Consider the following 406,767-nt stretch of genomic DNA (forward strand, 5'->3'; position numbering starts at 1 on the left):
TACTTTCCTTAAGTCCGTTTTAATTAGCAGCGGCGTAACAAGTCTTGGATATAATTCTTTCGATGGAGTAGATATCCCCATCATTATTTCGCTTATAGAGAATCCATTTGGAATATATGGTAAAGGATCAAGTAAAAGAGTCTTTACATTTGGCACATTCGATTATGCTACGCTGTATGTACCCAATGGTACTATTGATAAATATAAGGCAACAGAGGGTTGGATGGACTTTGTTCATATTGAGGAAGGTAATCCCACTGGAATCAATGATGTTGAGAATGCCCAAAACAGTAACACCACTATTTACGACATGAATGGTGTTCACCTGCCAGAGACCAGAAAAGGTATTAATATCGTAAATGGCAAGAAGGTGATAGTTAAATAGTACGTACTTAGAGGTGAGTGACATTACGATATTTGAAGAGAGTTTCAAGAAGGAAGAAAAGGAGTAAACAAATCAATTAAAAATAATTTAGTTATGAAACATGTACGTTTTGAACCATGGAAAGGTGAAAATTACCTGACGAGTGGTTTTAATGGGAAAAAGGTTCTGGTTATTGGAGAAAGTTTTTACTGCTCAGAGGAAGAAGCAGTCCCCACTTTGACTAAAAAAGTAATAACTGACTATCTTGCAATCAGGAATGGTGAGTTTTGCGAAAATAAAGGTGAATGGACTAACACATATTTGAAATTCGAACGTTCCCTTGAAGGTAAAGAGACTTACCCAGAAGATAGTCAGAGGATATGGAATTCCATAGCTTTCTATAATTATCTTCAAGTTCCAATGTCTGGAGCCAGAGAATCAGGTTCTGCAATCGACTACAAAAATGCAGAGAATGCATTTTTTGAAGTAATTAATGATTTGCAGCCAGACTTAATCATCGTATGGGGAGTTGGTAAGTTATTTAACAATTTGCCAGAGGACAGATGGACATGGGGTGATCTGTTGAAAGTAGATGGATGGGAAATTAAAAACGGTTATTATCAATTGGAAAATGATAAACAAGTTCGCTGTATTGCCGTATATCATCCATCTACTGGTTATCAATGGGATTGGTGGCATAAAGTGATAAAGGGTGAATTATAATAAAAGAAATCAAGAATGTCTTTTATTGATTGATACGAAGAAGCATAGAATCGGGATTGGAGAATCACAGGGACAGGTTTTGAAGTGAACCCAGAAAGTTGGACACAACTGAAAGGTTCAAATGAAAAAGGAATTTAGTTTAGAAGAAAAGATGTCCGCAATTGGGTTAGTATTCCTGGTGACACGGTGCCTGTCCCTGATGACAACTGTCAGGAATGCCACAATAAAAATTTGAAAGAATTGACGCATCATCAATTCTTTCAAATAATAAGTCTATATGTTCTTCGTTATTTCCAGACTGCATTGTACTTTCGTGACACTTTTTCTGAACGAAGAACACTTTCTTTTTCCGACTGATTCAAATTGCCTGTACGAGCACGAACCAGCGCTTCACGAAGTTCTTTCGCAAATTGACCCGTGATGGGCTTTCTGGGTGACTCAATTCCTAACATAATTGTATCAGTATTTATTTCTCGATGCAAAGATATGAACTATCCTGATTATTTCCAAATATTTTTCGAAAAATCTTGCCGTTCACTCGTAATCGTCGATGACCGAATTGATGAAGTCCATCATGGGCTTGGCGGTTTTGAACATGGATTCAATCTCGTCAAGCCATTTATCGCCTTGGTAGAAGTCATCAGACACCTGATGCCAACAGCAGTAGTCCTTCATTCGCAGATACTCGATATGCACCCAGTCGCGAGGGAATCCCGATGGACAGCTCTTCAGTTTTTCCAGTCCAAAACCTTGTGGCTGATCCCACGAGGAGACATCAGTAGGTGTCTTGAAGCTACTGGCTTGCGGACTTCCGAAATACTTCTGGAACATCTTGTTCTCCACGCATTTAAGCCACTCGTCGGTATTGGCCATAATCTCATTTCGGCATGAGGTAAGGATATTTGTGGGCAACCAATAGTTGCCACAGGCCACCATGCAATGGCCTGGTTCCAGGTGCAGATAATAGCCCCCATGTAGTGCCTTCTTGCCGTGAGCAGCGATATAAGCCCCCAAGTGGTTCTTATAGGGCGACTTGTCGTTCGAGAATCGCGTGTCGCGATTGAAGCGGTAGGTGCAGTCCTTCACTCTCAGATGAGCAATCGACGGGTCGAAGCCGGCAATTCTTCCAATAGCCAGTTTCACCCCCTCCTCGAAGTCGGCCCTAATGGTGTCATACTCTGCCTTATTGGCCAAGTACCAGTCGCGGTTGTTGTTGGTCATCAACTGTTTCAGGTAATTCAATATTCGTTTTGCATCCATAATTAAAAATACTGAAGTGATAACTATCTCAATGACTACTGCTTTTTAAAGTGTTTGAAAACAAAACGTACCATGATGAAATTGGCTGGTACGGCGATGGCTAAAACAGCCAATGGGGCTACCGCACGGCTGAATCCCATCCACAGGAAGAAATTAAACAGCACGATATGTAGCAGGTAGTTAACAGCATGGGCGCCGCCAAAACCAATACCGTTGCAGACAGAGGCTTTTTCGCGGAAGGTGAAGTGGGCCGACAGATAGTAGTTAACTAAGAAACCAACGATATAGCCTACGGTATAAGCGATGTTTACCTCGATAAAGATCTGCAGCAACCAGTACACACCGTAGTGGATAGCGGCGGCAATGGTGCCCACGATACCAAAGCGAACAAGCTGGCCAAATGTTTCCTTTTTATCCATGAACCTGAAATTATGTTGCAAAGATACAAAAATTCGGTATAATTGTGTAACTTCGCACACAAATTTGTAGAGAAACTAAGTAAGATGACTGGTCGCCACTTCCGTCTGCCCACCGAAACGGAATGGGAATATGCTGCCCGAGGAGGACAGAAGTCGAAAGGCTACATGTACGCAGGTGCAAACGACACAGCATTGGTAGCTTGGCAATATACCGACAGTTTGTCGTCCCATCATATGCCTGTAGCCACCAAACGCCCTAATGAATTAGGGCTATACGCCATGAGCGGTAACGTGTGGGAGTGGTGCGATACGCCTTATGCACCCTGTGCCAACGACCAAGGAACCTGATTCACACGGTTTATTCGTAGCCGTTTTAAAGTTGTTCGTGGTAGCGGATTCAGAGGCTATGCCCGCTATGCCAGAGTTTCAAATCGCTATGCCATTGCCGCTTGGCATAATGACCATACGGTAGGACTGAGGCTTGTGATGCAAAAATAAAATGACGGTTAAACGAATTGGCCAATCAAAGTGTCATCTTTTTAATTCTTTTCCGTCATGTATTTCCAATAGCGACGAGGCATGTCCTGCAACTGCTTGCGGGGATTCATGCGCTCCTTGATGCAGATAGCCTTAAAATAGGTGCGCCAAAGTTCCTGGAACAACTGGTCGTTGTCGCTGAGCATGTTTGCATCAAGTTTTCCATTCGATAAATCAAACGGCACAGTAGCCTCGTCCTCGAAGGTGACGCGGACGGGCGCATTACTCCCCTCTCCCTCTGGAGAGGGGCCGGGGGTGAGGCTATAATAGTACCCATAATGCCGCTTCGCATCGTATATCAGCCACGGCTGGTCGTTGAAGCGGTCCTGGAAATGGTCGATGATGATGGGCAGCACGTTATGGTCGGGCGATACGACAGCCAGATAAGTGCCATCCTTCGCCTTCTGAAAACGAATAAACTGCTTCATCCTCAGTTGTTCATGCAGCACGCGTCGGGCGATATTTGTCACAGCCAACACATCAGTATCAGCGAAATTCCGTGATATATCGCCCTGACGAAAGACCTTACATATATATTGGAACAACGGCGTGTTCAGTTTCCTCAGCTCTGACAGCCAACTGACAGAGATCAGTCGCAGGGCCTCGCGACTGAGTTTCTTCTCCAACCCTGCCCACACCCGTCGTGCCTTTTCCTCGTCAGTCGTCACATGATAGGTCCGTTCACAGAACAGCGGCAACGCATCGCCCTCAGCCAGCAGTTGCTCTGGTTGTTCCTTCATATAGAAAGCATCGAACACCGCCGTCAGCAGTCCGTCCATCGTTCCATCAAACACATATACCGTCATCGCATCAATTCGTGTAATCCGTGAAATTCGTTGTCTTAAACATCTCCGAAGTCCAGTTTCAGTTGTTGTTCCTCTGCAGCCCGTTTCTGCTGGGCTTTCGAGACAAGCAATGGTCTTAGCCGTTCTGGTCGCAGTTCGTTGATGCCGACGATAGGCTGTGAGAACTGTGAGGTCAACTCGTTGCATGTAATAAAATACTTTGCCTTCTTCATGACGACACCCATCTTCTTAAGGTCGTAAGAAGTAAGACAGTTAAAGCGACGCGAGTTCACGATGAGCCAAGCCGACTTGGTACCGAGTCCAGGGACTCTCAATAGCTGCTCGTAATCTGCCGTATTGATATCCACAGGGAAATATTCAGGATGCCTGAGTGCCCACGCCAGTTTCGGATCCACCTCCAAATCAAGGTTCACGTGCATCTCGTCGACGATCTCGTCGACGCTAAAGTGATAGAATCGCAACAGCCAGTCAGCTTGATACAAACGGTTCTCGCGCACCAATGGCGGCTGCTTGAGTACAGGCAGTCGTGGGTCGTAGGTGTTCACACTCACATAGCCAGAATAATACACGCGACGCATGGTGGGCTGCTGATACAATGCGCTGGACATTTTCAGGATGTCCAAATCACTCTCTTTCGTAGCCCCCACAATCATCTGCGTCGATTGACCTGCTGGCACGAATCGTGGCGCATAGCGATACTTCTTACGGTCTTCCTTATTTTCCAGCACACCCTGCTGAATCATCTTCATCGGTTGGAACACGCTCTTGTGGTCTTTCTCAGGCGCAAGGAGCTTCAGCGATTCCTCCTTGGGTATCTCGATGTTCACACTCATGCGATCAGCATAGCGGCCAGCCTCGTTGAGCAGTTCTTGCGAACAGCCTGGGATGCTCTTCAGGTGGATATAGCCGTTAAAACGATGAACGGTTCTGAGGTCGCGAGCAATGGCAGTCAACCGCTCCATCGTATAGTCAGGATTGCGTACCACACCACTCGACAGGAAGAGCCCCTCAATGTAGTTCCTGCGATAGAACTCCATCGTGATTTCCTCCAGTTCGCTCACGGAGAGCGTTGCCCGCTTGATATCGTTGCTTCGACGGTTGATGCAATATGCACAGTCATACATACAGTAGTTCGTCAGCATCACCTTCAGCAACGAGATACACCTTCCATCATCGGCAAACGAGTGACAGATGCCCACGCCACCAACGGTTGAGCCCACCATGCCCTGCTTACCTTTGCGTACGGTGCCACTCGACGAGCACGACACATCGTATTTCGCCGACTCTGCGAGTATCCGCAGCTTCTCCATTGTCTTTTCTGTCAGCATGACTGCAAAGATATGAAGTCAAAGAAACAACGGTAGGCATCCACCTTTTTGTCGAACGACAAGGGGTAGGCACGAGAAGAGGAAGGAAGGCGATAGAGGATGATGGAAGATGTATGAGGGATTAGGGAAGATGTATTCACCTTGGGAATCTCTGAAATCCCCATTGTCTTACAGATAGTCTCTGTGGCCTTCTCGCCTGTAGTGACGATGGCGCGAAGATGAGGGAGCTGCCGGAGTAAGGCAGGGATGTCGGTTGGCTCCACCACCTCAAGAAACTTATCAGAGGCATTATCCTGGAGGCGACGGATGGCCGTAGAGGTATCAAAGAAGGCAAGCCCCTTCTCTTCGCAGAATGCCACGATTTCGTCAATCTTGAAACGCTTGTTTGGCACATCCACGAAATGGTTCTTATCGCCAAAGAATATCTGTCCCTCAATGCGCCAGTGGTCGTTGATAAAGTTCGGGTAATAGAAGTCCATGCACCACCGCTTGCGCTGGGGCGGAAAACTACCCAAGAACAGCAGCTTCGCGTTCTCCGGCAGGAAAGGCCGCAACGGGTGGTACTCTACCCCACCCCTGCTACGCTCAATATTCTCCGTGTTCAGATAGGAAGTCATTTGTTGAGAATCTGCTCTGCGTGCTCTTTGGTCTTCACCTGTTTGCCAGCGAAGATCTGCTCAATGATACCCTCCTCATTGATGATAAAGGTGGTGCGGATGGTGCCCATGGTCTTCTTGCCGTACATCACTTTCTCGCCCCAGGCACCCATGGCCTCCATCAATGTCTTGTCCACATCGGCAATCAGCGGGAAGGGCAGTTCGTGCTTCTCCTTGAACTTCACGTGCGAGGCAGCACTGTCCTTGCTCACACCTACCACCTCATAGCCCTTGCCTTGCAGTTCGCTATAGTGGTCGCGCAAGCTGCAAGCCTCAGCCGTACAGCCACTCGTATTGTCCTTAGGATAGAAATACAACACCAGTTTACGACCCTTATAATCACTCAGACGGATATCCCGTCCCTGTTCGTCTTTGCCCAGAATCTCGGGCGCCTTGTCTCCAATATTCATAGTTGTTAGGGGTTAATTATTTGTTTTTATTTCAATTATTCTGCTCACTTGATTAGCTTCGTAATCTGCTTATCGGTGGCCTCGGGCAACAGTCTGCGAAGGTGCTCAAACATCCGTTCGAATGACTCCTGTGGCGTGTGCTCGCATCGGCACATCTCACGTCCTAACAGCCGCTCTGGCGTTGTCAACAGCGACCAGCCCCAGCCGTATTCACGCCCATGCTTGTCAGTAGGATACACAAAGTCCTCGGTTATGATGCGACAGGCCATCTGCAGGCGTGTCACATAACCGTCAAACTTGCTCCGCATCTTGGGACCATCAAAGCCGCAGGCAGCACGCAATTCACGTGTAATCAGACTTCCATGCTCTGCCAATGTCAGCAAGATTGCCTCCTCGATACTGCCCTCCACAGGCGCTGGCCTCAAAGCGCGACGATAGTTGCATAGGTCAGGCCACCAGTCTTTGCTCACGAACCCAGCCTTGCCCGCAAAGAACTTGCCATACACGCAGTGTCCTTCGGTGACGATGGGCCCTTTCCATTTCCACAGCGGCCAGTCCCATCCGCCGTCATCGAACACCACATATCGATTGTCCTCATCCACCAGTTCCTCTGCCGAGTAGCCCCTGATGCCACTATCCAACAATGGCAGGAAGCCTACCTCCTGAATCAGGTCCATCAGTTCCGGACAGCTATGTATCTCCATGTCTCTCATATCAACAAGAGGTTATCGTTTCATCCAATATTGTCGTTCCTGTTCCGACATCTTTTCAATGGCATAGCGTAACATGGTGCGAGGCATTTCATGGGCATGTTGATGCAGGAATTCACGAAGAAGATCCATGCTTACGCGCTTACCCATCTCCCTTAGCATCCAACCCACCGCCTTGTGCATCAAGTCATGCGGATGATGCAGGTGTACCTCTGCATACCTCAGACACCACGACGGGTCCCCCATCTGTGAGGTCTTCCACGAACACACTATGCTCATTCTCTGCTTCCAAAGATTTTCGCTTTGTGCAAGTTCATCCAGCACTTGCCGCTTATATGCGATTTGAAGGGAATCCCATCCCCCTTGGGGGGCGACTGGGGTCTTTAGAGCAGCCACCGGATGTGGCTGCGGCCCCACAAAGGGGAGCGAATTCCCATTCGCGACGGTGGGAATCGGGAAGGGGCTTAGGTTCGTCGGTAGTAGCAGCCAATGCCCCAGAATCTTATGCACAGACAAATCCACAAGATCCCAGTTGTTCGCCCGCTCAGCATACTGCAGATACATCGTCAGAATCTCGTCGCGACCACAGATGGTCTTCTCGTCATTCTCCAGTCGTTTGGTAGCCAGTTTCTCAAATTTCGCGACCAAAATCAGCAGACCGCAAAGCCTCACCTCATGCCATTTACTCATCAGCAGTTCTGGCACCTCGTCCAAGGGAAAGTCCTTCCATGCATTTTTTACCACCTCGCGTGTCTGCGGAACCTTCAGCCCCAGGAACTCATCGCCCTCGCCATATTCCCCAGGCCCCGTCTTAAAGAACCCCATGAGTATCCGTCGCTGTTCCTCATTCTGCAGCGATTCCATATACGATATTATCTCCTTGGCCGTCATTTTCAATTCTCAATTTCTGTACTTCTCCGTCATCTTCCGATAAAAGTCCTGCTGTTCAGCATCGGTCGTGGGCTGGATGCCAGCGACTTGCTGCAGCATCAGCTCGATGTCACGAGTATTGTGATAGCCTAATGCTTTACGGGTGGCAACGCACTTCTGTAGCTCATGGGCGGCACGGGGCTTATCGCGCTCAATAAGCAGTTGGGCCAGCTCAAGACGGTAGCCCGTGCGAAACTTCTCCTGCCGTTGGTTCTGGATGGCCTGACAATAGAGCGCGGCTTTCTGTCCTGGGTCATCGGTCAACTCGGCCAGTTCGGCATAGAGATAACTGTCATGAGAACGCTTGAGCAAGTGATGATAGATGTCCACGGCCTTATCGCGTTCGCCCATAATGGTATAGACCACAGCAATATAGCGCTGGTTGTGCTTGTCGCGCGGATTGCGGCGCATGGCCTCCTGCAGCAATGGCATCACCTTCAGACTGCTGGCCATGACTTCGTCGTGCGACAACGGGGCCTTTTTTGTCATAAAGTCGCCATACATCTGCTCCTGCAATTCATGGAAGGCGCAGGTAAGCATCTGCTGGGCAACAGAGGGGATGGTGTATTTACTCCCCTCGCCATTCGGAGAGGGGCAAGGGGTGAGGTCTTTCCAATCCTCATCGCTCAACTTCTCGACCTTCAGCTGTTCCACAAAGTCAAGCATACAAAACGACTTACTCTCCTTATCGAGCGTCACGGCATCGTATAGGATGCTGCTGAGTGCCTTGCCATCTTTGTCTTCGATATTGAGCAGCACACGCAACAGCGCCTTAAAAATCTTCTCAGCCTCGTCCAGCCGTCGCTCCTTGATGCGTTTCTTCAGGATATCGTTCGCTGTCCAGAACATACACAACGTCGTATATTTACCCTGATGCACGGCGTACATCGGACGTATAGCTTCGTATGCCTCCTCTATTCTTCCCTGCTTCCGCAGTTCAAAAATCTCTTTTACGGTCATAGTAATAAACTCTTAGCCTCAACGATGGCAAAGTTACAAAGAATTTCGCAATATTCGCGAATTCCTGGCAGAAAAAGACACCGCTCGCCTGATATTTTCATTCGCTGTTGCGGGTTGCATCGCGATTTCGAGGGGTATTCCAGGAGGATTGATGCAGGCGACATGGGAGAAGCCTGCATCAAGAAGGAATTGTTCGTCAGCTATGCGGCCGGCTATAAGCATTACAGGAACATTTTGTTTTCTTGCTCGCTGCAAGATGCCAAAGGGCAACTTACCCATGAGCGTTTGGCGGTCTGCAGAGCCTTCACCTGTAATGACGAGGTCGGCATCTTGTAGCAGGTCGTCAAAATGGATGGTATCTAACAGGAGGTCGATGCCTGAACGACATTCGGCATTCATGTATTGCAGGAAGGCATAACCCAAGCCTCCTGCTGCACCTGCGCCAGGCGCGTTTTGGCAGTCACGGCCCAGATGCTTGGCAGATGCCTCCGCAAAACGTTTGGCACGAGCATCAAGGGCCTCGACCATTTCCGGTGTAGCTCCCTTTTGAGGAGCGAAAACAAAAGCCGCACCATTCTCACCACAAAGCGGATTGGTGACATCCGTTGCTATCGTGAAGCGGACATTATCCAGTTCACGCACATCATCCCAGGACTTCCCTTTGGCAAAACTATCGATAATCGCTCGCAGCATGCCAATGCCACAGTCGCTGGTGGCACTTCCGCCAAGACCTACGATAATGTGCTTGCAGCCTCTTCTAACAGCATCTACTATCAACTGACCAGTACCGTAACTCGTGGCCACCATTGGATTGCGCTCTTCGGGCTTGAGCAGCGTCAGTCCGCTGGCCTTGGCAATCTCTATTACCGCTGTATCGCCTTGAATGAGATACTGTGCCACGATAGGGCGCATCAGCGGGTCCTTCACGTTGACCTCTACGATTGAGCCACCCATCGCAGCCTTAAAAGCTCCCAGCCATCCCTCACCACCATCGCTCACAGGCACCTGCACAACCTTTGCCTCAGGCATCTTTGCAAGAATACCCTCACTCGCTGCTTGATTAGCCTCAGTCGATGTCAGGCAGCCCTTGAACGAATCTATCGCAACGATGATTTTCTTCATTCTTCCGTTGGCACCTTTACGCTTTTACGATAACCCATTCCCGTCACATGACAGATGAGTCGTCCGTCCTGATTGGTCACGCGCACCTCTACGGCAGGAATCTTGTGATGGTCGCAAATGCCGACAGCCTCAGCCCGCAGCACATCGCCCTCACGTGCACTCGATACAAACATGATGCTATTGTTGATGCCGAATGTCAGCTGACCGTTGTAGTTCATCCATGCCGCTATCGCCAAGTCGGCCAACGTAAACAGCGCCCCACCCTGACACACATTGCCGCCATTCAGGTGCATCTCCTTGACGGTCATCTCCGTCACAGCATGCCGCTCGTCCACCTCCGTAATCCTGCAACCCGCATTGGCCGCAAACCTATCCGTCCGATTCAATAGTTCCTTTATATCCATTGTTGTCATTTGTTTATTATCGTTTCTTCTGCCGCCATCGGCATCTGCATATCCTCTTCTTCCACCTTCGGATAAGAATTAGTCTTCGCCCCATGATCCTGCAACCAGATATGGTTCAGGGTGAATGCTATCGATTCCAGCGTCTCTTCTCGCTTTGACGGCTTCAGCTCGCACTCCCAAACGGTGATGCAATGCCAGCCCATCTCCGCCAGCCTCCGCTGTTCCTCCTTATCCCGTTCCTTATTTCTTCTAATCTTCGCCACCCAGAACTCCCTGTTCGTCTTCGGAATCTTGCAGCACCCCGAATTAGAAATCGTAAATTGTAAATCGTCAAATTGTAAATTGATATGGTGTCCATGCCAAAAGCACCCATTCACAAAGATGCACGTCCGATACTTTCTCAGCACCAAGTCTGGATGTCCAGGCAACCGCTTATGATTCAACCTATACCGGAACCCTCTCTTCCACAACCCACGACGCACAATCATCTCCGGCTTAGTATCCTTCGACCGAATCGCCGCCATATTGGCGTGTCTTTGTTGTGCTGAGAGTTTATCCATAAGTGTTCAAATAGCTATTACTTCACTAAAGTTTCCCACCTTTTCGGAGTGGCCTAAATATTTGATTTTCAATTTGTCTCATACTACGCGGCCTCCTCGTACTCTTCCAACGCTTCAGCCATGACGATGTACTTGTCGAGCATTTTCTCATTGCAGACGATGTTTGCAGACAGTTCTTTATAGGTGACTCCCAGCATATCCGCCAGTACATCGAGCAACCGTTTGATGACGGCCAGCAGCCGTTGCCAGAGCGTGAGTGCCATCAGGTCAGCCCTTTGCTCTTCGAACAAGGCTCCCATGGTCTCATAGTCGTTGAGCCGTTTGTCAAGGGCCAGTACGATGTAGGTCATGTGGCAGAGCGTGCAGTCGGCAATCTGTCCGTCGAAGTCCCTTCCCTGATAGCGTCCGAGGCCGAGATACTGCTTGCTCTCTTTCGCCAGCACCTCTATGCTCCACCTGATCTGGTAGGTCTCGAAACACTTGGTGATTCCCATTGTCAGGTCGGTGGTGACGATGATGTTCCAGTTCTGGTTGTGGCCGTACTTGATGAAGAAGATACGTACAATCTCCTTACCCATGAATCCGTTGACGATGAAGTAGCGGCTGTTGTACTTGGGCATCTTCTTTGCCTCAGTGCGCTCGTAGCGCGAGATCATCTCATATACGTTCTGATGGAATCCACGCACATAGTATCTCCTATTATCCATTTTACCCATACCGAGGAAATGCACGCTTCCGTCGCCTATGGCACGAACGGCATGTATGAATTCCTCGCAGGTGAACCAACTGTCGCAAAGGGCGTATGCGGCACGGAGCCCAGCCTTCCACGCGCGTTGCATCATGGCTACTGCGCAGTCGGTCTTCTTCATGTCCAGTTCCTTATGCCTTGCATGGTCGGGGTTCTTTTCATCACGCTTCTTGGAGAACTGCCCCTTACGTTCATCCCCGCTCAGGCCGTAGTTGCTCTCCTTGCCCTTCTCGCGGTGCAGGGAGAAGTCAACGGGTATCGTGGTACGCCCGTCGAAGTAGGCCAGTATCAGTTCCTTGAAGCCCAGCACGCACTTGTGTCTCACATGGTCGAACACGCGGCTGACACCCTCGATTGAAACGCCAGTCTTTTCCAATGTCGTGTCATCGATGATGTAGCAGCGGGGCTGCTCCGTCTCCTCAGCATGCTCCTTGCGCAGGATGGCGAAGAAGCGCACACACATGCGAAGCAGCAGGCAGCGCCAGTCCATAGTCTCACGATTAAGCATGCGGTAGTAGCAGTTCTTGCCAGTCTCGACCAAGGCATGGAAGTCCTTGCGGTACATACCGAAGACACTCTCGCCGTTGAAGCGGAACAGGCACAAAGAGATGATCAGCTGCAAGGCAGACACGCCCTGCTGCTTCTCCAAACCGAGTCGACGGAGGGCCTGAGAGAGGCCAAAACGACCAAAGGTCGATAAAATATCGTGGTTCACACGCTCTTTTTCGTTCAAAAGTTTGTACATCTCGTGGATTTTCTCTAATTTTGCAGTCATAACAGAAGTCTTGAAGCGTTTCGCATTTGTTTTGTTTAGCGACTACAAATTTACGAAATTTTTCTCGATTTCTGTTTTGTTTTGCTGATTATTTCATACTCAATTCGCTATGTCTTTATCACCTGTCAAAGGGTGGGAAACTTCAGTTACTTCATTTTCTTTCGCAATTCCTCAATTTGCCTATTGATGTCCGCTTGCATCTCAATAAGCCTTTCCATTTCCTGCTTATATCCATCGCTTTTTTTCTCACTTGAATCTACATCTGTGCTTGCTGACTCATCATCTCTGAGCCCAAGTTTTTTGATGCGCGATGATATACCTCCTGTATTTCGATTCATCAGAGATGCAATCTCAGACGCGCTAAGCCCTTGCCTATAGTATTCTGTGAGTTTCTTGTCTTCTTCATCATCCCAATGTGCATAAGCGCTTGCATGAAGTTGTTTCTGCTGTTCCATATAGGAAGCGGGCTCTGGCGATATCAAAATCGAAGGCACATCTGCAAATTCCACAACATCAGGAAACGGCAAATCCACGTTATCACTTGCATACTGCTTGATAGCCTCAATGAATGGCTTTCCGTAAGCTTTGGCCTTATACTCGCCAAAGCCATACACATCCGCCATCGCCTCCAATGTCGTAGGCCGTTTCAGCACAAGGTCCTGCAGCGATTTGTCGGACATGACAATAAAGGCAGGCTTACCTATCTCTGCTGCCACTTGACGTCGCACTTCACGCAGCCGACTGAACAAACCGCCCGATTGTCCTTGTCCAACTGTAGCCCATTCCATCTCCCGCTCCTCACGTTGCTTCTTCCTGCGAGATTTCACGGTAAATTCCTCGCGGTTGATGATGGCGAGCTGCACATTTTTCCTCCCATATAGCACCTCTTGCCCCAATTGCGTGATATGCAGATGCCGGTCTTCGTTATAAGCTATCTCGAAAAATCCCATCTGTAGCATCTGCAGCAGATAGTCGTGCCAGTCGCGAGCAGAAATATCGCGTCCTGCCCCAAAGGTCTTAATCTCGTTATACTTGTTGCTCACCACATCAGGCGACAGTGTGCCTCGCAGAATATCTACCATCAGCGTGAATCCGATTTTCTCCTCCGTACGGACAATGGCCGATAGGGCTTTCTGTACGATGGTCGTTCCGTCAAACATCTGAGGTGGCGTATGACACACATCGCAGTTGCCGCAACCTTTATCGCTTGTCTCACCAAAATAGTTCAGCAATATCCGTCGCCTACATACCTGTGCCTCGGCATACTCCTGCATACGCTTCAGTTTGTCGAAATTGATTTCCCGCTGACCACTCTCATCCGCAAACTTCCGCAGGGTGATAATGTCCTGCAGGTTGTAGAACAGAATCGTCTCGCAAGGCAGACCGTCGCGCCCACCACGCCCTATTTCCTGATAGAAACTCTCAATGCTCTTGGGCAGATTGTAATGAACCACAAAACGCACATTGCTCTTGTCGATACCCATGCCAAAGGCGATGGTGGCACAGATGACCAGCACACGGTCGTTCTGGAAATCATCCTGCACTTGGTTACGCTCAGAGTTAGGCATTCCAGCATGATACACACCTACGGAGAAACCATCCTGCTTCAACTTCGCAGCAAGCGCTTCCGTCGTTTTTCGAGCCAGACAGTAGATGATACCGCTCTCACCAGGATGTCTGCGGATAAGCTCCTCGATAGAGCGCAGCTTGTCCTTCGCAGAATAGCCACGTTTCACGTCAAGGCTCAGGTTCGGACGGTCAAAACTGCTGATGTAAGTCTTGGCATCCTTGATGTTCAGTTGCACCAGAATATCCTCCTTCGTAATTTTATCGGCAGTAGCCGTCAGGGCCATAATCGGCACGTGGGGGAACAACTGCTTCAACTGCCCCAGTTGCGTGTATTCAGGTCGAAAATCGTGGCCCCAGCCCGATATGCAATGCGCCTCATCGATAGCAAAGAGCGACACCTTTACATTCTGTAGTATCGTCAGCACACCGCCCACCAATCGTTCGGGCGAGATATAGAGCATCTTCACCTTTCCGTCCACGCAACGATTAATAATGTCGCGGTTATAGCCCTCGTCGTTACTGCTGTTCAATGCCTCCGCCGCAATACCGTTCATCCGCAAACCCTCCACCTGATCTTTCATCAACGAAATAAGTGGAGACACGATAACAGCCATTCCGTCCATCATCAGCGCCGCCATCTGAAAGCACAACGACTTGCCGCCACCCGTAGGCATCAGCACCAGCGAGTCGCCACCGCCAATGGTGTGCATGATGATGTCCTTCTGCAAAGGCCGGAACTCATCATACCCGTAATAGGTCTTTAACACCTGTTCTATATTATTCATCCTTATCTCGCTCATTTATCGTATTCTTGTTTTAATCGTTTGAACAACAATCACATCTGCTGGTAACCAGTCAACGCTATCCAGCTCATTCTTCGCCAGCCACTTCGCCGCTTCGTGCTCATTCAGATGCAGCGCCTCCGTCACCAGCGAGCATAGATAGCAATGCATGGTTAAATGGAACTTTGGATAATCATACTCCACCGTACAAAGAAACTCATCCACGCTGATTTCCGCAGACAGTTCTTCGCGAATCTCCCTCACGAGTGCCTCCTCCGGCGTCTCCCCTGTTTCCATCTTTCCGCCAGGGAACTCCCACCAGTCCTTCCACTCGCCATATCCCCGCTGGGTGGCGAATATCTTATCTCCCTTGCGGATTATTGCTGCTACGACTTCTATCTGCTTCATTATCCTACTGCCATTTTCTGAGCCTTATCCAAGATAAAGCCGGGTATATGATTCTGCATGGCCCAAGTAATAGTCATGGGTTTGTCGCCATGCGATTTGACATAGTCCACCAATCCTAAACAATAATAAGGTGAGGTAAAACCATATTCATCCACTTTGTGCTCTCTAACAAACAACAAGAACTTGCGACCATTCGTCCTTTGCTCTACATAACGACGGCCAGAATTCTGATGACTTGCGCTGTTTTGTGACTGCCAATTAAACAATGCCTCGTTGATGGCATAGTCTTCGTATTGCGTACTTGGCGAGAAGTCTTTGTCACTTTTATTCAGTGTCACCCAAAGCAGCTCTGTATTAATATCATCCAAATTCAAACAGCCACTTTGAGGAATGGCACCAGCTTTTTCTGCTGTACGCCTATTGAAAATAGCGAGTTGTTCCTCACGGGTATAACAACCAAACAATTCGAGTACGTTATCAGCTCCCAATTCTGCGATAGGCTTCGTGGATATCATCAGATGTTCTGACAAGTACTGCATAATCTGACGCAACTCGTCTACGAACAACGGATAAGTCCCAAACTTCTTCAGGCCTTCATCAACGCTGGCTAGTCCAAAATTGTCTATCGACTTCGCAAACAAATCATAGTAAAGCATCAGCGCAAAGGTGTTGTTTCTTGCATTATGCTCATATTCAAATCCGTTATCTATAAGTTTTGTGATAAAACCAAGATACCTGACTGAGTTAACATGAATGAGGCGAGACATATTCTTCTCGAAAACTTTTGTGAACTCGTCTACAGGATAGGTTAACATGCCTGCTTCACGCATCAATGCACTCCAGCATCTTGTTTTATAGATGACGCGAATATCCAAATCGTATTGCGCTAAGAATGTTGGCAGATTTAGAGGTTTCTCATTATTGACTCTGAATTGGCGTACTTCCAGAACAAGGCGTCGCAGATTAAAGATGGCCGACTTGATATTGCTGATGATGTACTCACGAGCCAGTTTATCCATCGTGATGGTGCATCCACGAGGTAGCATCGTGAAACTCTCTGCCACAGCACCCTTAATGGCTGTTGTTGTGACATTCTTCGCTTTGGGAATCAATGCCCTGAAACGGCTTTCATAGCTGTAGTTTACATGAGCCTGAGCCACGAAATCAAGTACCGTCAAACACTCTTTGTCAGGAGCGAGGCGCAGACCGCGACCCAACTGCTGAAGGAATATCGTCAGGCTCTTAGTTGGACGCAGGAAAAGCACCGTGTCAATCTCAGGAATATCAACACCCTCGTTATAGATGTCAACCACACAGATGTAATTGATTTTTCTGGCTCTGAACTGGCTCACTATTTCTTCACGACGTTCCAAACTGTCCTCACCAGATAACATGGCTGCACGATAGCCTGTCAGACACAATCCCGCTGCTACATCGCGCGCATGATCAAGCCTCGCGCAAAAACATAGTGCACGGCAATTGTGCTCATCTGACAAATAACGAGGTAACGACTCTGTAATAAGCCTCAATCTATCTGTGGTATTCAGTTTTCTCACAAGTTCGTTTTCATCGTAACCACCTTGCGTCCAAGCGACATGACTCAGGTCTGTAGTTCTGTCGCCTACGCAGAAATATTGGAAAGGCGACAGCAGCATATTGTCGATAGCTTCAGGCAAACGTAGCTCGGCAGCGATACGCTGATTGAAGTTCGAAAGGTTCACGCCATCGGCACGCTCAGGAGTTGCAGTCAGACCTATCAGTATCTTGGGCGTAAATAAATCGAATACCTTCTGATAGCTGATAGCTTCACTATGATGAGCCTCGTCCACAACGATGTAGTCATAATAGTCGGCTCCACATCTACGGAACGTGTCGAGATTGGAGTTAAACGACTGTATGGAGATAAACAAATGACTCAGGTCGCCTGATGCAGAAGGTCTGTGGTCACCTACCCAGAGTTCACCAAATTCGTGGAAGCCCAAAACGGAGCAGAACGTCTTGACAGACTGTTCCAATATTTCCTTTCGATGAGCCACAAAAAGCAGTCGATGGCGCTGATTGGCATCATAGAAACGCTTGTAGTCAAAAGCCGCTATCACGGTCTTACCTGTACCTGTTGCAGCTACTATCAGGTTCTTATAGCTTTGATGTATCTCACGTTCTACCGTCAATTTGTCGAGGATAGCCTTTTGGTGAGGCAATACATGATATTTTTGCAGAACACGACCTACGCTTCTGTTTACTTCATTTCGCTCTGCTATGGCAGCCACGAAACGGTCATAGTCATAATCCTCGAAATTGTCGCTGTTCCAGTATGTGTCAAACGTGGCAAGGGCTTTCTGAATGATGTGCGGATTCTCCTGATTGGTAATACGCATGTTCCACTCCAAGCCCTTTGTCAAAGCGGAACGTGACATATTCGAAGAACCAATATAAGCAGTATTCATGCCACTCTCCCTGACAAAGATATAGGACTTAGCGTGCAAGCGGTCTAAGTCGCAATTATAAGATACCTTTATCTCAACCTTGTTGGGAGCCAGCTGTTTTAGAAAGTCAACAGCCTTGGGCTCACTGGCACCCATGTAAGTTGTGGTGATGAGCCTCAATTTTGCATTAGGCTTAGCAAGGAACTCGCGCAGAGCATTCTCGAAAATTCTGACACCAGAAAACCTCACAAAAGCAACTATCCAATAGATCTCATCTGCTGTATGAATATCGCGTTCTATCTCACCATCAATCGAAAGATCTGTGTTACTACCTGTAAAAAGGTTGCTGACCGTGAAGCCAGAAAGAGGACGCATTGTAACACGCTGTTTTGCCTGTTCCTTCGTAAGTCCGGCCATATCAACAATACCACTCAGCAGTTCTTCTTGATTCGTCAGTAAACTATCATCAATGTCACATTGCCAGTTCTTATCGATGTAGTTCAGGATGTCATTAACGAATTTGAATCTGCCATCAAGCGTCTCAAACAGCGAATCATCAGAAAGCAGACTATTGATAATCTTAGCCACGTAATTGGTAAGCAATTTAGGTGCCTCCCCTGAATCAATACTGTCAGTAAAGACATACTTATCAGATAGAGTCTCCAACTTTTTCTTCAGAGCCTCATATATCAACGATTCGTATATACCCGACTTTAGTTCCATATTTATTCTTTATTATTTTCAATCTTAGATAAAACCATATTTGCCAAACAAACGGCATATTCCATATCTGCATCTTTGGGTTTCCAAGCCAAAGTATAGCTTACCTTTGCGTTTGTCACTTCGTAACCTTTATGCGTCCATACCTTCAGTTTGTCTTTACCAGAGGCAGACAAAGCAGCAATATTGATTTCTTGTTCATTTAGCAGGTATCCGTCTTTGTATTGCAGGTTGTCACCACTTCTGAGACGAAGCACAATATCCTTGCGTCCCTTAAAGAAATCAAGCCAGACATCACGCATATTCAAAGCGATCGATATCGAAGAATACTCGGTAGGAGGATTTGTAACCAGATACAGGTTACGCTTTGCCCGAGTGAGTCCCACGTAATAAGCTCGCACATCATTAACATCCCTCCCGTCTGGAATTGGCGACAAAAGATAAACGGTATTAAATTCACGCCCCTTTGCTTTGTGGATAGTGCTCACAAACACTGACTTATCATCAGCTGCTATAAAATCTTCAATATTCGACTCGAAGATGTATTCACGTAAGTCGCTGCGATAGTAGAATTGATGAGTAATCTCAAAGTCTGAGAAGAAATGCTGCATGACACTTAGACAAGAACTTGACGCATAGGTTTCCAGTGTACGCTGTTTGGCCTCATTCCACTTTTCTTTTGAAATGGTCACTTCATTTTTCCCACCAAGCTGTTTAAGGAAATAGCGGACTTCCGCAAGATTCCCAAAACGGAATCCTCCCATTGATTGCGCAATTGTAGCATGTAAGCCGCGTTGCTCTAACTCATAAGCTACTTGCATTGTTTCCTCATTTGTGCGAGTCAATATAGCGGTACTTCCCTCCACTTTAATTTCAGCATCCAGAAGCGATTTCAAAGTCATCACCTTGCCATCTTCCCGTGTCGCAGACTTGATGGAAGTATGTTTCAAACGACCAGGAATCCGCTGCACATATCGGTTGGCACAGTCAACTACTGCTTTCGCAGAGCGATAGTTGTCTGTCATCTCGTATAACTTAGCACCCTCTTGCTCAACGAGTGACTGCATATATCGTGAGTCGGAACCACGGAAGCCATAAATATTCTGGTCGTCATCACCCACAGCAATGACACGCATTTCTTCATTCTGTCGCATCAAAGCCTGAACCAAACGGAAATCATCCTGGCCCATATCCTGAGCCTCATCAATAACCAGCACACTCTTTGCTATCTTCGATGCCTCCACCTCGCTATTTTCAATCATCTCTGCTGCAAGGCGTACCACATCTTTGGCCTCGTCCAAACTTCCCTGTTTGCCAACAAGGTCAAAGCTATAGGAATGGAATGTTTTGATGTCCACATAGTGCGCAGCATTACCCACCAAATCTATGAGTCGTTTCTTGAACTCTGTTGCTGCTGCTCTCGAAAACGTAAGCATCAGCAGCTGTTCGTGTTTTACATCCTCCAGTAACAACAATGACGCCAACTTATGCACTAATACGCGCGTTTTACCACTTCCCGGTCCTGCTGCCACCACGATATATTTCGACTCCTTGTCATCAATAATCTCACATTGACGATTGGAGAGCTCACCAAAGAGTTTATTGTATTTAGCGGGAGTGATATTCTGGTCAATCTGCGCCCGACGTTCTTCTTTGAAATACTGGTTGATGAATTTGCGGAAATCAAGTGTAAAGTAGTCGTTCACAAAACGCAATGCAGCATTGTAGTCACGCACCATCAAGTTTGCATATTCACCCACGATATGGATCTGGCGGATTCGTTGTTTATAGAATTCATCCAACAAGCGATATTGTTCCTTGCCATATCGTGTTCGTGTTGCAACGAGGCGGCCTATCTGCATGGTATTATAGAGAACGATAAAACCACCCTCTATCTTCATCAACTCTGTCTTGGTGAGATACAGCAAAGCTTCCTCGATGTCAGCAATTGTGGGCTTTTCATTTTCGGCAAACATCGTTTTTTGTCGACTGGCAATGAATTGCTGTAGTAGTTCTACAACGGAAAAGTTAACAAGCGTAGTGTCCTTGCCATCGTCCTTCTGAACACTCAAACTGTCGACAATAAACCTACTAATATCCATCCGTCGTTCAAATCGAGTATTTGTTGCTTCTTTGGACGACTGAAATCTTACATTGACGTATCCCGTAATACTATGCTCTTGTTTGTAGATATATCCTTTCAGCGTCATGAAGTGCAGCAACATCCTTAGGCGTTTGACATTAGAATAATTCATGCCTGCCTTTTGAGCTTCCTCATTCAGTTCCTTATAACTGAACCGACGTGACTCTTCTGAGAACTGCTGCAACATAAACTGTTCCAGTCGCAACATGGCATCAAGGTTCCTCACTGTCGTACTCTTGGTAATCCATGCTTGCATGTCGCGACTATCGGCCAGCAAGCCATCCTGCCGCATCAAATTGATGTTGCGTATGACAGTCGCTTTATTCATGCCAAGGATATCAGCGAGATAATCCACCCGACTTTCAGCTTCAGCACCTCGTCCTTCTGCAGTCGCACGTGCACTGATGAGTGATTTGATGATGCGGGCAGCTTCTTCACGTGACTGTTCGTCAAAGAGAGGTGAAATCATCAGCTTACGCCGTGCCTCGTCCATATTCTTCACGGCAATACCCGTAGCAAATACGTGCGGCGAGTTACTGCCACGTTGTATGAATCCTGCATCTTCGAGAGCTGCTATTGCAGCTTTAACTCGAGTCTCAATGTCATCTATTTCATCTCCCCATCCAGCCTGACGTGCTATATCCAATGGCGAACAACTTACCTTATCTCGCTTAGCCGTAAGATCCTTAATGGCTTTCCAAACCTGCTGAATTTCACTGATACTGAGCTTCGTCTGGTTGAGAAGTATAAAGTGCTTATCAAGGTCGCTGTCAGCATACAGTACAAAGCATTCTGCCTGCATTTGTGGATCACGTCCTGCACGGCCAGCCTCTTGCACGTAGTTCTCCAGTGAGTCGCTGATGTTATAGTGTACTACCAATCCCACATCTTTTTTGTCAACGCCCATACCGAATGCAGAAGTGGCGACAATCACCTGTGCTTCACCACTCATAAACGCATTCTGGTTTTTCACCTTCTCGGCTGCCTCCATTTTTCCATTGAATGGCAAAGCTCGAATGCCGTCATTGACCAAATGCTGTGCCAATTCGCGAGTTCTTCGGGTTCGTGATACATATACTATCGAAGGGCAATTGTGCCCTAGAATCAATGAGCGAAGTAAGTTATATTTCTCATCAGCAGTATCAGCATGAAGCACAGAGTAACGCAAATTCTTACGCTCTGCATTGGCTGCAAACACTTTCAGTTCCAAGCCCAACTTGGCTCTGAAGTAGTCACAGATATCGCTGATAACCTTTTGTTTGGCTGTCGCTGTAAAACACGAAACCGCAATTGGTTGGTCTAACTGTTTCTTTTCCTGCAACTGGCGAATGAAATCACCGATATATAGATAATCCACACGGAAATCGTGACCCCATGCTGAGAAGCAGTGTGCCTCATCTATTACAAAACGAACAACATTGCGCCCCATCAACAATCGCTCTATGGTCTTGCTACGCAACATTTCTGGAGCGATATATAACAAATTGGCAGTTCCATCAGCTACCTGCTCAATAGCAGTAGCACGTTCGATAGGATCTAATAGTCCATTGATGGTCACTGCATCACTAATACCACGAGCAGCAAGGTTGTCCACCTGGTCTTTCATCAACGACTGTAAAGGCGAAATAACCACTGTTAGCCCATGCGTATTCCGCCCAGCCATCAAAGCAGGCAATTGGAACGTAAGACTCTTACCACCTCCTGTCGGGAATATCGTCAGCAAGGATTCTCCTTGAATAGCAGATTCCACTGCCTGCTGTTGCATAGGAACACCATCGAAGATACGGAACTCATCATAACCAAAGAATTCCTTCAGCCCGTAATGAGCATCTAACCGCTGATGACAAAACTCGCAATCGCCACAAGATGTGTTGCACAGCATGTTCATCACATTCACCACCTGCGGGTAGTTTCGTATTACCCATGCCGGAGTGATAGAAAAGATGTCGTCAGCACCAATAACAGCTAAACAATAAGCCAACTCTATGGGATACTGTTTGGCCAAGATTTCGAAGTCAGCATTACTGCATATCTTCCCCTCATACTCCTTTAGAATCAATTGCTTCCAATCTAGTCTGAATGCAAATATGGATGATATCCAACTGACATTTGGCGAATATCCTATATACTTGAAAAAGCCTCCAAACTCCTGTGTTTCATTCAGCAAGTAATAATAGATTTCCCTTCTATTCTCCGTCAACTGATTCCAAGCTGCAACCTCGTCATTTAGCAAGTCACGAGCCTTCATCGAATCATTCACAGGATTGTTCAGTTCGTCCACCTGTAACTTATCATCCTTTACCAGATGATGATATGGTCGCTTAGGGAAAAGTAGAGGTGATAAAAACAGCGTATCAACAATCATAGGATTACCCCTCAATGAAGTATACATCAGGTCGAAATTGATGATGTTATGCCCACACACCGTATCGCATTTTGACACAAAGGCATCGAAGTCAGCCTTGAAGCTAGAGTGCAATACTGCACCATCCTCCCTAACTGCTCCGTAATCCGCCACCTTTTTCGTCTGCGGATTCACCTCCGTATCAATAAATGCAATCATATCTTCATTTTTGTTTTTATTCTCTTGGATAGCCTCGACTTGGCTTCTCGAAGATCTCTCGAACCTCTCCCGCGCTCGACCTTGGTCGCTTGGCTAGCCCAAGAATGTCTCGGCTTGCTCTCGGCCACCTTTATCCTCGGCCTCGCTACGATATACCAACGACGGCCGAATGACCTTCCAACGACCTTGTTGCGATAGTTCTGCGTTATTCATTTTGATTCCTGAGAAAGGAGATATTGTTTGTACTCTCTCACAAGTAGTTCCTTGATATCCACTTCGAGCAAGTCTGCAATCTTCAGCAGACAAGCCAAATCTGGCTGCGAAGTGTTAGTACACCATTTACTGACCGTTGACGGAGTAACCCCCAACTGTCCTGCAAGCCAACGTGCAGTTCGTTTCTTCTCGAACAAGACCATTTTTATTCGGTTAATATCTTCCATATTCAATAGTTTATTGCACAAAGGTAGTGATTTATTCTCAATTTCTTCACGAAATAATGAAATAATCGAAAATATCAGCCACTTTTTATGCTTTTTTATGCAAAATAGTGCCTTTTCCCGCTCAACCTATGTTCATTGCCTCACGAACATAGGTTCTCACCTCTTATGAACATATCTGGAAAGTCCCACGAACATATGTTCATGAAAACAACGTTCTCCAACTGCCCATCTTTTTCAAGAAAATGAGGCTTTACCCATACTGTAGCCATACTCTAGCCTGCTTCTAGCCATACTCTAAGCATACTCTAGGCATACTCAAACAGTATGAGTAGAGTATGGATATAGCCTGCCATCTCCGACGCAACCGTCCGTCTGAACTATGGCTACGCTTTCACAAAGACTTTATTCACATGAAAGTTCGATTTTGTGTAAATATGATACACTTTTTCTAACGCCACAGACGAGCAAGTCGATGCAGCCTGGGAACTATTTCTGTATCACATGGAAAGGCAGGGAAATGCAACGAAAATGAAAAAAGAGGAGGAATTAGCACATAAGGAAGACTAAAGGAACACCATAGGAGGAGTCTTCTTTCCCTCTTCTACCCCTCTTCTTGGTGTATTATATTTCCTTTTTTTATTACAAAAACCTAGTCCCTTCCTTCCCCCTACCAACGACCTTGCTACGACCTTCCAACGACCTTGCTACAAAATCGGCAAATACGCCCTATTATCAAGTAAAAATTCTTGTCAAATTATCTAAATTTTGCGCCCGTACATACAAAAAAATACTGGTACACGTAGGAAAAAGTGCGGCTACGTGTACCAGAAAAAAAGCATTCGAATAGCGATTTTATTCCATTGGCGGTTCCCACAGATGCCGCGCCATATCCACATGGCCGTTGGTCTTGAAACGGACACCCTCTTCCTCAAGCAGGGTGCGCTGGCGGCTCCAGCCAGGGGCTGTGCGGCCTTCCTTGTTGACCACACGATGACAGGGCAATGACTCTGCTCCAGGCGTATAACGAAGCGTGCGGCCCACCATCCTCGAATGGCTGGGCCAGCCTGCCAAGGCGGCAATATGGCCGTAGGTGGTCACCCGTCCGCAAGGTATCTGGCTGACGATATTCAGCACGGCATCACGAAACGCCCGAGCCTGTTTTGGCGACATCCTGTCTGGGTAGTCGTGCATCAATGATTATCTTCGATGACTTCAATTATCAATAGTTCTCTGCCTTGATCTGGAAGTAGCTCTGCGGATGGTCACACACTGGACACACCTCGGGAGCCTTCTTGCCGATAACGATATGGCCGCAGTTGCTGCATTGCCAGATGACATCACCCTCGCGAGAGAAGACCACAGCATCCTCAATGTTCTTCAGCAACTTGCGATAACGCTCCTCGTGATGTTTCTCGATAGCCCCAACGAGTTCAAACTTTGCAGCAATCTCGTTAAAACCCTCCTCGCGAGCCTCCTTGGCCATACGCGCATACATATCTGTCCACTCGAAGTTCTCGCCATTGGCAGCATCCGCCAGGTTTGTTTTTGTATCGCTCACGCTACCGCCATTCAAGTACTTATACCACATCTTCGCGTGCTCCTTCTCGTTGGCAGCGGTCTCCTCAAAGATAGCGGCTATCTGCACGAATCCATCCTTCTTGGCCTTAGAAGCAAAATACGTGTACTTGTTGCGTGCCATACTCTCGCCTGCAAAAGCCTCCTTGAGGTTCTGCTCGGTCTTTGTTCCTTTCAGTTCTTTCATAAGTCTCTTTTTTGTTGGTTAAAAAAATATATTATCTGTTTTGATAGCGCTGTTCGATGACGTTCCAATCGATAATCTGCCAGAGGGCGGCCAGATGGTCAGGACGACGGTTCTGATAGTCCAGATAGTACGCATGCTCCCACACGTCAAAGGTCAGCAGCGGCTTCAGGCCCTTCTGAATGGGATTCGCAGCATTTGCCTCCTGAGTAATCACCAGTTTGCCATCCTTATCAGCCGACAGCCACACCCATCCAGAACCAAAGAGCGTTGCCCCACCCTTCTGGAATGCCTCCTTGAACGCCTCAAACGACCCGAAGTCTCGCTCGATTGCTTCAGCGAGTTTTCCCGTAGGAGCCGATTTCGTCGGCTCACCCGAGAACTGCCCAAAATACAACTCATGGTTCAGTATCTGCCCCGCGTTATTCAGCATTCCGCCTGTAGCCTTCAGCACGATATCTTCTAACGAAGCATTCTCAAAGCCACTTCCTGGCAGCAACCCGTTCAGGTTATTCACATACCCCGTCAAATGCTTCCCATGATGAAACTCCAGCGTCTGCTTGCTGATCACCGGCTCCAATGCGTCGATCGCATACGGTAGCGCCATCAATTCAAACTTTCCCATACGTCTATTTGTTTTAGATTCACGCTGTAAAGATAGTCATTTTTCTTCATATCTCATCAAAAACATGAAAATATCTTCATTTTCCATGTAACATTTCCTATTTTTCCCTACTTAAAGGCAGAAAGTCGAACGAAAACATCACGTTTATGACCTACATCATCCAAAATCGCATTGTGCGGATACTTTACAATGATAGGGATTTCAGTGAGCAACTGAAACGCCTTCTCTTTCCAAGCCAGAGGAACGAACATCAAAAATCTATCACGGTAATACGATTATGAATGGATTGTATGAAGCATATGATACAGCATATTGAAAGTAATCTGCCTCTGGCTATCGTCTTTAACAAGGTCATCTCGAAGATTACCACTCTTTGGATTATGACTCGGCCACGAATATTCGATGACACCAAAGGCGAAGAAGCTGCCTTCAAAATGATTACCTACTATCAGATCCTCCTCTGGGAGAAATGGCTGCATGAGGTTGTGAAACGTCTGCAAGAATGGATTACTACCATCGATGAATATTTCGATGAGTTCAATGGCAGTTGGGAGTATTATGCTCTCTCTAAACGCCTTGATTTCCTGAATGAGTATGGAGGCGATGATGAGGATTACAATCCTGATGGCAGCATCAAAACCACAGGTATTACTCACGAACAACTAAAATACCACACGGTGTTTTATGACCTCTATCACGAGTGTGTCGACATCGTTCAAGATACTCATCCCCAGAATCTTTACCCACTCCTCAATGCCATCGAAGCCAATTCGCGTGTTTCCGTCATTGATATACTACAAAAGGTCAGTGGCAAGGAAATAACTGCCTACACTATGGGTGATGACGGCCAATTTCGCCCTGTCACTTTCGCAGATAGAGAATTGCACAAGGTCTTAGAAATGGTAGAGGCCCACGATTACGGTCAGATAATCATCATTGTCGCTATGCTAATGGAACAACTGACCCAATGCATCGAAACCGCTGCAAAATCAGAAACAGCCTTTCTTGATAATCACGACTTGCTTCGGGCTATTCAGACCGATGCCAAGGCTATTCTCTCACTCAACTTCAAAGACACCAGACATTTCAGATCAAGTAAGACAATTTGCTATGACAAATTTTGATAATAGTTAGAGCTTAACCTACTCTGTCTCCCACTGCATTTTTACGAACTGTTGTTGTAACTCCTGAATCTGTGTATCCACTGATACTGCAGGTTTCAGATGGGCCACCTTGAGCGTAAAATCTGCGTTAATCCCTTCCATCGTAAAACCATCTTTCGTAGTGAGCAGACGTTTGAGATACCGTTTCCGCTCTTCTATCATTTTCTGGACATCATCATCGGTCAGACTCTTTAGTGGAGCATATTTGTCATAAAGTCGGGTCCCTTTATGCTTGGCAAGAAACGCATTCACAAATAAAGCATACAACTGCACATCGGTCTCCACTGCCCACGGAGACAGTTCAATGGACAGGGTCTGCAGATGTGGAGTGTGAGTCACGAATATCCCTGTGGCCGACTCATCATATTTGAACAACACACAAGCCTCCTCCCCTTTTTCCTCGTCACATTCCAACGAATAAAAATCATACTGCACATCATCAGGACTTGCATCTTCCTGAAGGGGTTGAACATAGTCCACTACGTCCCAAATTTCAAAAGACTTTGGAACACCAGCAATAGTCAATTTTGAATATTTCATAAGGCAAATGCTTTTCTCATCTTATATCAACGTCTTAGCCCATTCGGGAATATCGTCAGTGTACTGCTTGAATAGCTGGCCATCAGTAGTACGAAATAACAAACGTGGAAGCTGATTATCAATAGAGTTGTCATAAATGTAGGCACGGTCAACAAAGGTGATGGCCTTGCTAGCATTAACGAGCGACTTGTAGTAGCGGGAGATAATCTTGGAGATGGGAACCTCATGACCACCGTTCAGATAACGCTGTGTGATGCGGGCAACGTTGATGGTAGGATCAGATGTGCAAAAGCAGCCCACTCGTTGTTGAGCAACTGAATGGTAGTTGTCGTCTTGCCCGAACCATTGGGGCCGGCAACAACGCAGAGTGTAGGCCTTCTTCCTGTCATAGTCCTGCCGTATATTTCCACTCTTCAATTTCCTTGGCTACAGCCTGAAGCCTGCGTTTCTTTTCTGCCTCAGCTTTCGCGCTTGACTCGCGAGCAGCCTGAGCCACATCCTCCATCAGAGCCTGTAGCATTTCGTCGGTAGGCTCCTCGTTAGAAGTCAGACGATATCGTTTATGAATTTCAGTCATACGCTACTTTCTTTTGTCTTCGACTGTCATTTACGACTGACAAAGCTGCTGTTAAGCGAGGGGCATGATACTTCTCTGACCTGAAGGTACAGAGTGTGGCGTTGCAATGCATCGATGGCCGAGCGTGAGCAGCTTCGCGGCCTTTGGCCGCAAAGTTACGAATTCTTTTTCAAATTTTGTTCAAAATTACAGTTAAAGATGCAAAAAGCAAACATTTTGCATTTTTTATGCTCCAAAGCCGTAACATTTCCCCTTTTCCCCTACTTATAGGTAGAAAGTCGAACGAAATAAAATAATATAGGCAATGAGAATACAATACATGAGTGACCTCCATATGGAATTGTGGGATAATTCGCGGTATATTCGTGCGAATGAGTTTGAGGTCGTGGGTGACGTTTTGGTGCTCGCTGGTGACACGTTCTACCTGCGGGATACCGTCGCACCACAAAAGAAATTTTGGAACTGGGCTTCAAAGAACTTCCGGCAGGTGTTGCTAGTGCCTGGCAATCATGAATTTTATAGTGATGGCGATGTAACTGCACGAGGTGATAGTTGGCAATGGATGTTTCGTGAGAATGTAGGTTATTACTACAACAAGGTGGTTCGGATAAATGATACTGACTTTATCCTCACCACCCTTTGGTCCAAAATACCAGAGCCCGACATGTATCTCGTTCAGAGGGGTATGAATGATTTCCGGCAGATTATGTATGATGGCAGACGGTTCACACCTGATGATTTCAATTTGGAGCATGAGAAATGCCTGAAGTTCTTGAAGCAGGCATTAGAAGAAAGTTCTGCCAAGCATATCATTGTGGTCACCCATCATCTGCCGACATTGAAGGTAGTCGCTGCCCAGCACAAATCATCTGGAATTGGATCCTTCCTCATCTCTTCAACCTCCCGGAAATCACCTTCCTTCAAGCCTGGGGATTAGAACTCCTTTGCGGCATGCTGCTTGGAGGGCGAATAACATATAACAAGCAAACAACAAAAAAAAGTAGAACAATAAATCTAACAACAAATAATTATGGGACAACGAACCAACCTTCTCCTCTCGATGGAGAACAAAGCTGGCGCCCGCCTCAACAAAGTCTATCACCTCCAGTGGGGCTACGGAAAAGTAATGCCTGTTATGCTGCTCAACATCCTCTCAGGGCAGTACATCGGTGTTAGCAAAGAGAAACAGAATTTCAACTTCTGCATCCCTCACTATATGGAAGAGACCCACAGCCCAATGGACCTGTTCCTCACCTTCATCACCGAGAGCGACATCGACACCGTGGAAAAACTACTGCAGTACAAGCGCATCGAAGTTGTCATCAACAACGATGGCCATATCGAATACGCCACATCATTGAGAGACGATGACGATAAGAAGGACACCCATTTCTGGCCCATGATGAGCATCGATGACTACTTGGGCTGGGATGCCCTCGCCTCCTTCTTCTACCCGCCTTGTCACAAGGTCTGTCGCACTCTCTTCAATGATCAAGAGGAGCTCATCCCCTACTTCGATGCTTGGCAATACGATTACTCTGGCGAAGGCACACTAAAATACAAAAAAGTCAAGCGTCCCCTCGACAAATTCCGTATCGAGCCATGGGCAGCCTGGTCCATCAATGAGAAGTATATTGTTGAGGATAATATTAACGAATCAAACAGAAAGAAATAAACTATGGGCGTATATGCACACCGTTTTATAGAAGTCCTCGACAAGGACAACCATTGGCACTTGCTACCACTATGGAGCAAGTACAAAGAAAGTAGTTACAGCCAGCCCGATCTGGTTACCGATGATCTGAAACTCACCAAGCATCATTACTTTTTGCGTCGTTCATCCTCTGGTTTTTATTCCCCCGGATCATTGTATTCGGTCGACGATATCAGTCACCCGATAGTCCAAAGCGAGCTAAACGATGAGACCAGAGCCTATATCGAGCACTACGACTGACCCGTCCGTACCGAATGCTTCCTGCTGTCCGAACTCGAAGCGTTTGCCGACAAATGTCAGGAGCAAGTCTATTCCCATCTTGCCGATGCCTTTCACGACCGCAACATGCAGTTAATCATCAAGATGTTGGCCAATGCCACCAACGCTTCCAAACCGACCGAGGTCGAGGAAGACGATTATTACCGTTCCCCAAGAGCTACCTTTGATGACTATCTCGAAGATTACATAAGCGTCATGGCCGAAGTATTCAAGATCCACTTCCTTATTAGCGAAGTCGATTTCTACTACGATCCCGCCAAAGTCCGAGTGGTGTTCTTTTATGCATAAAAAATCAACAAGCAAGTAGAGCTTTTAAAAAACATAAACAATGAGAAAAACCAAAGACATAGTCTGTTACGACTTTCAAGGCTTTAAAAACAAATAATAAGAATATCAAAAAACTATGCAAAATCTCAAAACTCAAAACAAGTCCAAAAACCTACGGACGGGCTGCCACTTCTACAACGAGAAAATGGAGTTCGGCGTGTATAACGGTGAGGCATCTGACGATGACACAATCCGATCACCTTACCAAACAGCAGCAGAATCTCCGTCTGTCCATACGTCAGCGTATTACCCTCTATATGGTTGCTGTTGTAGTTAAAGTCCACGGTAAACCTGCGGCTCAACCTCTCCCTATCCTTCTCCGATAGAGGTTGCAACTCCTGCCAAGCAGCCAGTGCTTTTTTGATATTCAGATACTTCATACGATACAAATCAATCTTATTTCGGGTGCTAAGATACAAAATATTTTCTAAATGGTTGTAATCATACAACCTTTTTAACGTTATTCTCATGGAAAAAGGCCGATTTCGATCAGAAATCAGCCCTATTTTTACATTTTTTACCGTTTTAGACACAGTTGGCTTTCACCCCAAAAGCCTTCGCAATCATTCATATTGATTCTTCCGTTTATATAGTTCCGTCAATTCCAGAAGTATTCCAAACTTCTCCACCCTCTCTTCTTTCAGCTTCCCAGCATTAAGAGCTTTCCTATTCGCCTTCACCCAATTCAGCATGTCATGCTCTTCTATTCTATGCCGCGAAGGATTTCGATGGTTGCTCTCTATAAACTCAACCACTTCATTGTATTTTGCCAACCACCTCTCATCCTGCGTCATACCCATTGCTTTATCTCGCCAACTTCCCAACTAAATTACTTCTCCTGATCACAGCCTTTGGCGCATACTTATCTCTCAGCGCCTCCACTATCGCCCATTGCGCGCTATCACTCAGCGGACTCATGGTTATCACAAGATTCTCCATCGCCTGGTCACTTAGGCACATGTCATAATACGAGAATCCCAGATCCTTGTTCTGAATGATACTTGTAATCATCTTGTTCTGCTCCATATCAAACGCAGCAGTATTGAAAGTTGCAAGAGAATTACCTGGCATAAAGTATAGCACAAAACGCAACTCTTCTTGGAAGTACCACCTTTTGTTCTTATAACTCCCAACCTTGTCAAACCTTATACAAATAGAACCTTTCCCATTGGGATGTCTTACAATATCGACTGAATCTCCAGCATACTGCTGCACATCATCCACATACTCTATTTTTCTGTAGAAGCCGCATCCGTCATAGTCCGTTGTCAGAAACGGGGGCGTATATTTCGTTTGACTATATCTCACCTCTGCAGAGAACAGAAATTGTATTGGTGCCCCCAAGTTCGTAGCCACCAACCCATTATGCCTAAATCCATCCTTTTCTGTATAGGTTTTAAACAATCCTTCCTTCACTACCGACAACCGTACGCCCCAGTTCTCCTTCGTGTACATTTTCCACATCGGTATACTCTCCTCCTTCGCCTCCGTCCAGCAAGACACAAACGTATATGGTCCTAGATTTACCCCATTGGAAATGAAATTGCTTTCCTCTGGGTCATCCACACGATTCAGCCTGTTAAACCTTAGCGTTCTATTCTTTAGTATCAAAGACAGAACTTCGATATTTGTATAATGATGGATAATGGTTCCCATTTCTTTTAATTCCTTAATCTGTTTTTGTTTGCTCAAAGTGTCCGGGATACATCTTTCGAAACAAGTCGTTGATATACACAATTTCCCTCTCTGTATAAGCAAACGGCAACTTTTTCACGAAGGTACATCCCATCCGTTCCAACTTCTGGCGAGCCTCGTCAAACCCCATCTCGACAGATATCCTATCAAGAGCCAATCTCAACCCTTCTTCACTATAGATTCTATATTTACGCATATTTCGCACCTTTTCAGCCATAGGGTCATACGGAAACAATGCGACACTCCCCTGTGTCCTCTGCCATATCTCAATCGAAGCTTGCGGCGTATGCCAGAAACGGAATATGTGCGCGCCAGAATAATGGTTTAGGTCTCGATGCCTTCCATCCATCTCCACACCATAGCCTCTCTGTTCGCCAGGCCTTCGCAATGCCTCCATACCTATCGGCCATATCGGTGCATCAGAACCAAAGTTCATAAAAGGTCCTGTCGGAAAGAAATATATTACACCAGACGATACTGTGTGCAATATAGGACGGTACACATCCATCAATGGATCATAGGTCGTTGTGGCAAAGAATGCTGCGACCAGAAAACTATTTGTCAAATCCAGGATATTCGTCTCAATACCATAGTGCTGTGCCAGCCCGTTATAGTTTACTTCCAGTCCCCCCTCTTCCATCTCCTTGATTACAGGGTTCACTTGCAGTATTAGCCTAAAATCTTCCAGTTGTATCTGCCTTTCTAACTTCTGTAAAGGTGTCCACTCTCTTCTGTACAGTGACGGCAGGCATCTCTCATGAAACTCACTCTCGCCACGAAACAATGGGGACATCGGCATGGGTGCCGCTGCCAATCTATTATCGTATAGCGTCATGACCTCAAACTGCGGTGCCGTATGAAATCCAAAACTCCATCCTTGTTCTCTGGTCAAATAATCAAACACTGCAAAAACATCGGGAAAAATGCACTGATTCACTATCATTCCTTTGATTCTTTCTGTTTCAACGATACAGGTGACATATACACTATGGCTTATCTACCAATTTTTGTTGTAGCTATTACTGATGGCATTGACATACCACAAACCACATTACGACATATCCCTTTTCAACTTATCAAAGCATCTATGGTTGTCCTTCGAGAAGTGAAGTCCAAAGATATCCTCCTTCACTTCGTCGGCTGTTTTGTGCATCAATCGGGCTATCTGACGGATGTTCGACATTGGGTATTTCCTTTTCAGGTCAAGCAACGAAGGCTGGCCTTCTGACCGATAGTAGTCCCTCACCTTTTCCATCAGTTCACGACCATATTTTAACTCTTTCGCATCATTCTTGTTCTTGTTGTTCTTTAGCCAGAAACACACGCTCTTACTACCAACATCCAACATGTTAAAAACATTTTTCAGCTTGGTATAATGATACAATTGGTGCGGTGTGTCCGGTTGTCTTGCCTGTACAAACTTTGCCTTATTATTCGCAGTTTCTTTTCCTACCAATGCCATCTCTTCATATAATATTTTCAGTCAAACATTCCAACTTCATAATCAGCCAAAGCCTCCCTTGTGCATAACAATGCTTTGTGAGCTTCCTCATGGGTTGGTGTATCTCCTTTATGTATTACATTATTCCTCACATCCATTACATGCGCTTTCACGTCGTTCATATCCTTCAAAGGTATAGATAGTTTCTTTAGCACTTCTACCACTTTCGCAAATCCATCTGCCTTCTTTAATACAAACTTGTTTAATTTATCTGGCACATTATTACCTTCCAGATAGTCTATAAGTTTCTTTTTCAACGCAACCTCTACTGCGGTAGCGCAGTTCAGCACCGCAGCCCTTGTATCATGATTAACTAAATTAACACGGGCATTGTCTAACATCTCGTATGGCACCGACACTGTCTTATCGTAACTTCTTATTGCTCGTTTTATGTCTGTAAAAGTTAGTCTCGGTGCCCTGTCATCCATGAGCATCGGCGACATTCTTATCTCACCTAGCCACTTCCCATTTTCCTTTATTGCAGCCGATAAGTTTATCTCACACAAGTCGTTGGGCACTGTATCTGCATTAACTCTAATTACGTGTGGGTTGAAAACATGTAAGGCATGCAATACTTTCCTCGCCATATTCTGGATGACACCCGAATATAATCCATCTGCGCCATCCTTTGTATAGCATATAACTAATACTGCCGAGACAGAGGCATTAATGGTAGTCACGTCATTGATGGTCACATAATTATCAATCTTACCCCATTTCTCAATATCTAGACCATATTTGGGGAGCATTTCAGGCATACCGATATCATCGAAATAATCTTTTCTGTAAACTGTTGGTATAACCACTTCCAGAGCACAGTTTTCGGATACACGTATGGTAAAATGCTTCCCAAGCAGAAATTCTTCAACTGCATACCTATTTTCCAATTCAACGATGTACACGCTCTTTTGCTTATACTCGGATAAATCCATAATTATCTCTTTTTAATTTATACAGCGGTTCCCCATTTGCCATAGTCCCCTATACTGCAACACAGCCGCAGCCTTTTCACCACAAATATACAACTTATTCTCCAATATTCTAACCTTACCACCCAAAATCTTCACTTTTTTCTTCGAACCCATTGCAAATAAACCAAGAAAAGCCAGCCCACGGCTGACTTTTCTCATTCTATTCGTATTGATTCTTTCTCTTATATGATTCACATAATGCAAGCAATTCTTTGAACGCGACAGTTCTTTCCGGTTTCATCTCTCCGGCATTTAATCGCTTCCTATTGGCCTTTAGCCAATTGAGCATATCATGTTCTTCTATTCGATGACGTGACGGGTTTCGGTGGTTGGTATTTATAAATTCAACCACCTCATTGTACTTTGCCATCCAACGTTCTTCTTGCGTCATAAGATCTATCATTCATTGCTACTTTCAGTCTTTTCTTCCTCATACTTTACAATGCTTCGTATATACTCAGCGAAAGCGCCCTCACCATTAACAATCATTTTCAATTTATCATGTAGAGAAGATGCAGATACTACCGTATTCACAATAATAGGCTTGTAATAATCCTTATTGGCAATTATTATATTCTGACATTCTGCATTATCAACTACCTTGCTCAACACATTATTTGCAGCATCAGTACAACGCTCCGCCGTATTCATTTCTGCATTTTCAAGCCAAGTATGTAACCGTTTAAACTTATCCGGTGTCATCGCATAACCGCTTTGGCCATTTAGCACCTTGCTGCGTATTTCATTAACAGCGGTAGATATTGAAGCAAACTTCACCTTTTCTAAAAGCGCCCTCCAAGTCTCATCATTAAACGCCGTATTTCGAGCCACAAAGTCCAGCAATGCCTCCGCTAGTTTATTCAGAGTTCCCAAGTTTGTTGCCTTCAGATACTTGGTTCCTATCAATTTCTGGCATGCCTTGTCCCAATTAGTATTTGTATGATTAGCTGTATTGGTTTGTACAAACTGACCAATATTCTGATCTATCATTTCGTTTACACACTTTTCAAGAAGCGCTTTTGCCAATGGTGTTTCTGAAGCCAGCAACGCATCAATCCAACTCACGTCATTCAACAGAGTAAAAAAGCCTTTAGTCTTCTCTTGTTCGGGTATTTCTATAACACCCCAAGAATCCGCAAAAGCTATCATCGTTTCTTTCGACACTGTAAGAATGCTCACAAGATTAGTCCAGTTCTCTATAAACTCTGGATACTCCGCCTTGCCGTCATGCACCTTTTTCTCTACCATGCGTTTCACCGCAAACTTCCAGCAGTTCAAATTTCTATTCGCCACAACATCTTTCATAAGCTGAGCTGTACTCGTGTAGAAAAGAGCCTTCTTCGTAAACAATTCAACATGACTATCGTCTTCGGGGAGCTGTTCCAACGAAGTGGCAGCCTTCAACACAAATATCTCGTCATACTGTGGCTTATTCTTATCTCCCTGTACTTCCTGCCACAACTTTTGTATATAAGTGGCATCCACTTTGCTTTGCAGCTTGTCATGGAATATATCCTGTATGCATATCAGCTGATAGGCTAATGCCGCATTAGCTTGTTGTTCGCTCAATGTTTTAATGGCATAGTCATCTACCTCCTTTACGGTATAGTTCTCATCATCTTTCAGATAGATTAATGTCGAAAAATAAGGGAATTCATCTCCTATGTTATCCTTCAACACTTTGTTAACATCAGACGCTTTAGCCTTTATGGGATACTTCTGATACCCATCGCCAGCCATCTCTACATAGTCAATGAATCTCTTGGGGTCAATCTCTGTTGCTGGGCATATCTTACTTATCTCAAACTTCGAAGCAAAATCACAGATAAACAGTTTCTCCAATTGATTGAACAATGAGCCACCATCCACTTCGTTATTTTCAATAATACTATTGCAGAATGTTGCTGAACAACTTTCTGCCAGTTCCTGCGGCAAATGGCTGAAGATGGTTTGTTCATAATCAGCAAACTCCGAAGTCTTCTGCTTCCGGGTAATATATCGAGTACCAAAATAATTCCATATCTTAGCAAGCACCAGCTTACCATCTGCCGTCAGTTTGCTTTCATCTATCTGTCCTATCAGTTTTACCGCCGTAACATAACTATTAACCTCAGCATCATGCACCTCCTCTTCGAGCATGGTCATAAACTGACCGTTGTCTACATACTTATTGATGGCAGGGTTCTTATCTGCCCCTGTAAAGCAGTTACGAATATAACGTCTGATAACTATTTGTAGCGCATCGTCAGGTTTAACACCATATACCAATGCCGAAATCTCCTTGGGTAAAAGCTTCATTACATCACTTCCAAGAAGAATCTGACTATAGCCAGTTAAATATTCCTGGTTAAGAATAAACTCCTCTGTACTAACCTTTTGTCTTCCTGTTCCTTTGGAATCATTTTTCTCTATTTGGGGATTGCGCAGTATATCATCCTCTTTCAGCGTATAAATGGCTATTGATACGGGATGTATTTCCTCGCCCCATTGAAATGTCAACGCCACCATCTCATTTAAGAATGCAATTATCTCTCTAACATTGGGCAATGGACGTTCGTGACGATAGCACCTACTTATCAATTCCTTATCCTCCCCACTTATTGTATCATCAAAAGCTTTGTTTATCAATATACCAAACACCGCCTTATAATCAGATACTATAGGCTCTGACACCCGATATACTACAGGGAATGTCTTATCCAAGTATCCACGGAGTAAATCAATTTTTACATCAGGATATTCTGCCTCGGAAAAAGCCGCTGCAAGATGTTCCTCATCATAAGGAATAATGCACCAAATGTTTGGATATCCATCATCTGCAAAAAAAGTCTGTATGAGCGACTAGAACTGCTGAACTTTCCTTGCTGGCAATCTGTCCATGTTATCAAAAACCAAAACCAGTTTCTCATCAGCGGGGATTCCTTTCGAAATTTCATCCATCCAATCCTTGAACTCCCTTACTGATGGTTCTTGTTCACTGATAACAAAAGACGTAGTGTCGCTTTTACTGTCAGTATTATACATCGCCCACATGTCTCTTAGCTTTCCACAACAGCAAGCGATTATCAGGAAAAACAGAATCGGGCCAAAAATAATTAGAAGATCAGCCCACCAGCAAAGGCATTTACCCACGAGGTCAAGTAACGGTATCAGTAGACCTGTCACTAATAGAAGCAGAACAAACACCTTTGTCCAATTATTAACTGATGGCACCGTGATATTTTTAGAATATGACTTCCGCGACAACAGCGATTCCAACTTTTCTGGCCAAGTGCATTCTTTCTCTATTATCTGACCGGCAATGTTTGAATTCAGCACACGCATCGTTGTCATACCAGTCAGTTTTTCTTTAGCAATCAGTTCCTTAGTGAGCAATTCCAAAATTGAACGACGTTGCAAATCCTCTTGATTACCCCATGCATCAAAACAGAAGAAATAATATTTTTCCTTCAGTTCCTTATGTAACAGACCTATTACGTTAGACTTACCGCTTCCCCACTTTCCTTCAAGCCCAATCAGACGAGATACAATAGGTTCTCTCATGATATCAATCGCATGAATATGCTTAGCTATTGCACATGCCAACCGCTCTTGCGACTTTCCGCCAAACAGGTCTACTCCTTCTGGCTTATTACTGAGATACTGTGGATAAATTGTTTTATCCTCTGTAATCTCTTGATGATTGTTCTTATCCATAAGTTTTTTCTCCTTTCGATTTTTCCTATAATCCGTATTTCCTTACAGACCTATGGTCTTCTTTAAAACCACAAAGAGGCATGTGCTCATCGCACATACCTCTTCATCCTTGTCTCTCTCTTCTCCTCCTTCATTGTATCAACTTTATTTTTATAATTCTATATTGCTTTCAGCGAGAAGGCCATTTCAAAACTGATAAGCCTGTCGCTATTCAGGTATTTCTTCCAAGCATCCTCATGATGGCTTGTTTCCGAAATTTGCGTCGGTGTTTCCTTCTTGAATCTCTGGTAAACATATTCCAGCATCTCCTTTTCATCCTCACTGAAATAAGTCATGTCTGGAGATAGATTTGAAACCAACTTAGTACCTGCCCTTCCATCAGAGTATTGCACGATCTCCTGGCTAATATCGTTATAGAAGCTGTATACGCGATCCCAATGCAAGGGCACAGGACCGTGAGCAATAGCTTTGTAGCACAGGCCGGTCATTCCTTTGCCCGTCAAGCGGTATGCCAAAAAGTCCGTATAGAAAAGGAGCTTGTTCATTTTGGTAAAGAAAACGCCATCACCCCTCTCTATAAAATATAAAAGGATGTTCTTCAGCTTATCTATCGACTGTGTTGCAAAACCATTATAAATGGTTCTACGACAGATGTTAAACACATGTTCCACCTCAAACTCAGAATGCTTCGCGCTCTTCCACGACCTGGTCTTCTCCATCAACTTTGCAAAATCGTCTTCAGAGAACTGTTCACGCGAATTAAGCACAAAAGCAAGGAAGAAGTCTGGATTCATAATCGACATCAGCACCTTGCCGTTTGCTTCGCTGGGCATGTCCCCATTCTCATACAAGCGATATTGGTTCTCGCCAAAACCTAGGATTGTCGACATTTTAGTGGCCGAAAGTCCATAGTGCTGGCGTATGCGCTTGATCTCTTCTGGGAACGGGATGCCATATTTAGCCCGATACTGATTATACACCTGAGCAATGTTCGCTTCATCCAGTTCCGTTGTTGTGAATCGCTCATGGGTATCCTCACATTCATAAAACTGATGGATATAACAGAACTCCTCCTTGCGAAACGTCAAGGTTGACGGTTCACAACGAAGCACAGCATTACCACTGCTAAACGGACTTTTCATTACCTGCTTAATCATATTCATCAGTTTTTAAATGGATAATTCATCGGATGTTAATCCTCTGGTTCAATATTCATTACGACCAGCTTTCGATAGGTTGGTGCTATTTCCAATGCAGCAAGGGTTTGAAGGTTCTTGCCTCTATCATCCCGGAATATGATGTCGAACACCTTGATTTTCTCCTTTAGCCGCTTTAGGAATTCTTCTACTTGTTCTTTTGTTGCCACTGCATTTGTTTAAAAGTCGCTGCAAATATACACCTTTTTATCGAAAAAAACAAGTAATCATGTCATTTTTCAACGGAAAAGTTATATATTTAACATTTTCAATACAACTTATCCACTAAAAAGTCGAAACCATCTCTCTTCCTGCGTCATATTCCCACTTTTACAATATTCCCGCCTATTCAGCGTTAAACGGATCAAAGAACCCCTGATCTTCGCCCCCCCTACCGATTCTCTGCAATGGCACTTAATCTAATGAGGTCATTTCTCAAACCACCTGTTAACATATTATCAACCATTCTGCCATATTTTGTCTGCAATAAGGCATTATTTGATTTCTTTTCTATTGCCTCTAAATAATCCATGAAAAGTTGAACGACATCAATTCTGACCCTCATATCCTTCTTACCATTACTCTTCTCTGGAATAGGGAATTTTTGAACTAGACTTTCATAAACTTCTTTCTCGAATAAAGGCGTGTCTTGCAATATTAGTTCAACATAATAAAACCTATTTATCAGTTCAGTCACATAATAATGTCCCTTAGCTGTTATTGTTATTGAGAATGTTTCTTGTGGCAAATTATTCCAGCTAATATCAGATAGTACTTTATCTGTCTCTATAAAATTATCCGTCAATAGTGACTCCAGCTCTTTATTAATAACATCTTCCCTATAGCCATAATCCAAGAATTCTTTTAGTAGATCGCTATAATTTATGAATTTATTTATATTGCCTTCAAAAGACAGTTGTTCATCGAGTACTTTTAACAGGTAGTATTTAATAAAATAATCAGAATTAGGACTTGATGGGTAGAGTATATTTTGTATCTTACTAGATCTATGATTATAATACAACTTATTTTCCAATGCTATTGTTTTTACAAACTCATGAATAGGTATAGTAATGATATGATCACCTTTGTTAAACAATACTCTCAATACATATTCAGACACATCTGTATAACCCGAAATCAGAAATGTCTTAAACAAATTAAGCCCTTCTCTGATATTAGGGAAACTCATATGTCTTAAAAAGTCTAATATGGGAGCATTCTTTTCGCCAAACAATGAGCTTTCTATTCCAGTAAAGAATTCTTCAATTTTATCTTCGTTAAGCATATATTGTTTGTCCCTAATGGGTCCTGTAAACGAATGGTTTTTACTGAATTGAATATTCTTCACCAAGTAGTTAAGCCTTTTCTGTAACACTTGTCCATAATCTGGCGCTGCAATATGATACGCATTACTTATGAAAGCATTAAAAGGAGGTCTGTTCCTCCAGTTATAGTAATACCCTTCTCGTAATGAAATAATTACGCCAAATCTAGCTTGTGTATTCAATGAGCATGCGTTCAAATATACTTGTTCTTGAATCTTGTCGCTTAATTGATCGGCATTATCAAAAATCACCACTATTCTTTTATGAATTTCTCTAGTAAGATACTTGTTAATCGCCATGAAATGTTCTTGACTATTACGCATTTTATCTTTAAAAAACAATGCCAACTCTTTTTGATACTCATCTTGATTGTTTTCAAAACTATATCTCCATACCCCCTTCTTGTTTTGATTAATTTCTCTTATATAAATACGTTCTAAAACCTCTAACGAGTTGATATTGAGTTGTGGGTATTTATCGCTAAATTGAATTAGTAAATCTTCATAGATATTCTCAAAATGAACACAATCCGCTCCTGTGTAGTATTTCATTAGGTTGACAAATAAGTACGGATTGTCTTTCAAATTTTTCCCGTCTGATTCATTCTTGAATAAAAAGTTCAGAAAAGTCGTCTTGCCAGCTCCTCGAGAACCAATAATTATAATTGGTTTGGGGGTTGCAGAGTTTGAGGATTGCGACGGGAAGTTTTCAATCTCATCCGTAATCTGGTGACTTATACTATCGGAGTTAACAGCTTTTACCACTTCATTTAATTTGGGCGGAGTGTCACGAAACAATCCTCTCAATTCTCTTTTGTTTTTTATTACCTCTTTGTTTTCGACATAACACTCTTTTATGAACTCGATATCATCATCCTCTTCATTGGAATTAAAAATATCTCCAAACACCTTGTCTATAATTGGTGCGAGTTTCGCCGAAAGGTCATTTCTTACTATTTCATTATCTTTATTCAATATAGATGATAGTACTGTTTTTGAGAATGATATCTCTACATCGAACAACTGTTTTATGCCACAATTCCTAATAACAGACTCTTTAGAAAGCGTATTCCAGAATTCAACATAATTATTGAGAATGTCTTCAACTCCGTTATAAACTATACAGTTATTCTCTTTCCAAGGAATACCGTTTGTATTAATGAATTTGGCTATGATATATTGTTTTCCATTTGTAACTACACCAATATCACATCCACAGTCATCTAAATAATGGCGAATTTGATCTATTACATCTTTATTGGAAGAATAAATTGCATTAAGCTTGCATCTTCTCTTGCTTTGATTTGGCAAAATAAGGTCATTAAACTGTCTTTTGGCTTCAATAATCAGAGAAAAGCCAGCTATCGATATTTTGTAGTCAAAATAACCGCTGTCAACGTGACCTTCTCTTCTTATGTCTGCTTCATCCCATCCTAGCACATCAATCAAAACAGTATCAATAAGCTTTGATCTTGTGTCAGACTCCGACATATTAATAGATTTATATGTCTCGAAATTATTCACGAACTTGTCGAAATGTTCTTTTGACTCGTCAAACGTTATTGTATTCATATTTGTATCCATTATGATTATCTACCTTTTGTTTTGACCTCAAATATAAGTCGTCCTTCTACTCATTTTCGCAAGTACATGCGGAGTGTCAATGTATGCTCCAGTGAAGCCGTATGGTCCATCATATACCTCAGCCGGTCCAGCTCCGCATTCACCTTCATCTCCCGCTGATACGTCACCCTCATCGGAAACCACACCTTGGGGTCACCACACATACTTGTGTCGCGTCCCAATTCACTTCCCGTTTCTTTCGTCGTCATCATATCACTCTGGTCTTCAGTCGCTTTATGACTTCAACATTTCAATATCGATGCAATGTCGGTGCCTCCCGACTTCTTGCCTTTCAAGGCACAAAGATAGTGAAATATTTCTATTTTTCTACAATCTTATGCATTTTTTAACATAATCTCTCATGCCATCCTTTTCCGCCCTCGTCAAACATCGTAAAAACCGTTATAAACAATTCGCCCCTGCAACTCCTTCCAGAGTCACAAGGGCTGATAAGACATCGGGCAACTATCAAGCATCTGGCAGTAGTTTATGCCATGTACTTCAATCACAAATACTCACGTGCTGGTCATCTCTTCCAAGACCGTTTCAAGTCTGAACCCGTCCGCTCGAGCTCTGCCTTGCTTGCCTAAGCAAGAACTTTGATTGCCATAGTAAATACATTTTTGATACACAGGCCGATAAGAGAGTTTCATGTTCCATGTTTCAGAATCCAAGTATCTCTCGAATCACAGTGCAAAATTAAGGATTAATTTTCATATATCAGCGGCTTGTCCGCTGAGTCGAAACCCCGTTGTCCCAGATTCCGTGCGAGCACAAAAAAAAGGCCGATGCGTTAGCACCGACCTTAATATAGTATATTCAAATTTTCAGGATATATCACATTTGTGAGCCCCCGATTATCACAGCAGCTGCAGCAGATCGTAGTACATCGGAATCGTATCCCCTTTGTTCTCCTTGCGCATCAGTTTAAAGCCGTTACGCTCGTAGAAAGGCACTGCCGACGGCAAAGCATCCACCGTCACAAAGCAGCAGCCCGTGCGGTTGTTGGTGATAAACGTATGCTTCACAAAGTCCAGAATGTCCGTTCCGATGTGCCGATGTTGGGCATTCACGTTCACACCCAAACGAGCAATCTTCACGGCAGGATAGTCGCTGCGATGCTTGCGGTGAGGGAAACTGTTGCGGATTCGTCGCCAAGTAGCCTTGTCAGATTCAGAAAGCGAGATGCGGTCGTTGGATAGCGAGAAGAATGCTACCGTCATATCCTCATCCTCTACGATGTAGGTCACGGCCACAAGTCCCTGCGCATAAAACTTCGCATCCTTCAAAAGGAAAGCATTCAGGTCTTCCTCTCCGCAGTCAAACGGCTTGAAGACATGCTCATCTGTCAGGCGTACAATCTTCATCTTCCCTCAGCCAACTATCAGAAAGCAAAAGTAAGCATAGACTGGATGAATGACGCACCCTTAGCCACACGAGCCTTCTCCTCAGCAGAAGCCTTCTCGTGCTTCTCCATCTCGGCCACGAACTCGTAAGCATCGTCGCCTTTCAGTACCGGTGTCGGTTCAATAGGTTTTGCCATAATCTCTAATCTTTAACGTTTTACGTGGACGACTAATCATCCCTTTCTGGCTGCAAAGATAGTTATTTTTCCGATATTATTGCAATCTTTATGCCAAAATCTGCACTTTTCGCATGTTTTTGAGCAATTATGACTGAAATTTCGTACCTTTGTCCTCCGAAAAACAAATTAAACATGCCCAGACAGCCAAGAGTAACATCAGGAACCGACATCTACCACGTCATGCTACGCGGTATCAACCGGCAGGACATCTTCGAAGACAAGGAAGACTATGTCCGCTTCCTCCTGTGCATGCAACAGATGCTTGAACCCTATGACGACCTGGGCAACCGCCTCCCTCCACTCTGCACCTTCTATGCCTACTGCCTCATGTCAAACCATGTGCATCTGCTCATCAAGACCCATCATGAAGACATCGGTGCCACCATTAAGCACTTGGCTGTCATGTACGCCTTCTATTTCAATCGCAAGTACTCACGTGCTGGCCATCTCTTCCAAGACCGTTTCAAGTCCGAGCCAGTGAATGATATGGCTTACTTCACTACCCTATTGCGCTACATCCATCAGAATCCCTTGAAGGCAGGCATCGTCCAGCATGTAAGCGACTACCCTTGGAGCAGCTGGCAAGAATACACCGGCGAAACTCCCGCAGCCCTTTCCCTCAGCGCTACCAATGCCGTCTTGAAACGAATATCTATTGACAACCTTCGGGAACTTGTTGACACCCCGCTCTCCGACGATGTGATGATTCTTGATATCGACGATAGTCCCCGCATCACCATTGGTGACCAAGAAGTCCGCCAATACCTGCTTGACCATTTCCAGATTTCTATGCCTTTGGAGGTTCAGGCCCTCGACAAGGAACAGCGCAACCAGATTCTCCTTTCCCTTTTAGACCTCGGAGCAGGCTTACGCCAGTTGTCCCGTCTAACAGGCGTAACCTACGGAGTTATCAACAAGCTGAACAAGAGAAGATAAAGTGATCAGAGTCCCCTGATCCAGAGGATAGTGCTACACTTAGTCTGAAACCTGGTAGAGGATCTCAGCTTAAAAGTCATAAAGTAGAAATTGTTAAAGGATCTCCGTTTCTTAAGACTGCTGCAATCTTTGGTGCTAATGCTGGTGGTAAAAGTAATTTCATTAAGGCCATAGAATTAGGTAAATACTTGGTTCTACATGGTACAAGAGCCGATGAACTGATTGATTACACCCCGTTCCGCTTATCAGCAGAAAACAAGAAAAAAGACACAACGCTCATATACCATATTTTATGTAATAACAAGAAATACGAATATGGTTTCAGCTATAATGATGAAAGGATAAGCCACGAGTGGTTACACTATATTACTAGGAAAACTACATATATTGTATTTTCACGCAATCAGGAGCAGTCCATCAGCATGCCATACCTGCAGAAGCTCAATCCCAAAGACGATGAATTTCAGTTCCTGCAGTTCATTGCAAAGGCCACGACGCCAAAGCAATTATTCCTTCACGAACTGTTTACACACAACATTCACGACAACACAACCGATGTGTCTGACGTTGAAGCCGTTTTATCTTGGTTTACCGACACGCTGAAAATCATCTTTCCGGAAACACCATATAAACAAGGTGTAGTGCTAAAGGCTGCTGATGACGAAGATCTTAAATTAGTCATTAATGCTTTGCTTTCTTTTTTTGATACTGGTATCGATGACGTATATCTGAAAGATGTAGAATTCGAGAAGCTCAACATTCCACTTAATCTGCAACGAAGCATCAAGGCAGACCTGTCGAAATCCGAAAAAGGAGAAACATTTGGTGCGTTAAATCTTGACGGAGATCTATACCTGATTAGGCTTTTTGACGGAGATATATCCGCCAAGATGCTTATGACAATCCACCATCAAAACGAAAGTGGAGCAGCAGAATACTTCTCACTTAGAGAAGAAAGCGATGGTACCAAACGACTTTTCGATTACATTCCGCTTATTCTAGACTTTATCTATGGCGACAACGTATTTGTCGTCGACGAAATGGAGCGCAGCTTGCACCCTACCCTCATAAGGAAGATTCTAGAGATTTTCTATCTGTATTCTAACGACACCCCAAGTCAGCTAATTTTCAGCACCCACGAAAGTTTCTTGATGACCCAGCATCTCTTGCGTAGCGACGAGATTTGGCTGATGGAGAAGAATGAGGGTATCAGCAGTCTATATAATATCGATGAGAAGTTCAATCCTCGTTACGACAAAAAACTACGCCAAAGTTATTTGGATGGTTCTTATGGTGCAATACCCAAACTTGCAGATAATAAGGAACTTGTTGAGTTCTTGAATAAAGTCAAGTTAGATCACAAATAAAAAACGAACCCGCCCCTGCAACTCCTTCTAGAGTCACAGGGGCGGATTCTTTACTCCCTATTTTTCACCTTTTCCAACCGTTCTCGGCAGTGCTCTTTAGTTATCCTCTATCCAGCGACACCGCCGCTGCCCTAATCTTTCTCCTTTTTCCCTAAATAGAAACCATTTCTGCCTTCTATCGAGAACTCTATATAGTTAATATTAGTAAGGTTGGCTCTATAGTTTGGTTCTGGCGACTTATTGTCAATGATAATTAACTGATAGTCTTTAATATTGTCATTACAGTATTTGAAGAAACGTGTCTGCGTAGTCTGCTCCGCAAACTGTTTTCCATCACTAAAATGAGCTGTAATCGGTGAATCCAGAACTAACACATTACTGAATGGAATGTCCTTAAGTAGGCTGTACTCCAATAACGACATCAATATGGCTGCACATGTAACGCCTCTTGCACCCTTTCCACACGTAATGCGCTCTTTTCCTCCAAGCACGAAATCAAAACCATTCTCATCAAAAACGACAGGCTCGTTCTCCTTCAGCACGTTCCAATATACAAGTTTCTCCTTAACCAAGTTGCAGAACTCTTCATTAATAGACGTCTCTCTTTTATATTCTGGAGCAGCTGGTCTTTTAGTCTTCTCTTTCTCTAACTCTGCTAATTTCTTATAGAGTCGCTGTGATTCCTCCTGTAGAAATCTTGCTTCTGTTTTCTTTTCGATGTTTTCTTGATAACGCGCCAAAAGATTCTTAATCGATAATAATTGGTTACTAAAATTATTCACCTCGGTTGCAATACCATCCAATTCATGAGTGATGACGTTTATTTTATTTAGCAAGCGAAGTTTCTCCTTTCCCTTCTTCTCTATCACATCTTTTATATCCTTTAGTTTTGCTTTCACCTGGTCATACTCATTCTGAATAGAGGCTAGGAACTCATCATTAATCTGTGTTTTGTCTTTGATCTCAGAATTGCAAACCGGACAAACATGAGTCTCTGTGAGGATGCTAAACAGATTGGCACCATCAAATAAATACTCGTAGCGTCCCAAATCGGTTATATAGTGATTCTCCAACATTTCCATCCTTTTGATGAACTCATTGGCAAACATTTGTTTAGACATTAACTGGCGTTTCTCATCTTCCAGTTTCGCCCTTCTGTCATACAATGATCTCAGTTTATTTTCATCCTCGGAGATTTTGCTTCGGAGAGCTTTCATGGCTGTTTCATCTTTGAAGTCTGCAAAGCTCACATCGCCTAATGCTTGTATTTTCCTATTTATCTCTTCAATACTATCCTTCGTAATCTCAATCATTCCTGTATATCTCAGATTACGATGCTCAGCCTTTTCTTGACTTATAAAATTACTGTCATCTTCACCCGTTGTAAGATAGTAAATCACGCTCTTTTCTTGCGTCGCACTAACTTTCTCATCCGATGGATTGAATATCGGTGTTTCAGAAACGATTCTATTTTCATCGGCCAGTATCAGGTGTCTTATCCAAGTATATGTAAACGATGCTTTGTCTGTGGTACTCTTTCGCAACTGCAAATCGCCCTCAAACCCATTCAATTCCATGAGGTATTGTGAGTATGTTTTCCTTTTATTAGTTGCAGAAATTGGGTAGGCAGTTCCGTTAATGGTATTATTTTCAAACAGCTCATAGGTACAGTCTTTCACCGTTACGGATTTATCTTTGAGCAGTCGTCTGACGGTATGAGTCGCGGCATCCTCTTTAGTGACAATTTCCATGTAAAAGGTATCATACCCTTGTCCTTCAGGCGGTAGCTTAGGGGCATCTTTCTTACCCAACATGAAATCAATCAGAGAAAACACAGACGATTTTCCCATCTCTGATGGACCAAACAGAAGGTTGCAACCATCGTTGAAGTCCACCCTTGAAATAATCATCCATTCTCCTACGGCTATGACAGACTTGATATAGAAACCTTTATTCTTCATAAGCGATTTCATTTAAAACCGATTCATAACTAAACTCACTTCCCCATTCAGCCATTTTGGCATATACCAGACTATTCAGGCTGCTGTCACTCTTTCGTCCCATCAGTTCATGGGCTTTCATAATGTTCTCTACCAGCTTATGCTTATAATCGCCTTCTATTTGCTCATAAAGGGCTGCTCCAAGTTCTGTTGCAGAAAACCTGACTACACGGTTAGAAAAATCACATTTTACCACTCCTTTTGAAAGCAACAAATCCAAAGCTGGCAATATCGCATCACGGCTATTGATATAACTTGAGCTCCTATATGGTATCTCAGGATGAAGACTCTCCTCATCTTTGCTCAAATCAGAAAGATAAAGAGCAAAGTATGAATAGATTGCCAAGCGTTCCACAGTCATGGCCTTTTTACAAGTGGTCATGATTGCGAGCAATCTTAGCGCTACCTCAAATGTACCATTTAATATCTTCACTTCTTTTTCCATACCAGTTTATCCTCATTAGATAGTTGGAAGCATACCCCTTTTAACTCCCCAGAACTTAATTCACCACTAATAATGCGGTTCTCTTTCTTGGGCATAGTGGTTGCGTGTTTGGTCACTTGCTTCACGCGTTCATAAGCATCTTTATAATGTTCATCATGCGTGTCCGCTACATGATGCATCATATCATTCTCCAATTCTCTAAACTCATCGGTATCGCCTGGGCAATTCTCTTCACTCATCTTCTTGACTGATTCTGCCATCCAGAATTCATCCCTCGCAAACTCGAAATGGCGTGCAAAATCGGTCTCTTCGATATTTTCTGGTGTCACATCGCTAACGCCCTCCACGTCATTGTATGCATCCATAAGATGGTGTATATACTTGGCCTCGTAGTCTTGGTGTTCCGCCGGTGTGTCTATTTTTATTCGCTTTATATCATCCTTTCTCACCCCAAAATATTGAAAGTACACATGTCGGTTCTCGCGTCGATGAACATCACTTATCAGTTTGTCTGGAGATATAAGCTTAAATTTTTTGTAATCAAAAGCATCTATGAATTTCTCCAAGTCACTTTCCAGTTTAATGCTCTTCTTCGACTCTATCTTTCCTGCAATATCCTTATCCCAGGCATCCTTGATTTCCTTTTTCAAGTTATCTGGATTGGAGTATATCTTATTGAATGGTCCACTTAACCCTTGCGGCGACATTAAAAAGTATTCCCGTGGCATTAGGATTTCCCCAGTATAAACATGATACAAGAACTTACCCAATTCAGCTATCACGTCACTTCGATTAACCGGATGGTCATAATGCTTGCACTGATAAATATCGCAATCACGTTTTGCAATATCATAATAGGCTATCACATCGACACCTCCATCACCGGCTCCTCCTAATCTGAAAACATCCTCGTATTTCTTCTCCTTTCCTTCTTTCAGGCACCAATAAGCCCATGAGGCCACCAATTCTTCATAGGTGTCCTCATCCATCGTCTTCAGGATATCCTTATCTATCCTATGCTCATTAAAAAGAGCTGCGCCTTTTAGTCCGTGCTTGCTTTCCGGCTTTTTCAGTATCTCTTTTGTTATTGGCATATATACTATCCGTAGCACCTATATTCAACCAAAAAGGGGTATTCATTATTTCATGAACACCCCTATTATGTATAAATATTTTAAGATTCTGTTGCAACAGGCTGACTGTTTTTTGCATCAATTACAACATATTGCATAATGCTGGCGGCATCCATATGCGGTGGCAACACACTATTCAATACTGTACCAGTTACATGACGATAAATCATACCTCCGACAAATGCCAATCCATAGTCCACTAGTGAAATCACAATATCATTGCTCCTCAGCGACTTTTCATCCTTAGCCATTCCTTTCCAACCGGCTATTTTGGCTACCAATGTTGCACCCTCTTGAAGCAATACGGCACCATCTGGGACCTGATATCGAAGACTCACATGAAGAGCTACTGCTTCATTTCCTTCTTGATGCTGGAAAACAATCAAGAAACTCAAGCGGCTCTTCGCTACTTCTTCCTTTGTCACTTCATCATCGCGTACGATAGATGACGGCAACTCTCTAATCTGCAATATTTCAAATTGATTCATCTTCATAACTATCTGATTTTTAAACAATCATTTTTCTTATATACTGCTTTAGCGGCACACTTCGATAAGCTAACTGCATATCAAACATATCATCTAACCCATCGCTACTCAGTTTCTTACGAGCATTTGCTTTCGTAAGCGGTGTAAAATTCGATGCATCTAACGACACATACACCTCTTCGTAATAGTATGCTTTGTTCTTATTAAATATGCCACTCAATCCAAGGCGACCTTCCATATAGTCCATCACCTGCACTGGGGTAACCTCAGTTAATACGAAAGTGCTAACAGGTGTTTCCTCAAACAGACGCACGAACAAGTACAACACACCGCGCGTGCGGTCTGTATAAAGTGAGGACAGCGGTTCGTCTAGAACCTGCAAGTGTCCCAGCAAACTAATTGTCTCATTCTGTTTCATTCCTGTAATCCGTTAAAGGTTGTAATCCAAATTCCTTATCTCTGAAATCATCTAAATTGATGCCTGCATATTCGGCAACAACAAGATGCCCATTAGAATCAGCTTCGCGCTGCATAACGCCAACCTCGGGGACCATATTGTATTTGGCAACAGCAGTTCCCATCCTGGTTACGAACCTTGCTTTTGCTGTCGTGTTCTTTCTTCTATCATGATTATTCCAATACCATTCAGCAAGCTTTTCAATGTCCAAAAAGAACGAAAGTGAGTTTTCTTTTAAATGCTCATACTGATCTTCCAATGGACTGTTCGGCGCTATCGTCATTGGCAACTCCGATTGTGTGTTGGCTATTCCCTCAAACTCTTGTTCGTTTTGTACCAACTCGTCGTTTTTCTGCAAGGGATCATGTACAGCACGATACATCACACCATCTGCAGGTATAAAATATTGGTCCAACGCTTCTTGACATCCAACGAACTTGTCCGCACGTTTAAATCTTGCGACATCAATACTTGTTGGAGCTGCATTCTTTACACCTCCGTTAAGCTTCCGAAGCTTATCTTTACGCTTCTTATTCTTCTTAATCAAGAATTTCCGTCGCTTCTTATCCATATATTGGTTTATCCATTTTTATACATCAAAGATTGTGCAAAAACGATTCCGTTCAGCACACTCCACCTTGCAAATTTAGCGAATATACTCTAAACTTATCTTGTTTATTGACACATTTTTTGTATTTTTAACCAAAACGCATTCCATGGTTCCTATTTCCATTCCATAATTCCGCCACAAGCTGTCATTTTGTCATTCCACGCCCAGCACCCTCCTTCCACTCCCCTATGGTTCTCCTCAGGTTCTTTACTTGTCCCCTCACATCAATTCCGGGCCCTTATTTAAACCACAAAGAGGCATAGCCTCATCAGCCATACCCCTTCAACAATCTATCATCCTTCTTTTATCCTCTCTACGCTACAGAGTTTATTCTCATAATCACCCATCACGTTCTTGAACTTCGTTGTAACCTCATGTCCAAAAACGAACCCGAACACCGGGACAGATACTGTTTCATCACATGCGATAAATCATGCTTTTACTGATTCCTGTCAATCTCTCCAATTGACGCAATGATGCTCTTTTACCCTTCAATTCTATTAACAGAGACTTCTTTATATCTGCAGGCAATTGCTGAAAAGCGCTGCTATTCGTTGCGCCAGTCTTTTCTTTGATCAGCATCATAACATGATCATCCGAAGGACGTCCTTTCGAAGCATCCTCTATATCAAGGCAAACAATATCATCAGACAAAGGCTCATTTACAAGTTCATTCAACTCCTCAAAGAATATTCGGTTCAAAACAGTGCGAGTGTCACATAAAGGGAATAGCGTACTATTCTTGTCTTCATATTCATGCCAACTGCTGAACTCGTAATCATTTACTTTATTCACGATCCCAGCCTTAACAGGATTTTGGTGAATATATCTCAGAAGCGTCACGAAATAAGCCATATCATTCACTGGCTCACTTTTATAACGCTGGCGGAATAGATGGCCGTCTCTTGAATACTTGTGATTATAATAGTATACATAGGAGGAAGCAATCCTTTTTATAGCCATTCCAATTGTGTCCTCGCGTTCACGAATGAGAAGATGAATATGATTAGACATCAGACAATAAGCATACAGAATATAGTTCCTTCCTGCAGGTGTACCATCAAATTCGTACGACTGAGCCATCAAATCTAATGTATTGAGAAACTGGTAATAGTCCTCCTGCTCCTCAAAAATGTTCTGGTGATTTATACCACGCATCATCACATGATATATACCAGTTCCTGATGCTTGTCTCGCCTGCCTTGGCATTGCTCAACTATTGATTATTACTGACTTAGTTTTTCTGTGAAACAGGTACCCGTTCCCCCGTTCCTCTTGGAAGGGTTACGATGATTTGTGGAGATAAACTCCATCACCTCATTATAGCGAATCGTCCAACGTTCATCTTGAGTCATAACGATTACAGGTTGTAGTAATCCTTTGGTCTTCTTTGTGGCCAAAATAGGTATGAGCAGAATAACCAGACCGCTTTTAAAACGACCTTAACCATGACATTAACCTTAACTTTTACGGATGGAGTTTATTAATCCATTCAACTGACGTTCGATACTATGAATCCTATCCATTAACTCCTGGAAGTTAACGTCAAGGTTATCGTTAAGGTTATCAAAGTACCCCACATTCTTTGCTATCGTCAACTGTGTTTCAACCTCAAACGCTGAACCTAAGGCGAAGTCTAGGAAGTGAGCAAAGTCTGCGTCCGAAGGACGTGCTGCTCCTTCTGCAATGTTCGAGCTGATGGAAACAGCAGCTCTTTGCAGCTGGTCGCACAGACCTTTCTTTTCAAACCAAAGCATTTGACCTGTCACCTCATATACATAGGTGGCATAGTCCACCGCCTCATTCCATACATGGTATTCCCTAAAGTTTCTCGCGCCAGCCATAGTTACCGTTAAGGTTATCGTTAACGTTGAATACTTAAGATTCCGTCAACGTCAGGGTTGAATTATCTTTTCGTTACACAATCGCCTCCTTAATACTCTCCACGATATACCTCACATCATCATCCGTCACATACGGCCCCGCAGGCAGGCAGAAGCCAACTTTGAACAGCTCTTCCTCGATGCCGTTGGTATATACAGGAGCACCAGCATACACAGGCTGCTTGTGCATGGGTTTCCACGTGGGGCGAGCCTCAATCTTCTTGCCCAACATAAAAACACGCAGAGCCTCCACGTTCTCATTGGGCTGGCAGTCGGTCGTAGCACTATCCACCTGATGAATCACACCAGCTGCACCGCCCACAGCGGTCTTCACCACCTCTTTGTAGGCATTCTCCTGCCCCTGAATCTTCACCTCTGGATCCAGCGTTGCAGCACACAGCCAGAAGTTGGCATCATAGCGAGGATCAGCAGGCTGCTTGTGGATATGAACCCCAGGAACGTCCTTCAGCAGCTCCTCATACAGCTTCTGCACATGCTTGTGGTGCGCGATATGCGCATCCAGCACCGTCATCTGGCCGCGACCGATACCCGCACACACGTTACTCATACGGTAGTTGTAACCGATGGCCGTATGCTGATAGTAAGGATACGCATCGCGCGCCTGCGTGGCATACCACATAATCTCGTTGGCATCCTTCTCGTTGCGGCAAATCAGTGCTCCGCCACCGCTGGTGGTAATCATCTTGTTGCCGTTAAACGAAAGCACGCCATACTGACCGAAAGTGCCCAGTACCTGACCATTGAAGCGCGAACCCATTCCTTCAGCTGCATCTTCTACCACAGGAATACCATACTTATCAGCGATAGCCATAATCTTATCAATCTGATATGGCATGCCATAGAGTGCTACAGGCACAATAGCCTTCGGGTACTTACCAGTTTTCTCCTTACGGTCGATAATAGCTTTCTCCAGCAATTCCGGATCCATGTTCCATGTGTCCTTTTCGCTACCGATAAATACAGGCTTTGCCCCACAATAGGTAATAGGGTGCGAACTGGCACAGAACGTGTAACTCTGCACGCACACCTCGTCGCCAGGGCCTACGCCACACGCCAGCAGCGCCAGGTGCACTGCCGCCGTACCCGCACTCAGGCACACCACCTTGGTATCCTTCAGTGCCTCGTTCAGATGCCACGAGGCGGGATTAGCCTCTGGCCAACGTGAATCACCATATACTGCACTCTCATTATTGCTTGTTACAAACCTACGAAGATCCTCCTCGAAAGCATTCACGTTCGGTCCCATCGGCACCACCCAGTTCGTATCGAATGCTTCCTTTACATACTTCTGTTCCCAACCCTCTTCCGACATATGCGCCAGACAGAGGTAGATCGTTTTTCTTTCTGCCATAATAATTATGTTTTTATTATTTATTTGATTCTTGAATTATTTTCTTTTTTATTTTGCCATCCAACGCTCGTCTTGTGTCACTTGAACAATTTTGAATCAGATTTTTGATTAATTTTGAGGAACCGAGTAAGCAGCGAGAGCCATGATGCTTGCATCAATGGCCGAGTCGCGTTCGAGGTCGACGATTGTCAACGGAGTGACGACCATTCCTCCCCCACTGCGGCACAAACAAGTATGAGCAAAACAACCAAATCGCCTTCAGGTATTTCATTTCTTAATGAGGCTCCACATCAGTATTAAGAGCCTGGCGCAGCTCATGTTGCAGTGCCAGTTCCCATCGCTGTAACTCTGTTTTGTTGTTCCTTAGCTTTGCGCGGATGTCCTGATTAATCATCAGCAGTTGCCACAATTGCAGGTGGTCACCCGGCAAAAGATTGCGTTTTTAGACTCTGCTAAATGCCCCGTTACCTAAGCTATAACGGGAGCACATCGCCTGACGGCTATTGGCGTAGAGAGAGTCCACTTTCTCCAACACCAATATTGACAAACCCTCCGAGAGGGTTGTCATTGCAGTCTTCAATGTTTTGAGTTCTAAAAACTCCTTTTTCATGTTACTTTAAGTGTTTAAAATTAAAAAATTACTAAATCTATCTTGGTTAAGATAGTTATTTCGCTGCGTCGCCAAATCTCCGTACCTTTATTGCGTCGACCGGCGACATCAATTATAGTATCGAATTTATATGAGTAAAGACGCTTTTTCTTTAGTTAGGAGCAGTCAGGCCAAACTAAGCCAGACTGCGGCAGTCAACAAGAAGTTGACGCCCCACGATGAACTGATGCAGCACAGGGTAACCCCAGAAACCAAGCTGCCACCATTGGAATTCCTGTTCAAGATGAACGGCACTGAGTGTTTTCCGCTCTCTGAACTCGTGGCAAACACGGGTAAGGCTAAGAGCGGTAAAACGCTCTTTCTCTCTATCGTCATGGCGTGTTGCATGAAGCGGAATGTGCTCGGATTAGAGCGCATCCGCGAAGCGCCAATTCGCGTGCTGTGGTACGATACTGAGCAGTCCGCTCAGTCCACCCAGAACATTCTGTGCCACAGAATAATTCCTTTATCTGAGACGAACACGAATCTCACTAATCCCACGAATAAAGAAATCTCTAATTCTGTAATTCTTGACCCTGAGAAAAAAGATTCGTCAGATTCGTGCAATTCGTGTTCAGAAAAAAACTCATCCGTTCCATCCGTACAATCCGTGGTCGAAAACCTCAACGACCAATTCTTCGTGTTCAACGTCCGTGGTATTGGCTGGGAGAAGCGGCGCGAATTGTTGACACTTGCTATCAGCGAGGTGAAGCCCGACCTCGTGATTGTCGATGGCATCAAAGACCTCATCACCGACATCAACGATGGCACGCAGGCCACGATGGTGGTCGAGGATCAGATGGGCCTCGCCCAGACCTATAACTGTTGCATCGTAGATGTGCTCCATCAGAACAAGAGCGACACCGACCGCAACATGCGTGGATGGATTGGTACCGAGCTCACCAACAAAGCCTTCGAGGCGTGGGCATGCTCCATTGTACCAAATACCGAGACCTTCAAGGTAGAGCACGTCATGTCGCGCATGAGGCGATGCCAGGATAATCTCTATTATCAGTTGGACGATGCTGCACTACCTGTAAGCTGCGAGAAACCCGACGAACAGCCTCGCGAGCCTAACGGTCGCTTTGCTTCTAAGAAGAAGCCTGAGGAGCAGCCCCAGGCCAAGCCCTCGTTTAAGGTAGACTGGGGCAAGTTGAACCGTGACTATATCCTAAAGAACGATATCGAGGAGCCACTGCCCCCCGAAGAGATTCCGTGGAATTTGGCCAAGCTCTTCACCGATGCTATGGAGGGATGCTCGTTCAAGCGTTTCAACCAGCTCATGGCGGTAGCTATGAACGTGGCAGGCATCGAGGACCGGAAATATTATTACTACCTGATAGAACGTGCCAAGGAGCAGCATATCATTGCCCCAGGTAAGGATGGCTACAACCAGCAGGGCTTTTTCCTCAACTCCGCCGAGCAGCGTCAGCGCATCCTGGCATACGAGGAGGAGCAGCGTCGCAAGGCCATGGAGCCTGTGCAGTCATCACTCCCTTTCCCTGAGTCCGACACTGATGATGCACCACCCTACTAGCAGCCCCCCTATATATCGCCCTTTTTTATTATAAAATAAAAAGGGCTATGTATATATATAGGGGCTCCAGTAGCCCCGTCGGGAATTCGTTCAATTCGTGAAATTCGTGTTCGTATAAAATGAAGCTTTCGGAGTTATTATCTCGGTGGTCATACAAGTCGATTGGCCGTGAAATCGGCCTCGACGTTCAGATGCTCGAAGGTAATCTGGTGTGTACACCACTTGACCCTAACGACCCTCGCTACTCCATGGATTTCGTCATGCCCTCTATGAAGATGATCTCAGCCTGTCGTGCCGATGACTTCGACTTCTTCCAGCCCTTCATTGCTGCTGGTAAACTCACCGTCGAGCAGATGCGCCATGCAGCGCAGCGCTATCACCTAGGCAAGACCAAGAGCGGTCAACCCATGTACTGGATGATCGACGATATGCTTCAGCCTCTCGATGCCCATATCGGTCAGGATGCCTGGATCTCCCAGCTCCTGAAAAAGCGCGAGCCCCTCCTGCAATACTGGCAAGTGCATCACTGCCTCTTCGGCCTGCATTTATTAACGAACACAAATCTCACTAATAACACGAATAAGAAATTCTCTAATTCTCCAATTCTTGACTCAGAAAAAAAAGATTCGTTTGATTCGTTTGATTCGTGTTCAGAAGAAAAACCTATATGCGTGGTCGAATGCGAAAGTAGTGCCGTGGTCTTATCCGAGCTATTCCCTGATAGCATTTGGATGGCCTATTGCACTGTCCCTCATTTAGACATTCAACTGTTCGAACCCCTTCAGGGCCGCACAGTCACCATCTATCCTTGCACCGACCCCTGTATGTCGAATATCCTCTTCTTCGAAGAACTCTGCGACTCCGTCCGTAAGCACTACGACATCACCCTCTCCGTCGACCGCACCCTCGAAGATCATGCTACTGACGCTCAAAAGTCCCGTCACATCGACCTCCTCGACTTCCTCCTCGAATCCCTCGCAGATAGTGCAGATATTAATGACCAATTAACGAGTAATTAATGATAATTCGTGTTCAGTCAAAACTTATCCGTGTTATCCGTTAGATCCGTGTTCGTTTAAAAAATAATATGTGTTTTATGTTCAAAATCAAATCCTACGGTAAATCAGAATTCGCCTGGCTGATGTTCCCCGATATGAAGGATCCCAGTACAGCCCAGGACAAGCTCCTTCGTTGGATCAAGAAAGACCCTCGCTTTCATAAGCGCATCCTGCGCCTTGCCAACTCGAAGGATGATAACGACTATACCAAAGAACAAATCCAGCTTATCATCAAGAAATTCGGCGAACCAGGAGAGTACGATGGCTATTAATTTCACTTTTTGCCGTCACCTGCCGTCATTCGCCGTGTTCTGCCGCTATCTGCCGTCAGTGGCCCTTCTCAGATGTTGTATCTTTGCATTGTCTTCGAGAGACCAAAATTGCGGGTACGTGTACTAACAATTTTTTCTACGTGCACTAGCAAAATTTCCTACGTGTACCAGCAACCAAGTCAATCGCGACAATGAGAATTTTTAATCTTTAATGTTTAATTTTTAATTTATCAACATTATGCCTTTGAAAGTAAAAGCAAAAGAAAAGCTCCAGAAGATCGGTAAGTATGCCGACTCCTACCGCTACGTCATGATGCCTGAGCTCTATTCTACACTCACTCAGGACAAGGTCATCAAGGAAGCCGCTCTGCGCAGTGGCGTTAGCCAGGGCGTGATGCAGGCCTGCTGGGATGCCGCTGGCCAAGTGATCAAGGCTTGGGCCACCGAGGGTCACTCTGTTGCCCTCCCCGGCTTGGGAACCATGCGCTTCGGCCTGCGTGCCAAGAGCTGCGACACTGTCAACGAGGTCAAGACCTCGCTCATCAAGAGTCGCCGCATCATCTTCACCCCCGATGTCGATCTGAAGGACGAGCTCCACAACACGTCCATCCAGATTACCTGCTACGATCGCAATGGCGAAGTAGTAAAGCGTGTCACCTCGTCTGATCCAGGCACTGTTGAGGATCCTGAAGAGGACAACGGTAATGAGAATGAGAACGAGGGTGGTAATGGTAACCAGAACCAAAACGGTGGTAACGGTGGAAACACAGGTGGCAATAGTGGTTCAGGCTCTGTAACGCCCTCTGCCCCTAAGCTGACTATCAGTCGCAGTGGCAATGGCACATCAAGCGTAAGTGCCAATGGTAATGCTGTAAACAGCGGCTCTGAGCTCTCTGCTGGCACCCAGGTCAGCATCTCTGTCACCCCCGCTGAAGGCCAAGTGCCTACCGCCTCTCTCAACGGTAACACCGTCACCCTCACCGAGTCCGACGGCGTCTATACTGGCACCTTCCAGATGCCAAGCTCTAATGCAACGCTGGCTATCAACAGCGGCGGTGCTACCGGAGGTGGCAGTGGTGATATGAACTAGTTCATGTATGATGTTAGAGGGATGATGTAAGATGTGTCCTGGGTGATGCAATGACTCTCCTGTCAGTCACAGAACTGGAACAATGTCCAACCACAGTCATGAATGCAGCCTGCATGTCTTACGCTCCCTCTAACTTCCTCTATCTTCTTCTAACTTCTTTAACTCCTTTCAATTAAACTAGACTTAACTTTATGAAACTCTCAAATTCTACCTGGAAGCAGCTGCTTCAGATCCTCGCTACGATCATTACCACTATCGCCGGCACTCTCTGCGTGCAGAGCTGCGCTCCCCACCTCTTCTGATTCGTGTAATTTGTGTGATTCGTGTTCAGATAAAACTATCCGTTTAATCTGTGTAATCCGTGTTCGTTATGAAGAAAGAACTCAAACCCCTCAAGTCAGTCGACCTCTTGATCATTCATTGTGTCGGCAACCGCTGCGACCGCCCTTTCAGCACTGAGTCGCTGATCAATACGGGCCTTGCCCGATTCGGACAGGTTTCGTATCATTGGTACATCAAGCGCGACGGTTCTATCGATGCCCTCCTTCCCGAAAACGTGCAAGGTGTCCACGCCAAGCACTACAACCACTGCTCTCTGGGCATTGTCTACGAAGGTGGTCTGACACCCAAAGGCCGTGCTGATGACACACGCACCGAGGCTCAGAAGGCCTCCATGCGTTCCCTCTTGGAAGAGCTTACTGAGACTTATCCCGAAGCCCATATCATGGGCCACTGTGAACTGCCTCACGTAGCCAAAGATTGCCCCTGTTTCCCAGCCAGCAAATTCTACGCCGATTTGCAACCGGAGAACCGCAAGGCTAAGATTGTAAAACTTTAACCCACGGTAGAAATGAATCTTACTTCTTACATCTTCCGTCTTACATCGGGGCATCGCCCCAGAGACGATAGGTTAGCTGTCATCAAGAGTTTATTGAGCAGTTCTTCAGTCTACCACACACTCACATGGCTTTGCGCCTTCAATCGTGCTGAAACGCTCCGACTTCTCAATGTAGAAAATATCGCTCTCCTCAAATGAGAAAGTCATTCCAGACTCTTTAAATGTCACCATAAACCACTTCTCATTTTAAAGATTGATTTCTTCGGTGTAAAGCCTTATCGATTCCTCCACAATAGGATTCTCGGGCATCTCTTTGCGAAGGTCAGAAGTTCGCCAACCGCCGTTCTCATCAAACGAAACCACAGGAATCGACAGATTCTTTTGGTGAGCCAGCAGATACAGTTTCTTAATTACAAAGTATGAATGCGAAGCAATAAAAAACAGCAACCCAGCTTTCGTCAGTTCTGCTATAATATCCATCAATTGCGACACCAGCCTGGGGTGCAACGCACACTCAGGCTCGTCAATGAATATAATAGAGCCTTTCGAGAGATAGTGATTTCCCAACAAGGCATCTAGGATGGAGAGCTTCTTTACACCTTCCGATGCCATAGCTATACTGATAGTCTGCTTTCCCTCACGGAACACCCATTCCTTCCGCTCCAAATCATACTCTATATGCCCACCGATAGCACTCTCCAACGCCATTCTAGACACGGAGAATTCCTTATAATTTCGTCCCTTGACACTAGGTGTTAAAGCCTTTGCAAGGTCATAATAAGTGTCATCGAAACCGAACTCCTTATAGTCATCTCTCACCCTAATAATAATCTGCTGCAAAGATATAATCTCTTTGGCCGGCAAGAAGATGGAGTTCTGCGGTCGTGGCTGGCAGGTATTCTTTGTCACTGTCACCTGCTTATTGGCTGACGGACCGAAAGAATACGCGAAGTCTTGATTTCCCTCCATACTCATGGCAAACTCCACCGCCTTGCTGCCGGTAGAAACGAGCTTCCCTAGCTGGTCCGGCTGATAGGTCCAGTACAACTTGTCAAACAGAATCTCAGCATCGCGTCTCACTTCCTTGCCACGCTTATATGTCTCCACCGTTTTGACGGCTGAGTAGAGAGCCTTCAGTAGGTATGTCTTACCCGACTTATTGGGTCCTATCACCAGGTTTATTCTGCCAGTGCCGTTCCATTGAAAATCCCTCACCGGTCCGAATCCCTTTATTATTGTAGAAGTTATCATCGTTTCAAATCAATGTTTATTAATTTGCAAAAATACAACTATTTTTTGAATTAAGTGCAAACTTTATGCCATTTTCTGCACCTTTCTCTTTATTTTGTGCAGTTTTGGCAGCTAAACAATCCGAAATAAAGGTTACTCCAGGCACTTCATCACCAGATTCACGATGTTCTCTGCGAACACATCTCTGAGGTCAGTACCATTCGGGAGCTTTGGGCCACCCTCATGAAACAGCGTAGTGACCTGTATCATTTCATAGCCATTATCCTTAGCCAACTGTTTGGCATCTATCATTGTTTGTCCGAAGGTACGACTTGCAGCTATTATAACCTCACAGTTCGCCTTTACGCACTCTTCTATCCATTCTTTTTGATTAGAATTTGGATCGCCCTGGCTCTCAATTCCTACGATTCTTTCGTTGCCGTCCTTATCTGTGACCGTACCTATTATGTATGAATCATAGTCATCACCCGGCCAAGGCTTTATTATAGATGAGAAAGGCATTGTCATTGCCACTCTCTTGATGCTTTGGGACTTTCCTTTTTCAGCGGCACCCTTTACCAAAATCATTGTCTTCATAGCATATTCTGGATGGCATTCTTCAAATCCACATCCGTTATTAGTTTGTTCACGCCCAGTTTATCAGATTTAATCAAGATGGTAGCATTACCCCTCATCTCTATAACGAAATCCTCTTTTCCCCTTGCAATGGGAACATCCGTATAGGCAATGCCCTTAATAGGAACTAGGATTTCACAGAACTTGATATAAGCATCTATCGGGAACTCACCATTAACATAATCATCGTCATCAGTAAACTTCGGTTGATTCTCTCTGCTTAAGTCAGCTATGGTCTTTAGAAAATTACCATTCTCATCATATAAGACGTCTGTACCGAAATTGTATTCAGACATCCCGTGAGACCTCATATAATCCTCTATCATCTTCTTTGCGCCATCAACGAAGATAAAAGATGTCGTACCTCTGTCAAAATCTGGAGCAGAGTAATTCATGGTAACATGAATTTTCAATATTCTTCCTTTCTCATCTTCGGGCGTTGATGGCCTCACGTCCACCGTGGTTATTTCCTTTTGGGCCTCATTCGTTTCTGTACCCTGAGCATATTTCAGGGCATCACGACTATACTCTGTAGCAGAAGTGAAGATACCATCCTTAATTTGTGGCAAATCAGTAAGTGCTCCCTGCAACTTCTGCAAATCGGGGCGACCCACTTTTCTGTCATCAATGGTATAATCCTTCGATTCCACCATTGTTTCCCCGTTTAGCAATCCATCCAATTGATATGGACGACCACCACTCAACCCTTGTAGGTATTTGTTATGTTCAGCCGACTGGTTACGTATAATACCCAATGCAGCAGCTGATATTATCTCATAAGCCTCACCTGCTTTCTTAGGACAATAGCCCATCAGACGAAAGAAAAGCTCATCTATCTCTGATCTCTGGTTCATCTTAGCAATTATTAAAGGATTAGAAACCTAAGCGTATTGGTTCTTTCTCCTATATTGTTCGCAAATAGCAAGAAGATCCTTGAACATACTCAGACGAGGTTCTTGCATATCCCCCGCATTCATCTTCTTTCTATTGGCTTTAAGCCAGTTCAGCATATCATGCTCTTCTATTCTATGACGCAATGGATTCCGATGGTTGGTATTTATGAACTCAACCACCTCTTTATATTTAATCATCCACCGTTCATCCTGCGTCATAAACGTTAATTGTTAACTTGTTAATTTGAATAATTTTTGAACCAGATTTTTAATCAATTTTGAGGAACTGAGTGACGACCCCTTCTTCCCCATTGAGGTACAAACAAGTATGAACAAAACAACCAAACCGCCTTCAGGTACTTCATTTCTCATCAAGATTTAGAATGCCATCAAGCTCGTGTGGGACAAACGGTCCCTCTTTGCATTCGAAAATGACACTATCCGGCTCAATCGCTTCAAGTTTATGCCATACACCTTTCGGAATATTCACGCCATACCGGCCTTCTTCCGCACATAGCACCACGTCCTCGATAATCGACCCATCATCCCTATGTGTAGTGACTCGCACTTTCCCTCTCAGAATCACAAACGTCTCGTCTTTAGTCGGATGTTTGTGTATAGGCACCTCCGTCCCAGGCTCCACTGCATTCAGAAACCTGTGACACTTCTCATCCAGGCTCTGATGGAAGTTATAATTCATCCTAAGCCTTGGGGATGCCTTAGCTTGAGCTGAAACAGTATCTAATAACGCTTTATCAATAATCATAACACTATCTTCTTTCAAATGCGGCTTTAATACCACTCCTTAGCATTCTGCACCAAATCCTTAGAGAATCCAATGGGAACACCTTGAAATGATGAATACCATCAAGGGTATGTTGTCTTAATGAAATAGCCTTTCTTATAACATACGGACGTTTCTCATAGTAAGATGAATCCCTATTATGACCAAAATTTCCCGTTTCCATCACAAATTCCAAAATCAACTCCGCCTTCCTACGTAGTTTATCGTTAATGTTAAGGTCATGGTTAAGGTTATCATTGAACATCGGCATTGCCTCTACTGGCATTCCAAGGAACTCAACAGCTAAAGCCCCAAATGCCTTCCATTCAGACATCAAGCCCATCTCCCGAATCCGTTTTTCCAATAATCCGTAGTTCAGTGAGTCCTTATATTTCCACAATAGCCTACACCAGTCACATATCTGCCTCAGGCCAATCCCTCCACGATAGAAATGCTTTAGAATATGAGTAAAAACCAATAGTACGTCATTATCCGGTGATGGAAGAAAGACCACAGTTCCCCCGTTATGCCAGGACCGTACTTCTCCTCCACAAAACAGATTATTCTGTACCTTTTCCAGCCCCTTGTCAATCCTTGATATCAGTCTTGTAGGCATAGCGCCATGCAACTCTACTACCCACTGGTCTATATGCATTGCAATATGTTGTTCACCATGCAATTCAGCATCCACACTCTGAGCCTTGGGTGTCAGAAATTCTTGTGCCCGTTTGTAGTTTGTTTCACTCAAATACAAATCCACATCCCCACTGGCACGCCATAAAGGTCTCTCATAACATTGAGCTATTCCTTGTCCTTTAACGAGCAAAGTATAGATATCCGCATTCCTCAAGCCTTGTATCAGTCCTTCAATGAAGCGGTTCATCTCACGGTTCTGTTGCTCCAGTATCTGCACCTCGCCAATCCACTGAAGGAGCAACATCTGCGATGGCAGCTCCAACCTTAACGTTGACCTTAACCCTAACTGGCTATCGCCCCCTTTTTCATCAATGTTATCGTCAAGGTTAAGGTCAAGGTTAAGTTTTTTATATCGCTCTACCCCAGCTAAAACAAGCCCCAGTACCGACTGTTCTGTTGCCAGTTGATATACCTTTTCCCAATCAACCTTCCCATTCGCTCGACCCTGGTCGCTTGTTCCGAAGGTCTCAAGAAGGTTAATGTTATCGTTAAGGTTAAGGTTAACGTCTTCCCACAGTCCTGCTCTCAACAATGTGAGAAATGCTTCTATATTCTTATCTTTTATCACAATTTCTACCCCATTGGGGCCAAAATAGAAATAAAAAAACAGCCAAATGGCTTTAAACATATTCATCACTCACGAATGGCCAGGCATAATCTGACAATCAGCAGAAAGCTTCAAAATTCGTGCTAAAGATGTTTCAGACTGTTTTTTATTTGCGTGCGGAAATCCTGTAAAAACTTTCACTCCAGGAATATAAGAATCCCCAGTAAAAGCCTTATTGTCTATAATATACGTTATGCAACTTGGAGCATGCCCAGGTGTTTCATATACATGAACAGGCATCCCCAACACCTCCAAGGAGTCACCCTCTTTCAATACACACACATTATCTGGCTCATCAATTGAAATGTCAGGATACTCCGAATGGTAGTGTGAGATATTCAGTTTAGGCGATTTAAGAGCTTCAACACCTGCGGCATTGGTATATACCTTCACAGCAGGAAATCTCTTGATAAGCTCTTCCACACCATAAATATGGTCAGAATGAGCGTGAGTGAGTAAAACTCCCTCAACGCTCTTCTGCCCAATCTTTTCCAATACCCTATCGGTATCTCCACAATCCACCAACCACACACTGTCATACTTCTCGTCAGAGAGAATATATGTCCGTGAGTTAAATACTCTATTGGTGATAAAATCTACTGTCAGCATTATCTGGCACTGAAGCCTCCATCAACAAATAGGTTGGTTCCCGTCACCCAACGGCTGGCATCACTCAACAGATAGATACAGGCATTGGCTATGTCGGTGGTCTCACCAAGTCCCAACAGATGCTGAGCTTCCAATGCTGCCCGTTTCTCAGGATCTTTCATGTGAGGAAGATTCATATTGATGGGTGTGCAGATAGCACCTGGTGATATGGAATTCACACGTACATTCTTCCTTGCCATCTCGCAAGCCAGATGTTTGGCGAGATTCAACAAAGCTGCCTTGGTCATGCCATAGGTCGACTTACCCACCTCACCAAAACTACCTGCTACTGACGAAAAGAACACGATACTACCACCTTCTTTCGACAGGTTGCCCATCTTAGTACATTCCTATGCCAAGAAATAACCCGTATAGACGTTCACATGGAAGAACTTATCCAGTTCTTCTGGCTTGGTCAACTTGAAGAGATTGGTGGTAGAGATGCCAGCACAGTTCAGCAGACCGTTGATGCGGCCAACTTTTGCCACTGCTTCCTTGATAATCTCACCTACCCTTTCATATTCAGTAAGGTTCACCGAAGCAAAGTAGTGTTCTTCTGGCCTGTCAACCATCGTCATTGTCTCTTTCAGACCTTCTTCATTCAAATCCAGAAGAATGAGCTTGGCACCCATCTTAGAGCAACTGATGGCACATTGACAGGCAATACCTGATGCAGCACCTGAGATGACGATGACTTTGCCTTCAAGAGAAAAAGGATTAAACAGCTTGTCCATGCTCTACTTCAACTATATCACTGATTTTACAATCAACAAAAGGCACTATGCCTGTTGCCCAAGTCATACCGACCCCAAAGGCGGTAAGAAGGAGTTCTTTCTGTCCTTCCAACTTGCCTTTTAGTTCACTTACTATAGTCAATGGAACTGAAACAGAAGAGGTATTTCCAAACTTGGCAATGGTAGAAGGGATCTTCTCCGTATCCAGTTTCATCTTCTTGGCAATATAGCTATTGATAAAGTTGTTGGCCTGATGGAAAACCACATAGTCGAAACCATCTATTTCCTTTTCTGCGTAAGCAATGGTCTTCTTGATATCCTTGGGTATCTCTCGGATAACAAAGTTAAACACATCGCCACCGCGCATATAGCCCTGTTCATCACTACGCATATTGCCATACTCGTCAATCACTTTCTCTACCACAGTCTCTGCAGAACTCATCTTGCGATAACCGCCGGCAGGAATCATAATCAAGTCTGCACGAGAGCCATCCGTATTCAAAGAAAAAGTACTCTTACCAAACTTTGAATCTCGCTCCACCAAAGCAGCCACGCCACCATCTCCAAAAAGGAATGCACTACGACGGTCACGGGGAGAATACACTTTTGAACGTGTCTCACCGTCCAGTAACAGTGCCTTTCGCAAGCCACTACGTTCCATCATGCCATACACTACAGACAAGCCATAGAGGAAGGCAGAACAACCTAAGGTGATGTCGAAAGCGATGGTAGAATTAGGAAGACCCAAACGGTGCTGTAAAGTACATGCGGTTGCAGGCATCCTGTAGTCAGGAGTCTGTGAGATAAACACCAGCAAGTCAATCTCTTCCTTATTGACATTGTTGTCTGCAATCAGTTTCTCTGCAGCTGCAAAACAAAGATCAGAAGAGCATGTTTCTTCATCAGAGAAACGACGTTCTTCTATGCCTGTCTTATCAACAATATCGTTAGCCTCCTGTGCGCTGAACACTTCCGTATATTCACGATTCTTGATTACACGCTTGGGTACGGCTGCTGACATCGCTGTGATGCCAACGCCCTCATACTGTATATATGCCATTCCACTTTTTATTTTTTTGTGCAGGCATCATACACTGCCTGTACAGTACGCAGTTTCTTGAAATCAGCTTCCTCAATCTGGGTATCATACTCCTCATCCATCATGGCTATCACTGATATGTAAGCAATTGAACTCCACTCTTCATAATTGCGGAACTCGTCTTCCATCTTAATCTCGTCTTCGCGCTCGATCGCTTCAGCGAACAATTCAATAAATTTTTCCATTTTTAATTTAATTGTTATATAATATGTTAATAATCTCTTTTTTAAAGGTTAAGGTTAGCGTTAAGGTTAATCTATAGTGACCTTCTTTGCCGGATTCCCCATATAGAGTCCACCGTCCTTTATCTTTCTAAGGATATAGGTTCCAGCTCCGAATCTGTTTTCATTACCAACTTTTAGGCATTGAGCAATGAAACAGCGAGAGCCAAAGTAATTCTTGTTACCAATAGTCGTTTGGCCCGACACTCTTACTTCCGGAAATAGCATATTGTGGCTGCCTATCACCACGTCATGTCCGAAACTAATACAACCATCCAGCACATTGAAATCCCCCATGTGAAAGTTACAACTAAAGCGACAACCAAAGGTAACAATATTACCCTTTCCCATCGTCACAGATTCCTTGTCAAAGTAGAATACGTTGGGGGCAATGATATTCGGGAAATTCACCAAGGGGTTTGTAATCTTCGATGGCAGTTCTTCCAGATATTTCGGTGAGCCAACAGCAATAGCTACATCGACAGGAGTTTTCCATTCATTCAACGTGTCAATGTTTCCAAGCACCTTGCCATATTTGCACTCAGTCCCTACTTCAACACCATCATCAATATAGCCAACAATCTTCCATGTCGGCTCAATGGCATTGATATGATTGATAATACAAGCGACCTCATGACCGAAACCACCAAATCCATAAATTAAAATGTCTTTCATTATATTCTATCCTAACGTTAATTTGTTCCATCGAAAGGTGGCATTGTAGCCGCCGCATCGTTTGATATATCTGCACGTTTCAGTACTTTCATCACTGTAATCCAAATTACCTTAATATCAGTCCAGAGTGTACAGTGATCAACATACCACACATCCAGTTTGAACTTCTTTGTCCAACTGATGGCATTGCGACCATGACACTGCGCCCAACCACTGATACCTGGACGTACTTCATGTCTGCGGGCTTGTTCGGGGCTATACAAAGGCAGGTATTTTACCAACAACGGGCGAGGTCCTATCAGAGCCATATCACCCTTCAGTACATTAATGAGTTGCGGAAGTTCATCTATTGACGTTGAGCGCACAAATTTTCCAACCTTAGTCAATCGCTGTGCATCGGGTAGCAAATTGCCATCTGCGTCACGCTCGTCCGTCATGGTCTTAAACTTAATAACCTTGAAAATCTTTGCATCCTTACCAGGTCTTTCTTGAAAGAAAAATGCGCCAGCACCCTTATTTGCAAAGTGAAGCCAGATAGTAACTACTAACAATATCGGACTGATGCAGATAATCACTATCAGTGAAATAAAGAAATCTAATATTCTCTTGAAAAAGTGTTTATACATAAAGCTTTGCATTTGCGTAAGTATAATTCCTTGAAGCTGCCAACGAATGGTTAACCAGTTCTTCCTTCTTCTCCTTGTCGGATGCTAGTTCCTGTATGAAGGCAGCTATCTCATCAATTTGGCCTGGCTGGAAACATGCCCCATTCTGATATTTTTCCACTATAGTTGCCAATTCCGATTCTTCCGGAACAACACACAACAATGGAGCCCCTACCGCCAACAGGTTATATGTTTTACTTGGTACGCTCACTCTAGCCGTTTCATCGTTCAATGTTATCACGCCCAAATCTGCACTGGCCAAGGAATACCGTAACATGTCAGCAGGTTGCCAATCAAGAAAAGTGCAGTTCTTTATACCATAATTGTGACACATCTCCTGAAGTTCAGGTTTCTTCTTCCCATCACCTATCAGCATGAAATGAATCCGTTCGTCATCAACCAACTTCTTAGCCACCTCAATGATGGTTTCGACGTTATGAGTGAAGCCCATATTACCAGAATACATTACTGTAAACTTGTTCTCTAGGTTATGCCCTTTTACAAAGGGATTCTCGCTCTTGACCACTGGTCCGAATGAAGCTTTGGAAGCCCAGTTAGGCACCACGGTAATCTTTTCGCGCTCCACATAGTTAGCCAAACAATCAGCCATACCATCACTTAGCGAAACTATCTTCTTTGCCTTAGCAAAAAGTTTCCTATTCTGCTTGCTCCACCACTTATAGATAAAGTTGCCTTTTCCTATACCTACATTTTGCAATGCATCAGGATAGGTATCATACACAATGATTGAAAAGGGATTCTTTAGAATCAACGACGACAGATAAGCCATGGGCGGATTGGTCACATATACCACTTCGTATTTGCGATACTTGAACAACAATTTGTTGAATATCTGTAGCGAAGCCCATCCCCAAGTAATCAGTCTTTTTATAGACGAACTGCGGTCGTAGGCAACAATCTTCTTTACCTTAATCTTTTCGTTCAAAGTCCGCTCTGTTACCTTGATACTACCTGCCAACAACACCACTTCATCATACACCTCTGCGTATGCGTTGGCAATGTCTATCATCAGATAGCCAGTGCTTTGGTTTACCAATACAACTTTCTTCATTTCTGTGTAGATGCTATCAAATCACCCAGTTCAACAGAAGTCATAAACTCCACATCTGGCCAACGTTTGATGATTTCGCCTATAAGTTGACTCAACGCTTTCAATCCCTTCTCTCGGTTTTCGGGATGCAGGTAACCGATATAGTTCACACGATGACTGCTGATAGTGGCCGGCTTGTGCCAACGGAAAGCTATTTCAATTTCCTTTAGGCAGTAGTTCAGCCAATCGTAGTTTGTCGGATAACTATATCCGCAACAGCTTGGTTCAAAGAAACAATTACGCGTCAGATATATCTGTCCTAATTCATTCTTATCACCCAGGAAACGTGTATTCACTTTATACTGACCGTTTCCTAATGGTTCTCTTTGCTTCTTACCCGTATTGATATATTGTATTCCTGCATCTAACAAGTCATTCTCCAAAGTGTTATTAAAAGGGCCGTTCGTGGGTACAAAATACTTTGCTTTATAACCATATAATTTCTCAAACAAGGCAAGACCAGTGGATAGTACTTCTTTCATATAGGGTAAGTCATCCATTGTGTCAAGATCGAATGCCGCCTGAAATTCAGGTATAGGTTCCTCGTTAATGCCATTATATATACCTGTCACTCCATTTTCAAAAGCCAATAATGTAGACTTATTACCATCTCGTAGGGCTCTCAACCATCGCTGTACATTCAGATGCTCTCTACCATGGAAGATTGGCACAAACAGTCTCTTTTCAATACCCTCTTTCCAAAGATCGTAAACACGTTCATGATTGGGGTAACGCTGACATGTTTCCGTGTAAGGCTCATAATAATACTTCTGATAGCCACTCTCCTTGATTTTTTCAAAGATGGGATTGGCAACCACATTTACACCTGTCATCACAGGATGCCTTCCTGTTGAATCCTTATACTTAGATAGTACAGAATACAATTCTTCTAAGTCTGCGTTAGACTCCAGGGCATCATATGTATTATAGTGATTTCTGTCTTCACGCATGCCGGCTTTTAACATACGCTCAAAGCTTTCCAACGACGACATACGTATACTCCCCCAGTCGTCAGATTCAATGACTACTATATGTCGTTTTGTGCGCCAGCCTGGCACATTGCTTACATTCACTCTCAACTTCGATTTCCAATCTCCGCGATACATTTATTATCTCTTTAATGTTTTGTTAAACAATTCAATATAATCTCCGAACCTGTCGTCTTTATCAAAATGATCTACAGCTCGCTGACGACAGACTTCACTTGTATATTTTTCCTTATTGGTAACAACCTCAACAATGGCGTTTTTCAGTGCTTCTTTATTACCTTTGGTAACTACGATGCCAGTGTTCTCGTCAATGGCCTCTGGCGAACCTCCTGTATTATAAGTTATAACAGGCGTACCACATGCCAATGCTTCAATATTGGTAGTTGGGAAGTTGTCCACGTAGGTCGGATTAACAAACACATCAGCCAACGAATACATTGCCGCCAATTCCTGAACACTTTCTGTTCTTCTGATTCCCACAACACCTTTAGGTAGCGTATCAATCTGTTTCTGAGAAAGCCCCACTAGGACTACCTGATAATCTTCAGGTAACCGTTCACTCAACCAACAGAAATCCGACAGGCCTTTTCGTTTATCCCATGTGCTGGCAACGCCTAACACGATATGTTCTCCGTCAATACAGTATTTCTTCGTATTGCTTCTGTCACATCAGTTGCTTGCGGTTTAAACACCTCAATATTCGTACCGTTATAGATAACCTGCTGGGGGTGTCCTTTCATAAACGAGTTCTCAACGATGCTTCCCATCCACTTGCACACGGGGATAAAGGTAATATTCGGCAATGCTGTCAATAATACTTTCTTCCTGTCATAATTACTTTTTGAATTATCAAGCCATATTGATTTTGGGTAACCTTTTTGGTTGGGGCAACGCTCGCAGTGCGTCTTCCACTTATCGCAATTCACTGCGTCAAAATACGAGCAATGTCCTGTGAAGGGCCAGCAGTCATGCAGCGTCCAGAACACTGGAATATCCTTTTCTCTTAAATAATTCAACAATATCTCTATATTCAGATAGTACCCGTGAAGGTTATGAAAGAGTATGATATCAGGGTTAATCTCATCTATTTTCTGTACCAGTTGTTTTGTCGCCTTCTTTGATCCAAACCCATGTGCATCGAACAACAATGATTTCAATCCATGCCAACGTATGTCCCATTTTGAGCCAATCTTGATTACCTTGGATTGGCTTTTCCCTGCGGCACGACCATAAGCAATATAGCTTTCGCAGCCAGCAACTATTGCCCGCTGGCCTATCTCTTCTACTATCCGACCTGTACTGCCAGTATTAACAGTTGCATTGATTTGAAGTAGTATCTTCGTCATTTCTCGTGATTTATTAAGGACAAGAACTGCATTGTTATAGTATTGGCCTCTACCTTTGAAAGGAATTCCGATTCAGGAATCCTAGAGTATGTGAGTACTTGTTCTATACCATGGGCGAGATTTATTACATCTTGTTCTTCTTTCGATTTATCTTTGAACGCATGATTGGAGGTTATTACTCCCCACTTGGTCTGATATGAATCTGCCAAAGAAATGTTGTATGATTCATCTGCCAATAGGATTTCCCAAATCCCACGTGAAGAGTTTGTTGACACTACGGGTACGCCAAGTGCTAATGCCTCAATAATAACACCTGGTAAGCTTTCACTATAAGAGCAAGATATCAGGGCTTTAGCTGCTTTTATATATGGATATGGATTCGATTTCTCTCCCAAGAAGAACACCCTACTAGTCATTCCTAAGTCATCTACCTGCTTTTTTAGTTCGCTTACGAAGGGTTCATCACCTTTACCTACAAAAACCAGAGATAATTGTGATTTGATTTTTGACAATGCATTTATAGCTCTTATCGGTGCCTTGTTGGCATCCAATCTTCCACAATAAATGATGTATGGTGAGGGCAACACTTCTTCTTGAAGTGGGATATCCGCTTTTTTTAGAATCTCATCAACCTGATGAACATTATATATAGTGCCTATTTTACTTCTATCAATGGTTTTGATGCTTTTTAAATCTTCCTCTGCCTCTTTGCTCACACAAGAACAAAAGTCCAACTTGGGGAATATAAACCAGTATTGAAGCAGAGAGAATGCATATTTGACAAGTCCTAAGGATCTTCCTTGTTTGTGCGGGGCATGGAATATTCCTACTTTATAGTCTTGTCCTCCACTTAGGGCATTAAGCAGATTGGTTGAATACAATGTAGAAATGGTCATATCGGGACAATATGACTCTTTAATTCCTTTCAACCATTTTACCTGCTTGGTAATGCTGTTTTCTTGCTTTCCATACTTGTCCGAGAAGAACTCACAAGAATCGAATCCTTTCAATCCTCCATCAAAACGGTGGATGCCGACGCATATCACATCAACATCGTCACGATTCATAAATGCACGGTAAAGATTCCATGAACATCTACCAATCGTTCCGTTATTTCCCGCTACTAATATTAGAATCCTTGGAATGAATCTATTCTCAATCATGTTTCAACTTTTTACGTTTCACTAGGATATGTTTTTATTATCCTTGCAGGAACACCTGAGACCAATGAATTATCTGGCACATCATTTATCACAACCGAATTCGGTGCAATCTTTACATTATTTCCTATATGTATTTTCCCAATTAGTTTTGCACCAAGACAAATCTCCACATTATCTTCTACTATTGGCGCATTTTCAAATTTCCCCTTTGTTCCCAATATAACACCTGGACCTATTATACAATTTGCCCCAACTTTAGCGTATGTTGCAACTCTGATTAGTCCAATATGAGGAATAAATAATCCAGGTCCACAGCTATTAATCGCAATTTTAATTTTCAACTTATAACACTTCCTTTTATATTGCCAATATGTATAATAGTACAACAAATAATCAAATGTATTCTTTTTTTTATTAGTCAAATATTCTAAATGTCTAAGCGTTCTCAGATAATCAAATATATAATAATTTTCATTATATATAAACCTATCATAAAATCTGATATTATATCTCTTTCGATCTTGAGAGATATAATACCTCATATCATCTTTGTTTTTTATCATAATGACTCTCTATTAATTGACCTAATTCATCAGAAGAAACGAAAGATACATCTGGCCATTGTTGAACTATACTATTTAATAATTGCTTAAGCAATAAAAGATTTTTATCCCTATTCTCGACATCAATATTTCCAATATAATTAATACGATGAGAACTAATAACGGCAGCCTTCCCCCACTTAAATGCTGTCGCGATCCGTCCTAGGCAATTATTAACAACATCCTCCTTGTCTCTAAAATGAGTAGGCTCAAAAAAGGCATTCCTCATCAGATAATATTGACCTATACCATTTTTCTTTCCTTGATAATTATTTTTTTTATAAATAAAATCTTTATCGTCTCCTTTGGGGATTCTTTGATGTACCAATCCTTGCAAATACCTTATACCCTTTCGATATAGAATAGGTTCAATTTTCGGATTCCATGTATAGGTTGTTGCGATAAAGGACTCTGATTTGTAACCAAACAAATTTTCAAATAGTTGTAAACCTTCGGTGATTATTGTGTCATACTCTGGTATATCCTCATCAAGACCAGAATTGAACGCTCCCATATAATTATTGTTGATACGAGAGTCCACGATTGATGTAAGACCGAATGTGCCAAGATCAAAAGACAATCTTGTTACCTCGTCACCTGCCTGAAGTGTACGCAGCCATTTTTTTACATTTAAATGTTCCCGCCCATGAAATTGAGGATGAAAGATTCCTGCAGCAATTCCTTGTTTCCACATTTCATAGACACCTTCATGTGAGGGGTATCTTTTCAACGTTTCCGTGAAAGGTTCGTAGAAATACTCCGTATATCCAGATTCTTTAATCTTGTCAAAGACTGGGTTGGCAACCACTGCATTCGCAGTAAGGACTGCATTTCTACCGTTTTTATCTTTGACCGATTGCAACACCTCATAGAGGGCTGTCAAGTCATCAACCGTTGCCAAATTGTCGTAACGACAATACGGGTCACGGTCAACATGCAAACCGTGACTAAGCAGTTCCTCATACACCTTTTTTGAAGGCATACGTATGCTACCCCAGTCATCACTCTCGATGACCAGAATGTGTCTACGGGTATGCCAACCGGGGATGTTAAGAAGGAAATGTGTAAGTTGTTGTTTAATATACATCTGTATATTATCTTCCTTTATACCAATATAACAAATATAGAACCACGCCAAATGGCAACAGCATAAGTGTCAAACATTTACGAGGCGACTCTTTCAAGAATCGTGGATTATTGGCGTGTATAGAGCAAGCAATATAGTGTAAGCAGTAGTTAACTGCCTTTTTCTTGGATTTAGTTTGTCGTAGATGTAACAAAAAGTCACAAGCATAAGATTTAGGATAATTCCAACGATGTTTCCATTCATTGGACGATAGGCCATCAGTCTGATACTCAACAATACAGTACACATCATTTGACACCAATAGAGGATAGTCATCATCTATTAGATAATACTTATATGCGCAATCAATGAATCTTTCGCCCTCAAAATTAGGGGTTGGTGGATATTGCTTGATAATATCTGTTCGATAGACCTGTTTTTTATCCCCGCTGCCTCCGTATTTTTCATAATAGTCGCGTAAAGTAGCTACCTTAATCTCAATGTGAGGAGTAGTTCCTATTATTTGACCATCCGCATAAGAATCAAGGCCTATAATTCCTGCATAAGTCTTACCACCTCGTTCAGTCCACAATTTAATAATTTTTTCTATAGCATCGTCAGGCAACCAGTCATCTGAATCAATACATATATGCAACTCTGTTCTTATATTACAAAAGGCTGTCTCTCTCGCCTCACAATAACCTTTGTTTTCTTGATAGATATAATGAATCGGTATAACATTCTCCTCTTGCCATTTCTTTATCTGTTGACGAGTAGAGTCTGTACTGCCATCGTCAATAACAAGCCACTCAAAATCGTTTGATGTTTGCCTGCACAAACTTTCGTAGAGTCTATCAAGCGTATGAGCTCGATTAAACGTGGGTGTAAACACTGTAATTGTTTTCATAATTTTCAAAATAATTGTTTTATATATCCAAGTACCGAAGTTGTTTCATCAATCAAGAAAAAATCAAAGAAATTACCAAACACTAAAGCTCCTGGACCAATACAATCAAGAACGCCTCGTATCTGATAGATTATATAATATATAAAGACAGGTGTACAGTATCTAAAAATTAGCTCTATATGAGGACACTTATTATTTGAAAAATAAAGCAGCAGGAAAACAGTAATAATAATATTGGTAAAATCCTTAAATCGAACTCCAACAGGTGATAGGCTTAGTATTTGGGTTACACTCGCAAACAAAAGCACAAAGATGAAACCTTCCTGGAGTTTCTTTTTCTCTTTCCAATTTGTTTTGAGATAAATATTTACAAAAAGGATAATGCTTGATAGTTTAAAAAACAAATATGCCGACTGTGAAAGGAAATTTTTCTCCCCATTTGTCCACCCGACATACATTATCGTTCTTTCTGTTTGAGCTTCTGAAAAATATCGTTCAACATAAGGCGTAATAAGGTTAAAATCAAAGTCATCAAGCAAAGCCGTAAAGATAAATAGTAGTAAAAACAATAACAACCTTTTTTTGGGCATAAAAATATAGCCCAAAAATAGAATAACAATGTACAAAAAAGAAAAGTGAACAAATATACTTGCTACGCTTACCCAAAAATACTTCTTCGTGCCAGTAATGACAAATGGCAATACCCCGAAAAAGAAAACCTGCATAGCCGTCCACCATCTATGCGGGAAAAAAACTGCTTGAGGAATTAGTATTAATAATATAATTAGTATAGTAGTATTTCTATTTATGTTGACATTTTTGAGAATATATTTTATGTTGAATGAAAAAAACAGTCCATTTACTCCTGAAAGTATTGCTATAAACAAATGAGGAGAAGTTATGAACCTGGAGAAAAACCAAGTCATAAAGGATGTATAAAAATCAATTTGATTGGAAATTGCCAAACTTGTGTGATAACTCCAGTATCCTCCGTCAAAAGAACAAGCAGAAAGAAAATACATTGCATATCTTTCGGTATCGATTCCTGTACCATCATATATAGAGAACAAACCCACAAAAGCATAAAATAATGTTACAGGGACAACAATATTTTTTGATCCAGGTTTATGTAAAGCATCAACCAGACCATATATCGGGAATGTTAGGCTCCGAACAAATGTAGAAGCATCGGCTTTGACCATACTAACTATTTTTCAACTTAAACAAGACATGTACTATACGAAGAATTAGTCTATCAACAATCCCGTTATTGATACAACGACGAATGTATTTTATACCATGAAAATCGGTATTAATCAATATATCATACGCATTCTGATTTTTGTTTTTCAATGAACGCATCCTTTCATAAAGTTTATTCTCCCTATCTTTGTTCCTTTCCGCATATATACAATTGATTTGATACATATATCTCATGAGAAGAACATCATAGTGAGTTCGAATCATATTATAATTTCGATTAGGTGTAGCAATTTCATTCGACCAAAACTTATTCAACACTTTTTCAAAATGTGTGTAATTCTTAACAAGAGGACCTATTGCCATTGACTGTTCGTCTCTACCTATATAATACTGATACAATGAAAAATCAAAACAATATAGTGTTTTTGCAGAACACAATGGGAAATAGACGTATTCCGTATCTGTGTAGCATACACCCTCTGTTTGACAATAATTAATATGTTTAAGATGTTCCAACTTGAAACTATAGTTGTGCATAGCAAGACATGGCTCTGGTATCATAAAGTGATTTAAGTCCAGAGTTTTATTATATTCTATACCATTATCATCCTGCTCAATGACCTTACCTAATTTTTCTTTATGAAGAGTAAATCTTGAAAAAATTGCGTCTTCATTACGATGTTCCAGATTTCTCAAAAGAGTTGTAAAATTTTGTGTATCCACCCAATCGTCAGCATCTATTATTCTAAAATATTTGCCTGTAGCAACTTTTAATGCGGCATTGATACATGAGCCATAATGGCCATTTTCTTTATCAATGACATAAAAGATGCCTGGGTATCTTTGCTGATACTCGTGCGCAATGGCTGATGACGAATCTTTACTTCCATCATTTACCACTATGACCTCTAATTGTTTAAGAAGTTCGCTATCCTTAATTAAAAATGAATCTAAACACCTATACAGGTATTTTTCCATATTGTAAGTAGGAATGGCGACGGATAATAGCTTTCCCATTTTTATATATTTTTTATGTTCAACACTTTTTCTATCACTGGTGCCATATCATAATACTTATATTCAGCAAGACGGCCACCAAAAATGACGTTTTCTTCTTGCTCAGCAAGATGACGATATCGCTCTGCCAATTGGTCGTTCTGGTCGTCATTGACAGGATAATATGGCTCCATCCCTTCCTTGTACTCGGTACTATACTCCTTGGAGATTACGGTCTTGGGACAATCATAAACTTCTTGACCGAACATTTCAAAATGCTTATGCTCTATAATACGAGTATATGACTCGTCATGAGAAGTATAGTTAACAACGGCATTGCCTTGATAATTGGGACAATCTTTCGTTTCTGTCTCAAAGCGAACCGTACGCCAATTCAACTTGCCATACTGATAATTGAAGTATTGGTCCAGGGGACCGCAATACACGAGCTTATCTGCATATTTCTGCCAATCTCTGTATTCAGAATTGAAGAAATCGGTGTTAGTCAAACATTCAACGCCATCCAGAAGGCCTTCTATCAGTTTGTTATATCCCCCAATAGGTATTCCTTGGTATTTGTCATTGAAATAGTTGTTATCAAACACAAGGCGTACAGGAAGACGTTTGATAATAAACGCTGGCAGTTCGCTGCACTTGCGTCCCCACTGTTTCTCTGTGTATTCTTTGATAAGTTTCTCAAAGATGTCTTTACCGACTAGCGTCAGAGCCTGCTCCTCTAAATTTTGAGGCTCACGACCATTAAGCATTTTGACGGCTTCTGCCTTTTGCTCCTCAATCTTTGCCGAAGCTTCTTCTGGAGTCAAAACGCCCCACATCTGGTAGAAGGTGTTCATATTGAAAGGAAGATTATAAAGCTTTCCCTTATAATTAGCGACAGGGCAGTTAGTATATCTATTGAAAGGTACTATATTGTTTACAAAATCCCAAACCTCTTTATTAGATGTATGGAAGATATGAGCACCATATTTATGAACATTGATGCCTACAATGTTTTCACAATAAACGTTGCCACCCAGATGTGGCCGTTTGTCTATCACAAGGCAATTCTTGCCCATCTGCTTTGAACGATAAGCAAATATCACTCCGAATAAGCCGGAACCAACTATTAGATAATCGTATTTTTTCATGTTTTTATCCCGCTGTACTTTTTATAGACAATTAAATATGTAATATTTTAACCACCTTGTAACTCATTTCTATATACTTTCTTATTATAACAAAAAAAGGCGTTCTATATTTTAAAGCCAAATAATTAAGCCATGCCACTTTACCCTTCCAATTAAAGAATTTATATGATTCTGGAAAAGTATCGCTTAATAACCTTTTTACTTCCTCTGATTGTGGCAAGTCCAACAGCTTAAGCTTTTGCCCATTCACATGCAGATATAGACCTTCCATCATTTTAGAATCTTTCCAAAGATTGTATTTGTCATATATTTCTGTCAAATTGCAAACAAAATCCTTATACATGCGAACTCTTTTTGCGACATCTGAAGAATGTGTTAGAGACTGATTGTTGATTCTGTAATGATATGCAGGTACTGAACTATAAGCAACACTCTTAACAAAATGCATCAAAGAAATACTGAAATACATATCCTCGTAGAAATCATGTTTGGGAAATTGAAGCTGATTCTTCTGGATAATTTCAGTACGTACCAATTTATTCCATAAACCTGCATGTAAAAGAGTTAACAATTCTCTTGTAACAACAGAGGGTGCAAGTTGGGTCGGTTTATTTAAACAGGCAACTGTTCTATCGCCATAATCATATACAAAAGCACTAATAACCAAGTCTGCACCATCTGCATCTGCGACAGTAATTAAGGAAGTAAGATAATCGCTATCTATCCAATCGTCAGAGTCAAGACACAAAGTATATTTACCAGAAATAACACTTAAGCCCTTATTTCGCGCAGAAGATGATCCAGAATTTACTTGATGAATAACCTTAAAGCGATTGTCCTTTTGTGCATACTCATCGCAAATGGAACCGCTATCGTCTGTACTACCATCATCCACAAGGATACACTCCCAATCAGTAAAAGTCTGGGCTATGACAGAATCCAAGCATTGACATAGATAAATCTCCACGTTATATACCGGAACAATAATTGAAATTTGAGGCGTTTCCATTATCAACAATTAAGAGCCTTAGTTATGAAATCCGATGAAATGTTTCTGTAACCATCCAGTTTCTTATATACTTCTTCAGAAAGAGGATTCAACATAGATTGATTAAACTGTGAGGCATTTTCTATTAATCGACCTTCTAATCCAAATCGTTTTAGCAGTGATTCAAAGCGAGAATAGCCCCTGTTTTTGTTGCCTAAAACAACAAATGGTTTATGAAATAGGATACTAAATACACATGCGTGGAAGCTATCTGTTATAACCAGTTTCGCATCGCGAAAACCAGTCAACCAACTTTCTACAGGAGGCTGAACACGTCTTTCTATTGGTAATGTCACATTATCGACGTCCGATGCAGCTTGGAAAACCTTCAAGTCGTTCTCATTAGCAATTTTTGCAATAAGATTATTGATTTCATCATTAGCATCAAGAACATAACACATCAAATCACCAGGGGCCTTGACGTTCTGAGGTATAAGGTGTTCATAGTCCTCCTTATTCAAAAGCATAGTAGGATCTAACACCCATTGTACATCTTTATGACCTAAATATTTTTCACACAGTTCAATGCCACTTTGCTCTCTTACAGATACAGCATCAAATTTCTGAAGAAGATTACTACACTTTTTAGTTTCTACTTTATTGTATTCCCATTCATCAGTTCCAAAAGATGGCGCATAGGCTATTCGTTTTAAGCTCCATTTTTTTGTAAAGGACAAAAATGCATCTTCGATGTATTTATAATGGAGTCTATAATATTTGGGGCGCCATATCTGATCACTACCTACTAAAAATGCATCAAAATCTTTTTCTTTTATATCGGAAATCTGTAGTATTTGATGAGCATGAATATGATTATTGATGAATTTCTGTGTATTTCTTTCAATTATCGCCTGATTTTTATTCCATCTTAATTCACCAAAGATTGAATTATCATATCCTAAAATAAAGCGATTAATACACCGTTTTACAATCTGCAAAGGATATTTCCACCAAACGATTTGCATTCTCCAAGGACGTTGTATAACACAAGCCTCATACCCCATTCGCTCCAACACTGTTTGGAGTGCATAGGCCTGAAGAATTCCACCATAATTAGTATGTAATGGAAGTGTTAAGATTCCTATTTTCATTTTTTAAAATTAAGTAAATATTTCATCTCATCAAACTCTTCGAATCTAAAGAAATAACTTATCCCACAATAAAACAACACGCCAAACAATCCGCCAAAAAGGACCTGTAGATAAAGGCTGACTATAAAATTGTTAACAACAATTATAATAACTAACATCAACAGAGACAAGACGAAAAAAGGGAGGATGTCTTTCATCTGAGTGAAAAATCCAACTTTAATCAACTTTCCCGTATAGTATGTATTTATTGTAAGTGCTATAATTTGCATCAAAATTTCTGCAACACAAAACCAAATAATCCCTCCAATTATTAAAGTCGGAATTGTAACCAACACACCAATAGGTTTGATAATCATTTTAAGTTTCAACACCAAATCTGTTCGTCCTTTAACATATAACAGATTAATATTTAATAATTGGATTGGCTGCCACATAAAAGTAAAGCATAATAATTGAAGGAGTATGACACATGCCTCCCATTTAGAAGTGAGCATAATCAATACAAGTGGTCTAGCCAATGCTGCTAAAAGAAGCATGACAGGGAATAGTAGAAATGCTGACACTCTAATCATTTTTCTATAATTAATTCCCAATTTCACATCATCATCTTGCATCTTACTCAATACAGGAAATGTAACGGCACTTAATACTCCTACCACATTAGAAGATGGTAACGCTGCATAACCTTTTGCTCGATTATAATTACCTAAATCAACCGTCCTTCCTCCGAATTTTCCAATAAAAAAAGGAGCTATATTGGAAAAAAGCGCATCTATGAGTTGGGATGCCACAACCTTATTTCCATACCCCCAAAGGTATTTAAAAGAATCTCTGGACCATCTTTCACGAGGAAACCATTTCACTGCCAACCATGTTTGTATGAGTCCGAGGATACTTGAAGACAGGTTTGCTATAACTAACGCCCATAGACCATAACCCATATATGCTGCTGAAATACCTAAAATTGCTGATACAATCTTATTGACTATAGAAATTCGAGCAGGTGTTTTAAAATCAAGTTTCCGCTGTAAAATAACATTCTGAGGAGTAATTAGCGGTGCCCATAAGAAGGTTAGTGCAGTTATTCGAATTAACTTCTTAAGTATAGGCGTGTCATAAAAATCTGCAATCCAAGGGGCACAGATGAACAAACATAAATAACAGAGAATTCCAACGCCAAAGCTATATAAAAAAGAGGTTGTAAGATCTTTCTCCGTCAATTCCTCCTTGCGCACTAAAGCTGAGCTAAATCCACTTTCAATAAAAACATTAGCAATAGACATAAAAATAACAGGGATAGCAGTTATTCCATAATCAGACGGAGTCAATAATCGTGCCATAACAATGCCAACAACAAACTGCATGGCATAGTTGGCGAACTGATTAAAAAATGACCAGTATAACCCCTTCTTTGTTCTATGTCTTAAAGAAGTATCTTCCATTACTTTATCAACGATTCAATATTCTTTTTACTAGGCGAATCAATTTTACTATCAAACTTTCTTTATAGAATTCCAACCAATATTGCATTCTATCATGAAACGTTGCGTTTCCAAGATAATCCACAAATCCTAAATTATATTGTTTACTACCTATATTATTTATCTTACACCATTTCTTAATAATACGATCTGTATCTGCATCAAATCTCAAATCTATACCATGTTGATAATCTTGGGTTTGATAGGCATTAATCGTCATTTTCACCCCATCCTTTAGCGAGATATTTTGCTTGAAAGCAGGCACCAGAGACTTTAATTTTTCATTGCTATTGATGGAATCAATTGATCTGCCTCCAAGAATTTCTTCACTCTTATTTGGCATTTCCTTAGCATAAAAATCCGAAGTTACATCAATTATTTTGGCTTTACATTTCAAAGTTATCTCGATAGCTTCGATTACTTCATTGAATGAAGGCATTTCATCACCACAGATATTAAAATCTTCATCATAGGCTCTGGGATTACCTATAAGCCCCACCATTCCTACTGCATAATCTTCAACACGCATCATATTTGTACGTGTAGTTCCACCATTCCAGCGAATAATAGGTTTATTAGCCAAGATACGTGCACATAATGTCCAATGATAGCCGTAATCTGGCATTATTCCATAAGGAATACGAGTATCTCCGTATGTGACACATGGGCGCACAATAGTATAATGACAATTGCTATCTTTTGCTATTGATTTCAAGTGTTCCTCACTCTTGTATTTGTTGACACTGTAACTCCATATTTTAAGCGGTTTTGGCGAATCTTCTGTCTTAATACCAGGTTTTGTCTTATCAAAAACGGCACAAGAAGACACAAAGAAATACTGATCTGTATATTGAGAGTAGAAATTAAAACTATCGGTAGTTTGTTCATCAGTATAGCAAAGGAAATCCATTACTGACGTAAAGCGTCTTCCTTTTAAATGCAAAGCTATCGTAGAATAATCATTTTTATCACATTTAATCAATTCTGCCCATGAAGGAAGATTACGTTTTCCACGATTTATCATCGTCACAGCGATACCTTGACGATGAGCTTCTGCAGCAACAGCAGTACTAATAACTCCTGTACCTCCGACAATAAGTATAGTAAGAGATTTTGTTTCTTCCATAACAAATTACAATTTCCAAGCAATATTTTTCATTACCACTTTTGCTGGGTTTCCGCTAACCAATGAATGTGCAGGCACATTCTGAATAACGTATGAATTTGCTCCAACAACTGCTCCTGCCTTAATCTTTACACCGGGACAAATTGTAGCACCCGAGCATAACCATACGTGGTTCTCTATAATTACTGGTCGTAATATCTTATAACCTTCAATGGCTATCAAATGAGCATTTGTGTCACGGATGCTGACATCACGACCTAAAGAAACACGTCCTTGCATTTCGATACGTTTACCACATATAATCGTACAATTGTGATTTGTACCACAATGCCCCATGATTAATTCTGCATTAGGGAAAACCTCAACATCACTACCATAGTCAAAATGACTATCTTCATTAACAATCATGCGAGCATCACGCTCTAATAAAAGACGTGTCTCCTCATGCGATTTTTTTACTTTTTTACTACCTACAACCAATGGACCATGAAGTTCCAAAAGCGAACCTTTCTGTAATTCTATGATAGTAAAAGGTGTTGGGTAAATAACACCTTCGTTCTGCCAATCAGTTTTTACATTCTTACAAAACACATTCAAACGGATAAACTGAAAGAATACAGATGGCTTGTATTGACTGTGTTTTAAAGCGGTACGCCATACTCTTAAATATAATCTCAACTTATGTTTGAAACCATGTCCAGTCGTCTGACCAAAATAAGTAAGGTGTTTTTCAACAGCCTCCTCTATTGACTTTTCATTGAGCTCTCTAAAGAATTCTGTACGATTGGCTGTCGGGTATTTCTCCGAGTGAAGTAATGCAGGATTTCCTGGAATCATATCATTGATATCAGCAGGAACACAACGTATATGTTTCTCTATCTTCTTAAAAAAGTCAAGTCCACGACTATTGTTCACTATTACCGCTGAAGTTCCAGCATTATCGTCAAGTTCTCGATATTCATTTTTCTTTTCACATCCCCAAAAATCAGCAATAGTAATATCTGCCATACGTGGGAATCCCTTAAATTTACAATCATAGCATGAGGGGCGACTTACGATATGACCATGATAGGCAGTACTATATAGGTCGTTGTCCTGAGCCCGACTATACATAGTTTTACCATTCTTAAAGTCGAACCGTTTTACAAGATTACGCCAACCAAGTTCCTTATCCTTGAACTTAAAGGAAATTAACTTACTGCCAGCTTTACGTTCCCAAAAGTCAAGATACTTTTGATAGAACAAAGGTGAAGTGATACTCTTACAAATGTAATCAACTATTATAAGGGACGGATAATCTTTACCCAAAAATCTGCGCAAGGCTGCCATTTGACAAGGTGAACCACAAACAAGAACCTTCTCTCCTGTCAGCAATAAACGTTTCACTTCTTTATAGAAGCCACGAGTATCACTCTGTGAATACTTACTTTGACGAATACGCTGCAAATCATCTGGATTGTTGCTAATGAAATGAGCTACACTCCAATCTTCACGATATATAGCTCCCCCAACATAACCGCCTTCTTCATACATCTGTTCTGCCAATGCAGAGAACAATCCACCTGTAGTACTTGCAAATCGTGTTTCGATATTCTTGTGAATGGCTGCAAAACATACAGGTTTTTCAAACTCGTTATGCTTTAACTCATCAACATGGAGTTGAGGGCACACCTTGTCACACAAACCACAATTTATGCATTTATTTTTATCCACCTCTGGATACCAAAATCCTTCAATATCCGTATTCAAACGGATTGCATCTTTAGGGCAGGCATCATAACATGCGTTACAGCCACAACAATCTTTCTTGTCTTTTATGTCAATCATAATATTATTTGATTGTATATCCACCATCTACTATCAAATTCTGTCCAGTAATCCATTTTGAGGCATCACTCAGAAGATATATACACGCGTTGGCAATATCCTCGGTCGTTCCAATACCAAGAGGATGCAACGATTCCGTTACCTTACGTCTATCTGGATCTGCTAGATAAGGTTGATTCTTATTGATAGCGGTTTCTACTACTCCCGGCGAAATGACATTTATCCTAATTTTCTTGGTGGCATACTCTATTGCCATTGAACGACAACCGGATATTAAGGCACCTTTCGTAAAGCTATATAATGATTTTGCATTCTCTCCCACGACGCCCATAACAGATGCAAAAAATATCACACTTGCTCCTTGTTTATTGACATTCTTTACGCCAAGAACCTGTCTCGTCAGTTCAATGGTTGCAAAGACATTAGTCTTAAAAAATTCATCAACTTTTCCTGGACTCATCAATTTGTATGGTAAAGTTGTGGATATACCAGCGCAATTGACTAGTCCGTCAATTAACCCCATCTTATTCACTATATCCACCACAAGTTCCTTCTGATGCTTAAGGTCTGTTAAATCATAGCTTATAACCAGATGCCCTGAACCTTCAAGTTGGGATTCAGTTTCTTTTAAACGATCTTCATTACGTCCTATTATAACCACTTTTGCCCCCATTTGTGAACAGGATATGGCACATTGGCGACCGATGCCACTACTGGCACCTGTGACAAGAATAGTCTTGCCTTCAAGCGAAAAAGGATTAAACATTAGTCTTTATGTGGTTTTGTTTCTGACTCTTCTGATTCTTTCTCAATAGGAGTATAGTCACGACGGAGAAATTCATCAACAGGCTGACCTTTTTCAACTTCTACAATATCGGATATCTTTGTATCAACAAATGGAACAATTCCTGTAGCCCACGTCATACCTACGCCAAAAGCACTTAACAAAAGTGTTTTCTGACCATTTAGTTTCCCTTTCAACTCACTAACGATAGTCAAAGGAACTGATACAGAGGATGTATTTCCAAACTTCTCAATAGTGTGAGGAATCTTTGACGTATCAAGTTTCATCTTCTTCGCAATATACGAATTGATGAAGTTATTAGCTTGATGAAAAACAATATAATCCAAATCTTCCGTTTTAGTATTAGCGAACTCAAGAGTTTGCTTGATATCACGAGGGATTTCACGAATTACAAAGTTAAACACATCGCCACCCTTCATATACCCCTGTTCGTCACTACGCATATTTCCATACTCGTCAACTACTTTTTCCTTTAAAGTTTCTGGTGTGGACATATGACGGTAACCACCAGCCTTAATCATGATAAGATCTGCACGAGAGCCATCAGAATTCATTGAAAGAGTTGTTGTTCCAAATCTAGAATCTAGCTCCACCAAAGCAGCTACACCTCCGTCTCCAAATATAAATGCACTACGACGATCACGAGGGCCATATACCTTACTACGAGTTTCACCATCCAAGATAAGAGCTTTCCTAATATTTCCAGTCTGCATCATACTAAAGACTACAGACATGCCATAGAGAAATGCCGAGCATCCGAGGTTCACATCAAATGCAATACAACTATTTTTTAGTCCAAGACGATGTTGCAATGTGATGCTTGTTGCTGGCATACGATAATCCTGAGTTTGTGAGATAAATACTAGCAGGTCAATCTCTTCCCTATCGATATCGTTGTCTGCAAATAATTTCTGTGCAGCTGCAAAACATAAGTCAGATGAGCAAGTCTCGCTGTCTGCAAACCTGCGTTCAAATACACCAACTTTGTCTACTACTTCCTTTACTTGGTCAGCAGGGAAGAACTCGGTATATTCGTAATTGTTTATCACCTGTTTTGGAACTGCACCAGCCATTGCTGTTATACCGATTCCTTTAAAACTTAATATTGCCATTTTTATGCAATTGCAATGTTATACAAATCTTGAAGAGTATTTGCACTCTTTATTTGAGCCTGTGTTAGTTCTTTACCGAACTCCTCGTCATAGAAAGCAATAAGAAGCATTACAGACAATGACGACCACTCATCTAATTCACGGAACTCTGTTTCAGCTGTCAAAGCCTCTACGTTATCAACTTCAATTGCTTCTGCAAACTTTGCAATAAATTCATTAATTTTCATAAAATTCTGTTTAATTATATATTAATCTTATTCCATACATTTCCAAATATTATTATTCACATGTATATTAATGATAGAAACATGTAAACAATCGCAAAATTAGTGTTTTAATTTTCAAATATCGCTTGTAGACATATGAGTAAAAAGCATTTGAGGTAACAATTAGGTATTTATTTTTTAAAATATCATCTATTTCATAAGACATCAATTCTTCATGAAAAAAATCTAGAATTTTATTTGAATAAGAAAAAACAAAAGCGTCGTCTAGATTCTTATAAATAACATGACGATATTGCTTTTCATCAATATTAAATAAATTAAATACTATAATCTTTCTTTTAGGATACCTCATTTTGTATTTTAACGTTTCTCTTATATCAGTATTGTGCGATAATGAATGACTCCTCACTCTATATACCGTTGTCAAATCTGGTATATAGTGAAATTTTACACCATAAATACACATTGAAGCATGTAACAACATTCCTTCACCTATGGTTAAATCCAGCAATTGGGGGAATGTATTATTACACTTCGTCAGAATCTCTGTTCTATAACAACAAGTTGATGCACATGGATAATAGGTAAAATCATGATTAAGGAATGAGACTAATCGCTTTTTCCTATCTTTAGGCATTTCCCACTCCCAATGATTAATAATTGCCCCCCATTTTTGTTCATCTTCAATCCACTGTTTTAATCCTGTATGCACGTATGAGGTATCAGGATGTGCCTCTAGATAACCAACCTCTTTTTCTATTTTATATTCATCTATCCAATAATCATCTCCTCCTAAAAGACATGTATATTTCGTGTCAATTAAAGGAAATGCAATTTTTAACGTTGGATTTAAGCCAATATTTTTTGAATTGAATACAGGTATAATTTTGTTAGGGTAATTATCTATATATTCACGAATAATCGCCTCTGTTCTATCTGTACTTGCATCATCAGTTATAAGAATCTTGAATCGAAATGAAGTTTTCTGATTCAAAACTCCATCCAATGTTTGGCGTATATATTGCTCATGATTATATGCGAGAATTAAAACAGTCAGAATACAATCATTCATAATAAAAAAAACAATGTGTATTAAATAAAGCGATTAATTAACATGACAACTTGTGCAACATCTTCCAATTTTATTGCCGGTCCTATCGGAAGTGATAGTTCCTCGTCTGCAAGTCTTTCTGTGATAGACAGGCTCAACTGAGGTACATTCCATGCCTCCTTGGCATAGCATTCCTGCTTGTGTGGCGCTATTGGATAATGGCAAACAGTTCCTACTCCATTCTCCTCCAGATAATCATGAAATCTATCACGATTCTCTTTACCCTTCACAATAATTGGGAACAGATGGTATGCATTCTGTTCATCGGGCAGCAAATCTGGCAACGTAATCAAAGGATTATTGATATGCTCATAGTAGTAATGGGCAACCTCCTTACGATGCTGATTATCCTCTACCAGATATTTCAACTTCACATCCAAAACAGCAGCCTGGATTTCATCCAAGCGACTGTTGCGACCTGCATACTTGAATACATATTTCTTTTGCGAACCGTAATTAGCTAACGCACGTACTGCAGCAGCAAGCTCTGGGTCATTAGTAGTTACAGCACCTCCATCACCAAGAGCGCCAAGGTTCTTACCGGGATAGAAACTATGACCAGCTGCATCACCTATTGAACCTGTTACTCTACCATCAGTGAACTTACAACCATGACTCTGGGCACAGTCCTCAACCAACTTCAAGTTGTACTTCTTGCAAAGTTCACCTATCTTCTCTGTATAGGCAATACGACCATACAGGTGTACAATGGCTATCGCCTTGGTCTTGGGTGTAATTAAGCCTTCAATCAGGTCATCATCTATCTCCAGTGTATTAGGCTTTGGCTCACAAAGAACAGGTACCAGTCCATTCTCTGTAATACCTAAGATGGTAGCGATATAAGTATTTGCTGGTACAATCACCTCATCACCAGGCTGCATCACGCCCATCTCGATGTATGCACGAAATATCCAGATGAGAGCATCCAAACCATTAGCACAACCAATGGTGTATTTAGTACCAATAAACTTAGAGTAGTTCTCTTCAAACTTCTCGTTTTCTTTTCCCTGAAGGTACCAGCCTCCATTCACTACACGGCTTACAGCTTCGTTAATCTCAGCTCCATGAAGAGCTGTTACGTCTTTTAATGATAAAAAAGGTATATTCATCTTTCAGTATAATTTTCTATATAAATTTGTTCTAATTTTGAGCAAAGCGACCACTAAAAGTCAACCTTACGATAGAACCTTGCAGGATTACCCAACCACAATTCGCCAGCAGGCACATCCTTTGTAACAACTGAACCAGCAGCCACAAAAGCACCTTCACCAATAGTTATGCCGGGAAGAATAACACATCCCGCTCCAATGGTTGCACCTTTGCAGACATGAGTTTTTAGCAAAGTCCAGTCTTTGTTCTTAGAACGTGGATACATATCATTTGTAAACGTCACATTAGAACCAATCATCACGTTATCCTCCAACGTGATTCCATCCCAAATTTGTACGCCACATTTAATGGTGACATTATTTCCTATCACCACATCGTTCTCAATCAGACAATGTGAGCAAATATTACAATTCTCCCCTATCTGAGCTTTAGGGAATATCACACAGAACTGCCAGATCTTCGTACTCTCTGGCACATTCTCGTTCATACAATCGGCCAATTTATGTATCATCTCTTTCTAAATTCTAAAAAATCATCGTAATCACGTATATAGTCATCGGCTTGATATACTTCGGAGGCCAACACCATACAGACTGCTCCTGAAGAAAAATCTTCTAAATCACGCCAAAGCCCTGGCTTTACGTAGAGTCCCTGGTAAGGCCTATTCAGAAAGAAGGTACGTTTGCATTTTCCGTCATCTAATGTTACTGTAAAAGAACCAGATGCTGCCACAATCAGTTGTTCCAAATCTCTATGTGCATGAGACCCACGACTTTCTCCTCCAGGTACATCATATAAATAATAGACTCTTTTCACATCAAATGGAAAAGTAGTGCCATTCTGTACCACTGTCAAGTTTCCTTTGCGGTCACTATGATGCTTATCAAGTTCAACTATTGTACAATCAAAAACACTATAACTTGCCATCTTTCTTCAATTTTAAGAATTCATCGTAGTCACGAATATAGTCGTCAGCAGAATACGCCACAGATCCGAACTCCAAAGCAAACGAGTTTGTTGAAAAACACTCCATTGTACGCCACAAGCCCTTCGGTATGTATAGACCATAATACGATCTATCCAGCCTAAACGTCTTCTGAGAAACTCCATCATCGACAATTACATCAACTGCCCCCGAAAGAGCTATCACCACTTCCTGATTCTCACGGAAGGCATGACCGCCTCTATCTTCTCCTCCAGGAACATCATAAATCCAATATGTCCTTTTGATTTCAAAAGGTATATGATTATTCTGTTCTGCAAAGGATAAGTTACCTCTGGCATCCAAGAACTTGGGTAGCTCTATTATTTTTACATCGTCTATACTCGCCATATCTAATCTCTAAATGTGCTTGAGTTTATTTCCTCTTTCATTTCGTCAATCACCTTTAGCAAGTACTGGCCATACTGATTCTTCAGCATGGGTTTTGCAATTTCGCGCATTTTCTCTTCACTAATCCAGCCGTTGCGATAAGCAATACCTTCCAGACAAGCGACTTTCAATCCTTGACGTTTCTCAATGACTTCAACAAAAGTACTTGCTTCAGCTAATGAGTCGTGTGTACCCGTATCAAGCCATGCGAAGCCACGGCCAAAAACCTGAACCTTCAGCTCACCATCGTTCAAGAACTCTTGGTTCACTGTAGTTATCTCTAATTCACCACGGGCAGATGGTTTGATATGCTTGGCTACATCTACCACCTTATTGGGATAGAAATACAAGCCTACTACTGCATAATTACTCTTGGGCTCTTTCGGTTTTTCTTCTATGCTCAGGCAGTTGCCTTCACGGTCAAATTCAGCCACACCATAGCGTTCTGGATCACTGACCCAATAGCCAAAGACTGTGGCTTTGTCATTTTTATCAGCATCATTCACTGCATTACGCAAAAGCTTGGTAAAGCCTGCACCACAAAAGATGTTATCACCCAATACGAGGCAAGCAGAATCATTGCCTATGAACTTTTCACCAATGATAAAGGCCTGAGCCAGTCCATCAGGAGAAGGCTGCTCTGCATACTCGAAATGAACACCATAATCAGAACCATCACCCAACAGACGCTTAAATCCAGGCAAATCGTATGGTGTAGATATAATCAGAATATCTCTGATGCCAGCCAGCATCAATACTGATATTGGATAATAGATCATTGGTTTGTCGTAGATGGGCATCAACTGCTTAGAGATGCCCTTGGTGATTGGATAGAGACGGGTGCCACTACCACCTGCCAAAACGATACCTTTCATATTCAAAATGGATTTGTTGTTGCTTGTATATATGCTTGATGCACAGCATCGACTATATTATCTATTTCATCCTGCATTGCAGGAATCTGCTCTGATAAAGCAGAATCTGCTTCGCAAGATGCATTGATTCTAATGACTTCTGGGCGGCCCTAAAACTTCAGTGTCACCCAAGGGTCGTCAGAATCATCCACCTGAATGGTGATTCGTTTGTCTTTTACTATTCGCTCATAGCCTAATGATAAGGCTAAAGCATTATGGAATCGTTCTTTATTCATATTGTGTCAAAAGCCGTGCTTTTGTCATTTTTTAGTTATCTGTCGTGAAAAGGCAAGATTGTCATTACATTTCACTTTTTATTGCAAAACGTCGGAATTGGATGCTTACTATTCTGTATCATCTACATTTTCCTTTTCAAATATTTCTTTAAAGAAACTAATACGCATATTTTCTATTTTAAAGCCATATGCATAACGCTCTTTTAATGTTTTTGAATTCTCTGTCTTTTTAATTTCTTCTATTATCAATTCTTCATTAGATCTATTATTATAGGCATTAAAACAAAAGTATATGAAAGCAATAATAGCCATTACAGTTAAAACCAGAAAGATTCCTTTCCATATATCTGCTTTAAGCCCTATAAAATCCTTAAAAGTACAAGCATATATTGTGGCCGACAAACTCACCATAGTAAAAAAAGCACCAACCCAACCTCTGCTATTCCTAAGTCTTGGGACATGTTTTAATAATATGTTGCGTAGCTTATCCTCAGTTATGGTTATTTGAGTGCTACCAACATTCTCTACTATACCTGATACGAATTTACTTGTTGCCATCCTTAGTTTCTTTAGAGTAAAGATTAAAAGTCACAATTCTTGCCTGGAATGATTTACTCGCCTCTAGATAGTAAGATAAATATAAATCCTTATCATCATAAGTGCCTATTGGCATCATATAAATCATAGAATTAGCAGTATCTTTAACATTATACACAGTTATTTGAAGGACATTGTTGTCTATGCCTTCTGCTTTTGTATATGCTTTTTCTTCCTTTTCATCTTTATCGAAATGTAATTGAACTTTCAATATATCAGGGGTATGGTCATGAATATCCCAGCATATATCTTCATCCAATCCAGCGATACAAACAAATGAACCTAAAAGATCATAATCTCCAGTTTTTATATTCTGTACAGGTATAACGTCCATAAATTTATTCTATCAATTTGTAAATCTTATATCTCTGCAAGAGTGATAAACATCGCTTCTTGAAAACCTGCGCAAGTCCTCTTCGAAAGCATTCACGTTCGGTCCCATGGGCACCACCCAGTTCGTATCGAAGGCCTCTTTTACGTATTTTAGTTCCCAGCCCTCTTCGCTCATGTGAGCCAAACAGAGGTAAATAGTTTTTCTTTCAGACATTCGTTTATTATATTATTATTAATTTCTTCGTATTATCATCTCGTACTCCCGATGTATTGTCAGGAGACAGCCTCCTGTCATTGTTTCTAACCCCTTCCAATCGCCTATCTATTCTCCCACATGTCCACACCCTGGCCAAGGGCATTCCTCACCTTCGGGCAAGCAAAGCGGATGAGCCGAGCGCATGATTAATGGTAAATGGTTTTATGGTTTACTTGTCCCCTAGGGGCACAGTTTGTTGTTATACAAATTAACCGCTATTTACTTATAGAATGCCCATCGATATCTTGGATCATTCGGAAGATCCAATAAATGCTTATTAAGTAAAGCCCCTTCTGGACTGTAGAAATACACATTGGAACAGAAATCCTTCCAAAAATCCAATACACCAGCATAATATAAGTCAAGCTCTTTTTCTGTAAAAAATTGCTTGTTCTTTGACGAGATGTGAAAGCCTTTTTTCTGTAATGCTTTGCGTATGCTATTATGAGATACACCAGAATTATGCGAGTAGTTTAGCTGCAGTGCCTCCACTGAAATTTCTTTTTTAGCATTCTCATCATGCATTCGGCTATACCAATGAGTTCGTAACATCTCCTGGGGCATATATTTATCGCCATTCTCAGATTCGGCAAAGATACGATCAGTAATGTCTTGGTCATGGCGAAAGAATACGTATCGTACCTCAGGGCGGTCATTGAAATTCTCACCTAAAGCCAGCTGGGTGAGAAAACCCGACTGGTTGCCACTACGCATGAATGGCTGCTTTCCGATTGTTTCTACGAGGTAATTGCGACCTTGACGCTTCGTAAATGCATCAGGAGCCAAGTCGTAATAGTAGAGCACACCAAGTTCAGATCCTGTATATTTCTCATAACGGTCGGCATCCATATTAAACCAAGTAACTGCAAAGAACTTGGCTACATCCATATCGCTAGTCAAATCGAGCTTAGGAGTATTATTGTAATAATGCTGACTGAGACCAACATAATCCACCTTGAAACGGAAAAAGTCGTTAAGCAGATAGAAGCCATCCTCAAAAAGCCGTACGAGGGGGTGTTGACGAAGTAGCACCTCCAATTCGTCCATCTGTATGATATCTGAAACGAACTGTCTTTTAGCTATATTCTCCTTGTTACGGAAAAGACTTGGCACACATACGTCGAAGAATTGCGACTGGCCACGATACAGGAACCTATTATGAGCAAGCGACGGCTTGATGGAAAAGCGGGGCATCTCATTTAAATGTCCTGGGCGCTGGCTCAGTTGATTGACTACAAAACTGGACGAAGTTGCTCTTTCCAAAGGATAATAACTGACATTAACAGATGCCCATGGAATACGGAAGATTCCACTCTCAAAGTCGAAGAAAAACTGCTCATTGCTTATCGCCTGTCGGTATGGGTCAGCAGCGAGACGTTCTTTTTCTATTTTAAGGATATATGCCGCTGCCTCATCAACATTAGCAAATGGATTACTATTACTACCCAACTGTCCTTCTTTCATCTCAGGCAGAGGTAGATTTATACTTTCATCATAAAGCTTCTTTAATTCATCCGAACGCTTCTGCTTGTCATCATGGGTAAGCGTTACTACCTTACGTTTTTTCTTATGAATCTGGTCTAAAGCTTGAACAACTTCACAATCGATTCCGAACTCGTCGTGAAGCATACTGATTGCTGCATCAATATCCAACACATCAGTCATATCAGCATAATTAATACCCTTCAGAAGACTCAGAGCAACAGCAAAATCCGTACTATCTTTATCTGTTAGGAAATCACGCTGCAAACCGTCGTTAAGATACTGCTGCCACATACGAGCTAACTTATAGCCATATGAACGATAGACTGACGGGGCATCGTTAGTAATGACGGGATTCGTCTGAAGCATCATCTTAATTACAGGCAAACACACCAGAATTTTAGCTTTGGTGTAGTCTATATTTATTACATCCGCCTTTCCATCTTTTCCGATCGCAGCCCCTATTTTAACCTCTGCCCAGTTATCCCTTGGTACACCAAGAAACAGCAGTGCTTCAGTATAGAAGCCATTGAGCATCTCCAATGTTTCAGCGTCAGTAAGTATCGATTTTGAAATCATAGTCAGTAAGCGTCCAAAAGTATGTGAAACCCTTTTAGGGCGGGCATTCTGAGAAGCCCGTCTTTCTTTGATTTCCTTAAAATTTAACTTATTTTATTATGCGCATGGGGCGTATACCAGCCTGACTAGGTTACCAAAGTCCCTACGGCCCCGGTTCCATGCCCTGACATAGTCCACGAAAAAGTCACGGAAGTTGCGACACTTCTGTAAACAGGTTGATATAAACGTATTGTATATCCCGGAGTTCTTTGCTTCTTTCGGACTGCAAAAGAATAATCCGTTTTTCCTTTGTACAGTCAATGGCCTTATCGCTCGTTCGACCGCCATATTGTCTATACTGTATTCGCCGTCATGCCTGTAGGCAAATATCTGATTCCAGAAGTTATGGAAGTAGTTCATTATGACAAGGGACAGATTCTGTCATAGGGGGCAAGCTATGTTCTTACGAACTGGATGATTCCCCTGCTGATGCCTGTCAGCCGTTCCAACTGGCGCACTGAGGCTCCAAGTTAATATCGTTGACTTTGCTCACGCTCGGCAGTGCTTAAGCAAGCTTAGCGTTGCTCTCGCTCAACCGCAAAGTTCTCGCAACTGCCCTAACGTTTCGCGTTGACTTTGTCGAAGCTTGTCACGACTCGGCAAAGCCCATGCAAGCATGGCTATGCGCTCGCTGCTCCAAGCCTTGTATTTGTCTTTCTAATTTTTGAAAATCACTGCTGCAGGTTACTCCTGCAAGTTTTATTATCTCTTGCCACACCTGATCGTCTGAGAGTCTCAGCCGTGGTCTTTCGTTCTCGTTGTCTAAACAGCAGATGTCATCGCCCAAAGGGTCGTTCTTGCGTCCCTACGGTAGCAAGCGGCAGAGCCGAGCGGTCGGGGCATTTATCTAGGATTACATCTGAGATCTCACTCATGTTCGACTATGTATGATGTAAGATGGCTGATGTTAGCGACGGCGAATGCCATATCGTTTTTTCTGTTTGGTTGAGAAGATGTCTGAGGTCTCGAGTAGATCGAAGATTCCGTTGCGATCTTCATCGGTCAGGAATCCGAAGAATTCACCTTGCTTGAGTCGTTCAACAGGTATAGAGAATAATTCGCCACAGTCAACGAAACTATTATAATCTAGAAACTCTGGATAGTTTTCCTGTTTCAACTCGTACTGAGCAGAGAGATATTGATAGAGCCTTGCGGTTGATCTGACGTTCCTTCACGACCTGCAGCATATCCTTGCTGGCACCACCAGAGGCTGCCATATCATAAAGAGAGATCTTTGTATCTTCTCCTGTCTTCTCTGTCTGACGCTTAGCCTTTAGCCATGCATTGTCATGAGAAAGCTCTGACAAGTCAAATGACTCAATTTCCTTGCAATGTGCTATCCATTTGTCAAGAATACGGATATTGCTTCGTGACAACTCATCCATTTCTGCTTTAACTTCTCTTGCTAAACTAACAACTTGATGACCGTCACTCTGGCCAAGAGTCAGGTCTGAAGCAAACGCTTTCAAATCATCAGTCGCTTCTATTACCTTTCCTTCAGCTACTCGCAGTACCTTATATGTCAAAGTAGCTACTGGTCCATGCTTGCGAGCCACAAAGGTGTCATACATGATAGGCACGCCATAGAGGGCGAGATGTTCCTCCTGTGCGAAATACATCACCTTGAAAAGGTGAATATAGTCTATAGCCACGCCCATCTGCTGCAGAATGTATTCTACAACAGCCTTAATCTTGTTTATATCATCAGTTTGTTTCATATATTTAACTCGTTATGTTATAGGTCATTTGCCATCAAGAATTAGAGGATTAGAGAATTATTTTTTGAGACGAACACGAATCACACGGATTGCGTATAAAGATTCGTTGACTTCTGTGCCGCAATTATTTCTACTTTAAATATTGTATTGCTCGATTTACCTTTTTTCTTATTACATTTCTTTCTTTACAATCTACAGTACATTCTGAAGTACATTTCACAAGGAGTGCATACAACGAATCTCTTGACAATGTTCCGCAATTATCTCCTGATATAGTAGAAGCCATTTGTTTCAACAAATTAGTTACAAAACCTGTTTGAAAGTGTCCCTTTGCTATCTGGCGAATACTTCTATCATCTGTTTTCATCAAATCTCTCACATGGTTTAATTCCTCTGTAGGGAAAGACTTTGTATTTAGAATCTCCTCAATTTTTTCTTTATCAACATTCACCGAATGATTAGATTTCAAGAACCTAACACATGAATCACCAAATATAGAGTGACCATGCTTGTACACATTATTAACTATATCATAAACTAACATTTCCTTAATATCGTCACAAAATGAGTCATAAGCCATGTTTATCTCACCCAAATGATCCTCTATATCGCGAGCTAGTTTCTGAACACAAGCATTGAGGTTGACAGGGCAATACATTACACTTTCTATAGAATGACTTAATGTCATCACAACAAGTGGGTGAGCTATCTGACTCTTCTCATAAAATGAATAATCGGAATCGCAAGCCACAATTTGCCTCAAACCTTTATTAACGATAGCATCAATTATATCATCAAGATTTCTGCATCCATCCTTTTCCCTGATTTCGAATCTACTTTTGTCAAAATACTGACTCCAAAACACTTTATCATCCGGACCCTCAACATTTACTATGGCTAACTTGCCATAGAATTTTGCCTCAACATTCTGAGCGCCTATCGATAACTGAAAAGAATCTTCTTTACTCGACATATTTTGTAACGCTTGTCAGATTGATTAATTTCTTGGGATGATTGGCAGCAATCTCTGGAGCATGTGTAGCAAAAATAATCTGAGCATTCGGGTTCAATTCTCTGATACTATTGATTAGATTACGTTGCCACTCTATATGTAGTGACAACTCGGGCTCATCGGCTATATAGACAAATGGACGTTTTTGCTGAAGGAGTGTCTCAGTGAGCAATATCAGCAATTGTCTCTCGCCTGATGACAATGAGTATATTGATAATTTTCGCTTTTTATCCTTACCATATTTAAGTATGGTTATCAACTCACCTGTTGAAGGATCAAACTCCAGCTCTTTATCTTTCAGATATTGACCAACTTTTTCCACATACGTTCTGATTGGCTCCATTATATCAGCCCTTTGTTTCTGATAGTCGGATGAAAGACTAAGGATAGCCAGCGTTCTGCTCATTAATGATAGAGAAAGCATCTCTTCTGCTGTGAAATGGCCGTCTCTACTATCTAGTTTTTCTACAACATAGGTAATTTTTTCTGCATGATTCTTAATCTCATCAGTATGTAGTCTTGGTTCACCAAAATAGCTAAAAACTTTATGCAGTTCGGTTATTAGATCTTCTCTGCTATAAGATTTGATTTTCTGTATTTGTTCGAATGTGGGTAGGCTATCATAAGCCTGATTGTACAGTAGAAGGGAAACAATATCTTCATTGAATTTTCTTGTTCGTTCATTGACTTTCCTTTCCAACTGTAGGCGATAAGAGACTATCTGATTCATTAATTGCCATAGTTTGGCATCAACATCATCATGCAACTCGTCGTTCATTCTTCTGTCCATCGAATCGTTAGCTCGATTAACAGAAAGCCAAGTCAGATTTACTACTTTGTCAAGTCTGCTCTTTAAATGGCGATACAAGGTTTTAGACGGAGTTCTTGACCTATTAAACAATCGAATGTCTGATAGCCTTATGTCAACGATTTCATCGCCCAAATCATAGCGATAAACAGCAGTTACTGCATCCTCCAAAACCCTTTCAACACGAATAATACTATTTTCTTCTGAACCTTCTGTCTGTAGTTCAATCTGCACATCATTAAATACAATATCATCAATATTCTGCAAATCAACATTCAGAATTCCCTCGAGAATTTTCAGCAATGTTGTTTTGCCTGTGCCATTACCACCAATAAGGATATTAACATCCTCGTTGAAAGTTACTGAGACATCCTTGATATCCCATAATCCCTTAACAGATATTGATTTAATTGTCTGACTCATAATGGTACAATATTAATGATTGTGATGTTTTGCCATATTCAAATGCAGATATGCTAAGAAGCTATTGTTAAACGATCCAGTCTCTTTTAAAATGTGGCTGACACCGCTCTATGGGAATCGAAATGTGGTTCTTAAGACTCGCTGTCGCTCGAATAAGTGGCAAAGACGAGCGGTGATCAGCGGGACTACTGACCCATGGAGCTACGGATATATCTTTCGTATATCGGAGATCAACATGTCGATCTCGTAATAGCCACCTACCTGAAGGGTGTTATCAAGAACTTGCGCCTTGAATCCTGCAGAATCGCCTGTAAGCGAACTGCCAATACGCAACACCAAGTCATACACGCAATGGCCTTGCATATAGAGATAGGCATTTTCTTCTGTCAACCCCAGACGACGAAAGACCTGCTGATACTTGCTAAGCGTAGATTGCTTCAGCTTATTCAGCTTCATAATACGACTGTCAATATCTTCCCTGATCTCCGACAGGAGCTGACTGCCATTGTCATCTAACAACGCCTTGCTATTAGGCTGATGTCGGAGTATGCGCGATTCGAGAAGACCAAGGGTTATGCCGCCCTTCTTCTGTATCTTATGAATCAACAGGATGACCAACGGCAGATATACCACCTGACTCAGGTTCGACAGGAATACCCCAAAGTCAAAGGGATCGTCGTAAGCCGTTTGCCACTGATGCTGGAGCGACTGTACATAGCAATAGTGGTTCTCCCAGGAATAGGTATAGGTCTGCAGAAGATACGGGGACACTGACATCTTGGGATTGCCACGAAGATAGTCGAAATCGCTATCGATGGCTATCAAGAGCCTTGAGTCGGCCTGCGAGACATATTTCAAGAGATAACTCTTACCTGTTACATGAGTGTTAGCCCCCTTCTGTGAATAGGGAAGGAACTTAAACCGCTTACCAGGGCAGGTGGCTGAAAGCACAGACTGCCAAAATGGTATATCGTCGACGTCCTCTACCCTCACCATTGCCGCTACATGGTAGAGCAGGCAACTGGCCTTTAGATAGCGGGCCCAGGAACTGACTGTCTGACCCTTACTTGCCATCCTTGAAGCGAATGATATCGTCGATGAATACCAGTTTGTCTTCCCATCCCATGGCAAAGATGCTGGGTGAGTGGGTGGTCAGTATCAGTTGACAATGGGGATTGAGCCCCCTGAGAGCCTTGATCAGCTTCTCTTGCCATGACACATGAAGGGAGAGCTCTGGCTCGTCCATCAGCAGCACTGCCGGTTTACCGTCCATCAGGAACACCGTAAGGAGTATTAAAAGCAGCTGCTTCTCGCCTGCAGACAGTTGTTCGAGCTCGATTCTATTGCCATTTACCCCTTCGTCGATGAACACCAGACTGTTTTGCTCCCTGTCGATTTCGATATGTTTCTTGGTTTCGACAAAGAAAGTGTTTACAAGCGCCATGAACTTCTCTATGCGCTTGTTGACTGTCGCAGCCTCGTCGGGGAAATTGAGCGCCCTCATGCGGTAATCGAAGAAGGAATACGAGTTCTTGTTCTTGATGACAAGGTTCTCGAGTTCCTCCATCAGCTGACTACGTGATGAGCGCTTGACATTGGCTGGCACGTCAAACGAACGCACATAGCTGATACTTGTCCCCTCTAAAGGTGAGCCCTGGGCAATGCCATACTGCTTCTTTACAGGCGCATCAGTATAATAGGCATACATAGCATTGAGCAAGGTGGTCTTGCCTGCGCCATTGATGCCCACCAGTATGTTCACGTCGTCATTGAGCCGCTGCCATACAATATCGGCCTTTCCGCCCCACATTTCTGTTAATATGAAGGACCGAATGCTGTTGTTATCTGGTTTCTTCATCTATTCTTTATTTCAAAGCGTTACTGTTTGTAACAGGTTCATTTATTTAACTGGTGACACGTTGCCACCGGTTTGGATTACATGTCCCCTTGAGGGCTTTTTACATGTACCCTGGGGCTGGAGGGGATTAGCGCTCTAGGCTCTGCTGGTACCACTCGAACAATTTCTGGACTCCGTCCTCGATTTCCACTTTGTGGGTCCAGCCGAGACTGTGCAGCTTGCTCACGTCAATGAGCTTGCGCATAGTGCCATCGGGCTTGCTAGCATCAAAGGCTACTTCGCCCTCAAAGCCGACGGCTTTGACGACGAGCTCAGAGAGCTCACGGATGGTGAGTTCCTTGCCCGTGCCTACATTGATGTGGCAGTTGCGAATTTCGCCCAGGCTGGGGATATAGCCACCACGGCCGGTACTGTGGTTTCTATCAACTGCGCCGTCGGTGCTGGCACCGAAATGGACAGAGCTGTATTTCTCGATACCAATGATGTCGCTGAAGTTGACATTTAGGAGTACATGCACTGAGGCGTCGGCCATATCCTCACTCCAGAGGAACTCGCGCAATGGAGTGCCTGTGCCCCACAAGACAACACGGTTATCATAGATGCCATACTTGGCGAGAACATCAAGTGCTTTCTTTCTATTATCAAGAATTTGAGAATTTGTGAATTTATTATTTGCTTGAGCAGCCCCATTCTCTAATTGACTATCGTCTTCCTCCTCCTTGCAAGGCATAGTGCAAGCAAGCTTGCTCTCTGCTCTTGCTTCGTTCGTCGGTTCACTAATTCTAGACACTAAACCATAACCCGTGACGCCTTCAACAGGACGCTTATTCAGGTCGATAGCTATTTTATCCCATGCACCATCATGAATCAGTTTTGCCAGATACACCTTTCGCATCATGGCGGGCATGACATGGGAGTTCTCGAGGTGGAAATTGTCGTTGGGGCCATAGAGGTTTGTGGGCATGACGGCAATATAGTTGGTGCCATACTGCAGGTTGTACGATTCGCACATTTTCAGGCCGGCAATCTTGGCAATGGCATACTCCTCGTTGGTGTATTCCAGGGGTGATGTCAGCAGGCAATCCTCCTTCATGGGCTGAGGAGCATTCTTGGGGTAGATGCAGGTGGAGCCGAGGAAGAGGAGCTTCTTGACACCATGGGCATAGGCCTCAGAGATGACATTGCACTGGATCTTCATGTTCATCATGATGAAGTCGGCACGATAGAGCATATTGGCCATAATGCCGCCCACAAAGGCTGCAGCAAGGACAACAGCATCGGGCTGTTCTTCATCGAAGAACTTCTTGACCGCCACCTGATCGGTCAAATCTAATTCATTATGAGAACGTCCGATAAGGTTATTATAACCTCTACTCTTCAGATTGTTCCATATAGCAGAGCCCACCAATCCGTGGTGCCCTGCTACATATATCTTACTTTCTTTACTTAACATCTTATCTTCTTTGTTTTAACATCTAAAAGCGCTTCTTTTTTATTTTAACATCGAAAAACGCTAAAAACGCTAATATTGAATGTAGATAACAATCATTGTGATGATTGCTTTGCTTGTGAGCAAAGGTCTAATTTTGTTTGATGAACTTCTGAAAGCTAGCTTTCAAGATTCATCCAATAAAATGAGACTTCATCATCAATAATAAAAAACCTTTCGTCTATTTCGTGTATTTAGATGTTTGCATCAATACCTTACTATGCGCTGGGGTTTAACCTTTGTAGCGTTGAAGTTCACAAGGATGCCAAGCTTGTACCCTGTCAGGGCTAAGTAGTTAATGACTTGTGCTTCGTGAACTGGAAGAAGTTCATCGACGGCTTTTAGTTCTACGACTATTTTGTCGTAACATACAAAGTCAGCAATGTACTTCTGTTCGAGCTCCTCACCCTTATACATAATGGTGAAGCTCTTTTCACGCTCAAACGGAATACCCTGAAGTTTTAGTTCCTTTTCGAGAGCCTCTTGGTAAACCTTTTCCAAGAGCCCAGGGCCTAATTCCTTGTGTACCTCGTAAATGGCACCTGTAATCTTGTAAGACTCCTCAGGGTACAACAACGACATGCTTATTCTACTTTTATTTTATTTCAACATCGAAAGGCTCGGAAAACTCTAATAGTTCAGTGATAGATTCTGTCAGATGATGAGTTTTATTTTGTTTGAAGCATCTTGAAAGCAAGCTTTCAGAAGTGCTTCCAATAAAATCAAACCTTTATTCAGAACGTGTTCGGAATAAAGCAGACCTATGGTCTGTCACCTGAAAGAATCATTTTCGTTTATTTCGTGTTTTTAGATGTTCAATTACTTAACGATGCCCTTTTCGAGGTACTCGGCGAGGTTGGTGCGGACCTTGGCAGCTGCGCCTTCGGCAGCGACTTTGGCGATGTCGGATTCGACCATGATGCGGACGAGGTCTTCGAAGGAAGTCTTGTTGGGATTCCAGCCAAGCTTAGCCTTGGCCTTGGTGGGATCGCCCCAGAGGTTGACAACATCTGTTGGACGATAGAAGTCCGGGGAGACTCGTACTACGACGTCTCCAGTTGAGAGTTGAGAGTTGAGAGTTGAGAGTTTAGACTCATCGATGCTGTCGATGATACCAACTTCGTTGATGCCTTCACCTTCGAAACGAAGGGTGATACCAGCGTGCTTGAAGGCGAGCTGGGTGAACTCGCGGACAGAGTGCTGCACACCCGTGGCAATGACAAAGTCGTCAGGCTGCGGCTGCTGAAGGATGAGCCACATACACTCTACATAGTCCTTGGCATAGCCCCAGTCGCGCAGGCTGTCCATATTGCCTAGGTACAGGCAGTCCTGCAGGCCCTGAGAGATGCGGGCTGCGGCAAGGGTGATCTTGCGCGTGACGAAAGTCTCACCTCTGCGCTCACTCTCATGATTGAACAGGATACCTGAGCAACAATACATATTATAAGCCTCGCGATACTCCTTCACGATCCAGAAACCGTACTGCTTGGCCACGGCATAGGGGCTGTAGGGATGAAAAGGTGTATTCTCGTTCTGAGGAACTTCTTCTACCTTGCCATAAAGCTCTGAGGTTGATGCCTGATAAATGCGGCATTTGTCGGTCAATCCCAGCTGGCGAACAGCCTCCAGTATACGGAGAACACCCACTGCATCCACATCAGCAGTAAACTCAGGACTATCAAAGCTCACCTGCACATGGCTCTGTGCAGCGAGATTGTATATTTCATCAGGCTTAACCTTTCCAATCACTCCAAGGATACTCATCGAGTCGCCCAGGTCGGCATAGTGCAAGTGGAAATGAGGCTTGCCCTCAAGGTGAGCAATACGCTCACGGAAATCGACGCTGGAGCGACGTATCGTGCCATGCACATCGTAACCTTTCTCTAACAAAAACTCGGCCAGATAACTTCCGTCCTGACCAGTAATACCAGTAATAAGTGCTGTTTTCATAATTTATATTGTTTTTTTATTTCTATATCGTTGTTTGGGACTCTTGGGGGAATCTGGGTCTGTCATTTCGATGAGCCCAGCCTTGAGCGCAGGGGACAAGTAGTTAACTTCGTTGACTTTCCTCACGCTCGACAGAGCTGGCTGTCGCCTTCCTCGAACGCGACTCGACAATGCTAAAGCAAGCTTTGCATTGTACTCGCTGCTCTCTCGGTTCATGCGAGCATGGCTCTGTACTCGCTTACTCAGAAATTTGCTTCAGGAACTTGTCGCGAGAGGCGAACCCCAGGGCGGCCATCATCTCACGGACGGACATGGAGCCGTGAAGGATATCCAGCAGGCGCTTGAGTTTAGGGGCGGAACTGTCGCCAAGAAATGGCGACAAACTGGACGGAGCCGAAACGCCATCCGACGGCGGGACAAGGGACGAAGGGGCCGGACATCCCGACGGAGAACCGTCGGGCACAGGGGCAGAGCGGGAAAACCGCTGAGCACTAGAAGGGGCGTCATCAAATGGCGACGAACAAGACGGAGCCAAGGCGCCATCCGACGGCGGGACAATGGACGAAGGGGCCGGACATCCCGACGGAGAACCGTCGGGCACAGGGGCAGAGCGGGAAAAACGCTGAGCACTAGAAGGGGCGCCATCATATGGCGACAAACTGGACGGAGCCAAGGCGCCATCCGACGGCGGGACAAGGGACGAAGGGGCCGAACATCCCGACGGAGAACCGTCGAGCACAGGGGCAGAGCGGAAAAACCGCTGAGCACTAGAAGGGGCGCCATCAAATGGCGACGAACAAGACGGGACATTAATGCGATGCAATCGCAACACAAAGGACGAAGAAGGGCGCCAAATGGCGACAAACGGGACAAAGATGGGCTCTTGGACGAGCCAAGCGGCTCTTTTCCCCTGCAGAGAACAGCAGGGCACGGTGGCGAAACAGAGGGGCAGGACCGAGAGGGGTGCCTGCGGGGACCTGCCCCTGAGTTGATTTATAATTTCAAGTGCACTTCACTGGCACGTTTAGAACGTGATGTGGGTCTCGCCAGCCCAGTCGGTGTTGATAGTTACGCTGGTGATACCGGTGCTACCGGAACCGGAGTATCCAAAGAAGGGCCCTGAGAGCCACGTGATGTAGTTCTTCTGCATGGGCACATCGAAGTCGCGCTGGAGAATCTCGACGCCCGAAGCGTCGAGCGCACTCACCACGAGGTGGATGGTGCCCTCTGTGCTTTTATACGGGAAGGTGTAGAGGTCGAACTGCTTCTGAGAGGCAGAGACATCGAACTTCACGTCCTGCTTGCTGTTGACACAGCCAAGGCCGGTCTGAGCATTGAAGGCGCCTGAACCTCCCGTGTAGTAGAAACGGAGCTTCTTGACCTCAGCGGGAATCTCGGTGTCTGTGAGCACGAAGCGACAGAGGGCCGTGATACGGTCGAGAGAGACCTTGTAGTCCACCTTATCCTCACCGATGGTGACAGTGGCACAGCAGAGATAGGTATCTGTGTAGCCTGTGGCATTGGTGAACTGGACCTTGGTGGGGTCAGTCATCGTGGGGTTGCCACTGGCGCTATGGCCTACAACTACTAGGAGGTAGTCGCCCTCAGCGAGCTGGAAGGAGGCCTTGCCGAAATCGGCTTCGGCAGAGGTCTGGTTGACCTGCTTGACGCGGGAGCCGCCTTCATCGTAGATAGCGAAGTTGAGGCGGGTGCAGGCCTCGGAGGCAGGGGTGGCTGCACGAGTGAAGGTCTCGAAAGGGGTCTTCTCAATGCTGAACACCGTGACCCGGAGGTTGGCGTCTTTGTCAGCGGCTGAACCGCTGACCACAGTGTCATCGTCGGTGATGGCCTTCTCGCAGGAGGAGAGGGAGAGGAGTGTGCATAAAATGCACAGACAATGACCAAAGGACCGAGCACAAGAGCACTGGCAACGACCAAAGGACCGAGCATAAGAGCACAGACAACGACCAAAGGACCGAGCACAAGAGCACAGGCAACGACCAAAGGACCGAGCACAAGAGCACAGGCAACGACCAAAGGACCGAGCACAAGAGCACAGACAACGACCAAAGGACCGAGCACAAGAGCACTGACAACGGACGAAGGACCGAGCACAAGAGCACAGACAACGACCAAAGGACCGAGCACAAGAGCACAGGCAACGACCAAAGGACCGAGCACAAGAGCACAGGCAATGACCAAAGGACCGAGCACAAGAGCACAGGCAACGGACGAAGACACGGGCCCCAGAGGGCACAGACCGTACCGAGGGGTGTGCATGACATGCACACATACTGAACAGCTTTTGCATAGCTGAACCTCCCGACGGTTAGAAATTCACGGTTTCGTCATCGAGCCATGAGGTCTCGAGCTTGAAGGCTGCGGAAGATGCATCTACCGTGAAGACGGCACCACGAAGAATGGTCTTGCGGTTGCGCTTGAAAGGCACATCGTTAACCACTTTTGTAAGGAGAACATTGTCACTGGCATCAAGAACTTCGATGGTGATGTTCATCGATTCCTCGTCGGTGAAGAGGAACGGAAGAGCGTTTACTTCAATCGTTGCTCCTACAGCCGTAGAAGGGTTGTTGGTCTGCGAGAAGCCTGTGTCGGTCGTGGCCAAACCCGTGGTGGGGTTGAAGCTCTTGCCACCTTTGGCAAAGGTTGTGCGTACCTTCGTAGCACTGGCCGGACGACCATCGGTGGAGACAATCTTGAGCCAGGAGCTGATACGATTGAGGGTGACATCGAGGTCCAGCGCTGATGCGCTGGTCACGGTGACGGTCTGAACCTTGGTGAACGTTTCGCGAGGGCGCTCGCTGGTATAGGCTGCCTGAGTAGGACTGGTGAGTGTGAAAGCGTCACCATCGAAATAGGTATAACCCAGTGCCACCATGGTGTAAGTGCCTACCTGAAGATTAGCAGTGAACTCACCAAAGGTGGTGTAGGTGGAACCATCGCCCCTTAACTGAGTGGTTTTGTAGACCTCAGTACCATCGGCATCGTAGAATGCGAGTGTCATTGCCCCTACAGCAGTATAGTCAACAGGATTCTGAACCGCACGCGTTGTGGGGAGATCCTCCTGTGTGATGGAGAAGTCATTGATACGCACCGTAACTGGTGCTGTCACTGACTGGTTCTCTACTACTGTTAATTCACTCTCGTTGCTGCACGAAGCAGCCAGCAGGACAAGTCCTGCCAAAAGTAATTGTTTGTTCATAATATTTTTTTGTTAAAGTTTATGGGCACCATTGTGATGTCCATTTACTCTAACGTAAAAATAATATGACAAATTATATTGGAGTTACTTTTTTACTTTTTGGTATTTTAGCGTCGGTATCGTGATTATTCCTCTATCAGCTCAAGCCAAATAGCTGGAACGAAGGTGATAGCGACAGCTGCGATGCCGTGAATCTCTACGACGACGCGCTTGTTGTTCTTAATGCGCTTGATGACGCCCTCCGCATCCTTAAAATCACCATCCTTGATACGGACCTTCTGACCGGGAGTGCGCAGATAATCGACATTGGGATCTAGATAGATGAGCCGGTCATCCTGAACAGAGGCCACCCGCATGAAGTTTTCCATCTGACGGTCGGGAACAGTCAGGAGGTAGTCATCATCGCTATGCGAGAAAGGATTGGTCATATAGCGCAACGAATTGCACTCCTTATTAAACATCTTAAGCTCCGTGATTCGTTCTTGCGACGAGTTGATGAAAATCAGATTACGGATGGCTGGGACAATATTCTGATGAGGTTCACCATTGGCATCCACCCATCCGCGTAAGCGCATCATAGGCAGGAAATTGCGTACATTAAGCGTGTCAAGAGCATCTTTTATTTTCTCCTCGCGTCCGTAAGTAACACGCATGGGATACCAAAGAATCATTTCCTTACGAGGAACAGACGGCTTAATAGTATCCATGAAAGTTAAAAACAAAGGAGGGGGTCACCGCCAAATTGCTTGACAGAGCCCTCTTGGAGATAATCTATAAAGATGTAACCCATCAACTTCTGCGCTGATTTCCAGCTACATGAGCGAATCGTACACATTTTCCCGATGCTTCAGTCCCTAGAAAAAGAGGCTAATAGCGGTTGCAAAGGTACAACAAATTTTCTCAACTACCTAATTTTTATCAAGGAATCTTGGTCGAGGCTACAAAATGGTGAACTTAGCGAATTTAAGGAGGAGCTGCTTGGTGCCTACATTGCGGAACTCGATGGTGGCCTTTTCGTTCTCGCCAGAGCCCTCAACCTTCAAGACTTTTCCTATGCCAAAGCGCTGATGCTCGATGGTCATGCCTTCGCGAAGCTGTCCAGCGGAAGAGGAAGAAGATGATGAAGAGGTGTTAGACGAAGAAACTGCACGAGAGACGGGCTTGAAACGTCCGCCAGAGGCCTGGCTTAGCTGACGCTTGAAGCTATCAGAGAAAGGATCGACAGTAGGCTCTGGTCTTCGCGGTGCCACAGCACGAGGCATTGGATCGGCACGGAACTGAGTAGCTACAGGGTGAGGATTCTGAGTAGGCCTATAGTCATCATGTTCTCCGCTATGACTATTAGAAACGACATGAAGAAGAGAAGGATCTATGTCGCGAATGAAACGCGAAGGAGAGTCATATTCAATTCTTCCAAAACGGAAACGATTCTGTGCGCAGGTAAGTATGCAGTGTTTCTCAGCACGAGTGATGGCCACATAAAGAAGTCGTCGCTCCTCCTCGAGCTGTCGCATGCTGTCAGTACACATTGGTGAAGGGAAGATATTCTCCTCAAGACCAACGACAAAGACCGTTGGGAACTCCAGTCCCTTAGCGCTATGGATGGTCATCAGCGACACCTTCGACTGTTCTTCATCGCCCTCGCTGTCAAGGTCGGTGAGCAAAGCCACCTCCTGAAGGAAATCGCCAAGAGAGGTCTGGTCGTGGAGTCCTTCCTCCTTGCGGCTCTCCACGAAGTCCTGCATACCACCAAGGAATTCTTCAAGGTTCTCTTGTCGAGCAATATCCTCTGGGTTACGACTGCTGTAGATATCTTTCGAAATGCCGCTCTCCATGATGATGGCATGTCCCAGCTGGTAGGCATCTTCAGTAGCAACACGACTCACCCACCCTTCTATAAGCTGGCGGAACGCCTCAACCTTTGCGGCTGTACCCTTGGCGAGCTCAAGATGGAACAGGATGGGCTGAGAGACGACCTGCCACAACGACACGCCATAGGCAGTTGCAGTAGATATAATCTTTGACAGAGTGGTGTCACCTATGCCACGTGCAGGATAGTTGATGATGCGTTTCAAGGCCTCCTCGTCATTAGGATTGCACACCAAACGGAAGTAGGCTATGACATCTTTTATCTCCTTACGCTGGTAGAACGACATGCCGCCATATATGCGATAAGGGATGTTCATCTTGCGCATCTGCTCCTCAAACGAGCGGCTCTGCGAGTTAGTGCGATAAAGAATAGCGAAATCGCTATATTCGCAATGGTCCTGACGTTTCAGACGCACAATGTCATTGCATACTATCATGGCTTCCTCCTTATCGCTATATGCAGGCTTGAGAGTGAGCTTGTCGCCACACTCATTCTTGCTATATACATCTTTTGGAATCTGTCGTTCGTTCTTACGGATAAGGCTATTGGCAGCCTGCACTATGAGCTGAGTGGAACGATAGTTCTGTTCAAGTTTGAAAAGCTTAGTATTATTATAAGATGTATTGAAATTAAGGATATTGTCAATATTTGCACCACGGAAGCTATAGATGCTCTGTGCATCGTCGCCCACGACACATACCCGCTGACGCTCACGTGTGAGCTGATAGACAATCTTCTGCTGGGTATGATTGGTGTCCTGATACTCATCTACGAGCACATACTGGAACTTCTCAACATACTTTTTCCTCACATCCTCATGATTCTCAAAGAGAAGGTATATCTGTACAAGCAGGTCATCGAAGTCCATGGCGTTAGCCTGACGACAGCGCTCTGTATAACGCTGATATATCTCGCTGACACGTGGCAGTTTGGGGTTGAACAGAGAGCTGCCAACAAACTGCTGAGGAAGAATGAGATGGTTCTTCGCCATAGAAATCTGGTCGGCAACCGACGATGGCTTATACTGCTTATCATCGAGCTGCATCTCTTTACAGATGCTCTTCACAAGCGAACGCGAATCGGTCTGGTCATAGATGGTGAAGTTAGAGCTATAGCCTATCTTATCAGCCTCAGCACGCAGAATGCGTGAGAAGATGGAATGGAAGGTTCCCATCTGCAGATAGCGCGCCACCTCCTCACCAACGAGGCGTCCTATGCGTTCTTTCATCTCGCGTGCCGCCTTATTAGTGAATGTAAGTGCAAGGATGTTATAAGGTTTCAGTCCTTTCTCCTGAAGGAGATAGGCAATCTTATATGTCAGCACGCGCGTCTTTCCAGAGCCGGCACCAGCGATGACCAGCGATGCGCCATCGCAGTATAGCACAGCCTCGCGCTGACTCTCATTCAGTTGTTCAAGAAAATTTTCCGTCATAGCCTGCAAAGTTACGAAAAGTCGAGCGAAGAACAAAACAAATGCTGGTTTTTCCTGATATTTTACTTTTTTCAAACAACGAATTACACGGATTACACGGATTTATATTGCTCACGGAGTGTTTGAATATAAACAAAAACCGAAACAACCCTCACTTCAATATGTGTCGGACTTTCAGTCCTTACAAGATGAGAGGCATATATTTTTCCTTGTGTGCAAGCACCCAGATAAAATATCTACCTCCCATCTTGGTCTCTTGCAGAGACCTCACATACAGAAGTGAGCAAAAACACCGATTGTTATCACAATCTAAAAACAGAAATTAGTAAAGTGTTTTTTTCTTTATAAGAATCAGTAAGCAAATATAGGATTTTTACTGAAAGAAGTATTGCTATTTACAGAAAATGGACTAATTTTGCAAAGCAAAACGTTGAACACTCAAAACGAATGATGATGCAGTTGAACCTCCCTACATACGAATGCAGACTGAGAGAACAGAATGGCAGGCAGCAGATTTTCGATGTGCTGCGCCGCCGTTATGTTGCCCTAACGCCCGAGGAATGGGTACGCCAGCATTTCGTACATTATCTCATTGAGCACAAAGGTTATCCCAAGGGGTTGCTTGCCAATGAGGTGAATTTGCGTGTAGGAGAGAAGCACTTGCGTTGCGACACCGTGTTATACGACAAAGCCTTGCATCCCAAGATTATCGTGGAATACAAGGCTCCTGAAATAGCAATAACACAGAAAGTGTTTAACCAGATCACTGTTTATAATATGCTTCTTCACGTTGACTACCTCATAGTATCAAACGGAATGCAGCACTACTGTTGTCAGATGGATTACGAGCAGAACAGATACACGTTTCTGAGCGATATACCAAACTATGACCAGTTATAACAACAGAAAAGCCGATTATCAACAGCCTTTCGACGTCATAATATTGAGCACCATCTCGTCAGTAGGTCCCATGCCGTTGGCACCAATGGCAGTGAGGTTATGTATGCTGCGGTCAACACAGTCGTCAACGATTCCTTCTGCTGACGTGACACACTTGCCTTCCATGGATAGCAGGGCAGAGAGCAGAGCAGTAGATACGCCAGAAGTAATCTTCAGCGAGCACGAAGGCTTGGCACCGTCACAAATCATGCCAGTGAGGTTTGCCACCATATTCTTTACAGAGCGACAGACATGCTCATAACCGCCACCCATGAGATATGTGATGCCAACGCTTGAGCCTATGGATGCCACCACACAGCCACAAAGAGCCGACAGTGCTCCAAGCGACTGCTTGATATAGATGGCGGTGAGATGGCTGAGCATCAAGGCACGAATAAGCTCTTCCTCAGTATTCTCGTTCTCCTTAGCATATACACACACAGGATTAGTGGCGCAGATGCCCTGATTGCCTGAGCCAGAGTTTGACATGACAGGAATCATGGCTCCACCCATGCGTGCATCACAGGCAGAAGCTGTGCGAGAGATGATATGTGCATAGATGCTATTGCCAAAGATGCCCTTAGACAGAGGCCGGTCTATGGTCTTACCAAGATTATGCCCGTAGTTGCCCTTTATAGCCTCGCGTGCAGCATTCATGTTATACCTACGCGTCTCCTCAATGAAGCGAATCTCTTCCAAGGGCGCTGTAGTAGCGAAGTCATAGACAAGGCGCATGTTCAGCTCAATGTCCTTATCGCATGATTCATCAGACAACTTCAGAGTTTTGACATCAGCCGATGCATCGGCAGGCTCTACAAAGTGAGTATGAGTTCCTGCTATTACAGCTGTTGCGCGCTTCTCACCAGCAATACAAGTCATCTCGACATAGAGCTTTTCTGTTATGCCAGTCTTAAGTTGAATGTCTATGCGCTCTTCAGCTATGAATTTCTTGCCTTCCTCAAGTGCTTTAGGGGTGAGATCCTTGAGGACCTCAAGACGATATTCGCTCTTGCCAATAAGTGCTCCAAGCGCAATGGCTATGGGCAGGCCAATCATGCCTGTGCCTGGGATGCCCACACCCATGGCGTTCTTCAAGATGTTGGCACTCAGACGCGCCTCAATGCGCTCTGGGCGACGTCCGAGAAGCTCAGTGGCACGGGCAGTACAGAGAGCCACACACATGGGTTCAGTGCAGCCTATGGCAGGCACCACCTCACGATTGACAAGCTTAATAATTCTTTGACGTGTTTCAGCGTCTATCATAATAGTAACAAGACTTAAGGTATCACATGTTCAGGTGTTTTGTTTCTTTCTCTTCTCTTCCTCTTCGAGCTCGCGTTCATAGTTACTGAGGGCATCCTCATCGCTTTCCTTTTCACACGATGAGAACAGAGAGCCTCCAATGAGGGCCATGCCAGCGATAGAGAACAAACCGAGTGCTGAACGCTTTAAAAATTCGCGACGCGAGACAGTTTCCGACGTATTGTTTTTGTTTTTCATAAAGCATTTGTTTTATTGTGAACTGAGCAAAAGTAGAGAATCTTTTCGAAATGACAAAATTTTAATACTTATTATTTAGTGAAGCAAGCGCTATTTCGATATTTTTAGCTAATTTTGCATCGTTAATTGCAAAAAACGCATTGATTCTATATTATTATGGACAACAGAAACATAAAAGATGACGCAGAGGAGAAGGACTCAAGAACACTTGAGTTACTGAAGATAAGAAGCGTCAGCGCTGAAATCAGAGACGGAATAAGACTCTATCTGAACAATTTCCGCAGCATCTTCCGCAGTTCATGGCTTGCAGCCCTGTTCTATGCCCTTGTGACAGGAGGAATGATGACTTACTGCATAGGCAACGTAACAAACCTACTGAAGATGCAGATGGAAGGCCATCTTACCGAAGACAACAGTGAGCTTATGCTGTTAGGAGCAGGATTTGCAGTCTGTATGCTACTTGCCATCATTGCTTCTACACTGTTATATTCATCAGGATTATCTCTTCTGAGCAGACACAGCGAGACAGGAGCCATCCCCACCCCAGCCCATTGGTATGGCTCCAACGACAAGCGCGCCATTCTCAGGACATCACTATGGATGCTGGCGACAGTAGTCATAATAGCTGTATATGAAGCTATAATATTCGCTATAAAGAAATGGCTTACAGGTGTGTTATCGCCCATGTCCTTAACAATGCTCATTGGTATCACCACTATTATAATGCTGATAGCGCTGCCGATAATCATGATGCGCATGCTGCCCTACATACTGAACAAAGACAACAAATCGCCACTGGGCTATGGCATTCCAGTAAGGACATGGGGAAGCACTCTCACCATAGCCATTGTTGTTGTGATAATGATTGGCATAGCATCGATAGTGACAACACTGCCATCATTGATACTTCTCGCAGCAAACATACAGTCACTGGGAGGCACTATATATGGTGACCCTACAGGCATGCCAAGCTACATGATATGGATGAACATGGGTGTGTTCACTCTCGCTGGTTTCATACAGGCATACGTGAATCTGTCATCGCTATTCCCATTCTACTATCTGTATGGTTCGATAGAGACACAAAAGAAAGAACGCAAAGACTATAACGAGATTTATGAAAAAGATTCTATTTATTGATCGTGACGGCACCTTGGTTGAAGAGCCACACGACGAACAGGTTGACGCCCTGGAGAAGATAAAGTTCACACGCGGTGTGTTCCGCAACCTGTCGTTCCTGCGTAAGAACACTGACTATCTGTTTGTGATGGTGTCAAATCAGGACGGACTGGGCACTCCATCCTTTCCTGAGGATACATTCCACCCATCACATAACTTCATTTTGCAGACCCTTGAGGGTGAAGGGATAACATTCGATGAGATACTCATAGACACCCATTTCCCTGAAGACAACGCACCAACACGCAAGCCCCAGACAGGACTTGTAGAGAAATATATGAACGACACGGAGCACTATGACATTGAGAACTCATACGTCATAGGCGATCGTGACACAGACGCGCAATTTGCGAAGAACATTGGCTGTCGCTCACTTATTCTGGGACGCGACGGCATGACATGGGACCGTATAGCAGAAATCATATACGGAGGAGAAAGAAAAGCTGAGGTGCGTCGCACCACGAAGGAGACCGACATAGAGGTGAAGCTGAACATTGACGGCACTGGACGCTGTGACATAGCCACAGGCCTGGGCTTCTTTGACCACATGCTCGAACAGATAGGCAAGCATGGCGGTATGGATCTCACCATTCACTGTAATGGCGACCTTAACGTGGACGAGCATCACACCATAGAAGACACAGCTCTGGCTCTTGGCGAGTGTCTGTATCAGGCGCTCGGCTCAAAACGCGGCATAGAACGCTACGGCTACTCACTACCAATGGACGATTGTATGGCTCACGTCTGTCTTGACTTTGGCGGACGCCCCTGGCTGGTATGGGATGCAGAGTTCAATCGCGAACATGTGGGTGACATGCCTACAGAGATGTTCCTGCATTTCTTCAAGAGTCTTAGCGATGCAGCACGTATGAACCTCTTCATACGTGCCGAGGGTCAGAACGAGCATCACAAGATAGAAGGAATATTCAAAGCACTGGCCCGCTCACTGAAAATGGCCGTAAGACGTGACATATACCACTTCGAGCTGCCATCGACAAAGGGAGTGCTGTGAGAGGTGAGAAGTGAGAAGTGAGAAGTGAGAGGTGAGAAGTGAGAGGTAAGAGAGATGGAAAGACCAAAGATTGCGATAATTGATCCAAACACGCTGGCAACTATAGGACTAAAGCAGTTGCTACAGACGGTGCTGCCAATAATGACTGTTGACGTCTTTGGCAGCATGACAGAGTTTGAGGCGAACCACCCTGAAGAGTATTTCCACTATTTTGTGGCAACGAACATAGTATTGTCAAACAGGCAGTTCTTCACTGCACATCGCCACAAGACAATAGTGCTGACACTCTCATTGGAAGGTGGCTCACAACTCAGCGAGTTCCACAGCATTTGCATCAACATGCCTGAACAGGAACTAGTGCGTTCGCTGCTTCATCTGCAACAGCATGCCCATCCTCATGGAAAGAACCTTCCGCCAATGCCTAAGGCGCTACAGCAGAAAGTGCTCAGCGACCGCGAGATTGAGGTAATGGCGCTAATAGTGCAGGGATATATAAACAAGGAGATAGCTGATAAGCTAAACATAGGCCTCTCAACCGTAATCACCCACAGAAAGAACATCATGGACAAACTGGGAATGAAGAGTGTGTCAGCACTGACCATATATGCCGTGATGCATGGTTATGTGGATATTAATAAGATATAAGAGATAAGAGATAAGAGATAAGAGGTGAGAGGTGAGAGGTGAGAAACAAAATAAGCCGCGCGATGCGCGGCTTTTTTGTTTCTTATACTTATTTTCTATTAGAAGAACAGGTAGCGGTTATCAACAATCTCTGCTTTCTCTACGAGGTCACCGAATACACGGTTGAGACCCTGCATGCTCTGCATCTTAACCGTCTGTGCCTGAGACTTAGCATCGAACTGTGCGTTCTCACGCTGCTTCTTCTCAACAACCTGGAACACATAAGCACCTGCGTTACCCTTCACAACCTTCTTGCTGAACTCGCCCTGGTTGGTAGCTGCAACAGCACCGTTAAGAGCAGGCTCGCTGCCACCTGTAGCCATGATATATACAGGAGCAGAGAATGTGATGTGAGGAACGGTATCAAGGCGTGCGCCCTGCTTTGCTGCGTCAGCAAGAGTCTTCACGCCATCGAGCTTCTTTGACAGCTGCTCGAACTTCTTCTCGCGCAGAATCTCTGCCTTCAGGTAGTCCTTCTGGCTCTCCCAGTCAGCATAGCCCTTCTTGTTAATCTTTGAGAGTGCTACGACAAGGAGACAGTCGTTGTTGCCACACTCATAGAGAGGAGACACCTGTTTCTCCTTAGCGTCGAAGATCCACTTAAGAGCCTCGCGAGTGCCACGAAGTCCAGCTACATAGTGAACAGAATTCTCCATTCTCTGATAATCCTGAGCCATGAATCCGAACTCAGCAGCCTTGTCGTTGATATCGTCGATAGTCTTGCAAGAGCTTACGAACTGGCTGAACTTGTTGTATGCCTCAGTATAGGTAGCCTTAGAGAACTCTATGTTACGCTTGATAACTGCAACGTCGTACTTGTCAACCATTGCCTTGCGAGCTGTTACCTCAAGGACAACATTGCCCTGAGCAAGCTGAAGGTTCTTCAGGTCTCCAACAGCACCATTGGTGAGAGCCTCGATGAATGACTTTGAGTCAGCATCAACAACAGTCATGCTCTGATACATCTGAGAAGTGAGCCACTGCTTGTTTCCATCCTGACCATACTTGTGTGCAATAGAATCGAACACTGCACCACCCTTCAGAGCCTGATAGATGCTGTCGGCAGTAGCATGAGCAGCCTCAAGAGTTTCGCCACCAACTCTGATTGCGCGATACTCTATTGAGTCAGGCATCTGTGTCTTAGCGATGAGCTTAACAACGTTGAGAGTGTTGTCCATGCGAGTCTCGAATGGAGCAGATGTCTGACCAACCTGCATAGAGTCAATACGTCCTGCGATGTCTGTAGAAAGAGCAGAGCGAGTAACAGCGAAGCCGTTATAAGCTACGAGTGACTTTGCCTTACGGTTCACTTCAGCAGGAGCAACACCGTTAACGAGGTCATTCTGAGCCTCAACCATAGCCTTCATGAGTTCTGTACGGTCAGAATCAGAAGCAACTACCTGATAACGCACATACTTAATATCACGGCTCTCGGTGAGCTCCTTGAATCTCTCCTTCAGTTCATTATACTTAGCCTTCATCTCAGCATCAGACACCTCAATGTCGTTATCGTTGATGCTGTTGTAAGCCAGTGAGCCTAGAACGATGCTGCTCTCAATGTTCTGATCGTTGAAAGACGCCTCTTCTGCCACTGGGTTAGAGAGCATGCAGCTTGACAACAGTGTGCGATACTTTGCGAAGAGAAGATTGCTACGAATCTCTTTCTCAAGGTACATCCAGTACTTGTAAAGTGTAGTGTACTGCTCAGCAGCCTGTCCACCCTGCTCCTTAAGAGTCTTATAGTCATTGAGGAACTTGGTGAGATAAGCCACATCGAAACGACGTGTCTGCTGATTGTAGAAAGGAGTGTTCACAAGCATTGGGTTAGTGCCCTCTGTAAACAGGTTCTGCATCTCCTCACGTGTAACCGTAAGGCCCAGCTTCTCACACTCGTCCTCGATCATGGTGTTCATGACAAACTTCTGCCATACCTCATCCTTGATCTGGTTGAGCTCCTCATCAGTGAAGTTTTCACGATTATCTCTGATCTTCAGCATCTCCTGATGCTCTTCAACGAGGTCGTTGAACTCCTGTACAGAGAGTTTCTTACCTAACACTTGGCCTACCTGCTGGCGCTGCTCATTGCTCGTGGCCTGGCACGAGCGGAACAACTCTTCAGCAATGAAGGCAAACAGAGCCAAGCCAATCACTACTACGAGTGTGGGGCCCCAGCTTCTAATTTTTCCAATTGCTGCCATTTTGCTTTTTTTGTAATATTTTTAATTCTTGTTTTTATACTTTTTTCGAATCAGCCGACAAAATTAGTAATTTTGATTGAATTATTTGCAAGTTTTATCGAAAAAATGGTTTTTTCGCCTTACAAACAGTCTCTCTTTCTTACTTTTTCAGTGAAATAGCCCTTTACTCACAGACTTTTAGTCGGACGAGTTCAATCTTCGTGGCTGTGTTCTTGACTATTTTAAACTCCCATTTGTCTATCTTAACGACCTCGTTGAGTTTGGGGAAACTCTGGAACTCGTGAAGGATTAGTCCGCCAATGGTCATATACTCATCACTCTCAGGTAGTTCAAGGTCGAAAAGCTCATTGACTTTCTCTATCTCGAGACGTGCCGAGAGAAGATAGTCACCGTCCTCAAGGCGCTTGGCAACATAGTTGGTAGAGTCGTGCTCGTCCTCAATATCGCCAAATATTTCCTCAACAATATCCTCAAGAGCAATGAGTCCGCTAGTACCTCCGAACTCATCAACGACTACGCCAAGCGACTTTTTCTGAGATAGGAACATCTGCATCATCTTGCTCGCAGCCATTGTCTCTGGCACGAATATCATTGTTCGGAGGTTCTTCGTCCAGTCTTCAGGGTTACGGAACAGCTCTGATGAGTGGATATATCCCACGATATGGTCAATATCCTCATGATAGACAACAATCTTCGAGTGTCCACTCTCTATGAAGCGCTGTTTAAGAGTCTCAATGTCACAGGTATCCTCTACAGCATCTATCTCCGTTCGCGGCACCATGCAGTCACGCACTTTCGTATCACTGAACTCAAGTGCATTCTGGAATATTCGTACCTCCTCATCGATATCGTCATCGTCAGTAGCATTGTCTATGCTCGACTGCACAAGATAGTCAAGGTCAACCTTAGTAAACTCATGCTCTGCAGCCTTACTATTCATCTTAACTCCGAAAAGTCTCAACAAGCCCTTTGACAGCAGAGTTGCAAAACGCGATATAGGATAGAGCAACACATAGCAGAGCCACGCTGCCGGAGCAAAGAACGTAAGCATGGCATTAGGGTTGCTTTTGAATATTGTCTTTGGCAGGAACTCGCCTGTAAACAACACCACGAGTGTAGAAAGCAACGTGTCAGCAGTCACCCTGGCAGCGCCTTCCGGAAGCGATGCAAAGAGAGTGGCATCAAAAATCTGGGCAAACAGTATGCCATAGACAACAAGAGCGATGTTGTTTCCAACAAGCATGGTGGAAACGAAGTTGTTCGGATGTCGATAGAACACAGCCATAGCCCGCTGAGCAATGCCGTTCTTCTCGCGATCCATCTCCGCCCTCAGACGATTACTTGACACGAAAGCTATCTCCATGCCTGAGAAAAAGGCGGAGAAAAGCATTGTTATGAGGAGTCCTATAATAAGTCCTATGCCTATTGTAGTGTTTTCTGGATCCATTTTCTATTCTTGTTATTTTCCTGATTTGCTGCGTTTCTGTGTGGCTTGACGCACAGGAACTACAGCAGCAGTATCATCAGGTGCAGTTTCTTCAGCTGAGGTTTCTGATGCTTTCTCATCATCCTCAATATCATCCTTCACGAAAGAGCCTTTCGAATTGCTGATGGTATAGCGAGTCATCGCCTCATCGCTACGGAAGCATGTGCCTTCGACTGTTCGTTCAGGTGTAACCAGTCGCGAATATGTGTTAGAGTAAAGTTCGTGATTACGGCCATCCCAATAGAGCTCTTCGCCTGTATATACAGCATCGTTAGATGTGCGGATGTTCACTCTACCGCGCAGTTTCCATAGGTTCAGCTGGTCGAAATACCAAGCTGTGTCTGCCTGCACATAAGCCTGAATATGAAACTGTTCGTCAAACTGTTCGAAGAAGATGCCTTTCATGAACTCCCATCGTGACGGCTGACGCAGAGTGTTCACTTCCCAGCGCTCTGCCACGATGCGATATTTTATGACACCCGAATCGCTTATCAGCGTGTTAACGCCATAAGATGTCATCATAGCCACAGAGTCTTCAGGGTTTATGGCATCGGCAGTATGTTCCTTCACATCGCTGCACGAAGCGACGAGCAGCATGTGAAATGCCACGACAAGCGAGACTAAGGTAAAACGGACGTTTATTCTACTTTCCACTTTGCAAACCAGCGTTCATTGAAAGTCAAACCGATATTCACACGGAACGTGTTTTCATTAATGAGATTTGAAGCAGATCTCTGCACCCACTGAGCGCTTACGTTCAGTATAGAGCGGTTATTATAAGAGTTCTGAAGGGGTATTCCGAAGCCAGCACTTACGCTTATCTCCTTTGGCCCATCAGCTCCATTTATTTTATAATAAGGTGTAGCGTAGCCTGCTCCAAGTCGATAGTGTACACGCTTATAGAACTTACGCGCATTAGCATCAGGCACAAAGTCGAGACCGCCCTTAACCTCATAACGGTCTTTCAGCAGTCCACTCTGCAACCCATAATTACCACTTGCCGTAACATCAGGATAGTCAAGCTTTCCCCACTGCTGCATGGCAAAGTCAACATTGACAATCAGCTTGTCAGTGTGACGCCAAGAAGCGCCTATGCCATAAGTCATTGGAATGGAATAGCCATCAGCCACAGTATATGTCGTGGTGTCCTTGTTACTCACGTTAATAACCTCACATTTAGCATCGCCTTTCAACTTATGCCCTACGCCAACAGTGGCACCGACAGTCAGAAGGTCAAGCTTATTGACAAGCTTCTGCCACTGAACGCCGAAGTCGAGCTTATAGCTGCTGACATTAGCTGAATAGTTACGCGCTAAGACATTTATGTATGTGGTATTACTGTTGCTTACAGTTTTTTCAATGTCACCCCACAGATAAGATACGTTTACACCTACAGACAATGGCTTAGACACTTGCCATCCAGCTCCCAGGAACAGCTGATGCATGCCGCCATTACCCTGATAGGTCTCAGTGATAGTGCCATTTGTATTATCAAGCCATGTTGATGTGACATATTTATAACCGATGTTTGAATATGGCAGCAGTCCAAAAGCCATTCCTATACGAGGAAGGAGGCGGAAACTGCCAATCGCATATTCAAAGTCCGCATTCTTTGCGTTAACGCTTGTTGAGCCTATGCTTGAACTCTCACGGAAGTTTGTGAACTGTCCGGACAGGCCAAGGTCAAAAATCATTGTCAGGGAGTCAACAGAAGAATAAGATGCCGGATTTAGCGTATTAACCACGTTTCCTTGCCTAAAGCCTATTCCCGCACCGTTCATTCCACGCAGGAAGCCCGAAGACTGGTCTGTCAAGACACCTATACCATACTGACTATATGGTGAGTTGGTTCCGCTCTGTGCATGTACACCAACAGCGATTGCCAAAGCGAGGAATCCAAGATAGAATCGTTTATTCATCGTTCGATTTTATATAACAGCGTGCAAAATTACGAAAAAGTTAGGAGTTTAGGAGTAGCTGTTAGGAGTTTTTTAGAAACAATGGCAAAAAAAAAGTTAAACACGGAGAAAATAGTCTTCGCTCCTAACCACTAACTCCCAACTTTTCAGTACTTTTGCATCGTGAAAAAAACAGAAATCTTCTTCAGGACGCTTTGGCTGATGTTTATTTGCATTATGCCAATATGTTCCGTGGATGCTGCCGGCAATGACTCCATGAAGATGGACAGCGTTGAGATTAGCCTCATCACATGCACTCCACACGAAGAGATTTACAGTCTTTACGGACATACAGCCCTGCGCTATCGCAATTTAAGGAACGGTGACGATTTTGTGTTCAACTATGGAGTATTCAACTTCAACGCGCCACATTTCGTTGCCCGTTTTGTTCTTGGAAAGACCGACTATGAGTTAGGCATAGCGCCACTGGCACCATTCTGCAGGTACTACAAAGACTGGGGAAGTAAGGTAACGGAACAGGTGCTGAACCTCACCGATGACGAAAAGGCGCGTGTTGTCCTGGCTCTCATGATAAATGCGAGACCCGAGAACAAGACCTACCGTTACAATTTCTTCTACGACAACTGTTCCACTCGTCCGAGAGACATTATCGCGAACAACGTGTCGGGAGTTATTGTCTATGCCCCACATGAAGGCGAAGCTCCTACCTATCGCGAGATGCTGCACGAGCTGACAGGGCATCATCCCTGGGCAACGATGGGCAACGACCTGCTTCTTGGACTAAAAGCCGACCTAAGCACTACTACTCGCGAACAGCAGTTCCTGCCGATGAACCTGATGGCCGATTTCAGCAAGGCACAGATATACACCAACGGCAGCTACCGCCCTTTAGTGAAAGAAGAGCGGATTCTCGTTGAGCCTGGCATACAGACAGTAGAAGAAGACTTTCCCCTGTCCCCCACCCTTTGTTTCCTGTTATTCGCCGCGATAGCTGTGACGATAGCAATAGTGGAATACAAGAGACATCGCTGTTTGGTGTGGTTCGACGCCCTACTCATGCTACTAACAGGCATAGCCGGATGTCTGCTGTTTGTGATGCTCTTCTCCGAGCATCCCACGACAAGCACGAACCTACAGATTCTGCTGTTAAATCCCGTCTCCTTGGCGTTCATACCAAGCGTCTTGCTTCACAAGAAAACCATCTATTGGAACATACTATTAACATGCCTGATATTATTCTTCGCAGGCTGGTTCATACAGGACTATGCCGAGGGTATGGAAATTATGGCATGCTGTTTGCTTACACGTTTTTTAAGCCATAAAAGAAATGACGAATAAGTACATATACATCACGCTGCTGGCAGTCCTTGGATTCAAGGCTGAAGCCCATGGACAGGAGATGCGCAGTGCTCCCCGTCTTGTTGTCAGCATTGCTATCGACCAGTTACGCAGTGACTATCTTGAAGCATTCTTGCCGCTTTATTCCGACAACGGTTTCAAGAAACTGCTTGGAGAAGGAACTGTTTATCAAAGCGCCTCATATCCATTTCTCCCTATAGACCGTGCTTCCGCCACAGCATCACTGAACACAGGTGTTACACCTTATTATAATAAAATAGTAGGTGAGCGCTGGCTTGACAGGAAGACGCTGCGTCCTGTCTATTGTGTTGATGACGCTCATCACAAGGGCGTACTCACCGACGAAGGCTCATCACCCGAACAGATGAGTACATCGACCATCAGTGACGAGTTGAAAGTTGCCACTGGCGGACGTGCAATCATCTTCGCCATATCTCCATTCCGCGATGCAGCCATACTGTCAGCTGGCCATGCCGGAGATGGAGCATTATGGATAGACGACAAGACAGGCCAATGGTGCTCATCACAATACTATCTTTCGTCATTTCCACTTTGGGCGCAGGCATTCAACAATCTGCAATCGCCTACGCGTAACATCCAGAACGTGACATGGGAGCCTGTCAACGACCTTGTAGGCAACTTCGCATATTTCATGCAGACAGGTCTGCAGTCGCCATTCAAGCACACCTTTAAAGGCGACAATCGTTTTGCGCAATATAAGACCAGTGCCCTTGTCAACGAAGACGTTACCACACTTGCCCTACAGTGTGTGGCAAGCAGTGGAATGGGCAATGACCGTGTAACCGACATGCTATGCCTCACATACTATGCCGGCGGCTTCGACCACAAGCCCATGACAGAATGTCAGATGGAGCTTCAAGACACCTATGTGCGTCTTGACCTTGAGATAGCCCAGCTGATAAAGCAGTTCGAGTTGCGCTTTGGCAAGGAAAACGTGATGTTCGTGCTCACCAGCACCGGCTATTGCGAGGAGGAGACTGTTGACTACCAGAAATACCGCATACCATCAGGCACATTCTACCTGAGCCGCACCGCCAACCTCATGAACATGTACTTCGGCGCTATATGGGGACAGGCTGCATATGTAGAATCTTATTATAAGAATCAGATATACCTTAACCACCAGCTGCTTGAAACCAAGAAGATTAGTCTTGGTGAAGCAACGAGTCGTGCACAGGAGTTTCTTGCCATGATGTCAGGAGTACGCAATGTCTATACCTCATTGCAGCTTATGACCGACAACAACGAGCACCTGCAGCGCGTACGCAATGGTTTCAACGCTGAGCGCTGCGGCGATGTGGTAATAGAGACAGCTCCCGGATGGCAGCTCCTTAACGAAGACACACAGGAGAAACAGCTAACGAGAGCATCGTTTGTACCATTCCCGATAATCATCTATGGTGCAGGCGTAAAGGCTGAGCGCATAACCACTCCCGTAACGACAGACCGTATAGCACCTACCGTTGCACGTGCCATACGAATACGAGCTCCGAACGCTTGTTCTTCCGAGCCACTCTTCTAAATTTCCTTTGTTTTCGAAGAGAGACAACACGCATATAATCGCCCAATTATCAAATAATGAGCGATTTATGCTCGATTGTGCAAAAAAATATCTACCTTTGCACGCAATTTTTATCTTTACATTCAAAACGAAAAAACAAAAAACATATAAAAATGAATTTCGCAAACATTTTAAAAGCCCTGTTCGGTAGCAAAGCTGACCGAGACGAAAAGCTGATCAGACCTTTCGTAGAGAAGGTGAAGGCGGCCTACCCTGCACTTCAGCAGCTTTCAAACGACGAGCTTCGTGCACGCTCAGCAGCTATCCGTCAGCAGGTACAGTCTTCTGCAAAGCAGCAGAAAGACGAGATTGAGAAACTTAAGGCAACCATTGAGAACACGCCCCTTGACGAGCGTGCAAGCATCTTCGCAAAGATTGACAAGCTGGAGAAAGACGCCCTCGAGGTGTATGAGCAGGCTCTCAATGAGGTTATGCCAGAGGTATTTGCAATAGTAAAAGACACTGCACGCCGCTTTGCCGAGAACGAGGAGACGATAGTCACAGCCAACGACTTCGACCGCGAGCTTGCAGGCGACCCACGTAAGGACTTCATCACCATCGACGGCGACAAAGCCATCTATCATAACCACTGGACAGCCGGTGGCAACGACCTTAAATGGGAGATGGTTCACTATGACGTGCAGCTCTTCGGTGGCACAGTACTCCATCAGGGTAAGATTGCCGAGATGGCTACTGGTGAGGGTAAGACCCTTGTTGCCACCCTGCCGGTATTCCTCAATGCCCTCACAGGCAATGGCGTTCACGTGGTGACTGTCAACGACTATCTGGCTAAGCGTGACTCTGAATGGATGGGGCCACTTTACATGTTCCACGGCCTTTCTGTTGACTGTATCGACAAGCACCAGCCCAACTCTGAGGAGCGTCGCCGTGCATACATGGCCGACATCACCTTCGGTACGAACAATGAGTTCGGCTTTGACTACCTGCGTGACAACATGGCCATATCACCTGCCGACCTCGTTCAGCGTGCGCACAACTACGCTATTGTCGATGAGGTTGACTCAGTGCTCATTGACGATGCCCGCACACCTCTTATCATCAGTGGTCCTGTACCAAAGGGCGACGTACAGATGTTTGAGGAATATCAGCCATTGGTGGAGAAGCTCGTTGGCGTTCAGCGCCAGCTTGCCACACAGTATCTGGCTGAGGCAAAGCAGAAGATTTCTGAGGGTCAGAAGCTCATGGAGGAAGGCCGCAACAAGAAAGAGGCCGAACAGCTTCTTGAGGAAGGCTTCCTTTCACTCTACCGTTCTCACAAGGCTCTTCCAAAGAACAAGCCACTCATCAAGTACCTGTCGGAAGACGGTATCAAGAGCGGCATGCTCAAGACCGAGGAGATTTACATGGAGAACAACAACAAGCGTATGCCTGAAGCCGTAGAGCCCCTTTATTTCGTTGTTGACGAGAAGCTCAACTCATGCGACCTCACTGATAAAGGTACCGCATGGCTGGCAGGACAGGTTAACGACGCTCAGCTCTTCGTGCTCCCCGACATTGCAAGCCAGCTCTCAGCTGTTGAGGGTGACCACACCCTTAATGACGAGCAGCGCGTTGAGAAGAAAGACGAGCTGATGGCCCACTATGCCGTTCAGTCAGAGCGTGTTCACACACTTCAGCAGCTTCTCAAGGCATACTGCATGTTCAACAAGGACGATGAATATGTTGTCATCAACGGTGAGGTGAAGATTGTCGATGAGCAGACAGGCCGTATCATGGAAGGCCGTCGCTGGAGCGATGGTCTGCACCAGGCTGTGGAGGCCAAAGAGCATGTTAAGGTAGAGGCTGCCACACAGACCTTTGCTACCATCACACTGCAGAACTATTTCCGCATGTATCACAAGCTGGCAGGTATGACTGGTACCGCTTCTACTGAGGCAGGTGAGTTCTGGGACATCTACAAGCTTGACGTTGTGGAGATTCCTACCAATAAGCCCGTTATACGTAACGACATGGATGACCGTGTCTATAAGACAGCCCGTGAGAAATATAAGGCTGTCATTGACGAGGTTGTAAAAATGCGCAAGTCAGGACGTCCTACACTTATCGGTACTACATCAGTTGAGATTTCAGAGTTGCTCTCTCGAATGCTCGACATGTATGTAGATCCCGAGACAGGTCGCCGCGAAGGCATTCCTCACCAGGTGCTTAACGCTAAGCTGCACCAGAAGGAGGCCGACATCGTGGCTCTGGCTGGTCAGCAGGACAGCAACGGCATGGGTGCTGTGACCATTGCCACCAACATGGCAGGTCGTGGTACCGATATCAAGCTCTCTCCTGAAGTGAAAGCCGCAGGCGGTCTTGCCATCATAGGCACCGAGCGCCACGAGAGCCGTCGTGTGGACCGTCAGCTGCGTGGTCGTGCCGGTCGTCAGGGTGACCCGGGCTCATCAGTGTTCTACGTATCTCTTGAAGACAAGCTCATGCGTCTGTTTGCCTCTGAGCGCATTGCTTCAGTCATGGACCGCCTTGGTTTCAAGGAGGGCGAGATGATTGAACATCCAATGATTTCGAAGAGCATCGAGCGTGCACAGAAGAAGGTCGAGGAGAACCACTTCGGTGTTCGTAAGCGTCTGCTCGAATATGATGACGTGATGAACAAGCAGCGTAAGGTGGTCTATGAGAAGCGTCACCACGCCCTCATGGGTGAGCGCATAGGCATGGACATTGCCAATGTCATCTGGGACCGCGTGGCAAGCGTTATCGAAAGCAACGACTACGAGGGCTGCAAGGAAGAGTTCATCCGTCTGTTTGCCATGGAGGTGCCGTTCACTCAGGAACAGTTCGAGGACACTCGCAACCGTGAGAAGATGGAAGAGGACGCATTCCAGGCCGTACTTGCCAACTTCAACCGCAAGACAGAGCGCATTCAGGAAGTGGCATGGCCTGTAATCAAGCAGGTATATGAAACTCAGGGACAGATGTACGAGCGCATCATGGTGCCCATCACCGATGGTCGCCACATGTACAACATTGCATGTAACCTGCAGGAGGCCTACGACACCGAGTGTAAGTCGGTAGTGAAGCAGTTTGAGAAGCAGACCATGCTCCACATCATCGACGAGGCATGGAAGGAGAACCTCCGTGAACTTGACGAGCTGCGCCACTCTGTTCAGAACGCCAGCTACGAGCAGAAGGATCCTCTGCTCATCTTCAAGCTTGAGAGCGTTAAGCTGTTCGACAACATGGTGAACACCATGAACAACCGCACTGTATCAATACTCACACGTGCTGCCATACCTGAGATTCAGCAGGTGCAGGAGGCAGCTCCAGAGGAGCATACAGACCGCCGTCAGTACACTGAGAACAAGCAGACTCAGGAGGAGCAGCTTGTTGACAACAACCAGCGCGCCGCTGCCCAGCAGGACACCCGTGCACAGCAGCCCCGCACTCCTATCGTACGCGACAAGCTCCCCGGACGCAACGACCCATGTCCTTGCGGAAGCGGCAAGAAATTTAAGAACTGCCACGGAAAAGGACTGGTATAAATTGAGAGTTGAGAAATATGATTAAAATCGAAAATCTCAAGAAGCAATTTGGCGAGACAATAGCCTGCGACATCCCATCGTTCACCGTTAACGATGGCGATGTTGTAGGACTCGTTGGAAACAATGGTGCCGGCAAGACCACGCTCTTCCGCTTATTATTAGACCTGTTAAAGCCTGATAGCGGAACCGTGATGATTAACGGCATCAACCCTGCTGAGAGCGAAGAGTGGAAGCCATTCACAGGTGCCCATATCGATGAGGGATTCCTCATTGACTATCTCACCCCAGAAGAGTATTTCAGCTTCATCGGTAAGATTAGCGACCTCACCCCTGCCGAGGTGGAGAGCCGTCTTAACGACTTTGAGCGTTTTGCAGGCGACGAAGTGTTGGGACAGAAGAAGCTTATTCGCAACCTTTCTGCTGGCAACAAGCAGAAGGTAGGCATCATTGCCGCACTCATGCGCAAGCCCAGTCTCGTGATACTTGATGAGCCATTCAACTTTCTTGACCCATCAGGTCAGAACATCCTGAAGCACCTCATTACTGACTACAATCACAAGACAGGTGCCACGATAATAATCAGCTCCCATAACCTCCAGCACACCATCGAGGTATCAACACGCATTGCGCTGCTTGAGAAAGGCAGAATCATCAAAGACCTCGCTAACGAGAATCAAAGTGCTAAGGCCGAGCTTACCGCTTATTTCGAGGTTGATGAGACTCAAGACACAGCACACGAAATGGCTGAAGATTTCAATAACGACGACACACAAGAAAGTGTATCGGAAGAGAGCAAAATATAAAAAAAAGCAAAAAAATATGCATAATATTTTCGTATCTGACTGAAAAACAGTATCTTTGCACTCCAAATTCGAAAAATCATATTATTAGAAAGCAAAAATAACATGACTAAAGCTGAAATAATTAGCAACATTGCCGAACAGACAGGCATGAACAAGCGTGAGATTGCCATCACTGTTGAAGCATTCATGGAAGAGATTCGCAACAGCTTGGCTAACAACAAAGAGAACGTTTATCTCCGCGGTTTTGGTAGCTTCATCGTTAAGCATCGCGCACAGAAGACAGCTCGTAACATCTCAAAGAACACTACCCTCGTTATTGAGGCTCACGACCTGCCAGCATTCAAGCCTGCCAAGAGTTTCATTGATCGCATGGACGGCATTGAGGTTATAGAGGAAGACTAAACATTCAAAGTAATTATTCAAATAAACATTTACAATTATGCCTAACGGAAAGAAGAAGAAGGGCCACAAGATGGCTACGCACAAGCGCAAGAAGCGTCTGCGTAAGAACAGACATAAGAGCAAGTAAGCAACGGCTCACACCGTGTCTGTAAAGAAATTTGAAAGGAGTGTACCATAGCATAAAACACGTGATATGCTGGGTACGCCCTTTTTGTTTAATAGTTTAACTTACAACACTTTTAAAGTTCAAAAGTTCACAGTAAAAAAATGACAAGTGAAGTAATCATCGATGTACAGCCGAAGGACATCTCCATCGCCCTGCTTGAAGACAAGCAGCTCGTGGAGTATCAGAACGAGCCTCGCTCGGCCTCCTATTCTGTAGGCAACATCTACATCGGCAAAGTCCGCAAGGTTATGCCCGGACTGAATGCTTGCTTCGTGGATGTCGGCTCTGAGCGCGACGCGTTTTTGCACTATCTGGACTTGGGACTTCAATTTAGCTCTTTTGAGAAATATCTCAAACAAGTAGCCAGCGACCGCAAGAAGCTCTATCCGCTTCAGAAAGCCATGCGTCTGCCAGACCTGCCTAAAGAGGGAACCATTCAGTCAATGGTACAGGTGGGACAGGAGGTGCTGGTACAGGTTGTCAAGGAACCCATCAACACTAAGGGTCCACGTCTCACCTGTGACCTCAGTTTCGCTGGCCGCTACATGGTACTCATCCCATTCGGCGACAAGGTATCGGTAAGTTCAAAAATCAAGAAAGGCGAAGAGCGCAGCCGCTTGAAGCAGCTGGTGCAGAGCATGAAGCCAAAGAATTTTGGCGTCATCGTGCGCACCGTTGCAGAAGGAAAGCGAGCAGCAGAACTCGACCAGGAACTTAAAGTACTCTTAAAGCGTTGGGAAGACGCCATCACACGTGTTCAGAAGACCACAGAGCGCCCACAGCTCATCTTCGAGGAGCAAAGCCGCAGCGTCGCACTCATCCGCGACCTTTTCAACCCCACCTATGACGGCATCTACGTCAACGACTCCGATGTCTATGACCAGATTCACGACTACGTCTCACTCATAGCCCCTGAAAGGGCCGACGTAGTGAAGCTTTACAACGGTAACGTGCCCATCTTTGACAATTTCAACGTTACCAAGCAGATAAAATCGGGATTCGGACGTACCGTCAACTACAAGCGCGGCGCTTACCTCATCATTGAGCACACCGAGGCCATGCACGTGGTCGATGTGAACAGCGGAACACGTATCAAGAAAGATAACGGACAGGAAGAAAATGCTCTTGAGACCAATCTCGGAGCTGCCGACGAGCTGGCACGCCAGCTGCGACTGCGCGACATGGGAGGCATCATCGTCGTTGACTTCATCGACATGAACCTCGCTGAAGACCGCCAGCTGCTTTATGAGCGCATGTGCGAGAACATGAAGAAAGACCGCGCACGCCATAACATCCTGCCTCTGTCGAAGTTTGGACTGATGCAGATCACACGTCAGCGCGTGCGTCCTGCCATGGACGTTGCCGTTGAGGAGAACTGCCCCACATGTCACGGCACAGGCAAGATAAAGTCGAGCATCCTGTTCACCGACCAACTGGAGAGCAAAATTGACAGTCTCGTCAACAAGATAGGCATACGTCGTTTCACATTGCACGTACATCCCTATGTTGCAGCATTCATCAACAAGGGCGTATTCTCGCTCAAACGCCGCTGGCAGCTGAAGTACGGCTTCGGTCTGGACATTGTCGCCAGCCAGAAGCTTGCATTCCTGCAGTACGAGTTCTACGATCAGAACCGCCAGCTCATTGAGATGCAAGAAGAAATTGACAAGGCCTAAGCAAGCCCCCAAAAAATCAAGGTCGGTACCCACTGAGGATACCGACCTTTTTTCTTACCTCTCACCTCTCCCTTCTTACCTCTTACCTCTTACCTCTCACCTCTTACCTCTCACCTCTTACCTCTCACCTCTGTTTCCATTGCCATGCAAAATTCTTCGGCCATGCTGTTCAGGCTCACGCAGTCAGCACGACTGATGTGGCGCTTATCAGCGTCATAAGGCCAAGGACTTAAAATCAGCACCCTACCTGCAGCACAAGCGTCAAAGAGCGCATCAGAGGGCTTGTAATAATCGCGAAAACCATTGTCGGCAAGCAAGATGAAGGGATGTTGTTCGTTTATCAATACTTGCATCACCTGCTTCTCCTGTGGCGAGATGAATGGCGACACCATCACGGTGCCCTTGCGAGCTGCCAGCACACAGCCGTTCATATAGTCACGAAGTGTCTGGCTGTCGCCATGCTCAGCCGCCTTCACCCATACGCTGCGCACATGCACCACATCGTAGTGCCCAGCATGCAGCAACGCCACATTGCCCACACCGTCAAAGCTGCGCCCACCAATCTCGATGCCCTTCTGCACCCTGAAAAAGCCTGGCATCAGGCGCTTCGTAGCCAACCGCTGGGGGTTCATCCTCACATAGTGCATCATCGTTTGCAGCTGGCCGCGTCGCGACAGAGGCCGGATAAATGGCCGCTCCGTAAAGACAGGGAACGCCCAGCCGCCGTCTGCAGTCCTTCCTTCGGTTGTTCTCCCTTCGGTTGTTTTTCTCCCTTCGGTTGTTTTTCTCCCTTCGGTCGTTATCCCCGAATTTAATTCGGGAGAAACCGCCAAAGGAGAAACCGCCAAAGGAGAAACCGCCAAAGGAGAAACCGCCAAAGGAGAAACCGCCAAAGTATATGCTCTCCCCAGCTTCTTCACGCCCTGCCAGAATCCGCGAATCACGCTGCGTATGCTGGTGTCCATAACCCTCGTCACCCGAATGACGGCATGCAGGTGGTCGGGCATCAGGCAGAACTGGAAAATCCGAATATCGGGATAATGCTTGCACATCACATACAGCTCATCAACCACAGCATTGCCCAATGCCGTGCGCTCCACCCGCGCCTGAGAAGGGTCGTTCTGAGGTATCACCAGCGTGCCCAACAACGGCTGTCGCGACGGCACCGTCAGCGTAATATGATAAGTGCAGACGCCCCTCCACGCCGTTCCCGGCTCCTGCCATTGCCATTGGTCTTCTGTAATAACGTCCATCATGACTGCAAAGTTACTATTTTTCAACCAATATAGTATGCAAAAAACGGAAGTGTTACGGCAATATACGAACTTTTTGAATAAAACCACTAATCAAGGAATGGTAATTTGTAGTCAAAATCCTCTCATCACAAGAGTCCCTCTGTGAGTTCTGGTACTTCCTGCCTCTATATTTTCAGCCGAACAGATTCAGTTGTTGGTCGTTTTTTTTAAGTGTCCAATAATTATCCCCAGATCTTTGGCCAATATCTTCAAGGACTTTCAAAACTGTCTGATTTTCGGGTGTACTGCCATTCCTAAGCAGAGGTATTACGTTCAAAATAATATCATCGAATGTTACTTTCTGACGTTCCCTTTCCATTCTTACCAGGAAACTCCTTAAAATATAACGAATACGCATATTTACATCAATATGAGTAGAGAAAGCAGTATTCTTGCGAAGCTGATACTTCTGAGTGCTACTATCGTAGTCAAAATTATTCTTCAGAATTGGAGTTAGATCTGTGTATTCTTTCTTTAATAAATCCAGGAAACCTAATTCAAGTCCTTTTAAGATAAGTTCATCATTGATTTGCTCAATAGTTGCCCCATCATTATTGGCTATAACTCCTTCTATTGTTTGTATAACCATCTCTGCAGTATCCATACCAAGATGAGCTTTCATCATTGCCTTTGGAGTACGCACTTTCTTAAAATTGATAATGAGTTGTCCGCTAAGAACAGTAAATGGATTCTGGCGTTTCTTGAAACTAGATTGTCCGTTCTTTTGGGGAACTGCACCTACATATTCAAAACCACACTGCTCAGCAGTATCAATAATGAGGTGCCAAAACTCAGGGTCTTTATGTGCAAACACAAAAGACATCCATCGGTCGAATTTCAACACGCGATACATCTCTTTGATACTTTCTGAAATCAATTTGTTATAGTCTGATTTTGATTTTGAGTGTCCTCCTCCCTCTATGGCTTCGTTCTGATAATCTTCCTCTGTGGGTTCTATATCTAACCAGGCATTCCACATAGCCGATAAATCAAGATAGGCAATTTTTGCACCATATGGAGGGTCAGTATATATATTATCGACACTCTCTGATGAGATGAATTTAAGATCTGTGGCAGAACCTTTTACTATCTTGAGATTATCTTTTGTATTATCGTTGACATAACCGCGTATTTCATTCTTTGCCTCAATAACCTTTCGAAGACGAATCTCGAAGTATTTCATTACATCAAGTTCTACAGGTTGTTTAGCCAAACGATAGCGATAATAAGCAAATGCACTTGCATTCCCTCTTCCTTCACTTCGTCCATCAGATTGATGATATGTTAAGTTTATCTTTGTAACAAGACCCGAGAACATCAACATAAGCGTTTTCTTCACGTTCTCATCTTTCTGTTTTAGAATTAGGTATTTCAGATAGCCAAGTTGTGCTTTTTGCTTATCACTGAACAGCATGTCTGCTGTCTTGACATCCGAATCTTTAGTTAGTGGGATGGGCTTAGGTTGAGGATATTTAAGTATGGCTTCGGCTATTTCTTCCTCAGTTTTAGGCTCATGCTTAAGATATTTTCTCTTTATATCATCAAAGGCTGAAACCAACTCATTTTGATTAACCATCGTTGTGAGTGCATCAACCATAAAAATGGCCATTGGGTTTATGTCCACATTAATACCCTTACGATTAGTTATCCAAGCTTCAATTGCAGTAACACCAGTTCCACCAAAAGGGTCAAGTACAATATCGCCAGGCTTGCTAAAATTCTTGATGTATTCCTGTACTATGTCCCATGACTGCTTTGTAAAATAGCCATGAACGCCAAAATGTCTTTTTGCAGCTTGTTTATGCGTTTTTATTTCGTTTGGGAGTTTTCGCGTGAGATAGTCAAAATCTGCATTTTGTGATGGAATATACGTAAGCTGTTTTCCCAAATGAAAACTGTCCGGCGAAAGCAATATCTTCAGTTTCTCTACATAATAGTCTATCTCGTCAAGAAAAAAATGCAATAAAGGTTCATTATAGCCATTGGTCCTATATAACACGAATTCAATACCATTGCACAAAGCAAAATAGTTGCTTCTTACTTCGGGATGTGCAGCATAACAGTAAGCTTGTTCTACATAATTTTTCTCCTGCAAGTTTTCTCTTGGACCCTTCGCGTCAAGTACCCATGCATAACTATTTTCTATTCTAAAAACATAATCAGGAATGAGGGTTATGGGTTTATCCTTATTTGAACCAACGTGCAAAAAAGGGTGATGCAATGTAAGTTCACGAATTATATTGCGGCTTCCATACCCTAAATATGATAGAAGTGGCATTATAATCTCCTCACGGACATCAGACTCCTTGAACTTTAGATTGTCTTTGAGTGAAGTGAAATCAATATCACCAAACAACTCTCTCTTGATAGATGCAGTCATACACAATTGATAGTTATAACACAAGTAATGACATCTGACTATCAATCGCCAACGCACATAAAGAAAGCGTGACACTATTCTTAGCGCGTTAAGCACGGGGCGGCGTCGGATTGGAGCCCCGGGTCTGTTCTAAGAATGCATCACGCTAAATTGCGTGAGCATTGCTATGTTAACAGACATGCGGGGCTTCCCCTTGAGAGAAAGCCGCCTTCACATATTATTTTCGTGCTTTTTATTCCAAATGAGTTTCCGACGCTCTTGGCTTAACGCGAAATAATAGCGATGCTTTTTCAATATGTTAGTACGGATTTCTCCCCGAACCAAATGCAAAGATAGCATTAATTTCCATAACGACAAAATGATTCCAAGTTTTTCTACCAAAAAGTGAGTTGGTAGCATGGCAATGTGCGTACTGTTGCTATTTGTAAGAGCCCAATCAAAAATTCGATTCGGCTCTTGTTCTGGCAGTTCTGTAATATCGTTCTGGCATCCTTGTAATCTAGTTCTTACTATCTTGAAAACCAAAATCGACGACTTTGGTCACCAAACTCGTCGACTTTGGTCACCAAACTCGACGAGTTTGTAAAATTATATAGTCAGAACTACATCGCAGTCTTGACTCCCATACATTACAATTCTGTCTACAAATCGTGGTCATGTAGACCCACCCCTTCCCTCCCGAGGGGAGGGGGATGAGTTAGTATGAATCATATTAACAAACAAAGTGCACAGCGGAAATCCGTTGTGCACTTTTGTTGATACGTGTTTTGTTTGAAAGCTGTTACTCAGCAGGCTCGACGGGCTCAAGCTTTATTCCGAAGAGATTTACTGACTTGTCTTTCGTCAGCTCGTAGTTTCCAGCTTCGAGTTGCTGAGTATAGGTATTACCACTGCCAGTTATCTTGTTACCGTTAATCTCGATGCTGGCAGTCTCAGAGGGACCGAAGTAAAGGGTCATTGTCATGGCCTTGGTGATGGTGAAGCTTACCTTTGTGTCCTTCTCCATCTTCAGACATGTGCCATACTTTACACCATCAATAGTGACCTCGCCCTTTGAGTTAGAACCGCTACCGGTTACTGTGAAGAACGAGTTGCTTGGGGTGCCATTAGCAGAGAATGAAGTGAAGATGATGCCCTCTGGCACTGGTACGGGATTGATTTGAGTGGTGTCCTCCTGCACTCCCTGCCCCTGCTCACCGCTCACTGCGTTCTCGTCGCCATAGATGGCTACAAGACCAGACTTATAGTTGTCGATGAGAGTCTCAAGAGCGCTATTTACAGCATAATCGGTATCGTCGGTAGCATTGTTAAACGTGAACTGACAATCGCCGTGATTCATGCGTCCTGCGCCATAATAGCCTGTAACGATGGCAGGCACATCGATAGCTGCGTCAGGGGTGTATGAGTACATCTTAGAGGCATCGGTATCGAAATTGTCATAGGTAGTGCCGCCTGCAAGGGTCTTCACAGTGGCAGGAACCTGCTCATCGCGAGTGGCAGCCTCATAGCAGTCGAAGCTGGTGTTGTTCGTCTGATAGGTGATGGGCACATAGTATGAGCTGCCGCCATTCTCTGCATAGATGTTGCCAAACGACTTGATGATGCCGCCATTCTCGCCAGAGAAGGTGCCGTCGCCCTTGGCGTCGGTTCCCTGCTTGGAAGAGAGCAGAGGATCGTGGGTGTGACGGAAGTAGTTGTTCTCAGCGAAGCAGCTGGCTCCTGTGGTAACGCCTACGCCATACTTTGAGTTGCCGTCGTAGTAGTTGTTATACAAATGAACGCTCATGGTGCGGATGCGCGGATGGCGTGAGTCAGAGTGGTCGAACCAGTTGTGGTGGTAGGTGATGTAGTTTGGTCCCGACTCGCTCTTCATGCCAAACATGTTGCTCTTACCTGTATCCCAGAAATGACAGTAAGCGAGTGTGACAAACTTTGAGTCGCTCTTCACGTCGATGGCACCGTCGCCCTTGGCATGGTCGCCAGAGCCGTGCTTGCCGTAATAGACATCGATGTTGTGAATCCAGATGTTTGAGTTGTCGGTATCGAGAGAGATGCCGTCGTCCATGCATCGCATGATGCCGAAATTGCGGAACTCAACGCTCTTACTGTTGCGGCAGAGGAAGCCGAAGCCCTGAATGGTGGCATCGTCGCCAATACCCTCAAAAGTGATGTTAAGCTCGCTGTCGGCCTTCCTTCCCTTCACCTGGATTCCCTCTGCCGAGCTGCCGAACTCATCAACATCGGCAGCCTTGATGGTGCCTATGAAGCGGATGGCGAGAGGAGTGGTCACGTTGCCCTTCTCAAAGGCTGTGACAATGCCCTGCAAGCCTGTGAACTCACCACTGCTAAGGGTTGCCTTAACAGTCTTGGCATTGGCTGCTGTAACATAGATGACCACAGCGCCAGCCTTCAGAGAACCATCGTCGTTATAGGCACCAACGCCCGACGTGTAGTTGAAGTGGGCAAAGCCTGAACGGTCATAGTTCCTGACCATGATATTCTTTGCCAGGCTGGCTTTGTCGGCAACCTCGGCATCATCGGTCACAGGAACTACCTTTACCTCATAGGAGCCTTCTACCAAGCCAACGACATCGGCACGGCCATAGTTGGAATATTTGCGCACAAGCTGCTGGTCTATCTTAGTGAAGTCGGCATACTTGCCACCTTTAACATATACATTATAAGATGTGGCACCCTCGAAGAAGCTCCACTTCAGATAGAGTGACTCCTGCCATCCGGCAGCCTCAGTAATCTCTACACCGACGTTCTCTATCTCTCCAGGAGTTGCCTCGTCGCTCTTCTTGCAGAAGCTGATTTCGCTGACACGTCCGTCATAGACATCGGCAGCCTCAGAGCTTGTGGTCACGGTAACCTTTGAATTGTCAACAAGGATATTGCTCAACTCGTCAGTATTGTAATAGCGCACATCGGCTGAGAAAAGCTTCAGACCAGCCTGATTCTTCAGCAGGTTCTTTGCCACCGAGTGGTCATCGCCTTCAGGCTGAGGATCATCGCCCCCACCCTGCTGACCACTTTCGGAAACAGAGATAGAGAAGATGTTGACGCTACCTACGGTAGATGAGAATGTAACATTGCCATCGGCAGCAACAGTGCCTGTTCCTGATTGTGTGGTGTTCTTGTCTGCAGCAGTAAAACCACTTGTGTTCTCAAGGTTCACCTGATTATCAAGAGTAAGCGCCGTGGTGCCTGTTGAAGCAAATGAGATGGTCACCTGCTGACCTTTCTTCAGATTAGGAATGGTCACTTCGACATTTTTTCCAGCCAACTGCACACGCTTATCAACATCAATTCTCAGCTTTTTAGCAGCAGCCTTGAACAGCAGTCCCTTGGTGGTAAGAAGTTCAGTTTCGCCAGCCTTCAGAGCGCCGTCAATGGCATTTATATTCTCGTATCGCTTGCTTGTATCAGTGTATGTCCACTCTGTTGCAGCAGCACTGAGCGCAGTAATGTCGGCAGAGTTTGTACTGGTGAAGTCCCAGCTCTGCTGAGCATTGCCCATCAGCGACGACAGCAATGCAAGGAAAGTAAATATAGTTTTCTTCATAGTTGTCTGTTTTTTAACGCTTAACGAACTTTACTATCTGGTCACCGGCCTTGAGAACATAGACACCAGACTTCAGTCCGCTTACGTTTACAGTTGAATCTTTGGTGACGAGCATCTGCTTGCCTGCTGCATCGAAGACATAGACCTGAGTGCCGGCTGCCAGTCCGTTGATTTCAAGACTGCCATCAACAGCCTTCTTCAACTGGAAAGTCGTGAGGTCTTTAATAGAAGTAGGAGCTGTGAAGCGAATAACCACATTGTCCATGTCTTCTTTGGCAGTAGTACTGTCAGAAAACGTCAGGACAACAAGGTCACCCTCGAAGGTAATCTTCGTCACAACCTTGGAAACCACTTCGCCATTGATAATGAGGGTCTGTGTTGCCTCTGCCTTAATAGGCGAAACGAACATCAGCATCATAGCCACGAAAGAAAACAATAATTTTTTCATAATCGTTTTAGTTGTTAGTTGTTTTTATTGTAAAAAATTGTTATAGTAGAACTTTGCATGCCATCTCTTACCGCGACGCATGGAATCCTTCAAGATTCTCGTACTTACGCTTCATCATACGAGTGTAGATGTTGCGCAACCACAGAGGATGAAGCAACGTGAACAGCACTCCAATAGCAATAAGCACAATGTATGCGGTGGTGTCGCCTAAGATTAGCACGAGTATTGCTGTCAATGCCAATGGCAGGAACATTCCCACGAGCTCAATAACGAGCTGTATGCCATTCTCGAAGTTGCCTTTTCCTGTCATTTTCTGATTGAGTGGCAGTGACTGCTTATTATAGACAGCCAGCTGGAACAGGATGAAATAGAGCAGTCCACTCGAAATGAACATATAGGCAAGCATCATCAGTATGGGGAACTTACCCTCTATCACAGCAGGAAGCATGATGATGAACGGCACCACAAGGATGGCGCAATGGAAATAGTATTTCGAGAAAAGCAGGGTAAGTATGTTCTCACGATGGGTAAGCAGAAGGTCTATATAGTTGCCTTCAGGACCCATTATCTTAACAAGAGCCGTGATTCCGTAGAGAGCAAAGCAATAGTAGCACCAGAAGATGTTCATGCTCTCACCATATATATCGGTGTAGGCTATGAGGCTGGAAAACATTGCTATGATGGCAAGACTGGAAATGACTCGCGAACGTATGGCTTTGTTACGGAATATGGATTTCAGTTCGAGCTTGAGATACTCGCCTGTCTGTCCGAAACGGCTGAGGAACGAGAAGTCTGACACGCGTATGGGCTTATCTACCTTCTTCTCCTCGCGTGCCACTTCCTCAACAACGAAACGGTGCTGCATCACCCTGTTGGCATAATACAGACCAGCAAACACGGCAATAACGGCAAGGGGCCACCACGCCTGGGCATTGAGCATGACAATGACATCGGCAACATCGCCAAAAGCATCACCGTTATTTATAAGCAGCGGAATGAAATAAGAGCCATAGACAATTGCTGGCACAAGCCACCAGAACAGCGAACGCGATATGAGCGTGCGCATCATGAGATAGAACTGGCTGTTTATCAATATGGTCACCATGCCACAGAACAATATGGAGAGGGCGAGCAACAATCCACTTCCACCTGCAAAGACAAGGAAGCTGTAGGGCAGGAAGAAGCATAGCCACAGCATGTTATAGACCGACGATACTGATGAAAGAAGAAAGACATCGATAACGCTGTGACGAGGTATGGGCAACAGCATGTAAGGTTTCACCAGCATTAGAGGTGTCTGCTGAACCATAAAGCGCAGGAAGAAATCGACTATCAACAGGAAAGGCATCAACCCTCCAACAAACGTCGGTTCATGCTCGCTATTGGCAATGCCGGCAAATATTGTTCCGTAGATGATAAGATAGAGCACAAAGAAGGCGCCGCCTATGACCATCATCACCTTTGCCACCATGCTCTGCTCGAAAGCAGGTGAACGGCGGAAGCCCAGCTTGTCGTGCTGGCGAAGAATACTATAAATCTGCAGACGTCGCATTTTCCAAACCTCTTTCTTTTTCTTCCTTATACTCAGCCTCAACAGATTCAGCGCAGGTCAATGACCTCAGCTGAAGGGAAGTCCTTGGAATTGAACTTGAACAGCCCATCAGAAAGAGACTCACGCTTGAAATCGCTGATAGTGAATATTGTCCAACGTCCATTCTGAAGAATCTTAACCTCAGTAGGCGTGTATCCTTTTTTCTCAATGCTGATGAACATCTCCTTAATCTTCTGCTTAGAATCGTTAGAGGTAAGATGAACGGTGAAGATCTTATCGTTCTTCGTCATTGAATAGCGGAATCCCTTCTTGTAAAGATTAATGAAGTTATAGGGATTGATAGCCTGAAGCTGAGCCTCGGTAGGCGTTGACACGTTCACCTCATTGTTCTTGTTAAGATAGGTCCACTGGGTAGTGCCATCGAACCACATGGTAGCAAGAGGTGTTGTGGCATAGAACTTACGGCCTTTCACGGCAATGCTTCCGTTTGTGTTTCCGAAAGAAGCGCTCTGCATGACGAAAGAAGCCTTTACGCCATTCTTGGAACTTACTACTGCCGCGCACTTGTCCAGAACGGTCTTAGCGTCCTGAGAGAAGCCCTGAACGTGCTGCATAAGAGCGAGCACTAATACAAAAAGTATCTTTTTCATAATAATCTGTCTTGTTTAGATAAATTAAACGATTCTCATCAAGTAAGATGCTATGAACAGCCAAAAGTTTAAACAACTGATTTATCTCAGTGTACTCAACAACTGCTCCAGGCTCATCTCGTCCTGAATAAGAACCTCGCGTGGCTTGCTGCCATGAGCCGCGCCCACGATGCCTGCTTTCTCAAGAAGATCCATCAGGCGACCGGCACGGTTGTAACCAATAGAGAACTTACGCTGGATAAGACTCGTAGAACCACTGCCACTCTGAACAATGAGACGGGCAGCGTCTTCAAACATTGGGTCAAGATGAGAAAGATCTACATCCGACGCGCCTCCGCCAAAGTCATCACCACCTTCAACAGCTGGCTCTGGCAACTCAAATGGTGCTACATAGCCCTGCTGTTCAGCAATGAAGTTGTTAATATCCACCACCTCAGGAGTATCGACAAAGGCACACTGTACACGTATGGGGTCATTGCCTTGCAGATAGAGCATATCACCACGGCCAATGAGCTGCTGAGCACCCATACGGTCGAGAATGGTCTTCGAGTCAATGCCCTGAGACACCTTGAAGGCGATACGTGCAGGGAAGTTTGCCTTGATGGTACCAGTGATGATGTTTGTAGTAGGACGCTGAGTAGCAATAATCATGTGAATACCTACGGCACGAGCCTTCTGGGCGATACGGGCGATAGGAAGCTCTATCTCTTTGCCAGCAGTCATGATTAGGTCACCATACTCATCGATTACCACAACTATGTATGGCATGTACTTATGTCCCTTCTCAGGATTCAGCTTACGAGCGATGAACTTACGGTTGTAGTCCTTAATGTTACGCTCACCGGCAGCCATAAGCAGTTCATAGCGGGCATCCATCTCAACACAGAGGCTCTGCAGGGTGCGCACCACCTTTGAAGTATCAGTGATGATAGGGCTGTCAGCCTCATCGGGAAGGGCTGCAAGGAAGTGCTTGTCCAGATTCTTGTAAACAGAGAACTCAACCATCTTAGGGTCAACGAGCACAATCTTCATCTCAGCAGGATGCTTCTTATAAAGCAGAGAGGTAAGGATGGCATTCAAGCCTACAGACTTACCCTGACCTGTAGCACCTGCGACAAGAAGGTGAGGAGCCTTTGCGAGGTCGAACATGAATACTTCGTTAGTGATGGTCTTACCCATGGCGCAGGGAAGTTCCATGGTTGTCTCCTGGAATTTCTTTGAGTTGAGCACCGACTCCATAGACACTATGTTTGCCTTGGCGTTTGGCACCTCAATACCAATGGTGCCCTTGCCTGGGATAGGAGCAATGATACGAATGCCGAGTGCCTTCAAGCTCAAGGCAATATCGTCCTCAAGGTTGCGAATCTTAGAGATTCTCACGCCCTGAGCAGGGGTAATCTCATAAAGAGTGATGGTAGGACCTACAGTAGCCTTGATGCTGCTGATGTCGATGCCAAAGTTACTAAGCACCTCAACGATGCGGTTCTTATTGGCATTCTGCTCATCCATGTCGATTGACGGCTTTCCATCAGTATCGTAGGTCTTAAGAAGGTCAAGTGTGGGATAACGATAGAACTCAAGGTCACGCTTTGGGTCATAGGGCTCGAGATTCTCTTCAACGACAGCCACAGTATTGCTACCATCGGCAGTCTCTTCGCTACCTGCCACTTCGATGTCCATACCCATATCGTCAGATTCCTTGCCTGTGAGGGTCTGCTCAGCCTTATCAGCCACCTGCTGATAGACATCCAACTCTACCGTGTTGCCATTGTTCTCTTCCTCGCCTTCAGTCTCGTTATTCTTGAAATCATCAAACTCGACAACCTTTGGTTCCGGGTCTGTGAACATATCATCGTTAGTCTGCAACTGGCGCTCATAGCTATCCTCAGGTGCAACCTCTTCCTTAGAAGTATCAACGATGTTGAACTTAATCTTGTCAATCAGTCTCGATGGGTTAAGCGCCTTTCTTATCAGATTGATGGTCTCAGTACTCACATAGATGAGGAATGCCAAAGCCACCAATGCGAGTATTGCCACCAAGCCAGGAGTACCCACATAGCCCTCAATGGTATTGGACATAGTGAAGCCATGATCGCCACCAGGATTGAAATGGCTGCCTTCAAACAGCGGTGCAAGGAAACGAGCAAAAGCTATCGAAGTCCATATCATCATCACAGACATGGTGAAGAACCACTTCCAGAGATTCACCCTGTAGGCTTTCATCAAGTAAAGCGAAACGATAAACATGAACGCTGGAATGAAGAATGCTGGAACGCCAAAGCACTGCTTCACAAAGAAATAAGCGATGTAGGCTCCAAGCGAACCGCAAGAATTCCCAAACTTACGATCCTCGTTGCTCATCTCACCGTCCCTAAGATTCTCTATCAGGCTTTGATCAGCATCACCTGTGACAAAGAACGAAATGAAAGAAAGAATGAAATAGAACGCTACAACAAACAATAGCAGTCCAATAAAGAAGTTTATTCTCTCATTATGAAATATGTTGACGAATCCTAAAGATTCGGCGAATGAAGGCTTAGTTTCAGTCTTTTTTAAGGTCTTTCTTGCCATGAATATATACCAATTATTTTTTTCATGTGCAAAATTAGTAATAAAAAATGAATTGAGCACACACGTTATCGTTTTTTTTTGTAATTTTGCACGCTGTAAAAAAGCATATAATAAAACAAACATGGAAATTGCTAGCAAATACGACCCAAAAGAGGTCGAAGGTAAATGGTATCAGTATTGGCTTGACAACAAGCTGTTTTCAAGCAAGCCCGATGGTCGTCAACCATACACCATCGTCATTCCCCCGCCAAACGTGACGGGTGTGCTACACATGGGCCACATGCTGAACAACACTATTCAGGATATTCTTGTACGCCGTGCCCGCATGGAAGGCAAAAATGCATGCTGGGTTCCTGGCACTGACCACGCTTCTATTGCCACAGAGGCAAAGGTTGTGAAGAAACTTGCTGCTGAAGGCATCAAAAAGCACGACCTCACTCGTGAGCAGTTCCTCAAGCACGCTTGGGACTGGACTGACGAGCACGGAGGCATCATCCTCAAGCAGCTGCGCCGTCTTGGTGCTTCATGCGACTGGGACCGTACTGCATTCACTATGGACGAGAAGCGTTCTAAGAGTGTAATCAAGGTTTTTGTTGACCTCTACCGTAAGGGTTACATCTATCGCGGTCTGAGAATGGTAAACTGGGACCCGAAGGCTCTCACAGCGCTAAGCGACGAAGAAGTAGTTTACAAAGAAGAGCAGTCAAAGCTCTATTACCTGAAATATTATGTGGCTGATTCTGAGGCCGTAACTTCTGAAGGCGAAGGCAACGTTATCCACAAGGACGAGAAGGGCTACTATGCCGTTGTTGCCACAACCCGTCCTGAGACCATCATGGGTGATACCGCAATGTGTATCAACCCTAAAGACCCGAAGAACCAGTGGCTGCGCGGCAAGAAGGTCATCGTGCCTTTGGTGAACCGCGTGATTCCTGTAATAGAAGACCGCTATGTAGAGATAGAGTTCGGTACAGGCTGTCTGAAGGTTACTCCTGCCCACGACAAGAACGATAACATGTTGGGCAAGACTCATAATCTTGAGACTATCGACATATTCAATGCTGACGGAACTATCAGTAACGAGTCAACACTCTATGTTGGAATGGACCGTTTCGAATGCCGCAAGCAGATAGCAAAAGACCTTGAGGCAGCAGGACTGATGGAGAAGATTGAGGACTACACCAACAAGGTGGGCTACTCTGAGCGCAACCCAGACACAGCTATTGAGCCACGTCTCTCGCTTCAGTGGTTCCTCAAGATGCAACACTTCGCTGACATCGCCCTTCCTCCAGTGCTCAACGGTGAGATGCACTTCTATCCGCAGAAGTACGTAAACACCTACAAGAACTGGCTTGAGAACATTCAGGACTGGTGCATAAGCCGTCAGTTGTGGTGGGGTCATCGCATTCCGGCATACTACTATGCTGAAGAGAAGTTTGTAGTGGCTGAGACAGCAGAGGAAGCACTCGAACTGGCTCGCAAGGAGAGCGGCAACGCCAACCTTCAGATGAGCGACCTGAAGCAGGATGAGGACGCACTCGACACATGGTTCTCTTCATGGCTATGGCCTGTTTCGCTGTTCGACGGAATTAACAACCCCGGCAACGAAGAGATTAGCTACTACTACCCCACCTCAGACCTCGTGACTGGTCCAGATATCATTTTCTTCTGGGTGGCACGTATGATTATGGCTGGTGAGGAGTATATGGGTAAGTTCCCATTCAAGAATGTATATTTCACTGGCATCGTGCGCGATAAGCTCGGACGCAAGATGTCGAAGTCATTAGGCAACTCACCTGACCCCATTGAGCTTATCGAGAAGTTCGGTGCCGACGGTGTTCGTATGGGCATGATGCTTTCTGCACCCGCTGGCAACGATATCCTCTTCGATGAAGCACTCTGCGAGCAGGGACGTAACTTCAACAACAAAATATGGAACGCCTTCCGACTGGTAAAGGGTTGGCAGGTGGCTGACGATGACTCATGTGATAACACAGAGGCAGCCAAGATTGCAATCGCATGGTTTGACGCAAAACTGCGCCAGGCAAATGCTGAGATGGAAGACCACTTTGCAAAGTATCGCATCAGCGATGCCCTTATGACGGTATATAAGTTGTTCTGGGATGAGTTCTCTTCTTGGTATCTTGAGATGGTGAAGCCCGCATATGTTGACGGAAAGGCTCAGCCTGTTTCTCGTACTACATACGAAGCAACACTTCGTTTCTTCGAGACTCTGCTGAAGATGCTCCATCCGTTCATGCCTTTCATCACCGAAGAGTTGTGGCAGGCAATCTACAAACGTAAGGATGGCGAGAGCATCATGCGCGACAGCCTTGTGATGAGTGCTCCAACTGCCGATGATGACAAGCTCGCTCAAGACATCGAGTTGGTGAAGCAGGTTGTATCAGGTGTTCGCACAGTACGCTCATCAAAGAACATCGCTCCCAAGGAAAAGCTTGCTCTGCAGGTTATTGGAGAGAACAAGTTCGAGTCATACAACGACGTAATCCTTAAGATGGCAAACCTCAGCAGCATCGATGTTGTTGAAAGCAAGGATGCCACAGCAAGTGCTTTCATGGTGGGTACAGACGAGTTTGCAGTACCCCTTGGCAACATGATTGACGCAGAGGAGGAGATAAAGAAGATGGAAGCTCAGATAGAGCACCTCGAAGGATTCCTCGCTTCAGTCAAGAAGAAGCTCTCCAACGAACGCTTTGTACAGAATGCTCCTGAAGCCGTTGTTGCAATGGAACGCAAGAAACAGGCTGATGCAGAAGAAAAGATTGCCACCTTGGTAGAATCAATTAAAGCATTAAAAAATAGCAAGTAAATATGGAATGGTTAGTTAATCTATTCACTAATACTGAATCGGTAGCCCACATTGCATTGCTCTATGCAGTAGTGATTGCAGTAGGTGTCTATCTTGGCAAGATCAAGATTGGAGGTATTTCCCTTGGAGTGACCTTCGTCCTGTTTGCTGGCATTGTAGCAGGTCATATCGGATTCACAGCCCCTACCCCAATACTTACCTTCGTACAGGATTTCGGACTTATCCTCTTTGTGTTCATGATCGGTTTGCAGGTAGGTCCTGGCTTCTTTGAAAGCTTTGGAACGGCAGGCATCAAGCTTAACGGACTTGCAGCCTCAGCCATACTGCTTAACATAATTGTGATGTTCGCTTGCTACTTCATATTCTTTGACACAACGAACATTGCAAACCTCCCCATGATGGTAGGTACGCTCTATGGCGCTGTAACGAACACACCTGGTCTCGGTGCTGCAAACGAAGCACTTAGCTCCATGAGCAATATCTTCAATGGCAGTGTGCCTCAGATTGCATCAGCTTACGCTTGTGCATATCCTCTTGGTGTCGTTGGTATCATCGGTGCAACAATTCTCGTACGCTTCCTCTGTAAGATTAAACTTGAAGAAGAAGAAGAGAAACTGAATGAGACGGAAAGCGGCAAAGCCAACAAGAAGCCTTACAAGATGCACCTTGAGGTATCGAACAAGTATCTTGAGGGCAAGACGCTATTACAGGTTCACGACTTCCTGAATCGCGACTTTGTTGTATCACGTCTCGTACACAACGGAGAGCTTTGCATCCCTAACCGAAACACATTATTTCATTTAGGCGACCAGATGCTCATCGTTTGTGCAGAAGCAGACCAGGAGGCTATTACTGCCTTCATCGGTCCAAAACTCGACATCGACTTTGAGCAGCAAGACCAGCCACTCGTTTCGAAGCGTATTCTCGTAACCAATCCGGAAATCAACGGAAAGACACTGGCTTCGATGCATTTCTCAAGCGTACATGGTGTCAACGTTACCCGCGTAACTCGTCACGGAATGGATATCTTCGCTTCAGCCTCACTGCCACTGCAGGTAGGCGACCGTGTGATGGTTGTTGGTCCAGAGGATGCTGTTGACCGCGTAGCGAAGAAGATGGGTAACTCAGTGAAACGTCTCGACCACCCTAACATCGCTACTATTTTCGTAGGAATAATCCTGGGTCTCATCTTCGGCTCACTGCCTTTGGCAATTCCTGGAATGCCTGTACCAATAAAGCTCGGTCTCGCAGGTGGTCCGCTCATCATAGCAATCCTAATTGGTCGCTATGGTTACAAGATTCATCTCGTGACTTATACTTCTACATCAGCAAACATGATGCTACGCGAAATAGGACTTGTACTATTCCTTGCATCAGTAGGTATCAAGGCCGGTGCTTCGTTCTTCTCGACAGTGGTAGAAGGTGACGGACTGCTCTATGTGCTGACTGGTTTCCTTATTACTATTATACCTATATTAATAATAGGTCCGATAGCACGTCTGAAGTTCAAGTTCAATTACTTCACAATAGCAGGTATGCTTGCCGGTACATATACCGATCCCCCCGCACTTGCCTATGCTAACAGCATATGCACGAAGGAAGCTCCTGCTGTAGGATACTCTACTGTATATCCTCTCGCAATGTTCCTCCGCATATTTACAGCACAGCTCATTGTATTGTTCTGTTGCGGTTGACATAATATAATTATGGTGGTTAGGTTCTCCAAAATGAGAACTAACCACCATCTTTGCTTATAAAACAGATAACAACTAAAAGCCAATATAACTATAACCAATACAAACGAAATGAACAAAGTCAGAATTCTGTTAGGCTCTTTACTAGTTTCAGCCTCACTGACATCACTTGCTCAAGGTTCGAAGAGCATCGTTATAAGCGAAGTGCTCACGAACAACACAGCCAGCATTCAGGATTCTTACGGCAACAGACATGCTTGGGTAGAACTTGCCAACACATCGTTCTCACAACACAACGTTCGTGGCATGTTTCTAACCACAGACCGCTCTGTGCTTGACAAGAAAATGAGTGTTCCTGAAAGAATCAAGCGCATGTCAATCATCCCCAATGGCGAAGACAGAACAAACATGGGGGCGCGAAAACATCTTATCATCCTATGTAACGCTTCACCAACAGAAGGCAAGTTAAGCCTTGCGCTACCCGTACCTACCGACAAGCCTGTTTGGATAGCTCTATATAACGGCAATGCTACGGAGCTCATAGACTCCGTAACGGTGCCCATCCTTAACACAAACGAGAGCTATGCTCGCGTAAATGGGTGTTGGGCAGTTAAAAGTCCTGAGAATGTAACTCCTGGCATAGAGAACTACATTGAAGCCAACGAAAGCAAGATAGCAAAGTTCAAACGCGAAGACCCACACGGTTTTGCCATGAGCATCATGGCAATGGGAATAGTATTCCTCTGCCTGGCTCTACTTTGGATATTCTTCACAATTTTCGGTCTTGCTGCAAGACACATGGAGACTGCTAAGAAAGTTGCTCACAAGCAGCCTATCAAACCCATAACGCAAACTGTAGAGAAGACCATTGAGATAGCCCACACTACAGGAAACATCCTTCAGGACGGTTTCAAGATGAAAGGCAAGGACATTGAAGTGTACATGGCAGTCATAGGAATGGCTCTCAGACAATATGAAGAAGATGTACACGATATAGAGAGTGGCGTCATCACCATCAAGCCCAAAGACACTAACTGGGACGATGAATACAGCCAGATGACACAACTCCACGAACCGTTTGCTCCAACAAGCCACGATTATTCAAGAATTCCAACTACACCAGAACTTTTCTAATAACAAATAAGACTATGAACAAATATCAATATAAAGTACAAGGCGTTGACTATGAAGTCGAAATCGCCGAGGTTGAAGGTAACATCGCCAAAGTCAACGTAAACGGAATACCCTTCGAGGTTGAGCTACAGAAGCCTATCAATGCGTTCAAGCGTCCTACAGGTAATACTGTCAAGATTGAACAGCCAAAGCAGACCACTCAGCAATCGACAAGTCAGCAGTCAACAACACAGCAGGTTGTAACAACGCAGCAGGCTGCTACAACGGAAGCTCCAGGAAATGGCAATCAAATCAAAGCTCCACTTCCCGGCACTATCACGGACATTAAAGTTGCCATAGGCCAGCAGGTAAACATTGGTGACACTGTTCTTGTACTTGAGGCAATGAAGATGCAGAACAACATTGAAGCAGAATATTCTGGTACAGTAACCTCAATATCAGTGAAGACTGGAGAAACTGTGAAAGAAGGCCAAGTGATGTTGGTGATTGGATAGTACAATAGTGAGTTTTATATCACGCGTAATTCATTATCGTTTATGTTTGAATTCATTATACAAAACCTCAACGAGTTTCTTACCTACACCGGCTTTGCTAATGCCGAAGTAGGCAATATTATAATGATAGCAGTAGGTGCTCTGTTCATCTATCTTGCCATAAAGAAAGATTTCGAGCCCCTACTGCTCGTGCCAATAGGTCTTGGCATCATTCTTGGTAACATTCCGTTTCGTGCAGATGCGGGACTCGAGATAGGTATCTACGAGGACAACTCCGTACTTAACATCTTCTATCAGGGTGTGCGTCAAGGATGGTATCCACCACTCATCTTCCTCGGAATAGGAGCGATGACAGACTTTACTGCCCTACTGGCAAACCCTAAGCTGATGCTCATAGGTGCAGCAGCTCAGTTCGGAATTTTCGGGGCCTATATGCTTGCTCTGTTATTTGGGTTCGAGCCTAATCAGGCAGCGGGCATTGCCATCATCGGTGGTGCTGATGGTCCTACAGCCATCTTCCTGTCATCGAAGCTATCACCCAACCTCATGGGTGCCATAGCAGTATGCGCATACAGCTACATGGCTCTTGTTCCCCTAATTCAACCTCCATTGATGCGTCTGCTCACTACTGAAAAGGAACGGACAATAAAGATGAAGGCAAGCCGTGAGGTAAGCCAGAAGGAACGTATTCTCTTCCCCATCATCGGTCTGTTGCTCACCACCTTCATCGTTCCGTCAGGTCTGCCCTTGCTCGGCATGTTATTCTTCGGCAATCTTTTGAAAGAAAGCGGCAAGACCACACGTCTGGCAAAGACTGCTGGCGCAGCCCTCAACGATATTGTCGTGATGTTGCTCGGTCTCACCGTTGGTTGCTCTACCCAGGCATCTGAGTTCCTTACTCTCAACACCGTGTTTATCTTCGCTATCGGTGCTTTTGCATTTGCTGTGGCAACAGCAAGTGGCGTATGCTTTGTGAAGTTGATGAATCTATTCTTGCCAAAAGACGAGAAGATTAACCCTCTGATTGGTAATGCAGGTGTAAGTGCTGTTCCTATGGCTGCACGCATATCAAATAACCTCGGTCAAGAGTACGACCGTCACAACTTCCTGCTCATGCATGCCATGGGTCCGAATGTTGCAGGTGTCATTGGCTCTGCTGTTGCTGCAGGTGCCATACTCGGATTCCTTTCGTAATATTACAGAAACGAAAAAAAATAAAAACTATGACAGGAACGGCAGATTACTTATTGAGCATCTTCGTAGCAGCTTTGCTTGGAGGAGCCATCGGTTTTGAACGTGAATATCGTTCGAAGGAAGCTGGATTCCGTACCCACTTTCTTGTAGGACTTGGGAGTGCACTTTTTATGATACTCTCAATGCATGGATTTGATAGCTTCGTGGCTCAACCAGGAGTAATCATTCAGCGCGACCCGGCCCGTATGGCTGCACAGGTGGTTAGCGGAATCGGTTTTATTGGTGCCGGATGTATCATTTTCCAAAAGAATGCAGTAAAGGGGCTTACCACGGCGGCAGGCCTGTGGGTAACGTCAGCCATAGGCATGACAGCCGCCACAGGCATGTATACTGTTGCTGCCGCCTCAACGGCGATGGTTATTGTGTGCCTTGAGGCGATGAATTTCATTCATCACCATATTTTTAAGCATACGCCACACGAAAGTTATGATGCGGATGAGAATTCTGACAGCAGCACAGAACAATCTAAATAGCCAACTGCACAGTCTGACAATGATATAAAACGATACTAAGAATCTGTAGAACATAGAACTTCAAGTAAGAGTTTTAATCTAAAAAACCACAACTATCACAGTCGCAATAGTTGACGTGCATTGGCTATAGCTGCATCGCTGACATCACTGCCACTGAGCATCTGTGCAATCTCAGTGACACGTTCGTCTGACGAGAGTTTCTGCATATGACTGACGGTGCCATTAGCCGTTTCCTCCTTATACACCTTATAGTGATGGGCCCCAAGGGCTGCTATCTGTGGCAGATGAGTTATGCTTATTACCTGTCGGTCTTGCTGTCCCATTTCATGCATTATCTGTGCCATCTGCTCAGCAATTTTTCCACTGACACCGGTGTCTATCTCATCGAATATTATTGTCGGCAGTTTCACCGCACCGCTAATCATCGCTTTCAGGGCTAACATAACGCGTGCTATCTCGCCACCCGATGCCACCTGGGAAACAGGCTGAAGTACTGTCGAAGTATTGGCACTGAAGAGGAACGACACCTTATCCTGTCCGTTACGGCCAAGCTGCTCTTTCGTCAAAGCCACCTCGAAGCGAACATTCGGCATTCCAAGGGGTACAAGTCGTTCACGCATCTGTTTCTCCACTTCACGAGCAGCTTTCACACGCTTTGAGGATAGTTTGTCAGCAAGCTGCTGACACTTATCCTGAAGTTCTGCGAGTTTCTTGCGTTGCTCTGCTATGTTCTCATCGCTGTTCTCGATGTTAGATAGTTTTTTCCCAATCTGTTCTTCTAACTCAAGAAGCTCTTCAACAGTCGTTACATGATATTTTTTCTGTAGCTCATAGATACGGTCAAGACGAGCATTCACAGCGTCAAGCTCTGCTGGGTCAAAGTCAACCTTTGACAGAAGGCTGTTCACCTCTGCAGCCACATCCTTCAGTTCAATATAACAACTATTCACACGTTCTGCTAATTCTTCAGAAGATGCAAATACTCGTCCAATAGAATGAAGTGACGAAGTCGCATTACGAAGCAATGACAATGCCCCACCCTCTTCACCGTCGAAATAGTTTTCAGCATCGTAGAGAGCTTGTTTTATCTCTTCTGCGTGACTCATCGTCTCGCTTTGGTCTTCCAATTTCTGCTGCTCACCTGCATTCAACTTAGCAGCAGACAACTCATCGTACTGGAACTGGAGGAAATCTGCTTCCCGACGGCTTTGTTCTATCTCTTTTTCAAGGGTTCTGAGATTCTGTTCTGCCTCCTGATAAGCAGCATATGATTTCTGATAAGCCTCCAGGTCTGCTGAGTCACGAGCTATAATATCAACAACCTCAAGTTGAAAGTCCTGCTTATTTAACAGCAGATTCTGATGCTGCGAGTGTACATCTACCAAGCTCTCGCCAAGCTCCTTCATCAGCGACAATGCGACAGGAGTGTCGTTGATAAAAGCACGGCTCTTTCCAGAAGCAGTAAGCTCGCGTCTCAAAATAGTGTCTTCCGCATCCTGTTCAATGTCGTTCTGCACAAAGAAATCATCCATAGCATAGCGCGAGAGGTCGAAATGTGCCTCTATGACACACTTATCAGAACCAGCTTTTATGGCTTTGGAGTCAGCACGCTGTCCTAAAAGCAGACCTATTGCTCCAAGAATGATGCTTTTTCCAGCACCAGTCTCACCTGTGATAACAGAAAAGCCCTTGCAGAACTCTATGTCAAGTTCCTCAATGAGCGTATAGTTTTTAATATATAAATGCTTTAACATAAACGAACTCTCTCAACAACTATTGCCTAATCTTTTCCCACGTAGTGTTCTGCGATGCATTAAGACCAAGAAGGATGTCATAAACAGTCTGTTTTTCCTTCTGAGTTCCTTTACCTTTGTAGATATTTGCCAACTCATCTTTCTTGTAGTCAGTCCAAATCTGGGGCAATAGACTCAGTGGTTTATCTTCATGAGCTTTTTTCAGACAGTTCTCAAGTGCAGTCGTGACATTGGTGCGTCCACGTTCCACGTTTTGCGCCATCTCGTCCAAACCCTTACGATAGTAGTCATATTGCAACTGTCGGAATGGTTTCATTGCCTCGTCAAGATAGTCATTGATGATAGCAAAGCGGTTACGTGAGTCCTCAAATGACTTCCATCCGGGGAAGTCCAGATTCTGTGCATTGTTTACAAGGTTCATACAGCGCTGCAGTACATCCGTTCCTCCCATAGGTGAGAAACTATCCAGATCGAGTCCTATGATAAGATATGCATAATACGCTAAAAGCGCCACCAACTGATTATCAACATAATCCTCCTGATTGAAGTTCAGTTGGTCGAACTGTGCAAACTCAAAGTCAAAGTTCTTATCACGATTGTTGTAAAGTGTTGTCGTATATGCAGAGTTATAGACAGGACGATTGGCCTGGATCAGCGCAGTACACGCAAAACGGTTAGAGCTGGCATCGTATTTCGTTACAGTAAGATTAAACGTACATGATATACGTTCGTTCTGCTGGAACTGCAAAGCGGTCCACTGTCGCTCGTTAACGAACTGTTCCATCGTCTTCTGCAGATTATCGAAGACAGAGGCATCGGTACCTTGAATTTGCTGATGGTTAATGTTTATCTTTACCACCAGTTCCTGTGCCTGCATACAAGTCGCGAAAAGTAGCAGCAATAATGATATGGAGAGAAGTCGCTTCATTAAGAAAGAAATTTATTTCATGCTTGCCAGCTCATCAATAATATCACGAGCCACCTCATTTTTAGGTTTCTTCTCATAGTCTTTACGACCAGTATGTGATATAATTGAAATCTGGTTTTCGTCGCTCTTGAAGCATGTACCCTCGTTACGCAGTGAGTTAAGAACGATGAAATCAAAGTTCTTCTTCTCAAGTTTATTTTGGGCATTCTGTTCCTCGTCGTTTGTTTCGAGAGCGAATCCAACAAGCTTTTGGTTTGAGCGTTTCATCATGCCAAGCTCAGCTGCAATATCGGGATTGGGCACAAGATGAATATCCATTGTCTGTCCAACCCTCTTGATTTTCTCTTCCGCTACGCTTTCAGGACGGAAATCAGCGACAGCAGCACAAAGAATGGCAGCATCCATTTGAGGGAATGCGTTCACGGCAGCATTGTACATTTCCTGAGCACTCTCCACATTAACACGATGGATGCGAGGATGTGAAGATTTCAGCGAAACAGGACCGGCAACCAACGTCACATCAGCACCACGACGAGCACATTCCTCTGCGAGGGCGAAGCCCATCTTACCACTGCTGTAGTTTCCTACAAAACGTACCGGATCTATCTTCTCGTATGTTGGTCCTGCTGTCAACAGGATATTTTTTCCGACAAGGTCTTTTGGTTCAAAAAACTCGTCAAGAGCCGCTACTATATGTTCAGGTTCAGCCATACGTCCCTTACCTTCCAATCCGCTGGCAAGGAAGCCGCTCTCTGCCTCTATGAAGTGATTTCCAAAAGAAGCCAGACGCTCCATGTTTGCCTGCGTTGAAGGATGGGCATACATGTCAAGATCCATAGCAGGAGCAATGAAAACAGGAGCCTTCATAGAGAGATAGGTCGTAATGAGCATATTGTCAGCCACACCATTAGCCATCTTGCCAAGAGTTGAAGCCGTGCAAGGAGCTATAAGCATAGCATCAGCCCATAATCCCAAATCAACATGGCTATTCCACGTGCCGTCACGCTGAGAGAAGAACTCGCTGATGACTGGTTTATGAGTAAGTGCAGAAAGTGTTATAGGGGTTATAAACTCTTTTCCCGCAGGGGTAATCACCACCTGCACCTCTGCCCCAGCCTTTATCAGTCCACGAATGATGAGACACGCCTTATAGGCAGCTATAGAGCCAGTAATACCTAAAACGATCTTCTTCCCTCTGAGCATATTATTTCATTTTCTGTGCCTCACGTAAACGGATTCTGGTCAGCACCTGTTTTGTGTTATAGGTAAAATCTCCTGATAACATCCATCCATAGTAGCCTGGATCATATCTCAACACGTCTGCAACAGTTTTTCCCTTATGCTTACCAAAGTTGAAATACTCCACCATAACAGGTTTCCCTGCCTCATCAAGCACCACATTGCCATTAGAATCCTTTGCTTCACCCCAGACGATACGTCCTGCGAAATCCACATTCTGGTTAACCTTTGAAAAATCTGCAAGGAATTCAATATCGTTCTTCAGCACACGTCCTTCAGGATTCTCTCCCAGTTCTCGCTGTCTCTCCTCAGTGTAGTGGTCCAACTCACCCATCAACACACGATAGGTTGCTTCCGTATCCTGATCGGCACGGTGAGCCTCGAAGTCATCCTCCATCTTACGGCCACAGTAGAACTTATAAGCAGCAGCAAGGTTACGGCGCTCAAGTTTATGGAATATTGTCTGAGCATCTATAAGACGACACTTTGAAAAGTCGAAGTCAACACCTGCACGCAAGAACTCCTCTGCCAACAGGGGTACATCGAAATGGTTTGAATTAAAGCCTGCTATATCGCTACCACTGAAGATGTCGGCAAGCTTCTTTGCCATTTGTTTGAACGTTGGCTGATCCTTCACATCATCATTACTGATACCAGTCAACTCTGTTATTACAGGCAATATATACTGCTCAGGATTAATGATGTGGTTACCACGCTCTTCATGGCCGTCAGGAAACACCTTAATATATGATATCTGTATGATTCGGTCCTTAACCAAATCAAGACCCGTCGTCTCCAAATCGAAGATGACCAACGGTTTCACAAGATTTAATTTCATTTTTAATCGTTTATCAACATTGGCATCATCAGCATGAGCACATCCTGATTCTCAGGTTGCTCAGAAGGAATAACCAATCCGGCACGGCTTGGGTCTGCCAATTGTATTACGACCTGCTCACAATCGAAATTACTGAGTATTTCAATAAACGAAGATCCCTTGAAACCTATGCTCATTGTCATGCCATTATAGTCACATGCCATGCGCTCAGTAGCAGTCTTTGAGAAGTCATAGTCTTCCGCGTCAAGCTGCAATGTACCATTCTCAACGTGGAAACGAATGAGGTTACTTGAATCGTTAGAGAAAGGCTGGACACGACGAAGTGCTGAAAGCAGAGCCACACGGTCAACAGTAAGTTGGTTAGGATTGCTCTGAGGGATAACAGAATTGTAGTTAGGATAACGTCCTTCAATTAGGCGGCATACAATCAGTCCGTCCTCGAAATTAATTTCAGCATTGCGCTCGTCGAAGCGAATTACCACATCACCACCATTCTTGCTGAGCACGCTCTTCAAAAGAGAAGCAGGCTTCTTAGGCAGTATGAATGCTGCTGGCACATCGCTTTTTACAGAGAAGATCTTATTACGCACCAATTTATGTCCATCGCTTGCCACAACTGCAAGGCAATCAGGAGTGAGATCAAAGTAGATACCATTCATAACAGGACGAAGTTCATCCTGAGCCGTTGCGAAGATTGAACGGTTAATGTTATCGGCAAGCATTTGTGAGCTGATATTGATGGTTGTTGCGCTCTCACTAACCTGCTGACTCTGTGGGAACTCATCAGCATTTTCTATTGGCAGAGAGAACATACCATTCTGATAGCTTATACGAGCAATATTCTCACCTTGATTCACGTCAAATGTGATAGGCTGCTCTGAAATGCCCTTCACCGCTTCGAGAAGGTCATGGTTACCAACGCAGAAGCGACCATCGCTGTCAGCTTCGTTAAGTTCCATTGAGGTTTTCATCATCACCTCACTATCAGATGCCGTAAGATTCAATCTACCATCCTGGACTTCAAAAAGGAAGTCACCAAGTATAGGCAAAGAATTTTTACTGTTAATAACTCGAGATAAAGCAACAAGGCGATTGCTAAGTGCGGTACTTGAAACTGTAAATTTCATAATATTCTTGATAATTTGTTTTCTGTATTTGGAGTACAAAAATACTAATTTAATATGGGATTAACAAAATAATGTCCATTTTTTTTCTTCTTTTCAAACAATTTTAGTAATTTCGCAAGCGATTTCGAAAAATACAAATTAAAGTAACAATAAATTATCATGGATTTAACAGGTAAAGTAATTGCCATTATGGAGGCAAGGAGTGGTGTTTCAGCACGTACAGGCAATCCTTGGATGACACAGGAGTATGTAATAGAAGTACCAGGTCAGTTCCCTCGCAAAATGGTTTTCAACATCTTTGGTGAGGACAAGATTAAGCAGTTCAACATTCAGGCTGGCGAAGAAATAACAGTACAGTTTGATATCGATGCACGCGAGTTCAATGGTCGTTGGTTCAATGACATCCGTGCATGGAACATCCTACGTGGTCAGGCAGCCCAGACTGTTCCTGCAGCAACACCATTCCAACCACAGCAGATGGCCGCACCACAGGGAGCCACAGCTCCATTCCCTCCTGCTCAGGAGCCTGCAGGTGAAGGTGCAGCAGACGATCTGCCATTCTAAAAAGATTGTCACGAGAAGAAAAAGAAAATGAGGATGAGCTGCTGCCCATCCTCATTTTCTTTTACGTTTAAACAAAAACTTATTTCTTGTTATCTACAGCACACTGCTCAATGGGCAGGCACTTCTTATAGTTCTCGATGTAGCGCTCAAATCCGGCGACATCCTCAGAAGTAGGAGCAATAGAAACGCCTGTGTTGCCAGCAAAGACGACCTCCTCAAGATAGTCAGCAAGGTTGCGTCCCTTATTCTTAATGAGATAACCTGCAAGCAGAGCGATACCCCATGCGCCACCCTCACCAGCTGTTTCCATCACGCTGATTGGAGAGTTGAGTGCAGCAGCGAGCATACGCTGACCTACGCCTGCTGTCTTGAAATAACCACCGTGACCAGTGATGCGATCCACACGAATCATCTCGTCCTTCAATAGGATGTCGTTACCAATCTTCAGCACACCGATAGCGCCATAGAGGTGTGCACGCATGAAGTTAGCAAGATTGAACTTGTCGCCTGCAGAGCGAACGAACATGGGACGTCCCTCAGAGAGACCTGTTACAGGCTCACCAGAAACATAGTTGTAAGCCATCAGTCCGCCACAATCGGCATCACCCTCAAGAGCTTTGTTGAAAAGCTTACCATAGAGTTCGTTCATATCAACCTTTATGCCGAGGAGCTGCTGATACTCCTTAAAGAGACCGACCCAGGCATTAATGTCTGACGTACAGTTGTTACAGTGAACCATGGCTACGAGTGATCCGTCAGGAGTAGTCACCATATCAATCATCTCGTATGGCTTAGACAGAGGCTTCTCAAGAACAATCATCGAGAATGATGATGTACCAGCAGAAACGTTACCAGTACGCTGTTTAACAGCATTGGTAGCAACCATGCCTGTACCTGCATCACCTTCTGGAGGACATACTGGCACGCCTGCCTTCAAGTGACCTGACACGTCAAGTTTTAGGGCACCCTCTGGTGTCAGGAAACCAGCATTCTCGCCTGCGTTCAAAGATTTGGGCAGGATATCAAGCAGTTTCCAAGAGAATCCCTTAGGAGCAATAAGCTCGTCGAACTTGCGCACCATCTCAGCATCATATGTCTTCGTAGCGGGATCAACAGGAATCATACCTGATGCATCACCTACTCCCAGCACGAACTGACCCGTTACCTGCCAGTGAACATAGCCGGCCAGCGTGGTAAGATACTTGATGTTTGAAACATGCTCCTCGTTGTCGAGAATAGCCTCATAGAGGTGAGAGATGCTCCAGCGGAGAGGTATGTTATAATTGAAAAGCTCAGACAGTTCAGCAGCAGCCTTACCTGTATTTGTATTACGCCATGTGCGGAAAGGCACGAGAATTTGCTGTTTCTCATTGAAAGCCATATAACCGTGCATCATAGCCGAGAAGCCTATGGCAGCGAGTGTTTCAATCTCACAATCATACTGCTTCAATACATCCTTGCGCAGCTCTGCATAGCAGTCCTGAAGACCATACCAGATGGCTTCAATGCTGTAAGTCCAGAGTCCGTCAACCAACTGGTTCTCCCATTCATGAGAACCCTGTGCGATGGGTTTATTGTCCTGATCGATGAGGACAGCCTTAATACGGGTAGAGCCAAACTCGATACCGAGAATGGCTTTACCTGCTTCAATTGTTTGTTTTGCGGTCATACTATTTATCTTTTAATTACTTCAGAGCTTTGTTCAGCATGTAGTACACCTCGTTGTTCTGCAGTTGCTGCTTAAACTCATAGGTCTTAGTATCCTTATTTATCTTAACATACTCTATGCCAAGCATCTCAGCGAAGTCCTCCCAGTACTCTTCGGTGATGTCGTAAGAGAATGCAGAGTGGTGAGTACCACCAGCGAGGATCCATGCGCCTGCGCCAATCTCAAATGTAGGCTGTGGAACCCACAGAGCAGAAGCGACAGGAAGATTTGGCATTGGCTTTGGCTCGATACACTCCACTTCCTGTGAAATCAGACGGAAACGGTTGCCGAGATCAACGACAGTAGCCTTGATGCCGCGTCCTACCTTTGAAGTGAACACGAGACGAGCAGTCTGCTGCTTGCGGATACCGATACCGAGGAAGTGAACCTCGAGCTTTGGTTTATCGACAGCGATGAGAGGACAAACCTCGAGCATGTGGCTCTGCAGGCAAGATGAGCGGTCACCTGCAAAGTTAAGAGTGTAGTCCTCGAGGAATGAGCATCCTGTCGGCATGCCCTGCTGGATAACCCACAATGTGCGATAGAGACAAGCCGTCTTCCAGTCACCCTCGGCACCGAAGCCGTAGCCTTCTTCCATCAGACGCTGTGAAGCAAGACCAGGAATCTGGTCGAAGCCGCAGAAGTCAGGAGCATCGATATCTGCATCACCCAAGTCATCGAAGTTGGTGGTAAAGGCAGTAGCACCCTCATCCTTCAGCACGCGACGCAGAGCGATCTCAGCCTTAGCAGCGTTCTTAACCTTCTGCCAGTAAACTTCCTCACCACTCTCATCAATCTTGATGGTGTAGAGTTTCTTGTATTCCTCTACCAAAGCGTCAGCCTCAGCATCAGTCACCTGCTTGAAGTACTCCATCAGAGAAGAAACTGGATAGTAGTCAACATGATAGCCCAGACGCTGCTCGAACTCCACGCGGTCACCATCAGTAACGGCCACGTTGTTCATGTTCATACCAAACATCAGACAGCGCACATTGTGAGCATCAGCAACACCAGCTGCTACACGTGCCCAAACAGCAATCTGCTTCTGAGCATTCTCGTCTTTCCAGTAGCCGCAGACGACCTTACGTGGAACACGCATACGAGTGCAGATGTGTCCGAACTCGATGTCACCGTGAGCCGACTGGTTCAGGTTCATGAAGTCCATGTCCATTGTCTCCCAGGGTATCTCGGCATTGTACTGTGTGTGGAAGTGCAGCATTGGCTTCTTCAGAGCCTGCAGACCCTTGATCCACATCTTAGCAGGAGAGAATGTGTGCATCCAAGTGATGATACCAATACACTTCTCCTCGTTATTTGCAGCCAGCATAACCTGCTCTACTTCCTTAGAGCTGTTAGCTGTACCTTTATATACAATCTTCACAGGAATGTTGTCACTCTTGTTCAGACCGTCAACCATCTCCTTTGAATGTCCGTCAACTGCAACCACTGCGTCGCCTCCGTAAAGGAGCTGTGCACCAGTTACCCACCAAATCTCATAATTATCAAATGCTTTCATTTTGTTCTGGCCCCGCTACTAATCCCTTGTGGGGAAAGACCTAAACAGGGGCAATGGGTCTTTTAGTTATTAATAGTTAGTATATAATTTTTTCGAGCTTAAATCAAACCGTTTCTTACTGCATAATCCCAGGCATCGTGGTCGACCTGCTGCATGGTGCGCACATCGGAAGGCAGTTCGTGAACAGCATAGGCGCTTTCCACAATCTGAAGGACGACGCAGTAGCGCCAACCATCGACCTCGTACCATTCGGTAGTCCAGACGCCATCGTATCCTAATACGACGTTACGTTCCTCACCGTTTCCCATCGCTTTGATGCGGATGCTATCGCTCGCTTCAATAAGGGTGAACGTAAAAGTGTGCTCGCCTTCATAGGGAGAGTGATAGAAGCCATGATATGTAGTCCACACGATGGCAGCACCTTCCTCCAGTTTAGACACATGGTTAGTCCACTCGTCAGTAACGATTTCTGTCTCACCCACTTTTTGCTTCATAGCCATGAGCTTCAGGTCGCGATTGCCCCACTTGTCGTTCATAATGCAGTCTGGTTTCGACTTAATGTTTCTGGCCCTTCTGTCCGTAGTAGGCGTTTGGGCCGTGCTTACGCATGTAGTGTTTCTCCACGAGAAGTGGGTTCATTGTCAAGTTGGGATTCACAGAGAAAGCAACAAAGGCCATCTTCGCACACTGCTCCATAACCTTAGCATTATAAACAGCGTTATCAGGAGATGTACCCCATGAGAATGGACCGTGGTTCTTCACAAGCACAGCAGGTGTGTGATCAGGGTTAATCTTACGGATATTCAGAATCTCATCTACGATAACGTTGCCGGTCTCCAGTTCGTACTGTCCTTTAACCTCAGCCTCAGTCATATCACGCGTACAAGGGATATCCTTGTAGAAATAGTCGGCGTGTGTAGTTCCAATGTTAGGAATATCCTTACCAGCCTGTGCGAATGCTGTAGCGTAGGTAGAGTGTGTATGAACCACGCCCTGTATGTTAGGGAATGCCTTATATAATACAAGGTGTGTAGGAGTGTCGCTTGATGGGTTGAGGTCACCCTCTACCACTTTGCCACTCTCCAGATCAACCACCACCATATCCTCAGCCTTCATCTCGTCATAGCTGACACCGCTTGGCTTTATTACTACGAGGCCTTTCTCACGGTCAATACCTGAAACGTTGCCCCAAGTAAAAATTACCAATCCCTGCTTTACAAGGTCGAGATTGGCTTTAAACACTTTCTGTTTGAGTTCTTCTAACATAGTATTCCTATAGTTTAAAGTTACTATCTTCGTTATACATCTTTTTATTAAAACGATAAAGATATGCGCCACGCTTTGAGCTGAGTTTGTCTATAAGCTCTGTTTTCTCAATGAAGTCCATATCCTTAATACGCTTACGGAAGTTGCGCTTATCTATCTCCTCACCCCCAACAGCCTCATAGAGACGCTGCAATTGGGTTAGCGTGAACAGATCGGGAAGTAGCTGAAAACCGATTGGCTCAGTTTTCATTTTCTGCTTCATGAGACGCCATGCCTTACGCACCATCTCATTATGGTCAGAGTAGAGTTGTGGCAGTTCTGTCACATTAATCCATTCAAGGCCATGCTCCTTGCGAAGCTTTTCGCTATAATCCTTAACATTTATAAGGGCATAATATGCTATTGATATTACGCGTTCACCTGGATCACGGTCAACTTTTCCAAAAGCGCCCACCTGACGCATGAAGACATTCTTCATGCCCGTAAGGTCTCCAAGTGTTCTCTTGGCTGCTTCGTCAATGCTCTCGTTAGCATTGACGAAGCCACCGTAGAGGCTCCATTCTCCTCGTCCCGGGTCCATCTGACGTTTACCGATGAGCACCTTCAGCTTCGAGTCATCGAAGCCGAAGATGATACAGTCAACTGACACCCAGACTTTGGAATGTTCACTATAATAAGTCATTGTTTACTTGAAAATTACCAGAAATAGGCATAGAAGCAAGCGCAGAGGCCGATTACGATCAGGGTGCCCACGATGTCGAAGGTGCCCCAGCTCTCCTTGATCGACTTCTTGAAGTCAGCCGAGAAGGTGATGGCATCGACCTGAGCCTTGGTAGGTGCAGGCGTGAAGCAGCTCACGCAGACCATGAGGCAGATGATGAACACGAGCAACCAGCACTCGAAGATGAGCCAGTTGGTCTGCCAGAACCATGTGGTGTTCTCCCAGAAGGCACCTTCCATAGCAGCCTTGCCCGAGTCGGTGATCACGTTGGTCACGAGGCGAATCATGCCCACGCAGAAGCCGCCAATGAGGCCCCACTCACCTGCCTTAGGCGTGATCTTCTTAGAGAAGATGCCGAGCGTGAACACAGCCACCATAGCGGGGGCGATGAGCGACTGAATGTCCTGCAGATAGCTGTAGAGGTTGCCCATCGACATCATGACAGGCATCCAGGCCAAACCGAGAATCACGACCACGACTGTAGCCATACGGCCTACGAACACGTAGTGGGCCTCGCTCATGCCTTTCTTCATGGGCTTGTAGAAGTCCTCGGTGAAGAGCGTGGCGCAGCTGTTGAAGAAGGCGGCCAGCGATGCAACGAGGGCGCACACGAAACCGATGGTCACGATGCCCTTGATGCCGGCAGGCAGGATGTTCTTCACCATCATGGCGAAGGCGCCGTCGGTTGACTCGTGGTTGGTGATGTCCATCACGATGCCGCTGTCAGGATTCTGCGACAGGGCATAGGCTATCATGCCGGGGATGAGGAACATGAAGCAGGGCAGAATCTTGAAGAAGCCTGCTGCGATGGTGCCGCGACGGGCGCGCTTCATCACTTCGGCATTGTCCTCGCCGGGCACCTGACCCAGTACACGCTGCACGATGTGCTGGTCGGTACACCAGTACCAGAAGCCGATAATGGAGGCTCCGAGGAACACCACATAGCCCGGGAACTGGGGATACATGGGGTCGCCCGGATCGGTGTGGAACATGTGGGTGGTACCGTAGCCCTCGTGGGCTGCATTACACACGGCCATCATGTTCTCCCATCCGGCTGTGATGCTGCCGCCGCCCAAGGCCGAGAGGCCGAGGAAGAGCACGAGGAAGGAGCCTATAATAAGAATAGGTGTCTGAATGGTGCTGAGGGTCATCACGCCCTTCATGCCGCCGAACACGGTGAACACGGCTGTGATGGCAATCAGGCCGATGGCTCCATACCAGAAAGGTATGCCGAGCAGATACTTGAAGAAGATGCCGCCCGTGAAAGCGGTGACCGACACCTTGGTGAGCACATAGGCCACGAGGGTGATGATGCTGAGCCACGAGCCCGTGCGCTGGGTGTAGCGGAACTTCAGGAAGTCGGGCATGGTGATGATCTTGCCCATCTTGTTGATGAGCAGCTGATAGAAGGGCACGAACAGCCAGCCGAGAATCAGGATCATCCAGCCCTGCATCTCCCAATGGGCCATGCCCACGCCGTCCTTGGCACCTGTTCCGGCCAAGCCCACGAGGTGCTCCGAGCCGATGTTGGCGGCAAAGATGGCCATACCGATCACATACCAGGGCTCGCCCTTACCGAAGAGGTAAGCCGACGAGTCTTCGCCCTGCTGGGCTTTCTTGTCTTTCCAGATGGCATACCACACGGCTGCCACCACTCCACACAGGCCGACGATGAGCACCACCCAGTCGAGCCATATAAATTCATGTGAACTCCAGTTCATTTTCTTACTATTTGTTTATTTGTTGATAAGTCGTTTTTTCACTTGATTGAGAACTTATATGCAGCATGGCTGTAGTAGGGCTTTTCAGGAGTTACCACAGGACTTGCCCACTCAGGATGGTTGGGGCTGTCGGGGAACTTCTGGCTCTCGAGACATACGCTCACGTGCTGAGGATACTTCTTACCAAGTTTACGAACAACGTTCTCCTCACCTCCAACGCCCTGGAAGTTACCAGAGTAAACCTGCACACCAGGCTCGTTAGTGAACATCTCCATGAAGATGCCACTCTTTGGGCTATAAAGTGAAGCGCAAACCTGAGTATCGTCGCCCTTACCGTCCTTATATGTGTTCAGACACCAGTTGTGGTCATAGCCGTGAGCGTTCTTTGTCTGGCTATACTCTGACTTAATAGAATCGCCAACAGCATGAGGTGTACGGAAGTCCATTGGTGTACCCTCAACAGGGAGAATCTTACCTGTAGGCATGTAGCTGAAGTCTGCCTCAGTAAAGTTATCGGCATTGACATAGAGCACCTGATCGTAAGCAGGATTTTCGAGGTCGCCTGAGAGATTATAGTAGTTATGGTTTGTCTGGTTGATAATTGTTGCCTTATCGGTTGTTGCCTCCCACACGATATCAAGCACATTATCAGCAGTAACCTTATAAGTAGTCGTTGCCACAACATTTCCAGGGAATCCATTCTCGCCGTCGGCAGCAGTAATCTGCAGTTTGATGAGCGAGTCGTTAACCTCCAGCACGTCATACACCTGATTCATCCATCCTGTAGTGCCACCACCGTGAAGTGAGTGAATACGTGTATCGCCCTTGTGAGGATCGTTCTGGCGAAGCTGATAGGTAACACCGTCAAGTGTGAACTTACCGTCACAGATACGGTTGGCATAACGACCTACGCTTGAACCGTAGTCCGTTGGCGTATTGGCTGTGTCAGCATACTGAGCGATATTATCGAAGCCAAGCACCACGTCAGTAGGCTTGCCGTCTTTATCGTTCACCACGAGACTTACCACGCGTCCGCCATAGTTCGTAATGCACACTTCCATGCCATTAGCGTTCTTCAACGTGTAGAGCTTCACGGGCTTTTCATTAATCACTGTGTCAAACTTTGCTGCATCCAGGCCAGAGAGTGTCAGCTGAGCGGCTGCCTCTTTCTGTCCACCTGCACATGCTGAGAACAACAGCGCTGCTGCGCCGAGTCCTAACAATGAACCTTTTAGTGTTTTCATTAAATTGTTGTTTTTAAAATGAGTTTTAGCTATTGTTTTTCAAATTTGGGTGTAAATTTACGACTTTATTCTGAATCCACCAAATTCGCACGCGTAATACATGCCAAAAAGTTGTACGCACACTTAAATTTAATATTTTTTAAAGAAGCAAACGCTCAGTTTTCCGTTTTTTGCACGAACCAAAGCCCAAAGATTTGGCTGTTATAAAAAAACTTCGTACATTTGCACGTCAAAAAACAAGAGCAAATGAAAGAGGTAACCATTTCAGACAGCGCACTGCGCCAAGCCGCCCAACAAGGTATGGACACATTCGTAGCAACATTTGTGGAAGCCATACGTACAGCCATCGGTGGAGAACTGACAGCAGGCAACATCAGTGAGCTGAACGCTGACCAGATAACGTTGCTGGCATGGGACACGTTGCATAACGAGGTCATGGACGGAGGCTTTGTCCAGCTCATACACAATGGTTACGGACCTTTTATCTTCAAGAATCCGTTTGCCAAGGCGCTGAACAAGATGTGGAACATGCGCGAACTTTCAAAGCTCATCTATGATGCCCACTCGCTCTATGTCAAGTACGGCAAGGAGATTGAAGTCGACTGTACCGACGAGGAGTTCATGGCGCTTTTTGAGAAATATCCGGAGTTTGACGACATGGACGACCTGTTTGTTGAAAAAGAAGAGGAATATACCGAACAGGTAGCAAGATATATTGACAACAACTTAGAACGTTTCGCCAAAGTTGTTTAATTTTTCTTCATAAGAATATCGAGGAATGAATAAGACAGAACAGGAGCTAAGAAAGAAGAGCCCCGTACAGATAAAGAACAAGAAAGCGGCTTTCGAATACTTCTTTATTGAGGAGTTTACTGCAGGCATTGTACTCACAGGCACCGAGATAAAGAGTATACGCTTGGGAAAAGCGAGTCTCGTTGACACATACTGCACTATAATCAACAATGAGCTATGGGTGAAAGGCATGTCTGTAAGTCCATATTTCTATGGCTCATACAACAACCATGAGATGAAACGCGATCGCAAGCTACTGCTTACGCGACGCGAGATTCAACGATTGGCGAGCGCCACAAAGCAGACTGGCTACACAATAGTTCCAACACTCGTCTTTATAGACCAGAACGGACGTGCGAAGATGGATCTCGCGCTCTGCAAAGGTAAGAAAGCGTTCGATAAGCGACAGACCCTGAAAGAGAAAGAAGACCGCAGGGAGATGGATCGCGCAATGAAAAACTATTGAGTTGAGAGACAATAGTGATGAAAAGATTGTTTGAAATAATCAAAGAGAGAGTCCTGATTCTTGATGGTGCCATGGGCACTGTCATCCAAGAGTACGGACTTAACGAAAGTGATTTTAGGGCAGAACGGTTCATTGACACTGTCGGCACCATGAAGGGCAACAACGATATTCTTTGCCTTACACGTCCAGACATAATCAGCGACATCCACGAACGCTATCTCAAGGCAGGAGCCAATATCATAACGACAAACACGTTCAATGCTCAGCGCATTTCACAAGGCGACTACCACATGGAGTCCTTTGCGCGAGAGATGAACCTCGAGGGTGCACGTCTGGCACGCAAAGCTGCCGACAAGTATTCTACTGATGAACAGTCGCGCTTTGTAGCAGGTTCCGTAGGTCCAACGAACAAGACATGTTCAATGTCGCCTGATGTTAGCGACCCAGCCGCACGCGAGCTTACCTACGACGAGCTCTTTGAGGCATATACCGAACAGATGGAAGCTCTCATCGAGGGCGGCGTTGATACCCTGTTAATAGAAACAATCTTTGATTCGCTTAACGCAAAAGTAGCCATCGACGCGGCCATGCAGGCAATGAAACACATGGGACGGGAATTGCCCATAATGCTCAGCGTTACCGTTAGCGACCTCGCAGGCAGAACGCTTAGCGGACAGACCCTCGACGCATTCCTCGCGTCTGTTGACTCCTACCCCATTTTCTCCATTGGTCTCAACTGTTCTTTTGGTGCACAGCAAATGAAGCCGTTCCTAAAAGAGTTGGCTCAACGCGCTCCCTATTACATCAGTGCATATCCTAACGCCGGACTTCCAAACTCAATGGGACTCTATGACGAGACGCCAGAGACAATGGCACCTCAGATAGGTGAGTTCATCGATGAAGGATTGGTAAACATCGTAGGCGGTTGCTGCGGCACAACACCTGCTTTCATAAAGCGATATGTTCCATTGACTATAGGCAAACAGCCTCACAAGCCAGCCCCCATCCCCCAGAATCTCTGGCTAAGTGGCCTCGACATGCTTGAACTGACCTCAGACATACTGTTTGTCAACGTTGGCGAGCGCTGCAACGTGGCAGGCTCACGCAAGTTCCTACGCCTCATCAAAGAGAAGAAATACGACGAAGCCATTTCCATTGCCCGCAACCAAACAAGCGACGGTGCCCTTGTCATTGACATAAATATGGACGACGGTATGCTCAACGCTCGCGAGGAGATGGTTACGTTCCTGAACATGATTGCCGGTGAACCTGACATTGCAAAGGTACCATTCATGCTTGACTCCAGCGACTGGCAGGTGATAGTCAGCGGACTGAAATGTGTGCAGGGAAAATGTATCGTTAACAGCATCTCACTGAAAGAAGGCGAGGAGGTGTTTAAGAGCCATGCCCGTGATGTCATGCGCTATGGTGCGGCAGTCGTTGTGATGTGCTTCGACGAAGAGGGACAAGCCACTACCTACGAACGTCGCATAGCGATAGCCGAGCGTGCGTATCACATTCTAACCCAGCAAGTTGGAATGAATCCACAAAACATTATCTTCGACCCAAACATCCTCGCCATTGCCACAGGCATGGAAGAGCACGACAGCTATGCTCTCGACTTCATCAGAGCCACGAAATGGATACGCGAGAACCTGCCAGGGGCACACGTTAGTGGAGGTGTCAGCAACCTCTCATTCTCGTTCCGAGGCAACAACTACATTCGTGAAGCCATGCATGCCGTATTTCTTTATCACGCCATCCAAGCCGGCATGGATTTCGGCATCGTGAATCCAGCAACAAAGATTCAATATGCCGACATTCCACAAGAGGAACTTGACATAATCGAGGATGTTGTGCTCAACAGAAAGAAAGGAGCAGCCGAGAGGCTGATAAATCTTGCAGCCCAGCTCAATGCCGCCGAAGCAGCCTCTAAGGGTTCATCATCAGACAACAATTCCGGCATAGCCACCTCTGGAGCAGAGGATAAATCTTCCGTAGAGAAGGCTCCCCTCTCCGAGCGTCTTTCCCAAGCCCTCATCCGCGGCATAGGCGACAATCTTGAAGCCGACCTCAACGAAGCATTAAAGGAATATCCGCGTGCTGTTGACATTATCGAAGGGCCTCTCATGGCAGGCATGAACGAAGTAGGCAAGCGTTTCGGAGAAGGAAAGATGTTTCTGCCACAAGTGGTGAAGACCGCTCGAACTATGAAGCAGGCAGTAGCAATACTACAGCCACACATAGAAGCTCAGCAGACAAGCGGAACGAAGAAGGCCGGTAAGGTGTTGCTTGCTACTGTTAAAGGCGATGTCCACGACATAGGCAAGAACATTGTTGCAGTGGTTATGGCATGCAACAACTATGAAGTCATAGACATGGGAGTCATGGTGCCTGCCGAGCAGATAGTGAAGAAAGCATTAGAAGAGAAGGTTGACATAATAGGTTTGTCAGGCCTCATCACTCCAAGCCTCGAAGAGATGGTCAACGTAGCTCGTGAGCTGCAGCATGCAGGAATCAGCATTCCCATCATGATTGGAGGTGCAACGACAAGCGAACTGCATGTGGCACTGAAGATTGCACCTGTCTATGGAGGTCCCGTCATTTGGATGAAAGACGCGTCTCAGAACCCTATCGTTGCTGCACGTCTGATGTCTGACGAGAAAGCCATAGAACAAGAGATGAACGACACTTATGAGCATCTGCGCCAAGAGTATGACAGCCAGCAACAAGAGCTGACATCACTCGAAGAGGCTCGAAAAAAGAAACCGAACCTATGGGAATAAAAATAACGATAAAGTGAAGTGGAAGGTAATATGAGCGACAACAAGATAAAGACAGTAATGTTCGACTTGGGAGGAGTAATTATGACACTCAGCCCTGAACAGGCAGTAAGACGCTTCAAGGAATTAGGACTGGAAGATGCCGAACGGCAGCTCGACTCCTATTGCCAAAGTGGTATCTTTGGCGATTTGGAGTGTGGAAAAATCAGCGCAGAGACATTCCGACAGGAGCTGAGCAAGATGATCGGCCGAGAGGTAAGCCACGAAGAATGTCGCCACGCATGGCTTGGATATATGAATGAACTACCAGAACGCAACCTATTATTTCTCAAGCAATTAAGAAATATGGGCTATCGTGTATTACTTCTCTCAAACACCAATCCATTCATGATGTCGTGGGTAAACACCACGCAGCTGCCTGAACTCATGGACAAGTTCTATCTCAGCTACGAGATGAAGATGATGAAGCCCAATGAACAGGTGTTCCGACATGTACTCATGGAAGAGAAATCTTTCCCTCATGAGATACTCTTCGTTGACGACGGACCGCGAAACGTGGCAGCAGCAAGCCAGCTTGGCATGAGAACGCTCTGTCCTGAAAACGGCGAAGACTGGACTAATGACGTATTAAGACTACTAAACGAAGAATAGCAAACAATCAAACGAAATGAACTACAGAATAGCTTTACTTTCAATTGTCATGAGTTTCATTGTGCTTTTCGGAGCACAGGCACAAAAGAAGCGCGACATGCGAGGAGCATGGATCCAGTGTGTCAACGGACAGTTTGAGCGCATGGGTACAGAGAAGATGCAGCAGACACTGACATATCAGCTTGACGAGTTGCAGAAGACCGGTGTAAACACTATTATTTTCCAAGTACGTCCTGAATGCGATGCCCTCTACGAGAGCGACATTGAGCCGTGGAGCCGTTTCCTCACTGGCGTTCAAGGTAAGGCGCCCTCACCATACTGGGACCCTCTGAAGTGGATGATTGAGCAGTGCCACAAGCGCGACATGGAGCTTCACGCATGGATAAACCCCTATCGTGCAAAGACGAAGGGTACATCGGTACTTGCGCCAAACCACATCGCAAGCAAGCATCCCGAATTATGCTTTAATTATGACGGGCTGACTATTCTCAATCCAGGAATAGCCGAGAACAGAGACTTTATCTGCGACGTTGTTCGAGACATTGTGAACCGCTACGACATTGACGGACTCCACATCGACGATTATTTCTACCCCTACCCTGTTGCCGGACTTGACATACCCGATGACAAACAGTATGCCGCCAATAGCAACGGTATCAGCGACCGTGGTGACTGGCGTCGTCATAATGTAAGCCTCTTCATAAAGCAACTTTATGAGACCGTCCATGAGATTAAGCCTTGGGTCAAGGTTGGCATATCTCCCTTCGGAATCTACCGCAACAAGAAAAGCTCGCCTATCGGCAGCAATACCAATGGTCTGCAGAACTACGATCAGCTCTATGCCGACATCCTCCTTTGGGTAAACAATGGATGGCTTGACTATTGTGTGCCTCAGATTTATTGGGAGATAGGTAACAAGGCAGCCGACTACGAGACTCTTATACGCTGGTGGAACCAGCATGCCGGCAAACGTCCGCTTATCATTGGCGAAGATGTAGAGCGTACGGTAAAGCATGCCGACCTCCACAATCCCAATACCCATCAACAGGCAGCAAAGTACAAGCTTCACAACGAGCTTCCGAATGTCAACGGAACAGTTCTGTGGTATGCCAAGATGGCTGTTGACAACCCAGGCAGCTACTCTACCATGCTCAGGAAGAAATACTGGGCACATCCTTCGCTGCAGCCAAGCATGACGTTCATTGACAAAACAGCTCCAAAGAAGCCACGCAAGGTGAAAGCCGTATGGACATCCGACGGATACATGCTCTTCTGGACTGCGCCAAAAGGCAAAGGCTGGAAGAACACCGCTACGCAATACGCTGTTTATTGTTTCGAGAAAGGCGAGAAGGTGAACCTTGACAACGCCTCAAAGATTGTTGCCGTAACAAGCAAGACTTTCTTCAAGCTGCCCTACGAGGACGGCAAAAAGAAATATGTATATGTCGTTACGGCCCTGAACAGAATACACAACGAGAGCAAGAGCGTCACAAAGACCATCAAGCTATAACAAAGCAAAAGCCATGAACAGGACAATACTTCTCGACAACGCAAGAGCAGAAATCTTCGAGTTCAACAACAGTACTGACGTAACTGAGTATCACATAATGATACATGCCGATGAAGGTACTTTCCAGCAGCAGCTTGATGCTGTTCTCGATGCATACCGTTATGTGAGAGAACAGGAACTCAGCGGAGCAACGGCAGTCTTCAAGCGCTATTTTCTCAGCGATGCAGCCAATCAAGCCGACGAAGTGCTCATGGCCGATGTCAGTGACTGCGCAAAGAGCATCATAGAACAGGCGCCCCTCGACGGTTCTAAGATTGCCCTTTGGACTTATCTCATGACAAACGTGACGACACGCCAGCTTCCAAGCGGACTCTGTGAGGTGGCTCACGGAGCATTCCGCCACCTGTGGAACGCCAGTGCCCACAACACAGCCATCAATTCTGAATATCAGACACGTTTACTCTTCAACGAATACATCATGCAGCTGGCACAAGAAGGCTGCACGCTTGCTGACAACTGCATCCGCACGTGGCTCTTCGTTAACGATGTTGATGTCAACTACCCGGGAGTGGTAAAGGCCCGCAACACCGTGTTCTACACGCAAGGACTCACCAACGACACCCACTTCATTGCATCTACAGGAATAGGCGGTCGCCAGCAAGACGCTAACGTTCTCACACAGATGGACAACTATGCCATAGCTGGTATAAGCAAAGAACAGATAACCTATCTCTACGCTCCTACTCACCTCAACCGCACCAGCGACTATGGTGTCAGCTTTGAGCGCGGCACACGTATCGACTATGCCGACCGTAGCCACGTGTTCATCTCAGGAACGGCAAGCATCAACAATAAAGGTCAGATTGAGCATCCGAAAGACATTGTGAAGCAGACCCACCGCATGTGGGATAATGTTGAAACGCTGTTGAAGGAAGCCGACTGCGACTACAACGATGTTGGTGTGATGATTGTCTATCTGCGTGACATTGCCGATTACAAGCTTGTCAACAAGCTCTATGAAGAGCGCTTTCCAGATAAGCCACGAGTCATCGTTCATGCGCCAGTATGCCGTTCAGGATGGCTCGTAGAGATGGAATGTATGGCTGTGAAGGCAACGAACGACAAGAAACTGCCAAGTTTCTAACGCTTAACGACGAAGACAATTATTTGTTGCCAGAGCTGTTCCTGACTGGTCTTATCTCCACGACTTCCACACGCTCGTCAACCACTCGGAAGCGCACGTCTTTTCCTGCAAACGGCATGCCATAGACTCTCGTCGGGTCATCATGATATTGAGGGCGAGGGTCAAAGGAGAGCACCTCCTTCAGTCCTTCCATATCTTCTGTGGAGAACTGTTTCTCAATAGCTTCTGGCACAACGACTTCAAGCCGTTTCCACTCCGTCTTATCAACGAAGCCCGATTTCGCTTCAGGGTGACAGTCGGCATAAGCCACATATGGTTTTATGTCATAGATAGGCGTACCATCCATCAAGTCGGCACCTTTCACCCATATCACAGGAGCGTTGGCGCAATCATTGTCAACTCGGCTTATCTCAACTGAGGTAAGCCCAAGCCTGTTCGGACGGAACGGCGAACGTGAAGCGAACACCCCCACCCTCTCGTTTCCTCCCAGACGTGGAGGTCGCACGGTAAGCCCCGAAGATTCATGGCTATTAGCCGAGAACTCCCATATCAGCCATAGGTGGCTGAACGCTTCAAGTCCTCTTACGGCCTCTTCGTGCCTATAGGCAGGCTCAAGCACAATCCTTCCCTCCAACGACGAAGCAAGCCCCCCTTGACGAGGAATGCCGAACTTCGATGTCAGCGGCGAACGGAAGAAAGCTATTGGCTCTATGTTCATTATCCTATATATTTTCCAGAGCGGTCGAAAAGCACCTTGTCAAAGGTGACAAGGCAGATAATGACAGTCAACAGACAGCAGGCAAACGACACACACGTTGCCACCATCACCACCACTACAGCTACTATAGGCGACACGCCACCAAGCAATAATCCACAGAGTAATAGTGGCAACGCCATAGCCACAGGGCGTGTCATGCGGTAAAGCAACGGGACGACAGCCCCACGAAGTGCACGCTTCACGCTTGGCATTATAGCTTCATTATGATTAGCGCCGTTAGCCAGCATATACTGGATATGTTCCTGCGTGTTAGCGAGGCTTCCTGTATAGCTTCTTATAGCCGATGATACAGACTTTATCATCATGCCTGCCAACAGAGCCTGCGACACGATAATCGCCACATGGCTCTCAACAGGCAGTGTAAGAGTAATAATTCCACATCCAATTATCATGGCGAGAAACTCTGAAAGCGCAACATACCAGTAAAGTTTCTTTGCAGGAACATGAGCTTTACGCAATGTGAGCAATGCAGTAACAGCCACCAATGGCAGCGACCACAGCAGGCTCGCCCACCATTGTCCGACCTTGAAGAGTCCCATGATATACAGACACGCCACGACCAGGCTCAGGGTATAATATATCAGAACACGTCCCATGCGCGAAGCCATACGCTTGTCCAACATTATGAACAGGCCTCCGCAACAAGCCATCATCACTACTACGATGGCAACGCCCAACAAAGAAATATCACTTAACTGCATAATTAATATCTCAGTTTATATTTCCACCACCTGGTCGGCAGCACTAATTATCTCGTCCTCGTCACTTGTTACGACTACCACCTTTCCCTGTTTTGCAAGATTCTTCAAATAGCCACTCGTCTCTTTGGGAGGATTATCCACAAGCAGAATCTTCTTGTCCAGCAACACTGCAACAGCAAGCAACTGTACACGCCCATCACTGACATCGGCACCCGTTCTGCGCATCTCCTCGCCCAATATACCGTTCGATATAGGTATATCCCTGTTTGCTTTCAGGCTAAACACATCCTGCACCGTAGGTGGCTCGTACTTCGTCACCTCTCCAAGCGTGGTAAGGCGCTCTGGAGCATAAGCCATAAGCTCGCGAAACGATTGTGCCGTGCGTTCCGTCAGTGGCTCGCCGTCTATGCACACATATCCGTGAGAGATGTGACTGAAGCCCTGGATGGCAAGCAGCCATCGAGTCCTGCTGGCAGCAGTACCGCCAGTAATGCACATCAGCTCTCCAGAGCTCGCCATAAACGAAAGCGTGTGACTTTCGTTCTCTGTCAGCACATCATTGAGTTCAAGAATCATTACTCTACTTTAAAAATATGATGCAAAGATACGATTAAGCGAGGAAAAAGCAAAAGGAAAACTCGTTTTCTTTTGGCTTTTCACTTAAGTTTACGTAATTTTGCACCATGCAAAACGAAAAACAGTACAGGCTCCCTGCCGAATGGGAGCCACAAAGCGGGATACAGCTTACTTGGCCACACGCCAACACTGACTGGGCTCCCATGCTCAAGGAGATAGAAAAGACCTACAACGAAATGGCAGAAGCGATACAACGCTACGAGCCGTTGCTCATCGTTGGTCCTCCATCAAACGACACCTGGGCACGCGATCATGGTTTCCTGACACTTGTCAGTTCCCAAGACGCCTCTCCCCTCCTCCTCGACTTCTGTTTCAACGGATGGGGCGAGAAGTTCCGTTCCGACCTTGACAACGCTCTCAACCGTCGTCTTTTCGATGAGGGACGGTTTAAGGGTGAATATGTTGACCACCTTGACTTCGTACTCGAAGGCGGAAGCATAGAGAGCGACGGACGAGGCACCATCTTCACCACCAGTTGCTGTCTTCTTGCGCCTCATCGCAACCAGCCACTGACGAAAGACGAGATCGAAGCCCGTCTGAAGCAGTATCTCTGTGCAGAGCGCGTGCTTTGGATTGACCACGGACAGCTCACTGGCGACGACACCGACGGACACATTGACACGCTGGTACGCATCTGTCCTGACGACACATTATTATATGTAGGTTGCGATGACCCTGCCGACGAGCAATACCACGAGCTCCATCTCATGGAAGAGCAGCTTAAGACCTTCCGTACTATTGACGGCAAGCCCTATCGTCTGCTCAGGCTGCCCTCCCCTCGTCCCATCTACGACTACTACACGGAGCACGGACGTCGTAAACGCGAGCGTCTGCCTGCCACCTATGCCAACTTCCTCATCATCAACGGTGCAGTACTCTGCCCCACCTATCATCAGGAAGACCTCGACCGTCAGGCCCTCGCCGTCATAGCCGAAGCATTCCCCGGCCGCGACATCATAGGCATCGACTGCCGTTCAATAATAAAACAGCACGGTTCACTTCACTGCTGCACCATGCAGTTCCCAGAAGGGGTATATGTCAAATAACCATAATTCAAAAGACAATGAAAGAACTCAAAATAGGATTCCTGCAGCAGCACAACACTGCTGACACAGTAAATAACATAGAGCGTCTGTGCGACGGCATTCGCGACCTTGCCCAGCGAGGTGCAGAGCTTGTCGTTCTGCAAGAACTTCACAACTCACTCTACTTCTGTCAGGTAGAGAGCGTTGACAACTTCGACCTCGCTGAGCCCATCCCTGGCCCCTCTACCGACATCTACGGCCGACTGGCAAAAGAGCTGGGCATAGTGCTCGTCACCTCTCTCTTTGAGCGTCGCGCAGCAGGTCTCTACCACAACACCGCTGTTGTCTTCGAAAAAGACGGAACCATAGCCGGCAAGTATCGCAAGATGCACATACCCGACGATCCAGCCTACTACGAGAAGTTCTATTTCACCCCTGGCGACCTCGGCTTCCGTCCCATCAACACCTCGGTAGGACGTCTTGGCGTGCTCGTATGCTGGGATCAGTGGTATCCAGAGGCAGCACGTCTCATGGCCCTTCAGGGTGCCAAACTGCTCATCTACCCCACAGCCATAGGCTATGAGAGCAGCGACGCTCCAGAGGAGCAGCAGCGTCAGCGCATGGCTTGGCAGACCGTAATGCGTGGTCACGCCGTTGCCAACGGACTGCCCGTCGTAGCCGTCAACCGTGTTGGCCATGAGGAAGACCCCAGCCAGCAGACTAACGGCATACAGTTCTGGGGCACCTCTTTCGTCTGTGGTCCTCAGGGCGAGATTCACTACGAAGCCTCAACCGACGAAGAAGAGAGCATCATAGTCAGCATAGACATTGAGCGTGCTGAGCAGGTGCGCCGTTGGTGGCCTTTCCTTCGTGACCGTCGCATAGAGAACTACGGCGACATCACCCGACGTTTCATAGACTAAGCCACTAACAATGAAGAAGTTCTTATCCATTGCCGTAGTCTTTATTATGGCTACGGCGATTGCCACAGCACAGAAAATCCGTACGATAGACAAAAACGGCCAGCCTGTGTCCTATGTCTCAGTAATGACCACCGATGCCAAGTATATCGGCATCACCGACATCGACGGCGTTCTGGAAGATGTGAAAGGAGCTGAGACCATTTCCTTGAGCCACGTGGCATTTAAGCCTCAACTGTATAAAGTCAGTGGTAACAATTGTGTCATCACCCTCGAGGATGCCGACTTCGGACTGCCCGAGATTGTGGTAAAGAAGAAGCCCTATGTCTATGCACAGACCTACTACCGCGCCTATTTCTACGACGATGAGTATGGCGTCTTCTACTACCGTGCAGGCCTTACCGACAATGTCATAGACCGTGCAAAGAAGAAGCTCTCTGCCAACACCTCCACCGCCTCGAAGGCCACCTACGGCGTTATCAAGACTCTCTTAAACAGCATAATTGGAGGCAAGCTCGACAAGAACAGCCATATCAAGATGAGGACGCTAGAGGAGAGAATAAAAGATAGCGGAAAGGACATCCAAGTGAAGATTATCGACGAGGGCAATGGGCGCAAGCGCATCAGCGACTTCAAGGGAACCATTGGCTATATCATCGACAACAAAGAGACTGAGCAGCGCCGCTTCACCTACGAGGGTCACAAGATGGTTGCCCACAAACTGGAAGCCCAGGGCAAGGAAAAGAAACTGAAGAAGCGCGAAGCCGAAGACGCCAAGGAGAGAAACCGTAAGGATGCCGACTTCATCCTTTACAAGATAGATGAGGACGGCCATTGTGCCCCCGAGGACTTCGTCATGTCGCAGCTAATGATTAGTTTCGATAAGGATAACAAAGAAGGTAAGAGCGTCCACAACATCTACTGCGTACAGGTGTTCACCATCGAGCGTGCCTATGTCGATAAGGCCGAACTGAAACAGAAGAAAAAGGACAACAAGATGAAGATGACCTATCAGAACATCCGCCAGTTCGAGCGTGCCCACAACATCCCCGCCCTTGCTCCCGCCGTCCAGCAGAAGCTCAATGACCTGTGGAAGATTTCAGAATAACATCTATTAATCAATTATCTTGCATTCCCGCAGGCGGTACCTTGTTTTTTAGCTTATATACTCATTATTAAAGTTCGAGAATCCACTTCCAAAGTGGCATGACCTCAATAGTGCCAAACTCATCGGTGATAGTGTCCGACTCATCGTAGGTCAGGATGACGCGACGGTCACAAGGCAAAACCTTTGGCAGTTTTTTCAGGGCATCAAGTTCACGGTCAAAAGTGGATTCTGCCTGGGTGATGCTATAGGATGCCTGTACGGCCAACTTATCTTCTGGAACATAGAAATCCACCTCGACCTTGTCATTGTAGAAGAACACACGCTCGTTATCCTTGTCATGACCATACTTGCGGAACATGGTCAGGGCGGTGAGGTTTTCAAGAAGCGAAGTATCGCCATCAAGCAGGAAAAGGTTGAGTACTCCGTTGTCTACAAAGTAGTATTTGCACAAAGTCTCCTTGTCGGCAAAGGCAGCAGATACGTTGCGCAGACGCAGGAGTAGCCATGCGTCCTCGCTATATTCGATGTACTTGCTGACGGTGGGCATGGTAATCTTTCCGCTCACCGACGACAGAACGTTGGAGAGCCGGTTGTAGGAAACGGGCTGCTTAACGCTCTCGGCCAGCTTCTTAAGCAGCAGACGCAGGAGGTTGGCATTGGAGATTTTATTACGGCTAACAATATCGCCCAGATAAATCTTCTGGAGGGTACTGGTCAGGTAGTCACGCTTTACGCTGAGACCAACAGACTCTGGCAGTCCTCCCCAATGCAGGTACTCACTCCACGCGCGCAGCATCTTGGCACGTGATTCGGTGGCTAACAGGGCATGTTCATCGAAAGGCACTTCATTGACAATAAGGAACTCCTGAAAGCTATATGGGTAGACCTCAGTGGTAAGGTAACGGCCTCCAAGGGTGGTCATAATCTCTGATGATAACATCTTTGCGTTGCTACCAGTAATCCAGACCCGATACTTTGCATCAGCCATACGACGCGCAAACTTCTCCCAGCCGTCGATGTTCTGCACTTCGTCAAGGAAGAGCATGGGACGCTGGTCGTACATCTCGGCATGACACTCCAGAATCAACTCAAAGTCCTCAGCAGTGAAATCTGCCAGACGGTCATCCTCAAAATTAAGATAGAGCATACCGTCCCAACCGCGTCCTTCGGCAAGCATCTGTTGCATCTTCTGATAGAGCATGAATGATTTGCCTGCTCTGCGAACACCGATGAACACACGCCTTTCGAACTCGTCGGAAGGTAACTCACGAGGTATTACCTGATAATTCTCTACATCCCTCTGATTGGATGCCATTATCTGTTTTAAAACCGCCTTATTCATTAATCTTCAAACTACCATTTTGAATTTCTGTTGCAAAATTACAAATAATATTTTGAAAAACAATGCTTTTCTTCAAATTATTATCAGATTAGTTACTCCCTTATCATTAATCTTTCGAAAAGTAGTTCACAGTTACAGGGCTTTGATTCAAAGTATGATAAACACTCGCGTCTTTATAATCTGATACCTGAATTAGGTATGAGATTGCTAACTAATCAATAGCGAGACACACTCGCCCTGTTTTCAAACCATCTAATCAAGAGCGAGACATTTCATCTACCCCTGTTGTCTTTTCATAAAACACACCAATCTTTTTACCACAGACATAGGCAATCGGGGGTTGATCTCCCTGTTTGAGATTATCAAGATAGAGAGGCTCCCCTTCTATGATTAGGCTGCATTCAAAGGTGTCACCTGTTTTCAGACGCGTGTTCTCTGATGCAACGACACGGAATTGCAGGTTGCCCAGATACTCTATGTCGCAGATTCTTTCTGGTTTCCAAGTAAGTCGCAAATATTCTCCTTCGACCAGTTCCTTAGCCACACTCAGTCGTCTGCTCATCACAGGGCTACTCTGTTGTTCTTTAGGCAGAAGACAGTTCTGACAGTAGCCATCCCAGTCCTGAAAGCCCAGGAATTGTGCCAGAATATCCAGTGTTGCCTTTCGCGGAGAAACATCTTCGTTGATATAGCCCCAAAAGCGCATCAGCGTGGTGCGGCTGACAAGAATATGCAACCGTTCATAAAGTCGCTCTCGCAGGAACTCGAAGTCCTTCGGGGTCTGCAGTTTCTTTTTCAGTGCCGTTTCAATTTCCGAACGGAGTTTTTCACAGGTTCCTATTTGCTGATACTGACTATTCTTTTTCTCCATTTCGCAACAATAGCTTCGTTGTGTCGATACATTACTTTTCTTATCTCATCCTTCTCAGCGTCGCTAAAAGAAGAATCCATCTGTTTAAAATAATTCTCTATTGCTCTTTCGCCCGACTGACTTCTGAACGTAAAGTCGCTCCATATATAGAGAATATTGGTCAGTGTGTCCAGATGCTTGTCGATGTTTGTCTGACGCATGGTTTTGTCAATGAGAGCCTTCCCTTTGCTGATGGCATTCTCTACTTTTATCCTACTCGTTTCCAAGGCGATTTCTCTCTGTCTCTGCTGCTGGTTGTAAAACTTTAGTTCTGTTGTAGAATCACCCAACTGCTTCAGCTTTTGCTGTTGCGCTTCCAGTTGTTGCTGATAGCTTGCGTGAATTGCAGCCAGTCTTTCGTCCTGTTCCTTGGCCCTTCGCATTTGTAAGCCTATTAGCAGTATCAGAGCCATGATGAGTATAGCCCCCAACCATACGGCCATTCTCCTGATACGACTGTTAGTTGAACGGATAGCATGTTGCAGTTCAGCCATTTGCTGATAACGATGATCGATGGGCCGTAAACACCTTTTTATTATATAATGGTATCGCCATCCCAATTTCATTTGCTGCATGATGATGCCCAAGCTGTAGATGTCGTTGCGCGCATCGGCCACAGTCGTCTGCATCTGTTCCGGCGACATATAACGTGGCGTTCCTGCTGGTTGTTTCAATATGGTGTGGCTATCTGTGTCAGCCAGTCCGAGGTCTATCAGCTTCACATGACTGCCGTTGCCTGTGACGATAATGTTTGTAGGCTTCAAGTCGCGGTGAACAATGCCTTTCGTATGGAGATAGGACATAGCATCCATGATCTCTTGCACCACCCTGAGCCTCATCCGTCGTGAAGGCTTTTCTGCCAGCCACTCCTTGAGTGTCACGCCATCGACATACTCCATCACGATGCAGCGTCCCAGGCCTTCAACAACCTCTATGCCGTAAGCCGCCACCACATTCGGATGCTGCAGCAGCATCAGTATCTCCAGCTCCTTGCGCAGCCGTTGCTGATAGCCCGCTTCTGCTGCCACCTCCTTGCGCAGTCCCTTCAGCAGCCACCAGCGCCCATAGCGCTTAGCTTTTGCCACGACGTTGACTTCCGATGTGCTCAGAATCTTCACATCAGTAAACGTCTGGCTGATGCCCTCGAACGAATCCAAGATATAGCCCGAAGCGGAAGAGTCGTAATGATGCGTCATTGCTGATATGTCATTTTAAATCCATTTCCAGAACCACTCAGCCAGAGGTGATGGACAACTGAGCAGCCCACCGTTTGACTGTAGATTAAGGAAAGAGAAGCGGATGCGGTGCAGAGGATGATATTTGTCGTTATACACACTCAGGCTCCTCCCGCTGATGCAGTTTTCGGCTTTCACCTCAATAGGAATAATCTCGTCCTTCCACTGAATCAGCAGTTCCAATTCTGCTTTGCTATCAGGCGACCAATAATGTGGCATTTGATTGTTCATCATCGGCATTAGCGATTGCAACACAGCATTCTCTGCCATAGCGCCCTTGAATTCTGTATAGTTGGAACTAGAATCCATGATGGTACTGGCAGGCAGATGAGCAAGCTGACGCAACAGGCCACAATCGCAGGCATATACCTTAAAGGCATCTGGCTCTTCATAGGCCTTCAACGGCATGCCTGGCTTGGAAACGTTGTTGATGCGATAAATCATGCCTGCATCTTCTAACCATAGCAACGAATCCTCATAATCTTTGGAGCGAGCCCCCGTCTTGATAACCTTGAATATGAACTTACGGTTCTCTTTACCCAACTGTGAAGGCAAGGAGTGCCAGATGGCACGAATACGTGGAATTTCACGTGGTTCTGCATACTTGGCAAAATCGAGTTCGTACAAATCCAAAATGCCTTGTAGGACATCGTCCACAGATTGCATTCCTTGATTGTTGAGCATGGCAACAACAGCTTCAGGCATTCCTCCGCATATCATGTAACGGCGATATTCCAATTTCAGTTTGTTCAATATAATCTCAGGAAGATGGGTGGGCGATTCTATTCCTTCCACATATTCAAATGTCTGTTCATCACTGACGCGCAGAAATTCCCGGAACGAGACAGGATACATTCTCATGACCCGAACCTTGCCTACGGGAACAGTCATCCTGCGCCTTTTGACAGCCACCCCAAGCAATGAACCCGCAGCAATGATATGATATTGCGGAGCTTCCTCACAGAAATATTTGAGACTATTCAGAGCCTCCTCACACTCCTGAATCTCGTCAAAAATAAGCAATGTCTTCCCTGCTATCAATGGAACATCACAATACAGGGCCAGTTCCTTGATAATGCGATCAGGACTTTTTGAAACTTGAAAGACAGTTTTCAGTTCTGGCTGTCGGTCGAAATCGAATCTGGCATATTGTTCAAAGCACTCCTTGCCGAAAGCTTCCATCACCCAGGTCTTTCCTATCTGACGAGCACCTTGTAGCAGAATAGGCTTACGCTGTGGACCATCCTTCCACTGTTTAAAGTCTGCAATAATGTCTCTTCTTATATCCATACAAACACTTTTTACTGCCGATTTGTGTGCATTTATAACACTTTTCGGCACTTGTCGCTGCAAATATACGAATTATATAAGGAATATGCAAATAAAAAAACGAAAAAATTAAAAAGGAACAAAATGGAACAATCCCGTTTTGCTGGATTGTGTTATTTTTGCAGTCGAATAAAAAAATCGGCTCACAATGATACAACTTTCAAAAAAAATTGCTTACCTTTGTCCCGTCAGTTGAGACAGACTGGCAACATCGAGGAGAGCTATTAAGCTTTGACCCGTCTGAGAATCTGCAAAATTCAACGTATATGGGTGAGAAGTCTGAAAGCTGCTTCTCCTGCAGTAGCATATATACTGCTCACTCCGCTATGGAGTTAGCCTATTTATATACCTGCAGGTGTGAGCTGATTTCATTCTTACATATACGGGTATTGCAGAACCTTCAGACTAAGGATGTCGAGGAGGCTCACACTCTTTGTGTGTATAATGAATCGAATAACTTCGTAATAACTATATCTATGATACCGAATCAATCTTATATTAAAAGAGCAAATGGTGTGTATGTGTCAGACAGAATAATTTTCGATGGGAGTGGAAAAACTGTCTGCAAAGTCATGGGTGAAACAGAACTTGACGTTGATTCAAAATGGCCTTTAACTTTTTTCCGTTATTTACCATTCTCAAGGTTGTTCACTGATCTTAACAACAATACATTAACATTCTTATCACCAACACAATGGGACGATCCATTTGAAAGTGCATTTTATGGTTTGTATAAACAGCATAATGTTAAATGCTTATGCTTCACTTATAATGGAAGTATAGGTGAAGAGTGGGCATGGAAAGCTTATAAAAGTAGCGAACGGCTGGTAAGAATAGAAATTCTATTTGACAAATTAGTAAATACTCTATCCAAGGTGGTCAGCGAGAATAATGGTAAATGGACGTTTTACATTTCTGTTTGCGATTATTCTATGGACAAAAAGGATATTGTTTCTCTGGTTAAAAGTGCTGGGCTATCTGGTCTAAAACTAAATCTAGAAAGTTACCTGAATGTGATGAGCTTGAAAAGAAAAGCGTTTTCTACAGAACGAGAAATACGTATCTTTGCTGTTTCAGATGTGAATGGTATTGATTCTGCTGAGACATTCGACAATATTGATTATAAGTCTTTCGTGTCAAGAGTATTATTGGAACCGCTTCCTCCTTTCTCAGATTCGCCACGAAGAAAAGAATATCCAATATTGCAAAAAATATACAATGCGGGTATAAATGAATATTTTAATAAAATGGGAATAAAGACTCAACAATCTCATTTGTATGAAATAAAATAATTATTAACTTAAAAACTTAGTAACTTATGAGCAAGAAAATTTTTATGATGTCTTTTGTGGCACTGTTTATGGTGCTGGGCATGAGTCAGGATGTGATGGCCAATGGTGGAATGGTTCAATGTAAAATGGATGAGGTTTGTATCATGAATGATACTATCAAATCAGATGTGAGCTATAAGGTTAGTGATAAGAAGGTGATTTTTCCACAGGGCTTTTATTTAGATGGCGATGAATGTTGGCGAATTATGTTTCCAGATGGTATTGGGATATCTGACTATTCAATGACATGTTCTACAAAAGTTACAGAATTAGTTGGGCTCAAGAAACTGGGAGCACCAAAAGATATTTGTAATATGTATTGTCCGAAATCTGCAGGAGTTTCCAATCTGTCAGATGACGAAGTTACAAAGTTAATAAAAGAAAAATTGTCAATCGCCTGGCCTGATTATGACTTTAATACTAATGACTATTTAAAGGAAGAATCGTTTAATTTATCATACTATGGTTTAAATAAGCCTCGACATATTTCAGTTAAAGAAGAATCAGAAACAGGTTATCCTGAAATTGGCTGGTTTTTCGATGGACATTATTATTCCAAAAATACTTTAGTGAAAAAGAAAGAAGCAAAAGAAGCTGCGGCGGAAAAGAACTTTAAGGCGGAAATCGCAAAATTCAAGAGAAAGTATGGTTTTGATCCTGTTGAAACTCCATTAAAAACCGTTATAAGAACAGGTAGGTCAAAGTCTGTTTTTGACGCGTGGAATAACTGGCGAAAAGCCTATGACTACTACATTGTCACTACTGAATTAACGTATGATGGTGGTAATTCAAAGAAATACTACTTCTATTTTAAAGGATCAAGAATAGGAAGTTTTTGGATTAGAAACGGAAAATTAGATTCCGTAAGTTGGTATTAATTATCACAAATAGAGAAAGGAAAGCAATTATGAAAAAATTATTATTTCTTTGCATGGTGGTTATTGGAATAACCTCCTGCAAGTCCGACAAACAAAAAGTTGAGACATTGTTAAGCGATTTGGTAGAAGCTCAAACTAATGGAGATGATGAAAAAATTGCTGCTATATATCCTTCGTTAAATGACCTTGGAACAGTAATAGTTGATGCTGAAGGTGCTCAAATTAATTTTAAAGAGGCAGACTCCACTTACCAGATTGTGTTGCCAAGCGAAATCACATTTGATGTAAAAAAACAAACTGATGGTAATTTTATTATTACTGACAGTCATGGCTTTGTAGATTGGAACGAAGTATGGATAACTGTTTTCCAAAATACTGGCGCATTAGATCCTAAAATGTCAGACATGGAAATTAACCAGATATTTAATAATAAAGAGTTTCTGGACTATCTCATAGCCAATAATCCAAAGGCAAAGCAAGGCAATCTTGTAGTTGCTGCATGTGTTGTTAAGCGCAGCGATGATGAATACAGCCTAAATATTGACCTTCGGAATGATAGTAAATTTAACTATCCACATGATAGTTACTCACTTGAAGTATCAGTCATGGATGAAGATGGAAATGTTTTGAAGACGGAAAAAGAACGTGGACGTGAAGTCCGTTCTGGAGAAATTGCTAATTTTTATACGTGGTTTGATGGTAATTATACTGATAACATCTCCTCTTATAATATTAAGATTAACTTGGCGAAAAAATATGGTACTATTGATTTGCTTAATAATTTTGTTGAATTTACAGGAAAGGAATGGGAAAATTATAATAAACACGAAAAAGGCGCTGATATGAATGCTATAAATCAATAAGAAATCGTGGAGGGACTTGTGTGTCCCTCCACCTGATTTCTATAGTCTTGATCACCGGGGACTCCTGACATATTTCTACGATGGTTGGATGAAGAACCCCATGAGTGCCATGATTAGCTGCAACGACGGCTTCCGTCCGTTTAGCTTCTACATCGAAGTAATAAAAGAGTAGCGGAAAAATCCATCATCCCTCCCATAATCGCTGGAAACGCCGATGTATAAAGGGTTTGAGCACGGGAGGGATTTTTTTAATCCCTCCCATAACCCTCCCATAACCCTCCCATGACTTCGTCGCCGAACGCTGCCCAAAGGGACACTAAAGCAAATGGAGTCGCCTGCGGCGAGAAATTAAACAAATCTAACCAAATCAAACAGAATATTTTCGACATTAATTATCATGTAATTAATGGTTAAATTAACGGCAATTATATGTTTATGAAATGAAGAACAACCGAAACTTAGATAACATGGGAGGGATGGGGTGGAGATGAAGGTGGAGATGAAGGGAGGGATGACGGGAGGGATGAAATTCGCGGAATCCCTTTATTTAAAGGGCTCAGCACCATCCGACGGGAGGGATGGGGCACTTCCGTTTGAAAGTCAACAAAAATCAGGACACGAAATAAAACTGTTCGATGTTCATCAACAAGAAGCGCTAAATTTTCAACACGCTATACTTTCAAAAATGTTCCCTTACTGGGAACAGAACAATCCCTTCTTGGGAATCGATTGAAGACAGAAAGAATACAACTTCATTTTGGTGTTTTCCAAGACAGCAGGGTGATCGTCTCGCCTAACAGATGATGGGAGAGGGAAGATAACTTATGCTAATATGTCAAGGGTCATCCCCTTACATACTATAATCCAAAGCGAGCCACTGATGATCAGTAGCTCGTTTTGCGTTCTTGTTCTGTCAGTTCTGTAGTATAGTTTTGGCATCCTTGTAATCTAGTTCTTACTATCTTGAAAACCAAAATCGACGACTTTGGCGACCAAACTCGTCGACTTTGGTCACCAAACTCGACGAGTTTGTAAAATTATATAGTTAGAACTACATCGCAGTCTTGACTATAACACATCGAAATTCTGTCTAAACAATTCGCAGATTCAATTTCCACAATCAGGACAGATACCTTGTTGTCTAGTATATGCAGCTTTTGCCATTGCTGGTGTGAATTTACGGATATTCAGAAGTTTCTCTTCACCTCCAAGCACATATTCATATGCCCCAGCTTTGTGTGTCACGTCATCATCCATCCAAAGTCGTTCCAGTTCCTTTTGGAGTGCATCAGTATCTATATCTTTTTTATCCTTGAAGGTTTCGTAGATGTGTCCCCAGTCCAGTCCTTTCATCAGTGCATCGTACTTGGGAAAAGTGGCTTCAACCCAATTGATAACTTGCTGGAAATAGAGCATCAAGTCATTGGCATTAGGTTTGTCATGATAAAGCCCCATGTATTTCTCAATGTCCCCACCGAATTGTTTTATATCACTATTAGCAGCCCATTTGATGGCTAGTTTGAAGATTGATGAAAAAGTTTTTGAAGAAGTCATCAATCACTCATATATTGTTGCATTGAATTAATAAAAGCGAGATAAATTCAAGACTCGTAAGTTCCACCTGTGCATCTGCTTGTTTCATATTAACTCCCTAATTGCCAAATAAGCACACTAGATAATATGGCGATCTTATGCTCATACTTTATTGTTTTATCTATAGCTAATCTTCTTGAAAGCAAATATCTAGTCTTTTTTTTCAAGCACCACCCACACACCATCATTGTCCTTGCCGTCACGCTTCAGAACACCATTTTTTTGTAACGCAGAGAGGTCGCGTTCGATGGTGCGTTGGCTCACCGACAAAGTCTCCGACATTTGTTTGCCAGTAATTGTCGGAGACTCTTTGATGAGATTCAGGATTTTCTGCTGACGCTCAGTAAGTTTCGTCTCCGACACGTCTCCGTCATGGTCTCCGACATTCGGGGCGTCGGAAGAGGCAAAAATGATGGTTTGAAATTGAGTCGGAGTAGATTTGAACACAGGCTTCAGTTCATCCTTGTATCCATCTAATGCTTTGGTCTCATTACAGATGCGTGTGAGTCCGCTACCTCGTTTCTCCATATAGGCCCTTTTCCTTTCCATCCCATCGGGTACAATAAAGGCGAGACTGCCAGAGTGGGCAATCATCGGCAAACAGTGCGCCCGCATTCGTAAGGTTCCCTGTGCCAGTTACCAGCCCAAACGACAAGAGATATTTTTTGTCCCATTCTTGTTTAGTGCGGTCTTTGAAAGTATTCGCCAATATCGTGAAAGCATAGTCTTCCGCTTTATAATCTGTGTGAAGGGAATCGTAGGTTTTATTAGAACCTTTCAGTACTAAACGTACCATTTGCTCTGCCGTGGCAGGAAGACTCTCATCACCAACTCGGACAAATGCAATACGCTGACCATCTCCAACGTAGTAATATGGGATATAATGCCCTGCGTTGACTTTGAGTTGCAAGATGTGCAGACCATCTATATCATGGGGAATCATCTCCACCTCTGGCAGGGGATCCATATAGTCACGAATCCTGCTACTGATAGTCTCACATACATGCTGCACATCATCAAGTCCTTTAACAATTCCATCATTATCAATACCAAAGAAAATGGAACCACCCAAGCCATTGGAAAAGCGCTTATGCTCTTCAACCAGCTTTTAGGTTTCTTTTCTTCAAGCATCACCTTGAAGTCGTATACTGTACATTCAGCTATCAGAGTCTTTAATTCCATCCTATATAAATTCTCATTTTACCTTGCAAATGTACACATTTTTATTGAGAAGAAGGCATATATTTGACGTTTCGCGCGTAATTTAAGCAAATATTGTCTAAAACAAGACTGTGATATAACAAAGAGAAACGATTTGTGTTGAAAAATGACTACCTTTGTACCCACGAATCAGATAGTTGACGAATATGACACCAAACAAGCAATTTAACACCTACAAGGAGGGGCTGGACCTGGAGTTTCTACGGGAGTACTGCATGGAGCACGGGGAGTGGCGCGTGATGGAGCGCGGCGAAATGCTGGGGAGACGGGCGAGTCGTCCAGAGTGATTTACTTACCCCATTCCCCCCAACTATTTGTTGCCCGATATGAGTTACAGTTGCCAAGCAAAGAAAAGATTCGGAAATTCTTGATGCAGGAGAACGGGAACACGAAGAGATGAGCGATATAACTGCTATTTGGTTGCTTAAAAGAAATAAAGTGACCCATGTTTGAAAAAAAGTTATAATTCCCGTGCAGCCTTTTTGGGAAAGTGGTATCTATGTCAATAGAGGCAGAATGTTTCTTATGGACATAGAAGAACTCATAGAAAGATGGCGACAAGGCGACGAGGATGCACTTGGAAGCCTGTATAAGGCATATCACCGGCAGATGACGGGGATATGCCAACGCATCGTAGGCAATCGACAAGTGGCAGAGGAATTGGCACATGATGCATTTTTGCTGGCCTTTGCCAAGATGGACCAATTGCGCAATCCACAACGCTTCGAAGCATGGCTGACAAGCATCACAACTAATGTGGCCAGACGGTATATGCAGCGTCACCATGATCCAACTATGCTTCCTCTTTCGACGCTCACAGAAGAGGAGTTGGTCCAAGAGACAGCGCAGCCTAAAGAAAAGCCTTTGCCGACGATGGCCGAACTGATGGCCGCTGTCGATGCACTGCCAAACGGCTATGGTCAGGTGTTCAAGTTGTCGGTCATTGAGGAAATGTCGCACAAGGAAATTGCAGAAATCATGGGCATTGCAGCCCATTCGTCTTCTTCTCAACTATCACGAGCCAAGAAGATGCTGCAAAAGACGCTCGCACACTACTGGTTGCTATGGCTTCTGCCGTTGCTGCTTCCTATCGCATATTTCTTCTTTAAGATTGATAAGCAGTCAGACGATATTACGCCAATAGTAACGAGGCAAGATAATAACAAGAACAAATCGACCGAGCCGACGAGTCCGAATGTGACGCGCCCAGTGATTTCTATAGCGCTAAGAGACACGACTCGCAGAACGGCGGCGGTTCCCAACATTCAACAGCCAAGAGACAGCATCACCGCCACCGATACGATTCCACACACTGTAGAACCTTCGGACACTATGATCATCAATAACGAGCCGTTGCCAGAAATGCGTCACAACAGCGATACGCATATTGCTGACTTATCACCTGAGAATCGAAAGGTGGAAGAGAGCATACAGTCGAATTGGTCACTGGATATGTCATTTAGTGGAAGCATCTACGAGCAGAGCCAATATAGTCCATTCGCTTTCAAGGGGATGGTTAAGAATGGATCTATCACCAGCGAGCGTATGGAAATGAAGCTCGTTGACTTCAAGAAATGGAGTGATTACGCCGATTATCTGTCAGAATATCCCGACGGAGGCGACAACCACGATGTCATCCTTAATATTGCGAAGAACAATGCCAGCCAACCTGGTACTGACGAAATAGTGCGCAAGAGCCATCACTATATGCCTATCACTTGGTCTTTGGCATTGAGATATAAGTTCAATAGCAACTTCGGACTGGAAACGGGAATAAACTATAGCCGTCTGAAATCTGAATTTGAGGTGGGCAGCGACGGAAACGCCATCGACGAGCAGCAGACCATCCACTACCTCGGCATACCGTTAAAGGGCTTGTATAATATATATAATCGTAGGCAATGGAGCATCTACGGAAGCATGGGTGTAAAGTTGGAAATACCTGTCTATACTCCGCTGAACACTAACTATTACTTGAATGGCAAAAAGGAGGCTACCGAAAAGAGCGCTCTGAACGCACCACAGCAGTGGTCTGTTGGAACAGGCCTCGGCCTGCAGTATAATCTCACGCCCAACCTCGGTTTCTTTGTCGAACCCAGCCTGCAATACTATATCCCGACGGGCGGAAGCATAGAGACCTACCGCACGGAGCATCCGTTCACGTTCTCCGTGCCGCTGGGCATTCGCGTCACTTGGTAATTTCCCTCTAAAATCTGTGCAGTCTTTTCTTGCCTTGTGGTATCTATCCTTATAGAGAAGCAAAACAAGAAAAGAAAATGCAACAGAGACATCTTAACAGGAAACAATATTTCTGCGAGTTGGCAAGCACAGCCCGCGAGTTCTACCTTGACTACGTGAAAGCAGATATTACGCTTACACCTGCCACCCGTGTCCTGGAAATCGGATGTGGCGAGGGAGGCAACCTGCTTCCCTTCGCAGAAAAAGGCTGTAAGGTGACAGGAATAGACATCTGTCAGAAGCGCATTGAAGAGGCACAGGATTTCTTTACAGAGCGTCATCAGAAAGGCACATTTATCTGCCAAGATTTCCTCCTTACAGAAGTTCCCAAAACCGAAACAGACAAGTTCGACCTCATACTCATTCATGATGTTATAGAACATATCGAGCCGTCTTACAAAAAGGATTTTATGCTTCATATCAAACACTTTCTCAAACAGAGTGGTATCGTGTTCTTCGGCTTCCCCACCTGGCACAACCCTTTCGGAGGACATCAGCAAATAGCTGTTGGCTTTGGCTCCAAACTGCCTTTCATCCACCTTTTGCCCAAACCTCTTTACCAAGCATTGCTAAAGTTAAGTGGAGCCAGTTCCAATAACATCAATGAACTAATGAGCATTCGAGATTCACGTATGACCGTCGAGAAATTCGAGCGCTTGGTTTCTGAAACAAACTACGCCATCTGCCAACGCACCCTTTGGCTCATCAACCCACACTACAAGCAAAAGTTTCACATAAATCCCCGTTGCCAATGGACTTTCTTTGCCAATATCCCATATTTACGTAACTTCTATACTACATCTGCGTGGTATTTGCTACGTCAAGCCCTAAATCAATAACATTCCCTGTTTCTATTCACACCATTATATCCTGTCGAGATGCAATTTTCTCATTTAAACAGCGTTTACTATATTAGACAAATATCAAGATGAAAATGAAACTGATGAAATTCAGGAGCTACATCTTAATTGTTCTCCTCATTCTTCCCTTTGACGCCTCGGCCCAGCTTTTCCATCCCCTCGACCTCGGCTTCAACGGAGGTGAGCGGCAAGGCAATTTCTCCCAGCCCAGAATGCACGTCGAGAGTGATAGGCTATTCGTCTGCACCAATCAGGGCCTCTATGCCAAAGACCTTTCGGCAGACAACAGCGCGTGGCAACTTGTAGGCTTCGAGGGCGTGCCGCTACAGGACTATGCCCGACGTGGCAGCGACATTCTGGCCTTGCGCAGTAATGAGGGCGGCAGTTTCCTGCTCCTGTCGCACGACGGCGGGCAGACTTACGAGGACGTAACACCTGGAATCCCCAGCAAGAAGGAATACGAGCGTTTTTTTAGTCTGGCAAGCCATCCTACAGACCAGAACACACTGATGGTCTCGTCAAACGGTCAAGGCATATTACTCTCTACAGACTTTGGTCAGACTTGGGAGTGCCTGACGGAATTCGTTTATGGGAACCCTGCGGCAACTTTCATCGGCTTTCACCCTGCACGTCCGAACATCATCTACAATAGTGGAGAAGGAATTATTTTTGAAGGCCATATCAAAATCAGTTACGACGGTGGCCAGACATGGAACGACCACGGCAATTCACTCGGCTTCCCCGGTGACAACTGCGTTCACCAGCCGACATTCCATCCCACCAACCCCGACCGTTGGCTGGCAGGCGGCGAAGGATGCGTATTCCTCTCCGACGACAACGGCCAGACGTGGAGCTGTCAGAACTATTGGGGCGATGAAACACGCATGGCCTACTGGATCTTCTCAGCATTCGACAACGAGCATCCCGACACGGTATATATGGCGGGATGTCTGGGGCGAAATGGCCAGAAGGATGCTTGCATAAAACTGATGTGTTCCACCGATGGCGGACATTCATGGCATCCGTCACAGGTAATGACATCCAAAAGGGAGCATGATAGGATAAACGACCTGCAGCAATATGGTAATCGCCTTGTCATTTATTCCGAGTCAGGTGTCTATGAGGTTTCCAAGGCAGAACTTGTTGCCAAGAGCACCACAGACATTCGTAGCGTCGCATCTGACCAGAAAGAATCCCCGATCTATGACCTCCAGGGCCGAAAGGTTGTTGAACCACATCATGGAATCTACATCAAAAATGGACGGATAATCTTGAAATAAAATTTGATATGAACAAGATAGTAATTATCTTCGGACTGTTCACCATCATCTCTCTCGCCTCATGCAGCAGCGCCCCACAATGGACAAACCCAGAGGCACACGAAAAGACAGAGCAACTGCGGGAGCAATATGGACCGCTACTTGTCGGTACATGGTACCTTGAACGCATCGGCGAGCGGCAACGATTCTTCGAGCGGCTGACGTTTGAATCTGATGGAACGCTGACAGGTCTGCGCAAATGGCAAACCCGCAAGCTCGTCACTATCGACGGCGAGCAACTCTATACCGATTGGGAGAATGTGGAGCCTTTGGAAGGAACTTTCTCAGGTACATGGAAACTGAGTTACTACAGCCCGGAAGGGGAAAATGGCGAGAAGCACAACTGCCTGTTTTTGAATGCTCAATATGAAGGTGCTAATAGTGGACATATGGCCTATTCCAATATCGCTACCTTCGACTACGCCGACGAAACGACGTTTCGATTCGAAGGATTTTACTTCAAAGACAAGGATGGATGGATTACCTTCCTGCGTGGCGATGCAGAACCGAATTTTTAATAAAATTCGCAAGAAATCTTAAAAAATTCGCAAATTTGATAATCTTTTGAAAATTCTCATTATCTTTGCACCGTCTTAATCATTTTAGACAATGAACATTGAATTCGATAATGCGGCATTAGAGGAGTTGTACACCACAGGAACAACCAAGGACAGCCAGTATAAGAAGCTGTCCAAGGACATTGTGAAACGATTCATCAAGGTGGTTAACTATCTTAAAGCTGCTCGGCGACTGGAAGATCTATTCCTTATTAAGTCGCTCCACTATGAGAAGAAGAAAGGTGATCTGAATGGTGTAGATGCTGTATGGATTAACGATCAGTACCGCCTGTTCTTCTATAGTTCTCCCGATGAAAGCGGAATAATTGTAAACGCATTGATATTTGAAATTTCCAAGCATTATGAGTAAGAAAGTTCTAACCCCATTTATTGCTACACATCCTGGTGAAATGATTAAGGATGAACTTAAAGAACGTGGTATGACACAGAAGCAACTCGCTGACGAGACTGGCATCAAGGCATCCGTACTCAGCGAGACCATCAACGGTAAACGTTCGGTATCGCTCAACGTGGCTGTAGCCTTGGAGAAAGCACTTGGCATCCCTGCTGACATTTGGATGAACATGCAGACACAGCATGACCTCGATACAGCCAATATCGCTGAACGTGATAACCAGCGAGAGACTGTCTCGGTTACAATCCCTATTCGTGACAGGAATCTGTTACAAGAACTCGTCCGTAAATTCGGATGGGCGTGTGTATTCTGATACTAATAATGTGATTTTATGAAACAGAAATACGCAGTAGTGGTGCTCTTTGCACTGATAATCGCTTCGAGTATGGTGAGCCTGACGAGTTATAAGACAACGGAGAAGCTGGTGACCGAGGATGTGAATCAGGCATTGGCCAAGGCTCTGGATGAACAGCAGTCGGACGTGATCAGTGCTGACACTATTCAGGTGTTCAACAGTCATCTGCAAATAGAGGGGTTGAGAGGAAATGCAGTTTTGGCGGTGGACACCAAGAAAGGATTCCGTCCTCGTCCGCAAGTGTCGACAGCCACGATTCTCTCACTCTCTGACCAGCGTCCTTCGATGATTCTATGGTCGATGGTGCTTTTGTGGAGCCTGTTCTGCCTGTATCAGCATAGGCGGCTGTCAGCATTAGGACTTTATGGCGGCTTGGCTCTGCAAGATGGGCGGTTCGTCAATGCCAAAGGCTGCGAAGTAAAGCTAACCCCGATGCAGCAGCAGCTGATGGAGATGCTGTGGCAGTCGCCCTCGCATCAGTTGTCGAAAGCAGAGATTTGCGATGCGCTTTGGCCCAAGAAACCCGATACAAGCGAGACACTTTACACCCTTATCCGACGCCTGAAGCCTATCATAGAAGAACATTCCAACCTCAAAATCGAGTCAGACAGGGGAAAGTCATACGGTCTGAAAGTCAGGTAGATAGGCGCTTGTCAGATTAATGTCAGACAAATGTCAGAAAGTATTTTTGGTGACAATTGATAGTCTTCATACCTTTGCCGGAAAAAAGGCAAACGTATGATGAATCAAACATCTTTTTCGAGAATTAACACTTGCATGGCGTGGCTTGTCTTTGCCATTACCGCTATTGTCTATGGACTGACTGTAGAGCCAACGGCCAGTCTGTGGGATTGTCCTGAATTCATTGCGTGTGGCTATAAGTTGGAGATTGGACACCCGCCTGGCGCACCAGTCTTTATGTTAGCCGCCAACCTGTTCTCACAACTGGCCAGTGATCCGTCGCAAGTGGCGCTGATGGTTAATCTCCTGTCGGCACTGCTGATGATGCTCATCGGCTACAGTAGCTATGGTGTTATCTTCATTAGAGCCAATGCCCAGACACCGATGTGTGAGAATGCGCCTGATAACATCTTCTCTTTGGGCAGCTATCTGAACCGCGAGCAATATGGCAAAACACCGCTGTTAACCCTGCCATCTTCTCAACCCGCAGAATTGTCATCGCCCCGATGTTTTGTCTCGCAGGCTATCTGCTGATTATACTTGGGATTCTTAGAAAAGGTTAATCTGTTAAACTCTGCTAAAGTCTGTTTGGTTTTGAGCGATATATGCGTCTAATAGGTGTAGCAAAGAATAAATGGAAAGAAGTGCATTTGAACAGAAAGCCCGCACGTGGCGAGAGAAAGCGCTCAATGTGAGCCGACACTACGGGGCGGGCGAAGATATGGCAGAGGACATCGCACAGGATGTGATGCTCCGTCTGTGGCAGATGCACGACGAACTGGAGCGGTTCCGGTCAGTAGAGGCTATCGTTACGCTGATGGCGAAACACACGCTGAGGGATCTCCAGAGGCGGCGGACAGCCGAATCGCTTGAGGAGGCCACCATCGTCAGTCTTACCAGCAGTCCGCAAGAAGAACTGGAGTCAAAGGAAAACGAGGAATGGCTCACGATGAAACTACAGCAACTGCCCACCACGCAACGCACCTTATTATATATGCGCCAAGAGGAACGGCGGAGCCACGAAGAGATTGCCCAACTATTGGGTATCGAAACGACATCAGTAAGCACGCTCCTGGCAAGGGCAAGACGAACATTATTGGAAGAAATAAAACGGAGGAATAAACGATGATAAAGTACACAAAGGATTATATTGCAAAGCTGCTGGACAAGTATATGGACGGCACTTCGACTCTCGAGGAAGAAGACATCCTTGCAGACTACTTCCATCATGGAAATGTACCCGAAGAATGGGAGGACTATCGGCAACTCTTTAGCGAGATAGAGGCGATGAAACCAAAACAGCAAAAGAGAAGATGGGCTTTCTGGGGTGTAGCTGCTGCAGCTGTCGCAGGTTTGCTATATATTTCAGTACCAACTAAGCAAGTTGGCCTGCAACCTGAAGGCACATATCTGACGGCTAAGACAGACACTGCAAAGACGATGCAGCCGAGAGTGACAGAAATGAAAGAAAAGGCCGATTCTGTAGAAATCATGCGTGACGAGCCCAGTCCCATGCAGTCCAGGAAACGCCGTCTGCGTAAGACAGAACCCACCATCAATGACTATGCCAAGGCATACACCCTGATGGCTGATGCAGCAAAAGGACTACAAGAGGCAGAAGAGCAGATTGCACAATGTCGGCAAGAACTCACAGAGGCACGGCTGTTGTCTCTCGGGTATGTCCCTGTGGAACAAGAAGACGGTACCATCCTATATATTAACGAACAAACAAAGTATTTGGCTTATGAAGAATAAACTATTTCTGGCAGCAGGCATCCTAATGCTGATGCCCCTGACAGCCCATGCACAAGGGTTTATCAAGCGTGCTTTCAACGTATTGATAACAAGTGAACCGGCACAAGTGGAAAGTAGTCACAAACTGAACAAGAACCCGGGAACGGGAGTCAAGGAGGGACAATTAGATGTCTACGAGTTTACAATACCCGCATCCCACCACGACTTGGTTGAGGATGTAGAGCGTGCCTTTGAACAGGACAAAGAGAAAGCCTACAGCATGAAAACGGCATCTGCTACAAGCAAGAAGTCATACGACTACACGAGTTTGGCCGTAGGTGGTGATGACAGCGGCTATCCCTTGGGCGACATCAAGGGTTCTCGCTATATCTACGCGCTTTTCCTTGATCCGGAAGATATGACCAAGACCCATCGTTATGCATACGCTATGGAATGGCGTAAAGACGAAAAAGAAATTGTAGGAAAGCTAATCGTAACCTACGCTACTACGCAACAGTATCGTGAGGGCGAGAAAAAGGGGAGAATCATTAGAATCAACGGCAATGACGTGAAACTGAGTGCTAACGGCTTTTCGTATGGAGATTCCGATTTATTTAACAAATTCTTCTCGATGGGCGAGGGTCTGTCAGCCTTTGGCAGCGACTCCACCTTTGTTAGCAGTAGCATCGGTTCTGAATCATGGCTCAGCCAGTTCAACACCTTCAAGAATCTCTTCCTGAGGAACCCCAATAGCACAGCATCCAATTACTATGCCTCACACATATACAAGATGTGTAAGAAGGCCGACGCACTGGACGATATGGAGAAGAAGATGGTAATCAAAGAACTTGAAAAAGTGATGAAGGCTACCAACGATGAATTCTTACAAGAAATGTTCCAAGCGAGTATCGAACGACTAAAGAAGTAAACCGATGAAACATATTGGAATAATGGCACTCCTGCTGTTGATGACAGTGGGAGCAGGGGAATCTACAGCTCAAACGAAAACGGATACGACTAAAGTAAAGAGCGATTCCATCACATGGAGTAAAGAACTCGATGGTGTGGTAATCAAGGCACAGAAGCAGCTTGTCAAACAGGAAATAGACCGCATAGGCTATGATGTCCAAGCTGACGAGGAATCGAAGACGCAGACGGTAATGGATATGCTTCGCAAGGTGCCTATGGTGACGGTCGACGGACAAGACAATATACTTGTCAAGGGCAATAGCAGCTATAAGATATACAAGAATGGGCATTATGACCCCAGCCTGTCGAAGAATGCCATGGAAACCTTCAAGTCGATGCCCGCCTCGATGGTAAAGCGTATCGAAGTGATTACCGATCCTGGAGCACGCGAGGATGCCGAAGGCGTGGATGCCATCCTGAATATCGTGATGGTTGATGGTTCAAAGATGCAAGGCATGACGGGTGTAATATCGGCTACCTATAACTCACTGAATCATCCAAACTTCTACGGCTCGCTGACGGGACAGATTGGTAAGCTGCTGACATCTGTTGAATACGGCTACGGAGGAATGTCGAGCCGCGAGACAGAGAACAGTACCTATACAGACCGTACTTATCTTGATACGGGCAATCGAATGCTGTCTCAGTCTGACGGTACGAATCCAGGCTCCATCCATTATGCAGACATCAATGCGAGCTACGACATCGACTCGCTAAACCTGCTGTCAGCCTCATTTGGGGGATACTTCTACAAGCTCAACGTGCAGGGTGATAGCCGGACGTCGCTGAGCAACTCGTCAAACGATATTCTCTATCGATTTAATAACCACTACTGGATGCCCGGCTACAGCCATCACTCCTGGAACGGAAGGCTCGATTACGAGCACAAGACGCGTCGGAAGGGCGAGCGGCTCACTCTCTCGTACATGCTCGCCCTGACGCGTCAACATTCGGACCAGGAGAATATGTACACAGAAATAGTCAATGCTCCTTTCAACTATACAGGCAGTCTCCAGACAGAACGTGAGCGATTTACAGAACACACGTTCCAAGCAGACTGGCTGCGTCCATTGGGCAAGGGTCACAAGCTTGAGATTGGTACGAAATATATCGATCGCAACAACAACAGCCACAATAAGCAGGACTTCTATGGTATCGACCTTCTCACCAACGATGAGTTCAGACATACCACCCGTGTACTCGCTGCATACGCTGACTACATCTACAATCACGAAAAGTGGTCAGCACGGGCCGGGCTGCGCTATGAACACAGCTATATGCAGGGTGAATATCCAGATGGGAAAGGCAATACCTACGACAAACATCTGAACGACTGGGTGCCACAGGCCTCGCTGAAGTACCAGATGACGGATGCACAATCGTTGAAGTTGAGCTATACTACAAGCATCAACCGTCCAGGCATATCCTATCTGAATCCTGCTGTCGTGACGTCGCCAATGGTTGTCCAACAGGGCAATCCTAACCTAGTGAGCTCACGAACGCAGCGTATCAGTCTTATCTATTCGTATATCCTACCTCATCTGACACTACAGATTGCCCCTGCCTATAACTTCAGTTCAGGCGGCATCAGCTCCATTCAGACCGCTAAAAACGACATCCGATATAACACATACGATAACATCCTTCGCTATCGTCGATTCTCGATAGAGCAATACGTACAGTGGAGGCCATTCGATGGTACGACGATTGTCATCAACAATAATCTGCGCTACGAGCACAACGAGAACCCCAACCTTGGCTATCGCACCTTTGGGTGGTCTGACAACTTCTATGCGAACCTCTCTCAAAAGCTACCTTGGAAGTTGCTTTTCTATGCAGTCACATACGGCAAGGTTGGCCATAGTCCCTCAGGCATCTACTACATGCAACATTCCTATTATGGTTACTACTTCTCCCTGCAACGCTCGTTCCTCAAGGATGACCGCCTGACGGTGCGCCTTGGTGCTAACGCCCCATTCAACAAATACTGGACATCAGAGGCCGAGACCGTCAATGGCGACTATCGCGATTATCAGAAGTCGTGGAATCGTGCCCGTTCGTTCAGCCTCTCCGTCACTTGGCGCTTCGGGTCTCTTAAAGCCAACGTCAAGAAAACCGAGCATAGCATCGAAAATGATGATGTCGTTGGTGGAATTACTAAGAAATAATGATAATTGGGGCTGATTTCGTGTTCAACATACAATGCACGTTCATTATCCGTGAACAAAGAGCATTTTTTGAACAATAAGTCTGGATATATAGAAGAAACGAGAGGCTGGCTTTGCCCCTTAAGGCCAACAAGCGATGGCGCAAAGTTAAGAAATATAATTGAAAGCCATAACAAAAAATGGCAAAAAATGAGTTTCCTGCCGATTGCAGGACTTCGTTTAAAGAGATAATTAACTTTGCTCTGAGAGAAGTTTAACTTTACTCCGAGAGAAGTTTAACTTTGCTTTGAGAGATGTTTAACTTTACTCCGAGAGATGTTTAACTTCTCTCGAATAAAAGTAACAGTTCTCTCTAATCTACTTAATTGTATTCTTAGTTTGGTGCTCTTGTTCTGGCAGTTCTGTAATATAGTTTTGGCATCCTTGTAATATAGTTCTTACTATCTTGAAAACCAAACTCGTCGAGTTTGGTGACCAAAGTCGACGAGTTTGGTCATCAAAGTCGACGAGTTTGTAAAATTATATAGTTAGAACTACATCGCAGTCTTGACTATAACACATCGAAATTCTGTCTAAACAATTCGCAGATTCAACAAGTTGAATTTTCAGCCAGTTGTTGCAACGTCACGTGCCGCAAGGAAATAATCAGCGAGAATGGTTAATAAATAATACAACTTTCGCATGTATATAACGACCACGAATTTTACGAATTTCACGAATATTTCTATGCAGAACGACTTGAAAACTATGCATCATAGATGCAACGAATTAAACGAATTGGCTGGCTCAGCAAGGAATCGCCAGCGATTCCTATTCGTGTGATTTGTTATAAATTCGGTTATTGTGTGCAGCAATAAATTCGTTCAATTCGTGTAATTCGTGGTTAAAAAACAATTTGAGAAACTTGAATAAATAATAGAGAAATTAGGAAGAAAAAGGAAGAAATGTTTGGATGATAAGCTATTTTTGCCTATCTTTGCAGCGTGAAAGGAACCTATTTGGACTAAGCCCCGGTTGGTCCGGCAAGCGACTAAATAGAAGCACTTTTAAACTCCGCTTCAGATGGATAGCCCCGGTTGGTCCGGCAAGCAAGGCCATTAAAGCGGAGTTCCTTTTTGAAGCAATTCTTTAGTTGCCGAGACAGTTCGCCAACCTATACCTTTAATGTTTCTGCCTGTACAAGAACTTCAGCCCTAAGCCGCTTGCTTTCCTTGTAATAATCGTCTTCAGTTCTTTTCATAATGCAAAGGTACGAAAAAAAAATTGAAAACAATTCCCGTTTTAATAAATGTGATTGAGATGCATCATAAAAACACAAGTGAGTGTTTAGCAAGAACGCAAACGGCGTTTAGTAAGAACGCCACAAGTGATTGGTAAGAACGCAAAGAATAGTTATAGAAGATATGAGCACTTTTCCGAAAAACATGTGTGAACAACTAAAAAATAGGGCGCAAACTACTTAATTAAATTTAAAAACTAAACGTTTTAGTTACATCGAACTAAACTTTTTAGTTACTTTGCCAACGGATACAGATACTGGCGCTAATTAAAACGCTAAACAAAACGAACTAAAAACAATGAAACGACTAACAGCCAAAGAACGGGAAATAATGGAGCTGTATTGGCAGCACGGTCCGATGTTCGTCAAAGAGCTCTTAGATTACTACGACGAGCCACGGCCCCACTTCAACACGCTGTCAACGACTGTACGCATACTTGAAAAGAAAGGTTTCCTTGACCACAAGCAATATGGCACATCCTACCAGTACTTCCCACTCGTTACTGAGAAGGAGTATGGGCGTTCGAGTCTTGGAGGCATCATACGCGACTACTTCAACGACTCCTACATGAGCGCCGTCTCGGCCTTCGTGAAAGAAGAGAAGATTTCAGTGGACGAGCTGAAAGAGCTGATAGAAAAGATAGAAAGCAACAATTAATCACAATCATCCCCAAAACCTAAACCTGAAACCAAAAGACCAAGAGTATGATGCAGTTCCTTATCTACGACCTGAGAGTGGCCATTCTCATTGCAGTATTCTATATGTTCTATCGTCTGCTGCTGAGCCACGAAACGTTTCACCGAGTGAACCGCATGGTGTTACTCTTCACGTCTTTAGCATCGTTTGTGTTGCCTCTCTGCATCATCACGATGCACCGCACGGTAGTCTTGGAGACGATAGCAGAGCCAAACATGGAATATGGCAGTATAGCAACGATGGCTGTTGAAAACTCAGAGCCACAAACTCCACTCTGGCAAACATTAGTCATCGCAGTATTCTTCGCCGGCATGATGGCTACACTTGGCAAGACGCTCTTCAGCATCATTAGTGTATGGAAACTTATAATGCGCAGCGAGCGTCATGTCCAACCTGACGGCACCACTATCTGTATCGTCGATGGCAGCGTATCGCCATTCAGCTGGATGCGCTACATCGTTATTTCTCGCAAAGACCACAGCCCTCACATAGAGGATAATGGCGAGACATTTATTCTCGCCCATGAACGAGGACACATACGCCAGCACCACTCGCTCGACCTGCTCCTCGTTGACACGTTAACAGCCCTGCAATGGTTCAACCCCGCCATGTGGATGCTGCGCCAGGATTTGCGCACCATCCACGAGTATGAAGCCGACGCAGCGGTACTCTCTCAAGGCATCAATATGCGCCAGTATCAGTATCTGCTTATCCAAAAAGCCGTGAGCCGCTGCGGGTACTCAGTAGCCAACGGTATCAGTCACAGTACCCTTAAAAGCCGCATAAATATGATGCTACATAAGAATTCCAGTCGCACCAGCTTGCTGAAGCTGTTAGCACTTCTGCCCATCGTGGGTACAACATTGGCTCTGCAGGCAGAGACCGTAAACGACTACGTATATAACGAGCCACAGACGCCTCCACAGAAGGTTGTAAAGAAAGGTAAGACCAATGCGCAGGTGAAGGTTGGCCAAAAGACCATCGAGGTGAAGGCCGAGCAGAAGACCGAACAATCTAAAAAGCCAACAGTAGATGTCAAGGCTCCTAATGGTGTGGTCTCTAAGAATGTGTCTGAGCCCGATAAAGTCTTCGACGTAGTAGAACAGATGCCACTATTTCCTGGCGGTCAAGTTGAGTTGATGAAATACTTGTCGGCGAATGTAAAATACCCTGTAGAAGCCTCTAAGAATGGTATTCAAGGTCGTGTCATCGTACAGTTTGTTGTTGAGAAAGACGGCACCATAAGCAATGTAAAGGTTGTCAACAATGCCGATGAACAGCTGAAAGAGGAGGCTATACGTGTGGTTAAAACGATGCCAAAATGGGTCCCTGGTAAACAGAACGGCAAGGAAGTACGTGTAAAATACACTCTACCAGTCACGTTCCGCCTGAATTAAACTACAAGCAATCAATCTGCAAAAAAGAACGGTTTCTTTCACTAAAAAAAGAGCCGTTCTTTTGGCTTTTTCGCTCGCTTAATCGTACTTTGAGACTTCGTCTCTAAGGTACTTTCGCTCGGAAATGAAAAGAAAAACGAGTTTTCCTTTTGCATTTCGCTCGCTTAATCGTACCTTTGCAGCGAAATTCAACACAACAATGGCAAACAACTTAAGATTTCAGGTAGTTGAAGAGGCCTTCAAGAAAAGAGCACTTGACGTGCAGGCCCCAAGTGAGAGACCATCAGAATACTTTGGCAAGTATGTGTTTAACCGTGAGAAAATGTACAAGTACCTGCCAAAGGACGTTTACGACAAGCTTATCGATGTTATTGACAACGGTGCACGACTGGACCGTTCGATAGCCGATGCAGTGGCTGCTGGCATGAAGCAGTGGGCAACAGAAATGGGATGCACCCACTACACACACTGGTTCCAGCCTCTGACAGAGGGAACGGCAGAGAAACACGACGCCTTCGTGGAACACGACGGAAAGGGAGGCATGATGGAGAAGTTCAGTGGCAAGCTGCTCGTACAGCAGGAGCCCGACGCCTCATCGTTCCCCAACGGAGGCATACGTAACACGTTCGAGGCGCGAGGCTATTCAGCATGGGATCCCACATCGCCAGTGTTCATCATTGACGACACACTTTGTATTCCCACCATATTTATTTCATATACGGGCGAAGCGCTTGACTACAAGGCTCCGCTGCTGCGTGCGCTCCACGCCGTAGGAAAGGCTGCAACGGATGTATGCAAGTTCTTCTACGACGATGTTAAGAAGGTGCAGGTGAACCTGGGCTGGGAGCAGGAGTACTTCCTCGTGGACGAGGGGCTCTACTCTGCCCGACCCGACCTGATGCTGACAGGTCGCACGCTGATGGGACACGAGAGCGCAAAGAACCAGCAGATGGACGACCACTATTTCGGAACCATACCCGACCGTGTGCAGGCATTCATGAAGGATCTGGAGATTCAGGCTCTCGAACTGTCGATACCGTGTAAGACGCGCCACAACGAGGTGGCTCCGAACCAGTTTGAGCTGGCACCTATATTCGAGGAGTGCAACCTTGCCGTTGACCATAACATGCTGCTCATGTCGCTCATGAAGAAAGTGGCTCGCAAGCACGGCTTCCGTGTGCTGCTCCACGAGAAGCCTTTCGAGGGAATAAACGGCAGCGGCAAGCACAACAACTGGAGTCTTTCTACCGATACCGGCGTACTGCTCCACGCACCTGGCACCACTCCAGAGGAGAACCTGCGCTTCATAACATTCATCGTGGAGACGCTGATGGCCGTGTATCATCACAACGGACTGCTGAAGGCATCGATAATGAGCGCCACAAACGCTCACCGTCTGGGCGGCAACGAGGCTCCTCCATCAATAATATCCAGCTTCCTGGGAACACAGCTTACAGAGCTGCTGGACCACATTGAGCAGAGCGACAAGAACGAGCTGTTCAACCTGAAGGGTAAGCAGGGCATGGAGATAGACATACCACAGATTCCAGACCTCATTGTTGACAACACCGACCGCAACCGAACATCGCCATTTGCATTCACGGGTAACCGCTTCGAGTTCCGTGCTCCTGGATCAAGTGTAAACTGCGCCTCGGCAATGATAGCTCTTAACGCAGCTATGGCAGAGGCCCTGCAGTCATTCAAACAGCGCGTGGACAAGCGTATTGCCAAAGGCGAGAACAAGATAAGCGCCATTCTGCAGATACTGAAGGACGACATAAAGACCTGCAAGCCTGTGCGCTTCGACGGCAATGGCTATTCTGACGAATGGGTGAAGGAAGCCGCAAAGCGCGGACTGGACGTGGAGAAGTCGTGCCCAATAATCTTTGAGCACTACCTTGACAAGGAATCGGTGAAGATGTTTGAAAGCACCAAGGTTATGAACCGCAAGGAGCTTGAGGCACGCAACGAGGTGAAATGGGAGATGTATGTGAAGACTGTACAGATAGAGGCACGCGTCTTGGGCGACCTCGCCATGAACCACATCATACCCGTAGCTACTCACTATCAGAGCCAGCTCATCAAGAACGTGCAGGGCATGAAGAGTGTGTTCACGGAAGACAAGGCCAACCGTCTGTCGGCACGTAACATGAAGCTCATAGAAGAGATTGCCGAGCGCACAGAGCGCATTGAACAGCTCGTGGAAGAACTGACCGATGCCCGCAGAGTGGCAAACCGCACGAAAGACATTCATCAGCGCGCCATACAATATCATGACACGGTGTGTCCGCACATGGAAGCCATTCGCGACGAGGCCGATCATCTGGAGATGATTGTCGAGGACGGACTGTGGACTCTGCCGAAGTACAGAGAGCTACTTTTCATAAGATAACAAAAAATGTTGGCTGAAAATTTTGAGCGTAACAATTAATTTACTATTTTTGCAACATCAAGTTTTCATGCAATAAACAAACCACAAACTATAAAACAGTTATCATTATGAAGAAGTTCTACATTATTGCCCTGACTGCTGCACTTTCACTGACAGCAAGTGCACAGAAGAAGTTGTATGTAAGCACATACAACGGAACAAATGTTGAGAAGTATGACGGCACCATCTGTGATGTAACCGTAAACCGCTACATGTTTACAGGATGGAACACCGTGGCACTGCCTTTCGACGTAACTGAGGAAGAACTTAATGAGACCTTCGGCAACGACTGCCGACTGGAGAAGCTTGTCAGCGTGGAGAATGTTGGCAACGACATCCAGCTGAACTTCCAGGACTGCAAGGCAGAAGGCATGACAGCTAACATGCCATACATACTCTATTTCACAGGAGAGCCATGCAACAAAACCCTGACGAAGGAAGCATGCGTCAAAGGCGGACAGGCTGCGATAGCACTTACCACACAGCGCGGCGAGAGCGTAGTGATGAGCGGTGTGCAGGCAAAGACAGCTGGCATCGGTTTCTGGGGCATTCTGGCAAAAGACAATGCAGAGGCTAAGTTTGCAAAGGTTGACGGCTCGCTGAGCGGCTTCCTTGCAACACGCTGCTACATTCAGCTTCAGTCAGAGACTGCTTCACGCCTCATAACAAACCACGTGGCAGCTGGCGAGACAACAAGCATCAACGCTATTGCAAAGAACGGCGAGAAGGTTGACGTGTTCACACTGGGCGGACAGAAGGTTGCTGCCGGCATCAATGCAAATGCAGTGAACTCTCTGCAGCCAGGCATCTATGTTGTAAAAGGACAGAAGGTATTGGTAAAATAAAAAATTAGTGAAGTGTGCTTACTGCAACACTTCACTAACATCATTTATCTCGAGCGACTTAGAGTCGCCTTCCCTACCACTCAGACAGGCTATCTTATCACCATCGGTAAGATAGCCTTTTTGTCGGAGCATACGGACAGCCGCACGGAACAGCTCCTCACGTGATATCTGCTCTTTCTGATAGACAGGTATCACACCATAGGACAACGCCAGCTCGCGCTGCAAACGCTCCTTATAACAGATGGCCAACACAGGATGAGGACCACGGAACGAAGCCAGATGGCGCACGGTGATACCAGTACCTGAGTTACAGATGATGCCCTTGACGCCCAGCTTTTCAGTAGCCTCAATAGCGCTGTGAGCCAGAAACTCGCGCACATCGCCGCTATTGCTCATCTGAATGACATAGTCGTGAACCTGAATCTTCTCAAGCTCAGCCTGCTCGGCAATAGAGGCCATAGTCTCAACTGCCTCGACAGGATATTTTCCGCTTGCAGTCTCTCCTGAAAGCATCAAAGCATCGGTGCGTGAATAGATGGCGTTGGCAATATCAGTCACCTCGGCACGAGTAGGACGAGGGTTCTGTATCATGGAGTGCAGCATCTGCGTAGCCACGATGACAGGTTTCTTAGCCTGCACGCACTTGTGGATAATCTTGCGCTGAATACCAGGGATACGCTCAATGGGCACCTCGATGCCCAAGTCACCACGGGCAACCATAATGCCATAGGAGGCCTCGATAATCTCATCAATATTATCAACACCCTCCTGATTCTCAATCTTAGAGATAATCTTAATGTCGGAATTATAGGCATCGAGCAGAGCCTGGACGGCACGCACATCGGCTGCAGAGCGCACAAAGGAGTGGGCAATAAAATCGATGTCGAGCTCAATGGCGAGCATAATCATCTTACGGTCACGCTCGGTCAGAGCTGGCAAGGCGATATGAACGCCTGGCACGTTGACACTCTTGTGAGAGCCCAGCACACCGTCGTTCTCTACCCTAGCCACTACCTGAGGTCCATTGATGCCCATGACCTCCATAGACAGAGCACCATCGTCAAACAGAACGTGGTCGCCCTCATGGATGTCGGCAGCGAAATCTGAATAAGAGAGATTGATAATGTCGTGAGTGGTGTCCATCTCAGGACGTCCGAAAATCTTAACCACATCGCCTGCCTTATACTCAATGGGCTGTTCGCACCCAGTGGTGCGGATTTCAGGGCCCTTGGTATCAATGAGCAAGCCGATATGATGGCTCACGGCACGTGTATTCTTTACTATCTTGCGGATGCCCTCTTCTGGAGCATGCGCTGTGTTCATCCTGACTACATTCATGCCAGCATAAAAAAGCTTCCTGATAAAATCGGTATCACACCGACGATCGCTGATGCTGGCAACAATCTTTGTTTGCTTCATCTATATATATAATAATGTGTATCCTGATTCAGAATCAGATCTTGAGCTCCTTCATGATTTCCGACATACGCTGCAGCGTGGAAATGCGTGTAGGAACAAGTGGCAGACGGAGCACGTTCTCAATGAAGCCCATCTCGTGGAGCATAGCCTTGACACCGGCGGGGTTGCCATCGACGAAGAGCAATGAGAACAGGTCTGTGAAACGGTGGTGAATCTTGCGAGCTGGGTCGTATTCGCCACGCATCTGCAAACGAATCATCTTAGAGAACTCCTTAGGAAGGGCATTGCCGATAACTGAGATAACACCTACTGCACCGCAAGATACCATTGGGAACGTAAGCGAGTCATCGCCAGAGATGACATCGAAGTCATTGGGTTTGTTCTTTATTATCTCATCGACCTGCTCCAGATTGCCCGAGGCCTCTTTGATGGCAACGATGTTCTTGCAATCGCGAGCCAGACGGACAGTGGTGGCTGCCTGTAGGTTCACGCCCGTGCGCCCAGGTACATTATATAATACTACTGGCAGCTTGGTGGCTGCTGCAATGGCTTTGAAGTGCTGGTAAAGACCTTCCTGAGATGGCTTGTTATAGTATGGGCATACGCTTAGCACACCGTCGATGCCTCGGAAGTCGCCTTCCTGAAGCTCACGTATCACGGCAGCGGTATTGTTTCCGCCACATCCCATAAGAATGGGCACACGTCCGCGCACACGGTCAACAATAAGATTCTTGATTTTCAACTTCTCCTCTGGCGTAAGTGTTGGTGTTTCGCCAGTAGTAGCTAAGATACAGAAAAAGTCGGCTCCGTTATCCAGTTGATAATCTACCAAACGCATCAAAGCGTCATAGTCAACTTCGCCATTCGGAAGAAAGGGTGTTATCAGCGCAATGCCAAGCCCTTTGAAAATATTACGTACCATAAGTCTTTGTCTAATTCGTATGCAAAGGTAATGAGAAAAATGAAGAATTGTGAAATATATTAATTAAAAAATTAAAAGAGACTGAAATTGCAAACGATTACATGACATTTTACTAATTGTTGTTTCTTCTATTATAGGATTTTCGTACCTTTGCAGGCAGAAAAACAAACTTAAAACGACAAATTCTAATAACAGCTTTTTTATGGAAAGAACATGGAGATGGTTTGGCAAGAAGGACAAAATTACTCTTGCACAGTTGAGACAAATCGGTGTTGAAGGTATCGTCACAGCACTTCACGATGTGCCTCTGGGTGAAGTATGGACTCGAGAGAAGATTCGCGACCTGCGCGAGTACATCGAGAGCTACGGCATGCGCTGGAGCGTAGTAGAGTCGCTACCCGTAGTTGAGACAATCAAATATGGAGGTCCTGATCGCGACCACCAGATAGAGGTATATAAGGAGAGCCTGCGCAACCTGGCAGCAGAGGGCATTCACTGCATCTGCTACAACTTTATGCCCGTACTCGACTGGGCTCGCACCGACTTATTCCACGACAATCCAAACGGTGCAACAAACCTGTACTTCAACTATGCCGAATTTGCTTATTTCGACATCTATATCCTGAAGCGTCCAGGCGCTCGCGAGGAATGGGAGAAGTTCCAGTTCCCCGAGGGTTGGGGCAAGGGTCGTAGCGTAATCGCCGAGTGCGACGAGCTGGCTAAGACCATGACTCCTGAGAAGGACCACAAACTGGTTGAGAACATCGTAATCAAGACTCAGGGATTCGTAAGCGGTAACTTCAGCGAGAACGACGAGGCTCCAGTACAGAAGTTCCGCGAGTTCCTCGATCTGTATAAGGGCATCGACAAGGCTAAGCTGCGTGCCAACATGAAGTACTTCCTCGAGGCTATCATGCCTGTTTGCGAGGAGTGCAACATGAACATGTGTGTTCACCCCGACGATCCCCCTATCGAGATTCTCGGATTGCCACGCATCGTACGTACTGAGGAGGATATCCAGTGGTTCCTGGATGCTGTGCCCAACAAGCATAACGGTCTGACATTCTGTGCTGGTTCTTTGAGTGCTGGTGCATATAACAATGTGGTTGAGTTGGCCAAGAAGTTTGCTTCTCGCACACACTTTGTTCACCTGCGTTCATGCCACATCTTCCCCAATGGCGACTTCACTGAGGCCTCTCACCTGGGTGGTCGTGCCGACCTGATCGAGCTGTGCCGTATCTTCGAGAAGGAGAACCCAGAGTTGCCAATGCGTGTAGATCACGGTATGACATTTACCGATGAACCTGGAGGTATCATGGACGAGAGCAGTCACGGTCACAATGCCGGTTACACCCTCTTGGGTCGTATGTTCGCCCTCGGTCAGGTACAGGGTATCCTCGCCACCGTTGATCGCGAATTAGGCATCGAATACAAACAGCCAGGATTCTTTGATTAAAAAAGCCTACCCCACCCCCTCCCAAAGAGGAGGGGCTTTAAAAACAGATAACAAAACAACAACAATTATGAAACTCAACGATATACTTAGCGGCCAGTTCAATGCCGCAGAATGGGAAGCCAAAGGCTACCAGCTTCCTAAGTTCGATATCAAGGCCGTTCGCGAGAAGACAGCCAAGGAACCCACATGGGTACACTTCGGTGGTGGAAACATCTTCCGCGCTTTCCCTGCTGCCATCCTGAACGACGCCCTGAACACAGGTAAATACGATCGTGGTGTAATCGTAGCCGAGACTTTCGACTTCGAGGTTATCGACAAGGCTTATGCTCCATACAACAACCTCTCGCTTTGCGTGAACCTCTGCTCAGACGGTTCTATCGAGAAGAAGGTTATCGCCAGCGTGACCGAAGCCCTGAAGGCTGACCCACAGTTTGAGGATTGGAACCGTCTGGTAGAAATCTTCAAGAACCCAAGTCTGCAGATGATTTCGTTCACCATCACCGAGAAGGGTTACACCTACAACGAGGCCGATCTGGCTCGCGGACTGAAACCCGTATTCGCTATGGGTAAGGTTTGCGCCCTGCTGCTTGAGCGTTTCAACGCAGGACAGTTGCCACTTACCGTTCAGAGCATGGACAACTGCTCGCACAATGGCGATAAGGTAAAGGCTGGCGTATTTGCCTATGCCGAGCGCTGGGTGAAGGACGGACTGGTACCTGCCGCTTTCCTCGACTATCTGAAGGATGAGAAGAAGATTACCTTCCCTTGGTCGATGATTGATAAGATTACCCCTCGCCCACACGAGAAGGTAAAGGAGATGCTGGCTGCTGATGGTTTCGACGACAACAACTACATCGAGACCGAGAAGCACACCTTCACAGCTCCATTCGTAAATGCCGAAGAAGTGCAGTATCTCGTAATAGAGGACAACTATACCAACGGTCGCCCACCATTGGATCTGGGTGGCGCACTCTACACCACTCGCGAAACTGTAGATAAGGTAGAGACCATGAAGGTTACTACCTGTCTGAACCCTCTGCACACAGCTATGAGTATCTATGGTTGCATGCTGGGCTACACTCTGATTTCTGCCGAGATGGCCGATGAGGACTTGCGTCCATTCGTTCAGAAGTTGGGCTATATCGAGGCAATGCCTGTAGTAGTTGATCCAGGCGTACTGAACCCCTACGAGTTTATCGGCGCTGTTATCAATCGTCGTCTGCCTAACCCATTCATGCCCGATGCTCCTCAGCGTATCGCTATGGATACCAGCCAGAAGCTGCCTATCCGCTTCGGTGAGACACTGAAGAAGTACATCGCTCGCGGACTTGATAAGAGCAATCTGGTACTCATCCCACTCACACTGGCAGGTTACGCCCGCTACCTGAAGGGTATCAAGGATGATGGTACAGCATTCGATTGTTCACCCGACCCAATGCTCGAGGAACTGCAGGCTATCGTAGCTCCTCTGGAGATTGGCAAGGCCAATCAGGACTGGAGCCCACTGAAGAAGCTCTACAGCCGCAAGGATGTATTCGGACTCGACCTCTACGAGGCTGGTCTGGGCGAGCAGATTGAGGGAATGGTTAAGGAACTGTTTGCTGGCAACGGTGCCGTTCGTAGCACTCTGCACAAATATGTTTCTGCACGCTAAAGCAACCAAGCAGAAAAGTGTTTAAACAAAAAAGTCGAGGGCAGTGTTACACCGTCCTCGACTTATTGTATAAAGTAAATTTCTTAACGTTACAGCTTAACAGAGCTAATATCTACAAATCCGTTAATGATTGCATAGATGGTCAGTCCTGCAGGCGAATGTATCTGAAGCTTGCGCGCAATATTACGACGGTGAGTGATGACGGTATTCACCGAGATACACAGATGGTCGGCAATCTCCTTGTTAGACATGCCCTGAACCAGTGATACGATGACATCCTTCTCACGATCAGAGAGTGCCTCAGAGCTCTGACCAGCTCCTTTAAACACCATATCACTTATATTCCTTGTCACATCACTCTGCTTAACAAGCTTCTCAAGACGACGTATTGCCGGTACGAAGATATGATCCTCTACCATGGAGTGCTGGCGAAGCCACTCCTCGTTATCATAGATGTCATGCAACGTGGCAGTCAACATATTGTTATGAAGTCCGTCGGTGGGCAGATACTTAATAATGAGTAGCTTCAATTCACGCAGTTTCTTGTCGGCCTCGCGATGATGCTTGGAGAAAGTCTCAATGCTATACTCGCCAGAAGGTCTTCCGTCAATAAGTGACTGAACATAAGGGAAGAGAGTCTTCTGCTCATACTGCATGTGACGGCGAATCTCGTGAGAATAGTCATCATAGAAGCGCAGAATCAATTGACCTAACGAATCATTAGGATTAAGGCTATCGCTAAGCTCACGCTTGATGAATGGCAATTGGAAGTCCAAATAGTAAGCATGGCTCGCCTCCAAGTAATGCATAAGGGTCGGGACAGACAGCTGCTCGTCACCCTCATACTCTCCACTACCGTTAATAGTAAAGTTTACAACTGCAAGAAAAGTATAAGTGTCAACACCGTTATCCTCGCAAGTCTCCTGCACTGTCTTATCACCAAAGCCAAGACTGATGTCAAAAGAGCCAAGCATCTGAAGCAGGTCGTAATTGTCACGTATGAGCGTTATCATCTTGTCATCGGCCTCATACATCTTCTGATTCTTCATATATCATCTATTTTTGTTAATGCAAAAGTAGTACTTTTCAGCGAATCATGCAATAGTACAAAACAAAATCACCATTTTTGAGTATTACGAAAAAATCATCGCTTTCTTTTTGGCTATTCGTCCATTTATTCGTACTTTTGCCGTAGTAATATACCAAAAACAACATTTATTATGATGAAGAGAACACTTATTTTTGCTTTTTCGATGCTCTTCGGAATAGCAACACAGGCACAAATAATGAAAAATGCAGACCTTGAGAAATATGCGAAGGAACGCTATGGTGACAAATGGCTCGATGCAGCAAAGAATCTGGCAGGCACACTTAAGCTCGACAAGAATGAATCACTGACATACCAACAGGTCATTGAGGCTCCTGGCAAGACCAAGCAGCAACTATACGTAGCACTAAACTATTGGGCTACAGCAACCTTTAAGGATAAGAACGCCATAACGCTTAACGACAAGGATGCCGGCTGCATCATCATCTCATCGCCAATAGACGGCATTGCTGACCATACAGGCACATTGAACCGCTATATAGTAAGCATTACTCCTGTCATCAGAATTGACATTAAAGAGGGACGCATTCGCGTAACATACACTGTGCAGAACTACGACATCCTAAAAGCCGAGGATGCTGGATGGATTGGCGGACTGCTTGATAACAGCGACAATCGTCAGAGCCACCAAAATGTATGGAGCGATGGCAAACGCATGAAAGATGACAAAACCGACCGTCGTCTCTATGACGAGCAATGGGAGATAGCCAAACACTACCCATTCGTAGAGAAGGACTCTAAGAAGCGTACATGTTCAAAGGCGCTTATCATGACCCACGCATACTCAAACGCCGTGATGGACAAAATTGAAGAAGCCATCAAAAACGGCATCGTGGGCAACGAAGACGACGAATGGTAAAAACGTATAAAAAGAAATCTCGGAGAGATGTTTAACAACGCTTATAGAGAAGTTAAACATCTCTCCAAGTAAAGTTAAACTTCTCTCCGAAAGAAGTTAATATCACTCCAAGAATAGTTTATCGGGCTTCTTCACGCATATCAATGATTTTTTGCGCTCCACTATGATATAAGATCAATCCTTCAAGTGGACTCTGAACGGTACGCCCTATTGTAAATCCTTCCTTTGCAGCTGCTTCCTGCAGCTCGTCAGGATAATGATGGGCCATAGAGCCCACAAAGTGAACAGGGAGATCCTTTCGACCGTATGGTGCGATATTACGCTGGAAGAAAGAGCGGAAATTATCAACAACCAACTGACGCAACAGAGGATTATCCAAATGCTCATGAATGAACAAAGATGTTGTTGCCAGGAAACGATTAGCCATAGGCTCACGATAAACCTTCTGTATAACGTCTGTCTGGGTAAACTTATGCTCCTGTAGATACTGATCACGAACATCAGCCAGTTCAGGACGCTTGAAAATAGCATTCAAGAACATCCTTCCAAGCACAGAACCACTACCTTCATCACCAAGGATATAACCAAGGGCAGGAGTGTTCTGGACAATCTGTTCACCATCAAACAAACAACTGTTTGCACCTGTTCCCAAGATACATGCTATTCCTGCTTCATGCTGACACAGCGCACGCGCTGATGCCATCAAGTCACTATGTACTTCTACAGAATTAGGCGTAAGAACTTCAGCCAACAACTGTTGCATCATAGGCACATGAGCAGGAGTACAACCTGAGCCATAGAAAAATATGTCAAGCCTTTGAAGCAACGAGCCTTCAAGAATACCAGAGTTAATAAGCTGGGCACGAGGGAAAATGGAAATCGAAGACAATAACTCCTGTTCCAGTATCCGCCTAATATCGGCAGCAGTCTGGTGTATGGGTGTAATACCTTGAGTATGGAAAGTAGCAATTACTTGACATCCCAACAATGGATGAGCCGAGTGAACCATTGTCCAATCAGTCTTAGTGCTTCCACTATCAGCAATCAGTATCATATCGTATTCTTATTAATAGACAAACAATAATTTATAGTTTTACATCTTACTATTTTGCAAAAATATAGTATTTTTTCCTTTCTACCAACTATTTTCCACGAAATAATGATTCACCTTACTCAAAAAGGCACAATTACCTAAATACACAATAATATATAATAACGAATCCCCAAAGTCTATAAATCTAAAGTCTGTAGTCTAAAGTCTGAAGTCTGTAGTCTAAAGTCTATAGTCAAAAGTCTATAGTCAAAAGTCTATAGTCAAAAAAACTGTAGTCTATAGTCTTACACCCTCTACAGTCGATAACAAAAAAGAGAGACTACAGTCGCTGTGACTATAGTCTCTCATGAAAAGATGGCGGCTTCCTACTCTCCCGCATTGCATTGCAGTACCATCGGCGCAAGCGGGCTTAACTTCTCTGTTCGGAATGGGAAGAGGTGGGACCCCGCCGCAATAACCACCTGAAAATAGGGGTTGACATATCAACACAAGAACAATAAGCAGCGCGAAAGCGCGACTGACTTACAGCAGAAAATATGCGCCAGAGGCGAAAGATCTCGGGCAATTAGTAGTGCTCGGCTTTGACATCACTGTCTTTACACCTGCACCCTATCAACGTCGTAGTCTACGACGACCCTCAATGGAGCCCTAATCTTGTGGCCGGCTTCGCACTTAGATGCTTTCAGCGCTTATCCGAACCCGACGCGGATACCCAGCGGTGCACCTGGCGGTACAACTGGCAGACCGGAGGTCGGTCAATCACGGTCCTCTCGTACTAGTGACCGATCCACTCAAGACTCCTGCGCCCACGATAGATAGAGACCGAACTGTCTCACGACGTTCTGAACCCAGCTCGCGTGCCACTTTAATGGGCGAACAGCCCAACCCTTGGGACCTTCTCCAGCCCCAGGATGTGACGAGCCGACATCGAGGTGCCAAACCACCCCGTCGATATGAGCTCTTGGGGGGGATCAGCCTGTTATCCCCGGAGTACCTTTTATCCTTTGAGCGACGGACCTTCCACACGGCTCCGCCGGATCACTATGCCCCAGTTTCCTGCCTGCTCGGCATGTCTGCCTCCCAGTCAAGCGCCCTTATGCCATTGCACTCTGTAAGGCCGGTTACCAATCGGCCCGAGGGCACCTTTGGAAGCCTCCGTTACGCTTTTGGAGGCGACCACCCCAGTCAAACTACCCACCAAGCAGTGTCCGGATATCAACCCGTTAGACCTCAGGCAGCAGAAGGGCCGTATTTCAAGGATGGCTCCACGAATGCTGGCGCACCCGATTCAAAGCCTCCGGCCTATCCTACACATCCGATGACCAAGGTCAGTGCTAAGCTGTAGTAAAGGTTCACGGGGTCTTTTCGTCCCATCGCGGGTAATCGGCATCTTCACCGATACTACAATTTCACTGAGATCGTGGCCGAGACAGCGTCCGGATCATTACACCATTCGTGCAGGTCGGAACTTACCCGACAAGGAATTTCGCTACCTTAGGACCGTTATAGTTACGGCCGCCGTTTACTGGGGCTTCAATTCAAAGCTTCGCCAAAAAGGTTGACTTCTCCTCTTAACCTTCCAGCACCGGGCAGGTGTCAGGCTGTATACCTCATCTTGCGAGTTTGCACAGCCCTGTGTTTTTGTTAAACAGTTGCCTGGACCTATTCTCTGCGCCTCACCAAAGTGAGGACCCTTTATCCCGAAGTTACAGGGTCAGTTTGCCTAGTTCCTTAGCCACGACTCTCTCAACGCCTTAGTATGTTCTACCCGACTACGTGTGTCCGTTTGCGGTACGGGTTCCCAGTGGATAAGCTTAGCGGATTTTCTAGGGAGTAGGGTTACCTGCACTCGGCTGCCCCCGAAAGGGCTGCCGTACTATAGGCACTCAGCTCAACTGGTGGATTTGCCTGCCAGCCTCATTGCCTAATGCCGTCAACGCACACATCCGTCGGTGCGCGGCAGTGTCACTCCTCCGTCTCCACAATCGCTCCAAAGGGAAGTCACGGAATATTAACCGTGTCGGCCATCGCCATCGCCGTTCGGCTGAGACTTAGGACCCGACTAACCCCGGGCTGAATGACATAGCCCGGGAAACCTTAGTCTTACGGCGGAGGGGAATCTCACCCCTCTTATCGTTACTTATACCTACATTTGCTTTTCCAGACGCTCCAGCGTGCATCGTCAACACGCCTTCAAGGCAACTGGAATGCTCCCCTACCGATACTTTTATTATTGCTATCCCGCGCCTTCGGTACCTGTCTTATACCCGATTATTATCCACGCCCGGCCTCTCGACTAGTGAGCTGTTACGCACTCTTTGAATGAATGGCTGCTTCCAAGCCAACATCCTAGCTGTCATCGAGGCCAGACTTCGTTAGACTAACTCAGACAGGATTCCGGGACCTTAGACGGCGGTCTGGATTCTTCTCCTCTCGGGGACGGACCTTAGCACCCGCCCCCTTACTGCATGGCTGCGGAGCATGAGCATTCGGAGTTCGTCAGGTCTCGATAGGCGGTGAAGCCCTCTTGACCTATCGGTCGCTCTACCTCTCATGCTGATTACCACACGCGGCACCTAAATGCCTTTCGGGGAGTACGAGCTATCTCCGAGTTTGATTGGCCTTTCACTCCTACACACACCTCATCCGGAAGCTTTTCAACGCTTATCAGTGCGGACCTCCATCCCGTGTTACCGGGACTTCATCCTGGACATGTGTAGATCACTCGGTTTCGCGTCTACCCCCACCGACTAAACGGCCTATTCAGCCTCGCTTTCACTGCGGTTGCGTCACAGAGTGACTTAACCTCGCCGGTGATGGTAACTCGTAGGTTCATTATGCAAAAGGCACGCCGTCACTGCAAAAGCAGCTCCGACCGCTTGTAGGCGACTGGTTTCAGGTACTATTTCACTCCCCTGCTAGGGGTGCTTTTCACCTTTCCCTCACGGTACTGGTACACTATCGGTCTCTCGGGAGTATTTAGCCTTGCCGGATGGGCCCGGCGGATTCGCGCAGAATTACTCGTGCTCCGCGTTACTCAGGATACCACTAGGACTAAGGTCGCTTCGGATACAGGATTGTCACCTTCTACGATCGTTCTTTCCAGAACGTTCTCCTCACAACAAGTAATCCACGGCGTGGTCCTACAACCCCGGCTGTGCATTGCTACACAGGCGGTTTAGGCTCTTCCCCGGTCGCTCGCCACTACTGGGGGAATCATTGTTATTTTCTCTTCCTGCGGGTACTAAGATGTTTCAGTTCCCCGCGTTCGCCTCACCATATCAGAGATGGTGATAACTGTCCTTCAGACAGCTGGGTTGTCCCATTCGGAAATCCGCGCATCAAAGGTCATTTGCACCTACACACGGCTTATCGCAGCTTATCACGTCCTTCATCGCCTCCGAGAGCCAAGGCATCCACCAGACGCCCTAACTTTCTTTCGCCATAACTTCTCTTTTAATCTATAGTAACTATATAAACCATAGCTACCACAGAGAGAATGCTCATACTTTCAGCTGTAAATTGTTGAGATTTATTATCTAATCTTCAGTCTGACTTAATAAAAAGTCTTTACTTACAGTCTTGTGTCTCAATATGTCAAAGATCGCCGTGTCGCGAACGCCCTCCTTGTGTCGGGCTCAGGATTGACTGCGTCTATCCTGTTCGCACCACTTGGTGGAGAATAACGGATTCGAACCGTTGACCCCCTGCTTGCAAAGCAGGTGCTCTAGCCAGCTGAGCTAATCCCCCGTAAAAGAGGTGAGAGGTAAGAGGTGAGAGGTAAGAACCGACTCACACCGTAGTCCCAGGCAGACTTGAACTGCCGACCTCCACATTATCAGTGTGGCGCTCTAACCAACTGAGCTATAGGACTCTTAGTGGTCAGAGGGGGTACCCCTGCCCGGCCTCAACTATTCTCTAGATAAACAGAAGAAGTATACAAGAAAGCTGAAGGGTTGACAATCAACCTTGCTTACCTAACTATTCAGCGTCCTCTTTATTAGCGTGTTGACTTGACTTGCGTCTCGTCCACACACTCCAGAAAGGAGGTGTTCCAGCCGCACCTTCCGGTACGGCTACCTTGTTACGACTTAGCCCCAATTACCAGTTTCACCCTAGGCCGACCCTTGCGGTCACGGACTTCAGGTGCCCCCGGCTTTCATGGCTTGACGGGCGGTGTGTACAAGGCCCGGGAACGTATTCACCGCGCCATGGCTGATGCGCGATTACTAGCGAATCCAGCTTCATGGGGTCGGGTTGCAGACCCCAATCCGAACTGAGGATGGCTTTAAGGATTAGATCGCAATTGCCTGCAACCAACTCTCTGTACCACCCATTGTAACACGTGTGTAGCCCCGGACGTAAGGGCCGTGCTGATTTGACGTCATCCCCACCTTCCTCACACCTTACGGTGGCAGTACTGGCAGAGTGCCCAGCATTACCTGATGGCAACTACCAGAAAGGGTTGCGCTCGTTATGGCACTTAAGCCGACACCTCACGGCACGAGCTGACGACAACCATGCAGCACCTCCACAGGAGTCCCGAAGGACCTCATCATCTCTGAATCGTTCTCCTGCAGTTCAAGCCCGGGTAAGGTTCCTCGCGTATCATCGAATTAAACCACATGTTCCTCCGCTTGTGCGGGCCCCCGTCAATTCCTTTGAGTTTCACCGTTGCCGGCGTACTCCCCAGGTGGGATGCTTAACGCTTTCGCTTGGCCGCTGACATTGTATCGCCAACAGCGGGCATCCATCGTTTACCGTGCGGACTACCAGGGTATCTAATCCTGTTCGATACCCGCACTTTCGAGCTTTAGCGTCAGTTACACGCTGGAAGGCTGCCTTCGCAATCGGAGTTCTTCGTGATATCTAAGCATTTCACCGCTACACCACAAATTCCGCCTTCCTCGAGTGCACTCAAGTTCTCCAGTTCGCGACGCACTGCACAGGTTGAGCCCCTACATTTCACGTCACGCTTAAAAAACAGCCTGCGCTCCCTTTAAACCCAATAAATCCGGATAACGCCCGGACCTTCCGTATTACCGCGGCTGCTGGCACGGAATTAGCCGGTCCTTATTCTTCGGGTACATACAAAACACTACACGTAGTGAACTTTATTCCCCGACAAAAGCAGTTTACAACCCATAGGGCCGTCATCCTGCACGCTACTTGGCTGGTTCAGACTCTCGTCCATTGACCAATATTCCTCACTGCTGCCTCCCGTAGGAGTTTGGACCGTGTCTCAGTTCCAATGTGGGGGACCTTCCTCTCAGAACCCCTACTGATCGTTGGCTCGGTGGGCCGTTACCCCGCCGACTGCCTAATCAGACGCATCCCCATCCCTTAGCGATAAATCTTTGTTCCTCATCAGATGCCATCCAAGGAAAACATAGGGTATTAATTCGACTTTCGCCGGGCTATGCCCTACTAAGGGGAAGGTTGGATACGCGTTACTCACCCGTGCGCCGGTCGCCATCGCTGGTTGCAAGCAACCAACATGCTGCCCCTCGACTTGCATGTGTTAAGCCTGTAGCTAGCGTTCATCCTGAGCCAGGATCAAACTCTTCACTGTAAAAGTTATTTCTTTAATAGCAAGGACACTGCAAAAAAAAGCAGCGAACCATGCTGATTGTTCTGTACTCAAGGACGCCATATCCGAATAGTATCTCTGGTAAAGCTTCTCATTCTCAAAAACCGTCCCGAAGGACAGTATTGACGGTTGACTTCATATTACCCACGGCACTAATACTATAAAATAATAAAAGCACCGCGCTTCTTGTACTACTTCACTGTCTATGTAAATCTTTCAAAGAACTCTTTCTTTAGCGCTTCAGAGGTTGTTTCCTCGTTAGCGGATGCAATCTTCACTGAGATCATTCATGACGATAGGATCAATTATCATTGTTTCGTCATCAACAACATATAGTTCATGCTGTTCATCACGGTCATCGCTTTCAAGCACGAAAGCATAGGGTTTCATAACAGACATCTTGTCAATAAGCCCCGTATGCTCTCCCAACACTTTACGGAAGATGGCTGCAACCTGCTCGTAAAAATCATCGTCAGCAGCATTAATCCACTGTTCCACAACGCTTCGAGTTATCTCCTTATCGTCATCGTCATAGACCATGACCTCTCCATTCTCCTGAGACACACATATATGTATATCAGTAAGGACAGAAGCATCTTCTGACGAAGGGAACTTTTCTGCTATTTTCCTTACAATTCTTTCTACTTGGACTAAAGTTTGTTCTGTTGGTTCCATCTCAATTCTAATTGTTTGATAGTCCTGCAAAAGTACGAAAAAGATTGATAATTGCAAACGTTTACGGACAAAAATCAAAAAATATTCATGTCGCTTACTTATTTTTCGCAATTTTGTTGTAATTTTGCATTGCAAAAGACATGTTTTGCAAAACAAGCTATGGACAACTACATAAAACATCTAGGAATAATTGAAGATATAAACGGTGAGCACATAAGGGTTAAGATTACCCAATCCACTTCATGTGCTGCCTGTAAAGTAGCTGCCCATTGCAACGCATCGGAGTCTAAAGAAAAGATTATTGATGTATACAGTAATGCAAGTGAATATGACGTTGGCCAAACAGTTATTGTAAGCACGACAAAGACATCTGCAAAACTCGCATTGCAAATAGGGTTCATTCTTCCGCTAATAATTCTAATCGCAGCAATTTTGGCATTCAAGTTACTGAAATTCAACGACGAGACAGCTGCTATTTATTCACTACTATTACTTATACCTTATTATTTAATCGTCTACTCATTACGAAATTGGATAGAAAAGGACATAACATTTACTCTTTCGAAAACTGAATAGAGGAACAAAGTATAACAATAACAAACAAATATTATAAAAACAAACACTTATGAATTTAATTCTAATTGCAGTAATTGTTCTTGGAGCCATTGGACTGACGGCAGCGTTGGTTCTATATATCTGTTCCAAGAAATTTGCTGTGTTCGAAGACCCTCGTATCTCTCAGGTTAACGAGCTACTGCCTGGTGCAAACTGTGGTGGCTGCGGATATCCCGGATGCGGTGGTATGGCTGACGCACTCGTCAAAGGTGCTGATGCTGGAAGCCTTGACGGACTATTCTGTCCTGTAGGCGGAGCAGAAACAATGGGTAAGGTAGCAAGCCTTCTCGAGATGGCAATCGCCAACGGAGAGCCAAAGGTTGCGGTAGTAAGATGCAACGGAACATGCGACAATCGTCCGAAGGTAGCAGAATACTGCGGTCTTCGCACATGTGCAGCGATGCATGCCTGTGGTGCAGGAGAGACGTTATGCGGATACGGATGCCTCGGCTGTGGCGACTGTGTTAAAGCTTGTCAGTTTGACGCTATACAAATGAATGCCGAGACAGGAATACCAGAGGTCAACGAAGATAAGTGTACAGCATGTGGTGCATGCGTAAAGGCTTGTCCACGAAACATCATTGAGCTTCGCAAGAAGGGGCCTAAGGGCCGTCGCGTCTTTGTATCATGCGTCAACAAGGACAAAGGAGCAATTTCTATGAAAGCATGCAAGGTGAGCTGTATTGGTTGTGGCAAGTGTGAGAAAGAGTGTCCTTTCGGAGCAATCACTGTAGAAGGCAACTGTTCATACATAGACTTCGAGAAATGCCGTCTGTGCCGCAAATGCGTTACTGTTTGTCCAACGAAGGCAATTCACGACGTAAACTTCCCCACCCCAGCACCTGTAAAGAAAGCTGAAACTAACAAAGAAGAAAAGGAGGCACAAGCATGAATATTAGGACATTCAGTATAGGTGGTATCCACCCCGAAGAGAATAAGCTTACCCATGAGGTTGCCACAAAAGTGGCAGCACTACCTAAGCAAGCCATCTTCCCACTTAGCCAGCACATTGGTGCGCCAGCCAAGCCTGTAGTACAGAAAGGTGACAAGGTAAAAGTTGGAACGCTCATTGCCGAGGCAGGAGGTTTCGTTTCAGCACCTATTTATTCTTCTGTCAGTGGTACTGTTTTCAAAGTAGATACTGCTATTGACGCCACCGGTTATCGCAAGCCTGCTATTATTATTAATGTCGAAGGCGACGATTGGGAAGAACGCATTGACCGTTCTACTAGATTGGAACAAGTGAAAGACCATCCTGAGCTTACGCCTGAAGAGATAGTCGAGAGAATAAAGAAAGCAGGCGTCACCGGCATGGGTGGTGCAGGCTTCCCGACCTTTATAAAGCTATGCCCTCCACCAACGGCTAAAGCAGAATGTGTAATCATCAATGCCGTTGAGTGCGAACCTTACATCACAGCAGACTATCGTCTGATGATGGAAAAGGCGGACGAGATCCTTGTTGGTCTTGAGCTTCTCATGAAGGCTGCTAAAGTAACCAAAGGCTATATAGGCATTGAAACGAACAAGCCCGCTGCTATTGAGCTTCTTACGAAAAAACTTGCAGAATTAAATTCTCCTCTTTCTACCCAAGTAGAGGTGGTGCCTCTGAAACAGCGCTATCCACAAGGAGGCGAGAAACAACTCGTCGATGCTGTGATACGCCGTCAAGTACCAGCGCCTCCTGCAATACCAGTTAATGTTGGTGCCATTGTCCAGAACGTAGGTACAGCCTATGCTGTGTATGAGGCTGTAATGAAAAACAAGCCACTGTTTGAGCGTTATACCACCGTAACCGGAAAGTTACTTAAGAATCCAGGAAACTTCCTTGTTCGCATGGGAACGCCAATGAATGATCTCATTGAAGCCTGTGGCGGAATGCCGGAAGGCGACAATAAGTTGCTTGCAGGTGGTCCGATGATGGGTAAAGCCCTGACAACCACAGAGGTACCTGTCTGCAAAGGCACGAACTCCGTTACCATTCTCTCTGGTGACGATGCCAGGCGCAAAGAGGCTGAGCCCTGCATACGCTGTGCAAAATGCGTTAGTGCATGTCCTATGGGTCTTGAGCCATATCTATTGGCAAAGCTCAGTGAAGTGAAGAACTGGGAGAGAGCCGAACACGAAGACATTGTCAGCTGTATAGAATGTGGATCATGTCAGTTTACATGCCCTGCTCACCGTCCATTGCTTGACAATATACGTCAAGGCAAGGGTACGGTCATGGGAATCATTCGCAGCAGAGCAGCGAAAAAATAAACAATAACAGAACAAAAGAAAAAACATATAAGAAAATGAGTAAACTCATTGTTTCACTTTCGCCACACGCCCACGGAACAGACTCAGTGGAGCGCAACATGTACGGCGTTATGATAGCCTTGTTGCCCGCGCTGCTTGTCTCGTTCTATTACTTCGGACTTGGTTCGGTCATCGTTTGCACGACAAGTGTGGCAGCCTGCGTATTCTTAGAGTGGGCTATAAACACATTCATGCTCAAGAATCCCCGTAACACCATTCTAGACGGTTCAGCAGCGCTGACAGGTATCTTGTTAGGCATGAACCTCCCATCAAATCTTCCTATTTGGATAATAATAATAGGTGCATTGTTTGCCATCGGCGTAGGCAAGATGACCTTTGGAGGACTTGGTAGTAATATTTTCAATCCAGCTTTGGTAGGTAGATGCGCACTACTTGTTGCCTTCCCTGCACAGATGACTTCATGGCCTGTTTCAGGACAATGGACAAGCTACACTGACGCAACGACAGGTGCCACTCCTCTGGCCATAATGAAGGAAGCCATTAAAAATGGAGATGTGGAAGTGCTCAACAAGTTGCCAGATGCATTTAGCATGCTCCTTGGCGACTACTCAATGGGAGGAGGCGCTGGTACCATTGGCGAGATTTGCGGTCTTGCTCTTATCGCTGGTTTGTTGTTTATGCTTTGGCGCAAAATCGTCACATGGCATATACCAGTGAGCATCATTGCGACAGTATTCGTGTTCAGCATGATTCTACATCTTGTCAACCCGATCTATGCCGATCCTACAACGGTTATCTTGAGCGGTGGTCTCATGCTTGGAGCATTCTTTATGGCTACAGACTACGTCACTTCCCCAATGACGCCAAAAGGCCAGATAATCTACGGTATTTGTATCGGTCTGCTGACAGTCATTATCCGTAACTGGGGTGCTTATCCTGAAGGCATGTCATTTGCCATTCTCATAATGAATGCCTTCACCCCACTCATTAACAATTACATCAAGCCCAAGCGCTTCGGTGAAGTACCCGCTAATAAATAAAGGAGGACAAAGACAATGAAGAAACTTGAATCATCTTTACTGAACATGACGCTGGTACTTACTGGTGTAGCAGTAATAATGGGAGCCATCCTTGCCTATGTCAACAATCTGACAAGCGGTCCAATAAATGAACAGAAAGAAAAAGCACTGGCTGATGGTATCAAAACCGTAATGGCGAGTGACGATGTTGTAGTTGACAGTCCTGACACAGTGAAGCAACATGACTCAAAAGGCAAAGAGCTCACCTTTATTATATATAAGGCGAAGGATAGCAAAGGTACCAACTTGGGTGCTGCCGTAGAGAGCACTACAGGAGGTTTTGGAGGCAATCTTAGGGTACTCGTAGGTTTCACTCCTGACGGTGCCGTACTTGGCTACACACTTCTCGAGCATGCTGAGACACCTGGTTTGGGAGCCAAAGCCGACAAGTGGTTCCAGAAAGGCGAGAAAGGCGATATCGTGGGCAAGAAGCCTGGCGAAAAGCCACTCGGAGTAACAAAGGACAATAAAGGCGATGAACAGCAGGTTGAAGCTATAACAGCATCTACCATTACTAGCCGTGCCTTCCTCACAGCAGTAAACAACGCTTATAATGCTTACAAGTCACAGTCTGTAGATGGTGTAAGCGGTGCAACTTCAAATGCTGAAAACAAAAAAGACTGACAATTATGAACTACATAGAAATAATTAAGAACGGCATCGTAAAAGAGAACCCTACGTTTGTCTTGATGCTCGGCATGTGTCCCACACTTGCCACTACCACCAGTGCCACAAACGGTATGGCTATGGGCTTGGCTACCATGGCAGTACTTATCTGCACTAACGTAGTCATATCATGTATGAAGAGCTTAACGCCCGATAAGGTACGAATTCCGGTATTCATCGTCATTATAGCAGCTTTCGTAACAATACTACAGATGATTATTAAAGCCTACCTGCCTGACATTGATGCAGCTCTCGGATTATTCATTCCCCTTATTGTTGTAAACTGCGTCATCCTCGGACGTGCCGAAGCCTTTGCTGCTAAACAGAGTCCTCTGGCATCACTCTTCGACGGTATAGGTATAGGTTTAGGATTCACCTTAGGTCTGACGTTACTTGGCATATTCCGTGAGATCCTAGGCTCAGGTTCTGTCTTTGGATTTACCTTAATACCAGAGACTTACAACATTCTTCTCTTCGTATTACCTCCAGGCGCATTCATCACGCTTGGCTTCCTCATTGCGATTGTGAACAAGATGCGCAGCAATGCATAAAACCCGACATCAGAACATCGTAATATCGTTATAAAAAAATGTAAGAATCTATGGAATTTGTTCTCATATTCATTTCTGCCATATTCGTAAACAACATTGTGTTGTCACAGTTTCTCGGTATATGCCCATTTCTTGGCGTATCAAAGAAAATAGACACTTCGTTAGGCATGTCAGCAGCTGTTGCATTCGTCCTCACGCTGGCAACGATTGTCACATGGCTAGTACAAAAGTTCGTACTTGATGCCTTCGGATTACAGTATCTACAGACAATAGCATTTATCCTAGTCATAGCATCACTTGTTCAGATGGTAGAGATTATTCTGAAGAAGGTGTCCCCTGCCCTCTATCAAGCACTTGGCATCTTCCTGCCACTCATAACGACCAACTGTGCCGTGCTTGGTGTCGCTATACTCGTCATACAGAAAGACTTCAATCTTCTGCAGTCTGTTGTTTATGCTTTCTCTACCGCCATTGGTTTCGGTCTTGCCCTAACTGTTTTTGCCGGCATACGCGAGCAGTTGGAACTTGCCAACATTCCCAAAGGCATGCAGGGCATGGCAATAGTACTCGTCACGGCAGGACTTCTCAGCCTTGCATTCATGGGCTTCTCCGGTGTTGACGGAGGCTTGAAAGTCTTGTTTGGTATCGACTAATTCTTAAAACGCATAATACATGGAGTCATTAAAGATTGCCTTTTGGGCTTGCTTGGTATTAGTATTTTATACTTATCTCGGCTATGGAATTCTTCTCTTCTTGCTGCTGAAACTTAAGCAGTTGTTCTGCAAGAAAGAGCAGAAGCCCGTTCTCCCTGCAGACGAGTCACAATTCCCTGATGTGACACTTATGATTTGCGCCTTCAATGAAGAAGAAATCATTAAGGAGAAAATGGAGAATATACGCCAGCTCGACTACCCGAAAGACAAGCTCTGTGTCATGTGGGTGACCGATGGCTCCAGCGACCACAGCAATGAGCTGCTTTCTGAATACGGTGATGAGATTACACTCGTTTTCTCTCCCGAACGTCGTGGAAAAGCAGCCGCCATGCAACATGGTCTGCAAGTCAACAAGTCAGAATATGTGGTATTTACTGATGCCAACACCATGCTCAACCCAGGCAGCATAAAAGAAATAGTACGCCTATTCATGAGAGAAGACGTGGGATGCGTCAGTGGTGAGAAACGCGTTGCTGCTCGGCATGAAGGTCAGGCTGCAGCTGAAGGTGAAGGTATCTACTGGAAATACGAGAGCACCCTGAAGCGCTGGGACAGTGCGCTCTATTCCGCAATGGGCGCTGCAGGTGAGCTGTTCGCCGTACGTATGAGCGTCTATGAGGCAGCGCCAAGTAACGCCCTCCTTGATGACTTCATGATTTCAATGCTCATACTCAAGAAAGGATACAAGATTGCATATACAAGCGATGCATATGCTATGGAATATGGCTCTGCCAACATGGAAGAAGAATCAAAGCGCAAGCGTCGTATTGCTGCAGGCGGACTACAGAGCATCTGGTGGCTGCGCTCTCTGATGAATCCATTCAAATATCCTATCACGAGTTTCCTGTTTGTATCACACCGTGTGTTGCGATGGAGCATCACTCCTTTTGCCCTTCTCGCACTCATACCTCTCAATGTGGCACTCGTCATGATGAAAGGTGGCACCGTATATACCGTAATATGGATACTGCAAATATTATTCTATTTATCGGCATTCATGGGCTATCTTATGGCATCAAGAGGCAAGAAAAACAAGCTTCTTTATGTCCCTTATTACTTCCTTTTCATGAACATCAATGTATTCCGAGGCATCAGTTACCTGCGTTCTCATAAGAGCAGCGGAGCATGGGAAAAGGCTAAAAGAGGTTGAAAAAGCAATCAATTTAGTGTAATTTGCGCGATTTACATCAAGAAATAACGGATTCTGAACCACTTTTTGCTATTTTTAGACCTATGTAAGAAAAAAACAATGTAAATTTGTGGCGTTTTAAAGCAAAAATTGCATTTTAGAACGCAAACAAAAGGACGATGGATCAAGATCAAAAGGAAATTTTGCTTCAACGCTATGCCGATGCTAATCACAAATTACAGATTGCTCAGCAACAACTGGAGCAGGCCAACAAGAAATTGACGGAATATGAGAAGAAAGCGGCTAAAGCCATGAAGGAGAGCCGCATGAAATCATTATTCCTTGCCAACATGTCACATGAGATTAGGACGCCTCTTAATGCTATCGAAGGTTTTTCACGCATCATGGCTGAGACAGACTCTGCCGAAGAGCGCATGAAATTCATGGAGATTATTGAGAGTAATAATAGCCGTCTGCTTAGTCTTGTGAACGAGATTCTTGACCTTAGTCGTGTGGAGTCTGGAGAGATTGAAATCAAGAAGGCGCCTACAGACCTTCAGGGACTCATGAGCAGCATAAAGCAACTGTTCAAGTTCCGCTGTCCTGAAACAGTAAGTCTGAAGGCTACTGTTCCAAACATGTCAGTAACAATGACCACTGACGAGAACCGTCTCACTCAGGTATTCTCAAACCTCATTTCGAATGCCCTTAAGCATACACCACGCGGTTCCATTGTCTTCGGTTACAATTTCAAGGATGATGGCCAGACCATCTCTTTCTATGTAAAAGACACCGGTTCAGGTATTTCTCCCGATTTCATAGGTCACATATTTGACGCATACGCCTCTAAGGATGCCGAACAGCAAAAGGGCTATGGTCTCGGTCTGGCTCTATGTAAGATTATTGTAGAGAAGATGGGCGGCACTATCAGTGTTGAATCAGAAATGGGCGTTGGCTCTACGTTCACATTCAACATGCCTTTCCACGGTACGGTAGGTGGCATATCAACCAGCAACCGTGCAATGACAAACGTACGCACTATTAGAGCTAAGAATTCTACTGACGAGTCCAATCTGAAGACCATACTTGTAGCAGAAGATGAGGAGAGCAACTATGAGCTCGTTCGCATTGTACTGAACAAGCGCTATCGTCTGCTGCGTGCTCACAACGGCATTGAAGCAGTAACAATGAATGAAGACGAAAAGCCCGATCTCATTCTCATGGACATACGCATGCCCGAAATGAATGGTCTTGACGCTACACGTATTATAAAAGAGGTAAACCACGACGTACCAGTCATTGCACTCAGTGCCTACGCATTTGAAGAGAACATACGCGAAGCGAAGTTAGCCGGATGTGATGAGTTCATGGCAAAGCCGTTCCGTGTTGAAGATCTTATAGAGACTGTCAAGAAATATATTGGCGAATAATTTCAGACATGGGTAAGCTTGCTGTTTATAAGTATTTTTCTTTAATGATTTTGGTCATCACTATTTTGGTGGCCATATTTACATTTTTCGGACTTTTCGGTGGAAACTTCAATCCTGTCCACGAGACAGCTATCGCAATGATTGTATATGTCCTGCCGTTTCTTGTTGCAGGAAATATTATTGTCCTTGCCTATTGGCTTATACGCCGTCGCTGGCACTGGGCAGCCATTCCCTTCATCACGCTTTTGTGTAGCTTGCCATACATAGGAACAGTATATCAATTAGGGCTGTTCAATCCTGATACCAGTCAGTCTGGCTTTAAGATAGCGAGCTATAATGTTGCAATGTTCGGACGCGAGATCTCAGGTTTCAAGGCAGAAGACATCCTCTCCGAAATGCGACGCCAGAATGTTGACATCCTGTGCATTCAGGAATATATGGAGATGAGCGGTGACAAAAACAACACCCAGAGTTACAAGACCTACTTCCCATATATGGCAAAGGGGAAGAACGACATGGTAGTATTCAGTCGTTTTCCAATCAGATCTTCTGAGACAATTGACTTTGGTGTAACCAACAATAGTGCCATGTGGGCAGACATTGATATCAACGGCAAAATGGTTCGTGTATTTAATGCCCATCTTGAGACAACAGGTTTCAACCGCACGCTCCGTAAATTTGCAAAGATGGAGATGCAAGGTGCCAATGTTGAGGAAAATGCGTTTATTCGTGCCATCTATGGTAACTACACAAACGGCATGGTCAAGCGTGCCGTTCAAGCCGACCTTATGGCTCGTAAGATAAAAGAAAGCAAATATCCCCCTATTGTCTGTGGTGATTTCAACGATGTGCCCTACTCTTTCACATATAACACCATGAAGGGTGACCTCGTTGACGGATTCAAGGAGTGCGGCAAAGGCTTGATGCATACTTTCCGTGGCAACAAGAAAGTCCGCATCGACTATATCTTCCACGACGAAAGCATGACTGGCGAGAAATACTATAAGCTTGACCTCAGCTACTCTGATCACTGTCCAGTGTTCATGAAGATATCGACGCTGTAAAGCATACGATGTGTCTGAGCAAGCCAATCCATCTATCATAAAGGCTAAACAATGGAAAGACAGCACATCATCCTATCCTCCAATCTTGAGAAGTCACTTACCGATGCCATCACTTCGCAGAAGGCAGACAAATTGTTTGTGCTAACTGATGAGACAACACAAAAGTTATGTCTTCCCCTAATAAAGGATATCCCTTGCATGAGCGGTGCATCGCCCATTGTAATAAAAGCTGGCGATGAGAACAAAAGTCTCGAAGCCGTAGTACATGTATGGGAAGAGCTGCAGCACATGGGTGCAACACGCCATTCGCTGCTAATCAACCTCGGTGGAGGTATGGTTACCGACCTCGGAGGATTTGCGGCTTCTACATTCAAACGTGGTATCCATCTCATAAACATTCCCACCACCCTTCTCTCTATGGTTGATGCCTCTGTTGGAGGCAAGACAGGCTTTAATTTCGGAGGTCTGAAAAATGAGATTGGTGTATTCCGCAATGCCTCTTCAGTAATTCTCGACACCACATTCCTCAACACGATGGACCATGAGAACATCCTTTCCGGCTATGCCGAGATGTTGAAACATGGACTGATAAACAACGAGAAGATGCTTGCCGAACTGCTTACTTTCGACGTAGAGCATCCCGACCTAAGTGTGCTTCAACGAATGGTAGCCGAAAGCGTGGAAGTGAAGCAGCACATTGTCCTTGAAGACCCCACAGAACAAGGCATCCGTAAAGCACTTAATTTAGGTCACACTATTGGCCATGCCTTTGAGTCGTTAGCACTGAAGAGACAGCCTGTGCTGCATGGCTACGCTGTGGCATGGGGATTGGTGTGCGAACTATATCTAAGCGTCGTAAAAATGGGTTTCCCCACTGAGCGCATGAGACAGGTGGTTAGATTCATCTTCGACAACTACGGACGCATGCCTATCAGCTGCAATGACTATCCTACACTCATTGAGCTGATGACCCACGACAAAAAGAATGTGGCAGGAAAGATAAACTTCACACTACTTGGAGCTGTTGGCGACATTCGCATCAACCAGACAGCAACTAAGGAAGAGATTGAGGAAGCGCTCGATTTTTATCGCGAAGGGTAAACAACCTTTCGCTTTTTTTCGCCACAGATTATATTGCAGCTAAGTGCTCTGCTTATATTGCAGCTATACGTTCTGCCTCTTTGCGGGCAGGCTTTCCTGTTTCAGTAAGCGGAACGCTCTCTACTGTTCTATAGTAACGAGGTTGCCAGTGTTTCGGAAGGACTCTTTTACAAACCTCCTTTACCTCATCTATATCTCCCTCAGTCAGTAGAGCCACCACCTCGCCGAACTTCTCATCCTTGCGGCGTGTTATAACAAATGGTGCTTCAAGGTAAGGTTTCAACATTCGTTCCACCTCTTCTATCTGGATTTTTATTCCTCCGGAACATACCACATTGTCCTTACGTCCAATGATACGGAAACATCCGTCAGGTGCTATCTCTGCAATATCGTTGGAAAAGAGACGGTCTTTGCACACAAGCGGTGCATCGATAATCAGACAACCATCTTCCGACAAAGCAATCTTTACTGAATCAAACGGTTTGTACCATTCACTCGCATCTTTACCACTAAGTCGTCGCAGAGCAATGTGCGACAACGTCTCAGTCATTCCATAAGTACTCCACACAGCATTAGGGAAGTTCCTCAACTCCGCTTCCAGTGCTTCATCAATAGCACCTCCACCAATTATAAGGTGACGTATCTGCATAAGTCTTTCGCGCTCTTCAGGCACCTGAAGACTGTTGTACACTTGCAGCGGCACCATAGCAGCGAAAGAAATATCAAGAGGAGTATTTTTGTTATTATTCTGAGCTCCAGCAAACACATAATCAGCCAGCGGATGTCCTGTCGGTGTTACGCTAATCAGTTTCAATCCTCTTGTCAGCGCGCGTACCACCATCATTTTGCCTGCAATATAATCAAGTGGCATACACAGCAGAGCAGTGTCGCCAGCAGTAAGACCGAGGAAGTCGCATGTAATACGAGCCGATGCTTCCATGCGTTTTTTCTCTACCCACAATGGTTTGGGGGCACCAGTTGAACCACTGGTGTGTACAAGAACCTTGTCACTATCATTTTGCCATTCGGCAATAAATTCCTCTAAAGTCAACTGAGTGTTATTTATTATGAACTACGAAAAGTTTATCGCCTCGTATTTCAAGTGGCATGTTAATATTGTCAGTAAACAGTTGTCCTGTGCCAAGTCCCTGTGGCATTCGGATATTATCGCCATATACAGAGCTACAGAACTGTGCTATTGCATTCAAGCCAATGTTGCTCTCCAGTGCCGATGTTATCCAAGAGCCTATGCCTTCCTCACGTGCTATATCTATCCACTCCCTGCAACCAGTCATACCGCCATGAAGCGATGGTTTCAGCACTATATAGGCAGGCTTTATTATTCGCAGCATCTGTCGCTTTGCATCAGGATTGTTTATACCTATCAGCTCCTCGTCGAGAGCTATTGGCAGTGGTGCTTCGCGACATAGTTCAGCCATTGCAGCCCATTGTTTCTGCTTAATAGGTTGTTCAATGGAGTGTATTGCATATTGTGACAGCAGCTCCAGCTGATACAAGGCATTCTCCGGCTTGAAGCCACCGTTTGCGTCAAGACGCAACTCAACTTCATGATATGAGAATCTTTCTCTGATACGCTTAACAAGATCCAGCTCCCTGTCAAAGTCAATGGCTCCGACCTTCAGTTTCACGCAGTGGAAGCCTTTGGACAGTTTCTCTTCCATGCGTTCCAGCATCTCGCCATATGAGCCCATCCACACAAGACCATTGATAGTGATTCCCTTTTCTCCACGACTGAAAGCGGTGTCAAAAAGCAATGGAACATCAGATATTGGAGACAAACTATCAGACTTCTCAAACGCGAGCATTGCCGTCTCAATACCGAAGAGCATTGATGGGAAGTCACGCAATGCTTCGTAATCTATGGTTCCAGTATGCTCCAGCTCACGACAGAAGCTACAGAGAACTTCGCCATAGTCTGGACGTGCGTCACAGCTAAGATCAGGCAATGGTGCACACTCACCAATGCCATAACGCGAGTCATCTTTTATTTCAACGAACCAAGATTTACGTTCATTGTATATTCCACGAGATGTTGTTGCCGGCTGTTTGAAATGAAACACCCTTTCACTAACGGTAATTTTCATTTCTTATTTTGCTGCGTTATTCACAACCTTCGAAACCTTTCCGTCACGCTTCACGACATAGATGCCTTTCTTTGACATTGAGCCAGTCTCAACGCGACAACCATTCAAGTCATAGACCAATGAACGTCCATCGTTTACAATGGCAGTCAGCCTTTCTACTGAAGCCGATATCTCTGTGTCGTTCTTATCGAAATTCTGTGTGCCGCCTGAGTAGGTTATTGTGCCATCAGCCTTGATAGCCTTGCCCTGATATCCGCTTATAGAGAGCGTTCCGTCAAGCATGTAGAAGTTGCCGGTATCCTCATCCTCGTGGTCTGTCTTCACTCCTGTCGATTCTGTGCCGGCCAGCTCTACCTGTATTCCGTCGTCCTGCGCCCCAGTAATTGTCACCGTACCACTTTCCATTAACATATACTCCTTACAGTGTATAGCATCCTTTGCAGCAGCAGTGATATTCAGCGTAGCGTTCTTCACTTCAAGATACTCCTTGACGTATATGCCATGACGAGAATTGCCCACAACGTTCAGCACGCCCTTGCCCTTCATCTTCAGGTGTCCCTTGCAGTGCAGACATCCGTTGTAATCCTCATTTGCACCATCGGCAATGCTGTTCACTGTGTTTTTCTTAACACTGAGTGTTATGCGCTTACCATTCTGGATATTAATTGCAGGACCAGCAGGATTGGTCAGTGTCAGTCCGCTCAGTTCCACGGTTGACTTAAATGCGCCCTCCATATAGAATTCACCATCTGTCGATGAGCCAGAAAGCACATAAGTTATTTCACCATAGACATTGTTCAGCGTAGCATCTACACCAGCAAAGCTTTCATCCTGCACTATTTTCACATGCGACGAATTTGCGCTCTGCACTGTTACATAGCTACTGATATTTGACGCCACAGTCACTGTGGCGCTATTCCCATTATAGACAATCTCTACCGTATTGTTGTCCACAGCACTTGCATTGCCAACTGAAAGCAGCATGGCAACCAAAGACAGAAAGAAAAACTTTTTCATTGTTTTATAGTTCCAAGATTAAATATTCATTCAAAAAATCGCGGCAAATATACGAAAATGTGTTGAAATACGAAAAAAAAACTGCATTCTTTTGGCTGTTATTGAATAAAATACTACTTTTGTTGCACCTAAAATCTACAAAAACTGCAGTTACCATGATTATAAGCTCAACAAAGACCAAGGTCGTAGGTGTCAACATTGGTTACGAAGAAATAAACTATGCCATTGTTGACGTACGAGGAAAGATTCTAGCTGAAAGTTCTTTTCCCATGCCTACAGATCAGGACATCAATGGATTCATCGCATTACTATGTGATGGTATCACCAACCTTATCTTAGAGAACGACAGCTATGAGAACATCCGTTCTATTGGCATAAGTGTGCCAAGCGGTAACTTCACGACAGGCAGCATTGTCAATTCCTTAAGTCTTCCATGGAAAGGTGAGATACCATTGGCAGCCATGCTCCGTGATCGTCTTGGTCTTGCCGTAGCAGTAGGTAATAATGCCCACGTAAGAGCTATAGGCGAATCCACCTATGGATGTGCCCACGGCATGAACGACTTCATTGTCATCACCCTTGGTCATGGTTTTGGCAGTTGCATGTTCTCTAACGGACATGTCCACATGGGTAACAACGGTTTTGCCGGTGAGATTGGCCACTGTTGCGTTGAGCCTGAAGGACGCCTTTGCAGATGTGGAAGACGCGGCTGCCTTGAAACTTACTGTGCTTCTGACGGAATAGTGCTCACTGCCCGCGAGCTCATGGCTTCCACTGACAAGCCATCGCTGCTCCGCGACCTTGAAGAGCTTACGCCAAAGACTATTCACGAATGCTGTGAACGTGGCGACGAGCTGGCCATTGAAGTGTACAACAAGACAGGTTTCGTCCTTGGATTAGGTCTTGCCAACTATGCTTCCATTGCCAACCCAGAGGCGATTATTATAACTGGCGGTATAAGCAAGGCCGGCAAATGGCTCTACGAACCCACCAACGCATCGTTTGAGGAGCATGTGTTCCACAATATTGCCGACAGGGTTAAGATCATGCGCTCGTCGCTTCCCGATAACGAGCGCGATGTTCTTGGTGCCAGTGCCCTTGCATGGAATGTAAAAGAATACTCACTTTTTAAATAATACAAGAAATACAAACTCGTATGCAACAAGAAATCAAGAGCCGCGTTGTTGGTGTCGATATCAGCATAAAGCGCACGACCTACGCCATTGTCGATGTAAGAGGAAACATCCACGCCTCCGACCATTTCCCAACGACCGACTATACTACAGCAAATGATTTTATCACTGCCCTCAGCGAGAAAATCATTACTATGACTGAGGCTAATGGAGGCTATGAGCAGATTCGCTCTATTGGTGTCAGTTCTCCCAGTGCCAACTTCCTCACCGGATGCATAGAAAATGCTGCCAACCTCCCCTGGAAGGGCATCATTCCCCTTGGAGCCATGCTTCGCGACCGCATGGGCATTGCTGTGGCAGTGGGCAACGACGCCCATGTTTCAGCTCTCGGAGAATACTCCTACGGCTGTGCCCACGGCATGAACAATTTTATCATTGTGTCTCTTGGCCACGGCATTGGCAGCTGCATCTTCTCCAATGGCAAGGTACACTTTGGCGCCGATGGCTTTGCTGGCGAGATTGGTCACGCCTGTGTTGAGCACAATGGCCGTGAATGCGGCTGCGGACGCTACGGATGTCTGGAAGCATACTGTGCTGAGAAGGGCATCATCAAGACAGCTCAGGAAATGCTTGAGCAGTCTGACGAGCCTTCACTGATGCGCTCACTTGATAGGATAAGCCCCAAAGGAATAGCGGAATGCTGTGAGCAAGGTGATAAGATGGCAATAGAGGTATATCGCAAGACTGGCGAGATTCTAGGACTGGCAGTAGCCAACTATGCGTCTATTCTCGACCCTGAAGCAGTCATTTTCACTGGTGGCATCTCCAATGCCGGCAAATGGCTCTTCGACCCTGCCTACGAATCATTCGAGGCTCATGTCTTCCACAACATCCGTGGTAATGTAAAGTTCCTTCGCTCCACTATCTCCGACCGTGAGCGTGATGTCCTCGGAGCCAGCGCTCTGGCATGGGGCATCAAGGAATATTCGTTGTTTAAGTAAGGAGCAATGAATGTAGATCATATCAATCAGATTATAAACGAAAAGCCCAATCTTAGTACCGCCCTCGGGATGGAGTTCATTTCCACTCCCGAGGACGATACATGTATGGCACGCATGAAGGTTGACGAGCGCAATCGTCAGCCTTTCGGGTTCCTCAGTGGTGGTGCATCGCTTGCCCTTGCCGAGAACCTTGCCGGCGTAGGCTCTTCTTCGCTGTGCCCAGGCTGTGCATGTGTGGGTATAGAGGTTAGCGGCAGTCACGTTAAAGCCGTTGTTGAAGGCGACACCGTCACCGCCTTTGCCCACATGCTCCACAAAGGCTCAACGCTTCATGTGTGGCAGGTCGATATCAAAGACACAAGCGGAGAGCTCATCTCAAGCGTACGTGTTACTAACTATGTTATCAAAAAAGGTAGCAAATAACCTTTTCCCACTAATCCTATGAATCCATTTGCCATCTATCGTTTTCCTCACTTCCAGCAGTGTACTCTCATTGAGCAGACGTCAGGCGAGCCACAGCGCTTGTCTTCGCTTGGCGGACTCAGCGAGCATAGCGGATTCGTAGTGGCTCCTTTCCAAATAAACGACGACACCCCTATACTCCTTATACGTCCTGACCGCGTAAGCGCCGTTGAGGTGAAAGAGCCTTCTTGCAACATGCCGTCAATAGCTTCTGAGAAAGATCATCACGCTGAGTACGCCATTGACTTTGCCAACTTTCATTCCCAACTTGAGACAGGTGCCTTTCAAAAGATAGTCCTCGCTCGCAGTGCCGACATTAGTCTTACTGCCGATGCCGACCCCATGCAGCTGTTTTGGCGTGCATGCAAGCGCTATCCACGCCTGTTCATCGCCCTGGTCTCACTGCCCGATGGCAGCTACTGGCTTACAGCTACTCCTGAGATTCTTCTTGAGGGTTCAGGCAACAAATGGCGTACCATTGCCCTTGCAGGTACCATGCAACTTGAAGGCGACCAGCTACAGGGCGAAGGCGAGGATGTGCGTTGGTCAACGAAGAACATTCAAGAGCAGTGTTACGTAGCAACCTATATTGCCGAGTGTCTGGAACAGTTCTCACTGCCTTTCAACGAAGAAGGACCGCGCACTGTCCGTGCTGCCAACCTTGTTCACCTGCGCAGCGACTTTACCTTCGACATGACTGCTGAAACCAACATAGGTCTTTTGCTACAGACCCTACACCCCACCCCAGCCGTGTGTGGACTGCCCAAACGCAAGGCATTCGATTTCATTGTACAGCATGAGCACGCTCCACGTCAGTACTACAGCGGATTCATGGGGCCTCTTCAGATGCCATCGGCCAACTGTTCTACAGAGACTCATCTCTATGTATCACTTAGATGCATGCATGTCATGGGCAGCCATTGCACGCTCTATGCTGGTGGCGGACTGCTTTGCGACAGCATTTCTGAGCTTGAATGGCGCGAGACTGAGGCTAAGATGCAGACAATGAGAGGGGTGATAAGTTGAGAGGTGAGAGGTTAGAGGTAAGATTTTTTATTATGTACAGCAATAAAGAGAACGTAAACATACTGACAGCGCTGCTTGTAGCTCATGGTGTGAAGCATGCCGTGGTCTGTCCTGGCAGCAGAAACGCAGCCATTGTACATAACCTTAACGAATGTCCATCGATAGAGTGCCATCCTGTCACTGACGAGCGCTCAGCGGGCTTCTACGCACTTGGCATCACTCAGGCCACTGGCGAGCGTGTCGTGGTATGCGTAACCAGCGGCACAGCACTTCTTAACCTTGCACCTGCTGTTGCCGAGGCTTTCTATCAGCACCGCCCACTCATCGTTATCTCTGCCGATCGTCCTGAGGCGTGGATTGATCAGCTCGACGGACAGACCCTTCCCCAGGGCGACGCACTCGGCCGTTTTGTCAAGAAAGCGGTGTCACTGCCCGAACCCATTGCTCCGTCAGCCGACAGCTCAAGCGATGCCAAAGAGCGCTATATCACCGACTGCTGGCATTGCAACCGTCTTGTCAACGAGACATTAATAATAAGGAACGCGCCCGCACATATAAACATACCCATCACTGAGCCTCTGTTCTCCTTCACTGTGGCAGAGCTTCCCCATGAACGGAAAATTGACTTCCAGCCTGCCGACATATCACAAACCATGCTCAGTCATGTGACCCACATGTTCATGCAGTCGCGCCGCCCCATGCTCATCAGCGGACAGCCCATGAACGCACTCATGGACGAGGCAGTCATCATGGCAGGCGATGACGAGCGCTACGTGCCCGACTTCGTTGTCTATACAGGCGGTGCCATTGTCAGCAAGCGTCTGAAGCGATTCCTGCGTCGCGCCAAGGAGACATGGGCCATCAACGCTGAAGGCGAAGTCAACGACACGTTCATGAACCTCACCAACGTCATTCAGGGCGATGGCGAGGTTGTTGCCGATTACCTGCGCTTCATGCTCGAACAACAGCCCCACCCCTTCGTCACCCTTTGGAACGAGCTCCTGCAGCGCGCTGCCCAGCGCCTTCAGGCCTACGAGCCTCCTTTCTCACAGATGGCAGTAGTGAAAATGCTAGAGACGAGCATCAGTACAGCTACAGATGCCACAGGCTCTCTGTCCTATTATGTCCACTATGCCAACAGCAGCGCCATTCGTCTTGCCAACATCTATGCCCGCCATGCTGTGTTCTGCAACCGTGGCGTCAATGGCATCGAGGGTTCACTCTCCACGGCAGCAGGCTTCTCGCTCGTGGCCGACAAGCCCGTGGTGTGCGTCATTGGCGACCTTAGCTTCTTCTACGACCAGAACGCGTTGTGGAACAAGCAGCTTGATGGTCGTCTTCGCATACTGCTTTTGAACAATCGTCGAGGCGGCATCTTCAACATGCTCCCTGGACTGGAGAAGAGTCCTGCTCGCGACAGCTTCGTTGCTGCAGCCCATGACACCACTGCAGAGGGAATATGTCAGCAGAACGACATCTACTATCAGCGTGCCGATGACATGGAGACCACTGCCGAAGGTCTGCGTCTGCTGCTCTCTGCTCAGTTCTCGCGTCCCATGGTACTTGAGGTCACTACCGATGCGTCTGCTGACGAGCAAACCTATAAAGCATGGCTCAACCCCAATAACCTAATAACCTAAACGACCAAACAACCAAACAACCAAACCCCCAAACGACCAAAAACTGGCACGATATTTGCTAATAGCTTTTATTGTAAAGAGTAACATAAAAAGATAATTTACAATAAAGCTATGCAAAAAGGTAACATCGGGGTTACTACCGAGAACATTTTCCCCGTCATCAAAAAGTTTCTCTACAGCGATCATGAGATTTTCTTGCGCGAGATGGTCAGCAATGCCGTCGATGCTACACAGAAGATGAAGACCCTTGCCGAGAAGGGCGAATTCAGTGGCGAGCTGGGCGACCTCACAGTACATGTAAGCCTCGACACCGAGAAGGGCACCATCACCATCAGCGACCGCGGCATAGGCATGACCGAGGAGGAGATTGACAAGTACATCAATCAGATTGCCTTCTCAGGTGTCACCGACTTCCTTGAGAAATACAAGGACAATGCCAACAACATCATCGGCCACTTCGGACTTGGCTTTTACTCATCATTCATGGTGTCTAAGAAGGTAGAGATCATCACCAAGAGCTATCGTGAAGGTTCAAAGGCAGTGAAGTGGAGCTGCGATGGTTCGCCAGCCTATGAGATTGACGATGCCGAGCGCGAGAGCCGTGGTTCCGACATCATCCTCTATATCGACGATGACTGCAAGGAGTTCCTCGAGAAGCAGAAGATTGAGTCACTGCTCAACAAATACTGCAAGTTCCTGCCTGTGCCCGTGGCTTTCGGCAAGAAACAGGAGTGGTCTAAGGACGAGAGCAAGATGGTTGACACAGCCGAGGACAACATCATCAACAGCGTAGAGCCACTGTGGACAAAGACTCCGTCGACGTTAAAAGACGAGGACTACAAGTCGTTCTATCGCACCCTCTACCCCATGCAGGACGAGCCTCTGTTCTGGATTCACCTCAATGTTGACTATCCTTTCAACCTCACGGGTATCCTCTACTTCCCACGCATCAAGTCCAACATCGAGATTCAGCGCAACAAGATTCAGCTCTACTGCAACCAGGTGTTTGTCACCGACCAAGTTGAGGGCATCGTGCCTGAGTTCCTCACACTGCTTCATGGTGTTATCGACTCTCCCGACATCCCTCTTAACGTCTCTCGTTCTTATCTGCAGAGCGACCGCGAGGTGAAGAAGATCTCTACCTATATCACTAAGAAGGTGGCCGACCGTCTGAAGGCAATCTTCAACGAGGACCGCAAGGCCTACGAGGAGAAGTGGGACGACCTGAAGCTTTTCATCAACTACGGCATCCTCACTGAGGAGAACTTCTACGACCGTGCCAAGGACTTCTCTCTGTTCAAGGACACCGAGGGCAAGTATTTCACCTTTGAGGAGTATCACAAGCTCATCGAGGCATCACAGAAAGACAAGAACGACCAGCTCGTTTATCTCTATGCCACCGACAAGGAAGAGCAGTACAGCTACATCAAGGCTGCTCAGGACAAGGGCTACTCAGTGCTTCTTTTCGACGGACAGCTCGACGTTCCTTGCATCCAGACTCTGGAGCAGAAGTTCGAGAAGAGCCACTTCACACGTGTCGATGCCGACATCATTGACCGTCTCATTGCCAAGGACGATGCTCCAAAGAGTGCTCTTGCCGACAACGAGCGTGACAATCTGTCAGCCGTGTTCCAGTCACAGGTGCCCAAGACCGACAAGACCGAATATCGTGTTGAGGTTGATGCCCTTGGCGAAGAGGCCCGTCCTGTCATCATCACCCAGAACGAGTGGATGCGCCGCATGAAGGAGATGAGCCGTTACCAGAGCGGCATGGGCTTCTATGGTCAGATGCCCGACTCGTTCAACCTCGTGCTCAACAGCGACCACCGTCTAGTTAAGGATGTGCTCTCATCTTTCAACTCCGACCTCTCTGCTCAGCTCCAGCCCATTGAGAGCGAGATCAAGGGACAGGAGGCACGCATGGCAGCACTGAACCAGCAGACCGAGGGTAAGAAGCCCGAGGAGATCACTCAGGAGACCAAGGACGACAAGGCTGCCACACAGAAGGCCCTCGACGAGCAGCGCTCTAAGAAGCAGCAGCTCATCAGTGACTACGCACAGAAGAATCCTGTCGTACAGCAGCTCATCGACCTCGCCCTTCTTCAGAATGGCATGCTCAAGGGCGAAGCACTCGACCGCTTCCTCAAGCGCAGCGTTGACCTCATCAAGTAATAAGGTAAAAAGATTCTATATTGACAGGGGCGTGTCGCACATCGCGACATGCCCCTGTTTTTAAAAACCAATAAAACAGGGAACCTATCTTCGCAGACTGGTTCCCTACAAAAACTTTGGAAAATGATAAATATAGATTAAAATTACTAGTTATCGATTGCAAATTTAAGAAGAATAGTTGAATAGTACAAGAATATTCAACAATTTTTGTGTGAAAAATCGTTAACGGCGTCGTTTTTGAAGCATTATTACTGTAAATAATGACGTTTTTTGTTCTTAAACATATCAATTGCAATATCGATATTACAATTATCAGAACTTCTGCAACTCTGAATAGATTCGCTGCACTGGCAGTCCCATCACGTTGAAGTAGCTTCCTTCCAGACGGGTCACTCCGATATAGCCTATCCACTCCTGAATGCCATAGGCGCCAGCCTTGTCAAACGGACGGTAGTGCTCTATGTAGTAGGCTATCTCGTCGTCGGTGAGTTCCTTAAAAGTCACGTCAGTACTCACAGACAGCTGTCGCTGGCAGTCCTTTGTTGTCAGACAAACTCCTGTTATTACCTGATGCGTACGTCCACTTATCGCATGAAGCATTCGTCGTGCGTCAGCTTCGTCCACAGGCTTGCCCAGCACCTCGTCATCCACCACCACTATCGTGTCGGCAGTTATGACCAGCTCATCTTCTGCCATCGTTGCGCGATAGGCAGCAGCTTTCTCGGCAGCTATATACTGTGCAATGTCCTTCACAGGCAGGTCGTCAGGATAGTTCTCGGCAATGTCGGGCATCACCCTCACCTCAAAGTCTATGCCCAGCCCTGCAAGCAGCTCACGTCGGCGAGGACTGTTGCTCGCCAGTATTATCTTCTTCATTCTACCAACCAAAGGCTTTCTCGTTCATCACCCATTTTCCCTGTGCGCGCAACGTCTGTTCAATTACGTCGCGTCCACAGCCATAGCCACCACGCAGATGACTCACATATATGCTCGTCTCAAGGACCTCCGGACAGGCATCCTTTGGACACACCGGACATCCCACGCGGCGCATTATCTCAAGGTCGGGAATATCGTCGCCCATATACATCACCTCCTCGTCCTTCAGGCCATAGCGCTCAAGGAACTCGTCATAGGCCTTCACCTTCACTGCACAGCCCATGAAGATATCCTCCACGCCCAGTCGAGCATAGCGCAGTCTCACGGCCTCGGTCTTTCCTCCAGTGAGTATCACTATCCTCAGTCCCAGCTTCTGTGCCAGCTGTATGGCATATCCGTCCTTGATGTTCACCGTTCTCAGTGGCTCACCCTCGGCAGAAAGTGTTATTGTCTCAGCGCTGAGCACGCCATCGACATCGAATATTATAGCGCGAATGCGCGTAAGGTCATAGTTTATCATATCTTTTAATTTAGAGGTTAGAGGTGAGTGGTGAGAGGTGAGTTTTTTCTTTTTTCTTCCATATAGTGGATACTTTCGCTCATCAGGGTGTATATCTGCTGCATCCTTGGTTTGTCAGCCAACAGCTGCTGCTGAGCGCTTATTACTGCTGTGTCGTAGCGCACGGCAGGTCCCGTCTGTGCCTCCACAGGCTTCAGCTCGTGCACCTTTGCCGCCACCTCGTCTGTGAGAGGCAGCATCACGCTGAACGGAATGTCATACTTACTCAACACCTCGGCAGATAGAGCATAGCAGTGGTTTACAAAGTTCGACGCAAACACCGCCGCAAGATGCAGATGTCGGCGCCCCTCTGATGTCAGCTCCATCACTCGAGTACTCACCGTCTCTGCCAGCTCCCTGACTGTTGTCAGCGTCTGCTCGTCGCTTCCCTCCACGAACACAGGAATGTCCTTGAAGTTCACCATTCGCTCCTTTGAGAACGTCTGCATGGGATAGAGCACACCATAGTGCTTCACCACACCCTCAAACACGCTCATCGCCACCGATCCTGCCGTATGAAGGAACACAGCGTCCTCCCTACCCTTTCCCAGCGTCTTTGCCAACTGTGGCAGGGCATTGTCGCTGACAGAGAAGATATACATATCGGCATCCGTTGTCACCTCCTCCACAGAGCATGTAGCCTTCGCCCCCACCTTTGCTGCCAGTGTCTCCGCAGCCTCCTGTGTGCGGCTATACACCTGCACCACGTCATGTCCGGCATCCTTCAGTGCCGGAGCCAGGTTCGTGGCTAAGCGTCCTGCCCCTATAAGCGCAATTCTCATCTTCAATACTTGTCAATATGCACGTTCTCCCACTTCAGTTTGTCCTCGTTCTGTGGCTGTCGCTCGTCGGCCTTGTGGCCTATGCCCAGCACACAGAGCACTGACATGTTCTCTGGCAAGTCGAGCACGCCACGTATCACAGTGTCGGCGCTTGTGCCGTCGTTCAGGCCGCGTCCGCGCATCTGTGCCCAGCATGAGCCCAGTCCCAGCTCCTCAGCCTGATACTGCATTGATATGGCTGCTATGCTGCCATCCTCCACCCAGCAGTCGTTCTGCATCGGGTCGCCGCACACAGCTATGCAGAGCGGAGCCTCTTTCAGGAACTGTGCCCCCATCTCCTTGGCATCTGCCAGCTTCTCTATTGTCAGTGGGTCGTCCACCACCACGAACTGCCATGCTCTCTGGCTCTTCGATGTTGGTGACATCAGTGCAGCGCGAAGAATCATCTTCACGTCCTCTCCGTCTATCTCTTCCTTTGTAAACTTACGATGTGAACGGCGCATCTGCACCAAATCCTTGAAATCTGTCATAGCTCTTTCGTTTTTTTTGATTCTCTGCAAAGGTACAACAAAAAAATGAAATGAAAAGAAAAACTTTAAGAGAAGTCGTTCTCGTTTCAAAGAAAAATTTTATCTTTGTCGTCAAAATCATAAAAAACAGCGCAATTATGTCACAGAAGAGAGTAACACCAGAGCGTATCACGCAACTGGAAGACAATGAAGTTTTTGTGTTCGGCAGTAACTTGGAGGGAGCACACGGCGGAGGCGCAGCACTACAGGCTTGGCAAAAGTTTGGTGCCATCTGGGGACAGGGCGTAGGGCTTCAGGGCCAGAGCTACGGCATACCCACTATGCAGGGCGGCGTTGACACCATCAAGCCCTATGTCGATGAGTTCATCTCCTTTGCCAGACGCCATCCCAAGCTGACATTCCTTGTCACCCGCATAGGTTGTGGCATAGCCGGTTTCACCAACGAAGAGATCTCTCCGCTCTTCAAGGAGGCTCACGGCATAGAGAACATCGTACTGCCACCAGGGTGGTGACAAGTAAGATTTCTTACGAATAATTTTGGATGTTTGGAAAAACTATTTATCTTTGCAGTCCTTAATAAAGGATACGATTATGCTTGAACTCCAAAACAGTATAATGAAACTGTCAAACTTCAAAAAGATGTTTGCACAGAAATATGGTATTACGAAACTCGGTATCTTTGGTTCTGTAGCCAGAAACGAAAATACAGAGAATAGTGATATCGATATTGTTGTTGAAGTTCAAAAGCCTACACTACAATTGATGTACGAGTTGAAAGAAGCACTCAAGCAATTGTTCGGATGTAATGTCGACCTTGTACGTTTCCGTGATTCGCTTCGCCCTTTATTTAAATCAAACATTCAACGCGATGTCATATATGTCTGATAATCAGTTTACCATACACGACAGGCTTAGTTCTATTCTCGAGTCAATTATTCTTATTCAGGAATGGAGTAAAGGGCGGAATACTGTTCACGATTTCATGCTAACCCCTATGGGCGTTATGGCTTTCAATGCTTGCGTCATGCGGATTCAAGTAATAGGCGAACAAGTGGGGTAGCTTCTCAAAAACAATGATAAGCCATTGTCTGACTATCCAAATATTCCATGGAATGCAATTTACGGGATGCGCAACTTCATATCTCACGAATATGCAAATATCGACGAAGAAATCATTGTTTCTACCATCAACGATGATATTCCGCAATTGAAATCAGTAATAGAAGAGCTCTTGAAAGAATACTAAAGGGGTGTGCCCTATCACGTCGGCCCATTATTCTGCTTAAACTATACTGAACTATAGTCAGAGTTATGGTGTAGTATAGTTAGAGCTATGGTGCACCAGCGTCTAAGCTATACCACAGTTTAGTAAGAACTATACCACAGTTTAGCCAGAACCGCATCACAGTTTAGTCAGAATGACACCATAGCGTAGTCAGTACTACACCATAGCTTAATAAGAATTGCAACATGTTTGACAAGAATCTTCAAAGATCAGGCTGACTTTTTGCAGGTTTTGCTAAAGAATCCCTCATCCCTCCCATAATCGCTTGAATCGCCTTTGTATAAAGGGTTTGAGCACGGGAGGGATTTTTTTCATCCCTCCCATAACCCTCCCATTCACCTTCGTCGCCGAATGCTACCCCAAGGGGCACTAAAGCAAATGGAGTCGCCTGCGGCGAGAAATTAAACAAATCTAACCAAATCAAACAGAATATTTTCGACATTAATTATCATGTAATTAATGGTTAAATTAACGGCAATTATATGTTTATGAAATGAAGAAGAACCGAATCTTAGAATGTATGTAAAAAAAATGTGGGGTGATGGGAGGTATGATGGGAGGGGTGACGGGAGGGGTGACGGGAGGGATGAAAATCGAAGAATCCCTTTGATTAAAGGGCTCAGCACCGTTCGATGGGAGGGATGGGGCACTTTTCGTTTATAGTCAACAAAAATCAGAACACGAAATAAAACAGTTCGATGTTCATCAATAAGAATCGCTTATTTTCAAACACGCTTTACTTTCAAAATGTTCCCTTACTGGGAGCTCAGTGTTCCCCTTTTGGGAACCGACAGCGAACACAAATTGGGGACTCCGATTTATCCGAATGAACATAGAGCCGAATCGCGAACTTAGAGGTCGTATCCTCCAATATGGAGAGAACCTAGAAGTAATTACTCCTCAGTCGTTACGAGAGCAAATAAAAGATATTCTCAAAAGACAAATACTGCAATATTCTAACGAGTAATAACAGAAACGTACAAAAATTGAAGCATAACGTGTAATTTCTTTGCTTAAAATTTGGTCTTGTCGAATATTTAGACTAAATTTGCGACAAAAATCCAACGCTATGACATTCGAATCTATTGAAACAAAGATACTTAGTAGTATTAAGAAGCGCGGAAGGGGTAATCTACTTTTTGCATCCGACTTCATTCGATATGGAGAACAGAAATCCGTTAACAAAGCCTTAGAGCGAATGATGAAGGAAGGATTAATTCTGCGTATCAGTCATGGTATTTACTATTATCCAAAAATCGACAAAACGCTTGGATTAGGAGTGCTTTATCCTACCTTGGAAGACATTGCTGAAGGCATTGCCAAACGTGATAAGGCAAGAATCGCGCCTACAGGACTCTATGCACTAAATCGTTTAGGTTTCTCGACCCAAATTCCAATGAATGTAGTGTATCTTACAGATGGTTTTAATCGTAAGATAAAACTTTATAATGGGACACACATACAATTCAAGCGCACTTCTACTAAGAATTTTGCTTTTCATTCTAAACTTGCCATGCTATTGACTTTTGCATACAAAAGTCTGGGAAAGGAGAATGTTACTCCAGAAATAATGAAGCAGTCTAAGAGCTTGCTAGAAAAGGAGAATAGGCAAATTGTAGAACAAGACTATAAATTGATGCCAGCTTGGGTATCCTCAATAATAAAATCGCTCTATGCAGAAGAATAATTACTTTGCGCTGACTACCGTTCAACAACGCACCATATTAGAACAGACAGCCATCAAGAAGGCATTACCCAAACAAGCTATAGAGAAAGACTTGTGGGTGACTACAATTCTACAAATCGTATTCAGCTTGCCTTGTGCAGAAAACTTAGTGTTTAAGGGTGGCACATCCCTCAGTAAAGTTTGGGGCCTCATCAATCGTTTTTCTGAGGACATAGACCTTGCCATAGATCGTAGTGTTTTCGAACTTGATGGTGATTTGACCAAGAAACAAGTCAAGAAATTACGAAAGGCCTCTTCTATCTTTGTTCGCGATGAACTGTACAGCCAATTAGTTGAGACAATTAATCATACCTCGCTTAAAGACAAATGTCAGATAGAAGCAGAGCCTGATGGTGATGGCGATGCCACTTATCCTGAACCTCGAAGTATCTTCGTCCGCTATCAGTCAGTGTTTGAAGACAAGCTGGCTTATATTCCACCCGTCGTCAAGATAGAGGCCGGTGCACGTTCTTTATTGGAACCATACGATGAAGCCCAGTTATTTAGCATGGTGGAAGAGGTATTGCCTACCATAAGTACGACACAGGTTGATATAAAGATAAAGACCGCAATAGCAGAAAAGACCTTCTTAGAAAAGGCTTTCCTTCTACACGAACTGTTCTCTGTTAACAAACATGTAGATGCGAAACGACGTTCTCGCCATATATATGACCTACATATGATGATGAAGAAGGGTATTGTTAACAAAGCAATAGCAAATGACGAGCTATGGCAAACAATACTTCATCACCGCTCCACACTCACCAGTATGCAAGGTGTTGATTATGATGCTGACATCAAAAAGAACATACGCCTCATTCCGTCATCCGAATCCTTAGCAAACTGGGAAAAGGACTATGAAGATATGTCCTCTGCTATGATATATGGCGAGAGGCCTTCTTTTACTGAATTACTAGAAAGCATGCACAAGTTAGAACTACTATTTAAAAAGGTGTAGCATTGAATTCAATTTGATAGTCCAATCTGAAACGAAAATATCCACATCTCTCCTATCGCCGTATGTATCGCCTTTAAAAAAGGCGTTGTGGCATTGTGGATATTTTTCAAACACGCTTTACTTTCAAAATGTTCCCTTACTGGGAGCTCAGTGTTCCCTATTTGGGAACCGACAGAAGATAGCACTACGTTTTGTAGTGTTTAATATTGCCTCTTCTTGTTTCAAAGTTCCACAAGGCTTGTGAATAAAAGTTTTTCGAACGAAGTTGTTCTCCTTTCAAAGAAAAGATGTATCTTTGCGATATCAATGATTAAAAGCTTATGATTGACGAAAAGAAGATTGCACAGTATAATATGGAGATGGCAGTACATGCAAATGGAGCTGCTCAGTTTTTGAATGCCTTAATTGGTGGCAAATTTGTGACTCAAGAGCAGGCTCGCGATATGGCCGATTACATATTGGCGCAAACAAAGAGAAACATAGAAAGTTACCCCTTTGCTTCTCAAGAAGAAAAGGAAACTGAGATACTTCGAAGAGAGAACCTGATGAATATGTTGAAATCACAAATGGGATTGTAATATATATTGTTGAAATATGGCAAGTTGGAGCAAAAAAATACTATCAAGGGAGAATGGCGAACATGTACCGATGCAAGCCCCAATGATAGTTTCGGCAAGCAGGAGTACAGATATACCAGCTTTTTATGCTGATTGGTTCTTCCATCGATTAGAGAAAGGCTACTCTGCATGGACGAATCCCTTCAATGGTGTGAAGTCGTATGTATCGTATGAGAATACACGCTTCATCGTGTTTTGGTCTAAGAATCCTCGTCCATTATTGCCATATCTACATATCCTCAAAGAGCGTAATATTAAGTGCTACGTTCAATATACACTAAACGACTATGAGCAGGAGAAGTTAGAAAAGGTTCCTTCCCTTGCTTCACGAATAGAGACATTCAAACTATTAGTTGAACAATTGGGCAAGGTCGCAGTTGTATGGCGGTTTGATCCAATGATTTTGACGGATAACATATCTGTTGAGGATTTGCTTCAGAAAGTTCAAAACATTGGTGACCAACTGAAGGATTATACCGAGAAATTGGTGTTCAGCTATGCTGATATTGCCATGTATCGAAAGGTGAAACACAACCTTGAAGTAAGTGGTATACCATATCATGAATGGGATACAGAGCAGATGGAAGAGTTTGCCGATAAGCTATCTACCATGAATCGTGAACGAGGCTGGAACTTCCAACTGGCGACATGCGGTGAAAAAATAGACATTACAAAATATGGAATATCACATAACCGTTGTGTAGATGGTGACCTTATTACACGCCTAGCATGGGATGATAAGGATCTCATGAAATTCATGAAGGTGAAGATAGAAGATGTTCCTGCTCCTTCTTTGTTTGGTAATTCCGAATTACCAGAGGGAGCCATACTGTTGCCTAATAACCACTATTTCATTAGCACCCACAAGAAAGATCCTGGTCAGCGCCAGTTCTGTGAGTGTATGGCATCCAAGGATATTGGCGAATATAACACCTGTCCACATCTCTGTGAGTACTGCTATGCTAATGCTACAAAAGAATTGGCGTTGCAGAATTGGAAACGTCATCAAGAGAATAGATTTTCGGAAACTATAACAGGGAAATAATATGGCACTAAATATTTTCAAAATTTCAGAATACAACCATATTGCGGAGACAAGGCAGTTTGAATCTATATGCCAGTTGCTGCAACAAAAGTATGGGGATTCTTCAGAAGAGTGTATTCTTGTTGGCAATTATAATATTGAAGGTGTTGAGTTAGACGCCCTTCTTATTACTGCAGGTGGTATACGAATATTAGAATTCAAAAACTGGGGTGGTCATATTATTGCTCGTGAAAATGGTTCATGGACTTCTAACAATATGATTATTGAAGGAGGAGCCCGCGAGAAAACGCCATTTGAACAAATCAGACTAAATAAAAGCCGAGTCACAAAAGGGCTTAACAAACTGTTAGGAGTTCAGCCCCAAATGATTAGTGCAGCTATTATTTTCTGGCAAGATGCTGACATTGATACAACAGGTCTATCAGATACGGTGACTACATGGCTCACTGTTTGTGACAACCAACACCTATCTTACATTCTGAACGGTTTAAAGACCAACGCAATGTCTGCAGACTTTGTCGCTTCAATACCTCTAAAGCTAAAGTTAGGAGAGTTCTCCATAAAATCAGATAGGGAATATAGAACTCCTATCAATGAAACATACGAACCTGAAGCATCTACCAATTTCTTTGATGAATTGGAAACAGCCATTAGTCAGATTCCTAATTATCGCAAGACGTATAATGCGATGAATATGGTTTTCAAAAAATGTCTGAGCCAAAAAACAAGTGGAACGCGTATTAATTTTGGCGGCGATTTTGCAAAAACTGACTATCTATTAAAAGAGTTTGGCGCATCTAAGAGGTTGATAAAATCAACTAACGACACACGTGTACGACTGAGAAAACGTTATGAGTTGACAGAAGATAACTTACAGAAATATTGTCTGTTTGACCTTAAAAACCTTTGCCAGTTTATAGCATTTATATATAAGACTGAGATTCCTGTCCGACTGATAGAACTTTTCCCCACTGAGAAAATACCATATTATACTCCATTGCTCGTTGGAGAATGTATGAGATGTATCGTGGAGTGTTGGGATGACGAATATGTCTATGTCAGGACAGAAGATTCTAACGATGGCGAACTTACAAAGGTTTGTTATGCACATGGGAATAAGTTCTATGACTATGACTGGACTTATTTGAAAGATATATTCTACAAGGATGCCCAGCTGAATCTTGTACGTCCAAGAGAAGAGAATGGTGTAATATATCCAGAGTTGACAATATTTGAGCCTGATTATTTGGTAAATATATCAACTGTTGCCCGTTGCTTCACCAATTATGCAGATTCTCCATTTGTGGATTTAATTAAGAAGTTGGAACCACAAAAAACAACGGAAGCGATTGTTTTGGGTAACTTAGCTGGGCAATTATTAGATGAGTCTATTCACCGATTGCCAAATACTCGCCCTTATTCTGATAGTGTTAAGGATTTCTTTAAGGACAATGCTATAAGTCTATTGACTGCCAATGTTAGCCCTACGTTCCATCAAGATGCACAAAGACAGAAACAGAATATTGCTCAAGCAATTCATAATACGTTGCCAAGAGAAGTCCAAGGCTTTGATTCAAGAAATGGTATAGTAGAGCCATCCTTTTTCTCGGAAATGCTGGGATTACAAGGGCGTATGGATTATCTCCAATTGGATTATAAAGTTCTTATGGAACAGAAATCTGGAAAAGGAGCATTTCCATTCGACAACTTTGTTAAGCCCAGGCATACGAATGAACATTTTGTACAAATGTTACTCTATGTTTCCTTGATTCGATATAACTTCAGGGAAATATACGAAAGGGTTAAAAACGATTTTCATGCCTATCTATTATATTCAAAATATAGTGATAGTTTATTGGATCCTGGATACACAGCGCCTAGACTGTTGTTTGAAGCTATTAAGATTAGAAATGGACTTGCATGGACAGAAATGCTTTATACACAGCCAAGTGGCTATAGGATTCTTGACGGTTTATCACCAGAGGATTTAAATAAAAAACACCTTACGGGTAACTTCTGGGATAAATGGATACGTCCACAATTAGCCTCTGTTCTCGATCCTATACAACAGGCTTCGGATTTGGAAAAGGCTTATTATTTCTGTTTCCTAACATTCATTTCTAATGAGCATGTGATGTCGAAACTGGGAAATAAGACCAAAGAAAGTTCTGGGTTTGCGGCTACTTGGTATAACTCTTTGGAAGAAAAGCTTCAGGCTGGAAACATATACGACAATTTGAAGCTGCGATCGCCAAATAGGGAAACAACAGGGCGAATTAAAAGCGTAGAATTAGGCTTCTCAGAAAATGAAGACAATGACATGTCTAACTTCCGAGTTGGTGACATTGTTATTCTATACCCATACACTGAAGGAAAGGAGCCAGATGCCCGCAAGACTATGGTACACCGCTGTACAATAGAGAGTATTGGGACAGATACCATCAAACTTACACTGAGAGCTGCACAATCGGATAATCGTGTATTCTTAGCCCAGATGAATAACCCGTGGGCCATCGAGCACGATTTTATGGAGTCTTCATATAGTTCACTTTACAAAGGTATGCAAGCTTTCCTTATGGCTCCAAAGGAAAGACGTGATTTACTATTGCTGCAGAGAGAGCCTGAAACAGATAAAACAATTACCCTAAAAGGCAGCTATGGAGAGTTTGATAACCTGATGTTAAAGGTAAAAAGAGCAAAAGAACTATTCTTAATTATTGGACCTCCAGGAACAGGAAAGACATCTTTTGGCCTTCTTAATACCGTCAAAGAAGAACTGTTGGAACCAAATGCCAGCATCTTGCTATTGTCATATACAAATAGAGCTGTTGACGAAATCTGCAGCAAGTTAGCTGAAGAAGGAATTGACTTTATCCGTATCGGAGGAGAGTTTAGCTGTGGTGATAGCTATAAAGCGAACTTGCTCAGTACGAGGGTCGAACAAAGTAACAATTTGCCTAACCTTAAGACCGATTTGCTTCAGACAAAGGTTTTTGTAGGAACCACTACGGCTCTGAACAGCAATATTGCCTTATTCCAACTGAAACATTTTACCCTTGCAGTTATAGACGAAGCATCTCAAATACTGGAACCTCATTTGATAGGTCTGCTTAGTGCTCAGAAGGAAGGCTTGCCGGCTATCAAGAAATTTGTGCTCATCGGTGATCATAAACAATTGCCTGCCGTCGTACAGCAAACGGAAGACGTAAGTCGGGTGCAAGATGTATTGCTAAACAGTATTCATTTGACAGATTGTCGTTTGTCATTGTTTGAACGTCTACTTAAGAAATATGCAGATAATGAGGATGTGGTTGATATGCTTAAAAAGCAGGGACGAATGCACCATGACATCGCCATTTTCCCCAACTATACATTTTACAACAATTTATTGGAGGAAGTGCCTCGACCTCATCAGAATGTCGTTTTACCTGTAAGGGGAAATGGCGAGAACGGTATTACTGACTAAAGTTTCCCACCTTTTCGGAGTGGCCTAAATATTTGATTTTCAATTTGTCTCATACTACGCGGCCTCCTCGTACTCTTCCAACGCTTCAGCCATGACGATGTACTTGTCGAGCATTTTCTCATTGCAGACGATGTTTGCAGACAGTTCTTTATAGGTGACTCCCAGCATATCCGCCAGTACATCGAGCAACCGTTTGATGACGGCCAGCAGCCGTTGCCAGAGCGTGAGTGCCATCAGGTCAGCCCTTTGCTCTTCGAACAAGGCTCCCATGGTCTCATAGTCGTTGAGCCGTTTGTCAAGGGCCAGTACGATGTAGGTCATGTGGCAGAGCGTGCAGTCGGCAATCTGTCCGTCGAAGTCCCTTCCCTGATAGCGTCCGAGGCCGAGATACTGCTTGCTCTCTTTCGCCAGCACCTCTATGCTCCACCTGATCTGGTAGGTCTCGAAACACTTGGTGATTCCCATTGTCAGGTCGGTGGTGACGATGATGTTCCAGTTCTGGTTGTGGCCGTACTTGATGAAGAAGATACGTACAATCTCCTTACCCATGAATCCGTTGACGATGAAGTAGCGGCTGTTGTACTTGGGCATCTTCTTTGCCTCAGTGCGCTCGTAGCGCGAGATCATCTCATATACGTTCTGATGGAATCCACGCACATAGTATCTCCTATTATCCATTTTACCCATACCGAGGAAATGCACGCTTCCGTCGCCTATGGCACGAACGGCATGTATGAATTCCTCGCAGGTGAACCAACTGTCGCAAAGGGCGTATGCGGCACGGAGCCCAGCCTTCCACGCGCGTTGCATCATGGCTACTGCGCAGTCGGTCTTCTTCATGTCCAGTTCCTTATGCCTTGCATGGTCGGGGTTCTTTTCATCACGCTTCTTGGAGAACTGCCCCTTACGTTCATCCCCGCTCAGGCCGTAGTTGCTCTCCTTGCCCTTCTCGCGGTGCAGGGAGAAGTCAACGGGTATCGTGGTACGCCCGTCGAAGTAGGCCAGTATCAGTTCCTTGAAGCCCAGCACGCACTTGTGTCTCACATGGTCGAACACGCGGCTGACACCCTCGATTGAAACGCCAGTCTTTTCCAATGTCGTGTCATCGATGATGTAGCAGCGGGGCTGCTCCGTCTCCTCAGCATGCTCCTTGCGCAGGATGGCGAAGAAGCGCACACACATGCGAAGCAGCAGGCAGCGCCAGTCCATAGTCTCACGATTAAGCATGCGGTAGTAGCAGTTCTTGCCAGTCTCGACCAAGGCATGGAAGTCCTTGCGGTACATACCGAAGACACTCTCGCCGTTGAAGCGGAACAGGCACAAAGAGATGATCAGCTGCAAGGCAGACACGCCCTGCTGCTTCTCCAAACCGAGTCGACGGAGGGCCTGAGAGAGGCCAAAACGACCAAAGGTCGATAAAATATCGTGGTTCACACGCTCTTTTTCGTTCAAAAGTTTGTACATCTCGTGGATTTTCTCTAATTTTGCAGTCATAACAGAAGTCTTGAAGCGTTTCGCATTTGTTTTGTTTAGCGACTACAAATTTACGAAATTTTTCTCGATTTCTGTTTTGTTTTGCTGATTATTTCATACTCAATTCGCTATGTCTTTATCACCTGTCAAAGGGTGGGAAACTTCAGTTACTGACTTGCTTAAAACACGTAGAATTGTCTTCGTTGATGCTGAGCAACCAAAAGATTCTGTATCTGATAAGGTTAATCAAACCGAGGCAGAGATGATAGCGGCAACGGTTGTGAAGATATACGAAATAGAGAAATTGAATGGATTCAATGTCAATAGAACCGTAGGTGTAATCGTTCCCTATAGGAATCAGATAACAACGGTTCGTAAGGCTATAGACAACTACAGGATTGAGCTATTGCACGATATAACAATAGATACTGTTGAGCGTTATCAAGGCTCCCAGAGGAAGTATATAGTCTATGGATTCACCGTTCAGAAGTATTATCAACTCAGTTTCCTTACAAATAATGTATTTGAAGACGAAATAGATGGTTGCATAGTTGACCGAAAGCTGAATGTCGCCATGACTCGTGCAGAGGAACATTTGGTGATGTTTGGTAACGCAGAGCTGCTATCGAATAACTTTACGTTCTTCAAACTAATGGAGTTCGTACGAAGCAAACATGGTTTCTTCCGTATTAGGAAGGATGACTTTGTCAAAGGTAATTTTGAAGTATCACAGTATGATTCAGAAGAACTTGACCTCAGTAAAGCAACATTTACCGTCACAGAAAAGTTCAATGATGTATTCAACAAATATATCCTTCAGCCAATCAAAGACGGTTCTGGCGAAGAATGGCCTTCATTAGTATTTGGCCATGACATGGGTACAAATCTGAATGCTATTGGTTATGGAAGAATCAATTTCTCAAATCAGCTTCGATTGTTTGATCAACAGATGTCGCCAGAAAGGCAGGTACTGATTTACTGCTATTACATTATGCGACAGCACTATTGTAGTAGTCGTAACATCTATACAAGCTATAAGGACTGGTTGAATACACAGATTACTTCAGTGAATCAACGAGTACAGATGATAGACATCGGTTGTGGTCCGGCAACTTGTGGTATAGTTTTTGCAGAAATCTTTAAAGATGCAGCCCACAACATGGTCTATACCGGAATTGATGTTTCTACTGAAATGAAACGAATGGCCAGGAAATTATTAGATGATGTCTTCAATGGGGAAATCAATTGTCAGATGTTTAATTCCTTTAATGAACTAGACGCATCATATTGGGAAGGATGCTCTGAACTGCCATCCCTGGTCATTTTCAATATGTCATATTTCTTCTCAAATGTATCTGCACAGTTCACGGAGCGTCTGGCGATTCAGATAAGTGAGATAATGAAGAACCATCCTCTCAACAGGTATGTTTTCTTTATACAACATTCTGAATGTGACAAGAAATTGAACTCATTCAAAGTATTTAAGCGGATTCTGTCTCCTTATATAAAGGTCATTAAGAGTGAAGACACATACTTCTCCTATGTACTAAACTATAAAGAGAGAATGCTCGAATTCTGCTATGATATATATTGCAGCAAATAGATATTACACTAGAAAAAGTATTGTATGCCAAACTTCATAGATATATTCCGAAATAAAGGCCAAATCTCATTCACAGGAATGAGAAATGTAGCCATGTCCCTGCTTCCTACTGACAAAATGAAGCTGGATAAGCTATATAACGACCTTAAGCGTGGAACTGGTATTTTGGACGATGATGATCATCTGAATATGTATCTTCGCAGTTTTGGCAAGATGCACAAGGCCAAGCTTGATGCCGCTTTCAGTTGCATACAGAATCCATCGGAACTTTTTGGCTCATCTGTAGAAATCTATGATTGGGGTTGTGGACAGGGAACTGCAACTATCTGTTTGCTTGATTTCCTGAAAGCTAAAAGAATAGCTGCTGACATACGTTCAATCAACTTAATAGAGCCATCTGCTGCAGCTGTTGATCGAGCCTCAAAAGTCATATCTTGTTATGGAAGTTATGCTGTCAATACCGTTGTTAAAGAGTTTGACCCTCTGAATACAGGGGATATTACCCCATCGACATTCCTTAAGATTCATCTCTTTAGTAATATTCTTGATGTAGATGCTTTTGACCTTGCAAAGTTCATTCACTTTTTCCAGCAATCATTTACTGGCGATAACTACTTTATTTGCGTGGGGCCATATTATAGCAACAACAAGCGAGTTGACGAGTTCATTGCAGCAACAGATCCTGACACGATGTTTGCTGTTGTCAATAAGGACAGAGGTGGATGGCAGAATGACTGGACTATATCTCTTCGGGTATTCTTTAAAAACTTCCAGCGTATTGAAACGGTTGAAGATATTAGAAAGCGTATCGAGGAATCACACAAAAAACAGCAATTCTTTGCTGGTTACATTCTGGATGCCATTGAGGAAGAATATAAAAACACGGATATTGAGAACGAAACGGAGGGTTTATATCATTCCTTATCGTCTTTCGATGTCAAATCAAACTTTCCTTTGGACAACAATACAGATTGTGATTCAAAACTTGCGGTTCTTGCCAACATCATATCAAGAGGTTTACCGACCAAGGCTCCCATATATATTGAGGAACTGTTTTCTAAGCATTTCCATATTTCAAGAAAAACAGAAGAAGGCTCAAGTATCAAGTTCTCCTCGAATCATGCTATATCCAAGGAAGACATAAACGATGCATTGCACGTCATTGATCCCAGATTTGATATTGAATCATACAATGGCGACATGTTGGAAAGTAGTTTCGAGAAAGCTTTTATCGAGCGATACCTTAAAGGCTCAGGAAGCGAATATCTCATACAGATATTGGAACCACAGCGTCCTCTTTCCTCAATTGTCAATATACCAGATAGAAAATTCAGTAAGGAACAGCGTGTTGACTTTGCTTTGGAAATTCCTTACGGAGATTCAAGAACTGGTTTTATCTTGGAATTGGACGGTAAACAGTATCACTCCAATATATTCCAGAGGCTAAGGGATGAGCGCAGAGACAGAATGTCCCTCAATGGTGGGTGGGATACTTATCGTATAGACCAGATTCATAATAACGATTTCATTGTTAACTGGGAGAAAGAAGCCTATGCAAGCAAGTTCCTCACAACGTTGAAAAAGAATTATAAGAGGACGTTGTCTGGAGAATGGAATAAAACTCTTCAGATTGTGCTTGCCCCCCTTGCAATCGCTCGAATTGAGAGAATACTGGTAGAAGCAATGATGTCAGCGGCATTAGATATCAATGCACAGGAATGGAACATCGTTATTATAGAAAGGGATGTTCCTTGTGCTGCCATTGCAATAGAAGACTTAAAGGACAAGTACATGCATTTGTGCGAATTGTCCAATTGTCCTGCAGGATTGCCAGAGATACGACTTACTATTGTTTCTAGCGATGAATTTAAGGATTCACCGTTGCATTTGGATAAAAAAACAGTCTGCGACATTCCTTCGAGTACATATGACCTATGCATTGACATCTCTATGTTGCTCCGTGACAATATCGATGCATTGCCACTTGCTGTAAGCGCTAAGGCTTTTTATCTTATCCGTTCTTCGCATTATCAAAAACGGGAAAGAACGATTTGCTCCGCAGAAAACATACAATATCCTGCTCTTGTTACTAAAGATGGTACTGGCGCTTATAAGAATATTAAGGAGCGTGAAGATGTACTGACGTATTTCTTACGAGACATCTTCCGTAAGCCCTCATTCCGTCCTGGGCAATTACCTATACTTAGTCATACATTAGCAGACAAAACGACAATAGGTCTTTTGCCTACTGGTGGTGGTAAATCTTTAACTTATCAATTGTCTTGCCTCTTACAACCAGGAGTTTCTATTATAGTCGATCCGCTGGTATCTTTGATGGTTGACCAAGTTCGTGGACTTTGCGACGCTCGTATAGATGCTTGTGAATGTGTTCACAGTGGAATGGACGCCAAGGAAAAAGCCAAGAAGCTGAACCTTCTACAGAATGGTGCAACCTTAATGGTGTTGCTTTCTCCTGAGCGATATATGATGGAGAATTTTAGGGACAGTCTGATAACAATGACAGAAAAGAACCATATCTATTTCTCTTATGGCGTAATAGACGAGGTTCATTGTGTTTCAGAATGGGGACATGATTTCCGTCCGTCATACCTACACTTAGGACGTAACATGATTAACTATATGAAAACGAGGTCTGGTCGTCCTCTATCAATCATTGGTCTTACGGCCACCGCTTCTTTTGACGTTCTTGCAGATGTGGAAAGAGAGCTGACCTTGGGAGGAAATCTTACGATAGACAGCGGAACGATTGTTCGCCCAGAGAATGATGAAAGAAAGGAATTGACTTATCGCATAATTGAAGTACATTCTGATTATGATAAGTTACGAGACTCCAATGACCCAAATGTGTTAAATGCCAACATTGATAGAGAACTTCAGAATATAGTAGCAGATACGAAAAAGAAGAAACTGGTAGAACTTATAGGAAATGTACCGCAAGATATAGAAACAATTAACGAAGCATCAATAGACTCGCCATGTAGGATCGCGGATTTTTCAACGGAGGCATTCTTTTTACCATCATCCGAAAAGAAATATGACAATGCAGGAATCGTTTTTTGCCCACATGCTCATGGTTCCTTGGGAGTTGTTAGTAGTCGTCATGGCAATCATCCTGGTATATCTTCTTCATTACTTTCCGAGGCTAAGTATTTAAAAATAGGAACTTTTATCGGAGGCGATAAGCCGTCTGGTGACATGAAACTATTCAACGATAACGAACAGAATCTCATGGTTGCTACCAAAGCATTTGGGATGGGCATAGACAAGCCCAACATCCGCTTTACCGTTAATTTCAACCATCCGTCATCAATTGAAAGTTTTGTTCAAGAAGCTGGTCGTGGAGGGCGTGATCGGAAAAATGCTATAGCATATATATTGTTTGATCCTACAGAATATGTACACCTAACAGCAGACAAGATAAATGATATTCGCTATGTCATGGGGAAAGAAAAAGATCCTACTTGGCTAGAACATTATCTTAATAAATTCATACTATTTGACGATTTCTTGAATGTTTGCATTCAGAATAATTGTTCGGAAGAAGACAGTCGCTCTATTATCAACATCTTACGTGATAGAGATTTCATAGAGAATATCGACAAGAATATCGACATGTGGTTCCACAACAATTCTTTCAGAGGTTTGTACAAGGAAAAGGTTATCCTCTGGGAGATGACCGACAGACTTATGAATGTCAAGCCTAATCACCTCAGAGCCATTCAAGCACGATTAAGAGACGAATTAGGTAATGAGGATCTTTTGTTGAGAGTTAATGTAGCAACGAACTCTATTACAATAGTATCTGAGGAAGAAAACGAAAAGCAATACGGTTACATCTATCTCAGTGACCTTCAGGCTAATTATCGATATACAAATTTCACGTATAATGTATGTAAGGTCATTTCTGAGGCACTAATCAGTATATTATCAGAATATGAAGATCACTCAGCAAGAGCTCTTCTTCGTCCTATAGATGGTGAAGATGACATAATGGAGGGCATATATGCTGCGATGTCGAAAGCTGATAAAGATGGCTACGTGTTTGTAACTGTTTCTTGGGAGAACAACTTCCAGCAAGATGCCGATGGATTCGAGCGTTCGATAAAAGCTGAGATAGAGAGAATCGCAGTTCAGAAGCAATGGAAGAATATAGATGAGGATCATTATGGGAAATTAAAACTGAACAAGGTGGGTGATTTTGATTCGTTAATTGCCCAGATTGCTAAATGCTCAAATGATTCAAGTTGGCTTAGGTGTCATGGAGACGAGGCTACATACAAATCACTTAAGAGGATATTCTGTCAAAAGAGAGACAAAGCAGACACAGACAAAGCGATATACAGACTGTGCTGTATTGGTTTGGTTGAGGATGTAACGATAGATTATCTTTCGGAAACATATGAGTTGAAGATTCATAAGCAGACTGATGATGAGTTCAAGGCTCACATGTTTGATTTCTTTAGGAAATACTATTCTTCTGAACAGGCACAAAAGAGGGTTGATGAGATAAATTCTCAGGACGGTCGTAACTACTTGGACAAGTGTTTAGGTTATCTAACAAAATTCGTCTATCAGAATCTGGAAAAGAAGCGTTATCGTGCCATAGAGGATATGCGAATAGCATGCAAAGATAGTGTTTTAAAACGAGCAGAGTCAGGGAATGACAATTGGCTTAAAGAGTTTATCCACCTATATTTCAACTCAAAATACGCCAGAGAAGGATACACGGTGGAAGACAAGCCTTATTCCCTTACCTATGACACAGATGATCAGGGAAGAGATGACTTTGATATAGTGAAGAAGTATATCGACATCATGAATAAGGACTCATCAGGCAGTGAGGTTGACAATGTAAAGCACTTATACGGTGCAACACTCCTGTCTTTACGTGCACACCCTGACAATGCAGCACTTCAATTACTTTTCACTTATTGCGTGACCTTCTTAGGAGTCGGAACTAACGACACATTAAGGACAGATGCCATTAAAAACTTTCATGAAGGTTTTATGTCACTTTCAAAGAAGGACGGAATGGATGTGTGGGATTGTATTGACGAATATACAGCCATGATAAAGCCTAAAGTACATGATCAACAATTGGAGGAGAGCATTGTAAATCAAGGTAAGGACAGTATACTTCTATTCATTCATGAGGAGAAATTAAATGAGATAGCAAATAAATATTTAAATTAAAGGATATGCCATACGATATTAATTCAGCATTAGAGAGACTGGAGCAGAACCTAAAGGATCTTGACTCAGCGAAGAAACAGGTAGAGGCTACCGTGAATGCCAGCGACAAGCTACAACAGGTCGTTTCTGGCTATGTTAACACTCTCGTTTCCGTTCAAGAGGGACTGAAACAATGGGAGAAGGAACTTCAAGGTATTCAAGTTGTTAACGATACAGCATTCAAAAATGCCATTGAGCAAATGATGGCAACATGCTCAGAGGTGGTTGATTTATTTAAATCCAAACTTGACGAAACCAAGGATGGATTTGAAGCCGATACGAATAGTTTCTTAGTTAAGTTAGAAAGAGAGAACGGAAAGTTGTCTGAACAGGTTAATGCATTGAAGATCCTTGGTTCTTCTTTTGATAATGCCATCAAAGATGTAAACAACGTTAAGGCTTTATTGGAAACCCTATCAAATGACTTAAAAGAATCACAGAGGTCACAGGATGAAGTTCTTGACGTGATAAAGGAGGATGTTGGTAGAATCTCGAATACAACATCAAACACAATAAAGGGCTATGTTGATGAGCAGACACGCAAAATAGAAACTCTTCATTCAGGGAAAGATACAAAACTCCAGGAACTTGCGAATGCCATATTCTCAGTAAAACAGGTTTGCGATGATATAAAGGAGAAATCAAATTCTATTGAAAACTGCTGTCAAGATATTAGATCTAACTCTGACAGCCTTCTTAGGGAAGCCTTAGCCACTAAAGAATTGAATCATACCATTATTCAAAAAATAGAAAATAGCATAAGCTCAAATGCTACGAAGGCAGAAGAATTACAGCAAACCATAAAGGCATCTGTCGATGACATTGTTCACCAATCAAACATTAACAGATGGATAATCATAGCAGGCATTATAATACTGGCGGCATTGCAATTCATTGCAAAATAAGCACAAAATAAGTTTTCACAAGCCTTGTGGGATGCGTATATATTAGGAATAGACGATATTTGAGTATCTTTGCAACATGTAAATGACAGATGCGTATGAAGAATTATTTGATAAGCCACTAGTGTCCGGTTAAATTTTTCCGAACGTTAATTAAATGTTTAAATTTCAATGAGATACAGCGATTTAAAAATTTTCCGATTTGATTTTTTATCTTTGTACTGTCTCATATATAAGATAGCACAGGATATGAATGCCGGAAATACTGTATTCTCGCAACTGATGTCTCTCATCCCTGACTACGAGCTCAGGAAATGTATTGACAGATATAGAGGGGATTTTCATGCAAGACGATTCACTTGCCGTGACCAGTTCCTTGTCATGAGTTATGCTCAGCTGACCAGCAGCGCAAGCCTTCGTAGCATAGAGGCTCAGTTGACTGCTTTCAACTCCAAGTTGTATCATGCCGGTCTGAAGGTGATGCCCAAGTCCACTCTCGCCGACATGAACGAGAAGAAGGACTGGCGTATCTATCAGGACTACGCAATGGTACTTGTCGAGAGGGCTAAAGTCCTGTATAAAGATGAATACTATCGGTTGGGAATTGACAATATGGTGTATGCCTTTGACAGCAGTACCATCAACCTGTGTCTGCATCTCTGTCCATGGGCGAAGTTCCATCATGACAAAGGTGCTTTCAAGATGCACACTTTGATTGATGTAAAGAACAACATACCCAACTTCATCATGCTTACTCCTGGCAATGTGCATGATACTCAGGCTATGGACAGCTTGCCTGTAGAAGCAGGGGCTTACTATCTGATGGATAAAGGCTATGTGGACTTTGACCGTCTGTTCCGTCTCTTCCAACAGCAGAAGGCTTACTTTGTAACCAGAGCAAAGGACAACATGAAATATTCCGTATTCGAGGCAAGAGAGGTTGACAGGCAGACTGGCGTCATCTCTGACGAGTCCATCAGTCTTACTGGTCTCTTTACAGCCAAGAAGTACCCTGATTTGTTGCGTCTGGTCGTCTATGAGGACTTTGCGCAGAACGTAGTGTATCGATTCCTGACGAATGACTTCACCCTTGAAGCAATTACCATTGCGGAACTGTACCGAGAGCGCTGGACTATCGAAACGTTCTTCAAATGGATCAAGCAGCACCTGCACATCAAGACGTTCTATGGGACGTCCCAAAACGCAGTCTTCACACAGATATGGATTGCCATCTGTGACTACCTGCTGCTTATTATTGCTCTGAAGATGTATCATATCGAACAAAATCTTTACATATTCTCTAATGTCATCGGCCAAGTTCTCTTTGAGAGGACTCCGCTGAATGAACTTTTTGACAAACCAATTATTAATCAAAATCCGGAAGATGACCGCCAACTTTCGCTTTGGTGAAATTTAACCGGACAGTAGTGTTGATAAGCGAGGCAATAGGCGATATAGCGGGGAGTGCTTATGAAGGCAAATCCCGCCGTATAAAAGACTATGATAAAGTGAAAATGTTTAGCTCAAGAGCCCACTTCACAGATGATACAGTGCTTACATTTGCATGTGCAGAAGCATTCATTGACAAACTTGATATGACAATGAATCTGTGGAAGTGTGCAAACGAACATCGCCATGCAGGTTTTGGGAGCAAGTTCAAGTTGTGGATGGCCAGTCATTATCCGAAGCCTTACCGCAGTCTTGGCAATGGCTCTGCCATGCGTTGTTCATCAGCAGGATGGTTGGCGCAAACGGAAGAAGAGTGCATTCGTATGGCACATGAAACAGCAGCCCCCACACACAATCACCCAGAAGGTTTCAAGGGCGCAGAAGCTACAGCTCTCGCCATATTCCATCTGAAGAATGGTGAAGATAAAGAGTTCGTTCGTAAACAGATTCTTGACAAATACTATCCGGACTGGTCAAATAAAAAGTATGCGGATTTCCATGACTCGTACTCATTCAACTCCACTTGCGCAGGTACTGTAGGGCCTGCTATCATCTGTTTCATAGAATCCAAAGATTATGTTGATTGTATCAAACTCGCTATTTCCCTCGGCGGAGATGCTGATACTCTTGCCGCTATAGCGAGTCCGATGGCATACGCCTATTACAAGAAGATGCCCGATGCTCTTGTCTATCAAGCGTTGAAGAAATTACCAGATTGGATGGTTAACGTGAGTGAAAGATTTGACGACATTGTTAATAAAGTGGCAAAAAAAAAATTGGGGACGGTTCTGCTGATCCACTTTGAAGGAGTTGAGGTACACTCCATCCAAATGTCATTCTGCTCCAAGACTTACTCATACATCATGTAAAAGTTGAAGTATTATGAATAAAGGAACAAAAAGTTGTTTAGGGTGTTTAGGAATAGTATTTGGCAGTTTGCTGGTTCTATTTCTTGGACTATATGTTTATTATGAATGGATATGGGAAGAATGGCCTGTTGAAAGAGTAGAGCGAATTACAGGTGTAAAAGTTCCTGAATTTAGAATTATTGAGCGTCACGAAGGTAAAAGACATTTTTACAGGTGATTACTTAGACACCTTGATAATTGAATTTGAGTCTATACCGTCGGATGAACTATTTGAGGAAATAGACCGTATGATTGCGTCAAATAGCACAAAGTGGGAAAAAAGCGACAGTGTTTACTCTTACTCCACATTTTGGGGTAATGGAACCCCTGCTCCCGAAGGCGAAAGTGAAGCTGATGATGGAATTTTTAAGATAACCCTCAGTAAGGGGAGTAAATATGGAGCAATAGAAGACGGAGCGTGGTAAAAAACATCAGAAGTCGTCACCAAACAGATCGAGAGACAGGTCCTGAGGTTTAGGGCGCTCGTCGGATTCATCATTCGACTGCTGCTCATCAAGGAAGTTAAGCATGAGCTGACGAGCATCGGCACTGTCATGGGTGTTCAGACGATAGTAGCCACGCTTGCCGGTGCTCTCAATGAGAGAGCTGGCGGTCTTGGAATTACGTAACAGATACTGCTGGACAAACTGACGCACCTCGGCAAGGTCGGGCTGAGAGAAGAATGTGCAGTTCTGATTGTACACATGCTTCGTGAGAACTGAGACGCTTATGCCTCGCTCGCCGGCAATGGTGAGGAAATGGAGTATCTGTTGTTCGTAGGTCATCTAAGAAGTGACAAGAAAAAGAGGTTAAAAAAAGAGTCGGTATGAAAAAACGTACCGACTCTTTTTGATTCTATAGAATAAAGGTCTATTTACTCAGTGATGAGCTTAAGCCAGAACGACCTTGTTGTCGTCAGTGCCCAGCAGCTTACCCTCCTTGAAGAGCCAGCCGAGACCAAGCAGAGTCTCCTCTGCAGAAATCTTTGCAGCCTTTGCAATCTCCTCTACTGAGAGAGCCTTCTCAGCAGCAGCGAGTGTCTGATAAACATCACCTGCCTTGAAGCCGATGTTCTCTGCGTTTACTGCAACTGTTGCCTTAGCAGCGTTCTTTGTTGCGGTTGTCTTCTTAGCTGCTGTTGCCTTAGTCTCTGTAGCAGCTTTCTTTGTTGTGGTCTTCTTTTCTGCCATAGTTGTAAAAGTTAATACTCTTATTGAAGCGTTTTATAAAAAAATTTTACTTTTTCTAAGTTTTTTCTTTCAAATCGTCAGCAAAATTAAACTTTTTCTGTCGTACGAGTGTCCGAAAGACAACATTTTTCGCTAAAATGTTAATTTTTCTTGACGTAGGTCAAACTTCAACAGGCAAAAAGCAGGAGAAAACGACTAATTTTCAGATGGTTGCTCGTCATCGTCGGCACGCAGCTCAACCTTCAGCTGAAGCTCTTCCAACTGCTTTGGATCGAGATAGCCTGGAGCGTCGAGCATGACGTCGCGTCCGCTGTTGTTCTTTGGGAAGGCTATGCAGTCGCGAATGCTGTCGAGACCTGCCATGAGGCTCACGAAACGGTCGAGGCCGAAAGCAAGACCTGCATGAGGGGGAGCTCCATACTTAAAGGCGTTGATGAGGAAGCCGAACTGTGCCATGGCGCGCTCGGGGGTGAAGCCCAGAATCTGGAACATTTTCTCCTGAAGCTTGCCATCGTGGATACGCAGTGAGCCACCGCCTACCTCTACGCCATTGCACACGAAGTCATAGGCCACGGCACGCACCTTGGCGGGGTCGGTATCGAGCAAGGGGATATCGTCGGGGTTCGGCATGGTGAACGGATGGTGAGTAGCCATGAGGCGCTGCTCCTCGTCGCTCCACTCAAAGAGTGGGAAGTCAACAATCCACAGGCACACGAACTTGTCCTTATCGCGAAGTCCGAGACGGTCGCCCATCTCAAGACGCAGGGTGCAGAGCTGCACACGAGTCTTGTTGGCATTGTCGCCACTGAGGATGAGTACGAGGTCGCCGTCCTTGGCGCCCATTGCCTCTTTCACCTTCTGCCATACTTCGGGCTCATAGAACTTGTCGATGCTTGACTTAACGGTGCCATCGGCATTGAACTTAACATATACCAGACCCTTGGCGCCTACCTGGGGACGCTTTACGAAGTCGGTGAGCTGGTCGAGCTGCTTGCGGGTATAGTCGGCACAGCCAGGAACACAAATGCCACCGATATAGTTGGCCTCGTTGAACACAGGGAAGGTGCCAGTGCCCTTCAGCACGTCCATGAGCTCAACGAACTCCATGCCGAAGCGGAGGTCGGGCTTGTCGGAACCGAAGCGACGCATAGCCTCATGCCATGTCATGCGCTGGAGAGCGGGCAGCTCAACGCCACGCACTTCCTTGAACAGATGGCGGGCAAGGTCTTCGAAAATCTGAAGCACGTCTTCCTGTTCAACGAAAGACATCTCACAGTCTATCTGGGTGAACTCAGGCTGACGATCGGCACGCAGGTCTTCATCGCGGAAACACTTGGCAATCTGGAAATAACGGTCAAAACCACTGACCATCAACAGTTGCTTCAGGGTCTGAGGGCTCTGTGGAAGAGCGTAGAACTGACCTGGGTTCATGCGTGAAGGCACCACGAAGTCGCGTGCGCCCTCTGGGGTAGAACCGATGAGGATTGGTGTCTCTACTTCGATAAACTGACGTGCATCGAGGAAGTTACGAATGAGTATGGTCATGCGATGGCGCAGCTCGAGGTTCTTGCGAACAGCACTGCGGCGCAGGTCGAGGTAGCGGTACTTCATGCGGATGTCGTCGCCACCGTCGGTCTGGTCCTCAATGGTAAAGGGAGGTGTGACGCTCTCGCTGAGGATGTTAAGCTCGGTAACGGTGACCTCTACATCGCCCGTAGGCATCTTGGGGTTCTTTGACTCACGCTCGCGGACAGTGCCCACGGCCTGGATACAGAACTCGCGTCCCAGTTTGTTAGCACGCTCGGTAAGGGCTGCATCGTCGCTCTCGTCGAAAACAAGCTGCGTGATGCCATAGCGGTCACGCAAATCGACAAACGTCATGCCACCCATCTTTCTGGTGCGCTGCACCCATCCTGCCAGCTTCACTGTCTGACCTGCATCGGCAAGGCGCAACTCGCCACATGTTTTACTTCTATACATTGCTTATATTTGTTGTTTATGAATTATTTATTCAAAATTTAGCTGCAAAGGTACTACTTAGTGAGCAAAAAGCAAAATTAACAACATAATTCTTGCTAAATTTTAATCAAAAAGGAATCTATTATCATTTTTTTTACTAATTTTGGGGCAATGAAACACATACACACCCTCTGTCTTGCTGTGGCGATGGCCTTTTCAGGCACTGCCAAACCAGCTGATACCAACGACTCGATGCGTGACACAACACGCGTTGCAGTGGCTGGCAAAGACCTTGTGGTGAACTATGTATATGAGATTCCGAAGCGCAACTTCACCATGTGGCTCATACCCACGATGCACAACTTTGCCAAGGGACCACGGCGACACAGCGCCACGGAGCGATGCCGACTGATATACAAGGACGGAAAGGTGGGACAAATACAGCTGCTCTCGCGCAACACAACCATACGCCACAACAGAAGCGTGATGACGGTGCTGAACGCGATGATGCTGCCAAACTTCAAGTCGGAGACACTATACGGCAAGCACATACTGTCGCCATTCAACGATGGCAACCGACGCTACTACAAATACACCACGGTAAAGAAAAGCCGAAGGACAAATACCGTGATGTTTGAACCACGATTCTGTGAGAACACGCTGCTTGTAAGCGGAACGGCAGTGATAGACTCAAGGACTGACGAAGTGATCAGCGCAGAATATAGCGGAGAGTTCGACATGATAAGGTTCCACGTAGTCTATAAGCCAAGGACATGCAAGACCGACATAGACTTCCGCTTCGCAGGAAATCAGGTGAAGTCGGAGGTAACGATAGCCAAAGCCAATAACAATGCATATATAGACTACACAGGGAGAAACATAATAGCAGCAGAAGACACAATGACAGTGGAAGAGCCCGACACCACGAAGAAGAGCACCACACTGCAGAGCCTTGAGAACATAGGCACAAGCATAGGCGGACATCTGCTTAGCAGCCATTCGGCACAGATCATGGACATAAACCTGAAGATGTCGCCAGTGATAGCTCCCCACTATCTGAACTACAGCCACAGCCGTGGACTGTCGTACAAGATGCAGTTTGCTGCCGAGTATCCCACAGGCAAGAACAGCACGCTGTCGCTACTGCCCATCCTTGGCTACAACTTCAAGATAAAGCAGTTCTATTACGAGGCGCCTCTGAGATACACCTACGACAAGGAATGTGACAACTACGTGGAGCTGAAGTGGAGCAATGGCAACAGAATATATAACTCATCGGTCATTGATGACCTGAAAAGGGTTTATGGCGAATACTACATCCCCAAGGACAACGAGCTGGACATGTTTGACAACAACAAGCTGTCACTCGTCAGCCATTACAACATAACGAAATGGCTCACTACGGAAGTGGGTCTGACGTATAACAGGCGTTCGGCAACAGACCGCCACAACATGATGAAATATGCGAAGAAAGATGTATATCAGAGCTTTGCGCCAATGTTCGGAGTGATACTGAAGCCATGGAGCAAAGGGCCTGTGCTGGCATTGAGCTACGAGCAGGGAATAAAGATAAAGGACTTTCTGGACTATGGACGCACGGAGGGTAGCGCATCATACAGTATGAGCCTGCCTGCCACGCAGAAGCTGAACCTAAGGGTTGCCGGAGGCTTCTATTCAAGGAAGCGCTCAAATATATTCATGGAATATACCAATTTCAGTGAAGACTTCCTCCCTGGCGGATGGGATGACAACTGGACAAACGACTTCCAATTGCTCGACTCACGTCTGTATAACATCTCAAAATACTATGTCAGCGGAAATGTAAGCTACTACACACCAATAATGTTCACCACCGTCATACCTCTGCTAAACAGGTATGTGGAACGTGAGCGCTTCTATCTGAACACGCTGCTGTTGGAGCGCGCCCGTCCCTACTACGAGCTGGGCTACGGCATAAGCACACGAGTGCTCTCCGTGGGACTCTTCGCCAGCTTCTTCAACGCAGAGATACAATCGGTAGGAGCAAAGTTCACCTTCGAACTGTTCCACCGATGGTAATTCTAACCTCTTACCTCTCACCTCTTACCTCTCACCTCTCACCTCTAAAGACATGTCCACATCACTCACAGTATATAAAGCAAGCGCCGGCAGCGGAAAGACCTTCACGCTGGCAGTGGAATACATTACGCTTGTGGTAAAGAATCCACAGGTTTACAGGCAGATTCTCGCCGTAACCTTCACCAACAAGGCTACGGAGGAGATGAAGATGCGAATAATGAGCCAGCTCTATGGAATATGGCGACAGCTCGACTCGTCGAAGGACTATACCGACAAGGTGTGCAAGGCGCTCGACGCCTCGCCGGAGTTCGTAGCCAAACAGGCAGGCACGGCGCTGAGATATATCCTGCACGACTACACCAACTTCCGCATAGGAACCATTGACTCGTTCTTCCAGACCATACTGCGCAACCTGGCACGCGAGCTGGAGCTCAACGCCAACCTGCGAGTGGGGCTCAACGACAAAGATGTGGAGGAGCTGGCTGTGGATGACATGATAGAGAACCTGTCAACCAACGATGCCATGCTGAAATGGATTCTTCGCTATATCATGGAGAGCATAGACAGTGACAGGTCATGGAACATCATTGGACAGATAAAGAAGTTCGGACTAACCATCTTCAAGGAGTTCTACAAGTCAAACAGTCATAAGCTCTACGAAGCCATGAAGCAGCCTGACTTCTTCGAGAACTTCACCAACGAGCTGCGAGCACTACAAGCCAGCGCAGAAGAAAAGGCAAAAGCCATTGCCAAGGAATTTTTCAGCGAACTGCAAGGTGCTGGCTTTAAGATTGAAGACCTCTCATACGGAACTGGCGGCGTGGCAGGTGTGTTCCTGAAGCTGGAGAAAGGAATACCTGAAGAAGGCTTCGAAGGCAAGCGTGTGAGCGACTGTCGCGAGGATGCCGAGAAATGGTGCAAGAAGAAATGTGACAACAGGGAGGCGCTGCTCGCACTCGTTAGGAGCAAGCTGATGCCGCTGCTGGAGAAAGCCATCAGCGAGTATCCGCAACTGAGAAAGCTGCACCAGTCGGCAGAGCTCACGCTGAAGCATATAAACCAATTGAGACTGCTCGAACATATTGAAGCAAAGGTGAGAGAGCTGAACACCACTGCCAACAGGTTCCTGCTCAGCGACACACAGCAACTGCTCCACGAGCTGATAGAGACAGGCGACTCGCCATTTATCTTCGAGAAGATAGGCACGCAGATAGAGCACATCATGATAGATGAGTTCCAGGACACATCGACAGTACAGTGGAAGAACTTCCAACTGCTGCTGCGCGAGACGATGAGCCGCACGGAAAGCGCCAACCTCATAGTGGGCGACGTAAAGCAGAGCATATACAGATGGCGAAGCGGCGACTGGCGTCTGCTGGCAAACATTAGAGACGAGTTTCCCAGCAAGGAGCAGATGGAGATACTGCCCCTGAAGACCAACTATCGCTCGTCGAGAAACGTAGTGGAGTTCAACAACGTGTTCTTCACCAAGGCTGCAGAGTCAGAAGACATCAAGGCCTACGATGATGTGGTACAGCTGTTGCCCGAAGGCAAGCCACGCGACGGATATGTCAACGTGACGCTGATGCCTGCCGAGGACTATCAGGAGCGAGTGCTGGAAGCGATGAGAGACACTATAGACGAGCTGCTGGCAAATGGAGTGAAGCCATCGGAGATAGCCATACTCGTAAGAGCAAACAACCAGATACCATTGATAGCCAACTACTTCATGAGCGAGCGCCCTGACTTGTCGATAGTCAGCGACGAGGCATTCCGTCTGGACACATCGACTGCCGTACAGACAATTGTACAGGCTCTGCGTCTGCTCATACATCCCAACGACAACATTGCAAAGGCGTTTCTCGCGAAACAATATTCGGAGGAAACGATGCTCCACGAGATGAGCATAGACGAGATGCTGCCAAAGGCAATGAGCGAGGAGCGCGACACGCTGATACGTCTGCCTCTTTATGAACTGACAGAACGCCTCTATGACTTGTTCCGCCTGCAACAGACGAAGGGACAGAGCGCCTACCTCTGTGTGTTCTTCGACATCGTGGCCAATTTCGTGAACGAGCGCACCACCGACATTGCCGACTTCCTGCACGAATGGGACGATACGCTCTGCTCGAAGACTATACAGAACGCCGAGGTAAGCGGAGTGAGAATACTAAGCATACACAAGTCGAAAGGACTGGAGTATCAGCATGTCATCATCCCGTTCGCAGACTGGAAGATGGAGCACAGAGACATCTTGTGGTGCTCGCCAAAAGAGGCACCTTTCAACCAACTGCCCATTGTTCCAATAGACTTAAGTCAGAAGGGGATGAAGGGAACAATCTACGAAAGCAACTACGACGAGGAACACCAGCAGAACATTGTCGATAACATGAACCTGCTATATGTTGCCTTCACGCGTGCTGCCAAGACGCTTCACGTAATAGGACGTCGCTCTGCCTCGGGCACCCGCTCGGAGCTGATTGAGATGACACTACCTGTTGTGGCAGAGGAACTTAAGGATGCCACCATCATGGGTATGGAGAGTGATGGCGATGACATAGTCTTTGAATTTGGAACAAAGACCATCGCCAAGAAGGAAGCAGAAGAGGACAAGAAGCAATCAGACAGAAAGCTCAACGTGTTCTTACAGGATGCTCAGCCCATTCAGCTTAATCTCCTCACCTACTCTTCCAAGGTGGAGTTCAGACAGAGCAACGAAAGCCGCAACTTCGTGCTCACAGAGGACGAGGAGATAGAACAGGCTTCATATATCCAGTTGGGCAGCGTGCTACATAACATCTTCTCGTCGATACGCACAACAGCCGATATTGACAATGCGCTGAAGCAGTTGGAGCTAAGCGGAATAATCTACAACCACCACCTGACACGCGAAAGATTGGATAAGCTCATACGCGAGCGAGTGAGTCATCCGAAGGTGGCAGAATGGTATTCAGACAAATGGACGCTATTCAACGAGTGTACCATACTCGATGTTGACAAAGAGTCGGGCAAGGTATATGAGCGACGCCCAGACAGGGTGATGACCGATGGCAACGAGATGATTGTCGTGGACTTCAAGTTCGGACGTCAGAACGAGGACTACAAGAAGCAGGTCAGAAAATACATGGAGCTGCTCGAGGAAATGGGATATAATAATGTGAAAGGTTTTCTGTGGTATGTCTATACCAACAAAATAGATGAAGTGAAATGAAAGCATTCCTGGAATATGTAGCAGAAGACTTGCTCGCCAAATATGGCAGCAACCTCTCAAGGACAGCCATAGTGTTTCCTAACAAGAGAGCAGCCCTCTTCCTCAGCGAATATCTCGCAAGGAAGGCAGGGAAGCCTATATGGAGTCCGAACTATATCACCATAAGTGAACTGTTCAGAAAGAACTCAGAGCTACAGGTGGCCGACCCCATAAAGCTGGTATGCGACCTGCACCGTAGCTTCACCTCTCAGACAGGCATAGACGAGACGCTCGACAAGTTCTATGGCTGGGGACAGTTGCTGATAACCGACTTCGACGATATAGACAAGAACATGGCCGATGCCGACCAGCTGTTTGCTAACATTAGCAACCTGCACGAACTCGACGACCTGTCATATCTGACGGAGGAGCAGAAAGAGATACTGGCGAAGTTCTTCAGCAACTTTGCCGATGACCAGCAGACAGAGCTGAAGAAGCGCTTCATGAAGCTGTGGGCGAAGATGGGCGACATATACCACGACTTCAACAGTCGTCTGCTTGAGCAGGGACTGGTCTACGAGGGCGCACTCTACAGAAGTGTGGTGGAGAGTGGTGACATAGACTATGAGTACGACAGATATGTCTTCGTGGGCTTCAACCTCCTTCACAAGGTGGAGCAGCAGCTCTTCACGATGATGAAGAAGGAAGGACGCGCCACATTCTACTGGGATTTCGACAGATACTACATGCCCAACAAGGGCGCAAGACATCAGGACAACAGCGCAGGACACTATATTGCGCAGTATCTTAGCGACTTTCCCAACGAACTGGACACAACGCGCGACGAGATATACAACAACTTCACAGCAAAGCGCAACATCAGCATAATATCGGCTTCGACAGAGAATGCACAAGCGAGGTTCATAAGCTCGTGGCTCACGGATGACTCCACAGACCAGAAGACGCGTATTGCCGACGGGCACAACACGGCAATAGTGCTCTGCAACGAAGGACTACTACAAAGCGTTATCCACTGTCTGCCTGAAGATGTTCATGAGGTGAACATCACCACGGGCTATCCGCTAATACAGGCACCTGCAGCATCGCTCGTAAGCATGCTGTTCGAACTGCAGACGACAGGATGGTCCACACAGCATGAGTGTTTCCGACTGAAACAGATAAAGGCGGTGCTCAACCATCCTTACACGAAGTTCATCACAGAGAACGCCACGAGTCTGGAACGTAAGCTGAGCGACGAGCGTGTCTATTATGCCTCAGAGGACATGCTCGCCTTTGACGAAGGAACGAAGATGCTGTTCAAGCATGAAGACACGCTCAAGGGCATGCTCGACTGGCTATGCACGATAGTGCAGGATGTGGCACGCAACTATGAACAGCAGGAGGGAGCCAACGAACAGGGCGATCCCCTAATACAGGAGACGCTGTTTAAGATATACACCCTGCTGAATCGTCTAAATGCACTCGTGGAGTCGGGCGACCTGACGATTGACCTCCCCACCCTGCAACGACTGCTCATACAGCTATGGTCATCGGCAAGTGTTCCATTCCACGGCGAACCCATCAACGGAATACAGATCATGGGAGTGCTCGAGACAAGAAACCTTGACTTCAACCACCTGCTCGTTCTCTCATGCAACGAAGGCAACATGCCGAAAGGCAGCTCAGACACATCGTTCATACCCTATAGCATAAGAAAGGCGTTTGGACTCACTACGATAGACCACAAGGTGGCAATCTATTCCTACTATTTCCACCGTCTGATACAGCGTGCTGGCGACATAACGTTCATATACAACAACTCTACAACAGACGGACAGACAGCAGAGATGTCACGCTTCATTCTGCAGCTCATGGTGGAGAGTCCCCACGACTTCAGCTTCTACACTCTTCAGTCAGACATGAGGATGCAGAAGTTCATGCCGAAGGAGATAGAGAAGACGGAGGTCATAATGGAGAAGCTGATGAAGCGCTTCGACATCCGCAAACAAACGGAGACGCCACACTCGCCTCTGCTCACGCCATCGGCAATAAACAGATATATGCGCTGTCCGCTTAACTTCTACTATTACTATGTCTGCGGACTAAGCGAGGACGACGAGACCGATGACGACCGCATAGACAGCAGAGCATTCGGAAACATCTTCCATGAGGCGGTGCACATGCTCTACACACGTATGACTACACAGACAAACATCATCACAGCCTCAGCCATTGGCGACCTGCTGAAGAACGGTGTTGACATAGAGCGGGCAGTCGATGCTGCCATACAGAAGGAGCTGTTCAAGAACTCGCGTCTCTCTGCGAACTTCTCATTCAAGCAACTCAACGGACTGCAAATAATAAACCGCGAGGTGATAATACACTATGTAAGACAGTTGCTGACTAACGACAAGCAGCTGGCGCCATTCAGCATCGTGGGACTGGAGAGAGACGTCACGGCACGCTTTGAGTCGGAAAACATCTGCACAACCATAGGCGGACGCGTGGACAGAATGGACCGCATAGTAGAGACATCGGAAGACGGAACAAAGACGGAACGCATAAGGGTGATAGACTACAAGACGGGCAGCAAGCAGGCAAACAGGCTTGACAACGTGGGAGCTATCTTCAACGCAGACAACCTGTCAAAACACAATGACTACTTCCTGCAGGCGCTACTCTACAGCTGCATAATCAGCGTATCGAAGGACTTCAACCCCAGCAACCTCGAGGTGAGCCCTGCCCTACTCTTCATACAGCATGCTGCAAAAGAAGGCTACGATCCAACGCTCTTCTTCGGCAAAGAGCGCATAAACAGCGTTGAACAATATCGACAGGAGTTCGGCACTCTGCTACGCGAGACAGTCAACACAATATTCAATAAGGAAGAGCCATTTAAACCTACAGCCGACAAACAGAGATGCGCAACCTGTCCATACCGACTGATTTGTAAGTAAAAGCGCCTATCTTGCCTCTCTATTTCAATATAATAAAACGACCACGAATTTAACAAATAAAACGAATTTATCCATGCGGAACGAAATATAAATCCATCTAAAGATGCAACGAATTAAAACGAATTGCCACGCACAACAAAGAATCACTTGTGATTCGCTTAGTTAAAATTTGATATAAATTCAAAATAATAGAGAAAATAATTCGTTCAATTTGTATAATTCGTGGTAGAAAAGAAAAGCCAAAACTTAAATATAACAACAGAGACGACATGAAAAGAATAATCATAGCGCTACTCACCATTTTTCCACTGACTGTCTTTGGATGGCACGAGGTGAAAGTGCCAAACGTGAAATCGCTGCAGGTAAGCGTAAACGGAGAATGGACGAAGCTACCCGTAATGGAACTTGGCAGCAACGACGTGCTATCAGTAAGCTTCGATGAGCTGTCGCACACCTACCACCGTTTCGCTGTTCACATGGAGCATTGCGAATTCGACTGGACCACGTCGGAAGGGCTCTTCGAGAGCGACTGGCTGCAAGGCTTCAACGACTGGCAGATAGACGACTATATGAACTCGCTTAACACGAACGTGCTCTACACCAACTACACGTTCCAGATTCCCAACGACATGTGCACGCTGAAGATGAGTGGCAACTACAGGCTGCACATCATTGACGAAGACTGCGACAACGAGGAGATTGCCTGCGTGGAGCTTCGAGTAGTGGAGCCGATAGTAACGTTAGGAATGGGCATCAGCACGAATACTGACATAGACATGAACCGAAGCCACCAGCAGGTGACGCTTGGAATGAGGCTGAACGGTCTTTCCGTAACCAACAACGAAGAACAGGTGAAGGCCATCGTGATGCAGAACGGATATGAGGGCGACATGCGCAGCGAGGTGGCTCCAAACATCATCACGATGAACGAGATGAGATGGGAACACCGTCGCGACCTTATCTTTGATGCCGGCAATGAATATCACAGATATGAGGTGCTCGACCCTACTCACATCACCCTTGGTCTTGAAAAGGTCTATTGGGACGAAGATGAATGTCGCTTCCATGTTTATCCTGACCAGTGCGAACCTCAACGCAACTACCTGTACTATCGCGATGCCGACGGCGCTTTCCTCATAAGAAACAGCAACAATGTGGAGAACGACCGCATAAGCGAATATGTTTATGTTCACTACAAGTTTGCGCCCGTGAGGGAGTACAGCGATGCTACGGTGTTCATAGACGGAAGATGGGCTACAGAGGATAGCAGCACCTATGTGATGACCTATGACGCAAAGGACCGTTCCTATAATGCTACGATTCTCCAGAAGCTGGGTTACTACAACTACCGCATAATGCTATCAGACAGAGATGGCAGAGTGATGAGAATGCCAGAAGAAGGAAACTTCTATCAGACAGAGAATCGCTACGAAGCATTCGTCTATTACAAGGAGACTGGCGGAAGGACATGGCGACTGGTAGGATATAAAGAGGTGTCGTTTCAAGCTCAATGAAACGACACCTTAATATATTAACACGTAAAACTTAAAATCTACGATTCCTTCATCTCATTTCTATACTCCTTCGGTGTAAGCTTATACTTATGGAAGAAACAGCCCATGAAGTAGTTTGGCGTATAGAATCCACACTGATTAGATATTTCCTCAACAGTAAGCTCTGTATTGAGCAACATCTCAGCAGCCTTCTCAATACGTACTATCTGAGCCAGTTCACGAGGACTCTTGTAGAGGTTGGCTGTCATCATGTCATAGAATTTTACGATGTCCATATTACATGCCTCGGCGACCTCACGCATGGTGAAACCTTTCTTGTTCAGACGGACAAACGGAATGACGACAAGCATAAGCTCTATAAATTCAGGTGTAAGCTTAGTTGCCGCATCATACTTCTTATTGAAGAGATCCTCGTCTGAGGGTGCAAGGAGCTCATTGCCAAAGGCATCGCACCTGTCAACAAACGATGTTATCTTTCTCAAGATGTCTTTCTCTTCAGTATTTCGGCGAGCACGCATCTTAGTATTCTTTCCGTAGAGCAAGAAGTTGATAACGAAAAGAATCATGATGACTACGATTATCAACATATAGAGACCTGTTGCCTGCCACCATGGCTGGTTTACATGGATAACCCATTCATAAGGAATGGTGCCCTCCCATGAGTCAGGGAACATGGATGCCTGAACCTCAATATGATAATCGCCAGGCTTCAAGCCGATAAGTGGCAGGTGCAGATTGCCCTTCGCGTCAACAAGTTCTGAGCCTTGGAAATAGGAATACACATTCCATTCATCATTTATTTCCCTTAACCTGACACGATAGCATGTCTGTTGAGGACGGAAATAGTTAAGGCCAGAGAATGTCAGCGACAGCGTGTTCTGGTCAGAGTTAACGTTTATCTCGCGTACTCTTGTTATGGCGCTGCTGATAATCGTTCGTCCGTCAAGGGTCTCGCCAGGCTCCACGAACGTACCGTTCACCATCAGCTTGATGAGCTTGGGATACATAGTCACAGGACGGCGATTGTTAACGAGCTCGAATCCTGCGGGATTAAACTCCAAGACATGATCTATTGACTGCATGATGATTGTTCCGTCGTCAAGACACACTGCCTTACAGTTCACAAACGACTCGTTAGGCACCTTGTCGTGAGAAGTGAAATTGTTTATCAGGGCAATCTCATTACCCTCAAAGATGATACACGCTATTCCGTAGGAAGTGCCAATCCAGATGTTATGATTCTTATCCTCAACAACAGAGTGAATCACCTCGTTGATAAGGCCGTTCTTCTTATTAAACACAATAGGCTCAGACTTCGGGTTCTTATACAAATACAAGCCTGTCATGGTTCCGAACCAGTTCCAACTTCTGCTGTCGGTAAACATGCAGTTGGCACTCTTACCATTGAACTCAGTGATGTTCTGAGCCAGATTGTCCATCTTTGCTGCATATTCAACAGCCTTAGGATGATCAAACGTATAGACATGGAAAGGCGATGGTGAAGGGGCTGCATAAAGCACTCCATATCTCTGAGTGCCGAACCACAAGCCGCCCTGTTTGTCAAACATCACCGTGTTACAGTGAACGTCAAGTTCCTTTCCACTTGCGAGCTTCAGCTTCTCTATATGCTGCTGTTCACCAGTCTTGATGTCGTGAACCCAATATCCTCGCCCTGCAGCAACAAAGAGCTTTTCATTCGATACCGCCATGTTGTTCAGGGCATAGGGCACAGTCAACAGATGTTTCCACTGCAGCGTCTTGAAGTCAAAAAACATGAGAATGCCACCAGCTTTGCCATTGCGTATCACGAAATATCCGTTCTTATATTTCAGACATATTGATGATTGGATGTATTTCTGAGCGGTCTCCCAATCATACGCATTAGTACGATGGATAATCTGGCCACTGTTAACGTCAATACCCATCTCCTCACCATTGTCAAAGAATGTAAGAAGTGTATCGCCACGAGTATCAAGGTTCTGCAGGTTCCTGTCTTTCAGTACTTGGAACTCCTTCTTTCTATCAATATCATAGAGACCTTTGTCTGTAAGCAGCCACAGGTCTCCGCCATAATCGGTGAAGAGGTCGAGTACATGCTGATCGCATCCCAGTTCTTTCAGAACTCCGTCAACGTTTGGCCTAAACTCCTCCATCCTTAGGTCAACACACGAAACAGAGTGAGTGCTTTTAACCCAAAGATGGTGGAAATGGTCAAAATACAGGCGATCGTTTCCACGATAGTCTGACAGCAAATACTGATAAGACTGGTCGGTATCAATATGAGTAAAGCTTGTGCCGTCATAGAAATTCACATTGCCAATAGTTGATATAATCATTCTGCCTGTCTTGGTGCAGACTATGCACTGAGCGCTATTGTCTGCCAGTCCGTCAGCAGCATTAATGATAGAGAACTCTCTCGATTCCTCATTGGCACTCGCATTTACAGAAAATGCAAGCATCATCAGCAACAGGCAAATATGATTAATAGCAGATTTCATTCTTCTTGACTTATGAATTCATTAGGGCACAAAACAAATATATCAGATGAGGGGCATGCCAAGCTCAAGACACTTCTGGCGCATGTCTTCAGGCCAGATAGAAGCCTGGATCTCACCTATATGAGCTTTCTGGAGCATTACCATGCAGAGACGGCTCTGTCCGATACCGCCACCGATAGAGAGAGGCAGCTTGTCGCTCATGAGCTGACGATGGAAATACAGGTCGAGACGCTGCTCCTGGTTCTCTATCTTCAACTGGCGCAGCAACGCCTCCTTGTCAACACGGATACCCATGGAAGACAACTCGAACGAGCGACCAAGCACAGGATACCAGATGAGTATATCGCCATTAAGACCTGCGCGTCCGTCCTCAGCTATCGTTGACCAGTCATCATAGTCAGGAGCACGTCCATCGTGCTTTTCGCCATTGGCAAGCTTTCCACCGATGCCGATGAGGAACACTGCTCCGTACTTTTTGCATATTGCATCCTCACGCTCCTTTGGAGTCATGTCAGGATACATAGCGAGCAGTTCCTCAGAGTGTATGAAGTGAATCTTCTCAGGCAGGAAAGGCTTAATCTGCGAATAAGTCTCACAAACGAGATACTCCGTGCGGCGTATGGCAGCATAGATGCGCTCCACGATATTCTTCAGGAACGCTATGGTGCGGTCTTCCTTGGTGATGACAGCCTCCCAGTCCCATTGGTCAACATATAGGGAGTGCAGATTGTCCAGCTCCTCGTCGGCACGTATAGCATTCATGTCGGTGTATATTCCGTAGCCAGGCTCCACTCCGTTCTCTGCAAGCGACAGGCGCTTCCATTTTGCCAAAGAATGAACAACTTCGGCACGTGCATCGCCAAGATCTTTTATTGGGAATGTTACTGCACGCTCCACACCATTGAGGTCATCGTTAATACCGAGTCCCTTCAACACGAAAAGAGGAGCTGTGACACGACGCAGACGCAATTCCGTGGAAAGATTCTGCTGGAAGAAATCCTTGATCAGCTTGATGCCCTGCTCAGTCTGCTTGGCATCAAGAAGCTGCTTGTAGTCTATGGGTTTGATTAATGTACTCATCCCTATAAATTGATGTAAAAACAATTATTTTATAATAATACCGTGCAAAAGTAACAAAAAAGAAGAAATATACAAAAAAAATATTGTAATTTTGCGTTTAACTATGACACGTAAAGAACTATACTCACAAGTTTTGAGCTTTTTTGCAGAAAAGATGCCAGAAGCTGACACCGAACTGGAGTTTGCCGACACCTTTCAGCTGGTAGTGGCAGTAGTACTAAGTGCGCAGTGTACAGACAAGCGCGTAAACATGGTGACGCCTGCGCTGTTCCGTCGTTTTCCGAATGCGAGAGCCATGGCTGAAAGCAGCGCTGACGAGATCTACGAATATGTGAAGAGCGTCTCCTACCCTAACAGTAAGGCAAGCCATCTTTTTGAGATGTCAAAGCTCTTGGTGGAGCGCCATAACGGCGAGGTGCCTTCGACTATGGACGAGCTGCTGGCTCTGCCTGGCATAGGACGCAAAACTGCCAATGTGGTGCAAGCCGTTGCCTTTGGCCGCTCAACATTGGCAGTTGATACTCATGTCTTTCGTGTCAGTCATCGCTTAGGCCTTGTCAGCAAGTCGGCCAACACCCCATTTAAGGTTGAAACGGAACTGACCAAGCACATCCCCGACGAGATTATTCCCCGTGCCCACCACTGGCTGCTGCTTCATGGGCGCTATGTCTGCACAGCGAGGAATCCCAAGTGTGACGATTGCGGATTGTGCAATCTCTGCAAGGACTATCTCACTCGCAAGCCATCGCCCACACGAATCTGATAGGTAGGTGGCAGGTTATTCATCTTGTAGAGATATTTCACTCTGATGCCATACTTCTGGGCTATGTAGTACATTGACTCGCCAGCGCTGACATAGTGCAGGCGATTCTTGTATTCGCGAGGTGCCTTGCGCGCCTTCTTGCGAAGCCATACCACCTCGCCCTCTTCAAGCACATCGTTCTTGTCACGCTCGTTATACTTGGCAAGCTTCCTGTAAGAAACTCCTAACTCCTTACCAAGTGACTTATATGTGTCACCACGACGGGCTATGACATAATAGTTCTTGTTAAACGACTTTACAGGATGGGATATACTGAATCCAAAGCCATTCTTGCTCTTAGAACCTCCTGCACGGTCATACTGGTCAAGTTCATAAAGCTCAATGAGCTCAATGAGCTTCTTCGGATACTGCGGATTAGTGGCATAGCCACACGCCTTGAGGCCATGAGCCCATCCCTTGTAGTCAGTCGTCTTCAAGCTGAACAGACGACTGTATCGCTGACTCTGTGCAAGGAACTTCGAATGGTCCTCGTAGGAATCAAATGCCGACTTATACACTCTGAAGCATTCGTTCTTACGGTCATCGTCCTTATACATCGTGCGTCCTGTCCATCCGTGGCACTTTATTCCGAAATGGTTATTACCCTTGCGTGCCAACTCACTATTGCCAGCGCCTGACTCAAACAGTCCCTGGGCAAGAGTTATCGATGCAGGTATCTTCCATCGGCGCATCTCCTCGATGGCTACATCCTTGTACTGGTTAACGTAATTCTGATATTGCTGGTTCCATTTCATTTGCGCATTAATGCACAAAGGGATGGAAAACAACAGTAAAAATAGTAGTTTTTTCATTCTGATAGTAAATTCTTTTGCAAAAGTAATTGTTTTCAGAGAGTTTTTACTATTTTTGCAAAGGAAATTATCAATAACATGAAAGAAATAACACTTGAATCTAAAATTCGCGTCTGTCAAAAGGACGAGCTCCCTGACGACGAACGTAACCTTGTTGAGCTTGCGATAGAGGCCACTGCCAACTCCTATGCTCCCCATTCCCACTTTCATGTAGGTGCAGCATTGCTTCTTGCCAATGGTAAGATTGTCAAAGGCTGCAATCAGGAGAATGCTGTTTTACCGGCAGGAGTGTGTGCTGAACGTTCCGCCATTTTCTCTGCTGGTGCACAATATCCTGATCAGGCTGTAACGAAACTTGCCATAGCTGCCCGTGCTGGCGACGGAAAGCTGACTGAGCTGCCTGTAAGCCCATGCGGAATATGCCGTCAGGTGATGGTAGAGACTGAGACGCGCTTCCAACAACCCATGCGCATACTTCTCTATGGTGAAACGGGAGTCTATGTCATTGACGGAATAAAAGAGCTCATGCCACTGGCATTCACAGAGTTCTAACTTCTTACCTCTAACCTCTTACCTCTAACCTCTTACCTCTCACCTCTAACCTCTAACCTCTAACCTCTAATAACAACCAAGTCCCTTGGCTGGCGACTCCTCCTTCAAGTGAAAATCGTAGATGAAGTTGGTCTCGTCAACGAGTACGAAGTGTTTCTTTCCAGATATTTCGTCGGAAGGTTTCTCCCAAAGTATCTGTTTATAGTGTACGGTATCGTTTTCAACTTGCGGCGTGCGCAACAGGGTGTTTATGAAGAGATAGTTAAACGCCGCATCCTCTGACTCCTGCTTACCCAGAATCTCGTCATTGGCATAGCCTGTGAGTATGGAGTTTGTCATCTGGAACTGCTCCAGCGGGTAAGGAGCGTTATTAAACTTGTTGTATATCTGCAGGGCCACATTACGCTGAGCCGAGAACGGATAGAACTGTGCGATGGTACAGCTATCCATGATGACTGCTCCGCCATATACCAACACACAGCTGCCAAGCATGTTTGACAGCTGACATTTCTTTATGCCGGCATAGGTGTTATACAATTCGAGTCCATTGCCCTTACAGTTATGTACAATAGAGTTTTCCATGTAAAGGCGCTGGTTCTGTGATGAGAGCTTTGCCGAGTCACATATCACGCCATACATTGCGCTGCGCAACTCAGTGTTCTTCAGCTCATTGCCTTCAGACGAACCATAGAGATGTATTCCCTCCCACTGACCACTTACACGGTCGTAAGGCAGATAGGCAAACATGTGGTCAAGACGATCACCACGCATCAGCACAGAGTCGGTCTTCAACGTTCCATAGACATTTATCCCTGCCTTGTCATGAAAATAAAGTTGAGTATTCAGAATCTTCAGTGTGACACCTTCGCCAACAGTTATTCCGCCATAGACTACAATAGGCTTAGAAGACTGTATCGTAGAGTCGTTAGTGACCTTCAAGTCCTTTACTGACAAGGCATCCCACGCATAGCCGCGAAGATTGACGCTCTGCTCCACCCCACTCTCAAGGGCAAACACAATATCGTCAGTGATAAGCTGAACCAAAGACCGCAGGTTCTCAGGTGCTGTCAACTCTACAAACACGCGAAGGCTGTCACCCTTGCGCAACTCCAGATCGCTGACCGATGAGCCTCTGGCGTTGTCGAGAAATGTGCCATCGACATTCACCCTATAGCCCGTCTGATTGCCCTTGCGCAGGAACGCCTGACTGATACGTACACCATCTGAGTTGTTGTTATAGACCCAGAAAGAATATGTTGCCGAGCCTACGGAAGAGAACACGGTGTCCAGCTTTATGGTGTCGCTGGAGAACGTCAGACGTGCGTTCCGGCTCGTGGTGAACGACTCATCGTCCTGACACGACAAGCACAGCAGCGTTATAGTGAATAGAAAGAATAAAATCCGTTTCATCATATACGATAAAACGGATTTTATGTCGATTTATTGTCTTAACGTCCCAGAATGAAACACGCCTGGAACTAAAGACCTTAGCTTACTTGCCGAAATAGCGCTTCAGCAGGCCAGCGAAGCCTGCGCCATGACGAGCCTCGTCCTTTGCCATCTCGTGAACGGTATCGTGGATAGCGTCGAAGCCAGCAGCCTTAGCATTCTTTGCAATGCGGAACTTATCCTCACATGCGCCAGCCTCAGCAGCAGCACGCTTCTCAAGGTTGGTCTTTGTGTCAGCCCATACGCACTCACCAAGGAGCTCTGCGAAACGGCTTGCATGGTCAGCCTCTTCGAAAGCATAGCGCTTGAAAGCCTCAGCAATCTCAGGATAGCCCTCACGGTCAGCCTGACGAGCCATAGCCAGATACTGGCCTACCTCGCTGCACTCACCGTTAAAGTGTGCACGCAGATCGTTAATCATCTCTTCTGATACACCCTCGAGCTTACCATCACCAATCTTATGAACGGTAGCATAAGTCATGTCGGCATCGTCCTTAAGCTCAGAGAACTTAGAAGCTGGAGCCTTACAGATTGGACACTTCTCGGGAGGATTCTCGCCTTCGTAGATATAACCACACACGGCGCAAATGAACTTTTTCTTCATAGTAACATTAGTATTTGTTTAATAAAAAAAATTTTGAATAGATTGTTTTGCAAATATAGGCATAAAAAAATAATTCCACAAATATTTTTGCAGAATTATTTTTCATAAGGCCGTTTTTAATCAAAAAATAATCAATTATAAACAACGACAAAGGGCATGCTCTCAAAAAGCACACCCCTTGTTATAGTGAACTATAAATAAGTCAATATTAGTTCTTGAAGAAGTCCTTAACATCCTCGTTAGGAACCATCTGCTCATCGAAGATGTAAGCGCCAGTCTTTGGGCTGCGAACCATCTTGATGACCTTTGAATAAGCGCGACCATCCTTCGAACCTTCGTGGAGGGTTGCAACGGTTTTCTTTGCCATGCGTAGTTACCTTTCTTACTTAATCTCCTTGTGAAGAGTCATCTTCTTCAGGATAGGGTTATACTTCATCAGCTCCATGCGCTCAGGCGTGTTCTTACGATTCTTTGTCGTAACATAACGACTTGTACCGCCAAGGCCGCTGTTCTTCATCTCTGTGCACTCCAGAACAACCTGGACGCGATTACCTTTTGCTTTCTTGCTTGCCATGGTTATCTTTCCTCCTCATATATTAATTACCCCATGCGAACACCTTCTTGTCGAGGTCGTTCCATGTGAGGTAACCCTTGTCTACTGCCTGACGAATGGCAGCATCAAGACCTATTTTATTAATTAAACGCAGACCAGCTGCACTGATCTTAAGGCTAATCCAGCAGTTCTGCTCTACCCAGAAGAACTTCTTGCTGAACAGGTTGACGTCAAAGCTGCGCTTTGTGCGGTGCTTTGAGTGAGACACGTTGTTACCTATCTGTGCCTTCTTGCCTGTGATTTGACAAACTTTAGACATTGCTATCTACTTTCTTTTTAAGTCTTTAAATACTTACTTACTCCAAACAGGGTGCAAAGGTACAATAAAATATTGAAGTTTGAATATGAGAGATTAAATATTCTCCCATTTCTTAATATTATTTAACCAAACATCATCTTTTTATGTCTTTGGATTCCTGTTTGTCTCTATTTTTTACACCACTATAAAAGCATGTTTTCATTTTTTTGCACAGAGCGCACGGAGTTTCCGTAGTTCTTCTTCGACCACGAATTATACAAATTGAACGAATTAATTTCTCCGTGATTCTGAATCTAAGATGAATTTATATTCCATTCCGCATGGATAAATTCGTTTTATTTGTAAAATTCGTGGTCGTTTAATATATCCGAAGTCGAATTATTCTGCCGATGTCTCTGCCTCTTCCGCATCTTCCTGCTTCAGGAAATCGCGGAACAGTTGTATTGCCACGTTCGTAGCTATGGCAAGGTTTATGTCACGTCCGTGGTCTTCCTCCACCTTACGTGTTGTCACCTTGTCCTTTGTGCCGCAAGCCAGCCAGATGGTGCCCACGGGAATCTCTTTTGTGCCACCGCCAGGACCGGCGAAGCCTGTTGCAGCAATGGCATAGTCAGTATCCAGTGTCGCGCATGCACCTTTCACCATTTCCACGGCAACCTCCTCACACACGGCAGTCTTCTCTTCGAGCAAGTCGTGAGACACGCCGAGCAATCGCTCTTTCACCTCATTAACATAGCAGATGATGCCGCCCTTGAAATATTTTGAAGCGCCAGGCACAGCTATCACGGCCTCAGCTATACGTCCACCTGTGCAACTCTCTGCTGTTGCCAGCGTCTTCTCTTTCTCCCAAAGCAGTTCGCTTATCTCCCTGCTAATAATCTTACTTTCAAAATCCATGTATTTCTTTGACTTTTTACTGTTTCACTTTTTATTTAAATGTCACTTTCGAGAAAGCAGGAGCATCTATTGAGCAGAACTCCTTGTCCATATACTTATAATAGCCCACTATACCTATCATCGCTGCATTGTCGGTGGTATAGCTGAACTTTGGTATATATACCGTCCATCCGAAGCGCTTTGCATAGTCGTGGAACGCGTTACGCAGTCCGTTGTTTGCACTCACTCCGCCAGCCACAGCCACATGCTTTATGCCAGTGTCCTTCACAGCCAGCTTCAGCTTCTTCATCAGTATGTCAACGATGGTCCACTCCAGCGATGCTGCCAGGTCCTCCTTGTGATGCTCCACGAAGTCGGGATCATCCTCCACCCATTTCTTCAGGTTGTAGAGGAACGATGTCTTCAGTCCCGAGAAGCTATAGTCATAGCCAGGTATATGAGGCTCGGCAAACTGGTATGCCTTCGGGTTGCCCTGTCGTGCCAGTCGGTCGATGATTGGTCCGCCTGGGTAGCCCAGTCCCATCACCTTCGAGCACTTGTCTATTGCCTCTCCTGCAGCATCGTCTATGGTCTGTCCCAGCACCTCCATGTCGTTATACGCGCGTACCAATACTATCTGTGAGTTACCACCCGACACCAAAAGACAGATGAATGGGAAGGGAGGGTGAACCTCTCCCGACCTCCCCAAAGGGGAGGAGTTCCCTTCGGCACCCTTTTGCGCCAGTCCCTCCCCTCCTTCGGAGGGGCTGGGGGAGGTAATAAAGTGTGCCATCACATGTCCCTGCAGATGGTTCACATCTATCATCGGTATGCCGAGCGAGCGTGCGAAGCCCTTCGCGAAGTTCACTCCCACGAGCAGCGAGCCCATCAGTCCCGGTCCGCGTGTGAATGCCACTGCCGACAGCTGTTCCTTCGTTATCCCTGCCCGCTTGATAGCCTCGCTCACAACGGGCACCACGTTCTGTTGGTGAGCCCTTGATGCCAGCTCAGGCACCACGCCGCCGTATGCCTCATGCACAGCCTGTGATGCTGTCACGTTCGACAGCAGCACGCCGTTTTTCAGCACGGCTGCCGACGTATCGTCGCAGCTCGACTCTATACCTAATATATATATGTCTTTCTCCATTTTCTCCTTTTTGGGTGCAAAGGTACGATTAAGCGAGGAAAAATGCAAATTTATTTGCAATTTTCCGAGCGAAAGTACCCTTAAGTTATTCACTTATTCACTTATTCACTTTGGACATTTAGGTTTTTCAAAAACCGAAAAGGGTGGAAGGGATGAGAAACGGGAATGAAAAACATGGTGGAGAAAAAATATTGAAATAATAATTTATATTATATATATTAATAATATATATAATATAAAATTTTCGTTTCAAGAAAAGCTCAATACACAGATGTCCAAAGTGAATAAGTGAATAAGTGAATAACCTGCCCCATTCATACGGAAATTGTTTACTTTTTTTGTGCAAGAAAAAAATTTCGCTATATATTCGTAAACCGCAATGACAACGTCGTACCTTTGCGATGTGTTTGAGATGCATCGCGATGACACATAAGAGCGTTTAGAAAGAACGCAAGCAGTAATCAGTAAGAACGCCACAAGCGATTAGGTTTGAACCTTTTCACAGATTGAAACGGGCGGTTTGCTGAAATAATTTGCGGTGAACGAGAGCAATGCATACCTTTGTGAGTGAAAAAAAACAAACATGCGAAACTTAAACAAACTGACAATTATGAAGCAATTGATAATTTCGACGATGCTCATAGCATCGGTCATCACAGTGATGACATGCTGCTCTGTTGAAGATCCTTACGAGGCATGGAGCGGCGCATACGGATGGGACAACGGCGGTGGCAACGGAAGCTCAGAGACGACAGGTGAACTGTCTACATTTGACATCGCTATAGACCAGACAACGGCGGAGCCTACAGAGGTGGCAAGCGAGTACTTCCCCGACGAGGAGGACGCACTGGAGAACAACGAGTTCACCACTGAGGTGAGCATAGACCTGTCGAACCCAGAGACGAAGACAGAGAACGGCGTGGAGGTGACGGTGAACGGTGGTCACGTGACAGCCAACCACGGTACGGAGAAGAAGATATGCTATGTGGTGAGCGGAACGACCACCGATGGCTCGCTTACGGTGATAGGCGAAAAGAAATATGCCGTGAAGCTCAACGGAGCAAGCATAACCAACCCCGACTCGGCTGCGCTGAACCTGCTGAGCAGCAAGAGGGCATACATAATCCTCGCTGATGGCACCACGAACACGCTGAGCGACGGAACAGGGGGCTCACAGAAGGGCGCACTCTACTGCAAGGGTAAACTGCTGTTTAACGGAAACGGCTCACTAAGCGTGACTGGTAACACTAACAACGGCATACACTCGGCCGACTACATAGTGTTCCGCAAGGGCAATAACATATATGTGAAATCGACTGCCAACAACGGCATCAAGGCGAACGACGGCGTGTTCATCAATGGCGGAATACTGAACGTAGAGGTGCAGGCAGCTGCTGCCAAGGGCATAAGCAGCGAGAGCCACGTCATAGTGAATGGCGGACGCACGACGGTGCTTACTACCGGCAACGGCATGTATGACTCAGACGACAAGGAGGCAAAGGGTGCAGCAGGCATAAAGACCGACTCTACGTTCACCATCAACGCTGGCGAACTGAGGCTGAAAAGCACAGGCAGCGGTGGCAAGGGCATCAACGCCGACGGCACGGCCACCTTCAACGGCGGAAGCGTGATGATCGTAACGACAGGAGGGAAGTACAGTGGTTCGGGCGACACCTCGTCGCCAAAGGGCATCAGGGCCGATGGCAACATCATCATCAATGGCGGAAGAATATTGGTGCGCACCAGTGGCAACGGTGGCGAGGGCATAGAGACCAAGGGCACGATGACCATCACTGGCGGAGAAGTGGCCAGCTATGCCTACGACGATGCCATCAACTCGAAGAGCGACATGACTATCAGCGGTGGCTATGTATATGCGCAGGGACAGCACAACGACGGACTCGACGCCAACGGCAACTGCTACATCAATGGCGGACTCATCTATGCCATCTGTTCTGGCTCGCCTGAGGTGGCCATCGATGCCAACACGGAGGGTGGCAAGAAGCTCTACGTCACAGGCGGCACCATCGTCGCCATAGGCGGACTGGAGGGTGGCAGCAGCCTCACGCAGTCGTGCTATCAGGCCTCCTCATGGTCTTCTGACACATGGTATGCGCTCACCGTAGGCAGCAGCACCTTCGCCTTCAAGACGCCATCAAGCGGTGGTTCAGGTCTTGTAGTCAGTGGTGCCTCTCAGCCCACACTCCTGTCGGGTGTCAACGTTTCAGGCGGCACATCCGTTTTCGCAGGTCTCGGCGTCTTTGGCGCCACAACGAGCGACGGCTCTTCAGTAAGTCTCTCGTCATACTCCGGCAACAGCAACGGCCCAGGCGGTGGGTTCAGGAGATAGGGAGATTAGGAAATCCTAGGTTTTTCTAGGAAATCCTAGGTTTTTCTAGGAAATCCTAGGTTTTTCTAGGAAATCCTAGGAATACCTAGGACAGCCTAGGATTTCCTATGGTTTCTAGGAGTCCTTCAAGTTCTTTTATTCTTGCTTTCAGCTGCAAGTTTTCTGCTTCTAAAGCACGAAGACGCGAATCAACTTCCTGACGATATCCCGTACGGGCAGCATGCATACGCTCCTTGATACCACCCTCAGTAACAAAACGATGTTCCAGTTTCTCTAAATAAGCACACATCATCTTGTCAGTCTGATGACAGAGAGTAAGCAACAGATTAGCCATCTCCTCATCATTCATTTTAGCTACCAGTGGTTCATAGTCACTAAAGTCATTGTGAGAATGACAAAAATCACGGAGTCGTTGCTGTCGTTTATTATCAGCAGACCATATAGCAAGATGGTGAGTATTAAGGTAATCCTGATAATCAGAACGTAGCTCTTGAAGACTACCTCGTGCCACATTTAGAAGTTTTATCTCCATCTCCGAACTGGTCTGGCCATCTTCACTTCCCTCAACAATATTTTGTTTACCGCTACGTGCAGCCTGTACCATTTGATCTACTGTACGATCACCATAAGCAGGTAGGAACCGATGGCAGAAGTCTACTGTCAGCTGATAGATAGCATCACTCTTACGGTAGAAATACAGTTCTTTCCAAACGACGGATTTCTTTAACACTTTACCTTTAGTATCGTATTCCATATTGCAAAAGTACGAATAAGTGAACATAACTCAAAATAAAACACAACTTTTGTTATGTTCTTCTCTCATTTTTTCGTATCTTTGCACCTCAAAACGAAGATGAAGTAATGAACGACACAAAGATAATCAACGACCCTGTATTCGGATTCATAAAAATACCGCGAGGACTGCTATATGACATTGTGCGCCACCCACTGATGCAACGACTGAACCGCATAAACCAGTTGGGACTGGCATCGGTGGTTTATCCAGGAGCACGACACACCCGTTTTCAGCACTCGTTGGGAGCGTTCTACCTGATGAGCGAAGCAATAATAAGCCTGCAGCAGAAGGGGAACTTCATCTTCGACAGTGAAGCTGAAGCCGTGGAAGCAGCCATACTGATGCACGACATAGGCCACGGTCCGTTCTCACACGTGCTGGAAAACACACTCATCTCGGGCATATCGCACGAAGACATTTCGCTGCTGATGATGGAACAGATAAACCGCGACCTGGGCGGACAGCTGAACCTGGCTATATCGATATTCAAGGACGAGTATCCGAAACGATTCCTGCATCAGCTCATCAGCTCGCAGTTAGACATGGACCGATTGGACTACCTGCGTCGAGACTCGTTCTTCACAGGAGTGACGGAAGGCAACATTGGCAGCGCACGCATAATAAAGATGCTCAACGTGGTGGACGACCGGCTGGTTGTGGAACAGAAAGGTATATACTCGCTGGAGAACTACCTCACCACCCGACGACTGATGTACTGGCAGGTGTATCTGCACAAGACTGCAGTGGGCTACGAGAAGGTGCTGGTGAACATGCTCACTAGGGCGAAGCACCTGACACGACAGGGACACAAGGTGTTCGCCTCGCCTGCCCTCGCCTACTTCCTGGAAAACGATGTGGACAGAGAGTGGTTCTCTACCCACGACGAGGCGCTGCTCATGTATGAGGAGCTTGACGACAGCGACCTGTGGAGCGCCATGAAGGCATGGAAGCACAGCGACGACAAGATTCTGGCCACGCTGGCCACCGATATGCTGGACCGAATAATATTCAAAGTAGAGGTGCACGACGAGCCTGTGAGCGAAGAGCGCATAGACGAACTACAGGCACAGATAGCCGAGAAAGCGGGTATAGAGAAAGTCGACGCCCACTATCTCATGAGCCTGAACACGATACAGAAAGACATGTACTCGATAGACGACGACTCGATAGACATACTCTACAAAGACGGTACGATAAAGGACATCTCAGAGGCATCGGAGATACTCAATGTGGCACTGCTCTCAAAAAAAATAAGAAAATATTACCTTTGTTATCAAAGATTTTAAATAATTTTTATTACCTTTGCCGCGAAAAGCCTGTTCGTGTTATAGATAACGAACATTTTATTGCAATAAAAGAGACTCATCTTAAATTTAAGAAATGGAATTTAAAGCGAAACAAATTGCCGACTTTATTGGCGGACGTGTGGAAGGCAACGAGGATGCCGCAGTCTTTACCTTTGCAAAGATTGAAGAAGGAAAACCCGGTGCCATCTCGTTCCTGTCGAATCCCAAATATACACATTACCTCTACGACACAGAGTCAACAATAGTGCTCGTCAACGATGATCTTGAGCTGGAACACGAGGTAAAGCCCACACTGATTCGCGTAAAGAATGCCTATGAGGCAGTAGCTAAACTCCTGCAGCTCTATGCTTCCATGCAGCCAAAGAAGACTGGCATAGACAAGCTGGCAAGCATATCAGAGAAAGCCACCATTGGAAAAGACGTGTTCATCGGCGCATTCGCTGTCATCGGCGACGGTGCTGTCATTGGCGACGGCGCACAGATTCACGCACACACAGTCATAGGCGACGGAGTGAAGATTGGTGATGGCAGCATCATCTATCCTAACGTAACAATATACCAGGGATGCCAGCTGGGCAAGAATGTCACCATCCACGCAGGCAGCGTAATAGGTGCCGACGGCTTCGGATTCGCTCCTAATGTGGAAGGCTACGACAAGATTCCACAGATAGGCATAGTTATCATAGAAGACAACGTGGAGATAGGTGCCAACACCTGCGTTGACCGCTCTACGATGGGTGCTACAGTTATCCACAAGGGTGTGAAGCTCGACAACCTCATTCAGGTGGCACACAACGTGGAGATAGGCGAGAACACCGTAATGTCAGCACAGGTAGGCATAGCAGGCTCGACAAAGGTTGGCTCATGGTGCATGTTCGGCGGACAGGTTGGTCTGGCAGGCCACATCACGATAGGCGACCACGTGAACCTCGGAGCACAGTCGGGCGTGCCTGGCAGCATAAAGGAAAACCAGACGCTCATAGGAACACCTCCTATGGAGCCGAAAGCATACTTCAAGTCGCAGGCCATCTTCCGCCGTCTGCCAGAGATGTACAAAGAGCTGGCTGAACTGCGCAAGGAGCTTGACGAGCTGAAGAAAAAGTAATAAAAAAAACAAAAAGACATATACCCATGATGAAACAAAAGACACTGAAAGGCAGTTTTTCACTCTGCGGAAAAGGCCTTCACACAGGACTTAGTCTCACAGTAACATTCAACCCCGCTCCTGAGAACCACGGCTACAAGATACAGCGCATAGACCTTGAGGGTATGCCCATCATCGACGGCGTAGCAGAAAACGTGGTTGACACTCAGCGCGGCACCGTGCTTGCCAAGGGCGACGCAAAGGTATCGACTGTTGAGCACGCTCTCTCAGCACTCTACGCTCTGGGAGTTGACAACTGTCTCATTCAGGTAAACGGTCCTGAGTTCCCAATCCTTGACGGCAGCGCCATCAAGTATGTGGAGAAGATCAACGAGATAGGCACTGAAGAGCAGAACGCTCCAAAAGACTACTATGTCATTCGCAAGAAGATTGAGGTGAAGGACGAAGAGACCGGTTCTTGCATCACCATACTGCCAGACGAGGAGTTCTCGCTGACAGCCATGTGCTCATTCCAGTCGAAGTTCATAAACAGCCAGTTCGCAACACTCGACGACCAGTCGAAGTTCGCTGAGGAGATTGCGCCCGCGCGTACCTTTGTATTCGTAAGAGATATTGAGCCACTGCTTCAGGCAAACCTCATCAAGGGTGGTGACCTCGACAACGCCATCGTAATGTATGAGCGTCAGATATCACAGGAGCAGCTGGACAAGCTGGCAGACATGATAGGTGTGGAGCACCGTGACGCCACAGAGCTGGGATATATTCAGCACAAGCCCCTCGTATGGGAGAACGAGTGCACACGTCACAAGCTGCTGGACATCATAGGCGACATGGCGCTGATAGGCAAGCCCATCAAGGGACGTATCATTGCCACACGCCCTGGTCACACCATCAATAACAAGTTTGCACGCCAGATGCGCGCAGAGATTCGTAAGCACGAGATTCAGGCTCCTGCCTACGATCCAAACGAGGAGCCGATAATGGACGTTAACCGCATACGCGAGCTGCTGCCCCACCGCTACCCCATGCAGTTGGTAGATAAGGTGATAGCTCTTGGTCCCACAAGCATCGTTGGTGTGAAGAACATCACCGCTAACGAGCCATTCTTCCAGGGACACTTCCCACAGGAGCCAGTGATGCCCGGCGTGCTTCAGGTAGAGGCAATGGCACAATGCGGTGGTCTGCTCATTCTGAACACACTCGACGAGCCAGAGCGCTACTCTACATACTTCATGAAGATTGACGGAGTGAAGTTCCGTCAGAAGGTGGTTCCTGGCGACACGCTGCTCTTCAAGGTTGAACTGCTTGCTCCACTGCGCCACGGCATCTCTTCGATGAAGGGATATGTCTTCGTGGGCGACAAGGTTGTGTCAGAGGCTACATTCTCAGCACAGATTATCAAGAACAAATAATAAGGACTAACAGACTGTAATATATGAACCAGATTCATCCAATGGCCATTGTTGATCCAGAGGCAAAACTCGGTGACAACAATTTCATCGGTCCATTCTGCGTGATAAACAAAGATGTAGTAATCGGTGACAACAACAAGTTCGTGAACAGTGTAACCGTACACGACGGAGCACGCATAGGCAACGGCAACGAGTTCTTCCCAGGAGCAAGCATCGCCACAAAGCCACAAGACCTGAAGTTCAAGGGTGAGATAACCACAGCAGAGATTGGCGACAACAACTCTATTCGCGAGAATGTTACCATCAGCCGCGGCACTGCCTCGAAGGGCAAGACCGTGGTAGGCTCTGGCAACCTGCTCATGGAGAACATGCACGTGGCTCACGACTGTGTCATCGGCAACGGATGTATCATTGGCAACTCAACTAAGTTTGCCGGCGAGGTAGTGGTACACGACAACGCCATCATCTCAGCCGAGGTGCTCATCCACCAGTTCAACAACATAGGCGGCTATGTGATGATTCAGGGCGGCACACGCTCAAGTCAGGACATTCCTCCTTATGTCATCGCTGGCAAGGAGCCTGTACGCTTCGCTGGTGTGAATCTCATAGGTCTGCGCCGTCGCGGATTCAGCAACGAGACAATAGAACAGATCCACGACGCCTATCGCATCATCTATGCAAGTGCAGTGCTCAAAGACGGTATCACCGAGGCACGCGCCAAGTATCCTGACTCAAAGGAAGTGGAGTACATCTGCTCATTCATAGAGAACTCAAAGCGAGGAATCATCCGTTAAGGCTACGAAAACACTTATCGTCATAACAGGACCCACAGCTGTCGGAAAGACAGAGCTTTGTCTTGACATAGCACAGCATTTCGGCATTCCTATCATCAATGCCGACTCACGACAGATTTACAGGGAACTGAAGATTGGCACTGCCGCACCTACCGAAGAACAACTTCGGCGGGTGCGACATTTTTTTGTAGGTTCACTGAGCATAGACGACTACTACAGCGCATCGAACTATGAGGAAGATGTGATGGCGTTGCTAAGCGAACACTTCAAGAGCAACGACTACGCGCTGCTTTCAGGCGGAAGCATGATGTATATCGACGCTGTGTGTAACGGTATTGATGACATTCCAACTGTTGACGAGGGAACACGCGAATTGCTGAAACGACGACTTAAGGAAGAAGGACTTGAGGCACTCTGCGAGGAGCTGAAAAGACTGGACCCTGAGCACTATGAAATTGTTGACAGGCACAATCCGCGAAGAGTGGTACACGCGCTGGAGATATGTCTTATGACAGGCAAGACCTACACTTCGTTCAGGAAGAACGAGCGCAAGCAGCGCCCATTCCGAATCATAAAGACGGCTCTCAATCGTCCTCGAGAAGAGCTGTATGACAGAATAAACAGAAGAGTGGACCAGATGATGGGCGACGGACTGCTTGAAGAGGCGAAGTCACTCTACAGCAAACGCGAGCTAAATGCTCTGAACACCGTGGGCTACAAAGAGATGTTTGCCTATCTCGACGGAGTATGGCCACTCGAAGAAGCTGTAGAGAGGCTGAAGGGCAACACACGACGCTATGCGCGCAAACAGCTGACATGGTATAAGAAAGACCCCGACATAACGTGGTTTGACATAAACAAAAATACAACGGAAGACTTGCTTTCCTATCTAAACAACTATGACAAACAATAGAATGGCTGAAACGGTAAAGACAATAATGGGAGCGACAAAGACCATATTGAAAGGCGCAAAGAAATGTCTTGCAGCATGCAAGAATGGGTTTATGTGGTTTTTTAAGGGCAGACCCTGGTATGTCAAGATATTGTCATCGCTGCTCATAATAATAGTGACGTTCGTGCTCTACCTGCTGGCTGTTGACAACAACTTCCTCTGGCTCTTCGGCAAGTCACCAAGCATGATGACTGTGAAGAACACGCGTCCTGCACAGGCGTCAGAGATATATAGCGCTGACAGCATAATGATAGGCAAGTTCTTCAGCGAGAACCGCACACCAGTGAAATACGAGGATGTGAATCCCATCTTCTGGCAGGCACTCATAGATACTGAGGACGAGCGTTTCTACCATCATCACGGCATAGACTATCAGGCATTCTTCGCAGCACTGAAAGACTATGTGGTACACCACGATGCACGAGGTGCCTCAACCATAACACAGCAGCTGGCAAAGAACCTCTTCCGCGTACGTACAGAGTACTCGACAGGTGCGCTCGGAAACGTGGCAGGACTGAAGATGCTCATCATGAAGAGCAAGGAATGGATAACAGCCACAAAGCTGGAATGGAACTTCTCAAAGGAGGAGATTCTTACTATGTATGCCAATACTGTTGACTTCGGCAGTAACTCGTTTGGCATAAAGACAGCATGCAAGACCTACTTCGGCAAGAGTCCTAAGGACATCACCCCAGACCAGGCAGCAATACTCGTGGGCATGCTAAAGGCAACCACCTATTACAACCCACGTCTGAACCCTGAAAACAGCAAGAAGCGCCGTAACACCGTTCTCGACCTGATGCTCAAGCACGGACATCTGACAGAGGTGCAGTGTGACTCACTGAAGCAGAAGGACATCACACTCGACTACAGCGTAGAAAAAGTATATGACGGACAGGCCACCTATTTCCGTGAGGAGATAGCCAACCAGCTGCGCGACTGGTGCAGGGAGAAAGGACTGGACCTCTACACATCGGGACTGAAGATCTATACCACCATAGATACTCGCATGCAGCACTATGCCGAGGAAGCTGCAAAGGAACAGATGGCGATAATACAGAAGAAGTTCAACGACCACTGGGGAAGGACAAACCCATGGCAGGACGAGCGCCATCAGGAGATTCCGAACTTCATAGAAAACATTGCGAAGCGACTGCCATTATACAAGAAGCTGAAGAAACGCTTCCCGGAATCTCAGGACTCGATAGACTATTATCTCAACCTCCCCCACCCTGTCAAGCTGTTCAGCTATGACGGACAGATAGAGGCAGAGATGTCAACACTCGACTCCATAAGATATATGGAGCACTTCATGCACTGCGGCTTCGTTGCAATGGAAGCGGAGACAGGACATGTGAAAGCATGGGTGGGCGACATAGATTTCGACACTTGGAAGTATGACAAGGTGACAGCAATGCGTCAGCCAGGCTCAACATTCAAGCTGTTCGTCTATACAGAAGCTATGAATCAGGGAATGGTGCCTTGCGACACACGCGTGGACTCCTACTTCTCAATGAAGGTATATGATGCCGACAAGAAGAAGGAAGTGCTTTGGGCTCCCACCAATGCCAACGGATATTTCTCAAACATGGAGACCCCGCTGAAGTCGGCATTCGCACAGAGCATAAACTCAATAGCCGTGAAGGTGGCTCAGGAAGTGGGCATAGAAAGAGTGGCAAAGACAGCCCATGAGATGGGCATAAAAAGCAAGCTCGACGAGACACCATCGCTGGCTCTCGGCTCAAGCGACGTGAACCTGCTGGAGCTTGTCAATGCCTACTCAACAGCTGTCAACGACGGTGTGTTCCATGAGCCGGTACTTGTTACGAAGATAGAAGACCGCGACGGAAACGTGATATTCGAAGCACCCGACGAGAAGCGACAGGCCATATCCTACAGAAGTGCCTTCCTAATGCAGCAGATGCTGATGGCAGGAATGCGCGAGCCAGGAGGCACAAGCATGAACATGTGGAGATTCGTGCGCAACTTCTCTGACACTGACTTCGGAGGAAAGACTGGAACATCAAACAACCACTCTGACGCATGGTTCGTAGGCATCTGTCCGAAACTCGTTTGCGGAGCATGGGTTGGTGGCGAATACAGAGCCATACATTTCCGTACAGGACAGCTCGGCCAGGGCTCACGAACAGCACTGCCCATCTGCGGCGACTTCTTTGAGAAGGTGCTCAGCGACCCTAACTTCAAGCAGTACCGTGGACGCTTCGCAGCTCCTCACGACGAGACGCTGCGCTCAGACATGTATCAATGTCCTTTTGTCTATTACGTACCAGAGGATAGCGTCAGCGCTGACAGCCTCGGCAACTGGGACACTAAGAAGACATGGGAAAACGATTCTATTGAATAGAGGTGAGAAGTGAGAGGTGAGAAGTGAGAGGTAAGAAGTGAGAGGTGAGAGGTTAGAAATGGAGCTCGATTTAGACAATAAAGAGTGGCAGGATGCCATACAGATTGTGAACTTTACCAGACGCTCGCTTTTTCTCACAGGAAAGGCAGGTACAGGTAAGTCCACATTCCTGAGATATATTGCCAAGAACACGAAGAAGAAGCACGTCATTCTTGCCCCTACAGGCATAGCAGCCATCAACGCTGGTGGCTCCACACTGCACAGCTTCTTCCGACTGCCATTCCACCCTCTCCTACCCAACGATATCCAGTATGACAGGCGCCACATACGCGACACGCTGAAATATACCAGTGCACAACGCAAGCTGTTGCGCGAGGTGGAGCTGATTATCATCGACGAGATATCAATGGTGAGGGCCGACATCATTGACTTTATAGACAAAGTGCTGCGTATCTTCACACGCAACGAAGAACCATTTGGTGGAAAGCAACTGTTGCTCGTGGGCGACATTTTTCAGCTCGAACCGGTATTGAAAGAAGAAGACCGCCAACTGCTCAGTCCCTTCTATCAGTCGGCTTATTTCTTCAACGCCAAGGTATGGCAGAAGATGCCGCTTGTCTCTATTGAGCTGAAGAAAGTCTATCGACAGAAAGACGACCATTTCATAGGAATACTCGACAGAATAAGGCAGAACAGCGCTACAGCTATAGACCTACAGCAATTGAATAGCAGAGTGGACAAGGAGCGCGATGATGACAATGGACTGCAGATTATTCTCGCTGCCCGACGCGACATTGTTGACTACACTAACGAGCAGCGCCTCAACGAGCTTGAAGGCACGCCAACCATCTTCCACGGAATAATTAATGGTGACTTCCCTGAATCGTCGCTTCCCACACCAATGGAGCTACAGATAAAGCTGGGAGCACAGGTCATCTTCATAAAGAACGACAAGGAGAAACGCTGGGTCAACGGCACCTTAGGCATAGTGACAGAGATTGACGAAGAAGAAGGTGTAATCACAGTGACCGATGAAGCAGGAGCTGACTTCCATGTAGAGCGTGACGTGTGGGAAAACATGCGCTATACCTTCGACAACACGGAGAAGAAGATTGTAGAAGAACTCCTTGGCACATACACCCAATTTCCCATAAGACTGGCATGGGCGATAACTGTTCACAAGAGCCAGGGTCTCACATTCAACCAGGTGTCTATAGACTTTACAGGCGGAGTGTTCGCAGGCGGACAGACCTATGTTGCCCTGTCACGATGCACATCGCTCCAAGGAATAACACTAAAGACACCCATACGTCAGAACGACATCTTCGTCAGGGCCGAGGTAGTGCAGTTCGCAAAGATGTTCAACAACAAGAACCAGATAGCCCGCGTGATGAAGGAAGGCGAAGCCGACAAGCAATACCATGATGCTATCAAGGCATTCGACAGAGGCGACTTCGGAGCTTTCCTCGACAATTTCTTCCTTGCCATACACAGCCGATATGACATAGAAAAGCCCCTCGCCAAGAGATTCATAAAGAAGAAGCTTGAGATAATAAACAAGCAAAAGGCAGAGATAGCTGCACTGAAAGAAGAAAAGAAGCAGCGCGAAAAGACTCTTAAGAGACTGGCTGCTGAATATACTCTTCTTGGAAAGGAATGTGAGGAGGAGGGAATGACCGATGCTGCCATACGCAATTACAACAAAGCGTTGGAACTTTATCCCGATGCACCTGATCCAAAGAAAAGGCTGAAAAAGTTGCAAAAACAGGGATAGAAATCAATACTTTAGAAAAATTTACAATTGTGTGGGCACACAATTCAAAAAGTAAAAAAAACACAAAGAAAAGTTTGGAGGCTAAGAAAAAAATGCCTATCTTTGTGTCGTTATCCTGAAAACAATCTTTTTACCTTAAAAGAACTAATACCTATTGAAGATGGAAGTGGCTGTCTGCGAAGACCGCCGCTTTTGCTTTTTATATAGTTCATTTTCTGAAAATACTAATGTCTTTTCCCAGAAAAATGCATAATACGTTTTTTAAGAAAAAAACATATTTATTATATAAGGAAATCACAACTTTTCATTACCTTTGCAGCCAAACATACAAAGAATAATAAAAACTAGAAAAACATGAGTCAAGACACAGAAAGAAAAACCCTAACACTTAAGACTCTTACAAAGAGTACGGTATGGGATGTTCAAGAAAATGATATTTTCCGCATGTGGGAAGGTGCAGAGAAAGACTCTGACACACGAGAGAATCTTCGCCACTATACCGACATTATCCGTAGCGCTTTCATGATTGAGGAGATAGAAGACACCCCTATCATGAAGACAAAATACGAGAAGCAAGGATATAAGGTGGCACAGCTGAAGCTCGATGAGGACAAAAAGATTACATGGGCTATCAAGAAGCGCCCCATAGTAAGAGTGACCGACCTCACCTATGAGAACGTGCGCCACATCACAGCAGCAAAGCTCATTGAGGTTCTCGACCGCAACTTCGGTGGTGGTTGGGATTCTATCTCACAGAGCATCAAGGACATCATTGAGAGCGGCTTCGACATCTCTACCACTACCCTGCCAAAGGATCGTCTGCACAAGAAGGGCGGCATGTATGAAAAGAAAATCAACGATGGTTTCGAAGTGCTCGAAGTGCCCAAGGGAACATGGGTTGAAGCAATCTTCGCAAAAGCAAAGCCTGAGGCAGAGAAGCCACGCATGAAGATGTCATCACTCCGCGACTTGGACAGCGACAGCGAAGAGGATGATGATGCAGACGTAGAGATTGAGGACACATACAACAAGCCCGATGAGGACGACATGGAGCTGGAAGAGCCAAACGACGAGGATATCACAGAGGACAACTACTCTACGATGATGGATCTTGGCTCTGGCGACCCTGACGAAGAGGCAGAGAACATATCTGACTACGGCGACGAGTAAACAATACTGCTTTATATAATCAGCGGACTATTTCCAATCCGAACATAAAAAACGCTTCCAAGCAATCAGCCTGGAAGCGTTTCTTTTATTTGTGTCGTATCTCTACTTCACCATTAGAATGAAGGGAGTTCAAGCCACTTTACGTAGCAGAAGTCCTGACGGTGAGGCAGGTTCTTGTTCTTAGGATACATACGTACTGCACTCTTGTACTGGCCAGCCTGCTTTGGAGCGAGCTCAGCCTCAAAGGTGTAGTTGATGCCATCCTTAGCCACCATCTTCAGAGGCTCAACGCTAAAGATGTGCTCCTCGCCGTTATTGTCAACATAAACGTTAACCTTCTCGAGAGCTACAGCGTCATCGAGACCCTGCTCGTTGATGACATAACGCAGAGTGTACTTCTGGTCTGTCTGAATGCCAGATGCAGGATAATCCCACTCAGCCTTAACAACAGATATGCCATCCCAACGCTCTGCAACAGTCTCCTTCCAAAGAGCAATCTCCTTAGCCAACTGGTTGTTGTTCTTAGAGATCTCCTTGAAGCGCTTAGCCTCCTTCTCATAGAACTTAGAATAGTAGTCGTCGAGCTGACGCTTCATGGTGTAGTGAGGAGCAATCTGGGCGATAGAGTTCTTGATTACCTTAATCCAACCCTCAGAGATGCCCTTCTCGTTCTTAGCATAGTAGAGAGGCACGATCTCGTTCTCAAGCAGAGAATAGATTGTAGCTGCGTCGAGCTGATCCTGATAGCCCTGGTTCTGATATGTGCGCTTCTCAGTAAGAGCCCAACCAGCACCCTCACGATAACCCTCAAGCCACCAACCATCTTTCACAGAGAGGTTTACGACACCATTCATCTCGGCCTTCTCACCTGATGTACCAGAAGCCTCGAGAGGACGTGTAGGAGTATTCATCCAGATATCAACGCCTGAAACGAGACGACGAGCCAACAGGAAGTCATAGTCCTCAAGGAAGATAATCTTACCCTGGAACTCAGGACGCTGAGAAATCTCGAAGATACGCTTGATGAGTCCCTGACCAGCGCCATCGGCGGGGTGAGCCTTACCTGCGAAGATGAATATTACTGGATGCTCAGGATCGTTAACGATCTTAGCCAGACGAGCCTCGTCGGTGAACAGCAGGTGAGCACGCTTGTAGGTAGCGAAGCGGCGGCAGAAGCCGATGACAAGAGCATTAGGATTGAGGCGTCCCATCAGCTTAGTGATACGTGAGGGATCGCCCTGGTTCTTCAGCCATGTGTCGCGGAACTGAACCTGAATATAATCGAAGAGCTTCTGCTTAAGAGCCATACGTGTCTCCCAGATCTCCTCATCAGGACAGTTATAGATGCCGTGCCAGATTTCCTCATTAGACTGGTCGAACATGAAGTTCTTGTCGAAGTACTTCTTGTAAACGTCGAGCCACTCAGCAGCAACCCATGTTGGGAAGTGTACACCATTGGTAACGTAGCCAACGTGGTTCTCCTCAGGATAGTAGCCGTTCCAAATACCAGAGAACATCTTCTGTGATACCCAGCCGTGAAGCTTTGACACGCCGTTAACCTCCTGACAGGTGTTACATGCGAATGTTGACATACAGAACTTCTCTCCGTGGTCATCAGGATTTGTACGACCCATGCCAATGAACTCGTCCCATGTGATGCCGAGCTTCTGCGGATAGCCTCCCATATACTTGCCGAAAAGACCTTCATCGAAGTAGTCGTGACCTGCAGGAACAGGAGTGTGAACAGTATAGAGGCCACTTGCACGAACGAGCTCCATTGCCTGGTTGAAAGTAAGACCCTCGTCGATATAGTCGCACAGACGCTGCAGGTTGCAGAGAGCAGCGTGACCCTCGTTGCAGTGGTAAATATCCTTCTTGATGCCGAGCTTCTTCAGAGTCAGCACGCCACCGATACCGAGCAGAATCTCCTGCTTCAGACGGTTCTCCCAGTCACCACCGTAGAGTGAGTGAGTGATCGGCTTGTCGTACTCTGAGTTCATCTCGTTGTCTGTATCGAGAAGATAGAGCTTGATACGACCTACGTTTACACGCCAAACATAAGCGTGAACGGTGTAGTTCATATAAGGAACTTCTACAACCATTGGGTTGCCGTCCTTGTCAAGTTGACGCTCAATAGGAAGCGATGTAAAGTTCTGTGCCTCATACTTAGCAATCTGCTGGCCGTCCATAGAGAGACTCTGTGTGAAGTATCCGAAACGATAGAGGAAACCAATAGCACACATGTCAACATTTGAGTCAGAAGCCTCTTTCAGGTAGTCACCAGCAAGCATGCCCAGACCACCAGAGTAAATCTTCAGAGCTGAGTGCATACCATACTCCATAGAGAAGTATGCCACAGAAGGACGCTTCTTGTCGGGCTCTACATCAATATAGGCACGGAACAACTCATAGACTATCTTGATGCGCTTCATCAGAGCCTTGTCCTTGATAATCTCGTCCTTGCGTGAATGGCTCAGACGCTCAAGGAGCATCACGGGATTGTGCTTCACATCGTGGTAGAGCTCAGGATCAAGGTCACGGAACAGGTCGCGAGCCTCATAGTTCCACACCCACCACAGGTTGTGTGCAATCTCATCGAGGCACTTCAACTCTTCGGGAAGGCTCGATTTCACTGTCAGCTCTCTCCAAAGAGGAGCATTTGTGTAGTCAGCTTTGATTTTCATTGTTATAAATGATTAGAATAATAATTATTTACACCTATTTTAATATATATAATATAGCTCTTCTACAGGGCTGCTCTTACTGCTGCCTTGCGAAGTGCGATATCGTATGCTTCGTAATAATACTTGATAAACTCGCTCCAAAGGGCTTTCTTCGACAGCTTCTCGGCATTCTTACGACATTTATCTTTCTCCTTGTCTGTAAGACCAGAATAATAAGCCACCGTATCCTTTATGATATCGGCCACCTCAGAGTAGTTATAGTCAGTGCGATGAATGACCTTAACGCCATCGGCAATCTCGCCATCACGTCCGAGTTCCTTGTTTACCCACATTCCGAATCCTGCAAGGTCGGTAGTGATACATGGAACCTTAAATGCCACTGCCTCAAGAGGTGTGTAGCCCCAAGGCTCGTAGTATGATGGATATATGCAGAGGTCGTTGCCAAGCAGCACATCATAGTATGTGAGGTTCATTATGCCATCCTTGCCATCAAGATAGCAAGGCAGGAACACCACCTTGACATTATCCTCATGACGATTGTGCATATCGTAGAACTTCATCATGTTAAGCACATTGTCGTGTCCCATGTTGTGAAGCCAGTGTGTCACCTGGGGCACCTCCAATGGTGTTGTGAACTTCTCGTTTGAATTCAGTCGTTCCATGAGATCCTGACGTGGCTCGCCCACCCATCCAGGTACAACGATGAATGCCAGAACCTTCTTTTTCAGGTCGCGATCACGCAACAGACGGTTCATTGCCTCAACAAACACATCGATACCCTTGTTTCTGAACTCATAGCGTCCAGATGTTGAAACGATGATTGTCTCGTCGTCAAGTTCCTCACCCAGCAAGGCATTTGCCACAGAGAGCATCTTCTTTCGTGCCTGCTTGCGCTTAAGATTGAAAATCTGAGTCTTTGGAACAAAACTATTGTCGAAGCCATTAGGCAGTACAACATCAACGGGCTTGTCAAGAAGTTCCAGACACTCGCGAGCTGTGATGTCACTAACCGTAGTGAAGCAGTCAACATTATGTGCAGTCTGTTTCTCAATAGAGTGCTTGCTCTGCATGTTCAGCTCATCGGCCATCTGGTCACCGTTATAAGCGAACAGATAATCATAGAGTGGCTTCTGGTTACCTGCGATAGAGCGTCCTATGCTCGTTGCATGAGTAGTGAAGACAGTACCAATCTGAGGCACTTTCTTCTTGATGTAGAGCGCACCAAGTCCGCACATCCACTCATTGGCATGATATACAACATTCAATGAAGGATTGTTTAGGTGTTTGTACATACTCTCAACAACCAATGCTGCTGCATAGGAGAACATTGATGCCTCGTCGTAGTCACCGTAGGCGTGTAATGAATCAACCTGGAAGTTTTCCCAAAGCCAAGTGTAGATTTCGTTTTTCTTTTCGAAGAATGGATTGAAGTCCACCAATACTGCGATAGGTTCTCCTGGAATGGTCCATCGGCCTACCCTTACATTCAGTCCCTGTTCCTTAGCCTCCCGTTGCCACTGGGCAAAAAGAGTCTTATCCTCTCGGAAATAGAGGCTTTCTTTATCTTTCCAAAAATCCGGACCGATAAAAATAATCTTGTCTTTTAGTTTATCCTGAAGAGTCTTTGCACGAGTAGAAAGGACCGTATAAATACCACCAACCTTGTTACATACTTCCCAACTCGACTCAAATATGTAGTCAGGACATAATTGTTCTTTATTCATGTTTATAATTAATAGCGCTTGCAAAGATAAGTAAAAAATTCTAACTTTAGAAAATTTTTATACATATATTTTTCGTTTTCACCAATTAATTGATTTAAATTTGGTACTTTTGCAACGAGAAATCGGTAAAAACTCAAAAATCAAATGAAAAAAGCATTTTTTTTCGCGAGATACAGAACATTATTTTTTTTATTGTTCACTATAGCGCTATCGTTTCAAGCCAAAAGCATCAATGCACAACGCCTTGACCTGAGAAACGACAAATTTAATCTAATAATGCAGTTGGACCTAACCAATCAGGACATTATTGTTCCTGATCATGAGCTCTATGGTCCTGTGGCAGGTTTCGTGGGTAAAACAAACCATTCCTTCTACTGGATAGCCGTGAAAGTAGAAAACACGAAGAAGGGAGCCACGATAGAGCTTATAAATGATTTTGGCAGCGAGAACCTCACTGCCAAAATCGTTCAACTCAATGATTCTACTTACGAGCTTACTCAGCTCAAGGGAAGCACACTTAGGCTTCCCGAAGGTGGGAAATGGCAGAAGATGCCCACTTCCCTTATTTTCAGAAGCTGCAAGAGAAGCCCAGAGAAGAGTACTCCTTAAACTGCCAGTATCCCAACTCCTCGTCACGAGTATTCGAATCGTCGAAGCGTGGGAAGAGGAACAGGTTAGCTGTGATATATTTCGACACGCGCAGCTCGAAAGTATTTTCCCATTCCATCTCTACACGGTGATAAGAAGTGAAGGCATAAAGTCTTGTCTTCCATTTCACCACGTCACTCATCTTCCATTCGAGCGAGGATGTAAGCTGCGAACCAAAGTCTGTCAGCGAATGAGTATGCTTATCTATCTTCACGCCGAAGCTCTTTGCCAAATCTGTTCTGTCCACATATCTGTAGTTGATTGCCAACGGAGACATGTTGACAGTACCAGTAAGACGCTTATTGAACCATTCCACCTTATAATCCATACCGAGACCTAAGTTAAGGTTGAAAGGTGACATGAAGTCAGAATAGACTTTCTTATTGTTTGGCTTCAGGCCATGTGTAAACTGTGTATATGCAAGCACCTGAAGAGTGTAGTACCATCTGTCTATAGCCTGCAGACCAATCTTACCTGTGTAACGGATGAGGTCTTCGTTTGTTTTGAACTCATTCACTGTGTCAGAAGGGGATGTCTGGAAGCCGAGTTTCATCTCCAGTTTGTTATCCCACTTCCAGCGTGACTTGTTGTCATAGTTTGCCTCAAGCGTTAGACCGGCAATAGCTGAATAGTTGCTCTCGCCACCTTTGTACCAGTTCTCAGACACATAGTTCTGCATGAACTGCAGATAGCCATCGGCCTTGTTTGTCCAAAACTTTGGCTTCTCGACAACTATCTCCACTGGGTCAGCCACAGGCATCATCTCAGGCATGGGCTCAGCCTCGTCAACGATTGCCACCTCCTGCTGAATGGGAGCGTCGAGGTCCTGGCGCAACTCTCCCGACTCGTTCATCTCCTTCTCGGAGTTTCTCACCAAGTCAGGTCGCTCCAGATAGATACGCATCAGCGCTGATGAAATCTCCTCACTCAGTTCGTCATCACTCTGGGCAGAAGTGAGTTTCAACTGGTTCTGAGCCACAGAATGATAGAAAGTCAACGGACCGAAAAGAGGATACAGCTGTCCGCTTGACATTTTTCCCGACTGTGCAGAACTCATGCCAACCAGCATGGTTGCTGCAAAAAACAACAATATTTTCTTCATAACTGGCTGCAAAGATAGTGTTTTTTTCTCTTTTTGCATCTAAAAAAATGTTCAAAATGCAATAAACCGAAAAAAAGTTAGTACTTTTGCGCCTTAATTGCGTATTGTGCTTTCTTTGAAAGTAGATTAACGGAAGTCTAAACACAGAGTAACAAAAAATAATAACACATAAAAATGAACAAAGACACATTAACCGGATTCGTATTAATTGGTATTGTGCTCATTGGCTTCTCTTGGTGGAACCAGCCATCGGAGGAACAGATAGCAGAATACCAGCGCCAGCAGGACAGCATCGCTGCAGTACAGAGCGACTTAGAGGCTAAGCAAAAAATGGCAGAGGCTGAGCGCAAGGATAGTTTCGTAATAACGAATCAAGACAGCGCCATCGTAAAGCAGGAAGCTAAAGACATAGTGCTGAAGAACGAGAAGGTTGAGCTAACCCTTTCAACCAAAGGCGGCACTTTGACCCAGGCCATCATCCTCGGCTTCGAGGATAAGGACTCTGCCGAAAACCTCACGCTCTTCACTCCTGAAGACCAGCAGATGAACTTCATGCTGGCTGGCAAAAGCGAGAACTTCAGCACACAGGAGCTTTTCTTCACTCCGACAAACGTTACAGACCGCACCGTAACGATGACTGCTCCTATGCAGAACGGAGGTAGCATAATCCTCGACTATGAGCTTGGCGAAGACTACATGCTCCACTTCTCTCTTGCCACAAAAGGCATGAGCGGCATGTTTGCTCCTAACTACAACGCAGTTGACATCAACTGGAACTCACGCGCACGTCAGCAGGAGAAAGGATTCATGTTTGAAAATCGCTACGCCACCCTCACCTACAAAGAGAAGGATGGCGGCACCGACTACCTCAGCGAGACCTCTGACGTCAATGAGACTGTAGAGGAAGCCCTTGACTGGGTAGCATTCAAGAACCAGTTCTTCTCAGCAGTCCTCATTTCCAAGGACGACTTTGCAAAGAACGCAAAGCTCACAAGCACCCCGCAGGAGAAAGGCTCTGGCTACCTGAAGAACTACGACGCAGCACTTAGCACAGTTTTCGATCCCTCTGGCGCCAAAGCCTCAGAGTTCGAGATGTATATCGGTCCCAACGATTTCCGTCTTATTAAAGATGTGGAAGAGCAGAGCCGTTTCGGCAAGGATCTCGACCTCGAGCAGCTTGTCTATCTTGGATGGCCTCTGTTCCGTTGGATAAACCGTTGGTTCACGCTCTATGTCTTCGACTGGCTCACAGGCTTCGGTCTCAACATGGGCATTGTGCTCATCCTCATCACCATGCTTCTGAAGGCTATCACCTACCCCATGGTGAAGAAGAGCTACATGTCATCGGCAAAGATGCGCGTGCTGAAGCCAAAACTCGAAGAGGCAACCAAAGAGTACGACAAGCCCGAAGATCAGATGAAGAAGCAGCAGGCAATGATGCAGCTCTACACCCAGTATGGCGTGTCACCCCTCTCAGGCTGTCTGCCCATGCTCATCCAGATGCCTATCTGGATTGCCATGTTCAACTTCGTGCCAAACGCCATCCAGCTGCGCCGTGAGTCATTCCTCTGGATTGACGACCTCTCTACCTATGACCCCATCATTGAGTGGAGCACAAACATCTGGATGATTGGCGATCACCTGTCGCTCACCTGTATCCTCTTCTGTGTATCCAACATTCTCTATAGCTACATGACCATGCGTCAGCAGCGTGACCAGATGGTTGGTCAGCAGGCAGATCAGATGAAGATTATGCAGTGGATGATGTATCTCATGCCACTTGCGTTCTTCTTCATGTTCAACGACTACTCAGCAGGTCTTAACTTCTACTACTTCGTGTCACTCTTCTTCTCCGCTGCCATCATGTGGATCCTCCGCAAGACCACAAACGATGAAAAGCTCCTCGCCATCCTCGAGGCTCGCTATAAGGAGAACAAGAACAACCCAAAGAAGCAGAGCACACTCGCTGCTCGCTTGGAGGCCCTGCAAAAGCAGGCTGACGAGCTGCAGCGCCAGCGTAATAACAGGAAGTAAATCATACTCACATATTATTATAATAGTTGAGGTGGCAGTTTCTCTCTACCACCTCAATTCGTTTTATTATATCCTATCATGACAATTTATTTCCAGATTTCATGCCTATCACAATCATTTTTATTACTTTTGCAGCCAAAATAAAGAAACTATGATGATACAACCAATGATACGACTAAGCCGTTGGCTTGCTGGCAATGCCTCGCTGTTTATTATTGCCATTGCCATACTGACCTTCTTTCTGCCTGAACTCTTCGTGTGGGTGAGAGGCACAACTCAGACCGTCATTCTAGGCATTATCATGCTGACAATGGGACTAACGCTGACTACTGATGACTTCCGCATACTAGCCCGCAGGCCACTGGACATTCTTTTAGGTACGTGTGCACAATTCTTCATCATGCCATGCGTTGCCTACCTGTTAACACGTGTGTTTCATCTGGAACCAGCCTTAGCATTGGGCATATTGCTGGTGGGTTGCTGTCCGGGTGGTGTGTCGAGCAACATCATGTCATATCTCTGTCACGGTGATGTAGCCTTCTCGGTAGGCATGACCTGCGCATCCACCCTACTCGCTCCCGTCATGACACCCTTGTTGATGCAACTCACGGCTGGGGAGATTATTGAGATAGATGCCGTCGGCATGTTCCTGAACATTCTCATAGTGACAATTATCCCTGTTGGAATAGGCTGTTTCTTGAATTACACCTATTCAAACAGCAGGCATTTCCCCACCATACAAAGCCTGATGCCCGGTCTCAGCGTGATATGTCTGGCTTGCATCGTAGGCGGAGTTATCTCAACAGTACACGATGATTTGATAGCTCGCGGACTGTGGCTCTTCCTTTGGACCTTTGCTGTGGTGTTCTGTCACAACACGCTGGGCTATATCTTCGGCTACATGGCTGGTCGCATAGCTGGCTTTACTCAAGCTAAGAAGCGCACCATCAGTATTGAGGTGGGCATGCAGAATGCGGGACTCGCCACAGTTCTTGCTGGCAACTTCTTCGCCGCCCAGCCCCTGGCTGTACTACCTTGTGCCATCAGTTGCGCCTGGCATAGCATCAGTGGCACCATACTGGCAGGCATCTTCCTGCGCTTCGACAAGAAAACGAAAAAGGGCTGCTAAAAAAGTATGTCAACGTCACCGGACATGTTGGAATATAAAAACTGACATTATCGCTCACATATCATTTTGGCCATATCGTTCAGGGCCATACATTGATTACGCCGAATGGTTAGCCGCTCGTTATGATGTTCCCACGGAGCAAGCAACAACAGCTGGCCGCGAGCACAGGCTTCTATACGCTTGCCACCAGGCTTCGCCAAGTCAGTGAAGCCATTCTCCTGAAGAACAATAATCGGCAGACCTTCCTCAAAGGCTGCTCTCATTACCAGTTTCTCGCCTTTTGATATGCAGGGTGACACCAACACAGCGCCACTTCTGGCCTGTTCGAGCCATTCATTCTGCTTCTCCGCTATCTGCTCATCGGTGAGGCGGCGTGAGCATTGCACCTGCAGTCTTATGGGGCGCTCCAGCAGGAAACGGTTGCCAATTGCCGAGAACTGCTGACTTCCAACCATTAACCCTCGCTGAACTCGGAACAGGTCCGGCTGCTCGCGTTTCATCAACAGACGGCGCGGGTTGTCGTTCAGATAGTCCAGCCATCGCTGCAGCTGTCCTTCACGTAGCAGCAACTTATCGTTGAAGCCGCGGGCAAAAAGAAGCCCATGCGTTCGGTCTTCGCCTCGCCGCTTCTCCCCTTGCGCGCCCTTTTCCGTTTGCTGCGCTCCTCGTTCTGTCTGTTGCGACTGAGTCGCAACACACGAAACCCCAAGAACCAGCTCCCTGTAGCTGCGGTTGCAGCCAGTCTTAAACCCACGAATGATGCGGCTGAGGTCTTTCTCCATCTTCTCTTTGATAAAGATAATGCCATGCAAGTGGTCAGGCATCATCTGTAGGGCTATAATCTCCACCTGCGGGTAGTACTTAGGTATTCCCATCCATTCCTCTGAGACGCGCAGCCCCAGTTCGCTCAGCTCCATTCTCGGAGCTTCTGCACTATCTGCAGGCGCATCGCTTCGCCCTACTACCCTACCAAACAGTGGACGGCGGCCTTCCGTCACCATCGTCACCATATACATCATGCGCTCTGTGTAGTCGTGTCCCACACAGCGTCTCAGCATTGACGGTTTCTTCTCGCCCGCAAATGCTTTCTGGCTCTCATAGACCTCGCGCTTCATATGGCAAAGATACGGAATAATTATTTACCATACAAAGAATCGAACGAAAAAGTGCACAGCAGGGTCGGTTCCGCTGTGCACTCAAATAATAAACTAAGAAAGTTGTCAATACCAAGCTTTCCAGAATTATAATCAAAACGCAAGACGTGTCGATATCAGATTCTAAAGTGGATCAGCGGAACCGTCCCGCTGATCCTTAGGCGTCAGCCCCCCCCTGCGGCTTGAGTTATTTCATTATTATCTTCACACTCTTCTCACCAATTTTTACGATTGCCACGTTGCCAGGTTGCAGGGCGGTGTTGATGGTTGCAGAGCCATTCTCACTGACGGCAGAGCCTGCCTTGGTGCCATTGATGCTATATACGCTGACTTGCTCGCCATCGTTGCAGCCATGCACGTTGACAGTGCCTCCCTCGCCCTGTATCAGCACGGCATTGGCTGGGATGTTAGCCATACCATTGATGATGCCTTCTTCAATAAACACAAAGTCTTTCCATCCGTCTGTTGCCTTGTACTTGTCGATAGTACCCTTAGGTACATATAATGTAGCGTTATTAAAGGTGTTTTTGGAAAAAGTCCTTGAGCTCGAAGATTTACCCTCTATATAAAATGGATTTTCTATAAGAGAAATTACAGTTGGAATATCTACGCCATCGAAAGCCCCTTTTCCAATGCTCGTCACGCTATTTCCAATAGTGACAGAAGTTAATCCACTACATTCATAGAACGCCTGATATCCAATGCTCGTTACACTATTAGGAATAGTGATAGAAGTTAATCCACTACAGTCATAGAACGCCCGAACTCCAATGCTCGTCACGCTATTCGGAATAGTGATAGAAGTTAATCCACTACAGCCAGAGAACGTAGATCCATCTATGCTCGTCACATTATTGGGAATAGTGACAGAAGTTAATCCACTACAGCCATTGAACGCAGAACCTCCAATGCTCGTCACGCTATTCGGAATAGTGACAGAAGTTAATCCACTACAGCCATAGAACGCATCATTTCCAATGCTCGTCACACTATTAGGAATAGTGACAGAAGTTAATCCACTACAGCCATGGAACGCATATTTTCCAATGCTCGTCACACTGTTGGGAATTATTAAGTCAGTTATTTTCGTATTTTCATCGCTATAAAGATGATGGGCATAAGTTAACGGATTGGAATTGTAATCACCAAAGGATATTCCACACCATGCAGCAATGTTAGAAACAATCACTTTTTTTAGATTTGAGCAATAAGAAAACGCTTCCTTTCCAATGCTCGTCACACTATTTCCAATAGTGACAGAAGTTAATCCACTACAGAGATAGAACGCTTCATTTCCAATGCTCGTCACACTATTAGGAATTATTAAGTCTGTTATTTTCGTATTTTCATCGCTATAAAGATTATGGGCATAATATAACGGATTGGATTCGTAACCACTAAAGGATATTCCACACCATGCAGCAATGTCAGAAACAATCACTTTTTTTAGATTTGAGCAATTATAAAACGCAGCACTTCCAATGCTCGTCACACTATTTCCAATAGTGACAGAAGTTAATCCACTACAGCCAGAAAACGCTTCCTTTCCAATGCTCGTCACACTATTAGGAATAGTGACAGAAGTTAAGCCAGTGCAATTGCTGAACGCCCAAATTCCAATGCTCGTCACACTATTTGGAATAGTGACAGAAGTTAATCCACTACAGCCAGAGAACGTAGATCCATCTATGCTCGTCACACTATTAGGAATAGTGACAGAAGTTAATCCACTACAGTCATAGAACGCAGAACCTCCAATGCTCGTCACCCTTCGTGTCCGATTCATGAATGTTACTTCTTCTGGTATAACTACATTTCCAGAATATTCATTGGAATAACTACTATAATAAGCACCACGATAGGTGACTTCCAATTCCGTGCCATCATTCACATAAATGTAATAAATGGTAACACCGTCAGCATTTTTAACTTCAATGTCATGTGCACTTGCCACCATTGGTAGCATCATCAATAACATTAATAGAAATTGTTTTTTCATAATCATATAGGTTTTAAGTTTAGAATTATACACAAAATGAAAACGTGGACAATTTACTTCGTCTACGTTCCTTCCAGGTATCGCCAAACACCTAACAATCTTAAACGAGTAAATGCCCACGCCTAATGGCGTGAACTCCTACTTTACGTTCTTGATTGTTCTTTCGAGATTTGGCGATTTCGGAAAGGAACAAGAATCTAAAAGTGGATATTCATCCTATATGTCCTTTTAAAAGTAATATCTTTCTCAGCCCATAGGCATCGCGGTTTTAAAGGTTATACATTATCTATCCAGTCCTCAATTTTGAGGCCTTCAATGTGATTAAAGTGCTTCACATTATGAGTAACGATGGTAAGATTTGCTATCTATGCGTTTGCTGTCCTAGCACTACGTATATCGCTGACTATTTCATCGGCAGAACGGTCTTCTTTCCAAGCACCAACGAAACGGTCTGCCCAGCCGGACTCAGCCTTTGCAGGTTTTGCCAGCGACAATGTCCTGATGAATGTCAGCATCTTCTTCATTGCTAATTCATTGTCCAATAGAGGACTCATTTCACGGAACAATTCTGTTCGTAATTGTATAGCTGTCATATCATGCATGTTTTGTTTCTGTCTGCAAATATAAACACTATTTCCGATACTTCCAAACTTTTGAAGAAGAAACTAGGCACATATGTTTGATATGCATTATAAATACACACTAGTGTTTAGTTAGAACGCACGCAGCGTTTAGTAAGAACGCTCACAAGAAAAAGAGAAGTTTAACTTTGCTCTGAGAGATGTTTAACTTTACTCTGAGAGATGTTTAACTTCTCTCGGATCAAAGTAAAGGTTCTCTATAATCCACTTAATTGTATTCTTTGTTTGGTGTTCTTGTTCTAACAGTTTTGTAACATATGTCAGGGGACTCCTCTGACATAACGATACAGAATAGTTTTTCTCTATTTTTCTTTGAAAAAACATAGAGATAGTCTCAAATTACGAGTATTTTGAGTATCTTTGCATAATATAATAATAGACATAGAGAAATCATAAAAATGAAATACGAGGAATTTGAAGGACTCTTCTCTGCCAAAAGAATGAAGAAATACCTGCAGGCTTGTGGAGGTGACACCCGCAGGGCAATGACACTATATCGATATAACCTGAAATTGTCACAGGAGATGTTTACAATAATAAGTTGTTTCGAGGTAGTGCTACGTAATCGTATAGACGTGCAAATGGTAGATCATCTCGGTACTGACTGGCTGCGAGATGCCATTCTTCCCAATGGTGCACTATATTACGATCGCCGTGTGGAAAACACACGGAAGATTATAGAAAAAGCTTACAACGGATTGATGCGTGAAGGGAATTACTCACATTCAAAGTTACTGTCGGAGATGGAATTTGGTGTTTGGAAGTACATGTTCTCTAATGCTACCTACGCATTAATGGGTCAGATACTTCTTCGTATATTTCCAAATAAGCCTAAGTCAACGCGTCAGTGTAGATACGACAACACATATATCTTTCAGGAATTGGACTATATCAATAAGCTACGCAATAGAATAGCGCACCATGAACCAATATGCTTTGCCCGTCCCAACCCAGTAATCGACACGAATTACGTAATCAACCAATATGCACGCATGATGCGGCTTTTCAATTGGATGAATGTTGATGGACCATCGTTAGTCTACGGTTTAGATCATATAGCCCAAGTAAGCGGAAAAGTGATGTGCATATAACATTCACGCAAATAATTGCAAAAAAATTTGGAAGTTTAAAGAACAATTCATATCTTTGCAACGTTGATTCCCGGCAGCCTCTGATTTTCAAGCTGTCGGGTCTGTTTTTATAAACAGCGCACACAAAGAGGCAGACTCCTTGTGTGCGCTTTTCGCTTTATGCGGTATGTCAGGGGACAGTCCCTGACACGCTATAAAGACACACTAGTGTTTAGTAAGAACGCATGTAGCGTTTAGTAAGAACTCAACAAGTGATTGGTAAGAACGCTCACAAGAGAAAGAGAAGTTTAATTATATTCTTTGTTTGCTGTTCTTATTCTGGCAGTTCTGTAATATAGTTCTGACATCCTTGTATTCTGGTTCTTACTATCTTGAAAACCAAAGTCGTCGATTTTGGTGACCAAACTCGTCGACTTTGGTCACCAAACTCGACGAGTTTGTAAAAAAGTATAGTCAGATCTACATCGCAGTCCTGACTATAACACATCGCTATTCTGTCTTGAATCTACTTATTTCTGAGCCCCTCATTGAGGAATTCTACATAGGCATCAACATCTTCATCATAGGAACGGGGAGAAGCAAGCTGATGTCCGTCGCTGTCAAGAAGAACATAGAAAGGCTGGGCATTGGCACCGAACTTGGAACGCTGCAGATAGCTCCACTTGTCGCCAATGGTGCGAAGAGTACGCTTCTGGCCATTCTCAGTTATCTCAATTGGTTCGGGAAGCGACGTTTTATCATCAACATAAAGGGAGATGAGAACATAGCGGTTCTTGATTATCTCAGCCACACGAGGATTGGTCCACACGGCAGCCTCCATCTTGCGACAGTTCACGCAACCATAGCCTGTGAAGTCGAGCAGCACAGGCTTGCCCTGCTGACGAGCAGCCTCCATGCCGAGGTCGTAGTCACGATACTGGGCTTCAGTTACAACAGATGATGACTGCAGACGGAAGTCCTGAGTGCTCATGGGAGGGGTGAAGGCTGAGATGGCTTTCAATGGTGCTCCCCAAAGGCCAGGTATCATATAGACGGTGAAGGCGAGTGAAGCCATAGCAACGAAGAGTCGGGGCACGGAGATATGACGATTGTCATCATCGTGAGGCAGTTTCAGCCAGCCAAGGAGATAGAAGCCAAGACAGCCGAAGATTACTATCCACAGTGCAATGAACACCTCGCGGTCGAGAAGATGCCATCCGTAGGCAAGGTCAGCAACAGAGAAGAACTTCAACGCGAAGGCAAGCTCTATGAAGCCAAGGGTAACCTTTATTGCGTTCATCCAACTGCCAGACTTCGGCGCAGCCTTGAGCAGCGAGGGGAAGAGGGCAAAGAGAGTGAACGGAACAGCCAGCGCTATGGCGAAGCCAAGCATGCCCACTGCTGGCGAGAGTATGCTGCCTTGGGCAGATACTGCCACGAGCAAGAACCCGATGATGGGACCTGTACACGAGAATGAGACGAGCGACAGGGTGAAAGCCATTAGGAAGATGGAGAGCAGTCCTGTAGTTGCCTCCGACTTCTGGTCAATCTTGTTAGACCACGATGAGGGAAGTGTGAGCTCGAAAGCGCCCAAGAACGATGCCGCAAAAGCGACAAGGAGCAGACAGAAGAAGATGTTGAACACGGCGTTGGTGGCCATAGCATTGAGGGCGCTGGCTCCAAAGAGCAGCGTGACTGCAAGACCGAGAGCAACATATATAACAACGATGCTCAGTCCGTAGAGCATGGCTTCACGTACTGCCTTTCTGCGATTCTTGTTACGTTTAAGGAAAAACGAGACGGTCATAGGAATTATTGGCCACACACAAGGAGTGAACAGAGCAAGTAGTCCGCCTAAGGCACCCTCAAAAAAGATTAGCCAGAGAGAGGCATCACCATTCTCCGCAGAAGAAGGTTCTCTTCCCTGCCCTACTGAAGATGTCTCGGAGCCACTCTTCTTCAGTTCGCATGTCGATGGTGGCAGACAAGCCTCATCGCTGCATGCCCCATACTCAAGATAGCAGTCAATGATGTAGTCAGGACGCAAGATGCGTATCTTCTGAACAAAGGTGGCACTGTTCTCGAAGTAGCGCAGCTCCTTGCCAAACATGCTGTCGAACTGCGTTATCTCGTCGCCACGGGCTACAAGTGAGTCAACGGTCTCTGCTCCGTCCATTGTAACAACATTGAATGTTGCTGACACAGGACCATCACTACCGAGATTTGTGGAATAGACATGCCATCCGCTGTCTATCTTACCAGTGAACACAATCTCTGCTTCTCCATTGTCGCCAACTATCAGTTCCGAGCTGAAACTGACAGGGTCGAGCATCTGTGCCTGAGCCACAAGAGCCAGTAGGCAAGAGAGCGCTATAAAAAATATCTTTTTCAATTTGTGGTCGTGTAAAAAGAATCAGTTAATCTTATAGTCAAGAGCCTCGGTGCGCTCAACGAAATCGATGAGAGAGTGACGCACGTCAACCATCTTTGTCTGTGAGCGGAGCAGCACATGGTGCTTACCTGACGAGTCACGCAACTGGAAGAAGAGCTTTGTCTTTCCCTTATGTTCATCGATGAGCTCACTTAGCTCGGTTACAATCTTATCGTCGAGCAAGTCGGTATTCAGAGAGATTGTAATGCGATCAATGGCTTTCTCCTTAACAGTCTGGAGCAGTTCGACATTGCTGACCTTAAGCTCCTTCTGGTCGCTATAGGCAAAGCGCGACGCCATTTTGCCCGTGATATAGACAGCAGCCCCCTCTATGAACTTGCCGTTGAGGTTGAGCCAATCGTCGCCAAAGAGCACCAACTCGCCTGAGCCATCGAAATCTTCGAGGGTGACGATGCCCCAAGGCTTATTGTTCTTGCCGAAGCGTTGCTGAATGCCGGTAACGATACCACCCAGCGTCACGTCATCGTGGTCGGTAAGGGAGGCACAGCGGTCTGCCAAATCGGTACACTTGGCATTGCAGAGGTTGTCGAGCACAATCTTATACTCATCGAGCGGATGGGCAGAGAGATAGATGCCGACAAGGTCGCGTTCCTTGTTCAAGCGCTCTATGTCGCTCCATCGTTCATCGGTCTTGGGGATAGGAGGCGTGGCAATCTCTATGCTATCGAAGCCTCCGAAGAGAGAATTCTGAGCCTCATTCTTGGCCTGAATATACAACAGACCATAACGCACGAGCGAATCGAGGAACGTCTGTCCTTTGGAGTCTTCCACAAAGAAGGCTTCACGACGGATGCCAAAGGAGTCAAAGCCGCCGCTGAGTGCTAACGACTCATAGGCCTTGCGGTTAACGCTCTGGCTGACGCGCTCAGCAAAATTGAATATCGAAGTGAACGGACCATTAGCATCGCGCTCCTTAATGATAGCCTCAGCCACAGAGTCGCCCATGCCTTTGATGGCTGCAAGACCGAAGCGTATCTCACCCTTGTGGTTAACACCAAACTTAAGATACGACTCGTTGACATCAGGTCCAAGCGTGGCAATGCCCATCTGCTTGCACTCATCCATCAACTTGGTTATCTCCGTTATCTGGTCGCGACGACGTGTCATGATGGCAGCCATATACTCTGCCGGATAGTTCGCCTTGAGATATGCTGTCTGGTATGCCACCCATGAATAGCAGGCAGCATGTGACTTGTTGAACGCATAGGAAGCGAATTTCTCCCAGTCAGCCCATATCTTATCGAGCACCTTCGGGTCGTGACCGTTTTTCTTTCCACCCTCAATGAACTTCGGTTTCATGGCGTCAACGATATCCTTCTTCTTCTTACCCATAGCCTTACGCAGAGCATCACTCTCACCACGGGTGAAGTCAGCAAGCTGACGGGAGAGAAGCATCACCTGCTCCTGATAGACGGTGATGCCGTAGGTATCCTTGAGGTACTTCTCCATGCATGGTATGTCGTACTTTATCTCCTCACGTCCGTTCTTTCGTGCAATGAACGATGGGATATAGTCCATAGGTCCTGGACGATAGAGGGCGTTCATGGCGATGAGGTCTTCAAACACTGTGGGATGAAGCTCACGCAGGTATTTCTGCATGCCTGCCGACTCAAACTGGAACGTGCCGACGGTGCGTCCCTGCTGATAAAGCTCGTAGGTCTTAGGATCATCAATGGGAATTGTATCGAGGTCAACGTCAATGCCTCGCGTTATCTTGATGTTCGCACAAGCCTCCTTCAACTCGGAGAGGGTCTTCAGTCCGAGGAAGTCCATCTTGATGAGACCTGTTGACTCGATGACATGACCATCGTACTGCGTACAGTTGGTCTTTGTGTCCTTGAAGTCGGGGTCATCGGCAGTGCTCACTGGCACCCAGTCGCTGATAGGGTCACGACAGATGATGAAGCCACAGGCATGGATACCCGTACCGCGAACGGTACCTTCCAGCATCTTGGCATATTTGATGGTATTGGCAAGAACTGGATCACTGGATGCCTCAGCATCTTTCAACTCTGGCGTACACTTTATGGCATTGGCAAGATTCATCTTCAATCCATCGGGCAGACGGTCAGGGATGGCCTTGCAGAGAGCATTAGACTGTGCCAACGGAAGTTTCTCAACACGAGCAACGTCCTTAATGGAGTTCTTTGTAGCCATCGAGGCATAAGTGATGATGTGTGCACAGTTCTCGTGACCATACTTATCCATAACCCACTTAAGCACACGACCACGACCATCATCATCGAAGTCGGTATCGATATCAGGCAGTGAGATACGGTCTGGATTCAAGAAGCGCTCGAACAGCAGGTCATACTTCAACGGGTCTATCTTAGTGATGCCGAGACAATAAGCCACCACACTTCCTGCTGCAGAGCCACGACCTGGTCCTACCATCACTCCCAGCTCGTCACGGGCTGAATTAATAAAGTCCTGCACGATAAGGAAGTAGCCTGGGAAACCCATGGTCTTCATGATATGGAGCTCGAAGCGCACACGATCATCAACTTCCTTAGGTAACTCCTCACCATAGCGGTGGCGAGCGCCTTCATATGCCAGTTTTGCCAGATAGTCGGCCTCGAACTTTATGCGATAGATTTTATCGTAGCCACCAAGCTTCTTTATCTTCTTCTCACCCTCTTCTGGCGAAAGCTGGTTCTCACCGTTCTCGTCAGTGGTAAACTCCTTGTAGAGGTCTGCTTCAGTGAACTTCTTACGCCATTCTTCCTCTGTACCGAACGACTCCGGGATGGGGAAGAATGGCATGATGGGGTCGTGGTCGAGAGAATAGATCTCGACTTTGTCAAGAATCTCAAGAGTATTGGAAAGAGCCTCTGGCACATCGCTGAAGATGTCGTTCATCTCAGCCTTTGTCTTAAACCACTCCTGCTTGGAATAGAGCATTCGCGTGGGGTCGTCGAGATCCTTACCTGTAGAGAGGCAGAGCAGGTGGTCATGAGCCTCGGCATTCTCCTGGTCAACGAAATGCACATCGTTAGTACAGATGAGCTTTATGCCATACTCATGGGCAAGTTCAATAAGCACTTTGTTTGCCTGTTGCTGCAAGGGGAAGGTCTCACGATTAGCACGTATAGAGGGGTCTTTAACCTCATGGCGCTGAAGCTCCAGATAGTAGTCATCACCAAAGATATTGTGATACCACTCTATGGCCTCACGTGCACCAGCGATGTCGCCATTAAGGATTTTCTTGGGCACCTCACCGGCAATACAGGCAGAGCAGACGATGAGGCCTTCGTGATAGCGCTCAAGGTCAGCACGGTCAGTACGCGGGCGCATATAGTATCCATCAACCCACGAGTTACTGACAATCTTGATGAGGTTCTTGTAGCCAGTATAGTTTTTTGCAAGCACTATGAGGTGATAGCCGCTCTGGTCCTGCTTGCCGTTCTTCTGTTCCTTGGGACCATAGCGTGCCACATACATCTCACAACCGAAAATGGGCTTGAATGGCTCAAGACCTTCTTTCTTGCGCCCTTTGTTCACGCCCATGACTATGTCGTGAAACTCCTTAATTCCGAACATGTCACCATGGTCAGTGATCGCCATGCCTCGCATGCCGTCGCCAATGGCTTTCTCGACAAGGCTCTTTATCTTCGACTGTCCGTCAAGGATAGAATAATATGTATGTACATGAAGGTGAATGAAATCTTCCATTATATATAATAAATAGGTGTATTTAGTTTCCTTTCTTTATTGCGTGAAGCTCTATGCGGAACGTGGTGCCTTTGCCTACCTCCGACTGCTTCACATAGATGTGTCCCTTATGATATTCTTCAACAATGCGCTTTGCAAGTGACAGTCCCAATCCCCACCCTCTTTTCTTCGTGGTGAATCCAGGACGGAACACATTGCCAACATCTTTTTTCTTTATACCCTTGCCATTGTCGGCCACCTCGATGGCCACCTTGTCATCCTCCTCAAGAAGCCACAGGTCAATCTTTCCCTGTCCTCCCTCCATAGCATCAACAGCGTTCTTACAGAGATTCTCTATGACCCACTCGAAAAGCGAGGCATTCATCTTGACAATGACATCATGGCTGGGATAATGACCCTTGATGGCTACCTTCTGCGATGTGCGCTTGTCCATATAGGCAATAACATGGTCGAGGACCTCGTTCATGGAGGCTTCTACAGGTTCAGGCAGCGATCCAATCTTTGAGAAACGCTCAGCAATGCGCTCCAGTCGCTTGACATCCTGCTCCATCTCAGGTATGAGGTCATCGTCGGGATAATTCTCCTTAAGTATCTCTACCCATGCCATGAGACTCGATATAGGTGTACCCAACTGATGGGCAGTCTCCTTGGACAGACCCACCCACACCTTGTTCTGTTCAGCACGTTTAGAAGAAAGCAGGGCAAAGACAGCAATGACAGCGAAGATAAGGACTATGCCAAGCTGCCAGTAAGGCCACATGGTGAGGCGCTTCAGCATGGTAGATTCGTCATAGCAGACGTAAAGGGCATCGGTGGTTCCTTCAAGTTCAATCTTAACAGCATTGCCGGCAGCCTTCATTCGATGACCATAGTCTGAAACGAAGGATAAAGTGTCGTCGCCACTGATGCTGATATTTCGCCAGTCGGCAACATTGCCTTCTGAGTCCATCACAATGACAGGAATAGTATTGTTGCTCTCGATGACACTCATTACAAGTGCGAGATCTGTGTTCTCATCGGCATTGTTGAACGCATGCATAGCCTCAGCCCACACCTCCATCTTGTTACGTTCCTCCACCTGAAGGTCGCGCACCAGATAATGGGATACGAGCAGCGACATTGCGGCGATAACAATCGCCGACAATACGAGAATGATTTTTACCTGCCTTATGCGGTCAGTCCACTGCATGGTTCAAACAATAAGAAAACAACAATTATTTAACCTAAAGCACAAAAAACGTCAGCAAAGATAAGCAAAAAAGATGTATTAGGCAAGAAACTGACAGTTCAAATATAATAAAAGGTGGCATTTTTCGTTCATAAGTATAACGTGCGTTAATAAAAAAGAAAGAATTGAAGCGATTAGCTTATCTATTAATCGTGATGCTGAGCATTGCCGCATTTGCACAAGTGCCTCAGCCTGACGATAACGACAAGCCGAAACGACCAACGCCAAAGGCGCAGCCAAAATCGGTGAAAGCCGTGGATGAAGACATCCCCGACTCATTGCTGCATGCGCGTTGGAGAATTCAACGTACAACCCCTATCACCACGAAGGATATAGACTCGAGCGCTCTGGACCTTCGAATGCCTGAGAACATAAAACTGGAGGCTGTATATAACGACTCGCTTAATCAGTATTTCATTGGTTCAAAGATTAGCGACAGCTACCTGAGCGCTCCTTTTATCATGTCGCCAGAAGAGTATCTGAAGTGGAGTGAACGCCGTGCGCGCCAGCAGTTCTTCCGTAAGAAGGATGCTGAGACAGCAGCAGCAAAAGGCAAAGAGAAATTCGACTTCAGTGACATGCATTTCGACTTAGGGCCAGCAGAGAAGATATTCGGTCCTGGCGGTGTGCGTATCAAGACACAGGGTACGGCAGAGCTGAAGATTGGTGCTACAATCAAAGATGTAGATAACCCTTCACTTCCTGAGCGTAACCGTCACACCACAGCTTTCGACTTCGACGAGAAGATAAACCTGAGCGTTAACGGCAAGGTGGGCGACAAGGTTAACATGAACCTTAACTACAACACCGATGCAACGTTTGACTTCGACACCAAGAACCTGAAGTTGAAATACGAGGGTAAGGAAGACGAAATAGTAAAGCTGGTAGAGGCTGGTAACATCTCCTTCCCTTCAAACAACTCATTGGTAACAGGTGCAACGAGTCTTTTCGGTGTAAGGACAGACCTGCAGTTCGGAAGACTGAAGCTGCAGACAGTACTGTCGCAAAAGAACTCGACAACGAAGAGCGTGTCGAGCAAAGGCGGTACACAGACAACACCGTTTGAGCTGAATGTTACTGACTATGAGGAGAACCGACACTTCTTCCTTGCCCATTATTTCCGCGATAATTACGACCGCTCCATGCAGTCACTGCCAAACGTGATGACTGGCATTAAAATCAACCGTGTGGAAATATGGGTAACGAACAACAGCGGTAACACAGCCAATTCAAGAAACATCGTTGCACTGACCGACCTTGGTGAGGCTACTCACATAGCAAACACCGACAACTGGTCATCGGCAGGACTCAGCGTGCCAAGCAACCAAGCAAACAACGAGTATTCAAGTTTGGTGAGTAGTCTTGACTCAGCATCAAGAAGCATAGACCTGGTATCGGCACGACTGGAGGCGATACCAAAATTCTATGGAGGCACAGACTATGAGATGCTATCTGCAGCGCGTCTGTTGTCATCAAGCGAATATACCGTAAACAGTGCATTGGGCTATGTATCGCTGAAGACAGGACTACAGCCCGACCAGGTTTTGGCAGTGGCTTTCGAATACACATATAACGGCATGACATATCAGGTAGGTGAGTTCGCTGCCGACCACACGAACACCAGTCAGGTACTGTTTGTGAAATCGCTGAAGAACACGTCGAACAATCCTTCACAAGGCAACTGGAACCTGATGATGAAAAACGTTTATTATCTTGCTACAAGCGTAGAGAAAGAACGTTTCCGCCTTGACATCAAATATCAGAGCGACACCACGGGTACATATCTCACCTATCTGCCGGAAGCAAGTCTGAAAGAGATGACACTGCTAAGGATGTTGGGGTTGGACCGTTTGGACAACAACATGAAAGCTCATTCCAACGGACAGTTCGACTTTGTGGAAGGCTATACTATAAGCAACGGAAGGGTATTCCTGCCTGCAGCAGAACCTTTCGGTGATTATCTGCGCAACTACCTGAACAAGAAAGGCATGGCCAATCTGGCAGACACATATTGCTTCGATGCGCTCTACGACTCAACGAAGACCTATGCCAAGCAGAACGCGGAGAAGAACAAGTTCATAATGACAGGTCAGTTCAAGGGAACATCGGCAAATGTAATATCACTGGGTGCCTACAACGTGCCACAAGGATCGGTGAAAGTTGTGGCTGGTGGTGTAGAGCTGACTGAGGGAAGCGACTACTCGGTAGATTACTCTGCCGGCGAGGTGACGATTCTTAACCAGAGCATCATTGACGCAGGAACTAACGTTGACGTTAGCCTGGAGGACAACACACAGTTCGGAATGCAGCGAAAGACAATGTTCGGTGTTAACTGGGAATATGAGTTCAGCAAGAATTTCACTATGGCAGGCACATTACAGCATCTGCAGGAGCAGGCGCTGATAACAAAGGTTTCAATGGGTGAAGAGCCTCTGAACAACACCATCTGGGGATTGAGTCTCAACTGGAAACAAGAGTCTCAATGGCTCACTAAGATGCTTGACCGTCTGCCTATGCTGCATGTAACTGCGCCATCGCAAATCACCTTCACTGGTGAGTTCGCCCAACTTATAGCCCATAAGCCTAACGGCACTCAAGACAATGCGTCGTATATTGACGACTTCGAGAACACAAAGAACCTCATAGACGTGAGCGACGCAAAGTCGTGGGTACTGTCGAGCGTTCCAACAATGTTCCCCAACTACAATAACAAGACAACAGTGGAGAGTGGCTACGACCGCGCATTGCTGGCATGGTACTCAGTCGACCCTATATTCACACGCCGTTCGTCAAGTCTGACACCAGCGCACATCAAGAGCGATCTTAACCAACTCTCAAACCACTACGTCAGAGAGGTTTATGTAAAAGAGCTGTATCCAAACCGTGACCAGTCAAGCTATAACGGAGCCACCTCTACCCTGCCCGTTCTCAACCTGGCTTACTATCCACAGGAACGCGGACCTTATAACCTTACTACTGAGTTCAATGCCGACGGTACGCTGAAGAACCCTTCACAGAAATGGGGCGGCATGATGAGACGACTGGAGACAACGGACTTCGAGCAGGCAAACATTGAATATCTGGAATTCTGGTTGCTTGACCCATACATCTACTCAAGAAAGGACGGCAGCGCATCAAAACGCTCAGGCAACCTGTATATCAACCTTGGTGAGGTGTGTGAGGATGTGCTTCGCGACGGCAAGAAGTTCTATGAGAGCGGCATGCCTGTCGATGGTTCAAGTTCGTTCATCAACACACAGTGGGGCAAGATTCCCAACCAGGCTACGCAGACATACGCTTTTGCTACGACAAAAGGTTCAAGACAGCTACAGGACGTTGGTCTCAATGGTCTTAACGACGACGAAGAGCGCGAGTTCGGAGCATATAAGGAATGGCTTGACAAGATTGCAGGCATAGTGCAGAACGACAGCCTTATCAACGCATGGCGACAGGATCCTGCAGGAGATGACTATCACTACTTCCGTGGTAGCGACTTCGATGCACAGAAGGTATCTATCATGGACCGTTACAAGAGGATTAACAACCCACAAGGCAACTCACCGGCTTCAGACGAACAGACTGAGTCTTACGACACCTCATATAAGACTGGTCCTGATGTGGAGGATATAAACCAAGACTTCACGCTTAACGAATATGAGCGCTACTACCAGTACCAGATTCCCATAAGTGAAGACGAGATACAGGCTTATAATAATGGTACCAAGAGTGAGTCATCATATATCGTTGACCACCGCGACTACAATGCGAAACTGCGCAATGGCGACTCCGCCACCGTGCGCTGGTTCCAGTTCAGAATACCGTTGGCAAAATATCAGGACAAGGTGGGTACCATCAGCGACTTCACCAGCATACGCTTTATGAGAATGTTCCTCACAGGCTTTGAACAGCCTATAGTGCTGCGTTTCGGAGCTCTCGACCTGGTACGCGGCGAGTGGCGACAGTATAAGAAGAACCTGAACACATCGGCAGGCACAGAGACAGGACTGCTTGAGATGAGTGCTGTCAACGTGGAAGAGAATACTGACCGCAAGCCTGTGGCATACGTTCTGCCTCCGGGCATATCAAGAGCTACAGACCCATCACAGCCCCAACTTACCGAGAACAACGAGCAGGCACTCTGTCTGACGGTGAAGAACCTGTCACAGAACGAGTCGAAGGCTGTATATAAGAACACTAACCTTGACCTGCGCCAGTATAAGCGCATGCAGATGTTTGTACATGCCAACGCTCTCATTCCAAACAACACACAGTTGCAGGACAACCAGCTGGCGGTGTTCATACGCCTTGGTAGTGACTACACAAATAACTACTACGAATACCTTATACCACTGAAACTGACTCCAGAAGGCAACTATCGCTGGAATGTTAATGGTGACCGTGTATTAGTGTGGCCACAGGAGAATATGCTTGACATCGACTTGAGCATCTTCACCCAACTGAAGAAGGCACGCAACAAGGCACGCGCCAACGGAAGCACAGGTTTCAGTCAGTTATACTCTGACTACGACCCACAGAAACCGAACAACCGAGTGAGCATTATCGGTAACCCGTCGCTAGGCGAGGTGAAGACAATGATTATCGGTGTACGTAACATGAGCAGCGGACTGAAGTCTGGTGAGGTGTGGGTCAACGAGCTACGCCTGCGCGAGACAAACAATGAGGGCGGCTGGGCAGCGTCAGGTGCAATGAACATTCAGCTCTCCGACTTCGGATCAGTGAATCTAACAGGACGCTATCTCAGTGAGGGCTTCGGTGGACTGGAAGACGGAATAATGCAGCGCAGGACTGACACAGAGAAATCATACTCAGTGACGACAAATGTGGAGCTGGGTAAGCTGTTCCCTGACAAGGCAAAGGTGACAATACCTGTTTACTACTCATATACGAAGCAGATAACCAGCCCGAAATATAATCCTCTTGACACTGACATGAAGCTCAAAGATGCTCTCGATGCAACATCAGACAAGAATGAACGCGACTCAATAGAGGACATTGCAGTGACACGCAACATTTCGAGCAACTTCTCAGTGTCAAACGCAAGAATAGGAATAAAGAACAAGAAACATCCTATGCCTTACGACCCTGCAAACTTCGCAGTGAGCTACAGTCATTCTCACAGCAAGAAGACTGGCAACACCACTGTATGGGACACCGATGACCAATGGCGAGGCTCGCTGAACTACACATACTCACCTGTCTATAAGACATGGGAGCCGTTCAATAAATTGAAAGGAAAGTCGAAGTGGCTCAACTTCCCGAAGGCACTTGGCCTTAACTATCTGCCACAGAGCATCTCATTTGGCAGCGAGCTTAACCGAACCTACTCTGAGTTGCAGGAACGTGACCTTGAGAACACCGTAAATCCGAGACTGCCACTACAGTTCAACGAGCAGTTCCTATTTAACCGCGATTTCCAACTGAGATGGGATTTGACGAAGAACTTGCACATGACATTCCAGTCGGCTACACACGCTGAGATAGAAGAGCCATACACACCTATAAACAAAGACCTATACCCTGATCACTACTCAGCGTGGAAAGATTCTGTGTGGACAAGTATAGTTCATCTAGGACGTCCTTTGGACTATAACCAATCGTTCTCGGCAAGCTATCAGTTGCCGATAGACAAACTGCCAATCTTCGACTGGCTGAAGAGCGACGCATCATACAATGCCACATACTCATGGCTGCGAGGAACGGAGCTTGACGACGGAACGACGTTGGGCAACAGCATTTCAAATAACAGCAATCTGACCATCAATGGAGCGATAAACATGGAGACGCTCTACAACCACTTCCCATTCTTGAAGAAGACAAACGAGCGTTTCAAGAAACAGCCTGCGAAGAAGACCACGAAGAAACCTGCGAAGAAAGAAACAAAGAAAGATGCGAAGGGCAAGGACGCAAAGGATAAAGAGCTAGCCAAGAAAGACGATGCCAAAGAACAGAAAGCGCTACCTAAGAACAAGAACAGCTACCAGCGCGAGGTTACTCTGTTGCCAGACACTACCATAACGATAAAACATGGCAAGAAGTCAAAGCGTCTCATAGTAACGGCAAAGACGAAAGACGGCAAGTCATATAACGTGAAATATAAGGTTGTAGATGAGAACACCATCAAGCTGAAGCCTACAGGTGATAGCATTGCACTAAAACTGAGTGTCATGACAAAGCAGCCACTCGATGATGAGTGGTGGTACTCGCCAGCGCAATACACAGCACGACTGCTGATGATGGTTCGCAACGTGAACCTGTCTTATCGCAAGCAGCGCTCAATGTCGCTACCTGGATTCTTGCCAAATGTTGCCGATGCCTTCGGACAAAATGTCAGTGGGCCAATGGCACCAGGACTTGACTTCGCCTTCGGACTGGCTGGTGACAGCTATATCCAGAAAGCACGCGACAACGGATGGCTGCTGTGTGCTGACAGCGTAGCCACACCTGCAACAACATCAATGACGGAAGACCTGCAGATAAAGGCTACTCTCGAGCCTGTACGCGACCTAAAGATTGACCTCACAGCTTCGCGCACTATGACACGCTCAAAGAGTGTACAGTTTATGTATGAAGGCATGCCGATGACACAGAGCGGCTCATTCAACATGACAACGATATCTATCAGAAGTGCCTTTGAAGGAATGGGCGATGCTTCTAACGGATACCACTCACCATCGTTTGACGAGTTCCGTCAGCGTATCGGAGAATACCACCAAAGGGTATCTGCACAATATGCAGTAGCAAAGCCAAACGTACAGAATGCCGATGGCACAGCACCTACGATAAATGGTGTAAACCCGTATTCAGCTGATGTCATGATACCTGCGTTCCTGGCAACTTACACCTCTGGAAGCAGCAAGTCGCTAAGCCTGTTCCCCGCGCTGAGCAGGATGCTGCCAAACTGGACTATTCGCTACAGCGGATTGTCAAAGTTAGAATGGGTGAGCGAGTACTTCAAGAGCGTGAACATAAACCACGGCTACAAGTCGATGTTCAGCATTGGCTCATATAACACATACAGCTCATGGCTCGAATATATGGGTGACTTAGGCTTCGTAAAGAGTGCAGACGGAAGCTATACACCAAGCTCTATGTACAACATCTCTACAGTGAGCATCAACGAGGCATTCTCTCCACTGCTCGGCATAGACATGACGCTTCACAATAACATGACTTTCAAAGTGGAGTATAAGACAACACGAGTGCTGAACCTGTCGATGACAAGTGTACAGATAAACGAGGCTCTGTCAAAAGACTGGGTTATAGGAATGGGCTATAAGATCTCGAACTTCAACCTCTTCAGCTCAGGAAACTCAAGCCGCAAGGTGAAAGGTGCCAAGGGTAATCGCGACAAGCAAGAACAGGACAGTTCAAAATCTAAACAGACAACGAAGAAGTCGGGCGTTAACCACGACCTGAATACTCGTGTTGACGTATCGTTCCGTAATCAGGCTGCTATCACGCGTGACATAGCTACAGGCACATCATCGGCATCGAGCGGCAACTCAGCACTGAAGATATCGCTATCTGCGGAATATACTCTCTCGCGCTATCTCAGCATGACAGCTTACTATGAGCGTCAGACCAACACTCCCCTACTATCCGCCAACAGCTATCCAACAACGACTCAGGACTTTGGCATCAGCATGAAGTTCTCGTTGACAAGATAATAATAATGTGACATATACTAAATAAGTTGACACTTTTGGGATTTCCAAAAGTGTCAACTTATTTAATATGATGCTATAACGAATGCTTTAGAACTCAGCAGACTTTGGTGTACGTGGGAAAGGTATCACGTCACGAATGTTCTGCATACCTGTAACAAACAAGATGAGACGCTCGAAGCCGAGGCCGAAACCAGCGTGAGGACATGAGCCCCAACGACGTGTGTCAAGATACCACCAAAGGTGAGTGGTGTCCATGTGACGACGGTTTACCTCGCCCATAAGTGTGTCATAGTCAGCCTCACGTACAGAACCACCGATAATCTCACCTATCTGTGGGAACAGCACGTCGGTACCCTGCATCGTAGGACCAGGAGCAACACTGCCTTTGTATCCAACAGAGCCACCATCAGCAGTGCTCTCATTCTGCTTCATGTAGAACGACTTGATAGCCGTCGGATAGTCTGTCATAATGACAGGCTTCTTAAAGTGCTCCTCAACGAGGTAACGCTCATGCTCAGATGCAAGGTCATCGCCCCAGTTACATGGGAATTCAAACTTCTTACCGTTCTTTATTGCCTCCTGCAGAATGTTTATACCCTCGGTGTAAGGCAGACGAACAAAGCTATCCTTCAGAACGCCTTCAAGACGCTGGATAAGAGTCTTGTCAATCATCTGGTTGAGGAATGCAAGATCGTCCTTACAGTTGTCCAGTGCCCAACGTACACAGTACTTGATGAAATCTTCCTCAAGATCCATCAGCTCTTCCTGGTCAAGGAAGGCTATCTCTGGCTCAATCATCCAGAACTCTGCCAAGTGGCGAGGAGTATTGGAGTTCTCAGCACGGAAAGTAGGACCAAAAGTATAGATTGCGCCAAGAGCGGTGGCACCGAGCTCACCTTCAAGCTGTCCGCTTACAGTAAGCGATGTCTGCTCACCAAAGAAGTCATCATCATAGATAATCTTGCCCTGTTCGTCCTTCTTCAGGTCATAGAGGTTCTTTGTTGTTACCTGAAACATGTTTCCTGCACCCTCACAGTCACTTGCTGTGATGAGTGGTGTGTGGAAATAGAAGAAGCCATGCTCATGGAAATAGGTATGTATAGCCATTGCCATGTTGTGACGGATGCGCATCACAGCACCAAATGTATTGGTACGAAGACGCATGTGAGCGTTCTTACGCATAGCCTCAAAGCTCTGGCCCTTCTTCTGCATTGGGTAGTCACTGCCGCAGAGACCATAAATCTCAAGTTTGGTAGCCTGAATCTCACTACTCTGGCCAGCACCCTGACTTTCAACCAACAAGCCCTCAGCACAGATGCAGGCACCTGTGGTGATATCCTTCAACACCTGCTCGTCGAACTTAGTGGGATCAACGACGATCTGTACATTCTTTATGGTAGAACCATCGTTGAGGGCAATGAAGTCAACAGCCTTGGAAGAGCGGTGCGTACGCACCCAACCCTTCACACAGACTTCCTTACCATATTCTGTGCTCTTCAGCACGTCAATAATCTTAGTACGTTTCATTTGTATTTTGTATTTACTAGGGTCACTAATCTTTCTAGTTTTACTAGTTCTACTAGTTTTACTAGATTAACTAGTTTCTCTAGATTATCCAAGTATTATTCGTAAGCACCCATGCGCAGACGCTCAACCTCTTCTTCTGTGAGGTAACGCCAGTCACCACGACGCAAGTTCTTCTTAGTAAGACCTGCAAACTGCACACGGTCGAGCTTGTTAACCTTATAGCCGAGGCTCTCGAAGATACGACGCACGATGCGGTTCTTACCAGAGTGAATCTCAATGCCTACCTGCTTCTTGTCTACAGGATCAGCATACTGGATATCGTCTGCCTTGATTTCGCCATCCTCAAGCATCACGCCCTCTGCAATCTGCTGCAGGTCATGTGCAGTAACGTTACGATCAAGATATACATGATAAATCTTCTTCTTCAAGAACTTTGGATGTGTCAGCTTAGAAGCCAGGTCACCATCGTTGGTAAGAAGCAGAACACCTGTAGTGTTACGGTCAAGACGGCCTACAGGATAGATACGCTCTGAACATGCATTCTTGACAAGATCCATAACGGTCTTGCGCTGCTGTGGATCATCGTTGGTTGTAACATAATCCTTTGGTTTGTTGAGAAGGACATATACCTTTTTCTCAAGAGAAACGGGCTGATCATGGAAGCGAACCACGTCAGTACGCAGAATCTTTGTACCCAGCTCGGTAACAACCTCACCATTTACAGTAACTACACCTGCCTGGATGAACTCATCAGCCTCACGACGGCTGCAGACACCTGCATTAGCAAGGAACTTGTTCAGACGGATTGGCTCATTGGGATCAAAGTGCTGCTCCTTATATTCTATGCGCTTCTTCAAGCTATACTTTGCATTGGGATCATAGTCGGCTGTACGCTGACGCTGGTAGCCACCCTGACGCTGTTGATAACCGCCCTGCTGACGCTGGTAGCCACCCTGACGCTGCTGGTAACCGCCCTGCTGACGCTGGTAGCCACCCTGACGCTGCTGGTAGCCTCCCTGCTGACGCTGGTAGCCTCCCTGACGCTGCTGGTAGCCACCCTGCTCTCCATCCTGATTATAACGGGGACGATAGCCCCCCTGACGCTGCTGGTAACCACCCTGCTCACCATCCTGATTATAACGGGGACGATAGCCACCCTGGCGCTGCTGATAACCACCCTGCTCGCCATCCTGATTGAAACGGGGACGGTAGCCACCCTGCTGACGCTGCTGATAGCCGCCCTGATGCTGCTGATAAGTACCTGCAGGACGTGGACGGTAGTTTCCACGCTGTCCATTCTGTCCCTGCAGACCAGCACCAAAGCCTTCCGGACGGAATCCTCCTTCTTCATCATTGTTATGTTTGTTAAAGCTATTACGCTCATAACCTGTCGAAACTGGACGTTGGCCAGTGTGAATACGTGGACGTGGTGAACGTCCTACTGGTCTATAATCTTTCTGATAGCCCTCACGGCTTACGGTCTGTTCTTGTGCAGTCTTCTCTTCTTGCTGCTTTTCGTTTTCAAAATCCATAATAAATAAGTCTTTTAATAATAAATAATGTTGTTAGTATTAATAGCTGAGCCTCACGGCCCATAATTTATTTAAATAATTATTTCTTGGTTGAACAATTCTTTTTGCCTTCGTGTCAGATAATCACAATTTTTCAGATTCCTGTATAGTTCCACGGTGTGATTGCCATCAGCTCTTCTTTCACAGAATCGCTCACCTCAAGAGTCTTAATGAACTCATGGATGGTCTCTTCCGTCATCTTCTTGTTTGTACGAGTGAGAGCCTTAAGGGTCTCATATGGATTGGGGTATGCCTCACGGCGCAAGATGGTCTGAATAGCTTCTGCTACTACAGCCCATGTTTGCTCAAGATCCTCATGCAGTTTGTCCTCATTGAGGATAAGTTTACGCAGTCCTTTCAGAGTGCTCTCAAAAGCTATGACTGCATGTCCCATTGGCACGCCTACATTACGCAGAACGGTTGAGTCTGTCAAATCACGCTGCAAACGACTTACAGGCAATTTCTGTGCCAAGAACTGAAGTATGGCATTTGCAATGCCAAGGTTGCCCTCTGAATTCTCATAGTCAATTGGGTTTACCTTATGTGGCATAGCACTTGAGCCTACCTCGCCTGCCTTAATCTTCTGCTTAAAATACTCCATTGAGATGTACATCCAGAAATCACGGTCAAGGTCAATCACTATCGTATTAATGCGACGCATGGCATCAAAGATAGCACCAAGCCAGTCGTAATTGGAAATCTGTGTAGTGTATTGCTCACGCTCAAGACCAAGCTTCTCACTAACGAAGCTATTACCGAACTCACGCCAGTCATACTGTGGATAAGCCACATGGTGAGCATTGTAGTTACCCGTCGCCCCACCAAACTTTGCTGTTATAGGAGTATCTTTAAGTGAACGGAGCTGTTCCTCAAGACGATATACATATACCATAATCTCTTTACCAAGGCGTGTAGGAGAAGCTGGCTGTCCGTGGGTCTTTGCCAACATGGCAACATTCTTCCACTCCTCAGCATAGTCATGGAGCTGCTCTATCAACTCTTCAACAAGTGGATAATAAACATTCTCAAGTGCTTCCTTTATTGAAAGGGGAACACTCGTATTATTAATGTCCTGAGAAGTTAAACCGAAATGGATAAATTCCTTGTATGGCTGCAGATTGAGATTCGAAGACTGAAGATTATCAACCTTTATTGTTCCGTTTTCAATCTCATCGAACTTCTCCTTAATATAATATTCAACTGCCTTAACATCATGATTTGTAACCTTCTCAATGTCTTTCACACGCTGTGCGTCGGCAGGAGTAAAATTGCGATAGATGCCACGCAGCGACTCGAACAGAGAGTGGTCAAATGACTCAAGTTGAGGAAGGGGAAGTTCACAAAGAGTGATGAAGTACTCAATTTCTACGCGTATGCGATAACGAATCAATGCATATTCCGAGAAAAAGTCTCCAAGCGGTTCAGTTTTACCGCGATAGCGGCCATCGATAGGCGAGATGGCAGTTAATTTGTTAAGTTCCATGTTTTGCTTATCCAGAAGATTATCCTTATTGCGGCAGCAAAGTTACGAATTTTTATCAATAATGAAGAACGAAGAATAAAGATTTTTCAGCTAGTAGATTATTTTTTTATAAATATCAACCTCCTAATGATGGATTACCAGAATAACATTCCTAAAGACAAAAAAAAATCGCAATCAATGAAGATTGCAATTTCTTGTGGGCGTTGACGGATTCGAACCGCCGACCCTCTGCTTGTAAGGCAGATGCTCTGAACCAACTGAGCTAAACGCCCTTAATGACTGACGAGAAGTAATTGTTTTTGTGGGCGTTGACGGATTCGAACCGCCGACCCTCTGCTTGTAAGGCAGATGCTCTGAACCAACTGAGCTAAACGCCCTTACTTTCGTAAGCGGGTGCAAAGGTAGAATAATAATTTCGAACATGCAAATTATTTTACATATCTTAACACGAAACCTATAACAAATTAATATATAAGCATAATCCCGCATTAAATCGATGCATATCTATGAAAGCAAACTGTACTAAAAACATTTTAAACAGTAAGCAGTCAGCACCTATGTTAAATTCATTTCCATCCCACTCACACATCAGTCGAAGTGGACGATAGAATGATGGTTGTACGGTAACACCTCCCACCACACCATTCCACTTATGATTGGAATTTAGCTTCCACGTACGATATGCTATATGACCACCTAGGAGATGTCCGCCCAAGTCAACATGCTTTGACAGCGCCACATAATAGTTACGGTAGTAATTACTAGCAGACCATCCATCTTCACCAGAGCCCCATACATCATTTCCGCCAACTACAACAGATGGCCACCATTCATCTTCCTGAATAGGTTGCAGTTTTATTGAGAAATAGCGATCCTTGGAATAGAAACCAGTCTTATTATAAGACTTATTATTACGGTGCATTTTCCAGAGTGTATAACCATAGGACACCTGAACCCATTTGAAAGCCGTCAGACTCAAATAATTTGTCAGGGAGTTAAACTTCTCGTTATCACAGGTCATTCTCTCGGGCATTATCTCCTTAGGGATATAATGCAAACCTACACGTGCGACGCCAGCCGTATCCATGTCAGCCGACGGAACATGAATAAGTCCAGACTGTCCTACATACTGTTGGCCTCTCACGGAAGAGACCATCAACATGACTAATATCAAAAAAGAGAAGCGCTTATTCATCATCATTCATCAAAATTACCTGTTCCCCAAGGAATACGAACAGGATAGATACGTTCATTCTCTTCAGGATCAGTGTTGTATTTCTGCATAGACACACCATCTGCCTGAGCATTGTAAGTTAGGCGGAAGTTTGAGGCAGGACGGAATATCACAGCATCGTCCTTGCTATGAGTGCAATGCGGAAACATAATGATTATTCGGAAGCCACCAGTTTGAGATCGCTTGCTAGCCACATACACATTCTTTGTTTTCTCATGAAGTTGCGTAAAAAATGAAACGGAGCAATACTTGAAATGACGTATCACCTCGCCCTCTATACCGTGATTTCTGTTCAGATAGCGTCCGCCAACAGCGCGCAATTCAGTATTCCAAGTATTCAGCCACACGTTAACACCAATGGTGCTGGAAACATCCCATTTCGTTGTCGTAAAGTCAGATTCAGAATTGCCTTCAAGATCGGCGCCAAGAGCCCAATAGTTTGTCAATCCAGCACGACCGTGAACCATCAGCCATGAATTTATGGGATACATCCATCGCACATCACCGCCCCAGCGTTGATTACCGAAAAGTCCAGCTGTAAACTTGAAATACTGACGAGCATCCTCAAAGCGCAACACTTTAGAGATATTAGCCATATTTAATCGCAACATATCATTGCGGCGTGGATAGCCTTCATTAAGTATAGGCAGATAGGTCTGAACATTTGCTTCCCATTCATTACCAAGATACACCTTGGCGCTGGGAGTCAAATTGACCAGGAGATTATATAAACGAAGAAAATTTACATCGGCATAGTTCAACTCAGTACCACAAAACACCTCTGCAATGGGCTTTGACTGGGCATACATCTTACCCAAGATCAGAGGAGCTGTTAGCATGAGAAGAACCCATTTCTTATACATAATAACACGAATGACTTAAAATTAGGCCGCAAAATTACAAAAAAAAAGCGAGATGTGAGAAAAACAGTAAAAAGTTTTTAAAATCAGCACAAGAAAATAATACGGACTTTTACAATAATAAAATAGTTTACAAAAAAAATTGCCATGCAGTAAGACTGCACGGCAACTTTTAATATTGTATATTCTTACCGATTAGTTAGAACCACCAACATGAGTTGCAACAGGCTCTTCAGTATAAACGACTTCAGTGGAAATATCACCATAAACCTTTACGCGGAACACCTTGTTACCTGCCTTGAAGGTCATGATACTAACATTCTGATAAATGGTGTAAGTACCTGCACGCTCCATATTCAGTGTACCTGAAGTAGGAACCTTTGCAGCAGTTGCACCGAAGATCAGACGTGTCCACATGCTCAAGATACCAGTAAGCTTATCAACATTTGTAAATCCAAAGTACTGATCGAAGTTTACAGTCTGATTACCAGGAGTAAGGTTACCAGTCTTAAGAATAATCTTATTTGTCTCAATAGCGGTACATGTAGCCTTAAGAATCACGTTCCAAGTAGAGAAGTGAGGCAGATCAGCAGAAAGAACATCACCAGCAACAGCCAAATTGTTAGCTTTGGTACCATCGACATGCTGGAAATCAACACCAGCAAGACCAACTTCACCAACACCCTCAATGTTCAAATCCAGGTGAGCTCCAGCGCCATCGAATTTAGTTCCGTCAGGATCACAATCCACTGAATAAGCAGGAACAGGATACTCAGTATTTTCCTTTACTTCTTCAACAGGCACCTGAGGCTGAACATAGACAGTAATTCTATAAGAGTCAGATGAAGTATAGGTTGCATTTGAACCATTAAGGTTTAAGGTAGCCTTTACTGAAAAATCTTTCTGGTTCTTGTTATCATTAGTAACGTCGTTATTGGCATCGGCAGCGGCCTGAGAAACCGCATTAGTAGACTTCTGAACTGGAGTGAGCTCAATAACTACAATCTTACGGTCGCCAAAGGTCACGTCAATTGGGCTAATAGCCACATAACCAGCGGGCAGTGTTACAACGACAGTACCAGAAGCAGCTGCATTATTAAAGGTATATGTATTACCAGACTTTGTGGCTGTCTGACCTGCATAAGTAACTGTTGCGCCTGAAACAGCAGAGGTAAATTTAACATGCAGAGTATTGTTCTGTATCAACTGAACATTTGCTTTCTGTTCAATGTCAATAGCGTTATTTCTATGGCAAGATGTCATAGCAGCAGCCATACCCAACACGAGGGCAACGCTTGCGAATTTGATATTAATTTTCATTGTTTAAATAACTTTTGGTTGTTTTTGTTTACTTAACTGCTACAACAGCACGGCGGTTGTAAGAAATAGGAGTCAGGGTATCAACACCACCTGCGGCAACAACCTCAATGTTATCGCGGCTTACACCCATCTTAACAAGTTCATCAGCAACAACCTCAGCACGCTTCTGGCTCAGCTTCTGGTTATAGCTTGCGCTACCAGTCTTGCTGTCAGCATAACCTGTAACAACAATCTTAGAATTCTGGTTCTTAGCAATCTCAGCGAGCTCCTTAACATCCTGCATATCCTTGCGAGAAGCAATCTTGCTCTTTCCAATATTGAAGAACACAGAAACTGGAGCAGCAGTAACTTCCTTGATGACAACAGGATCAGACTTTGGACACTTGTGATCCTCGTACATCTTCTTCCAGCGATCGCGATCAGCCTGCTCGTCAGCAAGCTGTGCCTGCAGAGCGTCGATCTGGCTCTGAGAGAGTGCCTTCAGTGCCTCTACGTCTGGAGTCTTATTCCAATTAGACTTGCCAAGGTTATAGGTCAAGCCAAGTTCAACTCCATAGTATCTATCAGTGTTAGCAACAGAAGATCCATAATTAGTAGTAGAAGCGAAGAGCTCATAGTCAGACCAATTGTAGCTCAAATCCAAATAAAGAGAAACCTTCTTTCCAAGACGGAAATTGTTCAGCAAGCCGATGCTAGCACCAAGGCTGTTTACATTGTCGCTCATGTTACGCATCCAACCTGCACCGATGTAGGGAATAAAGTTCCACAGACGGTTCTCATTGTAACCGCAAAGCATGTTTGACAGGTTAAAGAGAGCCTGCTCCTGAATATTCAGGAACTTAATCTTTCCTGCTTCTGCGTCAGCAGCGCCTGTAGCATCAATAGATGCTGCATTGTGGCCAGCAAAGAAGATAGAACCTTTCGTACGAAGACCCATACCTGGTGTAAACCATTTGCCAAGTGAAATTGAAACACCGAGGTCACGACGGAAATCCTTAAGAGGGCTATTGCTCAGCCCCAGACCAGCAGTGTGCGCAAATGCAGAATAAGAAGCGCCATACTGAAAGCCTGCTGAAATGAACCAATTGCTCCAAAAAGAGTTTGTAGATACGCTGTATTTTTCAACAGGTACCTCGTCTTGTGCCATTCCTGACATTGAAATACTAGCAAGTGCCAGTCCTAACAAAAACTTTTTCATAATGTTTAATTTTATAAAACAATCAATAATAATTTCGAAATTTGCGGCAAAAGTATGGAAAAAAATTTAAAGTCACAACTTTTTTCTTCACAAAATGCAGTTTTTGAGCATTTTTTCCATAAAACACAGCACTTTTTGCATTTTTTCGTACCATCTGATGCTTTTTTAACGAAACATGTGTTCAATGTCTCCATGTGGGAGAATGCTCAATATTGGCTTTCCATCAGGTGTATAATTAACATTATCGCAGGCGAATAGCTGATTCACCACATGTTCCATCTCCTCATTTGACAGCACCTGCCCCTGCGGTATTGCTGCCTGACGTGCCAAACTAAGTGCAAGTGTAGAGTTCAGATGCTCTACTACAGTTGTCTTCTGCTCCATAGCATCAACTACTATAGCCTTAACTACCGAAACAGGATTGATGCCCTCGAGTCCTGCCGGAACTCCTGCCACGGCATAGCTTCCGCCACCGAGGTCACTAAGGTCAAAGCCCACAGCAACAAGCTGCGGTATGATCTGTGAAAGGATTACAGACTCAGCTGCCGTCAGTTGCACGACCTCTGGAAACAGAAGCTGCTGTGTACGGCTCTGTCGCTGACTGAGCTGATGAAGATAGTACTCGTAACGTATTCTAACATCGGCCCTATGCTGATCGATAATCATAAGTCCTGATCGGACGGCAGTCATTATATATGTACCTTTATACTGATAGTGTGCTGGCGACTTGTCTTCAATCAACAGCTTTGGTTCTTCTTTCTCTACCAGTTTCTCTTCTGGGAAAAGAGGTTCCGGATATAATGCTTCCCACCCTTTTGGAGCAGAAACATCCTTTGAAGTTGACTTAAACGGATTATAATCAGGATTGTAAGTCACCTTCGGCATCTCTATCGCATTCCGCTCGGGGTTGAACACAGGAATCTCGGGACGCTCCTCAGTATCAAAGTCTATTGCAGGCACTTCACAGAAACGTCCGATAGCATCTTTTACAGCAGCTGTAAGAATCTGCCATATGCTTTGTTCATTCTCAAACTTTATCTCAGTCTTGGTTGGGTGAATGTTAACATCGATGTCAGTCGGTGCCACATCGAAGTACAGAAAATATGGTACTAACATCCCTTCTGGCACAAGACGTTCAAAAGCGTTGGTAACCGCCTTGTGGAAGTAAGAATGTTTCATAAAGCGTCCATTAACGAAAAAGTATGTCTGTGCACCTTTCTTCCGCGCTGACTCCGGTTTGCCTACAAAGCCAGAGATACGGCATATAGCAGTATCGACATCAACAGGCAGCAGATCCTGATTCAGTTTCTTACCGAACACATCAACGATACGTTGTCTCAATGACCCTGCCTTAAGATTCATCAGTTCCTGTCCGTTGCTATAGAGCGTGAATGAGATAGAAGGATATACCAATACAATTCGCTCAAAAGCAGTCAAGATATTACTCAGTTCAGTAGAATTCGTTTTCAAGAACTTCCTTCGAGCAGGGACATTAAAGAAGATATTCTCTACTCGGAAGTTTGATCCGACGGGACTAGCTACTGGCTCTTGACTAACAACACGCGAACCGTTCAAAACAAGTTTCGTACCTATATCCTCACCTTCAAGACGTGTTGTCAACTCCACCTGTGCCACAGCAGCAATCGAAGGCAGTGCCTCACCACGGAAACCCATAGTATGGAGGTCAAAGAGGTCATCAGCCTTTCTTATCTTTGATGTGGCATGTCGCTCAAACGCCAGACGTGCATCAGTCTCCGACATGCCTTTTCCATCGTCAACAACCTGTATGAGTGTTCGTCCAGCATCAATAACAACGACTTGAATATGCTGAGCACCCGCATCAACAGAATTCTCTACCAGCTCCTTTATCACCGAAGCTGGTCTCTGAATTACCTCACCCGCTGCTATCTGATTTGCAACTGAGTCTGGAAGAAGTTGTATAATATCACTCATAATATTAATCTAAAAACAATCCATATGAACGCTGCAAGCAACACCAATGCTAAAAAATGATGGCTCCATGAGGCCATAAAAGAATGGCGACGAGGGGTTGAGAAGTGCATTATCTGATTATGACTACCATCATCACTATTCTTATAGCTCTCGCCACTTAATTCTTTACGCGCACGTTTCTCAATCTCAGCCAGCTGTTCTTTTCTGGTATCGACATATATAGGTGGCAAATTAAAACAACGAGGCTTTCTCATTCTGACAATTTCTGTAGTGGAGCCTGTCGGCGCTTTACTACTTTAAGTTCAGTACCCGCTTTCTTTCCACGCCATACGAAGATGTCTTCCTTAGACAACGGCCTAACATAGTCAAACCAGGCGAAACCTTCCAGATAGCGTTTCAATGGTGGTATCTGAGTCATGGGATAGACGACCCCTTCACTCTTTGGAGTCCAAATGCGTTGCAATTTCTGTTTCTCCATATACATACGCATTTCTTCTGTCTCCATTGTGACGAAGCCTATATACGTACTATCTGATTCATCAATTGGATAATATGCCACAAGCACATTTCCCACTGCCCTACCCTCATTTATTTCTCCATTCTTAAAGAAAGCAAACATCTCCTTCGACGACACCTGATTATACTGGTCTTTTTCATGAAGGTCTTCTATTGAGAATGCCTGGTTTATAACATGAGCCCTGTCAATTACCGAGTCTTTCATATATACTTTTATCTCCTCGCCTAACAGCTGTTGATCCATGTTCCACACTATCGGGTCACGGTATAGTGTCATACATGAGTCTTTTTGATTATAAACAAGCGAGTCACACACAGCCTGCAAATCTGTTCTGTATGCCCTTACCTTATGAAAAGCATGAATCACCCTATACACGGAATCAGTCTCTTTGTTATATGTAAAGACTTTGAATGTGTCTGCATGCATGAACAGCGAGTCTTTCTGCGAATAATCCACTGTCATAGCGCTGTCGGTACACATAGCGTATCCCGTTGGTTCTTCATAATAGCCATAGTTGCCTGTCAGCATGTTCTTATTCAGCGTATCAGTATATACGACATTACGGAATGCCTCGCTGACGCCTGTCTTACCATTATATGCGATGCTGTCGCCAGTCATTATTCTGCCACCGTTATCTATCGTTGACCTCTGTAGCAGCTGTCCTTGCTCAAGATCTGTATTATAGTATCCCAGCTCAGAATAGATATGACTCTCACCGCTTGTAATATTCGATGGTCCTACGATGTGGGCGAGCTTCATTTCAGTGTCATAATATAGCGAATCGGTTTTCAATACAAAGTTTTTATCAACCATCACGACATCATAATAGAATATTGCCATCTTCGTGTCGGTATGGTATTCACCCCAATCGCTGACGAGCGTAGTAGTCTTATCGACCATTTTTCCACCTTCCTGGAAATAGCCCATGTTCCACAGCCTGTCAAAATAGAGTGAATCAGTATAAAGCGTTGTCTCACGATGCTTCATCACGACATTGTCCAATGCCTGCATCAACTGGTCGTTACCGTCATAGTAGCCATAGTCGCTTATGAGCGACAGTGTGTCACCCTGCAGCATTTTCACATTTCCGAAAGCCTCAAAAGAGTTTGTGTCTTCAAAGAAGTTCGCGCTGTCACAATAGAGGTAGGCACCGTTATGTTCAAACTGTACATTACCCTGTAGCACCTGAGCGTTGTTGTTATGCCAGCGTTCATAAAAGAGTCTATCTGCATGAATGAGATAAACCCGGTCTTCTTTTTTTGTTTCCTTCTTCTTTTCTTTTGGCTTCTGTTGGGTCTTTTTGTCTTTATCAGGTAAAGGGTACGACTTCGTTGCGCCATACAGGAACGTGGCACAAAGCGCAAACAGAAGCATCGTAATGATGCTTCTGAAGCCCAAATATCCTATGATAGAATATACTCTCACCTATATTATATAATGTATCAAACTGCTCTGCAAGGGTCTTTTACCTTATCCACCCTTGGTATTCAAAGTCGCAATCCTTGTAATTCTCGTTTATACGCACGTAAGTGTTTTTTATCTTATTAACGACCCACTTATGGATTGCCTCATTACGCCGTTTCTCCAAGACAAGATTCTTCATTACTTGAAAGTCCTCAGTGATTGTGGCTTTATGTCCCTCAGAACGACTTTTCAGTTTTGCAATAACACACACAGTCTTTCCACGATCATTTATCATAGTAAACGGCTGTGATATCTGACCAACCTTCATTGTATCCACTACCCTTGCCACCTCAGCAGGCAGGTCCTGCAGTTGGAAACGCGATGTCTGTCCCATCTCCGAGCGGTTTGCCATAAGACCACGGTTGTTCCTTGTATCCTTATCGTCAGAGATGTAAGATGCGCCATCCTCAAAGGTAAACTTTCCTTCGCGAATATCCATTGCCACCGAATCAAGACGCGCCAGCGATGCATTGATAGCTGAATCACTAACCTCTGGCTTCAAAAGAATATGGCGTACCTTTATCTTATCTCCACGCTTGTCCACATACTGAATAATGTGATAGCCAAATTCTGACTCAACAATTTTTGAGATCTTCTTCGGGTCTGTAAGGTTGAAAGCGACAGCAGCGAAAGCGGGGTCAAGCATACCACGACCTGTATAGTCAAGTTCTCCGCCACGACGTGCTGAGCCAGGATCCTGCGAATAGAGACGGGCAAGAGTCTGGAAGGTTGCCTCTCCTCGAGTTACGCGGTCAGTATAGTCACGCAGCTCATCCTTCACCCTGTTTATCTCCTCCGGTGTCACTCGTGGCGTCTGAGCAATAATCTGCACCTCAACCTCTGTTGGAACAAAAGGAATGCTGTCCAATGGCAGGTCTTTGAAATAGCGTCTCACCTCAGCAGGTGTCACTGTGACGCCCTTCACCAGATGCTCCTTCATTCTCTGAATCATCAACTGGTCCTTCAAGTCGTCGTGCATAGAAGCACGTATCTGCGAGAGGCTCTGCTTACGATATTCCTCCAGTTTCTCTCTTGAACCGATCTGAGAGATCATATACTCCAGTCTTGCCTCAATCTGTGAGTTTACCTCAGACTCAGTCACTTCAATACTGTCTATGGCTGCCTGATGAAGGAACAGCTTCTGCACAGCAATCTGTTCTGGAATGGCACAGTCTGGGTTACGCTCCCAACGGACGCCTTCCATAGCAGCCTGTATGCGCGTCACCTCGATGTCGCTCTTCAGTATGGCTTCATCTCCTACGACCCACACCACCTCATCAACAACATTCTGAGCATATGTTGGTATGAATGAGAGATGGACAAAGAGCAATGATAAAAGAATCCATGATCTGCTACTTTTACCAACCATACTGTTTTCCTTACGCATTGAACCTTCGCAAATATTTAATATCATCTGATATACAAAATTAAGGCTGTAAGCCGCTTAGTGTTTATTTACTGTTTCAAGTACTTCCTTGTTCACAGTAAAAAGATACTTCTTTCTCAGCTCAGCCACCCACTCTTTCTCGAGGGCCTCCTGATAGTCTGCAACTACAAGTCCGCGCACATCGGTATAATCCTCAGGACGCTTCTTTAGCACTTTACCATAGACACCATCGATAGGATAGTCCTTAACCTTGGTCACCGTGGTATCTTTCTTGAAGATGATGCTATCAACAAGAGCATTATCGCCCTTCTTGAAGATGCCCTTCTCTACACGGATACGGAGTACCGAGTCATTATTGAATGTAGAACGAAGTTTCTCTGCCCATTTATCAAACGGAAGTTTCTTCACGCAATCCTTAACAGCCTGAACATCAGCCTCATCCTTCACATGGAAAGCCATGCCTTTGAAACGTGGCTCGTCCCACTCATAGCGTTTCTTATTCTTCTTGAAGAAATTTGCAAGCCCAGAATCATCCTTAGCTGCCTTGTCCCAAACGAGCTTGTTGCTTATCTCATAGAGCAAGAGACCATCGTGATATTCCTGTATGAGATATTTCAGTTCCATATCCTTTGCCGACAACTCATCAGCTTTTTCATCCATAATCTGCTCCTTTGTCTTCGTACCATTCGAAGCCTTCACGAGCTCATCAACCTTCTGCTCAGCTATACGGTCGCGCAGATTACGCTGTTCAATGAAACGTATGATGTTATCGTGATGGAACTCAAACGGCTCGAGCATCTTCTTCTCCATAACCTTGATGATATGGAAGCCGTAAGCCGTCTGCACAACATCCGACATCTGTCCTGGCTGAAGAGAGAATGCCACATCCTCGAACTCCTTCACGAACTGGCCTCGCTGTACGAAAGGCAACAGACCGCCCTGACGTGCAGAGCCAGGATCCTCGGACACTTTCTTTGCCAACTCTGCAAAGTCTGCGCCTGCCTTCAGAGCCTTATAAATAGAGTCGATGCGCACCTTTGCTGCAGCTACCTCACTGTCAGGAGCTTGTTGGTTCAAGCGCAGGAGTATGTGAGAGGCCTGTACCAGTCCGTCAGGACCAATACGCTTCACGGTCTCATCATATATACGATGAGCCTCAGCCTCTATATCTGCGTCGGTCACGAGCATTGGACGAAGCTGCTGGTCACGATACTGTGCAAACTCTTTCTTAAACGATTTCAGCGTGTCATATTTCTCATCAAGAGCAGCAATCACCTTCAGCTTATAGTTAATGAATAGATCAACATACTCGTCAACAGTTTTCTTGTCGATGACACCTTCTGAGTTATTCTTGTTATAAGAGTATTCAAACTCTGAGCGCAATACTGGCTGTCCGTTTACAGTCATTATGACTGGATCAGTCTGCGCCATTGCGGCAACGCTTAAGGCGCACGCTGCAAGAAGCATATTCAGTCTCATATAATATAATAATGTGTATTATAGTTTCTTAGGAAACGAATTAATCGTTTGGACGCGAATAGTTAGGAGCCTCGCTTGTAATCGTTATGTCGTGAGGATGGCTCTCCATTACACCAGCATTGGTGATTCTGGTAAACTTCGCATCGTGCAGACGCTCAATGCTTGCAGCACCGCAGTAGCCCATACCTGAGCGCAGACCACCAGTGAGCTGGTAAATCACCTCCTGCACTGTTCCCTTGTAAGGCACACGTCCGGCAATACCCTCTGGCACGAGTTTCTTCACGTCCTTTGTATCAGCCTGGAAGTAACGATCCTTAGAGCCGTGCTCCATAGCTTCGAGCGAGCCCATGCCACGATAGCTCTTGAACTTACGTCCATTATATATTATGGTGTCGCCAGGACTCTCTTCTGTTCCAGCCACCAGTGAACCTATCATCACACAAGATCCACCTGCAGCAAGTGCCTTCACGATATCACCTGAGTAGCGCAGGCCACCGTCAGCGATAAGAGGTACGCCTGTACCCTTCAATGCGTCATATACATCATAAACGGCAGAAAGTTGCGGAACTCCCACACCTGCTACTACACGAGTGGTACAGATTGAGCCAGGGCCAATGCCAACCTTCACAGCATCGGCACCATTCTCCACGAGCATGCGAGCTGCAGCACCTGTAGCAATGTTACCTACTACGATATCTATATTCTTGAAAGCATTCTTTGCCTCACGCAGTTTATCGATAACACCCTTTGAATGTCCGTGAGCAGTATCAATAACTATTGCGTCAGCGCCAGCATTTACCAATGCCTGCATACGGTCGAGGGTATCTACTGTTACGCCTACGCCTGCTGCCACACGCAAACGACCTTTTTCATCCTTGCATGCCATTGGCTTATCCTTTGCCTTGGTGATATCCTTATAAGTGATAAGTCCTACTAGGTGGTTATCCTTATCAACCACCGGCAGTTTCTCTATCTTATTCTTCTGAAGAATCTCTGCTGCAGCCATAAGGTCTGTCTGCTGATGTGTCGTAACGAGGTTCTCCTTTGACATAATCTCGTCAACAGGACGATCAAGGCGACGCTCGAAGCGAAGGTCACGGTTGGTAACAATACCCACAAGGTGATTCTCATCGTCAACCACTGGAATACCACCGATATGGTACTCAGCCATAATATCAAGAGCCTGACCTACAGTTGAGCCACGCTGAATGGTCACTGGGTCATAGATCATGCCGTTCTCAGCACGCTTCACGATAGCTACCTGACGTGCCTGTTCCTCTATCGACATATTCTTGTGTATAACACCAATACCGCCCTCACGAGCAATGGCAATAGCCATCTGGCTCTCCGTCACAGTATCCATGGCGGCTGTCACGAAAGGCACATTCAACTCAATGTTACGTGAAAAACGTGTTTTCAACTCTACTGTCTTTGGCAGTACTTCAGAATAGGCAGGGATAAGCAGGACGTCATCGAAGGTAAGGCCGTCCATCACGATTTTATCTGCAATAAATGATGACATAATATGGTACCTTTAATTTTTTATTGCGTGCAAAGATACACATTTTTCCGCACCTGTGAATGCACTTTTAGTAATTTCTTGTTGAATTAACACGATTTAAAGCATTCACGGGTGCTGAATTTGCCCACAAAAGACAATCTTGTCATAAACGGGGCTCTTATTGCTTTTCTCAGAAGCTATCTCGTACGAACGAATTTCTTTCCGTCTTTAATATATAGTCCACACGATGGCATGCCTGTCACACGGCGGCCGTGGGTGTACCCGGGCTATAGTTTACGCTGATGCCAAAGTCATGTATACTGGTGAGATTATTCCAGTAATAATCCATCGAAAGGTTTATTGCGTAGTTGATACGGTCATTGGTTGCCTCGTCACCACCGTTGTTATACCAGTGTCCGACTGTACCCTTTGGCAGCGTTACGAACTTTATCACATCACCGTAGCCAACACCATAGTTGTTATTGATAGCATATGCACGCATGTAATAGACTGTGGCAGGCTTTAGGTCACGCATCCAATAAATTTTTCCTGCCTGATTCAGATACTCGGTAGTGCGATTGTCAGTAACCTTCGGTTCTGGATGTTCTGCCCAGCAGAAGCCCTCTTCAAGGATAATGGGCAATAAAAAACAAGTTAGGCAAATACTTAAAGATATCTGTAATCGCAAGGCATTTGCCCTGTGATTACAAGATATCAGTTAGCCATGTCAGAGATGAACTTGATGCGCACAAGGCGTATCTCGTCTTCCTCATAGTCACCACCAAGCTCTTTATATGCCTCTTTCAGGTCGCCAGTGTCTGACTCGCGGAAATACTCATAGATATCATCAATATCATCCGGATCCATTATATCCTCAAGGAAATAATCGATGTTCACCTTATTTCCGCTATAGAGGACAATACCCTCCAGCTCATCGAGGAGTTCTTCAAAGTCTATTCCAAGAGCGTTGGCAATATCGTCAAGAGCAATGCGACGGTCAATATTCTGCAGGATCTTAAGCTTACGCATGGAGTCCTTAGCCTTGGTACGCACACGCAGGTCTGCCTGACGCTCTATATCGTTCTCTTCGCAGTAACGCTTAATAAAATCTACGAAATCCTTAGCATAAGGCTGACGTGTCTTACCATCGCCCACACCCTGAATATTCTTCAGTTCTTCAAGTGTTACAGGATATTCAGTAGCCATTTGTTCTATGCTCACATCCTGGAAGATGACATAGCCTGGTCGCTGCAGCTTATGTGCCCATTTCTTACGCAGGTCATGGAGCATAGCCGACAGTGTTGGGTCGAGAGCACTTGTGCCACCCTCAGCAGGTTCTTCGTCCACGTTGAATTCATGGTCAAGCACCACCAGGAACGACTTTGGTGACTTTATGAACTTCTTGCCAGCCGATGTTACCTTCAGAACGCCATAGTTCTCAACTTCCTTCTTCAGATAGCCAGTGATAAGCGCCTGACGAATGACAGGATTCCAAATCTTCGGATCTTCCTTCTCGCCTGAGCCAAACTCATCGAGCTCATGATGCTTATGAGCAACGACCTCATCGGTCTCTCTTCCTTTTATGAAGTCTATGACATAGTCTGTGCGGAAATTCTCTTTCATGGCGAGAATGGCCTTCAGAGCGATAACAAGCTGCTTGCTGCACTCAATCTTACTACCTGGGTGCAGACAGTTGTCACAGTTATGGCAGTTGTCCTGAGTATATTCTTCGCCGAAATAGTGTAGCAGCATCTTCCTACGGCACACAGAAGTCTCAGCGTATGCAGCTGTTTCCTGCAACAGCTGGCGTCCTATATCCTGTTCTGCCACAGGCTTTCCCTCCATGAACTTGTCAAGCTTTTGTAAGTCCTTATGGCTGTAGAATGCCAGACAGATGCCTTCACCTCCGTCACGTCCTGCGCGTCCTGTCTCCTGATAGTAGCCTTCAAGCGACTTTGGTATGTCGTAGTGGATAACAAAACGCACATCGGGCTTGTCGATACCCATGCCGAAAGCTATGGTAGCAACAATGACATCAATATCCTCCATCAGGAAGTCGTCCTGTGTCTGTGTGCGCGTAGCACTGTCAAGGCCTGCATGATAAGCTGCCGCCTTGATATCATTGGCCCGCAAAACCTCAGCAAGGTCTTCCACCTTCTTACGCGACAGACAGTAGATGATGCCGCTTTTGCCAGTGTGTTGCTTTATAAAGCGTACAATATCCTTGTCTATATCCTTTGTCTTAGGACGCACCTCATAGTAGAGGTTAGGACGGTTGAAGGAGCTCTTAAACTCGTCGGCATCGGCTATTCCGAGGCTTTTCTTTATATCTGTTCGCACTTTGTCGGTAGCAGTAGCCGTAAGGGCAATTACAGGTGCATTGCCAATCTCGTTGATTATAGGACGTATGCGGCGATACTCTGGTCGGAAGTCGTGTCCCCATTCCGAGATACAGTGAGCCTCGTCAACGGCATAGAACGATATCTTACATGTCTTCAAGAACTCCACGTTCTCTTCCTTCGTCAGCGATTCAGGAGCCACATACAGCAATTTAGTATTGCCTTTGCGAATATCGGTCTTCACCTGATCTATGGCCGCTTTGTTCAGCGACGAGTTAAGGAAGTGTGCCGTACCCTCATGCTCACTTAGATGGGTGATGAAGTCCACCTGGTTCTTCATCAGCGCTATCAGTGGCGATATGACTATTGCCACACCTTCCATGAGCAGCGACGGAAGCTGGTAGCATAATGACTTGCCACCGCCTGTAGGCATAAGCACAAAGGTGTCATGCCCATTCAGCACATTACGTATAATGGCTTCCTGATCGCCTTTGAAAGTATCAAAGCCGAAGTAGTGTTTCAACGCTTCTGTAAGATTCGTTCCTTCTTTCATGTCCTATTTTCTATCTTACCGTTTCGTTTGGATTGTTTAATTAAACTAAGAAGCAAGTTCAAGTGCACTCATGTGTGACTTGTCGAGCTGCTGCTGAGCATATTCGCTTGTAACGACAAATGTCTTCTTGCGCTGCGACGGAACTTCAAACATTGCATCCATCATTATGCTCTCCACGATGGAGCGCAGTCCGCGAGCGCCGAGTTTGAATTCCACTGCCTTGTCGACAATAAGATCAAGGGCGCTCTGTTCGAACGTCAGTTCTATGCCATCCATCTTAAACAGCTTCTCATACTGCTTCACGATAGAGTTCTTTGGCTCAAGCAATATGCGACGCAGTGCCTCACGGTCCAGCGGATTAAGATATGTGAGCACTGGCAGACGGCCTATTATCTCAGGAATGAGTCCGAAAGACTTCAAATCCTGTGGCTGCACATACTTCATGAGGTCGTTCTTGTCAATCTTGCGCACATTCTGTACAGAGTTATATCCCACTGTATGAGTGTTCATGCGCTGTGCAATCTTTCTTTCAATTCCGTCAAAGGCTCCACCACAGATGAAGAGGATGTTACGTGTATCTACATGAGTGTATTCCTGATCGGGATGCTTACGTCCGCCACGTGGGGGCACATTGACAATTGTTCCCTCAAGCAGCTTGAGCAGTCCCTGCTGCACACCCTCGCCACTTACGTCGCGTGTAATGCTGGGGTTATCGCTTTTGCGTGCTATCTTGTCTATCTCATCTATGAAGACTATGCCACGCTGGGCAGCCTGTACGTCATAGTCAGCCACCTGTAGCAGACGGCTCAATATGCTCTCCACGTCCTCACCTACATAGCCTGCCTCAGTGAACACTGTGGCATCGACAATGGTGAATGGTACATCAAGCAGTTTGGCAATGGTGCGAGCGAGGAGTGTCTTTCCTGTTCCAGTAGAACCCACCATGATGATGTTTGACTTCTCAATCTCCACGCCGTCCTTGTCTTCGGGCTGTTGTAGGCGCTTATAATGATTATAAACAGCAACTGAAAGGAATCGCTTCGCCTCGTCCTGTCCAATGATATACTGATCGAGATACTCCTTAATCTCGCGTGGCTTGGGAACTTTAGCTTGCTTGCCAAATTTCGCGCCGCCGTTTCTTTCCTGTTGCTCCTGCGTCAGGCCTGACTCTTTAACAATATTATATGCCTGCTGGGCACATTCTTCACAGATATACCCATTGATGCCAGTAATGAGCAGTTTGACCTCGCGCTCACTTCTTCCACAGAAGTTACATGTTTTCTTCATTCTTAACTCAAAATTTATTTCTTAGTCAGCACCTGATCAATCATTCCGTATGCCTTTGCCTCTTCAGCCGTCATCCAATAGTTACGGTCTGAGTCATTCCAAACCTTTTCATAGTCGGTATGAGAATGGTCGGCAATGATGGTGTAAAGTTCCTTCTTCAGCTTCTGTATCTCACGAGCCTCAATCTCGATGTCGCTTGCCTGTCCCTGTACACCGCCAAGTGGCTGATGAATCATCACGCGGCTATGAGTAAGAGCAGAGCGTTTGCCCTCAGCACCTGCTACGAGCAGAACAGCAGCCATCGATGCAGCCATGCCTGTGCAAATGGTTGCCACGTCGCTTGACACGAACTGCATGGTGTCATAGATGCCCAGGCCTGCATAGACGCTTCCGCCAGGAGAGTTAATATATATTGAGATATCCTTACCTGGATCAACAGAGTCGAGATAGAGCAACTGTGCCTGCAACGTGTTTGCAGTATAGTCGTTCACCTCTGTACCAAGGAAGATAATACGGTCCATCATCAAACGTGAGAACACGTCCATCTGAGTAACGTTTAGTTGGCGTTCTTCAAGAATATATGGGTTCATATACTGCGACTGAACCTTCATCACATCGTCAAGCACGAGGCCATCCATGCCCAGGTGCTTTGTTGCATATTTTCTAAAATCATTCATAATCAGCTAGTTATATCAAGTTATTACTCTTTTTTCTATTACCTTAAAAGACAACCTATTTATGTTTTTCTTATTTCTTAAATACAAAGTTATAAAAATAATTCGAACAATCTAATCTTTTTAAGTTTTTTTTATAAGAAAATGAAGATAATCTGCTTAGCATACAAAAAATCCCCGAATCGCGAAAACGATTCAGGGACTTATCATAGTTTCTAAAGAACTGTTCAGACTTATGCCTCCTGCATGAGCTTGTTGAACTCGTCGAGAGTAACCTCCTTGGTGTTCAGCTTCACAACGCTCTTAAGAGCCTCGGTCAGCTTAGCATCAACGGCACGGTCAACGAACTGATCAACATTCTCGCGCTTCTTCAGCTGCTCAGCAGCATAGTTCTCAAGTACATCCTCAGGAACATTTGTCATACCGTACTGTGCAAACTGCTGACGGATGGCAGCCTTGGCAACCTGCTTCAGGTCATCCTCTTCTACCTTCACGTTGTTTGCTACTACGAGCTGCTCCTTGATGAGGTGCCACTTCAGTTCGTCGATAGAGCCACGGAAGTTCTTCTCTACGAAGTCAGCACCCTTGTCCTTGTTGTTCTGCAGCATAACGCGCTTCAGCAGAGCCTCTGGGAAGGTGAGCTCACCAACCTTCTTCTCCATATACTTACGCACGTCGAGCATGAACTTGTAGTCACCGTTTGCCTGAAGCTGTGGCTTAATGGTGTCGCTGATGCGCTGGCGGAAGTCAGCCTCATCCTTAACACCCTCGCCAAACACGCGCTCGAAGAGCTTTGCGTCAACAGCTGCTGGCTGGAAGTGACGGATCTCTGTCAGCTGGAAGCTGAAGTCGCTGGTGAGATCTTTCACCTGCTCCTTGTCAACCTTCAGCATTGCAGCTACCTCAGCATCGTTCTCAGGATAAGCCTTCTTAGGATTGAAGGTGATGATGTCGCCAAGCTTTGCGCCTTCGAACTTCTTCTTCTCATCCTCGCCCTTGATATAAGCTGGCATAATCATGCCGCCCTCGACCTCGATGCCACCCTCAAGGGTATTACCTTTCTCGTCGAGCTGACGGAGGTCACCCTTCAGTGTGTCGTTGCCACTCCACTCCTGAGCCTCAACGAACTCACCTGCCTGTGAAGCGTACATCTTCACCTGGTCGTCAACGAGCTTGTCGTCAACCTTAATGCTGTAATAGTCGATAGAGTCCTTATTGCTAAGCTCTGCCTTGAACTCTGGAGCAACGGCAATGTCGAATACGAAGGTCAGAGGACCATCCTGTTCGAAGTCCTGAGGCTGCTGCTTCTCCTCGTTGGGGAGGGGCTCGCCCAGCATCTGGATCTTATTCTCATGCACATACTCGTAGAGCTTCTCACCAAGCAGGCGGTTAACCTCGTCAACCTTTATGGCAGTGCCATACTGGCGCTTAACGAGGCCCATGGGCACCATGCCGGGACGGAAGCCAGGCACCTGAGCCTTCTTGCGATAGTCCTTCAGTGTCTTGTTTACCTTCTCTTCATAGTCGGCCTTCTCAATGGTGATAGTCATCAGGCCATTGATTTTATCGGCGCATTCAAAAGAAATATTCATTGTCTTCTTAATACCTTGTTTAGTGATGAAATGAAGAGGGGTGTTTACTCACCCTTCTCCATCTGAGCCTTCAGCTGAGCAAGAACGTCGATATCACCGAGTGTGGTGCTTGCTGCAACGTTCTCAATCTTAGCAGCCTCTTCCTTCTTGGCACGTGGTGCAGCAGTCTTCTTGGCAGCACGCTTCTCCTCACGCTGAGCATCCTCGAAGGTGCGGCTGTGAGAAAGGATGATGCGCTTAGAATCCTTGTTGAACTCGATAACCTTGAATGGGAGCTCCTCACCAGCCTGAGCCTGTGAGCCGTCTTCCTTAACGAGGTGCTTAGGAGTAGCGAAACCCTCTACATTCTCGTCGAGCTGAACAACAGCGCCCTTCTCGAGCATCTCTGTGATCTTACCTGTGTGAACAGAGCCAACGGTGTATGTATCCTCGAATACATCCCAAGGATTCTCCTCGAGCTGCTTGTGGCCAAGACTAAGACGACGGTTCTCCTTGTCGATATCGAGAACGATAACGTCGATAGGCTCGCCAACCTTTGTAAACTCTGAAGGATGCTTAACCTTCTTAGTCCAGCTGAGGTCGCTGATATGGATCAGACCGTCAACACCCTCCTCGAGCTCTACAAATACACCGAAGTTGGTGAAGTTGCGAACCTTTGCAGTGTGCTTTGAGCCAACAGGATACTTAACCTCGATAGCCTCCCATGGATCTTCCTTCAGCTGCTTGATGCCGAGAGACATCTTGCGCTCGTCGCGGTCGAGAGTCAGGATAACTGCCTCTACCTCGTCGCCAACCTTCAGAAACTCCTGAGCTGAACGGAGGTGCTGGCTCCATGACATCTCTGAAACGTGGATCAGACCCTCAACACCAGGCTGAACCTCTACGAATGCGCCGTAGTCGGCAATAACAACAACCTTACCCTTGACGTGGTCACCAACCTTCAGGTCTGGGTCGAGTGCATCCCATGGGTGAGGAGTGAGCTGCTTCAGGCCGAGAGCAATGCGCTTCTTCTCCTCATCGAAGTCGAGGATAACAACATTGATCTTCTGGTCGAGCTCAACAACCTTCTTAGGATCGTCAACGCGGCCCCAGCTGAGGTCTGTGATGTGGATGAGTCCGTCAACACCGCCCAGGTCAACGAATACGCCGTAGCTGGTGATGTTCTTAACAGTACCCTCAAGGATCTGACCCTTCTCCAGCTTAGAGATAATCTCCTGCTTCTGAGCCTCGAGCTCCTGCTCGATGAGAGCCTTGTGAGAAACAACCACGTTGCGGAACTCCTGGTTGATCTTAACAACTTTGAACTCCATAGTCTTGCCAACGAACTGGTCGTAGTCGCGTATGGGATGAACGTCGATCTGTGAGCCGGGCAGGAAAGCCTCGATGCCAAACACATCAACAATCATACCACCCTTAGTGCGGCACTTGATGTAGCCCTGGATGATTGCCTGGCTCTCGAGAGCCTCGTTGACACGATCCCAAGACTTAGACATGCGAGCCTTCTTGTGAGAAAGGATCAGCTGACCCTTCTTGTCCTCAGCACTCTCAACGTAAACCTCTACTACGTCACCAACCTTCAGGTCGGGGTTGTAGCGGAACTCGCTGCTAGGAATGATACCATCGCTCTTGTAGCCGATGTTTACCACTACTTCCTTCTTGTCAACAGAGATAACCTTACCGTCAACTACCTGATGGTCTGCCACCTTGTTGAGAGTCTCGTCGTAGGCCTTGTCAAGTTCTTCCTTGCTTACGTTGGCTACGGTGCCGTTTTCAAACTCGTCCCAGTTGAAATCCTGCAACGGCTGAACGTTCTTTGTTAATTCTGACATGTTAATTAAAATGTTTCGCCCCACCTTATTTATATATAGTGAAGCATTAAGACCTGAACAGACGTTTACCAGATCTGTTTTTTATTGGTTAAACAATAAGAGAGTCTGCGCCTGTCCAGGCTCCCCCCGCCCATACTTGGGCAAATTGAGGTGCAAAGGTACAACTATTAATTAACAATCAACGCTCAGAATTGTAATTAATTAATACTTTTACGTTTATTTAACTATACAAGTCTTACACAAAAGGAGAATACCAAGAGTCATTTGCGAATAATCTTTGGCCTAAACACCGTCAGCGTTTAATAAGAACTCTACTAGCGTTTAGTAAGAACTCTACTAGCGTTTAGTAAGAACTCTACTAGCATTTAGTAAGAACTTAATATTAATCAGCAAACGATTGCGACTCACTCATGATGATAGGGCTCACCCTTAATGATTGTACAAGCACGATATAGTTGCTCAAGGAAGATGGTGCGTACCATCTGATGAGAGAAGGTGAGTCGCGAAAGCGACAATTGCTCGTTGGCACGGGCATAGACAGCAGGCGAAAAACCATAGGGGCCACCGATAATAAAGACAAGACGACGCGCGATGGACTGCTTTTTCTCAAGCCACTGCGCCAGCTCAATGCTACGAGGCTCACGTCCATGTTCATCGAGCAGCACAACAGTATCAGAAGGCTGCAACAGTCTAAGTATCTGCTCACCCTCAGCAGTCTTCTGCTGTTCCTCTGTGAGACTCTTTGTATTTTTCAGCTCAGGAATAACGGTAATCGAGAACGGCATGTAATGAGTCACGCGTTCACTATAGTCGGCTACGAGTTTCTGAAACTCTTTACTGACCGTCTTGCCTACTAATATCAGTTCTGTTTTCATCTCTCAAATTCTAGCACTACTTTATCGTCTCTTTCTCCAGAAACTCCTGCCATTGTGGTTCATATCCATTGAACACGTTGACATCTACCTTAGGCACTATGCCGCTGACTGAAGCATCGGCAGAGAGCTGCCAGAGGGCAAGGTGAACGCCAGGCTTATACTCGCCATAGCGGGCTATCCACACAAGATAGTTATCCATCAGATAGGGGTCCTTTGACAGGTGATCATTAATGAAACCCTGATTGACATAAAGGATTGGTCGCACGCGGAGTCTGTTCTGCACAATGGCAATCCACGCCCTCACTTCCTTCAGCAGAGCTTCCGTGCCACCCATCTTCTTCACCTGACTGTTCGTTGGTTCTATGTCAAGCACTGGCGGAAGGTCACCACGACGGAAAGTGGTGTTCTTCAGGAAGTAGTCGGCCTGTGCCCTACCCGACCTTATGGTAGAGAAGAAATGGTAGGCGCCAACAGGTATGCCATGCTTATGAGCAGCAGCATAATCCTGATGGAAATACTGGCTACGTATGGTTGTGCCTTGAGTAGATTTTATTATCACGAAGCGAACCGGATAGTTCACATCACCAGCCAAGGCGTCATTAATACGACGTCCAAGATGAACCACACGCAGGTGAGGCCAGCTGATGCCATAGCGACGACGTCCTTTCTCATGCTGGTAGCGCGATATGTCTATACCATAGATACGATCGCTGGTATGCATTATGCGCTCCCCACGAAAACGATTCTTCTTCCATGTACCTGCCTGAAGATTCTTCGCAGAGACGCTAAAGCCAAAGCCCTCACGCATATCATTCTCCCAGTGTCCCTCATAGTAAACGCCATCCACGCCAAGATAGCATCCATGTCCTCTTGCCTGCAGGTTACTATCAAACTGTCCTGCGTGTAAGCCGTTCTTGTCAACACGAAAACCGGAGGCGAGAGAATCGCCCTCCCACGTACATATATATATACGTCCCACGCCGTCCTTTGTAACACAATAGCCCAGACGTCGGTTTATGCCACGATTAAAGAGTCCGAAGGGGCTCAGCTTACCTTTTGGCACATATGAAGCGAGCATAGCGTTACGCTCAACAGCATATCGGCTCACGATGTCATATCCCTCATCGCTCATGTTATGACGTTTGAGATAGTAGTCAAGCTCTGCATCATAACGGCTCTTTCGCTCAGCATATTCTGCCGAGTCGAGTTTCTCCACCACAAAAGAATCAACATCTATTGTGACAGAAGCGGAATCTTTTACTACAGTCTCCTCTTCTGAGCGTTGTTGGCTTTCACCACACCCAACCAACAATGCGGCTAAAAATATGATAAAACAAAGATTCTTTCTCATAATTGATGCAAAAATACAAATATAAAATGGTATTTGAACGATTTTTCGAAAAAAGTTGCGAAAAAATTTGGAGGGTTCAAAAAAAGTCCTTACCTTTGCACTCGCTTTTAAGGAAACAACACTTAAAACGCAGGAACGGAGGTTCCGTAGCTCAACTGAATAGAGCATCTGACTACGGATCAGAAGGTTGTGGGTTTGAATCCCGCCGGAATCACAAGAGAGAGGTTTAAGACCTCTCTTTTTTCGTATATATGCTATTCCTATAAAATAATTACCTAAAAAGTTGTAAGACACAACAACTCCTTATATCTTTGCACCCATGAAACGTAATATGGAGGCTATGCATAACAATGACACCACAGGAACAAAGAAATGAGCAGTTGGCTCAATCGATTATCAAGAACTTGAAGCGTCGTCATATAGAAGGTTTCTATTGCGCGACAGCAGGAGAGGGCGTGAGGAAAGTTTCTGAACTCATCGAGGACGGAAGTAGTGTGACATGGGGCGGTACAATGACAATCCGCGACCTGGGCATTCCGCAGTATCTCAGATGCCGTGGCACACTCGAGGTGCTTGACCGCGACCTCGCAGAAACGCCTGAAGAAAAACAAGCTATTTATCTAAGGGCTTTCTCTTCAGATGTCTATCTGTCAAGTGCTAATGCTATTTCTGAGGATGGAGTCATTGTGAACATCGATGGCAATGGGAACCGTGTGGCTGCCATCACATGGGGACCGAAGAAGGTCATCTTCGTTATCGGCATGAATAAAGTGGCTCAAAATGTAGAGGCTGCACTTGCAAGAGCACGCAGCACGGCATCACCCATCAATGCAGCCCGCTTCGACATCAAGACACCTTGCCATACGGATGGTGTGTGCCATAATTGCAATTCGCCACAGTCTATCTGTAACTACGTCCACTTCCTCCGTAACTCCCCTCAAGGCCGACATATCGTAGTGTTAGTAGGTGAAAACCTTGGGTATTAATGGCTCAACAAACTTTTTGACCTTAAGTCGAAGTTTTTCAATCAGTCATAATATTCGATTTGCAATTCATGACTGACATCAAACTCACGGTTATCATCATAGAAATAAACCAGTCGTAGGCCGCGATAGACCGAAGGAACCTTCAGGACTTCCAGCAGATGCCACTTAGGTATGCCAAAGTCATAGGAAGAGCGATCAAGGATTATACGATTGGAGGTATAATCAAATTGATAGTAGCCACCACCTAAACACGAATCACCAGGCTTCAGAAGGTCTTTATGCTGATTGACCATGCCGAGGCGGAAATAGCCATCCATTGTTATTATGAACTTGGGAAGAGTCATGCTATGCCAAATAGTTCTATTTCAAAGACAAACGTTAAGCTGCCTGATACGCAGGCATCCAAGATTCATCTGATGAAATTGGTCCTCAGTGGACTCTCCTGTTTAGGATGTCCTTCTTCACTGACATTGAGCTTACGAATCATCCATGCCATGTTGCGCCCAAGTGTCCGCATGGTCTGCATGCCTTCCTCATCCTGAGCAGCCTGACCGGGTGTCTGTCCATACACCATGTTCCAGTATTGCGAGCTGACAACAGGCATGTTCAGAATAGTGAAATATTTATTCAGGCGGTCAAAGGATGCCGATGCGCCACCTCTGCGACAGGCTACCACGCTGGCACCTGGCTTGAACTTCAGTTCGTTTCCCAAAGAGTAGAACACGCGGTCGAGCAATGCACAGAGCGAGCCATTAGGACCACCATAATAGACTGGCGAGCCGATGACCAGTCCGTCGATACCATCCTTCACAGCTCTCCACACTTTATTATATAATTCATCGCGGAACGTACACCGCGCACCGCTACGTCCACACATACCACAGGCGATACAACCTTGCACAGCCATTTTGCCGATGCTGATGATTTGAGTATCAACACCTTCTTCGTTCAGGGTCTTTGCCACCTCGCTAAGAGCAGTAAACGTGTTTCCGTTTTCTCTGGGGCTACCATTAATCAACAACACCTTTGCCATATATTCAAATCTTAATTAATCAATATTTCGTGCACAAAGATAGTTATTATTCGGTAAAAACAAGCAAAAATGCAACATTATATTACTGCACGCTAAACACAAACGATTACTGCCCAATGGCTTGTCTGTATTCCAATAGTTTGCTCTGATAGTTGGCAAAGGCATCGGTATGCTTGTCACAGGACTGCTGATAGAGCAACTGCGCTTCGAGTAGGTCAGACATGCGCGAGGTGCCTGCACGATAGTAGTCACGATTAAGACGCAGATTTTCCTCAGCCTGTTCAATGCTGCGCTGAGCTAGCTGCAATTGCTGGTAGGACTCCTCTACCCCATTCCATGCGTTCTGCATGCGTATCTGCAGAAGCTTGGCATTATCCTCTAACTGCTCCTGAGCCTTCTGGTATTCTATCTTACGGCGCTTGATGGCGTGGGAGCCGCCCCACCAGTCGGAGATGGGAACGCTCACGGTGGCAAACACCATACCAAATGTGTGGTCTTTATCCATAAGGTTATGGTAGTTATATCCTGCACCAATGGCAACAGATGGCAGATTCTGGCCAACGGCCATTCTCTTCTGAAGGCGTGTGGCTTCTACCTGTTTGTCAAGCAACTGGTATTCAGCTGTTCCCGATAGTGCCTGCTGGTGGTCTTGCTTGCTAACCATTGGCGAAGCAACACTTGTCTGATAACTTATAGCAAACGATGTGTCACGAAGTCCACAGTATTGCGACAACAGAAGGCGCACGATGGAGATGCCGTTCTGAAGCTTAAGGCGCTGACTCTCTATGCCGTTCTGGCGCAGTTGTACCTGCAAAAGGTCGTTGCGCATTGCCAAGCCTGCACGCACAGCCACTTCAACATCTTTATGGATACCACTGAGAAGCGTATCAACAGCATCGATGGTCTTCATCTTCTCCTGCAGCGATGCCAACTGCCAGAAGTATTGCTCGGCTGTTCTTTCCACCTCGTTTTCTGACAACTGCAACTGCAGACGGCTCACATCCTCGCCAACCTTGGCCAGCTTGTTTCCGTTGACAATCTGTCCGCCAACGAACACGGGCTGAACAGCCATGAGCGAGCCAATGGTACCATTCTTCATCATCGAGATGCTGATGGGACTACTCAAGGCAGCAAGAGCCTCAACGGGAAGCATTTTCGCCAGACTGGCTCCCAACTCAGGCGAGATGCTCTCTGAAGGATTGATGGTGGTTTGCGCCATTCCCTTGTTGGCATTAAACCAGAGGCCAGTGCCACTGATGTTGGGAAAGAACTTGGTAAAAGTCTCCTTACGCTGTTGCTGAGCAGCCTCGATGCCATGCTGGGCAGAGCGGATGGCGATGTTGTTATGGAGGGCAGAGTCCTTGAGCTGATCAAGGGTAAGGCCCGCCCCCATCCCATTCTTTGCAAGCAAAGCGTCGCAAGCGCCGAGCGCCCCAAGGGAGGGGTGATTGGTTACTTGGGCTTGCACGGACAATGCCGACAGAAGTGCGAAAAATATAAATAGAATCTTCATCGTTTTATTAAAGTTTTGGGTTTTGACTATCTTCAGCCCCTCCCCTCGTGAGGGGGTTGGGGTGGGCCTTCACTTTCCAATAAATTACTGGCAGCATGGTGACTACCATGATGAGCGAGCCGATGCCACCTGCGAAGATGGTGACACCCACGGGCATCCAGAACGAGGACTGGGCGATAATCATCGGCACCACACCAACGGCAGTGGTAGCTGTGGTGAGGAAGATAGGCACCATGCGACGCTTACCAGCCTCATAAGCAGCCTGCTTCACAACTTTGCTCTCACCTCTCACCTCTAACCTCTCACCTCTTAAAACATTGTTTGCATGCTCGAAGATGAGTATCTCGTTACGCATGATCATACCCATGAGCGTGATGACACCCATGATGGAGGTCAGACCGAGCATGCGGTCCATCAGCCCGAGGCCTATCAGCGCACCAGGAATCATGAGTCCGAGGGCAGCAATGCAGACGAGCGTGATGCCATACTTCTTGAAGTTGAACAGCAGGAAGAAGAACACGATAATCATCGAGATGGCCACGCCACCGACAATCTGAGGAATAGACTCCTTGTTGTACTCTATCTCGCCACCCACCTCAGCACGGACGCCTTCTGGCAAGTCAATCTCGTTAAGCATGATGTCGGCCACACGCGTCTCTACAGGAGCAGCATAGACACCCTGAGCGAACTGAGCCGTAACCGTGATGCAGCGCTCACCGCCACGATGCATGATGCGGCTCTCCGTCCACTGGGGTTGCACCTTGGCAATCTGTCTTAATGGCACCGTGGTGTTTGATGAGAGGTGAGAGGCGATAGGTGAGAGGTTAGAGCCAACCATCGTCATGGGTGTGGCGATGCCTAGGTTCTCTACCTCCGAGAAGTCCATGCTGGCTGTGTCTTTCACCACTATAGGCATCTCGTAGTCGCCAGACCACACTTGTCCTACACGCAGGTCGCCAGTAGCGCTGCTGAGAGCCAATGATGCTGTGGCACGAGTGATGCCCATTTGTGAAGAAGCCACAGGATCGAGCGCCACATTAACTATTGGATAAGGCTGCATGTAGTCGGTATGCACCCACTCCAGCTCGGGCATCTGGCGCATGCGGTCCATCAGTCGCTCTGCCACCACGTGCAGCGAGTCAAGGTCTTCGCCATAGAAACGATATTCCAGTTCGGGCACCATCAGATAGTCGAGACGCTTGAAGCGCACGTAGGCCTCAGGAAAAGCCTCGCTGAGCATGGGCTGATAGCGTGCCAGCAGTTCAAGCGTAGCATCCTGCGAAGTGGTGTTGACAATGAGTTGGGCAAAGTTCTTGCCTGCCATCTGAGGCGCGTAGCACACCATGAAACGTGGCGACGAGCAGCCCATAAAAGTGGTGATGCACTTCACCTGTTCGTCACGTTCCAGAACATGGCGCACGGAATCTGCCACCACACGCGCATCGGCCAGTCCCTTGCCGTCAGGAAGGAATATCTCCACGGCAAACTGGTCGCGGTCGGCATATGGGAACTGACGTATCTTCAGTGTCGTAACAATCACACTCGACAGTAATATCACACCTATGCCTCCACAGATGGTAAGCCATGGGCGACGGAAAGTGAAGTCGAGCACATGGTCGTAGGTGCGCTGCACCCATTTAGTGATGGCGTTGCCTCCTGTCTTCACCTTATCGGGTTTGATAATCAGCACCTCAAGGAACGGTATGACCATCACAGCCAGGAAGAGCGACACCATCAGGTTTATAGTGACAGTCCATGGGAAAGCCTCAATAGCATCATGGAAGGCTCCCTTCATGGTGATTAGCAGAGGGAAGAAGATGACGCTGATACACAGCGTGGCCAGCATCATCGGCATGAAATACTGACGGGCTGAGTCGATGGCAGCGCGCTTAGGTTCGTAGCCCTTACCCAAATACTCCAGATAGCCGTCTATGACCACGATAGAGTTATCTACCACCATTCCCAGCACTACTATGAGCGCAGCCAAGGTCACAGTGTTGAGCTCAATGCCCACCATATACATTATAGCCACTGATATAAAAGTGCTCAGCGGAACAGTAATTGCTGCCACGATGGCACTTCTCAGTGGGAACAGCACCATCATAACAAGAATTATGATGAGCATTGAGATGAGCAGGTCGCGCAGGAAGTCTGTGACACTCATACTCACCACCTTAGGCTGGTCGGCTATTCGGGTCAGCGTGACGTCATCGGGCAGTTCTGTTGCACGATAATCGTTGAGCACACGGTCCACATCCTTACCATACTGCACAATGTTATTTCCAGGATTCATCTCAAGCGAGAGCAATATGCAGCGATGACCGTCCTGCTCTATGTATCCGCCAGAGGTATCATATTCGCGCACCACACGAGCCACATCGCGAACACGCACCACCTTGCCCGTCACAGGGTCGCTATAGACTATCTGGTTAGCAATCTCCTCCTCAGAGTTCTCAGTAGCCTCAACATGTATAGGAGTCTGCTGACGGTCGGTATTTATGCTGCCACTCATGGTGGTCAGGCCCTGGGCCTGCAACTGCGTGAAGAGCATCTGCTGTCCTATGCCGTAGGCCTGTAGGCGCTGACGATCTATATACAGCGAGATCTGTTCTTTCTGTTCGCCGAACACCTTGACATTGGCCACCGAGGGGATGCGGCGCAGTCTATCGCCCAACTGGTCGGTATAGCCTTTCAGCTCGCGGTAGCTGCGCTCAGGACTCTCAATGGCTATGAGCAGCGCCGACGTGTTGCCGAAGTCGTCGTTGGCGATAAGCGCCAACACTCCACTGGGCAACTGTTGTTTGAAGAGATTCAGGCCGTGCTTTATCTTCGACCACACCTCGTCCTTATTGTTCACATCATCGTTAAGTTCCACCATGACTATACACATGCCGTTCTGCGACTGCGTGGTGGTCTTGTTGCGCTTCACCTCCTTGAAGGTGAAGAGATAGCGCTCCAGCGGACGCGCCACCTGCTGCTCCACCTCCTCGCTGGTGGCACCAGGATAGACTGCTACTACCACACCCTGACGGATGGTGGCCTGTGGGAACTCATCTTTCGGCATATCCCACATACCGAAGATGCCCATCACAAACAGTATGCCCACGATGAGCAACGATATCGAGTAATGCTCCAATGGCCATCGGAGCCAATTATAGTTTCTCATAACAATTCATTTGTAGCAATTCTTCACTCTTCACTTAAAAAACAACCTTTGTTCCTTCGCTCAGTTTCTGATATCCCTCTGTAACTATGCGTCCGCCCTCGCCTATGCCATCGGTGATGACAATGCGGTTGCCCATAGTCTCGCCAGTAGTAACTATCGAGCGATGAGCCGTGCTGTCGTTGCTGATTGTCCAAACGAACAGACTGCCATCGGCCTTTCGCTGAACAGCTGTAATGGGTGTAAGGTAACTACTCCCCTCGCCCTTAAAGTTCCCCTCGCCCTTTGGAGAGGGGTTAGGGGTGAGGCCAGGGATGGGGGTGAGGTTTACGCTGGCCACCATGCCTGGCAACAGCTTCCGCTCGCCGTTTGCAACATTTATTCTTATATCATAGGTGTGCGTGAGTGCATCGGCCTGCACGCCCTTCTCTACCCTACCGCCTGCGAAACTGCCGTTGATGGCCTCTACCTTTATAACAGAAGAGGTGTTTGCACCAATTCCGCTTATTTCCGCCTCAGGAATAGACACCTTTACCTTTACTGAAGATATATCAAGGATGCTTACCACAGCCTGTGATGGCAATGCTGTCTCACCAGCACCTATCATACGCTTGCCTATTACTCCGCTCACTGGAGCCACAAGCTTACAGTCTGCCAGATTCTTCTTGGCCACCTCCAGTTGCGACTTTGCCTGTGCCACCTTGCTCTGTATCTCCACCCACTGCACCTCGGGCAGCGATCCATTGTCGTGCAACATCTTGAATCGCTCCAAGGCATCGTTGGCCTGTGCCATCTGTGCCTCGGCACCACTCAACAGGTTGCGTGCTTGCGTGTCATCAATCTCAGCTATCAGCTGACCCTTGCTCACCATCTGGCCTTCGCTCACCAGCATGCGCTTCACCACGCCCATGCCCGTAAAGCTCACCGCAGTAGCCTCACGTTCCTCCACTATACCCACATAAGTCTGTCCGTTGCTACTCGTGACTATCTGTGCCACCTCTGTTTTAACTCTAATAGGAGCCTTAGCGTCTTGTTCCTGTTTGCTTGTACAGCTGCATATCAGCATCACGCTCAGCAGCATCAAAATACTCTTATTCATGTATCACTATGTTTGTTTTTGGTGGCAAAGGTAACACGAAATCAAACATAACCAACGTTTCATTTAACCTATTTTATTACTAATTTTACACAATAAGGCGAAATCAAACATTAACAATATCAAATAAAACATCATTTCCGCAGATTTTTGACTACTTTTGCAACATGAAACAGCAGGAAGAGATTACATTTCAGACATTGGCCAACAATGATGATATCCAGCTGGGCTATCTTGACAACGATATAGCCATAGTGGATAGCATACAGCAGTTTACGCAGATAAGCGCGGCCCACGTAACGATGAACTCCATAGTGATCTGTACCAAGGGCAAGGTGCTGGCGCAGATGAACGGCAAACAGATGGAGTTGCACCAGAATCAGGTGGCTGTGGTGCCGCAAAATGTAACGGTGACCGACGTTATGGTGAGTCCCGACTTCGACCTGAAGGGACTGTTTCTAACCAATCGCATACTGCGCAGTTTTCTTCGTGAGAAGATAAACATCTGGAATGACATGATGTACATACAGCGCCAACACATCGTTTCAATGGACGAAGACGAGATACTCTTCTACACCCACTTCTACGACATGTTGACGCTGGCAATCGAGCGTGGCACAGACAACCCCTATCACACTGAGGTAATCGAGGCGTTGCTGCGTTCGGCCATCCTCGGCCTTTGTGGTGCAATGAAGACGATGCTCCCTGCAGTTGACCATGACATCAGTTCTACTGACGGACACTTCCAGCGGTTCCTCGACCTGCTGCACTCTACCAAGGTGAAGCACCGCCCAGTAGAAGCCTACGCCAACGACCTTTGCATATCGCCCAAATACCTCACAGCTATATGCAAGAAGAACTCTGGCAAGACGGCCAATGAGTGGATAACAGAACACGTGCTGGAGGACATACGCTACTATCTGAAGCATACCGACCTCAGCATCAAGCAGATTTGTGACCACTTAGGTTTCCCCAATCCATCGTTCTTCGGTAAGTACGTCAAGGATCATTTCGGCATGACGCCATTGAGATTAAGAAACAGCTGATCTCGCCATCTCCCATTCTACGTTAGGCGAGACGCTAGAACCTGTCCCTGCTGTCACCAAGCAAAGGTCATCTTGTTGGAATAAAAACATTTTCTATATTGTCTGTTTGGTTGATTTAAATCAATTATCATTGCGTTGTTGTAATAATTCTACAATTTAATGCTTTTTTTAGTTATAGTTTTCTGTTAAAATCACTACTTTTGCGCCTGTTTTCAAGATATACAATACAAAAACAAAAATTAATTTATTAAAATGAAGAGAATTCTGAGTTTATTTGCTCTGTTGCAAATGTTCCTTTTATCGGGTTTTGCAACAGCTACGACTCCTGTCGTTTTCGGAACAGTAGTCTATTCAGAAAATGGGCTTAACAAGGGCGTTTATTCCTTCCCAGCACAGTCAGCCACAGAGTTAACATTTATCTATGGCGATTACAACTTTAGTATCAATGGTCCTGCAGTACGTTGGAATGGTAACTACTATTTGTTTAATGGGCAGGATTATGGAGACGGGATAGCCGAGGTGAACGTTTATGTTTACGATTCTGATTGGGAAGAGATCGACGAACTATCGTTTCCTGCTACTTGGTATGGCACCGATCTTACTGTAGATCCGACAACCAACAATGTTTATGGCGTGTTTGCTTCTAATAGTGGTTCTCCTGAGCTTGCTACCATAGACATAAATACTGAAAAGCGTACTACCATAGGTGCTCTTTCGGAAAGTATTATTGCCTTAGCAGCCGATGCAACAGGTCTGCTTTATGGCATCAGTCAGTCGGGAGTTCTTTATCGTATTAATAAGACGGATGCGTCACTTACCAAGATAGGCTCTACTGGTGTTGCTCCGAAGTATATGCAGAGTGCAACCTTCGATTTGGCAACCAATAGACTCTTTTGGGCTACAACTACAACTCAGGATAAAGCCGGTCTTTATGAGGTCGACATAAAGACTGGTGCAGCCTCATTGATATCTCCTTTCTCTGGCAATGAGGAGATTGTAGGACTCTATACACTGAGCGAGCCAACAACATGGACTGGCGGTCCTGATACACCGACAGCACCAGTAAATCTGAAACTGACATATGATAATAATGTGGCAACACTCTCTTGGCAAGCTCCTGCTGTTGGCATTCACGGAGAAAACCTTGATGCTTCCTCGCTTACATACAGTGTGACCCGCTATCCAGATAATGTCGTTGTTGCAAACGGCATCAGTAATACAACGTATAGTGAGACTTATGTTCCAGAACAACTCACTGCATTCTACTATAAAGTGGTTGCTCATAATGGTGATTTAACAGGAGATGAAGCACAGTCGAACATGATCATAGCTGGCGAAGCTGTTTTACCTCCATATATACAGCGATTTGATGATCAGGCTACTACATCTTTGATGACAACTATTGATGGTGATGGTGACGGATCTTCTTGGTCTTTTCAGGATGGAAAAGCTTTCTTATGGGGAGCTCCTTTTGAGAATACCGATGACTGGCTTGTCACACCAGCTCTTAAACTGAATAGTGATTATACCTATCGTCTCAAAGTATCTACATGGTGCGACTGGGCAGGTAACTATCCTTATTCAGTCTCAGCTTTTGTAGGGCAGGGTAATGGTATTGCCGACCTTAAACAGCAGCTTTTCTCTCGAATAAATATCAATGTTCCTGAGAAACAGCAGTTTGATAATCTCTTTTCTGTTGAAGTCAGTGGCAACTATTTCATAGGTATCAGAGCAAATGGCTATGATCTCTCAAGCATTAATCTTGATGATCTTACTTTGGAACAAGGTCCTATGTTGACTGCTCCACAATCTGTTACTGATCTGACTGCCACAGCAGATGTAGAAGGAAAAGCGCATGTTACTCTTACCTTTACTACTCCTGTTCTTTCTCTGAATAAAGAATCGCTCGTTTCTTTGGAAAAAATCAAGATTTATCGCGATGATGCGTTGATAGATTCTCTTTCAGATATTATCCCAGGACAGCAGATTAGCTATGATGATACTGAAGCATTAACAGGACAACTGAATACCTATAGGGTAGTGGCGGTAAATAACAATGGAGAAGGACAAGATGCAGAAATAACTGTTTGGGTTGGCTTTGACGCTCCTACCTCTCCAATTAATGTTGCACTGAAAGAAGTAGGTGGCAAGGCTGTTCTTACTTGGGATGCGCCTATAGTTGGACAACATCAAGGACCTGTTGATAAGAATAATCTTTTCTACGGTGTGATGAGAAATGATGGTCAGGTGGTTGCAACAGGATTACAAAGCCAGACCTATAGTGAGGCTATAGATAACACAGGCGAACAGCATTGGCTCGTTTTTGGTGTACAAGCTGCAAATCTTTTAGGATATAGTGAGATAGTACAATCGAATGGTATTATTGCCGGAGCACATTATGAATTGCCATTCTATGAGGGATTCGCTAATGGTAACCTTTCCAATTTCTGGGGTTCTGAAAACTATAACGATCGTGGATGGGGCTCATCATGGGCACCTAACACAGATGCGGATGCTGATGGTAATAATGGCTTCATAGCTTTCGGTACCGGAGGCGGATATGTAGGCTCTGGAGCGAAACTTTTTACTGGAAAGATTAATATACATGGTGCTGAAACACCTATATTGGAGTTCTACTATAGTCATCGTTCAGAGAATGAGTATAGCGAATTAGGAAGCCCACTTCATGTGAAAATTATCAAAAACGGAGCCGACACCATCTTGGTTCGTGATATACAGCCTATTTATTTTTGGCAGTTGGATGCTGAAAAAATGTTTTCATATGAATGTGTAGATTTGGCTGAGTTTAAGGATGCCGAATATATACAGGTACTATTCGACGCAGAAAATTCTGGTACGACATATACCTATATAGATGCCGTTGGCGTTCGTAATCTTCTGCCAAACGACCTTTCTGTTTCGTTAGTATCTCCAAATGAGGCTACTTCAGGACAGAATCTAAAAATGACTGCTACTGTAAAGAATATAGGTATCAATGAAGCTGGTACCTACAGTGTTAGTCTATATGATGACGGACGTCTGTTAGAGACAAAGAATAACACAGCCCCATTGGGCGCAAATGCAGAAGAGACTTTCAATTTCTCTATTCCTGTAAATACGCTTAAAAGTGTGTTGAATCTCTATGCAACAGTTGATTTTGATAAGGACCAGGAATCAGATAATAATAGAAGCAAGGATGTTGCCGTTACCGTTACTCTTCCTATTTATCCAAAGCCTGAGAATGTTGAGGCTGTAATGAACAATGGTTTAGTGTCTCTGACTTGGCAGTCACCTGAATATTCAGAGTTTTCTGTTCCTACAATTGAAGATGTGGAAAACTATGAGCCATACGTGGTGAATACATTTGGTCAGTGGACAACAATTGACCGTGACGGGCTTCCTACTCACGATGATGTGTATGCAGGCGATGACCATGTAATTTATGATGCAGCAGGACAGCCGACATCTTGGTTGGTGTTCAATCCTGTTGTACGCAACTATTCTACTATCGACTGGATGGGAAATAGTAATGGTTGGCAACCTGTATCTGGCAATCAGTTCTTTGCAGCTGTTGCAGTAGCCAATGGAACAAGCGATGACTGGTTGATATCTCCCGAACTGACTGGTGAAGAACAGAGTATCTCGTTCTATGAGCATGGATATTATAACATGGAGACATTCGAAGTGCTCTATTCTACTACGGATACTGATCCGGAACATTTCGAGTCTTTAGCACAGGAAACTTCATCCTTCGATTGGACTTTACGTCAGTATAAACTGCCAGCTGGAGCAAAGTATTTCGCAATTCGTCATACTACTTCTTATGGTTATCGATTCTTTGTCGATGATATCAAGTTCCAGTCTGCTGCAGGCAAGGGTAGCTTGAAACTAAGTGGATATCGTATCTATTGCGACGGACAGCTTGTAGGTCAGGTAGCAGCAGATGTTACAAACTATAGCGATACCAACAAGAACAAAGGATCTCACCTCTATCAAGTTACAGCTGTTTATGAGCAAGGAGAGTCGGCAGCTTCTTCTGCAAACGTTGAAATTACTACTGGTATTAGTAGCTTGAATGGCGCGAAGAAGGATGACCTTAAGATATATGGACTTGACGGACGTAGTCACAAGTCTCTCCAACGCGGACTGAACATCGTAAGAACTCTCGGAGGAACAACTGTCAAAGTTCTTAGATAAGTTAAAAGAAGATTTTCTTAAAATAAAAACTGGTCGGAACAAAAAAAGATGTTCCGACCAGTTTTTTATTATAACAAAGATTGACAAGGATTGACAAGGGACTGGTACCTGTCATACCGTATCAAGCTGAAGAGCTACGACCACAAACTCGTAGACAAGTCAGCAGAGAAGATTGTGAAGGCCGTAAAGGCTACTGGTGCCATCATCAGCGGACCAATTTCCCTTCCCACCCACAAGCGTATCTTCACCGTTAACCGCTCTACCTTCGTTAACAAGAAGAGCCGTGAGCAGTTCCAACTGTCAGACTACAAGCGTCTGATTGACATCTACAGCTCAACAGCCAAGACTGTTGACGCCCTGATGAAGCTTGAACTTCCCAGCGGTGTTGAGGTTGAGATCAAGGTATAGTATAATCTTATTCTCAAAATAGAGCGACATTCCCGTCAGTCGGGGATGTCGCTTGTTTTTTTCTGATTTTGATGCACGCATTTGGGATAGAGCCCAAATGCGTGCATCTTTTTCTTGGCAGAATATATACTTTTGCGTAATTTTGCAACGTTTATGGATGAAGTAGTTTATTTACCAAATAAAAACGAGACAACAATAGCTTTCGTGAAGCGTGTGGTTGCAGAACAATCCAACCGAGAACTTCTGCGCATTGTTGTGCAGTTGGTTGAGATTGCTCTTAGCGAACTGAAAGGTCGTCCTTGTGATGTCAAGGTGACAGCTTCGAAGCAGCGATTTACCTTGACGCTCCGCCATGCGGGTAACCCCATCGATAATCGTATGATATACTTGATGGACGATCATATTGATCGTGCGAAATACCAGCCTGATGGTGACGGCTGGGTTTTGACTCTTCGCCGTGACATCCCTTCGTTTTACATTTCCACTGAGGAAGATTAAGAAACTGAGACTATTCTATATAAGGTATGAGAAATGTTCTTCAAGTCCTGCTATTTGTTTCTATACTGGTTTTTGCCAGTTGCGGAAGAAATAATTCAGCAAGACATATTCTAAATTTGGGTGATACACCTTATCAGGAAGACTCCGTATTGGTGGCTTATGGCTATCATCCGGATCGTGCAATCGTGATGCTCGACTCTGCCTTGTTGCTTGGCAATATCAATGAATACCGTGCCCAGTTTATCCGTGCCAAGATCTTTAGCAAGTCGCTCCTCAAGCAGCGGCAGGATTCTGCCATCCTGATCTGTAAGCAGTTGCTGAAGCATGATTCCGTGATTAAAACACTCCATGAGCAGGAGAATATTCTCGATCTGCTGATGATCACCAGTCGTACCAAGACCGACTTTGAAGGCTATGTGAAGTGGGCGACGCAGAAGGCTGAGGTCTGTCGTCTTCAGGGAGAGGAGACGGAACAATGGCGTACTGAGGCAGAGATCGGTATGGTGATGGCTCATCTGGGACAGCCGGAGGAGGGTATGGCGAAAATCGACGAGGCAATTCGTCATCTCGATGAACCTGGCAGTATCGACCGCATGGATGCCTTCATCATTGCTGTGAAACGTAAAATTACTGTACTGAATGAGCAGGGGCGCTATGCTGAGGTGATACCTTTGGCACAGCGTATCCTCGACCGGCTTGATCATTATGAGCAGCATGCCATGGACTATGCCGAAGACAGTTACCGTCTGTCGTGGAGCGACAGCCCTGCCGATCGCGACCGCTATATTGACTTCAGCCGTGCCCAGGCCAATGGCTTCCTGGCTGGTGCCTATGCCATGACGGGTGATATCGCTCATGCCCGTGAGTATCTCGCCCGCTTCGACCAGAGCGGTTATGGTCATTCATTTAGTGCCCGCAGGATGATTATTCCGACGCAGATGGCGCTCGGTATGTATGATGAGGCGATGGCCACCAGTGATGAGATAGCCTATCGTATGGGTTATGATACCATTAATGCCGACTATGCCGTGATCCTGCGTGATCGTGCTATCGTTGCCCGTGCCAAAGGGCGTCTCGTCGAGGCCTACGATCTGATGAAACGTCATGCCAATCTGGCAAAGGTGCTCAGCGACAGTCTGCATGCCAGTGAGGCCCATGACTATGCCGCCCGCTATCATGCCCAGGAGCAGGAACTGAAGATTCGGGAGACCGAGTCTGCTAGTCGCATCAAATCGATCATCATCGGTGTCATTGTATTGTTGTTCATGATTGCTGCTGTCTTTTCGTTCTACTACCGTCGTCAGCGCCAGATCATCAGCGAGAAGAACCATGCCTTGGTACGTATGATCAACGGCACACCATTTGTGGTGCCTGCTGATGAGGCGGAAGAACCCGATGAGGTTGGCGAGTCAGGGGAACTAGAGGAATCAGAGACTAACTCTGCCCTCTTTGATACGATTGATACTGCCATCCGCATGGAACATCTCTATGCCAATGCCTCACTTCAACGACAGGATATCTGTACACGTTTCCGCATCACTCGTCATACGCTCAATAACCTGTTGGCACAGCATGTCGGCAGTTCCTCATTTCCCCAGTATATCAATAACATCCGTATGGAGGAAGCACTTCCTATGCTTCGCGATAACACTTCGATGACAATCACTGCCATCGCTACTGCCGTGGGCTTCACACCTGCCAACTTTCGTGAAAAGTTTAAGCGCCAGTACGGTGTTACCCCTCAGGAATACCGCCAGAATTTATAGAGCTTTGGTCGAAATGCCGTTTTGGTATGCATGTATTTGGTGTTCGTCCCAAATGCGTGCATATCTTTTTTGGCGGTTAGTATTTTTCTTCCTATGTTTGCAAAAATTTTAATACGATTACTATTACTAATGGGTGAAAAAGATAAAGAGATTATAATTGCACCATATTTAAAAGCGGGGGATAGGGTGGCCCTCGTTTCTCCTGCCAGTTGACAAGGGACTGGTACCTGTCATATCGAATAATATTCAGATTCCTCATATTTGGTCTTTAGCGTTTATGTGATGAAAAGATAAACATAAAATCCAGCTCTACCAAATATTTCTAATGCAAAACTGTGACGCTGTGACGCTGTGACGCAGTTGCATTTGGTATATTTAGATAGCGACTAAAAGAGAAGAAATAATTATATTATATACTATATAATATAAAATAATTATTACCGTTTATTTTGACACTTCTCCGAACACAAATGCAACTGCGTCACTGCGTCACTGCGTCACAATGATATCTAAGTGTACTACCCTAGAAAAAGTTGAATGGTTTTTACCTTAACCCTGCCATAGGTTGAATGCCTGTTGGGTACCTTAATTCTAACCCCTGGCAGAAGTTGAATGATTCTCCCTTAACCCTTGTTTTTGTTGAATAGGCTCCGCGGAAAGCCGTTCAATCATATTCAGGGTTTGCGGTGCAAAGGTACATGCCCCTTCTTGAATTTCCAAATTTTCGAGGTACTTTTCTCTGTAACTGATCCATTTTTTCTGTATTTTACCCGTACAAGATGCTGCCTGACGAGGCGTCATGTTGTTCAGCGACATGTGTGGACGTTCATTGTTATAGAAGGCCACAGCCTTTTCCATAGCCCTCCTCACTTCGCCTATAGAGTGGAATTTGATGTCCTTGAGCAGTTCGTTCTTGACGGTGTTGTTCTGGCGCTCTGCCACTGCATTGTCCTTGGGATCGCCGCTCTCCGTCATGCTAATCTTGATACCAGCCTCGATAAGCAGTGATGTATATGCAGCACTGACATACTGTACGCCTCTGTCTGAGTGATGGATGAGATTAACAACCTCGTCTACGGGTAGCTTCTCAAGAGCTTTCATGAGGCATTCTACGCTACACCAGGCTCCCATCGTCTCGCCAACATACCAGCTGATGATCTCCTTGGTATAGCTGTCCGTTATCATCGACAGGTAGCAGAAATCATAGCTGCCGTCATAATTCCAAATAGGGATATAGGTGATGTCTGTCACCCACACCTGATTCTTGCGTATCGGTATGAAATCCTTTACCAGATTCGGATACGTAGGCAGCCCGTGAGTGGAGTCTGTCGTGCGGGGATGGCGTCTGGGGAGCCTCACGTTCAATCCGTTACGGGCTATTATCGCTTCCATCTTATCACGTCCCACCATATATTCATAATCAGCTCCAAAGCGCTCGCGATACATGTAGTGAAGTTTCTCACCACCAAGTCCGGGGTCGAGCTCGCGTATATCCTTAATGAACTGGATGACCATTTCCTCCGTCAGTCGTTGCTTGCCTAACGTCTCCTTGTGCTGGTAATATGCCTGCCAGCTCTTGCCAAACAGCCGGCAGAGAAGGCCCATGGTTTGGCCTTTGACCTTCTCTGCGGCAAGCGTCTTTACTGTTTGGCACCAGATTTTTTTCTGATCGGAATATTGAATGTCTTTTCGGCCTCATCGATCATTACGTCCTTAGCGTGATTCATCCACTCAGACATCTTCAATGCTTCCGCCAGACGCTTGTTCTCTTCCCTGAGACGGATCAGTTCCTCGGCCTCCGTCTCCACTGCTTTCTGACTCTTCTTAGACATACTAGACGGATTTGGTTTGACTTCTGGAGTGCCTTCACTTCTTCTAATAGGCACCTTTCCGTCTGCAAAGGTACGAATCCATCTGTAAATTGTCACCTTGTTGACACCAAAATTAGCACTTAGTTGACTAATTGGTACATGATTTAACAGATGGGAACTGACTATCATCCGTTTTTCTTCCAATGTCTTCTGTCGTGTACTCACTCGCTTGTTAAACGCTAGTTCTTGTAACTTTAAATCTTCTGTTTTCTCCATTTTAAAACGTTGTTTTTTCATTCAACGTTTTTCAGGGCAAGACGAAGCCTTTGCCACCCAGTCTTCGAGGCAGCCTTTTCCTTTCCCAGGAACTTATTCACTTATTGACTTCGTCGAAAACTCTCACGTTCGGCAATATTTGAGCAAGCTCACATTGCGCTCACTTATTCACTTATTCAGTTATTCACTTTGGACATTTAGGTTTTTCAAAAACCGAAAGGGATGGAGGGGATGAGGAAAGTGGATGAGGAGAGATGGTGGAGAAAAAAATATTGAAATAATAATTTATATTATATATATTATATAATATATATAATATAAAATTTTTCGCTTCAAGTAATACTCAAAACACAGATGTCCAAAGTGAATAACTGAATAAGTGAATAACCTACCCCATTCATACGGAAAAAGTTTACTCGCTCAACTGAGAAATGTTGACAACCTCCCCTGAGGTTGTTGACTCTTTTCCTAAGAACGTTGACTTTTATACGGATATTATTTACTTCTGTTTTTTATGCATAAAAAAAATTCGAAAAAAAAATCAGCAAAGTATTCGTAAACCGCAATGGCGATGTAGTACCTTTGCAACATCATTCGAATGACACACAACGAGCGTTTAGAAAGAACGCACGCGGCGTTTAGAAAGAACACCGCCAGCAATCAGGAAGAACGCTCACGAGAGACCTCAAACTACTTAAACAACTTAAACCTTTAAACTATTAAACAACTTAAACCTTTTAAACCTTTAAACTTATTAAAAACTATGGGAACAATTACAATTAAGAAGTGTCAGAAAAGAACGCGAGAAAAAAATCCGTAAAATCCGTGAAATCCGTTGTTAAAAAAGAAAAGCTATGAAGAACGAAACGTGGAAATATGTGTTGCAGACGCTCGCGGCGATACTTACCGCGATAGCAACAAGCCTCGGAGTGCAGAGCTGCATGTAAAAAAAGGGGGGTCAATTTGACTCCCCTTCGTTATGTTCAGCATCATCTTGCTGTTTGGAATCTTGCTGTTTTGCTTCAAGCTCAAGCTGCTTGCCTCGTTCTTCGGCCATGCGCTCTGCATCGGCACGCATCTGAGCCTCAAGGAGCTCTTCGCTACGGCTTGTCCAGGGGCGCTTGCCAAAGATGCGCTCCACATCTTCAGCGAAGATCACCTCACGGTCTATGAGCAACTGAGCCAGCTGCGCATGACCTTCCTTATGCTCAGTGAGAATCTGCTTGGCACGGTCATACTGTTCGTTGATGAGCTTCAGCACCTCCTCGTCCATGATCTTCGCCGTTGTCTCAGAATAAGGACGCTGGAACTGGTACTCAGCATTGTTATAATAGCACACGTTTGGCAGCTTATCGCTCATGCCGGCATAGGCTATCATGCCATAGGCCTGCTTCGTGGTACGCTCAAGGTCATTCATGGCACCAGTAGAGATTTGACCAATGAACAGTTCCTCTGCAGCTCGTCCGCCAAGGAGTGAGCACATCTCATCGAGCATAGCCTCCTTAGTCTGGAGCACACGCTCCTCAGGGAGATACCACGCAGCGCCGAGAGCCTGTCCACGAGGTACGATGCTCACCTTCACCAACGGATTGGCATACTCAGTGAACCAAGATATGGTGGCATGACCAGCCTCATGGATGGCGATAGAGCGCTTCTCTGCCTGTGTCATAACCTTTGTCTTCTTCTCCAGACCACCGATGATGCGATCTACGGCATCAAGGAAATCCTGCTTGCCAACAGTAGGACTATCGTGACGTGCAGCTATCAGAGCTGCCTCGTTACACACATTTGCAATGTCGGCACCAGAGAAGCCTGGAGTCTGACGTGCGAGGAAGTCCACATCGACAGTATTGTCAATCTTCAGGGGTTTCAGATGTACTCCAAAGACCTCCTTACGCTCGTTGAGATCAGGAAGGTCAACATGTATCTGACGATCGAAACGTCCTGCACGCAACAGGGCAGAGTCGAGCATGTCGGCACGGTTAGTAGCAGCAAGGATTATTACGCCGCTGTTAGTGCCGAAACCATCCATCTCAGTGAGAAGGGCGTTAAGAGTGTTCTCACGCTCATCGTTGCCACCCATTGACGGATTCTTTGAGCGGGCACGTCCCACGGCATCAATCTCATCGATGAAGATGATACATGGTGACTTCTCTTTTGCCTGGGCGAAAAGGTCACGCACACGTGACGCACCAACGCCGACGAACATCTCAACGAAGTCGGAACCCGACATTGAGAAGAAAGGCACGCCTGCCTCGCCTGCCACAGCCTTTGCCAACAGAGTCTTACCTGTTCCTGGAGGGCCAACGAGCAGAGCGCCCTTGGGTATCTTACCACCAAGGTCGGTATATTTCTGAGGGTTCTTCAGGAACTCAACAATCTCCTGAACCTCCTGCTTGGCGCCTGCCTGACCAGCCACATCCTTAAACGTGATGCCAAGGTCGCCACCCTTCTCGTACATCTTTGCACGGCTCTTGCCAACGCTGAAGATGCCACCACCGCCAAAGCCTGAGCCACCGCCACCCATGCGGCGCATGAGGAACATCCACACTCCTATTATGAGTAAGAAAGGGAACACGCTCCAAAACAGATTACTCAGGAATCCGTCGCCATGCTTTGCCTCATAGGTAACCTTGCCAGCGAACTTCTGCTCGGCACGCTTCTCCTCAACGAAAGTCTCGAACTTATCAAGGCTTCCTATCTCAACAGAGATGTAAGGTTCTGTGCCCACCTGATCGGCACCTTGCTTGAAGATGTCGCGTATATGCTCTGGCTTCACATACATCTTCACAACGCCCTGCGTCTTGTCAACGACAAGTTTCGACGCGTAGCCCTTATCCATGTATGTCTGGAAGTCAGTATAGCTCGTCTCAACACGGGGCGTAGGCTGTACAGGGCCTGTCTCACTGTTCACATACAATGCAATAAGTGCTACGATAGCCAGAATGAAAATCCAGCTGATGTTGAAACGCGGCATCTTTGGATCCTTATTGCCTTGGGGATTTTTCAAATTATTTTCCATAGTAGAAATTAGTCTAAGTCGGGTATATAGTTCAACTTTGCATCATCCCACAGATGCTCCAAGTCATAATACTCACGTACATCGGGCAGGAAGATGTGGACCAGCACATCGCCATAGTCCATTGCCACCCACTGGGCATTCTCGAGACCCACGACACGCGCAGGCTTCTCCTTCATGTCCTTGCGGGTCGTTTCAGCTATAGAGTCGGCAATCGCCTCCACCTGTGCTGGCGAGTTACCCTGACAAATGATGAAATAACGACAGATTGTTCCGTCTATGCCGTCAAGATCGGCTACAACAATACCACTTCCTTTTTTCTCTTGTATTCCCTTAATAATTGTTTGAATCATATTTACTGATTGTTCAAGTCATATATAAATTAGGTGCAAAGATAGTCAGTTTTATTGTAAATCGCCTCCATCAGACACTTTTTTTGAGAATTTTTATAAAAAAGTGCCGAAAAAGTTTGGTAGTTTATGAAAAAGTAGTACCTTTGCATCCGCAAAACGGAAACAACCGCATTTGCAACCACAGAATTGGGGTATGGTGTAATGGTAACACTGCAGATTCTGGTCCTGCCTTTCCTGGTTCGAGTCCGGGTACCCCAACAGACTAATCCGCTAAGTCACTGAAAATCAGTACTTAGCGGATTTCTTTTATCCTAAATTGGCGTGTTTTTGGCGTGATAATTATTGTTTTGGCGTTCCTTGACTCCTAATTTTGCAGTTTGCAATCTCAGAGTTTGCAGATAGAGGCTTTAGTATTTGGGGATTCTATATTCTCTGAGATTGAGCCAGACCATTAAGCCTATTGAACAAACAAAGAACAATAACACTAATAATGGAAACCACAGTCTCTCCCATAACTCATCCCATAGGCATCTGTTGAATGCAGCATATATGGCATAGCCTACACTGGTAATTGCCATTATAATCATTGCCCAGAAGTTCCACCAAGAAAGATAGATACCCTTGTTGTTAAGCACCTTCTTTAATTCCTCAGTCTTCTTGTCACATGTTCCAGTGAGTGATTTCATCGAAGATACGGTTTGCTTGTCTATGTCCTCTTTTACTTTCTGTCCTGCCTCTCCTACTGTCGTAGCAACATGTTTGTTGATTGTTATAGGAAGGGCAGACAACAGATTCTTGTCATCTTCAGAAAGACTTACTTTTATATCCTTGCAGCCTTCCAGACGTTTCACAAGCCTTTCCATAGTCTCTAAAATCTTAGCGTTCTGCTCTTGCTGTCTGTCAAAATTCCGTTGTATCTGTAGGATTTTCTCCAGATAGTCAGCACTAAACGTTGATTCTCCCCCGATAGGAGCTGGTACGTTCTCATTTTGAGACGTACCAGCTACAGTCATATTCTCCTTTTCTTCCTGCCCCTCTACATTGTCGAACAGGCTTTCTGCATCTTTATATTTTTTCATTACATTATATATTTGCACTTTTACATAATTATATTATTATCTTCCATAACCATGACGAATGACCTTGTGCGGACAACTGTGGGCTACGGCCTTGGCGATACGCATGGCACGCAGCAATTCATCGTCGTCGTCCTTCTTCTTGTGAGGCAGGTCATTGTTGCTTCCACCGCAACAGCCTGAAGAATAGCCAGAGCCACCTGGGACACTCATCAGTTCAAAGAATACGAAGAGCGAAGTCTCTATTACTTCTTCGAGCACAAACTCAAACTCGTCTTCGAGTGCCTTGAAGGAACTGCACATGGCATCAACGAGATTCTCAGAGACGTCAAAGGTGAAGTGCTCAGGCTCTTTGCCATCAGCAATACTGCGGTCAAACTCAAAATGCTCCTTCTTAGTATCAGGACTTACAGGCTCACAAACAAAGTGATGGCGTTCTGCGTACTCGATCCTGGCTTTTTGCTCATCGGCTTTCCTTTTGGCCGTTTCAGCTTCCATGTCCTTGTGCAACTGCCTCCAAGTCGCCTCTATTCTACTAGCCGTCAGCTGTCGGCCAATCTCTGAGGCGTTATATTTTGAGTTACCCCGTTTGATTCTATAGCCCACGACCTCGCCATTACTATCCTTTTTGAGTTCGGCAGAATAGCCACGTTCCTTTATCTTCTGGAGAAATACATTCCAATCGAACCGATTCATATTTCTCAGAATATCATAGAGGGCATCTTTAATCTCAGTCTTGTGTTCCGCGCTGATCTCCTGCGACTGCTTCCAGCCCAGGCTTTGGTTAATGCTGTTTGCAGCCATTGTTGCCTTCAATCCTATAAGATTGGTGTCATTGATCTTTCCGTCGATGGTAAAGCGCGACACCATAAAATGCAGATGTAGAATCCCACTCTTGGCATCATGGTGCAGCATGGCAATCCATTTGCTATGCGCCAAGTCCATCCGTTTCGACGACACTTTTCCATTCTTATCCCTAAACTCAATCTTATCCATTTCTTCAATGAATCGATGTGCAAACCACTTCCATTGCTCCAGCGTCCAGCCCTTCGACTCATCCTTAGTGGGCGACACCTCCATTGCTATCAGATTTCTGCTCACGGCTTTGCCTTTGGCAATATAGTTCTCCCCGGCATACTTGAACTGCATCCAAATATTGTCCAGATCATCATCCGTTACAGTAGCGGTCATATCTCCCGCCATGTTTTCACAGCAGACGAACTCCGCATCCTTTTTCAGTGTGGCATACGTCGTATAGGCGTTGCCGTGCGCCACGGCTCTTGCTCTTGCTATCATCGCTTACCCCCTTTCTATCTTTTTGTCGAGAAACTCAATCATCGGGAACAGTCTCTTCCACCATTGCTGAATCACGGGCATCGACCTGAGAAACTCCTTCCGTTCCTCACTCCCCATTTTGAGTCCCTTGATGTTGTTGATAAAATTCACGATGTCCTTACGGGCAGCAAACAGCTCGTCCCGGAACAATGTGTCAGGCACACTTGGTTTGTAGTTCATCAGAACCTTCCGGCAATACTCACTAAAGTTCATCCGGCACTTCCTTGCATTGTTCGCAATGTACTTCTCTTCCTTGTCCGACAGTCTCAAAGCCCTCGGCTTCCTAACCGTCGAATTCTCCATTTCTGACTTGCGCGGTCTTCCCCTGCGCCTCATAATTCTCTTTTCGTTGGTGCTATCCTGCATAATTAAAAACGATTAATGTTCAACATAAGAGGTGCGAGCCAGCGAGTACTCAGCCATCAACACTTGTCGCCAAGTGTTCAAGAGTTTTTCGTATCACGAAAAAACCTCTTGCTAACTTACGTCACGTTTCGACACCTCCGACAGCACAAAGGTAGGGAGAATAAATCATATTGCCAAGAAATTGGATCACTATTTCTTAGCTGAGAATGTGTTTTTATTTGCTGATTTTCAGTTAGTTAAAGTTCAGTTTAATACAGTTAGCCTATTATGAGATTCTTTTTTCACAGTTGCGTAAAAGACGATATCATTTAGAGGCTAACAACTTCTTCGCATAACTCACTGACAGCCTTTCGGTGGGTGATGAAAAGCATAGTCTTTTGCGGGTATGGCTTGTCAGATCCATGTTTGCCAAAATTAGCGTTGCTTAAAGCATTTCGGCTGCAAAGTTACAAAATTTTCCCGACATATAGCACGCCTTAACGATAAAAGATGACCTGAAGGGGTTGAAGTCAGTAGCCAAGGTCCTTATGTTGTGGAAGATGGCTTCTTCGTGAAGACCGATGAGAAGTGGGAGAAGGTGAGGTATGACGAGATTCTGTGGGTGAGAGCCTTCGAGAATGGGAGTGTCATGTTCCTTACTGATGAGAGAAGCCTGATGGTAAACCATCGGCTGTGGCGGATTGAAGAGATGCTGACAGAGCATCCGAATTTCGTGCGCATCAACAGGTCGGAGATTGTTAATCTGGATGCTGTTGACGGCTTTGAAGGTAACTGCTACTACATCGGGAAGAATCCGCTCTATGCCACTGGTGACTACCGTCAGCGTATGGAAGGAGTGTTCATCAAGGCAAAGCAGCAATGACGTAAAGATACGGAAAAGCCGCCCGAGAGTACTCATGAAGAAGCTCTCGGACGGCTTGGCCGTACTTGCAGTAGACACTGGATGTAGGGGTTACTCCCACATCACTTTGAGTCATTGCCCTTATTTCCTGAAAGAACAATTTCGTCAGGAAATAATTGTGCTTGCAAGTTGTGTTTGTACATAGGTTCAAAGAACGCTATTTCCTTCTGTAGATAAAAAGGAGGGCGGAGCCGTCCGCCGTGGCTTTCGGTGCCGTCCTCCTTGCGCTATTTAGAGCACATCGTTACTGGTCCTATGCGTTAAAGTGCACAATAAGAACCATCCCTTATGTGTCTGTGTGAGCAAGGTCTATTCTCAATTCTTCGGCACGATGGTGCAGACGATGGTGGTTTGGGTCATGCCCATGCCCATAAAATCGCCGCTGAAAGAGACTGTGGAGGCAGGAGTGCCCGCCCAGGTCTTTGATGAGCCGCCACCGCTCCAGCCCGTGCCGGAAACATTGCAATCGGTGGTCGTCACAACAATCTTTGTGAAGTTGCCGAGGGTGGTAGAGAATGTTCCGCCGTCCATGAGGTTGCCGTCATGAGGGTCAATCATGCCTGCTGAGACGGTGACACCGTCTTTTGTGAAACTAGGATTCCAATCACTCCCCCAATCGCTCTGGTTGATGGTGACGGTGATGGTGGCGGGGGTCACGGTGACGGTGCAGTTGCCCTTAACACCGCTACCGTCGTTAGCCTCGGCATAGATAGTGACGGTGCCTTCGGCTACGGCTGTCACCTTGCCGTCTTGGTCAACGGTGGCTTTCGATGCGTCACTCGTCTTCCATGTGTAGGTCTTGTCCGTGGCGTTGTCGGGAGCCACTGCGGTCACGCTGAGGGTTTCGGTTGAGCCGACCTTGATTTCCGTCTCGGTCTTGTTGAGCGTGATGGCGGTGACGGGGACAGCTAATTCCTCCTCTGCCTGTCCTCCATTGAGTGTCTCGCCGGTGGTCCAGTCCTGTACGGTGACGCTTGCCACTTCAATCTTGTTCTTACCCACTACGAGGTTGAAGGTGTAGCTGTTGCCTGCCTCCAGTTCGGGGATGCCCTTCACGAGGAGGGTGTTGTATTCGCCGTCGGTCAGCTTGATGAAGCGGGCGCCGCTGTCACCATAGCCAGGCACTACGAGGGCGGTGTAGGTAGAGCCTTGACCACCGTTGCCCTGTGCGTATGGCTGGATTTCGGTGCTGCTGCCCGTGGGGTTGCCGTCGGCAATGCCGCTGGCTTCGCTGTAGATGCTTACGTTGCTGACAGTCTTCTCGTCGTCATCGTACTGGCTGCCGAAGCCGCTGATGCGGATGATGACGCGGGCCATCTTGCGCTCCAGCTGCATCTGGATGTCGCTGCCGCCCTCGGGACGGGAGATCACCTGCTGGCGGGTCATGTAGTCGGCGAGGGCAATTTTCTCCACGCTACTCTGGTCGGTGGGCACGGTGAAGGTGGTCATCGACGTGCCGGTGGTTGCAGGATAGTAAGCCGAGAAGGTGAGCGTTTTCTGTGTCCAGAGGAGGAACTTGTTGGTCACTGCCTCAGTCCATGTCTGGTTCTCGGTCGACGTGCACTGGAAGAGGACGGCCTCTTGGTCGTTGGTGCTGACGCTGATTTGGTCGCCTTGGTTGAACTGGCGCTGCGTGTCGTCGGTGGCAACGGCGTTGCTACGGGTGGTCTGCAGCGAGCCTACTGAGACGTTGATGCCCACGGCATTGGCGGGACGGGCGACGGTGAAGTCGTCGTCGCTCTGGCAGCTGGCGAGGGTGCCCATGAGGGCGAGGGCTGCCATGGAAAGATATTTTGTTGCTTTCATATTCTTATGCTATTTTAGTATTAATAAAGGTAGTTAATTACTCTGTGCCGAGGTTGTCGCCGGGCTGGTCTTCCCATGAGCTGACGCTGAAGGCGCGGGCGGGAGCGGTCACGGTGTCATAGCCTACGGTGAGGGGCAGCGTGTAGTGCTTGCCCTGCTCCAGGGTGATGGCCTCGGTGTTGGTCCATGAGAAGGAGCGCGTGCCAATCTTGAACGAGACGGTCAGGGCACCGGCGGCAATCTGCTGCGGCACTACAATGGCCTCGTAGGTGGCATGGCTGTGCATGTCGGCATCGGTGGCAGCGGTAAAGGCGCACTGGTTAGCGAGGATGTCGGCAGGGGTCGAAGCGGTGAAGGTCACGGTGCCGTAGTTCTCATTGGCAGTCTCCATGGCCTTGAACTGGTAGCCGGCGTTGGTGCCGCTGATGGTGAACTCGGTAATGTCCGAGGCATTGTTCAGCTTCGGGTCATTCTTGTAGAACTCGTTGGCCAAGTCGAGCGTCACGTCGAGTTTGGTCAGGGCGTGGTAGAAGTTGATGACCAGCTTGCCGTTCTGCATCAGCGTCTGCTCCTGCGAGGGATTGCTGATGGTCTTGGTGGGCATGGTCAGCAGGTCCTCCTGCTTCACCTTTGCCTCGGTGCTCTGGTCGGCAGCCACGGTGAGGTTGGCACCGACGATGAATTCATAGTCGCTGAATGTCTTGCCCTGCTTGTAAGCAGCGGTCACGTCGATTCTCTGCTGGTCGTTCTGCCAGAGCATACGGTTCACGGGCCTCCACTCAGTGCCGTCGTACTGTACGGTATTGAAGTAGCTGTACTGAGCCGATGTGGGGTTGACAATCTTCACCTGGAACTGCTGACCGTTCTGGTTCACGTCGCTGCCGGTGATGCTGGCGCGGGTGGTTACGGCCGTGGGGTCAACGAGGTTGGTGGTGAAGCGCATCACGCCGTCCTCGGGAAACTGCGAGACGAAGCTCTGCTCGTCGTCGCTGGAGCATGCCGTCAGCGCCATGGCTGCTGCGGCTGCGAAGAAAATGTTTTTGAATCTCATAATACTTTAATTTGATTTGATTATAAATAATGAAATAAAATGTTACTGCAATGCCTGACCACCGCTGATGGTAGAGCCTTCGGTCCAGTCGTTGATGCTCACCTCGCCGAGCTCAATCTTGTTGCGGCCAACGATGAGGTTGACGATGGTATATTTGCCGGCCTCGAGGGGGATGTCCTCAGCGTGGGTATAGACGTAGGCTTGGCCACCGATGGTGAGCGTGACGGTGCGGAAGCCCGTCTGCGGAATCATCAGGCCGCTGAAACTGCGGGCATAGCCCTCGGCAGCATCCTTGGCAGTGAGGGCGACAGCGTCCTGCTCACCGGCAGCGTAGGTCTTAGCCAGATAGTCGATGGTGCAGGTCTTGGCTGCCGTAGCCTCGCAGGAAGTCACCTCGGGGGCAGCGTCCCACTGGTTACGGAAGTTCATGTTGACGTAGAGCTTCGCCATGGCGTGGTCGAAGGTCAGCGAGACGGGGTTCTGCGTGGCAGTGAGTCCGCTCGTTTGGCGGGCCACGAGCAGGTCGCTCTGCTCATAGTCGGTGTTATCCACAGTGTAGGGGTCGGCCGTGAAGTCGGTCACCGTGCGTGCCGGATAGATACCGAGGAAGTAATGGGGTGTCACCATGTCGGCCCAGAGCATGGGCGTGGCGGGCGTCCACGTGCCGTCGGCACCGAGGGTGTTTACTACGCCGTTGACCACTTTGTCGGCAGCAACGGCCGTGGCCGAGCCCGTCCAGGCGTAGATGCTAACACCATCGCCAGCATCGAACACAGTGGTATTGCCCGTCGTCGTGGCGCGGGTCATCTGGCCGATGCTCGCCTCGATGGTGATGTTCTTGGCGGCTTGCTGCTGGGCAGAAGTCGCATCATCGCTGCTGCACGCTGCGGTCAATAGACCGAGGGCAGCCAGGGGGATGAATCTGAGTTTTTTCATCTTGTTGTTGTTTTTATTGTGATACATTGTTTATTATTTATTGGTGGGATTCAGAATTTCACCGCTGATGGTCCAGCCCTCCTGCCAGTCGCTGATGGTCATGGCCTCGAAGCGCATGTAGGGAGCGAGGGCGGCATACTGGAAATCGAGCGTGTAGTAACGGCCCAATTCCATGCGGGGACAGTCGGCGGTAGAGACGAGCACATTGCCGTCGGCCTCGGTGGTGGTGATGCGCAGCAGCGAACGGCTCTCGCCAGCGGCGGTGGGCATCAGACGCTTGCCGTCCAGACGGAGCGTGGTGGCTTCGTCGGCAGCAGGCGTGAGCAGACCGAAGTCGGCCTTGGTCTCAGCCTGCTGGATGACACCATAGCGCCCATTGGCATCCTTCTCAGTGAGCAGGACACTCTCGGTCACCTGCTCTACGGCCACTGCAACCTTCGTACCGGCAGGCACGCCCGTCACGTTGATGGTGAGCGTGGGCAGCAGGCGCTGGAGTTTGAATTCGGCCACGGTAATCTCGTCCTCGCGGATGGTGACGTGGGTCACGGCATACCACGACTGGCGGGGCGACGAGGCGGGGGCTTTCAGCGAGACGCTGGTGGACACGAGCATGTTCTCGCTGGGTGCGCCCGTGGCGGTGAGGACATAGCCGGATGGCTCGTCCATGTCGGCAGTGACGAGGATGTCGTACTCGCCGGCGGGCAACTGCTGCAGCCAGTCGGCACTCTCCTCAATCGAGGAGAACGAGCGGGCTTGGCTCACGCCGTTAGCACCCTGCACCTGGAACGAGAGGGCGTTGACGGAGCCAATGGCAGCGGCATCGGCCTCGTCTTCCCACAAGAGTTGCGGAGCGACATAGCCTACGGGCTTGCCATCGAACTCGTTGGGAGTAAACTCATGCTTGTCGTGATAGCAGGCGGTGAGCAGCATCATGGCTGTCAGCGCCATAAATATAGTTTTCATTTTCATACGCATCACTTATTTCTTGTCGTTGATAATCAGTTCTACGCGGCGAGCATCCTTGCTGGTCGAGGCCTTGCGGTCGATGCCCTTGCCCCTTACGGGCTTCAGACGGGCGGCGCTGATGCCTTTAGCCACAAGCTGACGCTTCACGCTGTTGGCGCGACGCTGCGAGAGCTTGCGGTTGTACTGCTTGCTGCCGATGTTGGAGGCGTGGCCGATGATGCTCAGCGATACGTCGGGCTGCGCCTTCATCATGTCGGCTACGGCATCGAGCTTCGCTGCCTCGTCGGCAGAGAGACGGCTGCTGTTGTTGGCGAAGTAGATGACGGGCAGGTTGGCAGTTACAGCCTCAGGCTTCTTCTCCGCCACGGCAGCGGTCTCTACTGCGGGCTGCGGCTTCTCCACAACAGGAGCAGGCTTCTCTTCCACCACAGGCTTCTCCTGAACCACGGGCTGCGGTTCTTCCACAATGGGCTGCGGCTCCACTATAGAAGCCCCCTCGGGGGCAGTATGGGGGGCCACTCTCTTACCAAAGTGGTACGACACTTTCAGGCCAGCCTCGTAGATGAGGTTGCTCTTGTGCTCATACTTAGGAATGTTGTCGAAGCGGTCGCCCGTCAGGCAGGTGATGCCGCCGTAGAGTTGCAGGCCAACGTTCTTGGCCACTCGGTAGCCCACGGCAGCCTGACCGCCCAGACCGAGGTGCCACTGGCGGTCGAACTCCTGCTCGTAGCCCGTGGCGAGATGCTTGGTGCGTGTGGTGACGGCTGAGACTTGAGGGGAGAGTGTGACAGACCAGCGTGTCGTCGGCTTGGTCAGCAGCGACAGTACGTCGAAGTTGGCCTGCAGCCCGAAGCGCATCCACTGGGTCTTGGCTTCGAGGTCGCGATAGTAGTTGCCCTGCTTGCCAAGGACGGGCGCAAAGGTGTACTCGCCGTCGGTAGCGAGCCAGAATGGATCGCAGTCGAGCGACGTCTGCTTCTGTCCGCCCATCGTGGCGAGGGCTTCAACTGATAACAAGCGGCTGAACTGATAGCCGCCGAAGACACCGAACTGAGCACCGACATGGGTCTTGCTCTCGGTGATGCTGCGGAAGGTGGCCTGACCGAAGGAGGTGCCGCCGCTCAGCCCTGCGTACCAGCCACGCTCGTAGTCGCGCTGAGAACTGTCTTGTGCCGAGGCAGTCTGCACCCCTGCGGCCAGCATCGCCAGCAGCATGAGGATTGAAATAGATAAATGTTTCATCATTCGTATTGTTGTTTTGAATTGAAATTGTTAATAATATAATGTGTCAGACTGGTTTCCGTTGATTCCTTACGCTTCGTCCTTCAGTTCCTGTAGCGTCTCCACGCGCCATAGGAGGAAGCCGACGATGACAAGCGTGACAATCTGCGACAGATACTCGCGCAAAAGTTCGCCGCCGTTGCTGGTGTAAACCTCGTAGACCACGAAGAGGCCGACGGCGAAGACGAGGCTTTGCCACACCTCCTTATGTTCCAGGTTGGCGTAGTTGTCGCGCAGCCAGCGGCCATAGTGCCGCAGCGCCAGGGCGTAATAGATGATGAAGCCAGCGATGAGGGCCAACTGGCAGTAGCCCAGTACGTCGTAGCCCCAGAACTCGTCGCGCCCGGCGATGCCCATCACAGCTGTCACCACCACCGCCGACACCTCGGCCACGAGCCACGGCCAAAGTGGTCGGCGCCGGTCTTGCAGCATAGCGAGCAGCACCGCCATCGTGAGCGGCACGAGCGTCACGTGGTCGAGCGCGATGGCTATGATATTGCGCACCAGTCTGTCATCGGTCAGCCATATCTGGCCGAGGGCGTACCACCACACGTGGCTGCCCACGATGGCCGCCATCAGTGCCGCCGTCCACCGTCTGAGCCTGAGGCTCGACCTGACCCCGGAGCCCAAGCGCAGCGGCCCGTTCGGAGTCTCAATCGTCTTCACACTCTCCGGCCCCTTTTCCTGCATGAATGCGTTGCCCCGACGGCAGAGCAGATACACACAGGCCAACAGCGCAGCGAACGCCGCCACGCAGTAAAGGGCGATGAAAATCACGTCTTGCAGTCCTTCGTATTCGTACATAAATCGGTAGGTTGTTTGCCAAATTTGGACGCGAAGTTACAAAAAAATCTCAACCCGCCCCGCGCCCAAATCGCCTGCCCGAAAAGTTTTGTAAATTTGTCTACCAGATTTTTACGATTTGTCCACTTTTTACGATTTGTCCAGTCGAAATTGTAAATTTGTCCAGTCCGTGCAGTTGTTCAACCTACATTATTACCCCCCCCGTTTCGCGCATCCACGTCGAGACGCTCTGGCCTGTGCGCAGCATGAACGCACGGCTGAAGGTGCGGTAAGTGCTGAAGCCGCTCTCCTCGGCCAGTTGCTGGGCGACGATGGGTTGGCCGGCCTTGGCAGCCTCCTGACAACGGCTGACGAAATAGTTGATGCGCAGGTTGTTGATATAGGTGTTGTAGGTGATGCTCTGGCGGGAGAAATACTGGCTCAGATATGAGCGGTTTGTGCCGATGGCCGATGCCAGTTGCGGCAGGGTGAGGTCGGGCTGCAAGTAAAGTTGCGTGTCGGCGCAGTGCTTTTTCAGCAACTGCTCAATTTGGTCGAGGTCGATGCTGACGAGAGACTCGCCACCAGACCCGCCCTGTGAGGGAGCGGGGGCTATAGACTTTTCTTCTATAATTTCAGTTTCGTCAGTAGTGGTTTTACGCTCCAGTTCTTCAGCGGAAGGACTAACTACGCTCATCCCTACAGGGAGGGGCTGGGGTTGGGGCTGGTTTTCTTGCTCCTCCAACTGCGGCAACGTCTCCACACGCCACAACAGCAGACCGAAGAGCACGAAGTCGGCAATGCGGATGAGGAAGAACGACGGGTCGTCGGCAGCGAATCCATAGACCACGACGAGCAGCAGAAGCAACAGCAGAAGCGTATGGCTGAGCCACACCTCCTTGTGCTCCAGGTCGGCATAGTTGTCGAGCAGCCACCGCCCGTATTGCCTGACGGCGAACACCATATATACGGTAAAGGCAACATAGGCCACCAGTGAATAGACGAGGGCAGGGACGAGGAATTGTCTGGTGGGGAAAGCCATCTGCAACACACCGAGCACGGCAATGGGAATCGAGGCCACGGCAACGGGCCACACGGGGCGGCGACGGTCCTGCAGCATGGCGAGCAGCGTACCAGCAAGGGTGATGAGCAGCGACACGCAGTCGAGCACTTCGCCCATGACATAGCCCGGGGAATAGTCCGTGCCATACATCAACTGGTTGTCACGGAAATAGAGGTAGAGGAGGAACCACCACGCATGGCCCAGCGCTCCCGCAGCATAGAACGCTGCCGCCCAGCGGCGCAGGCGCACAGGCGGCATGGTGCCTGGCGAGATGACGTTCACACGGCTCAGTAGCAGGTAGAGGCACAGCACGACGCACAGGGTCGCCGCTCCGCCGTAGAGCATGAAGTACAATATAGACTGTGGTGATGTATGTTCGAGCAGATTCATTTCCTTAATTGTATTTGCGTTGCAGAAAAGGTCGCTTTAGCAAGCGGCATGGCATAAAAACATAGCGGCTTCCCATTGCTTTTTGCATGGAAAGCCGTATATTGACGCGCACAGGCGCGTATATTATTAAATGTGGTGGACTGGCGGTTAGCGCATATGAGAGAGAGAGAGAGAGAGAGAGAGAGAGAGAGTAGCAAAATTATTGGAATGGCCAAGGAAATCGGTCATTCTTTTCACTGCGTTGGCATTATTTAACTCTCTGCGGGGCATGGGGATTACTCTGCTGGGGTTTTCGGTACCTTGTAAAATGATTAGTCTTCGTCCAAGTCGTTAAGGTCGAAGGACGGCATATGTTTGCCTGAACTCGTCGAAACTCATGGTTACATAAAGTCGCAAACACTCTTTACTGCTTCGTAAGCAGCATTGATTCGTGTACGTTCCTCCATAGAGATACGCCGCCGCTCCTGCATCCGTGCCTCAAAACGTCGTGCATCCTCACCGTAGAGGATGGGGGTTTCTTTGATTGGTCTTGCCATAAATAAATACGTATTTAACATTGAATATTCGGGTGTAAAAGTACAAAAAATAATTCAAATTACCGCAGGAATTCTCCTAAATTATTGATGAAAGGGGGCATTTCTTGACCTCTTGACCTCTGTGTCCCCCTCATCATCCATAACAGTCACGGTTGTCATGATGTCACCATCGTGAACTTCAAGAATTTCTTGTGGGTCTGTCCGCAACTGTATGGATGGAAGGGAAAGGGAAGACAGAATTGTTGCAACAAGTCAAAGAGCGCCTTTTTGAAATAGCAAGTCACTACTTACAGAATGAGAAATAAGCCTTAGAGAGTTTATCGTCATAGCGGTTCTGAGCATACGCAGGGCCGTTGTAGAGGCGTGCGAACGTAGGCCAATCCTTTTTCTGCAAGGCAGCAAGCATAGACTTGTTGCCACGGATGAAGCGTACGCTGAGCAGTAACTGCCGACATTCAGACTGGATGGCCTGTGTGGTTACATGAAGGGGATAGGATGCATGTCGCAGGTTGTCGCACCTGTCGCCATCATCAGAACCAGTGATTAATAGGGAGCAAGAGATGTTGTATCAATCATATCTACCCATAATTACTGCTACAATAGAGCTACAGAACGATATGTCTGGGCTTATAGTGCGACAGCATGCGAGGGCGATGCTACAAGCGGTACGGTTGCTAAGTGCCTGTAAATCAGTTGTGCGCAAGTTGCGACAAGTGCGACATGAGGATTGCTTAAAACGGCAGTTCTTCTTGTTTTGTTTCGGTGGGTTCGTCATCAAGTGAGTCACTGAGGAATGTACTCAGGTTGATGCCGTAATGCTCGCAAACATCGGTATAGCAAAAGCAGAGAGGGCGGTCCTGCTCGGTGATGATCTTGCACTTGGGCTTTCCACCCTCCAACACATAGTTCTGCACAGGCTGGCCGTTGAAGTTGATGCGTTTGAACCGCTCGGCAGAGGTGGCCACGCCCAGAAACTCAGGAGAAATCTGAAGATAGTACTCTATAGACTCGTTGGGCAGGGTGCTGATATTCATCTCACGGCCAATCTTCTGATAGGCGTTGAGCGCTGTGTTCTTTCTGAGCATCAGTATCTGACGAGGCTCGCCAAACTCATAGCCATCCTTCATCTTGTTGGTCTTCAGGCGGTTCTTCGACTTGATGAGATAGTCCTTCTCGTTGATGAGTTCGCCCTTTTGCTGCGCACAGCTAATGAGGCTCCAGAAGTTGGTCACCTCGTCGGCACGGTTGCACAGCTTGTTTTGCCGGATCAGTCCGTCCATACAGAGGTCGAGCAGATGGTTATAGGTGAACGGGAATTCGATGCTTCCTTGTAGGGCAAGGTATGCCGATAGGGGGACAAGCCAGTTGTTCTCAATACGGTCTTTCAGTTCTGGATTCCACTTGGGATGTAAGGTGACATCAGTCTTTGCCTTTTCCCAGGCGAGTTCGAATCGCTCCGTGAACTTGTCGCGCAGACTCACGAGTTGGATGGTGATGTGCGTAGCACCATACATTCGCAGCTGCATCAACTCAGCAAAGCGTTCACGCTCCTGCTGGTTGTGGTGGTCGCGGTCGTAGGCCAGGAAGATGAGTCGCGTAAACAAGGCAATGTCGGCAGTCGGCATCTCCTGACCTGTGAGGATGATGCCAGAGTCCACCCTGGCCTGTTCGCGTTTCTTATCCTTGTCCATGTTCATACGACTGCGCCCGATGCATGCCCAGAGGTCTTTGAGCCATTCAATCTTCTTGGTGTCGATACCGTTCTTGTATTCGTCGATATGGACAAGGGCATTGCTGACGCTGGCTACGGCATCAGCCAGTGCGGGAATGGTGGCCGTCTCAATATTCTGAGGCTCGTTACCCACGACGAAGAAAGCCATCATCGTCTCAGCCAGTTCGGTCTTACCAGAACCCTTTGGGCCAAAGATGTTGAGGATAGGGAAAGAAGGTGACTTCTGCTTATAGACATCCTTGAAGAGCGTAGCCATATAGAAGCAGAGGCTGATAACCGCATTGTCGCCAAACACATCGACAATCTTGGTGAAATAGTCGTGTAAGGAGATATTGGAATAGGTCTGGTGGCGGAATTTGCGTTCATTGGAATACAGTTCCGTAGAGTCCTTGTAAATCTGCGACATGGCGGGAAGATAATAGTTGTGTTTCTCCAGCCTGACGATGCCCTTGTCATCTACAGGATGCCAGACACCATCTTCCAAGGCACCATTGCAGAAACAGTAAAAGCCCTGCTGTTGCCAACCAAGTTGTTTGATTTCCACGGCGGTTTCAGACACCTTGGCCAGATAGCGCATCAGTTGGATTTGTGAAGAGTCATCTGCCAGCCATGTATAGTTGCCTATACCGACAAGTTTCTGACGCAGTTTCTTGGAAGAGGTGAATTCCTCCATATTCAGCTCGATAATCTCTTTTTGTCCGTCGGAGTTGCATATCTCGAACAAGCGGATGGGATGAATATCATCCTTGACATGGAACAGGGGCTTCAGAGTGAAGTTAGACCATTGCTTCTCCTCTCCCTTCTGGTTATAGCCATAATAACAGCCATGCTGGACGGTAAAGCCAAAAGAACGGAGCATGTCAATGTCGCCCTCGTTGTTCTTCTCGGAGAGTTGCTTCTGCCGTTTCTTCATAGCGGTATTGAGAGCCTGGCGCCAGATGGTCTTGTTGCCGTCAATCCTCGCAAGAGCAGTGATGTATCGCTCCCGAATGGCTTCGTCCTTGATACAGAGGAGCAATTCACAAGTCTCGTCGATGGCTTTCTGTTTCTCCTCCGTCGTACCGTTCTTGTTGAACCGTTTCTCAAATGCCCATAATAGGAACTCGCGTTCCTCCAACTTGGCAAGATCGGCTTTGTCAGTGAAGAACTCATCAGGGTCTATCTTCTTTGGTTTTTCTACGCTGAGGTCATTGGGAATCTCCTTGACGCTGACGGTGAAGCCTTGGTGCATGGCGAGGGCTCCATTATGGATAACGTTACAAAAGCCTGCACCGAGTTCTTCCTTGTCTTTCGGAATATCTGAGTCTGGGATAAAGCAGAGCGTGCAATCCTGTAAACGATAGTCTTTCAGTTTCTGGAACTGATTGACTGTCCATGAGCCACCAAGGGAGGCTATGGCATTGAAGATACCAACTGACTGTAGCTTCATCACATCAGGTGCCCCCTCTACTAAGTAAAGCTTTCTGTCTCCCCGTGCTTTCTTGATGGCAGTGTCGATTCCAAAGATGGAACGGGACTTGCAATACAAATCGCTGTCGGCAGAATTGAGATACTTACAATCCGACTTGTCGTCTATCGCCCTTGCCGTGAATCCCTCGATATGGGAATATCTGTCACGGATGGGAATCATGATGCGGTTACGATAGACGCAGTAGACGGAGTGTGTCTTCTCACTCAGTTTCAGAATGCCCATTTCCTGCATCAGTTCCAAACTAAGGCCTTCTTTCTTTGCATAGTCGATAACGGATGTCCAATTGTCAGGAGCATAGCCGATATGCTTCTCCTTGCAATACTCTTCGTTCCATCTGCTGAGCATATATGCATTTGCTGACTTGGCATCTGGTGTTTCCTTCCCTATTTCCTGGCAGAAGAATGCGCAAAGCCTTTCATTGATAATGCGCATGGACTCCAGTTTCTTGTATCGCTCTTCCTCTTCGGGTGTGGACTGGAGATCTGATTCAGACAAGTCAATATGCAATTTCTCCTTCAGCAGTTTCTTGACAGCAAGGGGAAAAGTGAGACCGTCCTGTTCCATCACAAAGTTGATGACGTTGCCACCCTTGCCACATCCGAAACAGTGGTATAGGTTCTTGGCCGTGTCAATGTGGAACGAGGGTGTGTCCTCCTGATGGAAAGGGCAGCATCCTTTTGCGGTATGGCCTCTGAGCTGAAGCTTGACACCATAGTCAGATACCACTTCTGCCAGATCAACCTCGTCAAGAACCTTGTCTATGTATTTCTTATCAATCATAATAGAAAATCACTTTTGTATTATATAAGCGTTACTTTATATTATATAATGGTATAAGGATTAAAGGCTACTGAGTTCCTTCCTGTGTTCCTCCATGAAGGCTACTATCATAGCCGCTGCCAGAGCACGGATAGGGATGTTTCGCTCCGAGTTAGCACGAAGTTGCTCTATCTGTTTCTTAACCTCTGTGGGTAGCCATACAGCAGCACCTTGTCCTTTTACACCAGTATAGTCCTCCAGTCCTTCGGTGAACTTCTTCCAACCAACGGCATGCCAGTCGGACTTTTCCTTACGGAAGGCTGCAGCATTACCATTGGATTCAGCGTTTGCACCTGTTATCTTTGTGACACTCTCCGCAAGAGAGATTCCGTTGACGTTCTTTGAAAGCAACGGGTTTATAACTTTCTTCTGTACCATGTCTTATAGTTGATTGATGATTTCAATGATTCTGTCAAAAGCATGCTCAACGGCAGCATACTGGTATTTGTCAAGAGGGTAGAGTGTGGAGTATCGCTTGATGACCACGCTCTGCTTGATTCTCGGCGTGACCGTTCCAAGCCGGCCAAGAACAGAGATGGTTTCATCTCTCATTTCACGCTCATGTGCCTTGCCTTCTGTGGTGTTGATGCGGTTGGGCAGGAAAACCAAGCGGGCAGATGACTTCTGGCTGATGACGGAAACAAAGATGCCTGTCGCATCAATGGTATCTACATCGTAGGACATGGGAATGACAATAAGGTCGGCCATCGAATAGAGGATGGAGAGGTTATTGTCGTTGAGATTGCCAGGGCAGTCAGTCAATACAATGCCGTCATGTTCTTTATACTCATTCATAGCCGCTTTTACTATCGTACTATCAAGTGTATTGAGGCGGGTGATGGCCCAGGGCACAGTCTGCCCCGGGTCTGCTTCCACCTCACGCTCACGATGTCTGGACAAAGATGCCTGAATATCGGCATCCACGGCTACAACAGGGACTCCCTTCATAGAAAGGTACTCCGCAAAGTGGGCGCATAGCGTGGTCTTACCCACACCGCCCTTGATATTCGAGAAAAGAATAATTTTACTCATGAGATTATGATTTTATACTATACATTTATATACTACTACCGGAATCTTCATTGGTATTTCCTTTGCGTAGCTTCTGAATATCCTCTGCGCGATAGAATACCTTTCGGCCGATATTGATCTGCGGGAGGTATTTGTTGTTGTTCCAAAGCCAGAGAGTCGTAGAACTTACCGACAGCATCTTCATGACCTCGCTTTTTGGAATCAGTTCTTCTTGGTTGTCAACATTACTCTCAGCTTTTTGAGATTTTTCAGCCAGAAGTCGCTCAGAGAGTTCACGGGCAAAGGCAATGGCACCTTTCCCTGTTAGGGTGAGGGAGATGTGGTCACCGCCCTTAGAGATTGCAGACACGAGTCGCTTTGCAAACAACTCACTTTCTTCACTTGGTTCAAAGTAGCCAACCTGGTCGGCATCCTTTGCAAAAGCATTTGGTTTAATCATTCCTTATAATATTTAGAAGTTTATATTCGTTTGTGGGGAATGAGCGCATAAAAACGACTTGTCCCCGATTCGATTCATTTCAAATCGGGGGCAAAAGTACGAATTTTCTAAATACCGTCTAAGTGAATTAAATGCAGATGTTTGCGCTGTCAGTCAGAAGCGCAAATAACGCAAAGAACGCAATGCTATTTAAGCAACTCGTCCCTAAAAAACTTTAGTTCCTGAGTAAACCAGGAGTTCTCAATAACCAGTTTGCCTTTAGCATCTCTGTGATATAGCGTATGGAAATAATACTGGATATTTCTTGCCTTTACAAAAGCCAAATCCGGGAACTCCAAGGCCAGCGCTTCTCTATACTCTGTCATTTGCAGTCTATTACTTATGACGGGAGAGGTAGCTGGCGCAATAATGATATCCTTTAATACGATGAGTAGTAGGACAAGGTCATTGCCTGTTGACTTTTTCTTCAGCAGTTCATGGATGTTATTCAAGAGCTTTTCCTTGCTTTCCCTGTTGGGCACATTGATAATCTCAGACAGCGGCTTATATACCTTTGTGGGAAAAGTGATAGGTTCTGGTAGCTTCTCAATATCATCTGTTTTTCCGTCCTCTAACAGCAATACCTCATTGGGTAGAAGTTCGAACACTTCATTGTAGGGAAGTGTCTTCATTTCTGTTTTGAGATTCCAAAACCTATTCCAATCTTCTTTTGTGCGTACGCCAGCCTCCAAGCTCTTTTTCACAACATATTTGTTGGCGATATAATTCAATGGAAGTTTGAGAATGCCAAGTTTATAGCCAGGAATTGGGTTCTTAATCTTTGAATAGATCCATTCATAACTATGGTCAAAGTAGATCCAATAGAACAGAGCCATCAAGAAAGGCTCTGGGTCTGTGTAACCCATAGCATTGATCATTCTTTCTATGGTGTGGGAACGTTTGATGATGTCTGCCATCTCATGTGGAATTCTAACGTCATCTTCTACAACCAGACGGGGGACTCGGAACGACATCTGCTTGACTAGCGCAAAGAATACGTTCATGATACGCAACTCTTCTTGGCCTAAAAGACCAAGGAATCTATAATACTCCACTAAATTCTCTGACTGCCATTGCTTTAGGTCTGCCAGAAAATCTTTAAATGTATATTTGTTATCCATCTACAATCTTTTTCTTGTCTATTCAATAATCTCCCAAAAACCGCCTTTATCCGGACCAACTCGACGAAGGTATTTGCCGCGCATATAATCTATATTACGCATAATGGAATTAACGCTAATTCCAACAGCTTTTGCAAGTTCTACTACAGATATATATGGATTGTCTATCATTAGTTCAAGTATGGTAATGCGGTTTTCTGTCAACTTATCATGATTGCTGATAGCTTTTTCTATCAACTTTTCTATCAACCCTTGACGATTTGCATTTACCTTTACATCGTTTCCATTCACCTTTTCATTCACCTTTTCATCCACCTTTTGCCCATTTCCATTCACCTTGGCAACATTTACATTCACGTTTTCTGTGACCTTTGGCACGGTAATTTTCAAGATGAACTCGTCTGTTCTGAAGGATGGAGCATTTGCACCATTGGCCTCCTGTTCACGGCAGATACGATCAAAACCCTCGCCAAACTCCTTAACATAATGATATGCTTTGAGGAATGCAGCAATCTTAGGATTACGAGAAAAGTGGGTATGCCTGATGTTGTTTGGCTTCACCTGTCCGGGGAGTTTGCCTGGGGATTCAAATACTAACCGGTCATCGAACATTTTGATTTGAATCTCTGTACCCTTAATGTTGTAGGCTCTGTGGCAGCAAGCGTTGACCGTCATCTCTTGAATGACGAACTCTGGATAGTCACGCTTTGTCACAAATTGAGCATGCTGTCCCAGGAATGTATGCTCGCGAACCTGAGTCTCGATAAACTCAATCGTCTTCTTAACTTGATTCAGTATGGTTCCCTCAAAGATGACGTCCTTGATGACATTCATCTCTGCGCCAACTTTCTCGTCAACACCTTCATAGCGGATGAAACGGGTACGACTGCGAGGGAAGAAGTTCTGAGGGTTCTTTCCGAAAAGCAGAATGCAGGCTACGCTGACATCCTCTTCGCCTTTCTTGTTAGTCTTGACAAAACCGTTATTCTCTCGTAAGTATTCAAGTGGTGACCTACTGTAACCTACCAATTTGGCATATTCAGCAACGGCATCCATATTGATATCGTCAATGGTTGCGCCATATACAGCCGTATCTTCGTAGGAGCGTTCGCCTTTGTCGTACATCAGTTGCATCCGCTCTTCGAATGTCAGTTTGCGGCTCTTGTCACCCACACGGATATAGGCTTCATCAGCCTGATTTGTGTGAAGGAACTGGCTGGCAGGAATATCCATCAGCAGAATACGATCAGAATTGCCTTCATCGTTAGTGCATTCCATATAGCGACAAGTTACAGGAATAGTAGGATTGCAGAAATCAAATGGCACACGGAGCAGCTCGTTCAACTTAGCAGTATGTTGGTTAACACCCTCTATCTTTCTTGTCTTGTCTGATATGCCAATTGCCAACATACCACCATCGGCATTAGCCATCGCCACGATAGGGATAGCCAATGCCTTTGGATCTATCTGTATGCTTTTCAGGTCAAACGTCTGACCTTCTTTCCCTGCCCTTATTTCTTCTATTGTCATCATTTGCGTGCAAAGTTACAACAAAAACTTCAAATTACTATACCTTATTGTATAATAGTTAACGCTTAAATCTACTTATCCAATCATGTCAATAACATTTTTCAGTGTCTCGTCCTCAATTTTACGATAACGTTTGAATGCCTTGGAACCATCAACATGACCGGACATCTTACCAATCAAGTTGGGGTCGGAAACTTTAAAGTATGCATTGCCAACGAATGTGCGGCGAGCAAGGTGGCTTGCTGCAATTTCGTTAATAGGGCGGATTTCGTTCTCTCCTGTCAATGTGTTGCGTACTTCCACATTGCGTGTAATTCCTGACATGGTGAATATTGCCTTAATTGCGTCGTTATACTTTTGAGCAGAAATAAACGGGAACAGCCTTCCTTTTTTATCCATGCCTTTATATTTCTCTATCAGTTCTTTAGCTTTGTCGTGCAATGGAACACGAGCCTGAATGGGTTCGTCGCCCTCGTCTTTTGTCTTATGTGGGGTGTATACAAGAATTCCATTGTTGATATGCTGGGGAGTTAACTTAACAAGGTCACTAACTCGACATCCTATGAAACAGTGGAATACGAATATATCCCTACACATTACGATTGTCTGGATGGGCATCTTGCATTTCTTCTTGAAATCCTTATCCATAGTCTCCCATATTGCTTCAAGATTCGTATCTGCAATCTTATTACGTTCTTCTATTGTGATGTAAATCGGAGTTCCCACCTTAGCCGTACCTATCTTTACGCCGTCAAATGGCCTGTTGGTTGTTAATCCCTCTTCGTAGAAGAACAAGAAAAGAGATTTTAAGCGGGTTCGCATCTTGATAATGGTATTATCACCTCTTTCTTCAAGATAGTTGTGTCCCTTTTTGATGGCAGCAGGATACTCGTTAATGAGCTTCTTAAACAGTTCTGGATATTCGTCGGACAGTTTTTTCTCGTTACGAAGATAGTAGGTAAGATCTTCTATATCCTCTTTAGTAACTTTATCTATATCAAATTCATAATTACTCCTGTCAATATCCGTCGCCTTGACAAAGCCTTGATAACGTGCAATGGCTCTCGACAATACACGATAGACACGTGCATGCGACTCGGCAAGCTGTCGTTTTTCGATATACTCTTCTACAAGTTCAAAGAAGGAGCCTTTGTGTTGTGGCTTGATCTCATATTTCACTGGATTATGAAATTTGTCTATCACTAATTGAAGCCAATCACTCGTCATTTGAATATCTCTGTTTGCCTCGTATTTCTCGATAATAAATTTCTTCAATTCATCCAATTTGGCAGACTGCTCACGGTGATATCTGACTTCAGGTGTTTCAAGTCGTTGTTTTACAACAATAACACCGCTCTGTCGTAAGACGTAATGATGTTTGTCGGCTTTTTCTGTAGTGGAAGTAGTCAGGTTGCCAGGTATCTTCACTCCTAATTTTTCGGTTTTATCTCTGTCAATGTAATATTCGAAGAACTCTGGAGAGACAAAAATACCGCTTTTTGCCCTTGTATTAAACTTTGTACCTTGGAAGAAGCGGATGAGTACTTCGCACATCCCAGTTTCCTTTTGTACCTTGCTTGATATTCTTAGCTCTATCTGTGCCATAACAATTTGTTTTTTTTAACTCGTTTGCAAAGGTACAAAATAGATAGAACCGAACCAAACTTTTTGGCGTGTTTTTGGCGTGATAATTTAAAATTGGCGTGATTAGTTCGATAATTGTTAAAATTATATAATTATATAACGCGTTTATTTTCAGAGATTTACAAACATTTGAATTAGATAGAAATCGATAGGATTTAACGCTTTGTTGTCCGGGTACCCCAACAAGAAAATC

At 45.9% G+C, this 406,767-nt stretch carries 343 protein-coding genes, 6 tRNA genes, 3 rRNA genes and 9 pseudogenes (1 of these 361 running past the window's edge); 128 read left to right on the forward strand and 233 right to left on the reverse strand.

Going from position 1 to position 406,767, the window contains the following annotated elements:
- Nucleotides 1–385: the 3' end of a leucine-rich repeat domain-containing protein gene (locus M1L52_RS14540; protein WP_248615748.1), read on the forward strand. The gene continues 752 nt to the left of window position 1, outside the view; 385 of the gene's 1,137 nt are visible here — the last part of the coding sequence; the start codon falls outside the window, past its left edge; its stop codon occupies nt 383–385.
- Nucleotides 386–478: 93 nt separating this feature from the next.
- Nucleotides 479–1,087 carry a hypothetical protein gene (locus tag M1L52_RS14545; RefSeq protein ID WP_248615749.1) on the forward strand — a complete coding sequence of 203 codons (609 nt, stop codon included), beginning with the start codon at nt 479–481 and terminating at the stop codon, nt 1,085–1,087.
- A 534-nt stretch (nt 1,088–1,621) separates the two neighbouring features.
- Here the strand turns inward: M1L52_RS14545 and M1L52_RS14550 are convergent.
- The gene (locus tag M1L52_RS14550) at nt 1,622–2,347 is read right to left on the reverse strand and encodes a DUF2461 domain-containing protein (protein ID WP_248615750.1); all 726 of its coding nucleotides are present in this window, start codon (nt 2,345–2,347) and stop codon (nt 1,622–1,624) included.
- Between the two features lie 35 nt (nt 2,348–2,382).
- Nucleotides 2,383–2,766, reverse strand: coding sequence for a GtrA family protein (locus M1L52_RS14555; protein ID WP_248615751.1), 384 nt, complete (start codon nt 2,764–2,766; stop codon nt 2,383–2,385).
- 42 nt (nt 2,767–2,808) lie between these two features.
- Here M1L52_RS14555 and M1L52_RS14560 point away from each other — a divergent pair, with 42 nt between their 5' ends.
- Nucleotides 2,809–3,114, forward strand: coding sequence for a formylglycine-generating enzyme family protein (locus M1L52_RS14560; RefSeq protein WP_262918004.1), 306 nt, complete (start codon nt 2,809–2,811; stop codon nt 3,112–3,114).
- A gap of 191 nt (nt 3,115–3,305) precedes the next feature.
- Here M1L52_RS14560 and M1L52_RS14565 read toward each other — a convergent pair whose 3' ends face one another.
- From M1L52_RS14565 to M1L52_RS14655, 19 genes and pseudogenes are all read right to left on the reverse strand, one after another.
- Nucleotides 3,306–4,109 carry a TIGR03915 family putative DNA repair protein gene (locus M1L52_RS14565; RefSeq protein WP_248615753.1) on the reverse strand — a complete coding sequence of 268 codons (804 nt, stop codon included), beginning with the start codon at nt 4,107–4,109 and terminating at the stop codon, nt 3,306–3,308.
- Nucleotides 4,110–4,144: 35 nt separating this feature from the next.
- Entirely contained in the window at nt 4,145–5,437 is a 1,293-nt protein-coding gene (locus M1L52_RS14570) for a putative DNA modification/repair radical SAM protein (RefSeq protein ID WP_248615754.1), read from the reverse strand.
- On the reverse strand, nt 5,431–6,054 hold the full coding sequence (locus tag M1L52_RS14575) for a uracil-DNA glycosylase family protein (protein ID WP_248615755.1): 624 nt from the start codon (nt 6,052–6,054) through the stop codon (nt 5,431–5,433). The genes M1L52_RS14570 and M1L52_RS14575 overlap by 7 nt, the downstream gene beginning before the upstream one ends.
- Entirely contained in the window at nt 6,051–6,503 is a 453-nt protein-coding gene (gene bcp, locus M1L52_RS14580; protein ID WP_248615756.1) for a thioredoxin-dependent thiol peroxidase, read from the reverse strand. Before bcp ends, M1L52_RS14575 begins: the two co-directional genes overlap by 4 nt.
- A 44-nt stretch (nt 6,504–6,547) precedes the next feature.
- Nucleotides 6,548–7,207, reverse strand: coding sequence for a hypothetical protein (locus M1L52_RS14585; RefSeq protein WP_317231494.1), 660 nt, complete (start codon nt 7,205–7,207; stop codon nt 6,548–6,550).
- A 21-nt stretch (nt 7,208–7,228) separates the two neighbouring features.
- Nucleotides 7,229–8,104: a DNA alkylation repair protein gene (locus tag M1L52_RS14590; RefSeq protein ID WP_248615758.1), complete on the reverse strand. Its 876-nt coding sequence runs from the start codon at nt 8,102–8,104 to the stop codon at nt 7,229–7,231.
- A gap of 9 nt (nt 8,105–8,113) precedes the next feature.
- On the reverse strand, nt 8,114–9,103 hold the full coding sequence (locus M1L52_RS14595; RefSeq protein WP_248615759.1) for a tetratricopeptide repeat protein: 990 nt from the start codon (nt 9,101–9,103) through the stop codon (nt 8,114–8,116).
- Between the two features lie 33 nt (nt 9,104–9,136).
- On the reverse strand, nt 9,137–10,225 hold the full coding sequence (locus M1L52_RS14600) for a glycerate kinase (RefSeq protein ID WP_248615760.1): 1,089 nt from the start codon (nt 10,223–10,225) through the stop codon (nt 9,137–9,139).
- On the reverse strand, nt 10,222–10,629 hold the full coding sequence (locus M1L52_RS14605) for a PaaI family thioesterase (RefSeq protein ID WP_248615761.1): 408 nt from the start codon (nt 10,627–10,629) through the stop codon (nt 10,222–10,224). The genes M1L52_RS14600 and M1L52_RS14605 overlap by 4 nt, the downstream gene beginning before the upstream one ends.
- Before the next feature lie 5 nt (nt 10,630–10,634).
- Nucleotides 10,635–11,189, reverse strand: a complete 555-nt coding sequence (locus M1L52_RS14610) for a very short patch repair endonuclease (protein ID WP_248615762.1) — start codon at nt 11,187–11,189, stop codon at nt 10,635–10,637.
- A gap of 83 nt (nt 11,190–11,272) precedes the next feature.
- Nucleotides 11,273–12,712, reverse strand: coding sequence for a transposase (locus M1L52_RS14615; protein WP_248615763.1), 1,440 nt, complete (start codon nt 12,710–12,712; stop codon nt 11,273–11,275).
- A gap of 545 nt (nt 12,713–13,257) precedes the next feature.
- Nucleotides 13,258–15,057, reverse strand: a pseudogene (gene recQ, locus M1L52_RS14620) (DNA helicase RecQ); the annotation flags it as partial.
- A 24-nt stretch (nt 15,058–15,081) separates the two neighbouring features.
- Nucleotides 15,082–15,471 carry a (deoxy)nucleoside triphosphate pyrophosphohydrolase gene (locus M1L52_RS14625; RefSeq protein WP_248615764.1) on the reverse strand — a complete coding sequence of 130 codons (390 nt, stop codon included), beginning with the start codon at nt 15,469–15,471 and terminating at the stop codon, nt 15,082–15,084.
- The gene (locus tag M1L52_RS14630; protein WP_248615765.1) at nt 15,471–18,620 is read right to left on the reverse strand and encodes a DUF3427 domain-containing protein; all 3,150 of its coding nucleotides are present in this window, start codon (nt 18,618–18,620) and stop codon (nt 15,471–15,473) included. The genes M1L52_RS14625 and M1L52_RS14630 overlap by 1 nt, the downstream gene beginning before the upstream one ends.
- Nucleotides 18,621–18,622: 2 nt before the next feature.
- Complete coding sequence (locus M1L52_RS14635; RefSeq protein ID WP_248615766.1) at nt 18,623–23,323, reverse strand: RecQ family ATP-dependent DNA helicase; 4,701 nt, start codon at nt 23,321–23,323, stop codon at nt 18,623–18,625.
- Nucleotides 23,324–23,532: 209 nt separating this feature from the next.
- On the reverse strand, nt 23,533–23,763 hold the full coding sequence (locus tag M1L52_RS14640; RefSeq protein ID WP_248615767.1) for a helix-turn-helix transcriptional regulator: 231 nt from the start codon (nt 23,761–23,763) through the stop codon (nt 23,533–23,535).
- An 852-nt stretch (nt 23,764–24,615) separates the two neighbouring features.
- Nucleotides 24,616–24,954, reverse strand: coding sequence for an MGMT family protein (locus M1L52_RS14645; RefSeq protein WP_248615768.1), 339 nt, complete (start codon nt 24,952–24,954; stop codon nt 24,616–24,618).
- Between the two features lie 28 nt (nt 24,955–24,982).
- Entirely contained in the window at nt 24,983–25,525 is a 543-nt protein-coding gene (gene rbr, locus M1L52_RS14650; protein WP_248615769.1) for a rubrerythrin, read from the reverse strand.
- A gap of 31 nt (nt 25,526–25,556) precedes the next feature.
- A complete protein-coding gene (locus M1L52_RS14655) occupies nt 25,557–26,147 on the reverse strand; it encodes a superoxide dismutase (RefSeq protein ID WP_248615770.1) in 591 nt (196 codons plus the stop codon).
- A gap of 290 nt (nt 26,148–26,437) precedes the next feature.
- On the opposite strand from M1L52_RS14655, the gene M1L52_RS14660 reads away from it, so the two are divergent.
- Nucleotides 26,438–27,271, forward strand: coding sequence for a hypothetical protein (locus M1L52_RS14660; protein ID WP_248615771.1), 834 nt, complete (start codon nt 26,438–26,440; stop codon nt 27,269–27,271).
- Nucleotides 27,272–27,289: 18 nt separating this feature from the next.
- On the opposite strand, the gene M1L52_RS14665 is transcribed toward M1L52_RS14660, so the two are convergent.
- Genes M1L52_RS14665 through M1L52_RS14675 form a run of 3 tightly spaced genes read right to left on the reverse strand, consistent with a single transcriptional unit; the run spans nt 27,290 to nt 28,427 of the window.
- The gene (locus M1L52_RS14665; protein ID WP_248615772.1) at nt 27,290–27,850 is read right to left on the reverse strand and encodes a hypothetical protein; all 561 of its coding nucleotides are present in this window, start codon (nt 27,848–27,850) and stop codon (nt 27,290–27,292) included.
- Nucleotides 27,851–27,871: 21 nt separating this feature from the next.
- Nucleotides 27,872–28,267 carry a hypothetical protein gene (locus M1L52_RS14670; RefSeq protein ID WP_410896789.1) on the reverse strand — a complete coding sequence of 132 codons (396 nt, stop codon included), beginning with the start codon at nt 28,265–28,267 and terminating at the stop codon, nt 27,872–27,874.
- Nucleotides 28,236–28,427, reverse strand: a complete 192-nt coding sequence (locus tag M1L52_RS14675) for a hypothetical protein (protein ID WP_248615773.1) — start codon at nt 28,425–28,427, stop codon at nt 28,236–28,238. The genes M1L52_RS14670 and M1L52_RS14675 overlap by 32 nt, the downstream gene beginning before the upstream one ends.
- Before the next feature lie 304 nt (nt 28,428–28,731).
- Here M1L52_RS14675 and M1L52_RS14680 point away from each other — a divergent pair.
- A pseudogene (locus M1L52_RS14680) lies at nt 28,732–29,322 on the forward strand (metallophosphoesterase); the annotation flags it as partial.
- Nucleotides 29,323–29,457: 135 nt separating this feature from the next.
- Nucleotides 29,458–30,102 (forward strand): hypothetical protein, encoded by a 645-nt coding sequence (locus tag M1L52_RS14685; RefSeq protein WP_248615774.1) that lies wholly within the window; start codon nt 29,458–29,460, stop codon nt 30,100–30,102.
- 390 nt (nt 30,103–30,492) lie between these two features.
- On the opposite strand, the gene M1L52_RS14690 is transcribed toward M1L52_RS14685, so the two are convergent.
- The 15 genes and pseudogenes from M1L52_RS14690 to M1L52_RS14760 form a co-directional block, all read right to left on the reverse strand.
- Nucleotides 30,493–30,639 carry a hypothetical protein gene (locus tag M1L52_RS14690; RefSeq protein WP_248615775.1) on the reverse strand — a complete coding sequence of 49 codons (147 nt, stop codon included), beginning with the start codon at nt 30,637–30,639 and terminating at the stop codon, nt 30,493–30,495.
- Nucleotides 30,640–30,938: 299 nt separating this feature from the next.
- A pseudogene (locus tag M1L52_RS14695) lies at nt 30,939–31,127 on the reverse strand (Fic family protein); the annotation flags it as partial.
- A 183-nt stretch (nt 31,128–31,310) separates the two neighbouring features.
- Complete coding sequence (locus M1L52_RS14700; RefSeq protein ID WP_248615776.1) at nt 31,311–31,547, reverse strand: helicase associated domain-containing protein; 237 nt, start codon at nt 31,545–31,547, stop codon at nt 31,311–31,313.
- A gap of 4 nt (nt 31,548–31,551) precedes the next feature.
- Entirely contained in the window at nt 31,552–32,211 is a 660-nt protein-coding gene (locus M1L52_RS14705; protein ID WP_248615777.1) for a hypothetical protein, read from the reverse strand.
- A 205-nt stretch (nt 32,212–32,416) separates the two neighbouring features.
- On the reverse strand, nt 32,417–33,277 hold the full coding sequence (locus M1L52_RS14710) for an FRG domain-containing protein (protein ID WP_248615778.1): 861 nt from the start codon (nt 33,275–33,277) through the stop codon (nt 32,417–32,419).
- Between the two features lie 216 nt (nt 33,278–33,493).
- Nucleotides 33,494–33,790 (reverse strand): hypothetical protein, encoded by a 297-nt coding sequence (locus tag M1L52_RS14715; protein WP_248615779.1) that lies wholly within the window; start codon nt 33,788–33,790, stop codon nt 33,494–33,496.
- Between the two features lie 131 nt (nt 33,791–33,921).
- Nucleotides 33,922–34,875 carry a hypothetical protein gene (locus M1L52_RS14720; RefSeq protein WP_248615780.1) on the reverse strand — a complete coding sequence of 318 codons (954 nt, stop codon included), beginning with the start codon at nt 34,873–34,875 and terminating at the stop codon, nt 33,922–33,924.
- Between the two features lie 438 nt (nt 34,876–35,313).
- Complete coding sequence (locus M1L52_RS14725; RefSeq protein ID WP_248615781.1) at nt 35,314–37,617, reverse strand: hypothetical protein; 2,304 nt, start codon at nt 37,615–37,617, stop codon at nt 35,314–35,316.
- 138 nt (nt 37,618–37,755) lie between these two features.
- The gene (locus M1L52_RS14730) at nt 37,756–38,610 is read right to left on the reverse strand and encodes a P-loop NTPase fold protein (protein ID WP_248615782.1); all 855 of its coding nucleotides are present in this window, start codon (nt 38,608–38,610) and stop codon (nt 37,756–37,758) included.
- Nucleotides 38,611–38,768: 158 nt separating this feature from the next.
- A complete protein-coding gene (locus M1L52_RS14735) occupies nt 38,769–39,767 on the reverse strand; it encodes a type II toxin-antitoxin system antitoxin SocA domain-containing protein (protein ID WP_248615783.1) in 999 nt (332 codons plus the stop codon).
- A gap of 35 nt (nt 39,768–39,802) precedes the next feature.
- The gene (locus M1L52_RS14740; RefSeq protein ID WP_248615784.1) at nt 39,803–39,976 is read right to left on the reverse strand and encodes a hypothetical protein; all 174 of its coding nucleotides are present in this window, start codon (nt 39,974–39,976) and stop codon (nt 39,803–39,805) included.
- 221 nt (nt 39,977–40,197) lie between these two features.
- Nucleotides 40,198–42,705 (reverse strand): P-loop NTPase fold protein, encoded by a 2,508-nt coding sequence (locus M1L52_RS14745; RefSeq protein ID WP_248615785.1) that lies wholly within the window; start codon nt 42,703–42,705, stop codon nt 40,198–40,200.
- Between the two features lie 62 nt (nt 42,706–42,767).
- Complete coding sequence (locus tag M1L52_RS14750) at nt 42,768–42,968, reverse strand: hypothetical protein (RefSeq protein ID WP_248615786.1); 201 nt, start codon at nt 42,966–42,968, stop codon at nt 42,768–42,770.
- 648 nt (nt 42,969–43,616) lie between these two features.
- Nucleotides 43,617–44,123 (reverse strand): GNAT family N-acetyltransferase, encoded by a 507-nt coding sequence (locus M1L52_RS14755; protein ID WP_248615787.1) that lies wholly within the window; start codon nt 44,121–44,123, stop codon nt 43,617–43,619.
- Nucleotides 44,124–44,140: 17 nt separating this feature from the next.
- Nucleotides 44,141–44,299 (reverse strand): hypothetical protein, encoded by a 159-nt coding sequence (locus tag M1L52_RS14760; protein WP_248615788.1) that lies wholly within the window; start codon nt 44,297–44,299, stop codon nt 44,141–44,143.
- A 174-nt stretch (nt 44,300–44,473) separates the two neighbouring features.
- On the opposite strand from M1L52_RS14760, the gene M1L52_RS14765 reads away from it, so the two are divergent.
- Nucleotides 44,474–45,277, forward strand: coding sequence for a transposase (locus M1L52_RS14765; protein ID WP_248615789.1), 804 nt, complete (start codon nt 44,474–44,476; stop codon nt 45,275–45,277).
- 44 nt (nt 45,278–45,321) lie between these two features.
- Complete coding sequence (locus tag M1L52_RS14770; RefSeq protein ID WP_248616092.1) at nt 45,322–46,644, forward strand: AAA family ATPase; 1,323 nt, start codon at nt 45,322–45,324, stop codon at nt 46,642–46,644.
- A gap of 131 nt (nt 46,645–46,775) precedes the next feature.
- On the opposite strand, the gene M1L52_RS14775 is transcribed toward M1L52_RS14770, so the two are convergent.
- The 9 genes from M1L52_RS14775 to M1L52_RS14815 all read right to left on the reverse strand — a co-directional run bounded on the left by M1L52_RS14775 (nt 46,776) and on the right by M1L52_RS14815 (nt 55,035).
- Nucleotides 46,776–48,605: an AAA family ATPase gene (locus M1L52_RS14775; RefSeq protein WP_248615790.1), complete on the reverse strand. Its 1,830-nt coding sequence runs from the start codon at nt 48,603–48,605 to the stop codon at nt 46,776–46,778.
- A complete protein-coding gene (locus M1L52_RS14780; protein ID WP_248615791.1) occupies nt 48,595–49,089 on the reverse strand; it encodes an ABC-three component system middle component 2 in 495 nt (164 codons plus the stop codon). The genes M1L52_RS14775 and M1L52_RS14780 overlap by 11 nt, the downstream gene beginning before the upstream one ends.
- On the reverse strand, nt 49,074–50,183 hold the full coding sequence (locus M1L52_RS14785) for an ABC-three component system protein (RefSeq protein WP_248615792.1): 1,110 nt from the start codon (nt 50,181–50,183) through the stop codon (nt 49,074–49,076). Before M1L52_RS14785 ends, M1L52_RS14780 begins: the two co-directional genes overlap by 16 nt.
- Before the next feature lie 80 nt (nt 50,184–50,263).
- Nucleotides 50,264–50,716, reverse strand: a complete 453-nt coding sequence (locus M1L52_RS14790; protein WP_248615793.1) for a hypothetical protein — start codon at nt 50,714–50,716, stop codon at nt 50,264–50,266.
- A gap of 13 nt (nt 50,717–50,729) precedes the next feature.
- Nucleotides 50,730–51,128: a hypothetical protein gene (locus M1L52_RS14795; protein ID WP_248615794.1), complete on the reverse strand. Its 399-nt coding sequence runs from the start codon at nt 51,126–51,128 to the stop codon at nt 50,730–50,732.
- Nucleotides 51,115–51,738, reverse strand: a complete 624-nt coding sequence (locus M1L52_RS14800) for a hypothetical protein (RefSeq protein WP_248615795.1) — start codon at nt 51,736–51,738, stop codon at nt 51,115–51,117. The genes M1L52_RS14795 and M1L52_RS14800 overlap by 14 nt, the downstream gene beginning before the upstream one ends.
- 456 nt (nt 51,739–52,194) lie before the next feature.
- Nucleotides 52,195–52,986 (reverse strand): transposase, encoded by a 792-nt coding sequence (locus tag M1L52_RS14805; RefSeq protein ID WP_248615796.1) that lies wholly within the window; start codon nt 52,984–52,986, stop codon nt 52,195–52,197.
- A 251-nt stretch (nt 52,987–53,237) separates the two neighbouring features.
- Nucleotides 53,238–53,621, reverse strand: coding sequence for a four helix bundle protein (locus tag M1L52_RS14810; RefSeq protein ID WP_248615797.1), 384 nt, complete (start codon nt 53,619–53,621; stop codon nt 53,238–53,240).
- A 73-nt stretch (nt 53,622–53,694) separates the two neighbouring features.
- The gene (locus M1L52_RS14815; protein ID WP_410896798.1) at nt 53,695–55,035 is read right to left on the reverse strand and encodes a DegT/DnrJ/EryC1/StrS family aminotransferase; all 1,341 of its coding nucleotides are present in this window, start codon (nt 55,033–55,035) and stop codon (nt 53,695–53,697) included.
- A 737-nt stretch (nt 55,036–55,772) separates the two neighbouring features.
- On the opposite strand from M1L52_RS14815, the gene M1L52_RS14820 reads away from it, so the two are divergent.
- The 6 genes and pseudogenes from M1L52_RS14820 (at nt 55,773) to M1L52_RS14845 (ending at nt 60,476) form a co-directional block, all read left to right on the forward strand.
- The gene (locus M1L52_RS14820; protein WP_248615799.1) at nt 55,773–57,218 is read left to right on the forward strand and encodes a hypothetical protein; all 1,446 of its coding nucleotides are present in this window, start codon (nt 55,773–55,775) and stop codon (nt 57,216–57,218) included.
- A gap of 209 nt (nt 57,219–57,427) precedes the next feature.
- On the forward strand, nt 57,428–58,237 hold the full coding sequence (locus M1L52_RS14825) for a DUF6371 domain-containing protein (RefSeq protein WP_248615800.1): 810 nt from the start codon (nt 57,428–57,430) through the stop codon (nt 58,235–58,237).
- 77 nt (nt 58,238–58,314) lie between these two features.
- Complete coding sequence (locus M1L52_RS14830) at nt 58,315–58,548, forward strand: DUF4248 domain-containing protein (RefSeq protein WP_248615801.1); 234 nt, start codon at nt 58,315–58,317, stop codon at nt 58,546–58,548.
- A 238-nt stretch (nt 58,549–58,786) separates the two neighbouring features.
- Nucleotides 58,787–59,335 (forward strand): annotated as a pseudogene (locus M1L52_RS14835) (DNA-binding protein); the annotation flags it as partial.
- Between the two features lie 494 nt (nt 59,336–59,829).
- Entirely contained in the window at nt 59,830–59,940 is a 111-nt protein-coding gene (locus M1L52_RS14840; RefSeq protein ID WP_248615802.1) for a smalltalk protein, read from the forward strand.
- A gap of 68 nt (nt 59,941–60,008) precedes the next feature.
- The gene (locus M1L52_RS14845; RefSeq protein ID WP_262918005.1) at nt 60,009–60,476 is read left to right on the forward strand and encodes an N-acetylmuramoyl-L-alanine amidase; all 468 of its coding nucleotides are present in this window, start codon (nt 60,009–60,011) and stop codon (nt 60,474–60,476) included.
- A gap of 105 nt (nt 60,477–60,581) precedes the next feature.
- Here the strand turns inward: M1L52_RS14845 and M1L52_RS16425 are convergent, their stop codons facing one another.
- From M1L52_RS16425 to M1L52_RS16500, 55 genes and pseudogenes are all read right to left on the reverse strand, one after another.
- Complete coding sequence (locus M1L52_RS16425) at nt 60,582–60,707, reverse strand: hypothetical protein (RefSeq protein ID WP_262918006.1); 126 nt, start codon at nt 60,705–60,707, stop codon at nt 60,582–60,584.
- 15 nt (nt 60,708–60,722) lie between these two features.
- The gene (locus tag M1L52_RS14850) at nt 60,723–61,727 is read right to left on the reverse strand and encodes an ATP-binding protein (protein ID WP_248615804.1); all 1,005 of its coding nucleotides are present in this window, start codon (nt 61,725–61,727) and stop codon (nt 60,723–60,725) included.
- A gap of 132 nt (nt 61,728–61,859) precedes the next feature.
- Nucleotides 61,860–62,303, reverse strand: coding sequence for a hypothetical protein (locus M1L52_RS14855; RefSeq protein ID WP_248615805.1), 444 nt, complete (start codon nt 62,301–62,303; stop codon nt 61,860–61,862).
- Entirely contained in the window at nt 62,300–63,196 is an 897-nt protein-coding gene (locus M1L52_RS14860) for a restriction endonuclease (protein WP_248615806.1), read from the reverse strand. The genes M1L52_RS14855 and M1L52_RS14860 overlap by 4 nt, the downstream gene beginning before the upstream one ends.
- Nucleotides 63,197–63,223: 27 nt before the next feature.
- Complete coding sequence (locus M1L52_RS14865; protein WP_248615807.1) at nt 63,224–63,454, reverse strand: hypothetical protein; 231 nt, start codon at nt 63,452–63,454, stop codon at nt 63,224–63,226.
- A gap of 142 nt (nt 63,455–63,596) precedes the next feature.
- Nucleotides 63,597–64,001, reverse strand: a complete 405-nt coding sequence (locus M1L52_RS14870; protein ID WP_248615808.1) for a WbuC family cupin fold metalloprotein — start codon at nt 63,999–64,001, stop codon at nt 63,597–63,599.
- A 4-nt stretch (nt 64,002–64,005) separates the two neighbouring features.
- On the reverse strand, nt 64,006–65,343 hold the full coding sequence (locus M1L52_RS14875; RefSeq protein ID WP_248615809.1) for a nucleotidyltransferase family protein: 1,338 nt from the start codon (nt 65,341–65,343) through the stop codon (nt 64,006–64,008).
- A 9-nt stretch (nt 65,344–65,352) separates the two neighbouring features.
- Nucleotides 65,353–65,931 (reverse strand): MBL fold metallo-hydrolase, encoded by a 579-nt coding sequence (locus M1L52_RS14880; protein ID WP_248615810.1) that lies wholly within the window; start codon nt 65,929–65,931, stop codon nt 65,353–65,355.
- Nucleotides 65,931–66,704 (reverse strand): annotated as a pseudogene (locus tag M1L52_RS14885) (SDR family NAD(P)-dependent oxidoreductase). Before M1L52_RS14885 ends, M1L52_RS14880 begins: the two are co-directional and overlap by 1 nt.
- The gene (locus tag M1L52_RS14890; protein ID WP_248615811.1) at nt 66,688–67,764 is read right to left on the reverse strand and encodes a 3-oxoacyl-ACP synthase III family protein; all 1,077 of its coding nucleotides are present in this window, start codon (nt 67,762–67,764) and stop codon (nt 66,688–66,690) included. The pseudogene M1L52_RS14885 and the gene M1L52_RS14890 overlap by 17 nt, the downstream one beginning before the upstream one ends.
- Before the next feature lie 8 nt (nt 67,765–67,772).
- A complete protein-coding gene (locus M1L52_RS14895) occupies nt 67,773–67,988 on the reverse strand; it encodes an acyl carrier protein (protein WP_248615812.1) in 216 nt (71 codons plus the stop codon).
- A gap of 66 nt (nt 67,989–68,054) precedes the next feature.
- Nucleotides 68,055–68,699, reverse strand: a complete 645-nt coding sequence (locus M1L52_RS14900; RefSeq protein WP_248615813.1) for a serine acetyltransferase — start codon at nt 68,697–68,699, stop codon at nt 68,055–68,057.
- 17 nt (nt 68,700–68,716) lie between these two features.
- Nucleotides 68,717–69,325, reverse strand: a complete 609-nt coding sequence (locus M1L52_RS14905) for a sugar transferase (RefSeq protein ID WP_248615814.1) — start codon at nt 69,323–69,325, stop codon at nt 68,717–68,719.
- The gene (locus tag M1L52_RS14910; protein WP_248615815.1) at nt 69,318–70,436 is read right to left on the reverse strand and encodes a glycosyltransferase family 4 protein; all 1,119 of its coding nucleotides are present in this window, start codon (nt 70,434–70,436) and stop codon (nt 69,318–69,320) included. Before M1L52_RS14910 ends, M1L52_RS14905 begins: the two co-directional genes overlap by 8 nt.
- Nucleotides 70,433–71,581, reverse strand: a complete 1,149-nt coding sequence (locus tag M1L52_RS14915; protein ID WP_248615816.1) for a hypothetical protein — start codon at nt 71,579–71,581, stop codon at nt 70,433–70,435. Before M1L52_RS14915 ends, M1L52_RS14910 begins: the two co-directional genes overlap by 4 nt.
- Before the next feature lie 3 nt (nt 71,582–71,584).
- Entirely contained in the window at nt 71,585–72,085 is a 501-nt protein-coding gene (locus M1L52_RS14920) for a glycosyltransferase (RefSeq protein ID WP_248615817.1), read from the reverse strand.
- Complete coding sequence (locus M1L52_RS14925; protein WP_248615818.1) at nt 72,079–72,810, reverse strand: glycosyltransferase; 732 nt, start codon at nt 72,808–72,810, stop codon at nt 72,079–72,081. The genes M1L52_RS14920 and M1L52_RS14925 overlap by 7 nt, the downstream gene beginning before the upstream one ends.
- Nucleotides 72,807–73,973: a glycosyltransferase gene (locus M1L52_RS14930; RefSeq protein ID WP_248615819.1), complete on the reverse strand. Its 1,167-nt coding sequence runs from the start codon at nt 73,971–73,973 to the stop codon at nt 72,807–72,809. Before M1L52_RS14930 ends, M1L52_RS14925 begins: the two co-directional genes overlap by 4 nt.
- An 11-nt stretch (nt 73,974–73,984) precedes the next feature.
- Nucleotides 73,985–74,515, reverse strand: a complete 531-nt coding sequence (locus M1L52_RS14935; protein ID WP_248615820.1) for a serine acetyltransferase — start codon at nt 74,513–74,515, stop codon at nt 73,985–73,987.
- Between the two features lies 1 nt (nt 74,516).
- Nucleotides 74,517–75,542: a hypothetical protein gene (locus M1L52_RS14940; protein WP_248615821.1), complete on the reverse strand. Its 1,026-nt coding sequence runs from the start codon at nt 75,540–75,542 to the stop codon at nt 74,517–74,519.
- A 127-nt stretch (nt 75,543–75,669) separates the two neighbouring features.
- Complete coding sequence (locus tag M1L52_RS14945; protein ID WP_248615822.1) at nt 75,670–76,548, reverse strand: glycosyltransferase family 2 protein; 879 nt, start codon at nt 76,546–76,548, stop codon at nt 75,670–75,672.
- 5 nt (nt 76,549–76,553) lie between these two features.
- The gene (locus M1L52_RS14950) at nt 76,554–77,750 is read right to left on the reverse strand and encodes an EpsG family protein (protein ID WP_248615823.1); all 1,197 of its coding nucleotides are present in this window, start codon (nt 77,748–77,750) and stop codon (nt 76,554–76,556) included.
- A 1-nt stretch (nt 77,751) separates the two neighbouring features.
- The gene (locus tag M1L52_RS14955; protein ID WP_248615824.1) at nt 77,752–78,768 is read right to left on the reverse strand and encodes a glycosyltransferase family 2 protein; all 1,017 of its coding nucleotides are present in this window, start codon (nt 78,766–78,768) and stop codon (nt 77,752–77,754) included.
- 2 nt (nt 78,769–78,770) lie between these two features.
- Nucleotides 78,771–79,895, reverse strand: coding sequence for a UDP-galactopyranose mutase (glf, locus tag M1L52_RS14960; protein ID WP_248615825.1), 1,125 nt, complete (start codon nt 79,893–79,895; stop codon nt 78,771–78,773).
- 31 nt (nt 79,896–79,926) lie between these two features.
- Nucleotides 79,927–80,904 (reverse strand): glycosyltransferase family 2 protein, encoded by a 978-nt coding sequence (locus M1L52_RS14965; RefSeq protein WP_248615826.1) that lies wholly within the window; start codon nt 80,902–80,904, stop codon nt 79,927–79,929.
- Between the two features lie 2 nt (nt 80,905–80,906).
- Nucleotides 80,907–82,034: a polysaccharide pyruvyl transferase family protein gene (locus tag M1L52_RS14970; protein WP_248615827.1), complete on the reverse strand. Its 1,128-nt coding sequence runs from the start codon at nt 82,032–82,034 to the stop codon at nt 80,907–80,909.
- Complete coding sequence (locus M1L52_RS14975) at nt 82,031–83,476, reverse strand: lipopolysaccharide biosynthesis protein (RefSeq protein ID WP_248615828.1); 1,446 nt, start codon at nt 83,474–83,476, stop codon at nt 82,031–82,033. The genes M1L52_RS14970 and M1L52_RS14975 overlap by 4 nt, the downstream gene beginning before the upstream one ends.
- 7 nt (nt 83,477–83,483) lie before the next feature.
- Entirely contained in the window at nt 83,484–84,641 is a 1,158-nt protein-coding gene (locus M1L52_RS14980) for an NAD-dependent epimerase/dehydratase family protein (protein ID WP_248615829.1), read from the reverse strand.
- A gap of 6 nt (nt 84,642–84,647) precedes the next feature.
- Entirely contained in the window at nt 84,648–86,468 is a 1,821-nt protein-coding gene (locus tag M1L52_RS14985; RefSeq protein WP_248615830.1) for a Coenzyme F420 hydrogenase/dehydrogenase, beta subunit C-terminal domain, read from the reverse strand.
- A gap of 4 nt (nt 86,469–86,472) precedes the next feature.
- Nucleotides 86,473–87,234 (reverse strand): SDR family NAD(P)-dependent oxidoreductase, encoded by a 762-nt coding sequence (locus M1L52_RS14990; RefSeq protein WP_248615831.1) that lies wholly within the window; start codon nt 87,232–87,234, stop codon nt 86,473–86,475.
- On the reverse strand, nt 87,234–88,385 hold the full coding sequence (locus M1L52_RS14995) for a 3-oxoacyl-ACP synthase III family protein (protein WP_248615832.1): 1,152 nt from the start codon (nt 88,383–88,385) through the stop codon (nt 87,234–87,236). The genes M1L52_RS14990 and M1L52_RS14995 overlap by 1 nt, the downstream gene beginning before the upstream one ends.
- Before the next feature lie 2 nt (nt 88,386–88,387).
- Nucleotides 88,388–88,612 carry a phosphopantetheine-binding protein gene (locus M1L52_RS15000; RefSeq protein WP_248615833.1) on the reverse strand — a complete coding sequence of 75 codons (225 nt, stop codon included), beginning with the start codon at nt 88,610–88,612 and terminating at the stop codon, nt 88,388–88,390.
- A gap of 67 nt (nt 88,613–88,679) precedes the next feature.
- Complete coding sequence (locus M1L52_RS15005) at nt 88,680–89,684, reverse strand: glycosyltransferase family 2 protein (protein ID WP_248615834.1); 1,005 nt, start codon at nt 89,682–89,684, stop codon at nt 88,680–88,682.
- Nucleotides 89,685–89,704: 20 nt separating this feature from the next.
- Nucleotides 89,705–90,832, reverse strand: coding sequence for a DegT/DnrJ/EryC1/StrS family aminotransferase (locus tag M1L52_RS15010; protein WP_248615835.1), 1,128 nt, complete (start codon nt 90,830–90,832; stop codon nt 89,705–89,707).
- Between the two features lie 53 nt (nt 90,833–90,885).
- On the reverse strand, nt 90,886–91,344 hold the full coding sequence (locus M1L52_RS15015; protein WP_248615836.1) for an acyltransferase: 459 nt from the start codon (nt 91,342–91,344) through the stop codon (nt 90,886–90,888).
- Nucleotides 91,341–91,760, reverse strand: a complete 420-nt coding sequence (locus tag M1L52_RS15020) for a sugar 3,4-ketoisomerase (protein ID WP_248615837.1) — start codon at nt 91,758–91,760, stop codon at nt 91,341–91,343. Before M1L52_RS15020 ends, M1L52_RS15015 begins: the two co-directional genes overlap by 4 nt.
- Entirely contained in the window at nt 91,747–92,166 is a 420-nt protein-coding gene (locus M1L52_RS15025; RefSeq protein WP_248615838.1) for a sugar 3,4-ketoisomerase, read from the reverse strand. Before M1L52_RS15025 ends, M1L52_RS15020 begins: the two co-directional genes overlap by 14 nt.
- Before the next feature lie 2 nt (nt 92,167–92,168).
- Entirely contained in the window at nt 92,169–93,080 is a 912-nt protein-coding gene (gene rfbA / locus M1L52_RS15030) for a glucose-1-phosphate thymidylyltransferase RfbA (RefSeq protein ID WP_248615839.1), read from the reverse strand.
- Nucleotides 93,081–93,229: 149 nt separating this feature from the next.
- Nucleotides 93,230–93,355, reverse strand: a complete 126-nt coding sequence (locus tag M1L52_RS16430) for a hypothetical protein (RefSeq protein ID WP_262918008.1) — start codon at nt 93,353–93,355, stop codon at nt 93,230–93,232.
- 108 nt (nt 93,356–93,463) lie between these two features.
- Complete coding sequence (locus tag M1L52_RS15035) at nt 93,464–93,913, reverse strand: hypothetical protein (protein ID WP_248615840.1); 450 nt, start codon at nt 93,911–93,913, stop codon at nt 93,464–93,466.
- A complete protein-coding gene (locus tag M1L52_RS15040) occupies nt 93,900–94,286 on the reverse strand; it encodes a DUF6864 domain-containing function (RefSeq protein WP_248615841.1) in 387 nt (128 codons plus the stop codon). The genes M1L52_RS15035 and M1L52_RS15040 overlap by 14 nt, the downstream gene beginning before the upstream one ends.
- A 63-nt stretch (nt 94,287–94,349) precedes the next feature.
- A pseudogene (locus tag M1L52_RS15045) lies at nt 94,350–94,499 on the reverse strand (aminotransferase); the annotation flags it as partial.
- A gap of 261 nt (nt 94,500–94,760) precedes the next feature.
- A complete protein-coding gene (locus M1L52_RS15050) occupies nt 94,761–96,602 on the reverse strand; it encodes an FRG domain-containing protein (protein WP_248615842.1) in 1,842 nt (613 codons plus the stop codon).
- Nucleotides 96,603–96,698: 96 nt separating this feature from the next.
- Complete coding sequence (locus M1L52_RS15055) at nt 96,699–97,001, reverse strand: IS66 family transposase (protein WP_248615843.1); 303 nt, start codon at nt 96,999–97,001, stop codon at nt 96,699–96,701.
- A gap of 547 nt (nt 97,002–97,548) precedes the next feature.
- Nucleotides 97,549–97,758 (reverse strand): hypothetical protein, encoded by a 210-nt coding sequence (locus M1L52_RS15060; RefSeq protein WP_248615844.1) that lies wholly within the window; start codon nt 97,756–97,758, stop codon nt 97,549–97,551.
- Nucleotides 97,721–98,359, reverse strand: a complete 639-nt coding sequence (locus M1L52_RS15065; protein WP_248615845.1) for a Panacea domain-containing protein — start codon at nt 98,357–98,359, stop codon at nt 97,721–97,723. The genes M1L52_RS15060 and M1L52_RS15065 overlap by 38 nt, the downstream gene beginning before the upstream one ends.
- Nucleotides 98,360–98,489: 130 nt before the next feature.
- The gene (locus tag M1L52_RS15070; protein ID WP_248615846.1) at nt 98,490–99,332 is read right to left on the reverse strand and encodes a DUF4435 domain-containing protein; all 843 of its coding nucleotides are present in this window, start codon (nt 99,330–99,332) and stop codon (nt 98,490–98,492) included.
- The gene (locus tag M1L52_RS15075) at nt 99,322–100,602 is read right to left on the reverse strand and encodes an AAA family ATPase (protein WP_248615847.1); all 1,281 of its coding nucleotides are present in this window, start codon (nt 100,600–100,602) and stop codon (nt 99,322–99,324) included. The genes M1L52_RS15070 and M1L52_RS15075 overlap by 11 nt, the downstream gene beginning before the upstream one ends.
- 201 nt (nt 100,603–100,803) lie before the next feature.
- A complete protein-coding gene (locus M1L52_RS15080; RefSeq protein ID WP_248615848.1) occupies nt 100,804–101,676 on the reverse strand; it encodes a DUF4435 domain-containing protein in 873 nt (290 codons plus the stop codon).
- Nucleotides 101,666–102,460 carry an AAA family ATPase gene (locus M1L52_RS15085; protein ID WP_248615849.1) on the reverse strand — a complete coding sequence of 265 codons (795 nt, stop codon included), beginning with the start codon at nt 102,458–102,460 and terminating at the stop codon, nt 101,666–101,668. The genes M1L52_RS15080 and M1L52_RS15085 overlap by 11 nt, the downstream gene beginning before the upstream one ends.
- 127 nt (nt 102,461–102,587) lie before the next feature.
- Nucleotides 102,588–103,913: a GDP-L-fucose synthase family protein gene (locus tag M1L52_RS15090; protein WP_248615850.1), complete on the reverse strand. Its 1,326-nt coding sequence runs from the start codon at nt 103,911–103,913 to the stop codon at nt 102,588–102,590.
- A gap of 243 nt (nt 103,914–104,156) precedes the next feature.
- Nucleotides 104,157–104,531 (reverse strand): GxxExxY protein, encoded by a 375-nt coding sequence (locus M1L52_RS15095; RefSeq protein ID WP_248615851.1) that lies wholly within the window; start codon nt 104,529–104,531, stop codon nt 104,157–104,159.
- Nucleotides 104,532–104,768: 237 nt separating this feature from the next.
- Complete coding sequence (gmd, locus tag M1L52_RS15100) at nt 104,769–105,899, reverse strand: GDP-mannose 4,6-dehydratase (protein ID WP_248615852.1); 1,131 nt, start codon at nt 105,897–105,899, stop codon at nt 104,769–104,771.
- A 3-nt stretch (nt 105,900–105,902) separates the two neighbouring features.
- On the reverse strand, nt 105,903–106,115 hold the full coding sequence (locus M1L52_RS16595) for a Fic family protein (RefSeq protein ID WP_410896790.1): 213 nt from the start codon (nt 106,113–106,115) through the stop codon (nt 105,903–105,905).
- Between the two features lie 808 nt (nt 106,116–106,923).
- The gene (locus M1L52_RS16500; RefSeq protein WP_248615853.1) at nt 106,924–107,679 is read right to left on the reverse strand and encodes a FimB/Mfa2 family fimbrial subunit; all 756 of its coding nucleotides are present in this window, start codon (nt 107,677–107,679) and stop codon (nt 106,924–106,926) included.
- Nucleotides 107,680–107,774: 95 nt separating this feature from the next.
- Between M1L52_RS16500 and M1L52_RS16505 the strand changes: the two genes are divergently transcribed.
- On the forward strand, nt 107,775–108,197 hold the full coding sequence (locus M1L52_RS16505; RefSeq protein ID WP_248615854.1) for a hypothetical protein: 423 nt from the start codon (nt 107,775–107,777) through the stop codon (nt 108,195–108,197).
- A gap of 31 nt (nt 108,198–108,228) precedes the next feature.
- Here M1L52_RS16505 and M1L52_RS15115 read toward each other — a convergent pair whose 3' ends face one another.
- The 3 genes from M1L52_RS15115 to M1L52_RS15125 form a co-directional block, all read right to left on the reverse strand.
- On the reverse strand, nt 108,229–109,119 hold the full coding sequence (locus M1L52_RS15115; RefSeq protein WP_248615855.1) for a DUF6562 domain-containing protein: 891 nt from the start codon (nt 109,117–109,119) through the stop codon (nt 108,229–108,231).
- Nucleotides 109,120–109,244: 125 nt separating this feature from the next.
- Nucleotides 109,245–109,826, reverse strand: coding sequence for a UpxY family transcription antiterminator (locus M1L52_RS15120; protein ID WP_248615856.1), 582 nt, complete (start codon nt 109,824–109,826; stop codon nt 109,245–109,247).
- 231 nt (nt 109,827–110,057) lie between these two features.
- Nucleotides 110,058–112,421 carry an ATP-dependent helicase gene (locus M1L52_RS15125; protein WP_248615857.1) on the reverse strand — a complete coding sequence of 788 codons (2,364 nt, stop codon included), beginning with the start codon at nt 112,419–112,421 and terminating at the stop codon, nt 110,058–110,060.
- Nucleotides 112,422–112,871: 450 nt separating this feature from the next.
- Between M1L52_RS15125 and M1L52_RS15130 the strand changes: the two genes are divergently transcribed.
- Nucleotides 112,872–113,321: a type I restriction enzyme HsdR N-terminal domain-containing protein gene (locus M1L52_RS15130; RefSeq protein ID WP_248616093.1), complete on the forward strand. Its 450-nt coding sequence runs from the start codon at nt 112,872–112,874 to the stop codon at nt 113,319–113,321.
- An 18-nt stretch (nt 113,322–113,339) separates the two neighbouring features.
- Here the strand turns inward: M1L52_RS15130 and M1L52_RS15135 are convergent, their stop codons facing one another.
- Both M1L52_RS15135 and M1L52_RS15140 read right to left on the reverse strand, forming a co-directional pair.
- On the reverse strand, nt 113,340–114,623 hold the full coding sequence (locus tag M1L52_RS15135; protein WP_248615858.1) for a serine dehydratase subunit alpha family protein: 1,284 nt from the start codon (nt 114,621–114,623) through the stop codon (nt 113,340–113,342).
- Between the two features lie 30 nt (nt 114,624–114,653).
- Nucleotides 114,654–114,860: a hypothetical protein gene (locus tag M1L52_RS15140; protein WP_248615859.1), complete on the reverse strand. Its 207-nt coding sequence runs from the start codon at nt 114,858–114,860 to the stop codon at nt 114,654–114,656.
- Nucleotides 114,861–115,016: 156 nt separating this feature from the next.
- Between M1L52_RS15140 and M1L52_RS15145 the strand changes: the two genes are divergently transcribed.
- The 3 genes from M1L52_RS15145 to M1L52_RS15155 are packed head-to-tail and all read left to right on the forward strand — an operon-like array spanning nt 115,017 to nt 117,696.
- Nucleotides 115,017–116,000 carry a hypothetical protein gene (locus tag M1L52_RS15145; RefSeq protein WP_248615860.1) on the forward strand — a complete coding sequence of 328 codons (984 nt, stop codon included), beginning with the start codon at nt 115,017–115,019 and terminating at the stop codon, nt 115,998–116,000.
- A complete protein-coding gene (gene hisB, locus M1L52_RS15150; protein WP_248615861.1) occupies nt 115,978–117,051 on the forward strand; it encodes a bifunctional histidinol-phosphatase/imidazoleglycerol-phosphate dehydratase HisB in 1,074 nt (357 codons plus the stop codon). Before M1L52_RS15145 ends, hisB begins: the two co-directional genes overlap by 23 nt.
- Before the next feature lie 54 nt (nt 117,052–117,105).
- The gene (locus M1L52_RS15155) at nt 117,106–117,696 is read left to right on the forward strand and encodes a response regulator transcription factor (RefSeq protein ID WP_248615862.1); all 591 of its coding nucleotides are present in this window, start codon (nt 117,106–117,108) and stop codon (nt 117,694–117,696) included.
- A gap of 98 nt (nt 117,697–117,794) precedes the next feature.
- Here the strand turns inward: M1L52_RS15155 and M1L52_RS15160 are convergent, their stop codons facing one another.
- From M1L52_RS15160 to M1L52_RS15175, 4 genes are all read right to left on the reverse strand, one after another.
- On the reverse strand, nt 117,795–119,933 hold the full coding sequence (locus tag M1L52_RS15160; protein ID WP_248615863.1) for a peptidylprolyl isomerase: 2,139 nt from the start codon (nt 119,931–119,933) through the stop codon (nt 117,795–117,797).
- Nucleotides 119,934–120,096: 163 nt separating this feature from the next.
- A complete protein-coding gene (locus tag M1L52_RS15165; protein ID WP_248616094.1) occupies nt 120,097–121,359 on the reverse strand; it encodes a hemolysin family protein in 1,263 nt (420 codons plus the stop codon).
- A gap of 33 nt (nt 121,360–121,392) precedes the next feature.
- Nucleotides 121,393–122,073 (reverse strand): LPS export ABC transporter periplasmic protein LptC, encoded by a 681-nt coding sequence (gene lptC / locus M1L52_RS15170; protein ID WP_317231495.1) that lies wholly within the window; start codon nt 122,071–122,073, stop codon nt 121,393–121,395.
- Entirely contained in the window at nt 122,058–123,338 is a 1,281-nt protein-coding gene (locus M1L52_RS15175; RefSeq protein WP_248615864.1) for a hypothetical protein, read from the reverse strand. The genes lptC and M1L52_RS15175 overlap by 16 nt, the downstream gene beginning before the upstream one ends.
- A 216-nt stretch (nt 123,339–123,554) precedes the next feature.
- On the opposite strand from M1L52_RS15175, the gene M1L52_RS15180 reads away from it, so the two are divergent.
- From M1L52_RS15180 to M1L52_RS15205, 6 genes are all read left to right on the forward strand, one after another.
- Nucleotides 123,555–124,676, forward strand: coding sequence for a DUF4105 domain-containing protein (locus M1L52_RS15180; RefSeq protein WP_248615865.1), 1,122 nt, complete (start codon nt 123,555–123,557; stop codon nt 124,674–124,676).
- The gene (locus M1L52_RS15185) at nt 124,666–126,240 is read left to right on the forward strand and encodes an alkaline phosphatase family protein (RefSeq protein WP_248615866.1); all 1,575 of its coding nucleotides are present in this window, start codon (nt 124,666–124,668) and stop codon (nt 126,238–126,240) included. Before M1L52_RS15180 ends, M1L52_RS15185 begins: the two co-directional genes overlap by 11 nt.
- Nucleotides 126,241–126,392: 152 nt before the next feature.
- Entirely contained in the window at nt 126,393–129,785 is a 3,393-nt protein-coding gene (secA, locus tag M1L52_RS15190; protein WP_248615867.1) for a preprotein translocase subunit SecA, read from the forward strand.
- 17 nt (nt 129,786–129,802) lie between these two features.
- On the forward strand, nt 129,803–130,588 hold the full coding sequence (locus tag M1L52_RS15195) for an ABC transporter ATP-binding protein (RefSeq protein WP_248615868.1): 786 nt from the start codon (nt 129,803–129,805) through the stop codon (nt 130,586–130,588).
- Between the two features lie 102 nt (nt 130,589–130,690).
- Nucleotides 130,691–130,990 carry an HU family DNA-binding protein gene (locus M1L52_RS15200; RefSeq protein ID WP_248615869.1) on the forward strand — a complete coding sequence of 100 codons (300 nt, stop codon included), beginning with the start codon at nt 130,691–130,693 and terminating at the stop codon, nt 130,988–130,990.
- A gap of 267 nt (nt 130,991–131,257) precedes the next feature.
- A complete protein-coding gene (locus tag M1L52_RS15205) occupies nt 131,258–132,832 on the forward strand; it encodes a ribonuclease E/G (protein WP_248615870.1) in 1,575 nt (524 codons plus the stop codon).
- 110 nt (nt 132,833–132,942) lie between these two features.
- On the opposite strand, the gene M1L52_RS15210 is transcribed toward M1L52_RS15205, so the two are convergent.
- The 7 genes from M1L52_RS15210 to M1L52_RS15240 form a co-directional block, all read right to left on the reverse strand.
- Nucleotides 132,943–133,482, reverse strand: a complete 540-nt coding sequence (locus M1L52_RS15210) for a hypothetical protein (RefSeq protein ID WP_248615871.1) — start codon at nt 133,480–133,482, stop codon at nt 132,943–132,945.
- A gap of 778 nt (nt 133,483–134,260) precedes the next feature.
- Entirely contained in the window at nt 134,261–136,507 is a 2,247-nt protein-coding gene (locus M1L52_RS15215) for a DNA methyltransferase (RefSeq protein WP_248615872.1), read from the reverse strand.
- 781 nt (nt 136,508–137,288) lie between these two features.
- Nucleotides 137,289–140,072, reverse strand: coding sequence for a pectate lyase (locus tag M1L52_RS15220; protein ID WP_248615873.1), 2,784 nt, complete (start codon nt 140,070–140,072; stop codon nt 137,289–137,291).
- A gap of 13 nt (nt 140,073–140,085) precedes the next feature.
- Nucleotides 140,086–140,520, reverse strand: a complete 435-nt coding sequence (locus M1L52_RS15225) for a T9SS type A sorting domain-containing protein (RefSeq protein ID WP_248615874.1) — start codon at nt 140,518–140,520, stop codon at nt 140,086–140,088.
- Between the two features lie 67 nt (nt 140,521–140,587).
- Nucleotides 140,588–142,072: a DUF5687 family protein gene (locus M1L52_RS15230; protein ID WP_248615875.1), complete on the reverse strand. Its 1,485-nt coding sequence runs from the start codon at nt 142,070–142,072 to the stop codon at nt 140,588–140,590.
- A 47-nt stretch (nt 142,073–142,119) separates the two neighbouring features.
- Nucleotides 142,120–142,722 carry a LolA-like putative outer membrane lipoprotein chaperone gene (locus M1L52_RS15235; protein ID WP_248615876.1) on the reverse strand — a complete coding sequence of 201 codons (603 nt, stop codon included), beginning with the start codon at nt 142,720–142,722 and terminating at the stop codon, nt 142,120–142,122.
- Nucleotides 142,723–142,803: 81 nt separating this feature from the next.
- Nucleotides 142,804–145,293 (reverse strand): FtsK/SpoIIIE family DNA translocase, encoded by a 2,490-nt coding sequence (locus M1L52_RS15240; RefSeq protein ID WP_248615877.1) that lies wholly within the window; start codon nt 145,291–145,293, stop codon nt 142,804–142,806.
- Nucleotides 145,294–145,414: 121 nt separating this feature from the next.
- Here M1L52_RS15240 and M1L52_RS15245 point away from each other — a divergent pair, with 121 nt between their 5' ends.
- The 6 genes and pseudogenes from M1L52_RS15245 to M1L52_RS15270 all read left to right on the forward strand — a co-directional run.
- Nucleotides 145,415–148,123: a valine--tRNA ligase gene (locus M1L52_RS15245; RefSeq protein ID WP_248615878.1), complete on the forward strand. Its 2,709-nt coding sequence runs from the start codon at nt 145,415–145,417 to the stop codon at nt 148,121–148,123.
- Between the two features lie 2 nt (nt 148,124–148,125).
- A complete protein-coding gene (locus M1L52_RS15250; protein WP_248615879.1) occupies nt 148,126–149,817 on the forward strand; it encodes a putative transporter in 1,692 nt (563 codons plus the stop codon).
- A 111-nt stretch (nt 149,818–149,928) separates the two neighbouring features.
- Nucleotides 149,929–150,951 carry an OadG family protein gene (locus M1L52_RS15255; RefSeq protein WP_248615880.1) on the forward strand — a complete coding sequence of 341 codons (1,023 nt, stop codon included), beginning with the start codon at nt 149,929–149,931 and terminating at the stop codon, nt 150,949–150,951.
- A gap of 14 nt (nt 150,952–150,965) precedes the next feature.
- The gene (locus M1L52_RS15260; protein ID WP_248615881.1) at nt 150,966–151,445 is read left to right on the forward strand and encodes an acetyl-CoA carboxylase biotin carboxyl carrier protein subunit; all 480 of its coding nucleotides are present in this window, start codon (nt 150,966–150,968) and stop codon (nt 151,443–151,445) included.
- A gap of 42 nt (nt 151,446–151,487) precedes the next feature.
- Nucleotides 151,488–152,639: a sodium ion-translocating decarboxylase subunit beta gene (locus M1L52_RS15265; protein WP_248615882.1), complete on the forward strand. Its 1,152-nt coding sequence runs from the start codon at nt 151,488–151,490 to the stop codon at nt 152,637–152,639.
- Between the two features lie 29 nt (nt 152,640–152,668).
- Nucleotides 152,669–153,097: pseudogene (locus M1L52_RS15270) on the forward strand (MgtC/SapB family protein); the annotation flags it as partial.
- Nucleotides 153,098–153,267: 170 nt separating this feature from the next.
- Here M1L52_RS15270 and recN read toward each other — a convergent pair.
- From recN to dnaN, 5 genes are read right to left on the reverse strand one after another with little or no spacing between them, the layout of a single operon-like run.
- Nucleotides 153,268–154,926 (reverse strand): DNA repair protein RecN, encoded by a 1,659-nt coding sequence (gene recN / locus M1L52_RS15275; RefSeq protein WP_248615883.1) that lies wholly within the window; start codon nt 154,924–154,926, stop codon nt 153,268–153,270.
- Between the two features lie 19 nt (nt 154,927–154,945).
- Nucleotides 154,946–155,854: a DUF4835 family protein gene (locus M1L52_RS15280; RefSeq protein WP_248615884.1), complete on the reverse strand. Its 909-nt coding sequence runs from the start codon at nt 155,852–155,854 to the stop codon at nt 154,946–154,948.
- A gap of 12 nt (nt 155,855–155,866) precedes the next feature.
- A complete protein-coding gene (gene coaBC / locus M1L52_RS15285; RefSeq protein ID WP_248615885.1) occupies nt 155,867–157,057 on the reverse strand; it encodes a bifunctional phosphopantothenoylcysteine decarboxylase/phosphopantothenate--cysteine ligase CoaBC in 1,191 nt (396 codons plus the stop codon).
- A gap of 1 nt (nt 157,058) precedes the next feature.
- Nucleotides 157,059–157,931 (reverse strand): 3'-5' exonuclease, encoded by an 873-nt coding sequence (locus M1L52_RS15290; protein ID WP_248615886.1) that lies wholly within the window; start codon nt 157,929–157,931, stop codon nt 157,059–157,061.
- A gap of 2 nt (nt 157,932–157,933) precedes the next feature.
- A complete protein-coding gene (gene dnaN / locus M1L52_RS15295) occupies nt 157,934–159,058 on the reverse strand; it encodes a DNA polymerase III subunit beta (RefSeq protein WP_248615887.1) in 1,125 nt (374 codons plus the stop codon).
- Between the two features lie 159 nt (nt 159,059–159,217).
- Here dnaN and M1L52_RS15300 point away from each other — a divergent pair, with 159 nt between their 5' ends.
- Nucleotides 159,218–159,622, forward strand: coding sequence for a DUF3127 domain-containing protein (locus M1L52_RS15300; RefSeq protein ID WP_248615888.1), 405 nt, complete (start codon nt 159,218–159,220; stop codon nt 159,620–159,622).
- A 79-nt stretch (nt 159,623–159,701) separates the two neighbouring features.
- Here M1L52_RS15300 and M1L52_RS15305 read toward each other — a convergent pair whose 3' ends face one another.
- The 7 genes from M1L52_RS15305 to M1L52_RS15335 form a co-directional block, all read right to left on the reverse strand.
- Entirely contained in the window at nt 159,702–161,291 is a 1,590-nt protein-coding gene (locus M1L52_RS15305) for a xylulokinase (RefSeq protein ID WP_248615889.1), read from the reverse strand.
- A 16-nt stretch (nt 161,292–161,307) separates the two neighbouring features.
- Nucleotides 161,308–162,846, reverse strand: a complete 1,539-nt coding sequence (gene araA / locus M1L52_RS15310) for an L-arabinose isomerase (RefSeq protein ID WP_248615890.1) — start codon at nt 162,844–162,846, stop codon at nt 161,308–161,310.
- 98 nt (nt 162,847–162,944) lie between these two features.
- Nucleotides 162,945–163,382 (reverse strand): hypothetical protein, encoded by a 438-nt coding sequence (locus M1L52_RS15315; RefSeq protein ID WP_248615891.1) that lies wholly within the window; start codon nt 163,380–163,382, stop codon nt 162,945–162,947.
- Between the two features lie 19 nt (nt 163,383–163,401).
- Nucleotides 163,402–164,112 (reverse strand): L-ribulose-5-phosphate 4-epimerase, encoded by a 711-nt coding sequence (locus tag M1L52_RS15320; RefSeq protein WP_248615892.1) that lies wholly within the window; start codon nt 164,110–164,112, stop codon nt 163,402–163,404.
- 7 nt (nt 164,113–164,119) lie between these two features.
- A complete protein-coding gene (locus M1L52_RS15325) occupies nt 164,120–164,794 on the reverse strand; it encodes an NUDIX hydrolase (RefSeq protein WP_248615893.1) in 675 nt (224 codons plus the stop codon).
- A gap of 14 nt (nt 164,795–164,808) precedes the next feature.
- Nucleotides 164,809–166,554 (reverse strand): sodium:solute symporter, encoded by a 1,746-nt coding sequence (locus M1L52_RS15330; RefSeq protein ID WP_248615894.1) that lies wholly within the window; start codon nt 166,552–166,554, stop codon nt 164,809–164,811.
- 38 nt (nt 166,555–166,592) lie between these two features.
- Nucleotides 166,593–167,798, reverse strand: a complete 1,206-nt coding sequence (locus M1L52_RS15335) for an aldose epimerase family protein (RefSeq protein WP_248615895.1) — start codon at nt 167,796–167,798, stop codon at nt 166,593–166,595.
- A 246-nt stretch (nt 167,799–168,044) separates the two neighbouring features.
- Here M1L52_RS15335 and M1L52_RS15340 point away from each other — a divergent pair, with 246 nt between their 5' ends.
- From M1L52_RS15340 to M1L52_RS15365, 6 genes are read left to right on the forward strand one after another with little or no spacing between them, the layout of a single operon-like run.
- Nucleotides 168,045–168,551, forward strand: a complete 507-nt coding sequence (locus M1L52_RS15340) for a DMP19 family protein (RefSeq protein ID WP_248615896.1) — start codon at nt 168,045–168,047, stop codon at nt 168,549–168,551.
- Between the two features lie 25 nt (nt 168,552–168,576).
- On the forward strand, nt 168,577–169,056 hold the full coding sequence (gene smpB, locus M1L52_RS15345) for an SsrA-binding protein SmpB (protein ID WP_248615897.1): 480 nt from the start codon (nt 168,577–168,579) through the stop codon (nt 169,054–169,056).
- A 17-nt stretch (nt 169,057–169,073) separates the two neighbouring features.
- On the forward strand, nt 169,074–171,842 hold the full coding sequence (metH, locus tag M1L52_RS15350) for a methionine synthase (protein WP_248615898.1): 2,769 nt from the start codon (nt 169,074–169,076) through the stop codon (nt 171,840–171,842).
- A 30-nt stretch (nt 171,843–171,872) separates the two neighbouring features.
- Nucleotides 171,873–172,490: an HAD family hydrolase gene (locus M1L52_RS15355; protein ID WP_248615899.1), complete on the forward strand. Its 618-nt coding sequence runs from the start codon at nt 171,873–171,875 to the stop codon at nt 172,488–172,490.
- Nucleotides 172,491–172,506: 16 nt separating this feature from the next.
- Entirely contained in the window at nt 172,507–174,000 is a 1,494-nt protein-coding gene (locus tag M1L52_RS15360) for a glycoside hydrolase family 10 protein (protein WP_248615900.1), read from the forward strand.
- Between the two features lie 13 nt (nt 174,001–174,013).
- On the forward strand, nt 174,014–175,144 hold the full coding sequence (locus M1L52_RS15365; protein WP_248615901.1) for a Rid family hydrolase: 1,131 nt from the start codon (nt 174,014–174,016) through the stop codon (nt 175,142–175,144).
- Nucleotides 175,145–175,163: 19 nt separating this feature from the next.
- Here M1L52_RS15365 and tsaA read toward each other — a convergent pair whose 3' ends face one another.
- From tsaA to M1L52_RS15380, 3 genes are read right to left on the reverse strand one after another with little or no spacing between them, the layout of a single operon-like run.
- Entirely contained in the window at nt 175,164–175,862 is a 699-nt protein-coding gene (tsaA, locus tag M1L52_RS15370) for a tRNA (N6-threonylcarbamoyladenosine(37)-N6)-methyltransferase TrmO (RefSeq protein WP_248615902.1), read from the reverse strand.
- On the reverse strand, nt 175,862–176,623 hold the full coding sequence (locus M1L52_RS15375) for an ABC transporter permease (RefSeq protein ID WP_248615903.1): 762 nt from the start codon (nt 176,621–176,623) through the stop codon (nt 175,862–175,864). The genes tsaA and M1L52_RS15375 overlap by 1 nt, the downstream gene beginning before the upstream one ends.
- Nucleotides 176,624–176,638: 15 nt before the next feature.
- Nucleotides 176,639–177,199: an ATP-binding cassette domain-containing protein gene (locus M1L52_RS15380; RefSeq protein WP_248615904.1), complete on the reverse strand. Its 561-nt coding sequence runs from the start codon at nt 177,197–177,199 to the stop codon at nt 176,639–176,641.
- 107 nt (nt 177,200–177,306) lie between these two features.
- Here M1L52_RS15380 and M1L52_RS15385 point away from each other — a divergent pair, with 107 nt between their 5' ends.
- The 3 genes from M1L52_RS15385 to M1L52_RS15395 are packed head-to-tail and all read left to right on the forward strand — an operon-like array spanning nt 177,307 to nt 180,312.
- Nucleotides 177,307–178,305 (forward strand): agmatine deiminase family protein, encoded by a 999-nt coding sequence (locus tag M1L52_RS15385; RefSeq protein ID WP_248615905.1) that lies wholly within the window; start codon nt 177,307–177,309, stop codon nt 178,303–178,305.
- Nucleotides 178,306–178,322: 17 nt separating this feature from the next.
- Nucleotides 178,323–179,207 carry a carbon-nitrogen hydrolase gene (locus tag M1L52_RS15390; protein WP_248615906.1) on the forward strand — a complete coding sequence of 295 codons (885 nt, stop codon included), beginning with the start codon at nt 178,323–178,325 and terminating at the stop codon, nt 179,205–179,207.
- Between the two features lie 10 nt (nt 179,208–179,217).
- Complete coding sequence (locus tag M1L52_RS15395; RefSeq protein ID WP_248615907.1) at nt 179,218–180,312, forward strand: carboxypeptidase-like regulatory domain-containing protein; 1,095 nt, start codon at nt 179,218–179,220, stop codon at nt 180,310–180,312.
- A 67-nt stretch (nt 180,313–180,379) separates the two neighbouring features.
- Here M1L52_RS15395 and M1L52_RS15400 read toward each other — a convergent pair whose 3' ends face one another.
- From M1L52_RS15400 to M1L52_RS15415, 4 genes are all read right to left on the reverse strand, one after another.
- Nucleotides 180,380–181,627 carry an ATP-binding protein gene (locus M1L52_RS15400; protein ID WP_248615908.1) on the reverse strand — a complete coding sequence of 416 codons (1,248 nt, stop codon included), beginning with the start codon at nt 181,625–181,627 and terminating at the stop codon, nt 180,380–180,382.
- 283 nt (nt 181,628–181,910) lie between these two features.
- On the reverse strand, nt 181,911–182,525 hold the full coding sequence (locus M1L52_RS15405) for a hypothetical protein (protein WP_248615909.1): 615 nt from the start codon (nt 182,523–182,525) through the stop codon (nt 181,911–181,913).
- The gene (locus M1L52_RS15410) at nt 182,492–183,760 is read right to left on the reverse strand and encodes a serine/threonine protein kinase (RefSeq protein WP_248615910.1); all 1,269 of its coding nucleotides are present in this window, start codon (nt 183,758–183,760) and stop codon (nt 182,492–182,494) included. Before M1L52_RS15410 ends, M1L52_RS15405 begins: the two co-directional genes overlap by 34 nt.
- Nucleotides 183,761–183,775: 15 nt before the next feature.
- Nucleotides 183,776–185,089 (reverse strand): ATP-binding protein, encoded by a 1,314-nt coding sequence (locus M1L52_RS15415; RefSeq protein WP_248615911.1) that lies wholly within the window; start codon nt 185,087–185,089, stop codon nt 183,776–183,778.
- Between the two features lie 515 nt (nt 185,090–185,604).
- On the opposite strand from M1L52_RS15415, the gene M1L52_RS15420 reads away from it, so the two are divergent.
- The 4 genes and pseudogenes from M1L52_RS15420 to M1L52_RS15435 all read left to right on the forward strand — a co-directional run.
- A complete protein-coding gene (locus M1L52_RS15420) occupies nt 185,605–186,420 on the forward strand; it encodes a hypothetical protein (RefSeq protein ID WP_248615912.1) in 816 nt (271 codons plus the stop codon).
- A 26-nt stretch (nt 186,421–186,446) separates the two neighbouring features.
- Entirely contained in the window at nt 186,447–187,337 is an 891-nt protein-coding gene (locus M1L52_RS15425; RefSeq protein WP_248615913.1) for a hypothetical protein, read from the forward strand.
- Between the two features lie 29 nt (nt 187,338–187,366).
- Nucleotides 187,367–188,200 carry a hypothetical protein gene (locus tag M1L52_RS15430; RefSeq protein ID WP_248615914.1) on the forward strand — a complete coding sequence of 278 codons (834 nt, stop codon included), beginning with the start codon at nt 187,367–187,369 and terminating at the stop codon, nt 188,198–188,200.
- A 73-nt stretch (nt 188,201–188,273) separates the two neighbouring features.
- A pseudogene (locus tag M1L52_RS15435) lies at nt 188,274–188,372 on the forward strand (TIGR04076 family protein); the annotation flags it as partial.
- A 935-nt stretch (nt 188,373–189,307) separates the two neighbouring features.
- Here M1L52_RS15435 and M1L52_RS15440 read toward each other — a convergent pair.
- From M1L52_RS15440 to M1L52_RS15450, 3 genes are all read right to left on the reverse strand, one after another.
- The gene (locus M1L52_RS15440; RefSeq protein WP_248615915.1) at nt 189,308–189,754 is read right to left on the reverse strand and encodes a hypothetical protein; all 447 of its coding nucleotides are present in this window, start codon (nt 189,752–189,754) and stop codon (nt 189,308–189,310) included.
- 189 nt (nt 189,755–189,943) lie between these two features.
- On the reverse strand, nt 189,944–190,321 hold the full coding sequence (locus M1L52_RS15445) for an HTH domain-containing protein (RefSeq protein ID WP_248615916.1): 378 nt from the start codon (nt 190,319–190,321) through the stop codon (nt 189,944–189,946).
- Nucleotides 190,305–190,865 (reverse strand): helix-turn-helix domain-containing protein, encoded by a 561-nt coding sequence (locus M1L52_RS15450; RefSeq protein WP_248615917.1) that lies wholly within the window; start codon nt 190,863–190,865, stop codon nt 190,305–190,307. Before M1L52_RS15450 ends, M1L52_RS15445 begins: the two co-directional genes overlap by 17 nt.
- A gap of 674 nt (nt 190,866–191,539) precedes the next feature.
- Here M1L52_RS15450 and M1L52_RS15455 point away from each other — a divergent pair.
- The 17 genes and pseudogenes from M1L52_RS15455 to M1L52_RS15535 all read left to right on the forward strand — a co-directional run bounded on the left by M1L52_RS15455 (nt 191,540) and on the right by M1L52_RS15535 (nt 208,959).
- Nucleotides 191,540–193,213, forward strand: a complete 1,674-nt coding sequence (locus tag M1L52_RS15455; RefSeq protein ID WP_248615918.1) for a sigma-70 family RNA polymerase sigma factor — start codon at nt 191,540–191,542, stop codon at nt 193,211–193,213.
- 77 nt (nt 193,214–193,290) lie between these two features.
- Entirely contained in the window at nt 193,291–194,091 is an 801-nt protein-coding gene (locus M1L52_RS15460) for a class I SAM-dependent methyltransferase (protein WP_248615919.1), read from the forward strand.
- A 95-nt stretch (nt 194,092–194,186) separates the two neighbouring features.
- Nucleotides 194,187–195,392 (forward strand): WD40/YVTN/BNR-like repeat-containing protein, encoded by a 1,206-nt coding sequence (locus M1L52_RS15465; RefSeq protein WP_248615920.1) that lies wholly within the window; start codon nt 194,187–194,189, stop codon nt 195,390–195,392.
- Nucleotides 195,393–195,400: 8 nt separating this feature from the next.
- Complete coding sequence (locus M1L52_RS15470; protein WP_248615921.1) at nt 195,401–195,949, forward strand: hypothetical protein; 549 nt, start codon at nt 195,401–195,403, stop codon at nt 195,947–195,949.
- A 91-nt stretch (nt 195,950–196,040) separates the two neighbouring features.
- Nucleotides 196,041–196,358 (forward strand): type II toxin-antitoxin system RelE/ParE family toxin, encoded by a 318-nt coding sequence (locus M1L52_RS15475; protein ID WP_248615922.1) that lies wholly within the window; start codon nt 196,041–196,043, stop codon nt 196,356–196,358.
- Nucleotides 196,351–196,716, forward strand: coding sequence for a HigA family addiction module antitoxin (locus M1L52_RS15480; RefSeq protein WP_248615923.1), 366 nt, complete (start codon nt 196,351–196,353; stop codon nt 196,714–196,716). The genes M1L52_RS15475 and M1L52_RS15480 overlap by 8 nt, the downstream gene beginning before the upstream one ends.
- Before the next feature lie 18 nt (nt 196,717–196,734).
- The gene (locus tag M1L52_RS15485; protein WP_248615924.1) at nt 196,735–197,400 is read left to right on the forward strand and encodes a helix-turn-helix domain-containing protein; all 666 of its coding nucleotides are present in this window, start codon (nt 196,735–196,737) and stop codon (nt 197,398–197,400) included.
- A 99-nt stretch (nt 197,401–197,499) separates the two neighbouring features.
- Nucleotides 197,500–197,760, forward strand: a pseudogene (locus tag M1L52_RS15490) (protein O-mannosyl-transferase family); the annotation flags it as partial.
- A gap of 176 nt (nt 197,761–197,936) precedes the next feature.
- On the forward strand, nt 197,937–198,002 hold the full coding sequence (locus tag M1L52_RS15495; RefSeq protein ID WP_248616096.1) for a hypothetical protein: 66 nt from the start codon (nt 197,937–197,939) through the stop codon (nt 198,000–198,002).
- Between the two features lie 71 nt (nt 198,003–198,073).
- Nucleotides 198,074–198,568 (forward strand): RNA polymerase sigma factor, encoded by a 495-nt coding sequence (locus M1L52_RS15500; protein ID WP_248615925.1) that lies wholly within the window; start codon nt 198,074–198,076, stop codon nt 198,566–198,568.
- Nucleotides 198,565–199,194: a hypothetical protein gene (locus M1L52_RS15505; RefSeq protein ID WP_248615926.1), complete on the forward strand. Its 630-nt coding sequence runs from the start codon at nt 198,565–198,567 to the stop codon at nt 199,192–199,194. The genes M1L52_RS15500 and M1L52_RS15505 overlap by 4 nt, the downstream gene beginning before the upstream one ends.
- On the forward strand, nt 199,184–200,101 hold the full coding sequence (locus M1L52_RS15510) for a hypothetical protein (RefSeq protein WP_248615927.1): 918 nt from the start codon (nt 199,184–199,186) through the stop codon (nt 200,099–200,101). Before M1L52_RS15505 ends, M1L52_RS15510 begins: the two co-directional genes overlap by 11 nt.
- Before the next feature lie 4 nt (nt 200,102–200,105).
- Nucleotides 200,106–202,310, forward strand: coding sequence for an outer membrane beta-barrel family protein (locus M1L52_RS15515; protein WP_248615928.1), 2,205 nt, complete (start codon nt 200,106–200,108; stop codon nt 202,308–202,310).
- Between the two features lie 1,577 nt (nt 202,311–203,887).
- Nucleotides 203,888–204,247: a BlaI/MecI/CopY family transcriptional regulator gene (locus tag M1L52_RS15520; RefSeq protein WP_248615929.1), complete on the forward strand. Its 360-nt coding sequence runs from the start codon at nt 203,888–203,890 to the stop codon at nt 204,245–204,247.
- A gap of 47 nt (nt 204,248–204,294) precedes the next feature.
- The gene (locus M1L52_RS15525) at nt 204,295–205,683 is read left to right on the forward strand and encodes a M56 family metallopeptidase (protein ID WP_248615930.1); all 1,389 of its coding nucleotides are present in this window, start codon (nt 204,295–204,297) and stop codon (nt 205,681–205,683) included.
- A gap of 199 nt (nt 205,684–205,882) precedes the next feature.
- Complete coding sequence (locus M1L52_RS15530) at nt 205,883–208,075, forward strand: glutamine synthetase III (RefSeq protein WP_248615931.1); 2,193 nt, start codon at nt 205,883–205,885, stop codon at nt 208,073–208,075.
- 107 nt (nt 208,076–208,182) lie between these two features.
- Nucleotides 208,183–208,959, forward strand: a complete 777-nt coding sequence (locus tag M1L52_RS15535) for a hypothetical protein (RefSeq protein ID WP_248615932.1) — start codon at nt 208,183–208,185, stop codon at nt 208,957–208,959.
- Nucleotides 208,960–208,977: 18 nt separating this feature from the next.
- Here M1L52_RS15535 and pyk read toward each other — a convergent pair whose 3' ends face one another.
- Together pyk and dapA are read right to left on the reverse strand one after the other, a co-directional pair.
- Nucleotides 208,978–210,378, reverse strand: a complete 1,401-nt coding sequence (gene pyk / locus M1L52_RS15540) for a pyruvate kinase (RefSeq protein ID WP_248615933.1) — start codon at nt 210,376–210,378, stop codon at nt 208,978–208,980.
- A 34-nt stretch (nt 210,379–210,412) separates the two neighbouring features.
- A complete protein-coding gene (gene dapA / locus M1L52_RS15545; RefSeq protein ID WP_248615934.1) occupies nt 210,413–211,300 on the reverse strand; it encodes a 4-hydroxy-tetrahydrodipicolinate synthase in 888 nt (295 codons plus the stop codon).
- A 202-nt stretch (nt 211,301–211,502) separates the two neighbouring features.
- On the opposite strand from dapA, the gene uxuA reads away from it, so the two are divergent.
- Both uxuA and M1L52_RS15555 read left to right on the forward strand, forming a co-directional pair.
- A complete protein-coding gene (gene uxuA / locus M1L52_RS15550; RefSeq protein ID WP_073211771.1) occupies nt 211,503–212,756 on the forward strand; it encodes a mannonate dehydratase in 1,254 nt (417 codons plus the stop codon).
- Nucleotides 212,757–212,823: 67 nt separating this feature from the next.
- The gene (locus M1L52_RS15555; protein ID WP_248615935.1) at nt 212,824–214,410 is read left to right on the forward strand and encodes a mannitol dehydrogenase family protein; all 1,587 of its coding nucleotides are present in this window, start codon (nt 212,824–212,826) and stop codon (nt 214,408–214,410) included.
- A gap of 89 nt (nt 214,411–214,499) precedes the next feature.
- On the opposite strand, the gene M1L52_RS15560 is transcribed toward M1L52_RS15555, so the two are convergent.
- Nucleotides 214,500–215,459 carry a LuxR C-terminal-related transcriptional regulator gene (locus M1L52_RS15560; RefSeq protein WP_248615936.1) on the reverse strand — a complete coding sequence of 320 codons (960 nt, stop codon included), beginning with the start codon at nt 215,457–215,459 and terminating at the stop codon, nt 214,500–214,502.
- A gap of 171 nt (nt 215,460–215,630) precedes the next feature.
- On the opposite strand from M1L52_RS15560, the gene M1L52_RS15565 reads away from it, so the two are divergent.
- Entirely contained in the window at nt 215,631–216,377 is a 747-nt protein-coding gene (locus tag M1L52_RS15565; RefSeq protein ID WP_317231496.1) for a DUF4468 domain-containing protein, read from the forward strand.
- A gap of 118 nt (nt 216,378–216,495) precedes the next feature.
- Here the strand turns inward: M1L52_RS15565 and M1L52_RS15570 are convergent, their stop codons facing one another.
- The 7 genes from M1L52_RS15570 to M1L52_RS15600 form a co-directional block, all read right to left on the reverse strand.
- A complete protein-coding gene (locus tag M1L52_RS15570) occupies nt 216,496–217,431 on the reverse strand; it encodes an ATPase (protein WP_248615937.1) in 936 nt (311 codons plus the stop codon).
- A gap of 352 nt (nt 217,432–217,783) precedes the next feature.
- Nucleotides 217,784–217,896 (reverse strand): 5S ribosomal RNA (gene rrf, locus M1L52_RS15575).
- An 80-nt stretch (nt 217,897–217,976) separates the two neighbouring features.
- A 23S ribosomal RNA gene (locus tag M1L52_RS15580) occupies nt 217,977–220,874 on the reverse strand.
- Nucleotides 220,875–221,104: 230 nt separating this feature from the next.
- Nucleotides 221,105–221,181: transfer RNA gene (locus tag M1L52_RS15585), tRNA-Ala, on the reverse strand.
- A gap of 50 nt (nt 221,182–221,231) precedes the next feature.
- A tRNA-Ile gene (locus M1L52_RS15590) sits at nt 221,232–221,305 on the reverse strand.
- 168 nt (nt 221,306–221,473) lie between these two features.
- Nucleotides 221,474–223,003, reverse strand: a 16S ribosomal RNA gene (locus tag M1L52_RS15595).
- Together the 16S, 23S and 5S rRNA genes with 2 tRNA genes alongside form the textbook arrangement of a ribosomal RNA operon.
- A 276-nt stretch (nt 223,004–223,279) precedes the next feature.
- Nucleotides 223,280–223,696 carry a hypothetical protein gene (locus M1L52_RS15600; RefSeq protein ID WP_248615938.1) on the reverse strand — a complete coding sequence of 139 codons (417 nt, stop codon included), beginning with the start codon at nt 223,694–223,696 and terminating at the stop codon, nt 223,280–223,282.
- Between the two features lie 159 nt (nt 223,697–223,855).
- On the opposite strand from M1L52_RS15600, the gene M1L52_RS15605 reads away from it, so the two are divergent.
- The 11 genes from M1L52_RS15605 to aroB all read left to right on the forward strand — a co-directional run bounded on the left by M1L52_RS15605 (nt 223,856) and on the right by aroB (nt 234,300).
- Entirely contained in the window at nt 223,856–224,272 is a 417-nt protein-coding gene (locus tag M1L52_RS15605; protein ID WP_248615939.1) for a SoxR reducing system RseC family protein, read from the forward strand.
- Nucleotides 224,273–224,321: 49 nt separating this feature from the next.
- Nucleotides 224,322–225,203: a Fe-S cluster domain-containing protein gene (locus M1L52_RS15610; RefSeq protein WP_248615940.1), complete on the forward strand. Its 882-nt coding sequence runs from the start codon at nt 224,322–224,324 to the stop codon at nt 225,201–225,203.
- The gene (rsxC, locus tag M1L52_RS15615; protein WP_248615941.1) at nt 225,200–226,567 is read left to right on the forward strand and encodes an electron transport complex subunit RsxC; all 1,368 of its coding nucleotides are present in this window, start codon (nt 225,200–225,202) and stop codon (nt 226,565–226,567) included. Before M1L52_RS15610 ends, rsxC begins: the two co-directional genes overlap by 4 nt.
- Nucleotides 226,568–226,602: 35 nt before the next feature.
- Nucleotides 226,603–227,607: an RnfABCDGE type electron transport complex subunit D gene (locus M1L52_RS15620; RefSeq protein ID WP_248615942.1), complete on the forward strand. Its 1,005-nt coding sequence runs from the start codon at nt 226,603–226,605 to the stop codon at nt 227,605–227,607.
- A 15-nt stretch (nt 227,608–227,622) separates the two neighbouring features.
- The gene (locus M1L52_RS15625; RefSeq protein ID WP_248615943.1) at nt 227,623–228,270 is read left to right on the forward strand and encodes an RnfABCDGE type electron transport complex subunit G; all 648 of its coding nucleotides are present in this window, start codon (nt 227,623–227,625) and stop codon (nt 228,268–228,270) included.
- Nucleotides 228,271–228,275: 5 nt separating this feature from the next.
- Entirely contained in the window at nt 228,276–228,863 is a 588-nt protein-coding gene (gene rsxE, locus M1L52_RS15630) for an electron transport complex subunit RsxE (RefSeq protein WP_248615944.1), read from the forward strand.
- Between the two features lie 50 nt (nt 228,864–228,913).
- On the forward strand, nt 228,914–229,516 hold the full coding sequence (rsxA, locus tag M1L52_RS15635; RefSeq protein ID WP_248615945.1) for an electron transport complex subunit RsxA: 603 nt from the start codon (nt 228,914–228,916) through the stop codon (nt 229,514–229,516).
- A 19-nt stretch (nt 229,517–229,535) separates the two neighbouring features.
- Nucleotides 229,536–230,726, forward strand: a complete 1,191-nt coding sequence (locus M1L52_RS15640; protein WP_248615946.1) for a glycosyltransferase family 2 protein — start codon at nt 229,536–229,538, stop codon at nt 230,724–230,726.
- A 158-nt stretch (nt 230,727–230,884) separates the two neighbouring features.
- Nucleotides 230,885–232,135 (forward strand): ATP-binding protein, encoded by a 1,251-nt coding sequence (locus tag M1L52_RS15645; protein WP_248615947.1) that lies wholly within the window; start codon nt 230,885–230,887, stop codon nt 232,133–232,135.
- A gap of 50 nt (nt 232,136–232,185) precedes the next feature.
- On the forward strand, nt 232,186–233,199 hold the full coding sequence (locus M1L52_RS15650) for an endonuclease/exonuclease/phosphatase family protein (protein WP_248615948.1): 1,014 nt from the start codon (nt 232,186–232,188) through the stop codon (nt 233,197–233,199).
- 51 nt (nt 233,200–233,250) lie between these two features.
- A complete protein-coding gene (gene aroB, locus M1L52_RS15655; RefSeq protein ID WP_248615949.1) occupies nt 233,251–234,300 on the forward strand; it encodes a 3-dehydroquinate synthase in 1,050 nt (349 codons plus the stop codon).
- Between the two features lie 52 nt (nt 234,301–234,352).
- Here aroB and M1L52_RS15660 read toward each other — a convergent pair whose 3' ends face one another.
- The 3 genes from M1L52_RS15660 to M1L52_RS15670 are packed head-to-tail and all read right to left on the reverse strand — an operon-like array spanning nt 234,353 to nt 237,422.
- The gene (locus M1L52_RS15660) at nt 234,353–235,351 is read right to left on the reverse strand and encodes an AMP-binding protein (protein ID WP_248615950.1); all 999 of its coding nucleotides are present in this window, start codon (nt 235,349–235,351) and stop codon (nt 234,353–234,355) included.
- A gap of 7 nt (nt 235,352–235,358) precedes the next feature.
- Nucleotides 235,359–236,405 (reverse strand): o-succinylbenzoate synthase, encoded by a 1,047-nt coding sequence (gene menC / locus M1L52_RS15665; protein ID WP_248615951.1) that lies wholly within the window; start codon nt 236,403–236,405, stop codon nt 235,359–235,361.
- A 3-nt stretch (nt 236,406–236,408) separates the two neighbouring features.
- Nucleotides 236,409–237,422 carry a carbohydrate-binding domain-containing protein gene (locus tag M1L52_RS15670; RefSeq protein WP_248615952.1) on the reverse strand — a complete coding sequence of 338 codons (1,014 nt, stop codon included), beginning with the start codon at nt 237,420–237,422 and terminating at the stop codon, nt 236,409–236,411.
- Nucleotides 237,423–237,577: 155 nt separating this feature from the next.
- Here M1L52_RS15670 and M1L52_RS15675 point away from each other — a divergent pair, with 155 nt between their 5' ends.
- The 6 genes from M1L52_RS15675 to htpG all read left to right on the forward strand — a co-directional run bounded on the left by M1L52_RS15675 (nt 237,578) and on the right by htpG (nt 244,856).
- Entirely contained in the window at nt 237,578–238,558 is a 981-nt protein-coding gene (locus M1L52_RS15675) for an ROK family protein (protein ID WP_248615953.1), read from the forward strand.
- 20 nt (nt 238,559–238,578) lie between these two features.
- Complete coding sequence (locus M1L52_RS15680) at nt 238,579–239,556, forward strand: ROK family protein (protein ID WP_248615954.1); 978 nt, start codon at nt 238,579–238,581, stop codon at nt 239,554–239,556.
- A gap of 6 nt (nt 239,557–239,562) precedes the next feature.
- Nucleotides 239,563–239,979, forward strand: coding sequence for a PaaI family thioesterase (locus tag M1L52_RS15685; protein WP_248615955.1), 417 nt, complete (start codon nt 239,563–239,565; stop codon nt 239,977–239,979).
- An 18-nt stretch (nt 239,980–239,997) separates the two neighbouring features.
- Entirely contained in the window at nt 239,998–241,044 is a 1,047-nt protein-coding gene (locus tag M1L52_RS15690) for an isochorismate synthase (RefSeq protein WP_248615956.1), read from the forward strand.
- Between the two features lie 32 nt (nt 241,045–241,076).
- Nucleotides 241,077–242,684, forward strand: a complete 1,608-nt coding sequence (gene menD / locus M1L52_RS15695; protein WP_248615957.1) for a 2-succinyl-5-enolpyruvyl-6-hydroxy-3-cyclohexene-1-carboxylate synthase — start codon at nt 241,077–241,079, stop codon at nt 242,682–242,684.
- A 111-nt stretch (nt 242,685–242,795) separates the two neighbouring features.
- Complete coding sequence (gene htpG / locus M1L52_RS15700) at nt 242,796–244,856, forward strand: molecular chaperone HtpG (RefSeq protein WP_248615958.1); 2,061 nt, start codon at nt 242,796–242,798, stop codon at nt 244,854–244,856.
- A gap of 312 nt (nt 244,857–245,168) precedes the next feature.
- Here the strand turns inward: htpG and M1L52_RS15705 are convergent, their stop codons facing one another.
- The 4 genes from M1L52_RS15705 to M1L52_RS15720 are packed head-to-tail and all read right to left on the reverse strand — an operon-like array spanning nt 245,169 to nt 247,603.
- Nucleotides 245,169–245,732 carry a Maf-like protein gene (locus tag M1L52_RS15705; protein ID WP_248615959.1) on the reverse strand — a complete coding sequence of 188 codons (564 nt, stop codon included), beginning with the start codon at nt 245,730–245,732 and terminating at the stop codon, nt 245,169–245,171.
- A gap of 1 nt (nt 245,733) precedes the next feature.
- Nucleotides 245,734–246,252: a KdsC family phosphatase gene (locus M1L52_RS15710; protein ID WP_248615960.1), complete on the reverse strand. Its 519-nt coding sequence runs from the start codon at nt 246,250–246,252 to the stop codon at nt 245,734–245,736.
- A 17-nt stretch (nt 246,253–246,269) separates the two neighbouring features.
- Nucleotides 246,270–247,073: a Rossmann-like and DUF2520 domain-containing protein gene (locus M1L52_RS15715; RefSeq protein ID WP_248615961.1), complete on the reverse strand. Its 804-nt coding sequence runs from the start codon at nt 247,071–247,073 to the stop codon at nt 246,270–246,272.
- A 2-nt stretch (nt 247,074–247,075) separates the two neighbouring features.
- Nucleotides 247,076–247,603 carry a nitroreductase family protein gene (locus M1L52_RS15720; RefSeq protein WP_248615962.1) on the reverse strand — a complete coding sequence of 176 codons (528 nt, stop codon included), beginning with the start codon at nt 247,601–247,603 and terminating at the stop codon, nt 247,076–247,078.
- A gap of 137 nt (nt 247,604–247,740) precedes the next feature.
- On the opposite strand from M1L52_RS15720, the gene M1L52_RS15725 reads away from it, so the two are divergent.
- From M1L52_RS15725 to M1L52_RS15735, 3 genes are all read left to right on the forward strand, one after another.
- A complete protein-coding gene (locus M1L52_RS15725; protein ID WP_248615963.1) occupies nt 247,741–248,115 on the forward strand; it encodes a hypothetical protein in 375 nt (124 codons plus the stop codon).
- A 103-nt stretch (nt 248,116–248,218) separates the two neighbouring features.
- A complete protein-coding gene (locus M1L52_RS15730; protein WP_410896799.1) occupies nt 248,219–248,488 on the forward strand; it encodes a nucleotidyltransferase family protein in 270 nt (89 codons plus the stop codon).
- Nucleotides 248,489–248,687: 199 nt separating this feature from the next.
- Nucleotides 248,688–248,849, forward strand: coding sequence for a DUF86 domain-containing protein (locus tag M1L52_RS15735; RefSeq protein ID WP_262918010.1), 162 nt, complete (start codon nt 248,688–248,690; stop codon nt 248,847–248,849).
- A gap of 241 nt (nt 248,850–249,090) precedes the next feature.
- Here the strand turns inward: M1L52_RS15735 and M1L52_RS15740 are convergent, their stop codons facing one another.
- A complete protein-coding gene (locus tag M1L52_RS15740; RefSeq protein WP_248615967.1) occupies nt 249,091–249,330 on the reverse strand; it encodes a hypothetical protein in 240 nt (79 codons plus the stop codon).
- A 384-nt stretch (nt 249,331–249,714) separates the two neighbouring features.
- Here M1L52_RS15740 and M1L52_RS16600 point away from each other — a divergent pair, with 384 nt between their 5' ends.
- The 6 genes from M1L52_RS16600 (at nt 249,715) to M1L52_RS15765 (ending at nt 256,700) form a co-directional block, all read left to right on the forward strand.
- Nucleotides 249,715–249,855 (forward strand): WYL domain-containing protein, encoded by a 141-nt coding sequence (locus M1L52_RS16600; RefSeq protein WP_410896791.1) that lies wholly within the window; start codon nt 249,715–249,717, stop codon nt 249,853–249,855.
- A 102-nt stretch (nt 249,856–249,957) separates the two neighbouring features.
- Complete coding sequence (locus M1L52_RS15745) at nt 249,958–250,575, forward strand: DUF6088 family protein (RefSeq protein WP_248615968.1); 618 nt, start codon at nt 249,958–249,960, stop codon at nt 250,573–250,575.
- Nucleotides 250,562–251,572 (forward strand): nucleotidyl transferase AbiEii/AbiGii toxin family protein, encoded by a 1,011-nt coding sequence (locus tag M1L52_RS15750; protein WP_248615970.1) that lies wholly within the window; start codon nt 250,562–250,564, stop codon nt 251,570–251,572. The genes M1L52_RS15745 and M1L52_RS15750 overlap by 14 nt, the downstream gene beginning before the upstream one ends.
- A 320-nt stretch (nt 251,573–251,892) precedes the next feature.
- Nucleotides 251,893–252,150 (forward strand): hypothetical protein, encoded by a 258-nt coding sequence (locus tag M1L52_RS15755; RefSeq protein ID WP_248615971.1) that lies wholly within the window; start codon nt 251,893–251,895, stop codon nt 252,148–252,150.
- Between the two features lie 16 nt (nt 252,151–252,166).
- Nucleotides 252,167–253,234, forward strand: a complete 1,068-nt coding sequence (locus M1L52_RS15760; RefSeq protein ID WP_248615972.1) for a DUF1848 domain-containing protein — start codon at nt 252,167–252,169, stop codon at nt 253,232–253,234.
- Between the two features lies 1 nt (nt 253,235).
- Nucleotides 253,236–256,700: an NERD domain-containing protein/DEAD/DEAH box helicase gene (locus M1L52_RS15765; RefSeq protein ID WP_248615973.1), complete on the forward strand. Its 3,465-nt coding sequence runs from the start codon at nt 253,236–253,238 to the stop codon at nt 256,698–256,700.
- 54 nt (nt 256,701–256,754) lie between these two features.
- On the opposite strand, the gene M1L52_RS15770 is transcribed toward M1L52_RS15765, so the two are convergent.
- A complete protein-coding gene (locus tag M1L52_RS15770) occupies nt 256,755–258,194 on the reverse strand; it encodes a transposase (protein WP_248615763.1) in 1,440 nt (479 codons plus the stop codon).
- A 154-nt stretch (nt 258,195–258,348) separates the two neighbouring features.
- Here M1L52_RS15770 and M1L52_RS15775 point away from each other — a divergent pair, with 154 nt between their 5' ends.
- The 7 genes from M1L52_RS15775 (at nt 258,349) to M1L52_RS15805 (ending at nt 268,713) form a co-directional block, all read left to right on the forward strand.
- Entirely contained in the window at nt 258,349–259,776 is a 1,428-nt protein-coding gene (locus M1L52_RS15775; protein WP_248615974.1) for an AAA domain-containing protein, read from the forward strand.
- 24 nt (nt 259,777–259,800) lie between these two features.
- A complete protein-coding gene (locus M1L52_RS15780; protein ID WP_248615975.1) occupies nt 259,801–264,990 on the forward strand; it encodes a DEAD/DEAH box helicase in 5,190 nt (1,729 codons plus the stop codon).
- 5 nt (nt 264,991–264,995) lie between these two features.
- Nucleotides 264,996–265,934, forward strand: a complete 939-nt coding sequence (locus tag M1L52_RS15785; protein WP_248615976.1) for a hypothetical protein — start codon at nt 264,996–264,998, stop codon at nt 265,932–265,934.
- Between the two features lie 246 nt (nt 265,935–266,180).
- Entirely contained in the window at nt 266,181–267,341 is a 1,161-nt protein-coding gene (locus M1L52_RS15790; RefSeq protein ID WP_317231464.1) for an IS4 family transposase, read from the forward strand.
- A 17-nt stretch (nt 267,342–267,358) separates the two neighbouring features.
- Entirely contained in the window at nt 267,359–268,249 is an 891-nt protein-coding gene (locus M1L52_RS15795) for an ADP-ribosylglycohydrolase family protein (protein WP_248615977.1), read from the forward strand.
- 13 nt (nt 268,250–268,262) lie between these two features.
- A complete protein-coding gene (locus tag M1L52_RS15800; RefSeq protein WP_248615978.1) occupies nt 268,263–268,466 on the forward strand; it encodes a hypothetical protein in 204 nt (67 codons plus the stop codon).
- A 13-nt stretch (nt 268,467–268,479) separates the two neighbouring features.
- Nucleotides 268,480–268,713, forward strand: coding sequence for a hypothetical protein (locus M1L52_RS15805; RefSeq protein WP_248615979.1), 234 nt, complete (start codon nt 268,480–268,482; stop codon nt 268,711–268,713).
- 6 nt (nt 268,714–268,719) lie between these two features.
- Here M1L52_RS15805 and M1L52_RS15810 read toward each other — a convergent pair whose 3' ends face one another.
- The 3 genes from M1L52_RS15810 to aspS form a co-directional block, all read right to left on the reverse strand.
- Nucleotides 268,720–269,073, reverse strand: coding sequence for a hypothetical protein (locus M1L52_RS15810; RefSeq protein ID WP_248615980.1), 354 nt, complete (start codon nt 269,071–269,073; stop codon nt 268,720–268,722).
- Nucleotides 269,074–269,178: 105 nt separating this feature from the next.
- Complete coding sequence (locus tag M1L52_RS15815; protein ID WP_248615981.1) at nt 269,179–269,478, reverse strand: winged helix-turn-helix domain-containing protein; 300 nt, start codon at nt 269,476–269,478, stop codon at nt 269,179–269,181.
- A gap of 195 nt (nt 269,479–269,673) precedes the next feature.
- Complete coding sequence (aspS, locus tag M1L52_RS15820) at nt 269,674–271,458, reverse strand: aspartate--tRNA ligase (RefSeq protein WP_248615982.1); 1,785 nt, start codon at nt 271,456–271,458, stop codon at nt 269,674–269,676.
- Between the two features lie 150 nt (nt 271,459–271,608).
- Here aspS and M1L52_RS15825 point away from each other — a divergent pair, with 150 nt between their 5' ends.
- The 4 genes from M1L52_RS15825 (at nt 271,609) to M1L52_RS15840 (ending at nt 281,156) form a co-directional block, all read left to right on the forward strand.
- The gene (locus M1L52_RS15825; RefSeq protein WP_248615983.1) at nt 271,609–273,495 is read left to right on the forward strand and encodes a DUF5686 family protein; all 1,887 of its coding nucleotides are present in this window, start codon (nt 271,609–271,611) and stop codon (nt 273,493–273,495) included.
- 52 nt (nt 273,496–273,547) lie between these two features.
- Nucleotides 273,548–276,706: a UvrD-helicase domain-containing protein gene (locus tag M1L52_RS15830; protein WP_248615984.1), complete on the forward strand. Its 3,159-nt coding sequence runs from the start codon at nt 273,548–273,550 to the stop codon at nt 276,704–276,706.
- Nucleotides 276,703–279,642, forward strand: a complete 2,940-nt coding sequence (locus M1L52_RS15835; protein WP_248615985.1) for a PD-(D/E)XK nuclease family protein — start codon at nt 276,703–276,705, stop codon at nt 279,640–279,642. The genes M1L52_RS15830 and M1L52_RS15835 overlap by 4 nt, the downstream gene beginning before the upstream one ends.
- Nucleotides 279,643–279,911: 269 nt before the next feature.
- A complete protein-coding gene (locus M1L52_RS15840; protein WP_248615986.1) occupies nt 279,912–281,156 on the forward strand; it encodes a DUF5103 domain-containing protein in 1,245 nt (414 codons plus the stop codon).
- Nucleotides 281,157–281,194: 38 nt separating this feature from the next.
- Here M1L52_RS15840 and M1L52_RS15845 read toward each other — a convergent pair whose 3' ends face one another.
- Both M1L52_RS15845 and asnA read right to left on the reverse strand, forming a co-directional pair.
- Complete coding sequence (locus M1L52_RS15845) at nt 281,195–283,654, reverse strand: helix-turn-helix domain-containing protein (protein ID WP_248615987.1); 2,460 nt, start codon at nt 283,652–283,654, stop codon at nt 281,195–281,197.
- A 42-nt stretch (nt 283,655–283,696) separates the two neighbouring features.
- Entirely contained in the window at nt 283,697–284,734 is a 1,038-nt protein-coding gene (gene asnA / locus M1L52_RS15850) for an aspartate--ammonia ligase (protein WP_248615988.1), read from the reverse strand.
- 103 nt (nt 284,735–284,837) lie between these two features.
- Here asnA and nth point away from each other — a divergent pair, with 103 nt between their 5' ends.
- Entirely contained in the window at nt 284,838–285,497 is a 660-nt protein-coding gene (nth, locus tag M1L52_RS15855; protein ID WP_248615989.1) for an endonuclease III, read from the forward strand.
- On the opposite strand, the gene M1L52_RS15860 is transcribed toward nth, so the two are convergent.
- Entirely contained in the window at nt 285,461–286,348 is an 888-nt protein-coding gene (locus M1L52_RS15860) for a glucosaminidase domain-containing protein (protein WP_248615990.1), read from the reverse strand. The two genes, nth and M1L52_RS15860, sit on opposite strands and share 37 nt — an antisense overlap.
- A gap of 78 nt (nt 286,349–286,426) precedes the next feature.
- Between M1L52_RS15860 and M1L52_RS15865 the strand changes: the two genes are divergently transcribed.
- Nucleotides 286,427–286,900: a cytidine deaminase gene (locus M1L52_RS15865; RefSeq protein ID WP_248615991.1), complete on the forward strand. Its 474-nt coding sequence runs from the start codon at nt 286,427–286,429 to the stop codon at nt 286,898–286,900.
- A gap of 66 nt (nt 286,901–286,966) precedes the next feature.
- Here the strand turns inward: M1L52_RS15865 and M1L52_RS15870 are convergent, their stop codons facing one another.
- The 7 genes from M1L52_RS15870 to tsaD form a co-directional block, all read right to left on the reverse strand.
- A complete protein-coding gene (locus M1L52_RS15870) occupies nt 286,967–288,313 on the reverse strand; it encodes a right-handed parallel beta-helix repeat-containing protein (RefSeq protein ID WP_248615992.1) in 1,347 nt (448 codons plus the stop codon).
- Between the two features lie 79 nt (nt 288,314–288,392).
- A complete protein-coding gene (locus M1L52_RS15875) occupies nt 288,393–288,953 on the reverse strand; it encodes an NADH peroxidase (RefSeq protein ID WP_248615993.1) in 561 nt (186 codons plus the stop codon).
- A 208-nt stretch (nt 288,954–289,161) separates the two neighbouring features.
- The gene (locus M1L52_RS15880; protein WP_237807601.1) at nt 289,162–289,320 is read right to left on the reverse strand and encodes a DUF4295 domain-containing protein; all 159 of its coding nucleotides are present in this window, start codon (nt 289,318–289,320) and stop codon (nt 289,162–289,164) included.
- A 15-nt stretch (nt 289,321–289,335) separates the two neighbouring features.
- Nucleotides 289,336–289,527: a 50S ribosomal protein L33 gene (gene rpmG, locus M1L52_RS15885; RefSeq protein ID WP_248615994.1), complete on the reverse strand. Its 192-nt coding sequence runs from the start codon at nt 289,525–289,527 to the stop codon at nt 289,336–289,338.
- A 22-nt stretch (nt 289,528–289,549) separates the two neighbouring features.
- Entirely contained in the window at nt 289,550–289,825 is a 276-nt protein-coding gene (gene rpmB, locus M1L52_RS15890; RefSeq protein ID WP_248615995.1) for a 50S ribosomal protein L28, read from the reverse strand.
- Nucleotides 289,826–290,203: 378 nt separating this feature from the next.
- Nucleotides 290,204–290,722, reverse strand: coding sequence for a CinA family protein (locus M1L52_RS15895; RefSeq protein WP_248615996.1), 519 nt, complete (start codon nt 290,720–290,722; stop codon nt 290,204–290,206).
- A gap of 31 nt (nt 290,723–290,753) precedes the next feature.
- Nucleotides 290,754–291,848: a tRNA (adenosine(37)-N6)-threonylcarbamoyltransferase complex transferase subunit TsaD gene (tsaD, locus tag M1L52_RS15900; protein WP_248615997.1), complete on the reverse strand. Its 1,095-nt coding sequence runs from the start codon at nt 291,846–291,848 to the stop codon at nt 290,754–290,756.
- Nucleotides 291,849–292,458: 610 nt separating this feature from the next.
- Between tsaD and M1L52_RS15905 the strand changes: the two genes are divergently transcribed.
- Nucleotides 292,459–294,198 (forward strand): carbohydrate-binding domain-containing protein, encoded by a 1,740-nt coding sequence (locus M1L52_RS15905; protein WP_248615998.1) that lies wholly within the window; start codon nt 292,459–292,461, stop codon nt 294,196–294,198.
- Nucleotides 294,199–294,283: 85 nt separating this feature from the next.
- Here M1L52_RS15905 and M1L52_RS15910 read toward each other — a convergent pair whose 3' ends face one another.
- Entirely contained in the window at nt 294,284–294,952 is a 669-nt protein-coding gene (locus tag M1L52_RS15910; RefSeq protein WP_248615999.1) for a four helix bundle suffix domain-containing protein, read from the reverse strand.
- Between the two features lie 107 nt (nt 294,953–295,059).
- Here M1L52_RS15910 and M1L52_RS15915 point away from each other — a divergent pair, with 107 nt between their 5' ends.
- The 8 genes from M1L52_RS15915 (at nt 295,060) to M1L52_RS15950 (ending at nt 305,873) form a co-directional block, all read left to right on the forward strand.
- Nucleotides 295,060–296,280, forward strand: coding sequence for an HD domain-containing protein (locus M1L52_RS15915; protein ID WP_248616000.1), 1,221 nt, complete (start codon nt 295,060–295,062; stop codon nt 296,278–296,280).
- Between the two features lie 94 nt (nt 296,281–296,374).
- The gene (gene lpxD / locus M1L52_RS15920; protein WP_248616001.1) at nt 296,375–297,406 is read left to right on the forward strand and encodes a UDP-3-O-(3-hydroxymyristoyl)glucosamine N-acyltransferase; all 1,032 of its coding nucleotides are present in this window, start codon (nt 296,375–296,377) and stop codon (nt 297,404–297,406) included.
- A 26-nt stretch (nt 297,407–297,432) separates the two neighbouring features.
- Entirely contained in the window at nt 297,433–298,818 is a 1,386-nt protein-coding gene (locus tag M1L52_RS15925) for a bifunctional UDP-3-O-[3-hydroxymyristoyl] N-acetylglucosamine deacetylase/3-hydroxyacyl-ACP dehydratase (RefSeq protein WP_248616002.1), read from the forward strand.
- A 23-nt stretch (nt 298,819–298,841) separates the two neighbouring features.
- Entirely contained in the window at nt 298,842–299,612 is a 771-nt protein-coding gene (gene lpxA, locus M1L52_RS15930) for an acyl-ACP--UDP-N-acetylglucosamine O-acyltransferase (RefSeq protein WP_248616003.1), read from the forward strand.
- Between the two features lie 16 nt (nt 299,613–299,628).
- Nucleotides 299,629–300,525, forward strand: coding sequence for a tRNA (adenosine(37)-N6)-dimethylallyltransferase MiaA (miaA, locus tag M1L52_RS15935; RefSeq protein WP_248616098.1), 897 nt, complete (start codon nt 299,629–299,631; stop codon nt 300,523–300,525).
- 91 nt (nt 300,526–300,616) lie between these two features.
- A complete protein-coding gene (locus M1L52_RS15940; RefSeq protein ID WP_248616099.1) occupies nt 300,617–302,929 on the forward strand; it encodes a transglycosylase domain-containing protein in 2,313 nt (770 codons plus the stop codon).
- A 58-nt stretch (nt 302,930–302,987) separates the two neighbouring features.
- Nucleotides 302,988–304,703 (forward strand): AAA family ATPase, encoded by a 1,716-nt coding sequence (locus tag M1L52_RS15945; protein ID WP_248616004.1) that lies wholly within the window; start codon nt 302,988–302,990, stop codon nt 304,701–304,703.
- A 354-nt stretch (nt 304,704–305,057) separates the two neighbouring features.
- Entirely contained in the window at nt 305,058–305,873 is an 816-nt protein-coding gene (locus M1L52_RS15950; RefSeq protein ID WP_248616005.1) for a hypothetical protein, read from the forward strand.
- 113 nt (nt 305,874–305,986) lie between these two features.
- Here the strand turns inward: M1L52_RS15950 and glgP are convergent, their stop codons facing one another.
- Together glgP and M1L52_RS15960 are read right to left on the reverse strand one after the other, a co-directional pair.
- Complete coding sequence (gene glgP / locus M1L52_RS15955) at nt 305,987–308,557, reverse strand: alpha-glucan family phosphorylase (RefSeq protein WP_248616006.1); 2,571 nt, start codon at nt 308,555–308,557, stop codon at nt 305,987–305,989.
- A 62-nt stretch (nt 308,558–308,619) separates the two neighbouring features.
- A complete protein-coding gene (locus tag M1L52_RS15960; protein WP_248616007.1) occupies nt 308,620–310,281 on the reverse strand; it encodes a glycogen/starch synthase in 1,662 nt (553 codons plus the stop codon).
- Nucleotides 310,282–310,557: 276 nt separating this feature from the next.
- Between M1L52_RS15960 and M1L52_RS15965 the strand changes: the two genes are divergently transcribed.
- Nucleotides 310,558–310,890, forward strand: a complete 333-nt coding sequence (locus M1L52_RS15965; protein WP_248616008.1) for a hypothetical protein — start codon at nt 310,558–310,560, stop codon at nt 310,888–310,890.
- Here M1L52_RS15965 and M1L52_RS15970 read toward each other — a convergent pair.
- Nucleotides 310,850–312,031, reverse strand: a complete 1,182-nt coding sequence (locus M1L52_RS15970; protein ID WP_248616009.1) for a DUF3078 domain-containing protein — start codon at nt 312,029–312,031, stop codon at nt 310,850–310,852. The genes M1L52_RS15965 and M1L52_RS15970 overlap by 41 nt on opposite strands.
- 174 nt (nt 312,032–312,205) lie before the next feature.
- Here M1L52_RS15970 and yidC point away from each other — a divergent pair, with 174 nt between their 5' ends.
- Together yidC and M1L52_RS15980 are read left to right on the forward strand one after the other, a co-directional pair.
- On the forward strand, nt 312,206–314,065 hold the full coding sequence (gene yidC / locus M1L52_RS15975; RefSeq protein WP_248616010.1) for a membrane protein insertase YidC: 1,860 nt from the start codon (nt 312,206–312,208) through the stop codon (nt 314,063–314,065).
- Between the two features lie 151 nt (nt 314,066–314,216).
- Nucleotides 314,217–315,194, forward strand: a complete 978-nt coding sequence (locus M1L52_RS15980) for a bile acid:sodium symporter family protein (RefSeq protein ID WP_248616011.1) — start codon at nt 314,217–314,219, stop codon at nt 315,192–315,194.
- A gap of 47 nt (nt 315,195–315,241) precedes the next feature.
- On the opposite strand, the gene M1L52_RS15985 is transcribed toward M1L52_RS15980, so the two are convergent.
- From M1L52_RS15985 to M1L52_RS15995, 3 genes are all read right to left on the reverse strand, one after another.
- The gene (locus M1L52_RS15985; RefSeq protein WP_248616012.1) at nt 315,242–316,309 is read right to left on the reverse strand and encodes a transposase; all 1,068 of its coding nucleotides are present in this window, start codon (nt 316,307–316,309) and stop codon (nt 315,242–315,244) included.
- Nucleotides 316,310–316,535: 226 nt separating this feature from the next.
- A complete protein-coding gene (locus tag M1L52_RS15990; RefSeq protein WP_248616013.1) occupies nt 316,536–318,347 on the reverse strand; it encodes a leucine-rich repeat domain-containing protein in 1,812 nt (603 codons plus the stop codon).
- Nucleotides 318,348–318,712: 365 nt separating this feature from the next.
- Complete coding sequence (locus tag M1L52_RS15995) at nt 318,713–318,940, reverse strand: hypothetical protein (protein WP_248616014.1); 228 nt, start codon at nt 318,938–318,940, stop codon at nt 318,713–318,715.
- A gap of 446 nt (nt 318,941–319,386) precedes the next feature.
- Between M1L52_RS15995 and M1L52_RS16000 the strand changes: the two genes are divergently transcribed.
- A complete protein-coding gene (locus M1L52_RS16000) occupies nt 319,387–320,079 on the forward strand; it encodes an Abi family protein (RefSeq protein ID WP_248616015.1) in 693 nt (230 codons plus the stop codon).
- Nucleotides 320,080–320,584: 505 nt separating this feature from the next.
- Here M1L52_RS16000 and M1L52_RS16005 read toward each other — a convergent pair.
- The 3 genes from M1L52_RS16005 to M1L52_RS16015 are packed head-to-tail and all read right to left on the reverse strand — an operon-like array spanning nt 320,585 to nt 327,371.
- Complete coding sequence (locus M1L52_RS16005) at nt 320,585–322,450, reverse strand: protein-disulfide reductase DsbD family protein (protein ID WP_410896792.1); 1,866 nt, start codon at nt 322,448–322,450, stop codon at nt 320,585–320,587.
- A gap of 21 nt (nt 322,451–322,471) precedes the next feature.
- Nucleotides 322,472–326,182 carry a DNA polymerase III subunit alpha gene (gene dnaE, locus M1L52_RS16010; RefSeq protein WP_248616016.1) on the reverse strand — a complete coding sequence of 1,237 codons (3,711 nt, stop codon included), beginning with the start codon at nt 326,180–326,182 and terminating at the stop codon, nt 322,472–322,474.
- 22 nt (nt 326,183–326,204) lie between these two features.
- Nucleotides 326,205–327,371, reverse strand: coding sequence for a sensor histidine kinase (locus M1L52_RS16015; RefSeq protein WP_248616017.1), 1,167 nt, complete (start codon nt 327,369–327,371; stop codon nt 326,205–326,207).
- A gap of 194 nt (nt 327,372–327,565) precedes the next feature.
- Here M1L52_RS16015 and sprA point away from each other — a divergent pair, with 194 nt between their 5' ends.
- Nucleotides 327,566–335,098: a cell surface protein SprA gene (gene sprA, locus M1L52_RS16020; RefSeq protein ID WP_248616101.1), complete on the forward strand. Its 7,533-nt coding sequence runs from the start codon at nt 327,566–327,568 to the stop codon at nt 335,096–335,098.
- An 87-nt stretch (nt 335,099–335,185) separates the two neighbouring features.
- Here the strand turns inward: sprA and asnS are convergent, their stop codons facing one another.
- The 22 genes from asnS to M1L52_RS16130 all read right to left on the reverse strand — a co-directional run bounded on the left by asnS (nt 335,186) and on the right by M1L52_RS16130 (nt 363,092).
- Complete coding sequence (gene asnS / locus M1L52_RS16025; RefSeq protein WP_248616018.1) at nt 335,186–336,625, reverse strand: asparagine--tRNA ligase; 1,440 nt, start codon at nt 336,623–336,625, stop codon at nt 335,186–335,188.
- 95 nt (nt 336,626–336,720) lie between these two features.
- A complete protein-coding gene (locus tag M1L52_RS16030) occupies nt 336,721–338,157 on the reverse strand; it encodes a pseudouridine synthase (RefSeq protein WP_248616019.1) in 1,437 nt (478 codons plus the stop codon).
- Nucleotides 338,158–338,290: 133 nt separating this feature from the next.
- The gene (purB, locus tag M1L52_RS16035; protein ID WP_248616020.1) at nt 338,291–339,679 is read right to left on the reverse strand and encodes an adenylosuccinate lyase; all 1,389 of its coding nucleotides are present in this window, start codon (nt 339,677–339,679) and stop codon (nt 338,291–338,293) included.
- Nucleotides 339,680–339,876: 197 nt separating this feature from the next.
- Nucleotides 339,877–339,951: transfer RNA gene (locus tag M1L52_RS16040), tRNA-Val, on the reverse strand.
- Between the two features lie 30 nt (nt 339,952–339,981).
- Nucleotides 339,982–340,056 (reverse strand) — tRNA-Val (locus M1L52_RS16045).
- A 77-nt stretch (nt 340,057–340,133) separates the two neighbouring features.
- A complete protein-coding gene (locus tag M1L52_RS16050) occupies nt 340,134–340,841 on the reverse strand; it encodes a YjbH domain-containing protein (protein WP_248616021.1) in 708 nt (235 codons plus the stop codon).
- A gap of 35 nt (nt 340,842–340,876) precedes the next feature.
- Nucleotides 340,877–341,776 carry a hypothetical protein gene (locus M1L52_RS16055; protein ID WP_248616022.1) on the reverse strand — a complete coding sequence of 300 codons (900 nt, stop codon included), beginning with the start codon at nt 341,774–341,776 and terminating at the stop codon, nt 340,877–340,879.
- A 192-nt stretch (nt 341,777–341,968) separates the two neighbouring features.
- Nucleotides 341,969–343,093, reverse strand: a complete 1,125-nt coding sequence (locus M1L52_RS16060; RefSeq protein ID WP_248616023.1) for a hypothetical protein — start codon at nt 343,091–343,093, stop codon at nt 341,969–341,971.
- Nucleotides 343,094–343,121: 28 nt separating this feature from the next.
- Nucleotides 343,122–344,291 carry an OmpA family protein gene (locus M1L52_RS16065; protein WP_248616024.1) on the reverse strand — a complete coding sequence of 390 codons (1,170 nt, stop codon included), beginning with the start codon at nt 344,289–344,291 and terminating at the stop codon, nt 343,122–343,124.
- A gap of 165 nt (nt 344,292–344,456) precedes the next feature.
- On the reverse strand, nt 344,457–346,244 hold the full coding sequence (gene mutL / locus M1L52_RS16070; protein WP_248616025.1) for a DNA mismatch repair endonuclease MutL: 1,788 nt from the start codon (nt 346,242–346,244) through the stop codon (nt 344,457–344,459).
- A 250-nt stretch (nt 346,245–346,494) separates the two neighbouring features.
- Entirely contained in the window at nt 346,495–348,135 is a 1,641-nt protein-coding gene (locus M1L52_RS16075) for an OstA-like protein (protein ID WP_262918029.1), read from the reverse strand.
- 91 nt (nt 348,136–348,226) lie between these two features.
- Nucleotides 348,227–349,594: a peptidylprolyl isomerase gene (locus M1L52_RS16080; protein ID WP_248616027.1), complete on the reverse strand. Its 1,368-nt coding sequence runs from the start codon at nt 349,592–349,594 to the stop codon at nt 348,227–348,229.
- A 75-nt stretch (nt 349,595–349,669) separates the two neighbouring features.
- Nucleotides 349,670–351,091, reverse strand: a complete 1,422-nt coding sequence (locus M1L52_RS16085) for a peptidylprolyl isomerase (protein ID WP_410896793.1) — start codon at nt 351,089–351,091, stop codon at nt 349,670–349,672.
- 40 nt (nt 351,092–351,131) lie between these two features.
- Nucleotides 351,132–352,613 (reverse strand): IMP dehydrogenase, encoded by a 1,482-nt coding sequence (gene guaB / locus M1L52_RS16090; protein WP_248616029.1) that lies wholly within the window; start codon nt 352,611–352,613, stop codon nt 351,132–351,134.
- A gap of 238 nt (nt 352,614–352,851) precedes the next feature.
- On the reverse strand, nt 352,852–353,235 hold the full coding sequence (locus M1L52_RS16095) for a hypothetical protein (protein WP_248616030.1): 384 nt from the start codon (nt 353,233–353,235) through the stop codon (nt 352,852–352,854).
- A gap of 71 nt (nt 353,236–353,306) precedes the next feature.
- Nucleotides 353,307–355,484 (reverse strand): DNA helicase RecQ, encoded by a 2,178-nt coding sequence (gene recQ, locus M1L52_RS16100; RefSeq protein WP_248616031.1) that lies wholly within the window; start codon nt 355,482–355,484, stop codon nt 353,307–353,309.
- A 45-nt stretch (nt 355,485–355,529) separates the two neighbouring features.
- A complete protein-coding gene (gene clpX, locus M1L52_RS16105) occupies nt 355,530–356,771 on the reverse strand; it encodes an ATP-dependent Clp protease ATP-binding subunit ClpX (protein WP_248616032.1) in 1,242 nt (413 codons plus the stop codon).
- 14 nt (nt 356,772–356,785) lie between these two features.
- Complete coding sequence (gene clpP / locus M1L52_RS16110) at nt 356,786–357,448, reverse strand: ATP-dependent Clp endopeptidase proteolytic subunit ClpP (RefSeq protein ID WP_248616033.1); 663 nt, start codon at nt 357,446–357,448, stop codon at nt 356,786–356,788.
- 230 nt (nt 357,449–357,678) lie between these two features.
- Entirely contained in the window at nt 357,679–359,037 is a 1,359-nt protein-coding gene (gene tig / locus M1L52_RS16115; RefSeq protein ID WP_248616034.1) for a trigger factor, read from the reverse strand.
- A gap of 44 nt (nt 359,038–359,081) precedes the next feature.
- Nucleotides 359,082–360,866, reverse strand: a complete 1,785-nt coding sequence (gene rpsA / locus M1L52_RS16120) for a 30S ribosomal protein S1 (protein ID WP_248616035.1) — start codon at nt 360,864–360,866, stop codon at nt 359,082–359,084.
- A 404-nt stretch (nt 360,867–361,270) separates the two neighbouring features.
- A complete protein-coding gene (gene rlmH, locus M1L52_RS16125; RefSeq protein ID WP_248616036.1) occupies nt 361,271–361,741 on the reverse strand; it encodes a 23S rRNA (pseudouridine(1915)-N(3))-methyltransferase RlmH in 471 nt (156 codons plus the stop codon).
- Between the two features lie 16 nt (nt 361,742–361,757).
- Nucleotides 361,758–363,092, reverse strand: a complete 1,335-nt coding sequence (locus M1L52_RS16130) for a GH25 family lysozyme (protein ID WP_248616037.1) — start codon at nt 363,090–363,092, stop codon at nt 361,758–361,760.
- Nucleotides 363,093–363,232: 140 nt separating this feature from the next.
- Between M1L52_RS16130 and M1L52_RS16135 the strand changes: the two genes are divergently transcribed.
- Nucleotides 363,233–363,306, forward strand: a tRNA-Arg gene (locus M1L52_RS16135).
- Nucleotides 363,307–363,442: 136 nt separating this feature from the next.
- Nucleotides 363,443–364,078: a lactate utilization protein gene (locus M1L52_RS16140; protein ID WP_248616038.1), complete on the forward strand. Its 636-nt coding sequence runs from the start codon at nt 363,443–363,445 to the stop codon at nt 364,076–364,078.
- Nucleotides 364,079–364,119: 41 nt separating this feature from the next.
- Here M1L52_RS16140 and M1L52_RS16145 read toward each other — a convergent pair whose 3' ends face one another.
- The 5 genes from M1L52_RS16145 to M1L52_RS16165 form a co-directional block, all read right to left on the reverse strand.
- Nucleotides 364,120–364,395 (reverse strand): hypothetical protein, encoded by a 276-nt coding sequence (locus M1L52_RS16145; protein WP_248616039.1) that lies wholly within the window; start codon nt 364,393–364,395, stop codon nt 364,120–364,122.
- 92 nt (nt 364,396–364,487) lie between these two features.
- Nucleotides 364,488–365,111: a flavodoxin family protein gene (locus M1L52_RS16150; RefSeq protein ID WP_248616040.1), complete on the reverse strand. Its 624-nt coding sequence runs from the start codon at nt 365,109–365,111 to the stop codon at nt 364,488–364,490.
- Nucleotides 365,112–365,217: 106 nt separating this feature from the next.
- A complete protein-coding gene (locus M1L52_RS16155; protein WP_248616041.1) occupies nt 365,218–366,624 on the reverse strand; it encodes a TolC family protein in 1,407 nt (468 codons plus the stop codon).
- A 7-nt stretch (nt 366,625–366,631) separates the two neighbouring features.
- On the reverse strand, nt 366,632–369,790 hold the full coding sequence (locus tag M1L52_RS16160; protein WP_248616042.1) for an efflux RND transporter permease subunit: 3,159 nt from the start codon (nt 369,788–369,790) through the stop codon (nt 366,632–366,634).
- Nucleotides 369,791–369,824: 34 nt separating this feature from the next.
- Nucleotides 369,825–370,886 carry an efflux RND transporter periplasmic adaptor subunit gene (locus M1L52_RS16165; RefSeq protein ID WP_248616043.1) on the reverse strand — a complete coding sequence of 354 codons (1,062 nt, stop codon included), beginning with the start codon at nt 370,884–370,886 and terminating at the stop codon, nt 369,825–369,827.
- A gap of 164 nt (nt 370,887–371,050) precedes the next feature.
- On the opposite strand from M1L52_RS16165, the gene M1L52_RS16170 reads away from it, so the two are divergent.
- The 5 genes from M1L52_RS16170 (at nt 371,051) to M1L52_RS16190 (ending at nt 378,798) form a co-directional block, all read left to right on the forward strand.
- Nucleotides 371,051–371,929, forward strand: a complete 879-nt coding sequence (locus M1L52_RS16170; protein WP_248616044.1) for a helix-turn-helix domain-containing protein — start codon at nt 371,051–371,053, stop codon at nt 371,927–371,929.
- A gap of 252 nt (nt 371,930–372,181) precedes the next feature.
- Nucleotides 372,182–376,126: a choice-of-anchor J domain-containing protein gene (locus M1L52_RS16175; protein ID WP_248616045.1), complete on the forward strand. Its 3,945-nt coding sequence runs from the start codon at nt 372,182–372,184 to the stop codon at nt 376,124–376,126.
- A gap of 108 nt (nt 376,127–376,234) precedes the next feature.
- Nucleotides 376,235–376,534: a 30S ribosomal protein S10 gene (rpsJ, locus tag M1L52_RS16180; protein WP_248616102.1), complete on the forward strand. Its 300-nt coding sequence runs from the start codon at nt 376,235–376,237 to the stop codon at nt 376,532–376,534.
- A 153-nt stretch (nt 376,535–376,687) separates the two neighbouring features.
- The gene (locus M1L52_RS16185) at nt 376,688–377,032 is read left to right on the forward strand and encodes a hypothetical protein (RefSeq protein ID WP_248616046.1); all 345 of its coding nucleotides are present in this window, start codon (nt 376,688–376,690) and stop codon (nt 377,030–377,032) included.
- A gap of 116 nt (nt 377,033–377,148) precedes the next feature.
- On the forward strand, nt 377,149–378,798 hold the full coding sequence (locus M1L52_RS16190) for an AraC family transcriptional regulator (RefSeq protein ID WP_248616047.1): 1,650 nt from the start codon (nt 377,149–377,151) through the stop codon (nt 378,796–378,798).
- Nucleotides 378,799–379,389: 591 nt separating this feature from the next.
- Here M1L52_RS16190 and M1L52_RS16195 read toward each other — a convergent pair.
- Nucleotides 379,390–380,403 (reverse strand): IS3 family transposase, encoded by a 1,014-nt coding sequence (locus tag M1L52_RS16195; RefSeq protein WP_248613859.1) that lies wholly within the window; start codon nt 380,401–380,403, stop codon nt 379,390–379,392.
- 35 nt (nt 380,404–380,438) lie between these two features.
- Nucleotides 380,439–380,885 (reverse strand): hypothetical protein, encoded by a 447-nt coding sequence (locus M1L52_RS16200; RefSeq protein ID WP_248613860.1) that lies wholly within the window; start codon nt 380,883–380,885, stop codon nt 380,439–380,441.
- Between the two features lie 854 nt (nt 380,886–381,739).
- On the opposite strand from M1L52_RS16200, the gene M1L52_RS16205 reads away from it, so the two are divergent.
- On the forward strand, nt 381,740–381,832 hold the full coding sequence (locus tag M1L52_RS16205) for a smalltalk protein (RefSeq protein WP_248616048.1): 93 nt from the start codon (nt 381,740–381,742) through the stop codon (nt 381,830–381,832).
- Between the two features lie 11 nt (nt 381,833–381,843).
- Here M1L52_RS16205 and ftsH read toward each other — a convergent pair whose 3' ends face one another.
- The gene (ftsH, locus tag M1L52_RS16210; RefSeq protein ID WP_248616049.1) at nt 381,844–383,907 is read right to left on the reverse strand and encodes an ATP-dependent zinc metalloprotease FtsH; all 2,064 of its coding nucleotides are present in this window, start codon (nt 383,905–383,907) and stop codon (nt 381,844–381,846) included.
- An 8-nt stretch (nt 383,908–383,915) separates the two neighbouring features.
- Complete coding sequence (gene rsfS, locus M1L52_RS16215) at nt 383,916–384,257, reverse strand: ribosome silencing factor (RefSeq protein WP_248616050.1); 342 nt, start codon at nt 384,255–384,257, stop codon at nt 383,916–383,918.
- A 187-nt stretch (nt 384,258–384,444) separates the two neighbouring features.
- Here rsfS and M1L52_RS16220 point away from each other — a divergent pair.
- A tRNA-Gln gene (locus tag M1L52_RS16220) sits at nt 384,445–384,515 on the forward strand.
- Between the two features lie 149 nt (nt 384,516–384,664).
- On the opposite strand, the gene M1L52_RS16225 is transcribed toward M1L52_RS16220, so the two are convergent.
- The 3 genes from M1L52_RS16225 to M1L52_RS16235 are packed head-to-tail and all read right to left on the reverse strand — an operon-like array spanning nt 384,665 to nt 386,971.
- A complete protein-coding gene (locus M1L52_RS16225; RefSeq protein WP_248616051.1) occupies nt 384,665–385,336 on the reverse strand; it encodes a hypothetical protein in 672 nt (223 codons plus the stop codon).
- A 36-nt stretch (nt 385,337–385,372) separates the two neighbouring features.
- Nucleotides 385,373–386,629 (reverse strand): hypothetical protein, encoded by a 1,257-nt coding sequence (locus M1L52_RS16230; protein ID WP_248616052.1) that lies wholly within the window; start codon nt 386,627–386,629, stop codon nt 385,373–385,375.
- Nucleotides 386,630–386,632: 3 nt separating this feature from the next.
- Nucleotides 386,633–386,971 (reverse strand): plasmid mobilization protein, encoded by a 339-nt coding sequence (locus M1L52_RS16235; RefSeq protein ID WP_248616053.1) that lies wholly within the window; start codon nt 386,969–386,971, stop codon nt 386,633–386,635.
- A gap of 595 nt (nt 386,972–387,566) precedes the next feature.
- On the opposite strand from M1L52_RS16235, the gene M1L52_RS16240 reads away from it, so the two are divergent.
- Nucleotides 387,567–387,896 carry a LytR/AlgR family response regulator transcription factor gene (locus tag M1L52_RS16240; protein ID WP_248616054.1) on the forward strand — a complete coding sequence of 110 codons (330 nt, stop codon included), beginning with the start codon at nt 387,567–387,569 and terminating at the stop codon, nt 387,894–387,896.
- 354 nt (nt 387,897–388,250) lie between these two features.
- Here M1L52_RS16240 and M1L52_RS16245 read toward each other — a convergent pair whose 3' ends face one another.
- The 16 genes from M1L52_RS16245 to M1L52_RS16320 all read right to left on the reverse strand — a co-directional run bounded on the left by M1L52_RS16245 (nt 388,251) and on the right by M1L52_RS16320 (nt 406,535).
- Nucleotides 388,251–389,741: a fimbrillin family protein gene (locus M1L52_RS16245; protein WP_248616055.1), complete on the reverse strand. Its 1,491-nt coding sequence runs from the start codon at nt 389,739–389,741 to the stop codon at nt 388,251–388,253.
- Between the two features lie 37 nt (nt 389,742–389,778).
- On the reverse strand, nt 389,779–390,792 hold the full coding sequence (locus M1L52_RS16250) for a fimbrillin family protein (RefSeq protein ID WP_248616056.1): 1,014 nt from the start codon (nt 390,790–390,792) through the stop codon (nt 389,779–389,781).
- A gap of 42 nt (nt 390,793–390,834) precedes the next feature.
- The gene (locus M1L52_RS16255; RefSeq protein WP_248616057.1) at nt 390,835–391,599 is read right to left on the reverse strand and encodes a fimbrillin family protein; all 765 of its coding nucleotides are present in this window, start codon (nt 391,597–391,599) and stop codon (nt 390,835–390,837) included.
- A gap of 162 nt (nt 391,600–391,761) precedes the next feature.
- The gene (locus M1L52_RS16260) at nt 391,762–392,703 is read right to left on the reverse strand and encodes a FimB/Mfa2 family fimbrial subunit (RefSeq protein ID WP_317231499.1); all 942 of its coding nucleotides are present in this window, start codon (nt 392,701–392,703) and stop codon (nt 391,762–391,764) included.
- Between the two features lie 3 nt (nt 392,704–392,706).
- Nucleotides 392,707–393,897 (reverse strand): OmpA family protein, encoded by a 1,191-nt coding sequence (locus M1L52_RS16265; RefSeq protein ID WP_248616058.1) that lies wholly within the window; start codon nt 393,895–393,897, stop codon nt 392,707–392,709.
- Between the two features lie 108 nt (nt 393,898–394,005).
- Nucleotides 394,006–394,779: a hypothetical protein gene (locus M1L52_RS16270; protein ID WP_248616059.1), complete on the reverse strand. Its 774-nt coding sequence runs from the start codon at nt 394,777–394,779 to the stop codon at nt 394,006–394,008.
- A gap of 184 nt (nt 394,780–394,963) precedes the next feature.
- Nucleotides 394,964–396,211 (reverse strand): helix-turn-helix domain-containing protein, encoded by a 1,248-nt coding sequence (locus M1L52_RS16275; protein ID WP_248616060.1) that lies wholly within the window; start codon nt 396,209–396,211, stop codon nt 394,964–394,966.
- A gap of 380 nt (nt 396,212–396,591) precedes the next feature.
- Nucleotides 396,592–396,747: a hypothetical protein gene (locus tag M1L52_RS16280; RefSeq protein ID WP_248616061.1), complete on the reverse strand. Its 156-nt coding sequence runs from the start codon at nt 396,745–396,747 to the stop codon at nt 396,592–396,594.
- A 283-nt stretch (nt 396,748–397,030) separates the two neighbouring features.
- Entirely contained in the window at nt 397,031–397,309 is a 279-nt protein-coding gene (locus M1L52_RS16440) for an N-acetylmuramidase domain-containing protein (protein ID WP_317231503.1), read from the reverse strand.
- 169 nt (nt 397,310–397,478) lie between these two features.
- On the reverse strand, nt 397,479–400,730 hold the full coding sequence (locus tag M1L52_RS16290) for a DNA primase (RefSeq protein ID WP_248616062.1): 3,252 nt from the start codon (nt 400,728–400,730) through the stop codon (nt 397,479–397,481).
- 60 nt (nt 400,731–400,790) lie between these two features.
- A complete protein-coding gene (locus M1L52_RS16295; RefSeq protein ID WP_248616063.1) occupies nt 400,791–401,147 on the reverse strand; it encodes a hypothetical protein in 357 nt (118 codons plus the stop codon).
- Between the two features lie 3 nt (nt 401,148–401,150).
- On the reverse strand, nt 401,151–401,801 hold the full coding sequence (locus M1L52_RS16300; RefSeq protein ID WP_248616064.1) for a ParA family protein: 651 nt from the start codon (nt 401,799–401,801) through the stop codon (nt 401,151–401,153).
- 25 nt (nt 401,802–401,826) lie between these two features.
- Nucleotides 401,827–402,240: a helix-turn-helix transcriptional regulator gene (locus M1L52_RS16305; protein WP_073046681.1), complete on the reverse strand. Its 414-nt coding sequence runs from the start codon at nt 402,238–402,240 to the stop codon at nt 401,827–401,829.
- 185 nt (nt 402,241–402,425) lie between these two features.
- On the reverse strand, nt 402,426–403,400 hold the full coding sequence (locus M1L52_RS16310) for a DUF6043 family protein (RefSeq protein ID WP_248616065.1): 975 nt from the start codon (nt 403,398–403,400) through the stop codon (nt 402,426–402,428).
- A gap of 18 nt (nt 403,401–403,418) precedes the next feature.
- Nucleotides 403,419–404,930 (reverse strand): ATP-binding protein, encoded by a 1,512-nt coding sequence (locus M1L52_RS16315; protein WP_248616105.1) that lies wholly within the window; start codon nt 404,928–404,930, stop codon nt 403,419–403,421.
- A 75-nt stretch (nt 404,931–405,005) separates the two neighbouring features.
- The gene (locus M1L52_RS16320) at nt 405,006–406,535 is read right to left on the reverse strand and encodes a site-specific integrase (RefSeq protein ID WP_248616066.1); all 1,530 of its coding nucleotides are present in this window, start codon (nt 406,533–406,535) and stop codon (nt 405,006–405,008) included.
- Between the last annotated feature and the right edge of the window lie 232 nt (nt 406,536–406,767).

The organism is Prevotella sp. E13-27 (assembly GCF_023217965.1).
Lineage (GTDB): Bacteria > Bacteroidota > Bacteroidia > Bacteroidales > Bacteroidaceae > Prevotella.

Excerpts from the sequence above, each read along its gene's own strand:
- M1L52_RS14595 (WP_248615759.1), bottom strand. The coding sequence starts at position 9,103 with ATGACCGTAAAAGAGATTTTTGAACTGCGGAAGCAGGGAAGAATAGAG.
- M1L52_RS14970 (WP_248615827.1), bottom strand. The coding sequence starts at position 82,034 with ATGAAAATAGGAATCTTAACACTTCCATTACATACTAATTATGGTGGA.
- M1L52_RS15360 (WP_248615900.1), top strand. The coding sequence starts at position 172,507 with ATGAACTACAGAATAGCTTTACTTTCAATTGTCATGAGTTTCATTGTG.
- M1L52_RS14555 (WP_248615751.1), bottom strand. The coding sequence starts at position 2,766 with ATGGATAAAAAGGAAACATTTGGCCAGCTTGTTCGCTTTGGTATCGTG.
- rsfS (WP_248616050.1), bottom strand. The coding sequence starts at position 384,257 with ATGATTCAAACAATTATTAAGGGAATACAAGAGAAAAAAGGAAGTGGT.
- htpG (WP_248615958.1), top strand. The coding sequence starts at position 242,796 with ATGCAAAAAGGTAACATCGGGGTTACTACCGAGAACATTTTCCCCGTC.
- M1L52_RS14775 (WP_248615790.1), bottom strand. The coding sequence starts at position 48,605 with ATGAAGAATAAAGGTTTCTATATCAAGTCTGTCATAGCCGTAGGAGAA.
- M1L52_RS15305 (WP_248615889.1), bottom strand. The coding sequence starts at position 161,291 with ATGACCGCAAAACAAACAATTGAAGCAGGTAAAGCCATTCTCGGTATC.
- lpxA (WP_248616003.1), top strand. The coding sequence starts at position 298,842 with ATGAACCAGATTCATCCAATGGCCATTGTTGATCCAGAGGCAAAACTC.
- M1L52_RS16145 (WP_248616039.1), bottom strand. The coding sequence starts at position 364,395 with ATGGATGGCTATTTCCGCCTCGGCATGGTCAATCAGCATAAAGACCTT.
- secA (WP_248615867.1), top strand. The coding sequence starts at position 126,393 with ATGAATTTCGCAAACATTTTAAAAGCCCTGTTCGGTAGCAAAGCTGAC.
- M1L52_RS14995 (WP_248615832.1), bottom strand. The coding sequence starts at position 88,385 with ATGGCAATATTAAGTTTTAAAGGAATCGGTATAACAGCAATGGCTGGT.
- M1L52_RS16200 (WP_248613860.1), bottom strand. The coding sequence starts at position 380,885 with ATGGAGAAAACAGAAGATTTAAAGTTACAAGAACTAGCGTTTAACAAG.
- M1L52_RS14860 (WP_248615806.1), bottom strand. The coding sequence starts at position 63,196 with ATGAACCAGAGATCAGAGATAGATGAGCTTTTCTTTCGTCTGATGGGC.
- M1L52_RS16595 (WP_410896790.1), bottom strand. The coding sequence starts at position 106,115 with ATGAACCGAGAGAGCAGCGAGTACAATGCAAAGCTTGCTTTAGCATTG.
- M1L52_RS14720 (WP_248615780.1), bottom strand. The coding sequence starts at position 34,875 with ATGGATTTATCCGAGTATAAGCAAAAGAGCGTGTACATCGTTGAATTG.
- M1L52_RS15830 (WP_248615984.1), top strand. The coding sequence starts at position 273,548 with ATGTCCACATCACTCACAGTATATAAAGCAAGCGCCGGCAGCGGAAAG.
- M1L52_RS15420 (WP_248615912.1), top strand. The coding sequence starts at position 185,605 with ATGATACCGAATCAATCTTATATTAAAAGAGCAAATGGTGTGTATGTG.
- M1L52_RS15905 (WP_248615998.1), top strand. The coding sequence starts at position 292,459 with ATGAAGCAATTGATAATTTCGACGATGCTCATAGCATCGGTCATCACA.
- M1L52_RS15845 (WP_248615987.1), bottom strand. The coding sequence starts at position 283,654 with ATGAAATCTGCTATTAATCATATTTGCCTGTTGCTGATGATGCTTGCA.
- M1L52_RS14930 (WP_248615819.1), bottom strand. The coding sequence starts at position 73,973 with ATGATTGAGAATAGATTCATTCCAAGGATTCTAATATTAGTAGCGGGA.
- M1L52_RS15390 (WP_248615906.1), top strand. The coding sequence starts at position 178,323 with ATGAAAGAACTCAAAATAGGATTCCTGCAGCAGCACAACACTGCTGAC.
- M1L52_RS15750 (WP_248615970.1), top strand. The coding sequence starts at position 250,562 with ATGCAGAAGAATAATTACTTTGCGCTGACTACCGTTCAACAACGCACC.
- M1L52_RS16205 (WP_248616048.1), top strand. The coding sequence starts at position 381,740 with ATGAAGAACGAAACGTGGAAATATGTGTTGCAGACGCTCGCGGCGATA.
- M1L52_RS16315 (WP_248616105.1), bottom strand. The coding sequence starts at position 404,930 with ATGACAATAGAAGAAATAAGGGCAGGGAAAGAAGGTCAGACGTTTGAC.
- M1L52_RS15565 (WP_317231496.1), top strand. The coding sequence starts at position 215,631 with ATGATGAAGAGAACACTTATTTTTGCTTTTTCGATGCTCTTCGGAATA.
- M1L52_RS14715 (WP_248615779.1), bottom strand. The coding sequence starts at position 33,790 with ATGTTGGATGTTGGTAGTAAGAGCGTGTGTTTCTGGCTAAAGAACAAC.
- M1L52_RS15160 (WP_248615863.1), bottom strand. The coding sequence starts at position 119,933 with ATGGCAGCAATTGGAAAAATTAGAAGCTGGGGCCCCACACTCGTAGTA.
- M1L52_RS14955 (WP_248615824.1), bottom strand. The coding sequence starts at position 78,768 with ATGGGAAAGCTATTATCCGTCGCCATTCCTACTTACAATATGGAAAAA.
- M1L52_RS15745 (WP_248615968.1), top strand. The coding sequence starts at position 249,958 with ATGACATTCGAATCTATTGAAACAAAGATACTTAGTAGTATTAAGAAG.
- M1L52_RS15770 (WP_248615763.1), bottom strand. The coding sequence starts at position 258,194 with ATGACTGCAAAATTAGAGAAAATCCACGAGATGTACAAACTTTTGAAC.
- M1L52_RS16155 (WP_248616041.1), bottom strand. The coding sequence starts at position 366,624 with ATGAAGATTCTATTTATATTTTTCGCACTTCTGTCGGCATTGTCCGTG.
- M1L52_RS15385 (WP_248615905.1), top strand. The coding sequence starts at position 177,307 with ATGCAAAACGAAAAACAGTACAGGCTCCCTGCCGAATGGGAGCCACAA.
- M1L52_RS14845 (WP_262918005.1), top strand. The coding sequence starts at position 60,009 with ATGAAGAAAGAACTCAAACCCCTCAAGTCAGTCGACCTCTTGATCATT.
- M1L52_RS15320 (WP_248615892.1), bottom strand. The coding sequence starts at position 164,112 with ATGTTAGAAGAACTCAAACAGAAAGTGTTTAAAGCCAATCTCGACCTT.
- M1L52_RS14985 (WP_248615830.1), bottom strand. The coding sequence starts at position 86,468 with ATGATTGACATAAAAGACAAGAAAGATTGTTGTGGCTGTAACGCATGT.
- M1L52_RS15085 (WP_248615849.1), bottom strand. The coding sequence starts at position 102,460 with ATGAAGAAACCAGATAACAACAGCATTCGGTCCTTCATATTAACAGAA.
- M1L52_RS15470 (WP_248615921.1), top strand. The coding sequence starts at position 195,401 with ATGAACAAGATAGTAATTATCTTCGGACTGTTCACCATCATCTCTCTC.
- M1L52_RS14590 (WP_248615758.1), bottom strand. The coding sequence starts at position 8,104 with ATGACGGCCAAGGAGATAATATCGTATATGGAATCGCTGCAGAATGAG.
- M1L52_RS14625 (WP_248615764.1), bottom strand. The coding sequence starts at position 15,471 with ATGAAGCAGATAGAAGTCGTAGCAGCAATAATCCGCAAGGGAGATAAG.
- M1L52_RS14795 (WP_248615794.1), bottom strand. The coding sequence starts at position 51,128 with ATGAAACAGAATGAGACAATTAGTTTGCTGGGACACTTGCAGGTTCTA.
- M1L52_RS15005 (WP_248615834.1), bottom strand. The coding sequence starts at position 89,684 with ATGAATGATTGTATTCTGACTGTTTTAATTCTCGCATATAATCATGAG.
- M1L52_RS15395 (WP_248615907.1), top strand. The coding sequence starts at position 179,218 with ATGAAGAAGTTCTTATCCATTGCCGTAGTCTTTATTATGGCTACGGCG.
- M1L52_RS15195 (WP_248615868.1), top strand. The coding sequence starts at position 129,803 with ATGATTAAAATCGAAAATCTCAAGAAGCAATTTGGCGAGACAATAGCC.
- rlmH (WP_248616036.1), bottom strand. The coding sequence starts at position 361,741 with ATGAAAACAGAACTGATATTAGTAGGCAAGACGGTCAGTAAAGAGTTT.
- M1L52_RS14850 (WP_248615804.1), bottom strand. The coding sequence starts at position 61,727 with ATGATAACTTCTACAATAATAAAGGGATTCGGACCGGTGAGGGATTTT.
- M1L52_RS14760 (WP_248615788.1), bottom strand. The coding sequence starts at position 44,299 with ATGGCAAAACCTATTGAACCGACACCGGTACTGAAAGGCGACGATGCT.
- M1L52_RS14705 (WP_248615777.1), bottom strand. The coding sequence starts at position 32,211 with ATGTGGAAAATGTACACGAAGGAGAACTGGGGCGTACGGTTGTCGGTA.
- M1L52_RS15760 (WP_248615972.1), top strand. The coding sequence starts at position 252,167 with ATGGCAAGTTGGAGCAAAAAAATACTATCAAGGGAGAATGGCGAACAT.
- M1L52_RS16195 (WP_248613859.1), bottom strand. The coding sequence starts at position 380,403 with ATGGGCCTTCTCTGCCGGCTGTTTGGCAAGAGCTGGCAGGCATATTAC.
- M1L52_RS15185 (WP_248615866.1), top strand. The coding sequence starts at position 124,666 with ATGACGAATAAGTACATATACATCACGCTGCTGGCAGTCCTTGGATTC.
- hisB (WP_248615861.1), top strand. The coding sequence starts at position 115,978 with ATGAAAAAGATTCTATTTATTGATCGTGACGGCACCTTGGTTGAAGAG.
- rsxA (WP_248615945.1), top strand. The coding sequence starts at position 228,914 with ATGGAATTTGTTCTCATATTCATTTCTGCCATATTCGTAAACAACATT.
- M1L52_RS14865 (WP_248615807.1), bottom strand. The coding sequence starts at position 63,454 with ATGACGCAGGATGAACGGTGGATGATTAAATATAAAGAGGTGGTTGAG.
- M1L52_RS15800 (WP_248615978.1), top strand. The coding sequence starts at position 268,263 with ATGAATAAAGGAACAAAAAGTTGTTTAGGGTGTTTAGGAATAGTATTT.
- M1L52_RS14810 (WP_248615797.1), bottom strand. The coding sequence starts at position 53,621 with ATGGCTGGCGCGAGAAACTTTAGGGAATACCATGTATGGAATGAGGCG.
- M1L52_RS14575 (WP_248615755.1), bottom strand. The coding sequence starts at position 6,054 with ATGACTTCCTATCTGAACACGGAGAATATTGAGCGTAGCAGGGGTGGG.
- asnA (WP_248615988.1), bottom strand. The coding sequence starts at position 284,734 with ATGAGTACATTAATCAAACCCATAGACTACAAGCAGCTTCTTGATGCC.
- uxuA (WP_073211771.1), top strand. The coding sequence starts at position 211,503 with ATGGAAAGAACATGGAGATGGTTTGGCAAGAAGGACAAAATTACTCTT.
- M1L52_RS14875 (WP_248615809.1), bottom strand. The coding sequence starts at position 65,343 with ATGTTTAAAGCCATTTGGCTGTTTTTTTATTTCTATTTTGGCCCCAAT.
- M1L52_RS15555 (WP_248615935.1), top strand. The coding sequence starts at position 212,824 with ATGAAACTCAACGATATACTTAGCGGCCAGTTCAATGCCGCAGAATGG.
- M1L52_RS14785 (WP_248615792.1), bottom strand. The coding sequence starts at position 50,183 with ATGCCAATAACAAAAGAGATACTGAAAAAGCCGGAAAGCAAGCACGGA.
- M1L52_RS15980 (WP_248616011.1), top strand. The coding sequence starts at position 314,217 with ATGATGATACAACCAATGATACGACTAAGCCGTTGGCTTGCTGGCAAT.
- M1L52_RS15715 (WP_248615961.1), bottom strand. The coding sequence starts at position 247,073 with ATGAGAATTGCGCTTATAGGGGCAGGACGCTTAGCCACGAACCTGGCT.
- M1L52_RS15015 (WP_248615836.1), bottom strand. The coding sequence starts at position 91,344 with ATGATACATAAATTGGCCGATTGTATGAACGAGAATGTGCCAGAGAGT.
- M1L52_RS16015 (WP_248616017.1), bottom strand. The coding sequence starts at position 327,371 with ATGCAGTGGACTGACCGCATAAGGCAGGTAAAAATCATTCTCGTATTG.
- rfbA (WP_248615839.1), bottom strand. The coding sequence starts at position 93,080 with ATGAAAGGTATCGTTTTGGCAGGTGGTAGTGGCACCCGTCTCTATCCA.
- M1L52_RS15680 (WP_248615954.1), top strand. The coding sequence starts at position 238,579 with ATGCAACAAGAAATCAAGAGCCGCGTTGTTGGTGTCGATATCAGCATA.
- M1L52_RS15625 (WP_248615943.1), top strand. The coding sequence starts at position 227,623 with ATGAAGAAACTTGAATCATCTTTACTGAACATGACGCTGGTACTTACT.
- M1L52_RS15605 (WP_248615939.1), top strand. The coding sequence starts at position 223,856 with ATGGACAACTACATAAAACATCTAGGAATAATTGAAGATATAAACGGT.
- M1L52_RS15780 (WP_248615975.1), top strand. The coding sequence starts at position 259,801 with ATGCCAAACTTCATAGATATATTCCGAAATAAAGGCCAAATCTCATTC.
- M1L52_RS15940 (WP_248616099.1), top strand. The coding sequence starts at position 300,617 with ATGTGGTTTTTTAAGGGCAGACCCTGGTATGTCAAGATATTGTCATCG.
- M1L52_RS15910 (WP_248615999.1), bottom strand. The coding sequence starts at position 294,952 with ATGGAATACGATACTAAAGGTAAAGTGTTAAAGAAATCCGTCGTTTGG.
- M1L52_RS15260 (WP_248615881.1), top strand. The coding sequence starts at position 150,966 with ATGAACAAATATCAATATAAAGTACAAGGCGTTGACTATGAAGTCGAA.
- M1L52_RS14950 (WP_248615823.1), bottom strand. The coding sequence starts at position 77,750 with ATGGTCAAAGCCGATGCTTCTACATTTGTTCGGAGCCTAACATTCCCG.
- rpsA (WP_248616035.1), bottom strand. The coding sequence starts at position 360,866 with ATGTCAGAATTAACAAAGAACGTTCAGCCGTTGCAGGATTTCAACTGG.
- M1L52_RS16060 (WP_248616023.1), bottom strand. The coding sequence starts at position 343,093 with ATGAAAATTAATATCAAATTCGCAAGCGTTGCCCTCGTGTTGGGTATG.
- M1L52_RS16185 (WP_248616046.1), top strand. The coding sequence starts at position 376,688 with ATGGATGAAGTAGTTTATTTACCAAATAAAAACGAGACAACAATAGCT.
- M1L52_RS15265 (WP_248615882.1), top strand. The coding sequence starts at position 151,488 with ATGTTTGAATTCATTATACAAAACCTCAACGAGTTTCTTACCTACACC.
- M1L52_RS15815 (WP_248615981.1), bottom strand. The coding sequence starts at position 269,478 with ATGGCAGAAAAGAAGACCACAACAAAGAAAGCTGCTACAGAGACTAAG.
- M1L52_RS15400 (WP_248615908.1), bottom strand. The coding sequence starts at position 181,627 with ATGGCATCCAATCAGAGGGATGTAGAGAATTATCAGGTAATACCTCGT.
- M1L52_RS14745 (WP_248615785.1), bottom strand. The coding sequence starts at position 42,705 with ATGAATACAATAACGTTTGACGAGTCAAAAGAACATTTCGACAAGTTC.
- M1L52_RS16065 (WP_248616024.1), bottom strand. The coding sequence starts at position 344,291 with ATGAAAAAGTTTTTGTTAGGACTGGCACTTGCTAGTATTTCAATGTCA.
- M1L52_RS14990 (WP_248615831.1), bottom strand. The coding sequence starts at position 87,234 with ATGTTTAATCCTTTTTCGCTTGAAGGCAAGACTATTCTTGTCACAGGT.
- ftsH (WP_248616049.1), bottom strand. The coding sequence starts at position 383,907 with ATGGAAAATAATTTGAAAAATCCCCAAGGCAATAAGGATCCAAAGATG.
- M1L52_RS14565 (WP_248615753.1), bottom strand. The coding sequence starts at position 4,109 with ATGACGGTATATGTGTTTGATGGAACGATGGACGGACTGCTGACGGCG.
- M1L52_RS16160 (WP_248616042.1), bottom strand. The coding sequence starts at position 369,790 with ATGAGAAACTATAATTGGCTCCGATGGCCATTGGAGCATTACTCGATA.
- M1L52_RS15915 (WP_248616000.1), top strand. The coding sequence starts at position 295,060 with ATGAACGACACAAAGATAATCAACGACCCTGTATTCGGATTCATAAAA.
- M1L52_RS15200 (WP_248615869.1), top strand. The coding sequence starts at position 130,691 with ATGACTAAAGCTGAAATAATTAGCAACATTGCCGAACAGACAGGCATG.
- M1L52_RS15925 (WP_248616002.1), top strand. The coding sequence starts at position 297,433 with ATGATGAAACAAAAGACACTGAAAGGCAGTTTTTCACTCTGCGGAAAA.
- M1L52_RS15640 (WP_248615946.1), top strand. The coding sequence starts at position 229,536 with ATGGAGTCATTAAAGATTGCCTTTTGGGCTTGCTTGGTATTAGTATTT.
- M1L52_RS16165 (WP_248616043.1), bottom strand. The coding sequence starts at position 370,886 with ATGAATAAGAGTATTTTGATGCTGCTGAGCGTGATGCTGATATGCAGC.
- M1L52_RS15610 (WP_248615940.1), top strand. The coding sequence starts at position 224,322 with ATGAATTTAATTCTAATTGCAGTAATTGTTCTTGGAGCCATTGGACTG.
- dnaN (WP_248615887.1), bottom strand. The coding sequence starts at position 159,058 with ATGAAATTTACAGTTTCAAGTACCGCACTTAGCAATCGCCTTGTTGCT.
- mutL (WP_248616025.1), bottom strand. The coding sequence starts at position 346,244 with ATGAGTGATATTATACAACTTCTTCCAGACTCAGTTGCAAATCAGATA.
- M1L52_RS15325 (WP_248615893.1), bottom strand. The coding sequence starts at position 164,794 with ATGACTTATTATAGTGAACATTCCAAAGTCTGGGTGTCAGTTGACTGT.
- gmd (WP_248615852.1), bottom strand. The coding sequence starts at position 105,899 with ATGAAAACAGCACTTATTACTGGTATTACTGGTCAGGACGGAAGTTAT.
- pyk (WP_248615933.1), bottom strand. The coding sequence starts at position 210,378 with ATGAAGCAAACAAAGATTGTTGCCAGCATCAGCGATCGTCGGTGTGAT.
- M1L52_RS16600 (WP_410896791.1), top strand. The coding sequence starts at position 249,715 with ATGAACATAGAGCCGAATCGCGAACTTAGAGGTCGTATCCTCCAATAT.
- M1L52_RS16275 (WP_248616060.1), bottom strand. The coding sequence starts at position 396,211 with ATGAATCTGCTCGAACATACATCACCACAGTCTATATTGTACTTCATG.
- glgP (WP_248616006.1), bottom strand. The coding sequence starts at position 308,557 with ATGAAAATCAAAGCTGACTACACAAATGCTCCTCTTTGGAGAGAGCTG.
- M1L52_RS15180 (WP_248615865.1), top strand. The coding sequence starts at position 123,555 with ATGCCAATATGTTCCGTGGATGCTGCCGGCAATGACTCCATGAAGATG.
- M1L52_RS16150 (WP_248616040.1), bottom strand. The coding sequence starts at position 365,111 with ATGGCAAAGGTGTTGTTGATTAATGGTAGCCCCAGAGAAAACGGAAAC.
- M1L52_RS14735 (WP_248615783.1), bottom strand. The coding sequence starts at position 39,767 with ATGATTAAGCAGGTAATGAAAAGTCCGTTTAGCAGTGGTAATGCTGTG.
- M1L52_RS16085 (WP_410896793.1), bottom strand. The coding sequence starts at position 351,091 with ATGAGACTGAATATGCTTCTTGCAGCGTGCGCCTTAAGCGTTGCCGCA.
- M1L52_RS15965 (WP_248616008.1), top strand. The coding sequence starts at position 310,558 with ATGCAGTTGGACCTAACCAATCAGGACATTATTGTTCCTGATCATGAG.
- M1L52_RS14730 (WP_248615782.1), bottom strand. The coding sequence starts at position 38,610 with ATGGATAAGAACAATCATCAAGAGATTACAGAGGATAAAACAATTTAT.
- M1L52_RS15245 (WP_248615878.1), top strand. The coding sequence starts at position 145,415 with ATGGAAATTGCTAGCAAATACGACCCAAAAGAGGTCGAAGGTAAATGG.
- tsaA (WP_248615902.1), bottom strand. The coding sequence starts at position 175,862 with ATGAACATAGAGCCAATAGCTTTCTTCCGTTCGCCGCTGACATCGAAG.
- M1L52_RS15525 (WP_248615930.1), top strand. The coding sequence starts at position 204,295 with ATGATGCAGTTCCTTATCTACGACCTGAGAGTGGCCATTCTCATTGCA.
- M1L52_RS15090 (WP_248615850.1), bottom strand. The coding sequence starts at position 103,913 with ATGTTAAGTAAAGAAAGTAAGATATATGTAGCAGGGCACCACGGATTG.
- M1L52_RS14545 (WP_248615749.1), top strand. The coding sequence starts at position 479 with ATGAAACATGTACGTTTTGAACCATGGAAAGGTGAAAATTACCTGACG.
- M1L52_RS15255 (WP_248615880.1), top strand. The coding sequence starts at position 149,929 with ATGAACAAAGTCAGAATTCTGTTAGGCTCTTTACTAGTTTCAGCCTCA.
- M1L52_RS15620 (WP_248615942.1), top strand. The coding sequence starts at position 226,603 with ATGAGTAAACTCATTGTTTCACTTTCGCCACACGCCCACGGAACAGAC.
- purB (WP_248616020.1), bottom strand. The coding sequence starts at position 339,679 with ATGGAACTTAACAAATTAACTGCCATCTCGCCTATCGATGGCCGCTAT.
- M1L52_RS15645 (WP_248615947.1), top strand. The coding sequence starts at position 230,885 with ATGGATCAAGATCAAAAGGAAATTTTGCTTCAACGCTATGCCGATGCT.
- tsaD (WP_248615997.1), bottom strand. The coding sequence starts at position 291,848 with ATGGAGAAAGACATATATATATTAGGTATAGAGTCGAGCTGCGACGAT.
- M1L52_RS15050 (WP_248615842.1), bottom strand. The coding sequence starts at position 96,602 with ATGATTTCAAAATCGATACTTACTGACGCTGAAACATTGGAGATGCTC.
- M1L52_RS14855 (WP_248615805.1), bottom strand. The coding sequence starts at position 62,303 with ATGAAGACAATGATTTTGGTAAAGGGTGCCGCTGAAAAAGGAAAGTCC.
- guaB (WP_248616029.1), bottom strand. The coding sequence starts at position 352,613 with ATGTCATCATTTATTGCAGATAAAATCGTGATGGACGGCCTTACCTTC.
- M1L52_RS15460 (WP_248615919.1), top strand. The coding sequence starts at position 193,291 with ATGCAACAGAGACATCTTAACAGGAAACAATATTTCTGCGAGTTGGCA.
- M1L52_RS15135 (WP_248615858.1), bottom strand. The coding sequence starts at position 114,623 with ATGATAGACGCTGAAACACGTCAAAGAATTATTAAGCTTGTCAATCGT.
- M1L52_RS16140 (WP_248616038.1), top strand. The coding sequence starts at position 363,443 with ATGACACCACAGGAACAAAGAAATGAGCAGTTGGCTCAATCGATTATC.
- M1L52_RS14900 (WP_248615813.1), bottom strand. The coding sequence starts at position 68,699 with ATGAAAGACATTTTAATTTATGGATTTGGTGGTTTCGGTCATGAGGTC.
- M1L52_RS16050 (WP_248616021.1), bottom strand. The coding sequence starts at position 340,841 with ATGTTGATGGTCTCTTCCGTGAGAGGCCAACAGTATGTAGGACAGTCT.
- M1L52_RS16235 (WP_248616053.1), bottom strand. The coding sequence starts at position 386,971 with ATGGAGAATTCGACGGTTAGGAAGCCGAGGGCTTTGAGACTGTCGGAC.
- M1L52_RS15945 (WP_248616004.1), top strand. The coding sequence starts at position 302,988 with ATGGAGCTCGATTTAGACAATAAAGAGTGGCAGGATGCCATACAGATT.
- M1L52_RS15330 (WP_248615894.1), bottom strand. The coding sequence starts at position 166,554 with ATGAACTGGAGTTCACATGAATTTATATGGCTCGACTGGGTGGTGCTC.
- M1L52_RS15990 (WP_248616013.1), bottom strand. The coding sequence starts at position 318,347 with ATGAAAAAACAATTTCTATTAATGTTATTGATGATGCTACCAATGGTG.
- M1L52_RS15300 (WP_248615888.1), top strand. The coding sequence starts at position 159,218 with ATGGATTTAACAGGTAAAGTAATTGCCATTATGGAGGCAAGGAGTGGT.
- rpmG (WP_248615994.1), bottom strand. The coding sequence starts at position 289,527 with ATGGCAAGCAAGAAAGCAAAAGGTAATCGCGTCCAGGTTGTTCTGGAG.
- M1L52_RS15445 (WP_248615916.1), bottom strand. The coding sequence starts at position 190,321 with ATGGAGAAACGAGGTAGCGGACTCACACGCATCTGTAATGAGACCAAA.
- M1L52_RS16075 (WP_262918029.1), bottom strand. The coding sequence starts at position 348,135 with ATGCTTCTGTTTGCGCTTTGTGCCACGTTCCTGTATGGCGCAACGAAG.
- M1L52_RS16260 (WP_317231499.1), bottom strand. The coding sequence starts at position 392,703 with ATGCGTATGAAAATGAAAACTATATTTATGGCGCTGACAGCCATGATG.
- M1L52_RS14655 (WP_248615770.1), bottom strand. The coding sequence starts at position 26,147 with ATGGGAAAGTTTGAATTGATGGCGCTACCGTATGCGATCGACGCATTG.
- M1L52_RS14640 (WP_248615767.1), bottom strand. The coding sequence starts at position 23,763 with ATGGAAGATATTAACCGAATAAAAATGGTCTTGTTCGAGAAGAAACGA.
- M1L52_RS14975 (WP_248615828.1), bottom strand. The coding sequence starts at position 83,476 with ATGGAAGATACTTCTTTAAGACATAGAACAAAGAAGGGGTTATACTGG.
- M1L52_RS14925 (WP_248615818.1), bottom strand. The coding sequence starts at position 72,810 with ATGACGAAGATACTACTTCAAATCAATGCAACTGTTAATACTGGCAGT.
- M1L52_RS15410 (WP_248615910.1), bottom strand. The coding sequence starts at position 183,760 with ATGACGCATCATTACGACTCTTCCGCTTCGGGCTATATCTTGGATTCG.
- M1L52_RS15960 (WP_248616007.1), bottom strand. The coding sequence starts at position 310,281 with ATGAATAAAGAACAATTATGTCCTGACTACATATTTGAGTCGAGTTGG.
- M1L52_RS15530 (WP_248615931.1), top strand. The coding sequence starts at position 205,883 with ATGGCAAACAACTTAAGATTTCAGGTAGTTGAAGAGGCCTTCAAGAAA.
- M1L52_RS14550 (WP_248615750.1), bottom strand. The coding sequence starts at position 2,347 with ATGGATGCAAAACGAATATTGAATTACCTGAAACAGTTGATGACCAAC.
- M1L52_RS15765 (WP_248615973.1), top strand. The coding sequence starts at position 253,236 with ATGGCACTAAATATTTTCAAAATTTCAGAATACAACCATATTGCGGAG.
- M1L52_RS15145 (WP_248615860.1), top strand. The coding sequence starts at position 115,017 with ATGGACAACAGAAACATAAAAGATGACGCAGAGGAGAAGGACTCAAGA.
- M1L52_RS15055 (WP_248615843.1), bottom strand. The coding sequence starts at position 97,001 with ATGAACTACTTCCATAACTTCTGGAATCAGATATTTGCCTACAGGCAT.
- M1L52_RS15075 (WP_248615847.1), bottom strand. The coding sequence starts at position 100,602 with ATGAGTCAGACAATTAAATCAATATCTGTTAAGGGATTATGGGATATC.
- M1L52_RS15505 (WP_248615926.1), top strand. The coding sequence starts at position 198,565 with ATGATAAAGTACACAAAGGATTATATTGCAAAGCTGCTGGACAAGTAT.
- M1L52_RS15210 (WP_248615871.1), bottom strand. The coding sequence starts at position 133,482 with ATGATGCACTATGTGAGGATGAACCCCCAGCGGTTGGCTACGAAGCGC.
- M1L52_RS15835 (WP_248615985.1), top strand. The coding sequence starts at position 276,703 with ATGAAAGCATTCCTGGAATATGTAGCAGAAGACTTGCTCGCCAAATAT.
- M1L52_RS15895 (WP_248615996.1), bottom strand. The coding sequence starts at position 290,722 with ATGGATTTTGAAAGTAAGATTATTAGCAGGGAGATAAGCGAACTGCTT.
- M1L52_RS15840 (WP_248615986.1), top strand. The coding sequence starts at position 279,912 with ATGAAAAGAATAATCATAGCGCTACTCACCATTTTTCCACTGACTGTC.
- coaBC (WP_248615885.1), bottom strand. The coding sequence starts at position 157,057 with ATGCTCAGAGGGAAGAAGATCGTTTTAGGTATTACTGGCTCTATAGCT.
- M1L52_RS15120 (WP_248615856.1), bottom strand. The coding sequence starts at position 109,826 with ATGGATACTATTAAGCCGTCTGTTCCTCGTAAGGAAATGATTCTTTGG.
- M1L52_RS16425 (WP_262918006.1), bottom strand. The coding sequence starts at position 60,707 with ATGGTGACATTTAAAGAGTCTGGAATGACTTTCTCATTTGAGGAGAGC.
- M1L52_RS14895 (WP_248615812.1), bottom strand. The coding sequence starts at position 67,988 with ATGGAAAAATTTATTGAATTGTTCGCTGAAGCGATCGAGCGCGAAGAC.
- M1L52_RS15020 (WP_248615837.1), bottom strand. The coding sequence starts at position 91,760 with ATGGCAAGTTATAGTGTTTTTGATTGTACAATAGTTGAACTTGATAAG.
- M1L52_RS15985 (WP_248616012.1), bottom strand. The coding sequence starts at position 316,309 with ATGAAGCGCGAGGTCTATGAGAGCCAGAAAGCATTTGCGGGCGAGAAG.
- M1L52_RS15475 (WP_248615922.1), top strand. The coding sequence starts at position 196,041 with ATGAACATTGAATTCGATAATGCGGCATTAGAGGAGTTGTACACCACA.
- M1L52_RS14805 (WP_248615796.1), bottom strand. The coding sequence starts at position 52,986 with ATGCCAAGGCAGGCGAGACAAGCATCAGGAACTGGTATATATCATGTG.
- M1L52_RS14660 (WP_248615771.1), top strand. The coding sequence starts at position 26,438 with ATGAAGCATATGATACAGCATATTGAAAGTAATCTGCCTCTGGCTATC.
- M1L52_RS14610 (WP_248615762.1), bottom strand. The coding sequence starts at position 11,189 with ATGGATAAACTCTCAGCACAACAAAGACACGCCAATATGGCGGCGATT.
- M1L52_RS15570 (WP_248615937.1), bottom strand. The coding sequence starts at position 217,431 with ATGATACTGATTGCTGATAGTGGAAGCACTAAGACTGATTGGACAATG.
- recQ (WP_248616031.1), bottom strand. The coding sequence starts at position 355,484 with ATGAAAGAAGGAACGAATCTTACAGAAGCGTTGAAACACTACTTCGGC.
- M1L52_RS16295 (WP_248616063.1), bottom strand. The coding sequence starts at position 401,147 with ATGGTACAGAAGAAAGTTATAAACCCGTTGCTTTCAAAGAACGTCAAC.
- M1L52_RS15880 (WP_237807601.1), bottom strand. The coding sequence starts at position 289,320 with ATGGCAAAGAAAACCGTTGCAACCCTCCACGAAGGTTCGAAGGATGGT.
- M1L52_RS14780 (WP_248615791.1), bottom strand. The coding sequence starts at position 49,089 with ATGGAAAAAGAAGTGAAGATATTAAATGGTACATTTGAGGTAGCGCTA.
- M1L52_RS15485 (WP_248615924.1), top strand. The coding sequence starts at position 196,735 with ATGAAACAGAAATACGCAGTAGTGGTGCTCTTTGCACTGATAATCGCT.
- M1L52_RS15480 (WP_248615923.1), top strand. The coding sequence starts at position 196,351 with ATGAGTAAGAAAGTTCTAACCCCATTTATTGCTACACATCCTGGTGAA.
- M1L52_RS15280 (WP_248615884.1), bottom strand. The coding sequence starts at position 155,854 with ATGAAGCGACTTCTCTCCATATCATTATTGCTGCTACTTTTCGCGACT.
- sprA (WP_248616101.1), top strand. The coding sequence starts at position 327,566 with ATGCTGAGCATTGCCGCATTTGCACAAGTGCCTCAGCCTGACGATAAC.
- M1L52_RS14935 (WP_248615820.1), bottom strand. The coding sequence starts at position 74,515 with ATGAGGTATTATATCTCTCAAGATCGAAAGAGATATAATATCAGATTT.
- menD (WP_248615957.1), top strand. The coding sequence starts at position 241,077 with ATGTACAGCAATAAAGAGAACGTAAACATACTGACAGCGCTGCTTGTA.
- tig (WP_248616034.1), bottom strand. The coding sequence starts at position 359,037 with ATGAATATTTCTTTTGAATGCGCCGATAAAATCAATGGCCTGATGACT.
- M1L52_RS15140 (WP_248615859.1), bottom strand. The coding sequence starts at position 114,860 with ATGAAAAACAAAAACAATACGTCGGAAACTGTCTCGCGTCGCGAATTT.
- M1L52_RS14675 (WP_248615773.1), bottom strand. The coding sequence starts at position 28,427 with ATGACTGAAATTCATAAACGATATCGTCTGACTTCTAACGAGGAGCCT.
- M1L52_RS15000 (WP_248615833.1), bottom strand. The coding sequence starts at position 88,612 with ATGAAAATTAATGAATTTATTGCAAAGTTTGCAGAAGCAATTGAAGTT.
- M1L52_RS16175 (WP_248616045.1), top strand. The coding sequence starts at position 372,182 with ATGAAGAGAATTCTGAGTTTATTTGCTCTGTTGCAAATGTTCCTTTTA.
- M1L52_RS16130 (WP_248616037.1), bottom strand. The coding sequence starts at position 363,092 with ATGAGAAAGAATCTTTGTTTTATCATATTTTTAGCCGCATTGTTGGTT.
- M1L52_RS15355 (WP_248615899.1), top strand. The coding sequence starts at position 171,873 with ATGAGCGACAACAAGATAAAGACAGTAATGTTCGACTTGGGAGGAGTA.
- M1L52_RS14830 (WP_248615801.1), top strand. The coding sequence starts at position 58,315 with ATGTTCAAAATCAAATCCTACGGTAAATCAGAATTCGCCTGGCTGATG.
- menC (WP_248615951.1), bottom strand. The coding sequence starts at position 236,405 with ATGAAAATTACCGTTAGTGAAAGGGTGTTTCATTTCAAACAGCCGGCA.
- M1L52_RS14710 (WP_248615778.1), bottom strand. The coding sequence starts at position 33,277 with ATGACGCTATACGATAATAGATTGGCAGCGGCACCCATGCCGATGTCC.
- M1L52_RS15520 (WP_248615929.1), top strand. The coding sequence starts at position 203,888 with ATGAAACGACTAACAGCCAAAGAACGGGAAATAATGGAGCTGTATTGG.
- M1L52_RS16245 (WP_248616055.1), bottom strand. The coding sequence starts at position 389,741 with ATGAAAGCAACAAAATATCTTTCCATGGCAGCCCTCGCCCTCATGGGC.
- M1L52_RS15155 (WP_248615862.1), top strand. The coding sequence starts at position 117,106 with ATGGAAAGACCAAAGATTGCGATAATTGATCCAAACACGCTGGCAACT.
- M1L52_RS15500 (WP_248615925.1), top strand. The coding sequence starts at position 198,074 with ATGGAAAGAAGTGCATTTGAACAGAAAGCCCGCACGTGGCGAGAGAAA.
- M1L52_RS16030 (WP_248616019.1), bottom strand. The coding sequence starts at position 338,157 with ATGGATTTTGAAAACGAAAAGCAGCAAGAAGAGAAGACTGCACAAGAA.
- M1L52_RS15860 (WP_248615990.1), bottom strand. The coding sequence starts at position 286,348 with ATGAAAAAACTACTATTTTTACTGTTGTTTTCCATCCCTTTGTGCATT.
- M1L52_RS15040 (WP_248615841.1), bottom strand. The coding sequence starts at position 94,286 with ATGGACGTTATACCTGTACAGAATATAAAAACTGGAGATTATGATCTT.
- M1L52_RS15560 (WP_248615936.1), bottom strand. The coding sequence starts at position 215,459 with ATGAAGAATCAGAAGATGTATGAGGCCGATGACAAGATGATAACGCTC.
- M1L52_RS14915 (WP_248615816.1), bottom strand. The coding sequence starts at position 71,581 with ATGTATCGCGGAGATTGGAAATCGAAGTTGAGAGTGAATGTAAGCAAT.
- M1L52_RS14765 (WP_248615789.1), top strand. The coding sequence starts at position 44,474 with ATGCCCAGACAGCCAAGAGTAACATCAGGAACCGACATCTACCACGTC.
- rbr (WP_248615769.1), bottom strand. The coding sequence starts at position 25,525 with ATGAAAGAACTGAAAGGAACAAAGACCGAGCAGAACCTCAAGGAGGCT.
- M1L52_RS15230 (WP_248615875.1), bottom strand. The coding sequence starts at position 142,072 with ATGCGACGTCTGCAGATTTATAGTATTCTTCGCCAGCACGACAAGCTG.
- M1L52_RS14945 (WP_248615822.1), bottom strand. The coding sequence starts at position 76,548 with ATGAAAACAATTACAGTGTTTACACCCACGTTTAATCGAGCTCATACG.
- M1L52_RS15065 (WP_248615845.1), bottom strand. The coding sequence starts at position 98,359 with ATGAAACAAACTGATGATATAAACAAGATTAAGGCTGTTGTAGAATAC.
- M1L52_RS14615 (WP_248615763.1), bottom strand. The coding sequence starts at position 12,712 with ATGACTGCAAAATTAGAGAAAATCCACGAGATGTACAAACTTTTGAAC.
- M1L52_RS15995 (WP_248616014.1), bottom strand. The coding sequence starts at position 318,940 with ATGACAGCTATACAATTACGAACAGAATTGTTCCGTGAAATGAGTCCT.
- M1L52_RS15440 (WP_248615915.1), bottom strand. The coding sequence starts at position 189,754 with ATGACTTCTTCAAAAACTTTTTCATCAATCTTCAAACTAGCCATCAAA.
- M1L52_RS15785 (WP_248615976.1), top strand. The coding sequence starts at position 264,996 with ATGCCATACGATATTAATTCAGCATTAGAGAGACTGGAGCAGAACCTA.
- M1L52_RS16280 (WP_248616061.1), bottom strand. The coding sequence starts at position 396,747 with ATGGCAAGACCAATCAAAGAAACCCCCATCCTCTACGGTGAGGATGCA.
- M1L52_RS14790 (WP_248615793.1), bottom strand. The coding sequence starts at position 50,716 with ATGAAGATGAATCAATTTGAAATATTGCAGATTAGAGAGTTGCCGTCA.
- M1L52_RS16255 (WP_248616057.1), bottom strand. The coding sequence starts at position 391,599 with ATGACCCGCGCCACGACGACGGGCAATACCACTGTGTTCGATGCTGGC.
- M1L52_RS15215 (WP_248615872.1), bottom strand. The coding sequence starts at position 136,507 with ATGACTGCATCTATCAAGAGAGAGTTGTTTGGTGATATTGATTTCACT.
- M1L52_RS14840 (WP_248615802.1), top strand. The coding sequence starts at position 59,830 with ATGAAACTCTCAAATTCTACCTGGAAGCAGCTGCTTCAGATCCTCGCT.
- M1L52_RS14600 (WP_248615760.1), bottom strand. The coding sequence starts at position 10,225 with ATGAAGAAAATCATCGTTGCGATAGATTCGTTCAAGGGCTGCCTGACA.
- M1L52_RS14870 (WP_248615808.1), bottom strand. The coding sequence starts at position 64,001 with ATGATTATTGATAAAGCGTTATTAGATACTGTTTCAGCTCAAGCTAAG.
- M1L52_RS15115 (WP_248615855.1), bottom strand. The coding sequence starts at position 109,119 with ATGAACAAACAATTACTTTTGGCAGGACTTGTCCTGCTGGCTGCTTCG.
- M1L52_RS15825 (WP_248615983.1), top strand. The coding sequence starts at position 271,609 with ATGAAACACATACACACCCTCTGTCTTGCTGTGGCGATGGCCTTTTCA.
- M1L52_RS16270 (WP_248616059.1), bottom strand. The coding sequence starts at position 394,779 with ATGTACGAATACGAAGGACTGCAAGACGTGATTTTCATCGCCCTTTAC.
- M1L52_RS16080 (WP_248616027.1), bottom strand. The coding sequence starts at position 349,594 with ATGGTTGGTAAAAGTAGCAGATCATGGATTCTTTTATCATTGCTCTTT.
- rpmB (WP_248615995.1), bottom strand. The coding sequence starts at position 289,825 with ATGTCTAAAGTTTGTCAAATCACAGGCAAGAAGGCACAGATAGGTAAC.
- M1L52_RS15455 (WP_248615918.1), top strand. The coding sequence starts at position 191,540 with ATGGACATAGAAGAACTCATAGAAAGATGGCGACAAGGCGACGAGGAT.
- lpxD (WP_248616001.1), top strand. The coding sequence starts at position 296,375 with ATGGAATTTAAAGCGAAACAAATTGCCGACTTTATTGGCGGACGTGTG.
- M1L52_RS15035 (WP_248615840.1), bottom strand. The coding sequence starts at position 93,913 with ATGGCAACAAGTAAATTCGTATCAGGTATAGTAGAGAATGTTGGTAGC.
- M1L52_RS14645 (WP_248615768.1), bottom strand. The coding sequence starts at position 24,954 with ATGCACGACTACCCAGACAGGATGTCGCCAAAACAGGCTCGGGCGTTT.
- M1L52_RS14980 (WP_248615829.1), bottom strand. The coding sequence starts at position 84,641 with ATGGAAGAAACAAAATCTCTTACTATACTTATTGTCGGAGGTACAGGA.
- M1L52_RS16310 (WP_248616065.1), bottom strand. The coding sequence starts at position 403,400 with ATGGATAACAAATATACATTTAAAGATTTTCTGGCAGACCTAAAGCAA.
- clpP (WP_248616033.1), bottom strand. The coding sequence starts at position 357,448 with ATGAATGATTTTAGAAAATATGCAACAAAGCACCTGGGCATGGATGGC.
- M1L52_RS15415 (WP_248615911.1), bottom strand. The coding sequence starts at position 185,089 with ATGGATATAAGAAGAGACATTATTGCAGACTTTAAACAGTGGAAGGAT.
- M1L52_RS15175 (WP_248615864.1), bottom strand. The coding sequence starts at position 123,338 with ATGAATAAACGATTCTATCTTGGATTCCTCGCTTTGGCAATCGCTGTT.
- M1L52_RS14965 (WP_248615826.1), bottom strand. The coding sequence starts at position 80,904 with ATGGAAACGCCTCAAATTTCAATTATTGTTCCGGTATATAACGTGGAG.
- M1L52_RS16300 (WP_248616064.1), bottom strand. The coding sequence starts at position 401,801 with ATGAGTAAAATTATTCTTTTCTCGAATATCAAGGGCGGTGTGGGTAAG.
- M1L52_RS14800 (WP_248615795.1), bottom strand. The coding sequence starts at position 51,738 with ATGGATAAGAAGCGACGGAAATTCTTGATTAAGAAGAATAAGAAGCGT.
- M1L52_RS16305 (WP_073046681.1), bottom strand. The coding sequence starts at position 402,240 with ATGATTAAACCAAATGCTTTTGCAAAGGATGCCGACCAGGTTGGCTAC.
- M1L52_RS15235 (WP_248615876.1), bottom strand. The coding sequence starts at position 142,722 with ATGAAAAAGATACTTTTTGTATTAGTGCTCGCTCTTATGCAGCACGTT.
- M1L52_RS15535 (WP_248615932.1), top strand. The coding sequence starts at position 208,183 with ATGAAGAAGTTCTACATTATTGCCCTGACTGCTGCACTTTCACTGACA.
- M1L52_RS15600 (WP_248615938.1), bottom strand. The coding sequence starts at position 223,696 with ATGGAACCAACAGAACAAACTTTAGTCCAAGTAGAAAGAATTGTAAGG.
- aspS (WP_248615982.1), bottom strand. The coding sequence starts at position 271,458 with ATGTATAGAAGTAAAACATGTGGCGAGTTGCGCCTTGCCGATGCAGGT.
- M1L52_RS16225 (WP_248616051.1), bottom strand. The coding sequence starts at position 385,336 with ATGAAAAAATATAAAGATGCAGAAAGCCTGTTCGACAATGTAGAGGGG.
- M1L52_RS16250 (WP_248616056.1), bottom strand. The coding sequence starts at position 390,792 with ATGAGATTCAAAAACATTTTCTTCGCAGCCGCAGCAGCCATGGCGCTG.
- bcp (WP_248615756.1), bottom strand. The coding sequence starts at position 6,503 with ATGAATATTGGAGACAAGGCGCCCGAGATTCTGGGCAAAGACGAACAG.
- M1L52_RS15740 (WP_248615967.1), bottom strand. The coding sequence starts at position 249,330 with ATGTCGAAAATATTCTGTTTGATTTGGTTAGATTTGTTTAATTTCTCG.
- metH (WP_248615898.1), top strand. The coding sequence starts at position 169,074 with ATGAAAAGATTGTTTGAAATAATCAAAGAGAGAGTCCTGATTCTTGAT.
- M1L52_RS15425 (WP_248615913.1), top strand. The coding sequence starts at position 186,447 with ATGAGCAAGAAAATTTTTATGATGTCTTTTGTGGCACTGTTTATGGTG.
- M1L52_RS15710 (WP_248615960.1), bottom strand. The coding sequence starts at position 246,252 with ATGATAAACTATGACCTTACGCGCATTCGCGCTATAATATTCGATGTC.
- clpX (WP_248616032.1), bottom strand. The coding sequence starts at position 356,771 with ATGAAGAAAACATGTAACTTCTGTGGAAGAAGTGAGCGCGAGGTCAAA.
- M1L52_RS15405 (WP_248615909.1), bottom strand. The coding sequence starts at position 182,525 with ATGGAGAAAAAGAATAGTCAGTATCAGCAAATAGGAACCTGTGAAAAA.
- recN (WP_248615883.1), bottom strand. The coding sequence starts at position 154,926 with ATGTTAAAGCATTTATATATTAAAAACTATACGCTCATTGAGGAACTT.
- dapA (WP_248615934.1), bottom strand. The coding sequence starts at position 211,300 with ATGGTACGTAATATTTTCAAAGGGCTTGGCATTGCGCTGATAACACCC.
- M1L52_RS15865 (WP_248615991.1), top strand. The coding sequence starts at position 286,427 with ATGAAAGAAATAACACTTGAATCTAAAATTCGCGTCTGTCAAAAGGAC.
- M1L52_RS15220 (WP_248615873.1), bottom strand. The coding sequence starts at position 140,072 with ATGAAGAAAACTATATTTACTTTCCTTGCATTGCTGTCGTCGCTGATG.
- M1L52_RS16230 (WP_248616052.1), bottom strand. The coding sequence starts at position 386,629 with ATGATAGCAAGAGCAAGAGCCGTGGCGCACGGCAACGCCTATACGACG.
- M1L52_RS16320 (WP_248616066.1), bottom strand. The coding sequence starts at position 406,535 with ATGGCACAGATAGAGCTAAGAATATCAAGCAAGGTACAAAAGGAAACT.
- M1L52_RS15010 (WP_248615835.1), bottom strand. The coding sequence starts at position 90,832 with ATGAATATACCTTTTTTATCATTAAAAGACGTAACAGCTCTTCATGGA.
- M1L52_RS15205 (WP_248615870.1), top strand. The coding sequence starts at position 131,258 with ATGACAAGTGAAGTAATCATCGATGTACAGCCGAAGGACATCTCCATC.
- M1L52_RS15130 (WP_248616093.1), top strand. The coding sequence starts at position 112,872 with ATGATGCAGTTGAACCTCCCTACATACGAATGCAGACTGAGAGAACAG.
- M1L52_RS16055 (WP_248616022.1), bottom strand. The coding sequence starts at position 341,776 with ATGTATAAGAAATGGGTTCTTCTCATGCTAACAGCTCCTCTGATCTTG.
- M1L52_RS14570 (WP_248615754.1), bottom strand. The coding sequence starts at position 5,437 with ATGCTGACAGAAAAGACAATGGAGAAGCTGCGGATACTCGCAGAGTCG.
- M1L52_RS15080 (WP_248615848.1), bottom strand. The coding sequence starts at position 101,676 with ATGGCAAGTAAGGGTCAGACAGTCAGTTCCTGGGCCCGCTATCTAAAG.
- M1L52_RS14750 (WP_248615786.1), bottom strand. The coding sequence starts at position 42,968 with ATGATGACGACGAAAGAAACGGGAAGTGAATTGGGACGCGACACAAGT.
- M1L52_RS15870 (WP_248615992.1), bottom strand. The coding sequence starts at position 288,313 with ATGATGAAACGGATTTTATTCTTTCTATTCACTATAACGCTGCTGTGC.
- M1L52_RS15510 (WP_248615927.1), top strand. The coding sequence starts at position 199,184 with ATGAAGAATAAACTATTTCTGGCAGCAGGCATCCTAATGCTGATGCCC.
- M1L52_RS16290 (WP_248616062.1), bottom strand. The coding sequence starts at position 400,730 with ATGATTGATAAGAAATACATAGACAAGGTTCTTGACGAGGTTGATCTG.
- asnS (WP_248616018.1), bottom strand. The coding sequence starts at position 336,625 with ATGAAACGTACTAAGATTATTGACGTGCTGAAGAGCACAGAATATGGT.
- M1L52_RS15375 (WP_248615903.1), bottom strand. The coding sequence starts at position 176,623 with ATGCAGTTAAGTGATATTTCTTTGTTGGGCGTTGCCATCGTAGTAGTG.
- M1L52_RS14605 (WP_248615761.1), bottom strand. The coding sequence starts at position 10,629 with ATGGATATAAAGGAACTATTGAATCGGACGGATAGGTTTGCGGCCAAT.
- M1L52_RS16430 (WP_262918008.1), bottom strand. The coding sequence starts at position 93,355 with ATGAATAAAGAACGATTCCATAATGCTTTAGCCTTATCATTAGGCTAT.
- M1L52_RS15365 (WP_248615901.1), top strand. The coding sequence starts at position 174,014 with ATGAACAGGACAATACTTCTCGACAACGCAAGAGCAGAAATCTTCGAG.
- M1L52_RS15095 (WP_248615851.1), bottom strand. The coding sequence starts at position 104,531 with ATGTCGTTGTTGTACCCTGAGGAGTCTTACAAGATTACAGGTGCCATT.
- M1L52_RS15335 (WP_248615895.1), bottom strand. The coding sequence starts at position 167,798 with ATGAAAACACTAAAAGGTTCATTGTTAGGACTCGGCGCAGCAGCGCTG.
- M1L52_RS15465 (WP_248615920.1), top strand. The coding sequence starts at position 194,187 with ATGAAACTGATGAAATTCAGGAGCTACATCTTAATTGTTCTCCTCATT.
- M1L52_RS15730 (WP_410896799.1), top strand. The coding sequence starts at position 248,219 with ATGAAACTGTCAAACTTCAAAAAGATGTTTGCACAGAAATATGGTATT.
- M1L52_RS15685 (WP_248615955.1), top strand. The coding sequence starts at position 239,563 with ATGAATGTAGATCATATCAATCAGATTATAAACGAAAAGCCCAATCTT.
- M1L52_RS14585 (WP_317231494.1), bottom strand. The coding sequence starts at position 7,207 with ATGGAGATACATAGCTGTCCGGAACTGATGGACCTGATTCAGGAGGTA.
- M1L52_RS15875 (WP_248615993.1), bottom strand. The coding sequence starts at position 288,953 with ATGAAGAAAAAGTTCATTTGCGCCGTGTGTGGTTATATCTACGAAGGC.
- aroB (WP_248615949.1), top strand. The coding sequence starts at position 233,251 with ATGGAAAGACAGCACATCATCCTATCCTCCAATCTTGAGAAGTCACTT.
- nth (WP_248615989.1), top strand. The coding sequence starts at position 284,838 with ATGACACGTAAAGAACTATACTCACAAGTTTTGAGCTTTTTTGCAGAA.
- M1L52_RS15025 (WP_248615838.1), bottom strand. The coding sequence starts at position 92,166 with ATGGCGAGTATAGACGATGTAAAAATAATAGAGCTACCCAAGTTCTTG.
- M1L52_RS15950 (WP_248616005.1), top strand. The coding sequence starts at position 305,058 with ATGAGTCAAGACACAGAAAGAAAAACCCTAACACTTAAGACTCTTACA.
- M1L52_RS15430 (WP_248615914.1), top strand. The coding sequence starts at position 187,367 with ATGAAAAAATTATTATTTCTTTGCATGGTGGTTATTGGAATAACCTCC.
- M1L52_RS15675 (WP_248615953.1), top strand. The coding sequence starts at position 237,578 with ATGATTATAAGCTCAACAAAGACCAAGGTCGTAGGTGTCAACATTGGT.
- glf (WP_248615825.1), bottom strand. The coding sequence starts at position 79,895 with ATGAAAAAATACGATTATCTAATAGTTGGTTCCGGCTTATTCGGAGTG.
- smpB (WP_248615897.1), top strand. The coding sequence starts at position 168,577 with ATGAATAAGACAGAACAGGAGCTAAGAAAGAAGAGCCCCGTACAGATA.
- M1L52_RS15225 (WP_248615874.1), bottom strand. The coding sequence starts at position 140,520 with ATGAAAAAATTATTGTTTTCTTTCGTGGCTATGATGCTGATGTTCGTT.
- M1L52_RS15240 (WP_248615877.1), bottom strand. The coding sequence starts at position 145,293 with ATGGCAAGAAAGACCTTAAAAAAGACTGAAACTAAGCCTTCATTCGCC.
- M1L52_RS14685 (WP_248615774.1), top strand. The coding sequence starts at position 29,458 with ATGGGACAACGAACCAACCTTCTCCTCTCGATGGAGAACAAAGCTGGC.
- M1L52_RS14905 (WP_248615814.1), bottom strand. The coding sequence starts at position 69,325 with ATGTATAAACACTTTTTCAAGAGAATATTAGATTTCTTTATTTCACTG.
- M1L52_RS15720 (WP_248615962.1), bottom strand. The coding sequence starts at position 247,603 with ATGACAGATTTCAAGGATTTGGTGCAGATGCGCCGTTCACATCGTAAG.
- yidC (WP_248616010.1), top strand. The coding sequence starts at position 312,206 with ATGAACAAAGACACATTAACCGGATTCGTATTAATTGGTATTGTGCTC.
- M1L52_RS15250 (WP_248615879.1), top strand. The coding sequence starts at position 148,126 with ATGGAATGGTTAGTTAATCTATTCACTAATACTGAATCGGTAGCCCAC.
- M1L52_RS15790 (WP_317231464.1), top strand. The coding sequence starts at position 266,181 with ATGAATGCCGGAAATACTGTATTCTCGCAACTGATGTCTCTCATCCCT.
- M1L52_RS14635 (WP_248615766.1), bottom strand. The coding sequence starts at position 23,323 with ATGATTGCATTTATTGATACGGAGGTGAATCCGCAGACGAAAAAGGTG.
- M1L52_RS14910 (WP_248615815.1), bottom strand. The coding sequence starts at position 70,436 with ATGAAGAAAGTTGTATTGGTAAACCAAAGCACTGGCTATCTGATGATA.
- M1L52_RS15810 (WP_248615980.1), bottom strand. The coding sequence starts at position 269,073 with ATGACCTACGAACAACAGATACTCCATTTCCTCACCATTGCCGGCGAG.
- M1L52_RS15070 (WP_248615846.1), bottom strand. The coding sequence starts at position 99,332 with ATGTCGAGTAAAGAAGATTCTTTTCAGTTATCGATAGGCGCTCAGAAT.
- M1L52_RS14630 (WP_248615765.1), bottom strand. The coding sequence starts at position 18,620 with ATGGAACTAAAGTCGGGTATATACGAATCGTTGATATATGAGGCTCTG.
- M1L52_RS15670 (WP_248615952.1), bottom strand. The coding sequence starts at position 237,422 with ATGAAAAAGTTTTTCTTTCTGTCTTTGGTTGCCATGCTGCTTTCAGTT.
- rsxE (WP_248615944.1), top strand. The coding sequence starts at position 228,276 with ATGAACTACATAGAAATAATTAAGAACGGCATCGTAAAAGAGAACCCT.
- M1L52_RS15970 (WP_248616009.1), bottom strand. The coding sequence starts at position 312,031 with ATGAAGAAAATATTGTTGTTTTTTGCAGCAACCATGCTGGTTGGCATG.
- M1L52_RS16170 (WP_248616044.1), top strand. The coding sequence starts at position 371,051 with ATGAAACAGCAGGAAGAGATTACATTTCAGACATTGGCCAACAATGAT.
- M1L52_RS15340 (WP_248615896.1), top strand. The coding sequence starts at position 168,045 with ATGAAAGAGGTAACCATTTCAGACAGCGCACTGCGCCAAGCCGCCCAA.
- M1L52_RS15290 (WP_248615886.1), bottom strand. The coding sequence starts at position 157,931 with ATGAAATTAAATCTTGTGAAACCGTTGGTCATCTTCGATTTGGAGACG.
- M1L52_RS14700 (WP_248615776.1), bottom strand. The coding sequence starts at position 31,547 with ATGGGTATGACGCAGGATGAGAGGTGGTTGGCAAAATACAATGAAGTG.
- M1L52_RS15125 (WP_248615857.1), bottom strand. The coding sequence starts at position 112,421 with ATGACGGAAAATTTTCTTGAACAACTGAATGAGAGTCAGCGCGAGGCT.
- dnaE (WP_248616016.1), bottom strand. The coding sequence starts at position 326,182 with ATGGAAGATTTCATTCACCTTCATGTACATACATATTATTCTATCCTT.
- M1L52_RS15725 (WP_248615963.1), top strand. The coding sequence starts at position 247,741 with ATGTCACAGAAGAGAGTAACACCAGAGCGTATCACGCAACTGGAAGAC.
- M1L52_RS15690 (WP_248615956.1), top strand. The coding sequence starts at position 239,998 with ATGAATCCATTTGCCATCTATCGTTTTCCTCACTTCCAGCAGTGTACT.
- M1L52_RS14890 (WP_248615811.1), bottom strand. The coding sequence starts at position 67,764 with ATGGCATATATACAGTATGAGGGCGTTGGCATCACAGCGATGTCAGCA.
- M1L52_RS14820 (WP_248615799.1), top strand. The coding sequence starts at position 55,773 with ATGAGTAAAGACGCTTTTTCTTTAGTTAGGAGCAGTCAGGCCAAACTA.
- M1L52_RS15515 (WP_248615928.1), top strand. The coding sequence starts at position 200,106 with ATGAAACATATTGGAATAATGGCACTCCTGCTGTTGATGACAGTGGGA.
- M1L52_RS15755 (WP_248615971.1), top strand. The coding sequence starts at position 251,893 with ATGATTGACGAAAAGAAGATTGCACAGTATAATATGGAGATGGCAGTA.
- M1L52_RS14665 (WP_248615772.1), bottom strand. The coding sequence starts at position 27,850 with ATGAAATATTCAAAATTGACTATTGCTGGTGTTCCAAAGTCTTTTGAA.
- M1L52_RS16000 (WP_248616015.1), top strand. The coding sequence starts at position 319,387 with ATGAAATACGAGGAATTTGAAGGACTCTTCTCTGCCAAAAGAATGAAG.
- M1L52_RS14880 (WP_248615810.1), bottom strand. The coding sequence starts at position 65,931 with ATGCTGACAGTAGATTTTATCACCAATAGAGTATTTAACTCACGGACA.
- M1L52_RS14755 (WP_248615787.1), bottom strand. The coding sequence starts at position 44,123 with ATGAAGATTGTACGCCTGACAGATGAGCATGTCTTCAAGCCGTTTGAC.
- M1L52_RS15315 (WP_248615891.1), bottom strand. The coding sequence starts at position 163,382 with ATGAACGACAAGTGGGGCAATCGCGACCTGAAGCTCATGGCTATGAAG.
- M1L52_RS15705 (WP_248615959.1), bottom strand. The coding sequence starts at position 245,732 with ATGAAGAAGATAATACTGGCGAGCAACAGTCCTCGCCGACGTGAGCTG.
- araA (WP_248615890.1), bottom strand. The coding sequence starts at position 162,846 with ATGAAAGCATTTGATAATTATGAGATTTGGTGGGTAACTGGTGCACAG.
- M1L52_RS15380 (WP_248615904.1), bottom strand. The coding sequence starts at position 177,199 with ATGATTCTTGAACTCAATGATGTGCTGACAGAGAACGAAAGTCACACG.
- M1L52_RS16265 (WP_248616058.1), bottom strand. The coding sequence starts at position 393,897 with ATGCTGGCCGCAGGGGTGCAGACTGCCTCGGCACAAGACAGTTCTCAG.
- rsxC (WP_248615941.1), top strand. The coding sequence starts at position 225,200 with ATGAATATTAGGACATTCAGTATAGGTGGTATCCACCCCGAAGAGAAT.